We start from the raw sequence: 448,930 nt of genomic DNA on the forward strand, positions 1-448,930 counted from the left end.
GCTTCGAGGTCCGTGACGTGCACCCGTCTCACTACGGCCGCATGTGCCCCATTGAGACGCCCGAAGGCCCGAACATCGGTCTGATCGGTTCGCTGGCTTCGTACGGCCGCGTCAACGCGTTCGGCTTCGTCGAGACGCCGTACCGCAAGGTCGTCGACGGCCAGGTCACCGACGACGTCGACTACCTGACGGCCGACGAGGAGGACCGCTTCGTCATCGCGCAGGCCAACGCCCCGCTGACGGACGACCTCCACTTCGCCGAGGCCCGCGTCCTGATCCGCCGTCGTGGCGGAGAGATCGACTACGTGCCCGGCACGGACGTCGACTACATGGACGTCTCGCCGCGCCAGATGGTGTCGGTCGCGACCGCGATGATCCCCTTCCTGGAGCACGACGACGCCAACCGTGCCCTCATGGGCGCGAACATGATGCGTCAGGCCGTGCCGCTGATCACCGCCGAGGCTCCCCTCGTCGGCACCGGCATGGAGTACCGCTGCGCGGTCGACGCCGGTGACGTGATCAAGGCCGAGAAGGCCGGTGTGGTCCAGGAGGTCTCCGCGGACTACGTCACGGTGACCAACGACGACGGCACGTACACCACGTACCGCATCGCCAAGTTCTCCCGGTCGAACCAGGGCACCTCCGTCAACCAGAAGGTTGTCGTCGACGAGGGCGCCCGCGTGATCGAGGGCCAGGTCCTGGCCGACGGTCCCGCGACCGAAGAGGGCGAGATGGCCCTCGGCAAGAACCTGCTCGTGGCGTTCATGCCGTGGGAGGGTCACAACTACGAGGACGCGATCATCCTGTCGCAGCGCCTCGTGCAGGACGACGTCCTCTCCTCGATCCACATCGAGGAGCACGAGGTCGACGCCCGTGACACCAAGCTCGGCCCGGAGGAGATCACCCGGGACATCCCGAACGTCTCCGAAGAGGTCCTCGCCGACCTCGACGAGCGCGGCATCATCCGTATCGGTGCCGAGGTCGTCGCCGGCGACATCCTCGTCGGCAAGGTCACGCCCAAGGGTGAGACCGAGCTGACGCCGGAGGAGCGCCTGCTCCGCGCGATCTTCGGTGAGAAGGCGCGCGAGGTCCGTGACACCTCCCTGAAGGTGCCGCACGGCGAGATCGGCAAGGTCATCGGCGTCCGCGTCTTCGACCGTGAAGAGGGCGACGAGCTGCCGCCGGGCGTGAACCAGCTGGTTCGTGTCTACGTGGCGCAGAAGCGCAAGATCACGGACGGCGACAAGCTGGCCGGCCGTCACGGCAACAAGGGTGTCATCTCGAAGATCCTTCCGATCGAGGACATGCCGTTCCTCGAGGACGGAACTCCGGTCGACATCATCCTGAACCCGCTGGGTGTGCCGTCCCGAATGAACCCGGGACAGGTCCTGGAGATCCACCTCGGCTGGCTCGCCAGCCGCGGCTGGGACGTCTCCGGCCTCGCGGACGAGTGGGCGCAGCGCCTGCAGGCCATCGGCGCCGACCAGGTCGACCCCGGCACGAACGTCGCCACCCCCGTCTTCGACGGTGCGCGTGAGGACGAGCTCGCCGGTCTGCTGCAGCACACCATCCCGAACCGCGACGGCGAGCGCATGGTGCTCCCGTCCGGCAAGGCGCAGCTGTTCGACGGCCGCTCCGGCGAGCCGTTCCCGGACCCGATCTCGGTCGGGTACATGTACATCCTCAAGCTGCACCACCTGGTCGACGACAAGCTCCACGCTCGTTCGACCGGTCCGTACTCGATGATCACCCAGCAGCCGCTGGGTGGTAAGGCACAGTTCGGTGGCCAGCGCTTCGGTGAGATGGAGGTGTGGGCGCTGGAGGCATACGGCGCCGCGTACGCCCTCCAGGAGCTGCTGACGATCAAGTCCGACGACGTGACCGGCCGCGTGAAGGTCTACGAGGCCATCGTCAAGGGCGAGAACATCCCCGAGCCCGGCATTCCCGAGTCCTTCAAGGTGCTCATCAAGGAAATGCAGTCCCTGTGCCTCAACGTGGAGGTGCTGTCCTCGGACGGCATGTCCATCGAGATGCGCGACACCGACGAGGACGTCTTCCGCGCGGCGGAGGAGCTCGGCATCGACCTGTCCCGGCGCGAGCCGAGCAGCGTCGAAGAGGTCTGACGGGTTGGCCGGCCGGATCGCGTATCCGGCCGGCTCTCCCCGGACCCGTTCAGACCATGATTGAGACTCGACCCCGAAAGAGGGATTGACGACAAAGTGCTCGACGTCAACTTCTTCGACGAGCTGCGGATCGGCCTTGCCACCGCGGACGACATCCGACAGTGGTCCCACGGCGAGGTCAAGAAGCCGGAGACCATCAACTACCGCACCCTGAAGCCCGAGAAGGACGGACTCTTCTGCGAGAAGATCTTCGGTCCGACCCGGGACTGGGAGTGCTACTGCGGCAAGTACAAGCGTGTCCGCTTCAAGGGCATCATCTGTGAGCGCTGCGGCGTCGAGGTCACTCGCGCCAAGGTGCGTCGTGAGCGGATGGGCCACATTGAGCTGGCCGCCCCTGTCACGCACATCTGGTACTTCAAGGGCGTCCCGTCGCGCCTCGGCTACCTGCTCGACCTCGCCCCGAAGGACCTCGAGAAGGTCATCTACTTCGCGGCGTACATGATCACGTTCGTGGACGAGGAGCGTCGCACCCGCGACCTGCCGTCCCTGGAGGCGCACGTCTCCGTCGAGCGTCAGCAGATCGAGAACCGTCGCGACTCCGACCTGGAGGCCCGCGCCAAGAAGCTCGAGACCGACCTGGCCGAGCTCGAGGCCGAGGGTGCCAAGGCCGACGTGCGCCGCAAGGTGCGCGAGGGCGCCGAGCGTGAGATGAAGCAGCTGCGCGACCGTGCGCAGCGCGAGATCGACCGTCTCGACGAGGTGTGGAACCGCTTCAAGAACCTCAAGGTCCAGGACCTCGAGGGCGACGAGCTGCTCTACCGCGAGCTGCGTGACCGCTTCGGCACGTACTTCGACGGCTCGATGGGTGCCGCGGCGCTGCAGAAGCGCCTGGAGTCCTTCGACCTCGACGAGGAGGCCGAGCGCCTCCGCGAGATCATCCGTACCGGCAAGGGCCAGAAGAAGACCCGTGCGCTCAAGCGCCTCAAGGTCGTCTCCGCGTTCCTGCAGACCAGCAACAGCCCCAAGGGCATGGTGCTGGACTGCGTGCCGGTCATCCCGCCGGACCTGCGTCCGATGGTGCAGCTGGACGGTGGCCGCTTCGCGACCTCCGACCTGAACGACCTGTACCGCCGCGTGATCAACCGCAACAACCGCCTGAAGCGCCTTCTCGACCTCGGTGCGCCCGAGATCATCGTGAACAACGAGAAGCGCATGCTCCAGGAGGCCGTCGACGCGCTCTTCGACAACGGCCGTCGTGGTCGCCCGGTGACGGGCCCCGGCAACCGTCCGCTGAAGTCGCTGTCCGACATGCTCAAGGGCAAGCAGGGTCGATTCCGTCAGAACCTGCTCGGCAAGCGTGTGGACTACTCCGCGCGTTCCGTGATCGTCGTCGGTCCGCAGCTGAAGCTGCACCAGTGTGGTCTGCCGAAGGCCATGGCGCTGGAGCTCTTCAAGCCGTTCGTGATGAAGCGCCTGGTCGACCTGAACCACGCGCAGAACATCAAGAGCGCCAAGCGGATGGTCGAGCGCGGCCGCACGGTCGTGTACGACGTCCTCGAAGAGGTCATCGCCGAGCACCCGGTTCTGCTGAACCGTGCGCCCACGCTGCACCGCCTCGGCATCCAGGCCTTCGAGCCGCAGCTGGTCGAGGGCAAGGCCATTCAGATCCACCCGCTCGTCTGCACCGCGTTCAACGCGGACTTCGACGGTGACCAGATGGCCGTGCACCTGCCGCTCTCCGCGGAGGCGCAGGCCGAGGCCCGCATCCTGATGCTGTCCTCGAACAACATCCTCAAGCCGGCCGACGGCCGTCCGGTCACGATGCCGACCCAGGACATGGTCCTCGGTCTGTTCTTCCTGACCACCGACGGTGAGCTCCGTGACACCAAGGGCGAGGGCCGTGCGTTCGGCTCCACGGCCGAGGCGATCATGGCGTTCGACGCCGGTGAGCTCGCGCTGCAGTCGACCGTCGACATCCGCTTCCCGGTGGGCACCATCCCGCCGCGCGGCTGGACCCCGCCGGTCTCCGAGGCGGGCGACGACGGTGTCGAGGAGCGGCCGTACCAGCAGGGCGACAGCTTCCGGCTGCGTACGTCCCTGGGCCGCGCGCTCTTCAACGAGCTGCTGCCCGAGGACTACCCGTTCGTCGACTACTCGGTCGGCAAGAAGCAGCTCTCCGAGATCGTCAACGACCTCGCCGAGCGCTACCCCAAGGTCATCGTGGCGGCGACGCTCGACAACCTGAAGGCGGCGGGCTTCTACTGGGCGACCCGTTCCGGCGTCACCGTGGCCATCTCCGACGTCGTGGTCCCCGCGGCCAAGAAGGAGATCGTCGCGGGCTACGAGGCCCAGGACGAGAAGGTCCAGAAGCAGTACGAGCGCGGTCTGATCACCAAGGACGAGCGCACGCAGGAGCTCATCGCGATCTGGACCAAGGCGACCAACGAGGTTGCCGAGGCGATGAACGCGAACTTCCCGAAGACGAACCCCATCTTCATGATGGTTGACTCGGGTGCCCGAGGAAACATGATGCAGATGCGTCAGATCGCCGGTATGCGTGGTCTGGTGTCGAACGCGAAGAACGAGACGATCCCGCGTCCGATCAAGGCCTCGTTCCGTGAGGGCCTGACCGTTCTCGAGTACTTCATCTCCACGCACGGTGCCCGTAAGGGTCTGGCGGACACGGCTCTCCGTACCGCCGACTCCGGTTACCTCACCCGTCGTCTGGTCGACGTCTCGCAGGACGTCATCATTCGCGAGGAGGACTGTGGCACCGAGCGCGGTCTGAAGCTCAAGATCGCGGTCAAGGGCGAGGACGGTGTGCTCCGCAAGACGGAGAACGTCGAGACCTCGGTCTACGCCCGCATGCTGGCCGAGGACGTCGTCATCGACGGCAAGGTCATCGCGCCGGCCAACGTCGACCTCGGTGACGTCCTCATCGACGCCCTGGTCGCCAACGGCGTCGAGGAGGTCAAGACCCGCTCGGTCCTGACCTGTGAGTCCGCGGTCGGCACCTGTGCCTTCTGCTACGGCCGTTCGCTCGCCACCGGCAAGCTGGTCGACATCGGTGAGGCGGTCGGCATCATCGCCGCCCAGTCCATCGGTGAGCCCGGCACGCAGCTGACGATGCGTACCTTCCACACCGGTGGTGTGGCCGGTGACGACATCACCCAGGGTCTGCCCCGTGTCGTCGAGCTCTTCGAGGCTCGTACGCCGAAGGGTGTCGCCCCGATCTCCGAGGCCGCGGGCCGTGTCCGCATCGAAGAGACGGAAAAGACCAAGAAGATCGTCGTCACCCCGGACGACGGCAGCGACGAGACGGCGTTCCCGATCTCGAAGCGTGCCAAGGTCCTGGTGCGCGAGGGCGACCACGTCGAGGTGGGCCAGAAGCTCACCTTCGGTGCGACGAACCCGCACGACGTGCTGCGGATCCTCGGTCAGCGCGCGGTCCAGGTCCACCTGGTCGGCGAGGTCCAGAAGGTCTACAACTCGCAGGGTGTGTCGATCCACGACAAGCACATCGAGATCATCATCCGGCAGATGCTGCGCCGTGTGACGATCATCGAGTCCGGCGACGCGGAGCTGCTGCCGGGCGAGCTCGTCGAGCGCTCGAAGTTCGAGACCGAGAACCGTCGTGTGGTCACGGAAGGCGGCCACCCGGCCTCCGGCCGTCCGCAGCTGATGGGTATCACCAAGGCCTCGCTGGCGACGGAATCCTGGCTGTCGGCCGCCTCCTTCCAGGAGACGACCCGAGTCCTGACGGATGCGGCGATCAACGCCAAGTCCGACAGCCTCATCGGCCTCAAGGAGAACGTCATCATCGGTAAGCTCATCCCGGCCGGTACGGGTCTGTCCCGCTACCGCAACATCCGGGTCGAGCCGACCGAGGAGGCCAAGGCCGCGATGTACTCGGCCGTCGGCTACGACGACATCGACTACTCCCCGTTCGGCACGGGCTCCGGCCAGGCCGTTCCGCTGGAGGACTACGACTACGGGCCGTACAACCAGTAGGTCCCATGTCTGCTGAAGGGCGTCCGCTTCCTTTGGGGGTGGGCGCCCTTCGGCGTTCGGTCTGGTGGCCCATGGCCGGGAGGCGCCCTTCACGCTGGTCTACGGGGCGTACGTGGCTGTTTCGTGCGCGAAGGGCGGGATGGGCCATCGATCGTGCCGGCGTTGGCTGTACCGCCGGTACTGGCACGCGTTCTGCGGAAGCAGTCCACAGGTATGTGCGGGCATGCCGGATCGGGCGGATGTCCAATTGATCAAGGACTTTCTGCGGCAGGCTTGATCTGCAGATGTCCGGCGTGTCGCCCCCCATCGCATTTGTTTTGACCAGACTCGATGAGGTAGGTACGCTCAGACCTTGTGCCTGGGGTGTGCCTGGGCTCGCGCGCGTGTCATCAGCCGCTGCGGGAGTCCGAGAAAGGCCACCGTAATCTGCGCCCCTTTCCGCCTTGCGGCGGGAGTCTGCAGCATTCGACACACCCGACCGCGTGGGTCGGCGACGTTCCGGGTTAGCTTTACTATTCGGCACACAGAAACCGGAGAAGTAGTGCCTACGATCCAGCAGCTGGTCCGTAAGGGCCGGCAGGACAAGGTCGAGAAGAACAAGACGCCCGCACTTGAGGGTTCGCCCCAGCGCCGTGGCGTCTGCACGCGTGTGTTCACGACCACCCCGAAGAAGCCGAACTCGGCCCTCCGTAAGGTCGCGCGTGTGCGTCTGACCTCCGGGATCGAGGTCACGGCCTACATTCCGGGTGAGGGACACAACCTGCAGGAGCACTCCATCGTGCTCGTGCGTGGTGGCCGTGTGAAGGACCTGCCTGGTGTTCGTTACAAGATCATCCGCGGTTCCCTCGACACCCAGGGTGTCAAGAACCGCAAGCAGGCCCGCAGCCGCTACGGCGCCAAGAAGGAGAAGTAAGAATGCCTCGTAAGGGCCCCGCCCCGAAGCGCCCGGTCATCATCGACCCGGTCTACGGTTCTCCTCTGGTGACCTCCCTCATCAACAAGGTGCTGCTGAACGGCAAGCGCTCCACCGCCGAGCGCATCGTGTACGGCGCCATGGAGGGCCTGCGCGAGAAGACCGGCAACGACCCGGTCATCACGCTGAAGCGCGCGCTCGAGAACATCAAGCCGACCCTCGAGGTCAAGTCCCGCCGTGTCGGTGGCGCGACCTACCAGGTCCCGATCGAGGTCAAGCCGGGCCGTGCGAACACGCTCGCCCTGCGCTGGCTCGTCGGTTACTCCCGCGCCCGTCGCGAGAAGACCATGACCGAGCGTCTGCTCAACGAGCTCCTCGACGCCTCCAACGGCCTCGGTGCCGCTGTGAAGAAGCGCGAGGACACCCACAAGATGGCCGAGTCCAACAAGGCCTTCGCGCACTACCGCTGGTAGTCGCTACCCCCATCGAGACCGAGAGAAGACTGAGCCGACATGGCTACCACTTCACTTGACCTGGCCAAGGTGCGCAACATCGGCATCATGGCCCACATCGACGCGGGCAAGACGACGACCACCGAGCGGATCCTGTTCTACACCGGTGTGTCGTACAAGATCGGTGAGGTCCACGACGGTGCCGCCACGATGGACTGGATGGAGCAGGAGCAGGAGCGTGGCATCACGATCACCTCTGCTGCCACCACCTGTCACTGGCCGCTGAACGACGTCGATCACACGATCAACATCATCGACACCCCGGGCCACGTCGACTTCACCGTCGAGGTGGAGCGTTCGCTCCGCGTGCTCGACGGTGCCGTGACGGTGTTCGACGGCGTTGCCGGCGTCGAGCCCCAGTCCGAGACCGTGTGGCGTCAGGCGGACCGTTACGGCGTCCCGCGTATCTGCTTCGTCAACAAGCTCGACCGCACCGGTGCCGAGTTCCACCGTTGTGTCGACATGATCGTCGACCGCCTCGGTGCGACCCCGATCGTCATGCAGCTGCCCATCGGCGCAGAGGCTGACTTCAAGGGCGTCGTCGACCTCGTCACCATGAAGGCCTTCGTCTGGTCCGCAGAGACCAAGATGGGCGAGGCCTACGACATCGTCGACATCCCCGACACGCACACCGAGGCTGCCGAGGAGTACCGCGGCAAGCTGCTCGAGGCCGTCGCGGAGAACGACGAAGAGATGATGGAGCTGTACCTGGAGGGCCAGGAGCCCACCGAGGAGCAGCTGTACGCGGCGATCCGTCGCATCACCATCGCCTCCGGCAAGGGCGGCGACACCACCGTCACCCCCGTCTTCTGCGGTACCGCGTTCAAGAACAAGGGCGTCCAGCCCCTGCTCGACGCGGTCGTGCGCTACCTTCCCTCCCCCCTGGACGTCGAGGCCATCGAGGGCCACGACGTCAAGGACCCGGAGCTGGTCGTCAAGCGCAAGCCGTCCGACGACGAGCCGCTGTCGGCCCTCGCGTTCAAGATCGCGAGCGACCCGCACCTCGGCAAGCTCACCTTCGTCCGGATCTACTCCGGTCGCCTGGACTCCGGCACCGCGGTGCTGAACTCCGTCAAGGGCAAGAAGGAGCGCATCGGCAAGATCTACCGCATGCACGCGAACAAGCGTGAGGAGATCGAGTCGGTGGGCGCCGGTGACATCGTCGCCGTCATGGGCCTGAAGCAGACCACCACGGGTGAGACGCTCTCCGACGACAAGGCTCCGGTCATCCTGGAGTCCATGGACTTCCCGGCCCCGGTGATCGAGGTCGCCATCGAGCCGAAGTCCAAGGGCGACCAGGAGAAGCTGGGTGTCGCCATCCAGCGTCTCTCGGAGGAGGACCCCTCCTTCCGCGTCCACTCGGACGAGGAGACCGGCCAGACCATCATCGGTGGTATGGGTGAGCTCCACCTCGAGGTGCTCGTCGACCGCATGAAGCGCGAGTTCCGCGTCGAGGCGAACGTCGGCAAGCCGCAGGTGGCGTACCGCGAGACGATCCGCAAGGCCGTCGAGCGCGTCGACTTCACGCACAAGAAGCAGACCGGTGGTACCGGTCAGTTCGCCAAGGTGCAGATCGCGATCGAGCCGATCCTCGATGGCGACGCGTCGTACGAGTTCGTCAACAAGGTCACCGGTGGCCGCATCCCGCGGGAGTACATCCCGTCGGTCGACGCCGGTGCGCAGGAAGCCATGCAGTTCGGCATCCTCGCGGGCTACGAGATGACGGGCGTCCGCGTCACGCTCATCGACGGTGCCTACCACGAGGTCGACTCCTCGGAGCTCGCCTTCAAGATCGCCGGTTCGCAGGCCTTCAAGGAGGCCGCGCGCAAGGCGTCCCCCGTGCTGCTCGAGCCGATGATGGCCGTCGAGGTCACCACGCCCGAGGACTACATGGGCGATGTCATCGGCGACATCAACTCCCGCCGTGGCCAGATCCAGGCCATGGAGGAGCGCAGCGGCGCTCGCGTCGTGAAGGGCCTCGTGCCCCTCTCGGAGATGTTCGGCTACGTCGGAGACCTCCGCAGCAAGACGTCGGGTCGCGCAAGCTACTCAATGCAGTTCGACTCCTACGCCGAGGTTCCGCGGAACGTCGCCGAGGAGATCATCGCGAAGGCCAAGGGCGAGTAACTCACCCGAGTTCACGCTTTAGGCTTGACACCATCCGCCGGGGTTCGACCCCGCAGGGCGAGAACCCCGGCGGCTGGCTTCCCAGCAAAGATCACCTGGCGCCGATGAAGCAAGGCGTACAGAACCACTCCACAGGAGGACCCAGTGGCGAAGGCGAAGTTCGAGCGGACTAAGCCGCACGTCAACATCGGCACCATCGGTCACATTGACCACGGTAAGACGACCCTCACGGCCGCCATTACCAAGGTGCTGCACGACGCGTACCCCGACCTGAACGAGGCCTCGGCCTTCGACCAGATCGACAAGGCTCCCGAGGAGCGCCAGCGCGGTATCACGATCTCGATCGCGCACGTCGAGTACCAGACCGAGGCGCGTCACTACGCCCACGTCGACTGCCCCGGTCACGCGGACTACATCAAGAACATGATCACGGGTGCCGCGCAGATGGACGGCGCGATCCTCGTGGTTGCCGCCACCGACGGCCCGATGCCGCAGACCAAGGAGCACGTGCTCCTGGCCCGCCAGGTCGGCGTTCCCTACATCGTTGTCGCCCTGAACAAGGCCGACATGGTGGACGACGAGGAGATCCTGGAGCTCGTCGAGCTCGAGGTCCGTGAGCTCCTCTCCGAGTACGAGTTCCCGGGCGACGACGTTCCGGTCGTCAAGGTCTCGGCGCTCAAGGCGCTCGAGGGCGACAAGGAGTGGGGCAACTCCGTCCTCGAGCTCATGGCCGCCGTCGACTCCGCGATCCCGGAGCCGGAGCGCGACGTCGACAAGCCGTTCCTCATGCCGATCGAGGACGTCTTCACGATCACCGGTCGTGGCACGGTCGTCACCGGTCGTATCGAGCGTGGTGTCCTCAAGGTCAACGAGACCGTCGACATCATCGGCATCAAGACCGAGAAGACCACCACCACGGTCACCGGCATCGAGATGTTCCGCAAGCTGCTCGACGAGGGCCAGGCCGGTGAGAACGTCGGTCTGCTCCTCCGTGGCATCAAGCGCGAGGACGTCGAGCGCGGCCAGGTCATCATCAAGCCCGGTTCGGTCACGCCGCACACCGAGTTCGAGGCCCAGGCCTACATCCTGTCGAAGGACGAGGGTGGCCGTCACACCCCGTTCTTCAACAACTACCGCCCGCAGTTCTACTTCCGCACCACCGACGTGACCGGCGTCGTGACCCTCCCCGAGGGCACCGAGATGGTCATGCCGGGCGACAACACTGAGATGACCGTTGAGCTCATCCAGCCCGTCGCGATGGAAGAGGGCCTGAAGTTCGCCATCCGTGAGGGTGGCCGGACCGTCGGCGCCGGCCAGGTCACCAAGATCAACAAGTAAGTCCTCCCGACTTGCTTGCGGATCGGGGTAACCCGGTTGCTCTGAACTGAGCGCATCGCAGGACACGCAGTAACGGAAGGGCCCGTACGACTTCGGTCGTACGGGCCCTTTCGCGTGGACGCGGCCGTTTCGACGCCTCAGCGGCCTACTGGTAGCGAGGCAGGGACTCGGTCGGAATCGTCCACTCTGCGATGGTGACGTCCTCGCCGTAGACGAAGTCCTTACGGGTCGCATAGCGCGGACCCTGCGGGGTGGCGTGGATGTCGGTGAGGACGGCACCCGTACCGGTGCGTGGGTCGAAGATCGCGTAAACGGGGATGCCGAGCAGCGGGTAGTCCCGCATCTTGCTCACCCAGTCGTTGTCCGGGTTGGAGCGCGAAACGATCTCGATCGCGGCGATGAGCGTACGAGGGTCGAAGGCCTCCGGCACCTCCATGTCCGCCTCGGCGATCACCATGATGTCCGGGTGCCGCATGATCCCCCCGGGTTCGTCCTCCACATCAGGCGTCCCCGTGTGGGCCACCAGCTCCTCCGGCATCACCTTCTCCAGGCGCTTCCGTAGGCGCAGCGCAGTCAGCTCGTGGGGTCCAACGGGCGACAGCATGTCGTGGACGATCCCTTCCTGGGTGATCTCAAACTTGCCCGGAAGGGCGTCCCCGAGCTGCACGACGGCGTCCCGCATCGCCTGGTACTGGGAGCTGCCCTGTCGTGCACTGTGCGGCGTGACGGTCATGGCGTGCGCTCCTCGTCTGTGCCCGGGGGCCAAGGGTCGTCACGTTCATGCTAGGTCGCCTCTCGGCCGGGGCGGTGATTGTCCGGAGCCCTGCACCGCCTTCATGGCGTTGTCCAGGACGGCGCTCAGCTCGCGCAGGGCTTCACGGGCGACGGTGGCGTCCTCGTGTTCGAGGTCCCGCGTGGCGCGGGCGTGCCGCGTGGAAAGGTCGGGGCGGCGGGCGATCTCGATGTCCCTGGCCCAGGTCAGGACCCAGCCCTGCACGGGGCTGAGGGACTGCCATGCGGCAGCCTTGGCCAAGGCTTCGTCCTTGGTTCGCTGCATTTCCGGCAGGCGGGCCGGGGCGACGACTGCGAGGGCGGCGTGCAGGGCATCCAGGGTCTGGGCGGGGCGGGGGACCAGTTCGTGGGCGTGGCCGGGCTGTGGGGTCAGGGTTTCCTCCCGGCTCCGTTCTCGGTGCAGTCGCGGCAGCGGCCCGGTTCTGGGGCTCGGTAGGCGCGGTCGCAGGTTTCGCAGTTCTGGAGTGGATGGCGGGTGGGCTGCGGGGCGTGGAACGGGGGTGAGGGTGGGATCAGGGCTGTCAGTCGGTGGGACAGGAGAGCGGCGGGGTGGCGGGGGCCATCGGGTGGGAGGGAATGGGTCAGGGCGTGGTGTACGGAGGCCGGAGTGGCTTCTCGTTCCAGCCAGGCGGCTACGCCAGGGGTGAGGTGGGCGGTTTCTAGGGCGGTGAGGAGCAGGTGGGGGGCTTGGTGGCGTAGGTCCGTAAGGGTGTCAGCGGCCTGTTGGAGGAGGGCCGGGGTGGGGGAGGAGGGGTGCGGTACGGCAGGGAGGGAGCGGAGGTGCTTGCGGGGTGCGTGCGGGGGCTCGCCGGGCGTGGGTGGGGCTGAGACGGTGGCGGGCTGCCTGCGTGGTGCGGTGGGGGCGCGCTGAGCCGCCACCTGTGGGTGGTTGCAGGACGTCGTGCGGGTGATGATGCGGCCGGCGGGGGTGCGTTCGCGCTCGCGGCGCAGGTAGCCGTGGGTCTCCAGCTCGCGCAGGGCCGCGGCGATGCGGGCCGCGCCCTCCGGGAAACGGGTGGTGAGGCTCTTGATGTCGACCCGGGATCCGGCTGGCAGCGACTGGATGTGGCAGCCCAGGCCGATCGCCAGGAGGGAGAGCTCCCGGTGCTGGGTGAGGTGGTTGCCGATCACCGTGAAGCGCGTGGTGTGGCGGGTGTTCTCGTGCGTGATTCCGGACGTGGGTGCGGAGGCGTTGGGCCGTCGACGCGTGTCCGTTCGGCTGCGGGGGTGTCGGGTCGCCCGTGCGTGGGATTGATTGCCGCCAGAAGCGGACTGGGCGCGCGGGGGCGCGCTAGGGTTTTGGGTGTCCATCGGGAAGGTGCTTTCTTCCTCGGTGGTCAGGCCCTCGCCTCGGGATTGCCGTCCCGGCGGGGGCCGTCGCATGTCTGGTGTTGTTGTTCGGCTGCTGGGGCTGAGAGTAGGGCCATTGGGGGGCCGGAAAGCCAGCCGAGCCGGGGATGTTCACCCGGGGGAGTGAGCCGCCCCTGGCGGGGCCTGGTGGGGTTTGGTGGGGTGTCTCTTCTCCGTCTTACGTTCCTTGGGAAAAGGCACCGGCGGTACCGGAGCACGGGGGGTCGGGCTCCGGTGGCGTGAGGCTCAGTTCCGCCCACACCGTCTTGCGCGGAAAGCGGTCCTCCGTTACTCCCCAGCGGTGTGCCAGCGCTTCTACGAGGAGCAGGCCACGCCCCGATTCGGCGTCGGGGGATGCGGGGCGGGGGATGGGCAGGCATTCGGGGTGCGTGTCTGTGACCTCGATGCGGAGCGCTTCCGCAGTGGCGTGCAGTGCGAGTCGGAAGTCGCGGCCCGGTACACGGCCGTGGGCTGCGGCGTTGGCGGCGAGCTCCGCGACGATGTGGCGGGCCGGGTCCAGGGGGAGCCCCCACGAACGAAACTGCTCGGTTGCGAGAAGTCGTGCGAGGCGGGCTCCGCGAGGCGTGGGGGAGAGCAGGACGCTGAAGTGACGGGCGATGTGGGGGAGTTCGGCGGTTTCCTGGTTCACGTCACTCAGCGTGGCCCCTGACTCTTACGCTGCGCAGTGACATGACGGCCGCGTACGGTCACTGTCCTGCGTTTGTCCAGGGATGCCGACGTACCGCGAAGCTCATCCGGGGATGGACGGGAAGATCGAGGTGCTGAAGTTCCGGGACGGCACAGCAGTGGGGCGTTCAGAAGGCGCCTTCAACGGTCGTCCTGTGACGTGCCCGAAGCAGCTCCGCATCCTTGAGATGCGGTACGGAATCATCCGAGCCGAGGCACTCTCGCCACGGGAGACGCTGACCTTCATCGAGCAAGTGCTGGGAGAGACATGATCCGCAAGGCTGCCGCGCAAGGCGTTCCCGAGCTGGCCTGGTTCAAGAGCAGCTACAGCAGCGACGGGAACGAGGGTGACTGCGTAGAGGTCGCCCACGCCCCCCGCGCCGTCCACGTCCGCGACTCGAAGCAGACGTCAGGCCCTCGCCTCGCCCTCAGCGGCACCGCCTGGGCCGCCTTCCTTGCCCACGCCGCCCGGCGCTGACTCAGTCCCGGTCCCACGCCCCGCCCAGCGCCCCCAACCGCTCCCCGTACTCCACCGCCTCCACCCACTCCGGAGGCCACCCCGACGGGCCTCGGTGCGCTCCCGCCAGCGCCCCCGCCAGGGCCGCCGTCGCCGCCGAGGGGCCGGAGGTGTGCGCCGCCCGGCGCAGGGCCTGGCGCGGGTGCGCCCCCGTCGACAGGAACGCGTACAGGGCGCCGCCCAGCACCGTCTCCGCCGTCCACGCCGTACCCACCGCCGCGCCCGGATCCGTGTCGCTCCCCAGCGCCGCCTCCACCGCGTCCAGCACCGCCACGCACTCGTCCCAGCCCGCCGCGATGAACGACACCGCCTCGGCCCGGGGCGCCAGGTCGCCCAGCCAGTCCGCGCGGTACGTGTGGCGGGACGCCGACGCGTACAGACGCAGCTCGCCGAGCAGGTCGGCAGGCTTGCAGCGGTGCCTCAGCAGGTCCACCGCGTGCGACGCCAGGTCACTTGCCGCCAGGGCTGTGGGGTGGGCGTGGGTGAGGGCTGCCTGTAGTTGGGCGATTCCCGAGCGTTGGTCGGGGGTCAGGTACGGCGCCAGGCCCACCGTCGCCGCTCGTACCACCGCCGCGCAGCCCTTCGAGCCGGTCGCCGTCGCCTGTTGCCAGGGGACCGGGGTCGACAGCGCCTCGCAGGATTCCCGCGTCGTACGGCCGGGGGAGCGGTCGTTGTCCGGGGAGCGGTGCCAACCGATCAGGTGGGTGCGCAGGGCCGTCGTCACCGCCCCGGGGGTCAGCCAGGGTGGGGCAGGGACGGCGCCCCGTACCGTGAGCGCCTGCCTCGCCTCTGCCTCCGGCAACGGGGCCCGTACCGCCACCTCCGCCAGCGCCTCCCCTACCGCCAGCGTCAGCTGCGTCTGGTCCGAGACCCGTACCGTGCCGTCGGAGGAGAGAGGGAGCTCCATCGATTGCCAGGGGCCGTAGACGGCGGTGATGCGGTCCAGCCCCAGCCCGGAGAGCGGGCGGCCCATCGCGTCGCCGATCGCCAGGCCCTGGAGCGCCGCACGGCACGACCTCCACACGGTGCGGCGGTAGGGCTGGTCCGCCAGGGCGTAGAGGGAGGCCAGGTCCGGGGAGGTCGTGAGTGAGCCCGGGAGCGCCCCCAGGGCCTCGCTGGTCAGCTCCTGCAGCACTCTCGTCGGCGGTACGCCCCGCTCCTTGCCGGCCCGTAGGCGGCGCAGCCACACGCCGCCCGCGTTCACCGCCCGCGTCCCCGCGTCCCTCCGTATGATCCAGCCCGCCGCGTCGTCCTCGTCGCACGCCCACACGTAGGTGGTGACGGTGCCGTCGTCGTCCGCCACGGCCACGTACCGGACCGGGCGGGTCGTCTCCTCCGCGTACTCGGGCGGGCCGCTCACGTATGAGAAGGCCACGTCCTCCTCGAAGCGGGGGTTGATGTACTTCCGGGGGAGGAAGCGGGGGGCGGGGGAGGTTGCGTCGCTCACCCGTCCACCCTCCCCGAAGCCGTCACCGGCGCGTCGCGCCCGCCCCGGGTTTGATCTCCGTCACTCAGCGGGTAATGTCTTCCGCTCGATTGGCACCACACGTGCCCCGTATGGCAGACTGTCCTGGTTGCTCGGTTGAGTGCCGATGCTGCGCGCCTCCCGCCGGGAGGACCGGAAGCGAGTCCCACAGTACTCGTCGCCTTATCTGCCCCACGGGTCCGCGAGGACCTGGACGGCAGCGCTGGGGCGGACGTACGGGAATCTTTCGGGAAGTGCGGTGCGGTTGCTCGGCCAGGCGCCCGGTGGGTTTCTTCCCCCGGACCCGCGGTCAGCGAGGGCCGCAGCCCCTAGCAGGGAACTCCTTCGGGAGAACTGTGTGAGCGGGACTGCGACACGCCCGACCGCGTGGGTCGGAGGAGGTAGAAAAAAGGGCCTCCCGGGAGCCAGAGCGTTCGAGACGAAGGACTACTAAGTAGCCATGGCGGGACAGAAGATCCGCATCCGGCTCAAGGCCTACGACCACGAGGTCATCGACTCCTCGGCGAAGAAGATCGTCGAGACGGTGACCCGCACTGGTGCGTCGGTCGCGGGCCCGGTGCCGCTGCCCACTGAGAAGAACGTGTACTGCGTCATCAAGTCGCCGCACAAGTACAAGGACTCTCGCGAGCACTTCGAGATGCGCACGCACAAGCGCCTGATCGACATCCTCGACCCGACCCCCAAGACCGTTGACTCGCTGATGCGCCTGGACCTTCCGGCCGGCGTTGACATCGAGATCAAGCTCTGAAGGGCGCGAAGAAGATGACCAAGCAGATCAAGGGCATCCTGGGCGAGAAGCTCGGCATGACCCAGGTCTGGGACGAGAACAACCGTGTCGTCCCGGTGACCGTGGTCAAGGCCGGGCCCTGCGTCGTTACCCAGGTCCGTACGAATGACAGCGACGGCTACGAGTCGGTCCAGATCGCCTTCGGCGAGATCGACCCGCGCAAGGTGAACAAGCCCCTCAAGGGCCACTTCGCCAAGGCCGACGTGACCCCCCGTCGCCACCTCGTCGAGATCCGTACCGCTGGTGCCAGCGAGTACACCCTCGGCCAGGAGCTGACTGCCGAGACGTTCGAGGCCGGTATCAAGGTCGACGTCACCGGCAAGAGCAAGGGCAAGGGCTTCGCCGGTGTGATGAAGCGTCACAACTTCCACGGTGGCAAGGCCTCCCACGGTGCCCACCGCGTGCACCGCAAGCCCGGTTCCATCGGTGGCTGTGCCACCCCCGGCCGTGTCTTCAAGGGCATGCGCATGGCGGGTCGCATGGGCAACGAGCGGGTCACCACCCAGAACCTGACCGTCCACGCCGTTGACGCGGAGAAGGGCCTGCTGCTCATCAAGGGCGCGGTTCCTGGTCCGAACGGCGGCCTCGTCCTGGTCCGTACCGCGGCCAAGGGGGCCTGAGGTAACCCATGAGCACCATTGACATCCTTTCGCCGGCAGGCGACAAGACCGGGACGGTCGAGCTCCCCGCGGAGATCTTCGACGTCGAGAAGATCAGCATCCCGCTGATCCACCAGGTCGTCGTCGCTCAGCTGGCCGCGGCCCGTCAGGGCACGCACAAGACCAAGACCCGCGGCGAAGTCCGTGGTGGTGGCAAGAAGCCTTACCGCCAGAAGGGCACCGGCCGCGCGCGCCAGGGTTCGACCCGTGCGCCGCAGTTCGCCGGCGGTGGCGTCGTCCACGGCCCCGTGCCGCGTGACTACTCCCAGCGCACTCCCAAGAAGATGAAGGCTGCCGCTCTGCGTCACGCCCTCACCGACCGGGCGCGCAACTCCCGCATCCACGTCGTCTCCGGCGTGGTCGAGGGCGAGATCTCGACGAAGGCCGCGAAGAGCCTGCTCGGCAAGGTCAGTGAGCGCAAGAACGTGCTCCTGGTCATCGAGCGCTCGGACGAGGCTTCGCTGCTCTCCGCCCGCAACCTGCCCCAGGTGCACATCCTGGAGCCGGGCCAGCTGAACACGTACGACGTGCTCGTCTCGGACGACGTGGTCTTCACCAAGGCCGCCTTCGAGTCCTTCGTGTCTGGCCCCACCAAGGCCGATGAGACCGAAGGGAGCGAAGCCTGATGGCTATCCGTCACCAGAGCATCGCGTCCAAGGCCGCGAAGGCCGCCAAGGCCGCGCGCGTCGCCAAGGCGAAGCGCATCGCGACCGAGGGCAAGATCGCCGTTGAGCCCACCCCGCTGAGCAAGTCCTTCTCGGACCCGCGCGACGTCCTCGTCAAGCCGGTCGTCTCCGAGAAGTCGTACGCGCTGCTCGACGAGGGCAAGTACACGTTCATCGTGGCTCCGGGCGCCAACAAGACCCAGATCAAGCAGGCCGTCGAGGCGGTCTTCTCGGTCAAGGTCACCGGCGTCAACACGATCAACCGTCAGGGCAAGCGGAAGCGTACGCGCACCGGGTTCGGCAAGCGTGCCGACACCAAGCGCGCCATCGTGACCCTTGCTGAGGGCGACCGTATCGACATCTTCGGCCAGGCCTCCTAACGGAGCGCCCTGGTCCGAATATCGGACGAGGACTGAGAAATGGGAATCCGCAAGTACAAGCCGACTACGCCGGGCCGTCGTGGCTCCTCCGTAGCCGACTTCGTCGAGGTAACGCGGTCCACGCCGGAGAAGTCGCTGGTTCGCCCGCTGCACAGCAAGGGCGGCCGTAACAATTCCGGTCGTGTGACCGTTCGCCACCAGGGTGGTGGCCACAAGCGCGCCTACCGCGTGATCGACTTCCGTCGCCACGACAAGGACGGCGTGCCGGCCAAGGTCGCGCACATCGAGTACGACCCCAACCGCACGGCGCGCATCGCGCTGCTGCACTACGCGGACGGCGAGAAGCGCTACATCCTCGCCCCGCGCGGCACGCAGCAGGGTGACCGGATTGAGAGCGGCCCCGGTGCCGACATCAAGCCCGGCAACAACATGGCGCTGCGCAACATCCCCGTGGGTACGACGATCCACGCCATCGAGCTGCGGCCCGGCGGCGGCGCGAAGTTCGCCCGCTCCGCGGGTGCCTCCGTGCAGCTGCTCGCGAAGGAAGGCGCCATGGCGCACCTTCGCATGCCGTCCGGTGAGATCCGCCTGGTCGACGTCCGCTGCCGCGCCACCATCGGCGAGGTCGGCAACGCCGAGCAGTCGAACATCAACTGGGGCAAGGCCGGCCGTATGCGCTGGAAGGGCGTCCGCCCGACCGTGCGTGGTGTCGTGATGAACCCGGTCGACCACCCGCACGGTGGTGGTGAAGGCAAGACCTCCGGTGGTCGTCACCCGGTCTCGCCGTGGGGCAAGAAGGAGGGTCGTACTCGTGATCGCAACAAGGCGAGCAACAAGTACATCGTCCGTCGCCGCAAGTCGAACAAGAAGCGCTAGGAGCGGGTTTAGATGCCGCGCAGTCTCAAGAAGGGGCCCTTCGTCGACGACCACCTCGTAAAGAAGGTGGACGCTCAGAACGAAGCCGGTTCCAAGAACGTCATCAAGACCTGGTCCCGTCGCTCGATGATCATTCCCAGCATGCTGGGTCACACGATCGCGGTGCACAACGGCAAGACCCACATCCCGGTGTTCGTCACCGAGTCGATGGTCGGCCACAAGCTCGGCGAGTTCTCGCCGACTCGCACCTTCCGCGGCCACGTCAAGGACGACCGGAAGTCGAAGCGCCGCTAGTGCGGGGTGGAACGACTATGACTAACACCGAAGGGACAACCATGGAAGCCAGGGCCCAGGCGCGGTACATCCGCGTCACGCCCATGAAGGCCCGCCGCGTGGTGGACCTCATCCGTGGCATGGATGCCACGGAGGCTCAGGCGGTCCTGCGTTTCGCCCCGCAGGCCGCGAGCGTGCCGGTCGGCAAGGTGCTGGACAGCGCCATTGCCAACGCCGCGCACAACTACGACCACACCGACGCCTCTTCGCTGGTCATCAGCGAGGCGTACGTGGATGAGGGCCCGACCCTGAAGCGGTTCCGTCCGCGTGCTCAGGGCCGTGCCTACCGGATCCGTAAGCGGACCAGCCACATCACCGTGGTCGTCAGCAGCAAGGAAGGAACCCGGTAATGGGCCAGAAGGTAAACCCGCACGGGTTCCGGCTCGGTGTCACGACCGACTTCAAGTCGCGTTGGTACGCCGACAAGCTGTACAAGGACTACGTCAAGGAAGACGTCGCCATCCGTCGGATGATGACGTCCGGCATGGAGCGCGCCGGCATCTCGAAGGTTGAGATCGAGCGCACCCGTGACCGCGTGCGTGTGGACATCCACACCGCTCGTCCCGGCATCGTCATCGGCCGCCGTGGCGCCGAGGCCGACCGCATCCGCGGTGACCTCGAGAAGCTCACGGGCAAGCAGGTCCAGCTGAACATCCTCGAGGTCAAGAACCCCGAGGTCGACGCTCAGCTCGTGGCCCAGGCCGTCGCGGAGCAGCTGTCCTCCCGCGTCTCCTTCCGTCGCGCCATGCGTAAGAGCATGCAGTCGGCGATGAAGGCGGGCGCCAAGGGCATCAAGATCCAGTGTGGTGGCCGCCTCGGTGGCGCCGAGATGTCGCGCTCGGAGTTCTACCGCGAGGGCCGTGTGCCCCTGCACACGCTCCGCGCCAACGTGGACTACGGCTTCTTCGAGGCCAAGACGACCTTCGGCCGCATCGGCGTGAAGGTCTGGATCTACAAGGGCGACGTCAAGAACATCGCCGAGGTCCGCGCCGAGAACGCCGCTGCCCGCGCCGGCAACCGCCCGGCCCGTGGTGGCAACGACCGCCCGGCCCGTGGTGGCCGCGGTGGCGAGCGTGGCGGTCGCGGTCGCAAGCCGCAGCAGTCGGCTCCGGCCGCCGAGGCCCCCAAGGCCGAGGCGCCCGCCGCTGCTCCGGCTGCTGAGAGCACCGGAACGGAGGCCTGACCGAAATGCTGATCCCCCGTAGGGTCAAGCACCGCAAGCAGCACCACCCGAAGCGCAGCGGTATGTCCAAGGGTGGCACGCAGGTTGCGTTCGGCGAGTACGGCATCCAGGCGCTGACCCCGGCGTACGTGACGAACCGTCAGATCGAGGCCGCTCGTATCGCCATGACGCGTCACATCAAGCGTGGCGGCAAGGTCTGGATCAACATCTACCCGGACCGCCCCCTCACCAAGAAGCCTGCCGAGACCCGCATGGGTTCCGGTAAGGGTTCGCCGGAGTGGTGGGTCGCCAACGTCAAGCCCGGACGCGTCATGTTCGAGCTGTCGTACCCGAACGAGAAGATTGCTCGTGAGGCGCTCACCCGCGCTGCTCACAAGCTTCCGATGAAGTGCCGCATCGTCCGGCGCGAGGCAGGTGAGTCGTGATGTCGGCCGGTACCAAGGCGTCCGAGCTGCGCGAGCTGGGCAACGAGGAGCTTGTCAACAAGCTTCGCGAGGCCAAGGAAGAGCTGTTCAACCTCCGCTTCCAGGCGGCGACGGGCCAGCTCGAGAACCACGGTCGGCTCAAGGCCGTCCGTAAGGACATCGCGCGGATCTACACCCTCATGCGTGAGCGCGAGCTGGGCATCGAGACGGTGGAGAGCGCCTGATGAGCGAGAGCAACGTGACTGAAGAGACGAAGGCCGCGCGCGGCTTCCGCAAGACCCGTCAGGGTCTGGTCGTCAGCGACAAGATGGACAAGACCGTCGTCGTCGCTGTCGAGGACCGCGTGACGCACGCGCTGTACGGCAAGGTCATCCGCCGTACGAACAAGCTCAAGGCGCACGACGAGCAGAACGCTGCCGGCGTCGGCGACCGCGTCCTCCTGATGGAGACGCGTCCGCTGTCCGCCACCAAGCGCTGGCGCATCGTCGAGATCCTCGAGAAGGCCAAGTAATTCTCTGAGGGGTATCCCTCAGGGTTCGTTCCGCCAGGCTCGGCAGGGGCCCATCTCGTGAGAGAGAAGCCCCTGCCGGGAACCGGCAGACAAACAGGAGATAGACGTGATCCAGCAGGAGTCGCGACTGCGCGTCGCCGACAACACGGGTGCGAAGGAAATTCTCACCATCCGTGTTCTCGGTGGCTCGGGTCGCCGCTACGCGGGCATCGGTGACGTCATCGTCGCCACCGTGAAGGACGCGATCCCCGGTGGCAACGTGAAGAAGGGTGACGTCGTCAAGGCGGTCATCGTTCGCACCGTCAAGGAGCGCCGCCGTCCGGACGGCTCGTACATCCGCTTCGACGAGAACGCCGCCGTCATTCTGAAGAACGACGGCGACCCTCGCGGCACCCGTATCTTCGGCCCCGTCGGCCGTGAGCTGCGCGAGAAGAAGTTCATGAAGATCATCTCGCTCGCGCCGGAGGTGCTGTAAGCATGAAGATCAAGAAGGGCGACCTGGTCCAGGTCATCACCGGTAAGGACAAGGGCAAGCAGGGCAAGGTCATTGCCGCTTACCCGCGCGACGAGCGCGTCCTGGTCGAGGGTGTCAACCGGGTCAAGAAGCACACGAAGGCCGGCCCGACCGCCAGCGGCTCGCAGGCCGGCGGCATCGTGACCACCGAGGCCCCCGTCCACGTCTCCAACGTCCAGCTGGTCGTGGAGAAGGACGGCAACAAGGTCGTCACGCGCGTCGGTTACCGCTTCGACGACGAGGGCAACAAGATCCGCGTTGCCAAGCGGACGGGTGAGGACATCTGATGACGACCACCACCACTCCGCGTCTCAAGACGAAGTACCGCGAGGAGATCACGGGCAAGCTGCGTGAGGAGTTCTCGTACGAGAACGTCATGCAGATCCCCGGCCTGGTCAAGATCGTGGTCAACATGGGTGTCGGCGACGCCGCCCGTGACTCGAAGCTGATCGACGGCGCCATCCGCGACCTCACCACGATCACCGGTCAGAAGCCGGCCGTGACGAAGGCCCGGAAGTCCATCGCGCAGTTCAAGCTGCGCGAGGGCCAGCCGATCGGCTGCCACGTCACGCTCCGTGGCGACCGCATGTGGGAGTTCCTGGACCGCACCCTGTCGCTCGCGCTGCCGCGCATCCGCGACTTCCGTGGTCTGTCCCCCAAGCAGTTCGACGGCCGTGGCAACTACACCTTCGGTCTCACGGAGCAGGTCATGTTCCACGAGATCGACCAGGACAAGATCGACCGCGTCCGGGGTATGGACATCACCGTGGTCACCACGGCGACCAACGACGCTGAGGGCCGTGCGCTCCTTCGTCACCTCGGCTTCCCGTTCAAGGAGGCGTAAGCGAGATGGCGAAGAAGGCTCTGATTGCCAAGGCTGCTCGTAAGCCCAAGTTCGGTGTGCGTGCGTACACCCGCTGCCAGCGCTGCGGCCGTCCGCACTCCGTCTACCGCAAGTTCGGCCTCTGCCGCGTGTGCCTTCGTGAGATGGCTCACCGTGGCGAGCTCCCGGGCGTGACCAAGAGCTCCTGGTAGTCCCCGCTTTTCGGGACTGCCTGGATCTCTCGGTAAGTAAAGGGCTGGCAGCCGCCCTCCTCCAGATGGCTTAGGCTAGGAGGGTTGGGCGTCTGCCGCCCTGACCGACTTACTACGCCGTAGGTCCCCGCGCCGCACCCGTCCCGCCTCTGAGTGGGGAGAGGGATGGCGCAGATAGGAAACCCCGGCGAGAGAGGCCGAAGGCCAATTCATGACCATGACTGATCCGATCGCGGACATGCTGACTCGTCTGCGTAACGCGAACTCGGCGTACCACGACACCGTGGCGATGCCGCACAGCAAGATCAAGTCTCACATCGCGGAGATCCTCCAGCAGGAGGGCTTCATCACGGGCTGGAAGGTCGAGGACGCCGAGGTCGGCAAGAACCTCGTTCTCGAGCTGAAGTTCGGCCCGAACCGTGAGCGCTCCATCGCGGGCATCAAGCGGATCTCCAAGCCCGGTCTCCGGGTTTACGCGAAGTCCACCAACCTGCCGAAGGTCCTCGGCGGCCTCGGCGTGGCGATCATCTCCACGTCGCACGGTCTCCTGACCGGCCAGCAGGCAGGCAAGAAGGGCGTAGGTGGGGAAGTCCTCGCCTACGTCTGGTAGTCGGGAACGGAGGAATAGCTAATGTCGCGTATTGGCAAGCTCCCCATCACGGTTCCCGCCGGCGTGGACGTCACCATCGACGGCCAGACGGTCGCGGTCAAGGGCCCCAAGGGATCCCTGAGCCACACCATCGTCGCGCCGATCGAGATCGCTAAGGGTGAGGACGGCGTCCTGAACGTCACCCGCCCGAACGACGAGCGTCAGAACAAGGCCCTCCACGGCCTGTCCCGCACGCTGGTGGCGAACATGATCACCGGCGTGACCCAGGGTTACGTGAAGAAGCTCGAAATCAGCGGTGTCGGTTACCGCGTCCTGGCGAAGGGCTCCAACCTGGAGTTCTCGCTCGGCTACAGCCACCCGATCCTGATCGAGGCGCCCGAGGGCATCTCCTTCAAGGTCGAATCGGCGACCAAGTTCTCGGTCGAGGGCATCGACAAGCAGAAGGTCGGCGAGGTTGCGGCCAACATCCGCAAGCTGCGCAAGCCCGACCCGTACAAGGCCAAGGGCGTCAAGTACGAAGGCGAAGTCATCCGCCGCAAGGTCGGAAAGGCGGGTAAGTAAGCCATGGCATACGGTGTCAAGATTGCTAAGGGCGACGCTTACAAGCGTGCTGCCATCAAGCGTCGTCACATCCGCATCCGTAAGCACATCTCGGGTACGGCTGAGCGTCCGCGCCTGGTCGTGACGCGCTCGAACCGCCACATCGTGGCCCAGGTCATCGACGACATCAAGGGTCACACCCTTGCGTCGGCGTCGACCCTGGACACCACGATCCGCGGCGCCGAGGGCGACAAGTCCGCGGCCGCCAAGTCGGTCGGCGCCCTGGTCGCCGAGCGCGCCAAGGCCGCCGGTGTCGAGACTGTCGTGTTCGACCGTGGTGGTAACCAGTACGCCGGGCGCATCGCCGCCCTGGCGGACGCCGCCCGCGAAGCCGGACTCAAGTTCTGAGTCGGTTCCGTAGCTAGCGGAAACAGAGAGAGGTAATTCCAATGGCTGGACCCCAGCGCCGCGGTGGCGGTGCCGGTGGCGGCGAGCGGCGGGACCGGAAGGGTCGCGACGGTGGCAACGCCGCCGCCGAGAAGACCGCGTACGTTGAGCGCGTTGTCGCGATCAACCGCGTCGCCAAGGTTGTGAAGGGTGGTCGTCGCTTCAGCTTCACTGCGCTCGTCGTAGTGGGCGACGGTGACGGCACCGTGGGTGTCGGTTACGGCAAGGCCAAGGAGGTGCCGGCCGCCATCGCCAAGGGTGTTGAGGAGGCCAAGAAGCACTTCTTCAAGGTCCCCCGTATCCAGGGCACCATCCCGCACCCCATCCAGGGTGAGAAGGCCGCGGGCGTCGTCCTGCTCAAGCCTGCTTCCCCCGGTACCGGTGTTATCGCCGGTGGCCCGGTGCGTGCCGTGCTCGAGTGCGCGGGCGTGCACGACATCCTGTCGAAGTCCCTGGGCTCCGACAACGCGATCAACATCGTGCACGCGACCGTGGCGGCCCTCAAGGGCCTGCAGCGTCCCGAGGAGATCGCGGCTCGCCGTGGTCTGCCCCTCGAGGACGTCGCCCCCGCGGCTCTCCTTCGTGCGCGTGCGGGAGCGGGTGCGTAATGGCACAGCTCAAGATCACGCAGACGAAGTCGTACATCGGCAGCAAGCAGAACCACCGCGACACCCTGCGTTCCCTTGGTCTCAAGGGCATCAACACGCAGGTCGTCAAGGAGGACCGCCCCGAGTTCCGCGGCATGGTGCACACCGTCCGCCACCTCGTGACGGTTGAGGAGGTCGACTGACATGGCGGAGCAGAACCCGCTGAAGGTCCACAACCTCCGGCCCGCCCCGGGCGCCAAGACCGCCAAGACCCGTGTGGGTCGTGGTGAGGCGTCCAAGGGTAAGACCGCTGGTCGTGGTACCAAGGGCACCAAGGCCCGTTACCAGGTTCCGGAGCGCTTCGAGGGTGGCCAGATGCCCCTCCACATGCGTCTCCCGAAGCTCAAGGGCTTCAAGAACCCGTTCAAGACCGAGTTCCAGGTCGTGAACCTCGACAAGCTGAGCGCGCTGTACCCGGAGGGTGGCGAGGTCACCGTCGAGGGTCTCGTCGCCAAGGGTGCCGTTCGCAAGAACAGCCTCGTCAAGGTGCTCGGCCAGGGTGAGGTCACCGTGGCGCTGCAGGTGACGGTCGACGCCGTCTCCGGCTCCGCCAAGGAGAAGATCACCGCCGCCGGCGGTACCGTCACCGAGCTCGTCTGATTCATCCAGACGTGTCGATGACATGAGCGATTCCCAGCCGGGGATGCCCCACAAAAGGGGCATCCCCGGTTGGTCGTTCCTAGGGGGGCACGGTCGCCGGTAAGGTGGCGTGCACTGTCTAAGCTCCGTGCGGTCTGCCCGCACGGTTTTCTTGACTGATACGTATTCGTCGAACCTCAGACCATTACCTCTGACGCACGCGCGCGGGGGTCGCAGGAGGCACCGTGCTCACCGCGTTCGCCCGGGCGTTCAAGACGCCCGACCTGCGCAAGAAGCTGCTCTTCACACTCGGCATCATCGTGATCTACCGGGTGGGTACGCATGTGCCGATTCCCGGTGTCGACTACCGGAACGTCCAGACCTGCATCGACAACGCCAACGCGAACCAGGGCCTGTTCGGTCTGGTCAACATGTTCAGCGGTGGCGCGCTGCTGCAGATCACGATCTTCGCGCTCGGCATCATGCCGTACATCACGGCGAGCATCATTCTGCAGCTGCTGACCGTGGTGATCCCGCGACTCGAGGCCCTCAAGAAGGAGGGCCAGGCCGGCACCGCGAAGATCACGCAGTACACGCGCTATCTGACCATCGCGCTCGCGATCCTTCAGGGCACCGGCCTCGTGGCCACCGCCCGCACCGGCACCCTCTTCCAGGGCTGCCCCGTGGCCAGCGAGATCGTGCCCGACCAGTCGATCTTCGTCACCATCACGATGGTCATCACCATGACCGCCGGTACGGCGTGCGTCATGTGGCTCGGTGAGCTCATCACCGACCGCGGCATCGGCAACGGCATGTCGATCCTGATGTTCATCTCGATCGCCGCGACCTTCCCGAGCGCCCTGTGGGCCATCAAGCAGCAGGGTGACCTGGCGGGCGGCTGGATCGAGTTCGGCACCGTCATCGCGGTCGGTCTCGTCATGGTCGGCCTGGTGGTCTTCGTCGAGCAGGCGCAGCGTCGCATTCCGGTCCAGTACGCGAAGCGAATGATCGGCCGCAGGTCCTACGGCGGTACGTCGACGTACATTCCGCTGAAGGTCAACCAGGCGGGCATCATCCCTGTGATCTTCGCCTCGTCGCTGCTTTACATTCCCGCGCTCGTCGCTCAGTTCGCGGGCGGCAACTCGGGATGGAAGACGTGGATCGAGGCGAACCTGACCAAGGGTGACCATCCGATTTACATCGCCACGTACTTCATCCTGATCGTCTTCTTCGCCTTCTTCTACGTCGCGATCTCCTTCAACCCCGAGGAAGTCGCCGACAACATGAAGAAGTATGGTGGCTTCATCCCGGGCATCCGGGCTGGCCGTCCGACCGCTGAGTACCTGAGTTACGTACTCAACCGGATCACCTGGCCGGGTTCGCTGTATCTGGGTCTGATCGCTCTTGTGCCGACGATGGCGTTGGTGGGCTTCCAGGCGAACCAGAACTTCCCGTTCGGCGGGACGAGCATCCTCATCATCGTGGGTGTGGGTCTGGAAACCGTGAAGCAGATCGAGAGCCAGCTCCAGCAGCGCAATTACGAAGGGTTCCTCCGCTGATGCGAATCGTCCTCGTCGGGCCGCCCGGTGCGGGCAAGGGAACGCAGGCCGCGTTCCTCGCCAAGAACCTGTCGATCCCGCACATCTCCACGGGCGACCTCTTCCGTGCCAACATCAGTCAGGGCACGGACCTGGGCAAGCAGGCGAAGGCGTACATGGACGCCGGGAACCTCGTCCCCGACGAGGTGACCATCGCCATGGCGAAGGACCGCATGGCGCAGCCGGACGCCGAGAACGGCTTCCTGCTCGACGGGTTCCCGCGCAACGTGTCGCAGGCGGAGGCGCTGGACGAGGCGCTCAAGGCCGACGACGTGAAGCTCGACGCCGTCCTGGACCTGGAGGTCCCCGAGGACGAGGTCGTCAAGCGGATCGCGGGCCGACGGATCTGCCGCAAGGACTCCAGCCACGTCTTCCACGTGACGTACAGCAAGCCGAAGCAGGAAGGCGTCTGTGACGTCTGCGGCGGCGAGCTCTACCAGCGCGAGGACGACAGCGAGGACACGGTGCGCAAGCGGCTCGAGGTCTACCACACGCAGACCGAGCCGATCATCGACTACTACCGGACCCAGGGTCTGGTCGTGACGATCTCGGCGCTCGGCAAGGTGGACGAGGTCACCGAGCGCGCGATGGACGCGCTCAAGGGCGACAAGTAGTTCAGTACGCTGTTTCCGGCCGCGGTGCCCCTCGGGGGACCGCGGCCGTAGTGTTGTATACGTCGGTTGTCGGACGGAAGACGGAGAGCGGAACCCCATGGTGCAGATCAAGACCCCCGAGCAGATCGCGAAGATGCGTGAGGCGGGCCTTGTCGTCGCCGCGATTCACGCCGCGACCCGGGAGGCCGCGGTGCCCGGCGCCACGACGAAGGATCTGGACGAAGTCGCCCGCAAGGTGATCGCGGAGCACGGGGCGAAGTCGAACTTCCTGGGGTACGGCGGGTTCCCCGCGACGATCTGCACGTCGGTCAACGAGGTCGTCGTGCACGGCATCCCCGACGACAAGACCGTCCTGAAGGACGGCGACATCATCTCCATCGACGCGGGCGCCATCGTCGACGGCTGGCACGGCGACGCGGCCTACACGGCGTTCGTGGGCACCGGTCACGCTCCGGAGCTGATCGAGCTCTCGCGGGTGACCGAGGAGTCCATGTGGGCCGGTCTCGCGGCCATGAAGCAGGGCAACCGGCTCGTCGACATCTCCCGCGCCATCGAGACGTACATCCGCCGGCAGCCGAAGCCGGGCGGCGGCAAGTACGGGATCGTCGAGGACTACGGCGGCCACGGCATCGGCACCGAGATGCACATGGACCCGCACCTCCTGAACTACGTCGAGCGCCGCCGCGGCAAGGGCCCGAAGCTGGTCCCCGGCTTCTGCCTCGCCATCGAGCCCATGGTCTCCCTCGGCACCCCGCGCACGGAGGTCCTGGAGGACGACTGGACCGTCATCACCACGGACGGGACCTGGTCCTCGCACTGGGAGCACACGATCGCCCTCACGGAGGAGGGGCCGATCGTCCTGACGGCTCCGGACTGCGGGAAGGCGAAGCTGGCGGAGTACGGCGTGACGACCGCGCCGGACCCGCTGGGCTGAGGTCCGCACCCGCTTGCTTAAGGATCTTCGTCGTGGGGCAGACTTTCTCGATTCGTCTTTCCGAGTGCACTGACGTAGACTGACGCGTCGGCTCTCGTGCATCCGTGTGTCTGCATACGGAGCATGTAGTCGATCAAGGTAGTCGATTCGAAGGGCGAAGCGTGGCCAAGAAGCAAGGTGCCATCGAGATCGAAGGCACTGTCGTCGAGTCTCTTCCGAACGCCATGTTCAAGGTGGAGCTCCAGAACGGCCACCAGGTCCTGGCACACATCAGCGGCAAGATGCGCATGCACTACATCCGCATCCTCCCTGACGACCGGGTCGTGGTGGAGCTGTCTCCGTACGACCTGACGCGTGGCCGGATCGTCTACCGGTACAAGTAGATCTTGCCCGCATCCCGCTCGCGCGGGGTGGTGGCACTGACCCGGAGAACCTCACCCAATGAAGGTCAAGCCGAGCGTCAAGAAGATCTGCGACAAGTGCAGGGTGATCCGCCGTCACGGCCGGGTCATGATCATCTGCGACAACCCGCGCCACAAGCAGCGCCAGGGCTGACGCACGACTGCAGTTCGCAGATTTTCGCGCGACGCACGTAATCAATACGCAGAGCACGTCCCTCTTCAGATCCATCGGTATATGGAGGGCGACACCCCCGGTCGGAGGCCGGGGACCCAGCCGGTACCTCATACGGCCACTGGGAGTGGTTCTGCCGAAGACCTCCGAAGAATCAACAGGAGCCATGAATGGCACGCGTTGAAGGCGTTGACCTCCCGCGCGACAAGCGCATCGAGGTCGCCCTCACCTACGTGTTCGGCATCGGCCGCACGCTGGCCCAGCAGACGCTGGACGCCACCGAGGTGGACCGCAACACCCGCGTTCGCGACCTGACCGAGGAAGACCTCGTCAAGATCCGTGAGTACGTGGACGCCAACATCAAGACCGAGGGTGACCTCCGTCGCGAGATCCAGGCCGACATCCGCCGCAAGGTCGAGATCGGTTGCTACCAGGGTCTCCGTCACCGTCGTGGTCTGCCCGTCCGCGGTCAGCGCACCAGCACCAACGCCCGCACCCGCAAGGGCCCGCGTCGCGCCATCGCCGGTAAGAAGAAGCCGGGCAAGAAGTAGTCCTCGCTCAGCGGTCTATCGACAGCTGACGCTGCAGGACCGACCACCTCCCGTAGGAGTTATAGATGCCCCCCAAGGGTCGTCAGGGCGCTGCCAAGAAGGTGCGCCGCAAGGAAAAGAAGAACGTCGCCCACGGGCACGCTCACATCAAGAGCACGTTCAACAACACGATCGTGTCCATCACGGACCCGACCGGCAACGTGATCTCGTGGGCCTCCGCCGGCCACGTCGGCTTCAAGGGCTCGCGCAAGTCCACGCCGTTCGCCGCGCAGATGGCCGCCGAGTCGGCTGCCCGTCGCGCCCAGGAGCACGGCATGCGCAAGGTCGACGTGTTCGTCAAGGGCCCGGGTTCGGGCCGCGAGACGGCCATCCGTTCGCTGCAGGCGACCGGTCTCGAGGTCGGCTCCATCCAGGACGTGACGCCCACGCCGCACAACGGCTGCCGTCCGCCCAAGCGTCGTCGCGTCTGACGTTCGTACGTCGCTTGACTTGAGGTTCCGGGCGGTACGGCTCTTCGGAGTCGTATCGCCCGTACCCTTGTAGTACTCAAGGGCATCAAATAGTGGGTGCCCATGACTGAAGGAATCACTTCATGCTGATCGCTCAGCGTCCCTCGTTGACCGAAGAGGTCGTCGACGAATTCCGCTCCCGGTTCGTGATCGAGCCGCTGGAGCCGGGCTTCGGCTACACCCTCGGCAACTCCCTCCGCCGCACCCTGCTCTCGTCGATCCCCGGCGCTGCTGTCACCAGCATCCGCATCGACGGTGTCCTGCACGAGTTCACCACCGTGCCGGGTGTCAAGGAGGACGTCACCGACCTCATCCTCAACATCAAGCAGCTGGTCGTGTCCAGCGAGCACGACGAGCCCGTCGTGATGTACCTGCGCAAGCAGGGCCCGGGCCTCGTGACCGCCGCTGACATCGCCCCGCCGGCCGGTGTCGAGGTGCACAACCCCGACCTGGTCCTCGCCACGCTCAACGGCAAGGGCAAGCTGGAGATGGAGCTGACCGTCGAGCGCGGTCGCGGCTACGTCTCCGCGGTGCAGAACAAGCAGGTCGGCCAGGAGATCGGCCGCATCCCGGTCGACTCGATCTACTCGCCGGTCCTCAAGGTCACGTACAAGGTCGAGGCGACCCGTGTCGAGCAGCGCACCGACTTCGACAAGCTGATCGTCGACGTCGAGACCAAGCAGGCGATGCGTCCGCGTGACGCCATGGCCTCCGCCGGTAAGACGCTGGTCGAGCTCTTCGGTCTCGCCCGTGAGCTCAACATCGACGCCGAGGGCATCGACATGGGCCCGTCCCCCACGGACGCCGCCCTTGCCGCCGACCTGGCGCTGCCGATCGAGGAGCTCGAGCTCACCGTTCGGTCGTACAACTGCCTCAAGCGCGAGGGCATCCACTCCGTGGGTGAGCTCGTGGCCCGCTCCGAGGCGGACCTGCTCGACATCCGCAACTTCGGTGCGAAGTCGATCGACGAGGTCAAGATGAAGCTCAACGGCATGGGTCTCGCGCTGAAGGACTCGCCTCCCGGCTTCGACCCGACCGCTGCCGCTGACGCCTTCGGGGCTGACGACGACGCGGACGCCGGGTTCGTCGAGACCGAGCAGTACTGATGAACTGCCCGAGGGCGTCCGCCCTCGGGGCCCTGTCCCCGGTACCTGATACGGCCGGGGCAGATCACTAGGAGAAACACCATGCCGAAGCCCACCAAGGGTGCCCGTCTGGGCGGCAGCGCCGCGCACGAGAAGCTTCTGCTGGCGAACCTCGCCAAGCAGCTCTTCGAGCACGGCCGGATCACGACGACCGAGGCCAAGGCCCGTCGTCTGCGTCCGTACGCGGAGCGTCTGGTCACCAAGGCGAAGAAGGGTGACCTTCACAACCGCCGCCAGGTGCTGTCCGTCATCACCGACAAGAGCATCGTGCACACGCTCTTCACGGAGATCGGCCCGCGCTACGAGAACCGCCCGGGTGGCTACACCCGTATCACCAAGATCGGTAACCGTCGTGGCGACAACGCGCCCATGGCGATCATCGAGCTGGTGGAGGCCCTGACCGTGGCCCAGGAGGCCACCGGTGAGGCCGAGGCGGCCACGAAGCGTGCCGTCAAGGAAGACACCCTCAAGAAGGACGCGCCCGCCGAGGACGCGCCGGTTGAGGCCGCCGAGGAGTCGAAGGACGCCTGAGGCTCTGCCTTGCAGTGAGCGGGTCCGCCCTTCGGGGCGGGCCCGCTTTCGCATGTATGGGGCGCTGAGAGGATTGCGGTTGTGAGCGATGAAGTAGAGCCCGGGTTCGTGCGGGTGCGGTTGGATCTTTCTTATGACGGCAGGGATTTCTCCGGCTGGGCCAAGCAGAAGCAGGGGCAGCGGACCGTCCAGGGGGAGATCGAGGCCGCACTGCGGACGGTGACGCGGTCGCAGGAGACGTACGAGCTGACCGTCGCGGGGCGGACCGACAGTGGCGTGCACGCCCGGGGGCAGGTCGCCCATGTCGACCTGCCGGAGAGCGTGTGGGCCGAGCACGGCGACAAGCTGCTGCGCAGGCTCGCCGGGCGGCTGCCGCACGACGTGCGGGTGTGGAAGGTCGCCGAGGCGCCCGCCGGGTTCAACGCCCGGTTCGCGGCCGTGTGGCGGCGGTACGCGTACCGCGTGACCGACCACCCCGGCGGCGTCGACCCGCTGCTGCGGGGGCACGTGCTGTGGCACGACTGGGCCCTGGACCTCGACGCCATGAACGCCGCGGCCGAGCGGCTCGTCGGTGAGCACGACTTCGCCGCGTACTGCAAGAAGCGCGAGGGTGCCACGACCATTCGTACGCTGCAGGAACTGCGGTGGGAGCGGCGGACGGACGGGATTCTCGAAGCGACTGTGCGGGCCGACGCGTTCTGCCACAACATGGTGCGCTCGCTGGTCGGCGCCATGCTGTTCGTGGGGGACGGGCACCGGCCCGTGGAGTGGCCGGAGAAGGTGCTCCGCGCGGGTGTGCGGGACTCCGCCGTGCACGTCGTGCGGCCGCACGGGCTGACGCTCGAAGAGGTCGGCTACCCCGCCGACGACCTGCTCGCCGCGCGCAGCAAGGAGGCGCGCAACAAGCGGACGCTGCCCGGGGCCGGGTGCTGCTGAGGTCCGCCGGAACCGGCTACTGCGGGGCTTCGGCGGCGGCCGACGCCTGAGCCGTGCCGCGCAGGTGGATGCGCTGGAACGCGAAGCGGGAGAGGTCGTCGCCGACGCCGTACGCCTTGCGGTCGCCCGTCGTCACGTTCTTGCCGCTGGTGTAGCCGGTGGTGGTGAAGTACGCGTAGCGGCCGTAGGCGTTGTAGGTGCCGCGGCACACGCCCGTGCGGCAGAAGGAGGGCACGCCCTTGCCGGACAGCGAGTTCACGAGGCCCTTCTCCGCCTGCTCCTTGACCTTCGTCGCGTCGGCGGCCGTGTCGAACACGGCGACGCCGATCGTGACCGCGACACCGTCCCTGATGTAGCTGGCGCGGATCAGGCGCGTGCAGTCGTTCCTGGCGAGGACCGAGGCGAGGGCGGGCTGGGTGACCGACGTGCACTTCGTGGTGCTGTCGGTCGCGCCCTTCTTGTAGAGGCGCTCGCCGGTCCGCCACGACTTGCCGGGGAACATGCCCTCGGGGGTGAGCGGCGCCTTGTCCTTCTTGGCGCTGGAGATGAAGTCCTTGGGGTCCGGCGGGGGCGGCGGTGTGGTCGCCTCGAAGGACGGCTCCGCCTCCTTGCTCGCGCCCGGGATGTCCGCGGCCGTCGGCAGCTCGCCGGCCGGCTTGTTCGACGCGGAGGGTTCGTCGCTGTTCGCCGTGACGACGGTGATGGCGACGGCGGCGGCGATGCCGACGGTCGCGAAGACTCCGCCGCCGATCAGCAGCCACTTGCGGCGGCGGGTGCGCGCCTCGGAGGCCTCGGCGAGCGCCGCCCAGTCGGGCGTGGGCCCGCCACCGGGTCCGCCCGTTCCGCCCGGACCCCACTGAGGTCCCCCTTGCCCAAAGCTCATGGGGCGCATCTTAGACGTGCTTCCCGGGATGTTGAGCGGGGGTTGCGCGGGGCGTCAGGCCTAGCCTGAAGCGTATGAATTCGGGCAAAGAGGGCGTTTGTGGGTGGTGGGAGAAGCCGGCCGAGTCGTACGTCCGGTGGGTGCTCGGGGTGGTGCTCGTCGCCGCGGTCGTCCGGGTCGGCCTCGCCTCTCCGCAGGGCGGAATGGACAACGCCATCGTGGTGCGGGCCGCCGACGCCTGGCTCCACGGGCGCTCGCCCTACGCCGACCGGCACTTCCTCTATCTCCCCGGCGCCGTGCTCGCGGCGGTCCCGCAGGCGCTGCTGCCCGCGGACGTGGTGCGGTTCCTGGTGCCCGCGGGGGTGACCGGCGGGCTCGTCGGGGGGTGGGCGTGTGCGCTGCGGGTGTACGGAGTGCCACTGCGGAGTCGGTTCGCCGTGTACGGGCTGCTCGGGCTCGCCCTCGGCTTCGCGCCCTTCGGGCACCTCGTCCAGCTCGGCAACTGGACGGCGGGCTCCGCGCTCGCGCTGCCGTGCGCGCTGCTCCTCGTGTGCCGCGGGCGGTGGGTCGCGGCCGGGCTCGTCATCGGGGCGGCCGTGGCCGTGAAGCCGCTGCTCGCGCCCGTGCTTCTTCTGTTCGTGTTCGCGCGCAGGTGGTGGGCGCTCGCGGCGGCCGTGGGCGTGCCCGCGCTGGTGTCGGCGGTCGCCGCGCTCGCCATGCCGGACCCGGCCGGGTTCTTCACGCGGACGCTGCCCTTCCTGCTGCGCGGCGAGGACTCCTTCGTACGCCTCTATGAGGCATCGCCCGCCGCGGTGCTCGCGCGGCTCGGGGTGCCGGAGTCGGGCGCCACGCTGCTGGCCGGGGGCGCGGCGGCGGCCGGGGTGTGGTGTGCGTGGCGGCGGTGGGGGAGGGGAGAGGAGGGCGTGGCGACGGCGAGGGTCGTGGAATGCGCCGTGATGCTGATGCTTTCGGCCTTTCTGGTCTCCCGGCCGTCGTACGACCACTATCTGTTGGTCGTCCTGCCGCTGCTGCTCGCCGGGGCCCTGACACCGGGGGCGGCCGCGCGCAGTCCGTGGTTCTGGGTGGCGCTGGTGCCGCAGGTGCCGGGGTTCACCTGGCCGTGGCTGGAGCCCGGGACGCGGCGGGCCTTCAAGGATGCGGTGACGCTGTGCGTGCTGGCGGGCACGGTCGGGTGGGCGTGCGTGCGGACCGCTACGCTGGAGAGTGCGGACCCGCCCATGGCGAGGGAGTCGCCGGTGCCTGGCTCCAGGGCCGCGTTTTGACCGGTACGGGCCAGCGCGGGTACTCTCGACGATTGATACGTATTGGTGTCCTCGATCTCACGCGAAAGGGCCCTTACGTAGGTTCCCTGGAGCAGTTACCAGTGGCTCGCATACGGGCAGCGTCCCCGGCACTGTGAGCCCCAGCTGCATGATCGCTTCCTGGGTGCCGTGTGTCTGGACCCCATCCACTGAAGAAGCGAAGGCTACTAAGTGCGTACGTACAGCCCCAAGCCCGGCGACGTGACCCGCCAGTGGCACGTCATCGACGCTCAGGACATCGTCCTGGGTCGTCTGGCGACCACCGCTGCCACCCTCCTGCGTGGCAAGCACAAGGCGATCTACGCCCCCCACGTCGACACCGGTGACTTCGTCATCATCATCAACGCGGAGAAGGTTCACCTCTCCGGCAACAAGAAGACCCAGAAGATGGCGTACCGCCACTCCGGTTACCCGGGTGGTCTGCGTTCCGTCCGTTACGACGAGCTGCTCGAGAAGAGCCCCGAGAAGGCTGTCGAGAAGGCCGTCAAGGGCATGCTCCCCAAGAACACCCTGGGCCGTCAGATGCTCTCGAAGCTGAAGGTCTACGCGGGCGACCAGCACCCGCACGGCGCTCAGCAGCCGGTCCCGTTCGAGATCACCCAGGTCGCGCAGTAGTTCCGGCCACCCCCTAAGACGTAAAGAAATCTGAGGAGAATCGTGGCCGAGACCACCGTTGAGCAGCCGGTCGAAGAGACCGAGGGTGTCGACGTAGAGCAGTACACCACCGAGTCCGAGGCGCCCGTCGAGGGCGAGTACACCTCGGAGTCGAACGCCGCGCGCTTCGGCGACCCCCAGCCGGCCGCCGGCCTGGGCCGTCGCAAGAACGCCATCGCCCGCGTCCGGATCGTCCCGGGCACCGGCAAGTGGAAGGTCAACGGGCGCACGCTCGAGGACTACTTCCCGAACAAGGTCCACCAGCAGGAAGTCAACGAGCCCTTCAAGGTGCTCGAGCTCGACGGCCGCTACGACGTCATCGCCCGCATCTCGGGTGGCGGCGTCTCCGGCCAGGCCGGTGCGCTCCGTCTCGGTGTCGCCCGTGCGCTGAACGAGGCCGACGTCGAGAACAACCGCGGCGCCCTCAAGAAGGCCGGTTACCTCAAGCGTGACGACCGTGCGGTCGAGCGCAAGAAGGCCGGTCTCAAGAAGGCCCGTAAGGCTCCGCAGTACAGCAAGCGCTAATCGCTGCCTGCTCGTACTTTCGTTCGCCCCGGCGGCACTCACCGTGCTGCCGGGGCGTTCGTCTATTCAGGACCATTCAGGAACCATTCAGGAACCCCTGAGGCAATTCGCTTTTCTGGAACGTTCGGAGGACAGCAGTGGGACGACTCTTCGGCACGGACGGCGTGCGCGGTGTCGCCAACGCGGATCTGACGGCCGAGCTCGCGCTCGGTCTCTCCGTGGCAGCGGCGCACGTACTCGCCGAGGCGGGCACCTTTGAAGGCCACCGCCCGGTAGCGGTGGTCGGGCGTGATCCGCGCGCGTCCGGGGAGTTCCTGGAGGCCGCGGTGGTCGCGGGCCTCGCGAGCGCGGGCGTGGACGTCCTGCGCGTCGGTGTGCTGCCCACCCCCGCGGTGGCGCATCTCACCGGTGCGCTGGGCGCCGACCTCGGTGTCATGCTCTCCGCCAGCCACAACGCGATGCCCGACAACGGCATCAAGTTCTTCGCCCGCGGCGGCCACAAGCTCGCCGACGAGCTGGAGGACCGCATCGAGTCCGTCTACGAGGAGCACCGCACGGGTGCCCCGTGGCAGCGGCCCACGGGGTCGGGCGTCGGTCGCGTGAAGTCGTACGACCAGGGGCTCGACCAGTACGTGGCCCACCTCATCGGGGTCCTCCCGAACCGTCTCGACGGGCTGAAGATCGTCCTCGACGAGGCGCACGGTGCCGCCGCGCGCGTCTCGCCCGAGGCGTTCTCGCGGGCCGGTGCCGAGGTCATCACGATCGGCGCCCAGCCCGACGGCCTGAACATCAACGACGGGTGCGGGTCCACGCACCTCGACCTGCTCAAGGCCGCCGTCGTCGAGCACAAGGCCGACTTCGGCGTCGCGCACGACGGGGACGCCGACCGCTGCCTCGCCGTGGACCACACGGGCGCCGAGGTCGACGGCGACCAGATCCTCGCGGTGCTCGCCCTCGCCATGCGCGAGCACGGCACGCTGCGCCACGACACGGTCGTCGCCACGGTCATGTCGAACCTCGGCTTCAAGCTCGCCATGGAGGGCCAGGGACTCTCGCTGGTGCAGACCTCCGTCGGCGACCGGTACGTGCTGGAGTCGATGAAGGAGCACGGCTTCGCGCTCGGCGGCGAGCAGTCCGGGCACGTGATCATCCTCGACCACGCGACGACCGGCGACGGCACGCTGACCGGGCTGCTGCTCGCGGCGCGCGTCGCCGAGACGGGCCGTTCGCTCGCCGACCTCGCGAGCGTCATGGAGCGGCTCCCGCAGGTCCTCATCAACGTGCCCGACGTCGACAAGTCGCGCGTGAAGACCTCCGCCGAGCTGTCCGCCGCGGTCGTCGACGCGGAGCGCGAGCTCGGCACCACCGGCCGCGTACTGCTGCGCCCCTCCGGGACCGAGCCGCTGGTGCGGGTCATGGTGGAGGCCGCGGACATCGAGCAGGCCCGGTCCGTGGCCGGCCGCCTCGCCGACGTGGTGAAGTCCGCGCTGGGCTAGACCCGCGCTGTCTTCGCGGTGCGCTCGCGCTGCCTGGCCCAGAGGATCTTCTGGGCGAGCAGCGTGAGCGTGCCCGCGAGGATGATGCCGAGCAGGTTCAACAGGAGCTGCTCCGTGGAGCCCCAGGCCTGCTTGTACTCGTCGTAGCTGAAGGCGACCGCGGCGTTCGCGGCGGCGGGGACCGTCGTCACGGAGATCGCCACGCCCACCAGCGCGCCCGACTTCGCCGAGGTGAGGGAGAGCGTGCCCGCGGCGCCCGCGAGGACGGCCACCACGAACGAGAACCAGTCGGGCCGGTAGATGAAGTTCGTGTTCGGGCGCTCCGCCTTGAGGGCGTCGTCCGTGAACAGGTCCATCGCGTCCATGAAGTAGCTGAACCCGACCGTCACCGCCATCGCCGCCGCGAAGCCGACGAGCAGCGCGATCAGCGAGCGCAGGGCCAGGCGGGGCGCGCGCTGGACCAGGGCCGTGCAGAAGCCGGCCAGCGGGCCGAACTCCGGGCCCACCGCCATCGCGCCGACGATCAGGATCGCGTTGTCGAGGACCACACCGCACGCCGCGATCATCGTGGCGAGCGTGATGAACGCGACGTACGTGACCGACAGCGTCGACTCCTCGTGGGTCGCGTCGGCCAGCTGCTCCCACAGGACGGCGTCCGCGCCCTCGCCGGGCGCGTCGTCCGCGGCCTCCTCCGCGCGCCGGGACAGCGACAGGTCGATGGTCTCCACGGCGATCGAGCCGGTCTCGTCGATGCCGAGTCCGCGCAGACCGCCGATGAGTTCGTCGCCCGCCTCACGGGCCACGTCGCACATGACGACATCGCCCGCGGGGTTGCGGGCCGCGCCCGGGAGCACCGCGAGATGGGTGGTGCCGACCGTCCCCTCGATCAGGTCGACGACGTCGTCGGTTCTGTCCGGGGGCGTGATCAGGCGCAGGTGCAGCATGGACGCAGGTTAGCCGGGCCGCGGCTCCCGCGGTCCGCGCCGACGCTCCTACAGTTTGCGCAGGCTGAGGCGTTGGACCTTGTGGTCGGGGCCCTTGCGGACGACCAGGGTGGCGCGGCTCCGGGTGGGGGCCACGTTCTCCACCAGGTTCAGCTTGTTGATGGTCCGCCAGGTGGTGCGGGCGTAGTCGAGCGCCTCTTCCTCCGACACCTGCGTGTACTTGCGGAAGTACGACGACGGGTTCTGGAACGCCGTCTGGCGCAGCTTCTTGAAGCGGTTCAGGTACCAGCGCTCGATGTCGTCCGCGCGGGCGTCGACGTACACGCTGAAGTCGAAGTAGTCCGCGAGGCCCACGCGCGTGCGGCCGTCCTTGCCGGGGAGCGCGGGCTGCAGGACGTTCAGGCCCTCGACGATGAGGATGTCGGGGCGGCGGACCGTGAGGCGCCGGTCCGGGACGATGTCGTAGATCAGGTGGGAGTAGACGGGCGCCGTCACCTCGTCCTTGCCCGCCTTGATGTCCGCGACGAAACGGGTCAGCGCACGGCGGTCGTACGACTCCGGGAAACCCTTGCGGGACATCAGGCCGCGGGCCTCCAGCTCCTTCGTGGGGAGGAGGAAGCCGTCCGTCGTGACGCGCTCCACGCGCGGGTGTTCCGGCCAGCGGGAGAGCAGCGCCTGGAGGAGGCGGGCGACGGTGGACTTGCCGACCGCCACGGAACCGGCGACCCCTATGACGAAGGGCGTGCCGGACTGGGAACCCTTCTCGCCGAGGAAGGTGTTGAGGGCGCCGCGCAGGCCGTCCGTCGCGCCCACGTACAGGTTCAGCAGGCGCGAGAGCGGCAGGTAGATGTCGCGGACCTCGTCCAGGTCGATGACGTCGCCGAGGCCGCGGAGCTGTTCCACCTCTTCCGCCGTCAGGGGGAGCGGCGTCTTCTCGCGAAGCGCGCTCCACTCGGTGCGGGTGAGGTCGACGTAGGGAGTCGCCTCCGGCTTGGGCCGGTGGGCGCTCCGGGGTGCCGTCGGGGGCACGGAGACCGAAGAGATCACAGTCCATTGTTACGGCTGTTTGAACAGGACGGGGGGTGGGGTGGGGGGTGGGGTGTGTCACGCTGACCCGGTGATTATTGGGGTTGGCATCGACGTCGCGGAGATCGAGCGGTTCGGCGCCGCGCTGGAGCGGACGCCCGGGATGGCGGAGCGGCTCTTCGTGGAGAGCGAGTTGCTGCTGCCGGGCGGGGAGCGGCGGGGCATCGCCTCGCTGGCGGCGCGGTTCGCGGCGAAGGAGGCGTTGGCCAAGGCGCTGGGGGCGCCCGCGGGGCTGCGGTGGACCGACGCCGAGGTGTACGTCGAGGAGAGCGGACAGCCCCGGGTCCGGGTGAAGGGCACGGTGGCCGAGCGGGCCTCGGTGCTGGGGGTGCGGTCCTGGCACGTGTCGCTCAGCCATGACGCGGGGGTCGCCTCCGCGGTGGTGGTGGCGGAGGGATAGGCGGGCCTCGTCCGGCGGGCGCCGCCCGTGCGGGGGCAGACTGGGCGTATGCGTACTGCGTACAGCGTGGAGAGCGTCAGGGCGGGCGAGAGGGTCGTGATGGCCCGGGGGCCCGAAGGTGTGTTGATGCAGCGTGCGGCGGCCGGACTCGCCGCCGAGTGCGCCCAGCTGCTCGGCAAGGTGTACGGGGCGAGAGTCACGCTGCTCGTGGGCAGCGGGGACAACGGGGGCGACGCCCTGTATGCCGGTGCCCGGCTCGCCCGGCGCGGTGCCGGGGTCAGTGCCGTGCTGCTCGCGCCCGAGCGTGCGCACTCCGGGGGGCTCGCCGCGCTGCGGGCCGCCGGGGGCGTGGTGGTGGGCGCCGACGAGGAGCGGGCCGAGGGTGTTGTCGCACGGGCCCAACTCGTCGTGGACGGGATCGTGGGCATCGGGGGCCGGGGTGGGCTGCGGGAGGACGCCGCGCGGCTCGTGGCGGCGGTGCGGGACGCCGTGGTCGTCGCCGTGGACCTGCCGAGCGGTGTGGACGCCGACACTGGTGAGGTGCGAGGGGAGGCGGTGCGGGCCGATGTGACGGTGACGTTCGGCGCGTACAAGCCGGGCCTTCTCATCGATCCGGGCCGCGAGTACGCCGGTGTCGTGCGGCTCGTCGACATCGGGCTCGAACCGGCGGAACTGGGGTGTGCGGAGGCCGAGGCGCTGCAGTTCGCGGACGTCGAGCGGCTGCTGCCCGTGCCCGGCGGGGAGAGCGACAAGTACCGGCGCGGGGTCGTGGGCATCGTGGCCGGATCCGAGCGGTATCCCGGCGCGGCCGTCCTCGCCGTCGCGGGCGCGCTGCGCGGGGGAGCGGGGGCCGTCCGGTACGTGGGGCCCGCCGCGGACGCCGTCATCGCGCGGTTCCCCGAGACCCTGGTGTCCGCGGGGCCGCCGTCCAAGGCCGGGCGCGTGCAGGCGTGGGTCGTGGGACCCGGACTCGGCGAGGACGCGGAACGGCTCGGCGAGGTCCTCGCCGCGGACGTGCCCGTGCTGATCGACGCCGACGGGCTGCGGCTCGCCGGGGAGCGGGACGTACGGGATCGGCGGGCCCCGACGCTCCTCACCCCGCACGCCGGGGAGGCCGCCGCGCTGCTCGGCGTGGCCAGGGAAGAGGTCGAGGCGGGGCGCCTCTCCGCCGTACGGGAGCTGGCGCGGCGGTACGGGGCGACGGTGCTGCTGAAGGGGTCGACGACCCTGGTGGCCTCGGGCGAGGGTCCGGTGCGGGTCAACCCGACCGGGACGCCCTGGCTCGCCACGGCGGGCAGCGGCGACGTGCTGTCCGGGCTCGCCGGGTCCCTCCTGGCGGCGGGACTCGACGCGCGGGACGCGGGGTCGGTCGGCGCGTACCTCCATGGGCTCGCCGGGCGGCACGCGTCGGCGGGGGCGCCCGTGGGGGCGCAGGACGTGGCGAACGCGATTCCCGCGATGTGGCGGGAGGTGGGGAGGGGCGATCGGTGAGGCCGGGGGGGGCGTCATGGCGTCACAGGGCCCGGCAACGTGAGCTGACCGGGCTTGCGCCCGGGGCCAAGGCCTGCGGAAGCAGGGGTGTCGGCGGGCTCTGAGACACTTGTCCGCGATGAACGAGACAGCACCTTTCCGTGTCCGGGCCGAGATCGACCTCGCCGCCCTCCGCGCCAACGTGCGCGCGCTGCGCGCCCACGCGCCGGACGCCGCGTTCATGGCCGTGGTGAAAGCGGACGGTTACGGCCACGGAATGGTGCCCTGCGCCAGGGCCGCACGCCAGGCCGGCGCCACGTGGATCGGCACCGCCACTCCCCAGGAGGCCCTGGCCCTGCGCGCCGCCGGGCTGCCCGGCCGCATCATGTGCTGGCTGTGGACGCCCGGCGGGCCCTGGCGCGAGGGAGTCGAGGCCGACCTGGACATGTCGGTGAGCGCACTGTGGGCGCTGGACGAGGTGACGGCCGCCGCGCGTGCGGCAGGGCGTACCGCGCGTATCCAGCTCAAGGCCGACACGGGTCTGGGGCGGAACGGCTGCATGCCCGCCGACTGGCCCGACCTCGTCGACCGCGTCCTGCGCGCCGAGGCCGAAGGCCTGGTCACGGTCACCGGGCTCTGGTCGCACTTCGCATGCGCCGACGAACCCGGGCACCCGTCGATCGCCGCGCAGCTCACGGTCTTCCGCGAGATGGTCGCGTACGCCGAGGAGCGGGGGCTGCGCCCCGAGGTGCGGCACATCGCCAACTCCCCGGGCATGCTGACGCTTCCGGAGGCGCACTTCGACCTCGTGCGTCCGGGCATCGCGATGTACGGCGTCTCGCCGAGCCCCGAGGTGGGCACCTCCCAGGACTTCGGGCTGCGGCCCGTCATGACGCTCGCCGCCTCGCTCGCCCACGTGAAGCGCGCCCCGGCCGGCCACGGCGTGAGCTACGGCCACCACTACGTCACACCCGGCGAGACGACCCTCGGCCTCATCCCGGCGGGCTATGGCGACGGGGTCCCGCGGCACGCCTCCGGCACGGCCCCCGTCCTCGTCGACGGCAAGCTGCGGACGGTCGCGGGGCGCGTCGCGATGGACCAGTTCGTCGTGGACCTCGGCGGGGACGAGCCCGAAGTGGGCGCGGAGGCCGTGCTGTTCGGCCCCGGTGACCGGGGCGAGCCGACCGCCGAGGACTGGGCGCAGGCCGCGGGCACCATCGCGTACGAAATCGTCACCCGCATCGGATCGCGCGTCCCGCGCGTCTACGTGAACGAGCGGCCCGACGACTGACCGGGGACCGACAGGGAACTGACGGGTAACCGACCGGGAAGGACCGGGAACCCGACCGGAACGGACCGGGAACTGACGAGGAGCGGCACGTGAGCGAGAGCAGCACGGGGGCGGCCGCGGCGGAAGCGGTGTCGGAGGCCGCCGCCGCGGCCGGGAACTGGCGCCGGGCAGGCGTCGCGGGCGCGGCGATAGGCGTCCTGGCCGCGGGTGCGGCCGCAGGCGTCGCCATAGAGCGGCTCACCGTCGGCCGCGGCATGCGCAAGAAGGCGCGGCTGGCGCTCGACGCGTCGGGGCCGTACGGCTCGCTGCGCGGCATGCCCGGCACGGCGTACGCGGACGACGGCACGGAGCTCTCGTACGAGGTCGAAGAGGTCGAGCCGGCCGAGGGCACCGACCGGGCCGGAGGCGGCGCGGAGGGCGGTGGCCAGGCCCCGCGGCGGCGTCGGCTCTTCGGGCGTCGGGAGCCCGCGCCCGTCACCGTCGTCTTCAGCCACGGGTACTGCCTGAGCCAGGACTCCTGGCACTTCCAGCGGGCCGCCCTGCGCGGTGTCGTCCGCGCCGTCTACTGGGACCAGCGCAGCCACGCCCGTTCGGCGCGCGGGGTGGACCAGGTCGAGCACGGCGTGCCGGTCTCCATCGACCAGCTGGGGCGCGACCTGAAGGCCGTCATCGACGCCGCGGCGCCCGAGGGGCCGCTCGTCCTCGTCGGGCACTCCATGGGCGGTATGACGACCATGGCGCTCGCCGACCAGTTCCCCGAGCTGATCCGCGAGCGCGTGGTGGGGGTCGCCCTCGTCGGCACGTCGTCGGGGCAGCTCGGCGAGGTGAACTTCGGCCTTCCGGTGGCCGGGATGAACGCGGTCCGGCGGGTGCTGCCCGGCCTGCTGCGGGCGCTCGGCTCGCAGGCGGAGCTGGTGGAGCGGGGGCGGCGGGCCACGGCGGACCTCTTCGCGGGCGTCATCAAGCGGTACTCGTTCTCGCGCAAGGACGTGGACCCGGCGATCGCGCGGTTCGCGGAGCGGATGATCGAGGCGACGCCCATCGACGTGGTCGCGGAGTTCTACCCGGCCTTCGCCGAGCACGACAAGGCGGCGGCGCTCAAGCACTTCGCCGAGCTGCCGGTGCTCGTCCTCGCGGGCGACGAGGACCTGGTCACCCCGAGCGAGCACAGTGAGGCCATCGCCCACCTGCTGCCCGACGCCGAACTGGTCCTGGTCCCGGACGCGGGTCACCTGGTGATGCTGGAGCACCCGGAGGTCGTCATGGACCGCCTCGCCGACCTGCTGGTACGGGCGGGGGCTGTGCGGGGGGCCGGGCGGCGGGCCTGAGCGCAGGCGGTGGGCCCGGGCGCGCGCTCCCAGCCGCTACCGTGGGCGGTATGGAAGCACCGCACCACGAGGCTCCGGCCGTCACTCTGAAGATCACCGTCAACTCCCCCGAACGCATGGGCGAGTTGGGGCGTCGTCTGGCCAAGCTGTTGCGCCCCGGCGACCTCGTCATGCTCACCGGCGAGCTCGGCGCCGGGAAGACGACGCTGACCCGCGGCCTCGGCGAGGGCCTCGGTGTGCGCGGCGCCGTCACCTCCCCGACCTTCGTCATCGCCCGCGTGCACCCGCCGCTCGGTGACGGCCCCTCGCTGGTCCACGTCGACGCGTACCGCCTCGGCGGCGGGCTCGACGAGATGGAGGACCTGGACCTCGACGTGTCGCTGCCCGAGTCCGTGATCGTCGTCGAGTGGGGCGACGGCAAGGTCGAGGAGCTGTCGGACGACCGGCTGCGGGTCGTCATCGACCGCACCGTGGGCGACACGGCGGGCGGCGCGACGGACGACGCGGCCGACGAGGTGCGCGAGGTGACGGTCACCGGGCTCGGCGCGCGCTGGGCCGACGCGGATCTGGCGTCACTGAGCGCTTGAGGGGCCTTACGGCCCGCGCTCGAATTCCCCGCCCCGGGCCTCTGGTCCGGGGCGTTTCTCGTACGTTCGACCGAACGTTCCGACAAGGCGTCGGCAAAATGTTGCGTTGCGAGCGCCGGGCGTGGTCACATGGATACCGGTCCTGGTTAGGTCTACCTAACCACGTCTGCCCCCGGAGCCCCCAGGAGGCATCCATGACGGCTACAGAACGTGACGCCTGCGCTCAGCCGCGCGGGAAGAGGCTGCCCGGACCATCGGCCGCCGTGGACTCCTCGCACTCCTCGGAACCCCCGAACCTGTCGATGAGCGATCTGCTCGCGTCGTGCGCCGCCGCGAGCGCCGTCTCCACGCCGCCGAGCGACCCCGAGCCCGCGCGTACGCCCACGCCCGCGAAGCGGCACTGATCAGGGAACGGCGATCAGGGAACGACGACGACCTTCTTGTCGCGCAGCGCGAACTCCCACATCGTCTTGGCCTGCTCGCGCGACTGACGGATGCCGCCCGTCTTCTTCGACGGGTCCGGCTTCGGCGTCGAGCCGTCCACGGCGGCACTGAAGCCGATCGCGACCCCGTCGGTGAGCGTGAAGACCACGACGTTCTCGATCGGCACCCCGTCCGTACCGGTGACACGACCCGTGCGGGACGTGACCGCGTACGTGCCCGGAGCCGGGTCGACCGTGCCCGGGGTGACCTTGAACGTCTGCTTGACCTTGCCGGACGCCTCGACCAGCCAGACGCGGTCGTCCTCTAGGGAGTACACGACGCGCTCGCCGGTGCCGGACTGCGCGGGCAGGGCCGCGGGGTTCTTCTTGTCCTTGGGGGAGCGCGACGCGGAGGCTGAGGGCGACTTGTCGGCCTTCTCCGGGTGATCCGGCGCGCTGGCCGATGCCTGGAAGGCGAGGAACCCGACCGCCGCGAGCGCGGCAGCGGTGAGCCCGGCCACGAATCCCGAGCTGCTCCTTGACACCTTGCGCCACCCACCTCTTCGTACTGCGTACGGCTACGGAGTGACGGTAGCAGCAGCCGTGCCCCATCCCCGGGCAGCCGCACCTCATCCCCGTGCGGGCCGTGCGCGGCGCCCGGGAGCCGTAGGCTGTTCGCGTGCTCTTGCTCGCTCTGGATACCGCAACGCCCGCCGTCACCGTCGCCCTCCACGACGGCTCCTCAGCCGTCTCGGAGTCGAGCCAGGTCGACGCCCGCCGCCACGGGGAACTGCTGCTTCCGGCCGTCGACCGTGTGCTCGCCGAGGCCGGCCTGCGGCTCGACGCCGTGACCGGCATCGTCGTCGGCGTGGGCCCCGGCCCCTACACCGGCCTCCGCGTCGGCCTGATGACCGCCGACACCTTCGGCCTCGCCCTCGACGTCCCGGTGCACGGCGTGTGCACGCTGGACGGCCTCGCGTACGCCTCGGGCATCGAAAGCGGTCCCTTCGTGGTGGCCACCGACGCCCGCCGCAAGGAGGTCTACTGGGCCCGCTACGAAGACGTGCGCACGCGCGTGGGCGAGCCCGCGGTCGACCGGCCCGCCGACATCGCCGCCGAGGTCGAGGGACTGCCCGCCGTCGGCGCGGGCGCGCTGCTCTACCCCGACACGTTCCCCGACGCCCGCGCCCCCGAGCACGTCTCGGCGGCCGCGCTGGCCTCGCTCGCCGCCGAGAAGCTGGCCGCGGGCGAGGAGCTCCTGGAGCCCAGGCCGCTGTATCTGCGCCGCCCCGACGCGCAGGTCCCCAAGAACTACAAGGTGGTCACCCCGAAGTGACCGAGGTGACCCAGGTGACGGACTCCGCCGTGCTGCGCGAGATGCGCTGGTGGGACATCGACGCGGTGTTCGTCCTGGAGAAGGAGCTCTTCCCGGACGACGCGTGGTCGCGCGGGATGTTCTGGTCCGAGCTCGCCCACGCGCGCGGGCCGCAGGCCACCCGGCGGTACGTGGTCGCCATGGACGGCGACCGCCTCGTCGGGTACGCGGGCCTCGCCGCCTCGGGAGACCTTGCGGACGTCCAGACCATCGCGGTGGCCCGCGACCACTGGGGCACTGGCCTCGGCGCCCGGCTCCTGACCGACCTGCTCCAGGCCGCGACCGCCTTCGAGTGCGCCGAGGTGATGCTGGAAGTGCGGGTCGACAACACACGGGCGCAGAAGCTGTACGAGCGCTTCGGCTTCGAACCCATCGGCTTCCGGCGCGGCTACTACCAGCCCGGCAACGTGGACGCCCTGGTCATGCGCCGCACCGATCCCTCCACCCCCGCATCCGGCGTACAAGGAACCGAGATCCATGGCTAGCACGCGCGACGAACCCCTCGTCCTCGGCATCGAGACCTCCTGCGACGAGACCGGCGTCGGCATCGTCCGCGGCACCACGCTGCTCGCGGACGCCGTCGCCTCCAGCGTCGACGAGCACGCACGCTTCGGCGGCGTCGTGCCCGAGGTGGCCTCCCGCGCCCACCTCGAAGCGATGGTGCCCACCATCGAGCGCGCCCTGAAGGAAGCGGGCGTCACCGCGAAGGACCTCGACGGCATCGCGGTGACCGCGGGCCCCGGCCTCGCGGGTGCACTGCTCGTCGGCGTCTCCGCCGCGAAGGCGTACGCGTACGCGCTCGGGAAGCCGCTCTACGGCGTCAACCACCTCGCCTCGCACATCTGCGTCGACCAGCTGGAGCACGGGCCGCTGCCCGAGCCGACCATGGCGCTCCTCGTCTCCGGCGGCCACTCGTCGCTGCTCCTGTCGGAGGACATCACGTCCGACGTCCGGCCGCTCGGCTCGACGATCGACGACGCGGCGGGCGAGGCCTTCGACAAGATCGCGCGCGTGCTGAACCTCGGCTTCCCCGGCGGTCCCGTCATCGACCGGTACGCGCGCGAGGGCGACCCGAACGCGATCGCCTTCCCGCGCGGTCTCACCGGACCCCGCGACGCCGCGTACGACTTCTCCTTCTCCGGCCTGAAGACGTCCGTCGCCCGCTGGATCGAGGCGAAGCGCGCCGCGGGCGAGGAGGTGCCGGTACGTGACGTGTCGGCGTCCTTCCAGGAGGCCGTCGTCGACGTGCTGACCCGCAAGGCCGTGCGGGCCTGCAAGGACGAGGGCGTCGACCACCTCATGATCGGCGGCGGCGTGGCCGCCAACTCGCGCCTGCGCGCCCTCGCCCAGGAGCGGTGCGAGAAGGCGGGCATCCGGCTGCGCGTGCCGCGCCCCAAGCTCTGCACGGACAACGGCGCGATGGTCGCGGCCCTCGGCGCGGAGATGGTGGCCCGCAACCGTACGGCGTCGTCCTGGGACCTGTCGGCGGACTCGTCGCTCCCGGTGACGGAACCGCATGTGCCGGGCCACTCGCACGACCACGCCCACTCCCACGACCACGTGCACGAGGTCAGCAAGGAGAACCTGTACTCGTGACGGTCGCGCTGATGTGGGAGGCCCGGGCGGCGGAGGGCCGCGGCGACGAACTGCTCGCCTGGGCGAAGTCCCAGAGCCTCGGCGGCACCCCGGTCCGCCGCGAGACGTTCCGCGCGCCGCAGGACCGGGTGCTCGTCATCACGTGGTGGGACGCGGCGTACGACGCGGAGCTGCCCGAACTCCCGGAGCCCGCGGGGGAGCTCGTGACGCGGGCGGTGCACCGGTGGCGGTTCGAGTCGGTGGAGAGCGAGCCGACCGGGGGCGTCTAGGCCTTCTCGTACGACAGCAGGTAGCGCCAGAACAAGAGCTGGCGGACGCGGCTGCCGGGCAGGAGGCGGGCCGCTTCCGTGCGGATGTCGGGGAGCCGCATGTCCGGCCGGCGCACGGGGGCTTTGAGCGGGGGCGTGTGGTCGCCGCGCAGGCGCTCCGAGACGTACACCGTCGCCCTCGCCACCACGTTCGCGGGGGATGCCGCGATGTCCCACCAGGTCATGCCCGCGTAGCAGCCGAGGACGAGCAGCGTGCCGCCCGGGGCGAGTGCGGCGCGGAGGCGGGTCACCGTGTCGAAGGGCATGTGGTGCAGGCTCGCCAGGCAGGTGATGACGTCGTAGTGGGCCGCGGGCAGGTCCTCCTTCGTCACGTCCGCCCGGCGGTAGCGGGGGCCGCCGCCCGCGGCTCGCGCCTCGGCGATGACCTCCGCCGACGGGTCCAGCGCGTCGACCTCGTAGCCGCGGGCCGCGAGGCGGCGGGCGAAGCGGCCCGTGCCGCAGCCGATGTCGAGGGCGGTGCGGCTGCCCGGCGGCAGGCTCCTGAGGAGCAGGGGGTGGTAGTGGTCGTTGTGGTCGAAGGGCATGCGGGGGAGCCTGGCACACCCGCGCGGATCAACGCGGGCGTTCCGCGCGGCCCAGCAATCCGTCGATGACCGCCCCCAGTTGGCCCGTCACGTCGTAGTCCTCGGTCAGTTCCGACCAGCGGTCCGCCAGCGCCGCCAGATGGGGGAGTTCGGTCGCGTCGGCGTCGGCGAGCAGGTCGGGGAAGTGGCGCTTGCGGCCCGGGTCCTCGGCGCGGCGCTCCATCGCGCGGCGGAAGACGAGGTCTCCGTAGACGCAGTGCCAGATCGTCCGGTACGCGCGTACGGCCTCCTCCGGAGTGAGTCCGCACGCGATGCCGCAGGCGACGATCTCCTCGACCATCCACAGGGCGCCCTCGTCGGTGAGGTCGCCGAGGCTGAGCACCTCCACCACCCAGGGCATCCGCGCCAGCGTGCCGTGCATGTGCAGGGAGACGGCGAGGAGGCGGTCGCGCGGGTCGGCGGGCAGGTCGGGGCGCGGGACCGTGGCGGCCGTGCCCGCGAGCGTGAGCATCAGGAGCTCGTCCTTGTCGCGGACGTGGTGGTAGAGCGCCATCGGCGTCGTGCCGACCTCCTTGGCGACCCGGCGCATGCTCAGGCCCGCGACGCCCTCCGCCTCCAGGATCCGGCGGGCCGTCGCGACGATCGTCTCCGGCTCGATGCGGCGGGGGCGGCCCACGGGGCGCTTGCTCACCGGAGCCCCGGCCTTTTTCGCGGGTGCCGTCTGCTCGCTGTCTTCTGCTGCCACCCGCTCATTGTCCCGTCTGCATTGTCCCGTCCGCCCGGGGAGCGGGCCTCGCAGCCCTTGCGCTATTTCTATACGCGTATAGTAATGTCCGTCGCATGGTGAACGTGAACCCGAACCCGAGCCCGAACGCTCAATCCGGGCGTTTGCTGCTGCCGGTGCTCCTGACCGTGCAGTTCCTCGTCTCCCTCGACATGTCCGTCGTCAACATCGCCCTGCCCGACATGGGCGACGACCTCGGCTTCGCGCCCGATTCGCTGCTGTGGGTCGTCAATGCCTATGCGCTGGCCTTCGGCGGTCTGCTCATGCTCGGCGGGCGCCTCGCCGATCTGATCGGGCGGCGCACCACGCTCACGTGGGGCTTCGCCGTCTTCGGTGTCGCGAGCCTCGCGGGCGGGCTCGCCCTCGCGCCGGGGCAGCTCGTCGCGGCGCGGGCGGTGCAGGGCGCGGGTGCGGCGGCGCTCGCCCCCGTCGCGCTCGCCCTGATCACCGTGAACTACGCGGCGGGGCCCGCGCGGTCCCGCGCGCTCGGCCTCTGGGGCGTCTCCGGGGCGCTCGGCGGCGCCGTCGGCATCATGGCGGGCGGTGTGCTCACCGACTGGGTGGGCTGGCGTTCCGTGATGCTGATCAATGTCCCCGTGGTGCTCGCCGCGCTCCTCGCCGCCCGGCACGGCGTGCCCGCCGACCGCCGTACGGGACCCGCGCCCCGCCTCGACGTCACCGGTGCCCTGCTCGTCACGGCCGGGGCGACGCTGCTCGTCCTCGGCCTCGTGCGCACGGAGACGTACGGCTGGACATCCGGCACCACCCTCGGCACGCTCGGCGCGGCGGCCGTCCTGCTCACCGCCTTCGTCGCCGTCGAGGCCCGTAAGCGCGAGCCCCTGCTGCGGCTCGGCCTGCTCGGCACGGCGCACCGGCCCGTGCTCTCCGCCAACGTCTTCGCCCTGCTGATGTCCTCCGGACAGTTCGCCGCGTTCTACTTCACCTCGCTCTACCTCCAGCAGGTGATGGAGTACGGGCCGACGGCGGCCGGCGCCGCGTTCCTGCCGTTCTGCGCGGGCGTCGTCGCCGGGTCGACGGTCGCGACCCGGACGGTCGGGCGGTTCGGCGAGCGGACGCTGCTCGTGGCGGGCGGGCTGCTCGGCGCCGCCGGGTTCGGGTGGTTCGCGCTCACCGTCGAGGCGGGCGGCACGTTCCTCGGCTCCGTCCTCGGGCCCTCGCTGGTCGCGAGCGTCGGCATCGGCCTGTGCTTCGTACCGCTCGGCACGGCGGCGACCGGCGGCGTCGCGCCCGAGGAGACCGGCATGGCCTCCGGGCTGCTCAACAGCTCCCGCCAGCTCGGCGGCTCCCTCGGCCTCGCGGTCCTGGTCACCGTCGCGGCGAGCGCCACGGGGGAGGGGCGCGGCAGGGGCGCCCTCGCCGATGGGTACGCGGCCGCCTTCGCGGTCTCGGCGGGGCTCCTGGTGGCGGCCGCGCTGGCGACCGCGGTGCTGCACGGGCGTCGTACGCCTCCTGCCGACGCCCTGGCCACACCGCCGCGACCTGCGGAAACAGCCGTCGGAGAAGAAACTTCGGAAATTCTCGGCGACGATGTCGAAACGGGCGTCTCCCGTTCGACGCAGGGGTGAGAGGCGAGGAGAAGCCCCGCCGCCACCCGAAGGGGAGACCACCATGCCGCGCTACCTGACGATGATCCGCATCGACGAGAACAACGCGCCCGAGGGCGGCCCGAGCCCCGAACTCCAGGAGCGCATGGGCGCGCTCCTGGAGGAGATCACCAGGGCCGGGGTCATGCTCGACACCGCCGGCCTGCGACCGACCTCCGAAGGCACCCGCGTGACCTGGGACAAGGGCGAACTGTCCACGACCGACGGCCCGTTCACCGAGACCAAGGAGGTCATCGGCGGCTACTCCATCTGCCAGGCCAAGAACATGGCCGAAGCCGTCGAGTGGACCAAGCGGTTCCTCAAGACCCACGAGGACTACTGGACGATCACCGCGGAGGTCCGGGAGATCGAGGGCTGAACCTCGCCCCTGTTGCCTTTGCGGCGGTGGCGCCGGGGTGCTCTGATGGATGGCCGTGAGCCATCCCCCGGAGCACCCCCGCCAGGCCGCCCAGGCCACTCGTCAGGCCATCGAAACCGTCTTCCGCATGGAGTCGCCACGCATCATCGCCGGTGTCACGCGGATCGTACGAGACGTCGGCATCGCCGAGGAGCTGGCGCAGGACGCCCTCGTGGCGGCCCTCGAACAGTGGCCCGCGCAAGGCGTCCCCGACAACCCGGGCGCCTGGCTCATGGCCACCGCCCGAAACCGCGCCGTCGACCTGGTGCGCCGCCGCGAGCGCTACGCGCGCAAGCTCGCCGAGGTCGGCCGCGACCTGGAGACCGCCCCGGCACACGCGGGCCCCCTCGAACCGCCCGACCCCGACGCCATCGACGACGACCTCCTGCGCCTCGTCTTCATCGCCTGCCACCCGGTGCTCTCCACCGAGGCCCGCGTGGCGCTCACGCTGCGCCTCCTCGGCGGCCTGTCCACCGCGGAGATCGCCCGCGCGATGCTGGCCCCCGAACCGACCGTGGCGCAGCGCATCGTGCGCGCCAAACGCACCCTCGCCGCCCGCGCCGTCGCCTTCGAGGTCCCCTACGGACCCGACCGCGCCGCCCGCCTCGGCTCGGTCCTCGAAGTCATCTACCTGATCTTCAACGAGGGGTACGCGGCCACGGCGGGCGACGACCTCGTGCGCCCCGCCCTCTGCGAGGACGCGCTGCGCCTGGCCCGGGTGCTCACCGCCCTCATGCCCGAGGAGTCCGAGGCGCACGGCCTGGCCGCACTCCTCGAACTGCAGGCCTCGCGCACGACGACCCGTACGGGTCCGGCCGGCGAGCCGGTGCTGCTCAGGGACCAGAGCCGCGCCCACTGGAACCAGATGCTGGTCCGGCGCGGATTCGCCGCCCTGGCACGCGCCCAGGCCACGGCGCCCTCGCCGGCCGGCGCCCTCGGCCCGTACGCGCTGCAGGCCGCGATCGCCGCCTGCCACGCCCACGCGCACAGCTACGAGGAGACCGACTGGCAGCAGATCGCCGCCCTGTACGGCCTGCTCGCCGCCCGCGCGCCCTCCCCGGTCGTCGAGCTGAACCGCGCGGTCGCGGTGGCGATGGCGCAGGGAACGGAGGCCGGACTCGTCCTGGTCGACGCGCTCACCGCCGAACCCGTCCTGAAGGACTACCACTTGCTGCCCAGCGTCCGGGGCGATCTCCTGGAGCGGCTCGGACGCACCGACGAGGCCCACGCGGAGTTCGAGCGTGCGGCGTCGCTGGCGCGCAACGAGCGGGAACGGGAACTGCTCCTGGCACGGGCCGCCGACTGCTGGGCGGGGCCGGGACGCGGGGCGAGGCCGGTGGAGAGCGCCCCTTGTGAGGGTGCCTAGGCGGGTCCGGGTGCCGGGTGGCCGATCAGCATCGTCGGGGCGCCCGCCACCCGGGTGAGGAAGACGGTCGCCGCGTTCCTGCCCTGCGGCTTCACCTTGCGCCGCAGCTCCTCGGGCTCGACGGCGGAGCCGCGCTTCTTCACGGTGAGGATGCCGACCCCGCGCTCGCGCAGCAGGGCCTTCAGCTTCTTCACGTTGAACGGGATGCGGTCGGTGATCTCGTACGCCGTCGCGTACGGGGTGGCGTGCAGGGCGTCGGAGGTGACGTACGCGATGGTCTCGTCGACGAGTCCGCCGTCGACCCGGGCGGCGACCTCGGCGACCAGGTGGGCGCGGATGACGGCGCCGTCGGGCTCGTACAGGTAGCGCCCGACGGGGCGTACCTCCGGGTCGGGCAGCATCGTGGCGAGCGGGCTCCACAGGGAGGCGCCGCCGGGCAGCAGCGTGGCGCGGTGCGAGGCGGGCGTGTCCGTGCCGAACCAGAGCACGGCCTCCTTCACGTCGCCGCCGTCCGAGATCCACTCGGCCGCGGCCTCGGCGGGGATCGCCTCGTGCGGGATGCCGGGGGCGATCTTCAGGGCCGCGAGGGGGGCCGCGAGCGCCGCCCCGATCGCCCAGGACAGGGGCGGGGAGTACGCCTCGGGGTCGAAGATCCGGCCGCGGCCGCCGCGCCGCGCGGGGTCCACGAAGACGGCGTCGTACGCGGACGTGTCCACGTCGGTGACGTCCGCCTCGCGCACCTCGATCAGGTCGGCGAGCCCAAGGGCCTCGGCGTTGGCACGGGCCACCGCGCAGGTCAGCGGGTCGCAGTCGACGGCGAGCACGGAGATCCCGGCGCGCGCGAGGGCGATCGCGTCGCCGCCGATGCCGCAGCACAGGTCGGCGAGTGACCGTACGCCCAGGGTCTTGAAGCTCTCCGCGCGGTGCGCGGCGACGGACGCGCGCGTGGACTGCTCGACGCCGTTCGGCGTGAAGAACATGCGGGCCGCGTCCTCGGCGCCGAACTTCGCCGCGGCCCGGGTGCGCAGCCGGGCCTGGGCGAGCGCCGCGGAGACCAGGGGCGCCGGGTGGGTGCGGCGCAGCCGGGTGGCGGCCGCGAGCTCCTCGGCCGGTGCGACGTCCCGGACCTCGTCGAGCAGGGCCCGGCCCTCGTCGGTACGGAGGGCGGCGAAGGCGGCGAGGGGGTCGCCGAGGTCGGTCTGGTGGGCGCTCGGCGTGTTCGGGTCGTTCACCCGCCCCATTGTGGGCCAGTCGGTGGATGGTGCGCGTCCGGCGGCGGTGTCGGGCCGTCGGCACGGCCGTGAGCTGCGAGGATCCGGCGCCATGCAACTAGTACGACAAAAGGAAGAATGCGCCAGAAGGCGGAAGAATCAGGCACGCGCCCTGATCGCCGTCCTCTCCGTCGCGGCGGTCGCGTCCGGCTGCGCCTCCGGGGGCGGCTCCGCGAAGCCCGCCCACGGCCAGGAGCCGCTCAACGCCCCACCCGCCCGCGCCCTCGACTCCTACGCCCAGAAGCTCGCCGCCACCCAGGTCGCCCGCACCATGGCCGCCAAGCGCTGGGGCCTGGCCAAGACCCCGCTCGCCGCACCCCCGCCGCCTGCGGTCAAGCCCCGCATCACCACCCGCAAGGGGTTCGAGGTCAAGGGCCAGGCGAGCCTGCCGCCGGTCTTCACGACCATCCCCACCAAGGAGAAGGTCGTCTTCCTGACCATGGACGACGGCGCCGAGAAGGACCCGGCGCTGCTGAGGATGATGAGCGAACTGCGGCTCCCGTACACCGCGTTCCTCAGCGACTACCTGGTCAAGGAGGACTACACCTACTTCAAGAAGATGCAGGACCGCGGCGTCACCCTGAACAACCACACGCTCAACCACCGCTACCTGCCCGGACTCTCGTACGAGGGCCAGCGCCGCGAGATCTGCGGCATGCAGGACGTCATCAAGAAGCACTACGGCAAGCGCCCCGAGCTCTTCCGCCCGCCGTACGGCAACTACAACCGCGACACGCTGCGCGCCGCCAAGTCCTGCGGCGTCAAGGCGGTGCCCCTGTGGGCGTCCGAGGCCTTCGCCGACCACATGGAGTGGCGCGAGTGGGACCGCGACCTGCACCCCGGCGACATCATCCTCACGCACTTCCGGGGGCGTGAGGACTGGAAGGGCACCATGCCCGACATGATCCGCAGGGTCATGAAGACGGTCACCGACAAGGGGTACGCGGTCGCCAGGCTGGAGGACTACCTGTGACCCCGCGGGCGCGAGCGCGCCGCCGCCTCCTCGCCGGGGCCCTGCTGTGCGGAGTGCTCGCGCCCGCGCTGCTCTCGGGGTGCGCGGAGTCGGTCGACCCGATCGAGAGGCTGGGCAGGAAGGCGGCGCAGAAGGTGCCGCGCGTACCGGACCGCGGCAGGGCGGGGCCGGTCGCCTGCGCCGGGGAACGAGATCCGCGGCCTCCTTGGCTCGCGCGGGCGGAACTGGCCGTGCCCGCCGTGCGTTGCCCCGAAGGGGTGCTCCGCACCCCTTCCGACTGAAGCCCGACGCAGCGGATTGGCACTCCGCTTGACCGAGTGCTAATCCCCGTCCTAGTCTCGCTTCTGGCACTCCCCACTGGAGAGTGCCAACAGCGACGGGCAGGTCCGGCACCCGCGACGACGGATCCACCTGGTCGCCACACCTCAGACTCTTAACCCCGTGAGATCTCCGAAGGGGGAGACCGGATCGTGACGACCGCAAGCTCCAAGGTTGCCATCAAGCCGCTCGAGGACCGCATTGTGGTCCAGCCGCTCGACGCCGAGCAGACCACGGCCTCCGGCCTGGTCATTCCGGACACCGCGAAGGAGAAGCCCCAGGAGGGCGCCGTCCTCGCCGTGGGCCCGGGCCGCTTCGAGAACGGCGAGCGCCTGCCGCTCGACGTCAAGGTCGGCGATGTCGTGCTGTACAGCAAGTACGGCGGCACCGAGGTGAAGTACAACGGCGACGAGTACCTCGTCCTCTCGGCTCGCGACGTCCTCGCGATCGTCGAGAAGTAAGCCACCGCTTCACCCGCATCACCTGCTTCACCAGCAGATTTGCTTTTGAGCTGCGCCCCTGGTCACCCCGCTGATTGCCGGGCGGCGAGGGGCGCAGTTCGTTCACCGAGTTTTCGAGAGGGCTGAATCGCTCCCATGGCGAAGATCCTGAAGTTCGACGAGGACGCCCGTCGCGCCCTTGAGCGCGGCGTCAACAAGCTTGCCGACACGGTCAAGGTGACGATCGGCCCCCGCGGCCGCAACGTCGTCATCGACAAGAAGTTCGGCGCCCCGACCATCACCAACGACGGTGTCACCATCGCCCGTGAGGTCGAGGTCGAGGACCCGTACGAGAACCTCGGCGCCCAGCTGGTGAAGGAGGTGGCGACCAAGACCAACGACATCGCTGGTGACGGCACCACCACCGCCACCGTGCTCGCCCAGGCCCTGGTCAAGGAAGGCCTGCGCAACGTCGCCGCCGGCGCCTCCCCGGCCGCCCTGAAGAAGGGCATCGACGCCGCCGTCGCGGCCGTCTCCGAGGAGCTCCTCGCCACCGCCCGCCCGATCGACGACAAGGCCGACATCGCGGCCGTCGCCGGTCTGTCGGCCCAGGACCCGCAGGTCGGCGAGCTCATCGCCGAGGCGATGGACAAGGTCGGCAAGGACGGTGTCATCACCGTCGAGGAGTCCAACACCTTCGGCCTGGAGCTCGACTTCACCGAGGGCATGGCCTTCGACAAGGGCTACCTGTCGCCGTACATGGTGTCCGACCAGGAGCGTATGGAGGCCGTCCTCGACGACCCGTACATCCTGATCCACCAGGGCAAGATCTCCTCGATCCAGGACCTCCTGCCGCTGCTCGAGAAGGTCATCCAGGCCAACTCCTCGAAGCCGCTCCTCATCATCGCCGAGGACGTCGAGGGCGAGGCCCTCTCGACCCTCGTCGTGAACAAGATCCGCGGCACGTTCAACGCCGTCGCGGTGAAGGCCCCCGGCTTCGGCGACCGCCGCAAGGCGATGCTCGGCGACATGGCCACCCTCACCGGTGCCACCGTCATCGCCGAAGAGGTCGGCCTCAAGATCGACCAGGTCGGTCTCGACGTGCTGGGCACCGCCCGCCGCGTCACCATCACCAAGGACGACACCACGATCGTCGACGGCGGCGGCAACAAGGCCGACGTCGAGGGCCGCGTCGCCCAGATCAAGGCCGAGATCGAGGCCACGGACTCCGACTGGGACCGCGAGAAGCTCCAGGAGCGCCTCGCGAAGCTGGCCGGCGGCGTGTGCGTCATCAAGGTCGGCGCCGCCACCGAGGTGGAGCTGAAGGAGAAGAAGCACCGTCTGGAGGACGCCATCTCCGCGACCCGCGCCGCGGTCGAGGAGGGCATCGTCTCCGGTGGTGGCTCCGCTCTGGTGCACGCCGCCAAGGTGCTCGGCGACTCGCTCGGCAAGGACGGCGACGAGGCCACCGGTGTGGCCGTCGTCCGCCGCGCCGCCGTCGAGCCGCTGCGCTGGATCGCCGAGAACGCGGGCCTCGAGGGCTACGTCATCACCTCGAAGGTCGCCGAGCTCGACAAGGGCTTCGGCTTCAACGCAGCGACCGGTGAGTACGGCGACCTGGTCAAGGCCGGCGTCATCGACCCGGTCAAGGTCACGCGCTCCGCGCTGGAGAACGCCGCGTCGATCGCCTCGCTGCTCCTGACGACCGAGACCCTCGTCGTCGAGAAGCCGGCCGAGGAAGAGGCGGAGGCCGGTCACGGCCACGGCCACGGTCACTCTCACTGACCTGAATAGCCCGAGGCCCGGCTCCCTGTTGAGGGAGCCGGGCCTCAGGTTTTTTCGGGACTGCGTCTGCCGGGTCGCTCGCTGTTGCCGACTGCGGGCCGTCTTGGGCCGATCGCGCAGTTCCCCGCGCCCCTGACCGCGACTTCGGCGAGCGCCCCTTTAGGGGCGCGGGGAACTGCGCGACCAGCCGAGAACAACCCGCACCCGGCGACGGGAAGCAACCCGGCAGACGGGACCCGCAGGGTTACTGCGGGCCGTACTTGCGGCCCGTTCGGGACGTGACGCCGCCGAGGAGTGCGCGGGGCGTCACCTTCACCACGCCCATCAGGGCCTTGTAACGGGGGTCGGGGATCGACACCGTCTTGCCGCGGGAGAGGTCGCCCAAGGCCACTGTGACCAGCTTGTCCGCGTCGAGCCACATCCAGCTGGGGATGTTCGACGTGCCCATCCCGGCCCGCTCGTGGAACTCCGTCCGTACGAAGCCGGGGCAGAGCGCCATGAGCCGCACCCCGGACCCGGCGAGGTCCTTCGCCGCGCCCTGGGTGAACTGCACGATCCACGCCTTCGACGCGCCGTACGTCCCGCGCGGCACGAACGCCGCCACCGACGCGACGTTCACGACACCGCCCCGGCCACGCTCGCGCATCGCCTCCGTCGCGGCCGACGTCAGCCGCAGCACCGCCTCGCAGTGCACCTTGAGCATGGTCAGCTCGTCGGCGAGCGAGACCTCCAGATAGCGGCCCTTGTTGCCGAACCCCGCGTTGTTGACCAGCAGGTCGACCGCGTTCCTGCGGTCGGCGAGCCGCTTCTCGACGGACTCGATGCCGCCGTCCGTCGCGAGGTCCGCGGTCAGCACCTCCGCCTCGATGCCGTGCCGGTCGTGCAGCTCGGTCGCCTGTTCCCGCAGCCGTGTGGTGTCGCGGGCCACCAGCACGAGATTGTGCCCGTCACCCGCGAGGCGTCGCGCGAAGGCCGCGCCGATGCCGGAGGTCGATCCTGTGATCAGAGCCGTAGTCATGGCGCAAGGCTAGTGAGATCACGTGACCACCGCGTCGCCGCGCTGCTGCTCCACGTACTTGCGCGCGCGCTCGGCCGTCTCGGGGTGCAGCGCGTCGCCCGCCGCGAGCAGCTCGGGCAGCAGATCCTTCTCGCGCGTGACGGCACGGAACTCCAGGGCGACGGTGACGCCGTGCTCCGGCCGGTGCACGATCTCGATCGGGTCCCCGGCCCGGATCTCACCCGGCTCGACGACCCGCAGATACGCGCCGCAGGCCCCCTCGTCCGTGAACCGCTTCACCCAGCCCTTCTCGTCGAGATGGCCCTGGAACGTACGGCAGGGAATGCGCCCGCTCGTCACTTCGAGCAGCAGGTCCGCGCCTATCCGCCAGCGCTCGCCGATCAGCGCGCCGTTCACGTCGACGCCCGACGTCGTGAGGTTCTCGCCGAAGGTGCCGTCGGCCAGGGGGCGGCCGAGGGTGCGCTGCCACGCGTCCAGGTCCTCGCGGGCGTAGGCGTACACCGCCTGGTCGTCGCCGCCGTGGTGCCGCAGGTCGCCGATCTCGTCACCGGCGACCCCGCTGCCGCCGACACCCTTCGGACCCGGCGCGGCCACCCGCACCGGACCCGGCACGGGCCGCTTGTCGATGCCGGTGCTGCCGGTGGGCGAGGCCGTGTACGCGGCATCTTTGCGGCGGCCCACATTCACAGAGAGAAGCTTCATGGCAGGCAGGCTAGGCCAGCCCGCCTCAAAGAAGCGACGCATTATTTCGCGATGAGTCCAAGTTTCGCTTATGCTCGAACCATGATCGAGGCCCGTCATCTCCGTGTCCTGCGCGCCGTGGCCGCCACCGGCTCCTTCTCCGCCGCGGCCCGCGAGCTCGGCTGCACGCAGCCCGCCGTCAGCCAGCAGATGAAGGCCCTCGAATCCTCGGCGGGCACGCCGCTCCTGATCCGCACCGGCCGCGAGATGCGTCTGACGCAGGCGGGCGAGGCCCTGGTCAGGCACGCCGCGGGCATCCTCGCCGGGCTCACCGCCGCGGAGGAGGAGGTCGCCGCCATCGCGGGCCTGCGTGCGGGCCGGGTCCGGCTCGTCTCCTTCCCCAGCGGCAGCTCCACCCTCGTCCCGTGCGCCCTCGCGGCGCTGCGCGCTGCCCACCCCGGCACCCGTGTCTCCCTCGTCGAGGCCGAGCCGCCGCGCTCGGTGGAGATGCTGCGCGAAGGGGACTGCGACGTCGCGCTCGCCTTCCGGTACGAGGGAGCGACGGCCGCCGAGGAGTGGAGCGACCTCGTCGTGCGCCCGCTGCTCGCCGACCGGCTCGTCGGCCTCGTGCCCGAGGGACACCGGCTCGCCGGGGCCGACGCGGTCACCATCGGCGAGTTCGCCGACGAGTCCTGGATCGCGGGCTGCCCCCGCTGCCGCAGGCAGCTGGTGGAGGTCTGCGAGAGCGCGGGCTTCGTGCCGCGGATCGACTTCGCGACCGACGACTACCCGGCGGTGATCGGCCTGGTCGGTGCCGGTCTGGGAGTGGCGGTGCTGCCCGAGCTCGCGATCGAGTCGGTGCGCCCGATGGGCGCCCGCACCGTGACGGTGGAGCCGGCCGTGCAGCGGGAGATCGTCGCGCTCACGCTGCCGGACCTGGCGCAGGTGCCGGCCGTCGCCGCCACGCTGGACCACCTCGCGCGGGCCGCCACCCGCTGAGCGGGGTCCGCCGACCGCTGATTCCCGCTGCGGCCGAGCGGGTTTTCGAAGAAACGTTCCTTCAGCTGTGCGACACGGCGCTGCCCGCCGAAGCGGCCGCCGTGACGAGCCGATTGCGCGCGCGGCCCATGAGCTCCTCGCGCTCGTCCTCGGTCAGACCGCCCCACACGCCGTACGGCTCGCGCACCGCGAGAGCGTGAGCGGCGCACTCCGCCCGCACCGGGCACCGCATGCAGACCTCCTTGGCGGAGTTCTCACGTGCGCTGCGCGCCGCTCCCCGCTCGCCCTCCGGGTGGAAGAAGAGCGAGCTGTCGACCCCGCGGCAGGCCGCGAGGAGCTGCCAGTCCCAGAGATCTGCGTTCGGTCCGGGAAGGCGGGAGAAATCTGCCATTGCTGGTCCCCTTGATGCCGTTCTGACGCGGATACGGTGCCCACGACCGTACATCTACTGTCTAAGGAGATGAAAATATGACTCATTGCGAATCTAGCCATAGACACCAGGAAAAGGGAAGAAAAGGCGCTAAATGGGGCATAGCTTGTGATGAAACGTTGAGGGTCTCCCGCGTGCTCTCCGCTGTGTCGGCGCCCTCACGTAGAGTGCCGAAGGTGTCCGACTGCCCCGTAACTCTTTCGGGTGACCGTCGTTGAGAGTGCGAGGCGGTTGAAAGAACAAGCGCTCGGGCAGGTGTCCGAGAGCGTCAACCGCACAGGTGACGAATAAGTACCAGCCTGGAGGCTCAAGGTGACGCGCAGCAGCTGTGAGAGCCGCGGAGGACAGTCATGACATCGGTCCTCGTCTGCGACGACTCCCCGCTTGCCCGAGAGGCGCTCCGCCGCGCGGTCGCGACCGTGCCCGGCGTCGAGCGCGTGACCACGGCGGCCAACGGCGAGGAAGTCCTCCGCCGCTGGGGCGCCGACCGCTCGGACCTGATTCTGATGGACGTACGCATGCCCGGTCTCGGCGGCGTGGAGACCGTCCGCCGGCTGCTGTCCGCCGACCCCGGTGCGCGCATCATCATGCTCACCGTCGCCGAGGACCTGGACGGGGTCGCACTCGCGGTCGCGGCCGGCGCCCGCGGCTATCTGCACAAGGACGCCTCGCGTGCCGAACTGCGCGCGACCGTCACCCAGGCGCTCGCCGACCCGACCTGGCGGCTCGCTCCGCGCAGACTGCGTTCGGCCGAGATGGGCGCCGCGCCCACCCTCACCGCGCGTGAGATCCAGGTCCTCGAAGGCATGAGCCACGGCCGCTCGAACGCGGAGATCGGACGTGAGCTCTTCCTCTCCGAGGACACCGTGAAGACGCACGCCAGGCGGCTGTTCAAGAAGCTCGGCGCCTCGGACCGCGCGCACGCCGTGGCGCTCGGTTTCCGCTGGGGTCTGGTGCGCTGAGTGTGCCGTCGCGGGGGCACGGCGGTCCCCGCCCGCCGTCCGGTGGGCGGGGCGACGTACGCCCGGCGACGCCTGTTTCGCCGCCGATGCCGCATCCTTGAGATGTGGAGTTCCTCGGGGACGAGTCGATCGAGCGGGAGGGGAGGGCGCAGGAGATGAGTTCCGGCGCACCTGCTCATAACGCTTCAGTGCACAACTACGGACGCGGTGCCACGGATCAGCCGCCGCCAAGGCACCATGGACCGATGCGCGATGACAAGACGACGGTGATCGGTGCCCTCGTTCTCCGCGCTGTGGAGGGTGACGAACAGGCCACGCACGACCTGCTGGCCCACGTACACCCCCTGGCGCTGCGCTACTGCCGTACCCGTCTGTCCCGGCTGCCCGGTGACGCACGGCACTTCGTGGAGGACCTGGCGCAGGAAGTCTGCGTCGCCGTCCTCCTCGCCCTGCCGCGCTACAAGGACACGGGCCGTCCCTTCGAGGCGTTCGTCTTCGCGATCGCGGCCCACAAGGTGGCCGACCTGCAGCGCGCCGCGATGCGGCACCCCGGTTCCACCGCCGTGCCCTCCGACGAGATGCCCGAGCGGCCCGACGACTCGCTCGGCCCCGAGGAGCGCGCGCTGCTCAGCAGCGACGCCGAGTGGGCCAAGAAGCTCCTCGCCAACCTCCCGGACAACCAGCGCGAGCTGCTGCTCCTGCGGATCGCCGTCGGGCTCACGGCCGAGGAGACCGGACAGATGTTGGGGATGTCACCGGGGGCGGTGCGGGTCGCGCAGCACCGGGCGCTGAGCAGGCTGCGGGCGCTCGCGGAGCAGTGATTTCGGCACTTCACGGGCGCGGGTCGTACGTGTGAACGTACAAAGCTCGCGGATGATCTTGATCGTGGAATGAGACACCCCCGAAGGCCGTTAGCATGGACATCCGCACCGATCAAGGCCATTTGGGGAAGGTGTCATGACTGCAAACGGCGGTTCTTCGACTGGGGTGCCCGATAAATTCGCGACACTCGGGCTGACCTACGACGACGTGCTGCTGCTGCCGGGCGCGTCGGACATGGCGCCCGACCAGATCGACACTTCCTCGCTCGTCTCGAAGAACGTCCGGGTGAACGTCCCGCTGCTGTCCGCGGCGATGGACAAGGTCACCGAGTCCCGCATGGCGATCGCCATGGCGCGGCAGGGCGGCGTCGGTGTACTGCACCGCAACCTCTCCATCGCCGACCAGGCCAACCAGGTCGACCTGGTGAAGCGCTCCGAGTCCGGCATGGTCACCGACCCGATCACGGTGCACCCGGACGCGACGCTCGCCGAGGCCGACGCGATCTGCGCGAAGTTCCGCATCAGCGGCGTCCCGGTCACCGACGCTGCGGGCAAGCTGCTCGGCATCGTCACCAACCGTGACATGGCCTTCGAGTCGGACCGCTCGCGCCAGGTGCGCGAGGTCATGACGCCGATGCCGCTCGTCACCGGCAAGGTCGGCATCTCCGGCGTGGACGCCATGGAGCTGCTGCGCCGCCACAAGATCGAGAAGCTTCCGCTGGTCGACGACGCGGGCATCCTCAAGGGCCTCATCACGGTCAAGGACTTCGTGAAGGCCGAGAAGTACCCGAACGCCGCCAAGGACGGTGAGGGCCGCCTCCTGGTGGGCGCCGCCGTGGGTGTCGCGGGTGACGCGTTCGAGCGCGCCCAGGCCCTCGTCGCGGCAGGCGTCGACTTCATCGTCGTCGACACCGCGCACGGCCACTCCCGGCTGGTCGGCGACATGGTCGCCAAGATCAAGTCCGACGCCCCGCGCGTCGACGTCATCGGCGGCAACATCGCCACGCGCGACGGCGCCAAGGCGCTCATCGACGCGGGTGTCGACGGCATCAAGGTCGGCGTCGGCCCCGGCTCCATCTGCACCACGCGCGTCGTCGCCGGTATCGGCGTACCGCAGGTAACGGCCATCTATGAAGCGTCGCTCGCCGCCAAGGAGGCCGGTGTCCCGGTCATCGGCGACGGCGGCCTGCAGTACTCCGGCGACATCGCCAAGGCGCTCGTCGCCGGCGCGGACACTGTCATGCTGGGCTCCCTGCTCGCGGGCTGTGAGGAGTCCCCCGGGGAGCTGCTCTTCATCAACGGCAAGCAGTTCAAGTCGTACCGCGGCATGGGCTCGCTCGGCGCCATGCAGACGCGCGGTGACCAGCGCTCCTTCTCCAAGGACCGGTACTTCCAGGAGGGCGTCGCCTCCGACGAGAAGCTGGTCCCCGAGGGCATCGAGGGCCAGGTGCCCTACCGCGGCCCGCTCTCCGCGGTCGTCCACCAGCTGGTCGGCGGACTGCGCCAGTCGATGTTCTACGTGGGCGGGCGCACCGTCCCCGACCTGCAGGCCAACGGCCGTTTCGTCCGCATCACGTCCGCGGGTCTCAAGGAGAGCCACCCGCACGACATCCAGATGACGGTCGAAGCACCGAACTACAGCCGCACGAAGTAGTCTTCCGGCGCCACGCGCGCGTGGGAGGGGCGGTCCCGGGTCACCGGGACCGCCCCTTCCGTGTGCGTCGGGGATACTGGACAGGCAGACCAAGAGGGAAAGGCCCCACAACGTGACTGAGATCGAGATCGGGCGCGGCAAGCGCGGCCGCCGCGCGTACGCCTTCGACGACATCGCCGTCGTACCGAGCCGGCGCACCCGCGACCCGAAGGAGGTCTCGATCGCGTGGCAGATCGACGCCTACCGCTTCGAGCTGCCCTTCCTGGCCGCTCCGATGGACTCCGTGGTCTCCCCGCAGACCGCCATCCGCATCGGTGAGCTGGGCGGCCTCGGCGTCCTGAACCTCGAGGGCCTCTGGACGCGGTACGAGGACCCGCAGCCCCTCCTCGACGAGATCGCCGAGCTGGACGCGGAGACCGCGACCCGGCGCCTCCAGGAGATCTACGCGGCCCCCATCAAGGCCGACCTCATCGGGCAGCGCATCAAGGAGGTGCGCGACGCCGGTGTGGTCACCGCCGCCGCGCTCTCCCCGCAGCGCACCGCCGAGTTCTCCAAGGCCGTCGTGGACGCCGGTGTCGACATCTTCGTGATCCGCGGCACCACCGTCTCCGCCGAGCACGTGTCGGGCGCCGCCGAGCCGCTGAACCTGAAGCAGTTCATCTACGAGCTGGACGTCCCGGTCATCGTCGGCGGCTGCGCCACGTACACGGCCGCGCTGCACCTGATGCGCACGGGCGCCGCGGGTGTCCTCGTCGGCTTCGGCGGCGGCGCCGCGCACACCACGCGCAACGTCCTCGGCATCCAGGTGCCGATGGCCACCGCGGTCGCCGACGTCGCGGCCGCCCGCCGTGACTACATGGACGAGTCCGGCGGTCGCTACGTCCACGTCATCGCCGACGGCGGCGTGGGCTGGTCCGGCGACCTGCCCAAGGCCATCGCCTGCGGCGCCGACTCCGTGATGGTGGGCTCCCCGCTGGCCCGCGCCACGGACGCGCCCGGCAAGGGCCACCACTGGGGCATGGAGGCCGTCCACGAGGACGTGCCGCGCGGCAAGAAGGTCGACCTCGGCACGGTCGGCACCACGGAGGAGATCCTCACCGGTCCGTCGCACATCCCGGACGGCTCGATGAACTTCTTCGGAGCGCTGCGCCGCGCCATGGCGACCACGGGCTACAGCGAGCTCAAGGAGTTCCAGCGCGTCGAGGTGACGGTCGCGGACTCGCAGCACAAGCGGTGACGCTCGCGCTGGACGCATGACGTCACGAAAGGGCCCGGACGCCGACGCGTCCGGGCCCTTTCCCGTGTGGGGGCACGCGCGCGTGCCTAGAGGCGGTGGGCGGCGCCCGCCGGGGTCGCGCCCCGCGTGTCGAGGAGCAGCTGCGCCTTCACGGCGAGGCCTTGCAGGTCGTACGTGCGGTGGTGCTGGAGCAGGATCGTCAGGTCGGCGTCGGCCGCGGCCTCGTAGAGGGAGTCCGCGCGCGGGACGGGGCGGCCGAGCACGCTCCAGTTGGGCACGTACGGGTCGTGGTAGCTGACGGCGGCGCCGAGCTCCATGAGGCGGGTCGCCACCTCCTGGGCGGGGGCACCCTGCTGGTCGGCGAGGTCGGGCTTGTAGGTGACGCCGAGGAGCAGGACGCGGGCGCCGCGGACGGACTTGCCGTGCTCGTTGAGCAGGGTCGCCGAGCGCTGGATCACGTACTGGGGCATGCGGTCGTTGACCTGCTGGGCCAGCTCGACCATGCGCAGGGGGCGGGCGCCGTGGGAGGGGGCCGGGACGTCCAGGGGGACGCCGTGGCCGCCGACGCCGGGCCCGGGGCGGAACGCCTGGAAGCCGAAGGGCTTGGTCTCGGCGCAGCGGATGACGTCCCACAGGTCGATGCCGAGGTCGTGGCAGAGCACCGCCATCTCGTTGACCAGGGCCATGTTCACGTGCCGGTAGTTGGTCTCCAGGAGGTGGACGGTCTCCGCCTCGCGGGGGCCGCGGGCGCGGACGACCTTGTCGGTGAGGCGGCCGTAGAAGGTGGCGGCGGACTCGGTGCAGGCCGGGGTGAGGCCGCCGATGACCTTGGGGGTGCCCGCGTAGCCGTGGGTGCGGTTGCCGGGGTCGAGGCGGCCGGGTGAGTAGGCGAGGTGGAAATCGCGTCCGGCGCGCAGGCCCGAGCCCGCTTCGAGAATCGGACGGAGGAATTCCTCGGTGGTCCCCGGGTACGCGGGGGATTCGAGGATCACGGTGGTGTGCGGGCGCAGGCGGGCGGCCAGCGCGTGCGCCGCTTCGGCCACCTGGCCGAGGTCGAGCGAGCGGTCGGCCGCCGGCGGAGTGGGGGCGCAGATGACAGCGGTGCGGACCCGGCCGAGCGCGGCCGGGTCGACGGTCGGCCGGAAGCCCCCCGAGAGCATCCGGCGGACGTCGGCGGCGGTGAGGGTGGACTCGGCGCCGTCGCAGGGCTGCCGGCCGCCGGCCAGGTCCGCGGCGCGGGCCGGGTCGTAGCCGATGGTGTCGATGCCGCGTGCGACGGCGGCCTGGGCGAGGGGCAGGCCGAGGTGGCCGAGACCGATGACGGCGAGATCTGCGGGCATGGCGGTGGGCCGTCCTCCCAATAGCCGGAGTGGGACGAGTGCGCAAGCCCTGTGGACAAGGCGGACCAGCGCAATGTCAGACTAGGAGTAAATATGACCGATTTGCGGTATTGCACCGCGCAGGGCTCCGGAGTGTTGTCCACAGGCTGGGGCCGCGTTCAGCGGGCGACGGAGAAATCTGGGCATGATGTGAGTCCGACCACACCCGATCACAGCGGGAGGCAGCGGTGAGGACAGCGACACTGGGGCCGGCGGAGCGCGCCGAGTCACTGGCGGGAATGGCCGAACGGGAGCTGGACATCCTGGTCGTGGGCGCGGGCGTGGTCGGCGCGGGCACGGCACTCGACGCGGTGACGCGCGGCCTGTCCACCGGCCTGGTCGAGGCCCGCGACTGGGCGTCCGGCACGTCGAGCCGGTCGAGCAAGCTGATCCACGGCGGCCTGCGCTATCTGGAGATGCTCGACTTCGCCCTCGTGCGGGAGGCGCTGAAGGAGCGCGGCCTGCTCCTGGAGCGCCTCGCCCCGCACCTCGTGAAACCGGTCCCGTTCCTCTACCCCTTGCAGCACAAGGGCTGGGAGAGGTTGTACGCCGGATCGGGCGTCGCGCTCTACGACGCGATGTCGATGTCGCGCGGACACGGCCGCGGTCTGCCCATGCACCGTCACCTGACCCGCCGCCACGCCCTGCGCGTCGCCCCGTGCCTGAAGAAGGACGCACTGGTCGGCGCCATGCAGTACTACGACGCCCAGATGGACGACGCGCGCTACGTGGCGACGCTGGTCCGCACCGCTTCGGCGTACGGCGCGAAGGTCGCCAACCGCGCCAAGGTCACCGGCTTCCTGCGCGAGGGCGAGCGCGTCGTCGGCGCCCGGGTGCAGGACGTCGAGGGCGGCGGGGAGTACGAGATCCGGGCCAAGCAGGTCGTGAACGCGACCGGCGTGTGGACGGACGACACCCAGGCGATGGTCGGCGAGCGCGGCCAGTTCCACGTCAGGGCGTCCAAGGGCATCCACCTCGTCGTGCCCAAGGACCGCATCAACGCGACGACCGGACTGATCCTGCGCACCGAGAAGAGCGTCCTCTTCGTCATCCCGTGGGGCCGCCACTGGATCGTGGGCACCACCGATACGGACTGGGACCTCGACAAGGCCCACCCGGCGGCCTCCAGCGCCGACATCGACTACCTCCTGGAGCACGTGAACTCGGTGCTCGCCCGCCCCCTCTCCAGGGACGACGTGCAAGGGGTGTACGCGGGCCTGCGGCCGCTGCTCGCCGGCGAGTCGGACGCCACGAGCAAGCTCTCCCGCGAACACACCGTCGCGCACCCCGCCCCGGGCCTGGTCGTCGTCGCGGGCGGCAAGTACACGACGTACCGAGTGATGGCCAAGGACGCCGTCGACGAGGCGGTGCACGCCCTGGACCAGCGTGTCGCCGACTGCGTCACGGAGGACATCCCGCTGGTCGGCGCCGAGGGGTACAAGGCGCTGTGGAACGCCCGCGCGAGGATCGCCGCCCGGACGGGCCTTCATGTGGTGCGCGTGGAGCACCTGTTGAACCGGTTCGGCTCGATGGCCGAAGAAGTCCTCGAACTCATCGCCGCGGACCCGGCCCTCGGCGCTCCCCTGCAGGCGGCCGACGACTACCTGCGGGCCGAGGTGGTCTACGCGGCGTCGCACGAGGGCGCCCGCCACCTGGACGACGTGCTGACCCGGCGGACCCGCATCTCCATCGAGACGTTCGACCGGGGCACGCGCAGCGCCCGGGAGTGCGCCGAGCTGATGGCGCCGGTCCTCGGCTGGGACAAGGACCAGATCGAGCGGGAGGTGCAGCACTACGAAAAGCGGGTGGAGGCCGAGCGGGAGTCGCAGCGGCAGCCGGACGACCTGACGGCGGACGCGGCACGCCTCGGGGCGCCCGACATCGTGCCGCTCAACTGACGTTTCTCCGGGCAGGCTCAATGGGGGACGGGACACCCTCCTAAGGGGAGCGCGGGCAGAACTCGGCCGTGAGGAGGGCCGCTTCCAGGGCCGAGCCGGTCGGCTTGTCCGTGTTGACCCGGAAGGTGACGACCCGTCGGCCGTCGCGGGTGGCGGCGGTGCGGACGTAACTGCCGGTGATGCGGCCGTTGTGGCCCCAGACGGTGGTGCCGCAGGGAAGCGTCCGCGGATACAGGCCCATGCCGTAGTGGCCGTGTGCCGGGCGGGTGTTGAGCATCTCCCGCAGCAGGGGCGCGGGCAGGAGCCGGCCGGAGAGCAGGGCGGCGTAGAAGCGGTTCAGGTCGGCGAGGGTGGAGATCAGCTCGCCCGCGGCGCCTGCCACGCGCGGGTCGAGCGCGGTGACGTCCCGGCCGCCGTTCGTAAAGGCGCGGCCGTGCGGGGAGGGGAGCGTGGTGCGGGCACCGGGGAACGAGGTGCCGGTGAGACGGAGGGGGCGGAGGATGCGGCGTTCGGCTTCGGTGGCGTACGAGTTGCCGGTGACCCGCTCGATGACCATGCCGAGGACGACGTAGTTGGTGTTGGAGTACGCCCAGCGGCCCATGGGGGAAGGGCGGTGGGCGAGGGCGATGCGGACGGCGAGAGCGGGAGTGAGGGGGACGGTGCCTTTGGTGACGGCGGTGAAGTCGTAGAGGCCGCTGGTGTGGGTGAGCAGGGCGCGCAGGGTGATCGTGCGGCCGTCGACGCCCGGTCCGCGGACGAGTCCGGGCAGATGGTGTGCGACCGGGTCGGACAGGGACAGACGGTGTTCCGCGGCGAGTTGGAGGACGACCGTGGCGATGAATGTCTTGGTGATGCTGCCCACCCTGAAGTGGTCGGCGCGGGACAGGGAGGGGCCGGTGCGGGTGAAGTGGAGATAGGGGCGCGGGCTCGGCGCGGCGGGGTCCGGCCGTTCGGTGTCCGGCTGTTCCGGGTTCGGCCGTGCGGGGCGTCGCACGGAGACGGGAGATGCCTGGTGGCGTAGGGTGCGTGCACCCGGGGGCGGTTCGGGCTGAGTGCTGCTCAGGAGTGCCGCGGCCGGGGCCTTGCCCCGGGTGGTGAGCAGCGGAAGAGTGGCGTCCGTGGCCGGTGCCGCGGGTTGTGGGCGGCCCGCCGCCAGGCCGATGAGCGCCGCCACCAGCAGGATGGCCGGTGTCGAGCGCGGTGTCGGCAAGGCGGGTTCCTCCTCGTGCGCGGTCCATCATGGGGCACGGAGGGGGGCCGGCGGACCCTGGGCACCGACCGGTCCCCGAGTAAGGGACAATGAAGGCTCTGTCAGGGCGGGTTGCTCGGGTAGCAGCGGTAGCAGCAGAGGGGACGCATGTCGGACGCGGAGCAGACGGGTGACGCCCGTCGGGACAAGAGCGAACGTCTCCTCGCCGGCCGGTACCGGCTGGGAGAGGTGCTCGGCCGCGGAGGCATGGGCACCGTCTGGCGCGCCAAGGACGAAACCCTTGGGCGTACGGTCGCGGTGAAGGAGCTGCGGTTCCCCTCGAGCATCGACGAGGAGGAGAAGCGGCGGCTCATCACGCGTACGTTGCGTGAGGCCAAGGCGATCGCGCGGATCCGCAACACCAGCGCCGTGACGGTCTACGACGTGGTCGACGAGGACGACCGGCCGTGGATCGTGATGGAACTCGTCGAGGGCAAGTCGCTCGCCGAGGCGATCCGCGAGGACGGCACGCTCACGCCGCGGCGCGCCGCCGAGGTCGGGCTCGCCGTGCTCGACGTGCTGCGCTCCGCGCACCGCGAGGGCATCCTGCACCGCGACGTGAAGCCGTCGAACGTGCTGATCGCCGAGGACGGCAGGGTCGTCCTCACGGACTTCGGCATCGCCCAGGTCGAGGGCGACCCGTCGATCACGTCGACCGGCATGCTCGTGGGTGCCCCCTCGTACATCTCGCCGGAGCGTGCCCGGGGACACAAGCCGGGTCCCGCGGCCGACCTGTGGTCGCTGGGCGGCCTGCTGTACGCGGCCGTGGAGGGCGTGCCCCCGTACGACAAGGGGTCGGCCATCGCGACCCTCACCGCGGTGATGACCGAGGACGTCGAACAGCCCGTCAATGCCGGACCGTTGGAGAAGGTCATCTACGGCCTGCTCGCCAAGGACCCCGAGCAGCGGCTCGACGACGCCGGGGCGCGTGCGCTCCTCAAGGACGTCATCTACGCCCCCGAGACCAAGCCGGAGCCCGAGCCGGTCGAGGCGACCAAGGTCGTGCCGCTGCCGCCCGCCCCGCCCAAGCCGCCGAAGGCGTCGCGGGTCCCGAAGCCGAGCAGGCCGAGCAGGCTGACGAAGGCGCCGAAGGGTGCTGCTGCCGGCGCGGCGGGAGCGGCCGGCGCTGCCGGTGCCGCTCACGGGTCGGTCGGGTCCTCCGCCCCCGCCCGGAATGCCGGGACGGCGACGACGTACGGGACGGCGCGTCGCGAGGGGCGCAAGCCCGGGGAGACGGCCGAGCGGTTGAAGGGCGCCCTGCAGTCCGTGCGCAAGGCGGCCGCGTCCGCCTCCGCGAAGGGGACCACGAGCGGAACCGCGGCCAACGGGTCCGCGGCCAACGGAGTCGGGGGCGTGCCGCCCAGGGCACCCGCGAAGGCGTCGCTCACCGACGTGGTGCCGCGCCGGACGCTGGTCATAGTGACCATGGTGGTCGTGCTCGCCGTGCTCGGCACGGTGCTCGCCCTCGCCCTCGGCGACGACAACGCGGACAGCAAGGACAACAAGGGCGGCGACAAGGCCGCGTCCGCCGGGGCGACCAGCGGGGACCCGGGCAAGGACGACGGCAAGGACAAGGACACCGGCAAGGAGAGCGACCAGGGCTCCGGCACCGGTACGGGCGAGGACGGCAAGGACCCCGGCAAGGACGAGAGTTCCGGCCCGGACGACGGCAAGAGCGACGACCCGGGCAAGGACGACGACGCCAAGAAGCCGGAGGACGGCGCCGAGTCGACGTACAAGCACTCCCAGGGCTTCGAGATCGGACTCCCCAAGGGCTGGAAGTACCAGTCCACGGGCCGGGCGGGCGCGCGGTTCGGCGGCCCCGACGGGCAGAAGCTGCTCGTCGGCTGGACGACGACGCCCAAGGACAACCCGGTCGGCGACTGGAAGAACCAGGAAAAGTACATGGTCCGGCCGCAGTACGACCGGATCCGTATAGAGAAGGTCGGCTTCCGCGGCTGGAACACGGCCGACTGGGAGTTCACCTACGTGGAGGGCGGGACCAAGTACCGGTCGATAGACCGCGGCTTCGTCGTCAACGGCGGACTCGGCTACGGAATGATGTACACGGCCAAGGCGGACGACTGGGGCAGCGAGAAGCGTCGTGCCACGTGGCGGACCTTCACGAAGACGTTCGAGCCGAAGTCCTGAGCCGGGATCTCGAATCCCCTCAAACGGTTCACCGACGGCACGTATCGTGAGTGCTTGCGGACCGTAAGCAGCCGCAATGCGCCGCAAGACGAACGGATTCGACCACCGGGCGGACAGGGGAAGGCATCGTGGACGACTACGCGGGACGGGTGCTCGCCGACCGCTACCGCCTGCCGCTCCCGCCCTCCGACGTGTACGAGTTCGCCGAGTCGCGCGCCTTCGACACGTACAGCGGGCAGGAAGTCCTCGTCCGGCAGGTGCCGCTGCCCGAGATCGTCGAGGCGGAGGTGCTCGACGAGGGGGACGTGGCCGACGCCGATGGCTCGGTCGACCTGCCCGAAGGGTTTCTGCCGCGGGCGGGCGCGGGCGGCCCCGGGGTGCGGCGGTCCGGGACCAGGAGGTCCGGGACCCGGACGACGCGCAGGCCCACGGATCCGGCGGTGCGGCGCGCCATCGAGGCGGCGCAGACCGCCGCCCAGATACCCGACCACCCGCGGCTCGACCAGGTCTTCGACGTGTTCGCGGAGGACGGCTCGCTGTGGATAGTCAGCGAGTTGGTCGCCGCGCGGCCGCTTGCGGCGCTCCTCGCGGACCGGCCGCTGAGTCCGTACCGCGCGGCGGAGGTCGCGGCGGACGTCCTCGCGGCGCTGCGGGTGCTGCACGCGTACGGCTGGGTGCACCGGAACATCACCGCGCGGACCGTCCTGATCTGCGACGACGGCCGGGTGATGCTGACGGGACTTGCGGCGGGGGCCGCCGAGGAGGCCCTGTGCGGGTACGACCCGCGGCCGGTGGAGGCGGGGGAGGCGACGGGCTCGGCGGGGTCGGTCGGCAATGTCGCGGAGTATGACGCGGGGTACGAGACGCGGTACGGGGGCGCCGCGGACGAGGACGAGGCCGGGGATGTGGCGCTCGACCCCGCGCCGGAGCCCGAGACCGGGTCCGAGCCCGCGGGGCGGATATCGGACCCCTACGGAGTCGCGGGCAAGAAGCCGTGGCACGGGGCGGTGCCACGGGGCGGGGTTCCGGCGGCACGCGGCGGGGACGTGAGCGAGGCTCCCCCACGGAGTGAGGCTCCCCCACGGAGTCAGGTTCCCGGACGGGGCGAGACCTCCCGACGGAGCGAAGCTCGCCGCGCGGACGAGGCGGCGTACGGGAACGCGCGTGGCGGATGGGACGACGGGGACGGCGAAGGCGGCGCTCCCTTGCGCGGGCCCGCCACCGCCATCGCCGCCGAACGCGCCCGGCTCGCCCGCATGGTGGTCGTCGGAGCCGTCACCGAGCGGTGGGCGCCCGAGCAGGCCGGACCCGTGCACGAGAACTGGCAGCTCGCCGCCCCCATCGCCCCCGCCACGGACCTGTGGGCCCTGGGGGCGCTGCTCTTCCGCGCCGTGCAGGGACACGCGCCGTACCCGGAGGACAGCACCGCCGAACTCGTCCAGCTCGTCTGCGCCGAACCGCCCGCCTTCGCCGAGGAGTGCGGCCCGCTGCGGCCCGTCGTCGAGTCCCTGCTCCGTCAGGACCCCACCGAGCGGCTCGACTTCGAGGAGCTCAGCGGCTGGCTGCGCTCCCTGGTGCGGTCCGCGCCCGAACCGGAGGCGGGGGCGCACGTCGTGCCGGTGCCGCCGTACGACGCGGGCAGGCTGCCTGTCGTACGGCGACGGGGCGAGGTCGTGCGCAGGCGGCGGGGCGGGGCCGTCGCAGGGAAGAAAGCGGGGAAGAGCGCCGGGAAGAACACCGGAAAGAGCGCCGCGAAGAGCGCCGAGGCGCACGGACGGCACAAGCGCGGCCGGGGCAGGGCCGGCAACGCGCAGGCCAGGCCCGGACACGACGTACCCGACGTCTCGCCCCTCCAGGGCCACAGCGGCCCTCGCACGCCCCGCGAGGCGCACCCGCGCGGTCCGGGCCGCCCCCGTTCGCTGGGCCGTCTGCTCCTGATCGCCATCCTGCTCGGGCTCGCCGCGGCGATCGCGTACGCCATGGTCTTCATGCCCAAGTCCGACGACCGCTCAAGTGACCGCGCGGGGACCGCGGGTGAGGTCAGCTCGGCCCCGCAGCCGAGCGACAGCAAGGGCGAGAAGGACGAGAAGGACAAGTCGGAAGACAAGTCGAAGGACAAGAACGAGGGCAAGGAGAAGGACGGGCAGGGCAGGAAGCCCGGTTCGCAGAAGCCGCAGACATCCGGCCCCGACGTGCCGCAGGGTTTCGTCGTCCGCAAGGACCCCGAAGGCTTCCACGTCGCCGTCGCGGGCGGCTGGGACCGGCAGCCCAAGAACGGCAGGGGCCAGGTCCGTTACACCCACGGCGGCTTCGAACTGCTGCTGGTGCCGGGCCGCGACACCACGGACGGCTACGGCGCCGACCCCATGAAGTACCAGCGCGAACACGAGCGTGAGCTGCAGCCTTTCCGCGACTCCTCCTGGGCGACGTCCAGCGGCATGCGCCGAATCGAGGTCGGCGGACGGACCATGGCGGAGGGTCAGTTCACCTGGCAGGACGACGCGGGCCGCGAGGTCTTCGTACGCAATCTCGCGATGATCGTCGACGGCAGGTACCACGTGGTCCAGGTGCGGGGGCCGGAGGCCGAACGGGACGAAGTGACACGGCTGTACGAGCAGGCTTCGGCCACTTATCGGGTCACCGACTGAGCCGTTTCCGGCCACGTATCCGGCCATCGGGACATGCACCACATCCGTCACAGTGCGGTCTCCTAAGCCCCCCTGCGGTTCCCTGCGCGCCTTCCGCTCCTTAACCTGGCCCTGTCAAGACCATTGTGGGGAAACGTGAATCAGACGCAGGGCCTGGTCCTCGCGGGCCGCTACCGACTCGCTGAGTCCATCGGCCGCGGTGGCATGGGACGGGTGTGGCGCGCACAGGACGAGGTGCTGCACCGTGCCGTCGCCGTCAAGGAACTGACGGCCGCGCAGTACGTGCAGGAGGCCGACCGCGCGGTCCTCTTCGCGCGTACCCAGACGGAGGCGCGCGCCGCCGCCCGCATCAACCACCCCGCGGTCGTCACCGTCCACGACGTCCTGCAGTACGACGACCGGCCCTGGATCGTGATGGAGCTCGTCGAGGGCCGCTCCCTGGCGGACGCGGTCAAGGACGACGGCCGCGTCGAGCCCGTCGAGGCCGCCCGCATCGGCCTGTGGACCCTGAAGGCGCTGCGGGCCGCGCACGCCGCCGGTGTGCTGCACCGTGACGTGAAACCCGGCAACGTCCTTCTCGCCGACGACCGGCGCATCCTGCTCACCGACTTCGGGATCGCCGCGATCGAGGGCGACTCCACGATCACGCGGACCGGGGAAGTCGTCGGCTCCGTCGACTATTTGGCGCCCGAGCGCGTCAGCGGCGCCAACCCGGGCCCGGCGTCCGACCTGTGGGCACTCGGGGCGACGCTGTACACGGCGGTCGAGGGGAACTCGCCGTTCCGGCGCACGTCGCCGCTCGGCACGATGCAGGCCGTGGTGACCGAGGAGCCCGAACCGCCGACGCACGCGGGGCTCCTCGCGCCCATCATCGAGGCGCTCCTGCGCAAGGACCCGGCGGCCCGGCCCACCGCGGCGGAGGCCGAGGAGATGCTGGCCGAGGCGGCGGAGGGACGGCCGCCGAACACGACGCGGACGCATGCGCCGACCCAGGGCAACGCGACGCCGGCGCCCGCCCCGTACAACCGGCCCGCCCCGCACAACCAGACCACCACGTACACCCAGACCACCACGTACAACCAGGGCACCTCGCACAACCAGGCGACCCCGTACAACCACGTTGCCCCATACGCCCCGACCGCCCCGCAGCACCGCGGCTCCGACACGGCGGTCCAGGGCTCCCACGGCGGCCGCGAAGGGCACGAGCCCTACGCCCACGCGGCCCACACACCCCACGCCCCGGTACCCGCCCCCGCCAAGCGCTACCGCCGCGTGCTCGCCGTCACCGCCCTCGTCCTCGCGGCCGCCCTGCTCGGCGGCGCAGGCGTCTTCGGTTTCCTGCGCCTCACCGGCGACGAGGGCGGCCAGGAGCAGAGGACGGGCCAGGACGACGGGAAGGCACCGCGCGGCATCCCTGCGGACTGGAAGCGCGTGTACGACCCCGACGGCTTCAGCCTCATGCTGCCCGAGGGCTGGAAGCGCCGGGCGAACGGCACGCAGGTCGACTACACGCCGGACGACGGCCGGAGCTTCCTGCGGATCGGCGTCGACAAGTCCCCGCAGGCCGAGTCGCCGTACGCGCATCAGTTGCAGCTGGAGAAGGGCCTGCTGAACTACAAGGACTACAAGCGGCTGCACCTCGACTCGAACACGTTCCGTGGACAGCACGGCGCGCTCTGGGAATTCAGCTGGACGTCCGGGGTGAACAACACGACCAGAGGGCCGCGCCGGGCCATCGAGCAGACGTACGTGAGCAAAGACGGCGTCGAGTACGCCATCTATCTCTCGGCCCCCGCCGGGGGCTGGGACAAGACCCGACAGCAGTTCGACTCGATGCTCCGGGGCTGGCGGGAGGGCTGATACGGGGTCCGGGCGACCCGTCGTACGGGTGGGGCGTCCGGGGCCGGCGGCCGGAACCAGCCGCCGCGCGGCGAGACCCATTCCGTTCGCACACGTGTGGGGCATGATGGCCGCATGGGGAGCCTGGGAGACCACGCCGGAGCGGCAGGTGGAGGCAACGCCCGGGTGATCGCGGGCCGTTACCGCCTGGAGGCGCCGCTCGGCCGGGGCGGCATGGGCGTCGTGTGGCGCGCCACCGACCTGCTCCTCGGCCGCCGGGTGGCCGTCAAGGAACTCGCGCGCGACGAGACCCTCTCCGACGCCCAGGCGGAGCAGCGGCGGGAGCGGACGCTGCGCGAGGCGCGGGCCGTCGCGCAGCTGCGGCATCCGCACGTCATCGTCGTCCACGACGTCGTGGTGCAGGACGAGCAGCCGTACATCGTCATGGAGCTGATCGAGGGCGGTTCGCTGGCCGGGCGCATCGCGCGGAGCGGGCCGCTGGACGCGCACGCCGTGGCGCGGATGGGCATCGACCTGCTGGGCGCCCTGAGCACCGCGCACGAGGCGGGCATCCTGCACCGTGACCTCAAGCCCGCCAACGTACTCCTGGAGCGGCCGACCGACCGTGTCGTGCTCACCGACTTCGGCATCGCGCAGCTCTCGGGCGCGACGACGCTCACGGAGGTCGGGTCGTTCGTGGGCTCGCCCGAGTACACCGCGCCGGAGCGGATGGCGGGGGAGCGGACGGGCCCCGAGTCCGATCTGTGGTCGCTCGGCGCACTCCTGGTCACCGCGCTCGCCGGCGAGTCGCCGTTCCGCCGCGACTCCATCGGCGGCGTCCTGCACGCGGTCGTCTTCGACGAGATCCGGCCATCCGCGGCCGTGGATCCGCTGCTGCCCGTGGTGCTCGGGCTCCTCGACCGCGATCCGGAGCGGCGGATGGGCGCGGCGGAGGCGGAGGGGCTGCTGCGGGTGTACGTCGAGACGGGGCGGATGCCGGCGGTGGTGCGGGAGAGACCGGGGGCCGGGCTGCCGGGGCTTCCCGGGCGGCCCGGACTTCCGGGGCTGCACGGTCTTCCGGGGCTGCATGGTCTTCCTGGGCGGTCGGGCCGGAACACGCCGACGCCTGCCGAGCGGGAGCTGCTCGCGGCGCAGGCCGCCGCGGGGCTCGTGAAGCCGGAGAAGCACGGCAGGACCTTCATGGTCGCCGCCGCCCTGGTGGCCGCCCTCGCGGGCGCGGGGGTCTCCGCCGCGCTGCTGCTGAGCAGGGGCGGCGACGGCGGGGGCACACCGGCTCCCCCGCCCTCCGCCACGGCGACGCAGAGTTCACCGACGCCGACGGTCACCGTGACGACCCCCACGGCGCGGCCGTCCTCGCCACAGGCGCCCCAGGGCTACCGCATCGCGAAGGACCCCCGCGGCTTCGCGCTCGCCGTCCCCGAGGGCTTCCGGCGCCAGGTGGACGGGTCCCGCGTCTTCTACGCGTCGCCCGACGGGACGTACCGCATCGGCATCGAGGAGGCGGCGGCGCGCCGGGGCGGCCCGCTCGCCGCGCAGCGCCGCGCCGACGCGGACGGCCCGCGCGACAACCCCGGATACCGCGACGGCAGGGTCTCGGAGACCACGCGCAACGGCAGGCCGGCCGCGCTGCGCGAGTTCACCTGGGACGGGCTCCGCGACGAGAAGGGCGACCGTCGCACGTTCGACCTGTGCTGGGAGGAGGGCGGCCGGCGGTTCGACGTGTGGGTGTCGGCACCCGTGGGGGAGGCGGCGCAGGCGCGGAGGTACTTCGACGCGGCGGTGGACACGTTCGTACGCCGGTGACGTCGGCGTCGGCCGTTCGCGTACGCCGATGACGCCCCGCTCACGTGCATCACCCCGGTCACAATGCGGGGCCTGGCTGGAAACCGAGGCGCCGCGCACGGTAGGCATGGGTCATGAGTAACGACGGGGGAGCCTCCTACGGGCCGTACGAGCCCACCAGCTACGGCCTCCAGCCACCACAGCAGCCGTATGCCCCGCCGACCCAGGTCGTGCCGAACCAGCCGCCCGCCCCTGCCCCCGCGCAGGAACCCGGCACCGGCCGCCTGATCGCGCACCGCTACCGGCTGCTGGCCAAGCTCGGCCACGGCGGCATGGGCACCGTGTGGCGCGCCAAGGACGAGACGGTGGACCGCGAGGTCGCCGTGAAGGAGCCCCGCGTCCCGGACCACCTGCCGGAGCGCGAGCGGGCCAACGCCTTCGAGCGGATGCGCCGCGAGGCCCGCGCCGCCGCCCGCCTCGACCACCCGGCCGTGGTCAACGTCCATGACGTGGCGGTCGAGGACGGCCAGCCGTGGATCGTGATGGAGCTCGTGCAGGGCCGTTCCCTCGGCGCCGCGCTCCAGGAGGGCACGCTCGGTTCCCGCGAGGCCGCGCGAATCGGCCTCGACGTCCTGAACGCCCTCGACGCCGCGCACCAGGCGGGCATCCTGCACCGCGACGTGAAGCCCGACAACGTGATGCTCGGCCGGCACGACCGCGTCGTCCTCACCGACTTCGGCATCGCCCAGATCGAGGGCGAGACCAACCTGACGGACACCGGCGGGTTCGTCGGGTCGCCCGAGTTCATCGCGCCGGAGCGGGTGCTCGGGCAGCGGCCTGGACCGGCGTCCGACCTCTGGTCGCTCGGTGTCGTCCTGTACGCGGCGACCGAGGGCGTGTCCCCGTTCCGCCGCAACAACACCCCCGCGACGCTCCAGTCCGTCCTCAACGCGACACCCGCGCCGCCCGCGTCCGCGTCGGGCCCGCTGGCCGAGGCGATCAACCGGCTGCTGGCCAAGGACCCCGCCCACCGCCCGAACGCCGCGCAGGTCCGCGCCCTCCTGGAGGCGGCGGCCAGCCCTCCGCAGCCGGTGGCGCCGACGCAGCACGTCACCGTCGCGGGCGGCGGCGACCAGGGGCGCGGCAAGGGGATCTTCCTCAGCCGCAAGGCGCTCGCCGTCGTCGCCGGAGTGGCCGTCGCGGCGGTGGCCGCGGGCGTGCTCGTGGCGCTGAATCCTTTCGGGGGCACGGACTCGGAGGAGTGGAAGGAGCACGAGGCGAAGGTGGTCTCCGCCGCCGTCTCCGTCCCGAAGGCGTACGTGGAGAGCAGGCCGGAGGCCACGGACACGGACAAGACCTGGGTCCGGTACACCGACCCCAGCGGCGCCGTCTTCGTCACGCTCGACCTCGCGGAGAAGAAGGACACCTCGCAGGAGGTCGCGGGGACCGCGGCGGCCCAGGCGTACGCCGACGCGGAGACGTTCGAGGAGAGCGGCGAGTCGGCGTTCAGCGACATGTCGAGCGATCCCGCACCGGTCGTGAAGACCAAGGAGACGACGTACAGGGACCGGAGCGCCGCCGAGAACACGGTCACGTACACCGACTCGCAGACCGAGCTCCCGCACGAGGCGAGGATCCTGTACTACCGGACCAAGTCCGGGGACATGTACCGGCTGTGGATCGACTATCCCGGCAAGGGCGACTTCACCGCGCGGGGCCGCGAGGTCGCCGAGAACGCCATCGCGGACCTGGAGCTCCACAAACTCTGAGAAGTCGCTCGGCACATCGGTAACGGCCTGATCAGCGGCTTTGTCGCCAGCAATCACTGGCGTCATGTGCGGAGGCCGTGAACCCCCGTTACCGATGGGTACCCAAAAGGCTGGTGGAGGCCTACTCTCACGTGCATGACGGACTCGCAGGCCACCGCAGCGCCCCTCGGAACGAACCCGACCGCCCCGGCCCCCGACGGCGCCCGCACCGCCGCCGACGTGGTCACGCCCGAGCTGATCGCGCAGCTCACCCGTGACGTCATCGGGTCGGGACGGACGGCCAACCACTCGCCGCTGACCGGCGAGAAGCTGGCCGACCTGCCCGAGTCCACCCCCGAGGACGTCACCACGGCCTTCCAGCGGGCCCGCACCGCGCAGATCGCCTGGGCGAGGACCCCCGTCAAGCAGCGCGCCGCCGTCCTGCTGCGCTTCCACGACCTGGTGCTGCAGCGCCAGGCCGAGGTCCTCGACCTGATCCAGCTGGAGACCGGCAAGTCCCGGCTGCACGCGCACGAGGAGGTCCAGGCCGTCGTGGTCGCCGCCCGGCACTACGGCCGCAGGGCCCCCGCCTACCTGGCGTCGAAGCGGCACACCGGCGTCGTCCCCGTCCTCACCAAGGTCACCGAGAACCGTCAGCCGCGCGGCGTCGTCGGGCAGATAGCCCCCTGGAACTACCCGCTCGAACTGTCCATCGGCGACGCGCTGCCGGCCCTCGTCGCGGGCAACGCCCTGGTCATGAAGCCCGACACGGAGACCTGCCTGACCGCGCTCTGGGCCCGCGACCTGATCATCGAGGCGGGCCTGCCCGCGGAGGTCTTCCAGGTCGTCCTCGGCGACGGCCCCGTCGTCGGCCCCGAGATCGTCAAGCACGCCGACTACGTCTCCTTCACCGGCTCCACCCGCACCGGCCGCGAGGTCGCGCAAGGCGCCGCCGCCCGCCTGGTCGGCGTCTCGCTCGAACTCGGCGGCAAGAACGCCATGCTGGTGCTGCACGACGCCGACGTCGACAAGGCCGCGTCGGGCGCGGTGCGCGCCTGCTTCTCCTCCGCCGGCCAGCTCTGCATCTCCATCGAACGGCTCTACGTCCACGAGTCGATCGCGGACGAGTTCGTGGCGCGCTTCGCGGAGCGCACGAAGGCGATGAGGCTCGGCAAGTCCCTCGCGTACGGCGCCGACATGGGCTCCCTCGTCGGCGAACGGCAGCTGGAGACCGTGACCCGGCACGTCGAGGAGGCCGTCGCCAAGGGCGCCACGCTCGTCGCGGGCGGCGTCGCACGCCCCGACATCGGCCCCTACTTCTACGAGCCGACGATCCTCGACGGCGTCGAGGCGCCGATGGCCGTCTGCAACGAGGAGACCTTCGGCCCGGTCGTCTCCATCTACCGCTTCACCGACGAGAACGAGGCGGTCGAGCTCGCCAACGCCACGCCGTACGGCCTGAACTCCTCGGTCTGGACGAAGGACGGCAGCCGCGGCCGCAAGATCGCCGCCCGGCTGCGCACCGGCACGGTCAACGTCAACGAGGGCTTCGCGCCCGCCTATGGCAGCGTGCAGTCCCCGATGGGCGGCATGAAGGACTCCGGCCTCGGCCGGCGGCACGGCTCCGAGGGAATCCTCAAGTACACGGAGGCGCAGACCGTCGCGACCCAGCGGGTCATGCCGCTGGCGCCGTCCTGCGGCCTGGACGACGAGAAGTACGCGGCGTTCATGAGCACCAGCCTGAAGGTCATGAAGGCGCTTCGCCTGCGCTAATGCGTCAGCGCGGTGCTGCGCCAGTTCTCAACGAGGAGAGTCAATGTCACAGGAGAGCTCTGCCCAAAACCAGGACTACGACTACGACGTCGTCGTCATAGGCAGCGGCTTCGGCGGGGCCGTGTCCGCGCTGCGCCTGACGGAGAAGGGCTACCGCGTCGGCGTACTGGAGGCGGGCCGCCGCTTCACGCGCGCGACGCTGCCCAAGAACTCCTGGGACCTGAAGAACTACTTGTGGGCGCCGGCGCTCGGTCTGTTCGGCATTCAGCGCATCCACCTGCTCGGCAACGTGATGGTCCTCGCGGGCGCAGGCGTCGGCGGCGGCTCGCTGAACTACGCCAACACGCTCTACGTGCCTCCGGAGCCGTTCTTCAAGGACGCGCAGTGGAAGGACATCACGGACTGGCAGGACGAGCTGCGCCCCTACTACGAGCAGGCCAAGCGCATGCTCGGGGTGCGGCTCAACCCGACGATGACACCGTCGGACGTCCATCTGAAGGCCACCGCCCAGGCGCTGGGGGTCGGCGACAGCTTCCACATGGCACCCGTCGGCGTCTTCTTCGGCGACGAGAAGGACGCGGACGGTTCTTCAACGTGCAAGCCGGGGGCGGAGGTTCCCGACCCCTACTTCGGTGGCGCGGGCCCGTCCCGCAGGGCCTGCACCGAGTGCGGCGAGTGCATGACCGGCTGCCGCCACGGTGCGAAGAACACCCTGAACGAGAACTACCTGTACCTGGCGGAGAAGGCCGGGGCGGTCGTCCACCCGATGACGTCGGTCGTCGCCGTCACCGAGGACTCCCGGGGCGGCTTCGCCGTCGCGACACTGCCGACCGACAAGAAGCGCAAGGGCGAGGGCCGTACGTTCACGGCCCACAAGGTCGTCGTGGCCGCCGGTACGTACGGGACGCAGACGCTCCTGCACCGAATGAAGGACACCGGTCTGCTGCCGCACATCTCCGCACGCCTCGGCAGCCTCACCCGCACCAACTCCGAGGCGCTCGTGGGCGCCCAGACCACCGACCGCCGCTACCGCAAGAAGCACGCGGGGGAGAAGGCCGACTTCACCAAGGGCGTCGCGATCACCTCGTCGATCCACCCGAACGACAGCACCCACATCGAGCCCGTCCGCTACGGCAAGAAGTCCAACGCCATGGGCAGCCTCACCGTGCTCCAGGTCCCGTACAGCGTGCGGGGCGGCAAGGCGCGCGTCGCGGGCTGGCTCGGCAACGTGGCGCGCCACCCGTGGCTGATGGTCCGCTCGCTCTCCAACCGGCACTGGTCGGAGCGGACCATCATCGGCCTGGTCATGCAGTCCCTCGACAACTCCCTGACGACGTACCGCAAGGAGAAGGGCGTCGGAAAGGGACTGCTCACCGCCCGGCAGGGCCACGGCGCGCCCAACCCCGACCAGATCCCCGAGGCCACCCGCGCGGCGACGCTCCTCTCCGAGGAGATCAACGGCTTCCCCGGGTCGAACGTCGGCGAGCTCATGGGCACCCCGCTGACCGCGCACTTCCTCGGCGGCTGTCCGATCGGCGACTCCGCGCGGACCGGTGTCATCGATCCGTACCACCGGCTCTACGGCCACCCCGGCATCTCGGTCGTCGACGGCGCCGCGGTCTCCGCGAACCTGGGCGTGAACCCGTCCCTGACGATCACCGCGCAGGCCGAGCGCGCCATGTCGTTCTGGCCCAACAAGGGCGGGGAGGACCCGCGTCCGGCGCAGGGCGCGCGGTACGTGCGGATCGCGGCGGTCGAACCGAAGACTCCGGCGGTCCCCGCGGACGCGTTCGGCGCACTGAAGCTGCCGTTCCTGGGGATGCCGACGGTACCGGCCAAGAAGTAAGTCCCCCGGGACACACGCAAGTCCGGACACACCTACCCCCGGACACACGTAAGGACCTGCACCCCCCTCCGAGCGCAGGTCCTTCCGCGTGATCAGGCGGCCGAGTCGGCTCAGGCCGTGCCGTCGACCTTCCGGCGGCGTACGGCGAACACGACGCCCGCACCGGCGACGACGGCGATACCGCCGATGACACCGACGGTCGGCAGCATCGAGCTGGAGCCGGTCTCGGCGAGACTGCCGTCGACCGGGGCCGGGGTCTCCGAGGCGCTGCCCTGCGGCGCGGGCGCGGCCTGCGCCGTCTTGGACGGGGACGGCTTCGGCGTGGGCTCGGCCGTCTCGTCGCCGCCGGCCTTGACGATGGTCAGCGGCGAGTACTTGGACGACGTGTGCGTGCAGTCGAGTTCGGGGTCGACGTACTTGCCCAGACCCTCCACGTATCCGTCGACGGCCGGGGCCTTCGCGTCGACCTTGGCGCGCAGCTTGACGTCGGCGCTGTCCTCGGCGTCCAGCTCGACGGTGCCGTAGGCGAGACCGTCGTTGAGCGGGCTCTCGACCGTCGTCCACTCCTTGGTCTCCGGGTCCTGGTACTGCACCTCGGTGAAGTACCGCAGCCCGTCCTTCTTGTCCGGGTGGGCGCCCAGGTTGTTCACGAACGCGGTCCAGCGCACGTCACCGAGCGGCTCATCGGTGGGGTTCTCGGCGGTGAGCTTGAAACGGTGCCAGCCGCTGCCCGCGACGATCTTCTTGGGCAGTCCGACGAAGTCGACCTCCAGCACGGAGTCGGGGTCGGTGCTGCCGTCGTCGGATTCGCACGTCGCGGGCGCCTCGTCCTCGGCGTCCTCGTCCGGGACCTCGGGGACCTCAGGCGTCTTCGGCGTCTTCGGGACCTTGACCTCGTCCGAGCGCTTCTTCTCGGGTGCCGGGGGCGCCGTGGGCGGGGTCGGCTTGCCGGGCGTCTTCTCCGGCTCCGGCGTCTGCGCGGGCGGCGTCACGGACGGGGTCGGCGTGGCGGACTCCGTCGGGGCCCCCGCGGCAGGGGCAGGCGGAGTGGACGTGCCCTCGGTCGCGGAAGCGGCGGGTGCCGACAGCAGCGCGATCGGGGCTATGGCAGCCGTAGCGGCCGCGGCAGCCATGGCACGACGAAGCTTCATGAAGACCTCAGGAAGTCGGAGACGCGGGGTGGCTCAAAGTACTGACGGGTACTGACTCTTGTTACTGCATGCATGACCTGTGATCCCTGTGAATGGTTGTCCTCGACTTCACATAATTCTTATGTGGCGTGCCTCACAGGCCGACGCGTTGTCGGCGGCGCGTGCTAGAACTTCCCCCGCCCTCAGGGCAGCTGACAGGGCATCCGCAGACAGGGGGAGGGAACAGCGTGGCCATACCCGACGAGGTGTGGGAAAGGTTCGAGAAGGACAGCGAGCGGGAGATCCGCTCGTCCGCGCCGAAGGAACCGTCCGCGCGGGCGCGCATGGTGGCCGAGCGGTTGCGACGCCTGGACGAGGAGGCCGCGCGGCGGCGGGTCGAGGAGGCGGGTCGGTTCCGCCGCAGACGCGCGAGGCGCGAGGCCGAGTCCGCGCGGTGGCGCCCGGACGACTGGCGGTCGATGCCGACGGGTGCGGCGGGGGGTCGTGGCGGGAGGTCCGAGCGCAGCCGCCGGGTGTGGAGCGTGGTGATCGTCATCGGCGGCATGGCCCTCGCGATCGTCCTGCTCAGCCCGTTCCGCTTCTGGATATGGGGCTGGTGAGGCAGCAGGACATCGCTGGTGAGTTGCGGGGAACCAGATTCGATCTTCCTCCGTCGTAGGTTGCGTCCGGAAACGGTGGATCGGCAGGGGAACAGAACGTGAAGTCAGCGGTGTCGCGCGTCGTGGCGGCCGTATCGGTCGTCGTCGCACTCGGAGCGAGTGCGGCCTGCAGCAGTGATGGTGGCGGCGGCGACGCACGGAAGGACGCGAAGCCGCGCGCGAGTGCGGGCCCCTCGAAGCTGGAGAAGGCGGCCCTGACCTCGGGTGACGTGAAGGGCTACGACGTCGAGGAGCCGGACGAGTCCGCGTCCTCCGCCGCCGCGCCGCCCGCGGCGAAGCCGTCTCCCGCGGAGTGCGGCCCGCTCGCGGCGATGCTCGATGTGCGCGCCGCGGGACAGACGAGCACCGCGGGAAAGACGAGCACCGCGGGGAAGACGAAGGACCACGTCCGCCGCGTCCTGACCGCCACCGACGACAAGGACTTCACGACGACCCGCGTCGGCCTGTCCTCCTACGCCGGGTCGGACGCCGAACAGACGATGGCGGACCTGCGCGCGGCAGCGCGGTCGAAGAAGTGCGCGGCCTTCCGCGTCGGCGAGCAGCGCTACATCGGCGTACGGCCGCTGCCCACGCAGGGCAAGGCGGGCAAGGGCGACGAGGCCGTCTCGTACAAGATCGCCCACCGCAAGGGCGAGTACGTCATGCGGGAGAGCGTCACGGTCGTGCGCACCGGCGCGACGCTCGCCGTCTTCGACGCGTCGAACCTGTACGACCCCGAAGGCGTCCAGAGCGACAAGGACGCCGAGAAGGACGGCACCGACGGCATCGGCACGCCCACGGCGGACCAGGACCCGAAGGTGGCGCCCGAGATCGTCACCGCGCAGCTCGACAAGATCTAGCGGAGCCGTACAACCTTTTCGGCGGTTCCTGATCGTTACGGAAAACGCTGGTCAGCGGCGTGTGTTTACCGCTTTCATGTCGCCTCGGCGCGGGCCGTCGCCCGCGCCGTGACACGTGAAGGTAGGAAACGTGAAGTCATCTGTGTCTCGGGCCGTCGTGGCCGCGTCCGTCACGGTCGCGCTGGGCCTGACCGCAGCGTGCGGCGGCGACAAGGACAGTGGCGGCAGCGGCTCCGACGACAAGAAGTCGTCCGGGCAGCAGGCCAAGCAGAAGCCGGCCGAGGGAAAGCCGGCAGAGAAGAAGTCGACCGCGCTGTCCGCCGCCGACCTGGAGAAGGCGGTGCTCGCCAAGGGCGACCTCAAGGGCTACAAGGTCGAGAAGATGTCCGCGGCGGACATGCCCTCGCAGACCGTGCCCGCAGACCCGGCCGCCTGCCAGCCGTTCGCCGACATGTTCATGTTCGCGACCCAGCCGTCGGCGAAGGCCCGTGTCGGCCGCACGATGACCGGCCCGGACGAGCTGGACGCCACGGTCATCTCGCTCGCCCTGCTCGCGCACGAGCAGCCCGAGGCGGAGAAGGTCATGGGCGACCTTCGGGCGGCCACGAAGAACTGCACCGCCTACGAGCACGCGGACTCGAAGTACCGCGACGTCGCCGCGCTGCCCACGCCGAAGGCGGGCGACGAGGCGGTCTCGTACAAGGTCGTCGGCCTCATCGAGGGCCAGAAGACGCCGATGAGCTTCACCGTCGTGCGCAGCGGTTCGACGCTCGCGGCCTTCTACTCGATCAACCTGCTCAAGCCGAAGAAGTTCGGTGTGCCGGCGGAGATCGTCGAGGCGCAGGTGAAGAAGTTGCAGGACGCGTAGTCGGCGACCGTATGAGCGCCATATGGGCGCCCCTGTGAGCGAAGGGCCCCGCGGGACGGATCCGCGGGGCCCTTGGCTGTCGCACCGACGTCAGGGCCGCGTCGATGCCTCGGGACGGCGCCGGGGGGAGTGCGCCGCTCTGGCCGAGGAACCGATGGCCGACCCGGCGCACGAGGGGCGCTCGCGTGGTATCGACCACTGGCAATGAAACTGTGGACGGCGGGACTCGCTGCCCGTCCTTCTACGCATCGTGCTGGATGGGTTGTTCGCTGCGCAACCGTTTGGACCACATCTGAAGGGGGAAGGGCCGGGGATTCGGCCCGGGTGCCGGGACGGAGGCCGGCCGGCTCCGGGCGTCCCCGAAGCCGACCGTTCTCTTGGGTGACCGGGCTGCTGTCCCCTGCCGTCCGGTCACGTCACTGGAGCGAGGTCCCACGGCGCAGGGAGCGATCCCTGCGCCTCATCGCTCCAGCGGAGCCACGCGTGGTTCTTGCGGGCCCGCACCTGGCTGACACGGACACCGGGACCAACGAAGCGCCGCCGGGACCGGTCACGCGCCGTACGGGTGAGAGCGGATCCGAACTCAGATCCGCAGTCAGACACGGCCGCGGCACAGCTCCAGGAGCGTCATCGCGAGCGCCGTGCCGGGCTTGCCGAGCGCGTCCCTGTAGTGGCCGAGGATCTCCATCTCGCGGGAGAGGTTCACGCGGCGCCCGCCGGAGGTGATGCGGGCCTCCTGGATGACGGCCGAAACGGCCATGCGTTCCTGTACGAGACCGATGATCCGGTCGTCGAGCGCGTCGATCCGCTCACGCGCGTTCTCGATCACACCGGCGGCCTCGGGGGTGCGGGCGCCGGTCTTGTCCGCAGTGGCGGTCGTCATCGTCATGGGGGTCTCCTTGTCGGAAGAGGTGCCCCGGAGCGGCAGGACCCGCGTACGACAGAGCGCCCCGGGCCTTGTCGGCCCGGGGCGCCCGGTAAGTCGCTTGTCGGTGGGATCAAGCAGCTCGACCATGGCAGCCGGCAGGCCGGTTGCCATAGGTAAAGAGGAAGCTGAGGTGCTTGGTCACGGAGCCAGTATGCCCCCACGCGCAGGTGGCGGGTCAATCGGGACTCCCCGCGGCTCGGATGCTGAGACGCCCGCCGTTGCGCGGGGGCGCCGTCGGATACGACGAAGGGGTCGCGCCGGGCCCGTTAGAATTGACAAACACAGACCCCCTGCTCACGCACGAGCCTCTGCTCACGCACCGCTCAAGCTCAACGCCGGAAGGCCGCCGCCGTGCCATCAGCGCCCCCCGCTGCCGCCGCTCCCGACACCGTTCTGGTCGTCGACTTCGGAGCGCAGTACGCCCAGCTCATCGCCCGTCGCGTCCGTGAGGCCCGCGTCTACAGCGAGATCGTGCCGAGCACGATGCCCGTCTCCGAGATGCTCGCGAAGAAGCCCGCGGCGATCATCCTGTCCGGCGGCCCCTCGTCGGTGTACGCGGAGAACGCCCCGAGGCTCGACCGCCAGCTCTTCGAGGCCGGCGTCCCCGTCTTCGGCATGTGCTACGGCTTCCAGCTGATGGCGACGACCCTCGGCGGCACGGTCGACAACACCGGCGCCCGTGAGTACGGCCGCACCCCGCTGGCCGTCTCCAAGGCCGGCTCCACGCTCTTCGAGGGCACCCCGACCGAGCAGTCCGTGTGGATGTCGCACGGCGACGCGTGCAGCGCCGCCCCCGAGGGCTTCACGGTCACCGCGTCCACGGACGTCGTGCCGGTCGCGGCCTTCGAGGACGACGAGAAGAAGCTGTACGGCGTGCAGTACCACCCCGAGGTGATGCACTCCACGCACGGCCAGCAGGTCCTCGAGCACTTCCTCTACCGCGGCGCCGGCCTCAAGCCGGACTGGACGACCGGCAACGTCATCGACGAGCAGGTCGCCGCGATCCGCGAGCAGGTCGGCACCAAGCGCGCCATCTGCGGCCTCTCCGGCGGAGTGGACTCCGCGGTCGCCGCCGCCCTCGTGCAGAAGGCCATCGGCTCGCAGCTGACCTGCGTCTACGTCGACCACGGCCTGATGCGCAAGGGTGAGACCGAGCAGGTCGAGAAGGACTTCGTCGCCGCGACCGGCGTGCAGCTGAAGGTCGTCGACGCGCAGGAGCGCTTCCTCGCCGCGCTCGCCGGGGTTTCCGACCCCGAGGAGAAGCGGAAGATCATCGGGCGCGAGTTCATCCGCGTCTTCGAGCAGGCCCAGGCGGAGATCGTCGCCGAGGCCCCCGGCGACCAGCCCGTGGAGTTCCTGGTCCAGGGCACCCTCTACCCCGACGTGGTCGAGTCCGGTGGCGGCACCGGCACCGCGAACATCAAGTCGCACCACAACGTGGGCGGGCTCCCCGAGGACCTCGAGTTCCAGCTCATCGAGCCGCTCCGCAAGCTGTTCAAGGACGAGGTCCGGATGGTCGGCGCCGAGCTCGGCCTGCCGGACGAGATCGTCCAGCGCCAGCCGTTCCCCGGCCCCGGCCTCGGCATCCGCATCGTCGGCGAGGTCACCAAGGACCGCCTCGACCTGCTGCGCGAGGCCGACGCCATCGCCCGCGAGGAGCTGACGGCGGCCGGCCTCGACCGCGAGATCTGGCAGTGCCCGGTCGTGCTGCTCGCGGACGTCCGCAGCGTCGGCGTCCAGGGCGACGGCCGTACGTACGGCCACCCGATCGTCCTGCGCCCCGTCTCGTCCGAGGACGCCATGACGGCCGACTGGACCCGCATGCCGTACGACGTCCTCGCGAAGATCTCGACGCGCATCACCAACGAGGTCGCCGACGTGAACCGCGTCGTGCTCGACGTCACCTCGAAGCCGCCGGGCACCATCGAGTGGGAGTGACCCCCGCGGTCGACCTTCCCCAGGCTTGCTGAGTCTGCTGAGCGCCGGTGCCGCCCTTCCGTCCACGTGACGGAGGGGCGGCACCGGCGTTCTCACGTCCGGCGCGTGACGCGCACCCCGGCGCCCGGCCTCCACAGCTGCACCGCCAGGTACTTCCCGTCCTCGATGGAGGTCCGCACGACCTCCGTCAGTTCCGTGCGGAAGAGGTGGAAGGCGTCCGGGTCCGGCGGACGCACCGTGTCCGCGTACCGCGCGACGGTCGCCGCGTCCCGCACCTCCACCGCCCGTCCCGCGATACGGACGTCGCCGCCCGCCATCTCCGTGCCCGCCCCCGGGTTCGCCTGCAGGGCGAAGCGCGGATCGCGGCGCAGGTCGAGCGCCTTGAGCGAGTTCGGCATCATGCCGAGCCACAGCTCCCCGTGGAGGAAGCGGACTTCGAGCCCCGTCGTACGCGGCGAACCGTCCTTGCGGAGCGTCGCGAGGACATGGTGCGTGAACGCGCCGAACCGCTGCTCGACGGTCGCGGCGAGATCCGGCTCCGCGTCGGCGAATGCTTCCCAATTGCACGTCATACGTCGAGTCTGCCGCCGATACCCGACACCTCCTGTCGCCTTTCACCGCCCCGTTCACCGTCCTGCCGAACACACCGCACCTCGCACCTTTGATCGTGTCCCCTTGATCGCGTCACACCCCTGTTTTCCTGTGCTTCCCGCCGGTAACTTCCGCCCCGTACAGCCACGGATGGAGGACACATGCAGGCGCCCACACCGATACCCGTCGAGCGGTTGCAGTTCGCGATGCCGCCCGTCCACACCTCCGTGGCGGACGAACGACGGCACCGCAAGGAGCGGCTCGCGGGCGCACTGCGGATCTTCGGCAGGCTCGGGTACGAGGACGGGGTCTCCGGCCACATCACCGCACGCGACCCGGAGTACACCGACTGCTTCTGGGTGAACCCCTTCGGAATGCCCTTCAAGCACATCACCGTGGGGGACCTCGTCCTCGCCAACGCGGACGGGCAGGTCGTCGAGGGGCGCCACCACGTCAACCAGGCCGCGTTCACCGTGCACGCCCAGGCCCATCTGGCACGCCCCGACGTGGTCGCCGTCGCACACTGCCACTCCCTGCACGGCCGCGCGCTGTCCACACTCGGCGAACTCCTGGACCCGATCACCCAGGAGGCCTGCGCCTTCTACGAGCACCACGCGCTGTACGACGGCTACACCGGCGTCGTCGTCGACGCCGAGGAGGGCCGGCGGATCGCCACCGCGCTCGGCGACCACAAGGCGGTCGTCCTGCGCAACCACGGCCTGCTCACGGTCGGGGACTCCGTCGACGCCGCGGCCTGGTGGTTCATCTCCATGGAACGCTCCTGCCAGGTCCAGCTGAGCGCACGGGCGGCCGGGCGGCCCGTGCTGATCGGCCACAAGCAGGCGGTGCAGACCCGCGAACAGCTCGGCAGCGACCTGGTCGCGTGGATCAACTACCAGTCCCTGTGGCAGGACATCAGCCGCAGCGAACCCGATCTCCTGGCCTGACCTCGACGTCAACACCGAGCCGCCCCTTTCACCCCCGCTGACCTCACCCCGGGCATTCGTTCGCCTTGCAGTACGGCACAATTCCCTTCCTCTGCAGGGAAGTTCGCGGGAAGCCTCAGAGGCTTCGAGGGTGGGGAAGGCGGCGTACGCGGTGGCGGTGCAGGAGGCGGGGCAGGGCGTGCACGGGGGCGGTTGCACGTGCGGCGGCTGCCCGCACGGGGCGCGTGAAGGGCATCGGCGCGCCGTGGCCGCGTTCCTGGCCCAGCGCGACGGGTTCGCGGCGGGGGAGGGGCTGCCGGCGGCCGTCGCGCACTCGGCGGGCGCCTCGCGGCAGTGGGTGTCGGACGAGCTGACCCAGTCCGCGCGCACCGTCGCCGAGCGCGGCAGGGCCGAGGGCGAGGCCTGGCTGCGACGCCTGTGGACCCGCACGCTCGGCATCGTCTGGGGCTCCTTCGGTGTACTCCTCGTCGTCCAGGCGCTCACCGCGATCGGCGCGGGCTGGTCGGACGCGCGCACGGCCGGCCTCCTCGCCGCCTTCGTCATGGGCGGCCTGCTGACCGGCGCCGCATACGCGCACCGGGCGCGCGGCGGTGTCCTCGCGCCGGTGATCGGCGAGGACAACCGGCTCTCCACCTCGCGCGCCGTGGCGGCCGCCTGGGTGCTCCTCGTCGTCTTCGCCGTACTCGTCCTCGTCGGCGAACTCGCGGCGGCCTCGAGCCACGCGGAACGCGACGAACTGATCGAGGGGTTGCAACTCGCCCGCGCCGCGGGAACGGTGACGGTCCTCGCCGTGGTGTGCGCGGTCGCCGTCCTGGTGCGCAGGGTCGTCGGCCTGCGCGTGCTGGGCCAGCGCCTGCAGAAGGTCCGCGCGGACCGGCCGCGGGCCTCCGACCCGCTCACGGACGACGCCGGTCGCGGCAGCTTCGCCGACGCGCAGTACGTCCTGATCAGCGCCGTCGCCGTGATCTTCGCCGCCGTCCGCCTGGCCCGCCGCCCCGAGCAGCTGCCCGACCTGCCGTGGGGCCTCGCCCTGCTCGTGCTGGTCTCCGCCGCCACGTACCTGGCGGGGAAGTACGCCGAAGGCGGCCGCCCCGTGATCCTCTCCGTCGTCCGCGCGCGGGAGGCCGGCGACCTCGACGCCCCCATCCGCACGGGCGACGACATCGAGATCCGTGGCGCGGGCTTCGTCCCGCCCGGCGCCGGGGACGCGGACCGGCTCGCCCGCACGGTCGTCCGCATCGGCACCGTCCACGTCCACGTGCCGCTCGTCCCCGTACCGGGCGGCTTCACCAATCCGACCGACGCGGTCCTCACCGTCCCCGTCCCCGTCGACGTGGAACCCGGCCGCGTCGAGGTCCAGGTCGTCACGGCCGCGGGCGTCGAGACGAACCGCGTCACGATCGACGTGACGGACTGACCCACAACGTCCCCCCCCCTCTCCTCCCACGCTCTGCCCCGGGCCCCTCGCCCGGACCGCCGACGCAATCCCCCTGCACACCACTGAGCAGCGGCCCCTCTTCGTACGTATCGTCAAATGACGGGACCACGCGAGACGGGACCACGCGAGAGGCGGCGGAGTGCCATGGCGCACGGCATGCGTACGAACAGCCACACCGGTCACACGGGCCACGCCGGTCACGCGGGCCGCACCAGGCGTGACGTCTGGCGGGAGTCCGCCACGCGCTACGCCCTGCTCCCCCTGCGGATCTTCCTCGGCGTCACCTTCATCTACGCGGGCCTGGACAAGCTCACCGACAGCACCTTCATGCAGGCGAGCGGCGCGGGCTCGATCGGCGCCCAGATGGAGGGAGTCCGCGACATCTCCGCGGTCCCCGCTCTCGTCGACCTTTCCCTTAAAAGCCCCGTCGGCTTCGGCTACGCCATCGCCCTCGGAGAGCTCGCCGTCGGCATCGGCACCCTGATCGGGCTGTTCGCCCGGGTCGCCGCAGTCGGTGGCGCCCTCATCTCGCTCAGCCTCTGGCTGACCGTGAGCTGGCAGGAGGAGCCCTACTACTACGGCAACGACCTGGCCTACCTGATGGCCTGGCTGCCGCTGGTCCTCGCCGGAGCCGCGGTCCTCTCCGTCGACGCCCTGCGCGCCGCCCGCCGCCGAACGCCCCGGGGCCCGGACGGACCCGCTAGGACAGGCCCTGGTCCCGCGGCTCCCTGACGCCCCCGACACCACCGCCGGAACGCGCCGCCCCTCTCGGACGTATCCCATGGATCGCCGCCGCCACGCCCGCCAGGAACAGGCCGGCCATCATGAGCGGCAGCGCGACGAACCACGGCGCGTCCCAGGCGCCGCCCGCGTCCCCCGCGTACACGACCGCGACCGTCAGCAGGCAGAGCCCCGCGACCAGCTTGCCGGGGTGGAATTCATGACGTAGCACGGGTCACCTTCGCTTGTCCGACGCCGACTTCGAGGCGCAGATCGATCGTGCCGCCGCCGTCGCCGCCCGAGGGCGGCCGCAGCGTCACCGTCTTCTCCCGGCCCGGAGCGACGTCCAGGTCCTTGTCCTTGTCGCCCGGCAACGTGATGTCGCCGACGCCCACTTCCACATCGAGCCGCACGGTGGCGTCCTTCGGCAGGATCACGTCGATGCTGCCCGCGCCGATCTCGGCACTCGTCCGCAACGTCTTGCCCTTGCCGACGTCGAGCTTGCTCAGATCGAGCGTGCCGGTGCCGAGCCCCACCTCGTACTGAGGCCGGACGTCCGCCACCGCGGTCGGTATCCAGTCCGTGTGCACGTAGTGCGTCGTGATGTTCTTCGGCAGGGCCGCCGAGGCGGCGAGGAGTCCGGCGGTGAGCACCGCCAGCACGATCGACCCGGCCCCGGTGCGCCCGAGGAAGGCGCTCACCGCGATGCCGAGGCCGAACACTCCGAGCGCGCACGCGAGGCCCACCTGCAAGGTCGTCCCGAGCGGATGGTCCTCCCAGGTCAGCCCGGTCCCGAGACCGCCCGCGAGGAGGGCGGTCAGGAACACCCAGCCGCCGATCCAGCGTGGCCCGCGCGGTGCGGGGGCGGGCGGCGGCACTTTCGCCTCGCGGAACACGCCCGCCCGGTGGCCCGCCACCCGGTACTCGACGTTGAGGCCCTCGGCCTTGAGACCGTCCGGACCCCAGAAATAGCCCGAGATCCCGTCGTACGTCCCGTCCTTGATGATCGGGTCGCGCCACCACGAGGGGCCCCCGGCGACGGGCGGCGCCTTCGCCTCCGGCGGTGCGTCCGCCGCGGCCTGCGCCGCCACCGGATCGGGGTCGAGGGTGTCGCGCTGCTGCGACCAATACCCGGCGCCCGCGAGGAGCAGGGCGAGAACCGCGGCGAAGGTCAGCGCCCCGCCGTTGTTCAGCAGCGTCAGGAAGACGCCACAGCCGACGAGCGCGAAGAGCACGGCGGTCAGCGCCTGGCCGTCGACCCGGCCGGAGAGGAGCCTGCGCGCCTCGTTCTCCTCCGCGTCCTCGTACGGCACGAAGAGCCACGCGAAGCCGTAGAACACCAGACCCAACCCGCTCGTGATCGCGAGCACGGCCAGGCCGATGCGGAAGATCACCGGGTCCATGTCGCAGTGCCGGCCGAGACCGGCGCACACGCCGCCGATCTTCTTCTGCCGACGGTCGCGGCGGAACTTGCGCTCCTCCGCGGGCAGGCCCGGCTCAGAAGCGTCCACGGGACCGCCCGGGACGCCGTGCGCGGCGCGCGAGGCGCCGCGGATGGCGGCCTCGGTCTCCGTCTCGGCGGGCTGCTGATCTGTCATGTGTCCATGGTGACCGCCGCGGGGCCGCCGCGGCAGTCGGGACGACCCTGGACGAACCCTGATATCGCCCCTGAGACCCTGCGGGCCGCACCCCTGACAGGGACGGGGCAGGGGAACGGATCAGGGAAGTCTCGGGGGTCGACCCTGATGCTCCCACCCGCGCCCGCGTGTGAATATCGAGAACATGCCGGAAGCCGCTGCACCGCCCATCGACGACGTCCGACCGCTGCGCAAGCTCTATCGCAGCGGTGACGGGCGCTGGCTCGGCGGTGTCGCACGCGGTCTGGCCGGACACCTCGGGCTGCCCGTGATCTGGGTCCGGCTGATCTTCGTCGGCCTGTTCACGGCGGACGGCCTCGGCGGTCTGCTCTACGCGGCGTTCTGGTTCTTCGTCCCGCTCGGAGTGGGCGGAGTGGACGCCCAGCGGCCCCCCGCGGCCGTCACGGCAGAGACGGCGCCGGACGGCCGCCGAAGACTCGTCGCCCGCAAGCCCGACAAGGGCCAACTCGTCGCGCTCCTCGCGATGGTCGTCGTCGCCATGGTCTTCGTCGGCAACGTGGACCTGGACGGCTCGACGAAGGCGTACGTCGTCCCGACCCTGCTCGTCGCCGCGGGCGTCGCCCTCGTCTGGCGGCAGGCCGACAACGCCCGCAGGGCCCGCTGGATGGCCGTCGGCCGTCGCAGGCGCACCCTGACGATCGCCCGCTCGGCCGCCGGAGTGCTGCTGGTCGGCGCGGGGGTGTCCGGCATCTTCGTGCTGCAGGGCTCCGCCGCGCACCTGGGCGCCGTGCTGCAGGCCTCGCTCGCCGTGCTCGTCGGTGTCGCACTGCTCGCCGGCCCCTACCTCGTCCGCATGATGCAGGACCTCTCCGAGGAGCGGCTCATGCGCATCCGCGCCCAGGAGAGAGCCGAGGTCGCCGCCCATGTGCACGACTCCGTGCTGCACACCCTGACCCTGATCCAGCGCAACGCGGAGAGCGCGAGTGAGGTGCGCCGTCTCGCCCGCGCCCAGGAGCGCGACCTGCGTGCCTGGCTCTACAAACCCGAGGGCACCGGCAAGGACGAGGACGAGGAACCCGACACCCTCGCCGAAGCGGTGCGCCGCAGCGCCGCCGAGGTCGAGGACAAGCACGGCGTTCCCATCGAGGTCGTCGTCGTGGGCGACTGCCCGCTCGACGAGCGGCTGACCGCACAGATGCAGGCCGCGAGGGAAGCGATGGTGAACGCCGCCAAGTACGGTGGCGAAGGCGGCGCGGTGCAGGTCTTCGCCGAAGTCGAGGGGGAGACGGTGTTCGTGTCCGTACGGGACCGCGGTCCCGGGTTCGATCTGGACTCCGTGCCGGACGACCGCATGGGCGTACGAGAATCGATCATCGGCCGTATGCAGCGCAACGGCGGCACGGCGCGGCTGCGCGCGGTGCCGGGCGGCGGCACGGAAGTCGAGCTGGAGATGGAGAGGACGGCGACGACATGAGCGACGCGACCGGGGCGAGCGGGCCCACGGAGCCGACCGGGACGGATGAGGGTGGCGGTGCGGACGGGCGTCGTGTGCGAGTCGTCCTCGTCGACGACCACCGGATGTTCCGTACAGGAGTGCAGGCGGAGATCGGCCGCACCGACGTCACCGGCGTCGAGGTCGTCGGCGAGGCGGCCGACGTCGACCAGGCGGTCACGGTCATCACGACCACGCGCCCCGAGGTCGTCCTCCTGGACGTGCACCTGCCGGGCGGCGGAGGCGTGGAAGTCCTGCGCCGGTGCGCGCCGTTGATGTCCGACGCGGAGAATCCGGTTCGGTTCCTCGCGCTGTCGGTGTCCGATGCCGCGGAGGACGTCATCGGAGTCATCCGCGGCGGCGCCCGCGGCTATGTCACCAAGACCATCACCGGCACCGACCTGGTGGACTCCATCTTCCGTGTGCAGGAAGGCGACGCGGTGTTCTCGCCGCGCCTCGCCGGATTCGTCCTGGACGCCTTCGCCTCGACCGACGCGCCCCCGGTCGACGAGGACCTGGACCGCCTCACCCAGCGCGAGCGCGAGGTCCTGCGGCTGATCGCGCGGGGGTATGCGTACAAGGAGATCGCCAAGCAGCTCTTCATCTCCGTGAAGACGGTGGAGTCGCATGTGTCGGCGGTGCTGAGGAAGCTGCAGCTGTCCAACCGCCACGAGCTGACGCGGTGGGCGACGGCGCGAAGGCTGGTCTGAGCGAGCGCTGGTGCGGGGGGCTAGCGGTGTACGGGGGCGGCGGCCGGTCGTGCGGGGCCGAGGTTGCGCAGGGCCCAGCGGTAGTGGCCGACCGCCTTCGCGGCGCCGAGGAGGCCGGTCAGCCAGACGAGCAGGCCCGTGCCCATGCCGAGGATGACGTCGGCGTAGGTCTCGTCGCCCGGTTCGGCGTACGCGGCCGCGGAGAAGGAGGTCCAGAGCCCGAGCGTGCACACGGCGAGGGACGACAGGAGCCAGAGGAGGCTGAGGCCGGGGGAGCGCAGCCGGGCGTCGGACGGGGGGTGGCTGTCCAGGGCCAGCCAGGCATCGGTGAGTTGCCGTAGGCGCCGGTCGCGGCGGATGCCGAGGACGACGCCGACGACCGCGGGGGCCAGCGCCGCGAGGCCGAGGACCACGAGGACCGGGCCCAGGAAGAAGGCGCTGGGATCCTTGTCGTCGATGTACCGGATCGGCTGGACCAGCAGGGCCCAGCCGGTGACGCCGCCGAGTCCGCACAGCCACAGCAGCAGGAGCCGGCTCACCCCGAGGTGCCGCCTGTGCAGTTCCTGGAGGGCCATGCCGCGGTCGGTGAGCAGCGTCTGCCGGTCCGGCCAGGTGCGCAGGTACACGGGTGGCGGGGGCGGAGGCAGCGTACGGCTAGGCATGCGCGTGACAATACTGGCGGGGCCGGCAGGTCAGGACACGCGTGTGGCTCCGGCGAACGGCATCTGGTCGATGGGGGCGAGCCGGACGGGGGCGCTCGGGTTCGGGGCGTGGATCATCTGGCCGTCGCCGACGTAGAGGCCGACGTGGCTGATGCCGGAGTAGAAGAACACCAGGTCGCCGGGGCGCAGTTCGGAGCGGGGGACGCGTTGTCCTGCGGCGATCTGGGCGTAGGTGGTGCGGGGCAGGGCGACGCCCGCCGAACGGTAGGCGGCCTGGGTGAGCCCCGAGCAGTCGAAGGCGTCGGGGCCGGTGGCGCCCCAGACGTAGGGGCTGCCGAGGGCCTTGTATGCGTAGGAGACGGCGGCCGCGGCGCGGGCGTCGGGCGCCTTCGCGGCTCCCAGGGCCGCGTCACGGGCGGTGGAGCGGGTGGCGCGCTCGCCCGAGGGGTCAGCGAGGTCGGCGCGCTGTTCGGCGGTGAGACGGGACAGGAGGCGCTTCGCCTCGCTGAGCTTTCCGGTGATCGTCTTCTTGTGCTTGCGCAGTTCCGCCTGGCGCGCGCGGAGGGCGTCGAGCCGGTCGTCGGCCCGGTCGCGCAGCCGGTCGAGCTCCCGCACCTGGTCCCTGACCTCGCCGACGGCCACGACCTGACGGCTGCCCGCCCGGTCGGCACGTGACGCGCGGTCGAGGAACTGGTCGGGGTCGGAGGAGAGCGCGAGCTGTATGGAGGGGTCGATGCCGCCCGCGCGGTACTGGGCGGCGGCGTAGGAACCGAGGCTGTTGCGGGCGGTGTTGAGCTTCTCCGTCTTGCGGGCGGCTTCGTCGCGCAGGTCGCCGAGTGTCTTTTCGGCCTTTTCCGCCTTCTCCTTGGCGCCGTTGTACTTCTCGGTGGCGGTCTCCGCCTCGCGGTAGAGCGAGTCGACCTTGGACTTCACCTCGGCGGGGCTGAGCCGGGGATCCGCGTGTCCCGTGCCGTCGAAGGCGGTGGCCGACGCGGCTCCCGCGAGGGCGAGGGTGGCGGCGGTGCGGACCGTGCTGCCGCTGAGCGAGCGCTGTCGGGGCTTGCGGTGCGCTGGCACGAAGAGGGGCTCCTTACGTGTCCGGCGGCGGCCCGCACAGGGGGAGCAGGCCGCCGCCGGGTTTCTCGGCGGTGGTGACCGACGGCCGTCCCGGGTCGGACGGCGGTGGGGAGCCGGTCACCTGGTGGAGGACGCTAAACCTGGCCGTCACGGGTTGGTGAGGGATTGTGCGCAATTGGCGGAAGTGGGCGGAACGGGGTCCAGGCGTGACCATGCGGAGCATGGGGTGGCGGTTGTTTCGCTCGCGGGTGTGACTGATGGCTCGTTTTCTGCGCACCCGAAGACGGGGTGGTGGTACGGGGGCGCCCGAGGGGTGAGGCGGAGGGCCCGGCTAGGCTCCGGCCTCATGGACGTACTCATCCATCTCTTCGTCGGCCTGCACATCATCGGCATCGCCTCGCTCCTGGGCGGCTTCCTGACCCAGATGAAGCAGATGGGCCAGGGCACCGCACGCTTCAGCCCCGCGATGCTGCACGGCGCGCTGACCATGCTCGTCACCGGTGTGGCCCTGGTGGGCCTCAACCAGGCGGACGACCACACGGTCAACAACGTCAAGATCGGCATCAAGCTGGCCGTGCTGATCGTGATCCTCGCGCTGGTCTACGTGAAGCGCGACGAGGAGAAGGTCGACAAGGGCATGTTCGGTGCGGTCGGCCTGCTGACCACGGCGAACATCTTCATCGCGGTGCTGTGGACCTGAGCTGGAGCTGAGTCGGACGTCAGGCGGGCCCGAGTCGGACCTGCGTTTTCCGGCCTCTACGCGCGCGTGGCCCGCATCCGGGAAGGATGCGGGCCACGCGCGCGTAGAGGGGTGCCGCCTCGTCAGGCCGGGCGGACCACGCTGTGGATCGGCATGTAGTAGATCGACTCGACGCGGACGTTCGCGCCCGGCTTCGGGGCGTGGATCATCTTGCCGTCGCCGATGTAGATCCCGACGTGACTGATGTCGTCGTAGAAGAACACCAGGTCACCCGGTTTCGCGTCGGCGGTCTTCACCGTCGTGCCGACTTTCACCTGGTCCCACGTGGTGCGCGGCAGCGAGATCCCCGCGGCCTTCCAGGCGTCCTGCGTGAGCCCGGAGCAGTCGTACGAGTCGGGGCCGGTGGCGCCCCAGACGTACGGCTTGCCGATCTGGGCCTCCGCGAAGTCGATGACCTTCGCGGCCTTGGTGGCGTAGCTGCCGTCGGAGCTTCCTGAGCCAGAACCGGAACCCGAACCGGAACCTGAGCCGGTGTCGGAGCCCGAGCCCGAGCCGGAGTCCTGGCCGCCCTCGCGCTCCTTCTCCCGCTGGGCCGCCTCCTCCGCCTTGCGCTTGCGCTCCGCCTCCGCGGCCTGCTCGCGCGCCAGCTTCTCGGCCTTGCGCTTGGCCTCCTGCTTCTTCTTCCGCTCGATCGCCGCGAGCCGCGCCTTCTCCTCGGCGGTCAGCTTCGAAAGGAGCTCGCGCGCGTCCCCCAGCTTCTTCTGGACGGCCTTCTTGCTCGTCCTGAGCTCGTCCCGCGAGTCGGTCAGCGTCTCCAGGCTCTTCGCGGCCCTCGTGCGCTGCTTCGTCGCCGACGCCTGCTCCGTCAGGTAGGCGTCGACGGCCTTCTTCTGCCGCGTGGTCAGCCGGTCCGCCAGGTGGTTCTGGTCGAAGTAGCCCTGCGGGTCGTCGGCGAGCATCATCGTGGCCGTCTCGGAGACGGCGCCGGTGCGGTACTGCGCCGCGGCGAACGAGCCCAGCTCCTGGCGTGCGTCGTTCAGCTTGTCCGTGCGCTTCGCCACGTCGTCGAGGAGCCGGTCGACCTTCTTGCGCTGCTTCTCCGTGCGCTCCTTGGCCGAGTTGTACTTCTGGGTGGCGACACCCGCCTGCCGGTAGAGCTCGTCGACCTTCTTCTGCACCTCTTCGAGGCTGGGCTCTTCGAGACTGGGCTTGGCCGGTGCCGAGGGTGCCGTGGGCGCTGCCTGCGCGCTCTGCGACAGGAGGGCGACGGAGGTGAGGGCTGCCGTCGTGATGCCGATGGCGGGGGCCGTACGAATGCCGGCCGCGCGGTTCCGCGGCTTGCGGTGCGACGCCAAGGAGGCGACTCCTTCCGTAGACCGCCTACCGGGTTAGCTGTCGGGTTCGGGCGGATGGTTCGGAAGGCTGCCCTACGGTCCCGTACTTCGTACGGGACCGATTCACCCCAAGTTTTCGGTGGGTCCCCGGCTCCGAACACGTCGGACTCGGCGGAGGCCGCCCGTTCCCGGCGGGGTTCGCCGGTGGGGGGACGAGTGGCCCGCCGGGCACGCTAGCCAACGCGTGTGGTGCCTGTGAAGGTTGATGTTCGATATGCCCGATACATTTTCGTTACTTTGCGCGGGCGTGCGCGGCGTGCGAGCGGCCATGGCGGAGTGTGATCGCCCGCAGGCAAGGTGTGACGCGGCCGGTGTGTCCGTGTGACGTCGACCGGTGTGTCCGGAACCCGCAGCGGGTTGTCAGTGGGGCCGCCTAGACTCGGGAGGCGATGAGCAGCCTCTTTGATGACAGCTTCCTGGCGGACCTGCAGCCCTCCCGGGCCGCGGACGAAGCGCCCCCGCCGCCGCCCGAGGACAGCGCTCCGGAGCCCATTCCGGACGACCTGTTCGACGGGAAGTTCGACGCGCCCATGACCCGGGACTCGCACTACCGCGACGGTGCCCCGCGCCCGGTCATCGACCCGGCGACGCTCCTCGACGGGCTGAACGAGAACCAGCGCGCGGCCGTCGTGCACGCGGGCTCCCCGCTGCTCATCGTCGCCGGCGCCGGGTCCGGCAAGACCCGCGTGCTGACCCACCGCATCGCGTACCTGCTCGCCGAGCGCGGCGTGCACCCCGGCCAGATCCTCGCGATCACCTTCACGAACAAGGCCGCGGGCGAGATGAAGGAGCGCGTCGAGCAGCTCGTGGGCCCCCGGGCGAACGCGATGTGGGTGTCGACCTTCCACAGCGCCTGCGTCCGCATCCTCCGCCGTGAGTACAAGAAGCTGGGCTTCACGTCCTCCTTCTCGATCTACGACGCCGCCGACTCCAAGCGCCTCATGGCCCTGGTCTGCCGCGACCTGGACCTCGACCCGAAGAAGTTCCCGCCGAAGTCGTTCAGCGCCAAGATCTCGAACCTGAAGAACGAGCTGATCGACGAAGAGGACTTCGCAGGTCAGGCCGCCGACGGCTTCGAGAAGACCCTCGCCCAGGCCTACGCCATGTACCAGTCGCGCCTCCGCGAGGCGAACGCGCTGGACTTCGACGACCTGATCATGACGACCGTCCACCTCCTGCGCGCCTTCCCGGACGTCGCCGAGCACTACAGGCGCCGTTTCCGGCACGTCATGGTCGACGAGTACCAGGACACGAACCACGCGCAGTACGCCCTGGTGCGCGAGCTGGTCGGACCCTCCGGAGGCGAGGGGGACGACCCCGCCGAGCTGTGCGTGGTGGGCGACGCCGACCAGTCCATCTACGCCTTCCGCGGCGCCACGATCCGCAACATCCTCCAGTTCGAGGAGGACTACACGGACGCGACGACGATCCTCCTGGAGCAGAACTACCGCTCCACCCAGACGATCCTGACCGCCGCCAACGCGGTCATCGAGCGGAACGAGAGCCGCCGCCCCAAGAACCTGTGGACCAACCAGGGCGAGGGCGCGCGCATCACCGGATACGTCGCCGACACCGAGCACGACGAGGCACAGTTCGTCGCCGACGAGATCGACCGCCTCACCGACGCGGGCGACGCGAAGGCCGGCGACGTGGCGATCTTCTACCGGACGAACGCCCAGTCCCGTGTCTTCGAAGAGATCTTCATCCGCGTCGGCCTGCCCTACAAGGTGGTCGGCGGCGTCCGCTTCTACGAGCGCAAGGAGGTCCGCGATGTGCTGGCCTACCTGCGCGTTCTCGCCAATCCCGAGGACGCGGTGCCGCTGCGCCGCATCCTGAACGTACCGAAGCGGGGCATCGGCGACCGCGCCGAAGCCATGATCGACGCGCTCGCGCAGCGCGAGAAGATCTCCTTCCCGCAGGCGCTCCGCCGCGTCGACGAGGCGTACGGAATGGCGGCCCGCTCCACCAACGCCGTCAAGCGCTTCAACACGCTGATGGAGGAGCTGCGGACCGTCGTCGAGTCGGGCGCGGGCCCGGCCGTCGTCCTGGAGGCCGTGCTCGAACGGACCGGCTACCTGGCCGAGCTGCAGGCCTCGACCGACCCGCAGGACGAGACCCGCATCGAGAACCTCCAGGAGCTCGCCGCCGTGGCGCTGGAGTTCGAGCAGGACAACAACCAGGCCACTGACACCGACCAGGCCGCGGACAACGCGCAGGGCGGGGCGGACGCAGGCGAGGGCGAGGGTGGCGACGCCGGTGAAGGCACCGCGGCCCCCGGCACGCTCTCGGACTTCCTGGAGCGCGTCGCCCTGGTCGCCGACTCCGACCAGATCCCCGACGAGGAGGACGACGGCTCCGGGGTCATCACGCTGATGACCCTGCACACCGCCAAGGGCCTCGAATTTCCCGTCGTGTTCCTGACCGGCATGGAGGACGGCGTCTTCCCGCACATGCGCTCCCTCGGCCAGGTCAAGGAGCTGGAGGAGGAGCGTCGCCTCGCATACGTGGGCATCACCCGCGCGCGTGAACGGCTCTATTTGACGCGTTCGTCCATGCGCAGCGCCTGGGGCACGCCGTCGTACAACCCGCCGTCGCGCTTCCTCGAGGAGATCCCGGACACGCACCTGGACTGGAAGCGGACCGGTTCGGTCGGCGCGTCGGCCTCGTCGGGGCCCGCCGCGGGCATCGCCTCGTCGCTGTCCTCGTCGCGCTCGCGTTCCGGCGGCGCACAGGGCTTCGCCACGCGCCGCGCGTCGGAGAAGCCGGTCGTGTCGCTGGCCGTCGGCGACCGCGTCACGCACGACCAGTTCGGTCTCGGGACCGTGGTCGGCGTGAAGGGGACGGGCGCGAACGCCGAGGCGACGGTGGACTTCGGAGAGCCCAAGCCGAAGCGCCTCCTGCTGCGGTACGCGCCGGTGGAGAAGCTCTAACGCCCTGGTCGGCGGCCGGAGTTACGTTACGTCGGGTCGAGGCCGTGGCTGCGGAGCCACGGCAGCGGGTCGATCGCCGAGCCGCCGGCGGGGCGCACCTCGAAGTGCAGGTGCGGTCCTGTGGAGTTGCCGGAGTTCCCGGAGAAGGCGATGGTCTCGCCCGCCTTCACGGGGCCGCTGGAGATCTTGTGCGTGGAGAGGTGGCAGTACCACGTCTCCGTGCCGTCCTTCGCGGTGACGATCGCCATGTTGCCGTAGGCGCTGTTCCACTTGGTCGAGACGGTGCCGTCGGTCGCGGCGAGGACCTCGGTGCCGTACGACACCGGGAAGTCGATGCCGGAGTGCGCGGACATCCAGTTGACGCCCGCCTGGCCGAACTGCGCGCTGAGGCCGTGCTGTTTCACGGGCAGGGCGAACTTGGGACGCAGTCGCTCCTTGCGCGCGGCCTCCGCCGCCGCCTTCTTCTGGGCGGCCACCTTCTCGGCCTTGAGGTCGATGCGCTCCTGCGTGCGGCTGGCGCGGTCCGCGAAGTCGCCCGCGTCCGCGGAGAGGTTCGCCAGCTGCGTGTCCAGCTTGTTGTTGGCGGCGGAGGGCTGCACGGACGTGGCGTCCGGAGCCGATGCCGTCGTCGTCGAGTCCTTCGCGTCGTCCCCGCCGAAGTTCCCCACGGACGCGGCCGCCACTCCGGCGACCCCCATCACGCAGGCCGAGGGCACCGCGACGGTGAAGAGCGCGGAACGCTTGGCGGGGGTACGGCGACGGGTCCTCGAGCGGCCGCCCGCCGCGGGCCCGCCGTTCCTCCCGCGGGAGGAACGGGGCGCGGAACCGGTGGAGTCGGCCGACTCGGTGTCCGGGGACTCGTACGCGGCGTCGCCGTCGGTCTCGTACGCCTGGGCCGCGTCGTGCGGGACGGGGGCGCCGAGCAAGTCGGGTGCGTCGTGCGCCTGGTGCGACTCGGGGGTGTCGTCGGCCGAGTTCCACGCCGTCGCGTCGAACGCACCGGTGTCGAAGGTCTGCGTGTCCCACTGGCCGGTCTGCGGGCCGTCCTGCGGGTCCTGGTGCCAGGCGGCGGTGTCCCACTGGCCCGTGGAGTCCGGGCTGTGCTGTGCGGGGATGTCGGCGACCTGCTGGTATCCGCCGGTCGACCACATCGAGGCGGTGTCGTAGCTGCCGTCGTAGGTGGCGGCGTAGTACTGCTCCGCGTACGCGTCGTAAGTGGCCGTCTGCTGCGGGCCCGTTGTGGTCGCCCACTGGCCGGTGTCGTGCCCGTTGCCCGGCATGTCGCCGAAGAGGGGGTCGACCGCGAACGTTCCGGTGTCGAAGGTGCCGGTGTCGAAACTGCCGGTGGAATAGGTGTCGTGGCCGTAGCCGTTGTGCTGGGCACTCTGTTCGTCGTACGTCGCGTAGTGCGCGTAGTCGGCGCCGGGTGCCGAGGACGGGGGCATTGAGCTCCCCGACGGGTGACGGTCGTTCACCAACTTCTCTTTCGCCTCGGCAGCAGGGGCAGAGCAGTGCGGCGACTGTACCCGGCGGTATACGGGCGCGACAATCTTCCCCAGGTTTCGTGCTCGCAGGAAACGGGCATTCGGCCGCCTTTCGGCGGTCTGCGAACAGGACCTTGGCTTTGCGTTCGAGATCCGTTCGATAGTTGAGGCCGGTCAGGCGACCGTCAGACCGCCCGGTGCGCCCTTGGCGTCGGCCCCCGGGTTCGCCAGGTCGAGGGCCTGACGGATTCCGTTCGCGACTGCGGGGTGCACCGGCAGCGCCAGGTGCCCGATGCCGGTGACACGGACGTTCTGCGCGGTCAGGTCGGGGTGGTCGACGCAGGCCGTCTCCAGCGGGTCCATGATCTGGTCCAGGTCGCTCCAGAAGCTCACGAACTGCGTGCGGCAGCCCGGCGCCGGTTCCTTGAGCTCCTCGATCACGTCGGAGCCCGGACGCATCTGCCGGACGATCGGGTGCGCGTTGGCGAGCGGCACCACGCGGGTGCCCGCGTGCGGCGTGCCGAGGGTGACCAGGGTGCGGATCCGGGCGTCGCCGCCCCGCCGCTGCGCGTAGTAACGGGCTATCAACCCGCCGAGACTGTGACCGACGACGTCGACCCGGGCGTGTCCCGTGCGCTCGCAGAGCTCCTCTATGTGGCGGCCGAGCAGTTCGGCGGCGCCCCTGATGTCGCAGGTCAGCGGGGAGTAGTTGAGGGACTCCACGCGGCGCCCGCCGTGCTGCGACAGGGTGCGGCGGAGCAGTACGAACACGGAGCGGTTGTCGATGAAGCCGTGCAGGAGCAGGACCGGAGGCCTGTCGTCCGACGGCAGGCGGGGTGCGCCCGGCGGCGGCTGGACGGGCGTCACCCTGCGTTCCTGGGCGATGCCGGAGGGATAGAGCAGGAGGTGGCCCGCGAGGATCGTCAACTCCAGGGCCGTCGCCTTCAGGAGGGCCAAGGAGAGACCGGCCATCTTGGACGGGAGCGCGGGGAGCGGGAGAAGAGTCTGCAGCGCGGGGAGGGGCGGGCGCGAGGGCAGTGGGGCGAGACCGAGGATTCTCGGCAGCAGTGAGCCGAGTGGGCGAAAGGGGCGGGCCCCGGTGAACGGCATCGTCGACCTCCCGATTGGCGCACGGAAGGACGCCTCTGTCCCCCGTGTGCCCTAGGGGGAGTCGTGGCCGAGGAGACGGCAGGTGCGATGGCTGTCCGGGCCACTCTTCCTTGGCGGCCCCGTGCCCCCGTTGCATCGCCGATGTGCGGTGTCACCACGCCGTGCGGCTGCCGGCGCGGTGGCCCGGCGTCTCGTTGCGGCTCCCCTCGCGCCTGATCCGGATGCGGAGCGTGAACCCCTCGGTTGTGGACGGCGCGCAGCGAACGTGTCCCACGTGTGATTTCCCCCTCGCTCTCCACCGTGAAACTGCCGCTTGCGCGATGCTGGGGATAACGTTCGTTCACTTCCCCGGCCGGTGCGGTGCGGGGTATCCGTGCCGGGACAGGCTGTTGTCGGTACGGACATCGGTACATGGAGGCAGTGATGGGTGTGGCAGCCGGGCCGATCCGCGTGGTCGTCGCGAAGCCGGGGCTCGACGGGCACGATCGCGGGGCCAAGGTGATCGCACGGGCGTTGCGTGACGCCGGTATGGAGGTCATCTACACCGGGCTGCACCAGACGCCCGAGCAGGTGGTGGACACCGCGATCCAGGAGGACGCCGACGCGATCGGTCTCTCCATCCTGTCCGGGGCGCACAACACACTGTTCGCGCGCGTGCTGGAGCTGCTGAAGGAGCGGGACGCGGAGGACATCAAGGTGTTCGGCGGCGGCATCATCCCCGAGGCGGACATCGCGCCGCTCAAGGAGAAGGGCGTCGCGGAGATCTTCACGCCCGGCGCCACCACCACGTCGATCGTGGAGTGGGTGCGGGGGAACGTGCGGCAAGCCGCCGTCTGACCCTTCCGGCGGAGGATGCGGGACCCGCAGGTACGTACGTACCTGCGGGCCACAGGCGCGTACGCACCTGCGGGTCACGGGGACGTATGTGCCTGCGGGGCAGGGGCGACGCACGTGTCACGGCGGCGGGAGTTCGTCGCGGATCGCCGCGCGCAGACGCAGCGTGGTCACGAGACGCTGGAACGCCTCCGACCAGTAGCCGCCCGCGCCGGGTGACGCGTTCTCCGACTCGTCGGGTATCGCGGTGAGCGCCTCCAGGCGTATCGCCTCCGACGGGTCGAGGCAGCGCTCCGCCAGGCCCATCACGCCGCTGAAGCTCCAGGGGTAACTTCCCGCGTCACGGGCGATGTTCAGCGAGTCCACCACCGCGCGGCCCAGCGGCTCGGCCCAGGGGACCGCGCAGACGCCGAGGAGCTGGAACGCCTCCGACAGGCCGTGTGCCGCGATGAAGCCGGCCACCCAGTCCGCCCGTTCGGCGGCGGGCAGTGAGGCGAGGAGCTTGGCCCGCTCGGCGAGCGACACGGCGCCGGGGCCCGCGGCGTCGGGCGAGGCGGGGGTGCCGAGCAGCGCACGGGACCAGGCGACGTCCCGCTGGCGCACCGCCGCACGGCACCATGCGGCGTGCAGCTCGCCGCGCCAGTCGTCGGCCACCGGGAGCGCCACGATCTCCGCCGGTGTGCGGTTGCCGAGCCGGGGCTGCCAGGTGGCGAGCGGGGCAGCCTCCACCAGCTGACCCAGCCACCAGGAGCGTTCGCCGCGGCCGGTGGGGGGCTTGGGGGTGACGCCGTCCCGCTCCATGCCCGCGTCGCACTCGTGCGGCGCCTCCACCGTGAGAGTCGGTGTGTCGGAGGTGTGGTCGACGGCCACGCAGGAGGCCGCGCGGGTCGACATCCTGCCTGCCAGGGCCGAGTCGGGGAGCGCGGACAGCAGCTCCGCCGCGGTGGCGCGGACGTTGCGGCTGCGGTCCGTGAGGGCCTGCTCCAGGAACGGCTCGTCCGCGGCGGACAGGCCGGTGCGCAGGGAGTCGAGGAACATCAGACGGTCCTCCGCCCGCTCCGTCGACCACGTGGACACGAGCAGGTCCAGGGCCGTCCCGGCGTGGTGCGCGCGCAACGTGGTGAGGAGGGCGACGCGCTCGGCGAAGAGGCCTTCCTCCCAGAGCCTTCGCACCTGCGGGGCGTCGTCGGCGGACGGCAGGGTCACGCCGCCACCCGGCGTGGCCCGCAGCGCGAACTTCCAGTCAGGGTTGAGACGGGCCAGCCAGAGAGCCCTGGGACCCGCGAAGGTGAGGGCCTGGGGACGCAGGTCCGTGCGGCCGCGCGCGGCGTTCAGGAGCGCGGGCAGCAGCTCCGGCGGTGCGCCGTACCCGCGCGCGTTCGCCAGGGCCAGCCACTGGGGCAGGAGCTCCATCAGGTCGGGCGCCGCGCCCCTGCGGCCGCCGCCCGTGCCGGGCTGGTCGGTCAGCAGCGTCGCGAGCCTGCTCCGGGCCGCCGGGGGCAACGGTGGCCTCGGATCGTCCGCCGCGGGCTCGGGCAGTGCGGCGGCCGGTGCCGCGCGCAGCCCGGCCCTTCGGCGCACCGTCTGCACCGCGGCCGCGTCCAGGAGCGCGATCGGTGCCTCCTTGCCGGGCGTCTGCAGGGAGGCCGGCAGGGCGCGGCGTTCGGTGCCGAGCAGGGCCGTCGTGACCAGGTCGTCCCATGAGGGCTCGGTTGGCGCACCGCTGGTGACGTGGGCTCCGCTTGCCGCGGGCGGGGTGGGTTCCTGGCATTCCTGGTGGTTCTGGGATTCCTGGTGTTTCCGGGGTGCGTTCTTCAGCACAGCGACACCGTCTCTCCTGAGTCCTGCGGCCAGGCCGCCAGTGGGGTGAAGCCTCGGTGACCGCACTCGCCGAACACCGTCAGCGGTGAGCCTCCGGAGAGGGCGATCAGACGCCACAGGCCCGGCCGCGATGTGGCGGACGGTGCGAGGGGGAGGGCCGAGCCGGTCACCGGATCGGCCAGTTGCCATGAGGCCGACGTGCTCGGTGTGCCCTGCGTGCTCGGTGTGCCCTGCGTGCTCGGTGTGCCCTGGGAAAGGGTCGGTATCACCCCGGCGAGCGTCACCGGCCAGGACTCCAGCCAGGGGTCGTCCCGGAGGGCCGTGCCGTAACGGGCGGCGGCCTCTTCGGGGCGTACGCCCGGTGGCCGCCGCGCGGTGGGCGCCGGGGCCGCGAACTGCTCGCCCAGCTCCACGCGCAGCTGCCCCGCCCCCGGATACCCGCTCACCTCGGCGTCCAGCGCGAGGCCCACGGGCAGGGTGAGCGCGGGGGCCCGGCCCGCCGCCCCGTACGAGAGGAGGAGCGCGGTGCGGCCGGACTCCGTGCCGTACAGCCATATGCGGCGCGTGGTGAGCCTGCCGTCCGCCGTGTCGTACTGGGCGAGGACCGCCCACTGGTCCCGCACCGGTGGGCCCTCCGCCTGTGCGGGCAGGCCGACGCGGGAGCGGACCGTGGCCGCGAGGCCGTCCGGCAGCCGGTCGCGGTGGAGCCAGCCCTGGTCGAGGAGGTGGAGCAGCGCGCATTCCGCCAGGAGACGTACGGGCCAGCCGGCCCCGGAGGACGGTATGGCCCCCAACTCGCGTACACGTGCGGCCAGTCCCGGCGCCTGGGCGTCGACCATGCGGGCGGCCGTCTCCTCCCACAAGCCGTACCCCATCTGCTCCGCGGACGCCGTGCCGCCGCGGAGCAGGTCGGTCAGGCGCTGTTCCAGCTCCGTCGCGCCCGCGGTGATGCGCTCGGCCCGCTTCTCCGCTCTTCTGCGCGCGGCCTCCGGGTCGGCCGATGCGGTCGGCGCGGCGGACGAACTTTGTTGCCCGTCCACTCTTTTGCGGCGCGCCGTCAGCCACTCCTCGGCCCAGGCGGGCGGCTCGCCGCCGTCCGGCACCGTGCCGTCCGAGCCCGCCCACACCAGCAGCAGCCCCAACGCGTGTTTGCACGGGAACTTACGGCTCGGACAACTGCACTTGTACGCCGGCCCCGCGACGTCCGCGATGTCGACAATCGTCTGGTACGGCTTGCTGCCACTGCCCTTGCACAGTCCCCACACCGCCCCCTCGCCAGTACTCCCCGCCTCCGACCACGGTCCTGCGACGCCGAGTTTGCTGCCCGCCTTGCGTGACGGGGCATCAGGAGCCAGTGCCAGCACCTGATCCGCCGTCCAGCGCACCCCCTGCTGAGTCATGTCTCGAAGGTAGGTGCCGCCACTGACAATCGGTTCGAGCTCGGGTGTTCATGCAGGTCAGGGCTGCGCGGAGGGCGATTGTCAGTGGCGTGGTGCACGGTGGAGACATCTCCGGGCCAGATGTGTCCGGACGAGCTGGAGGGGGATCGCTCCATGACCGTTTCCGTCGACTCGACGACGTCCGCGACCGCGAATCCGGCGGCGCCCGCGCCCGGTTCCGCCGACGGTGCGGAAGCGCTCAGGCCGCACGCCGAGGACGCCTTCGCCGCCGAACTCGCCGCGCTGGCCGCCCAGGACGACCGGCCGCGGCCGCAGCGGTGGAAGCTCTCGCCGTGGGCCGTCGCCACCTATCTGCTCGGCGGCACCCTGCCCGACGGCACGGTGATCACGCCGAAGTACGTGGGTCCGCGCCGCATCGTCGAGGTCGCCGTCACCACCCTCGCCACCGACCGCGCCCTGCTGCTGCTCGGCGTGCCCGGCACCGCCAAGACCTGGGTGTCCGAGCACCTGGCGGCCGCGGTCAGCGGCGACTCGACCCTGCTCGTGCAGGGCACGGCGGGCACGCCGGAGGAAGCGATCCGGTACGGCTGGAACTACGCGCAGCTCCTCGCCCACGGCCCCAGCCGCGACGCGCTCGTGCCCAGCCCCGTCATGCGGGCCATGGCGGAGGGCATGACGGCCCGCGTCGAGGAGCTGACCCGCATCCCCGCCGACGTGCAGGACACGCTGATCACGATCCTGTCGGAGAAGACACTGCCCATCCCGGAGCTGGGGCAGGAGGTGCAGGCCGTGCGCGGCTTCAACCTCATCGCGACGGCCAACGACCGCGACCGCGGTGTCAACGACCTGTCGAGCGCCCTGCGCCGCCGCTTCAACACCGTCGTCCTGCCGCTGCCGGAGAGCGCCGAGGCCGAGGTCGACATCGTCTCGCGCCGCGTCGACCAGATCGGCCGCTCCCTCGACCTGCCCACGGGTCCCGAGGGCATCGACGAGATACGCCGTGTCGTCACCGTCTTCCGCGAGCTGCGCGACGGCGTCACGGCGGACGGGCGTACGAAGCTGAAGTCGCCCAGCGGCACGCTGTCCACGGCCGAGGCGATCTCCGTCGTCACCAACGGCCTCGCGCTGGCCGCCCACTTCGGAGACGGCGTGCTGCGCTCCGGCGACGTGGCGGCCGGCATCCTCGGCGCCGTCGTTCGGGACCCGGCGGCGGACCGCGTCATCTGGCAGGAGTACCTGGAGACGGTCGTGCGCGAGCGCGACGGCTGGAAGGACTTCTACCGCGCGTGCCGCGAGGTGAGCGCATGACGGGGCCGCTGTTTCTCGGGGTGCGGCACCACGGGCCCGGCTCGGCACGTGCCGTGCGGGCCGCGCTCGACGCGGGGCGGCCGGACGTCCTCCTCGTCGAGGGGCCGCCGGAGGCCGACGCCCTGGTGGAGCTGGCCGCCGACGAGGGGATGCGGCCACCGGTCGCGCTGCTCGCCCATGTGGTGGACGAGCCGGGCCGCTCGGCGTTCTGGCCGCTCGCCGGGTTCTCCCCGGAGTGGGTCGCCATCCGGTGGGCCCTCCGTAACGGGGTGCCGGTGCGGTTCATCGACCTCCCGGCAGCGCACTCGCTCGCCTTCCGCACGGAGGGAACGGAGGGGGAGGACCAGGGCGAGGAGGGCGTGCGGGTCGATCCTCTCGGCGTGCTCGCCGAGACCGCCGGATACGACGATCCCGAACGCTGGTGGGAGGACGTCGTCGAGCACCGGGGGACGGCGGGCGACGCGTTCGCGCCGTTCGAAGCGCTGGGCGAGGCGATGGGGGCGCTGCGCGACGCCTACGGGGACGGGGGACACGGCCGCGACCTGGTGCGCGAGGCGTACATGCGGATCCAGGTGAGGGGAGCGCAGAAGGAGTTCGGGCCCGAGCGGGTGGCTGTGGTCTGCGGAGCCTGGCACGTTCCCGCACTGCGGCAGAAGACCACCGTGACCGCCGACCGGGCACTGCTCAAGGGGCTGCCCAAGGTGAAGACCGAGATGACGTGGGTGCCGTGGACCCACCGCAGGCTCTCGCGCGCCAGCGGATACGGCGCGGGGATCACCTCTCCCGGCTGGTACGCCCACCTGTTCGGCGCGCCCGACCGGCCCGTCGAGCGCTGGATGACGAAGGTCGCCCGGCTGCTGCGCGACGAGGACAGGCTCGTGTCGTCCGCGCACGTCATCGAGGCGGTGCGGCTCGCCGACACGCTGGCCGCGATGCGGGGGCGGCCGCTGGCCGGGCTCACCGAGACGACGGACGCGGTGCGGGCGGTGATGTGCGAGGGGTCCGATGTCCCGCTCGCGCTCGTGCGGGACAAGCTCGTCGTGGGGGACGTGCTGGGCGAGGTGCCCGATGCGGCGCCCGCGGTTCCGCTGCAGCGCGACCTCACCCGGTTGCAGCGCAGGCTGCGGTTGAAACCGGAGGCTTTGGAGCGGGAGTTGGAGCTCGACCTCCGCAAGGAGACGGACGCCGCGCGCAGCAGGCTGCTGCACCGGTTGCGGCTCCTCGGCGTCGCCTGGGGTGAGCCGACGGCGTCCCGGGGGAGCACGGGGACGTTCCGTGAGACGTGGCGGCTGCGGTGGGAACCGGAGCTCGCCGTGCGGGTCGCCGAAGCGGGGGTATGGGGGGCGACGGTCCTGGGCGCGGCCACGGGCAAGGCGTCTTCCGATGCGGTGGAGGCGGGGGCGCTCGCGGATGTCACCGCGCTCGCCGAGCGGTGTCTGCTGGCGGAGCTGCCGGACGCGTTGCCCGTGGTGATGCGGGTCCTCGCGGACCGGGCGGCGCTGGACGCGGATGTCGGGCACCTCGCGCAGGCGCTTCCCGCTCTGGTGCGGTCACTCCGGTACGGGGATGTACGGGGGACCGGCACGGAGGCCCTCGGCGAGGTCGCCCTCGGGCTCGCCGAGCGCGTCTTCGTCGGGCTGCCGCCCGCGTGCGCGGGGCTGGACGCGGACGGGGCCTTGGAGATGCGGCGCCATGTCGATGCGGTGCATCAGGCGGTGGGGCTGCTGGGGGAGTTCGGTACGGGTTCCGGTTCGGGTCCCGCCTCGGGTACCGACTTGGGACCTGACTCGGGTCCCGACGCGGCTGCCGATTCGGGTTCGGATCCGCGTTTCGGCTCCGGGGCGCCGCAGGGGGTTCGCGCCCGGTGGCACTCCGTCCTGCGGACGCTCGCCGGGCGCGAGTCCGTCGCGGGAGTCGTGCGAGGGCGTTGCGTGCGGCTGCTGCTGGACGCCGGGGAGCTGGGGGACAAGGAAGTCGCCCGCCTCATGGGGCTCGCGCTGTCCCGGGGGAGCGCGCCGGCCGAGGGGGCCGCCTGGATCGAGGGGTTCGTCGGGGGCGGTTCCGGGGGCGGAATGCTGCTCGTGCACGACGAGCGGCTGCTGGGGCTCGTCGACGAGTGGCTGTGCGGAGTGTCGGACGACGCGTTCACGGACGTACTGCCGCTGCTGCGCCGCACGTTCTCGGCGTACGAGCCGGGGGTGCGGCGGACGTTGGGGGAGCTGGTGCGGCGGGGGCCGGCGGGGAGGACTGCCGGGGGCGGCATCGGGGCTGGGGCCGGGGCGGGCGCGGGGCTGCCCGGTTTCGCCGGGGAAATCGACCCCACGCGCGCGGACGCCGTCGTCCCGATCGTCCACCTGCTTCTGGGCCTGCCGACGGAGACGGAGGCGGAAGCGGAGGCGGGGGCGGGGGCGGGGGCGCGGACGGCGAGGGCTGTCGGTGATGGGTGCGTGGGGGTGGCGGGATGAATGGGGTGGCTGGAGTGACTGGGGTGGCCGGGGTGTCTGACGGGGGTGGCGTGGTCGGGGGCGAGTCCGCAGCCGGGAGTGTGGTTGCGGCTGCGGTGGGCGGGAGTGTGGGCGGGGAGCGGTTGCGGCGGTGGCGGCTTGTGTTGGGTGGGGACGGGGGTGAGGGGACCGGGTGTGTGCTTGGGGGGCGGGATGCGGGGGTGGATGCTGCCCTCGGGGCGCTGTACGGGGGTGCGGGGGAGAGGGATGAGCGGGGGCGGCGGGAGAGGTCGGCTGGGCTCGGGGCGTCCGCGCCGTCCGTGGCGCGCTGGCTCGGGGACATCCGGACGTACTTCCCCTCGTCCGTCGTGCAGGTGATGCAGCGCGACGCCATCGACCGGCTGGGGCTCTCTACGCTCCTCCTGGAGCCCGAGATGCTGGAGGCCGTCGACGCGGACGTCCACCTCGTGGGCACGCTGCTCTCCCTCAACAAGGCCATGCCCGAGACGACCAAGGAGACCGCGCGGGCCGTCGTGCGCAAGGTCGTCGAGGACCTGGAGAAGCGTCTGGCGACGCGGACGCGTTCCACGCTCACCGGCGCGCTCGACCGCAGCGCCCGCGTCAGCAGGCCGCGCCACCACGACATCGACTGGAACCGCACGATTGCGGCCAACCTCAAGAACTACCTGCCGGAGCACCGCACGGTCGTCCCCGAGCGGCTCATCGGGTACGGGCGGGCCTCCCGGTCCGTGAAGAAGGAGGTCGTCCTCTGCATCGACCAGTCGGGGTCGATGGCCGCGTCCGTTGTCTATGCATCGGTTTTCGGTGCCGTGCTCGGGTCCATGCGGTCGCTCGACACCCGGCTCGTCGTCTTCGACACGAACGTGGTCGACCTGACCAACCAGCTCGATGACCCGGTCGATGTGCTGTTCGGGACGCAGCTGGGCGGCGGGACCGACATCAATCGCGCTCTCGCCTACTGCCAGTCGCAGATCACCCGGCCGGCCGACACGGTCGTGGTCCTCATCAGCGACCTCTACGAAGGAGGCATCCGCGACGAGATGCTGAAGCGCGTCGCGGCGATGAAGGCGTCCGGAGTGCAGTTCGTGACGCTGCTCGCCCTCTCCGACGAGGGGAAACCCGCGTATGACCGCGAGCACGCGGCGGCGCTCGCGGCCCTCGGCGTGCCGGCCTTCGCCTGCACGCCCGACCTCTTCCCGGAGGTGATGGCCGCGGCGATCGAGAAGCGGCCCCTTCCGATACCCGACCCCGAGGTGGTCGTCTGATCGCGGGAGCAACGGGAGCAAACGCAGGGTGTCCGACGCCACAGAGGCCGCGCCGCCACCACCGCGGCTGCGGGTTTTGCCGCGGTGACCGCGCGATCTGTGACCGTCATCACCGCCCAAATGTGATCTGTGATTTAGGGACCTACGTCCCGCGGCGATAACCTGCGAGACGGACATGCCGCGTACCGGACTCCGTCCTACGCCTCCCTTGTGACAGCGCAGTCACGTTGCCCTCCGCGGCACGCCCACGCAGACAGCTGACACCAAAGCAGCGAGATCGCAGCGAGATCACGGAAAAGGGACGGACGCGCGTGGACCTGTTCGAGTATCAGGCGAGGGACCTCTTCGCCAAGCACGGTGTACCGGTGCTGGCCGGTGAAGTCATCGACACGCCTGAGGCGGCGCGCGAGGCCACCGAACGCCTTGGCGGCAAGTCGGTCGTCAAGGCACAGGTGAAGGTCGGTGGCCGCGGCAAGGCCGGCGGCGTGAAGCTGGCGGCGAACGCGGACGAGGCCGTCGCCCGCGCGACGGACATCCTCGGCATGGACATCAAGGGCCACACGGTCCACAAGGTGATGATCGCCGAGCTGTCCCCGGAGATCGAGGCGGAGTACTACGTCTCGTACCTCCTCGACCGCACCAACCGCACCTTCCTCGCCATGGCGTCCGTGCAGGGCGGCATGGACATCGAGGAGGTCGCCGAGAAGACCCCCGAGGCGCTCGCCAAGGTTCCGGTCGACTCCAACGAGGGCGTCACCATCGAGAAGGCCCGCGAGATCGTCGCGCAGGCGAAGTTCCCGGCCGACGTGGCCGAGGGCGTCGCCGAGGCCATGGTGACCCTGTGGGAGACCTTCGTCGCCGAGGACGCGCTCCTCGTCGAGGTCAACCCGCTGGTCAAGACCAAGGACGGCCGCATCCTGGCCCTGGACGGCAAGGTCTCGCTCGACGAGAACGCCGACTTCCGCCAGGCCGACCACGAGGCGCTCGAGGACAAGGACGCAGCCAACCCGCTCGAGGCTGCTGCCAAGGCCAAGGGCCTCAACTACGTCAAGCTCGAGGGCGAGGTCGGCATCATCGGTAACGGTGCCGGTCTGGTCATGTCGACCCTGGACGTCGTCGCGTACGCCGGTGAGAACCACGGCGGCGTGAAGCCCGCCAACTTCCTCGACATCGGTGGCGGCGCCTCCGCCGAGGTCATGGCGAACGGCCTGGAGATCATCCTCGGCGACCCGGACGTCAAGTCCGTCTTCGTCAACGTCTTCGGTGGCATCACCGCGTGCGACGAGGTCGCCAACGGCATCGTGCAGGCCCTGGAGCTGCTCGCCTCGAAGGGCGAGAAGGTCGAGAAGCCGCTGGTCGTGCGCCTCGACGGCAACAACGCGGAGCTGGGTCGCAAGATCCTGAGCGACGCCAACCACCCGCTCGTGCAGCGTGTGGACACCATGGACGGCGCGGCCGACAAGGCCGCCGAGCTCGCGGCCGCGAAGTAAGGGACGAGGGAAAGAACAGCCATGGCTATCTTCCTCAACAAGGACAGCAAGGTCATCGTCCAGGGCATGACCGGTGCCACGGGCATGAAGCACACCAAGCTCATGCTGGGTGACGGCACGAACATCGTCGGCGGCGTGAACCCGCGCAAGGCCGGCACGAAGGTCGACTTCGACGGCACCGAGGTACCGGTCTTCGGCTCGGTCAAGGAGGCCATGGAGGCCACGGGCGCCAACGTGTCCGTCCTCTTCGTGCCGCCGGCCTTCTCCAAGGCCGCCGTCGTCGAGGCGATCGACGCGGAGATCCCCCTCGCCGTCGTCATCACCGAGGGCATCGCCGTCCACGACTCCGCCGCCTTCTGGGCGTACGCGAAGTCGAAGGGCAACAAGACGCGGATCATCGGCCCCAACTGCCCGGGTCTGATCACCCCCGGTCAGTCGAACGCCGGCATCATCCCGGGCGACATCACGAAGCCGGGCCGCATCGGCCTGGTCTCGAAGTCCGGCACGCTGACGTACCAGATGATGTACGAGCTCCGTGACATCGGCTTCTCGTCCGCCGTCGGCATCGGTGGCGACCCGGTCATCGGTACGACGCACATCGACGCCCTCGAGGCGTTCGAGGCCGACCCCGACACGGACCTGATCGTCATGATCGGTGAGATCGGCGGCGACGCGGAGGAGCGCGCGGCGGACTTCATCAAGGCGAACGTGACGAAGCCGGTCGTCGGTTACGTCGCGGGCTTCACGGCTCCCGAGGGCAAGACGATGGGCCACGCGGGCGCGATCGTCTCCGGGTCCTCCGGTACGGCTGCCGCGAAGAAGGAAGCGCTTGAGGCTGCCGGTGTGAAGGTCGGCAAGACGCCCACCGAGACGGCGAAGCTGGCTCGCGAGATCCTGGCGGGATGACGTCCGTCGGTTGAGCAGTGCTTTTGAGTGGGCCCGCGCCTTTCTGGTGCGGGTCCACTTTTTGCTGCCGCGTGTCGTGCCTTCGGCTGCGGCTGCGGCTGCGGCTGCGGCTGAGTGGGGGCTTGTCGCGCAGTTCCCCGCGCCCCTGACCCAGCCTGCGCCCCCGCACGCCTGACCCGCGCCCCCTGACTCCGTCTGCGCCCCCTACCTTGCCTGTGGGGTCAGGCGTTCCTGGCCGTTGGGGAGGTGGGCTCGGAGTTTTTCGCGGAGGGTGGTGTCTTCGTAGGTGAGGGGGCCCGGGCCCATGCGGGGCGGGACGCCGCTGATGGCGCGGCCCGGGGCCTGTGGGGGCTCGTAGTGGGTGGGGGCGTTCTTCAGGGTCAGGGCCGTCGCCCCGATGATCAGTGCGGTGAACGCGATGGCCGCGCGGGTCCAGAAGCGGGCCCGGTACTCGCTGCCGGTGCGGACGCGGTCGGCTTTCGGGAGCCGTAGCTTCTCGGCCCTGCCGACCTCGGCGAGGCGCCGGTGCAGTGCCTCGGGGTCCGCCAGGTCGGGCAGCCGCCCGGCGATCGTCTCGCGCGCGTGCAGGAGGCGGTTCGCGGCCGCGGGCGTGCTCGCCTCCGTCTCGGCCGCGGTCTCGGGCAGGTCGAGGCCGATGCCGTCGTAGAGCATCAGGGTGCGGCGCTGTGCGGGCGACAGGCTCAGGAGTACGTCGAGGAAGGCGCGGTCGGCCGGTTCGGCGGGCGGGGCGTCCGGGTGGCGCTGGCTGGGGCGGAAGCGGTGCCAGGGGGACATCGCGTACTCGTACGCCGCCGCGCGGACCCACCCCGCCGGGTCCCGGTCCACGGCCACCTCGGGCCAGCGCTGCCACGCCAGCTGGAAGGCGCGCTCCACCGACTCGTGGGCGAGGCCGCGCCGTCCGGTGAGCAGATACGTCTGGCGTACGAGACCGGGGGCGCAGAGGGCGCAGAGGGCGTCGAAGGCCTGGGCGGGGGTCTGGTCCGCCGGCCGGGTGGCCTGGGGGCGCGTCACGCGGACCGGGAGCGGGCGGATGTGGCCGTTGGGGGTGGGGAGGGGGATGGGCGGGGGCGTCATGCGGGCGGGGGCCGGTGGCTTTGCCGCGCGTTTGGCCGCCGGTTGCGGGCGCGAAGTCGACCTCGTGGTGCCGTGGGCGGGCTTCGTGCGGAGGGGGTGCGTGTGCGCGGGGGGTGTGGGAGGCGTGGGGACCGGCTCGGTCTCGGGCACTGTCATGGTGACGGCCTTCTCGAAGGTCGGTGTCGCTGCCCGTTCCTTCGGGTTCGCGTTCGCGTTCGTACTCGTACTCGTACTCGTACTCGCACTCGCGTTCGCGGTCAGGAGTTTCGCGTACGTCTCGCGCTTGCGGCCGCGCGGGGTGGTGCGGCCCATTTCCCAGGAGCGGACGGTTTCGCTGGTGACGCCGATCTTCGCCGCGAGGTCGGCATGGCTCAGCGACTTCGCCTCGCGCAGCCTGCGGCGCTCCTTGGGGGACGGCAGAGGCGTGGCAGGACTCTGGGGCATCTCGGAATCTCCGCACCGTGGGCCGACGTACGGCGGGCGTGCCGGGCGGAGCCGACCTGCCGTACGAAAAAGTACATAAACGTATATTGGGCGACACATCCGATATTCGCCTGTTACGGGAAGAAAGCGCGTGTCGTTGGGAGCATGGCCGGGTGACCCAGACGACCGATCCCCACGCTTCGTCGCCGCCCGTGGAACCGTTGCGCGGACGGGCCCGCGACCGTTCTCCCGCCCTGGCCACCTGCGTGCTGGGAGGGGCCGTCGCCGCGGGCCTGGGACTCGGCTCGTCCGCCGTACTGGTGATGATGCTGTGGATCAGCTCGCCGTATCCGGACAGCGGGCCCGACGGGGCGCTGCACATCGCGGCGGGGCTGTGGCTCCTCGCGCACGGCACGGAGCTGATCAGGACGGACACGCTCTCCGGTGGGCCCGCGCCGATCGGGGTGACGCCGCTGCTCCTCGTCGTCCTGCCGGTCTGGCTGCTGCACCGGGCGGCGCGGGACGCGGCGGCGCCGGAGGAGCGCGGGCACGCGGGGGGTACGGCCTGGTCCGGGGTGGTCACCGGGTATCTGTTGGTCGGCCTGGCCGCGGCGCTGTACGCCACGGGCGGTGAGCTGCGGCCCGACTGGATCAGTGCGGTCGCGCACGTGCCGGTGCTGGCGGCGGGGGCGGCGGGCCTCGGCGTGTGGACGGCGCGCGGGCGTCCGCGCGGGCCGCTCCCGTCGTTCCTGCGCCGCCCGCTCGCCGCGCTGCCCGACGGGGTACGCGTCTTTCTCCGGGCCGTTCTCGTACGGGGGTTCCTCGCCCGGCGCCTGACCGGGGCCGTCGTGCGGGCCGGGGCAGCAGCGACGGGGGTTCTCGTGGGCGGCGGTGCGCTGCTCGTCGCGGTGTCGCTGGTGTTGCACGCGGGGTCGGCACAGGCGTCGTTCCTGCAGCTCACGAACGTGTGGTCGGGGCGGCTCGCGGTGCTTCTGCTGGCCCTGGCGCTGGTGCCCAACGCCGCGGTGTGGGGCGCCGCCTACGGTCTCGGCCCCGGCTTCGCACTCGGCACGGGAACCGTCGCCGGGCCCCTCTCGGCGGGCTCGGCACCGCTGCTGCCACCCTTCCCGCTGCTCGCGGCACTGCCGTCGCCGGGCCCCGGTTCGCCGCTGACATGGGCGTCCGCGGCGGTGCCCGTGTGCGCGGGGCTCGCGGTGGCCTGGTGCACGGTCCACGAGGCGGCGCCCGCGTTCGGTGACCGGAACGAGGCGTGGTCCCCCGGGCGTACGGCCGCGGGCGCGGCGCTGGCGGCGGTGGTGTGCGGGCTGCTGACGGCGGGCCTCGCGGCGCTCGCGGGCGGCCCGATGGGCGTGGCGGTCCTGTCGGACTTCGGGCCGGTGTGGTGGCAGACGGGAGCGGCTGCCCTTGGCTGGTCGCTGCTGCTCGGGGTGCCGGCGGCACTCGGTCTCCGGGGGTGGCGCCTGCGGAGGGGGCGCCGGGCCGGTGGGGGGCGGGACCGGCCGTCGTGGCTCAGGGTGCCCTCGTTGCCCTCGTTGCCCTCGTTGCCGTCGTTGCCGTCGTTGCCTTCATGGCGGCTGCGGCTGCCGCGGCCCCGGAGGTCGCCGCTGCCCGGGCAGACGGCCGAGTCCGCCGTGGATGCCTTCGTGAGCGTTCCCGCAGAAATCCCCGCGGACCAGCCGACCGAAGGTCAGGACAGCACACCGCAGCCGACCGCGAGCCCTACCCCGGACGCCCCCCACACCCCACCCCCCGCCTCGCACGAAGAAGCCGCCCGCGAAGCCCGCTGGCAGGCGTTGAAGGAGGAGGGGGAGCGGCTCTGGGAGCGGCGCATGCCGCCCCCGGACGCGCCGTGACGTGAGTCAGTCAGTCAGCCAGCCAGCCGGGCAGCCGGGCAGCCGGGGGCAGTCAGTCCTGTTCGCCCAGGAGCGGGCGCAGCTGCTTGGGCAGCAGGTCCTCGCAGGACGACTTCGACGCGCTCGTCAGCGCGTCGTCCACGCACGTGTAGTAGTCCTGGTAGACCAGCTGCGCCGTGAACGTCCCCGCCACCATCAGGAGCGCCAGCGCACCCGTCACCAGGCCGCTGATCGCGGCCGTCGTCTGCGGCCTCGTGCTGGTCGCCGCCGGGTCGGACTGGGGCGGCCGGGCGGCCGGAGGGACCGGAGGGCCCGCCGGAGTGGCCGCGGTCGCCGCGGGCGTCGCCGAGGGCGCCGTCGCGTCCGGTCTGCCCGGCTTCGCGCGCAGCGACTGGATCGCCCACATCACCGCGAGCGCGCCGAGCAGCAGCGCCACGTACCGCCAGCCGAACAGGGCGAAGAAGAAACCCCACATGCCGGAGAGCAGGGCGTACCGCGCGCGGCGCTGGGACGGGTCCGTCGGGTCCCAGCGCATGCCGCCACCATTGCCGCCCTGCGCCGACGGGTCCTCCTTGCCGGGGCCGTTCTGCTGGCGCGGGCGGTCACCGAAGCCGCCCTGCGAGCGGCCGGGCTGACGGTCGCTCCACTGGCTGCCCCACGGCGACCCGTGAGACCCATGAGATCCGTGGCCGGCGCCGGAGTCGTCGCCGTCCGGGGCGGAGTCGCCCGAGGGACGGCGCGGCTGCCACGGCCGGTCCGGTGTCCCCTCCGGCGGCGGCGCGAAGGGGTTGTCGTCGTCCTTGCCCGTTCCCTGGGCACCCTGGCCCGGGGACTCGGGTCCCTGGGACTCCGGGTCCTGCGGCGGAGACGAAGGGCGGCTACGGTCCGGCATCAGGTGTGCGTCTTCCCCTTGGTAGGGCCCTTGGCAGGGCCGTGGCGGAGCCGTCGCGCGGCTCGACAACGCGGCGTTCTTCGGTATTCAGGCGCTTCCCCACAGACGCTACCTTCCGCCCGCGCCCCCGTCCCGTGAGGGGCGGTTCCGTGTGCCGGTATCGTTGCTGGCGGTCGGCCGCTTCGTAGGGTTCCCCGTATCGCGGGCCCCGAAGCCTTCGTACGACCGTACAAAGGCATCCTCCGAGAAAGGGCCCAGCTGTGGCCAAGAGCGCTGAGGTCGCGCGTCCCGAGCGCCCCGTCGCGCGCCCCGTCAAGCGTCTCGTCGTGCTGGTGTCCGGGTCGGGCACGAACCTTCAGGCCCTGCTCGACACCATCCGCGCCGAGGGCCCGGAGGGCTACGGCGCCGAGATCGTCGCGGTCGGCGCCGACCGCGACGGCATCGCGGGCCTGGAGCGCGCCGAGCGCGTGGGCATCCCCACCTTCGTCTGCCGGGTCAAGGACCACGCGACCCGCGACGAGTGGGACGCGGCCCTGGCGGAGGCGACGGCCGCGCACGACCCCGACCTGGTGGTCTCCGCCGGGTTCATGAAGATCGTGGGGAAGGAGTTCCTCGCGCGCTTCGGCGGGCGGTTCGTGAACACGCACCCCGCGCTGCTGCCCAGTTTCCCGGGGGCCCACGGCGCGCGCGACGCGCTCGCGTACGGCGTGAAGGTCACCGGCTGCACCGTCCACTTCGTCGACGACGGCGTCGACACCGGCCCGATCATCGCCCAGGGCGTGGTCGAGGTCCGGGACGAGGACGACGAGAGCGCTCTGCACGAGCGCATCAAGGAAGTCGAGCGCACGCTGCTCGTCGATGTCGTGGGGCGTCTGGCCCGGCACGGCTACCGCATTGAGGGACGAAAGGTTCTTATCCCGTGACCGCCGAAGCTACGAACGCCGCGAACGCGCCCGCGAACGCGACCGACGCCCACGCCGCGCAGCGCCCCATCAAGCGCGCGCTCGTCAGCGTCTACGACAAGACCGGCCTGGAAGAGCTCGCGCGCGGGCTCCACGAGGCGGGCGTCGAGCTCGTCTCCACCGGTTCGACCGCCGCGAAGATCGCCGCCGCCGGGGTGCCCGTCACCAAGGTCGAGGAGCTCACCGGCTTTCCCGAGTGCCTGGACGGCCGCGTCAAGACCCTGCACCCGAAGGTCCACGCGGGCATCCTCGCCGACCTGCGCCTGGAGGACCACCGCAAGCAGCTGGCGGAGCTCGGCGTCGAGCCCTTCCAGCTCGTCGTCGTGAACCTCTACCCCTTCAAGGAGACCGTCGCCTCCGGGGCCACCCCCGACGAGTGCGTCGAGCAGATCGACATCGGCGGCCCCTCGATGGTCCGCGCCGCCGCCAAGAACCACCCCTCGGTCGCGGTCGTCACCGACCCGAAGCGGTACGCGGACGTGCTCGCCGCGGTCAAGGCCGGCGGCTTCGACCTGACCGCGCGCAAGCGGCTCGCGGGAGAAGCGTTCCAGCACACGGCCGCGTACGACGTGGCCGTCGCGAGCTGGTTCGCGGCGGACTACGCAGCCGCCGACGACTCCGGCCACCCCGGCTTCCTCGGCGCCACGTACGAGCGCAAGAACGTCCTCCGCTACGGCGAGAACCCCCACCAGGGCGCCGCTCTCTACGTCGACGGCACGGGCGGCCTCGCCGAGGCCGAGCAGCTGCACGGCAAGGAGATGTCGTACAACAACTTCACGGACACGGACGCCGCGCGCCGTGCCGCGTACGACCACGACGAGCCCTGCGTCGCGATCATCAAGCACGCCAACCCGTGCGGCATCGCGGTCGGCGCGAACGTCGCCGAGGCGCACCGCAAGGCGCACGCCTGCGACCCGCTCTCCGCGTTCGGCGGCGTCATCGCGGTGAACCGCCCGGTCTCCAAGGAGATGGCGGAGCAGGTCGCCGAGATCTTCACCGAGGTCATCGTCGCGCCGGAGTACGAGGACGGCGCCCTCGAAGTCCTCACCAAGAAAAAGAACATCCGCGTCCTGCGCGCGCACCGGGCGCCGTCGAACGCGGTCGAGGTCAAGCAGATCGACGGCGGCGCGCTGCTCCAGGTCACCGACCGGCTCCAAGCCGAGGGCGACAACCCCGCCAACTGGACGCTCGCCACGGGTGACGCGCTCAATGAGGGCGAGCTCGCCGAGCTGGCGTTCGCCTGGAAGGCGTCCCGCGCGGTCAAGTCCAACGCGATCCTGCTCGCCAAGGACGGTGCGTCCGTCGGCGTCGGCATGGGCCAGGTCAACCGCGTCGACTCCGCGAAGCTCGCGGTCGAGCGGGCGGGCGAGGAGCGGGCCCGCGGCTCCTACGCCGCGTCCGACGCGTTCTTCCCCTTCCCCGACGGCCTGGAGATCCTGACGGCCGCGGGCGTCAAGGCCGTGGTGCAGCCGGGCGGTTCGGTCCGTGACGAGCTGGTGGTCGAGGCGGCGAAGAAGGCGGGCGTCACGATGTACTTCACGGGGACGCGGCACTTCTTCCACTGAGCGCCACTGAGCGGACCTGACGCGGACCTGACGTAGCGGAAACGACGGTGGCCGCGCCCCTCGCAGGGGGCGCGGCCACCGTCGTACGTACCCGACTCGCTCAGTAGCGCGGGCGGTTGAACCAGGCGGTGCCGCTGGGGACCACGGGCGCCAGGGTGATGATGACGCCGAAGACCAGCCAGATCAGCGGGCCGATGATCGCGGAGGCGAGGCCCGTGTCCAGGCCGACGAAGAGGTAGATCAGACCGAAGATGGCACCGAGCGCCCCGTACACCACCGTGGTGATGCGCACGCCCTGGCCGCCGCGGCTGAACTTCACGCCGAGCGTGATGGAGAGGGTCGCGAGACCCGCTGCTATGAGCCCGAGGACGACGAACACGCCGGTCGCCGCGTCCCCGATCCCCGCGTCGTCGAGCCCGAACTCGTCGGCGCTGTCGGAGACGTCGTTCGCGATGGCGGCGAGGTAGAGGAAGCCGATCGCGCCCAGGATCTGCACCGCCGAGATCAGGAACAGGAAGACCCGCGCGGTGACCAGGAGACCCGGCATCGACTGCTGCATCATGTTGCCGCCCGGGTAGCCGGGGTACGCCGGCTGCTGCGGGTAGCCGTAGGGCTGCTGCGGCGGGACGCCGGGCGGGCCCTGCTGGGGGTAGCCGTATCCGGGAGCGGCCGGGGGCTGCTGGGGCGGCTGCCCGTATGGGTTGTTCGGGTCGCCGTAACTCATGGCGGTCTTCCTCCGTCGGGTGGTGCGGGGACGACGCGGCACACCACGGAGGAAGGTTCTACAGATGCGGTCCGTCCCCCCGACACTGCCCGCGGCACTGTGCCGCATATCGTTCTTTAGGCTTGGCTTATTTGTCCAGTCACATTCGGTATGTGTTGTGCAAGTGCAACCTCGCTGATCAGCGGGTGAACTCGGCGGGTGGACCCGCCGGGTGGGCCGCGGTCGCGCCGGGGGAGCACCGGGGGCGCCCTGATTGGTACCGGGCGGGTCTCATCCGGGAAGATGGGGGCATGACCGCCCAGATTCTCGATGGCAAGGCCACCGCAGCCGCGATCAAGTCCGAACTGACCGCCCGCGTGGCGGCCCTGAAGGAGAAGGGCGTCACGCCCGGACTCGGTACCGTCCTGGTCGGCGACGACCCGGGCAGCCAGAAGTACGTCGCGGGCAAGCACCGCGACTGCGCGCAGGTCGGCATCGCCTCCATCCAGCGCGAACTGCCCGCCACCGCCTCCCAGGAGGAGATCGAGGCGGTCGTCCGCGAGCTCAACGAGGACCCGGCCTGCACCGGGTACATCGTCCAGCTCCCGCTCCCCAAGGGCATCGACGAGAACCGCGTCCTGGAGCTCATGGACCCGGACAAGGACGCCGACGGCCTGCACCCGATGAACCTCGGCCGGCTCGTCCTGAACGAGCCCGCGCCGCTGCCCTGCACCCCGTACGGGATCATCCGGCTGCTCCGGCAGCACGACGTGGAGATCAAGGGCGCCGAGGTCGTCGTGGTCGGCCGCGGCGTCACCATCGGCCGGCCCATGCCGCTCCTGCTCACCCGCAAGTCCGAGAACGCCACGGTCACCCAGTGCCACACCGGCACGCGTGACCTCGCCGCCCACCTCAAGCGGGCCGACATCATCGTGGCCGCCGCGGGCGTGCCGCACCTGATCAAGCCCGAGGACGTGAAGCCGGGCGCCGCCGTCCTGGACGTGGGCGTCTCGCGCGACGAGAACGGCAAGATCGTCGGCGATGTCCACCCGGGCGTCGCCGAGGTCGCGGGCTGGATCTCCCCGAACCCGGGCGGCGTCGGCCCGATGACCCGCGCCCAGCTCCTGGTGAACGTCGTCGAGGCCGCGGAACGCGCCGCGCGCTGAAGCCCCGCACTGAAACAGGAGAGGGACGAGGGTGATGAGCGAGACCACGGGCCCGGAAGCCGACGAGGGCAGCACCGCGGCCGCCGGGCGGGGCAGCACCGCTGACGTTCCCCTGGCCAAGGGCGCGGTCAGCGCGCCGGGCCCGGACGGGCAGCCGCGGAAGGTGTCGCGCCGCTTCCCGCTGTTCACGCGGGACACCGCGCGGCCCGAGGGCGGCGGCCGTGCCGCGGCGGGCGACGCGCCCGCACCGGCCCGGCAGTGGCCGCTGCTCAGCGTCGTCTCGCTGGTCGGACTCGGACTGCTGCTCACCGCGTTCGACGTGTTCCGCGTCGGCACGCTGCTGATCGGCATCGCGCTCATCGGCGGCGCCGTGCTGCGCTGGGCGCTGCCGGACGTCGGGATGCTCGCGGTGCGCTCGCGGTTCACGGACATGGTCACGTACGGGGTCCTCGGCGTCGCCATCGCGCTCCTCGCGATGATGGCGCAGCCCGACCCTTGGCTCGTGATCCCGTTCCTGGACGACACGCTGCACTACACGATCTAGCCGCGCCCGGCGCTCCCGCAGATGCGCGATGGTGGCCCGTCCTCCCCCGAGGGGACGGGCCACCGCCGTACGGACCGGGCCTTCCCCCGTGCGGTCCCCCGACGGCCGCGGTCCTGTGGTGCTGGTCCCACAAACTACGGGCGGCCGCCGGTCCGCGTCGTCCCGCCCTGGGTGTAACCGCGGCTGCTTCCACGGGAGTAGACGGCCGGTTTCTACAACTTCCGCGGTACCGCGGCTGGTTGACGTTCCGGCCCCCATATGCGCGTTACGCTGCGGCGATGCGGATCCGCCCCCTCGCTGTCGACGCATTGATCGCGGTCGCCCTGACCACGGTCGCCGTGCTGCTCGGCCAGGAGTCCGTCAAACAGGGCTGGATCGCCCTCGACCCCCTGGGATACGCGCTGGTCGGACTCATCTGCCTGCCCGTCGCGGTCCGCGGCAGAGCCCCGCTCACCGTGCTGCTCGTCGTCCATCTGGCGTGGTTCGTCTACGTCACCGTCGGCTACTGGCCGGTGGTCGGCACCTTCGGCCCGATGCTCACCGTCTACACGGTCGCCTCCCTGCGGCCCCCGCGCACCTCACTCGCCTGCGCCGTGCTGATGGCCGGCCTGTGGATCTACGCCGGTGCGATCAGCGAAGACGCCTCGATGCCGTCCGTCGTCGGCCAGGCCGTCGGCTTCTCCCTCGTCCTGTGGCGCTTCGGATACGTCGCACGCCGCTCGGCCGAACTCGCGCGGCAGCTGAAGCGCGAACAGGACGAACGGGCCCGCCGCGAGGTCGCGGAGGAACGCGGGCGCATCGCGCGCGAACTGCACGACGTGGTCGCCCACCACATGTCGGTGATCTCCGTGCAGGCGGGCCTCGCGACGTTCGTCTTCGGCTCCGACCCCGCGACCGCGCGCGCGGCCCTCGGCACCATCTCCGGGACCAGCGGCGAAGCGCTCGAAGAGCTCCGCCGCATGCTGCGCGTGCTGCGCGCCGAGGACGGCGACCACACCGGCGACGCCCCCGCGGCCCCGATGCCGGGCCTGGCCCGCCTGGACGACATGGTCGAGCGGGTCCGCGCCGGGGGAGTCGACGTCGAACTGCGGGTCACGGGCACCCCGCGGCCGGTGGCGCCCGGCGTCGAACTCTGCGCGTACCGCGTGGTGCAGGAGGCGCTCACCAACGTACTGAAACACGCCCACGGAGCCGCCGCGACCGTCGAACTCGCCTACCGGCGCGGGCACATCGAGGTCTCGGTCATCAACGACGGGCAGGGGGTGATTCAGGACAGAGTGCGGACGGGGAGTGGACACGGCTTGATTGGGATGCGGGAGCGGGCCAAGCTCTACGGCGGGGCGATCAGTATCGGCCCGCTGAGCGAGGGGGGATTCGCCGTGCGACTCACCCTGCCGACCTCGGCGCGGGCCGCGGCGCGGGGGGACGACGCAACGGAATGAGCCGGGTGACCGGATGAGCTCACACATCAGGGTGCTCGTCGTCGACGACCAGTTCCTCATCCGCGCGGGGCTGGTGGGGCTGCTGCGCGCCGCGCCCGGCATCGAGGTCGTGGGAGAGGCGGGCGACGGCGAGGAAGCGGTGGCGCTCGCCGCGCGGACCTGCCCCGACGTCGTCCTCATGGACATCCGGATGCCGGGCATGAACGGCATCACGGCCACCGCGAAGATCCTGGCGCAGGCGGGCGAACCGGCGCCGCGCGTCCTTGTCCTGACGACGTTCGACCTCGACGAGTACGTGTACGGGGCGCTGCGGGCCGGTGCGTCCGGGTTCCTGCTCAAGGACTCCGGGCCCGAGCGGCTGCTCGCGGCCGTGGCGGCGGTCGGGGGCGGCGACGCGCTCTTCGCGCCCAGCGTGACGCGGCGCCTCGTCGAGGCGTTCGCCCGGCAGACGACGGGGCCCGGCGCCGACGACGCGGAGACGCCGCCCGACCTCGGGGTGCTGACCCTGCGCGAGGTGGAGGTCCTGAAGCTGATCGCGCGCGGCCTCACCAACGCGGACATCGCGGAGCAGCTCTACATCAGCGAGGCCACGGTCAAGACCCACCTCAACCGCACGATGAGCAAGCTCGATCTGGACAGCAGGGCGCAGGCGGTGGTGGTGGCGTACGAGACGGGGCTCGTGACGCCCGGGGCGGGCTCGGCGAACGGCCGGTGACCGCCCGCCGGCCGGAGCCCGTGCCGCTCAGCAGGTGACGACCGTGCCGGTCAGCAGGTGACGACCTTGCCGTAGGAGCCGCGGCCCCAGTTCCACTCCCACTGCTCCTTGTTCTGGTACGTCAGACACGGCGAGTCACTGCCCCAGTCGATGACGACCTTCAGGTGCATGGCGTGACCGCAGAGGTTGGTCACCTTCACGTACTTGCGGTGCTTGACGACGTCCCGCTTGACGCAGGCGGGCGCGGTGCCGGAGGTGGCGGAAGCCGTTGCCGGCGCCGCCATGGTTGCGCCGAAGAGGGCGGCCGCGGCGAGTGCGCCGCCGACGAGGCGCTGTCGGTGCTTCATGTCGGGCTCCTTGGGGTCCTGGGACTGTCGTGTACCGACTCTGCCGAGTACATGGGTCCCCAGGGCCGCAAGACATGCGGGTGACGCCCGACATCGCCCTATCGGGGACATCGGCCTTTCGGGGACGGTGCCCGTCCTCACCCCCGAGAGAGGACGGGCACCGCCGTTCGGGCTGATCCAGCGTCATGCACCCGCCAAGTGTGATCAAGGGACGTTGACCCCTGTGGCACGGAGGTGACCATTCCGCAACGGGTGACGAGGGGCGAACCATGCATTCCGGTAGGTTCGGGAGGTCTTGGCCGGTGGCCGGGGTTCCGCATCGTGGCAGGGTGCGACGGTGGGACACTGGGACCCGACCGCGGGGAGCGCGGGGAGTGCGGCAGACCCGCCGGTGGCCCGAATGCTCCCGTGCGCCCCTGATCCGGGAACTGACATCCTGGCTCCGCGCATCCCTCTGGGTAGTCCAGGCCGGGGACGGCGCGGGGTCGACGCGGGGACGGCGCGGGGGCAGACCAGGAACGTACGGGGGGAACAGGGGGAGCAATGCCTCGTTGGAAGGCGCTACCGGACGAGCTCGACCCGGAGGTCAGGGAGTTCGCCGGCCAGCTGCGCAGGCTGGTCGACCGCAGTGGGCTGAGCATCGCGGCCGTGTCCGACAGGACCGGCTACAGCAAGACGTCGTGGGAGCGCTATCTGAACGGGCGGCTGCTCGCGCCCAAGGGGGCGATCGTCGCGCTCGCGGAGGTGACGGGGACGCCGCCCGTGCACCTCATCACCATGTGGGAGCTGGCGGAGCGGGCCTGGAGCCGTTCCGAGATGCGGCACGACATGACGATGCAGGCGATCCGCATATCGCAGGCGCGGGCCGCGCTGGACGAGCTCGGCGCCGACCCGGCGGCGAAGGCGGACGGCAAGGGAGCGTCGGGCAAGGCGCCCAAGCCGGGGAAGCGGGACGCCAGGAGGGACGCGAAGCCGGACGCCGGGACGGACGCGAAGGCGGACCGCAAGACGCCGGGTCGGACGACGCCGGGTCGGACGACGCCGGGTCGGACGACGCCGGGTCAGACGACGCCGGGGCAGACGTCGCCCGGGCAGCAGGCCCCGGGCCGGACGGCCCCGGACGGGCACGCGCCGGGTGCGCAGGCCCCGGACCGGACTGCTCCGGGCGGGCACGCGCCGGGTGCGCGGGCGTCGGGTGCGCAGGCCCCGGACCGGACCGCTCCGGGCGGGCACGCGCCGGGCCGGAAGGTGCCGGAGAACGCGCCCTCCCCGTGGCCTTCGCCGCCGTCGCAGCCTTCGCACTCCCCCTTCCCTGGACAGCCGTCCGCACGGCCGCCGGCCCCCGGTGGCAGGGGTGCGGCGCGCAACGGGTCCGGCGGGGGCTTCGGGCCGGTGACCGGGGTGGCGGGACCGGCCGGGGTGTCGCCCACGGTGGGGCCGCCCTCGGTCGGTTCGCACGGGGCGTCCAGTTCGTACGGCGAGGCGTCGGCGTCCGCCTTCGGTGAGGCGGGGAGCCCCGGAAGCCCGGGTGGGCCCGGAGGTGCCGGTGGTCCCGGCGGTCCCGGTCCCGCGGGGGCGCCGGACAGGCAGCGGCGGCGCCGCAAGCTGACGATGTTCCTCGCTGGGGTGGTCGGGGCGCTCGTGGTCATAGCCGCCGCGGTCTTCATGACCGGGTTCGGCGGTGACGACAAGGGCGACGACGAGGCGAAGCCGACCGCGACGCCGACGAAGAAGGACACGGATCTGCCCGCCGGGGTCGAGTGCAGCGGCAAGGACTGCGCGGGCAAGGACCCCGAGAACATGGGCTGCGGCGGCGAGCTGGCGAAGACGACGTCGCGGGCGACGATCGGGAAGACGCTGGTCGAGGTCCGGTACAGCAAGACGTGCGGCGCCGCGTGGGCGCGGATCACTCAGGCGACGCCGGGTGACGAGCTGACGATCACGGGGTCGGGCGGCGGCGCCGGGGCCAAGCAGAAGAGCACGGTGAACGAGGACTTCGACGCGTACACACCGATGGTGGCGGCCGAGTCGGGGACGGCGGCGAAGGCGTGCGCGACGCTCACGTCCGGCCGGACGGGCTGCACGGCGTAGCCGCACCGGGCCGATTCTCCGGCGAAGCCCCTGGTCAGAGGGGTAAGTCGAGGATCCGGACAGAAAGTTGAGAATTTGGGGGCATGACACGTGACTCCCAGGGCAGGCGAACCGTACCCCCACGGGAGTGGTCACACCCCCACGGCGGCCGCCACGCTCCCCCCCTCGTGGCGGCCGCCCCCCTTTTTTCAGGGGGCGGCCGACCGGGCGGACGACCAGGTGGCCGTAGCTGTGGGCCGGGCCACACCGACCCGGCGCCAAGGGGTGGCCGGGGCGCGATAGCCTGACGGCGGATCTCTCTTGATGCCAAGAGATCGATCATCGAGAGGCGATCGAGGACTCGACGAGGCGTCGGCGGGGATCCAGGAATCAGGGGATCCAGTAGAGGGACACGGGACCCCACCGCCAGCTGTCTTACGGAGATCGCCATGACCCGCACTCCCGTGAATGTCACCGTCACCGGCGCGGCCGGCCAGATCGGCTACGCGCTGCTCTTCCGCATCGCCTCGGGCCACCTGCTCGGCGCGGACGTGCCGGTCAACCTGCGCCTTCTCGAGATCACGCCGGCGCTCAAGGCCGCCGAGGGCACCGCCATGGAGCTCGACGACTGCGCCTTCCCGCTGCTGAACTCGATCGAGATCAGCGACGACCCGAACGTCGCCTTCGACGGCGCCAACGTCGCGCTGCTCGTCGGCGCCCGCCCGCGCACCAAGGGCATGGAGCGCGGCGACCTCCTGGAGGCCAACGGCGGCATCTTCAAGCCGCAGGGCAAGGCCATCAACGACCACGCCGCGGACGACATCAAGGTCCTGGTCGTCGGCAACCCCGCCAACACCAACGCGCTCATCGCGCAGGCCGCCGCCCCGGACGTACCGGCCGAGCGCTTCACCGCGATGACCCGCCTGGACCACAACCGCGCGCTCTCGCAGCTCGCGAAGAAGACCGGCTCCTCGGTCGCCGACATCAAGCGCCTCACCATCTGGGGCAACCACTCGGCCACCCAGTACCCGGACATCTTCCACGCGGAGATCGCCGGCAAGAACGCCGCCGAGGTCGTCAACGACCAGGCCTGGCTCGCCGACGACTTCATCCCGACCGTCGCCAAGCGCGGTGCCGCGATCATCGAGGCCCGTGGCGCCTCGTCGGCCGCCTCCGCCGCCAACGCCGCCATCGACCACGTCCACACGTGGGTCAACGGCACGGCCGCCGGTGACTGGACCTCGATGGGTATCCCGTCGGACGGTTCGTACGGCGTTCCCGAGGGCCTCATCTCCTCCTTCCCCGTCACCACCAAGGACGGCAAGTACGAGATCGTCCAGGGCCTGGAGATCAACGAGTTCTCGCGCACGCGCATCGACGCGTCCGTGCAGGAGCTCACCGAGGAGCGCGAGGCCGTCCGCGGTCTCGGCCTCATCTGAATCTGAGTCGTACGACTTCCGCGCGACCGCCCCGGCAGGGATCTGCCGGGGCGGTCGTCGTTCGGTGCGGGTGGTCGAGGGCGGTCATGGCTTCTTGCCGTAGCCGAGCGTGACCACCGCCGCCGCGGCGATCACCACGACCGCCACGACGCGCAGCGCCGCCTCCATGCCCCCGAGGAAGCCGCCCGAGGCGTGCGAGGCCAGGGTCGTGCCGGTCACGGCCACGCCGAGCGCGGCGCCGACCTCGCGCGCCGAGGTGCTGAGCCCGGAGCCGAGGCCCGCCTGATGGGGCGGGAGCGAGCCGACGACGCTCAGCGTGAGCGTGGGCATGCACAGGCCCGTGCCCGCCGAGATGACCAGGAGCCAGCAGGCGTAGAGCGCGTAGGGCGTCGAGCCGTCCGCGGTGGACGCGCCGAGCAGGCCGAGGCCGATCAGGAGCAGGCCGCCGCCCGCCACCGCGCGCGACGGCCCGGACCAGCGCGCGGCGAGTTTGGGCACGAGCACCATGCCGATGGTGAGCGGGATGATCGCGAGGCCCGCGCGTGCGGCGCCGAATCCCTTCTCGTACTGCAGGTACTGCGAGTTGACGTAGAAGAGCGAGAAGAGGCCGAAGAAGCTCACGGCCGTGCCGAGCGTCGCGGCGCGCAGCCGCGGCGTGGCGAAGACCCGCGGGTCGAAGAGCGGGGCGCGCGAGCGCAGGGCGTGCGCGACGAAGAGACCGACGAGGGCCGCGCCGAGCGCGAAGGCGGCCAGGATGCGCGCGGACGTCCAGCCGTACATCGGGCTCTCGATGATGCCGAAGAGCAGCGCGAGCAGACCGCCGGTGAGCAGGAGCGTGCCGAGGGGGTCCAGGGCGGGGGCCTCGGCCGCCTTGTCCGTACGGGGCACCGCGCGCGCCACGGCGAGGGCCAGCAGCGCGGCGAGCGGCACGACCACCCAGAACAGCGCGCGCCAGGACAGGTACTGGCCGACGAGCCCGCCGCCGATGTTGCCCGTGAGGCCGCCGAGCCCGGCGGCGAGCGTCCAGGAGGCGACGGCGCGCGGACGGTCCGCCTGCGAGGCGACGCGCATCAGGATCGACATGGTCGCGGGCATGATCAGCGCGGCGCCCGCGCCGGAGACGCCGCGTCCGGCGATCAGCATCGCGGGGGAGACGGCGAGCGCGCTGACGGTCGCGCCCGCGGCGAAGAGGCCGAGTCCGGTGAGCAGCGCGCCCTTGCGGCCGAACCGGTCGCCGAGCGCGCCGGCCGGGATGAGGAGCCCCGCGAAGACGATCACGTAGGCGTCGACCGTCCACAGGAGTTCGCTGGACGAGGGGTGCAGTCCTGACGAGGTCAGCTGCGGTACGAGGAGGTTGATGGCGGCGACCATGCCCTGCGCGACGAGGACGCAGGCGCAGAGAGTGAGGAGTGTCGACCGCTTGAGGGGGGACGACGGGGAGGGGTTCGCGGGTGCGGGCGGGGCGGGCGGGGCCGACGGTGTCGGCGGCTTCAGGGCAGGCGAGGGCAAGGCTCCTCCTCGGGAGCGTCGTGGTGTGGGATGCGTGTGGATGCCCTGTCACCGTAGGGTCGCCGCTGACTTGCTTTCCAGTGCAACTTTCACAAGGAGTGGATGCGTGTGACGCAATCCAGTGGTGCGGGGGGCCTCGATCTCAATCTGCTGGTCGCCCTCGACGTCCTGCTCGAAGAGCAGAGCGTGTCCGGCGCGGCCCGGCGGCTGCATCTGTCGGAGCCCGCGATGAGCCGCACCCTCGGCCGCATCCGCAAGGCCCTCGGTGACCCCGTCCTCGTACGGGCCGGGCGGCAGATGGTGCCGACGCCGCACGCGCTGGCCGTGCAGGCCGAGGTGAGCGCGGTGGTCGAGCGGGCCCGCGCGCTCTTCGCCGGGCCCGGCGCCGTCGACCTGCGCACGGTCTCCCGCACCCTCTCGATCCTCGGCTCCGACGCGATCGCCGCCGCGTACGGCCCCGCGCTGTTCGCCCGCGCCGCCGAGGAGGCCCCCGGCGTACGTCTCCGCTTCCTCGGCGAGAGCCACGTCGACGAACCCGTGCTGCGGCAGGGCATCGCCGATCTGGAGCTCGGCGTGATCGACACGACGGCTCCCGAGGTGCTCGTGGAGAAGATCCGTGAGGACCGGATGATCGGCATGGCGCGGCCCGGACACCCCTTGCTCAAGGGCGAGTTGACGGCCCGTCGGTTCGCGGCGGCCGACCATGTGACCGTCTCGCGCAGAGGGCGCCTGTCGGGGCCGCTGGACGCCGCGCTCGCCGAACTCGGCCTGGACAGGCGGGTGGTGGGCAGCATGGCGACGTTCTCGTCGTCCGTCTTCGTGCTGCTGCGCACGGACCTGGTGGGCCTGGCCGCGTCGTGGACCCGCCCGCTCTCCGAGGCCCTGGGGCTGGTCACCTTCGAGGTGCCGGTGGATCTGCCGCCCCTTCCGCTGGGCATGGCCTGGCACCCCCGCCACGACGCGGACCCGGCGCACGCGTGGCTGCGGGCGTGCGCACGCGACCTCCTCGCGGCTACGTAGCCTGCAGCGCCGCCGCCTCCTGCTCTTGCTGTCGTACTCGTGAATGTAGTACTTCTTATACATGAGCGAGCAAGTGCACAACAGGTTGGCGATGGTGCGCGCCGAACGGAAGGTGTCGCGTCAGAGCCTGGCCGAGGCAGTGGGCGTCCACTACCAGACCATCGGCTACATCGAGCGCGGGCAGTACAACCCGAGCCTCGACCTCGCGCTGAAGATCGCGAAGCACTTCGCGCTGCCGGTCGAGGCCCTGTTCTCCCTCGAACCCTTTCGCCCGCTCACGGACGAGGTCTACGGGAGGGACCACTGATGAAGACCGACGAGCAGCCCACCATCACCGGCTACGACCGGCGCATGTACGCGATCATGAACCGCCGCGAGGGCGCCGCGCTGCACGCCACCGCGGCCCGCCGCAGGGCCGTCGTCGGCACGCACATCGTGCTGACCGCGGCCGGCATCGCGTGCTGGCTCTACTCCGTGCTCGGCGACGACCGCTGGGCGACCTTCGGACTCATCGGCGTCCTGCTGCCGTGGTGCGTGGCGACCGGCGTGATCAACGGCGCGACCCGCGGCCTCCTCGAACTGCGTGTCCACGCCCTCGACGAGCGGCAGCGCGCCGAGAAGGACCGCGTGGCGGCCCGTGCGCAGCACGTGATGATGTGGCTGCTGCTCGCCGCGGCCGTCGGTACGGGTCTGGCCGGGTTCGCCGGGGTGGAGATCGAGGGGCTGATCTTCCCCGTGCTGTTCAGTGTGTTTGTCGTGCACTGGCTGATGCCGCTGTGGCTGGCGGGACTCATGGCGGCGGACGACCTGCCGGAGGACGACCTGTCCGAGGACGACACCTCGGACGAGGGGGTCTGAGACACGCGCAGTGACACGGCGCACTTTCGGCCATCGAACGTGCATGCTTTCTTCCGCTCAGGGCAGGTGCACCCGGCTACCGCGAGTGACAGGCGGGGCATATGACAGGAACGGAAGGCAAACGGGACGTGTCCGCACAACTGACCATCCATGTGGACGGAGAGTGGCGAGCCGCCACCTCCGGTGCCACCCGCGAGATCCTCGACCCGGCGGATGCCCAGCCGTTCGCCGTGATCGCCGAGGGCGGATCGGAGGACGCGGACGCCGCCATCGCAGCCGCCCGCAAGGCCTTCGACGAGGGCCCCTGGCCGACCACGCCCGTGGCCGAGCGTGCCGCGCTGCTTCGCCGCGTCGCCGACCTGCTCGTGCGCGACCGCGAGAAGATCGGCCTCCTGGAGAGCCGTGACGCGGGCAAGACCCTCGAAGAGGGCCGCGTCGACGTGGACTGCGTCGCCGACGCCTTCCGTTACTTCGCCGACCTGGTGATCGGCGAGGGCGCGGGCCGCGTCGTGGACGCCGGCTCCGACGACATCCACAGCGTCGTCGTGCACGAGCCCATCGGCGTCTGCACGATGATCACGCCCTGGAACTATCCGCTGCTCCAGGCCAGCTGGAAGATCGCGCCCGCGCTCGCCGCCGGCAACACCTTCGTCATCAAGCCCAGCGAGATCACCCCGCTGACGACGGTCGCGCTCATCGAGCTGCTCGTCGAGGCGGGGCTGCCCGCCGGTGTCGCCAACATCGTGACCGGCCCCGGCCACACCGTCGGTGCCCGGCTCGCCGACCACCCCGACGTCGACCTGGTCTCCTTCACCGGCGGCCTCGTCTCCGGCACCAAGGTCGCCCAGGCCGCCGCGCTCGGCGTGAAGAAGGTGGCCCTGGAGCTCGGCGGCAAGAACCCCAACGTGGTGTTCGCCGACGCCTGCGCCACGGAGGAGGGCTTCGACACCGCCGTCGACCAGGCCCTGAACGCCGCCTTCATCCACAGCGGGCAGGTCTGCTCCGCCGGTGGCCGCCTCATCATCGAGGAGTCCGTCCGCGAGCGCTTCGTCGCCGAACTCGCCCGCCGCGCGCGGAAGATCAAGCTGGGTCGCGGCACCGAGGACGGCGTCGAGTGCGGCCCGCTCGTCTCGCGGCAGCAGCGCGAGAAGACCGAGATGTACGTCGCCTCCGCCCTGGAGGAGGGCGCGGTGCTCCGCTCCGGCGGCAAGCGCCCCGAGCCGAGCGACGTGCGGCCCGCCGAGGGCTACTTCTACGAGCCGACCGTGCTCGACCAGTGCCACCGCGAGATGAAGGTCGTACGGGAAGAGGTCTTCGGACCCGTCCTCAGCGTCGAGACCTTCCGCACCGAGGACGAGGCCGTCGCGCTCGCCAACGACACCGAGTACGGCCTCGCGGGCGCCGTGTGGACCAGTGACCAGGGCCGCGCGAGCCGCATGGCCCGCCGGATGCGCCACGGCACGATCTGGATCAACGACTTCCACCCCTACCTGCCGCAGGCGGAGTGGGGCGGCTTCGGCAAGAGCGGCGTCGGGCGCGAGCTCGGTCCCGCGGGCCTCGCCGAGTACCGCGAGTCCAAGCACATCTACCAGAACCTGGCACCGGCGCCCGTGCGCTGGTTCGCCGGCTGACACACCGGCCGTACAGACAGACGCGCGGGGCGGGAGTCCGCCCCGCGCGCACCACGTTCAAGCACCCCCCGCTCATTACGCGCAAGCACCTTGGCACGACCTCGCAGGAAGAGGAGCACGTACGCATGTCTGACCAGACCGAGTTCGACTACGTCATCGTCGGTGGCGGCACCGCGGGATCGGTGATCGCCTCCCGCCTCACCGAGAACCCGGACGTCACCGTCGCCGTCATCGAGGGCGGCCCCAGCGACATCGACCGGGAGGACGTCCTCACGCTGCGCAAGTGGCTCGGCCTGCTCGGCGGCGAGCTGGACTACGAGTACACGACCACCGAGCAGCCGCGCGGCAACTCCCACATCCTGCACAGCCGCGCCAAGGTCCTCGGCGGCTGCTCGTCGCACAACACCCTGATCTCCTTCAAGCCGCTGCCGTCCGACTGGGACGAGTGGGAGGCGGCGGGCGCCACCGGCTGGAACGCCAAGGCCATGGACCCGTACTTCGGGAAGCTGCGCAACAACATCGTCCGGGTCGCCAAGAAGGACCAGAACCAGATCGCCTCCGACTGGGTCGAGGCGACGAAGACCGCGCTGGGCGTCCCCGAGGTCATCGGCTTCAACGACAAGCCCTTCGACGAGGGCGTCGGCTTCTTCGACCTCTCGTACCACCCGGAGAACAACAAGCGCTCCTCCGCGTCCGTCGCCTACCTCCACCCCCACATGGAGGCCGGTGACCGCCCGAACCTCCACCTGTTCCTGGAGACCTGGGCCACCAAGCTGGAGCTCGACGGCAAGACCGCGCGCGGTGTCCACATCCGCACCAAGGAGGGTGTGGAGAAGCTGTTCACCGCCCGCCGCGAGGTGCTGGTCTGCGCCGGCGCCGTCGACACGCCGCGGCTGCTCATGCTCTCCGGCATCGGCCCGAAGAAGGACCTCGAAGCCCTCGGCATCCCGGTCGTGCACGACCTGCCGGGCGTCGGCGAGAACCTCATCGACCACCCCGAGTCGGTCATCGTCTGGGAGACCAACGGGCCGATCCCCGGCAACTCCGCGATGGACTCGGACGCCGGTCTGTTCGTGAAGCGGGACCCGGACCACAAGGGCCCGGACCTGATGTTCCACTTCTACCAGATCCCGTTCACGGACAATCCGGAGCGTCTCGGCTACGAACGCCCCGAGCACGGCGTCTCGATGACCCCGAACATCCCCAAGTCCCGCTCCCGCGGCCGCCTCTACCTCACGTCGGCCGACCCGGAGGTCAAGCCCGCCCTCGACTTCAAGTACTTCGAGTACGACGAGAACGGGGTCGACTACGACGGACAGACCCTCGTCGACGGCATCAAGCTGGCCCGCAAGGTCGCCGAGGCCGAGCCGTTCAAGAAGTGGCTCAAGCGCGAGGTCTTCCCCGGCCCCGACGTCACCGACGACGCCGAGATCAGCGAGCTCGTCCGCAAGGCTGCGCACACCGTCTACCACCCCGCAGGCACCTGCCGAATGGGCGCTTCCACTGATGAACTCGCCGTGGTCGACCCGGAGCTGAAGATCCGCGGTCTGGCCGGAATCCGTATCGCGGACGCATCCGTCTTCCCGACGATGCCCGCCGTGAACCCGATGATCGGAGTACTCATGGTCGGGGAGAAATGTGCCGAGATCCTTGGGGGTGACGGCCGATGAGCGAGGCCACCGTGACGACCGCGGACCAGCACGAGACGCCCGGGAACGGGCCCGTCTTCGCCGTCAAGAACCTCTGGAAGGTCTTCGGCCCCAAGGCCGAACGAATACCGGACGACACCTCGCTGCACGGCCTGAGCCCCGCCGAACTGCGGGAACGGACCGGCTGCACCGCCGCCGTCCGTGACGTGTCCTTCGAGGTCAACAAGGGCGAGGTCTTCGTCGTCATGGGCCTGTCGGGCTCGGGCAAGTCCACCCTCGTACGCTGCCTGACCCGGCTCATCGAGCCGACCTCCGGCACCCTCGCCATCGACGGCGAGGACGTCCTGGCCATGGACAAGGCCCGCCTGCGCGAACTGCGCCGCCACCGCGCCGCCATGGTCTTCCAGCACTTCGGGCTCCTGCCGCACCGCTCGGTCCTCGACAACGTCGCGTACGGCCTGGAGATCCAGGGCGTCGGCAAGGCCGAACGCCGTGCCAAGGCCCTCGAAGTCGTCAAGAAGGTCGGCCTGGAAGGGCTCGAACAGCGCAAGCCCGGCCAGCTCTCCGGCGGCCAGCAGCAGCGCGTCGGCCTCGCCCGCGCCCTCGCCGTCGATCCCGAAGTCCTCCTGTTCGACGAGCCGTTCAGCGCCCTCGACCCGCTGATCCGCCGCGACATGCAGGAAGAGGTCGTCCGCCTGCACCGCGACGAGGGCCGCACCATGGTCTTCATCACCCACGACCTCAGCGAGGCCCTCAAGCTCGGCGACCGCATCGCCCTGATGCGCGACGGCCGCGTCGTCCAGGTCGGCACCCCCGAGGAGATCGTCGGCTCCCCGGCCGACGACTACGTCCGCGACTTCGTCCGCGACGTCGTGCGTGCCGACGTCATGAGCGTCCGCAGCGCCATGCGCCCGGCCGAGGGCGACGAGGAGAGCGGCGGTGCGGCGCTCGCCCCCGACGCCAAGGTGACCGAGGCCATCGAGGCCGTCGCCCGCACCGGCTCCCCGGTGCGCGTCATGGACGGCAAGCGCTGCCTCGGCGTCGTCGACCACGCGGGGCTGCTCGCCGTGGTCGCGGGCACGGCCCCCGGATCGGCCTCCGACAAGGGCGAGGTGGTCGCCTGATGGCCACCGCCACCGCCTCCAGCCCCGTACGAGATACGGGAATCGGCGCGCTCCTGCGTCACCGTGCCGTCGGCAAGCTCCTGCTGCTCGCCCTCGCCGCGGCGATCCTCGTGCCGATCGCCAACGCCAAGTGGGCCTCCGGCGCCTGGCCGGACGCCCTCACCGTCGACCTGACCGAGCCGCTGGCCAAGACCACCGACTGGATCATCGACAACCGCGACAGCCACCCGCTGTTCATCTACTTCCTGGGCCACGTCAGCAACGCCATCGTGCTCTCCGTGCGCGGCGTCTACCTCGTGCTGCTCGCCGCGGGCTGGGCCGGCGTGACCATCGGCGCCGGGCTGGTCGCCTGGCGCGTCGCGGGCGTCAAGCTCGCCGTCCTCGCCTCGTCGGCGTTCGCCGTGTGCGGCCTGCTCGGCATGTGGGTGCCGACCATGCAGACCCTCGCGCTGATGATCGTGGCCGTCCTCGCCTCGGTCGTCATCGGCCTGCTCCTCGGCCTCGCGGGCGGCCTCAACGACCGGATGTTCCGCATCCTGCGGCCGGTCCTCGACACCATGCAGGTGCTGCCCGCCTACGCCTACCTGCTGCCGTTCGCCCTCGTCTTCGGCATGGGCGTCCCGGCCGCCATCATCGCGACCGTCGTCTACGCGGCCCCGCCCATGGCCCGCCTCACCGCGCTCGGCCTGCGCGGCGCCGACGGCGGCGTCATGGAGGCCGTGACCTCGCTCGGCGCGACCGGCAGGCAGCGCCTCTTCTCCGCGCGCCTGCCCCTCGCCCGCAAGGAACTCCTGCTCGGCCTCAACCAGACGATCATGATGGCGCTCTCCATGGCCGTCATCGCCTCGGTGATCGGCGCGGGCGGCCTCGGCGACCGCGTCTACCAGGCCCTCTCCACCGTCGACGTCGGCCAGGCGCTCGCCGCCGGCATCCCGATCGTGCTGCTCGCCGTGGTCCTCGACCGCGTGACCGGCGCGGCAGGGGAGCGCACGGGCGCCCACGCCGAGAGCACCTCGCCGCTGCGCGGCTGGCGCGGCTGGTCGGTCGCCGCCGTCGCGACGGTCGTCGCCGCGCTCGCCGCCCGCTTCGCGGACCGCGTGGACTGGCCGACCGGCTGGGTCGTCAACATCGCCCCCTCGGTCAACACCGGCAAGGAGTGGATGGTCGACCACATCTACACCGGCGTGCCCGTCGTCGGCGGCACCGCGGACTGGGCGGCCAACTTCACCACCTGGTTCCTCAACCCGCTCAGGGACGGCCTGCAGGGCCTGCCCTGGTGGTCGGTGCTGCTCGTCGTCGCCGCGCTCGCCTGGCTGATCGGCACCTGGCAGACCGCGCTCACCGCCGTCGCCGCGATGGCCGCGATCGGCGTGCTCGGCGTGTGGGACAAGTCCCTCGACACGCTCGCCCAGGTCCTCGCCGGTGTCGCCGTCACGCTGGTTCTCGGCTTCGCCATCGGTATCGCGGCCTCCCGCAGCAAGCGGTTCGAGAGCCTGCTGCGCCCGGTGCTCGACGTGTTCCAGACGATGCCGCAGTTCGTGTACCTCATCCCGGTCGTCGCCCTCTTCGGCATCGGCCGCGCCCCCGCGGTCGCCGCCGCCGTCGTCTACGCGCTGCCCGCCGTCGTCCGCATCACCACGCAGGGCCTGAGCCAGGTCGACGCCGCCGCGATGGAGTCCACGCGCTCCCTCGGCGCCACGAGCTGGCAGCAGCTGCGCAAGGTCCAGCTGCCGCTGGCCCGTCCCGCGCTCATGCTCGCCCTCAACCAGGGCGTCGTCCTGGTCCTCGCCGTCGTCGTCATCGGCGGCCTGGTCGGCGGTGGCGCGCTCGGCTACGACGTCGTCTTCGGCATCGCGCAGGGCGACCTCGCGACCGGCCTGGTGGCCGGCGCCGCCATCGTCTGCCTCGGCCTCATGCTCGACCGGGTCACGCAGCCGACGACACGTCGCGGACACAGCGTCAAGAAGGGAGCGTGACATGCGAGTTCGTACGCGTGTCATGAGTGCCGTCACGGCCGGCGGCGCGCTCCTCGCGCTCTCCGGCTGCGGCGCCGCCGACATGAGCAAGCAGGCGTCGCCGTACGCGAACGCCGAGGGCGCCAAGACGGTGACCCTCTCGGTCCAGTCGTGGGTCGGCGCGCAGGCGGACGTCGCCGTCGCCGAGTACCTGCTCAAGAACGAGCTGGACTACCGCGTCGACAAGGTCCAGATCGACGAGGTCCCGGCCTGGGACGCGCTGAGCCAGGGCCGCGTCGACGCGATCATGGAGGACTGGGGCCACCCGGACCAGGAACAGCGGTACGTCAAGGACAAGAAGACGATCGTGCCCGGCGGCGACGTCGGCGTGACCGGGCACATCGGCTGGTACGTCCCCACGTACTTCGCGAAGAAGCACCCGGACGTCACGGACTGGAAGAACCTCAACAAGTACGCGGACCAGTTCAAGACGTCCGAGAGCGGCAGCAAGGGCCAGCTCATGGACGGCTCCCCGTCGTACGTGACGAACGACAAGGCGCTCGTGCAGAACCTCGACCTGGACTACCAGGTCGTCTTCGCGGGCTCCGAGGCGGCGCAGATCACCCAGATCGAGCAGTTCGCCAAGCAGAAGAAGCCGTTCCTCACCTACTGGTACAAGCCGCAGTGGCTCTTCGAGAAGGTGCCGATGACGGAGGTGAAGCTGCCCGCGTACAAGGAGGGCTGCGACGCCGACCCGGCGAAGATCAAGTGTGCCTATCCGCACACCCCGTTGCAGAAGTACTTCAACGCGGACTTCGCGAAGAACGGCGGCAAGGCCGCGGAGTTCCTGAAGAACTTCACGTGGTCGGAGGAGGACCAGAACGAGGTCTCCCTGATGATCGCCGACAAGAAGATGTCGCCGGACGACGCCGCGAAGGCATGGATCGACAAGAACGAGTCGAAGTGGAAGGCGTGGCTGCCGAAGTAGCGGCCTGCTGACTGTGTGAAGGTGCCGGGCTCCCGCTGGCCGGGGGCCCGGCACCGTCATGCGTGGCGCAGTCCGTCGGTGATGTCGCGCAGCGCGGCCATGGTGCGGCGCAGCAGACCGGGGCCGAACGTGACGCGGTTCGCGCCGAGTTCGCCCAGCTGGCGGAGGGAGGGGCCGTCCGGCATGGCGAGGACGTTGAGCGGTCCCTCGATGCCCGCCCGCAGGACGGGGATCGCCTCGGGCGGCGCGAGGATCGGGTAGACGCAGTCCGCGCCCGCCGCCACGTACAGGCGGGCCCGCTCGACGGCCCGCTCCGGATCGGTGACCCCGCGGACGAACGTGTCGACGCGCGCGTTGATCACCAGCCGGTCGCCCGCCGCATCCCGGACCTCGGCCAGCCAGTCGGCCTGCTCGCGCGGGTCCCGCAGGATGCCCGCGGTGCCGTCGCCGTCGCCGTCTTCGGCGTAGGAGTCCTCCAGGTTGCAGCCGACGGCGCCCGTTTCGAGGATGCGCTCGACCAGCTCCTTGGCAGGCAGGCCGTAACCGCCCTCGGCGTCCATCGTCACCGGTACGCCGACGGCCCGGGTGATGCGGCCCACCGCCTCGAACATCAGCTTCGGCGGCACCTGCCCGTCCTCGTACCCGAGGGAGAGCGCGATGCCCGCGCTGGGCGTGGCGAGTGCCTCGTGTCCGGCCTCCTCGAAGACCCGGGCGCTCGCGGCGTCCCAGGGTCCGGGCAGGACGAGCGGGTCGCCGGGTGCCCGGCCGTGGTGCAGGGCGCGCAGCGTGGCGGCAGCGTCCGCGGGGTTCACCATGCCGGGCCTCCCGGGGCGATGCGGCGGCTGACCATCAGCCGGTTCCAGCTGTTGATGACGGTGATCACGCCGAGGAGATGGGCGAGTTCGCCTTCGCCGAAGAGCTCGGCGGCCTTCGCGTACGCGGCGTCGGGCACGTATCCCTCGGTGAGGACGGTGACGGCCTCGGTGAGGGCGAGGGCCGCGCGTTCGCGCTCGCTGAAGAGGTCGCCCGCCTCCTCCCAGGCGTTGAGGAGCGCGATGCGCTTCGGGGTCTCGCCGTGCTCCAGGGCGACGTCCACGTGCATGTCGAGGCAGAAGGCGCAGGCGTTGATCTGCGAGGCCCGCACCATCACGAGCTCGGCGAGCACCGGGTCGCCGAGGCCCTTCTTCGCGGCGGCGCTCAGCGCGCTCATGGCGCCGGCGACGCCGCGGTCCAAGTGCGTGGTGCGAGGGGTCACTTGTCGCCCTCGGCCTTGTAGTGGCCCGGCACCATCCGCGTGCTGACACCGAAGCGGTTCCACGCGTTGATGACGGTGATCGCGGCGATCAGCTGGGTCAGCTCCGCCTCGTCGAAGTGCGCGGCGGCCTTCGCGTACACCTCGTCGGGCACGAAGCCGTCGGTCAGTACGGTGATGGCCTCGGTCAGCTCGATCGCGGCGATCTCCTTCGCCGTGTAGAAGTGCTGCGACTCCTCCCAGGCGCTGAGCTGGATGATCCGCTCGACGCTCTCGCCCGCCGCGAGGGCGTCCTTGGAGTGCATGTCGAGGCAGAACGCGCAGTGGTTGATCTGTGATGCGCGGATCTTGACCAGTTCGAAGATGACCGGGTCGAGGCCCTTACGGGCGGCCGCGTCGAGTCTGATCATCGCCTTGTAGACCTCGGGGGCGTGCTGGGACCAGGCGAGGCGGGGGGTGTGCTCGTGGACGTGAGGTTCGGAGGAAGTGCTCATGGTGTCGACGGTACGGCGGGAGTAGCCCACGGGTATGGTCCATTTCCATGGGAGAAACGTGGGCCACTCTGGGCGTCGACCTTCACCTGGAGACCGGCGGCGACGCGTCGCGCCACGGCGTCCGCAAGGGCCTGACGGACGCGCTGCGCCAGGCCGTGCGCGGCGGCCGCCTCGCTCCCGGCACCCGCCTGCCGTCGTCGCGCTCGCTCGCCGTCGACCTCGGCATCGCACGGAACACGGTCGCCGACGCGTACGCCGATCTGGTCGCCGAGGGCTGGCTCACGGCGCGCCAGGGTTCGGGCACGCGCGTCGCGGAGCGTGTGGTCACGCCCCCGGTGCGGCCCGCGCCGCCGCGCAGGACGGGCGGGACGCCCACGTACAACCTGACCCCCGGCTCGCCTGACCTCGCCTCGTTCCCGCGCGCGGAGTGGCTCAAGGCGGCCCGGCGCGCGCTGGCGGCGGCCCCGCACAGTGCCCTCGGGTACGCGGACCCGCGCGGCCGCGTCGAGCTGCGCACCGCACTCGCCGGGTACCTCGCGCGGGCGCGGGGCGTCCACGCCGACCCCGACCGCATCGTCGTCACCGCCGGGTTCGTGCACGCCCTCGCCGTCATGGGCCGGGTGCTGCGGGCGCGCGGGGAGCGGGAGGTCACCGTCGAGTCGTACGGCCTCGACCTCCACTGGAACCTGCTGCACCACGCGGGCCTGCGCACGGTGCCCCTCGCCTTCGACGCGCTTGGCACCGACGTGTCGAGGCTCGGCCCCGGCTCGGCGAAGGCGGTGCTGCTCACCCCCGCGCACCAGTTCCCGATGGGCGTGCCGCTCCACCCCGACCGGCGCGCCGCCGCCGTCGACTGGGCGCGGCGCGAGGGCGGGGTGATCATCGAGGACGACTACGACGGGGAGTTCCGCTACGACCGCCAGCCGGTCGGCGCGCTTCAGGGTCTCGATCCCGAGCACGTGATCTACCTCGGCACGGCGAGCAAGTCCCTCGCGCCCGGTCTGCGCCTCGGCTGGATGGTGCTGCCGTCCGCCCTGCACGCGGAGGTCCTCGCGGAGAAGGAGGCCGCGGGCGCGTCCTGCGGCGTGCTCGACCAGCTGACGCTCGCGGAGTTCATCACGTCGGGGGCGTACGACCGCCATGTCCGTGCCGCACGGCTGCGGTACCGGCGCCGCAGGGACCAACTGGTGGAGGCGGTGGCGGGGCGGGCGCCCGAGGTCCGCGCGACCGGCATCGCGGCGGGCCTGCACGCGGTGCTCCAACTGCCGCCGGGCACCGAACAGTCCGTCGTCCAGGCCGCCAACTGGGAGCGGCTCGCGGTCCACGGCCTGACCCGCTTCCGCCACCCGCTGACGACGACACCACGGCAGGACGCGCTGGTGGTGGGGTACGGGACACCTGCGGAGCATGCGTGGGCGGGGGCGTTGGGGGCGTTGGGCCGGGCGTTGCCGTGAGGGCAGGCAGAATCAGCCCCTTGGGGGTCCCCCCAACTCCTTCAGAGCTTGGGGGAGATTGAGGAGCGGGGTCCGGGGCGGAGCCCCGGGGCGGTGCCTCCAGGCCTCCGGTTCCGTGCATCACCGGCTCCGCCGGTTCGTCCTCAAACGCCGGACGGGCTGGTACTCGTATCCGCCGCCGCCTCGCCGAACCGCGCCAGCGCCAACGCCCCCGCGACCGCCACCGCGAAGCCCGAAATCGCCAGCCAGCCCAGGCCGTCCCGCGTGCGGTCGCCGAGCCAGACGACGCCCACCAGCGCGGGGCCGATCGTCTCGCCGATCACCATGCCCGCCGTCGCCGTCGTCACCGACCCGCGCTGCAGCGCCGACGTGAGCAGCAGGAACGCCGCGCCTCCGCCCACCAGCAGCGCGTACGTCGCCGGGTTGGCGAGCAGCGCGCCCGGCGACACGTCGTCGATGAGGCGCACGGTCACCTCGACGACCCCGAACCCGCATCCCGCCCCGAGGCCCAGCGCCAGCGCCCGCCCCCGGTCGGGCAGCCGCCCCGCGACGGCGCCGAGCGCAAGCACGGCGACGGCGATGCCGAGCATCACGTACCGCAGCGTCGTCGATCCGGTCCGGTCGCCCTCGTCGCCGGACGCGAGGCCCAGCATCGCGAGGCCCGCGCAGACGACGCCGACCGCGCCCCACTCGACGCCGCTGAGCCGCACCCGGAGCAGCCGCGCCGCGACCACCGCCGTGACGGCGAGACTCGCCGCGAGCGCCGCGCCCACGGCGTAGATCGGGACGGAGCGCAGCGCCACGATCTGCAGCAGGAAGCCGAGTCCGTCGAGGGCGAGCCCCGCGACGTACCGCCACTGGCGCACGGCGCGCAGCAGCAGCGCCGGGTCGACCCCGGAGCCGGTGCCCGGCGCGGTGGCGCGCGTGGCGACCGCCTGGAGAACCGAGGCCGTACCGAAGCAGACCGCTGAGCCGAGCGCGCACATCATCCCAAGAGACACGAAGTGACTGTAGAGGAAGGTGGGTCAAAGGAGGCCCAAAGGACATCGGAGACCCAAGGGACATCCGGTGCGGGCGGAGCCGGACCGGCATGCTCAGCGACGGCGGCAGAGAGCCGTGTCCACGACCTCCTCCACATGCGGTATGACCGCCTTGTCCGTCGGCTGCACGGTCACCGCGACATTGGCTGCACGCCCGTCGTCCGTGGCACCGCCCCGCGTCTCGTATCCGGGGTAGCTTCCGCCGTGCCCCCAGTACAGACCGCCGCAGGACAGCGGCCTGCTCACGATCCCGAGGCCGTACCTGGCGCCCTTGCCGAAGTAGTCGGCACGGACCGTGGTGCGCATCTGGTCGAGCTGGGGCGCCGGCAGGAGACGGCCCGGCGTGAGCAGCGCGGTGAAGAACCGGTTGAGGTCGGAGTTGGTGGAGATCAACTGCCCGGCCGCCCACGTCCACGAGGGGTCCAGTTCCGTGATGTCCCGCAGGGGCGCATCCGGCGTCTCCTGGTAGTACCCCTTCGGGTGGGGTTCGCGGATCGTCGCGTCCCCGGGCGCGGGGAAGTAGGTGTGGCGCAGTCCGAGCCGCTTGATGATCCGCCGGTCGATCTCCTCGGCGAAGGGGCGCTTCGTGACCTCCTCGACGATCAGCCCGGCCAGGACGTAGTTCGTGTTGCTGTACGCCCAGCTCTCCCCGGGGTCGAACTCCGACTCGTACTCCAGCGCGATGTCCAGCAACTCCCGCGGCTCGTAGTACCGCGGCTGCAGATCGCGCTTCGTGTAGTTGGGCAGCCCGCTCGTCTGCTGCAGCACCTGGCGGATCTTGATCTTCCGGCCGTCGATCCCGTCCCCGCGCACCACCCCCGGCAGATACGTGTCCACCGTGTCGTCGAGGCTGATCTTCCCCTCGGCGACCAGCTGCAGCACGACCACCGCGGTGAACGTCTTCGTGTTGCTGCCGATCCGCACCTGCCCGTCCCTGGGCACGGCCGCCCCGGTCGCCAGGTCTCCCACGCCGGCCGTATAGGTCCGGGCACGCCCTCCCTTCCCTTCCCCCTTCACACTCGCCAGCGCGGCGGGCACGCCATCGGCACGCACCAGCCGGTCGAGACCCCGCTGGACGGAGTCCGCCCCGGGGGCGACGGAGGCGGCCGACGCACCGGGCGCCACCAGCACGCCCGCCGCCACGACACCTGCCGCCATCGCCGCCGCACGACGGAACCTCTGTCCTGTCTGCCCACGCACTGGCCACTCCTAGGGGTCTGGATCTGTCGGGAACCCGGCGCCGTGTACGACGCCGGGCCCCAACATTTCCGGATCCCGCGGCCCAGGACGATCCTGCCAACCGCCCACTGCCAGTAGGGGTAACCCCCGTAACCCTCGTGACCCCCGTGAGCTCCGTGACCCCCGTGACTAGCTCAGCACCGCCCGCAGATGCCCGAGCCCCCAGTCCAGATCCTCCTTGCTGATCACCAGCGGGGGAGCGATCCGGATCGTCGACCCGTGGGTGTCCTTGACCAGCACCCCGCGCTCCATCAGCTGCTCCGAGATCTCCCGTCCCGTGCCGTATGACGGGGCGATGTCGAGGCCCGCCCACAGCCCGCGCCCGCGCACCTCGGTCACCGCGCCCGTACCGGCCAGCGACGCCAGTTCGGCGTGGAGATGTTCACCGAGCTCCGTGGCCCGCTCCTGGAACTCGCCCGTCGACAGCATGTCGACCACCTCCAGCGCCACCGCGCAGGCGAGGGGGTTGCCGCCGAACGTCGAGCCGTGCTCACCCGGCTTGAACACGCCGAGCACATCGGTGTCGGCCACCACCGCCGACACCGGCACGACCCCGCCCCCGAGCGCCTTGCCCAGCAGATACACGTCCGGCACCACGTCCTCGTGCTCGCACGCGAACGTACGCCCCGTCCTGCCGAGCCCCGACTGGATCTCGTCCGCGATGAACAGGACCCCGCGCTCACGGGTCAACTCCCGCACCCCGGGCAGATATCCGGCCGGCGGAACGAGCACCCCGGCCTCGCCCTGGATCGGCTCGATCAGCACGGCGACGGTGTCGTCGGTGACCGCCGCCCGCAACGCCTCCAGGTCGCCGTACGGCACGATGTCGAACCCCGGCGTGTACGGCCCGTAGTCCGCCCGCGCCTCGTCGTCCGTGGAGAAACTGATGACGGTCGTCGTTCTGCCGTGGAAGTTGCCGGCCGCGACCACGATCCTCGCCCGGCCGTCCGGCACCCCCTTGACCTGGTACCCCCACTTCCGCGCGGTCTTCACGGCCGTCTCGACGGCCTCCGCGCCGGTGTTCATCGGCAGCACCATGTCCTTGCCGCAGAGCTCCGCCAGGCGCGTACAGAACTCGGCGAACCGGTCGTGGTGGAACGCCCGCGAGGTCAGCGTCACCCGGTCCAGCTGCGCCTTCGCGGCATCGATCAGGCGGCGGTTGCCGTGCCCGAAGTTGAGCGCGGAGTACCCGGCGAGCATGTCGAGATAGCGGCGCCCCTCGACGTCGGTCATCCACGCCCCGTCGGCCGAGGAGACGACGATGGGCAGCGGATGGTAGTTGTGCGCGCTGTGCGCCTCGGCGGAGGCGATGAGCCGCTCGCCGGCCGTCCGGGAACTGTTCGTGGTGGAAGATGACGTACTCGACACGGGGTCTCCGTTCGTCCTGCGGCTGGGGGCGGGTGTGGCGCCCAATTCCTATCGTCGCTCGCATCGCGGACGAAGAAACCTGCCGGAACGGCGTGCCCGCTAGGGTGGCCCTGACAGCACGGTGACTGGCGCACGGGGAACGAACCCCGATGAAGCCGTGCGAAGCACGACCTTCGAGGTGCCGCCCGCCTGGGCACCCCGGGACCCGACCGGACACTCACCGCTCGCCCCGGAGGACACCATGACTCTCTCTCCCTCTCCTTCCTCCTCTCCTGCGCGGAACCACCCCGCCCTCGCCGCCGAGGACCCCGAACTCGCCGCCCTCGTCGGCGCCGAGGAGCAGCTCCAGGCCGACACCCTGCGGCTGATCCCCAGCGAGAACTACGTCTCCGCCGCCGTACTGGAAGCCTCGGGCACCGTCCTGCAGAACAAGTACAGCGAGGGCTACCCCGGCCGCCGCTACTACGAGGGCCAGCAGAACATCGACCCCGTGGAACGCCTGGCCATCGCCCGCGCCAAGGCCGTCTTCGGCGTCGAGCACGCCAACGTCCAGCCCTACTCCGGCTCCCCGGCCAACCTCGCCGTCTACCTCGCCTTCGCCGAGCCCGGCGACACCGTGATGGGCATGGCCCTGCCGATGGGCGGCCACCTCACCCACGGCTGGGGCGTCTCCGCCACCGGCAAGTGGTTCCGCGGCGTCCAGTACGGCGTCCGTCACGACACGGGCCGCGTCGACTTCGACGAGGTCCGCGACCTGGCTCTCAAGGAGCGCCCCAAGCTGATCTTCTGCGGCGGCACCGCCCTCCCGCGCACCATCGACTTCGCGGCCTTCGCCGAGATCGCCCGGGAGGCCGGCGCCGTCCTCGTCGCCGACATCGCGCACATCGCCGGCCTGATCGCGGGCGGCGCGCACCCCTCACCGGTGCCGCACGCCGACGTGATCTCCACGACCACCCACAAGACCCTGCGCGGCCCGCGCGGCGCGATGCTCATGTCCCGCGAGGAGCACGCCAAGGCCATCGACAAGGCCGTCTTCCCCGGCCTGCAGGGCGGCCCGCACAACCAGACGACCGCCGCCATCGCCGTCGCCCTCCACGAGGCGTCCCGCCCCTCCTTCCGCGACTACGCGCACGCGATCGTCGACAACGCCAAGGCCCTCGCCGACGCCCTGCTCACCCGTGGCTTCGACCTGGTCTCGGGCGGCACCGACAACCACCTGATCCTGATGGACCTCACCCCCAAGGACGTCCCCGGCAAGATCGCCGCCAAGGCCCTCGACCGCGCCGGGATCGTCGTCAACCACAACACCGTCCCGTACGACCCGCGGAAGCCCTTCGACCCCTCGGGCGTCCGCATCGGCACCCCCTCCCTCACCTCCCGCGGGCTGCGCCCCGAGCACATGGCGACCGTCGCCGAATGGATCGACCGCGGTGTCACCGCCGCCCGCACGGGTGACGAGGACGCCCTGACGAAGATCAGGTCCGAGGTCGCCGACCTGATGGCCGCGCACTCCGCCCCGGGCCTCCCGACCGCCTGACCCCACCCGCCATTCGGTTCCCACCCGTCACACACCTGTTTCCGAGCTATGAGAGTCACCTGAGAGAATGGGCCCCATGGCCTCTGAACGACCTCGTGTGCTCTCCGGAATCCAGCCCACCGCCGGCTCGTTCCACCTCGGCAATTACCTCGGCGCCGTCCGCCAGTGGGTGGCGCTGCAGGAGTCCCACGACGCCTTCTACATGGTGGTGGACCTGCACGCGATCACCATCCCGCAGGACCCCGCCGAGCTGCGCGCCAACACCCGGCTCGCCGCCGCCCAGCTGCTCGCCGCAGGCCTCGACCCGGAGCGCTGCACGCTCTTCGTCCAGAGCCACGTCCCCGAGCACGCCCAGCTCGCCTGGGTGATGAACTGCCTCACCGGATTCGGCGAGGCCTCCCGCATGACGCAGTTCAAGGACAAGTCCGCCAAGCAGGGCGCCGACCGCGCCTCCGTCGGCCTCTTCACGTACCCGGTGCTCCAGGTCGCGGACATCCTGCTGTACCAGGCCAACGAGGTCCCGGTCGGCGAGGACCAGCGCCAGCACATCGAGCTCACCCGTGACCTCGCGGAGCGTTTCAACGGCCGTTTCGGTGAGACGTTCACCGTGCCGTCGGCGTACATCCTCAAGGAGACGGCGAAGATCTACGACCTCCAGGACCCGTCGATCAAGATGAGCAAGTCGGCCTCCACGCCGAAGGGCCTCATCAACCTGCTCGACGAGCCCAAGGCCACCGCCAAGAAGGTCAAGAGCGCCGTCACGGACACCGGCACGGAGATCCGCTACGACGTGGCGGAGAAGCCCGGCGTCAGCAACCTCCTCAGCATCTACTCCACGCTCACCGGCACAGGTATCGCCGAACTGGAGCAGAAGTACGTCGGCAAGGGCTACGGTGCGCTGAAGACCGACCTCGCCGAGGTCATGGTCGAGTTCGTGACCCCCTTCCGGGACCGCACCCAGCAGTACCTGGACGACCCGGAGACGCTCGACTCGATCCTGGCCAAGGGCGCGGAGAAGGCGCGTGCCGTTGCCGCGGAGACCCTCGCGCAGGCGTACGACAGGGTGGGCTTCCTGCCCGCCAAGCACTGAGTCACCGCACCCGGCACGACGAAAACCGCATTCGCACCGCCCGCCGGGCTGCGCCCCTGCCCCTCGACACGACGACACCGACACGACGACAGGAGTACGACGTGGGGACCGTAACGATCGGCGTTTCGATCGCGGTCCCGGAGCCTCACGGCAGCCTGCTCCAGGAGCGGCGTGCGGGCTTCGGGGACCCCGCGGCGCACGGCATCCCCACGCACGTGACCCTGCTGCCGCCCACCGAGGTGGACGCGTCGGCGCTGCCCGCGGTCGAGGCGCATCTGCTCTCGGTCGCGGCGGCCGGCCGTCCCTTCCCCATGCGCCTCTCCGGAACGGGCACGTTCCGTCCGCTGTCCCCTGTGGTCTACGTACAGGTGGTGGCGGGCGGGTCGGCCTGCTCCTGGCTGCAGGAGCGGGTGCGCGACGCGTCCGGGCCGATGGCACGCGAACTGCAGTTCCCCTACCACCCGCACGTCACGGTGGCGCACGGCATCTCCGAAGAGGCCATGGACCGTGCGTACGAAGAGCTCTCGGAGTACGAGGCCGAGTGGCCGTGCACCGGCTTCGCCCTGTACGAGCAGGGTGCCGACGGTGTCTGGCGCAAGCTGCGCGACTTCGCCTTCGGCGGCACCGTGGTGCCCCCTCAGGCCCCGGCCCGTTCGGTGCGGGGTACGCTGCCCGCTCGCTGACCGGGGAGCCCCGGCCGATCGTGCTGGGGGGACCATGCGCAATGCGGTGGCGGCCGTTGCCGTACTCGCTCTGCTGACGGCCGGCTGCGGGGCGCGGAAGTCCGGCGGGGACGTGGACGACAGGTCCGGCAAGCGCCGTGCGGCCGGGCTCTCCTGGGCGTACGAGCGCATCGACGACCGGGACGGCGAGCTGATCGACGGGGCCGCGCGGGCCGCGGACGACATCTGGGCCCTCGGCAGCGACGACGTCGGCGACGGGCGGCTCGCGCGGGGGCATCTGCTCCACTTCGACGGCAAGAAATGGGCGCGTGTGCCGATGCCGGTCGACGGCGACCCCCATCTCTCGCGGCTCGACTCGCTGGGGTCGGCGGGCGTCCGCCTGAGCACCGTGGAGAAGGGCGGGGCTTCGGAGACGCGGCGGTACGCGCACTGGGACGGCACGCGGTGGACGCCCATGGACGGTGCCGCGCTCGCGGACGTCGAGGTCATCACTCGGGATGACGTGTGGGTGCTCCAGGGCGACGGCACGGTGACGCACTGGGACGGCGACCGGTGGACGGTGACGCCGATGCCCGCGAAGGTCGTCGCCCTCGCGGGCTCCGCCTCGGACGACGTGTGGGCGGTCGGGTCGCGTACGACGGGACCGGGCATCGGCGGCCGGGGCGGCGAGGTGAGGCAGCCCGCCGCGATGCGCTTCGACGGGAAGAAGTGGTCGCTGACCAGGACACCCACGTACCGCTTCCCCGACCCGGTGCCGTCCGAGCCGTACGCGGAGTTCACCGGGATCGACGTCGCCTCGAAAACGTACGTCCGTGCCCACGGAGGGCACTCCTACAAGGGGTACGACGGCGAGGAGGTCCGCGACCCCGAGTCGCAGACCGTCGAGCTGAGCTGGGACGGCACCCGCTGGACGGACTCAGAGCCCTTCCCCGGAGCGTGCGCGTACCGGAATCCCGTGGCCCGGGACGGTGACCGCGGCTTCTTCATGGACGGCAACTGGCACCTGACCACCGACGGCACCTGCTCCAAGATCAGGAAGCGGCGGCTGCCGAAGGGGCAGGGCGCCCGCCCGGAGTCCGAGCAGCAGCTGTGGCTCAAGAAGATCGTCGCCGTGCCGGGCACGGACCGGGTGCTCGGCTTCGGCACGGTCGAGGTCCTGCAGAGCGGCGCGGCCCCGCGCAGGGCCGTCGTGGTCTCCCTGCGGCGCTCCTGATGCGCAGACTGAAGCGCTCCTGAGGGCTAGAGAGGCAGGCGGCGGAACACCGGTCGCGGCGCGTGCCGCAGCGCCGACATGACGAGGCGCAGCGCCCCCGGCACCCACACCGTCTCCGAGCGCCGCCGCAGCCCGGTCTCGATGGCCGCGGCCACCGCGTCCGGCGTGGTCGCCATGGGGGCCTCCTCCAGGCCCGCCGTCATCTTCGAGCGCACGAAGCCGGGCCGGACGACCATCACGTGGACCCCCGTGCCGTGCAGCGCGTCGCCGAGGCCCTGCGCGAACGCGTCGAGGCCAGCCTTGCTGGAGCCGTAGATGAAGTTCGAGCGGCGCGCCCGCTCGCCCGCCACCGAGGAGAGCACCACCAGGGAGCCGTGGCCCTGGGACTGCAGGGCCCGCGCGCAGACCAGGCCGGCCGAGACCGCGCCTGTGTAGTTGGTCTGGGCGACGCGCACCGCCGCGAGGGGCTCGTCCTCGTCGCGTGCCTGGTCGCCGAGGACGCCGAAGGCGAGGAGCACCATGTCGATGTCACCCTCGGTGAAGATCTTGCCGAGGGACTCCTCGTGGGACTCGGGGTCGAGCGCGTCGAAGGCGACGGTCTTGACGTCCGCGCCCATGTCGCGCAGTCCCGCGGCGGCCTTCTCCAGGGCGGGCGACGGGCGCCCGGCGAGCCACACGGTGCGGGTGCGGCGGGCGACGAGGCGCCGTGCGGTGGCGAGGCCGATCTCGGAGGTGCCGCCGAGGACGAGCAGGGACTGAGGGGTGCCGAAGGCGTCTTTCATGTGTACCGGTCTCCTAGGGGGCTCAGAGAACTCAGAGGACTCAGAGGGTGAGGCGGCGGGAGAGGTCCGAGCGGAAGACGCCGCGCGGGTCGAGCTCGGCCCGCAGGGCGCGGAAGTCGTCGAGCCGCGGATACATCGCGGCGAGCATCTCGGGCCGCAGGCGCGAGTCCTTGGCGAGGTAGACACGCCCGTCGGCGGCGGCCACCTCCTCGTCGAGCTCGTCGAGGAAGGCGCCGAGCCCCGGGAGGTTCGCCGGGATGTCGAGTGCGAGGGTCCAGCCCGGCATGGGGAAGGAGAGCCAGCCCGGATCGCTTTCTCCGAAGCGCTTCAGCACGGCGAGGAAGGACGGGCAGCCGCGCTCCGAGATGCGCCGCACGATGTGGCGCAGGGCCTCCTCCTTGCCGTACCCGACGACGAATTGGTACTGCACGAAGCCACTGCGGCCGTAGACGCGGTTCCAGTGGGGGACGCCGTCCAGCGGGTGGAAGAAGGTGGAGATCTTCTGCAGCTCACCGGTGCGGGAGCGGGGCGCCTTGCGGTACCAGAGCTCGTTGAAGAGGCCCACCGACGCCTTGCCGAGCAGCCCCTCCGGGAGGAAGGAGGGGGCGGCGGGCAACTGTCCGGGGCGGAACGCGAGGGGGGCTCTACGCGCGCGTGCCCGTTCCGGGAGCGCGTCCAGAGGGGCGTGGTCGCCGCGGGTCAGGACCGAGCGGCCCATGGCGGCGCCGCGCGCGAGGAGGTCGATCCAGGCGACCGAGTAGCGGTAGCGGTGGTCGGTCGCGGTGAGGCGGGCCATCAAGTCGTCGAGGTCCGTGGCCCGTTCCGTGTCGACCGCCATCAAGGAGGTCTCCACGGGGAGGAGTTGCACGGTCGCCGAGAGGATGACGCCGGTCAGGCCCATGCCTCCGGCCGTCGCGTCGAACAGGGCGTCGCCCGGCCCGACCGTACGGACCGTGCCGTCGGCGGTCAGGACGTCCATCGCGAGGACGTGCCGGGAGAAGGACCCCGAGACGTGGTGGTTCTTGCCGTGGATGTCGGCGCCGATGGCCCCGCCGACCGTCACGTAACGGGTCCCGGGCGTCACGGGGACGAACCAGCCGAGCGGGAGCAGGACTTCCATCAGGTGGTGCAGCGAGACGCCCGCGTCGCAGACGACGGTGGCCGCGGGGGCACCGGTGTCCGACGTGCGCGTGGTGTCGATGACGCGGATGCGGTCGAGGCCCGTCATGTCGAAGACGGCGCCGCCCGCGTTCTGTGCCGCGTCTCCGTAGGCACGCCCCAGGCCGCGTGCGATGCCGCCGCGCTCCCCGCACTCGCGCACCGCGGCCGCGGCCTCCTCCTGCGTCCGGGGTCTCACCAGCATCGCGGTGGTCGGTGCGGTGCGGCCCCACCCCGAGACGGACACGGCGGGCGACGTGGGGGCCGAGGTGGGGGCCGAGGCGCGGGTACGGGAATCGGCGGGGGAGTCGGCAGGCATGCCTGCGACCGTATCGCCCAAACCCGGGCAATTCACTCAAACACGTCCTGGCTCTCACCGAAATGGGTGATTGAGCGAGTGTCATCCTAGATTGACGTAATTATTCGGATGTTGCCTAGAAGAGTCGAGATGCCGAGATGCCCGGCCACCGAACGCTCTCGAATGTCTTCGGAATAGAGGCGACATGCACGACATGGACCACCGGTTGCTGTCGGCCCTGCGCGACTGCGGCAGCGACGCGCGCGTGGCGGCCGCCGCCCGCGCCCTGTCCCGCACCGGCGAGCACGGCGCACTCTGGATCGCCGCAGGCCTGGCGGGCGCCGCCGTCGACCGCGAACGCCGGGGCGCCTGGCTGCGCGGCACCGCCCTCACCGCCGCCGCCCACCTGGCCAGTATGGGCGTCAAGCGCGTCGTGCGCCGCCCGCGCCCCGCCGCCCTGGGGGGCATCGAACCTCTCGTACGCACCGCGGGCCGGCACTCCTTCCCCAGCTCGCACGCCACCTCCGCCGCCGCGGCCGTCGTCGCGTACGGCGCGCTGCGCCCCGTCGGAGCCCACCTCCTGCCGCCACTGGCCGCCGCGATGTGCGTCTCCCGGATGGTCGTCGGCGTCCACTACCCCTCGGACGTGGCCGCGGGCGCGGCGCTCGGCGCGCTCACCGCGCGCGCGGGCGCGGGCTGGATGAACGCGGCCCGGATGAACGGAGGCCGCACCGATGCCTGAACCCGTCGCCACGCTCCTCGAACGGCCCGGACCGCCCCGGACACCGCGCCAGGGCGCCGTCGGCCTGCCGCTCGGCCTCCTGAGGACCGCACGCCCCCGCCAGTGGGTGAAGAACGTCCTCGTCGTCGCCGCCCCCGCGGCCGCCGGTGAACTCTTCTCGCGGCACGCCGTCACTCAAGTCGCGATCGTTTTCGTCCTGTTCACCGCCGCCGCGTCCGCCGTCTACCTGATCAACGACGCCCGCGACGCCGACGCCGACCGCGCGCACCCCACCAAGTGCCGCAGACCGGTCGCCTGCGGACAGGTGCCGGTGCCCGTCGCGTACGCCGTGGGAGGGCTCCTCGCCGTCCTCGCGCCGACGGCCGCCACCATCCTGTGCACGCCGCTCACCGCGGCGCTCCTGGCCGCGTACGTGGGCATGCAACTCGCCTACTGCATCAGCCTCAAGCACGTCCTCGTCGTCGACCTCACCATCGTCACGACCGGCTTCCTGATGCGTGCCATGATCGGCGGCCTCGCGCTCGACATCCCGCTGTCGCGCTGGTTCCTGATCACCACGGGCTTCTGCGCGCTCTTCATGGTCTCCGCCAAGCGCTACTCCGAAGCCGTCCAGATGTCCGCGAGCTCCGGGGAGCTGGGCGCCACGCGCGCGTTGCTCACCGAGTACACCACCGGGTACCTGCGCTTCGTGTGGCAACTGGCCGCGGGCGTCGCCGTCCTCGCGTACTGCCTGTGGGCGATGGAGGAGGGCGGCACCGCCGACGGCGGCTCCCTGCCCTGGCGCCAGCTGTCCATGGCCGCGTTCATCCTCGCCATCCTGCGCTACGCCGTCTTCGCCGACCGCGGCACCGCCGGAGAGCCCGAGGACGTCGTCCTGCGGGACAGGGCGCTCGCCGTGATCGGCGTGGTGTGGCTCGCCATGTACGGGCTCGCGGTCGCGGACTGGTGAGTCGCCGACCGGTGAGTGTGACGTCCCTGCGCGTACGGCTGCGCGCGCTCGGGCCCGAACTGCTCGGCTTCGCCGCCGCCGGGATCTGCGCGTACGCCGCCGACCTCGGCCTCTTCATCTGGCTGCGTGGACCCGTCGGCCTGGACCCGCTCACCGCCAAATCCCTCTCCTTCGTGGCGGGGTGTTCCGTGGCGTACGCCGGCAACGCCCTCGGCACCTACCGCGGGAAGACCGCGGAGATCTCGCGGCTGCGCCAGTACGCGGTGTTCTTCGCCGTCAACATCGCGGGCGCCCTCGTCCAGCTGCTGTGCATCGCCGTGTCCCACTACGGACTCGGTCACACCTCGCAGCGCGCGGACACCGTCTCGGGCGCCGGCATCGGTATGGCACTCGCCACTGTTCTGCGCTTCTGGGGTACCCGGACCTTGGTCTTCCGCACAACGGGCAGGACAACAGGCAGGACACCAGGCACGGAGGCGTCATGGACTGGCTGAAGAAACTTCCCGGCATCGGGCCGCTCGTCGCGAAAGGCATGCGCACACACGCGTGGCAGTCCTACGAACGACTCGACGAGGTGCACTGGACGCGCCTCGCCGCCGCCATGACGTTCATCAGTTTCCTCGCGCTCTTCCCGCTGCTCACCGTCGCCGCCGCGATCGCCGCGGCGACGCTCTCGAAGAAGCAGCAGGACACGCTGGAGAGCAAGATCTCCGAGCAGGTCCCCGGCATCTCCGACCAGCTGAACCTGGACGCCCTCGTCGAGAACGCGGGCACCGTCGGCCTCGTCGCGGGCGCCCTGCTGCTCTTCACCGGCATCGGCTGGGTCGGCTCGATGCGGGAGTGCCTGCGGGCCGTCTGGGAGCTGCCGGACGAGGAGGAGAATCCCGTCCTGCGCAAGGTCAAGGACGCGGGCGTGCTGTTCGGGCTCGGCGGCGCGGGACTCGCGTCGTTCGCCGCGTCCGCGCTCGCGTCGACCGCCGTCGGCCGGACCGCCGACCTGTTCGGCATCGACGAGCGGGGCTGGGGCACGGTGCTGCTCCAGGTCCTCGCGTTCGCCATCGCCGTCCTCGCGGACTTCCTGCTGCTGCTCTACGTCCTGACGCTGCTGCCCGGCGTACAGCCGGACCGGCGGCGGCTGATCACCGCCGCGCTGATCGGCGCGGCCGGCTTCGAACTGCTCAAGCTGTTGCTCGGCGGCTACATGAAGGGCGTCGCCGCGAAGAACATGTACGGCGCCTTCGGAGTGCCCGTCGCGCTCCTCCTGTGGATCAACTTCACGGCGAAGCTGCTGTTGTTCTGCGCGGCGTGGACGGCGACGCACAGCGCGTCGTCGTCCACGCCGAAGGAAGAGGAGGCGTCAGGCCCCTCACGTCAGTCCTGAGACGTACGCCGGCCCGCCTGGCCCGGCAGCGGCAGCCGGCGCCGGATCACGAAGGCGCCGCCCGCGAGCACCACGAGCACGCCGCCCGTGATCGCGAGCGCGGTGCCCATGCCGCTGCCCCCGCTGTCGGAGGAGTGCGCGGCCTTCTCCGTGTCCGTTCCCTCACCGCCGCTGCCCGGGGCGCCCTTGCCGGCGCCGCCCGCGGCACCCTTCGGAGCGACCAGCTGACCCACGGGGTCGACCTTGCCCGCGGCCTTGAAGCCCCAGTCGAAGAGGCTGGCGGTCTCCTTGTAGACCGCGTGCGCCTCACCGGAGGAGGGGTTCATGACGGTGACGAGGAGGACCTTGCCGTTCCGTTCGGCGACACCGGTGAACGTGTTTCCCGCGTTCGAGGTGTAGCCGTTCTTGACGCCCGCGATGCCCTTGTACGCGCTGATGCCGGGCGCGCCCGTGAGCAGCCGGTTGGTGTTCTGGATCTCGAAGGTGCCGCGCTTCGTCTTGCCCTTGTCCTTGCCCTTCTCGACCTTCTTGGTCTCCCCGGGGAACTGGGCCGTCGCCGTCGCGCAGTACTCGCGGAAGTCCTTCTTCTGCAGCCCCGACCGGGCGAACAGCGACAGGTCGTACGCCGAGGAGACCTGCCCCTTGGCGTCGTAACCGTCCGGGGAGACGACGTGCGTGTCGAGGGCCTGGAGCTCCTCGGCGTGCTTCTGCATGTCCTTGACGGTCCGCGGGACACCCTCGTTCATCGCGGACAGGACGTGCACCGCGTCGTTGCCCGACTTCAGGAAGACGCCGAGCCACAGGTCGTGGACGCTGTACGTCTCGTTCTCCTTGATGCCGACCATGCTGCTGCCCGCGCCGATGCCCGCCAGGTCGGCGAGCGTGACCTTGTGCTTCTGCGACTTGGGGAACTTCGGCAGGACCGTGTCGGCGAAGAGCATCTTCAGGGTGCTCGCCGGAGGCAGCCGCCAGTGCGCGTTGTGCGAGGCCATGACCTCGCCCGTCTCGGCGTCCGAGACGATCCACGAACGCCCCGTCAGCTCCTTCGGCAGCACCGGCGCGCCCGGCTTGAGCTGCACCTGGGTGCCCGCCTCGCCGAGCCGCGCACCGCCCACGGTGGACATCTTGGCGGGCGGCTTCGGTTGGTTGTCGTCGCCTCCGGGCTTTCCGTCCGCGAGCGCGGGCGCTGCGGTCGACATGGTCAGCAATGCGGCGGAAGCGACCAAGATGGCGGTCTTTTTTACGGCAGGCACGGACGAGAACGTACAGGGCGGGGCCGGGCGAGTCGGCTCCGAGGTCCACTGTGTCCCCTCGTCCCCACCCCGGCGGCGGTGCGGCAGGGAGGCTCGCGATACTGAACGTATGAAGCTCAGCCGCCCTGTCTCCTGGTTCCTGCTCGCCTTCGGGGTGTGGAGCTGGTTCATCTGGATCACTTTCGTCAAGAACCTGTGGAAGGACGGCAGCGGGCTCGCCTTCGACGACGCGGACAACCCGACCGGGTACTTCTGGGTGCACCTGACGCTTGCCGTTGTCTCCTTTGTCTTGGGGACGGTGGTAGGCACCATCGGGTTCCGCGGAGTCCGTGCTCTGCGCAGAACGTCATAGCCGTGGTTGCCCTCATGGTCCTCGTGGGCGTGGCCGTCCTGGCGGCCTTCGCGGCCCTCCACTGGTACGCGTGGCGCCGCCTCGTCCGGGACACCACGGCCGGGCCCGGGTTCGCCCGGCGCGCCGGGACGGTGGTCTTCGTCGCGGCGCCGCTGACGATGTTCGCGGCGCTCGTGGCCGAGCGGACCGGGGCGCCGTTCCTGCTCCAGCGGGTCCTCGCCTGGCCGGGCTTCCTGTGGATGGCCCTGTCGCTCTACCTGCTGCTCGCGCTGATCGTGGGGGAGCTCGCGCGTCCGCTGCTGCGGCGGTGGGTGGAGCGGAAGGAACGGGTGGAGGCTGCCCCCGAGGGCGAAAAGGCTGCCCCCGCACCTGCCCCGGTGACTGCACCCGAACCCGCCCCGGTGACCGCCCCCGCACCTGCCCCGGTGACCGCACCCGAACCTGCCCCCGAGAAGAAGATCACCGCCCCCTCCCGCCGCCTCTTCGTCTCCCGCGTCGTCGGCGGCACCGCTGCCGCCGTCGCCGCCGGAACCGTGGGCTACGGAACGTACGGCGTCCTGCGCGGCCCCAAGGTGAAGCGCGTCACCGTGCCGCTGGCGAAACTGCCGCGCGCGGCGCACGGGTTCAGGATCGCCGTGGTCAGCGACATCCACCTCGGCCCGATCCTCGGCCGCGGCTTCACGCAGCGCGTGGTCGACACCGTCAACGCCACACAGCCCGACCTGATCGCCGTGGTGGGCGACCTGGTGGACGGCAGCGTCGAACACCTCGCCCCCGCGGCGGCGCCGCTGGCCGGAATGCGCGCGCGGCACGGCGCGTACTTCGTCACCGGCAACCACGAGTACTTCTCCGGCGCCGAGCAGTGGGTCGACCACGTACGCGAACTCGGCCTGCACCCCCTGCGCAACGCCCGCACCGAGCTCCCCGGCTTCGACCTCGCGGGCGTCGACGACGTGGCGGGCGAGGACGAGGGCAAGGGCCCCGACTTCGCCGAGGCGCTCGGCGACCGGGACCGCTCACGGGCCTCCGTGCTCCTCGCCCACCAGCCCGTCGTCATCCACGACGCGGTGGAACACGGCGTGGACCTGCAACTGTCCGGCCACACGCACGGCGGCCAGCTCTGGCCGGGCAACCTGATCGCCGACCTGGCCAACCCCACGCTCGCGGGCCTGGAACGGTACGGCGACACACAGCTCTACGTCACCCGCGGCGCGGGCGCGTGGGGCCCGCCGGTACGCGTCGGGGCGCCCTCGGACATCACGGTCGTGGAACTGGCGTCCCGCAGAGCCTGAGCTACCGGCGACCGCGTGGTCCAGAACTGGCCAGATGTGCGTGGGCCGGGGGTGCCGCAGTGACACGCGGGGGGACGCCGCGCAGCATTGACACCTCAGCGGGGGTACGGGGAGGCAGGGACCACAGGGGCCATGGGGTGGGGGTACAGAGGACGTGCTGAGACGTGAGGCCTTCAGATTGCCGCCGCACCCGGCGTCGGTGCCGCTGGCCCGCACCCGGGTGTACGACCATCTGTCGGCCTGGGGACACACCGCGGACGACGGGGCGCTCGACGACACCGTGCTCCTCGTGTCGGAGCTGGCGACCAACGCGATCGTCCACGGGTACGTGGCCGAGGGGGAGTTCGAGGTCGCGGTGACCGTGCTCGCCGACGGCGCCTGCTTCATAGAGGTGTCCGACGAGAGCCCCTCGGAGCCGGAGATCAGGAAACCCGGCGCGTGGGAGGACGAACACGGCCGCGGTCTGCGTCTGCTCGACGCGACGGCGGAGGCGTGGGGGGTGTGTCGTCGCGGGGGCTGCGGGAAGACGGTGTGGGCGCTGGTGCGGGGAGCGTGAAGCGGCGCACGCCGGGAACCGCCGCCGTGCCCGCACAGGCCGCGCCCACGACCGCCGCCGCGACCCACAGCGGCGGCCCGGCACCCCAGACGCTCGCCGCGAGCGGCGCGAGGACGTAGCCGAGGGGCATCGCCGCCATCGAGAGCAGCCAGTCGTACGAGGTGACGCGGGCCAGCACCGGGGCCGGTATCGCCGCCTGCACCGAGGTCTCCCAGACGGGGCTGAGGAACCCGAGCCCCGCCTGCGCGAGGCCGTAGGCGGCGATGACGGCGGGGGCGGGCGCCCCGGCGGCGAGCAGGGCGAGCGGCAGGGCGTACGTCGCGAGCCCCAGGTTGGCCACCAGGACCGGACGCCGCGGCCTGGCCTTCCCGGCGAGCAGCGAACCGAGCAACAGCCCGACGGCGCCCACCTGAAGGAACCAGATCCACACGCCCTCACCACCCAACTCCTGGACGGCCAGGGCGGGCCCGAGGGTCATGAGGACCGCGGCGGCACCGTTCCAGGCGGCGTGGGCGACCAGGCTCGTCCAGTACCAGTCCCGGCTCCGCACCTCCTGCCAGCCTTCGACCAGGTCGTCGCGCAGGGACTTCGAGGGCCGGGACGGCGCCGCGGCGCCGCTGTGCGCGTACGGCAGCCGTACGGCCGAGAGCAGGCAGGCGCTGACCGCGAACGAGACGGCGTCGAGCACGAACGCCCAGCCCGGACCCGCGGTGGCGATGAGGAGACCGGCGAGGGCGGGGCCGCCCAGGACCGTGCCGCTGCGGACCACGCCGAACAGGGCGTTGGCGCCGTGCCGGTCCTGGGGCGCGACCGTGCCCGTGATCAGCGAGGGCAACGTCGGCATGGCGAAGGCGGACGCGGCGCCGCCGACGGCCTCGGCGACGGCGATGTGCCACAACCCCGGTGAGCCGCCGAGCAGTTCGACTCCCACGAAGAGCTGGGTGCCGCAGCGCGCCAGGTCCGTGACGAGCGCGACGGTACGCGGGTCGAAGCGGTCCGCGACCACCCCGCCGAGCGGCAGCAGGAGCAGGCGCGGCCCCATCGCGCAGCCGAGGACGAGGGCCAGCGCGGAGCTGGATCCGGTGGCGCGGAGCACGGCGAGGGCGAGGGCCGCGGGGATCACCGCGTCGCCGACGAGGGAGAGGGTGCGGCCGGTCAGCAGGAGCCGGAAGGGCCGGTTGCGCAGCAGGGGATACGACGACGGTCGTGGGAGCGGCATGGAGGGGACGGTATTTCGTCACCGAACTATTCGTCAACGAAATATCGGAAACCGAAGGACCGCAGTAGAGTCCTGACATGGCGGATGACACGAGGGATGACACGACGGGTGACGCGGCGGAAGACACGGCGAGGGACATGACGCACGGCCCTCAGGGCGGTCCGGCGGCGGACGGAACTCCCCGGGACTGGACGGACGGTCACGTCGAGCGCTGGCTGCCCGTCCTGCCCACGCTCGACCCGGACATCGAGGGCGCGGTCACCCGCATGGAGAAGCTCACCGTCCATCTGCGCCGCGTCCGCGAGCAGTCCCTCGTCGACTTCGACCTGGAGCGCCACGAGTTCGACACCCTGCACAAGCTCGCGGGCCGGGGCGGCGCGGCAAGCCCCTCGGAGCTCGCCGCGGACCTGGACCTCGCGCCCGCCTCCGTCACGGGCCGCCTCGACGGCCTGGAACGCCGGGGGCTCGTCCGCCGGACGCCGTCGAGGAGGGACCGGCGCCGGGTCGACGTCGAACTGACGGAGTCGGGCACGACGGCGTGGGAGGGCGCGATGGAGATCCTGGGCCGCGAGGAGGAGCGCCTCCTCCACGTTCTCCCCGCGGAGGAGCGGCGGCGGCTCTCCGACATGCTGCGCCGGATCATGACGGTGGCCGAGAAGGGCGGAGACGCGGGGTGGCGGTGAGCGGCGAGCCGCGGTGACGTCAGGCGGTCCGGGCCAGTTCCGGGCGTTTCAGGTAGTCCGTGAAGCCGACGACGTTCCCCCATGCGTCGGTGATCTCCACGGTCCAGCCGGTGGCCACGGAGAACGGTTCGTTCAGGAGGGGGATGCCCGCCGCCGCCAGGGCCTGGCCCTTCGCGCGGGCGTCGGGGACCTCAAGCCAGATGCGGGGGGAGGGCCACGGCGGCGTACGCGGCACGATGCCGTCCTCCACGCGCAGGAGCAGGCCCGGTGTCTCCTTGCCGACCTTCAGGATCGCGAGCCCGAGTTCGTCGATGCGGGCCTCGACCGGGAAGCCGGCCCGCTCGTAGAAGCCGACGGCCTCGCCGAGGTCGCCGACGGGGAACAGGACGTTGTCGAAGCCGAGCAGTCCGACCGGCTGGTTGTCTGACATTCCGTCAGGGTAGGACGGGGGCCGCCGCGGCGGCGCAGGCGCGCATGAAGCGCACCGTGCGCGCACGATTCTTCGGCCGCACGGCCCCCATGCCGCCCGCCTAGCGGTTGATGGACTGGATCTCCTGGACGTCGACGTCCTGGGTGCCTTCGAAAGTGCCGTCGGGCAGGTCGCCCCCGGCACCGCCGTTGCCCGTCCAGGTGATCTCCCATGTGAGGGAAGCCTTCATCCGGTACGGGTCGCCGCCCGTGGCCCGCAGGTACTTGATGCCGCACGGCGGGTCCTCCTTCGCGGAGCCCTTCCTGTACGGCGTACCGATGCTGCCGTCGTCATTGACCGCGCACTCGCCGTCCGCCGGGAACGTCTCGGCGTCCGGAGTGCCGGGGTCCAGGTGGAGGCTGACGGGCTTGGCGGTGGTCTCGGCCCACAGCCCCGTCCCGGGCAACTCGGCACGGACCTTCACGGGCTCGAACTTCCCCTTGTCCAGCCACACCCAGGTGGGCAGATTCACGGTCGACTCGCCGACCGGCTTCATCTCGACCTTGGTGTCCGGGACCTTGATCTTGTTGTACGCATACCCGGCCAGGATCTTCGGCGTGGGCGCGTTCTTGATGCCGGGGATCTCCCGGGCGTCCTGCCAGAAGAGGTTGGTCTCGCACTGCCGGGCCTCGAACGTGTTCTCGACGTCGGGGTTCATGACTCCGCGCCAGAACTTCCCGTCCTTGCCGATGTTGAAGTCCTTGTAGCCCTCGGCCCCGTCCGACTGGTCCTCGCCCTTCTCATAGTGGTTCACCATGAGCTCTTCGCCCCAGCTCAGCGAGGGCGTGACGTGGACCAAATCGCCGCCCTTTCCGCCATTGACCTGCTTGACCGTGATGCTCGTGCCGACGCCGGCCGTGAGCGTGTTGCCGGAGGCGCCGCCGGACGGCCCGGTCGGCGGGTGGTCCTCGTCCTCGCCGAACGCGTGCGCCGTCGCGGGCCAGGCGCCGAGCGCGAGAACGGTCGCGGTCACCAGAGGGAGAGCCCTCCGCACCGACTGCCTCACTTGTCGCACCCCCCGCGCTCCGTCTCCAGTGACACCGTGCTCCACACGCCGTCGGGCGTCTTCTTCAGCGTCGTGCGGTACTGCAGGACCGGGTTGACGTCGTCCGGGGTGCCCGTGCGCTTCTTCGTCCTGCGGTCCTCGGTGAAGCCCTTGCTCTCGTCCACGCAGTAGAAGAGCACGCCGCCGGCGTCGGAGAGGCTGACCTGCGGGTTGAACACCCGTGCGGCGCCGACCAGGGTGTGGTTGTTGCCCACGTACCCCTTGATGTACGTCCGGCCTCACTCCCTCCCGAACCACACGCGGTCAACAACAGGGCGGCGGACGCGGTCAGTGCGGCCGTCATGAGGCGAAGGGGAGGGCGGTTCAATCTGAACTCCTGGTGGGGGGGAGGGGACAAAGCGGGGAATGTGGGGGGGGTGGGGCTACTGACAGGTGGAAAGGAAGGCTCGGACGGCGTCGATGGTCGTCCGCCATTCGGAGATCTCGTTTCCGTCCTCGTCGACCGTGCCGCGCGGCTCCACCGAGAGCCACGGCTCCGCGGGCCGGAACGCCTCGGCGAGTTCGTCGAGGAAGATGACCGCGTTCTGCACGTACACGTCCGTGCCGCGCCGGTAGAGCGGCCAGCCGAAGACGAAGTTCGCGGTCGCCGGATCGGTGATCGAGGTGATCAGGCAGGAGTCGACCTCGTCCTGCGCCGCGTCGAGGCGGCGCAGAGCACGCACCCAGCTGTCCCGGTAGTCGCCGGCGCTCCAGTAGGAGAGGTCCATCGGAAAGTCCTCCGAGAAATCCCCCACCGTGATCCTGCCGACGGCCTCCGAGACCACCTGGATCGAGAAGGCGTCACTTCTTGATGTAGTTGAGGTCCGCGTCGTAGGTGCCAATCCTCTGCCCCTTCTTGTTGAACACCTTCCAGCCGTCGGAGACGTTGTGGCCGTCGACGTCAGGAGTGATGTAGTTCTTGCCGTTGGAGAACACCTCTTGGCCATGGGAGTGGAAAGGCGCCCGCTGCGGAGGAATCCGGGTCTTGTAACCGAGTTCGGCCGCACGGTCCTTCGGCGTCGCGGCGTAGAGCTCCCTGCTCTTCTCGCTCCGCTTTCCGACCATGTCTGGGTGGTAGGGGTCCTTTTCCAGCGCGGGAGACGAGGTGTACCCCTTCGGAAGGATCTCGTCTTCGCAGGGGGTCAGCCCGAGCGGGTCGGACCACGTGTGCGGGTTGTGTACGTAGGTGGCGTGGTTCGGGTCGGGGGTGAGCCCGAGCGGGTCGGGGGTGAGGTACCGGGCCGTCTCGGGGTCGTAGTGCCGGAAGTAGTTGTAGTGGAGGCCGGTCTCGACGTCGTGGTACTGGCCGGGGAAGCGCAGCGGCGTGTACGCGGTCGCCCCCCGGTTCCAGGCGGTCGCGCCCCAGAGGCTGGACCGCGTGCGCCAGACGATGCCGCCGTGTTCGTCGAGGAGTTCGGTCGGGGCGCCGACGAGGTCGGTGACGATCGCGTAGAAGCGGCAGTCGACCTCGTGCTGCGTCGCGGTGGCGGCGTCGGAGGTCCTCTTGCTCTCGGCCTGCGTCAGCGGGTGCAGGCCGTTGTGCTCCCAGGTGAGGGTGACCGTGTCCAACCCGCCGGAGGCATGGCTGGTCTGCTCGCACAGATTGGTCTCGTCCCAGGTGAAGTCCACCTGCTCGACGACGCTCTCCCCGTCGGCCGCCAGCCGCTGCTTCGCCGTCCGCCGCCCCAGCGGGTCGTACTGGTAGCGCCAGCGGGTCCCGTCCGGCGTGACCACCGACGTGAGCCGGTCCTGCACGTCCCACGCGTAGCGCCAGGTGTCCGGCTTGCGGGACAGCCGGGTCTTCTGGCGCAGGACGATGCGCCCGGCCCTGTCGTATTCGTAGCGGACGCCTCCGGCGGTGCGGATACGCGTGCCGGTGTACGTGCGTGCGCCGACGGCTTCCCGTCCCGGCATGGGGGAGGGCCAGGAGGCGCTGGTCTGGTTGCCGGCCGCGTCATAGGCGTACGACTCGGACCAGCCCGCCGCGTGGACGGCGGTGACCCGTCCTGCCGGGTCGAGGTCGAAGCGGCGCGCTCCGTTGAGCAGGTCGTCGACGCCGACGAGGTGACCGTCCGCACGGTAGGTGTAGGCACGGCTCTGGACCCGGCCCGCCGCTCCGTCGATCTCCTGGCTGGTCAACCGGCCCAGGACGTCGAAGCCCTGCGTGAAGGCGACGTCCTCGCCGAGCCTGCGGGACAGCTCACGACCGTCCGCGTCGTGGGTGAAGCTCAGGCGACGGCCGGAGGTGACGAGCTCCGCGCGGTTGCCCGCCGCGTCGTACGTCCACGTGCTCACCGCGCCGGACGGCGTGGTCCTGCCGGTGCGGCGGCCCAGGGCGTCGTAGGTGTACGTCGACGTGCGTCCGGCGACCGTCTCCGACGTGATGTGACCCGCCGCGTCGCGCTCCAGTGTGAGGACGACGTCCGGTCCGTGCGCGCCGATCAGGTCGCCCGCGTCGTCGTACGTGTATGTGGTGACGTCCCCGGCCGCGTCCTTCGCCACCGTGCGCCCCAGCACGTCCCGCTCGAAGCGGATCGTCTCGCCGGACGGCAGGGTGCGCGCCGTCAACCGGTCCGCCGCGTCGTGGACGTAGTGCAGGGCCCGGCCGTCGAAGTCGTCCTCCGCCACGAGGCGCCCCGCGGAGTCGTACTCGTAGCTCCAGGTCAGCCCGAGCGGGTTGACGACCTTGCGCAGCTGGAGCTCCGCGTCGTGCTCGAACGTGTAGCGGGCGCCGTCGGGGCCGGTGCGGGCCGACAGGAGGTCGAAGTGCGTGTACTCGAAGGTCGACACGCCGCCCACGGCGTCGGTGTGGGTGGTGCAGTTGCCCTCGCCGTCGTACGTCCACGACTCGGTGCCGCCGTCCGCGGCGACGTGCCGGGCGATGCGGCCCTCGACGGTCCACTCCAGGCGCGTGACGGCGCCGGACGGTGCGGTCACCGCCGTCGGGCGGCCGAAGCCGTCCCGCTCGTACCGGGTCGCCCCGCCCAGCGGGTCGACGGTCCGCAGGGGAAGTCCCGCCGCGTCGCACTCGATCCGCGCGGTGTGGCCGAGCGGGTCGGTGACCGAGGTCAGCCGCCCGCGGTCGTCGTAGGCGAACCGGGTCAGCGCGGCGGCGGGGGAGAGGGTGCTGAGGTGGTTGCCCCGCTCGTCGTAGGTGTAGTGCCAGACCCTGCCATCGGACTCGTGGACCTCCACGGGCCGGCTGTGCTCGTTGTAGACGATCCTGCTGCTGGTTCTGTCGGGGTGGTGCACCGCGACGAGGTTGCCGAGGGCGTCCCACTCGTAGCGTGTGGTGCGACCCAGACCGTCGGTCCTGGAGATGACCTCGTCACGCTCGTCGAACGTGTGCAGGACGGTGTGGCCCAGCGGGTTCGTCTCGGCGACGATCAGACAGCGGTCGTTGATGACGAAGCGTGAGGTGGCACCCGCGGAGGTGGTGACCTCCGTGACGCGGTGGCCGGGCCGGTCGGGGTCGGGCACGTCGTAGGTGAAGGTGTTGGCGAGGTGGCCGGCCTCACCGCCCTGGGCGACACACCGGTCCCGGTCGTCGTACATGTAGTCGTAGCGGTTGCCGTTGGAGTCCGTCCACGAGGTGATGCGCAGCCCGTCGTCGTACGTGAAGCGGGTCGGAAGCCCGGACGAGTCGGCGACGGCGGTGAGGTTGCCGTCCGTGTAGTCGTACCGCTTGAGCACGACGTCCGCGCCGTCCGGACCCGCACCGGCCAGGGCGAGCGCCGTGACCCGGTCGCCCGTGACGGCGAAGGTGAGGCGGTAGCCGTGGGAGTGCCGGAAGGCCAGCGGCCTGCCGTCGTCGTCGTACTCGATGTCGACGGTGTTGCCGTTGCGGTCCGACATCCGGGTGAGCGACGCCGTGTCGTCGTCGGGCGCGGTGAAGCGCAGGGTGCGGCCGCCGACAGGGTCGCTGATGAGGTAGCCGCCGTTGTCCAGCCGCTCCAGCGGCCTGCGCGGTCCTGCGTCGGGCAGGACGGGGGCGTCCGGCCCCGCGGGGTGCGGATACGTGAGCAGCATGCCGTCCTCGGTGACGAAGACGACGCCGTCCTCGTCGAGTTCGAGGCGCTGGTCGACCGTGGAGGTCCAGCTGGGGCCGAACCAGCCGCCGGTGCGGTACCCGGAGGTCATGCGGCGGGTGAAGGACAGCGGCAGCGTGCCGGGCAGGGTGACGTCCGTGGCCTGGAGGAACATGTGGCCGGTGGCGACGTCGACCGGGTCGCCGCAGCCCTTGATCTTGCTCTTGGTGCGGTTGTACGCGCCCTTCGCCCCGTCCTTCAGAGCGGTGCGCGCCGACTTCATCCCCTTGAGGCCGCCCTTCAGCCCCTTCATGCCCTTGGCGAGTTTGGCGGCGGTGGTGATGCCCTTCATGCCGGGCACGCAGTCCATCGCCGCGAACGCCACATCCATCAGGCCCGCCTGGCCCTTTGCGTATTTGCTCAAGGTGTCGGCAAGCACGATGGCGCCCGCGACGATGACGATGGCGGCGAGGATCGGGCCGCCGACGATCATCGCGATGATCCCGACGACGGCGACGACGACCTTGCAGACGGCGACGATGGTGTCCCAGTTGTCGGAGACCCAGTCGCCGATCTCCTCCCACCACTTGCGGTTCCTGATGCCCGCGTCGGAGGCCTCGTCGATCTTCTTCTTCGCGGTGCCCGCGGCCTCCTCGCGCATCTTGCGCGCGTCGGCGGCCATCTTCTTCGCCGCCTCCAGCGCACTCTTGGCGGAGTCCACGTCACCTTGGGCGGACTTCTGCGCCTTCTCGGCGGAGTGCGCGTTGCGGGTGGCGGCCTTGACCTTGTCCTCGTCCGGCTTGGGGACGTCCTTGCCGCCGCCCGGCTTGTCCTTGTACTTGTCCGCTTCCTTGCCCGCCCGCTCCACCCAGGAATCGGCCGAGGAGAGCCGGGACTTGGCGCTGCTCAGGTCGGCCTGCGCCTCACGGCCCTTGACCAGCGCCTTGTCGGCCAGCGACTGGGCACGCTCCAGCTCCGGCCAGTACGCGGACAGCGCGTCGCCCGCCATCTCGTAGCTCTTCTTGAGCTTCTTCAGCTTGCTGGGCGCGTCCTCGAACTTCTCCGTGAACGCGTCCGCGGTCTTGCCCACCCACTTCAGGATGGCCTCATCGCCCGCCATCCCCTTGATGTCCCGCAGGACCCTGCCGACGTCGTCCGCGAAGTCGTGGAGGTTCTTGGCCAGCGACCGCACCCGGTGCGGATCACCCGGCGTCGGATCCTTCTCAAGATCAAGGACATGCCAATCCGACGGCCGATGGCCCCCCATGTGCTTCCCCCGTCGAGCCTCGCTCACCGCCGCGGCGGCGATGTTCCGGTGCGAACTTTCCCTGTGCGAACTCACGATATCCACGCCGTGGCCGGAAACACACCGTGGGCCCTGCTCCGGTCTGGAGCAGGGCCCACGGGGGCGTACGGGACGTACAGGCGTAAGGAACGGTCAGAAGCGGCGCGTGATCAGGGCGCGCTTCACTTCCTGGATCGCCTTCGTGACCTCGATGCCACGCGGGCACGCGTCCGTGCAGTTGAACGTCGTGCGGCAACGCCACACGCCGTCCTTGTCGTTCAGGATCTCCAGGCGCTGCTCGCCCGCCTCGTCACGCGAGTCGAAGATGAAGCGGTGGGCGTTCACGATCGCGGCCGGCCCGAAGTACTGGCCGTCGTTCCAGAACACCGGGCACGAGGAGGTGCAGGCGGCGCAGAGGATGCACTTCGTCGTGTCGTCGAAGCGCTCGCGGTCCTCGGCGGACTGGAGGCGCTCACGCGTGGGCTCGTTGCCCTTGGTGACCAGGAACGGCATCACGTCGCGGTACGCCTGGAAGAACGGGTCCATGTCGACGACCAGGTCCTTCAGGACCGTCAGACCCTTGATCGGCTCGACCGTGATCGGCTTCGCCGGGTTGATGTCCTTGATCAGGGTCTTGCAGGCAAGACGGTTCTTGCCGTTGATCCGCATGGCGTCCGAGCCGCAGATGCCGTGCGCGCAGGAGCGGCGGAACGTGAGCGTGCCGTCCAGCTCCCACTTGACCTTGTGGAGGGCGTCGAGGACACGCTCCTTGGGGTCGATCTCCAGATGGAAGTCCTCCCACGTGGCGTCCGCGGAGACCTCGGGGTTGAAGCGGCGCACCCGCAGGGTGATCGTGATGTACGGGGAGTCGGCGAAGCCCGCCTCGGGCTTGACGTCTTCCTTGTCGAGGGTCGGGGTAGCCATCAGTACTTACGCTCCATCGGCTGGTAGCGGGTCTGGACGACCGGCTTGTAGTCGAGACGGATCGTCTCCGTGCCGTCGTCGCCGACCTCGCGGTACGCCATGGTGTGGCGCATGAAGTTGACGTCGTCGCGGTTGGGGAAGTCCTCGCGGTAGTGACCGCCGCGCGACTCCTTGCGGGCGAGCGCGGACTGCGCCATGACCTCGGCCAGGTCGAGCAGGTTGCCCAGCTCGATGGCCTCGAGGAGGTCCGTGTTGAACCGCTTGCCCTTGTCCTGGATCGAGACGTTGAGGTAGCGCTTGCGCAGCTCCGCGATCTTCTCCACGGCCGTCTTGATCGTCTGCTCCGTGCGGAACACCATGACGTTGGCGTCCATGGTCTCCTGGAGCTCCTTGCGGATCTCGTGGACCCGCTCGTTGCCCGAGGCGTCGCGCAGGCGCTCGACCTGGGAGACGACGAGCTCCTCCGGGTTCTCCGGCAGCTCGACGAAGTCGTTCTTCGCGGCGTACTCCGCGGCGGCGATGCCGGCGCGGCGCCCGAAGACGTTGATGTCCAGGAGCGAGTTGGTGCCGAGGCGGTTGGCGCCGTGCACCGAGACGCAGGCGACCTCACCGGCGGCGTACAGGCCCGGGACGACCGTCGAGTTGTCCGCGAGGACCTCGCCCTCGACGTTCGTCGGGATGCCGCCCATGGCGTAGTGCGCGGTCGGCTGGATCGGGATCGGGTCCGTGTAGGGCTCGATGCCGAGGTACGTACGCGCGAACTCCGTGATGTCGGGGAGCTTCGCGTCCAGCTGCTCCGGCGGGAGGTGCGTGAGGTCGAGGTAGACGTGGTCGCCCTCGGGACCGCAGCCGCGGCCCTCACGGATCTCCGTGTAGATGGAGCGGGACACGACGTCACGGGACGCGAGGTCCTTCATGACCGGCGCGTACTTCTCCATGAAGCGCTCGCCGTCCTTGTTGCGGAGGATGCCGCCCTCACCGCGGGCGCCCTCCGTGAGAAGGATGCCCATGCGCCAGATGCCGGTCGGGTGGAACTGGAAGAACTCCATGTCCTCCAGCGGAAGACCGCGCCGGTAGCAGGCCGCCTGGCCGTCACCGGTGAGCGTGTGCGCGTTCGAGGTCACCTTGAAGAACTTGCCGGTGCCGCCGGACGCGTAGATCACGGACTTCGCCTGGAAGACGTGGATCTCGCCGGTCGCCAGTTCGTACGCGACGACGCCCGCGCTCTTCTTGACCCCGTCGACCTCGACGATGAGCTGGTCGAGGACGTAGAACTCGTTGAAGAACTCCACACCCTCCTTGACGCAGTTCTGGTAGAGGGTCTGGAGGATCATGTGGCCGGTGCGGTCCGCGGCGTAGCAGGAGCGGCGCACGGCGGCCTCGCCGTGGTTACGGGTGTGACCGCCGAAGCGGCGCTGGTCGATGGTGCCGTCCGGCGTGCGGTTGAACGGCAGGCCCATCTTCTCCAGGTCGAGGACCGCGTCGATGGCCTCCTTCGCCAGGATCTCGGCGGCGTCCTGGTCGACCAGGTAGTCGCCGCCCTTGATCGTGTCGAAGGTGTGCCACTCCCAGTTGTCCTCCTCCACGTTGGCGAGCGCGGCGGCCATGCCGCCCTGCGCGGCGCCCGTGTGGGAACGCGTGGGGTAGAGCTTGGTGAGCACGGCGGTGCGGCTGCGCTTCGTCGCCTCGATGGCGGCGCGCATGCCGGCGCCGCCCGCGCCGACGATGACGGTGTCGTACTTGTGAATCTTCACGGAAGTCGCCTCGGCTTTAGCGGATGTTCGGGTCGAAGGTGAAGATCACCAGCGTGCCCAGAAGGATGGTGAACACCGTGGCGGTGTACAGCAGGCCCTTGAGCCACAGACGCGTGTTCGGGCGCTCCGCGTAGTCGTTGATGACCGTGCGCAGGCCGTTGGCGCCGTGCAGCATCGCGAGCCACAGCATCAGCAGGTCCCAGACCTGCCAGAACGGCGAGGCCCAGCGACCGGCGACGAACGCGAAGCCGATCTTCGAGACACCGCCGTCGAGCACCAGCTGGATCAGCAGGTGGCCGAGGACGAGGACGACCAGGACGACGCCGGACAGGCGCATGAAGAGCCATGCGGCCATCTCGAAGTTGCCGCGGGTCGAGCGCGGGGTCTTGGAGGTGCGCTTGCGCGGCGCCTCGATGACCGGGGCCGGGTTGTCGGAGTCGTAGAGCGAAGCGCCCTCGACGGGACCGATACCGGACGTTCCGGACTTCTCAAGCGTGGTGTCAGCAGACATGTCCGGCATCAGCTCCCGAAGACTTCGCGTACGGCGTGGCCGAGGACGGGGTAGAGCGCCCCGACCATCAGGACGACCCAGATGCCGACGACGGTCCAGAGCATCTGCTTCTGGTAGCGGGGACCCTTCGACCAGAAGTCGACGGCGATGACACGCAGGCCGTTGAGCGCGTGGAAGAGGATGGCGGCGACCAGGCCGTACTCGAGGAGTGCGACGATCGGCGTCTTGTAGGTGCTGACGACATCGTCATACGCCTCCGGGGAGACGCGGACGAGAGCGGTGTCCAGCACATGCACGAACAGGAAGAAGAAGATGAGGACGCCGGTGACTCGGTGAGCCACCCAGGACCACATTCCTTCCCGGCCGCGGTACAGCGTTCCAGCCGGCACGGCAGAACCCTCCGGGAGCGGGGATTGGGGCCAGCCGGCTTGGGTGGTCGGACGGGCCCGGCCGGGTACGGTCCACCGGCCGCTCGTCATCGTATCGACGAGTTGTCGGTAGCCCTGCCCCGGGTCCGCAGGTGTGATCAAACAGGCAATCAAACAGGCACGTACGGGCTATCGGGAAGCGGTTGCGATCGCTGTCCGCGGGCGGCGTGTCCTGGCACGTCGCCGAGGGTGAGCCGGGTCAGGCGGCCGCGGACGAGGCGGCGCAGCTCCTCGGCCGCGAGGGCGCGCTCGTCCTCAGGATCGTTGCCGAGGCGTGACCGGATGCCGGCGAGCAGCTGGCCCAGGGCCTCGCTCGGCGGGACGTCGTCGAGGCAGATGACGAACGTGTGTCCGAAACGGCTCTCGTATGCGGCATGGGCGGCGCGCAGGGCGGTGTGGGCCGCGGTGGAGCCGGTTCTGGGTGCGCCCTGGTGCGGGACCTGGGGCAGCACGGTATCGAGGGGCTCGCAGGCGAGGGCCTCGGTGAGGTCGGCGTCCGACAAGTCGTACGCCGCCTCGTCGGAGGCCGCGAGCAGGGCTTCCAGGTCGGGGTAGGGCCGGTGGGCGGCGACGCGGCGGGCCCAGCGTCGGCTGCCGCAGCAGGTGAGCAGGGCGGCTTCGGCCGCGTCCGGCGTGGCGGAGTTCAACTGGTGCGGGTGCAGCGTGCGCTCCTGGGCAGGGGGCGGCAGGGGTGGGGCCCTGCGGAGGTGGGGCCGGGTGGGTGTGGGGGTGTCACAACGGTATCGAGGCGTGCTGTCGGCCGTGCGACGGGTGAGCGAATTTCACCCGAATGGGAGAGTTTGGCTCCACGATGTGGACGAGCCGCCCGTGGCGACGCGTCGTAGCGTGGCGGCATGGCTCCGACTCTGGATTCGACTCCGACGTCAGATTCGGCCCGCCGCCCAGTGGCGCGGGGTGACCGGTGAGGCGCGGGCCCGTCGCCGCGGCGGGCGGTGTCGCCGTCGTGGGGGCGGTGGTGCTGGCCGTCGGGTTCTGGCCCGGCGGCGACGGCGCGGGCTCCGGCCGCGCGGCGCCGTCGGGCGGCAGATCGGCCGCCGCGCCCTCGGCGAGCCCCACCAAGAGCTACGCGCTCTCCAAGGCTCCCGCCACCATCCCCGCCGTGCGCGAGCACACCGCGGCACGCGGCCCCGGCTGGCGCCCCGACGAGGGCAAGGGCCGGGTCGTGGTCGGCGACGGCGCCCTCGCCGACGAGGCGAAGCTGCTCGCGGGAGAGCTGAAACTGAAGTACGGGGGAGAGTCCGACCCCGGCAAGGGCGACGTACAGCTGACGCTGGACGACGACGGAGAGCAGGACGGGTCCAAGGGCGGCGACGAGTCGTACACCCTGACCGTCAAGGGCGAGCGGGTCCGCATATCCGCGCCCGCCGAGGCCGGTGTCTTCTACGGCACCCGCACCCTCAAGCAGGCGGTGAGCGGCGGCAGGACCGCTCCCGAGGGCGTCGTACGGGACCGCCCGGCCAAGCCGCAGCGCGGCTTCATGATCGACATAGCCAGGAAGCACTTCGACCTGAAGTGGCTGGAGGACCGCGTACGCGAACTCGGCGACCTCAAGTACAACCAGCTCGGCCTGCACTTCTCCGACGACCAGGCGTTCCGCATCGAGTCGGACTCGCACCCCGAGATCGTCTCCTCCGACCACCTCACCAAAGACCAGGTGCGCGGCCTCGTGAAGCTGGCCGAGAGCCGCCACATCACCGTCGTCCCGGAGATCGACTCGCCCGGACACCTCGGCGCCGTCACCCGCGAGCACCCCTCCCTGCAGCTCCGCAACGCGCGGGGCTCGGTCACGCGCGGTGCCGTCGACATCTCGAAGCCGGAGGCGGCGAAGATCGTCGACGAGCTCCTCAAGGAGTACGCCGAGCTGTTCCCCGGCGCGTACTGGCACCTCGGAGCCGATGAATACCTCGCGCTCACGGCCAGGGACCCCGAGGCGTCCTACCCGCAGCTGGCCGCCGCCGCCCGCGAGCGCTACGGCGCGGGCGGACGCGTCCAGGACCTCGCCACGGGCTGGCTCAACGACCGCGCCGACACGGTGCGCCCCTTCGGCAAGAAGCCGAAGGCCTGGAACGACGGGTTCTTCCGGGGCGGCAGCACCCAGGCCGCGGACGACATCGAAGTCGCCTACTGGACCGGCAAGGAGATCGGCGCGCGCGAGCCCGACGAGTACCTGAAGGCGGGCCGCAAGCTCGTCAACTACAACGACGAGTACCTCTACTACGTCCTCGGCCAGCCCCAGACCTTCCGCTACCCGACCGGGCAGCGCATCTACGAGAGCTGGACCCCGCTGGTCGTCCGCGGCACGAAGCCGGTGAGCGAGCGGTACGACGACCAGATCCTCGGCGGCACGTTCGCGGTCTGGGGCGACCTGGCGGACGCGCAGACCCAGGAGCAGGTGGCGGCGGGCATCCGCATGCCGCTGCGCGCGACCGTCCAGAAGCTCTGGGACCCGAGGAAACCGGCACGTGCCTGGAAGGACTTCGTGAAGCTCGCCGACGAGGTCCGATAACGCGGGGCGGGACAATCACGGGTGGTCCTCTTCTTCCCTTCTGGTAGCGAACTTGCCGGTATCTGTGGTGTATTCGGCCGGGAACGACAAGATTGCGATGCGGCGGGGGAAGCGGCATGGGCTACTGGGGGTACTACGTCGTCGGCAGAAGCGAGCGGCCGCTCGTGGAGCTCGCGGCGGTGGAGGGCCTGCGCGACGAGCTGACCCTCCTGGACCGGCGGCCCGACGGGTGGCAGGTGTGGGAGGTGCCGGGCGGCAACGGCGCCGACGGGGACGGCGCGCCGGACGTCGGCAACATGAACACGCTGGCCCGCGAGTCGGGCGCGCCCGCGCTCTTCGGGTACGTCATGGACAGCTCCTGCGTGATCATCGAGGCGGCCGCGCCCGAGAGCGGGGCGTGGACCACGTGTCTGGCGCGGCGCGCGATGGCGGGCTACATCGACGGCTCCGAACTGACCGTCGAGGACTACTTCCTGGAGCCGCGCGACGCCGCCGAGCGGGCGGTGGCGTGGGCGGCGGAGTCGGGCAGGACGGTGCCCGCGGGCCCGCTGCTCGACGTACTGAACGCGGACGCCGAGCCCTCCGCGGAGGAACTCTTCTTCCGCTTCCTCGACCGCCTCGGCGTCGTGCCGCAGTGACGTTCCCGGGGCGTCGCACGCAGTAAGGGGCAGCGCAGGGCCGGTGACGGGCGATCCGTGACGAGATGCCTGCGGCGAGGGATCCGCGACGAGGGATCCGTGACGGGGGAGACGTACGGCATGAGCCTGGTGGAACTGATCGCGCAGGCGGACGAGCGGGGCCTCGCGGCGAGCGGGCTCGCCTGCCTGGACCGGTGCGTGCCGGTGCTCGGCGGCGACGACGACGTACTGCGGCCGCTGTGGGCGAGGCTCGCGGAGGGCGGCGACTGGCGGGGTCCCCTGGCCGAGGCGCGCTCGGCGCTCGGCGCAGCCCCCGGCACGGGTACGTCCCACGAGGCCGCCACGCTGACCCGCCGCATGCTCGACGCGGTCCCGGCCGGCCCGTCCGGCGCCGAGATCCGGGAGTGGGCCGACGGCTGCTCCGTCGCCGCGCTCCAGGTCCACCGCCTCCTGGACACCGCACCCACCGACGGCACGGACGCCGTGTCCACGCTCACCTCCCCGCTGGTCGCGGCCGAACTCCGCCGCCAGGTCCGGATCCTCGAACTCCTCGCCAACAAGGGCGCGGGCCCGGCGGGCGGACTGCGGCAGGCCCTGGACGTGTCCATGGAGGGACGGCGCGTACTGCGGGCGGTGGTGTCGCGCCGATCACGAGTCCGCCTCTGAGAACTCCGCTCCCTTCCGCTCCCTCCGGCTCACTCCCTCTTGCCCGGCAACTCGGCGGAGCACGTCGCTCGCCCGTAGGCGCCGGACGCGGTGGCGCGCTGCCGGTGCTCCCCGCCGACGGAGAGGGTGCAACTCACCTCGCCGCCCTGCTTGCCGAGCCGGATGCTGAGGGCCGGGTCCTTGCCGAGCGGGACGCGCACGGTCTTCTGCCACGGAAGCTCGACACGCGTCCCGCCGTCGGCGTCCCCCGCGGCATCCTCCGCGACGTACGAGACGTCGGCGGCGCCCGTACCCGTCCCGGTGACGCGGTACGTCACCGACGCCGTGGGCGCGGGACGCCGCTCGGGCTCGTCACCGCCGACGAAGCCGTAGACGACGAACCCGGCACAGATACCGAACAGCACCCCGCCCACGGCCAATACCCGCCGGTTCGATATCTCGCCGACCACCGTCGGATCGTCCGGATCTTCCGGAACGACGACTTCCCCCAGCCCGTCGCTTTCTCTGCCCCTCATCACGTTTTCGGTCACGCTCTCGGTCCGCATGTTCCCCCACCCCTGGATGAATCGGGGGCGGTTATACAGCATGGGGAAGGGTGAATACCAGGCTGCGGAGAAATCGGACTTTTTCGCGGCGCCGAGAAAAAGCTTTCCCGTGCGCGGTGAGACGCTTCAGATGTGCCGATGGTTGTACGTGGCGCGGCACTTCTCCATGTGAAAAGAAGCACTGGCCGAAGCCGTCATGGCAGGGACCTTCCTTCCGCTTGTTGAGTGGAGGGCGCGGTGTGTGCTCTCGGGGGTCGCGGGCGAAGGGGTGGGGCCGTGGGTGGAGAGGGCGGGCGTGAACAGGTCGACGGGGCTGCGGAGATGAGGGGGCGGGCGCAGGGGTTCGTCTCCCGTGTGACCGCTCGGAATCGGCTGCCGCTCGATTTCTCCGTCGCCAGCCTCCGCATCGTCGACTTTCTCATCGACGGACTCCGCAAGGGCGGCAGGCCGCGGGCCGAGATCGCCGGGACGCTCTTCGGGCTCGGCGCCTATGTCGGGGAAGTCCTTGTGCGGCGGGCCGGTGCCGTGTGGGTCGACTTCGACCAGGAGCAGCGGCAATTCTTCGGGCAGTCCGTCGGTGTCCGGATGCCGGACGGGCGGGTGTGGAATCCCCTCGGCAAGGTCGTCAATTGCCTCGAGCGAGGCGGAACGAACGGCTCCGAAGTCTCGCTCCAGACCTTTTACCTCACCTTGCCGGGCCGCGTGCGCCATGTGGCGTGAAGTCGGTGGCGTCGGCATGCGGTCGGTTTATTGAGGCTTCTTGAAATATGGGCGGTCACGGCAGAGTTGGCCGCAGTAAACGGTGTCGGCGGGGTGAAGAGGAGAGCGTGGCGCAGGGTGGGGTGCATCGCCGTCCGACGGCTTCCGACGAGGAGCTGACGCGGGCTCTGGGAGCGGCGCGGGAAGGGGACGAGAGCGCTTTCGCCTACGTTTACCGGCGTGTTCATCCCGGGCTTCTCGGGCAGGTGCGCGGCCTGGTCCGCGACGACGCGGAGGACGTGGCCTCGGAGGCCTGGCTGCAGATCGTGCGCGACCTGGACCGGTTCCGGGGCAGCGGCGCGGACTTCCGCCGCTGGGCCGCGACCGTCGCACGCCATCGCGCGATCGACCACCTGCGGCGGGTCCGGAGCAGGCCCCGCGGCACGCTGATCGAGCAGGAACTGCTCGACATCCCGGCCGAGGACGACACGGCCGCCCGCGCCCTGGAGAAGCTGTCGACGGAACGCATGCTGCGCATGGTCGCCTCGCTGCCGCCCGACCAGGGCGCGGCGGTCCTGCTGCGGGTGGTCGTGGGGCTCGACGGCCCGTCCGCCGCGCGGATCCTCGGCAAGCGGCCCGGCGCGGTGCGGGCGGCGGCACGGCGCGGGATCGCGCGGCTGGCACGGCACGAGTTCGGCTCGTGGCTGTGTGGCGCGGAGCCCCACCGGGCCACGAGCCCCTGCCGGTGACCGGCAGGGGCTCCACGGGCTTCAGAAACGTACGGCTTACTCGTTGAACCATTCCGACGTGACCGTCGCCCCGCCGCCGTTCCACTTCAGCGTCATCTGGTACCAACCGTCGTTGCCGACGTTGTACGGGTGCTTGTCGCAGCCGTTGTCGCCGCCGTCGCCGTCGGTCCACAGCGTGGAGATGTTTCCGGCCACGTACTGCTTCTTCAGGGTGCCGGTGACACCGTTGCCGTCCGCCTTCGTGTCACAGATCTCGAAGACGTCGCCGTCGTCGATGAACTTCATGTAGCCGCGGCCGTCGGGCAGCTTGATCGTCTTGTCGCTGACGCGGACGTCGGCGGCCAGAGCCGGGCCCGAGGAGACGGCGAACAGCGTGGCGGCGGCAGCGCCGATCACGGCGGCACGGGTGAACGTGGATCTGGCCATGGGGTGTCCCATCATCTCGGTTCATCTCGGCGGGCCGCGGAACGGCCCGAATGCGGCGGACGATTTCCGCCAGGGCGGAAGGTTCGCGCCATGGCTGAGAGTGTGGTGGCGGGGTGTCCATGTTTCCTTGATTCCCGCTGGAGATCCTGAGACGGGTGGTGACAACGGTCGAGGAGTGGTGAACTCTCCTCAAATGGCCGGTCACGCCGCTAATCTGACGGCCCCTCATGTTCTGGCGGGGAGACCACGTGTCGACCGGCCGACCCCGCCACGGAGAGGCCCGTGCCTGACGAACTCGGATTCGACGAGCTGCTCGACGACGGCGGCCTGATCGCCCGGCTGCTCGGGAAGACCGCGGCCGGGCGCAAACGGGAGCTGCTCCACGGCCACGGCACCGACCTGCCCGTCGTGCTCCTCGTCGGCGGACCCGGCATGGGCAAGGGACGGCTGCTGCGCTGCATACGGACGCGGTTCGGGCCGCGCGTGCCCACCGCGTACCTGGACTGCGCCCAGACCGACGCGCGGGAACTGGCCGAGGAGCGGCCCGGCAGCCGTTCGGAGGTGACCGAGGTGCTGCGCAAGATCGCGCTGCAGTACGGCGACTGGGGCGGCGACGGCGGCGGGATCGCCGTGCCGCGGCTGTACGCGGGACTCGCGGCCGTGGCCGCAAGCGACCGGCTCGCCCGCGCCGCACCCCTGGTCGACGAGGTGGGGCGGCTCGACGGGATCCTGCCGCCCGGTTCCTTCTGGCGCGGCGTGCTGAAGGGGACGGCCAAGAACTACGTGGGGTATCTGGCGGGGCTCGTCACCAGCCCGCTCGCCTCGCCCTTCCTCAACGCGCTGCTGGAGGGGCTCTTCGCCCGCGTCTCCACGGAGGGCAGGGCCGCGCTCGCCGCCTGCTACGGCGAGTACCCCGGCGCGGGCGGCCACCCGCAGGCCGGACTGCGGGCGCTCGGCGAGGATTTCCAGCAGGGCGGCGAGGCGCGCAGGATCGCCGAGGGCTTCCTGTTCCGGGCGCTGCGGCAGGACATCGACGCCGCCTACCACGGGGTGCGCGGCCGCATGTCGCGCGTGGGGCGCCCCGCCCTGCTCCTCGACCACGCCGACGGCTCCCTCGGCCGGCGCCTGCTGAAACCGGCCCTGGAGGACCGGGAGCGCGGGCACCACGACCGGCTCGTCATCTTCGCGACGGCCCGGCGCGAGGACGGCGGCCGCTTCCTCCACCGGGCCGGCAGCACCCACGAGTCCATGGCGACCTGGCAGCCCTTCACCGGGACGCTCCCCGAGTGGAGCAGGCCGCCCGGCGGCGTCCCCGACCACGCGCCCCTGTGGCGCGGCGTCCTCCTCGTCCGCATGCCCGTGCTCACCCGCGACCGGCAGAAGGACGAGATCGGCCGGCTGCGCGGCGGCCACGAGCAGCCCGACAACGCCGTCCGGCTCCGCATCCACAGCGGTGTGCACCGGCTGAGCGGCGGCCGGCCCCGGTTCGTGACCCGGCTCGGCGAGGCCACCGCCGCCACCGTCTTCCCGACGCCCGAGGAGTGCACCGACTGGGCGATCCTGGACGCCCGGGTCCGCGCGGGCGAGGACGAGCAGGGCCGTCCCGTCGCCGACCGCCCCGTGGCCGACGTACTCGTCGACGAACTCATCGACGGGGAACGCCCCGAGGAGCTGCCGCCCGAACACCGCAGCCACTGGCTCGACCTCCTCACCCATCTGTCCGTCGCGCACGACGTGGAGTGCGCCCAGACGCTGATGCGCGCCGTCCAGGAGGGCCGCACCGAGCGGCTGAACGCCTACCGCATCGCCGAACTCCTGGAGGACACCGGCTGGCCCCGCTGCCCCCGGCACTTCATCGGCGACCTCGGCCTGCGCAGGCTCCTCACCCGACGCCTTTACCGGCTGCGCGACGGGGGAGCCGCCTGGCACGCCGACCACGCCCTGCTCCAGGGCCACTACCGCGACCTGGGCGACCGCCACCCCGACCCGCTGTTCGTCACCGCCGCCGCCCACCGCATGCACCATCTCCTCGCCTCCGACGGCGCGGACCTCGTCACCCGCTATCTCGCGGACGCCTTCCGCACCCGGCCCGTCGACGAGTGGTGCGAGGAACTCCTCGCTATCGCCGACGCCGCGCTGATCGGCGTCGCCGACGAGCGGTACGCGCGTGCCCTCGGCGAGACGCAGGTGCGCGGCGACACCCTGCGGCGCCAGGTCGACCGGCTCCTGCACGCCGTGTGGCTCACCGAGGACCGGACGCAGCCGCTGGAGGAGATCGTGCCGGGCGTCCTGCGCGGGCCCCTGCGGGAGCTCAGCGAGGAGCTGGCGCGGATCGCCGACGAGGCCGTGCGGTACCAGGGGCTCGAGGGGGCCGACGTGGCACGGGCGGCGGACGGGGCCGCGCTCCTCATCCGCATGGCCCGCGACTGGGGGGACCGGGCCGAGGACAAACAGCCGCTGAAGCGGTGCGTGTGCACGGAACACATCGGCTTCGGCTGACCGGCTCAGGACGGCCGACCGTTTCACCGAGAGGGAGGGGCAGCGTTGAGGCAGTTCGGGAACTGGCTGTACAACACGTTCTTGGCCAACTGGATGCGCAGGATCGTCACGCTGGCCGGCCTCGTGGCCGCGGGCGTGCTCCTGTACGTCTTCCTGCCCCCGATCGGCGAAGCCGAGAGCTGTGCCGCGGGCGTGGAGAAGCACGGCGGCGAGTGCATCGGCGTCAACGGCAGCGGCTACGCCTTCGGGACGCCGGAGATCGACAAGGTGGCGCGGGCCATCGCCAAGGAGAACGAGGAGTTCGTCGGCGACAAACCGCACGTCACCGTCGCCCTGATGGTGCCCCTCCAGCCCGACATCGACGCCGAACGCATCCAGCTGCGCAGCGAGATCCAGGGCGCCTACCTGGCCCAGTACCGCGCCAACCGCGAGGAGAACACCCCGCTGCTGCGACTCGTCCTCGCCAACCCCGGAGACTCGTACGCCCAACAGGACCGCGTCGTCGACCAGCTGGCGGAGCTGGCGGACGACAAGAAGGACAACCTCCGCGCCGTCACCGGCTTCAACCTCAGCCTGGACGCCACGAAGAAGGCCATCACGCGCCTCACCGGCGAACTGCACATCCCGGTCCTCGCGAGCCGCGTCAGCGCGGACGAGCTCGCCAACCCCGAGGGCGGCGGCAAGGACCCCTATCCCGGTCTCGCCCGCATCATCCCGACCAACCGCCAGCAGGCCGACGCGCTGGCCAGCTTCCACGGCGAGCTCAGGGACGAACAGACCGTGCTCGTCAGGGACAAGCGGGCGCACGACATCTACAACGACTCGCTCGCCAAGGCCTTCAGCCGCGACGAGGACGGCCCGCCGGGACCCAAGGACCAGACCTTCGAATCACCGTCCATCACCGACCCCGGTGACACGGGCAACGACTTCACGCTCATCGCCCAGAACATCTGCCAGTCCACGGCACGCTACGTCTACTTCGCGGGACGCCCCGTCCACCTGCGGCTCTTCGCCCTGAAACTCGCCGACGTGCAGTGCCGCGGCAAGAAGTACACGATCGTCAGCGGCTCCGGCGCGGCCACGCTCAACCGCTACATGAAGGACGACGACTGGGAGCGGCTGCGCGGCGGCGGCAAGGAACCCGTCGTCAGGGTGCAGTACGCGGCGCCGGGCCACCCCGACGCCTGGGACCGCGAGCTGCGCGACCCGAAGCGCGCGGGGGAACGCCGCGACCACTTCACCGAGCCCCGGGCCGAGCTGAACAAGCTCCGCACACTGATCGACAAGGGCAGCGCCGGGGACATCGGGCCCGTCCCGCTGGAGGACTCGCGCACGATGCTGGTGTACGACGGCACGCGCACGATCGCCAAGGCGGTGCTGCTCGCCAACGCCCAGACCGAGGGCACGGTGCCGCCCCTGAAGCGGGTCTCCGACATGTGGCAGCGCCTCGAAGCGGTCAACCGCGTCCGTGGGACCAGCGGCTGGATCTGTCTGACCAACGCGGGGAACGCCTACGACAAGCCCGTCGCCGTCGTCGAACTCGACCCGCGCACCGAGAAGCTCCGGTACGTCGGCGTCGGCTGGCCCACGGGCAGGCCTCAGCCCGACGACTGCCGGGTGCCCAGCGACACCTGAGACACCCGGCAGGAGGAGCGGCTACGGCGTCAGCGACTGGCCCAGCTTCGCGCCCGCCGGAGTGCCCAGGAGCGTACGGCCGTAGTAGACGCCGCTCGCCCCGGGAACGCCCGAACTTCCGCTGTCCAGCTGGAGGATCGTGCCGTCACCCGTGTCCTCGCCCTCGACACCGATCGCCAGGTCGGCGCGCCCGTTGCCGGACAGGTCGGCCAGCGTCACCGACGAGCCGAGCCGGTCGCCCGCCTCGGTGGAGCCGTGCACGTCGGGCTCGTCCTGCGAGAAGGCCTTCGCGCCCGTGCCGGTCAGGCCGGACCCCGAACCCTTCAGGAGCAGCGACGTGCCCGCGTCCGCGCGGTTCTTGTCGGCGCGGGTGATGTCCTCGCCCGGGGCGCCCGTCAGGACGTCCGCGTAGCCGTCGAGGTCGTAGTCGCCCGCCGCGACCGACCAGCCCATCGCGTCGCCCGACTCGGCGGCGCCGGGCACCCCGGACGTCGCCTGGTGGACCGTCTTCATCCCGGTCGTCGTGAACCCCGTCGACGTGCCCGGGACCACCGTGACCTGGCCGCCCGCGTGGGCGCCCGACTCGGCGGTGTACGGCTGGCCGATGACCAGGTCGTCGTAGCCGTTGCCGTTGACGTCGCCCACGGCGACCGAGCGGCCGCCGGGCACGGAGAGCACGCCGACCCGGCTGAGGCCCGAGCGGCCGCCCCTGAACCAGGCGACCTTGCCCTTGCCCGCCTGGTCGCGGTAGGTCAGCGCGACGTCCGCGTAACCGTCCCGGTTGAAGTCGCCGGACGCGGCGTCGGGGTACGAGATGGCCGTGTCGCCCGAGGTGAGGCTGCCGCCCGACTCGCGCTCCGGGTCGAGCCGGGCGGCCCAGGAGCCGCCGGTGCCCGTCGACGCGGCGAACACATCCGCCTTGCCGTCGGCGTTGAAGTCGCCGGACGCGACCGCGGCGCCGAACCGGGCGCCGGGGTAGTGGAAGTCGGGCGACAGCTGCATGTCCGTGCCGGACGTGAACGTCGGCCCGTACAGCATGGTGACCGCGCCGCGGTCCTTGTGGGAGTCGTCGTCCTCGCCCGGGGCGCCGATGACGAGGTCGGCGTACCCGTCGGCGTTCAGATCGCCCCACGCGGTGGCGGCGCCCCAGTCGTCGCCGGTCTCGGAGGCGCCGGGGACGCCCTCGCTCGCCTGCGTCAGGGAGATCTTCGACGCGCCGACAGGACCGCCGAGGCCGCCGGGGACGACCGTCACGCGGCCGCGGTTCGAGGACGCCTTCGGGGTGCCCGCGATCAGGTCCGTGATGCCGTCGCGGTTGTAGTCGGCGGTCGGGACGGCGGAGTTGCGGCCCGCGCTGCTCGCGAAGCGGCGTATCTCACCGAGCTTCGCGTACAGGTTCTTGCCGGGGCAGAGCGTCGCGAAGCCGTCCCGGTGGCCGGAGACGGTGTTCAGCGACGCCTGGTCGCCCTTCTTCCACACGCCGGTGTCGCCCGCCGCGGTCAGCGTCACCTTGCCGGCCGGGTCGCCGCCGTACTGGCCGAGCTTCCACGCCGCCACGCGCGCCACCGACTCCAGGGCGGCGCGGCTCGGCTTCCCGGCGGGCTTGTCCGTCGCCGGGTCGCCCTCGAAGTCGCCGAGGACGGCGATGCCGGTGGAGTCGCCGTCGAAGCCGTCGGTGTGCGCGCCGCGCACCGGCAGGTCGATGCCGCCCGCGCGGCCCTCGAAGATCTGGCCGCACTTGTCCACGAGGAAGTTGTAGCCGAGGTCGTTCCCGTGCTCGACCTCCAGCTGGTACGCCATGATGCCGCGGACCAGCGACGGGGACTCGGCGCAGCTGTAGTCGTTCGAGCCGGCCGTGTGGTGGACGAAGACCGCCTTGACCTTCTCGATGTACTCCGGCGGGCCCTCGACCTTGGACTCGTCGGCGCCCCAGGCCGCGCGGCCGATCACGGGCGGCTGCGTGACGGTCGACGGCGGGGCCGTCGGCTTGGTGGGGGTCGGGTCCGGTTCGGCGGGCGGGGTGTCGGACGGGTCCGCGGTCGGGGTGCCGGAGGGGTCCGCGGACTCCGAGGGGGCGGACGGGTCCGGCTCGCCCGGCGTCGGGGTGGGGGCGTCGGCGGCGAACGCCGCGGGAGCCATGGCGGTGCCCTTGGTGGACTTGCCGTTGGACGTCCCGCTGCCCCCGTCGAGCGCCGGGTTCTTCGCCTCCTTGGTGGTCACGCCCGGGTCCACGAGGTCGACCTGGAGCCCCTCGGGCAGCTCGGCGCCCGCGGACCCGTCGGCCGCGACGACGCGGACCTCGACACCGTCGGAAGGACCGACCCACAGCGGACCGGACGCGGCGCGACTGCCGCCCTCGCCCTTCTCCACGGGATGCGTCTCCAGGTCGAGGGCCCGCCAGGCGCTCCACACCTCGGAGCCGACGGCACGCGTACGCACCTGCGCCGTGCCCGGCAGCTCCTTGCCGGCCCCGTCCCACGAGACACCGAGGAGGGAGAACAGCTCGGTCGACGTGCGCGACAGCCCCCGCTTCGTCGCGCCGTCGGCCTCCAGCGGAAGATCGTGCACGCTCGTCGGCCGTGTGGCGCGCGGGTCGACGCCGGGGGCCTCCCCGTCGCTGGGACCGGCCACGGCGTACGTCACCGCACCCGCGCCGCTCAGTGCGACGGCCCCGATCGTCAGCCACGCCCTGCGTTTGAGACTCAACGGTCGGTACGCATGCGTGGTACGCGCCTTTTGGCGCGGTTTGCGCGGGCTCAATTGCCTTACCCCTCAGCGAAAACAGGTGAACACAGCGATTCCGTAAGACTGATCAAGTGGTGAAAGGGTTGTAGGGGCGCGGACCATTTGTCGCGTGATCTATCCCGCACGCCCGAGCGGTGACACGGAGGCGGGCCGCCGCGCTGGGTCATGTGAGAGTTGTGTGCGCTGATGCGCGTGTACGGACGCGCGTTGGGCTTGAAGTGGGGGAACGGGTGGGGAACCGAGTGCGGGCCGGGGCGCGGGCGGCCGGAGGGCGGCTGCGCAGGACCGCGGTCTGTGCCGTCGCGGTGGGCGCGGCGGTGGGCGGTCTCGTCTCGTGCGGCATGGACCGCGAGGTGACGTACGCCGGAGGGACCCTCGAAGAGCTCGTGCCCGAGGACGAGAAGCGCGGCAGGGAGCTCGCGACCGAGGCGATGACGCTGTTCCGGGACGCGGAATCCGTCCGCGTCGGCGTCGAGATGAACACCCCGAAGGGCCACCAGAAGGTGTCGCTCCTCATGGACCGGAACAGCAACTGCACGGGGACCTTCGACGCCGGTCCCGCGCAGCGCGGCGACATCATCATGGTCGCGGGCGGTTCGACGTACGTGCGGTTCAGCGACGCGGCGCTCGCGGAGATCCGACGCATGGCGACGGCCCGGAGCCCCGAGACGGCGGCGCGGGTCCGGGAGCGGACGGCGCTGGCGAGCGGGAAGTACCTGAAGATTCCGACGGGTCCCGGCGGCGGCGCGAAGCGCGTGATGCCGGTGAACACCTGCGATCTCGACAAGTTCACCAGCGCGATGCCCGGGAGTCCGGGCCCCGACGACGTCATCAAGGCCCTCCCCGAGACCCGCAGGCACGGCACGGCCGTCATCCCGCTCGTCGAGAACGAGGACGAGAACGAGGCGGCGGGGGACAGGACGTCGGTGTACGTGGCGGCGAAGGGCAAGCCCTACCTCCTCGGCGCCGACGTCGAGCAGAACGGCCAGATCATGAAGATGCGCATGTCCGAGTACGGGGAACCGGTCTCCGCGGTGGCCCCCACGGCCGCCGAGACGATCGACCTCTCGAAGTTCGGCCCCGGCGGCGGAGGCCTCTTCGAGGTCTGACACCCGCATCCGAGGTCGGACACCCGCTGTGACATTTCCGCCCCCTCCGACGCAGTCGACCGTGAAGGCACAGGCACGGGGACCTGTGCCCGAGCGGGCCGGATGGGAGCGGGTTGGGCCAGGGTGGGGGACCCCGTCGAGCACAGGCGCACGACGAGGAGCTGGGCAGGGCCGTCGCGGCGGCGCAGGAAGGCGACGAGGCGGCGTTCGCGGTCGCGTACCGCCTGGTCCAGCCGGGGCTCGTCGGCTATCTGCGCGGCCTCGTCGGCACGGACGGGGAGACGGCCGAGGACGTCGCCGCCGACGCGTGGCTGGAGATCGCGAGGGACCTCGGGCGGTTCCGCGGGGACGGTGCGGGGTTCCGCGGCTGGACCGCGACGATCGCCCGCCACCGCGCGTTCGACCACTTGCGCCGCCTGAAGACCCGCCCGCGCCCCGCCCCGCTCCACCCGGAACTCCTCGAACTCCCGGACCCCGCGAGCACATCGGCGGCGGCCCTGGAATCGATCTCCACGGAACGCGTACTGACCCTGATCGCCGCCCTGCCCCGCGACCAGGCGGAGGCGGTCCTGCTCCGCGTCGTCGTCGGCCTGGACGCGCCGACCGCGGCCCACGTCCTCGGCAAACGCCCCGGCGCGGTACGCACGGCGGCGCATCGGGGGCTGCGGAGGCTGGGGGAGTGGCTGGGGGCGTCGGAATGACGGAGAGAACCGAGCCGGCCGGGGCCGCCACCCCCCACAGGAGAGGCCCCGGCCGGTACACGGTACGAACCGCGTGCGGCCCGTACTCTCTTCAGCGCCGCGCGTGCGTTTTCTGTCACACCGCGTTCTGTCACCCGCTAGTTGCACGTTGTACAAACATGGACGTAGGCCTGTCCGAGCCCGTAGCGTGCTGGTTCGCGCCGGGGCCGGGCGCAGATCTCCGAGTGGCAGGATTGAGAGAGTGCTGGGGGACGACGCGGAGCTGACCGCCGCGGTGCTTGCGGCACAGGACGGGGACGAGACCGCGTTCCGGACTGTGTACCGCGCCGTGCACCCGCGGCTGTTGGGGTACGTACGCACGCTGGTCGCCGACCCGGACGCCGAGGACGTCGCTTCCGAGGCCTGGCTGCAGATAGCGCGCGATCTCGACCGGTTCAGCGGTGACGCGGACCGGTTCCGGGGCTGGGCGGCGCGCATAGCGCGCAACCGCGCCCTCGACCACATACGCATGCGGGGCCGCAGGCCCGCCGTGGGCGGCGACGAGTCGGAGCTGACGGGGAAGCCGGCCGACGCGGACACCGCGGGCGAGGCGATGGAGTCCCTCGCCACCAGTGAGGCGCTGGCCCTGATAGCGCAGCTGCCGCAGGACCAGGCGGAGGCCGTCGTGCTCCGCGTCGTCGTCGGTCTCGACGCGAAGACCGCGGCGCAGACCCTCGGCAAGCGGCCCGGAGCCGTCCGTACGGCGGCGCACCGAGGCCTCAAGCGGCTCGCGGAACTTCTCGGTCCGGAGGGGGCCGATCCCAAGGAGGCGCTGGGCGCCGTACCGCCACAGAGAGAGCCGCGCGGGTGCGCGGTGACGTCCGCCGGTGTGACGCAATCGCGTACGCGGACGCAGAAGGACATGTGATGGCCGACGAGCACCACAAGTGGCTGGACCGCGACGCGGCGGAGCGTCTGCTGCGCGGGGAGCCCCTCGAAGGCATCGATTCCTCCGCGGACGTGAATGCGGACGTGAACGCGGACGTACAGGCGAACGCACCGGCGGACGCGCCTTCGGACGCGCGGGCGAACGCGGCGGCCGAGCGGCTCGCGCGGGCGCTCTCGGCGCTGGGCGGCGCGGGCGAGCAGGGCATGGCGGCTTCCTCCCGTGGACCGGCCTCTTCCGGTGGACCGGGTTCCTCCGGTGGACCGGGTTCCTCCGGTGAACTCCCGGGTGAGGCCGCCGCGTTGGCCGCCTTCCGTGCCGCACGCGCGGAGCGTGCGGACGCCGCCGGCGCCGTGCGGGGCGGCAGCTCCAGGACCGCGCCCTACGCGACGCCCGCGCACGAGGCCGCAGCGGGCGAGACCGTACGCCTGGGGCGGGCGGGCTACCGTCCGCGCCCCACCCGCTGGGGAAGACCCGTGCGCCTCGGCGTCGCCGCGGCCCTCGCGGCCTGCATGCTCGGCGGCGTCGCGGTGGCCGCGGGGACGGGCGTGCTGCCCTCGCCGTTCGGCGGGCACAGCAGCCCGGGACCCGCGGCGTCCGCGTCTCCCAAGACCACTCCGGAGGAGTCGCCGGCCTCTCCGACCGGCGCGGCCCGCGAGCCGTCCGAGGACCTCTCGCCCGACGAGACCACGGCACCCGACGACACCCCGACGGCGTCCCAGGAGCCGGTGAACAGCCCGCCGCCGGAGGCCGAGGCGGACGACGACCACACCGGTGTCCCCCAGCAGCCGAGCGGCGACAGGACGCCGCCGCCCCGCCGCGACGAGGCGCGCAAGTGGTACCGCAAGGTGGTCGTCGCCTGCCGCGCCTACCGCAGCGGCGACCTCCAGGGCAAGAAGCGCCGCCGCCTGGAAGAGGCGGCCAAGGGGCCGGAGCGGGTGGAGGAGTTCTGCGGCCGGGTCCTCGGCGGCGGTGGCGCCGGTGGCGGCCGCCCCGGTGGCGGCGGCCAGCACGGCGGACAGGGCGGCGGCGACGGCGGCCACGACGGGGACGACGGCGAGAACGGCGGTGAGGAGGACGGGGGCTCCGGCGACGGCGGGGGCTCCGGCGGCGACGGTGGCCAGGTGCCGCCCGTCACCTCTCCCACCGCTCCGTACCCCGGCCCCACGACGTCGCGCAGCGCGCTGCCCTACTTCTCCTGAGGCCCGTCACTGCCCCGCTCCAGCAAAGGTGTGACGTTTTTCGAGGGCTCGGCGCAGTAAGAAGTGAGCCGACTGGTCATCGGCCCGCGCACGAGCCGGGGGTTCCCCCCGTACCTTCGGCTCCGTGCCACCGGCGTGGGCGGGATACGTTCCCCCGATCCCGCCCACGCCGCCTTACGCGCAGATGACGCGTCACTTGTAGATGACGACCCGGTCGCCCTTCCGCACCTGCGCGAACAGGCTCGCGATCTTCTTCTCGTCCCTGACGTTCACGCACCCGTGCGACCCGCCCGCGTACCCCCTGGCCGCGAAGTCCGCCGAGAAGTGCACGGCCTGGCCGCCGCTGAAGAACATCGCGTACGGCATCGGTGTGTCGTAGAGCGTCGAGACGTGGTGCCGGGACTTCCAGTAGACGTCGAACGTGCCCTCGCGGGTCGGCGTGTACTGCGACCCGAACCGCACGTCCATCGTCGACATCGCTCTGCCGTCGATCATCCACGTCAGGGTGCGGCTGCTCTTGGCGATGCACAGGACCCGCCCGGTCAGGCACCGCTTGTCGGGTTTCGCGGGCGGCATCCCGCCGCCCGCGTACAGCTCGGACCGCGTCGGCTCGCGCGTCATGCCGAGCAGCCGCTGCCAGGTGCCGGTGTCCGTGACGCCGGTGACGGCCAGGCCGCGCTTGGCCTGGAAGCCCTTGACGGCGGCGACGGTGACGGGCCCGTACGTCCCGGTGGGGTTCTCGCCGAACCAGGCGATCTGCCGCAGCCTCGCCTGCAGCTCCCGCACCTGCTTGCCCGCGTCCCCCTTCTCCATGAGCGTCTTCCCGGGTTCGGGGGCGGGCGCGGGCGTGGGGGCGGACGTGGGGGTGTGCGGCGCCGGATCCCGCGCCGGGGTCTTCGTGGGTGTCCGCGCCGGAGTCCGTGGCGGGGCCTCGGCCGGCGTCGGCGTACGCGTCGCCGTCCTCCCGGGCTTCCCGTCCTCGGCGCCCGGCCCCCCTTCCGCGTCCACCGCGACCGCCTTGCACCCCGCCACCAGGACCAGTGCCGCCACGGCCCCCGCCGATATCGCGCCCCTGCCCATCACGCCCCCGTGCTCGTAGACGACTTCGCGGACCACTCGCTGAACACCATGCACCACACTCCTCGAAGTGTTTCCCGGTTTGCCGCGAGTGACGCGTCGCGTACGCGGGCGCAAGCTGGACGCATGACCCACAAGTCGGAATCAGGACTGCCCATCGAACCCGTGTACGGCCCCGGGGATCTGGCCGGCTGGGACCCGGCGGAGAAGCTCGGCGTCCCCGGCGCGTACCCCTACACGCGCGGCGTCTACCCCACGATGTACACCGGCCGCCCCTGGACCATGCGCCAGTACGCGGGCTTCGGCACCGCCGCCGAGTCCAACGCCCGCTACCGGCAGCTCATCGCACACGGCACCACCGGCCTGTCCGTCGCCTTCGACCTGCCGACCCAGATGGGGCACGACTCCGACGCCCCCATCGCGAGCGGCGAGGTCGGCAAGGTGGGCGTCGCCGTCGACTCCATCGACGACATGAGGGTCCTGTTCGGCGGCATCCCGCTGGACAAGGTCTCCACGTCGATGACGATCAACGCACCGGCCGCCCTGCTGCTCCTCCTCTACCAACTCGTCGCCGAGGAACAGGGCATCGCGGCCGACCGGCTGACCGGCACGATCCAGAACGACGTGCTCAAGGAGTACATCGCGCGCGGCACGTACATCTTCCCGCCCCAGCCGTCTCTGCGCCTGGTCGCGGACACCTTCCGGTACTGCCGCGCCGAGCTGCCGAGGTGGAACACCATCTCGATCTCCGGCTACCACATGGCGGAGGCCGGTGCCTCGCCCGCGCAGGAGATCGCGTTCACGCTGGCCGACGGCATCGAGTACGTCCGTACGGCGGTCGCGGCCGGCATGGACGTGGACGACTTCGCGCCGCGCCTGTCCTTCTTCTTCGTGGCGCGTACGACGATCCTGGAGGAGGTCGCCAAGTTCCGTGCCGCCCGGCGCATCTGGGCCCGCGTCATGCGCGAGGAGTTCGGCGCGCGGAACCCCAAGTCGCTGATGCTGCGCTTCCACACGCAGACGGCGGGCGTCCAGCTCACCGCCCAGCAGCCCGAGGTGAACCTCGTCCGGGTCGCCGTCCAGGGTCTCGGCGCGGTCCTCGGCGGCACGCAGTCGCTGCACACGAACTCCTTCGACGAGGCGATCGCGCTCCCCACCGACAAGTCGGCCCGCCTGGCCCTGCGCACCCAGCAGGTCCTCGCGTACGAGACGGACGTGACGGCGACGGTGGACCCCTTCGCCGGGTCGTACGTCGTGGAGAGCATGACCGACGACGTGGAGGGCGCGGCCCTCGACCTGATGCGGCGCGTCGAGGATCTCGGCGGCGCCGTGCACGCGATCGAGCAGGGCTTCCAGAAGGGCGAGATCGAGCGCAACGCCTACCGCATCGCGCGGGAGACGGACAGCGGGGAGCGCGTCGTGGTCGGCGTCAACCGGTTCCGCCTCGACGAGGAGGAACCGTACGAGCCGCTGCGCGTCGACCCGGCGATCGAGGCCCAGCAGGCCGCCCGCCTGGCCCGGCTGCGCGCGGAGCGGGACGGCACGGCGGTGACCTCGGCGCTCGTGGCACTCCAGGAAGCGGCGAAGGGGGAGGCGAATGTCCTGTACCCGATGAAGGAGGCGCTGAAGGCGCGGGCCACCGTGGGCGAGGTGTGCCACGCGCTGCGGGAGGTGTGGGGGGCGTACGTGCCGACGGACGCGTTCTGAGGACTCAGTCGGCACTCCGGACGGATTTCTCCTCCTGTGTCCGGCCGGCGGACACGACTGTTCCCGTGCCACACACCCGTGCGACACTCCGGCCATGCTGGGTGTCACCGATCTTCCGACCTATCTCGCGGGCCTCGCCCTGATCATTCTGCTTCCGGGGCCGAACTCGCTGTACGTCCTCTCCGTCGCCGCCCGGCGCGGTGTCCGCACCGGCTATACGGCCGCCGCGGGCGTCTGGTGCGGCGACACCGTCCTGATGACGCTGTCGGCGGCCGGTGTCGCCTCGCTGCTGCAGGCCAACGCGCTGCTCTTCGGGATCGTGAAGTACGCGGGCGCCGGGTATCTGACCTGGCTCGCGATCGGGATGATGCGGGCCGCGTGGAGCATGTGGAAGGTGCGGCGGGAGCGGACCGCGGAGACCGCGGTCGGGCCCGAGCAGGGTGACGCCGCGGCGGGGGAGCGGCCGTTCCGCAGGGCGCTGGTGATCAGCCTGCTCAACCCGAAGGCGATCCTGTTCTTCATCGCCTTCTTCGTGCAGTTCGTCGACCCGGGCTACGCCTACCCCGCCCTCTCCTTCGTCGTGCTCGGCGCCTTCGCCCAGCTCGCGAGCTTCCTCTACCTCACCGCCCTGATCTTCAGCGGTACGAAGCTCTCCGCCGCGTTCCGCCGCCGCAAGCGGCTCTCGGCCGGGGCCACGTCGGCGGCGGGCGCGCTGTTCCTCGGCTTCGCGGTGAAGCTGTCGATCTCTAGCGTGTGACGGTGTCGGTGAGCGGCGGGTAGCTGTCGCCGCCCATCCGGTCGGCCGCGTCGATGTACGCGGTCAGCGCCTCGCGGGACCGGGCGATCCGCTCCATCTGGTCGTCGAGCCGCCGCAGCCGCGACCGCATCGCGCCCAGCAGCTCGGGGCAGCCCGGCAGTTCGGGGACCTCCCCCACGGCGCAGGGCAGCACGTACGCGATGTCCTCGGAGGACAGACCGGCGCCCAGCAGGTGCCGGATCTGCCGCACCCGCAGCACGGCGCTCTCGGCGTACTCGCGGTACCCGTTCGCGCCGCGCTCCGCCTCCAGCAGGCCCTGGGCCTCGTAGTAGCGCAACTGGTGGGCGTTGACGCCCGTCAGACGGCCCAGTTCCCCGATCCGCATCAGAATCCTCGCTTGACCTTCATACCGGTATCAACGTTGACGATGCTGTCATGAACAACGGACACGAGATCAGCGATTCCGCGCGGGCCATGCACGCCGAGCCCGCGCCCGTCACCGTCATCGGACTCGGGCTGATGGGTCAGGCCCTCGCCGGTGCCTTCCTGCGGGCCGGGCACCCCACCACCGTCTGGAACCGCACCGCCTCCAAGGCCGACCGGCTGGTCGCCGAGGGCGCCCGCCTCGCACCCACCGCCGGCGACGCGCTCCGGGCGGGCCCCTTGGCAGTCGTCTGCCTCACCGACTACGCCGCCGTCCGTGAACTCCTCGGTGCGAACGAGGACGCCCTCGCCGGCACGACCCTGGTGAACCTCACCTCCGGCGACTCGGCCCAGGCGCGGGAGGCCGCGCGTTGGGCAAAGAAGCTGGGCGCGCGCTACCTCGACGGGGCCATCATGGCCATCCCGTCGGCCATCGGCACCGCCGATGCGGTCGTGCTGCACAGCGGTCCCGCCCCGGACTTCGCGGCGCACGAGCCGACGCTCGCCGCGCTCGGCACGGTCACCCACCTCGGCACGGACCACGGCCTGGCGGCCCTGTACGACGTGGCGGGCCTGGCCATGATGTGGAGCGTCCTGAACGCCTGGCTCCAGGGCACCGCCCTGCTCAGGACGGCCGGCGTGGACGCCGCCGCGTACGCGCCGTTCGCGCGGCAGATCGCCGCCGGTGTCGCCGAGTGGCTGCCGGGCTACGCCGAGCAGATCGACGGCGGATCCTTCCCCGCCGAGGTGTCCGCCCTGGAGACCGACGCGCGGGCGATGGCGCACATGGTCGAGGAGAGCGAGGCGGCGGGTGTCAACGCCGAACTGCCCAGACTGATCCAGTCGATGGCGGCCCGCGCGATCGCGGCGGGGCACGGCGCGGAGCAGTACCCCGTGCTGATCGAGGAGTTCAGCAGGCCCGGGGTACCTGACACCGGTCAGTGATGCCAGGCCGAACCCCCCACGTTGTGGATCATGCGCTGGAGGACCTTCAGCGTGCGGACGTAGTCCTCGTCCGTGATGCCCTCGTGGATCTGCGCGCGGACCGCCTTCTGGCGTTCGGCCACGCGGGCCTGGAGGGCGCGGCCCTCGTCGGTGAGGGCGATGCGGTCCGTACCGGAGACGCCGCTGACGAGGCCGCGGTCGCGCAGGGCGTCGACGCTGTGCACCAGGGCGCCCTCGCCGACCTCCAGGTACCCCTTCAGGACGGCCACGACCTCGTCCCGGGGTCTTCCCTCGGGGGCGTGGAGGAGCTGGTTCAGGATCCACCACTGGGGCTGGGTGAGTCCCATCTCGGCGAGCATCGTGCGGATGTGGTGGACGACGGCCGCGCCGGCGGCGGAACTCCAGTAGCCGACGGGCTGGTTGGCGAGGTCCTGGTCACTGTGCGAGTACGCGAATGCTGTCATGCCCTCGAACGTAGAACCTCAAGGAGACTTGAGGTCAAGAGGTGAAGGGGACACCGCAGCGTGCCAGGTACGCGGTGAGGCCGTCCCGGGCGTCCGCGCCCGCCCAGCCGACGTATCCGTCCGGGCGGACCAGGAACAGGCCCTTCCCGTAGGGCTCGTACGCCGGGATCGCGTGGACGTGGACCGACTCGCCCGGCAGCGGCGGCAGGTCCGCGTCCGTCCCCACCGCAAGCAGCGTGAAGTGCGGACCCCGGAACGCGTCGAAGAGGGTGCCCGTGCCGTACGGGCCGTCCGGCGCCCGGTCGCCCGCCCGCAGCGACGCCTCCTCCGGCACGCCCTCGCGCGTGTCCACCGTCAGTGAACTCTCGCGGTAGCCGATGCCGAGCTGACGCGTGGCCGCGCCGCGGCGCGCCTCGCCGCGGTGGATGCGGGTGGACAGGCCCAGCATCTGCGCGGCGTTGGGCAGCCGCTCCTCCTCGTACGTGTCGAGGAGGGCGTCCGGCGCGCCGTGCCGGAGCACCGCGCCGAGCTTCCAGCCCAGGTTGTACGCGTCCTGGACGCTCGTGTTCAGGCCCTGGCCGCCCGCCGGCGAGTGGACGTGCGCCGCGTCCCCGGCCAGGAAGACGCGGCCCTCGCGGAAGCGGTCCGCCAGCGCCGCGCGCGGCCGGAAGTCGGAGGACCAGCGGACTTCGGTGACGTCGTCCGCGGTCAGGTGCGTACGGGCGGCGACGAGGTCGCGTATGCCCTGGGGGGAGAGGTCGGGCGTGGTCCCGGCCGGGAACTGGGCGGTCAGCTGGAAGTCGGGCGTGCCGGCCAGCGGGCAGAGCGCCGTGTACAGGCCGCTGTCGTCGGTCGCGGGGAACATGTGCCAGTTGTCGCGGTCGAGCGCGGGGACGCGGACGTCGGCCACCAGGACCGGGTTCGGGTCCACCGTCTCGCCGGACATCGCGATGCCCAGCTCCCGGCGCAGGAAGGAGCGGCCGCCGTCCGCCGCCACGGCGTACGCCGCGCGCACCGAAGCCCCCGTCGAGAGGCGGGCGGTCACCCCTTCGGCGTCCTGGGCGAAGCCGGTGACCTCCGCGTCGAACACCACGTCGCCGCCCAGCTCCCGCAGGCGGGCCAGGAGGATCTCCTGCGTGCGCCACTGGGGGAGCATCCACGGGGTGGTGTACGGCGCGGTCTCCGTCGGCTCCGGTTCGTCGAACATCCGGTACTCGCCCTGCCGTTCGCCGTCCCGCCACACCATGCCCACGGGGATGCGGCCGCCCGACGCGAGGACCGCGCCGACGACGCCGAGGTCGTCGAAGACCTCCATGGTGCGGGGCTGCAGCCCCTTGCCGCGCGAGCCGGGGAACAGGGCGGGGGCGCGCTCGACGACGAGGGCGGGCACGTCGCGGCGCGCCAGGTCGCAGGCGAGGGCGAGGCCGGTGGGGCCCGCGCCGACGATGAGTACGCCGGTGGACAGGGCGTCGCCGACGGTTTCCTTAACGTTGTTAAGTGCCATGCCTCGAAGCCTGCGCTTAACGGTGTTAAATTGTCAAGGTGGCGACGACGAAGCTGGACCGGACCCGAGTGGCGCGCACCGCGCTCGACCTGCTGAACGAGACAGGCCTCGAAGGGCTGACGCTGCGCGCCATCGCCCAGCGCCTCGACGTGAAGGCACCTGCCCTGTACTGGCACTTCAAGGACAAGCAGGCGCTGCTCGACGAGATGGCGACCGAGATGATGCGGCGGATGAGCGAGGACTTCCTGTCCGCGCCGGACGCCGACTGGCGGGTCGCGCTCACCGAAGCGATGCGGGGCCTGCGCGCCCACCTGCTGCGCTACCGCGACGGCGCGAAGGTCTTCAGCGGCACGCACTACACGGACCTGTCGTACGCGGCCCCGATGGAGGCCCATCTGCGGGTCCTCGCCGGAGCCGGGTTCGCGCCGGACGCGGCCGCGCGCGCCTGGTTCACCGTGTACAACTACACGATCGGTTTCGTCATCGAGGAGCAGGCCGCGGGCCCCGCACCCGGCCGGGGCGAGGGCGGCTACGACCTCGCGGCGCGCGCCGAGCGCCTCGCCGCGTACCCGCTGGCCGCGGCGGCGGGCGAAGTGATGTTCCGCTCGCACGACCGCGGCTTCGAGGAAGGCCTCGCGACGATCGTGACGGGGATCGGCGCGACGCTCGCTACTTCGACGCAGACGGGTTCGGAGCGGGGCCCCGGTTGAGTCCGTTGCGGATCAGCGGGGTCAGCCGCTCCTCGACGCACCGGTTCAGGAGCCACGCGAGGACCAGCATGGCGACGATCGTCAGGCCGAACGTCGCGTAGGACGGCAGGCCCAGGTGCCGGTGGAGCGCCTCGACTGTCACCCAGCCCAGGTGCTCGTGCACCAGGTAGAAGGGGTACGTCAGCGCGCCGGCCACGGTCAGCCACCGCCAGTTCGCCCAGTCGAGGTGCCCGAGCGCGATGAGCAGCACCGCGAGGAAACCGGCCGTGACCACCGCCATGATCACGACGGACGAGCGGTACGAGAAGAAGTCCGGGTTCGGCGCGTGCCAGAGCCGGTCGACGGCGTAGTGCTGGCCGATCAGCCAGCTCACCCCCGTGATGCCCCACGCCGTGAGGTCGCGCCGGTCGCGGTGGATCAGGTAGATGCCGATGCCGCCGACGAAGAAGGGCGCGTACTCGGGCATCAGGACCAGGTCGAGGAGCGGCTGGTTCGCGGCCTCCGACACCGCCGCCGCCAGCGTCCACACCGCGCAGAACAGCACCACCCGCGCGCGGGTCGCGCCCGGCATGACCACGCAGAGGGCGAACAGCGCGTAGAAGCGCAGCTCGGCCCAGAGCGTCCAGCACACGCCGAGCACCCGGTCCGCGCCCAGCGGCTGCTGCAGCATGGTGAGGTTGACCAGCGCGTCGCTGGGCGAGACGGCCGCGTACGTCACGGCGGGCAGCGCGAAGACCGCCGTGACCAGGACGATCGCCGCCCAGTACGACGGCAGCAGACGGGACGCGCGGGACGCGAAGAACGAGCGCATGGGTCTGCCCCAGCCGCTCATGCAGATGACGAAACCGCTGATCACGAAGAAGATCTGCACACCGAGACAGCCGTACGCGAACCACTCGCTCGCCGTCGGGAACTGCGCCTTGGGGGAACTGCCCCAGGCCTCGGAGATCTCTCCCTCACGGCCGCCGTAGTGGTACGCGGCGACCATCAGCGCGGCGACGAGCCGCAGCCCGTCGAGGGCGCGCAGCCGGGGCTTGCCGCGGGCGGGGGCAGGGGCGGCGGCAGGGACCGTACGGGAGACGTGTTCCGCACCGTGGTCCGTGCCGTGTTCCGCCCCCGGTATGAGCGTCGGGAGCGCGGGTCCGGGAGTCGTCATCCGAGGGCGGTCCGCTTAAGCGAGCGCTGCACGGAGCGCGCACGGCGCGCGACGCGCCGGACGGCCGCGTTGCGCGGGATGAACGCGAGCTGCGAGGGGACGGCGCCGGGCAGCGCGAGCGCGGTGAGGCGGCGCCGCTTGAAGTAGCGCCAGGTGTGGGCGTCCAGGTGCCGGGCGAGGTAGCGCTCGGCCTCGGGGCGCAGCCGCGGATAGATCTGCGGCTGCATCGCGAAGCCGACGGCCTTGAGGAGGTTCGTCAGCTCGCCGGTGCCGAGACCGGCCTCCTGGGCGGCGACGGCCGTGCCGTCGGTGAGCTCGGGCAGCAGCGCGTCGACGATCGTGACGGGGACGCGGTTGCTGTTCTGGTAGGGCGCGAGACGCTCCAGGAGGAGGTCCGTGCCGGTGCGGGCGGCGGGCAGGCCGTACAGCGCGGACGCCGTGAGCAGCGCCGTGGAGAAGCAGCCGACGACGAGCGCGGGCCGCATCCGCTGGTAGAGCACCTCGGCGAGCACGGGCGAGTCGAGCACGGTCAGCTCGACGCCGATCGTCCGCGCCTCCTTCTCCAGGGCGCGCGACCAGCGGGCCGGCGCCGTGGGGTGCGGCTTGAACACCACGTGCGTGTGGCCGAGCGAGGCGACGCCGCGCACCATGCGGATGTGCAGCTCCTCCTCTTCCTCGGCGGTGAGGATGGAGAGCGCGGAGAGGTACTGGCCGAGGACGAGGACGGGCGCCTCGCCTTCGGGCAGCTCCGGCAACTCCACCGGGTCCTCCGCCAGTTCGGCGAGCACCTTCAGGAACGCGTCGGTCGGTACGACCTCGGGGGCGACGCCGAACTCGGTGAGCAGCAGCGGGGTGAGCCCCGGCACCAGGTCCAGGTGGAGCAGGCGCCGCACGCGCGTGCCGACCAGCGGGTCGATCTTGTTGCGGGTGGGACCGTAGCTCATCAGGCCGTCGGCGTAGACGTCCACGGGGACGCCCGTGAAGATCTGCGCGAGCGCGAGCGCCGGGTTGACCTGGATGGACTCGACGGCCAGCTCGATCTCGTCGTCGCCGAGGTCCCACAGCATCCGTACGTAGCGCTCCCAGAGCACGACGTCGTCGCCGCGCGGGGCCCAGCCGCCCGGGTGGAAGGGGGCGATGGCCTCGTTCCAGGAGCGCACCTCGTCGAACCGGCCGCGCAGCCGCTCGAAGCCCGGCATCTCGTCGAGGGGCGTCGCCGTCTCGGGTGTCGCCGCGTTGTTGCTGATCAGGAGGATCCGCCGGTCGGCCGGCGCGAAACGGTCGGCGTCCAGGGCGGCGGCGAGCGTGGCGACGCCGTACAGCGTGGACGCGAGGAAGATCTGCGTCGTGCGGGGGGACGCCATTACGCGGCCACCTCCGCCGACACCGGGCGCCGCCGCAGCCTGCGCAGCCGCGTCGCCCGCTGGAGGTCCATGGAGTCGAGCGCGTCGTCGAGAACGCCCTGCGGCATCCGCTTCAGGGCGGCCGCACTCATTGACTTCAATTTCCGCGCCACGGGTGGCTCGAACCTTTCGATGGATCCCAAATGGTGGGAGATGATCGCGCAGTATGTTCGTACGGCTTTCGGCAGGAGTTCGTCCGCGTCCCTGTCCGCCGCCGTTTCCTGTACGACCTGGTCGAATGCCTTGATGAAATCGAGCTGGCGTACGTCGCCGATCTGGGTCAGTGAGGAGGCGACACCGCGCCGGTAGAACACGCCGAGAAGCCCGACCGCGGCGAAGGATTCCGCCTCGCGGTGCAGCCGCCAGATCCACGGCCTGTCCTCGGCGGTGCGCAGCCCGTCGGTGAAGTGGAGCAGCCCCGCGTCGGCGAGGCGGCGGTGGTAGATGCCGGCCCAGGCGTACGCGTAGTCGACGGAGGTCGAGCGGTCGGCGGGCAGTATCACGTCGCGCGGGTTCATGACGACGCCGCGCCTGCCGTGCGGCACACGGTGCACGGTGCGGGCCCGCGCGGTGCACTGGACATGGTCGGTGCGGACGAAGTCGCAGCCCAACTCCTCGATCGCGTCGACGAGTTGCGCGTAGTACCCGGGCGCGAGCCAGTCGTCGCCGTCCAGGAAGGTCAGGTACTCGCCGCGGGCCGCGTCGAGGCCCGTGTTGCGGGCGGTCGCGAGGCCCCCGTTCTTCTCATGGCGGAGGTGGACGGCGCCGGGAAGCTCGCGCGCCGCACGCTCCAGGATGTCCGGAGTCTCGTCGCGCGAGCAGTCGTCGACGAGAATGAATTCGAAGTCGTCACGTGCGTTCGCACGCAGACTCCTCAGAGTGTCGGGCGCGTATTGCTGCACGTTGTAGAACGGCACGATGACGGAGAGCTTAACCACGTGGGTGACGTTAGGTGTCGGCCCGTCATTCGTGTCGACCCGCAGCGGTATGCCAGGTGAACGACGCGTGGCGGAATGGTTAACCAGGCCGCCAGGAAGGCATTTCCCGGGCCGATTCGCCATTCGTCGGCGTGCTGTTAACCGTTTGTTGCACCTGAGTTGGGCCGCGAATCGAAATGCCTTCCTAGCGTCTGGGACGTGCAAGGAAGTCATCGAAACCCGCTGCGGGTCGCCGTACTCGCCGACTCCGACACGCGATGGAAATGGGGCGCTCTCACCGCGAACCGCATCGTATCGGACAGTCGGCTCAGCGGCTTCCTGCTCCGCGGCCGGGCCACTCCCACCCCCCGGCAGCTCGACGAAGTGGGCGTGCGCGCGGATGCGCTGCGCGAGGTCACCGCCGTCGAGTTCCTGCGCGAGATGGAGCGGGACGCACCCGACGTGATCGTGCTCGCCCTGGTGGGCGGGGCGGTCCAGGCGGTCCTGCACGGACTCGCCCGCGTCACCCAGGACGCCCGCCTCACGGGCGGCCCGGCGCGCCGCTCCGTCGTCGTCACCGGCTACGTCGGCGTCGTCTACGAGAAGCTCGCCGACGGCCTCCTCCTGCGGCACGGCGCCGACGTCGTCCTCGCCAACTCCCGGCAGGACGCGGAACGCTTCCGCGCGGTGTACGAAGGAGTGGGCGCCGACGCGTCCGCCGTGACGGAGGCGGCACTGCCGTTCCTCGGCGGAGCGCCGTACGAGAAGCGGGAAGAGCGCGAGGCTCAGGCCCCCTACACCGTCGTCTTCGCCGCCCAGCCCTCCGTCCCCGAGACCGCCGCGCACCGCACCTACCTGCTGCGCCGCCTCGCCGAGCACGCCCGCCTGCACCCCGACCGCGAGGTCCTGCTCAAGCTGCGCAGCAAGCCCGGCGAGCACACCACGCACATCGAGGAGCTGCCCTACCAGAAGCTGTCGCAGCGCCTCGACGGCGGCCTGCCGCACAACTGCCGCCTCGTGTACGGGCACATGGGCGAGGTCCTCGACCGCACCGACCTCCTGGTCACCGTCAGCTCAACGGCCGCCCTCGAATCCCTGCACCGCCGCATCCCCACCGCCGTCCTCACCGACCTCGGGGTGCGCGAGGCGCTCGGCAACCACCACTTCACCGGCTCCGGCTGCCTCGCCTCCTGGGACCAGCTGGACGCGGGCCACCTGCCCGAGCCCGACGAGCGGTGGCTGGCACGGCAGGGCGTCGCCGCCGACGGAGCGTACGAGAACGCCTTCGACACGGCACGGGAGCGGGTCGCCGACCTCCTGGACACCGCGGCCGCGGGCGGCCTCCCGCCCATCGCGCCGTACTACACGCCCACCACCGCCGGCGGCTATCTGCCCGGCATCCTCGCCCGCCACCACCTCGGCCCCGACGGCGCACCGCTGCCGGGCGCCCCCACGGGCGACAAGGACCCCGGCCCCGTACGGCAGATCGTGCGCCGCGCCGCCCGCGGCGCCTACCGCCACGGAGTGCAGCGCGTGGCCCCCGTCATCCGCCGGATGGGCGAGCTGTGAGCCCTCACCCCCTCCAAGGAGCCCCGATGTCCCACCCCGGCCCCGCAGGTACGCAGGCCCGCCGCGTGCTCGCCGTCATCCCCGCCCGCGGCGGCTCCAAGGGCGTACCCGCGAAGAACCTCGCCCCCGTCGGCGGTGTGCCGCTGGTGGCCCGCGCCATCCGCGCCTGCCTGGCCGCCCGGCTCGTCACCGACGTCGTCGTCTCCACCGACGACCACGTGATCGCCGAGGCCGCCCGGCACGCCGGCGCCGAAGTGGTGCTGCGCCCCGCCGCGATCGCCGGGGACACCGCGACCAGCGAGGCCGCCGTGCTGCACGCCATGGACGCCCACGAGGCGCTGCACGGCGCGACCGTGGACGTCGTCCTGCTCGTGCAGTGCACCAGCCCTTTCCTCACCCCGGAGGACGTCGACGGCGTGGCCGCCGCGGTCGCCGAGCACGGCGCCGACACCGCCGTCACGGTCGCGCCCTTCCACGGCTTCATCTGGCGCGACGCGGCGGACGACGCCACGGAGGACGGCGCCGGTCTCCAGAAGGGCATCGGCGCGCACCGCACCGACTCCGTGGGCGGCACCGCGACCCTCGCCAACTCCACGCACACCCGCGGCGGTTACGGCGTCAACCACGACAAATCGTTCCGCCCGCGCCGCCAGGACCGTCCCCAGGACCTCCTGGAGACCGGCGCCGCCTACGCCATGGACGCGGCGGGCTTCCGCACCGAGAAGCACCGTTTCTTCGGGCGCACCGAGCCCGTCCGCACCGACCCGGCCCGCGTCCTCGAGGTCGACGACCCGCACGACCTCGCGCGGGCCCGCGCGCTCGCCCCGCTCTTCGACGCGGACCTCCCCGAAGGCGACGCCGCCCTCCCGACCGCCGCCGACATCGACGCGGTCGTCCTCGACTTCGACGGCACCCAGACCGACGACAGGGTGCTGATCGACTCCGAGGGACGGGAGTTCGTCTCCGTGCACCGCGGCGACGGACTCGGCATCGCGGCCCTCCGCAGGAGCGGCCTGAACATGCTGATCCTGTCCACGGAACAGAACCCGGTCGTCGCCGCGCGCGCCAGGAAGCTGAAGCTCCCCGTGCTGCACGGCATCGACCGGAAAGACCTCGCACTGAAGCAGTGGTGCGAGGAGCAGGGCATCGCTCCCGAGCGCGTGCTCTACGTCGGAAACGACGTCAATGACCTCCCGTGCTTCGCCCTCGTGGGCTGGCCCGTGGCGGTCGCGAGCGCCCACGACGTCGTACGCGGCGCCGCACGCGCGGTCACCACCGTCCCCGGTGGTGAGGGCGCGATCCGAGAGATCGCCACCTGGATCCTCGGCCCCTCTCTCGACTCCCTCCACAGTTAAGGAATTTCCTGCCATGAGCAACATCACCTCCATCGGCGCCAACTCCCGCCTCCGCCGCTTCGGTTCGAAGACGGCCGGCCCCGGTCAGCCCGTCTACATCACCGGCGAGATCGGCATCAACCACAACGGCGACCTGGAGAACGCGTTCGCGCTCATCGACGTGGCCGCCGACGCGGGCTGCGACGCCGTGAAGTTCCAGAAGCGCACCCCGGAGATCTGCACGCCGCGCGACCAGTGGGACATCGAGCGCGACACCCCCTGGGGCCGCATGACGTACATCGACTACCGCCACCGCGTGGAGTTCGGCGAGTCCGAGTACCAGGCCATCAGCGAGCACTGCGCCAAGCGCGGCATCGACTGGTTCGCGTCCCCGTGGGACACCGAGGCCGTCGCCTTCCTGGAGAAGTTCGACCTGCCCGCCCACAAGGTCGCCTCCGCCTCGCTCACCGACGACGAGCTGCTCCGCGCCCTGCGCGCCACGGGCCGCACGATCATCCTCTCGACCGGCATGTCGACGCCGAAGCAGATCCGCCACGCGGTCGAGGTCCTGGGCAGCGACAACATCCTGATGTGTCACGCCACGTCGACGTACCCGGCGCAGGCGGAGGAGCTCAACCTCCGCGTCATCAACACCCTCCAGGCCGAGTACCCGAACGTCCCGATCGGCTACTCCGGCCACGAGACGGGCCTGCAGACGACGCTCGCCGCCGTCGCCCTCGGCGCCACCTTCGTCGAGCGCCACATCACCCTCGACCGCGCCATGTGGGGCTCCGACCAGGCCGCCTCCGTCGAGCCGCAGGGCCTGACCCGCCTCGTCCGCGACATCCGCACCATCGAGGCGTCCCTCGGTGACGGCGTCAAGAAGGTCTACGAGTCCGAGCTCGGCCCGATGAAGAAGCTGCGCCGCGTCGCGGGCGTCGTGGCCGAGGCCGAGACCGCCGCGGACACCGAGCCGGTCGCGGTCTGAACACGCGGCCCGCATTAACGGGAGACGGACACACGACGATGAGCCCCCGAGTCGGCCGAGCCGCCGACGCCACAGCCGCCCCGGAAGGCGCGGACTCCACGCTCGCCTTCGTGGAGAGCCCGGTGCAGCTCCTGAACGTCCTGGAGTGGGCACACGCGGCGGATGCGACCGGCCCGACCGGGGGACTCACCGTCGTCGTCCTCTCCCCGAACGACCCCATGACGCGCGGCCAGTTGCGCCGGATGGCACAGCTCGCCCGCGACGAGGGCGTCGAGGTCAGGTGGGAGGAGGCGCGCGGCGGCGCGTCGGCGCCCTTCCACACGGTGGGCGGCCTCGCGGGCGCCCTGCGGCGGGCCGACCGGGTCGTCATCGGCGACCCGTTCTCCCGCTACGTACAACTCCTTCTGACGATCACCCGGGCCCGCTCCCTGGTCGTCGTCGACGACGGCACGGCCACCATGGAGTTCATCGCCCAGCTGGCCCGCGGCGAGCGCCTCCAGCGCTGGCACCGCAAGGGCGGCCGGCCGGGCCCCCGCGACCTGGTCTTCGCACCGGTCTCGGCCTCGGCGAGACGCCGCCTCACGCCCGGCGGCTCGCGCACGGTGGAGGTCTTCTCCTCCATGCCGATCGACAGCGCGCCGGACGGCGTACGGGTCTCGGTCAACGCCTTCGCCTGGACGCGGGAACGCTTCGGCCCGCCGCGGATCACGCGCGGCTCCGACCTGGTCGGCACGTCCCTGGTGGAGACGGGCGTGGTCGACCCCGACCGCTACATCGAAGCGGTCATCGCCCTCTCCCGCACCCACGGCGCGAACCGCTACTTCGCGCACCGCCGCGAGAGCGCGGAGAAACTCCACCGGCTCGCGGTCGAGACGGGCCTCCAGGTGGTCCGCCCGGACCTCCCCCTGGAACTCATCGCCCGCCGCGGCCCCATCGGCCGTACGATCCTCAGCTTCCCCTCGACCGTCGTCCACACCCTGCCCCTGGCCCTCGCGGGCACGGAGGTCAAGGTGGCGGTCTGCGACATCGACCCGGCCTGGCTCACGGAGACGGCGTCCCCGCGAGCCCAGGGCTTCCTGTCGGGCGTGACGGGCACGGCGAGGGACGTACACCGCCTCACCTCGGTACGCCACACGGCACCGGCGTGACGTCTAGCGGGTGAACCTCCGGACGTACCGCCGCTGCCAGGGGGTCTCGACCGCGTGCCGGTCGTAGTGCTCCCGTACGTAGGAGACGGCCTGCGCCGCCGGGACCCCGTCGAGGACGGCGACGCAGGCGAGGGCCGTCCCGGTCCGCCCGCGCCCACCCCCGCACGCCACCTCGACCCGCTCACCCGCCGACCGTTCCCACACCTCGCGCAGCACTTCCCGCGCGAGCTCCCGGTCGCCGGGCAACCGGAAGTCGGGCCAGGCCAACCACCGCGACTCCCAGTCCATTTCGGGCGGCCGCTTCCCGAGCAGATACACACCGAACCCGGGCACGTCCCCGGCGGGCAGCGGATGCCGGAGCCCCCGCCCCCGGACGAGCCGCCCGGAGGGCAGCCGCAGAACGCCAGGAGCGCCGCTCTCCCATGTACGTGTCTCACCGCTCGTGCCGCTCGTGGTCATGCCTGGAGGCTAGGCGACCGCCGCGGCCGGCACGCTCCCTTTCGTCGTGCGCAGCCCGAAGGCGCTGATCAGCGCGGCGAGCAGGACGGCGACCACGGGGACCCAGAGGGCGGCCCGGTAGCCGTCCAGGAGGTCCGAGGCCGAACTGGACTGGGTCGCCGCGACGTTGACCGCCGTGACCGCCGAGAGGCCCAGCGCGGCGCCGAACTGGAACGACGTGTAGAGCAGCGCGCCCGCGACGCCCTGCTCCTCCTCGGCCACGCCTTCGGTCGCCACGATGGTCAGCGGACCGTACGCGAGGGAGAAGGCGACGCCGACGGCGATCAGGCTCGGGATCATCATCGCGTACGTCCAGTCGGCGCCGAGCGGCAGGAACAGCGCGTACGCCGACGCGGCGAGCAGCAGTCCGCCGAAGATCACCCGCTGGTTGCCGAAGCGGCTCACCAGCCGGGGGGTCAGGACGGGGGAGAGGACGGCGTCGACGCCGAGGACGAGCATCGCGAAACTGGTCTCCAGCGTCGACCAGTCCCGCAGTTCCTGCAGATACAGCACCACCACGAACTGGAAGCCGAAGAAGCCCGCGGCGAAGAGAAGCCCCGAGAGGTTGGCGCGGACCAGCGGACCGCACCGCAGGAGCCCGAGCCGCAGCAGCGGCGCCGCGGCACGACGCTCGACCGCGACGAACACGGCCAGCAGGACGAGCCCCGCTCCGACGGTGAGTACGGTCCACGCGAACCCGGTGTGCGTGGCGCGCTCCACGCCGAGGACGAGCAGCACGATGGCGACGGTGATCGTGACCCCGCCCGCCGCGTCGACCCGCCGCTCCGTCCTCTCCGGCCGCGGCGACTTCGGCACGACGGCGAGGGCGGCGAACAGGATCACGGCGGAGAGGACGACGGGCGCGAAGAACACCCAGCGCCAGCCCACCGAGGTGAGCAGCCCGCCGACGACCAGGCCGACCGAGAAGCCGCCGGCCGCGGTGCCGGAGTAGAAGAGCAGCGCCTTGTTCCGCCGCGGGCCCTCCGCGAAGCCGGTGGTGATGACGGAGAGCCCGGCCGGGGTCATGAACGCCGCGGCGACGCCCGTGACGAAGCGGGCGGCGATCAGCATCCACCCCTCGGTCGCCAGGCCGCCGAGCCCGGAGAAGAGCAGGAAGACGGAGAGCCAGAGGACGAACATCTGGCGGCGCCCGAACAGGTCGGCCGCCCGCCCGCCGAGCAGCATGAACCCGCCGTACCCGAGGACGTACGCGCTCATGACCCACTGCAGCGCGCCGGTGGACAGGCCGAGGTCGGCGCGGATGGACGGGAGGGCGATGTTGAGCATCGCGACGTCGATGCCCTCCAGGAAGATCGCGCCGCAGAGGACGAGGAGGATGCCCCACTCGCGGCCGCTGAAGGAGGTGCCGGGGGATGGGGGGGATTGGGGAGGGCGGGACGCAAGGTTCTGACTCATGCCGCCACCCTCGGCGGGGCGGTCCCGCGGAACAACGGCGAACATCGCAACGTTCGTTCAGCCAGGCTGACCGATCCGCAACGACCTGGGGGTACGTCGATGGGTACGTCGATGGAGCGTGACGAACTGGAGTGCTTTCTCCTGCTCGCGGAGGAGCTGCACTTCGGCCGCACGGCGGAGCGCATGCGGCTGTCCCGGGCCAGGGTGAGCCAGCTCGTACAACGCCTCGAACGCCGCGTAGGAGCACCACTGTTCATCCGCAGCAGCCGCGTGGTCCGCCTCACCGCGCTGGGCCGCCAGCTCCGTGCCGACCTCGAACCGCACCACCGCGCCATCGAGACCGCCCTGGAACGCGCCGTGGCCACGGCACGCGGCATCGACTCCGTGCTGCACGTGGGCTTCGCCAACCCCCTCACCGGTGAGATCGTCATGAAGACGACGGAAGCCCTGCGGGTCAGCCACCCCGGGATCTCCGTGGAGGTGTGCGAGGTGCCGCTCGGCGATCCGTACGGGCCGCTGCGCAAGGGCGAGTTCGATGTGCAGCTCACCGAGTTCCCGGTACGGGAGGACGACCTGGGCGGCGGCGCGGTACTGCTCTCGGAGGACAGGGTCCTCGCCCTCCCGGCGACGCACCCCCTGGCGGCCAGGTCCTCCGTGACCCTGGAGGACCTGGCGGAGGTCCCCCTCCTCACCATCGAGGGCCCGGTCCCGGCCTACCGGCTGGACCACCACGCCCCCTCCCGCACCCCGAGCGGCCGCCCTGTCACCCACGGCCCCGCCGTGACGAACCTGCAGGAGGCACTCACGCTGGTGGCGGCGGGCCGAGGCGCGTTCCCGGCGCCGGCCCACACGTCCACGTACTTCGCCCGCCCCGGCATCACCTACGTCCCCTTCGCCGACGCGGAGCCGACGGGCTACGGCCTGGTGTGGCGGCTCGGCCACGAGACCGGGGCGGTGACGGCGTTCGCACGGACGGCACGGGACGTCACGGCACGGCAAGTACCCGCGTGACCCCTGCTCACCGACGGAAGGACGACAACATGACGAAGAGCGCACTCCTGGTGATGGACGTCCAACGGGACGTCGTGGAGCTCGCGGACGACGGCTCCGGCTACCTGCCGCGGCTGCGCACGGCGATCGACGCGGCACGGACTTCCGCTGTACCGGTGATCTACGTGGTGATGGCCCTGCGCCCGGACGTACCGGATGCGGCCCACCCCACGCGCATCATCCGCACCGTCGAGGAGGCGGGCCTGTTCACGGAGGGCACCCGAGGCAGCGAGATCCATCCCGCCGTGGCACCGCTGCCGGGCGAGACGGTGGTGACCAAACGCCGGGCCGGCGCGTTCTCGGGCAACGACATGGACCTGGTCCTGAGAACCCACGACGTGAACCGTCTGATCCTCACGGGCATCGCCACGAGCGGAGTCGTCCTCCACACGGCATGCCACGCGAACGACACGGACATCCCCTTCACCGTCCTGTCGGACGCGTGCCTGGACCTGGACCCGGAGGTCCACCGAACCCTCACCGAAAGACTGTTCCCCCAATGGGCGGAGGTCACGACGACCGCGTCCTGGGCGCAGTCCATCACCCGATGATCACGTACGTATGGCGAGGCACCTTCGAGAACCCCGAGGTCAACACCCTGCACGCCGAGGGCTTCGGACACCCGGTGCGTCAACGTCGCCTGGGACGGCGGCGTACACGCGTTCGTCCTGGACACGGTGGTGGCGGCCCCACACCGGAGACGGGGCATCGGCGCCACCCTCGTCACCCACGCCGCGCGGGCCGCCCGGGACGCCCACTGCGAGTGGCTGCACGTCGACTTCGACGACGAACACCGAGACTTCTACCTGGAGGCGTGCGGGTTCCGGGAGACGGGGGCGGGGCTCATCGCGCTGTGACTCCGGGAGGAGCGGCGGCTCCGCCGTGCGGCGGAGGCGGATGGGCCTGTGCGGTGACGTGCGGGGACGCGGCCGACGGCAGCATCGGAGGCATGCTGAAAGTGACCGCTCTGCCCGACGTGCCCCGCTGGGCCGTTCTCGCCGCGCACGCCGTGCCGCTCGTCACGTTGCCCTCGGGGCTGTGGCGCGTGGCGCTGGTCGCCGGGCTGCCCGTGGCCGCGGAGCCGCAGCAGGGGGCCGGTGAGGCCGTGTACATCCTGATGCTGAGTGTCGTGTCCGAAGCGCTCGCGCTGCTGACGCTCGGACTCGTGCGCGAGTGGGGTGAGGTCGTCCCCGCGTGGGTACCCATGCTCGGCGGGCGGCGGGTCAGGCCGCTCGCGGCCGTCGTGCCGGCCCTGCTGGGCGCGGCCGCGCTCTTCGGGCTCCTCGGCTGGGCCTTCTACGCACAGGCCGCCGGATTGGGGAGCGAAACGGGTGTGACGGGCGGAACAGCGCAAACCACCCTACTCGTGTTCTGCTATACACCGCTGATCGCCTGGCCGCCCTTGCTGACAGCGGTCGCCCTCGCCTACTACAGGCGCCGGACGACGTACGCATCCTCCGAGACGGCCCAAGAATCTACCCATCCCGATCGGCGGCCATGCGCCACGAGGCCAGTAAATCTTCCCCTATCGGGCTGAACTTTTGTTGATCGTGGGTTAGTTGGCCGTTGCGTCGCCTTACCCTTCAGAGGGTGAACCAACTGATGTCCAGTGTGTCCGAAGAGGTGTCCGACGGCGTGCCCGGAGCGGAGTCCGCACTCGCGGCACCGCTCCCCGGCGCGCTGCCCGAAGCGCTCCGTGCCGAACTGGTCGCCTTCCGTCGCGACCTGCACATGCACCCCGAGCTCGGCCACCAGGAGTTCCGTACGACCGCGGCCCTCAAGGCCCGCCTGGAAGAGGCGGGCCTCGAGCCCCGTGTCCTCGCCACCGGCACGGGGCTCATCTGTGACATCGGGGTGCCCCCGGCCGCGGACAGGGCCGGGGACAGGGCCGGGGCCGGGCGGTCCACCGTCCCCCGCCCCATGCTCGCCCTCCGCGCCGACATCGACGCGCTGCCCATCCCGGACACCAAGCTCGGCGTCCCGTACCGCTCGACCGTCCCCGACCGCGCCCACGCCTGCGGCCACGACGTGCACACCACCGTCGTCCTCGGCGCCGGACTCGTCCTCGCCGAGCTGGCCAAGAAGGGGCAACTGCCCTTTCCCGTGCGGTTGATCTTCCAGCCCGCCGAGGAGGTCCTGCCCGGCGGCGCCACCGACGCCATCGAGTCCGGCGCCCTCGAAGGCGTCGGCAGGATCATCGCCGTGCACTGCGACCCGCGCGTCGACGCGGGCCGCATCGGCCTGCGGCACGGACCCATCACCTCCGCCTGCGACCGCCTTGAAGTCTCGCTCGACGGGCCTGGCGGGCACACCGCCCGGCCGCACCTGACCACGGACCTCGTCATCGCCGCCGCCAAGGTCGCCACCGAGGTCCCCGCCCTGGTCTCCCGCAGGGCCGACGCCCGCTCCGGGCTCGTCGTGACCTGGGGCCGCATCGAGACCGGGCACGCCCCGAACGTCATCCCGCAGCACGCCGAGCTCTCCGGCACGGTGCGCTGCCTCGACCTCAGGGCCTGGCGGGACGCGCCCGACCTCGTGCACGGCGCCGTCCAGGAGGTCGCCGACCTCTACCGCGCGAAGTCCGAGATCAACTACATCCGGGGCGTCCCGCCCGTCGTCAACGACGCCACCATCAGCGACCTGCTGCGCGACGCGATGATCGAGCGGCGCGGACTGCACTCCGTCGAGGACACCGAGCAGAGCCTCGGCGGCGAGGACTTCTCCTGGTACCTGGAGCACGTGCCCGGCGCCATGGCCCGGCTCGGCGTGCGCCACCCGGGGGAGCGCGCCGCCCGCGACCTCCACCAGGGCGACTTCGACGTCGACGAGACGGCGATCACCGCGGGGGTGGAACTCTTCACCGCCGCCGCTTTGTTGGACGCGATGCGGTAGAGGCACGACGTAAGCGACGTACGGGCCAAAAGCACGAAGAGGTAACGGCACCGCGAAAAACCGTTCCCTCCCCTTTCTACGCGCGTTAATGTGCGCCGAAATCAGCGCCGTGCACGGCGCGTTGGCGATCAAGGGGTGCTCCTGTGCGTCGTCTCTCTTCGAAATCCCGTACTTCTCGTACTTCTCGTACTTCTCGTACGTCCCGCACGTCCCGCAAAATTCGCGCCACCCGTATCACCACGGCCGTCGCCGTTCTCGCCCTCGCGGCGGCCGGCTGCGGCAAGACGAGCGACGAGGCGTCGCAGGAGGACCAGGGCAAGGAGAACGGCTCCTCGGGCTCCTCGTACAAGGGCAAGGGCATCGGTCTCGCGTACGACATCGGCGGACAGGGCGACCAGTCCTTCAACGACGCCGCGTACGCGGGCTACAAGAAGGCCCGCGACGAGTTCAAGATCGGCGGCGTGGACATGGAGCCGGGCGACGGCGAGTCCAGCGCCGACAAGATCCAGCGCCTCGAACAGCTCGCCAAGCAGGGGTACGACCCGGTCATCGGCGTCGGCTTCGTCTACGCGCCCGCCGTCGAGGCCGCCGCCAAGAAGTTCCCGAAGACCACCTTCGGGATCATCGACGACAACACGGTGAAGGCCGACAACGTCGCGGACCTCGTCTTCCACGAGGAGCAGGGGTCTTATCTGGCGGGCGTCGCGGCCGCCAAGGCGAGCAAGGCCAAGCACGTCGGGTTCGTGGGTGGCGTGGACATTCCGCTCATCCACAAATTCGAGGCCGGATTCGTGCAGGGCGTGAAATCCGTCGACCCGAAGATCAAGATCGAGAAGCGGTACCTGACCGAGAAGCCCGAGGAGGGCGGATTCTCCAGCCCCGACAAGGGGCAGAACGCGGCGAGCGGACAGATCGAGTCCGGCGCCGACGTGATCTACCACGCGGCGGGGCTGTCCGGGCAGGGCGTCATCCAGGAGGCCGGCTCGCAGAAGAAGTGGGCCATCGGCGTCGACTCGGACCAGTACAAGCAGAAGGCCCTCGCCAAGTACAAGGACTACATCCTCGGCTCCGCGTTCAAGGACGTCGGCGGCGCGGTGTACGACCTGACGGAGTCCGTCGTCGAGGGCAAGCCGATGAGGGGCGAGCAGCGGTACGACCTGAAGTCGGGCCGCGTCGGGTTCTCCGACTCGAACCCGAAGTACACGGCGATGAAGGACGTCGTCACAGCCGTGGAGAAGGCCGAGAAGGACATCGTCAGCGGCAAGGTCAAGGTCAAGATCGTTCCGTAGTGCGTTCCGTAGTGCGTTCGGCAGTGCGTTCCGTAGAGCGTCCGTAACACATCCGTAGCGCACGGTCCGGGACGTTTTACGTAGTACTGCGTGTGGCGACTGGGCGCCCCCCATCAAGGGGGCGCCCACCCGTCGTTCGGCCCCCCGACACCCGGTGGCCACAGCTCGATAACGGACCGGACAGAAGGGTTCTTATGTCAGGTCTACGCGCGTTACGCTGCGGCGAAATCAGCGCCGGGTGAGGCGCTCGAACGTGCTTGTGCTTGCTTGTACTAAGGAGTTCGTCTCTATGCGCCGGGTGTCTCGAATTGCTGTCGCGGGCGCCGCGACCGCCGCTCTTGCCGTAACCGTCTCCGCCTGTGGTGGCACGTCCAGCGACGCCGCCGCGAGCAAGGACGACAAGAACAAGGGCGTCGCCATCGCCTACGACGTCGGCGGCGCCGGCGACCAGTCCTTCAACGACGCCGCGACCGTCGGCATGAAGAAGGCCGCCGCGGAGTTCAAGACCGGCGAGAAGGCCGTCGAGCCGGTCGACGGCGAGTCGGACGCCGACAAGGCGCAGCGCCTGACGCAGCTGGCCAAGCAGGGCTACAACCCGGTGATCGGCGTCGGCTACGCGTACGCGCCCGCCATCAAGGAGGTCTCGGAGAAGTTCCCGAAGACCACCTTCGGCATCGTCGACGACGAGACGGTCAAGGCCGACAACGTCTCCGACCTGGTCTTCAGCGAGCAGGAGGCCTCCTACCTCGCCGGTGTCGCCGCCGCCAAGACCACCAAGTCCAAGACCGTCGGCTTCGTCGGCGGCGTGGACGTCCCCCTCATCCACAAGTTTGAGGCGGGCTTCGTCCAGGGCGTCAAGGACACCGACTCCAAGGTCAAGGTCGTCAAGCAGTACCTGACCGAGAAGGCCGAGGACGGCGGGTTCTCCAGCCCCGACAAGGGCAAGACCGCCGCGCAGGGCCAGATCGAGAAGGGCGCCGACGTGGTCTACCACGCCGCGGGCCTCTCCGGTCAGGGCGTCATCGAGGCCGCCGCCGCCAAGAAGGTCTGGGCGATCGGTGTCGACTCCGACCAGTACAAGCAGGACGCCCTCGCCAAGTACAAGAAGTACATCCTGACCTCGGCGACCAAGGACGTCGCGGGCTCGGTGTACAACCTCGCGAAGGCCGTCGAGGACGGCAACGCCAAGGGCGGCGTCGTCCGCGCCGACCTCAAGTCCGGCGGCGTCGCGCTCGCCGAATCGAACCCCGAGTTCATGAAGATGAAGGATGTCCAGGAGGCCCTGAAGAAGGCCGAAGAGGGCATCAAGGGCGGCAAGATCAAGGTCAAGACCGCTCCGTAAGGCGCGCTGCCGCCTTGCCGACTGCCGTAACGGCAGCGTGATTCACGTGCAACGGGGTGTGGGGGACGATGGTTCACCCGCGCCCCGTTCGCGCGAGCAACATCTCAACACCCCCTGCCGTGAAGGGATTTCGCGGCAGGGACTTCCCGGTACCAGCAGGGGCATTGCGCGCGTAGGCGGCCCCTTTCCTTCAGGCCCCCGAGGAGAGTGCGCCATCGACGCGTCCACCAACCCTCCGCCCGTCGCCGTCGAACTCGTCGGCATCACCAAGCGCTTCCCCGGTGTCGTGGCCAACCACGACATCCACCTGACCGTCCGCAAGGGCACCGTGCACGCCCTCGTCGGCGAGAACGGCGCGGGCAAGTCGACCTTGATGAAGATCCTCTACGGCATGCAGAAGCCGGACGAGGGCACCATCACCGTCGACGGCGAGCAGGTCGCCTTCGGCAGCCCCGCGGACGCCATCGCCCGCGGCATCGGCATGGTGCACCAGCACTTCATGCTCGCCGACCAGCTCACCGTCCTGGAGAACATCGTCCTCGGCAGCGAGAAGCTGCACGGCATCGGCGGCGCCGCCCGCCGCCGGATCGCCGAGATCTCCGAGCGGTACGGCCTCGGCGTGCGCCCCGACGCGTACGTGGAGGACCTCGGCGTCGCCGACCGGCAGCGCGTGGAGATCCTCAAGGTCCTCTACCGCGGCGCCACCACGCTGATCCTCGACGAGCCGACGGCCGTGCTCGTGCCGCAGGAGGTCGACGCGCTCTTCGACAACCTGCGCGAGCTCAAGTCCGAGGGCCTCTCCGTCATCTTCATCTCGCACAAGCTGGGCGAGGTCCTCTCCGTCGCCGACGACATCACCGTCATCCGGCGCGGCACGACCGTCGGCACGGCGATCCCGTCCGAGACGACGCCCCGCCAGCTCGCCGAGCTGATGGTGGGCAGCGAGCTCCCCACGCCCGAGACCGCGGAGTCGACGGTTACGGACCGCCCGATGATCCAGGTCGAGAGCCTCAAGCTGCTCGCGGGCGGCGAGTCGCAGCGCGCCCTGCTCGACGACATCTCCTTCACGATCCACGAGGGCGAGGTCCTCGGCATCGCGGGCGTCGAGGGCAACGGCCAGACCGAGTTGATCGACGCGCTCATCGGCCTCAAGCACGCCGACTCCGGCGTCATCCGCATGGCGGGCGAGGACATCACCGCCACGGCGACCCGCAAGCGGCGTGAGGACGGTATCGGCTACATCCCCGAGGACCGCCACCGCCACGGACTCCTCCTGGAGTCCCCGCTGTGGGAGAACCGCATCCTCGGCCACGTCACCGAGAAGCCCAACGCGCGAGGCTTCTGGCTCGACCCCAAGGGCGCCCAGGCCGACACGCGCCGCATCGTCGAGGAGTACGACGTCCGTACGCCCGGCATCGACGTGACGGCCGCCTCCCTCTCCGGCGGCAACCAGCAGAAGCTGATCGTCGGCCGCGAGATGAGCCACAAGCCGCGCTTCCTGATCGCCGCCCACCCCACCCGCGGTGTGGACGTCGGCGCGCAGGCGCAGATCTGGGACCAGATCCGCGAGGCGCGCCGCGAAGGCCTCGCCGTGCTGCTGATCTCCGCCGACCTGGACGAGCTGATCGGTCTCTCCGACACCCTCCGCGTGATCTACAACGGGCGGCTCGTGGCGGACGCCGACCCGGCCACCATCACGCCGGAGGAGCTCGGTTCGGCGATGACCGGTGCCGCCTCGGGTCACTTGGAGCACGTGGAAGAAGACGCCCCGGAGGACGAGGCCCGATGAAGAAGTTCGACAAGGAGCGCGTGCTCCTCGCGGTGGCCGGACCGGTCATCGCGCTGATCGCGGCCGTGGCGCTGACCTCGGTCGTGCTGCTCGCCTCGGGCAAGAGCCCGATCGAGCCGTACAGCCTGATGCTGGAGCAGGCCACCTTCTCCGACGTCCAGGTGCTGATCCTCAACCAGGCCGGCATGTACTACCTGGCGGCGCTCGCGGTGGCCATCGGCTTCCGCATGAACCTGTTCAACATCGGCGTCGACGGCCAGTACCGGCTCGCCGCGATGGTGACCGCCGTCGTCGGCACCCACCTCGCGCTGCCGTCGTTCCTGCAGATCCCGATGCTCATGGCGGTCGCCATGCTGACCGGCGCCTTCTGGGCCGGCATCGCGGGCGTCCTCAAGACCACCCGCGGCGTCAGCGAGGTGGTCGCCACGATCATGCTCAACGCCATCGCGACGAGCGTCATCGCCTACCTCACCCTCACCGAGAACTTCGGCGTCCCGGTCGGCAACAACCAGACCACCGGCGTCATGGAGAAGTCCGGCTGGTTCCCCGGCATCGAGGTGGCGGGCGGCGAGATCTACGGCTTCGTGATCATCTCCGTGCTCGCGGGCATCCTGTACTGGCTCGTCCTCAACCGCACCCGGTTCGGCTTCGACCTGCGCGCCACCGGCGCCTCCGAGTCGGCCGCCGCGGCCAGCGGTGTCAACGCCAAGCGCATGGTGCTCAGCGCGATGCTGATCTCCGGCGCGGTCTCGGGCCTCGCCGGCCTGCCGATCCTGCTCGGCGACACCCACACGTACAGCCTCTCCTTCCCCGCGGGCCTCGGCTTCACCGCCATCGGCATCGCGCTGCTCGGTCGCAACAACCCGGTCGGCATCGCCTTCGCGGCACTGCTCTGGGCCTTCCTCGACAAGGCCTCGCCCGCCCTCGACTACGCCCAGCCCGAGGCGTACGACAAGGAGATCGCGGTGATCATGCAGGGCCTCATCGTGATCGCGGTCGTCGTCTCCTACGAGGAGGTGCGCCGCTGGGGTCTGCGCCGCCAGCAGCGCCGCGTCGGTGAGGAACTGGCCGCCGCCGCCCGGGCGAACGGCAACAACGGAAACAACGGCAACAACGACTCCGTGAAGGAGGTGGCTGCCCGATGAGCTCGGCAACCGTCGCCAAGGCCCCGGCCGAGCAGCCCGCACCGGGCCGCCGCCGCGTCTCGCTCCCCGTCCTCCTGCTGATCATCGCGGGCGTCCTCGTGCTGACCTCCGTGGTCCGCATGATCACCGGCGCCGACGGCATCACGTCCACCGGACAGATGTCGACGGCGCTCAAGCTCGCCGTGCCGATCGGCCTCGCCGGTCTCGGCGGCCTCTGGGCCGAGCGCGCGGGCGTCGTCAACATCGGCCTCGAGGGCATGCTGATCCTCGGCACCTGGTTCGGTGCCTGGGCCGGCTTCCAGTGGGGCCCCTGGGTGGGCGTCCTGTTCGGCATCGTCGGCGGCGCGCTCGGCGGACTGCTGCACGCGATCGTCACGATCACGTTCAACGTCAACCACATCGTCTCCGGTGTGGCCCTCAACATCCTCGCCCTGGGCGCGACCCGCTACCTCGCCACCTTCGCCTTCGAGGGCGAGGAGGGCGGTACGTCGAAGCAGTCGCCGCCCGTCGAATCGCTCGGGAACTTCTCGGTGCCCGGCCTCTCCGACTGGCTCCAGGACCTCAACGACAAGCACTGGTTCCTCGTCTCGGACCTCGCGGGTCTCATCGGCGGTCTCATCACCGACCTCTCCCCGCTGACCGTGGTCGCGGTCGCCATGGTCCCGCTGAGCTGGTGGATCCTGTGGCGCACCTCGTTCGGCCTGCGCCTGCGCTCCTGCGGCGAGAACCCGATCGCGGCCGAGTCGCTCGGTGTCAACGTGTACAAGTACAAGTACCTGGCCGTGGTCATCTCCGGCGGCCTCGCCGGACTCGGCGGCGCCTTCCTCTCCCTGGTCGCCTCCAACATCTACCTGGAGGGCCAGACCGGCGGCCGCGGCTACATCGGTCTCGCCGCGATGATCTTCGGCAACTGGATGCCGGGCGGACTCGCGCTCGGCGCGGGCCTGTTCGGTTACACCGACAGCCTGAAGCTCCGGGGCGGCGGCACCAACGTCCACGCGCTGCTCCTGCTCATCGCGATCCTGCTGGTCATCGGCGCGGTCTACCTCGTCTGGCGCAAGAAGTACGTCCCCGCGGTGATCACCGCGGCCGTCTCCGCGCTGATGTTCCTGTGGTACGGCTTGACCGACGAGGTGCCCAACCAGGTCGTCACCGCCACTCCGTACGTGGTGACCCTGCTGGTCCTCTCGCTCTCCGCCCAGCGGCTCCGGATGCCGAAGGCGGACGGAATGCCGTACAGGAAGGGTCAAGGAAAGTGACGACTGCCGCCACGGACACCGACTGGGACGCCCTGCGGGAAGCAGCGCGCGAGGCGATGTCCCGCGCGTACGCGCCCTACTCGGGCTTCCCGGTCGGCGCCGCGGCCCTGGTCGACGACGGCAGGACGGTCTCCGGCTGCAACGTCGAGAACGCGTCGTACGGCCTCGGCCTGTGCGCCGAGTGCGGCCTGGTCTCGCAGCTCCAGCTGACCGGCGGCGGCCGCCTCACCCACTTCACGTGCGTGGACGGCAAGGGAGAGATCCTGATGCCGTGCGGCCGCTGCCGCCAGCTGCTGTACGAGTTCGGCGGCGCGGAGCTCCTCCTGGAGACGTCGTCGGGCGTGCGGCCGCTGGGCGACATGCTCCCCGACGCGTTCGGCCCGCAGCACCTCAACTGACGGACGGCCCCGCCCCCTTGACGATCTCGGGAGCGGGGCCGCCTTCATCTCGCGGCTCTATGCGCGTAGAGTCGCCGCATATCCACGTACGTACGCTGTTGTACCGCCGGAAGGACATTCCCATGGACGTCATCTCCGTCATCCGCACCAAGCGCGACCGGGGCGAGCTGAGCGACGAGCAGATCGACTGGGTCATCGACGCGTACACGCGCGGCGCGGTCGCCGACGAACAGATGTCGTCCCTCGCCATGGCGATCCTCCTGAACGGCATGAACCGCAAGGAGATCGCCCGCTGGACCGCCGCGATGATCGCGTCCGGCGAGCGCATGGACTTCTCCTCGCTCTCCCGCCCCACCGCCGACAAGCACTCCACGGGCGGCGTCGGCGACAAGATCACGCTGCCGCTCGCCCCGCTGGTCGCCGCGTGCGGCGCCGCCGTGCCGCAGCTCTCGGGCCGGGGCCTCGGCCACACCGGCGGCACCCTGGACAAGCTGGAGGCCATCCCCGGCTGGCGGGCACTGCTGTCCAACGCCGAGATGCTGAACGTACTGGAGGACGCGGGCTCGGTGATCTGCGCGGCGGGCGACGGCCTGGCCCCCGCGGACAAGAAGCTCTACGCCCTCCGGGACGTGACCGGCACGGTGGAGGCGATCCCCCTGATCGCTTCCTCCATCATGTCGAAGAAGATCGCCGAGGGCACGGGCTCGCTCGTCCTCGACGTGAAGGTCGGCACGGGCGCGTTCATGAAGAACCTGGACGACGCGCGTGAGCTGGCCTCGACGATGGTGGAGCTCGGCACGGACAGCGGCGTCCGCACGGCGGCGCTCCTCACGGACATGTCGACCCCGCTCGGCCTGACGGCCGGCAACGCGCTGGAAGTCCGCGAGTCGGTGGAGGTCCTCGCGGGCGGCGGCCCGGCGGACGTAGTCGAACTGACCCTCGCCCTGGCCCGGGAAATGCTCGACGCGGCGGGCCTGAAGGACGCGGACCCCGCGAAGGCGCTGGCCGACGGCTCGGCGATGGACGTGTGGCGCCGCATGATCACGGCGCAGGGCGGCGACCCGGACGCGGACCTGCCGGTGGCACGGGAGCGGCACGTGGTGACGGCTCCGTCGTCCGGCGTCGTGACCCGCCTCGACGCGTACGACGTCGGCGTCGCCGCGTGGCGTCTCGGCGCGGGCCGTGCGCGCAAGGAGGACGTGGTCCAGGCGGGCGCGGGCGTCGAACTCCACGCCAAGCCGGGCGACTCCGTCGAGGCGGGGGCGCCGCTGCTCACCCTCCACACGGACACGCCGGAGCGGTTCGAGTACGCGCTCCAGTCCCTGGAGGGTTCCTTCGACATCGCCCCGTCGGGGACGGACTTCTCGGCGACGCCGATCGTCCTGGACCGGATCGGCTGATGCGTCTGCTGCGGCTGGGTGGGGGCTGGTCGCGCAGTTCCCCGCGCCCCTGACGGCGCGGGTCTGGATTTCAGCCCCTCCGGCGTTTGAGGAGCGGGGTCCGGGGCGGAGCCCCGGGTTCGGGAAGGGGCGGGTAGGGGAAAGAACCCCCACCGATGAGTTAAGACCCCCCGCCCGGTCAACCCTGCATGGCTGACACCGGCGTGAACCTCATCCGCATCGCGGGCCCCCTGAGGCCGGCGGACGTCCCGCACCTGTGCGAACGCGTGGCGGCGGCCAGACACGGCCCCGGCGGCCCCGGCGGAGACGTCATCTGCGACGTCTCCGCCGTCACCACCGCCGACCTCACCACCGTCGACGCCATCGCCCGCCTGCACCTCGCCGCCCGCAAGGCAGGGGGCCGGATCCGCCTCAGGAACCCCACCCCCGCCCTGCTGGCCCTGCTCGGCCTCGTGGGCCTCGTCGAGCTCCTCGGTCTAGTCGTCGAGATGGAGGGGCATGCCGAACAGCGGGAACCACCGGGGCGTGTCCAGGAAACAGTGGAAGCCGGTGATCCGGCCCTCTGAGATCTCGATGACCTGGATCGCCCACGGAGCGAACCCGCCGTTCTCGGGGTCCGGCTTGTAGTGCGCGAAGCCCGGCGTGCCGTTCACGTTCACCGGCACCAGGCGGCTGTCGGCGCACGACGCGCCGATCGTGGTCATGAAGCCCGTGATGTCCTCCGGGCCGCGCAGCCAGAGGTCGAATGGCGGCATCGTCATGACGGCGTCCTCGGCGAGCAGCGCGGTCAGGGCCGCCATGTCATAGCCCTCGAACGCGGCGACGTACCGCTCGAGGAGCTTCTGCTGCTCCTCGTCGAGCGGGTCGGAGACGGCCGTGTCGTCCTCCGGCCGCTCGGCGAGGGTGGCACGGGCCCGCTGCAGCGCGCTGTTCACCGAGGCGACGGAGGTGTCGATCAGCTCGGCGACCTCGCTGGCCTTCCACGCGAGGACCTCCCGCAGGATGAGCACCGCGCGCTGCTTGGGGGGCAGGCTCTGCAGGGCGGCGACGAACGCGAGGCGCACCGACTCCTTGGCGACCGCGGCCTCCGCGGGGTCACCGACGGTCGGCAGGACCCGCGCGTCCGGGATCGGCTCCAGCCAGGTGTTGTCGGGGCGCGGATTGAGCGCGGCCTGCGCCAGCGGCGCCGCGGCGGTCAGGTCCATGGGGCGGGCGCGGCGGTTGCCCGCGTTCAGCATGTCGAGGCAGACGTTCGTCGCGATGCGGTACAGCCAGGACCGGACGCTGGAGCGGCCCTCGAACTTCTCGAAACTGCGCCAGGCCCGCACCATCGTGTCCTGCACGGCGTCCTCGGCCTCGAAGGCCGAACCGAGCATCCGGTAGCAGTACCCGGTCAGTTCGACCCGGTGTTTCTCCAGCGTGACGTCCAGATCGGCCGTCGTCCCTGCGATGTCGCTCATCCCAACCCACCCCTGCGCTGCGAGAGAGCCCTATGTGAGGCCCAACACATCGGAAGCTACCGCAGCCCACTGACAACGGCCCCCGGAGTGGGAAAACCCGCAGGTGAATCGGGAGATGCCGAAGAGGATCAGCAGGACCGTGCCGCGACGAACGCGCGCCGCTCCTGGACCCGCGCCGCGTGCGACCCCCACACCGTCACCGACACGACGCCGAGCACCGCGAGGAGGCCGAGCCCGACCGTCCCGGCCCAGCCGCCCGCGTGGAAGGCGACCGCGCCGAGTGTGCCGCCCGAGCTGGAGCCCAGGTAGTACGCGGACTGGTAGAGCGCGGACGCCTGCGCGCGGCCGGTCGTCGCCGTCCGGCTCACCGACGAGGACGCGACCGCGTGCCCCGCGAAGAACCCGGCCGTGATCAGAACCAGCCCCAGCAGCACCAGGATCAGTGAGGGGGAGAGGGAGAGCAGAAGGCCGCCCGCCGTCGTGCCCACCGCCAGGTACAGCGCGCCGCGCCGCCCGAGCCGCGCCACGAGCCGCCCGGCGGCGGCCGACGAGACCGTACCGACGAGGTAGACCAGGAAGATCGAGCCGATGACGCCCTGCGGCAGGGAGAACGGCGCCTCGGTGAGGCGGTACCCGATCACCGTGTAGACCGCGCCGAACACGGTCATGAACAGCGCCCCGATCGCGTACAGCCTGCACAGGAGCGGGTTCGAGAGGTGCGTGCGCACCGTGCGCGCCAGGGACTTGGGGCTGAGCGGGCCCGGGGTGAAGTGCCGGGGCGCGGGCAGCAGGACGCGGAAGGCGACCGCGCACAGCACGGCGAGGACACCGACCACGCCGACGGCCGCGCGCCAGCCCCAGGCCTGCGCGACCCAGCCCGTGACGATGCGCCCGCTCATCCCGCCGATGGAGTTGCCCGCCACGAACAGGCCGATCGCGGCCACCAGCGCCTTGGGCCGCACCTCCTCGGCGAGGAACGCCATCGCGGACGCGGGGAGCCCCGCGAGGGCCGCGCCCTGCACGGCGCGCAGCGCGATCAGCACCTCGACCGAGGGTGCGAAGGGGACGAGGAGCCCGACGGCGACGGCGACGGTCAGCGACGCGGTCATCATCGCGCGGCGTCCGTAGCGCTCGCTGAGGGCGCTGAGCGGCAGGACGAACAGGGCCAGTGCGCCCGTCGCCCCCGACACCGTCCAGCTGGCCGTGCTCGCGCTCACGCCGAAGTCGGCGGAGACGAGGGGGAGGAGAGCCTGCGTGGAGTAGAGGAGGGCGAAGGTGGCGACGCCGGCGAGGAAGAGCGCGAAGCTCATCCGGCGGTAGCCGGGCCCGCCCGGAGTCAGTCGGGTATCGGCGACGGGGGACGACGGGGCAGGGGCGACCGCATGGGTGACGGACGCCCCGCTACTGGCAGCAGGCATGTCCAGAAACGTACGACCGCATTTCTGATGCGTCCAATGCATGGAAACCCCATAATCGTTCCCATGCAGCATCAGCACAGGCCACAGCCGCGCGTGTCACACGACAGTGACGCGCAGGACATCGTGACGCTGCTCGCGCCACGCCTCGCGTACTTCGCGGGGGTGGCCCGCACCGAGCACGTCACGCGCGCCGCCGACCAGATGCGGATCCCCCAGTCCACGCTGTCCCGCGCCCTCGTCCGGCTCGAACGGGACCTCGGCGTCGACCTGTTCGCGCGCCGCGGCCGCACGGTCTCGCTCACCCCGGCGGGCCGCACGTTCCTCACCTCGGTCGAGCGGGCACTCGGCGAGGTGGAGCGCGCCGCCGAGTCGGTGCGCGCCGACGCCGACCCGGCGTCCGGCAAGGTCGCCTTCGGCTTCCTGCACACGATGGGCTCGGAGACGGTCCCCGGCCTGATCCGCGCCTTCCGCGCCGACCACCCGCGCATCCGCTTCAGCCTCGTCCAGAACTACGGCGAGGCGATGCTGGAGCGGCTGCGCGCGGGCGAGCTCGACCTCTGCCTCACCTCACCCGTGCCCGACGCCCCCGACCTGGTCGCCCGCCGCCTCGACGAGCAGCGCCTGCGCCTGGTCGTCCCCGACGACCACCGCCTCGCGTCCCGCAAGCGGGTCCGCCTCGCGGAGACCGCGGAGGAGGCGTTCGTGACCCTGGAGCCGGGGTACGGCCTGCGGCGCATCACGGACGACCTGTGCCGCGAGGCGGGCTTCAAGCCCCGCGTCGCCTTCGAGGGCGAGGAGGCGGAGACCTTGCGCGGCCTGGTCGCGGCGGGCCTGGGCGTGGCCCTGCTGCCGCCGCCCGCGGTGCCGCGCCCCGGGGTGGTGGAGCTGACGGTGACGGGCCAGCGGGCGGTGCGCGAGATCGGCGTGGCCTGGCTGGACGGCCACCCGGACACGCCACCGGTGGCGGCGTTCAAGGAGTTCCTGCTGAGCAGGAAGGGAAAACTGCTGCAGCAGTCCTCCCACCACGTCACCTTCTGAGGGACCGCCCGAAGCCGGAGGCCAACGGCATGCGCAACCCCAACGGCGGCGGCGCCGCCAACGCGTCCTCCAAGGGGCGGGCGAAGTCCGACCCGAACAGCGTCCCCATCACGAAGTCCGAGGCCAGCGCGAGGACTTCGGCCTGATGCTGGTGCAGCCGGTGCCCGTCCGAGTGCACCTCGAACCGGCACACGTCCCGGTTGGCCTTCTTCGCCCGCTCGGCGAGCCGGAACGACAGCTCGGGATCGGTCCGCTCGTCGTTCGTGCCGTGCACGATGAGCACCCGCCGCCCCGCGAGCTGCTTCACCGGCTCGGGAGGCGCCGCCACATCGTCCTCCGGCAGCCAAGGCGCCACCGCGAGCACGGAGTTGACCGCCGTGTGCCCGCCCGCGCGGAGGGCCGCCCGGCCGCCCATGTCCACGCCGGCCAGACAGACGGGGACGTCGCCGTAGAGACGTACGATCTCGTCGGCGGCCCAGTTCGTGTCGCGGGCCAGCTCCGCCTGCGCGCCGTTCCAGCCCCGGCAGCGGTAGCGCACGACGTGCGTGACGAGCCCCGCCTCGCGGCCGTCCTGGGCCAGTCTGCGGCCGAGCGCACGCACCCCGACCCCCGCCAGCGGCGACGGCCTGCGGCTGGAGGTCTCGGCGCCGCCGGGGAGCAGGAGCACCACTCCGCCGACCGCCGAAGGCGCCGTCCCGATCACACGCCCGAGCCTGGCCGTGCCCGCCGGCCCCGCGGTCCCTTCCTGTGCCATGACAGAACAGTGTCAGAAGCCATGGTGTACGCCACCCTTCCGCAGGGTCACTGTTACGTATCGACCAGTGAGTTCTACGCGCGTAGGCGCTAGCATGCCGAAATGACGAGCCAGACACACACGACCGGTCACACGGACCGTGAAACGCCCAGCGCCGAGCAGATCCGCCGCGCCCCGAAGGTGCTCCTCCACGACCACCTCGACGGCGGCCTGCGCCCCGGAACGATCGTCGACCTCGCCCGCGAGAACGGGTACGAGGGACTGCCCGAGACCGACCCCGACAAGCTCGGGATCTGGTTCCGCGAGGCCGCCGACTCCGGCTCCCTTGAGCGGTACCTGGAGACCTTCGCCCACACCTGCGCGGTGATGCAGACGAAGGACGCCCTCAAGCGCGTCGCCGCCGAGTGCGCCGAGGACCTCGCGGAGGACGGCGTCGTCTACGCCGAGATCCGGTACGCCCCCGAGCAGCACCTGGAGCAGGGCCTCACCCTCGAAGAGGTCGTCGAGGCCGTCAACGACGGCTTCCGCGAAGGTGAGCGCCGCGCGAAGGAGAACGGCCACCGCATCCGCGTGGGTGCCCTCCTCACCGCGATGCGGCACGCCGCCCGCGCCCTGGAGATCGCCGAACTCGCCAACCGCTACCGCGACGCGGGCGTCGTCGGCTTCGACATCGCGGGCGCCGAAGCCGGGTTCCCTCCCACCCGCCACCTCGACGCCTTCGAGTTCCTGAAGCGCGAGAACAACCACTTCACGATCCACGCGGGCGAGGCCTTCGGCCTGCCGTCGATCTGGCAGGCCCTGCAGTGGTGCGGCGCCGACCGCCTCGGCCACGGCGTGCGCATCATCGACGACATCGAGATCGCCGACGACGGCACCGTCCGCCTCGGCCGCCTCGCGTCGTACGTACGGGACAAGCGCATCCCGCTGGAGCTCTGCCCCACCTCGAACCTGCAGACGGGCGCCGCCACCTCCTACGCGGAACACCCCATCGGCCTGCTGCGCAAGCTGCACTTCCGCGCGACCGTGAACACCGACAACCGCCTGATGTCCGGCACCAGCATGAGCCGCGAATTCGAGCACCTGGTCGGCACGTTCGGCTACTCGCTCGACGACATGCAGTGGTTCACGGTCAATGCGATGAAATCAGCATTCATTCCTTTCGATGAACGACTGGCCATGATCAATGACGTGATCAAGCCCGGCTATGCCGAGCTGAAGTCCGAATGGCTGTTCCGCCAGACCGTCTCGACCAGCGGTTCTCTCGAAGGCTGACGGATTCACGTCCGCGTCGTACGACGCGTGAGCGGCCGGGGTGTGTGCACCCCGGCCGCTTTCCTTTTTGCGCCCGGCCCGTGATTGGGACTGCTTACGGTCGTTGAACCGCTCAAACCCCCCTCCCCACATCCGTAAGCAAAGACGCAAGGACGCATTGAAGATGAAGCAGTCTGCCGCCAAGACCCTCGGTGTCGCCGCTCTCGGCGCCGCTTTCGCCGCCGCCGGTGCCGGTGCCGCGAACGCCGCCCCCGCCGCCGCCGACCCCGCGGCCGCGCTCGGCCCCGTCTCCTCCGTGGTCCCGGCCGCCGGCGCCACCGAGTCCCTCACCGCCGGGCAGAACGCCCTCGGCAGCGGCCTGAACGCCGCCCAGCCCGTCCTCGGCAACGCCGCGGGCCCCAAGCCGGGCGGCCCGACCTCGCCCATCTCCGGCCTGCTCGGCGGCCTGCCCACCGGCGGCACCGGCCTCAACGGCCTCCCGCTCGGCTGACCGGACCCCGTCCGAACGCCCGATGGGGCGCCCCTCCGCAGAGGGGCGCCCCATCGTCGTGTCCGGGTCATCCGGCCGTCGTCACCAGGCCTGACGCGCCTTGCTCTCCGAGGGCAGCAGGATCCACATCGCGATGTAGAGAAGGAACTGCGGTCCCGGCAGCAGGCACGAGACCACGAAGATCACGCGCATCGTCGTCGCGGACGTGCCGAAGCGCTTGGCGAGAGCTGCGCACACTCCGCCGATCATCCGGCCGTGGGTGGGGCGGGCAAGGGCGGCCATGTCGGGCTCCTTCGTGAACCGTAGGTGCGGGGTTTCTCGTGTACCCCGATACGACGACAGTACGTTCACGAACCAGGTCAAAGCATCGCTCTACGGTGCGATACCGACCCTGGGAATCGTCGGGGTCGGACCCTGAGACGTGTCCTCCCGGGGGAGGGGCACCCGGGCCCTCCCGTCACCACCGCGACGGAGCCGCGCCCTGGCCGCGGGCACCACGGCGACATGTGCGAGGGCCACCCCGAAGGTGTTCAGGAGCAGCGAGTCGATGTCGACGACCTGACCGGGCACCCCGGTCTGCAGCAGCTCGATGCCGAGCGACAGCATCGCCCCGGCGGCGACCGTGCGCACCAGCGAGCCCCACGGCGAGACCTCGAGCCGGCCGCCGGCCAGCGGAAGCAGCACACCGAGCGGGGCGAGCAGCAGCACGCTCTCGCCGATCCGGCGGGCCGCCTGCACACCGCCCAGCGCGAGATCCGCCTTGATCCCGGCGAGCGGCTCCATGTTCGCGGCGCTCACCCAGGGGACGTCCAGCGGGCGCAGCGTGATCCACCCGACGAGCAGAAGATGTGCGACGAGGAGGAGTCCCCCCGCCGCACGGAAGCGGATGGCGGCACCGTGGCCGCCCGAGCCTTGAAGCACGCCCCCCAAGACGCCGGGGGCGGCAGGATCGGTTCCGCGTACCCGGCGGTGGTTACTCGACGGTTTGCACCGGCGGAGGAACGGTGCCGGGCCGGGACCGCACCTCCGGAGTGCACTCGTAGCGCCGCAGGGGGCTGTTTCCCGGGCCTCCCAAGACCACCGTGCCGTCGTCCGACGACGCGTTGTCGGCCAGCGTGCACACGATCTGCGCGAGCGCGAACGTCGACAGGTTCTCCGGCGGGGTGCTCAGCCGCAGGGCCTCGGCGGGGTCGCCCTTGCGCGGCCCGGAGGCGCTGGTGCCGCCGCGGACGTCCGTGGCGAAGCCCGCCTGCCTCTCCTCGTCCGAGGGAGCCTTCGCCAACTCGTCGAGGAGGGCCTGCGCGATGCGCACCCGGTCGGTCGTCGCCTTGTCCGTCGGCAGCTGGACGTTGCGGTCGACGTTCACCAGCTGCGACGCGCACACCAGGAACACCTCGACCGGCACCCCGCCGCCCGCCTGCGACGCGAGGGTGGAGCCCGACATCACGCACGGCACCCGCGAAGGCGCCGCGCCGTAGTCCGTCGGCACCTCGGTCGTCCTGATCCCGCACCCGGCGAGCACACCGGCGAGCCCCACGACGGCGGCCACGGCGCGCATACGACGCCCGTTCACGCCTGGCCCCCTTCCGTACGCCCGTCCTCGTCGCCCGCGTCGCCCTCGGCCCGCTCCTCGTCGCGCGGCAGCCACAGCGTGAAGACCGCGCCGCCCTCCGGCGAATTGGCGGCGGTGATCTCGCCGCCGTGGATGTGCGCGTTCTCCAGCGCGATGGAGAGCCCGAGACCGCTGCCCTCGGAGCGCGGCCGGGACGCGGACGCCTTGTAGAACCGGTCGAAGACGTGCGGCAGCACGTCCTCGGGGATACCGGGCCCGTGGTCGCGTACGGCGATGACCAGCTTCGCGTCCTCCAGACGGACCGAAACGTTCACCGGGGAGCCGCCGTGCTTCAGGGCGTTGCCGATGAGGTTCGCCAGGATCACGTCCAGGCGGCGCGGGTCGAGGCGGACCATGATGCCGCGCTCGGCGTCCAGCTCGACCGCGTCCAGCCAGGCGCGCGCGTCGATGCACGCGGTGATCTGGTCGGCGATGTCCACGTCGTCCAGGACGAGGCGCGCGGTCCCCGCGTCGAAGCGGGTGACCTCCATGAGGTTCTCCACGAGGTCGTTCAGGCGGCGGGTCTCGCTCACCACGAGGCGCACGGCCGGCTCGATCATCGGGTCCACGGACCCCGTCTCCGCGTCGAGCTCCTCCTCGAGGACCTCCGTCACGGCGGTGATCGCGGTCAGCGGGGTGCGCAGCTCGTGCGACATATCGGCGACGAAACGCCGGGACGCCTCGTCACGGGCGCTCATGTCGGCGACCTTCTTCTCCAGGTTCTCCGCGGTCCTGTTGAACGTACGGGACAGGTCGGCGAGCTCGTCGGTCCCCGACACCCGCAGCCGCGTGTCCAGCTTCCCCTCGCCGAGCCGCCGCGCCGCGACACCGAGCCGGTGCACGGGCTTCAGCACGGTCGTCGCGGCGGCCTGCGCGAGCAGCGCCGAGCCGATCAGCGCGAGGCCCGTGGCGATGGCCAGGGACCAGCCCAGCGAACTCAGGTCCTTCGCCTCCGGTTCGAGGGACTTGAACATGTAGCCGGTCGGGCCGCCGCCGATCACCTTGGCGCCACCCACCAGATGCGGGGTGCCGTGGTCGGCGGTCCGCTGCCAGTACAGGTGGTACGGGCTCTTGTTGCCGGAGGTCAGCGGCTGCTTCTTCCGCACCGCCTTCTGCAGCGAGGCCGGCACCTTGGCGAGCGTGAAGGCGTCCAGGTCGGAGTAGCCGACGAGCTGGCCGCCGCCCTTCTTGTCGGCGACCAGGAGCACGCTGTAACGCTGGCTGCTGTTCGCCATCTGCTCGGCGGTCGCCTGCAGTTCGGCCTGCGACACGTCGGCGGGCAGCGCGCCCGCGCGGTTCTGCATCTGCTGCCTGAAGTCCTTGAGCGCCGCGTCCTGCGCGCGCGTGAGCACCGCCTCGCGGTTGAGCCAGTACGCGATGCCGGACGCGGAGACCGCCGCGGTGAGCGCCACGAGCCCGAACACCACGACGAGCCGCAGCCGCAGACTCGTGAAGCGCAGACCCGCCAGTATCGCCTTGCGCGCCGCGGCCCAGCCGCGGAGCTTGTCGTGCGGTTTGGTCACTGAGGCGTGTCCAGCCGGTAGCCGACGCCGCGCACCGTACGGATCAGGGTCGGCGACGAGGGCACGTCCTCGACCTTCGCGCGCAGCCGCTGCACGCACGCGTCCACGAGCCGCGAGTCGCCGAGGTAGTCGTGCTCCCACACCAGACGCAGCAACTGCTGCCGCGACAGGGCCTGTCCCGGCCTGCGGCTCAGCTCCAGGAGCAGCCGCAGCTCGGTGGGCGTGAGCTGCAGGTCCTCGCCGTTCTTCGTGACCGTCATCGCGGCCCGGTCGATGACCAGCGAACCGAACGTCGCCGCGTCGTTCGCCTCGCGTTCGCCGCGCCGCAGCACGGCACGGATCCGGGCGTCGAGGACCCGGCCCTGCACGGGCTTGACCACATAGTCGTCGGCGCCGGACTCCAGGCCGACGACCACGTCGATGTCGTCGCTGCGCGCGGTCAGCAGGATGATCGGCAGCTGGTCGGTGCGCCGGATGCGACGGCACACCTCGAAGCCGTCGATGCCCGGCAGCATCACGTCCAGCACGATCAGGTCGGGCCGCTGCTCGCCGAGCAGCTTCAGACCGTCCTCGCCGGTGGCAGCAGTGGCCACCCGATGCCCCTGGCGCGTCAGCGAAAGCTCCAGGGCCGTCCGGATGGCGTCGTCGTCCTCGATCAGCAACAGGGAAGGCACGGACGTCATTCTGTCCCATGCCACGGCCCAGTTCGACTGCTGGATCCTCCGCGGGTTCGTAATGGGCAGGTAGATGCCCGCACCCACACGTGACCTTCACAGGTGGAAGACCTCCCCGGCCCCTGTGACAGGCCTGTGACAGTCGACGGACACCGCCATGAAGTCACTGCGGCAGAGTTCTGGTCACACGGAAGAAGCCGGACTCCACCGACGGGGGGCGCAAGATGAATACGCTGCACAGCACCAGCTCGAGCGCAGTTGTCACGCGTCTCCACGACGTCGTGCGGGGGTCTGAGAAGTCCGGTGCCGTGAGCGGGCGGGGGTGCGCTCGCGGCGCCGGGCGTCAGCACACCGGGTTCATGACGGTGGTTGACAGGGCTCACGGGGGAGCCGCGTACGGGGAGGACTCGGGGGAGCGGAAGTCCCTGTCGGAGGCGGAGTTCACCGCCTACGTCCAGGAGCGCCGCGCCTCCCTGTACGCAACCGCCTACCACCTGACCGGCGACCGGTTCGAGGCCGAGGACCTGCTGCAGAGCGCCCTCTTCTCGACGTACCGCGCCTGGGACCGGATCAGTGACAAGGCCGCGGTCGGGGGCTACCTCCGCCGCACCATGACGAATCTGCACATCAGCGCGTGGCGCCGCCGCAAGCTGAACGAGTACCCGACCGAGGAACTGCCGGAGACGGTGGGCGACACGGACGCGATGCGCGGCACGGAGCTGCGCGCGGTTCTCTGGCAGGCCCTGGCCCGCCTCCCCGAACTGCAGCGCACGATGCTCGTGCTCCGCTACTACGAGGGCCGTACGGACCCCGAGATCGCGGACATCCTCGACATCAGCGTCGGCACGGTGAAGTCCAGCATCTGGCGGTCGCTCCGCCGGCTGCGCGAGGACGAGGTCCTCAGCTTCGGCCGTGACGAGGAGGAGTCCTTCGGCGAGTTGGTCGCCTGAGGGGCCGGGGGAACACGGGGGAAGTACGGGGGCCCGTCGCTCCGGGGGGTTGCGGCGGTTGCACGGGGGACCACACGGGGGAAACAAGTGGAGGACCGGAAGGCCTGGGGGGTCTTTCCGGTCCCTCTGCTTTTCCGTGACCGCTCAGGGCGCTCCGGTTGTCCTGCTACGAAGAGGCCTGGGCCCGCGCCTTCACGCGGCGGCCGGCCGCCGCCGCGGCGACCCGCCCCAACGCCTCGTCCTTCGCGCAGGGGTACGCGCCCAGCGCGGTCTGCCGTGCCACGATGGCGCGTTCCTCCCGCATGAGCCGCCAGCCGCGCCGCAGCAGGAACGGCACGGACTTGCGCCCCTCCCGCAGATCCCGCAGCAGCCGCCGCCGGAACGTCGTCGAGGGCCGCCCCCGCAGACAGATCGCGTCGGCCAGCACACCAAGCTCCCGGCACCGCTCCACGATGTCCGCCGCGAAGATGCCCTCGGCGACGAAGAGCGGCGTGCGCTCGATGTCCAGCGCCTCCTGCCCCACGCGCGCACTGACCGAGATGTCGTACACCGGCACGTTCGTGCGCCCCGTCCGGCACAGCTCCTCGATCGCGGCGACCGCCACATCGGCGTCCCAGGAGTCCGGGGAGTCCCAGTCGATGTCCGAACTGCCCGGCACGAGCGGCAGCGTGGGGTCACCGGCTTCCTTGTAGAAGTCGTCCAGACAGAGCACGGGCAGCCCCGAGCGGGCGGCGAACGACGACTTCCCCGAGCCTGAGGGGCCGGTCAGCAGCACGACGCGGGTCGGTATCGGGGGATGGGAACCCAATTCTCTGAGCCTTTGCAGCCGGAGTGGACCGCATCTCCCGACACGGCGCGTCCGTGTGGACGGGAGCCATTATCAACCGACGCGCCCGGAACGGGGCGCCCGCGAGTCGGCCTTTGGTTCCGGCGGCGTCAGTCAACTACGCTACGTGCTCGCATGATTACAGAACCGGACGACCCGACGATGCACGGATGTGAGCGGAACCCATGGCACGACACGCAGTGAAGAAGCTCCCCCGGTCCGGTTCGCGCGCGCTGCTGCGGGCGGGGCTCACCGTGACGGCGGCGGGCGCCGCGCTCGGGGTGGGGGGCGCGGCGACCGCCGGTGCGGCGGAGCCGGGGCCTTCGGCTTCGCCGTTTCAGGGGCTTTCGACGGCGGTGCATCATTCGGCGGCGGGCGGGCTCGGGCCGGTCAAGGACCTGCAGCTGGACCCGCTGGCCAACACCAGCGCCGACCCGCTCGACAACACGCTCGGTACGCAGGTCGCGGACTTCAAGCCGGTGCACACGGGCTTCGTCACCGGGCCGCTGACCTCGGGTGGCTCCCTGGCCGACCTGCCGGTGGTGGGCGGGGCGACGAAGCTGTTGCCGAGTTAGTCGGCGGGTGCGGCGGTCTCCGGCCCGGTGCGCAGCGGTACTTCGCGGATCAGCCATGCCGCCGCGAGTGCGAGCACGCACAGCACGGCCGTGCCGGCCATGACGCCGTGCAGTCCGCCGGTGACGCCGGTCCGGAAGGCGTCCCGTGCCGATTCCGGGAGGTCGTTCAGGAGCGCGGGGGTCAGCTCGCCGCCCGCGAGGCGCTCGCCGTCCCCGCCGAGGTGCTCCGTGAGGGTGTCGGTCATGCGGCCGGTGTAGACGGAGCCGAGGACCGCGACGCCGAGCGAGCCGCCGATGGTCCGCAGGAGCGCGTTGGTGCCGCTGGCGGCGCCCATGTCGCGCGGCTCCGCGCTGTTCATGGTGATCAGGAGCGATGGCTGCATCAGACAGCCGAGGCCCGCGCCCAGGACGAACGTCAGCGCGGACGCCACGGCGGTCGCGGTGTCCACGTCCACCGTCAGGAGCGCCAGGGCGCCCACCGTGGCGACGGCGCCGCCCGCGATCGGATACGTCCGGTATCCGCCGCCCTTGCCGACGGCCCGGCCGATGTACAGCTGCGCGCCCATCATGCCCAGCATCAGCGGGAGCAGCAGCAGGCCGCTCTCCGTCGACGACATGCCGCGGACGAACTGCATGTACTGCGGCAGGTAGCTGGCCGCCCCCAGCATCGCCGCGCCCGCCAGGAAGGTGAGCACCTGCGCGAGCGTGAAGTTGCGGTCGCGGAACAGGCGGGGCGGGACGACCGGTTCGGGGGCGCGCCGCTCCACGCGGGCGAAGGCGGCGAGCGAGACCGCGGCGAGCAGCGCGAGGCCGCCGATCTGCGGCGACAGCCAGTCGTACGTCGTGCCGCCCCAGGTGCCGAGCAGCGTCAGCGCCAGGATGCCCGCCGTGAGGAGCGCGGCGCCCGCGTAGTCGATCCGGGCCGTGCTGCGCTCGCCGCGCAGCCGGACGAGGAGGCCGACGAGGAGCAGCGCGACGGCGCCGACGGGCACGTTGACGTAGAAGACCCAGCGCCAGTCGAGGTGGTCGGTGAGGAAGCCGCCGAGGAGCGGTCCGCCGATCATCGCGACGGGCAGCATGACGCCGATCATCGACTGCGAACGGCCCGCCTGCGCGGGTGTGAGCAGCGTCCCCAGGAGGGACATCGCGCCGACGAAGAGGCCGCCCGCGCCGAGCCCCTGGAGGGCACGGAAGGCGATCAACTGCTCCATGTTCTGTGCGAGTCCGCAGAGCACGGATCCGGCGAGGAAGACCGTGATCGAGGCCAGATAGCTGCCCTTGCGGCCGTACAGGTCGCCGATCTTGCCCCAGATGGGGGTGGAGACGGCGGCGGTGAGCAGGTAGGCCGTCACCACCCAGGAGAAGTGGTCGAGGCCGCCGAGGTCGCCGACGATCGTCGGGAGCGCGGTGCCGACGATGGTGCCGTCGAGCGTCGCCAGGATGATGCCGAGCAGCAGGCCGAGGACGGCGAGCCGGGAGGGCGGGTCCGGGGTTTCCGGAGGCGCCGGAGGCGCCTCTTGGGCGGTGGCGGCGGGTGCGGTGGGCTCCGTGCGCTGGTTCATGGCGTCCTCGCGAGGTGGTCGACGGTGCGTCAGGCGGCGTACGGGCGGACGGCCCTCGCGTCGCGCAGCGCGAGCGCCCACCAGGCGAGCTGGTCGAGCATGGTCTTGACGGCGGCGTCGCTGGCCGGCGCCGTCATGTTTCCGTCGGCGTCGAACAGGCCCCAGGCGTTGTGCAGGCTGACGGTGTTGCGGATGGTCGTGGCGTTCAGCTCGGCCATGACGACGCGGAGGTGTTCGACCGCGCGGAGGCCACCCGAGATGGCGCCGTAGGAGACGAAGCCGATCGGCTTGGCGTGCCACTGCTCGTTGTGCCAGTCGATGGCGTTCTTCAGGGACGCCGGGTAGCTGTGGTTGTACTCGGGCGTGATGAAGACGAACGCGTCGGCCGCGGCCAGGCGCGGGCTGACCAGGGCGAGGGCCTCGGTGGTGCCGGGTGCGGGCGGCTGTCCGAAGGCCGGGAGGACCGTGGGCAGCGGGGTCTCGGCGAGGTCGATGACGTCCACGCTCATGTCGTCGCGCTGGTCGAGGTGGCCCTTGATCCAGCGGGTGACGACCGGGGCGAAGCGGCCTTCGCGGGTGGAGCCGACGAGGATCGCGACGCGGAGCGGGGTGGGCGTCGAAGTGGTCGTGGTCATGGGGTCCCCCCGGAGATGTGCACGGCGTATCGTTCGCGTACAACGTACACAGCAATGTGTACGGCGTCTACTGGGGATACGGTGTACGCATGGAAGCACAGAAGAAGCCCGAGCCCGAGATCACGCTCTGGGAGCGCATGGAGCGCCCCGCGGCCGCGCAACGCACCACGCTGACGCCGCAGAAGATCGCCGAAGTGGCGGTGAAGGTCGCCGACGCCGAGGGCTTCGCGGCCGTCACCATGCGCCGCCTCGCCACCGAGCTGGGCGTCGCGCCCATGGCCGCCTACCGCCACGTCTCCGGCAAGGACGACCTGTACGCGCTGATGGTCGACCGGGTCACCGCCGAGGTCGTCGTCCCCGAGGACGTGACCGGCTGGCGCGAGGTGCTGCGCGCGTACGCGATCGGGAGCCGCGGCCTGATGCTGGCGCACCCCTGGCTCGCCCAGCTCCCCACGCCGCACTTCGCCCTGACGCCGAACCGGATGGCCATGGCCGACCGGCAGCTGGCGGCGCTGGAGAACCACGGCCTGGACTCCGACACGATCATGACGGCGTTCCGCACCGTCGGCGCGTACGTGCACGGCGTCAGCCAGTCGGAGGTCGCGCTGCGCCAGTACATGGAGGACAACGGCTGGACCAGCGGCGACGAGGCGCGCGCGGGGCTCGCGCCGCAGATGACGTACCTGATGAGCACCGGCCGCTACCCGGCCTACCGGCGCTACGCCCTCGGCGCGGGACGCAAGGACGACGCCGCCTGGCAGTTCGAGACGGGACTCGACTGCGTCCTGGACGGCATCGCGGTCCGGCTCGGCCTCGCACCGGGGGAATGACGAAACCCCGCGCCCCATCAGGGGCGCGGGGAACTGCGCGACCAGCCAGGACGCGCCCGCAGACGCGAACCGGCCTTACCGCGAAGGCCTAGTAGGCGGAGCCCGACGCGCCCAGCGACCCCGTCGGGTGCCAGACCGTCTTGGTCTCCAGGCAGGCCGTCAGGCGGTGCGTGCCCGGGTCGGCCGACCAGTCCACAGGCTGTGGACGGAACACACGCTTGAGGTTGTCCGCGGCCGCGATCTCCAGATCGCGGGCAAGCTCCGCCTCCGCCCCCGTCAGGTCGATCGCGTTGACGTCCTGGTGGGCGGCGAGCGGCGCCGCGATCTCGGCGGTCTTCCCGGTGAGAATGTTGACCACACCACCGGGAACGTCCGACGTCGCGAGGACCTCGCCGAGCGACAGCGCCGGCAGCGGCGACTTCTCGGAGGCGATCACCACGGCCGTGCTGCCCGTCGCGATCACCGGGGCGATCACCGAGACGAGGCCGAGGAACGACGACTCCTGGGGCGCGACGACCGCGACCACACCCGTCGGCTCCGGCGTCGACAGGTTGAAGAACGGGCCTGCGACCGGGTTCGCCCCGCCCACGACCTGGGCGATCTTGTCGGTCCAGCCCGCGTACCAGACCCAGCGGTCGATCGCCGCGTCCACCTGGACGGCGGCCTTCGACTTGGAGATGCCCTCCGCGTCCGCCACCTCCCGCACGAACTGGTCCTTGCGGCCCTCCAGCATCTCCGCGACGCGGTAGAGGACCTGGCCCCTGTTGTACGCGGTCGCGCCCGACCAGCCGCCGAAGGCCTTGCGCGCGGCGACGACCGCGTCACGGGCGTCCTTGCGGGAGGAAAGGGGCGCGTTCGCCAGCCACTTGCCCTTTGAGTCGGTCACCTCGTACACCCGGCCGCTCTCGCTGCGGGGGAACTTGCCCCCGACGTACAGCTTGTAGGTCTTGAAAACCGTGAGTCGGTCAGACATCGAGGTACGCCTCCAGCCCGTGCCGGCCGCCCTCGCGGCCGAAGCCCGACTCCTTGTAGCCGCCGAACGGCGACGTCGGGTCGAACTTGTTGAAAGTGTTGGCCCAGACGACGCCCGCCCGGAGCTTGTTCGCGACAGCGAGGATGCGCGAGCCCTTCTCCGTCCAGATGCCGGCGGAGAGCCCGTACTGCGTGTTGTTGGCCTTGGCGACCGCCTCGTCCGGGGTACGGAAGGTCAGGACGGAGAGCACCGGGCCGAAGATCTCGTCGCGGGCGACGGTGTGTGCCTGCGTGACGTTGGTGAACAGCGTCGGCGCGAACCAGTAGCCGGAGGTGGGCAGTTCGCACGGGGCGGACCAGCGCTCGGCGCCCTCCGCCTCGCCGGTCTCGGCGAGCGCGGTGATGCGGGCCAGCTGCTCGGCGGAGTTGATGGCGCCGATGTCGGTGTTCTTGTCCAGCGGGTCGCCGAGGCGCAGCGTGGACAGGCGGCGCTTGAGCGCGTCGAGCACCTCGTCCTGGACCGACTCCTGTACGAGGAGCCGCGAGCCCGCGCAGCAGACCTGGCCCTGGTTGAAGAAGATGCCGGTGACGATGCCCTCGACGGCCTGGTCGATGGGCGCGTCGTCGAAGACGATGTTGGCGCCCTTGCCGCCCAGTTCGAGCGTGACCTTCTTGTCGGTGCCGGCGACCTGGCGCGCGATGGCCTTGCCGACGGCGGTCGAGCCGGTGAAGGCGACCTTGTTCACGTCCGGGTGGGCGGTCAGGGCCGCGCCCGCGTCGCCGTACCCGGGGAGGATGTTGACGACGCCCTTGGGCAGGCCCGCCTGGCGGCAGATGTCCGCGAAGAACAGGGCGCTCAGCGGAGTCGTCTCGGCGGGCTTCAGGACGACCGTGTTGCCGGTCGCGAGCGCCGGGGCGATCTTCCAGGCCAGCATCAGGAGCGGGAAGTTCCAGGGGATGACCTGGCCCGCGACACCGAGCGGGGCCGGGTTCGGGCCGTACCCCGCGTGGTCCAGCTTGTCGGCCCAGCCCGCGTAGTAGAAGAAGTGCGCGGCGACCAGGGGAAGGTCGGCGTCGCGCGTCTCCTTGATGGGCTTTCCGTTGTCCAGCGTCTCCAGGACGGCCAGCTCGCGGCTGCGCTCCTGGATGATCCGGGCGATGCGGAAGAGGTACTTGGCGCGCTCGGCGCCCGGCAGCGCCGACCACTTCTCGAAGGCCTTGCGGGCGGCCTTCACCGCGCGGTCGACGTCCTCGGCGGAGGCCTGCGCGACCTCGGAGAGGACCTCCTCGGTGGACGGGGAGACCGTCTTGAAGACCTTGCCGTCGGCGGCCTCGGTGAACTCGCCGTCGATGAACAGGCCGTAGCTCGGCGCGATGTCGACGACGGAGCGCGACTCGGGCGCCGGAGCGTACTCGAAGGGGGAAGTCATGGTGATCAGTCCACCGTCACGTAGTCGGGGCCGGAGTAGCGGCCGGTGGCCAGCTTCTGACGCTGCATGAGCAGGTCGTTGAGGAGCGAAGAGGCACCGAAGCGGAACCAGTGGTTGTCCAGCCAGTCGGGACCGGCCGTCTCGTTCACCAGCACGAGGAACTTCACCGCGTCCTTGGTGGAGCGGATGCCGCCCGCGGGCTTCACACCGATCTGCACGCCGGTCTGCGCACGGAAGTCGCGGACGGCCTCCAGCATGAGCAGGGTGTTGGCCGGGGTGGCGTTGACGCCGACCTTGCCGGTCGAGGTCTTGATGAAGTCGGCGCCCGCGATCATGCCGATCCAGCTGGCGCGCTTGATGTTGTCGTACGTCGAGAGCTCACCGGTCTCGAAGATGACCTTCAGGCGGGCGGTGCCGCAGGCCTCCTTCACGGCGCGGATCTGCTCGAACACCGTCATGTAGTCACCCGCCAGGAACGCGCCCCGGTCGATGACCATGTCGATCTCGTCGGCGCCCGCCGCGACGGCCTCGCGCACGTCGCCGAGCTTCACCTCGATCGCCGCGCGGCCCGCGGGGAAGGCGGTCGCGACGGACGCGACCTTCACGCCGCTGGCCCCGACGGCCTCCTTGGCGGTGGCGACCATGTCCGGATAGACGCAGACGGCCGCGGTGCGGGGGGTCTTCCGGTCGGTCGGGTCCGGGTTCACGGCCTTCGCGCCGAGCGCCCGGACCTTGCCCGGGGTGTCGGCGCCCTCGAGCGTCGTCAGGTCGATCATCGAAATGGCCAGGTCGATGGCGTACGCCTTCGCCGTGGTCTTGATCGAACGGGTACCGAGCGAGGCGGCACGCGCCTCCAGGCCGACCGCGTCGACGCCGGGCAGCCCGTGAAGGAAGCGGCGGAGCGTGCTGTCGGACGCTGTCACGTCAGCGAATGCAGTGGGCATGGTCACGAGGGGAGCATATCTACGCGCGTAGCTGCTGTACAGGGGGAGGGCCAGGGGCGCCCGGCCGGGCTTCAGGCAGAATCAGGGTATGAGCGACCCTCGAGACCCCGTGGCGGAGCCCGTCTACAAGGACCGCACCTACCGGTCCCCGGCCGGCATCGCCGGTGGCGTCCTGCTGCTCGCCCTGGGCGCCTGGCTCGGCATCGACGCGGTCATCCGCGGCGAGGGCCGCACCCCGTGGCTCGCGCTCGCCGGACTGCTCCTCGCGGTGCCGCTGGTCGTCGCGTTCACCGTACGGCCCGTCGTGTACGCCAACGACGACCGCCTGCGGATCCGCAACCCCTTCCGGACCATCACGCTGCCGTGGGCGTCCGTCGCGACGCTCCGCTCCGGCTACTCCAACGAGGTCCTCACCAACGCCGGCACCAAGTTCCAGCTCTGGGCGATCCCCGTCTCGCTGCGCGGCCGCAAGAGGGCGGCGCGCAGGCAGTCGCAGGCCGTCGCGGCGGGCGACCCGACGAACGGCCGCTCCTTCCACGACCCCACCACGCCGTCCACCCGCTCGGCGGGCGACCAGTCCATGGACGACCTCCGCGACCTCGCCGAACGGCGCGCCGCCGAGGAGTCCGCGCAGGGCGAGCCGGTGGTGCGCTGGGCGTACGAGATCCTGGCGCCGTCCGTGGCGGGGGCGGTGCTGCTCGTGGTGCTGCTCGCGGTGACCTGAGGGCCGGCCGAGCCGAGCTCTGCCGGGCGCCCGCGCCGACTCCGGTCACGGCGGGCCGTGCCAGCCCAGGAGCATGTGGCCGCCGCACACCGCCGACGTGAGCGCCGCCGCGATCAGCACCGTCACGCGTACGTGCGCCCTCGCGCGTGCCAGCGCCACGGCGACCGGCAGCAGCAGCGGGAAGCCGGGCAGCAGGAAGCGCGCCCGGGGGAAGTAGACGCCGCTGCTGCCGAGCACGATCACGAGCAGCAGACCGCTGAAGAGCAGCAGGGGCAGCGGCTGCCGGTCGCCCACCGACAGTACGAACAGCACGACCGCCCCCAGCAGGACGACCGTCACCATCGCCACGAACAGCGCGGGCCGCTCGGTGACGAACAGGTCCCGCATCCGCCGATACGTCGCGACGCCGCCGTCCCACTCGTTGCGCCACAGCTTCTGTACGGCGAAGTACCCGTCCCAGCGGCCGAGGCGCAGGCCCACCCAGCCGACGTACGCGAGCCAGCCGAGGGGAGCGACGAGGGCGCCGAGGAGTGGGCGAAGGGGACGGCGGGAGCCGGCCGCGGCGGGTGGCCGGCGCAGGGTGAGCAGGGCGGTCAGGGACACCGCCGCGGCCACCGCCACGCCCGTGGGACGCGTCAGGCCCGCCAGCGCGGCCAGAGAGCCCGCCCACAGCCAGCGATCGCTCAGCACCGCGTACAGCGACCACGCGCACAGCGCGGTGAACAGGGACTCCGTATAGCCCATCCACTGCACGAGCGCCACGGGCAGGCTGCCCCAGAGCACGGCGAGGACGACACCGGTCCCGCGGCCGTACAGCCGGTCGCCCACCGCGAAGATCCCCCACGCGGCGAGCAGCGAGGCGGCCACCGACACGGAGAGGCCCGCCGCACCCCGCGGCAGCCACGGCACGAGGGCGTCGCCCGCCCTGATGAGCAGCGGGTAGAGCGGGAAGAAGGCGAGGTTGTTGCCGTCGATGCGGGTGCCGAGCTCGTCGGCGTAACCGCTCTGGGCGATCCTCAGGTACCAGTCGCAGTCCCACGACTCCATCAGCAGATGCCGTACGCCGCGGTGGTCGCGGTGGGCCCACATGGTGAACACCAGCAGGCCGAGCGCGCGGACCGCCGTGTACGCGGCGAGGGCGGGCCAGGCGTGGCGGAGGGCGGCGGTGGTGCGGGTCCGCAGGCGCGGGGGCGTGGGCGTGGTGCCGTGCGGTGTCCTGGACGCGGGTGCGGGGACGCGGGTGGGGGCGGCGGTCGAGGGCTCGGAGAATCCGTACGGCACTGCGGCGGCTCCCGGAACGTGAAAGTGCGCTACCGGTCGTCCCTTCCTGGGAAGACCGGCAGCGCACCGGGGTACTGCGGCAGTCGCTTCGTGGAACCACTCGGACGGGTGGTGCGGGGTGGTGCGGGCGGTGAGGGTGGTTCAGGTGGTGCGGGTGGCTGGGGTGGGGCGCGTCAGATGCCTGCTGCCGCGGAGAGGTCGCGCTTGATCGACGCGAGCAGGTCCGTCGCGCGCGTGCGGGCCTCGGGCAGCGCGGCCCTGTCCGTCACCGGAACGACCACTTCGAGGTAGCACTTGAGCTTCGGCTCGGTGCCGCTCGGGCGGACGATGACGCGGGCGCCGTCCAGCGTGTAGCGCAGGCCGTCGGTGGGCGGCAGCGTCTCCGTGCCGCGCGTCAGGTCCTCCGCCTTCGACACGGGCAGGCCCGCGAGCTCCGTCGGCGGCTGCTCGCGCAGGCGGCGCATCGCGTCCGCGATCAGGGACAGGTCCTCGACGCGGACCGACAGCTGGTCAGTGGCGTGCAGACCGTGCTCCAGGGCGAGGTCGTCGAGCAGGTCGAGGAACGTGCGGCCTTCCTCCTTGAGCTCGGACGCGAGTTCCGCGAGCAGCAGCGCCGCGGTGATGCCGTCCTTGTCGCGTACGCCCTCGGGGTCGACGCAGTAGCCGAGCGCCTCCTCGTAGCCGTAACGGAGGCCGTCGACGCGGGCGATCCACTTGAAGCCGGTGAGGGTCTCCTCGTAGGGGAGGCCCGCCTTCTCGGCGATCCGGCCGAGGAGGGAGGAGGACACGATCGACTCGGCGAAGGTGCCGTGCGCTCCGCGCTTCACGAGGTGGGCGGCGAGGAGGGCGCCCACCTCGTCGCCGCGGAGCATCCGCCAGTCGGTGTCCTCGGGACCGGTCTTCACCGCCGCCGCGCAGCGGTCCGCGTCCGGGTCGTTGGCGATGATCAGGTCGGGGGCGGGGGAGGTGCGGGCCGCCGTCGCGAAGGCGAGGTCCATCGCACCCGGCTCCTCCGGATTCGGGAACGCGACCGTCGGGAAGTCCGGGTCCGGCTCGGCCTGCTCGGCGACGAGGGTCGGCGCGGGGAAGCCCGCGCGGGCGAACGCGGCGAGGAGGGTGTCCTTGCCGACGCCGTGCATGGCCGTGTAGACGGCGCGGGCGGTGCGGGGGGAGCCGGGGGACAGGACGGCGTCCGTACGGGCCAGGTAGGCCTCCAGGACGGCTTCGTCGAGGGTTTCCCAGCCGGCGTCGGGGCGCGGTACGTCGTCGAGGCTCGCGATGGCGTCGATCTCCGCGGCGATCTCCGCGTCGGCGGGCGGGACGATCTGGGAGCCGTCGCCGAGGTAGACCTTGTAGCCGTTGTCCCGCGGGGGGTTGTGGCTGGCCGTGACCTCTACGCCTGCTGCGGCGCCGAGGTGCCTTATGGCGAAGGCGAGGACGGGGGTGGGGAGGGGGCGGGGCAGGACGGCTGCGCGGAGGCCGGCGCCCGTCATCACCGCGGCGGTGTCGCGGGCGAAGTCCGCGGACTTGTGGCGGGCGTCGTAGCCGATGACCACGAGGCCGTCGGCCTGGCCCTTGGCCTTCAGGTACGCGGCGAGGCCGGCGGCGGCGCGGATGACCACGGAGCGGTTCATGCGCATGGGGCCTGCGCCGAGTTCGCCGCGGAGGCCGGCGGTGCCGAACTGGAGGGTGCCGGCGAAGCGGGTCCTCAGTTCGGTGATGTCTTCGGCGTCGATGAGCTTGCCGAGCTCTTCGCGGGTCTCCGGGTCCGGGTCCTCGGCGAGCCAGGACTTGGCCTGCGCGATGAGCTCTGCGGTGGCGGGGGTGTCGTCCTGCACGGGGTCTTCAGCCTCTCCTGTACGCGGTGTCTGGCGGGGCGCCTTGGGCGGTCGGCGCCTGTTCTTCGTCGGTCGGTGCGGGGGCGAGTGCGGGCCTGTGGGGGGCGCCTCTTGCTCGTCTGTGGGTGCGGGGCCGCGGGGGTATGTACGTACTCGCTATCCCTGCGCCACGCCCGATATTCCTCGCCGGCCGGGTGTGCTCGGTGCTCCGTGCGCACATACCCCCACGTCCCCTCGCGAGCGCTTGCGCCTGCGGCCCGGTGGGGGTGCTCCTACTCGCGCTGGACGGTGCGGGGCAAACGGGCGGGTGGGTGGGGGGCATCATCCGCCGCGAAGCGGCGGTTTTGTGGCCCCTACCCGGCAGGACGGTGCGGGGTGAACGGGCGGGTGGGAGTGATCCGCCGCGAAGCGGCGGGGCGGTCCGGGCCGCGGGCGGGAGGCGGGATGACACCCCACCCACCCCCGCCGTGCGGGGACGCGCGGGGTGACCACCCCACCCGTTCGCGGAGCGTCAGACGCGGACGAGGACCTGGCTCAGGAGCTCGCCCATGCGCGTCGCGCTGTCGCGGCCCGCCTGGAGGACCTCCTCGTGGTTGAGGGGCTCGCCCGTCATGCCCGCGGCGAGGTTCGTGACCAGGGAGATGCCGAGGACCTCCGCACCCGCCTCACGCGCCGCGATCGCCTCGAGGACCGTGGACATGCCGACCAGGTCCGCACCGATCGTGCGGGCCATGCGGATCTCCGCCGGAGTCTCGTAGTGCGGGCCGGGGAACTGCGCGTAGACGCCCTCTTCGAGGGTCGGGTCGATCTCCTTGCAGAGGGCGCGCAGACGCGGGGAGTACAGGTCCGTCAGGTCGACGAAGTTCGCGCCGACGATCGGGGACGTCGCCGTGAGGTTGAGGTGGTCGCTGATGAGGACCGGCTGGCCGGGGCGCATGCCCTCGCGCAGGCCGCCGCAGCCGTTGGTGAGCACGATCGTCTTGCAGCCCGCGGCGACGGCCGTACGGACGCCGTGCGAGACGGCGGCCACGCCACGGCCCTCGTAGTAGTGGGTGCGGCCCAGGAAGACCAGCACACGCTTGTCGCCGATCTTGAAGGAGCGGATGCGGCCACCGTGGCCCTCGACCGCCGGCGGCGGGAAGCCGGGCAGCTCGGTGACGGCCAAGTCCGCCTCGGGCTCGCCCAGCGCGTCGACGGCCGGCGCCCAGCCGGAGCCCATCACGAGGGCGACGTCGTGGGTCTCGGCGCCCGTGAGCTCGCGGAGGCGCGCGGCGGCGGCGTCGGCGGCGGCGTACGGGTCGCCCTGGATGTCGTCCGGAATAACTGAAGCGTTCACGCGGACGAGAGTAGCCGCTCATGGCCTACGCGCGTAGATGACGATGCCCACGGGATTGCGATCGTTGTCTTGTCGATTCCGACGAGAAGGGGCGGACGGAGAGCCCCGCGGGCTAGCAAGGGCGTTTGCGGAGTTCCATCACATAGTCGTGCGGGGCGCCCGCCGATTCCGCCGCGTCCGCCAGTTCGCCCAGGTAGCGGGCCGACGGGAGGCCTCCCTCGTAACCGTTGAGGACGTACACCCAAGCGGGTTCCTCGCCCTCCAGCGTGTCCACGCGGACCCGCATGCGCCGGTAGATGTCGAGGCCGACGCCTTCCCAGCGGTCCATGGAGTCCTCGTCCATGGGGGCGATGTCGTAGAGCGTGACGAAGACCTGGGAGCGCGGCGCCTCGACGAGCGTGGCGAGCGCGCCCTCCCAGCCCATGTGTTCCCCGCCGAACGTGAGCCGCCAGCCGGTCAGCCACCCGGTCGCGCGCAGCGGTGAGTGCGGTGCGCGGCGTGACATGAGCCGCGGATCCAGATTGCCGGCGTACGCGGCGTAGAGCGACATGTGGTCGAGGGTACGGCAGCAATCAAGTGCGCCCCTCCTGGAACAGGAGGACCGCCCGGACGGGGGGTCCTTCCACGGACGGAGGCCCCCGGGGAGAGAGCACCTTGAAGCGTGCGGGACAATGGAGTACGTGACTCGGATCGTGATCATTGGCGGCGGACCCGGCGGATACGAGGCGGCTCTTGTGGCCGCCCAGCTCGGCGCGGAGGTGACCGTCGTCGACTGCGACGGTCTGGGCGGGGCGTCGGTGCTCACCGACTGCGTGCCGTCCAAGACTCTGATCGCCACGGCCGAGGTGATGACCACCTTCGACTCCTCGTACGAGGAGCTGGGGATCATCGTCGCGGACGACACTCCGCACATCGACACCCCCGCGCGCGTGGTGGGCGTCGACCTGGGCAAGGTCAACCGCCGTGTGAAGCGGCTCGCGCTCGCCCAGTCCCACGACATCACCGCGTCGGTGACGCGGGCCGGCGCGCGCGTGCTGCGCGGCCGGGGCCGTCTGGAGGGGCAGCAGGACGTCGACGGGTCGCGGAAGGTCGTGGTGCGCGCCGCGGACGGGAGCGAGGAGACGCTCGTCGCCGATGCCGTGCTGATCGCCACCGGCGGGCATCCGCGCGAGGTGCCGGACGCGCAGCCCGACGGCGAGCGCATCCTGAACTGGACGCAGGTGTACGACCTCGACGAGCTGCCCGAGGAGCTCATCGTCGTCGGTTCGGGTGTGACCGGTGCCGAGTTCGCCGGTGCCTATCAGGCGCTCGGGTCGAACGTGACCTTGGTGTCGAGTCGTGACCGGGTGCTTCCCGGTGAGGACCCGGACGCCGCCGCCGTGCTCGAGGACGTCTTCCGCCGCCGCGGCATGAACGTCATGTCCCGCTCCCGCGCCGCTTCCGCCAAGCGCGTCGGGGACCGGGTCGAGGTCACGCTCGACGACGGGCGCGTCATCTCCGGCTCGCACTGCCTGATGGCCGTCGGTGCCATCCCGAACAGCAGTGGCATGGGCCTGGAGGAGGCCGGGGTCAAGCTGAAGGACTCCGGGCACATCTGGACCGACAAGGTGTCGCGGACGTCCGCCCCCGGCGTGTACGCGGCCGGTGACGTGACCGGGATCTTCGCGCTGGCCTCCGTCGCCGCCATGCAGGGGCGCATCGCGATGTACCACTTCCTCGGTGACGCCGTGCAGCCGCTGAACCTGAAGGCCGTCTCCGCGAACGTCTTCACCGACCCCGAGATCGCGACCGTCGGCTACAGCCAGGCCGACGTCGACGCCGGAAAGATCGACGCCCGCGTGGTGAAGCTGCCGCTGCTGCGCAATCCGCGCGCGAAGATGCAGGGCATCCGCGACGGTTTCGTCAAGATCTTCTGCCGTCCCGGCACGGGCATCGTGGTCGGCGGTGTGGTCGTCGCACCGCGCGCTTCGGAACTGATCCACCCCATCTCGATCGCGGTCGACAACAATCTGACGGTCGAGCAGATCGCGAATGCGTTCACCGTGTACCCGTCGCTTTCGGGGTCGATCGCGGAGGTGGCGCGTCAGCTGCACACGCGGAAGACGGCGGGCGAGGGCTGATCCTGTCGGCGGCCTGAAACAACTCTTTGCAGGTCACGCACTGTTGCCGCCCATTCGTGCGGCATAGGCGGGGAGAGTAAGCACCTATACCACTTCCCACCCTGCGGTGCGAACAACTTCTGTAATTCGGCGCAAACTGCTGAAAGTAGACGGTCGTTGGGGTTACTGTCAGTTTCGTGTTCGCTGCAGAACGTCGCCAATTGATCCTCGAAATGGTGCGGGCCAACGGGGCGGTATCGCTCCGTGAGCTCGCCCGCGTCGTCCAGACCTCCGAAGTGACCGTACGGCGGGACGTGCGCGCGCTGGAGGCAGAAGGACTCCTCGACCGCCGACATGGCGGTGCGGTATTGCCGGGCGGATTCACGCGGGAGTCCGGCTTTCCGCAGAAATCACATCTCGCGACCGCCGAGAAGACGGCCATCGCCGATCTCGCGGCGGGTCTCGTCGAAGAAGGCGAAGCCATCGTCGTCGGGGCGGGTACGACCACGCAGGAGCTGGCCCGCCGGCTCGCGCGGGTACCCGGCCTGACCGTCGTCACCAACTCCCTCCTGGTGGCACAGGCGCTGGCACACGCCAACAGGGTGGAAGTCGTCATGACCGGCGGCACCCTGCGCGGCTCGAACTACGCACTCGTGGGCAGCGGGGCCGAGCAGTCCCTCCAGGGGCTGCGGGTGTCACGGGCCTTCCTGTCGGGCAGTGGGCTGACCGCCGAGCGCGGCCTCTCCACGTCCAACATGCTCTCCGCGAGCGTGGACCGCGCGCTGGTCCAGGCGGCGGCCGAGGTCGTGGTCCTCGCGGACCACACCAAGCTCGGCACCGACACGATGTTCCAGACGGTGCCGACGGACGTCATCACCCGCCTGGTCACGGACGAACCGCCGGGGCACGACGACCGTGCCGCGACGGAACTGCAGGCCCTGGCCGACCAGGGCGTGCAGATCACGGTGGCCGGCGGTGCCGCGGGCCCTGAGGTCGCGCCCGGTGCAGACTCCGTCCCCGCGGGGCGCCAGCCGCGCCGGGACGTGCCCCTGCCGGGTCAGCGTCGCAATCACGGGGCGGGCCCGGGCCAGCAGTTGCGCAGTGCGCTCCTCGGGGAACAGCCCCCAGGGGAGCGGGCGGCGCGGGTCGCGGACCTGCGCCGCCGCTGATTCCGGCGGCGTCCCGGGCGGGCGCCGGTGTCGCACCGGTGTCCGCCCGTCCACCGTCAGTGCCCGTCGGCCTTCACCCTCCGTCGGCCTTCAGCCCTCGCAGGGTCAGCGTGAGCAGGCGGTCGGCCAGCTCCGGATCGTCCGGAGTCTCCTCGGCCGCCAGGGAGATCGCGTTGGTCAGCTGGAGCAGATCGCCGATCGAGACGTCGGGCCGCACCGTCCCCGCCTCCTGCGCGCGCAGCAGCAGGGCCGCGCCCGCCTCGCGCATGGGCATGCTGCACCGCGCGAGCGCCGAAGTGTCGTCGTGCGACGCCGACATGAGCGCGCTCGAAAGACCGCGATACTCACCCGCATGAGTGATGATGGCGCGCAGCCACGCCACCAGCGCGGAGCACGGCTGCGGGTCGTCGAGCAGCGCGTGCGAACGCGCGAGCAGGTCGCACACCGCGTCCTTCCAGACCGCGCTCATCAGCGCGTGCCGGTTGGGGAAGTGCCGGTAGAGCGTGCCGATGCCGACGCCCGCGCGGCGCGCCACGTCCTCCAGGGACGCGCCCGTGCCGTGCTCGGCGAAGGCGGAGCGCGCCTCGGCGAGCAGCCGGTCGTAGTTGCGGCGGGCGTCGGCCCGCATGGTGCGCGCCGACTGTGCCGCCTGCTGCGGCGCTCTCGCCTGCTGGCCCGTGCCGGTCGTCATCCCCGCACCCTTCGTGAACGTACGCGTCCCCCAAGGATGCCACTGCCCGTGGTCAGGGATCCTGGCGGGCGAAGAAGGCGTCCAGCTCCGCTCGGGCCCTGCGCTCGCGGCGGTGCGGCGGCAGGGAGCCGCCGCTCACGTTCCTGGTCAGCCACAGGACCAGCGGATACGTGACACACGTGCCGAGGACGAGGCCGCTCAGCACACCGGTGACCAGGTCACTCATGATCATCAACTCACCTTCGTACGAAACTTCTTGAGACCGCCCCCGGAGGGTGCCGCCGGGGGCGGGTCGCGGAAGCCGTCCCGCGCGGTCGCGATCATCGTGGCGCCGTTGTCCGGGATGACCGCGCCGTAGCCGAGCAGCCGCCAGCGGGCGTCCACGGCGTCGCTGTCGTAGTACGGCACCGGGCCGCCCTCCGACGGCACGAGGAGCGGCTCCGGCCCCTTGGCGCAGCCGTGGCAGGCGGCGACCTCCTCGGTGCCCTCGGGGGCGCCCGGGTGCGCCACGCGCGCGTGGCCGCGGTCGTGCAGCGGGTTGAAGTAGCAGGGCGGGTCGGGCCGCAGCGGCCGCTCCGTCACCAGGGCCTCCAGCGCGCGCATCCCGATCCGGCTGAACTCGACCGCCGCGACGAGCTCGCCGAGTGCGTGGGCCGCGTCGTAGGCCGGGTCGGGGCTCCGCGGGCCTTCGGCGACCGGGGCGATCACCGAGTTGCTCGCCTGGATCGACGCGGTGACGGCGAACGACGCGAGCTCCGCGCGCAGGTGCGGCGCGAGCGTGCAGGTGTGGCGGAGCGTGTCGCCGAGCGCGGACGCGTCGCTGAGCAGCCCGGCCTGCCGTTCGGCGTACGGCCGCAGCGCCTCCGGGTCGCCTTCCGGGTCCGGCGGCGGGGCCGCCCAGTCGGGCGCGGGCAGGGGCAGCGCGAAGGTGTAGGGGCGGCGTCTGCCCAGCGGCAGCTGGGTGAAGCGGCGCAGGAGGGCGACGGACAGGGCCGTGGACAGGCCGAGGACGAGCCCGGCCTCGTAGCGCTGCCCGGCGTCCGCGGCGCCCGCGAACCATCCGGTCGTACCGATGACGGCTGCCGCTGCGAGCAGCCCGATGACGTCCCCCGTGCGTTTCACTGAAGTCCCCCCGTGGCCTTCGGCTCTACGCGGGGGAGGACGCGGGGCGGGGCGGGGGCGGTTGCGCTTGTTCCGGCCGGAGTGCGAGTTCCCCGCGCCCCTGACTGGTCCTGCGTGACGCCTCACCGAACGCGCCCCGCACGCAACGGTGCAGGGCGCGGCGGACGACTCAGGGGCGCGGGGAACCGCGCGATCAGCCCTCCACCGGGCCGCAGTCGACGGGAACGCCGACGGGCCGGGCTGGAAGAGATCCAACCCGGCCCGTCGGCGTATGCGTCCGCTGCGGGTCAGTCCTTGATCTCGCAGATCACCGCGCCGGACGTCAGGCTCGCGCCGACCTCCGCGGTGAGGCCCTTGATCGTGCCCGAACGGTGCGCGTTCAGGGGCTGTTCCATCTTCATGGCCTCCAGGACGACGACCAGGTCGCCCTCCTTGACCTCCTGGCCCTCCTCGACCGCGACCTTGACGATCGTGCCCTGCATGGGCGAGGCGAGGGTGTCGCCGGACGCCGCGGGGCCCGACTTCTTGGCCGCGCGCCGCTTCGGACGGGCGCCGCCCGCCGCCGCGGTGCGCGCGATGGTCATGCCCAGCGAGGACGGCAGGGAGACCTCGAGACGCTTGCCGCCGACCTCGACGACGACCGTCTCGCGGCCCGGCTCCTCGTCCGACTCGGCGTCCCCGGTGGCCGTGAACGGCGGGATCTCGTTGACGAACTCGGTCTCGATCCAGCGGGTGTGGACCGTGAACGGGTCGCTGGAGCCGGTCAGTTCGGGCGCGAACGCCGGGTCCGTCACGACGGCACGGTGGAAGGGGATGGCCGTGGCCATGCCCTCGACGTTGAACTCCGCCAGCGCACGCGAGGCGCGCTGCAGCGCCTGCTCACGGGTGGCGCCCGTCACGATCAGCTTGGCGAGGAGCGAGTCCCAGGCCGGGCCGATGACCGAGCCGGACTCGACGCCCGCGTCCAGACGGACACCGGGGCCCGACGGCGGCGCGAACGTGGTGACGGTGCCGGGCGCGGGCAGGAAGTTGCGGCCCGGGTCCTCACCGTTGATACGGAACTCGAAGGAGTGACCGCGCAGTTCGGGGTCGCCGTAACCGAGCTCCTCGCCGTCGGCGATGCGGAACATCTCACGGACCAGGTCGATGCCCGCCACCTCTTCGGTGACCGGGTGCTCCACCTGCAGACGGGTGTTGACCTCCAGGAAGGAGATCGTGCCGTCGACGCCGACGAGGAACTCCACGGTGCCCGCGCCGACGTAGCCGGCCTCCTTGAGGATCGCCTTGGAGGCGGCGTACAGCTCGGCGTTCTGCTCGGCGGTCAGGAACGGCGCGGGCGCCTCCTCGACGAGCTTCTGGTGGCGGCGCTGCAGTGAGCAGTCACGGGTCGAGACGACCACGACGTTGCCGTGCTTGTCGGCGAGGCACTGGGTCTCGACGTGCCGCGGCTTGTCGAGGTAGCGCTCCACGAAGCACTCGCCGCGGCCGAAGGCCGCCACGGCCTCGCGCACCGCGGAGTCGTACAGCTCCGGGACCTCTTCGAGCGTGCGGGCGACCTTCAGGCCGCGGCCGCCACCGCCGAACGCCGCCTTGATGGCGATCGGCAGGCCGTTCGCCTCGGCGAAGGCGACGACCTCGTCGGCGCCGGACACCGGGTCGGGCGTGCCCGCGACCAGCGGGGCACCCGCGCGCTGCGCGATGTGCCGCGCGGCGACCTTGTCGCCGAGGTCACGGATGGCCTGCGGCGGCGGGCCGATCCAGTTCAGGCCCGCGTCGATGACGGCCTGCGCGAAGTCGGCGTTCTCCGAAAGGAAGCCGTAGCCGGGGTGGATGGCGTCCGCCCCCGCGTCCTTGGCCGCGGCCAGCACCTTGGAGATGTCCAGGTAGCTGGTGGCCGGAGTGTCACCGCCCAGCGCGAACGCCTCATCGGCTGCCCGTACATGCAGCGCGTCCCTGTCAGGGTCTGCGTAGACGGCTACGCTCGCGATCCCTGCATCCCGGCATGCCCGGGCAACGCGGACAGCGATTTCGCCACGGTTGGCGATGAGCACCTTGCGCACGATGGCTCCCTCCTTGAAACAAGCCGAGTTTAGGGACTGCCGACACGGCCTTACGACCCGTCCCCAATGGTGAGCTTGCCCACACGGAGTGTCACTCGAGACCGGCTAGGTTCGCGAAAACCCTTGTCGCACCGCGGTACGCAGGGTCCCTCCACGGCAGCGTAGCCCTCCGATGTGGTCAAGGTCTCTGTGAGTCAGCGCTGCGGACGCGCGCCTTTCTTTGTGGAGTCCCTACGAATGGCCCAATGATTCTTTGCCTGTGGCACAGCTCTTGTCCCACGGTTTACCCGTTAGTAGCGTTCGCGATGGGCACGACGTACTAGGGGTAACAGCAGCGGAAGTGGGTGGGGCGCCGTGGCGCGCAGACCGGTGGCCTGGATGGGCGCGATCGTGCTCCTGGTGGAGGCGGTCGGCATCGCGCTCCTCAACTGGTTCCTCGGCCACGTCGTCGACAAGCAGGACATGTCGCTCGCCGGCCTCGACCCGCACGCGATGACCGTCTCCACCTGGATCGCGGGCGCCGTCTTCGGCGGCTACCTCGCCCTGTGCGGCATCGTCCTGGCCCGCACCGCCGTGCGCGACCGCGCCCCCGGCACCTTCGGCCGCATCCTCCTCATCAGCTGCGCCGTCCTGCACGCGCTCCTGGGGGCCTTCTGCGTGGGCCTGGTGGGCTGGGCCGCGTTCGCCTTCATGATGGTCGTGCTCGGGCTGATCGTCCTGCCGCTCCTGGCGTACGAGAGGAAGGCGCAGCAGGACGCCGAGGACGACGCGGTGGCCGCGCCCCAGGCCGCCTGAGCCGCTGCCCTACTTCTCCCACAACTCCGTGATGCTCACGCCCAGTTCGGCGAGGAGGCGGCGCAGCAGCGGCAGCGAGAGGCCGATGACGTTGCCGTGGTCGCCCTCGATGCCGTCGATGAACGGCGCCGAGCGGCCGTCCAGCGTGAACGCGCCCGCCACGTGCAGCGGTTCGCCGCTCGCCACGTACGCGGCGATCTCGGCGTCGGAGGGCTCGCCGAACCGGACGACGGTGGACGCCGTCGCCGACGCGTACCGCCCGGAGACGGTGTCGCGGACGCAGTGACCGGTCTGCAGGACGCCCGCGCGGCCGCGCATGTCCTTCCAGCGGGCGGTGGCCTCCTCGACGTCCGCGGGCTTGCCGAGCGCCCGGCCGTCCAGCTCAAGGACGGAGTCGCAGCCGATGACCAGCGCGCCCTTGGCGTCGGGCCGCGCGGCGACCACGGACGCCTTGGCCTCGGCCAGGGCGAGGGCGAGCTCGGCGGGGGTCGGCGCGGACACCTTGTCCTCGTCGACGCCGCTGACGATGACCTCGGGGGCGAGGCCCGCCTGCCGGAGCAGGCCGAGCCTGGCGGGCGACTGGGAGGCGAGGACGAGACGGCGGGGCTGATCACTCATGCGGGTCAGCGTAGGCGCTGTGCCGGGCGGCGTGTTGCGCTCCAGCGGGTTCGTGGTGGCTGTTCGCGCAGTTCCCCGCGCCCCTTCAGGACGCTCAGTGGGCGTTGAGCACGAACATCGCGATGACCATCGCCAGGGCGAGGACGAGGCCCGCACGGCGCATCTTCGCCTGCAGGTCCCGCATGTCCTTCGGAGGGTTGTTCTCCGGGTCCGACCACAGCATGCAATCGATACTGCGGCCGGGCGGGCCGGGGCGCCTGAGTACGCGTACTCAAGTTCCCCGGACCCGGACCGGCGCGGCGCTCTAGCCGGGCCAGTAGCTGCGGCCCCAGGCGGTCGGCGAGGGGGCGGGCAGCCGGTGGCGGGCCACCCGCGCGGGGTCCGCCCAGGAGTCGGGCGGCACGGGCGCGCCGGACGGCCCGTCCGCCACCGCCGCGGCGCGCACCTGGACCACCGCCAGGGCGGCGGCGAGCTCCTCCGGGGTCGGATTTCCGCGTACGACCTTGATCATGAGCCCTCCCTGAGGGACTAGAGGGGGATGTTGCCGTGCTTCTTCGGAGGGAGGGATTCCCGCTTCGTACGCAGCTGACGCAGCCCGCGCACGAGGTGGGAGCGGGTTTCGGACGGCATGATCACCGCGTCGACGTAGCCGCGCTCGGCCGCCGTGTACGGGTTGAGCAGGGCGTCCTCGTACTCCTGGATGAGCCGCGCCCTGACCTCCTCGACGTCGTCCCCCGCTTCGGCGATCGTGCGGCGGTGCAGGATGTTGACCGCGCCCTGCGCGCCCATCACCGCGATCTGCGCGGTCGGCCAGGCCAGGTTCAGGTCGGCGCCCAGGTGCTTGGAGCCCATCACGTCGTACGCGCCGCCGAACGCCTTGCGCGTGATGATCGTGATCAGCGGGACGGTCGCCTCCGCGTACGCGTAGATGAGCTTCGCGCCGCGGCGGATGATGCCCGTGTGCTCCTGCTCGACGCCCGGCAGGAAGCCCGGCACGTCGACGAAGGTGATGACCGGGATGTTGAACGCGTCGCAGGTGCGGACGAACCGGGCGCCCTTCTCCGAGGCGTCGATGTTCAGACAGCCCGCGAACTGTGTCGGCTGGTTGGCGACGATGCCGACCGGGTGGCCCTCGATCCGGCCGAAGCCGGTGAGGATGTTCGGCGCGAACAGCGGCTGCGTCTCGAAGAACTCGGCGTCGTCCAGGACGTGCTCGATGACGCCGTGCATGTCGTACGGCTGGTTCGCGCTGTCCGGGATCAGCGTGTCCAGCGCCAGGTCCTCGTCCGTGGGCGCGAGGTCCGCCTCCTCGGGGAAGGCCGGCGGCTCGCTGAGGTTGTTCGAAGGCAGGTACGACAGGAGCGACTTGACGTACTCGATCGCGTCCTTCTCGTCGCCCGCCATGTGGTGCGCCACACCCGACGTGGAGTTGTGGGTGCGGGCGCCGCCCAGCTCCTCGAAGCCCACGTCCTCGCCGGTGACGGTTTTGATGACGTCGGGTCCCGTGATGAACATGTGCGAGGTCTGGTCGACCATGACCGTGAAGTCGGTGATCGCGGGGGAGTAGACGGCGCCGCCCGCGCACGGCCCGACGACCAGCGAGATCTGCGGGATCACACCGGAGGCGTGCGTATTGCGCCGGAAGATCTCGCCGTACATCCCGAGGGCCATGACGCCCTCCTGGATACGGGCGCCGCCGGAGTCGTTGATGCCGATGACCGGGCAGCCGGTCTTCAGCGCGAAGTCCATGACCTTGACGATCTTCTGGCCGAAGACCTCGCCGAGCGCGCCGCCGAAGACGGTGAAGTCCTGCGAGAACACGGCGACCGGGCGGCCGTCGACGGTGCCGTATCCGGTCACCACGCCGTCGCCGTACGGCCGGTTCTTCTCCAGGCCGAAGTTGGTCGAGCGGTGCTGCGCGAACTCGTCGAGCTCGACGAAGGAGCCCTCGTCGAGCAGCAGTTCAATGCGTTCGCGCGCCGTCAGCTTCCCCTTGGCGTGCTGCTTCTCGACCGCTCTGGCCGAGCCCGCGTGCTTGGCCTCCTCGATGCGGCGCTGCAGGTCGGCAAGTTTCCCCGCGGTCGTATGGATGTCGATGGCGCCGTCTTCGGCGGTGCGGTCTGACGCGGGCACGTTGGGCTGTTCCGGCTCGGACATCGGGATGCGGCTCCCTGCCTGCTCAAAGGTGCTTGTCTACGGCTGTGCGGCTGGCTACTGGTCCGTAGCGTATCGGCGCCCATACCGTTCGGCAGTGCGGCGTTTACCACACCTAAGGTGGCTTGCATGACGCCGTCAGATGCTGAAGACAACCGCTGGTCCGACCTCGACAGGCCGCCCCTGAACGCGGCCTCGCTCCGTCGGACCCTCCTCAGGGACGGCGGCCTGTGGTCCTCACTGGACGTGGTGCCCGTCACCGGCTCCACCAACTCCGACCTCGCGGCGCGCGCGGACGAGCTCCCCGAGGGGGCGGTCCTCGTCGCCGAGGAGCAGAGCGCGGCGCGCGGCCGCCTCGACCGCCGCTGGTCGGCGCCCGCTCGCTCGGGCCTGTTCTTCTCCGTCCTGCTCAAACCGGCGGAGGTGCCGGTCGAACGGTGGGGCTGGCTCCCGCTCCTCACCGGCGTCGCGGTGGCGACGGGCCTCTCCCGCGTCGCCGGCGTCGACACGGCACTCAAGTGGCCGAACGACCTCCTGGTAACGGTCGGTGACCAGGAACGAAAGGCGGGCGGCATCCTCGCGGAGCGGGCGGGCTCCGCGTCCGGCGGGGGCATCGTCATCGGCATCGGCCTCAACGTCACCCTGCGCGAGGACGAGCTGCCGGTCCCCACGGCGGGCTCACTGGCCCTGGCCGGCGCGAAGGTGACGGACCGAGACCCCCTGCTCCGGGCGGTACTCCGCTCCCTGGAGCACTGGTACGTCACCTGGCGTGACGCGGACGGCGACCCGACGGCCTCCCGCCTCCAGGAAACCTACGCGGCAGGCTGCGCGACCCTGGGCCGCCAGGTCCGAGCAGAACTCCCCGGCAACCGCTCCGTGGTGGGCGAGGCGGTAGCGGTAGACGCGGACGGCCGCCTGATCCTGGCCACGAGGGAGGGCGTACAGGAGCCGATAGGGGCGGGCGACATCATCCACCTCCGCCCGGCGGAGTAGGGGCGCCCCACAGGGGGAGCGGGCAAGGGCGCGCTTCTGAAGGCGCGGGGCAACGAACGCGCCTTGAGGGGCGCGGGGAACTGCGCGCCAAGCCCCGACGGACCGGCAGCCGCCCGACGGCATACGTCGGCAGACGCGAAGGCGCGCTTGAGGGGCGCGGGGAACTGCGCGCCAAGCCACGACGGATCGGCAGCCGCCCGACGGCATACGTCGGCAGATGCGAAGGCGCGCTTGCAGGGGCGCGGGGAACTGCGCGACAAGCCGAGACGCACCCGCACCCGCCAGCCGGCAAGCCGCGGCAGACGCAGAGGCGCCGCACGGCGCAGGGTGCCAGATCCCCGGGCGTCAAGAAGCGCGTCCCGGGAGTCGGGAGTGAGCTGCGGCACACCTGCCGTGCCGTGCTTGCCCGGGGGGCGACCCCCGGGCCCCCGGCCGTCAAGCGGCGGGTCGGCGGAGTCGGGAGTGAGCTGCGGCACACCTGCCGTGCTGTGCTTGCCCGGGGGGCGACCCCCGGACCCCCGGCCGTCAAGCGGCGGGTCGGCGGAGTCGGGAGTGAGCTGCGGCACACCTGCCGTAAAGTTGGCGCCGGTCGATACCTGACCGCGGCAGATCGGAAGGGCAGCAGGCGTGACCGTCGACGACACGGGCTCGGGCGAGGGCGAACACCCCGCCTCCGACGGCGGGGACAGCCGTACCGCCGAACCCGTGGCTGCCCGCGCGCGAGACGACTTCGGCGTGCCCGAAGTGTCCGACGTGGACGAGAAGAGCGAGGACGACGCGGAGAAGGACCCGCTCGCCCTCCGCCTCGAACAGCTCATCCTCGGCGCCGACCGCCGCTACACCCCCTTCCAGGCCGCCCGCAGCGCGGGCGTCTCGATGGAGCTGGCGTCCCGCTTCTGGCGGGCCATGGGCTTTCCGGACATCGGCCAGGCCAAGGCCCTCACCGAGGCGGACGTGCTCGCCCTGCGCCGCCTCGCGGGCCTCGTCGAGGCGGGCCTGCTGAGCGAGGCCATGGCCGTCCAGGTGGCCCGGTCCACCGGACAGACCACCGCCCGCCTCGCCGAGTGGCAGATTGACTCCTTCCTGGAGGGGCTGACGGAGCCTCCGGAGCCGGGCATGACGCGGACCGAGGTCACGTACCCGCTGATCGAACTGCTCCTGCCCGAGCTGGAGGAGTTCCTCGTCTACGTGTGGCGCCGCCAGCTCGCCGCTGCCACCGGCCGCGTCGTCCAGGCCGCGGACGACGAGGAGATGGTGGACCGGCGCCTCGCCGTCGGCTTCGCCGACCTCGTCGGGTTCACCCGGCTCACCCGGCGCATGGAGGAGGAGGAGCTCGGCGAACTCGTCGAGGCCTTCGAGACGACCGCCGCGGACCTCGTCGCCGCGCACGGCGGGCGGCTCATCAAGACCCTCGGCGACGAAGTCCTCTACGCCGCCGACGACGCGGGCGTGGCCGCGGAGATCGCACTGCGTCTCATCGAGACGATGGCCAACGACGAGACGATGCCGGAGCTGCGCGTCGGCATCGCCTTCGGCACCGTGACGACCCGCATGGGCGACGTCTTCGGCACGACCGTGAACCTCGCGAGCCGCCTCACGTCGATAGCGCCGCGGGACGCGGTCCTCGTGGACGGCGCGTTCGCGGAGGAGCTGACCCGGACCGGCGACGCGCCCGCGTCCGAGATGCAGGCCGCGGAGGAGGCCGCCGCGGCGGAGAAGGAGGGCGAGGAGCCGCCCTCGTACCGCTTCGCGCTCCAGCCGATGTGGCAGCGCCCGGTCCGCGGCCTCGGCGTCGTCGAGCCGTGGCTCCTGGCCCGAAGGGGCTGAGGAGTGCTGAGGAGTGCTGAGGAGTCCCTTCCCCCGGGACCCGGCCGGTGACATGATCCCCGGGTAACGATCGTTAACCGGAGGTGGAGGAGCGTCATGGGCGACGAGCAGCGGTACGGGGAGTACGTGGCGGTCAGGCGGCACGGCCACGTCGTCGAGCTCGTCCTGGACCGTCCCAAGGCGATGAACGCCGTCTCCTCGGAGATGGCCCGCTCCATCGCCGCCGCCTGCGCCGCCCTGTCCGAGGACCACGACGCCCGCGTCGTCGTCCTGACCTCCACGCACGAGCGGGCCTTCTGCGTGGGCGCCGACCTGAAGGAGCGGAACTCCTTCAGCGACGACGAGCTGCGCCGCCAGCGCCCCACGACCCGCGCCTCGTACACCGGCGTCCTGGACCTGCCGATGCCCACCGTCGCCGCCGTGCACGGCTTCGCGCTCGGCGGCGGGTTCGAGCTCGCACTCTCCTGCGACATGATCGTGGCGGACGGGACCGCGGTCGTCGGCCTCCCCGAGGTCTCCGTGGGCGTCATCCCCGGCGGTGGCGGCACCCAGCTCCTGCCGCGCCGCGTGGGCGCCGCCCGCGCCGCCGAGCTGATCTTCTCCGCGCGCCGCGTGGAGGCCGCGGAGGCGCGGGAGTTGGGCCTGGTCGACCTGCTGGTGGCGGAGGGCGAGGCCCGCGCGGAGGCGCTGGCGCTCGGCGCCCGCATCGCCGCGAACTCGCCGGTCGGCCTGCGCGCGGCCAAGCGCGCCCTGCGGCTCGGGCACGGCCTCGACCTGCGGGCGGGCCTGGAGGTCGAGGACGCGGCGTGGCGGACGGTGGCGTTCTCCGCCGACCGCGCGGAGGGCGTCGCGGCCTTCAACGAGAAGCGGAAGCCGCAGTGGCCCGGGGTGTAGCGGGCAGGGGGGCAGCGGGCGGGGTGTAGCAGGCCGGGGTGCAGTGGGCGGTCCGCGCTCACGTTCTGTCATGTCTCGACGTTCCAAAATGCGGCAAACCTCCTAATCTGGGGAAATGGGAGAGGATGTCCGGCTGCGGGCCGTGGTCGAGCTGGCGCAGGGAATGGCCGCCGCGCACACTCCGCGCGAGTCCTGGCGGGCGGCCGCTCTCGGCACCTGCCGCGCGCTGAGCGGGAGCTTCGCCGCGCTGTCCGTGTGGGAGCGGGACATGGGCCGGCTGCGGGTGCTCGTGAACGCCGGGCAACGCGTCCACGGCGAGGAGGAGTTCCCGGAGAACGAGGCGTACCCCGTCCACCAGTTCCCGGAGATCACCGAGTTCCTGCACGAGCACTGGGCGGGCGGCGGCGAACCGCACGCCTGGGTCGAGACCGCCGAGGGCCCCGCCGACGCCCGTGAGCCCGGCTACTGCCACCAGCGCGTCGCCGCCCTGCGTCGCCGGGGCCGCGGCTGCTGCGTGGTCGCCCCGGTGGTGCTGCACGGGCGGGCGTGGGGCGAGCTGTACGTGGCGCGGCCGCCCGGGGAGCCCGTCTTCGAGCGGGCCGACGCGGACTTCGCGACGGTCCTCACGGCGGTGGTGGCCGCCGGGATCGCGCAGACCGAACGCCTGGAGGAGGCGCGCCGCCTCGCCTTCACGGACGCGCTCACGGGGCTCGCCAACCGCCGCGCGGTCGACCTGCGCCTCGACGAGGCGGTGGAGCGGCACCTCGCGGAGGGAACCGTGGTGAGCCTGGTCGTCTGCGACGTCAACGGGCTCAAGCGGGTCAACGACACCCGGGGCCACGCGGTCGGCGACCGCCTCCTCGAACGCTTCGGCTCGGTCCTCTCGCTCTGCGGCGCGATGCTGCCGGGGACGCTGGCGGCCCGCCTCGGCGGCGACGAGTTCTGCCTCGTCGCGGTCGGCCCCACCGCCGACGAGGTGGTACGGGTGGCGGACGAACTCTGCGTACGCGCGTATGAGTTGGAGCTCGGGGACGGGGTGGCGTGCGGCGTCGCGTCGACCGGCGATCCGATCGGCGCGGTGCGCTCGGCCCGCCGTCTCTTCCGGCTCGCGGACGCGGCGCAGTACCGGGCGAAGGCGGCACGTGCGGCGAAGCCGGTGGTGGCGGGGCGCGAGGGCGTGGACGACCCGGTGGTGCGGCTCGCGGACGCGCCCGCGGGGGACCGTCGGACGGGGGAGCGGCGCGCGTTCCGGGGGCGCGGGCGTTGATCCGGCGCCGGTCTCGGTGGCCGCGCTGTCCGTGCGGGCGAACCGCGAGCAGGCTCCGTACCCGCTGCGGCACGGCGTTCCGGGGAACGCTCAAGTGCGGTTGAACCCGCGGGTAAGTGGCAGCCGCCAATTCCACCCGTGACACCTGGCGATTCAGTCCGTACGCTGCTGAATATGGATATGCACAGCGTGGGCACCGTGGCCCTTGGGACCTCCGGGACGACCGCGGCGGACGTCATCGCCGTCGCGCGCGGCAACGCACGGATCGAACTCACCGCCGACGCGCTGGCGGCGCTCGCCGCCGCCCGCGAGATCGTCGACGCGCTCGCGGCCAAGCCCGAGCCCGTGTACGGCGTCTCGACCGGCTTCGGCGCCCTGGCCAGCCGCCACATCGGCCCGGACCTCCGCGCCCAGCTGCAGCGCAACATCGTCCGCTCGCACGCGGCCGGCATGGGCCCGCGCGTGGAGCGCGAAGTGGTGCGCGCGCTGATGTTCCTGCGGCTCAAGACGGTCTGCTCCGGCCACACCGGTGTACGCCCCGAGGTCGCGCAGACCATGGCCGACGTGCTCAACGCGGGCATCACGCCCGTCGTCCACGAGTACGGCTCGCTCGGCTGCTCCGGCGACCTCGCGCCGCTCAGCCACTGCGCGCTGACGCTCATGGGCGAGGGCGACGCGGAGGGCCCCGACGGCGAGGTGCGGCCCGCGGGCGAGCTGCTCGCCGCGCACGGCATCACGCCGGTCGAGCTGCGCGAGAAGGAGGGCCTCGCCCTCCTGAACGGCACCGACGGCATGCTCGGCATGCTCGTGATGGCCCTCGCCGACCTGGAGACCCTCTACAAGTCCGCCGACATCACCGCCGCCCTCACGCTGGAGGCGCTGCTCGGCACGGACAAGGTCCTCGCGCCCGAGCTGCACGCCATCCGCCCCCACCCGGGCCAGGCCGCGTCCGCCGCCAACATGCTCGCCGTCCTCGCCGGGTCCGGCCTCACCGGCCACCACCAAGACGACGCGCCGCGCGTCCAGGACGCGTACTCCGTGCGGTGCGCGCCGCAGGTCGCGGGCGCGGGCCGCGACACGATGGCCCACGCCCGCCTGGTCGCCGAACGCGAACTGGCCGCCGCCGTCGACAACCCCGTCGTCCTGCCCGACGGCCGTGTGGAGTCCAACGGCAACTTCCACGGCGCCCCGGTCGCGTACGTCCTCGACTTCCTCGCCATCGCCGCGGCCGACCTCGGCTCGATCGCCGAGCGCCGCACCGACCGGCTGCTCGACAAGAACCGCTCGCACGGCCTGCCGCCGTTCCTCGCGGACGACGCGGGCGTCGACTCGGGCCTCATGATCGCCCAGTACACGCAGGCCGCCCTGGTCAGCGAGATGAAGCGGCTCGCCGTCCCGGCCTCCGCGGACTCCATCCCGTCCTCCGCCATGCAGGAGGACCACGTCTCCATGGGCTGGTCCGCGGCCCGCAAGCTGCGCACCGCGGTCGACAATCTGACCCGCATCGTCGCGATCGAGCTGTACGCCGCGACGCGCGCCGTCGAACTCCGCGAGGGCCTCACCCCCGCGCCCGCGACGCGGGCGGTCGTCGAGGCCGTCCGCAAGGCGGGCGTCGAGGGCCCCGGGCCGGATCGTTTCCTCGCGCCGGACCTGGCGGCGGCGGACGCGTTCGTCAGGTCGGGCGCGCTGGTGACGGCGGTCGAGCCGGTGACGGGGCCGCTGGCCTAGCGCACGGGTCGGGCCGTCTAGCGGACGGGGAAACCGAAGGTGTAGCCCTGCGCCTTCAGCCGGGGGAGGAGCCGGCGCAGGGCCTCGACGGTCTGGGTGCGGTCGCCGCCCGCGTCGTGGAAGAGGAGCGTCGGACCGTTGGGCAGCTCACGCTCGACGGTCGCGACGATGGCGTCCGTGCCCGGCAGCTCGAAGTCCTTGGTGTCCACGTTCCAGCCCAGCGGGCGCATGCCGCGGTCGGCGGCCAGCTTGCGGCTGTACGGGGTGAACGCGCCGCCGGGCGCGCGGTAGTACATGGGGCGGACGCCGCCGGACGCCTTGGTGATCATGCGTTCGGCGTCGAGTATCTGCTTGGACTGGTAGGCGTTGGACTCCTTGTCCATGCCGGTGTTGTGCGAGATCGAGTGGTCACAGAGGCGGTGCCCGTCCGCGACGACCTTCTTCACCACGTCGGGGTGGGCCTGCGCCTGCGTTCCGACCATGCAGAACGTGGCCTTCACGCCGTTCTGCCGCAGCAGGTCGAGCATGTGAGGGGTCCACTTGGGGTCGGGGCCGTCGTCGATGGTGATGTTGATGCCGCGCTCGCCCTTCTCGGAGGCGTGCGCGATGGTCCTCGACACCGGCTTCACATCCTGGCCGGGACCGGCGGGCGCGGTGGCCTTCGGCGGCGCGTCGTCCACGTCACCGGCCTGCGCGGTCCAGACGGAAGCGCCGGTGGCCAGCATCGTCACCCCGAGCGCCGCCCCGATCAACTTGCCGTACCAGCCCCGCCCGCCGCTGTGCCGTGCCATGCCCGCCCCTCTCACCAAAGCCTCGTCGTTTCCCCCGGTCGCCGCCGTGCGGCCACCCCGCAGGACGAGTCAGAGGGACGGGAGGATGCGTCTGTTACGAAGCACGGACAATTTCGCAGGCGATCACTGACAATCCCGCCGGGGACCGATCATCGACATCAGCAGCTCATGGGTCTCCGCGTCGGCCGCCGCCACGAGCCCGCGGCCGCCTTCCTCGGGTGCCACACCGTCAACTCCCGTGACCACGCAGCCCGCTGCCCGGCACAGGGCGATACCGGCCGCGAAGTGCACGCTCCCCGACAGATCGCCGCCGTCGGTGACGTACGCGGCACGCCGCCCCGCCGCGACCCAGGCGAGCGCCAGCGTCGTCGACACGACCCGCGGCCGGAACCGCGCCCCGAACCCGGGGTGGGCCAGCAGGTCCACGCCGCGGAAGCCGGGCGCGCTCGGGAAGGGCGGGTCGAGGTTGACGTCGACGAGCCGGGTGTCGGGGGAGGGGACCAGCGGCGCGTCTACCGCTCCGTCCCGCACCCAGGCGTGCGTCCCGTCCGTGTGGAACACCTCGCCGCCGAACGGGTCCGCGACCGCCGCCGTCATCGCCGCTCCGTCGCGCAGCGCCACGTTGACGGCCACGAGCATGTTGCCGACGGCGTAGTTGAGGGTTCCGCACAACGGGTCCACCAGCCACTGGCGCGCGGCGTCGGCAGCGCCTCGCCGCCCGCCCTCCTCGCCGAGCACGGTGTCGCCGGGCCGCGCGGCCCGTATGACGTCGAGGATCGCTTTCTCGGCCGCCACGTCGGCCTCGGTGGCGAAGTCCCCCGCCCCCTTGTCGATGCGGGCGAGCCGCCGTCCGTACAGGCCGCGCACGACATCGGCGCCGGCACGTGCCGCGGCGACCGCGATGTCGGTGTCTGAGGTGATCATCGCCGCAGACTAGCGGTGGCCGCGGCTCGGGAAGGACTCAGTAGGAGATCTTGCCGCTCGTGCGTTCTCTGCGAGTGGAGAAGGCCACGAAACCCGCGCCGAGGCTCAGGAACGCGGTGCCGCCGACGACGTACGGAGTCGTGTCGAAGCCGCCCGTCTCGGCGAGGCGGTCGGAGGCCTCGGTGGTCGTCTCGGGCGCGGTCCCGGATGCGGTCGTGTGCTGGGCGGGAGCGCTGTCGGTCCGGGGGGCCTCGTGGGTCGTGGGCGACGTCGCGTTGGCGGAGGGGACGAAGCACAGGGCGCCGAGGAGGGCTCCGGCGGCGGCGGTGGTCAGCAGTGATCGGCGTGCGGACACGGAATCGGATCCCCCTTGTGGCGCTGGCGAATTGGCCGTGTGGGGCGATGCTAATGAAAGGTGCGGGTCGCGGGAAAGTCGCGAGGTCCGGGGGCCGTACCCTCCGTCGTATGACTGGAGACGAGACATCACGGTTTGTACGGCTCAAGGTTGAAATGGTCGTCGAGGTGGGTGACGCGGAGAAGCTGACCGCCGCCGCGCTCGGCCACATCGCCGAGGACGAGCAGATGCCCGCAGAGGAGCGGGCGCACGCCGAGACCGCGGTCCAGGAGGACGTCGCCGAGGCGCTCGCCTACCTCGTGGACCCCTTCGACCTGGTCAGCCAGGTGCCGGGCACCGAGCTCACCCAGGCCTCGTGGAGCAGTGAGTCGGTCGACTACGACCCCGACGCACCGGAGTGGGACCCGGACGAGGATGATGACGAGGACGACGACGTGTAGTCCGGATTGAAGAATGCGGAATCGGGAACCCCGGGCAGCAACCGCCGCCCGGGGTTCTGTCGTCTCACCCCGCACGGTCCACCTCATCGGCCCGAGAGGCTACGAGGGACAATTCCAGTACCGGGAACGTGGTGTTCCCCACACTCTTCGCGGTAGTGGAACGGGACGAACCGGGCAGGACGTTATGCGGGATTGCGGGGGGGCTCTCGGGGTTGACTCTGGGGATTCGGCAACTATGGAGATGCGTGTGATGACGGACAGTAGGCGTCGCAGGCTCGGACGCGGGCGCAAGAGCGCCGCGGCCGTGTCCGCTCTGGTGAGCGGCGTGCTCGTGCTCTCGGCGTGCAGCAGCGACGACGGCGACAAGGCTTCGGGCGGCAAGGAGTCGCAGAACCAGGTCGACGAGGCCGCGGCGAAGAAGACGTCCGAGGCCCAGATCAAGATCGCGCCCAAGAACGGCTCCGACAACGCAAGCATCAACAGCGCGGCCGCCGTCACGGTCAGCGAGGGAACGCTCACGGACGTGACGATGAAGGCCGACGACGGCACCGCCGTCGCCGGCAAGATATCCGCGGACAAGAAGAGCTGGAAGCCCAGCGCCCAGCTCGAGCGCGCGACGAAGTACAAGATCTCGGCGACCGCCGAGGACTCCGAGGGCCGCAAGGCGCACGAGAACTCGGCGTTCACGACGGTCTCGAAGGCCAACAGCTTCATCGGCAACTTCACGCCCGAGGACGGCTCCACGGTCGGCGTCGGGATGCCCGTGTCGATCAACTTCGACAAGGCGATCACGAACAAGAAGGAGGTCCAGTCCGCCGTCAAGGTCTCGTCGAGCAGCGGACAAGAGATCTCCGGCCACTGGTTCGGCGCGAACCGTCTGGACTTCCGGCCCGAGCAGTACTGGAAGGGCAACTCCACGGTCACCCTGAAGCTGAACCTCGACGGCGTCGAGGGCGCCGACGGGGTCTACGGCGTGCAGCAGAAGACCGTCCAGTTCAAGATCGGCCGCAACCAGGTCTCCATCGTCGACGCCAAGACGAAGCAGATGAAGGTGACGCGGGACGGCAAGGTCGTCAAGACCATCCCGATCTCCGCGGGCTCGCCGCAGAACAAGACGTACAACGGCAAGATGGTGATCTCCGAGAAGTTCAAGGAGACCCGGATGGACGGCGCCACCGTCGGCTTCAAGGACGGCGACGGCAAGGGCGAGTACGACATCAAGGACGTCCCGCACGCCATGCGCCTGTCGAACTCCGGCACGTTCATCCACGGCAACTACTGGGGCTCGCCGTCCATCTTCGGAGGCGCCAACACCAGCCACGGCTGCATCGGCCTCCAGGACGCCAAGGGCGCGAACGACAAGAGCACGCCGGGCTCCTGGTTCTACGAGAACTCGATCACCGGTGACGTCGTCGACGTCCGCAACACCGGCGACAAGACCATCGCCCCGGACAACGGCCTCAACGGCTGGAACATGGACTGGGCGCAGTGGAAGGCCGGCTCGGCCGTCTGAGCCCCCGGCCGTCGCGTACGGAAGCGGCCCGCACCCCTCGGAGGGTGCGGGCCGCTTCCGTGTCCGGCTCTCACGCCCCGGCCGGTGCGAAGACCGCGCTGACCTTGTACGGGCGGTCCATCGTCATCGTCACGTTCTCGTCCGTGATCTCGTGGCGCCTGCCGTCGACGATCCAGGCGCTGACGCGGTAGCCGGCGGCGGGCTTCGCCGTGACGCCCACCGTGGTGCCGGGGGCGTAGGGGCCGTGGACGGCGGGGCGGACCGTGCCGTTCGGGCTCGCGGCGAGGGTGAGGCGGTGCCGGGCGCGGGTCACCTTGAGGGCGCGGTAGCCCGCGACGACGGGGGCGGACCTGCGGGCCAGCGCGGCGTTGTTGTTGTTCTCGTCGCCCAGCGGCTGCCCCTCGATGGTGTTCTCGGTGTTCGAGTACTGGTTGACGGGCTTGCAGGGCTTCCCGCAGCTGCTCGAGTACGCCATCACGGTGTGGTGGTCGCGGCGCGGGGTGATGTATCCGGTGCCGCTCGGGGAGTTGAGGTACTCCTGGTAGCCCTCCTTCCCCGCCTGCTGTTCGAGCGTGGCGCGGTCGTGGAACAGACCCAGGTTGTGGCCGAGTTCGTGGCCGAGGTTGTACCACTCGGTGAGGGACTGGACGTCGACGGCCGAGTACGCCAGCTCGTCGTCGAACTGGCCCTTCGTGGGCAGGCTTGCCTGGCCCGAGGAGCCGACGGGGACGTCGTTGATCACGGTGACGAGGTCGACGCCGAGCTCCTCGCGCTTGCGGTGCGCGGTCGCGCCCAGCTCGCGGTCCTGCGGGTCGGAGAGCTTCTCGAGCATGTCGGCGGCCGTCTGCGTGCCGCTGTATCCGGTGTCGTACGTGTCGATGACGTCGATCCTCGCCGCGACGCCGCTGTCCGCGAGGGCCTGGTTCATGTACGACTCCGCCATGCGGATGCGGGCCGCCATCGCCGGCTCGCCGCCCACCCGGCGCACCGCGGGCGGCGTGTACCCGGCGAGGACGTCGATGACGACCGGGTCGGCCGGGTCGGCCGGGGCGCGGTTGGTGAGGGAGTCGTGCAGGTCACGGGCCGCGCGGTCGTCGAGGGCGCCGTTGTCGGCGGCGGGGCGGCGGCGCGCGCCGGGGTCCTCCTCCGTGATCCGCAGGCGCGGGCGCTTTCCGGGCAGCGTGGTGAGGTGGTACGTGCGGGTGCCCAGGTCGATCATGGCGTCGACGACGGGCTTGTGCTGGACGGGGCGGGTCTCCACGGCGGGGCGTGCGGCCTTCGCGGGCCGGCACACATGGCTCGCCGAGATCACCGCCTGCTGGTCCGGCGCGCCCTTGACGTGGCCGAACCAGGTGACGGTGTCCTCGTTCGCCGAGCGGCCGTCCTGGACGAGGGTGATCCGTACGCCGCGGAAGAGGGCGAGGGCGTGCTCGGGGGCCCGGCCGAAGCCGCCGGACGCGCACAGCCACTGGTAGTCGGCGACGTCGAGGGCGACGGTGCGCTCTCGCAGGACGTCCTTCTCGTTCGCCGAGGGGCGGGGGCCCGCGGGGCGGGTGTCCGAGGGGCGGGGGTCCGACGGGTGGGGTTCGGCCACGGCCGCGGCCGTGGACAGGGTGAGGGCGGCGGCGCAGAGGCAGGCCAGCCGGATCGAGCCGCGGGGGCGCGACGAGGGCGTCGGGATCATGGCGCTTGTCGTTCCACTGCGGGGGTGGGCGGCAATCGCGGGCCCGAGGACGTCACCCGAGCGCGCGGCCGCGGCACTCACACGGCCGCGTCCATTCCGGCGCCGGGAAATGGGAGGGCGCGGGCCCGTATCGCCGAATTGGCCGGATCCGGCCAATTGCCGTTAAGGCGGCATGAAATTTAGGACAGCCTCAACTCTGTACTTCTGTCCCGCTATTGAGCACGTGTTCGCCCCTCGGCATACTTCGTCGTCCGAGGGGCTGCAGCCCCTTAACCTCCAGGGGGAGACTTGCACAGACAAGTGAAGAGAGCGTACGGGGCCAGTATCGCCGCGGCGGTCGCCGTGGCCCTCGCCGCGGGCATGACCAGCCCCGCGGCCGCGGACCCGTCGACCGCGGGACAGTCGGCCACGGCGGGGGGCGGGCTCGGCAAGAGCGCGGGCAAGGACCGCGTCACGCTGATCACCGGTGACCGTGCCGTCCTCGACGCCGAAGGCCGTGTGGTCGGCATCGACCGCGCCAAGGGCCGGGAGCACATACCCGTACAGGTGCGGCGCAGCGGCGGACACACGCTGCTGATACCCGCCGACGCGCGGCGCCTGATCGCCGACGGCACCCTCGACCAGCGCCTTTTCGACGTCACGGAGCTGAACAAGAAGCGCAACCGTGCGGCGCAGAAGAAGGCGCTCAAGGTCATCGTCGGCTACAAGGGCGCGGCCGCCGCGGCCAAGGCCGACGTGCGCGGCGCCGGTGACACCACCGTCCGCAGGAGCCTGAAGACGCTGAACGCCGACGCGGTCAGCACGCCGAAGCGGGACGCTGGCGACCTGTGGGCCGCCCTCACCAGGGGCAAGGGCACCGACCGCACCGCGGCGTCCGGAATCAGCCACGTCTGGTTCGACGGCGTCCGCAAGGCGAGCCTCGACAAGAGCGTGAAGCAGATCGGCGCCGACAAGGCGTGGGCCGCCGGGTACGACGGCAAGGGCGTCAAGATCGCCGTCCTGGACACCGGCGTCGACGCCACGCACCCGGACCTCAAGGACCAGGTGATCGCGGAGAAGAACTTCACGGGGTCCGCCGACGCCAAGGACCGCTACGGCCACGGCACGCACGTCGCGTCCATCGCGGCCGGCACGGGCGCCAAGTCCGGCGGGAAGTTCAAGGGCGTCGCACCCGGCGCCAAGCTCCTCAACGCCAAGGTCCTCGACGACGACGGCTACGGCGACGACTCCGGCATCATCGCCGGCATGGACTGGGCGGCCGCCCAAGGCGCCGACGTCGTCAACCTGAGCCTCGGCGGCCCCGACGCCCCCGGCGTCGACCCGCTCGAAGCGCAGGTCGACAAGGTCTCCGCGGAGAAGGGCATCCTCTTCGCGATCGCCGCGGGCAACGACGGCGAGCCCGGCTCGGTCGGCTCCCCGGGCAGCGCGGACGCAGCCCTCACCGTCGGCGCAGTCGACGACAACGACAAGCTGGCGGACTTCTCCAGCCAGGGCCCGCGGGTCGGCGACAGCGCCGTCAAGCCCGACGTGACCGCGCCCGGCGTGGACATCACGGCGGCCGCGGCGCCCGGCTCCGTCATCGACAAGGAAGTCGGCCAGAACCCCGAGGGGTACCTGACGATCTCCGGTACGTCGATGGCGACCCCGCACGTCGCGGGCGCCGCCGCGCTGCTCAAGCAGCAGCACCCGGACTGGAAGTACACGGAGCTGAAGGGCGCGCTCACCGGCTCCACCAAGGGCGGCAACTACACCGCGTTCCAGCAGGGTTCGGGACGTATCGCCGTCGACAAGGCCATCAAGCAGACCGTGATCGCCGACCCGGTGTCGGTGAGCTTCGGCACGCAGCAGTGGCCGCACACCGACGACAAGCCGGTCACCAAGAAGGTCACCTACAAGAACCTCGGCAAGGACGATGTCACCCTCGACCTGACGGTGACCGCCACCGACCCGAAGGGCCGTCCGGCCCCCACCGGGTTCTTCACCCTCGGCGCGAAGAAGGTCACGGTCCCCGCGGGCGGCACCGCCTCCGTGGACCTGACGGCCGACTCCAAGCTGGGCGGCACGGTCGACGGCGCGTACTCCGCGTTCGTCGTGGCGTCGGGCGGCGGCCAGTCGGTGCGCACCGCGGCCGCGGTCGACCGCGAGGTGGAGTCGTACGACGTCACCGTGAAGCACCTCGGGCGTGACGGACAGCCGACGAAGCACTACATGGACTCGTTCATCGGCCTCACCGGCGCCGCCAGAGGCGCGGACCGGAGCTCGTACGACCCGTCCGGCACCGTCAAGCTGCGCGTGCCCAAGGGCAGTTACGCCCTCGACGCGAACGTCGCGGTCGACCTGGAGGACCTCGGCAAGGGCCTCGACTGGCTCGCCCAGCCGAAGGTGGACGTCACCAAGAACACCACGGTGACGGTGGACGCGCGGACGGCCAAGCCCGTCGACGTGACCGTGCCGGCGACCGACCTCAAGGGCGTCCTCGCGGCACCCGACTACACGGTCGAGACGCCGGACTTCAGCGCGGGCTTCGGCTGGCTGATGGACGAGTACAAGAACTTCCGCACCGCCTCCATCGGTGCCGCCCCGACCGGCGTCACGCTCAGCCAGTCGTGGCCGGCCGTCTGGACCAAGGGTGACGACACCGAGTACAACGTCACCTCCGGCGGCAAGGTGAAGCAGCTCGCCACCGGCTACACCAAGCACTACAAGGCGGCCGACCTGGCCACGCTCAAGGTCGGGCTCGGCGCGGCCGCGAGCGGCAAGACGGGCTCGCTGCGCGCGTCCGCCGAGCTGCCCGACGTCGACGGCGGCTGGTCCGTCTCCGTCCCGACGAAGCTGCCGACCGAGCGCAGGGTGTACGTGTCGACGGGCGACAAGGTCAAGTGGGGCCTGGAGTTCGAGCAGAACGGCCCGCCGAACCCGTCCGACCCCGAGGGCTGGCCGACCCTGGAGACCGCCTACACGCTGGGCGCCTCGCAGACCTTCAAGCCGGGCGCGACGTACGAGAAGACGTTCAACACGGCCGTCTTCGGCCCGCGCATCGGCGGTGTGTACGGGGTCTACCGGCGCGGCAACCAGATCGTGGGCGACCTGCCCGTCTTCGCCGACGGCCAGACCCACGCGGGCTACTCGCTGTACACGTCGGTGAAGACGACGCTGACCCGCAACGGCACGCAGATCGGCGAGAACGCCGACCCGCTGGCCGGCGAGAAGCCGTTCAAGGTGCCGTCGGGCGACGCCGCGTACAAGCTGTCGACGTCCGTGAAGCGCAGCGTCAAGGTGGGCGCGGCCTCCACGCGCATCGACGCGAGCTTCAGCTTCCGCTCCAAGAAGGTCGACGAGGCGAAGCTGCCGGTCTCCACGGTGCGGTTCGGCGCGAAGACCGACCTGAGCAGCCGGGTGAAGGCCGACGAGAAGCAGTCCGTGCCGGTGACGGTGCAGGGTGCGGCAGCCGGCTCGAACCTGAAGTCCCTCGCCGTGTACGTCTCCTACGACTACGGCCAGACCTGGAAGAAGGTCACGGTCACGGGCGGCAAGATCTCCGTGAAGAACCCCGCGAAGAACAAGGCGATCTCGTTCCACGCCAAGATCGCGGACAAGAAGGGCAACAAGTCGACGCTGTCGATCTACAACGCGTTCTACGCGAAGTGACGGACGCGTACGCTCGCGCCGTGCAGCCGTAGCCCACGCGCGGGCGCCCGGGCCGACCCCGAACTTCGGGGTCGGCCCGGGACGGCAGCCGGGCCGTACGCGCGGTCGGCTGATCCACCGGGAAGGGCACATGCGGGGACACATCGAGCGGGGCCCGTTCCTGCTGGCACTGCTCGCCGCACTTGCGCTGGCCGGCTGCCTGTCGAGCATCGGGCCGGGCGGCGCCGGAGCCGGAACGGCTCTCGCGGAGGACGGTGCCCAGTCGAGCGGCACCGTGGGCAACGAGCACGCCCGCGTGGGGGACATCTGGTACCTCGCGCTCCCGGCGCCGCACAACACCTCCGCGAGGTCCATCGAGATCACGCGGGTCGCCGTCGACCACGTCCCGGCAGGGATCGAACTGCTGGGATTCGGCGCCTACGACCTTGACGACACCGAAGGGCTCCCGCTGCTCACGAAGAAGAACGGGGCGCACACACCCGACTTCGAGAAGCTGAGGAACTACGCGACGAAACCGGTGAAGGTGAAAGTGGCCGAGTAGCGGTCGGTCCGACGGCGGACCGGCCCGTCACGGTGACTGCGGCGCGGCACCGAACGGACTGTCGATCACGTATCGCCAGAACCCGTCGGTGCCGCGTCGTACCACGTCCGTGGCCGTGGACCGGGTCTCGCCCGCGCCGATCTCCCAGTCGACGACGAGCAGCGCCACGTCCCCGGCGACGTGCACGTGCCGGGGCCGCACGGTCATCGGCAGGCCGAGGGCGAGGAACGGTGCGTTGGCTGCGGCGATCTCCGCGCCGCCGTGCACGGCCTCGCCGGACTCGGGCACGAAGGCGGCCCGTTCCTCGTAGAGCTCGCGCACGGCGTGCGGATCGCCGCTGTTGAAGCGCGCGGCGAAGGCGGCGGGGACGTCCTCGGGCCGGGTGGGCAGGCCGGACGCCGTCGTGTTACTCCTGCTGTCGGTCATGGCTGAACCGTAGGAGGCCCTCTCGTGACTCACCGAACGGTAAGCGGCACACGCCCCGGGCTGCCCGACGACGCCCTGGCGGAGGTCGCCGCCCCGAGCCCGGACTGCCCCGTGGAGATCACGCTCGCCGCGCTGCGCGGCCGCTGGACCACGCTCGTCGTCCGCGAGCTGCTGCGGCGCGACACGGCCCCGTACGGGGAACTCGCCTCGGCGCTGCCGCAGTTGTCCGACAAGACCCTGACCGAGCGTCTCACGCAGCTGGTCGCCGCGGGCGCGGTCCACCGGACCCGCACCCCGGGCTGGCCCACCACGGTGACGTACGGACTCACCCCGCGCGGCCGTGCGCTGGGCCCGGTCCTGCAAGCCCTGTGGGACTGGGGCGAGCTGCCCGCTCAGCCCTCGGCGCCGTAGGGCCTCGTGATGATTTCCAGGTTGTGGCCGTCGGGGTCGTCCCAGTAGACGCCGCGGCCGCCGTCGTTCGTGTTCGTCTCGCCGGCGCGGCGGTGGTACGGGTCGGCCCAGTAGGGGAGGCCACGGCTCTTGATGCGGCCGAAGATCTCGTCGAACTCGTCCTCGGAGACGAGGAAGGCGTAGTGCTGGGGCACGAAGGGGCCGCTGCCGTCCTCGTAGTAGTCGAGGGTCACGCCGTTGGGGATCTCCACGGGGACGAAGGGGCCGTACTGGGGGCCCACCTCCAGGCCGAGGATGTCCGCGAGGAACTGGGCGGACGCCTTGCTGTCCCGTGCCGTGACGATGGTGTGGTTGAGCTCGATCGACATCGTGCGACCTCCGGTCTGCCGGTCCTGCCGTTGTCCGGGTCCGTTGCCCGGTCTGCTGTCCGGTCCGGGAACCACCGTAGGACCGGCGGGCCCGGCGACGCATCGGTCGCCGGGCCCGCCGGGGTGCGCCATCGGCCCTAGGCCGCGCGGACGAGTCAGATCGTCGCGGTGTCGATCACGAAGCGGTAGCGCACGTCGCTGGCGAGTACCCGCTCGTACGCCTCGTTGATCTGGTCCGCGCGGATCAGCTCGATCTCCGCACCGAGGCCGTGCGCGGCGCAGAAGTCCAGCATCTCCTGCGTCTCCTGGATGCCGCCGATGCCGGAGCCCGCGAGGGTCTTGCGGCCGCCGATCACGGAGAACAGGTTGAGGGAGACCGGCTCCTCGGGGGCGCCGACGTTCACGAAGGCGCCGTCCGTGCGGAGCAGACCCAGGTACTTGTCCAGGGGCAGCGGCGCGGAGACCGTCGACAGGATCAGGTCGAAGGAGCCCGCGAGCTGCTCGAACGTGGCGTCGTCGCTGGTCGCGTAGTAGTGGTCGGCGCCCAGCTTCAGGCCGTCGTCCTTCTTGCGCAGGGTCTGCGAGAGGACGGTGACCTCCGCGCCCATGGCGTGCGCGATCTTGACGGCCATGTGGCCGAGACCGCCGAGGCCGACGACGGCGACCTTCCTGCCGGGGCCCGCGTGCCAGTGCGCGAGCGGGGAGTACGTGGTGATGCCGGCGCACAGCAGCGGCGCGGCCACGTCGAGGGAGAGCCCGTCGGGGATGCGGAGGGTGTACGCCTCGTCCACGACGATGTGCGTGGAGTAGCCGCCGTACGTCGGCTCGCCGTCCTTGCCGATCCCGTTGTACGTCTGGATGTTGCCCTGCGCGCAGTACTGCTCAAGGCCCGCCTTGCAGTTCTCGCACTCGCGGCAGGAGTCGACCATGCAGCCGACACCGACGCGGTCACCGACGGTGAACTTGGTGACACCGGGGCCGACCTCGGTGACGACACCGACGATCTCGTGGCCGGGCACCATCGGGTAGATGCCCTTGCCCCAGCCGTCGCGGGCCTGGTGGATGTCGGAGTGGCAGATACCGGCGTACTTGATGTCGATCAGGACGTCGAACTCGCCGACGGCGCGGCGCGGCACGGTGGTCCGCTCCAGGGGCGCCTCGGGGGCGGGAGCGGCGTAGGCGGAAACGGTGGTGATCTGCTCAGTCATGTCACCGAGGCTGCCACTGACCTGCGGTGTCACCCAGACACCCGTTCTGCCTACGACCACTGTGCCTACCACTGGCGGGGACAGGCTCCCCGGCGTACGCCCCTGGATACGGGACGGCGGGGCTGGATACTGGAGAGCATGGACGAGAACCCCGCGCTCCTCGGCAGTCGGGCGGAGCTGAGCGAGTTCCTGCGCACCCGCAGGGCGCGGCTGCAGCCCCAGGACGTCGGCCTGCCGAACTTCGGACGGCACCGCAGGGTGCCCGGCCTGCGCCGCGAGGAGCTCGCCCAGCTCGCCGGGGTCTCCGTCGCGTACTACACCCGGCTCGAACAGGGCAACGGCCGCAACGTCTCCGGCGAGGTGCTCGACGCCATCGCGCGTGCCCTGCGCCTGACCGACGCCGAGCACGCCCACCTGACGCGGCTCGCGAAGCCGAAGACCCTCAAGAAGAAGCGGGCGGCGCGCCAGCAGCACATGCGGCCCGCGCTGCAGCAGCTCCTCGACTCCGTGCAGTCCGTGCCCGCGTACGTGGTGGGCCGCCGCTCGGACATCCTCGGCTGGAACGCGCTCGCCGCGGCGCTCTTCGGCGACTGGGGCGAGCTCGCGCCGGCCGACCGGAACTGGGCGCGCATCTGCTTCCTGGACCCGCGCTCGCGCGACCTCTTCGTGGACTGGGAGCAGAAGGCGTCGGACATCGTCGGCTACCTGCGCATGGACGCGGGCTGCTACCCGAACGACCCCGAACTCTCCTCCCTGGTCGGCGAACTCTCCGTGAAGAGCGAGGAGTTCAGGGGCCTGTGGGCCACGCACGACGTCCGCGAGAAGGGCCACGGCGTCAAGCGCCTGCACCATCCGCTGGTGGGCGACCTGACGTTGTCCTTCGAGACGCTGCGGCTGCCGGACGACTGCGACCAGTCCCTGCTGATGTACCACGCGGAACCGGACTCGGCCTCGGCGGAGGGCCTGCGGCTGCTCGCGAGCTGGGGGCGGGACGCGTCGGCGGTGGGAACGCCGCGGCAGTAGGTTGCTCGTCCGATTTCGCGGGAGGCGGAACGCTCCACCCTGCGCCGCCGACCGTATCGCTCCTACGCTGGGGCGGTGAGCAGCCAAGAGCGCCAGAAGGCGAACGAAGCCCGCGTCATCCACCTCCGCCCGGTCGAGGCGGCGCCGACACCTGCCCGGCCCGCAGGGGAGAAGGAACCCCTCTGGCGCGACGTCGTCGGCGACGTCCTGCGCGGTGAGCGCCTCGCGCAGGAGCGCACGCTCAAGGACGTGGCGGACGCCGCCCGGATCTCCATGCCATACCTCTCCGAGCTGGAGCGCGGCCGCAAGGAAGCCTCCTCCGAGGTCCTCGCGGCCGCGGCCCGCGCACTGGGTCTGGGCCTGCCCGACCTGCTCTCCCTCGCCCAGACGCGCCTGGCCGGCCTTCCCCGCGCGAGGTCGGCCAGGGCGTCGTTCCAGGGCGACGTGCGCCTGGCGGCGTGATCGGTCGGTGGGATCAGGCCGCGGCCGCGGCCGGCAGGGCCCGCCTGCTGAGCACCTGATCCGCGAGCCCGTACGCGACCGCCTCCTGCGCCGTGAAGACCTTGTCGCGGTCCATGTCGGCGCGGAGCGTCGCGATGTCGTGGTGCGTGTGGTGGGCCAGCACCTCCTCGACCTGCGAGCGGATCCGGAGCATTTCCTTCGCCTGCAGGCTGAGGTCGGACACCGTGCCCTGCTGTCCGCGGCTCGCGGGCTGCCCGAGCAGCACGCGCGCGTGGTCGAGGACGAACCGCCGCCCCGGGTCGCCGCCGGCCAGGAGCACGGCGGCGGTCGAGGCGGCCTGGCCGACGCAGAACGTCGAGATCGGCGCGGTGATGAAGCTCATCGTGTCGTAGATGGCCATGAGCGAGGTGAAGGACCCACCGGGCGAGTTGATGTACAGGGACACCTCGCGCTCCGGCGCGGACGACTCGAGATGCAGGAGCTGCGCGATGACGACGTTGGCGACGCCGTCGTCGATCTCCGTCCCGAGGAAGATGATCCGCTCGGAGAGCAGCCGGCTGTAGACGTCGTAGGCGCGCTCGCCCCCTTGCGGGGTGCGCTCGACGACGGTGGGAATGGTGTACTGACTCATTGCTCTCCCTCCCCTTCCTCAGATCCCGAGCCCGATACGGCGCTTCGACCCGGCGGGCCGTACGTCGTCGAGGGAGGCGACCACGTGGTCGACCATCCCGTACTCCTTGGCCTGCTCGGCGGTGAACCACCGGTCCCGGTCGCCGTCCCGCGAGATCGTCTCCTCGCTCTGCCCGGTGTGCTCGGCGGTGAGCCGTTCGATGGTCCGCTTCGTGAACTCCAGGTTCTCGGCCTGGATGGCGATGTCCGCGGTGGTGCCGCCGATGCCGGCGGAGGGCTGGTGCATCATGATCCGCGCGTGGGGCAGCGCGAACCGCTTCCCCTGCGTGCCGACGCTGAGCAGGAACTGCCCCATGCTGGCGGCGAACCCCATGGCGAGGGTCGCCACGTCGTTCGGGATGAGCCGCATGGTGTCGTAGATGGCGAGCCCGGCGGTGACGGAGCCGCCGGGGCTGTTGATGTACAGACTGATGTCGGTCTTCGGATCCTCCGCCGACAGCAACAGCATCTGCGCGCACACGCGGTTGGCGGACACCTCGTCGACCTGCGTCCCGAGGAACACGATCCGCTGGTTGAGCAGCTGCGCGGCGAGATGGTCGTCGAACCGTGACGGCACGGTCTCCCCGTCCTCCCCCCGCACGACCCGCTCCCTGCTCCGTACCTCCATGGCGCCTCCCGTATCCCGGAAACGAGGCCCAACGCCCCGCTCCACCACCACTGTTGCCCGCGCCGAAGCGGCCTGACAGAAATCTCGGCCCGTGGCAGATTCGCTGAGGGCAGAGGAGGCGCCCCGTACGGGCCCCTTCACCGGGCAGCTGAAAGCCCCTGTCCTTGTGGGGCGGGGCAGGGGCTTTCGCGTCGGGGGAGTCTTCGCTCAGGCCGTCGCGGAGCGGTACTTGCGTACCGACAGGGTGCGGAAGAGCAGGATGATCAGGACCGAGTAGATCAGCGAGGCCCAGACCGGGTGTTGCATGGGCCAGGCGTCGGACGGGGAGACCCCCGGGTTGCCGAAGAGCTGGCGGCAGGCCTGGACGGTCGCGCTGAAGGGGTTCCAGTCGGCGACGTGCCGCAGCCAGGGTGTCATCTTGCTGGAGTCGACGAACGCGTTCGAGATGAACGTGACCGGGAACAGCCAGATCAGGCCGCCCGACGTGGCCGCCTCCGGCGTGCGGACCGAGAGTCCGATGAGCGCGCCGACCCACGTGAACGCGTACCCGAGCAGGAGCAGCAGGCCGAACGCGCCGAGCGCCTTGCCGATCCCCTCGTGGATGCGCCAGCCGACGAGCAGCGCCACCACCGCGAGGACCAGGAGGGTCAGCGCGGTCTGAACGAGGTCGGCGATGGTGCGGCCGGTGAGGACCGCGCCGCGCGCCATGGGCAGCGACCGGAAGCGGTCGATGAGGCCCTTGTGCATGTCGTCGGCGATACCGGCCCCCGCGCCCGCCGTGGCGAAGGTGACGGTCTGCGCGAAGATGCCCGCCATCAGGAAGTTGCGGTAGTCGGCGGGGTCGGTGCTGTTGCCGATCATCATGGATCCGCCGAAGACGTAGCTGAACAGCACCACGAACATGATCGGCTGGATGAGGCCGAAGATGACCATCTCCGGGATCCGCGACATGCGGATCAGGTTGCGCTTGGCGACGACCAGGGAGTCCCTGACGGACTGGCCGATGCCGCCGGCGGGCCTGGGCCCGGCGACGGGCACGGCGTCGGTGACGGTGCTCACTTGTCGGCCTCCTTGTTGCGCTTGGCGTCGGCGGTGGCGCGCTTGGACTTGGCGCCGGCCCCGCCCCCGCCCCCGTCCCCGTTCGTCTCGTCCGCGACCTCCGCGACGTGCCCCGTGAGGGAGATGAAGACGTCGTCGAGGGTCGGGCGGCGCAGTCCGATGTCGTCGATCTCCATGCCGCGGACGTCCAGCTCGCGGATGACCTCGGCGAGCAGCTTGGCGCCACCGGTGACGGGGACGGTCAGCTTGCGGGTGTGCTCGGCGACGGCGACCTCGCCCTTGCCGAAGCCGCGCAGGACCTCGGAGGCGGTGGCGATGTGCTCGCGGTCGTGCACGACGACCTCGACGCGCTCGCCGCCGGTCTGCGCCTTGAGCTGGTCGGACGTGCCGCGGGCGATGACGCGGCCGTGGTCGACGACGCAGATGTCGTGCGCGAGGTGGTCGGCCTCTTCGAGGTACTGCGTGGTGAGGAGGAGGGTGGTGCCGCCCGAGACCAACTCCTGGATGACCTCCCACAGCTGCTGGCGGTTGCGCGGGTCCAGGCCGGTGGTCGGCTCGTCCATGAACATCACCGGGGGCGACACGACGAGCGCCGCGGCGAGGTCGAGGCGGCGGCGCATGCCTCCGGAGTACGTCTTGGAGGGGCGGTCGGCCGCGTCGGAGAGGTTGAACCGGTCGAGCAGTTCGGCCGCCCTGGCCTTCGCCTCCTTGGCCCGCATCTGGTAGAGCTGGCCCACCATCTGCAGGTTCTCACGCCCTGTCAGATACTCGTCCACGGCGGCGAATTGGCCGGACAAACCGATGGAGCGCCGGACTTCGTTGGGGTGCTTCAATACGTCGATGCCAGCGACGACCGCCTTGCCGCTGTCGGGGGTGAGCAGCGTCGTCAGGCAGCGGACCGCCGTCGTCTTCCCCGCGCCGTTCGGCCCCAGCAGGCCGAGGACGGTACCTTCCGGGACATCCAGATCGACGCCGTCCAGAGCCCGTACGTCACCGAAGGTCTTCACCAGACCTTCGGCGTAGATGGCGCCTGGCATGTGGGTTCTCCCCTACTCCTGGTGGGTTCCTACGCAAAAGCTTAGGTTTGCCGGACTTGCGACGCCCGGCGACAGGTGACGAGGAGCACACCATAACGCGATACATCGCGTTCGCTCAGCTGTTTTTCCAAAGTCGTCCACACGACGCGGTGCCGCCTCAGTCGATGACCGTGTAACCCGCCGCCCGCAGCGCCGCCCGCACCTCCACGCAGTGCTCCGGTCCCTTCGTCTCCAGGTGCAGCTCCACCTCGGCCTCGGTCAGCCCGAGCCGGGGGTCCGTGCGCACGTGGCTGACGTCGAGGACGTTGGCGTCCACCTCGGACAGGACGCCGAGGAGCGTGGCCAGGGCGCCCGGCCGGTCCGTCAGACGCAGCCGCAGCGAGAGGTAGCGGCCCGCCGCCGCCATGCCGTGGCGCAGGATCCGCTGCATCAGGAGCGGGTCCACGTTGCCGCCCGAGAGCAGCGCCACCACCGGGCCCTCGAACGCCTTCGGGTCGCTCATCAGGGCCGCGACCGGGCTGGCGCCGGCCGGCTCGACGACCATCTTGGCGCGCTCCAGGCAGAGCAGCAGCGCGCTGGAGAGCTCGTCCTCGGAGACCGTGACGACGTCGTCGACGAGGTCCTCGACGAGCTGAAACGGTACGTCGCCGGGGCGGCCCACCTTGATGCCGTCGGCCATCGTCGACGGGTTCTTGACCGACACCGGGTGGCCCGCGGCGAGCGACGGCGGGTACGCCGCGGCCCCGGCCGCCTGCACCCCGACCACCTTCACGTCCGGCCGCAGCGCCTTCACCGCGACCGCGATGCCCGCCACGAGCCCGCCGCCCCCGATGCCCACGACGAGCGTGCGCACCTCGGGGCACTGCTCCAGGATCTCCAGGCCGACCGTGCCCTGGCCCGCGATGATGTCGGCGTGGTCGAAGGGGTGGATGAAGACCGCGCCCGTCCGGTACGCGTACTCCTGCGCGGCGGCCAGCGTCTCGTCGACCACCTGGCCGTGCAGCCGCACCTCCGCGCCGTAGTCACGCGTCGCGGCGACCTTGGGCAGTGGCGCACCGGCGGGCATGAACACCGTGGAGCGCACGCCGAGGAGCGAGGAGGCGAGCGCCACTCCCTGGGCGTGATTGCCCGCGCTGGCGGCGACCACCCCGGCGGCGCGCTCCTCGGGGAGCAGGCCCGCGATCCGTACGTACGCGCCGCGCAGCTTGAACGAACCCGTCCGCTGCAGGTTCTCGCATTTGAGGTGCACCGGGGCCCCGACCAGGCCGGACAGGTACCTGCTGCCCTCCAGCGCCGTCATCCGGGCCACTCCGGAGAGCATCTTCTGCGCACCGCGTACGTCATCGAGGGTCACCGTGTGGAGGGACTTCGGCAAGGAGTGCGGCGTGCGGTAGCTCATGACGGCAAGTCTTGCAGCCGCCGCCCGAGTCCTCCTGGGACGACCAAGGATCGAGACCGTTATCGCGTGGGTTTGCGCAGCGCAGGTACGGTACGCGCCGCGGCCGCGTACCCTGGCCCCCAACCCATCGCCCTCGCATGAAGTGAGCCCCCGGCCATGCCCACAACTCCGGACATGACGACCGCCAGCGATCCCGCCCTCCTGGACAGCCTGCAACACCAGGTGGCGGTCTTCGCCCGCCGCGCGGAGCAGACCCGTCTCGGCGGTGTCGGCCAGGTCCGCAACTCCATGGACCGCGCCGCCTATCTGCTGCTCAACCGCCTCGACAAAGAGGGGCCGATGGGCGTCAAGGCGCTCGCGGCGAGCATGGGCATCGACTCCTCGACGGTGACCCGGCAGGTCGCGCCGCTCGTCGACACCGGCCTCGTCAAGCGGACCTCGCACCCCGAGGACGGCCGGGCCGTCGTGCTCCAGCTGTCGCCGCGCGGCCAGGCGAGACTCGACGAGGTCCGCTCCTCGCGGCGCGAGCTGATGGCCGAGCTGACGCAGGACTGGGACCCGGCGGAGCGCGAGAGCTTCTGCGCGCTCCTCACACGCTTCAATGGCGCCCTCTCCGCGCGGCAGACCTCCCAGACGGCACCCGTGGGAGAGGTTTCGGCCACTCCGGAGTCTTGACCCCGGCCCCGCATCTGGCCTCATATGAGACCGGGATCCCCCTTCCTTCCGGCCGGGAGGTGCGGTGCGAGAACGGCAGGCGCTCCAGAGCGCCCGCCGTGCCCGGGAGTTCGAGGCGTTCGTCGCGGGCGCGGCAGGGCGGCTCCTGCATGCCGCGACGCTGCTCACCGCCGAGCCCCCCGAGGACAATCCACGCGCGCGTGCCCTGCTCACCGCGGCGCTCGCGCACACGTACGCGTCCTGGGACCGGCTGCGCGGCGAGGACCCGTACGACCGCACCCGCCAGCAGGTGGCCCTGCGCTTCGGCCGCGCGGCCTGGCGCCGTCACCGCGGCCACGGCGGTGTCCTGGGCCCGCTGAGCCCCCAGCAACGGCTGATTCTCGTGCTGCGCATGTACGAGGGTGTGGCGGAGGAGCAGACCGCGGCGCTCCTGGGGCTGCCCGCCGAGCGGGTCCGGGTGATCTGTGCCCGCGCGATCGCGACGGTGCTGCACCCGCCGCGCGGGCCCGCGCCGGCCCGGGCGCTGAGCGGGGCGGCGCCGTCATGAGCCAGTACGAGCGCAAGGAAGAGGCGATCCGGCGGATCCTGGAGGGGGCGACGCCCGCCGTGCCGCCCGAACTCCTCGACGACGCGGTACGGCGCGGCAGCCGGGCGCTGCGGCGCCGTACGGCGGTGCGGCGGGCCTTCTGGACCCTGCTGTTCGTCGCAGCCGTGGCGTTCGTCGTGTGGGCGTCCGTCGCCCGGCCGTGGGTGGAGCCGCCGACGGACACGACTCCACCCCTGACCCGCTGGTGACGGACTCCCGGCGGGCTAGCCCAGGGCCTGCTGCAGGTCGGCGACGAGGTCGTCCGCCGACTCGATGCCCACGGAGAGGCGCACGAGGTCCCCGGGGACCTCAAGGGCGGAACCCACCACGGAGGCGTGCGTCATCCGGCCCGGGTGCTCGATCAGGGACTCGACGCCGCCCAGGGACTCACCCAGAGTGAACAGCTTCGCCCGGTTGCAGACCTCGACGGCCGCCTCCTCGCCGCCCTCCACCCGGAACGACACCATGCCGCCGAAGGACCGCATCTGCTTGGCGGCGACCTCGTGACCGGGGTGCTCCGGAAGGCCCGGGTAGAGAACGCCGCTCACGCGCGCGTGGCGGGTCAGCATCTCGGTGACCTTGGTGGCGTTCTCGCTGTGCCGGTCCATGCGCACCGCGAGGGTCTTGATGCCGCGTAGCACCAGCCAGGCGTCGAAGGGCCCGGCGACGGCACCCATCGCGTTCTGGTGGTACGCCAGCTCCTCGCCCAGCTCCGCGTCGTTGACGACGAGCGCGCCGCCGACGACGTCCGAGTGGCCGCCCATGTACTTCGTCATGGAGTGCACGACGACGTCCGCGCCGAGCGCCAGCGGCTGCTGGAGGTAGGGGCTCGCGAACGTGTTGTCGACGACGAGGCGCACGCCGGCCTCGCGGGCGATCTGCGCGACCGCGGCGATGTCGGTGATGCCGAGCAGCGGGTTGGAGGGGGTCTCCACCCAGATCGCCTTCGTGCGGTCGGTCAGCGCCGCGCGCACGGCCTCCGGGTCGGAGGTGTCGGCGACGGACCACTCCACGCCCCACCGCGAGACGACCTTGGCGAACAGCCGGAAGGTGCCGCCGTACGCGTCATTGGGGATGACGACGTGGTCGCCGGGGCTGAGCAGCGTACGGAGAAGGCAGTCCTCGGCCGCGAGGCCCGACGCGAAGGCGAGTCCGCGGCGACCGCCCTCCAGCGCGGCCAGGTTCTCCTCGAGGGCGGTCCTCGTCGGGTTGGCGCTGCGGCTGTATTCGTAGCCGCCGCGCAGCCCGCCGACGCCGTCCTGCTTGTAGGTCGAGACCTGGTAGATGGGCGGGACGACGGCGCCGGTGAGGGGGTCGGCGGTGTTGCCCGCGTGGATGGCCACGGTTTCGAAGCTCTGCGTGCTGTGCGAGTCACTCATGCGGCCTGAGCGTAGTGCGCGCACGGGCCCTTCCGCCGGGTCGGTCCGGGTACGTCCCGGCAGGTTGGCCAATTGTCCGACGCGTCTGGTTCGCTTGTCCCATGGAGATTCTCTGGTTCCTGTTCGCGGTGATCATGGTCGGTGCGGTCCTGGGGCCCGTACTGCTGCGCAGGCGCGGCGGAATCCGGCAGGTGGCCCCCGGCTCCCCGGACGCCGCGGACCCGGCGAACTACGGCTTCCTGCGCCAGGAGGAGCTGGACATCCGCATGCCGGGACCGGACGCGGATCTCCTCGAAGTGCTCGACCTCGTGCAGCGCACGCAGGAGTGGAAGGCCGCGTCGCAGCTGCTCGCCGGCACGGAGACGCACGGCGAGCGGCGCTGGCAGCGCGTGCAGGCCTTCGCGGGCGCGGCCTCCCTGGAGCTGCAGCAGCGGCCCGGCGGCGTCAGCGACAGCCCCGGCGGACAGTGGCTGCGGGTGTGGCGTGCCGAGACGCCCAAGGACGCGGGCGGTGCGGCGGTGCACGCCGAATTCCTCGTGCAGCAGGCGTGGCGCACGGCGGAACAGGGGACGGACGAGTTCCGGATCATCCTGGAGGAGGCGAAGGACGCGTGCGCGCAGGCGGCGCTGCTCGCCCCCGGCGACCCGGTCCCGTACATCATCGAGCTCTCCATCGCGCGCGGACTCGCGTACCCCCGCGAGGAGTTCGAGCAGCTGTGGCTGAAGATCCTGGACCGTGCGCCCGCGCACATGGGCGCGCACCTCGCGGCGCTGCACTACTGGTGCGAGAAGTGGCACGGCTCCAGGGACCTCGCGTACAACTTCGCGGAGGCCGCGGCCGCCCGCGCGCCCCGGGGCTCCCTGCTCGCGGCGCTGCCCCTCTTCGCGGTGTACGAGCACCTGCCCGAGGTCAACCTGGTGCGCGGGTTCTACGAGAGCGAGGTCGTCACCAAGGCCGTCGAGGGTGCGCTGTTCGCGGTGCACTCCGCGCGCGCGGACGACCCGATGCTGGCGCACGTCCGGCACCTCCTGGTCTTCTTCCTGGTCCGCTGCCAGCGCTGGTCGGAGGCGATGAACCAGCTGGTCCACGTGGACGGCCACGTGGGCGCGCTGCCCTGGACGCTCTCCGAGGACCCCGCCTCGGACTACGCGGTGTACCGGGCCCTGGCCGTCGCGGGATACGAGGCGAACGGCGGCAGCCCGGCGACGCTCCCGCACTGAGCGGGGCCAGGCGGCCACCCCGGCCGGAATGCGTCACCCCGTCCATACGTTGACGGGGTAGACGCCCCAGTCACGCACGAGGAGAGACCGCATGATCTTCGGCCGCACGCCCGAGCTCCCCACCGCCGAGCAGGCCCTGAAGGGCCGGGCGACCCCGGAATTCGAGGTCCCCTCGCGCCACACGGTCCTCGGCAACCCGCTGCTCGGCCCCTACCCCGACGGCCTGGAGGTCGCGGACTTCGCGCTGGGCTGTTTCTGGGGCGCGGAGCGCAAGTTCTGGCAGACCGAGGGCGTCTGGACGACGTACGTCGGCTACCAGGGCGGCTTCACGGAGAACCCCTCCTACGAAGAGGTGTGCTCCGGCCTGACCGGCCACACGGAGGCGGTCCGCGTCGTCTTCGACCCGGCCGTGGTCACGTATGCGGAGCTCCTGAAGCTGTTCTGGGAGTCCCACAACCCCACGCAGGGCTTCCGCCAGGGCAACGACGTCGGCACGCAGTACCGCTCGGCGATCTATACGCACTCTCCCGAGCAGGAGGAGACCGCGAAGGCGTCCCTCGCGGCGTACCAGCAGGTCCTGACGGCCGCGAACCACGGCACGATCACGACGACGGTCCTGCCGGCGGACGGCCGCACGTTCTGGCCGGCGGAGGCGTACCACCAGCAGTACCTGGACAAGAACCCCGACGGGTACTGCGGCATCGGCGGGACCGGGCTCGAGCTGGACAGCCCGTCGGAGACGAACTGGGGCCGCGCCTGCCCGACGGGGATCGCGCCCGCGCCGGAGACGGCAGGACAGTAAGCGGCGGCACGACAGGCAAGGGCCCCGACGCGGTAAGCGCCGGGGCCCTGTCAGGTCCAAGAAGTGAGCGTCAGCCCGAGTACGGCTTCGCGGCGAGGATCTTGACCGAGGCGAATTTGCCGTTCGGCAGTTCGTACTGCGCGTCCTCGCCCACCCGCTTGCCGTTCACGCCGGTGCCCAGCGGGGACTGCGGCGAGTACGTCTCGATGTCGGAGCTCGCGTACTCACGGGAGGCGAGCAGGAACGTCAGCGTGTCGTCCTCGTCGCCGTCGAAGGCGATGGTGACGACCATGCCGGGCTCCACCACGCCGTCGTCGGCCGGGGCCTCGCCGACCCGCGCGTGCTCCAGGAGCTGGGTCAGCTGGCGGACGCGGAGCTCCTGCTTGCCCTGCTCCTCCTTGGCCGCGTGGTACCCGCCGTTCTCACGCAGGTCGCCCTCCTCACGCGCTGCCGCGATCTTCGCCGCGATCTCGGTGCGCGCGGGACCAGACAGGTACTCAAGCTCTTCCTTGAGCTTGTCGTACGCCTCCTGGGTCAGCCAGGTGACGTTGTCGCTGGTCTGGGTCACAGGTGCTCCTCGTAGGTACTGGGAATACAAAGCATCGCCCTACCCAGAAGAATGTTCCTTCTCGGGTGGGCGAAACCACGAGCCTAACAATTCAGGCGACGAAGGGGGAGGACATAAGCCATCAGATTTGCGTCGACGCAGGTGAGCGCGGTAAAGCTGCCCGACTCAGTCGGAGTGGCAGCCCAGAAGCTCGACGCTGGTGGCCTTCTTCGTGGTGCGGAGGGTGACGACACGGTCGATGCGGTCCGTGTGCTCGTCGAAGCGGAAGTCCTTGCGGCCCACCTCGTCGCCCGACTCGGCCTGGGAGCGCAGGGTGCAGTAGCCCTTGGCCCCGGTGTCCTTGCGGACCTCCAGGTGGGCCTTGACCGTGTGGTCCGAGACCACGTCGAACTTGATGACCTCGGCGCTGAGCTTGGCACCGTTGATGTAGTCGTATCCGAACCAGCCGACGACGCCGAGCAGCACGACGCCGAGCACCGAACCGACGATCTTCAGCTTGCGGTCGGCGGCTTCGTCGGCCGTGCGCGAGCGGCCGTACCGACCTTCGGGAAGCCCTGGTGCGTGCCCCTCGGGGAGCTTCGAGCCCGCCGCCGCCATGATCGTCCTCCAGGAACAGGGGATGCCGGAATTTTCCGCCCCCCGGTTCCGTCACTATAGAAGCCGCCTGATGCGCCGGAATCACGAGGGCGCCCAATACCTTGAGGATCGAGTCTTGACTGAGCAGCTGCGACTGATGGCCGTACACGCCCACCCCGACGACGAGTCGAGCAAGGGCGCGGCCACCATGGCCAAGTACGTGGCCGAAGGGGTGGACGTGCACGTCGTGACCTGCACGGGCGGGGAGCGCGGCGACATCCTCAACCCGAAGCTCCAGGGTGACACCTACATCCAGGAGAACATCCACGAGGTGCGCAGGAAGGAGATGGACAAGGCCCGCGAGATCCTCGGCGTCAAGCAGGACTGGCTGGGCTTCGTCGACTCCGGTCTGCCCGAGGGCGACCCGCTGCCGCCGCTGCCCGAGGGCTGCTTCGCCCTGGAGGACGTCGACAAGGCGGCCGGCGAGCTGGTCCGGCAGATTCGCTCCTTCCGCCCGCAGGTCATCACGACCTACGACGAGAACGGCGGGTACCCGCACCCCGACCACATCATGACCCACAAGATCACGATGGTGGCGTTCGACGGTGCCGCGGACCCGGAGAAGTACCCCGAGAGCGAGTTCGGCCCGGTCTTCCAGCCGCAGAAGCTCTACTACAACCAGGGCTTCAACCGTCCGCGCACCGAGGCGCTGCACCACGCGATGCTCGACCGCGGTCTGGAGTCGCCCTACGGTGACTGGCTCAAGCGCTGGGACGAGTTCGAGCGGGTCGAGCGCACGCTGACCACGCACGTTCCGTGTGCCGACTACTTCGAGACGCGTGACAGGGCGCTGATCGCGCACGCCACGCAGATCGACCCGGACGGCGGCTGGTTCCGGGTGCCGATGGAGATCCAGAAGGAGGTCTGGCCCACGGAGGAGTACGAGCTCGCGAAGTCGCTCGTCGATACTTCCCTCCCCGAGGACGACCTCTTTGCGGGCATCCGCGACAATGCCTAGCGTGAACGTACATCTGGCAATGACGCATCTCGTCCCTCTTGCCAAGGAGGTCGACGACGACAAGGTGACGCCCGGCGTGCTCGGCTTCATCGTCTTCGCGGTGATGGCGCTCGCCGTCTGGGGCCTCATGAAGTCGATGAACAAGCACATGCGCAAGGTCGACTTCAAGGACCCGGAGAGCGAGAGCGACACGGAGTCGGAGAAGGGCTCGGAGAAGAAGTCGGCCGCCAGGAGCTAGGGCCCCCGGAAAGCCCGGACCCCCGGAAAGCCCGGACCCCTCCCGCCCGAAGGCGAGAGGGGACTGAGTTCTGTGCCTGTGCTGCTGCGGTGGTTCCGGTCAGTCCATGACCAGGTCGCCGAAGGAGGCGATGTTGGCCTCGTTGTGCACGGTGTTGATGTCGCTGCCGCTCTCGATGCCGTAGCCGACGCCGTCGTCTCCGTCGTGGCCGGTGGCGGAGGCGACGCCCGCGCCGCCGAGGACGGTGAGGGCGGCCAGGACAGTGGTGGCTGCAGCAGTACGGATACGCATGAAGCGTCCTTTCTCTGGGTGTTCTCTCTGGCTGTTTTCTCTGGGTGCCCACCCGTCCGCATCGCTCATGCGTCCGATACGCGGAGCGCGTCCGGGGGGTGCTTGTGGGGTGGCGGGCCGGTCAGGCCGTCAGCCGTGGTTCTGGCACTCGTTGCCGGTGGCCGGGTTGAGCAGGCCGAGCACGTCGACGGTGTTGCCGCAGAGGTTGAGGCCGAGGTCGACGGGGACCTGGACGTTGTTGCCGCTGAGCACGCCCGGGGAGTTGCCCGTCGTGCCCACGGCGTCCGGGCCGTCGGCGATCGCGGCGCCGGCGCCACCGAGCACGGTGACGAACGTGAGAGCGGCTGCGGTGACGATGCTGCGCGTACGCATGGATACCTCTTCGCAGAAGGAGAAGGCGGTCCATGTGAGCGTCACCCGGGACGGCCGCGCGCGCTCTCGGCCGTAGCCCGTCAGTGGTGACAACACCTCGTTTGGGGGAAAGCGGGCACCCACCCGCGGGTCGCTACCGGTGATTCAGCGGCGCTCCGGTACGTCCACCCCCATGACCTCCCGCGCATGCCGGCTCGGCACCATCCCCAGGCGCCACGCCTGCCAGCCCGTCTCCAGGTCCGCGCCGCGCTCCAGGAGCAGCGCGTACGCCTCCACGCACTCGGTGAGCTTCCCGTCCCGCGTCTGATGGTCCTCGCGCGACAGCCGGCTCAGCTCCTCCTGGGCGACCGCCGTGCCGATCTCCCAGCCGCCCGGCGAGGCGTACGGCAGCAGGGTGCAGCGCAGGAAGCGCGCCCAGTCGCCGCCGCGGCGGTCGCCGTACGAGGCGAAGAGCTCGATGGCTTCGTCGCACAGGCCCAGCGCCTGCTGACTGCGGTTGTTGCCCGCGTCCACGACCACCAGCTCCAGGCACGTCCACGCCTCGCCGTGCGCGACCCCGATGCGCTGGAAGTCGGCGCGGGCGTCCACCAGGAGCTGCCGTGCGAAGCCGGAGTTGCGCAGCGAACCCGTCTGCGCGGCGCGCTGGTCGCGGGTGACGCGCGCCGAGTGGTGCCGGGCACAGGCCAGGCCGTACACGTCCCGCATCCGGGAGAACATCGTGCGGGCCCGCTCCAGGTCGCGGACCGCCTGGTCGAGGCTGCCCGCCTCCTCCAAGGCCTGGCCCAGGTAGTACAGGGACCACGCCTCGCCGCGCGCGTCGTCGTTGTCGCGGTGCCGGGACACCGCCTGCCGCAGCCCGTCGACGGCCGGTGAGGGGTCGCCGTCGACGAGCCGGGCCCGCGCCAGCTGGGTCATGGCCCAGGCCTCGCCGCGCGGGTCGCGGGTGCGGCCGTACAGGTCGAGGGCCTCGCGCAGCTCGCCCTCCGCGCGCGGTACGTCGCCCATGCGCAGGCAGAGCTGGCCGAGCTGGAAGTGCGTCCAGGCCTCGCCGTGCACCGAGCCGCTCGCGCGGTGCAGGGTGAGCGCCGTCTCCAGCATGTCGAGGGCGTGCGCGAGGTGGGCGCGGTCCCGCTCGACCGCCGCGAGGGCGTGCAGCGTCCAGGCGCGGTCGCCCGCCAGCTCGTCGGCGACCTGCAGGTCGAGGGCCTCGGTCAGCCGTGCCGCGGCCTCCGTCAGGTTGCCCTGGTGGTGCAGGGTGATGCCGAGGGAGCCGAGCGCGCGGGCGGCGGCGGCGTCCTGGTGGGCCTCGAAGTACAGGTCGACGACGGAGTTCAGCGTCGTACGCGACTGGTCGAGCTCGCCCAGCTGGCGGGCGGCGATACCGGTGCGCCACTGGACGCTGCGGCCGAGGAGGCCCTGGTCGATGGCCTGGGTGAGTTCGTTGATCTCGCCGAGCCGGTAGAGGTCGCCGCGCAGCAGGCAGTAGTCGCACAGGGCGCCCAGGAGGTTGAGCACGGCCCGCTGGTCGACGCCCTCCGCGTGGCGCAGCGCCGCCGTGATGAACGTCGACTCGTCGTCGAGCCAGCGCAGCGCCGCGTCGAGGGAGGTGAACCCGTGCTGCCCGGCCGCGCCCTTCAACAGAGTGTCGGCGCGCGTGGACGTCTTGCCGTCGACCAGGCGGATCACGGTGTCGGCCAGCTCGCCGTAACTGGCGATGAGGCGTTCCTGGGCGGCCGTGCGCTCGGCGGGCTCCTCCTCGTCGAGGAGGCGGGTGCGGGCGAAGGAGCGGACGACGTCGTGCAGGCGGTAGCGGCTGCCGGGCGGGGCCTCGCCGCCCTCGTGGTCGCGGGGGCGCGGCACCTCGACGAGGCCCGCCTGGGACAGGGCGGTCAGCTGCCGGGAAGCCTCCTGCTCGTCCGTGCCGAGCAGCGCCGCCGCGGCGGCCGCGCCCAGCGAGGCGCGGCCCGCGAGCGCCAGGCGGCGCAGCAGCCGCCTGGCCTGCTCCGACTGGTCGGCGTAGCGCAGCCACAGGACGCGCTCGACCGGACCGACCTTGTCCGCGGGCCCGTACGCGGCGAGATCCGAGGCGAGCCTGCTCGGTGTCCGCGGACCGAGCGAGGAACCCGCGGCGCGCAGCGCGAGCGGCAGTCCGCCGCACAACGCCCTTATGACGTCTCCCGATTCGGCGTCGTACGGCCCGGAGAGGTCCTCGGCGGACTCGCGGAGCAGCTCCTCGGCGCCTGCCTCGTCCAGCGCCTCGACCGGCAGCGAGTGCACCCACGCGGGCAGGTCGCCGGGCAGCTCCAGGGGCTCCCTGGCGGTGACGAGGACGAGGCTGTCGGAGCGCTCCGGAACCAGCGTGCGGACCTGCTCGACGTCGCTGGCGTCGTCGAGCACGATCGTCACCGCGAGACCGGTCAGATATTGGTGGTAGAGCTCGCTGAGCCGCTTGAGCTGCTGCTCCTGCGAGGCGCGCTCGCGGAAGAGCAGCTGCTCGCGCGGGGCGCCCAATCGATTCAGCAGGTGCAGCAGCGCGTCGCGGGTGGACATCGGGGACTCCTGCGGGGTGTCGCCGCGCAGGTCCACGACGCACGCGCCGCGGAACTGGTCCCGCAGGGCGTGCGCCGCGCGCACCGCGAGCGAGGTCCGCCCGGAGCCCGGTACGCCGTGCAGCACGACCACCGTGGGCCGGGTGTCGGTGCTGGCGCGCGCCGCGTGCACCCACTGCGCGATCCGCCCCAGCTCGGCCCTGCGCCCCACGAAGGGCGCCGCCGTCTCCGTGAGTTGCGTGAAGGACTGCTGCAGGACGCTGCGCCTGCGCGCCGCCGCGCTCTTGTCCGTGCCGCGCAGCTGCGGCGCCGATTTCTTCGCCGTGTGCGCGCCGCTCGACGCGGCGAGGACCCGCTGCTGGTCGAGGAAGGGCCGGATGCCGCGCACTTCCAGCGCCGTCAGCCACTGGAGCCGCAGCTGCTCGGGCCCGCCCGGCCTGCTGAGCTCGCCCGCGCGGCGGCTGGCCGCCGGGACGTGGGACGCGGTCACCTTCACGACGGTGGCCGCCGCGCCCGCCACGGCGACGACCGCGCCGGTGCCGAGGGCCGTGCCGACGCTGGTCCCGAACGACAGGTCGGACACGCCGGCCGCGAGTGCCGCAACCACCGCGACCAGCAGCGGAGTTCCCGCCCCCTCCTTCGCGTACCGCTGCCCGAAGCTGAGCCGCCCGGCGTCCGCCTCGTCGAGCGCGGTGGTGTACGCGCCGTACTCCTCCGCCGACGTCTGCGCCATGGCGTCCAGCGCGCCGCGCGCCCGCGACAGCAGCACGCTCCCGTCGACGCGCCCGCCCGAACGGCGGACCTCCTCCTCCACGGCCCGCGCCAACAGCCGCTCGGCCTCGGCCCGATGGCTGTCCCGCATATGGGTTCCCCCTCCGAGAGCAACAGTTCCCTGCGGCCACAAGTGTCCTGCGTACGGGGCGCGGAAGCGAGGGCGTCCGCGGATCAGGGGCCGGTGTGCGCGAGGATGGGGGGCATGCCGAACCGACTGGCCCAAGAGACGTCCCCCTACCTCCTGCAGCACGCCGACAACCCCGTCGACTGGTGGCCCTGGTCGGCCGAGGCGTTCGATCAGGCGCGTGAGCGGGGTGTGCCGGTGCTGCTGAGCGTGGGCTACAGCAGCTGCCACTGGTGCCACGTCATGGCGCACGAGTCCTTCGAGGACGAGGCGACCGCCGCGCTCATGAACCGGGACTTCGTGAACATCAAGGTCGACCGCGAGGAGCGGCCCGACGTCGACGCCGTGTACATGGAGGCCGTGCAGGCCGCGACGGGGCAGGGCGGCTGGCCCATGACCGTCTTCCTGACCCCGGACGCCGAGCCGTTCTACTTCGGTACGTACTTCCCGCCGGAGCCGCGGCACGGCATGCCGTCCTTCCCGCAGATCCTCGACGGCGTCCACCGGGCGTGGACGGACCGGCGCGGCGAGGTCGACGAGGTGGCAGGGAAGATCGCACGCGACCTCGGGGAGCGGCAGCTCACCCACAACACCGACGAGAAGCCCGGCGAGGACGAGCTCGCGCAGGCCCTGCTCGGCCTGACCAGGGACTACGACGCGACGCACGGCGGCTTCGGCGGCGCGCCGAAGTTCCCGCCGTCCATGGCGATCGAGTTCCTGCTGCGGCACTACGCGCGCGTGGGCGCCGAGGGCGCGCTGCAGATGGCGGCCGACACGTGCGAGCGGATGGCGCGCGGCGGCATCTACGACCAGCTCGGCGGCGGCTTCGCGCGGTACTCCGTGGACCGCGAGTGGGTGGTGCCGCACTTCGAGAAGATGCTGTACGACAACGCGCTGCTGTGCCGTGCCTACGCCCACCTGTGGCGGGCCACGGGCTCGGAGCTCGCCCGCCGCGTCGCCCTGGAGACGGCGGACTTCATGGTCCGCGAACTCCGCACGAACGAAGGCGGTTTCGCCTCCGCGCTCGACGCGGACAGCGAGGACCCGGCGACGGGCGAGCACGTCGAGGGTGCGTATTACGTGTGGACGCCTCAGCAGTTGCGCGAGGTGCTGGGCGAGGATGACGCGGCGCTGGCGATGGACTGCTTCGGCGTGACGGAGGAGGGCACCTTCGAGAAGGGCGCCTCCGTGCTGCAACTGCCGCGCCTGGAGGGCCCGGTGGCGGACGCGTCACGGCTCGCCGGGATCCGGGAGCGGCTCCTCGTGGCGCGCGCCGAGCGGCCCGCTCCCGGCCGCGACGACAAGGTGGTCGCCGCGTGGAACGGGCTGGCCGTCGCCGCGCTCGCCGAGGTCGGCGCGTACTTCGACCGGCCCGACCTGATCGCGGCCGCGGTGGGCGCGGGTGATCTCCTCGTACGTCTCCACATGGACCCGCGCGCCCGTTTGGCCCGCACCTCCAAGGACGGCAGGGCCGGTGCCAACGCGGGCGTCCTGGAGGACTACGCCGACGTGTCGGAGGGCTTCCTCGCGCTGGCCGCGGTCACCGGCGAGGGCGTGTGGCTGGAGTTCGCCGGGTTCCTCCTCGACCACGTCCTCGCGCAGTTCGTGGACGCGGAGACCGGCGCGCTGTACGACACGGCGGCCGACGCGGAGCAGCTCATCCGCCGCCCGCAGGACCCCACGGACAACGCGGCGCCCTCCGGCTGGACGGCGGCCGCCGGCGCGCTCCTCTCCTACGCGGCGCACACGGGCGCCGAACCCCACCGCACCGCGGCGGAGCGCGCACTCGGCATCGTCAAGACGCTCGGCCCGCGCGTGCCGCGCTTCATCGGCCACGGTCTCGCGGTCGCGGAGGCGGCGCTCGACGGCCCGCGCGAGGTCGCGGTCATCGGCGACGTCCTGGGCGACCTGCACCGCACGGCACTGCTGGGCACGGCCCCGGGTGCGGTCGTCGCGGCGGGCCCGGAGGGCAGCACGGAACTCCCGCTGCTCGCCGACCGCCCGCTGGTCGACGGCGCGCCCGCGGCGTACGTCTGCCGGAGCTTCGTCTGCAGCGCCCCGACAACGGATCCGGCGGCGTTGGCCGAACAACTCTCCTAGAACCTGTGTCGGCAGTCCCTAGGGCTCCCGTTAGGGTCCCCGCATGGTGCGTCTGAAGATAGAGATAGCCGTCCCGGAGAGCCATGTGGAGCAGGTCATCGACGCGCTCCACGCGGCCGGTGCGGGGCGGGTCGGGGACTATGCGCGGTGTGCCAGTTGGTGGCCCGTCAACGGGACCTGGCTGCCGCTGCCCGGCGCCGATCCCTACGACGGGGAGGTCGGCGTCGTCCAGCGGGGCGCGGAGTGCCGGGTGGAGTCCGTGTGCGGGGAGGAGCAGGCCCGTGCCGTGCTTGACGCGGTGCGGGCCGCTCATCCCTATGAGGAACCCGTGATCAACTTCCTGCCGCTGTACGAGCCGTGAGCCCGGCCGGCCCCGCGTCGCCGAACTCCGCCAGCGCCCGCTCCACGATGCCTTCCAGGCGGTCGTGGTGGGCGCCCCGCCAGAACACGCGCTCGCAGGACCCGCACTGCGCGAACACGTCGTACGTGCCGCGGGTGCCACCCTCCAGACGGTCCGCCACCTCGTCCTTCGTCGCGGCGCGCAGCGTGCCGTTGCAGGCGCTGCAGCGGGTCCAGGGGCGCAGCTCGGGGGCGAAGCGGCCGAGGATGTCGCGGAGTTGGTCGTCGGGCCGGTCGCTGTAGACGTACGCGCCCGCCCACAGCTCCCTGCGCCGGAGCAGGCCGCGGTCGCGGCTCAGCAGGACGCGCCGCTCGGCCGCCGAACGCGCGGCGAGGGCCGGATCGCCGATGTCCGTGCTCTCGTACGCCGCGTCGACGCCGAGGAGGCGCAGGCGCCGGGCCAGGGTGCCCAGGTGGACGTCGAGGAGGAACCGGAGCGGGGCGCCCGGCACCTCCTGGGGGCGGGTCACCGCGCGGACCGTGACGGTCTCGCCCGCCGCGGGGATGTGCCCGACGGGCACCTCGCGGCCGTCGACCACGAGCGCCCCGACCTCCGTCAGCGGGACGCCGAGCGACTCGACGACGTGCCCGAGCGTGGACGCGCCGTCGGTAACAGCCCTCCTGGGGCCGCCCCTTCGCTCGTGCGGGACGAAAATCCCCAGCTCGGGGGCGAAGTCGAGGAGGATCTCCGGACCGTTCATCATGCGGTCAGGATGGCATGCCGGAGACGGTCGTCACCCGGGGTTTTCGCCGGTGCCCCTCGACCGCGGGTCCCGGGGTCACGTCCCGGCGGGTCCCGCGAACCCCGTCGCCAGTACGTCCAGCGTCCGGTCGACCAGCGCGGGCAGGTCGTCCTCGTGGCCGCGCTCCGCCCAGTACGCCGCGGTCTCGGTGAGCGCGCCGATCAGGCCCATGGACAAGGCCCGCACCTCCAGGTCACCGGCGTCGCGGCCGGTGCGCTCCGCGATGATCCGGCACAGGACGCCACCGGTGACCGACATGCTCTCCAGCATCCGCGAGCGCACGGCGGGCACCTCGGTCATGAGCCTCGTCCGCAGCCTGGAGACCTCGGACTGCTCCGCGAAGCCGGAGCCGGAGCCGGAGCCAGAACCGGAGCCGGAGCCGGAGGAGACGGCTTGGCGCAGCACGACTCGCAGGGACTCCACGATCGGCTCGTCCGCCGGCCGCTCCCGCAGCCGCGTCTCCAGGAACGGGTCGGACTCATCCGTGAGGACGATGTCCTCCTTGGTCGGGAAGTAGCGGAAGACCGTGGACGGGGAGACCTCCGCCGCCTCCGCGATCCGCTCGACCGTCGTCGCCTCGTACCCCTGCTCCCGGATCAGCCGGTACGTCGCGTCCCGGATGGCGAGGCGGGTCTTGAGCTTCTTGCGCTCGCGGAGGCCCGGCCTGGGGGCGCCCGCGGGGGCGGAGGTACGTGCGGCCGTCATGCCGTCATTGTCGGACACACGAGAAAAGTGGCCACGGTCGGACCGCGGCCACTCGGGTGAAAACGGGGGGACGGAGCTTGGGGGTGGAGCTCAGCCGTGCTGGTAGGCCACCAGGGAGATGCCGACGTAGTGGATGACGAACGCCGCGAGCGTCAGGGAGTGGAAGACCTCGTGGAAGCCGAAGAACCGGGGGGAGGGGTTCGGGCGCTTGATGCCGTAGATCACGCCGCCCACGCTGTAGAGCACTCCGCCGACGATGACCAGGACGAGGACGGCGATGCCGCCCGTCCGCATGAAGTCCGGCAGGAAGAAGACGGCGGCCCAGCCCATCGCGATGTAGCACGGTGTGTAGAGCCAGCGCGGGGCGCCGACCCAGAAGACGCGGAAGGCGATGCCGGCGAGCGCCGCGCCCCAGATGCCCCACAGCAGCCACTGGCCCTTCGCCTCGGGCAGGAGCAGCAGGGTGAGCGGGGTGTACGTGCCCGCGATGATCAGGAAGATGTTGGAGTGGTCGAGGCGGCGCAGGACCGCGTCGGCTCTGGGGCTCCAGTTGCCGCGGTGGTAGAGCGCGCTGATGCCGAAGAGCAGGCAGGCGCTGAGGGCGAAGATGCCGCAGGCGATCCGGCCGCGGGGAGAGTCCGCGAGGGCCGTGAGCACGAGGCCCGCGATCACTACGGCGGGGAACATGCCCGCGTGCAGCCAGCCGCGCATCGCAGGCTTCACCGGCAGCGGCATGGAGTCCGGGGACGGGACGAGCGAGGGGTTGTCCGCGGAGTGCGGTGTCGCTTCGGGGACAGGGGCGGTCATGACGGCATCGTACCGACGGGCCTGTAAGCCAAACGTCAAACGGACGGCGAACGTCAAACGGACGGATCGGCGCCCACACCCCCGTACCCGTACAAGTGGCGATGCTCACGCCGCTCAAGTGTGAGGCCCTCTGGACAGATGCGCGAACGCGTCGGATGATCAAATGAGTGCGGTCGGCACCGGATGAGCGCCAAAGTAGGTACACGTGAAGCGTCCGGGTCGCAGCCCCCACGGGGCATACATTCCAAAAACCCCTCGATTAGGAGCAATCGTGGCGCGCGACATCGCGGCTCCCCTGCTGGCAGAGCCCCTGGGCACTGCCCCGACCAACCACCAGGAGCTGGCCTCCTGGGTGAACGAGATCGCCGAGCTGACGCAGCCGGACCGGGTGGTCTGGTGCGACGGGTCCGAGGCCGAGTACGAGCGCCTGTGCGAGGAGCTCGTCGCCAAGGGCACGTTCAAGAAGCTGGACCCGGTGAAGCGGCCGAACTCCTACTACGCGGCCTCCGACCCCACCGACGTCGCGCGCGTCGAGGACCGCACCTTCATCTGCTCCGAGAAGGAAGAGGACGCGGGCCCGACCAACCACTGGAAGGCCCCCGCCGAGATGCGGGAGATCTTCCAGGGTGAGAACGGCATCTTCCGCGGCTCCATGCGCGGCCGCACCATGTACGTCGTGCCCTTCTGCATGGGCCCCCTCGGGTCGCCGCTCTCCGCCATCGGCGTCGAGATCACCGACTCCGCGTACGTCGCCGTCTCCATGCGCACCATGACCCGCATGGGCCAGGCCGTCCTGGACGAGCTGGGTGACGACGGCTTCTTCGTGAAGGCCGTCCACACGCTGGGTGCCCCCCTCGCGGAGGGCGAGGCCGACGTGCCGTGGCCCTGCAACTCCACCAAGTACATCTCGCACTTCCCCGAGGACCGCGAGATCTGGTCGTACGGCTCCGGGTACGGCGGCAACGCCCTGCTCGGCAAGAAGTGCTACGCGCTGCGCATCGCCTCCGTCATGGCGCGCGACGAGGGCTGGCTCGCCGAGCACATGCTGATCCTGAAGCTGACGCCCCCGCAGGGCGAGTCGAAATACGTCGCCGCCGCGTTCCCGTCCGCCTGCGGCAAGACGAACCTCGCCATGCTGGAGCCGACGATCCCCGGCTGGACCGTCGAGACCATCGGCGACGACATCGCCTGGATGCGGTTCGGCGAGGACGGCCGCCTCTACGCGATCAACCCCGAGGCCGGCTTCTTCGGCGTCGCGCCCGGCACCGGCGAGCACACCAACGCCAACGCCATGAAGACGCTGTGGGGCAACTCCGTCTTCACGAACGTCGCGCTGACCGACGACGGCGACGTCTGGTGGGAGGGCATGACGGAGGAGACTCCGGCGCACCTCACCGACTGGAAGGGCAACGACTGGACCCCCGAGTCAGGCGTCCCGGCGGCCCACCCCAACGCCCGCTTCACCACGCCCGCCTCGCAGTGCCCGATCATCGCGCCCGAGTGGGAGGACCCCAAGGGCGTGCCGATCTCGGCGATCCTGTTCGGCGGCCGCCGCGCCTCGGCCGTGCCGCTGGTGACCGAGTCCTTCGACTGGCAGCACGGCGTCTTCCTCGGCGCGAACGTGGCGAGCGAGAAGACCGCCGCGGCCGAGGGCAAGGTCGGCGAGCTGCGCCGCGACCCGTTCGCCATGCTGCCGTTCTGCGGCTACAACATGGGCGACTACATGGCGCACTGGGTGAAGGTCGGCGCGGACAAGGCCGATCAGTCGAAGCTGCCGAAGATCTACTACGTCAACTGGTTCCGGAAGAACGCCGACGGCAAGTTCGTGTGGCCCGGCTTCGGCGAGAACTCCCGCGTCCTGAAGTGGATCGTGGAGCGCCTCGACGGCCGCGCCGAGGGCGTCGAGTCCCCCATCGGCATCCTGCCGACGGTCGACTCGCTGGACACCGAAGGACTCGACCTGGCCAAGGACGACCTGGAGTTCCTGCTCACGGTCGACAAGGAGGTCTGGCGCGACGAGGCCTCCCTGGTCCCCGAGCACCTCAACACCTTCGGCGAGCACACGCCCAAGGAGATGTGGGACGAGTACCGCGCGCTGGTGCGGCGCCTCGGCTGACCCGTCAGCCGTTCCGTTTCCGGCCGGGCCCCCGCACAACGGCGTGCGGGGGCCCGGCCGCCTGACACACCCGCATCTTGAACACCTTGCCTTCACATCCCTCACACAGGTTTCATGGTCCGCAGGTCGGCCCGCTGATCACTGCGGGCCGTCGATCGATCCTGTGGGGGGACGAGTTGAAGAGATCTCTGGGCTTACGACGGGTGACGGGCGCCGCGCTCGCGGTGGCCCTCGGCTCGGCAGGGCTGGTCGCCGTCGGGGCGCCCGCGGCATCCGCGGCGACACCGTCCGACGAGGCGGCGAAGCTGCCCATCGCGTCGTTCGGGGCGATGGTGGTCGACGACGCGCACGAGCGGGTCTACGTCACCGACGGGCGCAAGAGCGGTTCCGGGGCGAGCGAGGTCCTCGTCTACAACTTCGCCGGCCAGCGCGTCGGTTCGCTCGCCACCGACCAGCCGGCGTCCGGCATGGCGCTCAGCGCGGACGGCGCGACCCTGCACGTGTCGCAGTCCAACCGCATCCTGACGTTCGACACGGCGACACAGACGAGGACGGGCGCCGCGTTCGCGCCCTACGACGTGACCTGTGGCCGCGAGATGGCGGTCGCGGGCGGCAAGACGTGGTTCACGGAGACGCCGTACTCCGGCTCCTCGTACTGCGACCGGCCCGACAACATGGCCCTGCTGTACGAGGTCAAGGGCACGTCATCGGTCAGCACCGGGTGGAACAGCCAGGGACGGCTGCGCCTGGAGGCGGGCCCCGGCAACCCCGACCGGCTCGTGATGGGACAGGCGGGCGCGGGTCCGACGGCCGACGCGTTCCTCACTACGTTCGATGCCAGCGGCGACAGTCTCGTACGGGGCCCCTCCCGGCGGTTCGCCGACGCCGAGGGCAAGGGCGCGCTCGACCTGAAGGACATCGCGCAGAGCGCCGACGGCAAGCGCATCGCCGTGGCGGACGCCGCGTACGGCACACGGCTGCTCGACGCCGGTGACCTGGCGGACGCCCCGACGGCCTACCAGCCGCTGCCGGACGGCGCGAAGGCGTCGGCGGTGGCGTTCAGCGGCGACGGGAAGTACGTGGCGCGGGGCGCGGTCGCCGCCGGCAGCACGGCGGACCTGCTCATCCAGCCCGCCGACCCGAAGGACGGCACCACACCGCTGGAGTTCGCCTTCGAGGGCGACCTCGACGGGACGCGGGTCGTGCCGCAGGGGCTCGGCTGGGCCAAGGACGGCTCGCGGCTCTTCGCGGTGACGTCCGACGGCGGCAGCGGCCACTGGCTGCACGTCATCAAGCCGCCGGCCGCGCAGTACGACTCGCGCTTCACCGGCACGCTCACCACCACGCCTTCGAAACCCGTCGTCGGCGAACCCGTCGGGATCCGCGGCAAGTTGGAGCTGGACGGGCCCGCGGCCGCCGAGCCGGTGAAGGTCGCCGCCGTCCGCAAGGACGCCGACGGCACGCAGGAGCTGGCGGCCGCCAGGGTCGCGGCCGACGGCAGCTTCACCGTCCTCGACGTGCCGGACCGGGTCGGCGAGGCGACGTACACGCTGCGCTTCCTCGGCGACGTCACGCACCGCCCCGCCGAGGACGTCACGCTCACGGTGGACGTGGCCAAGGCGTCGACGGCCATCGAGCTGACCGCGCCCGCGGAGGCGACCCGCGCGGGGGGCGTCTCGATCACCGGCAAGCTGACCGGGCAGGGGCGCGCGCTGCCGTCCGGGATCAACCTGAAGGTGACGCGGACCGACCGGTTCGGCACGACGGGCGAGCTGACGTCGGCGTCGGTCGCGGCGGACGGCACGTTCAGCGTCAAGGACCTGCCCAGCAAGCGCGGCAAGACCATCTACACGGTGAACTACGCGGGCGACGCCCTGCACGAGGGCTCGTCCGCCACGGCGACCGTCAAGATCACCGCCTAGGCGGCCGGAACCCCCAGCTGTCGCCTGGTTGGTGGCACCCGGTCCGTGGCCTCCCCGGCCGCGGACCGGGGCCGATCAGGGGGCGCCGACGAGGCGCGAGGCGTCCGCGTGGGCGTCCATGCGCTCGGCGGCCAGGATCGCCGCCGCGGTGTCGGCACGGGACGCCGCCACCACCAGGGCGCGGCCCGCGAGGGCGTGGGCGCGCTGGTGCAGGGCGGAGATGTGGGGCTCGTGGACCGCGGCCGCGACGGCGGAGCGCGGCGGGAGCGCACCCCCGCGCAGCCGTGCCACCTGGAGCGCCAGCTGCTCGGCGGCGTCGTCGAGGGCGGCCGACGGGGACAGGGCGCGCAGCTCGTCGGTGAGGGCGAGCAGCGCCGCGAGGTGTCCGGCGAGCTGGATGTCCAGCTCCTCTTCGCGGGAGCGGTGCGGATAGCTCGCGTCGTCGGCCATCGTGTGGACCGACTTGGTGCGGATCGGCTCGTACATGGGATGGCCTCCAGACGGTTGCTTGAAAGCCATCCTAGCTTAGATCCTGTCTAAAGTTGAGTCGGTCCTAGTTCTGGGCGATCGGCGCTGGTCAGAGCCGGTCAGGGCTGGCTGTAGCCGTCCAGGAACGTGCCGATGCGGGTGACCGCCTCCGCGAGGTCCGTCGCCGTCGGCAGCGTCACGACGCGGAAGTGATCGGGCTCGGGCCAGTTGAAGCCCGTGCCGTGCACGACCATGATCTTCTCGGCGCGCAGCAGGTCCAGGACCATCTGCCGGTCGTCCTTGATCTTGAAGACCTTCGGGTCGAGCCGCGGGAACAGGTAGAGCGACCCCTTCGGCTTCACACAGCTCACGCCGGGGATCCGCGTCAGCAGGTCGTACGCCGTGTCGCGCTGCTCCAGGAGCCGGCCGCCCGGCAGCACCAGGTCGTTGATCGTCTGCCGTCCGCTGAGCGCCGCGACGACGCCGTGCTGGCCCGGCATGTTGGCGCACAGGCGCATGTTGGCGAGGATCGTCAGACCCTCGATGTACGAGGACGCGTGCGCCTTCGGGCCCGAGACCGCCATCCAGCCGACGCGGTAGCCCGCCACGCGGTACGCCTTCGACATGCCGTTGAAGGTGAGGGTCAGCAGGTCGGGGGCGACGGCGGCGGTCGGCGTGTGCGTCGCGCCGTCGTAGAGGATCTTGTCGTAGATCTCGTCCGAGCAGACCAGCAGGTTGTGGCGGCGCGCGATGTCGGTGAGGCCGCGCAGCATCGCTTCGTCGTAGACGGCGCCGGTCGGGTTGTTCGGGTTGATGATCACGAGCGCCTTGGTGCGGTCGGTGATCTTGCGTTCGATGTCGGCGAGGTCCGGCATCCAGTCCGCCTGCTCGTCGCAGCGGTAGTGGACGGCGGTGCCGCCGGACAGGGAGACGGCCGCGGTCCACAGGGGGTAGTCCGGCGCCGGTACGAGGACCTCGTCGCCGTCGTCCAGGAGGCCCTGCATGGCCATCACGATGAGCTCGGAGACGCCGTTGCCGATGAAGACGTGCTCGACGTCGGTCTCGATGCCGATGGTCTGGTTGTGCATGACGACCGCGCGGCGGGCGGCGAGGAGGCCCTTCGCGTCGCCGTAGCCGTGCGCGGTGCCGACGTTGCGGAGGATGTCCTCGAGGATCTCGGGCGGGCACTCGAAGCCGAAGGCGGCGGGGTTGCCGGTGTTGAGCTTCAGGATGCGGTGACCGGCCGCCTCCAGCCGCATCGCCTCCTCGAGCACCGGGCCCCGGATCTCGTAACAGACGTTGGAGAGCTTCGTCGACTGGATGACCTGCATGTCCGCGAGCTTACGGGCGGGTATCGCGGGCCGCCTCGTGTTTTCGGACACAAGGGGCGTCCCCGGGGGCCCGACGGAGCGTGCAGTTCCGCTCGATGGCGTCCTGTCAGCGGTCAGTTGTGTCCGTTTGTGGTCTTGTCCTCACGGCGTGGCGCCCCAACAATGCGCATGACAACGCCGAAGGAACTTCGGCCACTTAGTCATCTGAGGGGACCCCCACATGAAGAAGCCTCTCGTCGGTGCGTGCTTCGCGGCTCTGCTCATCGGAGCGACCGCGGCGCCCGCGACAGCCGTCGGCGACGAAGCGTCCGCGAAACCCAGCGTCAAGGCCGTCACCCTCGCGGGAACGGTGGCGCTGAGCAACTGTTCCGGCTCCGTGGTCCGCGTACCGAACTCCCAGCCCACCGACCCGGCCCTCGTCCTGTCCAACGGGCACTGCCTGGAGAGCGGCTTCCCCGCGCCGGGCGAAGTCATCGTCAACAAGGCCTCGTCCCGCAGCTTCACGCTGCTCAACAGCTCGGGCGGCCGCCTCGGGACGATCAGGGCCAGCAAGATCGCGTACGGCACGATGACCGACACGGACATGTCGCTCTATCAGACCACCAGCACCTACCGGGACATAGAGAGCCGGTACGGGATCAAGGCACTGGAGCTGAACGCGGCGCGGCCCGAGCAGGGCCGGAAGATCACCGTCGCCTCCGGGTACTGGAAGAAGCTGTACAAGTGCAGCGTCGACGGCTTCGCGTACCGCCTCAAGGAGGGGAGCTGGACCTGGAAGGACTCCGTCCGCTACACCCCTGACTGCCAGACGATCGGCGGCACCTCGGGCTCCCCGGTGATCGACGACGAGACCGGCAAGGTCGTCGCCGTCAACAACACCGGCAACGAGAGCGGCGAGCGGTGCACGGACAACAACCCGTGCGAGGTCGACGAGAACGGCAAGGTCACCGTGCGCGAAGGCATCAACTACGCGCAGCAGACCTACTGGATCGTGCCGTGCGTCGGCGCCGGCAACAAGATCGACCTGAACCGGGCGGGCTGCCAGCTGCCGAAGCCCTCCGTCAGGCGGTAGTCACCGGTGCGGGTGCCGTCCGAAAGCCCCTGCCGGGGTTCTCGGACGGCACCCGCACGTACGTCACAGGGCGGCGCGTGTCAGCCGTCGATCTGCTTGCGGTCGCTGCCGCCACTGATGTGGATCTTCCGGGGCTTGGCCCGCTCGGCGACCGGGATGCGGAGGGTCAGGACGCCGGCCTCGTACGAGGCGTCGATGCGCTCCGTGTCCAGGGTGTCGCCGAGGAAGAGCTGGCGGGCGTAGCTACCGGTGGACCGCTCGGCCGCGATCATCTCCACGCCCTCGGGGGCGGGGGAGCGGCGCTCGGCCCGGACGTTCAGTACGTGGCGCTCGACGTCGAGGTCGATCGACTCGGGATCGACGCCCGGCAGGTCGAAGTGGACGACGAACTCGTCCCCCGCGCGGTAGGCGTCCATCTGCATTCCGGCCGGACGGGAGCTGCTGAAGACCTGCTGGGCGAGTCGGTCGAATTCGCGGAACGGGTCGGTACGCATGAGCATCACGGGTCACTCCTCTCCTCGGATGTCGGGTGCGATGCCCTACGTCTTCTATATAGCGAGGGGAAGGAAACTTGACAAGCCCCGACTCAGGTTGAGTCGGGGCCTGTCGATCCGGGCCGTTGGTCCGGGGGTCTACGGGATGGAAAGGTCAGGCGTCGGAGTAGCTGAGGTCGCCCACGGTCCAGGCGCTCACGTCCGCCAGGGCGATGCGGTACATGCCGCCTGTCTCCGGCAGGCCCAGGCTGCCCTGGAGGATCCGGGCCAGGTGGAAGTGGAGGTGAGTGGGCGGCTTGGACGCGAGGGGCGGGCCGGAATCCGCCTCGGGGGACACGAACGCGGCGGCGAAGGGGCCGAGGCGGTCGGAGTCCTTCAGGACTTCGGCGACGCGCCGCCGCCACAGGGCCTCGGGGGCCAGCCGTCCGGTGATGACGGCACCGCCGACGACCACGGTGAGGGACATCTGATTGCTGTGCTCGGACTCCACCAGGGCGGCGATGTCGACGAGCAGCTCGTCAGGGATCGACATGACTGGTCAGCTTACCGAGGTGTGCGACCGCCCGGCCCGATACCTCCCCTGTCCGCCTGCGAAAAACTGTCACGGCTGCGTGAGGCATGCGCCGCTCCGTTGCTAGGGTTCCTGCGTAGCCAAGGAAAAGGTGCAGATGCCCCCGGAGACACCCTCGCGCGACCAGGACCGGTTCGACGACGAAGACTTTCCCGCGTACACCATGGGCCGGGCCGCCGAGATGATCGGCGCCACGCCCGGCTTCCTCAGGGCGGTCGGCGAGGCCCGGCTGATCACGCCGCTGCGGTCCGAGGGCGGCCATCGCCGCTACTCCCGCTATCAGCTGCGCGTCGCCGCGCGCGCCCGCGAGCTCGTCGACCAGGGCACGCCGATCGAGGCCGCCTGCCGCATCGTCGTCCTGGAGGACCAGCTGGAGGACGCGCTGCGCATCAACGAGGAGCTGCGCAGCCGTCCCGCGGCCGACACCGAATATCTGTGACGGCAAAAACAGAATTTCGCGTGATGTGCTGGGAGGGTTAATCGGCCGACAGGCCCAACGATATGAAAACCCTGCACGGACGGTCGTCGCGTGCTACTGTCGTTATCAGTTGCAGTTGTGGTTTCCAAAAACTCCGAGTGCTCGGTCGGCGATGTGTGCCGACAGGGCACTTTGTTTTGCCGGTCATGTCCGGACAGGGTAATCATCGCGGCGACGTGGAGTCCGTACAGTGCGGGCTTCCGGGCAATTGCCCCGAAGGAGATATGACATGGCTACTGGCACCGTGAAGTGGTTCAACTCGGAAAAGGGCTTCGGCTTCATCGAGCAGGAGGGTGGCGGCGCGGACGTCTTCGCCCACTACTCGAACATCGCCACCCAGGGCTTCCGTGAGCTGCAGGAGGGCCAGAAGGTGTCCTTCGACGTCACGCAGGGCCAGAAGGGCCCGCAGGCCGAGAACATCGTTCCCGCCTGACGTCTGACGCTCACGCGTATTTCGTAGCTGGGGCCCGCACCTTGGGTGCGGGCCCCAGCTCGTTGTGTTTTTCGGGGGCGGACAAAACCCCACCCCTCTTCCCGGCCGTAACCGCGGTAAAACCCGGTGGCCGGAATTGTTTTTCATTTGACCGGCCGTTCCTGCGAATCTCGGCACCACAGCGTGCCCGGTGAGAATTCCTCGACACGCGCCGCATCGAGGAAGGTTCGAGGTCCACATGAACCGCTCAACTCGCACGAACGGCCGCACCGCGCACGGATACAAGGGCTCCGGTGGCCGCAGCCGCAGGCCCTCCGCTCCGCAGGGGGAGTTCACGCTCCCGGCCACCGTCACCCCGGCCCTGCCGCCCGTCGAGGACTTCGCCGCGCTCGGTCTGCCGGACGGTCTGCTCACGACCCTCACCGCGCTCGGCGTCACCACGCCCTTCCCGATCCAGGCGGCCACGCTGCCGAACACCCTCGCGGGCCGGGACGTCCTCGGGCGCGGGCGCACCGGATCCGGCAAGACGCTCGCCTTCGGCCTCGCGGCACTCGCCCGCACGGCTGGGCAGCGCGCCGAGCCGCGCAGGCCCCTCGCCCTCATCCTCGTCCCCACCCGCGAGCTCGCCCAGCAGGTGACCGACGCCCTCACCCCGTACGCCAAGTCGGTGCGGCTGCGTATCGCCACCGTCGTCGGCGGCATGTCCATCGGACGGCAGGCCGGGGCGCTGCGCACCGGCGCCGAGGTCGTCGTCGCCACGCCGGGACGGCTCAAGGACCTCATCGAGCGGCGCGACTGCCGCCTGGACCAGGTCGCCGTCACCGTCCTCGACGAGGCCGACCAGATGACCGACATGGGCTTCCTGCCCCAGGTCACCGAACTCCTCGACCAGGTGCGGCCGGACGGGCAGCGCATGCTGTTCTCCGCCACCCTCGACCGCAACGTCGATCTCCTGGTACGCCGGTACCTGAACGACCCCGTCGTCCACTCCGTCGACCCGTCGGCGGGCGCGGTCACCACGATGGAGCACCACGTGCTGCACGTGCACGGCGCGGACAAGACCGCCGCGACGACGGAGATCGCCGCACGCGACGGCCGGGTCATCCTCTTCCTCGACACCAAGCACGCGGTCGACCGGCTCACCACGCACCTGCTGAACAGCGGGGTACGGGCGGCGGCCCTGCACGGCGGCAAGTCCCAGCCCCAACGTACGCGCACGCTGGCCCAGTTCAAGTCCGGCCAGGTCACCGCGCTCGTCGCCACGAACGTCGCGGCGCGCGGCATCCACGTCGACGACCTCGACCTCGTCGTCAACGTCGACCCGCCCGCCGACCACAAGGACTACCTGCACCGCGGCGGCCGCACCGCCCGCGCCGGCGGCTCCGGCAGCGTCGTCACCCTGGTGACGTCGGCGCAGCGGCGCGACATGACCCGGCTGATGGCCGCGGCGGGCATCCGCCCGCACACGGCCGCGGTCCGCTCGGGCGAGACGGAGCTGGCCCGCATCACGGGCGCGCAGCCCCCCTCGGGCACTCCGGTGACCATCCCGGCCCCGTCGAAGGCCCCCTCCGACCGAGGCGGCCCCCGCGGCCGCCGCCCCCGCGACGGCCGAGCCCGCCGCGCGTACGCGGCCCGCACCCGGACCGACACGGCGGCCTGAGCCGGGCCCCCTCCTCAGTGAGCGGCCCGGGGCGGACCGGGTCTCGCAAGGGCCGCCACCCCGGGCAGCCAGCCCAGGGCCAGGCCCCACAGCGCGCCGAACAAGGCGCCGGTCAGGGGGAGCAGGAGCCAACCCCATGGGCCCGCCTCGACCATGCGGGCCGCGACCATGCCTCGCCAGGCGCCCGCCGCCGCCGTGCCCGCGATCAGTGCCGTCCAGCCCGCGAGCAGGCGGCGGACGCGGCTTGCGGCCGGGCGCACGCGCAGGTGGCGGCGCATCCGGGCCGTCGCGGTCGCCACCAGGAGCAGCGCCGCGAAGTTCTCGCAGAGCTGCCAGGGCCAGTCCGTCGCGCCCAGCGGCGTCGCCCGCAGTCCGGGCAGCGCGAACGGCACGCCGAGCGCGCTCGGCACGACCGACAGGCCCGCCCGTGCCGTGAACGCCGTCAGCAGCGTCGCGCTGCCGTGCGCGAGGACGAGCAGCAGGCAGACGCACGCCACCACGGCCGAGGCGTCCGCCCGGGCCCGCAACGCGCCGATCACCCTCGTCGTCCGCATGGCGCGCCACTTTAGGGCGCGCAGGGTGCCGGGGACAGAGGTCCGGCCGGAAAAAGTGAACAACGCTCAGGTCTGTTGCGGGGCGGGTGCCGCGATCTACCATCCCGGCCATGAAGACCCCTGCGGCGCGGCCCACTTGGGTGTCCGGTGCGATCGGCGCGGTCGTACTCGCCGTCGCGGCGGCGCTGCTGGTGGCCGTGGGACCGCAGGGCGCCGGCGCCGCACGCGCCGACACCGCCAGCGGCCACCGCTGGATCACCGACCGGCACGGGCGCGCCCTGGTCCTGCGCGGCCTCTCCACGGCGAGCAGTGCCAAGGCGGCGCCCGACGGCATGCCGTGGATCGAGGAGAAGGACGTCGCGCGCGAACAGCGCGCCCTGGGCACGAACTTCGTCCGCTTCCTCCTCCAGTGGCGCAAGGTCGAGCCGTTGCCGGGCACGTACGACAGGACGTATCTGCGGCAGGTCGCCGAGCGCGTGCGCTGGTACGGGGAGCGGGGCTACCACGTCCTGCTCGACATGCACCAGGACCTGTACGGGCCGCGCGTCGGCGGCAACGGCGCCCCCGTGTGGGCGACCGAGACCGACGGGCTGACCTCGGCCCCCACCGACCCCTGGGAACTCGGCTACGTCGAGCCGGGGACCGTCCGCGCCTTCGACCGTTTCTGGGGGACGGTCGAAGGCGACGGACGTGATCTGCGCGGGCACTATGTGGGCGCACTCCGGGAAGTCGCCAGGTACTTCGCCGACGATGACGCCGTCATCGGGTACGACCTGATGAACGAGCCCTGGGGCGGCAGCGTCCAAGGCCCCGCCTTCGAGTCCGGCCCGCTCGCCCGGCTCTACCAGGACGCCATCGACGCGATCCGCACCGTCGACCGCGACCACTGGCTCTTCGTCGAACCGTCCGCCATCGGCTCCAACTGGGGCTTCGCCACGGGCCTCCCGCGCCTGGACGACCCGCGCGGCGACGGCGACGCGGCACGCATCGCGTATGCGCCACATCTCTATCCCCTCCCCATGGACCTCGGCGGCGGCTACACCGGCAGCACCAAAGGGCAGGTCGACAGGTCGCTGCGGGCATGGCGCGAGCAGACCGAGAAGACCGCGCGACGCCTCGGCGCGCCCGTCGTCATCGGGGAGTTCGGGCTCGACGTGGGACTGCCGGGCGCCATGGAGTACGTGGAGAAGGTGCAGCGCATGGCCGACGACATGGGGGCGGGCTTCGCGTACTGGTCCAACGACCCCGGCCCGTGGGCCCCGTGGGACGCGAAGCTGAAGCCGACGCGGCTGCTGCCCGTACTCGACCGCCCCGCCCCGCTGACCATCGCGGGGGACCCGGTCGCCTACCGCTGGGACGCGAAGCGGAAGGCGCTCACGGTGAGCTGGCGCGGCACGGCGGGCGCGCGGGGCGGAACGGAGGTCCGGCTCCCGAAGCGGCACTTCCCGCGGGGCGGTCGCGCGGAGGGCGGGAAGGTGGCCTCCTGGGACCCCAAGTCCCGTGTCATGACCCTCACTTCAGGGCCAGGGCCGCACTCTGTCCGCATCACACCACATGCGTGAAAGGGAAGGGTTCCCACCCCTTGTACGCCCGCGACAGCGCCCCCAAGAATGCCCCTGACAATCGCACGACTGGCGTACATCACGAGGGGGGCTCACACCATGGGACAGAAGAGCAGAGCGGTCGCGGGCGGACTGCTCGCCCTCGCACTGGCCGGCGCGGGAGCGGCACCGGCGGTCGCGGGCAACGGGCAGGGGCAGGGGGCGGACCAGGCACCGGGGAAGACCCCGGCCAAGACCAAGGCCGTCGACTTCGCGGGGACGGTGGCGCTCAGCAACTGTTCCGGTTCGGTGGTCCGCATGCCGAAGTCCAAGGCGGGCGACCCGGCGCTCGTCCTCACCAACGGCCACTGCATAGAGACGGGTTTCCCCGCCGCGGGCGAGGTCATCGTCGACCAGCCGTCCACCCGTACCTTCAAACTGCTTGACGCGAAGGCCGGCGAGGTCGCCACGCTCAAGGCGTCCAAGGTGTCCTACGCGACGATGACGGACACCGACATCACCATCTATCAACTCACCGAGACCTACGGCGACATCACCAAGAAGTACGGCATCAAGCCGCTGGAGCTGGAGGACGACCACCCGGTGAAGGGACGCGCCATCACGGTCGTCTCCGGCTACTGGAAGAAGACGTACAGCTGCAACATCGACGGTTTCGTGTACCGGATGAAGGAGGGGGAGTGGACCTGGAAGGACTCCGTCCGCTACACCCCCGCCTGCCAGACCATAGGCGGCACGTCCGGGTCGCCCGTCATCGACCACAAGACCGGAAAGGTCACCGCGGTCAACAACACGGGCAACGAGGACGGCGAGCGCTGCACCCTCAACAACCCCTGTGAGATCGACCGCAAGGGCAAGGTGACGGTGCGCAAGGGCATCAACTACGCGCAGGAGACGTACGGGATCGTGCCGTGCGTCGGCAAGGGCAGCAAGATCGACCTGGGCCGCAAGGGCTGCAAGCTGCCGAGGCCGACGGCGGCGGCCACGAGGTAGAAGGCTCTACGGGGTCCGGCGTACGGAGCGTCCCGCGAGGACGTCCGTGCGCCGGCCGTCCCGGATCACGAACCGTCCGTCGATCAGCACGTGCGGGATGCCGGTCGGCAGCGTACGAGGAGCGTCGAAGGTGGACCCGGCCGCGACGGTCTCGGGGTCGAAGAGGACGAGGTCGGCGCGGTAGCCCTCGCGGACGACGCCCCGGTCGGGCAGGCGGAGGCGGGCGGCGGGCCGGGAGGTGAGGTGCGCGACGGTCTCCTCCAGGGACATCACGCCGAGCTCCCGCGCGTACGTGCCGAGGTACTGCGGGAACGTGCCGTACGCCCGCGGGTGCGGCTTGTACCCCTGCAGGATGCCGTCGCTGCCGCCCGTGTGCACGCGGTGCCGCATGATCTCCCGCACGTTCTCCTCGTGGCCGACGTGCTGGAGGATGGTGGACCCGAGATTGTCGTTGAGCAGGAGCCGCCGGGCGGTGATCCAGGGCTCCTCGCCGCGCTGGGCGGCGGACTCGGCGATGGTCTTGCCGACGCAGGACGCGAGCCCCGGGTCGCTGACGCCCGAGACCTCGATGGTGTCCCACTCGATGGGCACGCCGTGGCAGCCGTCCGCGCCGATGACCTCCATGTGGTGGCGGATCTTCTCGGCGGTCGCGTCGTCCAGGAGCCGGGTGCGGATGGCGTCGGGCCCGCCCTCGCTCGCCCAGCTGGGCAGCATCGCGACAAGGGTGGTGCAGCCGGGGGTGTAGGGGTACGTGTCGAGGGTGATGTCGGCGCCGTCGGCGAGGGCGGCGTCGAGGAGGGAGAGAAGGTCGGGCGCCTTCCCCTTGTTCACCCCGAAGTTCATGGTGGCGTGGGCGAGGTGGAGGGGGCAGTGGGCGGTGCGGGTGAGGTTCACCATCTCCTCGTACGCCTGGAGCGCGCCGGCCCCGTAACTCCGGTGATGGGGGCAGTAGTACCCGTGGTGCGCCGCGACGACCTTGCAGAGCTCGGTGAGCTCGGAGTCGTCGGCGTACATGCCGGGCGTGTACGTGAGCCCCGACGACATGCCGACGGCGCCCTCCCGCATTCCGTCCGCCACGAGCTGCTTCATGCGGTCCAGCTCGGCGGGGGTCGCCGGGCGGTCCTCCCATCCCATCGCGTACATCCGGACGGTGCCCTGGGGGATGAGATACGCGGCGTTCACCGCGATGCCGCGGCCGCCGTGGGCGGAGTCGAGGGCGTCGAGATACCCACCGACGGTGCGCCACGTGAAGTCGATGTCGCTGCCGTCGCCGTTCCAGCCGGTGATGGCCTGGCGGACTTGGGTGAGCGTGCGGTCGTCCGCGGGGGCGTAGGAGAGGCCGTCCTGGCCGATGACTTCCAGGGTGACGCCCTGGGCGGCCTTCGCGGAGTGATCGGGGTCGCGGAGGAGGGCGAGGTCGCTGTGGGCGTGCATGTCGATGAAGCCGGGGGCGAGTGCGAGACCTTCGGCGTCGATGATGGTCCGCCCCGTAAGACGGGGCCCTCCCTCTCCTCCCCCCTCGCTGTGGATCGCGGTGATCCTTCCGTCCTGTACGCCGACGTCGGCGCGGTAGGAGGCACCTCCGGTGCCGTCTATGACGCGTGCGTCCCGGATCACCAGGTCCATGATGGTGCCTTCCTCTACGACTTCTACGTGTTCTACGACTTCGTTGAACTGCGGCTGGTCGGTGGTGCACCCGGCCTCCGGCCGGGTCTGTCGCTCCCACCCGCACCACCCGTGCGGCTTTCGTCGCCGGGTGCGGGTGGCCAAGGCGGACCGGACCCGCCGTGGGCGGCTTACGGTGGGGCCCCGCCCGGGGTTCCTACGCACGCGGGACGGTGCGGGGTGAACGGGCGTTGGGTGGGGGTCCCTACGTCGGCCCTGCGGTGCGGGGTGAACGGGTGGGTGGGCGGGTGTGATCCGCCGCGGAGCGGCGGGACAGGGACGCCCCCACGGGTGTGATCCGCCGCGGAGCGGCGGGGGAGGGAGCCGCCCAGGACGCCCCGTCAGAAATACGTGCGGACGTACTCCACAACCATCCCGTCCCCCTCCACCACAGGAATCAGCTGCCACTTGTCGAACGCCGTGCACGGGTGCGAAAGCCCCATGCCCACCCAGTCGCCGACCGCGAGGTCCGCCTCCGGTGACGTCCGGAGCCACCCGTGCTGGTCGGAGAGCCCGGTGACCGTGACCCCCGTCGCCGCCCGTTCCACCCCGTCCCGGCGGACGACCTGCGCCTCGGGCAGGTCGAGGTCGTACGCCGCGTCCCGCTTCCCCGCGTTGGTGAACGCCTGCTCCGCGGAGGGCCGCGACACGACCTGCGCCCAGAGCCGGAACGCGGGTTCGAGCGCGCCCTCCTCGGGGACCCGGTTGAACGGGGTCAGATGCTTGTAGTGGCCGTCGTCGTGGGAGACGTACGCGCCGGAGCGCAGGAGTTTCAGGACGGGTCGCGTCAGTTCGGGGATCTCCGCGAAGACCGCCGCGACCGCGTCGAACCACGCGCTGCCGCCCGCGCTGACGACGACCTCGGGCAGATCGGCGAACCACCCGGACTTGTCGAAGTCGATCAGCAAGGAAACCAGTCGCCGCAGCCACGCCGTCACCGTCTCGCTGGACGCCTCCGGCACCTCCCCCTCGTACCCGGCGACGCCCACCAGCCGCAGCGTGTCCGCGGCGGCGACCGCGTTGGCGATGTCGAAGCACTCGGCCTCGGTGCGCGCCCCGGTCCGCGCGCCGTCACCCGCGGCGAGCTCGACGACCACGTCCACCGGACGGCTCGCACCCGCCTCGCCGAGGGCGGCGTGCATGAGTTCGACGCCGCGTACGGAGTCGACGTAACACACAAAACGGAAGGAAGGATCCGCGTCCAGCTCGCCCGCCAGCCAGCGCAGCGCCGCCGCGTCGACGAGTTCGTTGGCGAGGAAGATCCGCTCGACGCCGAACTTCCGTGCCACGCGCACCTGGTGGGGGACGGCCAGCGTGATGCCCCACGCGCCGCGCTCCAGCTGGCGGGCGAAGAGCTGCGGGGCCATGGACGTCTTGCCGTGCGGCGCGAAGGCGAGGCCGTGGCGTTCGGCGTAGGTCTCCATGAGGGCGAGGTTGTGTTCGAGGCGCTCGGCGGAGAGCGCGAGGACGGGCGTGGTGAAGCCGCCCGTGAAGAGGTTCCGCCGCTGGGCGGTGAGCTCGCCGACGGTCAGTCCTTCGGCGTCCGGAGGAAGCCCCTTGAAGCGGTGGTCCACTCGCTCGTCCGCGAGGGCGGTGTCGACGACGTTGTCGGCGGCCATGGGCGCCTCCTCCAGGAGTGCAATCAGCGCAATAGAAGCTGCGTTGCAACATTTGCAACGGTCATTGCGTATGTCGATTACTGCTGTCTAACATCCGAGCCAACGCCGGGTCAACGGATCCGGCAAGCCGGTGAAGGGGTTGGAAGATCGTGACCGCACAGGCACCCGTGGACGTCGTCGCGCTCGGCGAGTCCATGGTCACCTTCCTGCCCGCCCGGCCCGGCCGCCTCGCCGACGTGCCGTCCTTCGACCGCGGGATCGGTGGCGCCGAGTCGAACGTCGTCTGCGCGCTCGCCGCCGCCGGGCACACCACCCGCTGGGTCAGCCGCGTCGGCGCCGACGGCTTCGGCGACCACCTCGTCGAGACGATCGCCCGCTACGGAGTGGACACCTCCGCCGTGGGCCGCGACCCGCACCGCCCCACCGGCATCTACTTCCGCACCGCCGACGACCGCGACACCGACGCCCACGAGGTCGTCTACTACCGAGCGGGCTCCGCCGCCTCCGCCATGGCGCCGGGCTCCGTCGACGAGGACGCCCTCGCCTCGGGCCGCATCCTGCACCTGTCGGGCATCACCCCCGCCCTCTCCGCCGACTGCCTCGCGCTCGTACGCCACCTCTGTGCCCGGCGCGCCGACCGCGGCCCGCTCGTCTCCTTCGACGTCAACCACCGCCCCGGCCTCTGGAAGGACGACGCCGCGGCGGACCCCTCCGTCCTCCTCGATCTCGCGCGCGGCGCCGACCTCGTCTTCGTCGGCGAGGACGAGGCCGCCGCGGCCTGGGGCGTCACCGGCGGGCCCGACGCCATCCGCGCCGCCCTGCCCGAGCCCGACACCCTCGTCGTCAAGCAGGGCAGCCGCGGCGCCACCGTCCACCGTCACGGCGAGGACCCCGTCTTCCAGGCCGCCCTGCGCGTCGACGTCGTCGCCCCCATCGGCGCCGGTGACGCCTTCGCCGCCGGATTCCTCTCCGCCACCCTGCGCGGCCTGCCCGCCGCGCACCGGCTGCGCCACGGCCACCTGATGGCCGCCGCCGCCCTCACCGTCCCCGGTGACCTCGCACCGCCCCCTGCCCGCGCCCATGCCGACCGCCTCGCCGCCCTGGACGACGCAGCCTGGGAGACACTTCGTCTCGGCCCCGGCTGGACGGAACACGTCCCGGAGGACACCGAGGCCGAGGAGGAGGTACGTACCCCATGAGCCAGACCGTCGACCGCGCGCTCTCGATCCTGCCGCTGCTCGCCGAGGGCCCCGCCGACCTGGGACAGGTGGCCGAACGGCTCGACGTCCACAAGTCGACCGCGCTCCGGCTCCTGCGCACCCTCCACGAGCACGGCCTGGTCTTCCGCCAGTCCGACCAGCGCTACCGCCTGGGCGCGCGCCTCTTCGCGCTCGCCCAGGAAGCCGTCGAGAATCTCGACGTGCGCGAGATCGCCCACCCCCATCTCCTCGCCCTCAACGAGAAGTGCGGCCACACGGTCCACCTCGCCGTGTACGAGGAGCAGGAGGTGCTGTACATCGACAAGGTCGAGAGCCGCTATCCGGTGCGGATGTACTCCCGTATCGGAAAGCCGGTGGCGATCACCGTCGCCGCCGTCGCGAAGCTGCTGCTCTCCGACTTCCCGGAGGCCGAGCGCCGCGCCATCGCGGAGAAGCTCGACTACCCCACCTATACGTCCCGTTCGACGCCGAACGCCGCCGCGTTCCTCAAGGAGCTGGCGGCCGTGCGCGAACAGGGCTGGGCCACCGACCTCGGTGGCCACGAGGAGTCCATCAACTGCATCGGGGCCCCCATCCGCGGTGCGGACGGGCGCGTCGTCGCCGCCATGTCGGTGTCCGCACCGAATGTCGTCGTCACCGCCGAAGAACTCCTCTCCCTGCTCCCGCTGGTGCGCCGCACGGCGGACGCCATCAGCCGCGAGTACTCCGGTAACGCCCCTCTGAAGGAAGCACGTTCATGACCGAGAAGACCGCCCTCACCCCGGCCACCCACACCACCCCGCCCGCGAAGTTCTCCCACGGCGTGAAGAAGGGCAACATCCTTCAGGTCGCCGGACAGGTCGGCTTCCTGCCCGCCGAGGAGGGCAAGGCCCCCACCCCGGCCGGCCCGACCCTGCGCGAGCAGACCCTCCAGACGTTCGCCAACGTCAAGGCGATCCTCGAAGAGGGCGGCGCGACCTGGGACGACGTGATGATGATGCGCGTCTACCTCACGGACGTGGACCACTTCGCCGAGATGAACGAGATCTACAACGCGTACTTCGAGGAGCAGGGCCTGAAGGCCCCCGCCTCGGCGCGCACCACGGTCTACGTCGGTCTCCCGGCGGGCCTCCTCATCGAGATCGACGCGCTCGCCGTCCTCGGCTGACGCACATCCCTCTCCACCGGCAAGCCGTACGTCGTCACGGCACGGCGCCCACCCCCGGGGCGCCGTGCCGCGATCCCCCCTGCTCCGAAAGCCCCATGCACTTACGAGGTCAACGATGTCCCCGTCCCACACCGCCGTGCTCGCGGCCGCCCCCGCCCCCGAGGCGCCACCGCACACCGGCGGCCTCCTCGCCCTGATCGACGGCACGGCCGGTCTGCTGACCGTAGCCGCGCTAGGCATCGTCCTTCTCCTCTTCCTGATCATCAAAGTCAGGCTGCAGCCCTTCGTGGCGCTCCTGGCGGTCTCCATAGCGGTCGGCCTCGCAGCCGGTCTCTCCGTCACCGAACTCTTCGGCACCGTCCAGAAGTCCGACGCCGTCTCGGTCATCGAATCGGGCATGGGCGGGATCCTCGGCCATGTGGCGATCATCATCGGCCTCGGCACGATGCTGGGCGCGATCCTGGAGGTCTCGGGCGGAGCGGAGGTGCTGGCCTCCCGCTTGCTCGGCCTCTTCGGCGAGAAGCGCGCGCCGCTGGCCATGGGCCTGACGGGTCTGATCTTCGGTGTCCCCGTCTTCTTCGACGTCGGCATCTTCGTCCTCGCGCCGATCGTGTACGCCGCGGCCAAGCGCAGCGGCAAGTCGATCCTCCTCTACTGCCTCCCTCTCCTCGCGGGTCTCTCGATGACCCACGCGTTCCTGCCCCCGCACCCCGGCCCGGTGGCCGCGGCGGGACTCCTCAAGGTGGACCTCGGCTGGGTCATCCTGATGGGCATCGTCTGCGGCATCCCGGCGGTGCTCGCCGCCTGGGTCTACTCGGCTTGGATCGGCAAGCGCATCTTCGTACCCGTCCCGCAGGACATGGTCGAGGCGGCGGACGAGGCGAAGGCGGCGGTCGTCGCCGAGCAGAGCGCGGCCGGTGTGGCGCCGCAGGAGAAGCCGGTGCCGCTGGGCATCGTCTTCACGATCATCGGTACGCCGCTGTTCCTGATCCTCCTGGCCACGTTCTCCTCGATCGCCTTCGACCCCTCGACCTTCCGCTCGGTCATCGAGTTCTTCGGCAGCCCGTTCGTGGCCCTGACGATCGCGCTCCTCATGGCCTACTACCTGTTGGGCATCCGGCGCGGCTGGTCCCGCAAGTCCCTCGAAACGGTATCGACCTCATCCCTCAAGCCGGTCGGCAACATCCTCCTGGTCGTCGGCGCGGGCGGGATCTTCGGCGCGGTCCTCAAGGCGAGCGGCGTGGCCGGCGCGATCTCGGACACGTTCCAGGACGTGGGCCTGCCCATCATCGTCCTCGCCTACCTGCTCTCCCTGATCCTGCGCGTCGCCCAGGGCTCGGCGACGGTGGCGATCGTCACGACGGCGGGCATCGTCGCCCCCCTCCTCTCCGAGGGCGACTACTCCCAGGCCTTCGTGGCCCTGGTCATCATGGCCATCTCCGCGGGCTCCATCTTCGCCTCGCACGTCAACGACGGCGGCTTCTGGATGGTCGCGAAGTACTTCGGCATCAGCGAGCGGGACACGCTGAAGACGTGGACGGTCCTGGAGTCGGTTCTGTCGGTGGCCGGGTTCGCGGTCGCGGCGGTCGTGAGTCTCTTCGTGTAGCGGTACGCAAGTGATGGGGCACCTGGCGATCGATCCTGCCGGGTGCCCCACCGGTGCGTCGGGCGCGACTTACGGAGGATGACCCACGCACTTGATCCGCTACGCTGCGTGATTGCGAGGCTGCGCAACGTCATTGGTCATCGTGGTCGTTTCGCGCTCGGCATCTCCGTGGAGTGCTGCGCTCCGCCGCCCCGACGAAGGAAACCCCGTCATGCGTGTGCGAAACGCCCTGTCCAAAGCCCTGCTCGCCGCGACCGCCTGCGTCGCACTGACGGCGGGCACCGTCCCCGCCACCGCGGCGGACGTCCGCGCCGAGGCCGACCGCATCATGGGCCTCAGCCGGGCCGACTTCATCCACCACCCGCACCACGCGCCGTTCGACTGGAACACCGACGGCTGCACGGCGTGGCCGGACGGCGTCTTCTACGAGGCCTGCGCCCAGCACGACTTCGGGTACCGGAACTACGGCCGCCACGGCACCACCCGCCTCGCCCTGAGCCCCACGCCGGAGACCAAGGCCTGGATCGACGAGCGTTTCCACCACCAGCTGCGGTCCGCCTGCAACGAGAGCCATCCCGCGGGCAGCAAGCGGCAGGCGTGCCTCGGTGAGGCGAAGCTCATGTACACCGGCCTGCTGGCCGGCCTCGCCGACGGCGCCTTCTACTAGGCCGTACGGCTGGACCGTAATTCCTGGAGCGCACGGCCGCGGCCCCGAACCCTCCACGGGCCCGGGGCCGCGGCACCGCACACCACGTCAGCCCGTGCAGTACTGCTGTTCCTTGCCGATCGACCGGTACATGCAGTCCGAGTTCTCCAGGAGCTGCAGCACCGCGTCACGGTTGCGGCTCGTCTCCCGCTCGATCACCTCGTCGGGCGGGTAGAAGCCGCCGCCGCCCGCGGACGACGGATACATCTCGAAGGTGTAGCTGAAGATCTTCTGGTTGCCCCACAGCCAGTCGTCGATCGTGCCGTCCGTGATGTAGAGGTCACTGGACTGCTCGGGCGTGTAGCCGTTGCTCGCGGCCATCTTCTTTCCGACGGCGGCGTGCGCGTCACGGTCGTCCTGGGTCAGGCCGGGGGCCGTGTCGTTGTACGTGTAGCCGTACGGCCACAGGACCAGTTCGCTGTATGTGTGGAAGTCGATCGCGGCCTTGATCTGCTGCTTGCCGCCGACGACACGGCTGCGCACGAAGTTGGAGACGACCTTCACCTCGGGTGCCGACTCGGCGGCCGAACCCCGGTAGGTCTCGGAGCCGGGCGTGCCCGAAGAGCCGCCGCAGCATCCCCACTTGTAGTTCCAGTTGCGGTTCAGGTCGGTGCCGGTGCGACCGTTGGAGTTGGGCTGCCGGTTCAGCCGCCAGCTGCGATAGGAGCCGGTCGCGATGTCGTACTCGCCGCCGTCCGGGTTCATGTCGGGGACGATCCAGATCTCGCGGGAGTCCACCATCTTCTTGATGCGCGCGTCGGAGGCGTACCCCGCGCCGAGTTCGCGCAGGAGGTACAGCGCCATCTCGACCGTCAGGTGCTCGCGGGCGTGCTGGTGGTGGGTGAAGAGGACTTCCGGCTCGGCCTCGTCGGTGCCGACGTTGTCGCTGATCTTGATGGCGACGATGTCCCTGCCGGAGTACGACTTGCCGATGACCTTCTTCGTCATCAGGCTCGGGTACGCCGCGATGCGCTGGTCGATCTCCGCGTTCATCTCGGCGTAATTGTGGTATCTCGCGTCGGCGGGCGGGAAGTCCTTGACCTTCACCTCCTGCCCGGCCGTACGCTTCGGGGGCCCGGCCAGGGGCTTGAGCTCGTAGCCCGACTCCCTCAGCTTCGCCGCCTCCCGGGCGTTCGCCGAGACGACCACCGCGCGGGCGTCGACCTCGTCGATCGCGACACCGGTGCGGGCGAGTGCGGTGCGGGCGGCGCGGTCGTCGCGCAGGGGGACCTCGTACTGGCGCGTTTCTTCTTCGTCGGCGGCGGTGGCCGCGCTGCGAGGGGCCGGGTCGGTCTGTCCTGTCGAGGCGTTGGCGGTCAGAGGGGCCGCCACGGCCAGGGCGAGCAGCGCCGCGAGGGCCGCGGATCTCCTGCCGCGTATGCGGAGTCGCATGAAGTCTCCTCAGGGGTGGGGGGTTGTTCAGTGCGACGTGCGGGGCGCGCCCATCGTCGTGGCGTGGCATGCACCGGTCAATACAGTCTTTGGCCAACCTCTTGTGCCCGGGACCGCGATGCGCTTTCTTGATCGGCATGGCTGAAAGCACAGGCAGTGGCATCACCGCCGGCGAAGCGGAGCCCCGGCTCCGCAAGGCGAGCTGGAAGTACGTCGGGCCGGGCATCGTCGTCGCGGCCACCGGAGTGGGCGCGGGCGACCTCGTCGCGACCCTCATCGCGGGCAGCAAATTCGGCTACACCCTGCTGTGGGCCGCGATCATCGGCTGTCTGGTCAAGATCTCCCTCGCCGAGGCGACGGGCCGCTGGCACCTGGCCACCGGCCGCACCCTCTTCGAGGGCTGGCGCAGCCTCGGCCAGTGGACCACGTACTACTTCGCGATCTACGTCGTCATCTGGGGCTTCGTCTACGGAGCCACCGCCATGTCGTCCAGCGCGCTCCCGCTCGTCGCGCTCTTCCCGGACGGCCCGAGCCTGAAGACATGGGCGATCGTCTGCGGCCTGCTCGGCCTCGCCTTCGTCTGGTTCAACCGGTACGCCGTCTTCGAGAAGGCCATGACGGTCGTCATCGGCATGAAGTTCCTGATCGTCGTGTACGTCGCGATCCGCGTCGCCCCCGACCTCGGCAACGCCGTCGCGGGCCTGGTGCCCGCCCTGCCCGACGGCTCGCTGCTCTACACGCTCGGCCTGATCGGCGGCGTCGGCGGCACCATCACCATGGCCGCGTACGGCTACTGGGTGAACTCCAAGGGCTGGACCGACATCACCTGGCTCAAGGTGATGCGGCTCGACAACCGCGTCGCGTACATCACGACCGGCGTCTTCGTCGTCGCCATGATGATCATCGGCGCGGAGCTCCTGCACTCCACGAACATCGCCCTGACGTCCGGCGACCGGGGCCTCATCGACCTCGGCAAGGTCCTGGAGGACAAGTTCGGCGCGGTCACCGCCAACCTGTTCCTCATCGGCTTCTTCGCCACGTCCTTCGGCGCGCTGATGGGCGTGTGGCACGGCGTGAGCCTCATGTTCGCCGACTTCGTGGAGCGGCTGCGGCGCGAGCGCGGCGGCGCCGGGGCGGCGGCCGACGGGGGCGACATGGTCGAGGAGGTCGCGGCGGGCAAGCGTGAGAAGTCGGTGCCGTTCCGTGCGTACCTGCTCTGGCTGACCTTCCCGCCGATGGGCCTGCTCTTCCTGGACGAGCCGTTCGGCCTCGTCATCGCGTACGGCGTCCTCGGCGCGTTCTTCATGCCCTTCCTCGCCCTCACCCTGCTCTGGCTCCTCAACTCCTCCCGCACGCCGCAGCAGTGGCGCAACGGCATCGTCAGCAACGTGATGCTGGCCGGGGCGGGGCTGCTCTTCCTGGTCCTGTGCGTGCAGCAGGTGCGCGACCTGCCCTGGTGACGGGTGTGGGGGTCCTGACGCACGCAGCGCCGCCGGGGGAGCGGCGGCGCTGTGGTCGCCCCCAAGCTGGTCCAGACCAATTGCGTTGTCAAGGGCTCAAACAGCACTTGGTGCACAGCAGTACGCGCCCACCTCCACATGAACAGTGCGAAGTTGGGTGTTGAGGCGACCATGACGTGGATATGGTGCTGAGGCAGGAGTGCACGACCACCGGGGGTGTACGCGTTGCCGACCGCCATAGCCGTCACCGGCCCCGACCTCGTGCTGCCGTCACCCGACCGGCACACCCCGTCGGCCGCCGTCCTCCAGTCGGCCGTGCAGTCCCCGCGGACGTACTCGCTGGACCAGGCGCTCACGGAGATGCACACGCTCATCGAGCACCACGGGTACGTGATCGCGCTGTGCCCGTCCTCCGCGCCCGCGTCCGTCGCCCGGCGCCTGCACGCCGTCCGGTCCGTCCTGGAGAGCGACCGCATCGCCATCGTCCGCTCCGACCTGCCGCCGCTCGGCCTCGCCGTACTCGCCCTGCAGCTGCGGCAGTTGTCCGTCTGCGACTTCAGCCCCGGCGTCCTGGCCTCCGCGGCCCGCCTCCTGTCCCACTACATCTACGCGGGCGCCCTCCTCGGCTCCGTCGCCCGCCTCGACCGCGGCAAAATCGACGTCAGCCTGGAGTCGCACGCCAAGTCCTGGCTCCCGGGAGGCCAGTTCGCGGCGCTCGCCACGCCGAGTCCCGAGCTCGTGAAGGTGACGGGCGCCGGTGATGAGACCGACCTGCCCGCCCCGGGCTTCGCCACGCGGCTCCTCTACGCACCCGGCCGCCTCGCCGCGGACTGGGTGACCGGCACCCTCGCCCCCGCCTGGAAGGCCCAGGACGTCACCGAGGCGCGGCTCCCCGGCGAGTCCGAACGCTGGTGGGGCACCGCGAAACTCGTCGAGTTCGCCGCGGCCATCCCCGACATCTCCGTCCTCTACCAGCTGGTGTCGTCCGTACGCCGCGACGACTGCCACTGGTGCGGACTCGAACTCATCGGCGACCGCTGCGCGTTCTGCGCCGCGCCGCTGCCGCCGCCCGGCGAACGCCCGGCGCAGCCGACGCGCACCCTCGTCCCCGCGAGCCACCGCCTCCGCCCGGCCGCGGACCCGGCCCCCGCACGGGACACGACCGCCCTGCCCCGCACCACCACGTAGCCCGCCCCCGTTCTCCTCGCCCTCGTCACGCGACCGACGACCGCACGTGCGCCACCCCGCTCACTGTCCGTAGCCAATCGCACTCGATCGAGGTAGTCCGGCTTATGAACTCACGCCAGCGCCGCGGCGTCATCCTGCTGGTCCTTTCGGTTCTGTGCGCGATCGGCGCGTTCGCGGGCGTCCTCTCGGTGATCCGCGACGCGAACTCGAAGGTCGGCCCCGAGGTCCCCGCGTACAAGCTCAAGGGCGACATCGCGCCCTACAAGGAACTCACCGCCGACCAGTTCGAGAAGGTCGAGATGCCCGAGCGGTGGCTGTCCGACAACGCCGTCACCGACCTGCGCGAGATCCGCGGCAAGATCGCCGTCACCCAGCTGCGCAAGGGCTCCCTGCTGCAGTCCGACATGATCGTCGGCCGACCCGAACTCGGCCCGGGGCAACAGGAGATCGCCATCATGATCGACGCGGCGACGGGCGTCGCCGGCAAGATCACCCCCGGTTCGAAGGTCAACATCTACGCCACGTTCAAGGGCGAGGCCGACGACGCCGAGGACCAGTCCAAAGTCATCGTGGAGGGCGCCAAGGTGCTGGACGTCGGCAAGCTGACCCCGCTCGAACCCGACCAGGACGACCGCACGCGCCGCAGGGCCACGGAAGCGGTGCCGATCACCTTCGCCCTCGGCACGGCCGACGCCCAGCGCGTCGCCTACGCGGAATCGTTCGCCACCCACGTCCGCCTCGCCCTGGTCGGCGCGGGCGGCGACGCGACGGTGCCGCCCCGGGACCGGACGTACACCCTCGACGAGGACAAGTAGGAGGTCACGTATGACCACTCGGATCCTCCCCGCGGTCGGCGACATCGACGCGGCCCGTGCGCTGTCCACGCTCGCCGGGCAGCTTCCCGACACCGAGCCCGCGTTGCCGGTCGGTGACTCCACCGCGCTGCTCGACACCCTCGCGCGGCTCGCCGCCGAGTCCGTCGACGAGCTGCCCGAAGTCGTCCTCGTCCACGAGCGCATCGGGCCCGTCCCCGCCCTCGACCTCATCCGCGACCTCGTCCTGCGCTTCCCCGCGGTCGGCGTCGTCCTGATCACCGCCGACACCAGCCCCGGGCTCCTCACCGCCGCCATGGACTCCGGCGCCCGCGGCATCGTCGGCCTCCCCCTCGCCTACGACGCCCTCGCCGAACGCGTCCAGGCCGCCGCCTCCTGGTCCACCGGCATGCGCAGGCACCTGGGCAACGGGAACGGCGGGAGTCTTGAGCTGTACGCGGGGGGCGGAGCCACGGGCGCGGGCACCGTCGTCACCGTCAGCGGCGCGAAGGGCGGCGTCGGCACCACCCTCACCGCCGTCCACCTCGCCCTCGCCTCCCGCGCGTCCGGCCGCAGTGTCGCCCTCGTCGACCTCGACCTCCAGTCCGGCGACGTCGCCTCCTACCTCGACGTGCAGTTCCGCCGCTCCATCGCCGACCTCGCCGCGATCTCCGACATCACACCCCGCGTCCTCCAGGACGCCGTCTACACCCACGAGACCGGCATCGGCCTGCTCCTCGCCCCCGCCGACGGCGAACGCGGCGAAGAGGTCACCGACCGCGTCGCCCGCCAGACCATCGGCGCCCTGCGCGCCCGCTACGACGTCGTGATCGTCGACTGCGGCTCCTACGTCACCGGCGCGGGCGCCACCGCCGTCGAACTCGCCGACCAGGCCCTCCTGCTCGTCACCCCCGACGTCGTCGCCGTCCGCGCCGCCAAACGCATGGTCCGCCTCTGGGACCGGCTGCAGATCCGCAAGGCCGAGGAGACCGTCACCGTCGTCAACCGGCACGGCAAGGGCGCGGAGATCCAGCCCGCCCTCGTCGAACGCGTCACGGGGACCAAGACCGCACGGACCACCGTGCCCGCCCACTTCAAGGAACTGCAGGCCGCCGTCGACGCGGGCCGCATGCAGGACCTCGAAAGCCGCTCCTCCGTGAAACAGGCCCTGTGGGGCCTCGCGGGCGAACTGGGTCTGGTCGACCCGGACGCGGCGGGCACCGGCGGCAAGCGCGGGCTCGCGCTGCGCAGGAAGGCGGCGACCGGCGACCGCGGCGCGGTCACCCTCGAATTCGCCGGGATGTTCCCGCTGCTGCTCGTGGTCATGGCGATCCTCTGGCAGTGCGCGCTGTACGGCTACACGTACTCCCTCGCGGGAAACGCGGCGGACGAGGCGGCCCGGGCGGCCACGGCGGCGTACGCGGCGGGCGAGGGCGCGGCCGGGGCCTGTTCCGCCGCCGCCCAGGAACACCTGCCCGACGCCTGGCAGGGCGCCGCGGTGTCCTGCACGGACGAGGGCACGGTGTGGAAGGCCCACGTCTCCGTGGACGTACCCGTGTTCTTCCCGGGCTTCGACGCGGGATGGCACGTGGACGGGGAGGCGGGGGCGGCGAAGGAGGGGGAGGACGGGTGAGGCGGCCCCGGACGAGACACGGGCGTCGGCGCCGCCGCTGGGGCGACCACGGCGTCTCCATGCTTGAGTTCGCCGGCTTCCTGCCGATCCTGCTGCTCATCGGCCTCGCCGCGATCCAGCTCGGCCTCGTCGGCTACGCCGCCAACCAGGCGGGATCCGGCGCCAGGGCCGCCGCCCGCGCGGCCTCGCAGGGCGACTCGGGGGAGGCCGCGGGCGCCGCCGCCATGGACGGCGGCCTGACCGCGTCCGTCGGCGTCAGCAAGGGCGGCGCCACGACGACCGCCACGGTCGAGGTCCAGGTCCCCACCCTGCTCCCCTTCATCGACACGGACTGGAGCGTCACGAAGGAGGCGACGATGCCGAACGACGACGCACCGGACACGGACTGACTCCGGCACGGTTCATATCCAAGAGGGAGGTTGAAGGACGACATGAGTCTGCGCGACCGCGTGGCCCCCACCCACCAGACCGAGCCGAGCCGCGACGACGGCCTCGTCGCCGTCTACCGCTCCAAGCTCCTGGAGGAGATTGACCTCGCCGAGATGTCGTCGCTCACGGCCGCGGACCGCCGCGTCCGCCTGGAGCGCGTACTCGGCCACATCATCAGCCGCGAAGGCCCCGTCCTCTCCACCTCCGAACGCTCCCAGCTGATTCGCCGCGTCGTCGACGAGGCCCTCGGACTCGGCGTGCTCGAACCGCTCCTCGCCGACACCTCCATCACGGAGATCATGGTCAACGGCCCCGACTCGATCTTTGTCGAACGGGCCGGACGCGTGGAGCAGCTCCCCCTCCGCTTCGCCTCGAACGACCAGCTGATGCAGACGATCGAACGCATCGTGTCGACCGTCAACCGCCGCGTCGACGAGTCGAACCCCATGGTCGACGCCCGCCTGCCCACCGGCGAACGCGTCAACGTGATCATCCCGCCGCTCGCCCTCACCGGCGCCACCCTCACGATCCGCCGCTTCCCGCGCGCCTACACCCTCCCCGAGCTCATCGGCCTCGGCTCCCTCGACGAGCACATGCTGATGCTGCTCTCCGCGTTCGTGCGCGCCCGCTTCAACCTCATCGTCAGCGGCGGCACCGGCACCGGCAAGACGACGCTGCTCAACGCGCTCTCCGGCCTCATCCCGGCCAGCGAACGCATCATCACCATCGAGGACTCCGCGGAACTCCAGCTCCAGCAGGAACACGTGATCCGCCTCGAATCCCGCCCCCCGAACGTCGAGGGCAAGGGCCAGATCACCATCCGCGACCTCGTCCGCAACAGCCTGCGCATGCGGCCCGACCGCATCATCGTCGGCGAGGTCCGCGGCGGCGAGACCCTCGACATGCTCCAGGCCATGTCGACGGGCCACGACGGCTCCCTCGCCACCGTCCACGCGAACACCGCGGAGGACGCCCTCATGCGCCTCCAGACCCTCGGCTCCATGTCGGAGGTCCAGATCCCCTTCGAGGCGCTGAAGGACCAGATCAACTCGGCCGTCGACGTCGTCATCCAGCTCGCCCGGCACGGAGACGGCTCCCGCAAGGTCGCCGAGATCGTGCTGCTCGTCTCCCACGGCCGCCAGCACTTCCGCATCGTCCCGGTCTCCCGCTTCGTGCCCCGCCCGCTCGGCGCGGACCGCGTGGTGCACGGCTGGTTCGAGCATCTGCCGCTGCCGCGCGAGGTCGCCGACAAGCTGTACGTCGCGAACGAACCGGTGCCACCGGCGTTCGGCGTGGCGGAGGCCGTCGACGTCATGAACACGAGGGAAGCGATCGGATGAACGACCCCGCACTCCTCGCCCTGGGCGCCACCCTCCTGACGGGCACGCTCGCGGTCGCGGGCGTCCACACGTACGCGTCGGGCCGCGCCCAGCGCCAGGCCCTGGTGGACCGCCTCGCGCTCGGCCCCGGCACGGTCGACGGCGGCCCGCCCGGCCGCACCCGCCGCTTCGCCGCCGTCGACCGCCGCCTGCGCCGCACCCGCCTCGGCCGCGCGATCCACCTGCGCCTGTCCTCGACGGGCCTGGACCTCACGGCGGGGGAGTTCTTCACCTACGTCGTCGCGGTCGTGGCCGCACTCTGGCTGATCGCGGCCGCGACCCTGGCCCCGTTCTTCGGCCCGATCGCGGGTGTCGTCGCGATATGGGGAGCGGCCGCCTTCCTCAACTGGCAACGCCAGAAACGTATCGAGGCGTTCATCAACCAACTCCCGGACGTGGCGCGCATCCTGGCGAACGCGACGGCGGCGGGCCTCGCCCTGCGCACGTCCTTGGCGATGGCGGCGGAAGAACTGGAAGCACCGGCGGGCGAGGAACTCTCCCACGTGGCGGACCAGTTGACGATGGGCCGCTCCATCGACGACACCCTCGGCGAACTCGCCGCCCGTCTCCCGTCCCGCGAGCTCATCGTCCTGGTCACGACTCTCGTCCTGTCCAACAAGGCGGGCGGCACGGTGGTCAACTCCCTGCGGAACCTCACGCAGACCCTGGAGGACCGCAAGGAGACGCGGCGCGAGGTCCGCACGATGCTCTCGGAGGTCAACGCGACGGCCTTCACGGTCCCGCTCCTCGGCCTGGGGTCCCTGCTCCTCATCAACTCGTCGAACGAGGGCGCGCTGGAACGGGTCACAGGCTCACCGCTGGGCCAGACGCTGATCCTGATCTCGCTCGGCCTGTACGGCGTCGGATTCTTCGTGATCCGCCGCCTGGGAAAGATCGAAGTATAGAAGGGAGTCCGGATGCTGAGCCTGCTCCTCGCGGCTGCGATGGGCCTCGCCGTGGCCGGCGTCTGCCTGGGCATCCGCATGTACCGCGCGGACGCGAAGCTGCCGACCGACCTGGCCGTGGCCCTGGAGGTCGGCGCGACGAGGGTCTCGGTGGCGGGCTCGGCGGTGGACCGCCTGGGCATGCGCTTCGCGCCCCTGGTCCTGCGCCTGATGGGCCCGAGACGGGTCGACGCCAAGCGCCGCAGGATAGACATGGCGGGCAACCCCGGCGGCCTGACGATCGACCGCTACGCTGCACGGCGCGCCGTCTACGGCGTCTTCGGCCTGGTCCTCGGCCTGGTCTTCCTCACCAACGGCTCCCCGCTCTTCGGCCTGCTGACCCTCGCCTTCGGCGCGGTGGCGGCGGACGCGCTGATCTGGCAGGCGATCCGCGAACGCCGCGAGGTCATCGACCGCACGCTCCCCGACTTCCTGGACGTCCTCGCCGTCGTGGTCTCGGCGGGCCTCGGCTTCCGGCAGGCGCTGGACCGCGTCGCGGAACGGTACGAGGGTCCGTGGGCGGACGAACTCCGCATCACACTCCGCCAGATGGACATGGGCGTCAGCCGCCGCCAGGCCTTCGACGACCTGCGCCGCCGCAACGCGTCCGAGCAGGTCGCCCAGTTCGTCTCGGCGCTCCAGCAGGGGGAGGAACTGGGCTCGCCGATCGCGGAGACGCTGATCCAGATCGCCACGGACATGCGCCGCACGGACGCGCAGAACTCCCGCCGCCGGGCGGCGAAGACGATCCCCAAGGCGACGATGGTGACGCTCGTCTTCATGCTCCCGGCCACGATGATCCTGATCGCGGCGGGCATGTTCCTGGGCTCGGGCTCCGACTTCGGCTCCATTCTGGACCGTTGAGCGGAGGCGTATGGCGGGGGCCGCCGAGATGAACGAAATGAACGACTTCGCGAAAGCTCTTCGCGGATGCAACTCGATGTGGGACAGTCAGGGCTGAGTTCACGGTTCGCGTGAGGGGACTTCGTGCATGGTGATCTCAACGAGGGGGAAGAGAACCCGCCAACTTGCGGGCCGGGCACGCCGGTTACCGCATACGTCGCGCAGAGTTGCTGCCGACGCACGCCGTGTGGCGTACGTTGCCTCTGACCACAAAGGGCGCGGTATCGGGTGGGAGAGAAGGGTCCGTCGTGCTGAAGGAACGCGTGCTCAAAGTCTGGGTCGACTGGTCGGTCTCCGTGGCGTCGCGGGTTCGGGGGGAAGGGCGGGATTCGGGGGCGGGGTTTGTGGAGTATGCGGGGCTGATGATTCTTATTGCGGGGATCTTCGTCCTGATCGATGGCCTGGGTCTCGACGGCCAGATCTCTGGCGCCATTCAGGACGCCGTCTCCGACGTGGTCGGCGGCTGACGCGCGGTCGTCCTTTCGATGATGGAGGGCAGACGCTCCCCATCTACATCTGGCTGACAGGCATTCTGCTCTTCGTCGCCCTGGCCTTCTTCGCCTTCGCCCAGGCGGCGTCGGCGCGCAATGGAGCGCAGTCCGCCGCTGATGCCGCGGCGTTGGCCGCCGCTCAGGAGTCCAGGAACGAACTGGCGGAACGGCTCGGCCTGTCCATCGGCCAGGGCGACGAGTGGCTCGACTGGCTGACCGGTGACTTGCCCACCGACATCGAGGCCGCCCGAGCGGCGGCTGACGTGCTCGCCGCGGAAAACGACTCACAGGTCACAGGTCTTGTCTCGACCGAAGCGAGCGGGTTGCCCGGTTACAAGGTTTCGGTCGAGACCAACTACACGGTGGGTGACTCCGTTATTCCTGGTACGGAGACGCAGCACGCCAATGCTGACGCCACTGCCGTCATCAAGCCTCGCTGTGACGTAGATCCCTCGAGTGATCCCGAGAAGGTCGTGGAATTCGATTGCGACGGCGGCGAATCCTTCGAGATCGACCCTGAAGACTTCGAAGCGGGCGATCTCCCGGACGCGTCCGCTCTCTTCTCTGTCCACCTGGCCGAATGACAAGCGATCGACGAGAGAAGGAAGCCGTAGCGATGAACATTCGGCGTACCGCGACGACCCGCAGGGCAATGACCGCTGTCGCGATCACGACTGGGCTGGTCTTCACGGTGGCCGGTTGCGGCGGCGGAGACGGTGATGGTGACAAGGCCGAGAAGAGCGCGACCTCGACATCATCTTCCGGACAGGGCAAGGACGACGACGAAAAGGGTGAAGGCGGACAGGCGCCCGAGACGGACGAGGTGCTGGCCGAGGTCAAGGGCGAGGAGAACATCACCCTGACGGTTACCTCCGCCGTCCGGGATGAGGGAGGCTTCGTCACTGTTTCCGGCAAGGTGACCAACAACGGTGGCAGGTTCTGGGCGGCCGCCAACTGGCGTGGCGAGGAACGTGAGCTGAACAAGAACGGTTCGTCCGTGGCAGGCGCGAACCTGATCGACAACGTGGGCAAGAAGAAGTACCTGGTCCTGCGGGACACCGAGGGGCGATGCCTGTGCACGAAATTCACAGGCGGCGTCAAACCCAGCCAGACGGCGGACTGGTTCGCCCAATTCCCCGCCCCCCCAGAAGGAACCGACAAGGTCACCTTCCAGGTGGGGTCGATGCCCCCCGCCCCCATCGAGATCGCCCAAGGCGAGTGACCGCATGACCCGCCACCTCCGCCACCTCGCGGGCGCCGCCACCCTCACGACCCTGATCCTCATCGCCCCGCCGGCCCACGCCGACGACGACCCCCCCGCCCCACCCGGCAGCACCACCACCTCCCCGCCCCCCGAGGTCGATTCCAGTAGTCCGGGGCTGAAGCTCGCCGACGGCGCCACGCTCGCGCCGGCCAAGGTGCTGGACATCAAGTCCGTCGTCGAGGACCTCGGCGGCGAGGAGCGCCGCGAGGACACCAACACGGACGTGAAGTTCGCGCTGCAGGCGGAAGTCCTGTTCCCGAAGGACGAGTCGAAGCTGAACCCCGAGGCGAACGCCCGGATCGAGGCGATCGCCAAGGAAGCCGAGGCCCAGAAGGCCACGGACGTCCGCGTCTTCGGCTTCACGGACAACCTCGGCTCCTACGCCCACGGCAAGAAACTCTCCCGCGAACGCGCGGAAGCCGTCCACGACAAGCTCGCGAGCTACCTCGGCCCGGAGGTCACGTTCTCCGTGCGCGGCTACAGCGAGGACTACCCCATCGCGGACAACGGCTCCGAGGAGGGCCGCAAGAAGAACCGCCGCGTCGAGGTGTCCTTCCCCCGGGGCGCGACGGGCGACACCCCCGGCACGGAGACCACCGGCTGAGCCACGGCCCCGCCCCCGATGCCAGGATTGCCCCCATGAACAGCAATCCGGCAGACCCGGAGCAGGGGCAGGGGCAGGGGCAGGGGCGCAGCCAGGGGCCGCACAGCCAGGGCACGGCGGCCCGCGCCTTCGACGACCTCGTCGCCGAAGCCGAGGCCGCGCCGACCGAAGGGTGGGACTTCTCCTGGTTCGAGGGGCGGGCCACCGAGGAACGGCCCTCGTGGCGGTACGCGGAGTCGATGGCCCGGCGCCTCGCCCGCGCCTCCGCGAGCCTCGACATCCAGACCGGCGGCGGCGAAGTGCTGGCCTCCGCCGCCACACTGCCGCCCCTCGCCGTCGCCACGGAAGGCTGGCCCGCGAACGTCGCGAAGGCCACCGCCCTGCTGCACCCGCGCGGTGTCGCGGTCGTCGCGGCGCCGGAGGACGCGCCGCTGCCGTTCGCCGACGGCGCGTTCGACCTCGTCACCAGCCGCCACCCCGTGAAGGCCCACTTCGACGAGATCGCCCGCGTACTGCGCCCCGGCGGTACGTACTTCGCGCAGCACGTCGGTCCCGCCAGCGTCTTCGAAGTCGTGGAGTACTTCCTCGGTCCGCAGCCGGACGAAGTCCGTGACGCCCGCCACCCGGAGGCGGAGCGCGCCGAGGCCGAGGCCGCGGGGCTCGAGGTCGTCGACCTGCGCGCGGAGCGGCTGCGCATGGAGTTCCGCGACATCGGCGCGGTCGTCCACTTCCTTCGCAAGGTGGTGTGGATGGTCCCGGGCTTCACCGTGGCGGCGTACCGGCCGCGGCTGCGCGAGCTTCACGACCGTATTCAGGCGGAGGGCCCCTTCGTGGCCCACAGCACGCGGCACCTCTTCGACCTCCGCAAGCCGGATAGCGCCGCTTAGCGACACCTAGCCTGATCAAGCGGGCAGATCGGCCCAATGCCTCACATCGTCACGTACACACCGAACTCGAAGCCTTGATTCCGCATCGTTATCAATACTGGCTCGTTCCGCCCCTGGGCGTCGCGTAAGTTCAGACCAAGGCTAATTCGCGTGAGCAAACCGCGCGTGCGGTGCCGCGCGGTGGAGGGGGCCGCGCGGCACCGCGAGCCGTCACTCTCCACCCCGCCCGGGGCCGTCCGCCGCACCCTCCACGACGATCCGCGCGCCCCGGCGCACGCCCCACCGTGCCATCGCCCCGGCCTCCGCCTCGATCACATGTCTGGCCCGCCATCGCGGCAGCCCGAGGCGGCCGGGGCGCATCGTCCGGACGGACAGCACACGCCACTCGCGGTCCAGGTACGCCACGTCGAGCGCGAACCGCATCCCCAGGGTGTGCACACCGTGCGCCGGTGTCAGCAGAAGCGCCCCCCGCACGCCCGTGCGCCCGAGCAGACCCCGCCGCCGCGCCCGGGGCGAGTCCGCGATCTCCAGCGGGACCGGAAGGCCGTGCGGGCGAGTGGCCACCATCGCGGACGCCCCGGAGGCCTCGGACGCCTTCCCCCAGACCTTCATCGTCGCCATGTCCGCGAAATTAGCGGCCCGGCACTCCGGTGCGTCAAGCACGCGACGTATGAGGGGTCCCTCTTGGGGGTTACCGCCGCGCCCGGCCGAAATTCGCCCTCGAACCCGCAATTCCGCCGGTAGAACGGGATCGCGCAGTCGTCGGCCGGTCTCGGAGAGTAGTTGTGGGGCGCCAATGCCCCCAGCAGCACTTACGAAGGGTTATGGTGGAAACCCCCCCTCGGGCCGGTCCGTCTCCCCCCCACGGACCGGCCCGATTTTTTGTGCCACGGGGAGCGGCCGGAAAACCGCGGAAGATCGACTCCCAGTTATCGTCAGGGACATGTCGAACCAATTCCCCCCGCCCCCCGGCCCGCCCCAGCCCGGCCCGCCCCACCAGCCCCCGGCCCAGTCCGGTCTCCCCACCTACCAGGGCCCCGCCCAGGACCCCTCCCACGCATACGCACAGGGATATGGGCAGCAATATGGGCAGGGCGCGTACGGGTACGGGTACGGCTATGGGCAGGGGCCCATGGGGCCGCCTCGGATGCCCGGCGTCGTCCGCGCCGCGCAGGTCGTCATATGGGTGCTCGCCGGGCTCACCGTCCTCGGCAGCATCATCCTGATAGCCGCCGTGAACCCGGAGACGGGCGGCGCCGCGCTCGGCGTGAACATCTGCCTCCTGGTCGCGGCCGGCATGGCCTTCCGGTTCGGCAGCGCGGGCCACGGCATACGCGTGACGTGCATCGTCCTGATGAGCGTGCAGATCCTCTTCGGGCTCGGCGGCACGGCCTCGGGGAACCCGGGCGGCCTGCTCCCGATGCTCGGCGCGATCGCCACGGTGATCCTGCTCTCGCAGAGCGCCGCCGGTGCCTGGTTCAAGCGCCCCCGCGCCTGACGGTCCGACACGCCGGACACGCCCGGCACGCCCGGCACAGATGTGAGGAGCCCCGGACGGAGCACGTGTCTCCGGCCGGGGCTCCCTCACATCCACCCGCGCCGGATCAGCCCCGTCCGGCCCAGATGTTCGTGCCCGGCGTCGACACCGCGAACGTGTCGATCGCCGTCAGCTCCTCGTCCGTCAGCTTCGGGCCCGCGAGCGCCGCCACGTTCTCCTCCAGCTGCCGGACGCTGGACGCGCCGATCAGTGCCGACGTCATCCGCTCGTCCCGGAGCACCCAGTTGAGGGCGAGCTGGGCCAGGGACTGGCCGCGGGCCGCCGCGATGTCGTTCAGGCCGTTGAGGCGGCGTACGACCTCGTCACTCAGCAGGTTCGGGTCCAGGGACTTGCCCTGCGTCGCGCGCGAGCCCTCCGGAATGCCGTTCAGGTACTTGTTCGTGAGCAGGCCCTGCGCGAGCGGCACGAAGGAGATGCAGCCCATGCCGGCCGCCTCCAGCGTGTCGAGCAGCCCGTCGTCCTCCGTCCAGCGGTTGATCATCGAGTACGACGGCTGGTGGATGAGCGCCGGCACGCCCATCTCCCGCAGCAGCCGCGCCGCTTCCGCCGTCTGCTCGCTGTTGTACGACGACACGCCGACGTAGAGCGCCTTGCCCTGCTGCACCGCAGAGGCGAGCGCGCCCATCGTCTCCTCGAGCGGCGTGTCCGGGTCGAAGCGGTGGGAGTAGAAGATGTCTACGTAGTCGAGACCCATCCGGTCGAGTGAAGCGTCCAGCGACGACAGCAGGTACTTGCGGCTGCCCCATTCGCCGTACGGACCGGGGTGCATGAGGTAGCCGGCCTTGGTCGAGATGACCAGCTCGTCGCGGTGGGCGGCGAAGTCCTGGGCGAACAGCTTGCCGAAGTTGAGCTCCGCAGAACCGGGCGGCGGGCCGTAGTTGTTCGCCAGGTCGAAGTGCGTGACGCCCAGGTCGAAGGCGCGGCGCAGGATCGCGCGCTGCGTGTCGAGGGCCTTGTCGTCGCCGAAGTTGTGCCAGAGACCGAGCGAGACGGCGGGCAGCTTCAGGCCGCTGCGGCCCGTACGGCGGTACTCCATCGAGTCGTACCGGTCCTGTGCCGCGCGATACATAGACGTGTCGTTCATGGGTACGAAGCTACTTCAGCAGCCTAGGGCCCGACTGTGGAGGGACGCTCGAGCGACGGTAGGGTGTCGCCCTCGGGGTTGCTCTGGGCGCGCCCCTGGAGATCGCCATCTGCTGGAGGCTGACACACGTGAACCTGCGCGACCTGGTGTACGGACTTTACGCACGCCGGGTGGAAGGCCGCCTCGACCACGACCAGGTGCCGAAGCACATCGGGGTCATCCTCGACGGCAACCGTCGCTGGGCGAAGGCTGCGGGCGGGACCACCGCACAGGGCCACCAGGCGGGCGCACACAAGATCGAGGAGTTCCTCGGCTGGTGCGCCGAGACGGACGTCGAGGTCGTCACGCTGTGGATGCTCTCGACCGACAACTTCGACCGTCCCGACGACGAGCTGAAGCCGCTCCTCGGGATCATCGAGGCCACCGTCCGCTCGCTCGTCGCCGACGGCCGCTGGCGCGTGCACCACGTCGGCGCGCTCGACCTGCTGCCCGCCCACACCCAGATGGTCATGAAGGAAGCCGAAGAGGCGACCCGTACCAACACCGGAATACTGGTCAACGTGGCCGTCGGCTACGGCGGCCGCCAGGAGATCGCCGACGCGGTCCGCTCGCTGCTCCTGGAACAGGCGGACAAGGGAAGCAGCCTGGAGGAGGTCGCGGAGAGCGTCGACATCGACCAGATCTCCAAGCACCTCTACACCAGCGGCCAGCCGGACCCCGACCTGGTGATCCGTACGAGTGGTGAGCAGCGGCTCTCCGGATTCATGCTCTGGCAGTCCGCCCACTCCGAGTACTACTTCTGCGAAGTCTTCTGGCCGGCCTTCCGCAAGGTCGACTTCCTGCGTGCGCTGCGTGATTACGCGGCCCGCCACCGCCGTTACGGGGGATGACTCCGCGGCGCCCCTGAGGTCGGCGCCATCCAGAGTTAACCAACGCGTCGTCATATGCCCTGGCATGGCTGCGCATGTTCGAGGGAATACCCCTTCCAGGTCGACGTCCGAGCAGTGTCCGACAGGGACGTCGTATCTCAGCGGACGGCATGGGCCGTCCGCCCGGGAGGCCCTTTGCACCAGGACGACCGTGTGAGCAGCGCGGGCGACGTGGAGGGCCGGTACTCGGCCCGCGCATCGCGGCCCGTGACCGGTCCGGTTCACACCCGCCGGATCGCCCCCGGTATCCCTCCCGTCGCTCCCCGACCTCATCCGAGGGGGTACGTCCTTCCGTGGTGAACAGCACAAAGCGCCGCATGCCCGACAGGCGCACCTACGTTCTCGACACCAGCGTCCTGCTGGCCGACCCGAATGCCCTGACCCGCTTCGACGAGCACGAAGTCGTGCTGCCGATCGTCGTGGTGACGGAGCTGGAGGCCAAGCGGCACCACCCGGAGCTCGGTTACTTCGCCCGGCAGGCGCTGCGCCTGCTGGACGACTTCCGTATCCGGCACGGCCGCCTGGACGCCCCGATCCCCATCGGGGACCTGGGCGGCTCGCTGCGCGTCGAGCTCAACCACTCCGATCCCGGCGTGCTCCCGGCCGGCTACCGGTTGGGGGACAACGACTCACGGATTCTCGCCGTAGCACGCAATCTCCAGGCGGAGGGGTACGACGTCACGGTCGTCTCCAAGGACCTGCCGCTCAGAATCAAGGCGTCGTCGGTGGGCCTCCTCGCCGAGGAGTACCGCGCCGAGCTCGCCATCACGGACTCCGGCTGGACCGGTATGTCCGAACTGACGCTCTCGGCGGAGCAGGTGGACCTCCTCTTCGAAGAGGACACCCTGTACGTCCCCGAGGCCTCGGAGTTGCCCGTGCACACGGGCCTCACCATCCAGTCGGAGCGGGGCAAGGCCCTCGGCCGGGTCACGGCGGAGGGCAACGTCCGGCTCGTGCGCGGCGACCGCGAGGCCTTCGGGCTGAAGGGGAGGAGCGCCGAGCAGCGGGTCGCGCTCGACCTGCTCCTCGACCCGGACGTCGGCATCGTGTCGATGGGCGGCCGCGCGGGCACCGGCAAGTCGGCGCTCGCCCTCTGCGCGGGCCTGGAGGCCGTCCTGGAGCGCAGGCAGCACCAGAAGGTGATGGTGTTCCGGCCGCTGTACGCGGTGGGCGGGCAGGAGCTCGGCTATCTGCCCGGCACCGAGGCCGAGAAGATGGGGCCCTGGGCGCAGGCGGTCTTCGACACGCTGGGTTCGGTGGCGGGCAAGGAGGTCATCGAGGAGGTCACCGCGCGCGGGATGCTCGAAGTGCTTCCGCTCACCCACATCCGCGGCCGCTCACTGCACGACGCGTTCGTGATCGTGGACGAGGCGCAATCCCTGGAACGGAACGTCCTGTTGACCGTTCTGTCCCGAATCGGGGCGAACTCCCGTGTCGTACTGACCCATGACGTGGCGCAGCGCGACAACCTCCGCGTGGGGCGGTACGACGGCGTGGTCGCCGTCGTCGAGAAGCTGAAGGGACATCCGCTGTTCGCGCACGTGACGCTCACGCGATCGGAGCGGTCGCAGATCGCGGCCCTGGTGACCGAAATGCTGGAGGACGGTCACATCTGAGGCGGTTCACGGCAGTTGCACCATCCAGGACGCCGTCCGGCAAAGCGAAGGAGCCTAGCCGGGCGGCGTCTTGCTGCACCCCTGTTTCCGAAAAACTCCTGAGGCAAACGGGGTGTGAGCTTTCCCACGCAACGGAGAATTGCCTTGCGGTGTCCGGCTGGGGCAGAGTCTGGGTCCTGTCAGGCCCCGCATGCGACACACGTGTACCCCCAGAGGTACGACAACTCAGGCACCACAGAACTTCATAGTGACCGTCGCATGCCGCCCGAAGCACCACGCGACGCTTCCGTAACGGGAGTTGTCCACCGGGTCCGTGCCTCCCGTGACCGATAGACCAGCGGAGGCCAGCGCCAGGGGCACGATTGCGTCCGCGAGGTCACCTATGCGGGCGATGCTGGAAGGAAACCGTGTGAGCCGGATTTCGGTCCGGGGATTCGCCGTGGCTTCTGCCACCGCGGTCACCACCGTCGGCGCTGTCGTGGGTGTCGCCTCGGGCGCCACCCAGCCCTCGAACACGAACGACATCGAGGCAGCGGCAAGCGACGCGACGCTCCTCGCAGACATACCCGCGGGTCAGCAGGCCCAGGTCCAGACCGCGTCCCTGACGCAGCAGGCCGACGCGCAGGCCATGGCCGCCGACACCGCAGCGAAGAAGACCGCAGCGGAGGAGGCCCGCAAGCAGGCTGCCGCCTCGGCGATCGAGAAGCAGAAGGCCGCGGAGAAGGCGGAGAAGGAAGAGGCGGCCAAGAAGGCCGCGCTCAAGAAGGAGCGTGAGGACAAGGCCGAGACCAAGGCCAGCCGCTCCTCCGCCCGCGACGCCTCCAGCTTCGAGCCCCAGAGCTCCTACACGGTCGCTCAGGTCCAGGCGATGGCACGGCAGATGGTCCCCGGGGACCAGTTCCAGTGCTTCAGCAACATCGTCAACCACGAGTCCACGTGGAACTACAAGGCGACCAACGCCTCTTCGGGTGCCTACGGCCTCGTCCAGGCGCTGCCCGGTTCCAAGATGGCCTCGGCGGGCGCCGACTGGCAGACCAACCCGGCCACGCAGATCAAGTGGGGCCTGAACTACATGAACGACCGCTACGGAAGCCCGTGCGGAGCCTGGAGCTTCTGGCAGGCGAACAACTGGTACTAGGCCCCTCGTGCGGCCGTACCGCGCTCAACCTCGCGAGGCCCCTCACCGTCCTACGGTGAGGGGCCTCGCCCGTGTACGGTCGGTCCGGACAGCTCCAGGGGGGAGTGGTGGGGAAAGACGGGGGTAAAGGACGGATCATGTCGCGAGTGCCAGGGTGGCTCGGCCGGCTCGGCGCCGGACTGAGCGAGATGGGCGAGCGGTTGAACGAGCAGCGCCGCGACAGGGACGCCGACTCGGACACCGACGAGCCGAGAGACGCCTCCGCGGAGGACAACGACCACGTGCCCGCGCCTCCGGCGTACGCACCGGCCATAGCGGCCAGACCCGACCCCGTGGACGCCGTGCCCTGGGGCATGCGCGTCGCCGCCGAGGCCGGCTGGCGGCTCCTGATCCTCGCGGGTGCCCTCTGGGTCCTCATGAAGGTCATCAGCGCGGTGCAGCTCGTGGTGCTCGCGTTCGTGGCCGCCCTGCTGATCACCGCGCTGCTGCAGCCCACCGTGGCCCGGCTCAGGAGAATGGGTCTGCCGCGCGGTCTCGCGACGGCGGTCACCGCGATCCTCGGCTTCGTCATCATGGGCCTGGTCGGCTGGTTCGTCGTGTGGCAGGTCATGGAGAACGCCGACGAACTGTCGCGGCAGATCCAGGACGGCATCGAGGATCTGCGCAAGTGGCTCCTCAACAGCCCGTTCCACGTGACCGAGGACCAGATCAACGACATCGCCAAGAGCCTGCGGGACGCGGTCGGCGCCAACACGGAGGAGCTCACCTCCGCGGGCCTCGAAGGCGTCACGGTCATCGTGGAGACACTGACCGGCATCCTGCTCGCGATGTTCTCGACGCTCTTCCTGCTCTACGACGGCAAGCGCATCTGGCAGTGGTTCCTGAAGCTCGTCCCCGCCCAGGCGCGGCCCGGCATCGCGGGTGCGGGGCCGCGGGCGTGGCGCACCCTCACCGCGTACGTGCGCGGCACGGTGATAGTCGCTCTCATCGACGCCATCTTCATCGGCCTCGGCATCTACTTCCTCGGCGTACCGATGGCGGTGCCGCTCGCGGTCATCATCTTCCTCGCCGCGTTCGTGCCACTGGTCGGTGCCGTGGTCTCCGGCGCCCTCGCGGTCGTCGTCGCGCTGGTCACGCAGGGCGTGTTCACCGCGGTGATGGCGCTCGTGGTGGTCCTCGCGGTGCAGCAGATCGAGGGGCACATCCTGCAGCCGTTCATCCTCGGCCGCGCGGTGCGGGTGCACCCGCTGGCGGTGATCCTCTCGGTCGCCGCGGGCGGCATGATCGCCGGCGTCGGCGGGGCGGTCGTGGCGGTGCCGCTGGTGGCCGTCACGAACACGGTCGTCGGCTATCTGCGGGCGTACTCCCGCGAGGCCGCGCTCAAGCAGGCGCCGCAGCCGCGGGGCGCGACCGCGATGGACGCGTCGCCGGTGGGCGCGGCGCGGGTGGACGACGCGCGGGATGGCGCCCGGGACGGTGCCCGGGACGACGCGGCGCCGACGGACTCGCCGCCGCAGTAGTCGCGTACGTCGGAACGGTCCGTCGAGAGCGCGAAGTGGGCCGGAACCCAAGGGTTCCGGCCCACTGTCGTGTCTTCGGGTGCGTTACGCGAGGACGTCCTCGGAGTCCAGCGTGACACCGACCGCCTGGATGACCGCGGCGATCTTGAAGGCTTCCTGGATCGTATCGCGGTCGACCCCGGCCTTGCGCAGGACCTGCTCGTGCGAGTCCAGGCACTGACCGCAGCCGTTGATCGCGGAGACCGCGAGGGACCACAGCTCGAAGTCGACCTTCTCGACACCCGGGTTGCCGATGACGTTCATCCGCAGACCGGCGCGCATCGTCCCGTACTCCGGGTCGGAGAGCAGGTGACGCGTGCGGTAGAAGACGTTGTTCATCGCCATGACGGCGGCGGCCGACTTGGCGGCCGTGTACGCCTCGGGGGAGAGGTTCGCCTTCGCCTCGGGCTCCAGCTCGCGCAGCACCTTCGGGGAGCGGGACGCGATGGCGCAGGCCAGCACGCTGCCCCACAGCTGCTGCTGCGGCAGGTCCGAGTTGCCGATGACCGAGCCGAGGTTCAGCTTCAGGTCCTTGGCGTAGTCCGGTACGGCGGACTTCAGTTCGTCGAGTGCCATGTCAGAAAGCTCCGTTCACTCGCCGGAGAGCAGCGCGACCGGGTCGAGGGTCTCGTCGCCCTTGCTCCAGTTGCAGGGGCACAGCTCGTCGGTCTGCAGGGCGTCGAGGACCCGCAGGACCTCCTTGGGGTTACGGCCCACGGAACCGGCGGTCACCATCGTGAACTGGATCTCGTTGTTCTGGTCGACGATGAAGACGGCGCGCTGCGCGAAGCCGTCCTCGCCCTCGATGCCGAGGTCACGCATGAGCTCGTGCTTCGAGTCGGCCAGCATCGGGAAGGGCAGGTCCGTCAGGTCCGGGTGGTCCTTGCGCCAGGCGTGGTGCACGAACTCGGAGTCGCCGGAGAAGCCGAGGATCTGGGCGTCACGGTCGGCGAACTCGTCGTTCAGCTTGCCGAACGCGGCGATCTCGGTCGGGCACACGAAGGTGAAGTCCTTGGGCCACGCGAAGACGATCTTCCACTTGCCCTCGTAGGTCTTGTGGTTGATCTGCTCGAACTCCTTGCCCTGCTCCAGCGAGACACAGGCAGTCAGGTCGAACTCGGGGAACTTGTCACCGACAGTGAGCACACGTACTCCTTGCGCGAGAGAGTCCCTTTTGGGGACTTTCCTGTGGGGTTGGACTGATGTCGATGGTGGCACAGGGTGCATTGATTAGGGAAATAGCTAGAGTGGGTCATGTTGATCGGAGGTGGTTATCAGTGCGTGCCATAAATAGGGGCAAGCAACCCAGCGGGAAACAACCCAGCCTGGCGCAGCTGCGCGCGTTCGCCGCCGTGGCCGAGCATCTGCACTTCCGCGATGCCGCCTCGGCGATCGGCATGAGCCAGCCCGCGCTCTCGGGGGCCGTGGCCGCGCTGGAGGAGGCACTGGGTGTCCAGCTCCTGGAGCGGACCACGCGCAAGGTGCTCCTGTCGCCCGCGGGGGAGCGGCTCGCGGTGCGGGTCGGGGCGGTCCTCGACGAGGTCGAGGCGCTCATGGAGGAGGCCGACGCGGTGAAGGCCCCGTTCACGGGGGCGCTGCGGCTCGGCGTGATCCCGACGGTCGCGCCCTATCTGCTGCCGACGGTGATCGGCCTGGTCCACGAGAGGTATCCGGACCTCGACCTCCAGGTGCACGAGGAGCAGACGTCCTCGCTCCTCGAAGGGCTCACCGCGGGCCGGCTCGACCTGCTGCTGCTCGCCGTGCCGCTCGGCATGCCCGGCGTCACGGAACTCCCCCTCTTCGACGAGGACTTCGTGCTCGTCACCCCCCTCGACCACTGGCTCGGCGGCCGGGAGGGGATTCCGCGCGAGGCGCTGAAGGAGCTGAACCTGCTGCTCCTGGACGAGGGGCACTGTCTGCGCGACCAGGCGCTCGACATCTGCCGTGAGGCGGGGCGGGCGGACGCGCCCGTCACGACGACGGCCGCGGGGCTCTCCACGCTGGTTCAGCTGGTCGCGGGCGGCCTTGGGGTGACGTTGCTGCCGCGGACGGCTGTGCGGGTGGAGACGACGCGCAGCAATCAGCTCTTGACCGGGTATTTCGCGGACCCCGCGCCTACGCGGCGGATCGCGCTTGCCATGCGCACGGGGGCTGCGCGGGGCGCCGAGTATGAGGAGTTGGCGTCTGCCTTGAAGGAGGCGGTTCGGCCGTTGCCGGTGCGGGTGGTTTGAATCCGCGGGCCGGTGGGGGCTTGTCGCGCCCACGCGGCGGAGCCGCAAATGTGACAGCCCCGCGCCCCTGGGGTTGTCCGGCTCGGTTTTGTCCGCGGGCCGGTGGGGGTTGATCGCGCAGTTCCCCGCGCCCCTGGGGCCCCTGCGGGACCCCAGGGGCGGCCGGGGCCACTGGAGTTACTCCGTCCTCAGGCCCTCCGGGCGCATCATCCTGCGGAGTGGCGGGAGGCTCAGCAGTGTCACCGCCGCTACCATCGCCGCGCCCGCGCCCGTCAGCGGTACGAACGACCACCAGTCCGTGACGCTCTTGTCGATCATGCGGGTCATCACCACGCCGAGGCCGAGGCCGCCGCCGATCGCGAGGGCGAGGCCCAGGGCGACCGGGATCGCCGTCTGCCACAGGAGCGACCAGCCCATCGACGAGCGTCGCGTGCCGAACGCGGTGAGGACCGCGAGGAGCCGCTTGCGCTCCCGCAGCTGCTCCATCATCGACACCAGCATGGACGCCGCGATCAGCGCCATCGTGGCGCTCGCGCCGATCTGCAGGCCGCGCGAGATGGAGGCGTACTGCTTGTCGCGGTCGACCGACTGCAGCGAGTCCACGCCGATGAAGGGACCCATCCGGGCCGCCGCGTTGCGCACGTACTCCTCGGCGTCCGGCACGTTCGGATCGAGCTTGACCCAGGAGGTCGTCGACGCGTCGTCCAGCTTCCCGATGTCGACGGCGCCGGGCGTGGCGAAGATGCCGTCGATCTTCCTGCCGGACGGGTTGTTCCTGGCCTGAACGGTGGGCGTGCCCTTCGGCAGCGTCCACAGGACCGGCTTGGCGCCCTTGTTGAAGTCGGGGTCGGGCCCGACGTTGACCGGCTTGCCGGGGCGTGCCGTCTCGTCCACCCAGCCGTTCTGCTCCGTGCTGCCGGTGTGCACGACGAAGGTGTCGCCGTCCTTGCAGGAGTCGAGGCGGGCCAGCTCGCGCAGGGTCGCGCAGCTGCCGATGGTCAGCTCCGTGGTCGGCGTCATGTCCCGGACCTTCTTGCCGCCGGGCCGGGTGACGAAGGCCTGTACGGTCCCGACGACCTTGGTGACGCCCTTCGTCGCGGCGAAGTCGTCGATCATCCGTTGGGCGAGCGGGCCGCTGCCGGTCCCGCTGCGGACGGTGAGCTGGGCGCGTGTGGTGTCCTGCCCCGTGACCTTGTTGAAGTCGTCGTGCATGGAGGCGAACATCATCTGCAGTGCGACCGCGCCGGCCACCGCGACGGTGATGCCGCTGACCGCGCGGGACGCCGTGCCGGTGGTCAGCTGCAGCCTGCGGACGGCGAGCTGCCAGGGCACGGGACCGCCGTGCAGCCGTCCCACGACGGCCTCGACGAGCCAGGGCAGCAGCGCGCTGAGCCCGATCAGGGAGAGCGCCGAACCCACCGCGATCGCCGTCACGTTGACGGAGTCGTTGCCCATGCTGCGGTCGATGCGGCCGGAGTAGAGCAGGATGCCGATGCCGAGGACCGGCATCGCCACCCGCCACCACAGGCGGCGCTTGCGCTGCTTGCCGCCCCGGAACACCCCGAGCGGTTCGATGGCGACCGAGCGCAGCGAGATCAGCGTCACCAGGACCGCCGACACCGGCACGGCCACCGCGATCAGCGCCGCCAGACCGGCCGAAGGCACCATGTCGGACGGGTAGGCGCTGACGTTCGTCAGGTCGACCACGCCCACCAGCTGACGCAGCAGCAGGAAGAGGACGGCGCCCACCGCGAGCCCGAGGAGCGCGCCGAACAGCGCCTCACCGGCCGCGATCCTGCGCACCGCGCGGGCGTCCGCGCCGACCAGGCGCAGGGCCGCGAGCCGCCGGTCGCGCCGGTCGCCGCCGAACCGCACGGCCGTACCGATGAAGATCGCCACCGGGGTGAGGAGGACGACGCAGATCAGGACGACGAGTGCCAGCAGGAACGGGTCGAGGGGCAGCGAGTTGTCCTGTCCGAAGCTCACGACGCGGTAGTTGTTGCCCGTCGCGGTGATCTTGTCGCTGCCCACGTAGTAGTAGAGCTCGACCGGCGAGAGGAGGCCCTCACGGCCGATGGTGCCGGTCACGCGGAAGTCGCTGAAGCGTTCCTTCAGCAGCTTGTTCGCCGGGTCGTCGAGCAGGTCGCGCATCGCGGGCGAGACGACCATCTCGCCGGGACCGGGCATCTTGTCGAGTCCCGGCGGCAGCACCGGGTCCTTGCCGTCGGCGCGCAGGAACACGCCGGTCGGGCTCTTCCCGCGGAAGGTGGTGCCGGTGTTGCGTATGACCACCGTCGAGTCGGTCGCCTTGACCGGCCCGCCGTCGAAGGAGGAGTGCGGTGTCCGCGCGAACGAGCGGTCGTCGCGGTTGTGCAGCAGGTTGGGCACCGATGCCGCGCCGAGGAGGAGGGCGACGCCGAGGCCGACGCCGACGGCGGTCAGGATCGTACGGATCCAGCCCTCGCGGCCACCGCCCGCGGCGAACCGTATGCCCATGCCGAGGTCGCGCGTCCAGACACTCATACGATCCGCTCCATGTCGCGGGAGCGGCCGTCGCGCACGATGATCTCGCGGTCGGAGTAGGCGGCGACGCGGGTCTCGTGGGTCACGAGGACCACGGCCGCGTTGGTGGAGCGCGCGGCGTCGGTCAGAAGCTCCATGACGCGCTCGCCGTTGAGGGAGTCGAGGGCGCCGGTCGGCTCGTCGGCGAAGATCACACGCGGGCTCGTGGCGAGCGCGCGGGCGACGGCGACGCGCTGGCCCTGGCCGCCCGAGACCTCGCCGGGCCGCTTGGCGGCGACGTCGTCGACCTCCAGGCGCTCCATCCAGGTGCGGGCGGTGGCCTCGGCCTCCTTGCGCTTCGCGCCGTTCAGCCGCAGCGGGAGCGCGACGTTCTCGACGCAGGTGAGCTCGGGGACGAGCTGGCCGAACTGGAAGACGAACCCGAACTCGCTGCGGCGCAGCGCGCTCAGCTCCGCGTCCGAGAGGCCGGTCAGGGAGCGGCCGTTGTACGTGATGGAGCCCTCGTCGGGACGGACGATCCCGGCGAGACAGTGCAGCAGGGTCGACTTTCCGGAGCCGGAGGGACCCATGACGGCGACGACCTCACCGGGGTGGATGGAGAAGGCCGCGCCGTCGAGCGCGGTGGTGGGGCCGTACGACTTGCGGAGTCCTTGGGCCACGAGAAGGGAACCTGCGGGGGTCATGCGGAGCGCACCTCCAGGGCGAGCTTGCCGAGGCGCGCGGCGGTGAGCTCCAGCCAGCGCAGATCGGCTTCGAGGTGGAACAGCGCGTGGTCGCAGATCAGCTGGTCGGCGAGGTCGCCCTTGCGCTTGCGGTCGGTGAGGATGCGCATCAGGCGCAGGTGTTCGGCGCGCTGGACATCGAGGAGTTCGGCGGCGTCGCGTTCGGTGAGGAGCGCGAGGACGACCTTGGTGTAGAGGGTCGACTGGAGGTAGGGCTCCGGCTTCTCCGGGGTGGCGAGCCACCGCTGGACGTCCGTGATGCCGGCCTCGGTGATCGCGTACCGCTTGCGCTCGGGGCCGCCGCCCGCCTCTATGCCGTCGACCTCGACGAGGCCGTTCTTCAGGAGGCGGGACATGGTCGAGTAGACCTGTCCGTAGTGCAGGGGTTTGTCGTGCCCGAACTTCTCGTCGAAGGCGCGCTTGAGGTCGTATCCGTGCCGGGGGCCGGACTCCAGGAGTCCCAGAAGGGTGTGGCCAATGGACATGCGGAGCACTCTACACGGTGTGTATACGTGCGGTGTATACGCCCTGTGCATACGTCGGTCGTGGAGCACACTTGTGCGAGACCGGGCAACCATCCGGGCCCTGTGAACGTCGGTTCCTAAGGGGCAGGTGCTCATTGTCACGTCCGCAAAAGGCCGGATCGGCAGACGTTTGTCCCAGGGTGCGGTGTTAGCTTCATGAGCTGACTCGACGTACGCATGTTGACTAGACCGAAGCGGAGCAACCTCAGTCATGGGCCGAGCCGAAGAACGACAAGCGCGGCAGCGCGGGGCCCGCAGGGCAGCGCGCAAGCGCCCGTCCGGCGGCAAGCGCACCGGCATACGCCGCTTCTTCACCTGGAAGAAGATCCTCGGGACGTTCCTCGGGTTCTGCCTGCTCGGCATGCTCGGCTTCGTGGTGCTGTACCTCGTGGTGGACATCCCCAAGGGCAACGCCGCGGCGAGGAAACAGAGCAACGTCTACAAGTACAGCAACGGTGACGTCATCGCACGGACCGGCGACGTGAACCGCGAGATCGTCGACCTGGACAAGGTCCCGAAGGACGTCCAGAAGACCTTCGTCGCCGCCGAGAACAAGTCCTTCTACAAGGACGAGGGCATCGACTTCAAGGGCACGGCCCGCGGTGTCCTGAACACGGTGACCGGCAAGGGCAAGCAGGGTGGCTCGACGATCACCCAGCAGTACGTCAAGAACTACTACCTCAGCCAGGACCAGACCGTCAGCCGCAAGCTGAAGGAACTCGTCATCTCGCTGAAGGTGGACCGCGAGAAGAGCAAGGACGACATCCTCGCGGGCTACATCAACACCAGCTACTACGGCCGCGGCGCCTACGGCATCCAGGCCGCCGCCCAGGCCTACTACCGCGTCGACGCCAAGGACCTGAACGTCCAGCAGGGCGCCTACCTCGCCGCTCTCCTCCAGGCCCCGAGCCAGTACGACTGGGCGGCCGCGACGCCGACCGGCAAGAAGCTCGTCCAGCAGCGCTGGAACTACGTCCTCGACAACATGGTCGAGGAGGACTGGCTGGACTCCGGCAGGCGCGAGGGCCTGAAGTTCCCCGTGCCGAAGGACCCCAAGGCCCCGCCCGGCCGCGAGGGCCAGATCGGCTACCTGGTGGAGGAGGCCAAGCGCGAGGTGCTGCGCAACAGCAACCTCAGCGAGGCCGAGTTCGAGGCCGGCGGCTACACCGTCACCCTGAACATCGACCCCAAGAAGCAGAAGCAGCTCGAGAAGGCCGTCGACGCGAAGCTCAACGACAAGCTCGACCGCAAGAAGAACAAGGCGGACGCCCGCGTCCAGGCCGGCGCCGCGTCCGTCGACCCCAAGACGGGCAAGGTCCTCGCGATGTACGGCGGCGAGGACTACGTGAAGCACTTCACCAACAACGCCACCCGCCGCGACTACCAGCCGGCCTCCACCTTCAAGCCGCTGATCCTCGCCGCGGCCCTGGAGAACGGCGCCAAGACGCAGGAAGGCCTGCCGATCACCGCGAGCACCGTCTACGACGGCACCAGCAGGCGGCCGGTCAAGGGCGGCGACGTGGCCTTCGCACCGCCCAACGAGGACGGTGTCGACTACGGACCCGTCACCGTCCAGAAGGCGATGAACAAGTCCGTCAACTCCGTCTTCGCGCAGATGGGCGTGGACGTGGGCATGCCCAAGGTCATGGAGACGGCGGGCAAGCTCGGCATGGACGTCAAGGGACTGCCCGCCGTGCCCGCCCAGACCCTCGGCTCCATGGGCGCCAGCCCGCTGGAGATGGCCGGTGTCTACGCCACGCTCGACAACCACGGCAAGAAGGTCACCCCGGCCCTGGTCGGCTCCGTCGAGCACAAGGACCGCACGGTCGACCTGCCGGACCCGATCGGCGACCAGGTCGTCCAGCGCGGCACCGCCGACTCCGTCACCTCGGTCCTGACCGGCGTGGTCGACGACGGCACCGGCAGCGCGGTCCGCAACCCCGCGCAGGACGTCGCGGGCAAGACCGGTACCTCCGACGACAACAAGTCGGCGTGGTTCGCCGGCTACACGCCGAAGCTCGTCACCGCCGTCGGCCTGTTCGGCGAGGGCGCCAAGGGCGACCAGGTCTCGATGAAGGGCGCGGGCGGCCGTCCGCGCGTCGACGGCGGCAGCTTCCCAGCCCAGATCTGGGCGGCCTACACCTTCGACGCGATGGGCTCGCCGAGTTCGTTCGACCTCGACACGAACATGGGCGCCGCCATCGCGCCGGTCCCTGACCCGTCGTCGAAGGCCCCGAAGGACCCGTCGGGCACTCCGACGGCGCCGGAGGACGACGACGAGCCGTCCAAGAAGCCGACGCCGACGCCGACCCCGACGAAGTCGTCCACGACGCCGACCCCGACGCCGACGCCGACCAAGACGACTCCGACGCCGACCACCGACCCGGACCCGACGGACACCGACGGGCCCCCGGACCCGGAGGACGGCAGGCCCAGCAGGGACTGACACAGGCTCCGCAACGAGCAGAGGCGCCCCGGACCATCGAGGTCCGGGGCGCCTTTCCGTGTACTTCCCCGTACGTCGCCGGGTCCTGTCAGTTCCGGTTCAGCTCGAACCAGACCACCTTGCCGGTGCTCAGCCGTGTGGCACCCCAGCGCCGCGCCATCTTGTTGACCAGGTACAGGCCGCGGCCGCCCTCGTCCGTGGCGCGCGCCTGCCGCAGCCGGGGCAACTGCGGCACGTCGTCGCCGACCTCGCAGCGCAGCACGTCGGTGCGGAGCAGCCGGAGCGTGATCGGCCGCGACGCGTACCGCACGGCGTTCGTCACGACCTCGCTGACGAGCAGCTCCACCGAATCGGTCAGCTCTTCGAGACCCCAGCGGGCCAGCGCGCTGCGGGCCAGCCTGCGGGCCCGGGACGGCGTCGCGTTCTCCGGTTCGAGGAACCAGTACGCCACGTCGCTCGGCGCGATCCCGTCGAAGCGGGCGGCGAGCAGCGCGATGTCGTCGTCCCGGTCGCCGGGGCCGAGCATGTCGAGCACCTCGTCGCAGAGCGCTTCCAGCGGCGGCGGGTGGTCCGGGCCCGTCAACTGGGCGGTCGCGGCGAGCCGTTCGCGCAGCTGCTCTATGCCGGTCCACACGTCGCGCAGGCGGGACTCGACGAGCCCGTCCGTGTAGAGGAGCAGCGTCGCGCCCGCGGGGGCGTCCAGCTCCACGGCCTCGAAGTCGACGCCGCCCACGCCGATGGGGGCGCCCGGCGGCACCCGCAGGACCTCCGCGCGGCCGCCGAGGTGCAGCAGGACGGGCGGCGGATGTCCGGCGTTGGCGATCGTGATGCGGTGCGAGACCGGGTCGTAGACCGCGTACAGGCAGGTCGCCATGCGGTCGGAGCCGAGCCGCTGCGCCTGCTCGTCCAGGTGGTGCAGGACCTCCTGGGGCGGCAGATCGAGCCCGGCGAGCGTCTGCGCGGTCGTCCGCAGCTGGCCCATGATGGCCGCCGACGTCATGGAGTGCCCCATCACGTCGCCGACGACCAGGGCGACACGGCTGCCGGGCAGCGGGATCGCGTCGTACCAGTCGCCGCCGACCCGGGCCGTCTCGGCGGCCGGGAGATAGCGCGAGGCGAGGCGCACGCCGGTCGGGCGCGGCAGCGTCTCGGGGAGCATGGTGCGCTGCAACTCGTCGGCGATGTACGCCTCGCGGCCGTACAGGACCGCCTTGTCGATGCCGAGCGCGCTGTGCGTGGCGAGCTGGGCGGCGACGAGGAGGTCGTCCGCCTCGAACGCGGGCCGGTCGGGACGGCGCAGGAACACGGCCGCGCCGATCACCCGGCGCCGCCCCCGCAGCGGCGCGAGGATGCCCCGCTGACCGCCCGGCAGGGTGCGCCCCTCGCCGAGCAGTTCGGGCAGCGCGGCGCGCGCCGCCGCCGAGTCGGCGAAGACCGGACGCACCCCGCGCAGCACCTCGGCGAGCGCGCCGCCGGGGCGCACCTCGCACAGTTCGGCGCTGCCCATCACGTCGGTGATGTCGGGCTGCGCCATCTGCAGCGCGGGCAGCGTGCCGCCGCCGTCGGTGTCCGGCTCCTCGCCGCCCTCCTCGATGGAGCGCAGCCGGTCGGAGCGGCGCAGCCGCAGCACCAGCGGGCCCGTGGGCCGCTCGTCGCCGACCGGCAGCGGATCGCGCAGGTAGACCAGGATCGCGTCGGAGAACGTCGGCACCGTCGCCCGGCACAGGCCCATCACGATCTCGTCGAGGTCTATGCCGCGGGCGATCCGCCGCGTCGCGGCGCCCACGAAGCGGAGCCGGTCGCCGTCGCGCCGCATCGCCACCGGGCCCGCGCCGGGCGGCCTCGGCCGGCCGGAGCGCCGCTCCTCGCCGTCCGGCGGCCCCACGGGCGCGGGGCCCGCCTGGGACGGCACGCCGCTCTCGGGCACGGGGCGCGGGCGGTGCGGGTCGGGCTCGGCGGCCGGGGACTGGGTGTGCTCACCGGAGGACGGCACGGCTGCGCTGCCACCGCCCTCCGAGGTCTCCGGGGAACGCAGCAGCGCCCCGCGGGCATCCGCGGGGGCGGTCGGCCGGGCAGCCGGTGCCTTGCGACCCTCGTGGGGGGTGAGGTGCTCCGTCACGCGTTTTGAATCCGTCCGTCCGGGGCTGCGCGCGGTGCGCGCCGTCCAGCGTTGCACGTCGCTCAGCCGCGTCGGCAGTGCAGAAAGACCTGGTGTTCGGGTGGTGCGTCGGTGCTTGCGGGGGCGTACGCATACGTGTCCTCGCCGGTGATCTCGAATCCCGCGTCCCGCACGACCTGCCGCAGTTCGTCCCGCAGGTAACCCGATACCCGGATCGTGTGCCCCAGGAACGGAATTGCCGCGTCGTCCAGGTCGGCCTCGACCATGGACAGCTCCATCAGGCCTCCCGGTCGCAGCAGCCCGTGCAGCAGCCGCAGCGCCTCGGGGATCTCGGCGCGCGGCAGCATCAGGAGGGCGAAGAAGCACGCGATGCCGTCGAACCGGCCGACTCCGCCGGGACCTTCGGCCCTCAGGTCGGCGATGTCGAGCTGCCGGAACTCGGCGGCCGGCACGTTCTTTCCCGCCAGCTCAAGCATGCCCGTCGAGATGTCCGTGCCGAGCACCGAGTGGCCGGATTCGGTCAGCTGCCGGGCGGTCGGCAGACCGGTGCCGCAGCCCACGTCGAGGATGCGGGAACCGGCGGGGAGCGCCGTCGCGAGGCGGCCGCCCGCGGCCAGCTGGCCCTCCTTGTGCGGGAAGGCGTCGTCGTAGTGCTGCCCGATGGCGTCAAAGGCCTCGGCCTGACCCCTGCGGTCCTCGCTCACGTTCTGCCGCCCCTCGATGACTTCCTGTCAGGCACCGCGCAGACCCTCGGAGTTACTGCTGTGCGCCCTTGCGGAGGACGATCCTACGTTTGAACCACGGGGGCGCATCAAGGGTCTCATGACGACACATGCGCGGGCGTACGGTCCCAGTCATCCGGAAGGGACGGTACGACCCAGGACGGATCGGGACGCCAGTGCTGCCAGCCGTCCGAAAACGGCGCCCCCCACGCAGCGATCACGTCGAGCGCCCCGCGGCCCGCCGCACGTACGTCAGCGGCCTTGTCCGCGTCCATCAGACCGGCCCTGCGGGCCTCGGCGAACTCGTCCTCGTCGTGCCAGCGCCAGCTGCGGTCCGGGCTCACGGAGATGTCCAGAAAGTGATCCTCGGAGTCGACGCCTCCGGACCACCGGGTCCGCGGCTCCTCCAGATTCACGTACCAGCTCCTGAACTGCCAGCCCGGCTCCCAGAACAGCCAGACCGACCACGGCTCGTCCGGCCGCGCCAGCTTCAGGACGCCGGTGCCGAACCAGTGGTCGCGGCGGACGGTACGGGGCTTGGTGTAGCGGGTGGCCAGCGGCTCGTCGTGCACGGACGTGCCGTCGGCGAGCACCGGCTTCACGCACTCGGTGCCGGGCGCCATCCACACGGCGAGCAGCTCGTCGGTGTCCCGCACGACGGTGACGGGGCGGCAGATGTGGACCCGGTTCCCGGAGTTCTCCCGGTACCGCCACAGGATGTGGTCCCCGGGCGCCCACCGCGCCACCCCGCAACCGGCCGCCGTCTTCCCGTCGAGGTCTGTCATGCACAGATACTAGACGCCGCCCTGTGCCGGGAGGCGGTGTCGCTACGGATGCGTCATCCGGAGGACGTCCAGCGCCTCGTCCAGCTGTTCCAGGGTGAGGTCGCCCCGTTCGACGTACCCGGATTCGAGGACGACCTCGCGGATCGTCTTCCGTTCGGCGAGGGACTTCTTCGCGACCTTCGCCGCCTCCTCGTACCCGATGTACTTGTTCAGGGGCGTCACGACGGACGGGGACGACTCGGCGTACTCCCTGGCGCGCTCGCGGTGCGCGGTGATGCCGTCGACGGTGCGGTCGGCGAGCAGGCGCGCCACGTTGGCGAGGAGCCGGACGGACTCCAGGACGTTCTTGGCGATGACCGGCAGCATGACGTTCAGCTCGAAGTTGCCGGCGGCGCCCGCCGCCGCGACCGTCGCGTCGTTGCCGGTGACCTGCGCGGCGACCATCAGCGCGGCCTCCGGGATGACCGGGTTGACCTTGCCGGGCATGATCGAGGAGCCGGGCTGGAGGTCCGGCAGGCTGATCTCGGCGAGGCCGGTGCGCGGGCCCGACGCCATCCACCGCAGGTCGTTCGCGATCTTCGTCAGGCCGACACCGATCGTGCGCAGCTGCCCGCTGGTCTCGACGATGCCGTCCCGCGCGCCCTGCGCCTCGAAGTGGTCGCGCGCCTCGGTCAGCGGCAGCCCCGTGGTCCGTGCGACCTCGGCGATGACGGCCGCGGAGAAGCCGGGCGGCGTGTTGATGCCGGTGCCCACGGCCGTGCCGCCCAGCGGCAGTTCGGCGAGGCGGGGGAGTGAGGCGCGCAGCCGCTCGACGCCGTACCGCATCTGGGCCGCGTACCCGCCGAACTCCTGGCCGAGCGTCACCGGCGTCGCGTCCATGAGGTGCGTACGCCCGGACTTCACCACGTCCGAGAACTCCTCGGCCTTGCGCTCCAGGGCCGCGGCGAGGTGTTCGAGCGCGGGGATCAGATCGTTGCTGACCGCGCCCGTCGCCGCGATGTGGATCGAGGACGGGAAGACGTCGTTCGAGGACTGCGAGGCGTTGACGTGGTCGTTCGGGTGCACGTCGCGGCCGAGGCGCTCCGTCGCGAGGGTGGCGATGACCTCGTTGGTGTTCATGTTGGACGACGTGCCCGAGCCGGTCTGGAAGACATCGACGGGGAAATGGTCGTCCCAGCGTCCCTCGGCGACCTCGGCCGCCGCGTCCGCGATGGCGTCGGCGACGTCCTCGTCGACCACTCCGAGCTCCGCGTTGACCTTGGCGGCGGCCGCCTTGATCCGGGCGAGCGCGGCGATGTGGGCGCGCTCCAGGACCTGCCCCGAGATGGGGAAGTTCTCCACCGCCCGCTGGGTCTGGGCGCGCCATTTGGCGTGCGCGGGGACCCGCACCTCGCCCATGGAGTCGTGCTCGGTCCGGTACTCGCCGGTGTGGCCTTCGCTGGCGTCGCTGGTCATGCGCTGAACCTACCTCTCCGCTCAAACCCCGTAGAAAGTTGAGCACTTGTCTTGTTCCAGGTATTCCCAAGCCTGCTACTGACCAGTAAAAACCCTGGGTAACACCACACCGGGGAGGCGCAATGAAGCGCATCAGACGCAGCGGGCCAGGCAGTGGCAGGGGGCGGCTGCGATGTTCGTTCGCGGCGGCCGTCGCGATGGCGGCCGTGCTCGGCACGGCAGCGGCCGTACCCGCCCAGGCGGCGGACGGCGATACGGCGAAGAGTGCCGGCGCGACGTCCCTGCCGCCCGAGCTGGAGAAGATCCGGGCGGCGGAGGCCACCAAGCTCTACGGCAGCCCCGCCGAGCGCCCCATGGCCGACCGCAAGACCGGCCTGATCTCGCTCGGCGACAGCGAGATCTCCGGCGAGGGCGTCGGCACGTACGAACCGGGCACGGACGGCCCCGACAACTGGTGCCACCGCTCGCCGGACGCCGCGATCCACCGCACCGGCATCCCCGCCGACGTGACGTACAACGTCGCCTGCTCCGGCGCGCAGACCGTCAACATCAAGATCGGCGGCCAGAAGCAATATGCCGACGAGCTGGTCCAGAGCGACAACCTCGCGATCAAGGCCCGCAACACGAGGATCAAGACGATCCTTCTCGTCATCGGCGCCAATGACGACCTCGACTTCTCCGGGGTGATGACGGACTGCGTCACCCGCTTCCTGCTCAGCCAGGGCGCGTGCGCGGGCAAGTACGACGACGGCTGGCAGGCGCGTGTCGACGGGCTCGTGCCCAAGGTCGAGCGGTCCATCCGCGACCTCAAGACCGTCATGAAGGACGCGGGCTACCAGGAGGGCGACTACAAACTCGTCGCGATGGGCTACCCGAGCCCGATCGGCCCGGACTTCCGCGACAACCCCAAGTTCCCCGGCAAGCTGGCCTGCGGCGGACTCGGCTACGACTCCGACACCGAGTGGGGCCGCAACACCGCGGTACCGGCGTTCGAGACCGGCATGCGCAAGGCCGCGCGGAACGCGGGCGCCACCTACCTCGACAACTCGCGCCTCTTCCACGGTCACGAGGTCTGCATGGAGGACACCTGGGCGCGCGGTCTCTACGTGGACCTGTCGAACCCGTTCCCGCCGGACTCCAATTCGGTGCGCCAGTCCTTCCACCCCAACGCCCGCGGCCACGCCGCCTTCGCGTCCTGCCTCACCCAGATCTACCACTCGGACCGGCGCGAGGGCAGTTGCGCCGACCCCGCGAGCACGGGCAGCCCGAAGCTGTTCGAGGGCGCCTGGGACGACGTGTACCGGCCCCTGAAGAACGCGGCGACCGGCACCTGCCTCGACGTCGACGCCTCCAAGAGCCGCAACGGCACCAAGGTCCAGGGCTGGGACTGCACCGGCAACCGCAACCAGACCTGGTGGTACGACGACACACCCGGCGGGCAGCGCTCGTTGCACACAGGCCTCACCCAGGACCGCTGCCTGGACGTGCCCGACAGCGCGTACAAGGAGGGCACCGCGGTGACGCTCTGGAACTGCCACGGCGGCGGCAACCAGAAGTTCGTCCGGGACGGGGCGACCGTGCGTCCCGCCGCAGCGAACGGGCTCTGCCTGACGCTGGCAGGCCCCAAGGAGCCGGTGCGGCTGCAGAAGTGCACGGGAGCGGCGAACCAGCGGTTCGCCTGAGAACGCGGCAGGGGCCCTTCACGCGCGCGTGAAGGGCCCCTGCGGTCACGTACTACGCCAGGCCGGGGCCGCGCACCGGAATGTGCGTGAACGTCGGCTCCGGAGCGGGGTTCTGGAAGAAGTCGTTGCCCTTGTCGTCGACGACGATGAACGCGGGGAAGTCCTCGACCTCGATCTTCCAGACCGCCTCCATGCCGAGCTCCTCGTACTCGACGACCTCGACCTTCTTGATGCAGTCCTGCGCGAGGCGCGCGGCCGGGCCGCCGATCGAGCCGAGGTAGAAGCCGCCGTGCGCGTCGCACGCGTCGGTGACCTGCTGGGAGCGGTTGCCCTTGGCCAACATGACCTTGGAGCCGCCCGCGGCCTGGAACTGCTCCACGTAGGAGTCCATGCGACCGGCCGTGGTCGGCCCGAAGGAACCGGACGCGTAACCCTCGGGGGTCTTCGCCGGGCCCGCGTAGTACACGGGGTGGTCCTTCAGGTACTGCGGCATCTCCTCGCCCGCGTCCAGCCGCTCCTTGATCTTGGCGTGCGCGATGTCGCGGGCCACGACCAGCGGTCCGGTGAGCGAGAGACGGGTCTTCACCGGGTGCTTGGTGAGCTCGGCGAGGATGTCGTCCATGGGCCGGTTGAGGTCGATCTTGACGACGTCCTCCTCCTCGCCCAGGTGCTCGTCCGTCGTCTCCGGCAGGAAGCGCGCCGGGTCCGTCTCCAGCTGCTCCAGGAAGACGCCCTCCGCGGTGATCTTCGCGGTGGCCTGGCGGTCGGCCGAGCAGGAGACGGCGATGGCGACGGGCAGCGAGGCGCCGTGCCGGGGCAGGCGCACCACGCGCACGTCGTGGCAGAAGTACTTGCCGCCGAACTGCGCGCCGATGCCGATCTTCTGCGTCAGCTCGAAGACCTTCTCCTCCAGCTCCTTGTCCCGGAAGCCGTGACCGGTGGGGGAGCCTTCGGCGGGCAGCTCGTCCAGGTAGTGCGCGGAGGCGTACTTCGCGGTCTTCAGGGCGAACTCGGCGGACGTGCCGCCAACGACGATCGCCAGGTGGTACGGCGGGCACGCGGCCGTGCCCAGCGAGCGGATCTTCTCCTCCAGGAACTTCATCATGGAGGCCTCGTTCAGGACGGCCTTCGTCTCCTGGTAGAGGAACGACTTGTTGGCCGAGCCGCCGCCCTTGGCCATGAAGAGGAACTTGTAGGCGCCGCCGTCGGTCGCGTACAGCTCGATCTGGGCCGGCAGGTTGGAGCCGGTGTTCTTCTCCTCCCACATGGTGAGCGGAGCCATCTGCGAGTAGCGCAGGTTGAGTTTCGTGTACGCGTCGAAGATGCCCTTGGAGAGCGCCTTCTCGTCCTCACCTTCGGTGAGGACGTTCTGGCCGCGCTTGCCCATGACGATGGCGGTGCCGGTGTCCTGGCACATCGGGAGCACGCCCGCGGCGGCGATGTTGGCGTTCTTCAGCAGGTCGAGGGCGACGAACTTGTCGTTGCCCGACGCCTCGGGGTCGTCGACGATGCGCCGCAGCTGGGCGAGGTGCGCGGGCCGCAGGTAGTGCTGGATGTCGTGGATGGCCTCGGCGGCGAGCTTGCGCAGGGCCTCCGGGTCGACCTTGAGGAACGTCCGCCCGTCGGCCTCGAAGGTGGAGACACCCTCGGCGGTCACCAGCCGGTACGGCGTGGTGTCCTCTCCCAGGGGGAGCAGATCGGAGTACTCAAACTCTGGCATTACGGCCATTCCTCACTCGGCAGACAGCGGCGCGGCCTCCATTGGCGACGCGTCAACCAGCGTAGAGCGCGCCGACCCGGCCGGGTTTGTGAGGTAAGGCTCAGTAGGCCGGAGCGGGTTGCCCACAGGGGTAGTCGCGATCTATCGCGTTTGGGTACGCTGCCGGTGTGGACCTCGAAAAGCAGCAGCCCTCAGCGCTCCGTGCCTCCGACGCCGACCGGGACCGCACGGCGGACATACTCCGGGAGGCCCTGGCCGAGGGCCGCCTGACCGCCGACGAGCACGCCGAGCGGATCGACGGGGTCTACCGCGCCAAGACCATGGCCGAGCTGGAACCGCTGGTGCGTGACCTGCCCGCGGCGCACGAGCAGCCGTCCGCCCGCCGCGCCGCCCCCGAGCCCGCGCCGTCCCGCCCGTCCCCGGGCGTCGTCCCGCCGGTCGCCGACGAGAACCTCGTCGCGGTGCTGAGCAGCTCGGTGCGCCGCGGCCGCTGGCGCGTGGGCCGGCGCACCCATGCGTACGCCGTGTTCGGCAGCGTCGAGATCGACCTGAGCGAGGCGATCTTCGAACACCGCCAGGTCCTCATCAAGGCGTTCGCGATCTTCGGCTCGGTCGAGGTCCGCGTCCCGGAGAACGTCTCGCTGCGCGGCAGCGGCACGGGCGTCCTCGGCAGCTACGAGGTGGACACGCTCGACTCCCCGGACCAGGACGCCCCCGTCGTCTTCGTGGACGGCGTGGCGGTGATGGGCAGCATCGAGGCCCGCCCCAAGCGCGGCAAGTTCGTCCGCGACCTCCACCGGCAGCTGCGCAAACACCTCGGACACTGAGGCGGCGACCGGACAGAGACTGAACGGAGACCGGACGGCGACAGGGGGCGTACGCGGGGACGCGCTGGGGGCGCGAGGAGTCCGGACTTCCGGACATCGGAACTCAGTGCATAGGCGCGCACACAGCGGGTAGAGCTTGCTGCATCGTCTCTCGCTCGCGAAGCCGTCGTCAGGAGTAGACCGTGCTGCAACCGTCGCCGCATCAGTCTCTGCAGGTCGCCGCTGTTCCGGCCCAGCGTGAGCCAGTGCGAGATCGGGACGATGACGCCCCGTGGCACACGGAGGCCGTGTGCCGCCGTGACGAGGCCGGACTCTTCTTCGCCCCGTCCAAGGAACCGACCGCGGCGCGGCTCTCCCGCGAGGAGGCCGCCAAGCGCGTCTGCGCCCGCTGCCCCGTCATGGTCGAGTGCCGCGAGCACGCCCTCCTGCAGCCCGAGCCGTACGGCGTGTGGGGCGGCCTCACCGCCGCCGAGCGCCGCGTGGTCCTGGCCCGCCGCCGCAGGCGCGACCTGGAGCTCCAGAAGGCGGCGCACGCGGCGGGGATAGCCGCGGCCGGATAGGCACGGCGCACCGCGCACATCTGCTCGCGTACAGCTCGCGTACGCCGATGGGGGCGTCCCCCGCACGGGACGCCCCCATCGACGTACGGCTGCCGGTCCGGCCGTCTGCCGCTCCTACTTCGCGCGGTCGAAGTCGACCGCGCTGTACGCGCGCAGCTTCGACAGCCGGTGGTCGGAGTCGATCTTGCGGATCGTGCCCGACTTGGAGCGCATGACCAGGGACGACGTCGAAGCGGTCGCCGCGCGGTAGCGGACGCCCTGGAGCAGCTCGCCGTCGGTGATGCCCGTCGCGACGAAGAAGACGTTGTCGCCCTTGACCAGGTCGTCCGTGGACAGCGTGCGGTCCAGGTCGTGGCCGGCGTCGATGGCGCGCTGGCGCTCCTCGTCGTCCTTGGGCCACAGCTTGCCCTGGATGGTGCCGCCCAGGCACTTGATGGCGCAGGCCGAGATGATGCCCTCGGGGGTGCCGCCGATGCCCATCAGCAGGTCGACGCCCGTGCCCTCGCGGACGGCCATGACCGAGCCCGCGACGTCGCCGTCCGAGATGAACTTGATGCGCGCTCCGGTCTCGCGGATCTCCTTGACGATGCCCTCGTGCCGGGGCCGGTCGAGGATCATGACCGTGACGTCCTCGGGCGAGGAGTTCTTCGCCTTGGCGACGCGGCGGATGTTGACCGAGACGGGTGCGTTGATGTCGACGTAGTCCGCGGCTTCGGGGCCTGTGACCAGCTTGTCCATGTAGAAGACGGCCGACGGGTCGAACATGGCGCCGCGGTCGGCGGCGGCCAGCACGGCGATGGCGTTCGGCATGCCCTTCGCGCAGAGCGTCGTGCCGTCGATCGGGTCGACGGCGATGTCGACCTCGGCGCCGGTGCCGTCGCCGATGCGCTCCCCGTTGAAGAGCATCGGGGCTTCGTCCTTCTCGCCCTCGCCGATGACGACGACACCGTTCATCGAGACGGTGTGGACGAGGGTCCGCATGGCCCTGACCGCCGCGCCGTCGGCGCCGTTCTTGTCGCCGCGGCCGACCCAGCGGCCCGCGGCCATGGCGGCGGCCTCGGTGACCCGGACGAGCTCCAGGGCGAGGTTGCGGTCGGGAGCCTCGGGAGAGACCTCGAGCTCGGACGGGAGATGATGCTCGGTCATCGGAGCGCACCTTTCTGCTTGATACGACGACGGCCGGATGAGGGATTGTGAACGACTCTATCCGTAGGCCGACAAAATGAGCAGAGGGCCCCACGCATGAGCGGCGGAGGCGCCGAGGGCGAGACCGGGGGAAGGCGCGCGGTCCGCGCCTGAGACCATGGGGGCGTGGCAGGAAGACAAGGCACTCAGACCGTCAAGAACATGCTGTGGTCGTTGGTGGTGATCGCGCTCGCCGCGGGTGTGATCTACATCTTCATCCCGCACAACGAGTCCAAGAGCTCCGTGAAGCGGGTCGACTACCGCGTGGAGCTCCTGACGGCCCGCCGGGCCGCGGCCTACCCCGTGGCGGCGCCCGAGGGCCTGGCCAAGGCGTGGAAGCCGACGTCCGTGCGGTTCAACGGCGCCGACCACGACACCTGGCACCTGGGTTTCCTCGACCCGGACGAGGAGTACGTGGCGATCGAGCAGTCGACGGAGAAGCCGTCCGCGTTCATCAAGAGGGTCACGCAGAACGCCTCGAAGACCGACGCCGCCGACGAGATCGGCGGCCGCACCTGGCAGCGGTACAAGGGCTCGAAGTACGACGCCCTCGTGATCGAGGGGCAGGGTGCCACGACGGTGGTCACGGGCACGGCGTCCTTCGATCAGCTGGCGAAGATGGCGGAGTCGCTGAAGATGTCCTGAACCACCTCGTTGCAGACACACGGAAGGGCCCCCGGCGGCGTGCCGGGGGCCCTTCCATGTGTCGTGGTGTCGTGCGCCACAGGCTCTCAGACCGTGGTGACGACGTCCTCGTAGGACAGGCGCGGGGAGCGCGGGAACCAGGCGTCCTCGCCCGGCTTGCCGATGTTGACGATCATCAGCGGGGTGTGGTCGTCGTCCAGGAACTCCTTCTGGACGCCGGCCGGGTCGTAACCCGTCATCGGACCGGCGGCCAGACCGGCGGCGCGGACGCCGACGATGAAGTACGCGGCCTGCAGCGCGGCGTTCAGCTGGGCGGCCTGCTCGCGGACCGGGCGCTCCGAGAAGAAGGCGTCCTTGGCCTGCGGGAAGTGCGGGAACAGGGCGGGGAGCTCGTTGTGGAACTCGTTGTCCGCGGAGAGGATCGCGACGAGCGGCGCGGCGGCCGTCTTCGGGCGGTTGCCCTCGGCCATGTGCTGCACCAGGCGCTCGCGGGCCTCGGGGGAGCGGACCAGGGTGACGCGCAGCGGCGACTGGTTGAAGGCGGTCGGGCCGTACTTGACCAGGTCGTAGATGGCCTGGACCTGCTCGTCGGTGACCGGCTCGTCGGTGAAGGTGTTCGCGGTGCGGGCCTCGCGGAAGAGCAGGTCCTGGGCGGCGGGGTCAAGTGCGAGAGACATGGATCAACCTTCTTGAACGTACGGGGTGTCTGCGGAACCCGTCACCGGGCTCGCGACTACGACAGTACGCCGCCACTGTTCAACTTTCAATCAAAACTGGAGCTGCGTGATCCGGTTCACAAACCGCAGGTCAGCGCTGTTTTGCCTCAGGCGTCCTCGTCGGTGTCCGCCTCATCGTCCATCTCCGGGCCCGCCAGGGCCGCGTCGAGCCGGGCGCGGGCGCCGTCGAGCCAGCGCCGGCAGATCTTCGCCAGCTTCTCTCCGCGCTCCCACAGGGCGAGCGACTCCTCCAGGGTCGTGCCGCCGGTCTCCAGGCGGCGCACCACCTCGATGAGCTCGTCCCGCGCCTGCTCGTAGCCGAGCGCGTCCGTGGAGCCGGTGACGTGGTCGGTCGTGCTGGTCATGCGCTCACCCTAATTCTCGCTTTTGGCATCGGCTTGTGCGGTTCCTGCTGTTTCTTCTGCCTGTGCTGTGGTTTGCACGGCTCGTACGGTGAAGTCGCCCTCGGCGACGCGCGCCTTCAGCTCGTCGCCGGCGTCCACGTCCTCGGGGGCGCGGACGACCGAGCCGTCGGCCTTCTGCAGCACCGCGTACCCCCTCTGGAGGGTCGCGGCGGGGGAGAGGGCCACCACGCGCGCGTGGGTGTGCGTCAACTCCGACCCCGCCCGGTCGAGGAGGTGCCCGAGCGTGCGCCGGCTGCGGTCGACGAGCGCGGCGACCTGCTCCTCGCGCTCCTCGACCATGCGGTGCGGGTGCTCCATGCAGGGCCGGGCCAGGGCGTGCGCGAGGCCGCGGGCCTCCCTCTCCAGGAAGCCGTCCATGCTGCGGCGGGCACGGTCGCGGAGCCACTGCACGCGCTCGTACTCCTCGCCGACGTCCGGCACGACCTTCTTGGCGGCGTCGGTGGGGGTGGAGGCGCGCAGGTCCGCGACGTGGTCCAGGAGCGGGTTGTCCGGCTCGTGGCCGATGGCGGACACGACCGGCGTACGGCACGAGGCCACGGCGCGCACGAGCTGCTCGTCCGAGAACGGGAGCAGGTCCTCCACGCTGCCGCCGCCGCGCGCCACGATGATCACGTCGACCTCGTCGTGGGCGTCCAGGTCCTTCACGGCCTGCACGACCTGCGGCACGGCGTGGATGCCCTGCACGGGGACGTTGCGCACCTCGAAGCGGACGGCGGGCCAGCGGTGCCGGGCGTTCTCCAGGACGTCGCGCTCGGCGGCGGACGCGCGGCCGGTGACGAGCCCGATGAGCTGCGGCAGGAAGGGCAGCGCCTTCTTCCGCTCGGGCGAGAAGAGCCCTTCGGCACCCAGGCTCTTCTTCAGCTGCTCGATCCGGGCGAGCAGCTCGCCGACGCCGACGGGCTTTATCTCGGCGGCCCGCAGCGACAGCTGCCCCCGCCGCTCGTACCACTCCGGCTTCGCGCGTACGACGACGCGGGCGCCCTCGGACACGACGTCCGCGACCGCGTCGAACACCTGGCGGTAGCAGGTGACGCTCACGGAGATGTCGTGCGACGGGTCGCGCAACGTCATGAAGACGACGCCGGCGCCGGGCCTGCGGGACAGCTGCGTGATCTGCCCCTCGACCCAGACGGCCCCGAGCCGGTCGATCCACCCACCGATGAGCCGCGACACCTCACCGACGGGGATCGGCGCGTCGGCGGACGTGTTGAGAGCCATACACCGAGCGTAACGGCCCGTACTGACAACCCCCGGTACGCACCGGAAGCCTCCCTTGGCGGTCAGGATGGTGCTGATCGCCGCTCAGCGAAACGGGGGCGGGGCGCCAGTCGCCGTCAAGGGGCGCGGGGAACTGCACGAACAACCACGACGCACCCGCACCCGAGGAACGCCCCAGGGGCGCGGGGAACTGCGCGATCAACCACAACGCACCCGCACCCGATCAATCCCGCACAGGCCCCCGCTCAATCCCGCACAGGCCCCCGCTCAATCCCGCCCAGGCCCCCGCTCAATCCCGCACAGGCCCCCGCGCCCGACCCCGCGCCCGACCCTGCGCCAGCAGAACAACCAACCCCACCCCCAGCCAGACCGCCCCCACCACCTGCGCGGAGCCGGACGCCTCCCAGATGACCGCGATCACGATCGCCGCCCCGAGCACAGGCACCAGCACATGCCGCCACCAGCTGAACCCCGCGTCCCGGTGGCGCAGCGCGAACCAGCCCACCACGCTCGCGTGCAGCAGCAGGAACGCCGTGAGCGCCCCGATGTCGACCACCGACACCAGGTGGTCCATCCCGTCGTCCCGCCGCGCCGCCCACACCGCCGCCACCATCGTGATGACCGCCGCACACAGCAGCGCGACCCGCGGCGTACCGGAGTCCGTCTTGGAGAGGGCCTTCGGCAGCCGCCGGTCCCGCGCCATCGCGAACAGCAGCCGCCCCGCCGCCGCCTGCCCGGCGAGCGCCGCGAACGCCGCCCCGATCGCCTTGCTGACGGCCACCAGGTCATGGAGCCACGACCCCGCGGCCGAGTCCACGGAGTCGTAGAACGCCGTGCCCTGCTTCCCCGGATCCGACGCGAGCTCGGCCGAGGACATCGGCTCCAGGAGGGCCACCAGATACGTCTGGAGGATGAACAGGAAGCCGGCGAGCGCCAGGCACACGAGCACCGCACGCGCGACCTTCGCCGACCCGCCCGTCACCTCCTCCGCGAAGGAGGCGATCGCGTCGAAGCCCAGATACGACAGGACCGCGATCGACACCGCGCCCACCACCGCCGACAGCGCGAACGCGCCCTGCGACCCGTCCCCGGCCAGCGGCGACAACCAGTCGCGCGTGGCGCCGTCCCTGATGAGCACGACCACCGCAGCCACGACGAAGACGAGCAGGACCACGACCTCCATGGCGAGCACCGCGAACCCGACCCGCGCCGCCGTCCGCACGCCCCACAGGTTCAGCGCGGTCGTGATGAGCACCGCGAGCGCCGTCCACACCCACCGGGACACCGACGGCACCAGCGAGTTCATGGCGATGCCCGAGAAGAGGTACGCGACCGCCGGGATGAGGAGGTAGTCGAGCATCGCCATCCACCCGGCGATGAACCCGGGCCCTTTTCCGAGCCCCGCGCGCGCGTAGGCGAACACGGACCCCGCCTGGGGGACGACCCGCACCATCTGCGCGTAACTGAAAGCGGTGAACGCCATCGCGACCGTGGCGACCAGATAGACGAGGGCGACGGCGCCGTGCGACTTGGCGTCCAGCGTCCCGAAGACGCCGACCGGCGCCATGGGGGCGATGAACAGAAGGCCGTAGACCACGAGGTCGCGGAAGCCGAGGCTGCGCCGCAGCCCGTCACCCGGTGACGGCTCGGCGCCCCTCGCGGGCTCGGCGTGGGCTCCCGTACTGGCGGACTGTCCGGACATCGTGCCTCCGTGCCTCCGTGCCTCCGTGGGTCAAGGCCGCGTAGATCAACGCAGGTCCGTCGCGTAGATCGACGCAGGACCCCAGTGTCCCCAACCGGGCGATCTTTGACGCGCTGGACGCGGCCTTACGATGGGGGCATGACTGCTACGCCTGGCTCCCGCCGTGTCCTGCTCGCCGCTCCCCGTGGCTACTGCGCGGGCGTGGACCGTGCCGTGATCGCCGTCGAGAAGGCCCTGGAGCAGTACGGGGCCCCGATCTACGTACGCCACGAGATCGTCCACAACAAGTACGTGGTGCAGACCCTGGAGAAGAAGGGCGCGATCTTCGTCGACCAGACGGCGGAGGTGCCCGAGGGGTCCATCGTGATGTTCTCCGCGCACGGCGTCGCCCCGACCGTCCACGCGGAGGCCGCCGAGCGGAAGCTCGCCACCATCGACGCGACGTGCCCGCTGGTCACGAAGGTCCACAAGGAAGCGGTCAGGTTCGCCAAGGAGGATTACGACATCCTCCTCATCGGGCACGAGGGCCACGAGGAAGTCATCGGTACGTCGGGCGAGGCGCCCGACCACATCACGCTGGTCGACGGCCCCGAGGACGTCGCGAACGTCGAGGTCCGCGACCCGGACAAGGTGGTCTGGCTCTCCCAGACGACCCTCTCCGTGGACGAGACCATGGAGACCGTCGACGCGCTGAAGGGCAAGTTCCCGAACCTGCTCTCGCCGCCCAGCGACGACATCTGCTACGCCACGCAGAACCGCCAGATCGCGGTGAAGAAGCTCGCGGAGGACGCCGAGCTGGTCATCGTCGTCGGCTCCAAGAACTCGTCGAACTCCATCCGCATGGTCGAGGTCGCCCTGGACGCGGGCGCCGCGGCCTCGTACCTGGTGGACAACGCCGGCGAGATCGACGAGGCGTGGCTGGAGGGCGTGACCACGGTCGGCCTGACCTCGGGCGCCTCCGTGCCGGACGTGCTGGTCGACGGCGTCATCGAGTGGCTCGCCGAGCGGGGCTACGGCGACGTGGAGACCGTCAAGACGGCCGACGAGTCCATCACCTTCTCGCTGCCCAAGGAGCTCCGCAGGGACCTGCGCGCCGAGGCGGCGCAGCTGTCGCAGGGCTGAGGCGCCGCGGACGGCCGCGTACTGCTGCCGCGGACGGCCGCGTACTGCTGGGGCACTGACCGGGCGGCCGGGCCGTCCCGCATCGACGTCGCGGGCGCCGTACGGTGGGAGCCATGCAGATCTTCGGTGTGGACATCGGCGGATCCGGGATCAAGGGCGCTCCCGTTGACCTGGATCGTGGAGACCTGACAGAAGAGCGCCACAAGGTGCTGACCCCCCAACCCTCGACCCCGGACGCCGTGGTCGACGGCGTGTGCGAGGTCGTCCGGCACTTCGGCTGGACGGGCCCCGTGGGTGCGACCTTCCCCGGCGTGATCACGAACGGCACGGCACGTACCGCCGCGAACGTGGACAAGAGCTGGATCGGCACGGACATCCAGAAGCTCGTCTCCGAGCGGCTCGACGGCACCAAGGTGACCGTCCTGAACGACGCGGACGCGGCGGGCGTCGCCGAGATGCACTTCGGCGCGGGCCGCGGCCGTACCGGCACGGTCATCCTGCTCACCCTCGGCACGGGCATCGGCAGCGCGCTGTTCACCGGCGGCCGCCTGGTCCCGAACACGGAGCTCGGCCACCTGGAGCTGCGCGGCCACGACGCGGAGAAGAAGGCGTCCTCCAAGGCACGCGAGGACGAGGACCTGAGCTGGGAGCACTGGGCGCGCCGCGTACAGAAGTACCTCGCGCACGTGGAGATGCTGTTCTCGCCCGAGCTGTTCATCATCGGCGGCGGCGTGAGCCGCAAGTCGCAGAAGTTCCTGCCGCTCATCGAGGGCATCTCGGCGGAGATCGTCCCGGCGCAGCTGCAGAACAACGCGGGGATCGTGGGGGCGGCGATGGCGGCGGCGGAGGCGTAGCGCTGCGCTGGGCTGGGCGGAGGCGTGGAGCTGCGCTGGGCTGGGCGGAGGCGTGGAGCTGCGCTGCGCTGGGCGGGACGCGTAAAGCTGCACCGGGCGGGGGGCGTAGAGCTACGCCGGGCGGGACGCGTAAAGCTGCGCTGGGCTAGGCGGTGGGCAGGCGCTTCCCGGCAGCCCCGGTGTTGCCGGCGGAACCCGCGCCCGCGCCCCCGCCCCTGCCCCCGCCCCCGCCCCCGCTTCCGCTCCGAGCCGCAGGAGCGGGCGGCCCCGTCAGCCTCCCCTGCCTCCGCAACACCATCAGCCGAATCTTCCGTACGGTCACGATGAGCCCGGCGACGAGCGTCCCGCCGTACAGCCAGCCGGCCTGGAGGGCCAGCGTCGTCACGAGCCCCATGAACCGGCCGCCGAACCCGGCCGTGCCCTCCGCCACGGGCAGCACCCCGGCGGCGAAGGCGATCGGCACGGCCACGGGGGCGGTGACCAGGTCGGCGGGGCGCACCCAGAGGGCCGTCAGCGCGGCGACGGGTACGAACAGCACGCCGTACGCGACGACGGAACCGTCGCCGATCAGGTGCAGCAGGCAGGCGAGCAGGAACATCACCGCCGTGCAGAAGAGCCCGCTGCCGAGCCCGGTCAGCCTGGGGTTGGGCATGCGCCGCAGCGCGCGGTACAGCGGGGCCCTGCGCAGGGCGCGTACGAACGGTGGAACGGGACGGCGCGGGCGGGGCGCGGACCGGTACGTCGTGCCCGCCGCGGCGGGCCGTCCCTGTGGGGGCAGCGGGGCAGGTCGGCGGGGCCGGGCCGGTGAGGTGGTCCTGGGGCCGGACTGAGGGGGACGCGTCCTGTGTTGCTCCACTGGACCAACCTAGGCGGGGCGCGGCGCGGAATCCGGCACGGGACACGCCCTTGGGCCGACCTTGGCCATCCGTTCGATGCGGAGGCGACGGGCAGGCGGGGGCGGCGGACGCACGCCGTAGACTGGGGGATCGCCCCACGGTCGCTCCGGCCCTCCGGGCCGTCCACCCACAGCCCTCACGTACGGGAAGTCGCAACGTGTCGCTCACGATCGGAATCGTCGGTCTGCCGAATGTCGGCAAGTCGACCCTGTTCAACGCCCTGACCAAGAACGACGTGCTGGCGGCCAACTACCCGTTCGCCACGATCGAGCCGAACGTGGGCGTGGTCGGTGTCCCCGACCCCCGCCTCACGAAACTGGCCGAGATCTTCTCCTCCCAGAAGGTCCTCCCGGCGACGGTGGACTTCGTCGACATCGCGGGCATCGTGCGCGGTGCGAGCGAGGGCGAGGGCCTCGGCAACAAGTTCCTCGCGAACATCCGCGAGTCGGACGCGATCTGCCAGGTCATCCGCGCCTTCAAGGACGAGAACGTGGTCCACGTGGACGGCAAGGTCTCGCCCAAGGACGACATCGAGACGATCAACACGGAGCTGATCCTCGCGGACCTCCAGACGATCGAGAAGGTCCTGCCGCGCCTCCAGAAGGAGTCGCGCATCAAGAAGGACGTGGCGCCCAAGGTCAGGGCGGTCGAGGAGGCCCAGGCGATCCTGGAGAAGGGCGACACGCTCTTCTCCCAGGGCATCGTCCAGGGCTCGGGCCGCGAGGAGCTCCTCCACGACCTGCACCTCCTCACCACCAAGCCCTTCCTCTACGTCTTCAACGTGGACGAGGAAGAGCTGACCGACGACGCCTTCAAGGCCGAGCAGAGCGCCCTGGTCGCCCCCGCGGAGGCGATCTTCCTCAACGCGAAGCTGGAGTCGGACCTCGCGGAACTGGACGAGGACGAGGCCCTCGAACTCCTCCAGTCGGTGGGCCAGGAGGAGCCCGGCCTCGCCACCCTCGCCCACGTCGGCTTCCGCACCCTCGGCCTCCAGACCTACCTCACGGCAGGCCCGAAGGAATCCCGCGCCTGGACGATCCCCCAGGGAGCCACGGCCCCCGAGGCGGCCGGCGTCATCCACACGGACTTCCAGAAGGGCTTCATCAAGGCCGAGGTCATCTCTTTTGAGGACCTGGTCGAAACGGGCTCGGTCGCGGAGGCCCGCGCGGCGGGCAAGGCGCGCATGGAGGGCAAGGAGTATGTGATGCAGGACGGGGATGTGGTGGAGTTCCGGTTCAACGTGTAGCGACTGACGCGTCACCACGTCGCTGATCTGGCAAAAATGCGGGTCAGATAGGGTCCGGCTCTTTTGGGTCGGGCCCTTGGTTTTTCCCGAGCTGGGACATGTGCGAGTGGCGTGCCGACCGAGTGTGGGAGGTGGTGCAGGCGTAGCGCCTTTCCTACTCGTTTGACACAATCGGTGGCATGGCTGGGACGACGTACAGCATCGGGGAAGGCCCGGCGACGCGGGTGAGTCTGTCGCTGCCGGAGGGGACCGCGGAGGCGATCCGGGCTCGGGTGGGCAAGCGGGAGTTCTCCGCGTTCATCGCCGAGGCGGTCGAGCGTGAGCTGCGCGGGCAGGTCCTGGACGAGTACCTGGCGGACTATGAGAGCCGCAAGGGGCCGGTCTCCGAGCCGGCTCGCCAGCGGGCGCGGCAGGTCTTCGACGAGGTGTTCGCCGAGGAGGCCGAGTGGCCCGCCGCAGGCTGAGTCACGAGGGGACGCTGGTCCTCGACAGCGAGGGGCTCTCGAAGCTGCTCGCCGACGACGAGCAGGTGGTGGCTCTGATCGCGGAGGCGCGCTCGCGCGGTATGGAGGTCGTGATCAGTGCGCTCACCATCATCGAGGCCGTCCATGCCCGTACGAACAAGTCACGGCTGAACTGGGCGCTCTCCGGGTTGCGCGTAGTTCCGGTGGGCGACGAGGAGGCGAGGGCGGCCTCAAAGCTGTTGATGGATGCTGGTTTGCACGGGCATAAGTACGCGATCGACGCGGCGGTCGCCGAGGCCGCGCTGCGACAGCATCGGCCGGTGATCATGCTGACCTCTGATATCGATGACATGGCCAAACTCTGCGGCGATCGCGTTCGGCTGGTGGGGATCTAACTGCGACTGCCCCGGATGCCGCCTTCCTGGCTGAGGCCCGCCGAAATGGGATGAGGACGCCGCACCTTGGCGGGATTGCCAGTGGTGAACGCGAATGCGGACTGGTAGCACTGATCAAGGTCCGGGCAGCGCGGTTTTAGCGGGGGAACGTGGGCTGGCAGGAAGAAGTCGTCTCGGCGCTGGACGCCTGGGTGGCACACGAAGGCGTGGCTGCTCGCGAGCCACGGTGGCGCCCCCTGGGGCGAGCGGTGCGGGGTCGGAAACCGGGGGAGTACGTAGTCGACGTGCGCGGGTCCGAAGCCGGGACGGACCAGCTCCAGGGGGACAGTCTGCGACTGGCTGGACCTGATGAGAGCGACATCGACGCAGGTCACTCCGTGCTCGACGTGTACAAGGACGGCACCGCGCTTCGCGTGCGTGTTCCGGAGTTCGCAGACCCGGCGGACCCCTGTCTGTGGATGAAGCCGCAGCCCACCGGTTTCCTCGTCAAGGCGCTGCGGGAAGGCATGGCCTCGCTCGCGGATGCTCCGCTGGCCCATCTCATGGCCCGAGGTGAGGCGGGGACGGGGCGGCTTGCTGCCACCGGACTGCCGCCCGGCACGCTCTTGCCTGCTCAGGATCGCGCCTATCGGGCATGCATGGGCGAGGGTCTGTGGCTGGTGTGGGGGCCGCCGGGTACTGGCAAGACCACAGTTCTCAAACGCGCCATCAGCGATCTCGTTGCCCGGGGGAAACGGGTCCTGTTGGTCTCGGCCACCAATATCGCCGTGGACAACGCCCTGTGGGGTGTGGTCAAAGAGCGACGGCATGGTGATGGCGAGCTCGTCCGCGTGGGGCCGCCTCACTTGAGGGAGATTGCAGAAGACGGGAGTGTCTGCCTCACGTTGATGGTGCGCCACCGATTGACCGAAACCGATGAGCGCCGCCGTGCTGTCGCCGCTCAGCTGGTCGAGGCTCGGGAGCGGGCCCGGCAGCTGGAGGAGCTGGAACGGGGCCTCACGGACTTCGACGCTGTGGCATACGCCGCGGACCGTGTCCGACTCGACGATCCTGCCCGGGCTTCCGCGGCTTTGGAGCAGACGCTCGATCAGGCACGCCGGGATGCCAAGGACGCGGAGGACACTGCCGTACGGCTGGAGAGGTCCTACCAGGCCGCGCTCGAAGCGGTGAGGGCGACGAAGCAGGCTCAAACTGACTGGAAGACGTACGACGAGTATCAGGAAAGCCTGGACCGACTCCGCCGGGCAGTGACCGACTTGCAGGCGAAGGCACTGGTCGCCGACAGGGAGTGTGCGGCGGCTCAGGAGCTTGTGGACGGCCTTGAACAGCTGAAGGGCTTTGCGAGGCGCCGGGCGAAGCGGGAACGGGAAACCGCGCGCACTCGACTGGAGACGGCGCGCGCCGACGCGCACCATGCCGCTCAGAAGGCGGTGGACGCCCGGTCGGTCTTGGCCCGGCAGGAGAACGTCGTCGTGACGCAGTTGACGGAAATCGGGGCCCGGATTCCGTACAGCAAACAGGAGATCGAGCTCCGGCAGACGACCCTGAAGAGGGTGGAGAAAGCCCTGGAAAAGGCCCGGCGACACCACCTGGCGGAGGGCGCCCACCTGGCCGTCTTTGCCAGGGAACTTGGGCTTTCTCAAGCAGCTGAAGCTCGTATCGAGGAGGCCGACCGACTCGGCCATCCCCGGCGCCACGCACAGGTGGCGGACCTGAAACCTCGGGTGGCGCAGGATCAAGAGCACCGGCCGGCGCTGGAACGCCGCCATCGCGAACTCCAGGAGGAGTACGACAAGCTTGCGCGTGACGCCCAAGGCGAGATCATTCGTGGTGCCAAGGTCGTAGCCACTACCCTTGCCCGATTTCGTACCACAAAGGCGGTCTTCGAGGGTGAATACGACGTGGTCCTGGTCGATGAGGCCGGGGCCGCGACCCTGCCCGAGGTCCTCCTGGCCGTAGGGAAGGCGAAGACCACTGCGGTCCTCCTTGGGGACTTCATGCAGCTCGGTCCCGTGCTGCCGCAACTCGACGGAAGCAAGCGGCCCGACGTTGCCCGCTGGATCCTGCGTGAGGTCTACGAGCACTTCGATATCGAGTCCCCGATGGCAGCCGTGAATCACCAAGGCTGCGTCGTGCTGGATGTTCAGCACCGCTTCGGCCACGATGTGATGAGTCTGGCGAACTCACTCGCGTATGACGGCGTGTTGAAAGCCGGCCCAGGTATCGAGCAGCGTGCAGCGCGACGCGCCTCGGACGACCCCGAGATCGTGATCATCGACACCGACGGGCTGCAGAACCTCGCCCAGGTCCACCGCACCGGCCGTCGCAAAGGATGGTGGCCGGCTGGCTCGCTGCTCGCACGAGCCCTGATCGACCTGCACAGAGAGGACGGTGAGGAGGCCGGTGTCGTGACGCCGTATCCGGTACAGGCCGAAGCCACCTTGGAGGCGCTCCGGGACAACGAGGGCGCCGGCAGTCGGCTCGCCGAAGTCGGAACGGCTCATCGATTTCAGGGCCGTGAGTTCCCCGTGGTCATCTTCGACACCGTGGAGGACGACTACGGTGACGGCCTCTGGATGTCCCGGGCATCCCGGGCTCCTGGAGCGTCCGTCTGGGAGCGCAATGGGATACGACTCTTCAACGTCGCCGTCACCCGCGTTCAGACCAGGCTTTACGTTGTCGGAAGCCGAAGGCGCATCCTTGCTGCGGGTGGGCAGACCGCCATGGGTAGGCTTGCTGCGCTCATTGGCGAGCGACGCGTCCGCACGGTTCCGGCCACTCAGCTGATCGCCCCCGGCGGGCGGCCAGACATCCCTCTCGGTCCGTTCGGCACGCGTCTCGCCGACGTCCTCTCCCGGCATGTCGAAGTCTCCGACGTCGACGACGAGATCTCGTTCTACGAGACGTTTGCCGCACGGCTGGCCGAAGCACGCAACTCCTTGTGGATCTGGTCTCCGTGGACCGCGAAACGTCTCATCGGGCTGCTGCCGGTGCTGGACGAGGCCGTGCACCGAGGAGTCCGCGTGACGGTCTTCGTCCGTGATCCCTACGACACGGGTCAGAAGAAACAAGCCGACTTGGTCAGGCAACTTCGGGCAGTGGTGCAGACGGTCGTCCCCGTCAACGTAATGCACCAGAAGATCGTCGTGATCGACGAGCACACGGTTCTGCTGGGCAGCCTCAACTCCCTCTCGCAGAGCCGCTCACGTGAGGTCATGCTGACCATCAAGGGTGGCCACTTCGCACGCAAGATCCTGACTCACGAGCATGCGGAGGACTTTGCCGAACCTCCTCGGTGCGATGCATGCAAGGGGGACGAGGTGGACCTCCGCCGCCGGGCCGATGGTTCCTGGTACTGGCGATGCTTCAACCGGATGTGTTCAGCGCGGCGAGGGAGTCGGGCGTGGGAGAAGGCTGTTCGGCTTAAGTCAGGGGCGCGGCGTTAACTGGTTCAACCTCATCCAGGGTGGTCTCGGTTTTCGAGCGACCCCGTTGCTGTGACCGCCGCTGTTTTCCGCGCGCCCCGTTGCTGAGGGAGTCCGGTGTGCGCGGTTTCGTACTCGCGTAGCCGGTAGTTCGAGCCGGTCGGCGGACCTATCGGAGGTCACGGCGGTCGAGGCGCTGGATGAGGCCGGGGCGGTGTCGGTTGGCTTCGCGGAGGCGGGTCAGGCGCTGATGGAAGCTGGTGTGCCGTTCGGTGTCGGCGCAGGCGTCGCGCAGGTCCGCGAGGAGAGTGACGGCCCGGTCGTGGGCGCTGGGCTTCCTGGTGGCGATGTGCGTCTCGATCTGCTGCCAGACGGATTCGGCCTGGTCGGCGAGGGCGGTCAGGTGCCGGGCGCGGGCTGTGGCTCGTTCGGCTTCGGCGTGCCGGCGGCGGTCGGTGCGCAGGGTGTGGGCGGCGTCCAGCAGCTGGGCCGTTGTCCGGCGCCCGGGGGCCGTGTGCGGAGCGGCGGTGGTACCGCGCAGGCGGTGTAGGAGTTCGGTGTGCAGACCGGACTCCGCCGCGGGTTTGGGCGGCTTCTTGGGCGGGGCGGGGCCGGTTTGGGCGGCGATGGCCAGCAGGTCGGTGTCCACGCGGAGGAAGTCCGCGAGTGCGCGCTGGGGTGCGGTCAGGTCGCCGAGTCCTGCGGGGACGGGTGGCTCCGGGCAGGTCCGGTATTCGTCTTCGTCGTCGTCCTCGCGTTCCCGGGCGGTGAGTGCGGAGAGCCAGGCGAGGTAGAGCGGGCGTAGGTCGCCGGTGGCGAGTTCGTCGCGTACGCCGATGAGGGCGGCGAGTGAGTCGTCGGCGCCCTCGACCCAGTCGCCGTCTTCGTCCTCGCTGGTCAGATCGAGAAGGATGTGGGTGCGGGTGGTCCACGCGTCGAGGTGAGGGCCGAGGCAGTAGGGCAGCGCCGTGGGCAGGCTCAGCGTCTGCTCGGGCAGGCGGAGCATGAGCCGGTGGGTGCCCCAGTTGGTGACGTAGAGGTGGGCGTCGAAGTAGCGCTCGGTCATGCGGCGCGGGTCACCTTTGAGGTCGCCCCACTCGTAGGTGTTGGTGAAGCGGGTGGCGGTGATCCGAGCCCGGGTGGAGATGGCCCGCAACTGTGCCTGTTCCTCGGGGCTGAGCGGGCGGTCGAGTGCCTGGAACTCGTAGTACTGGTACTCGCTCACAGGGCGGACCCTATCGCCGCGCCGGTCGCCCCCGCACCGTACGCCGAGTTCTGCGCCGTCACGGTCTCCAGCCTTGATGGTCATTCAATGTGTAGCGGCGCCCTGCGGGGGCTCCGTGTCCCAGTCGACGCGGCTTCGCGGCGTGACCGGAAGGGCTTCGAGGGTTTCGTCCGTCAGGATGCGCTCGGCGGTCCGCGCCGAGCAGCCGACGTAGGTCGACAGCAGGTCGTAGTCGGTCGTCACCACCCAGCTGCGGTCCTGTGGCCACCAGAACTCCGGGCCGCTCTCACCCAGCGCGTCTCTCAGTGACTCTCGTACGTTCTCCAGGTCCGCCAGGGAACCGTGGCGAACGAGAGGTTCGTCGTGGTCGCCCCAGAGCAGGGCGCCGAGGTCGTAGGCGAAGTACACGCCCTGCTCCCCGGACACGGTGGCCAGCAGGCGAGCGAGTGCCGCTCGGCTGTGCTCGTCGAGCACGCCGTCGTCCGCCGCCCACCGCCATGGGCCCGGGGCGGGCTCGTCCGACCGCAGCCATCGGTGGGACATCTCCGGGTGGAAGGGCACGCCGGAGTCCTTCGCCCAGGCCTGCCACCGGCGGCTCCGGCCCGAGCCGTCCGTGGCCCGGAAGCGGTGAAAGATGCGGACGTACGCCTCGTAGCCTTCCGGTACCAGCTCGGACACCACGTGCCCAGGCCCGTCCACCGAGCGGCCGAGGCGGTCGTGGAGCCATGCCAGTTCGGTTCCTTCGTACGTCCACTCCCGCTTCACCGTCATGGCGCCCATTCTCCCGTCGGCCGTCTCCCCGCACGGCTGCCGGGGCTCACTCCACCCGCTCCGCCGGCCCCACCTCCAACCAGGTGTAGCGGTCCGCCGGCGTGTCCCGGCCGATGATCTTGTGGGTCGTCTCCAGGAGGAGGCCCGTGTCGGGGGCGATGATGTAGCGGTCCTTTGTGTGGAGGGGCAGCTCGGCGCCTCCGCTCCCGGCCTCGCCCTCGCCCCCGCCCATCCTCACCCACGACTTCTGCGTGATCTCCACCGCGACCCCCGCCCGGCCCTTGCTGTCCCGTACGTCACCCACCAGCTTCATGCCGGGCGTGTCCGCGAGGATGCGGAACAGGGCCGCCCGCAGTTCCGGGCTCGCGGGGGAGTCCTCCAGCATGATCGTGACCTGGTCGAAGCGGGTGTTCGGGTCCTTCGGGAAGAGGGCCGCCAGGGTCTTCTCGTCCGTCGGTAGTTTTTCGAGGTCCGGCCACGTCAGCCACTCCTTCCCCACCGGCCACTTCTTGACCTTGCCCTCCTCGCCGGCGGGCGGCTCGTGGACCGTGCCGTCGGCGTCGACCGACCAGACGCGGCCCTCGCGGTCGTAGTAGTTCGTGTCCGTGCGCCTGCCGTCGTCCTGGTTGTCCGTCTCCACGCGCACCTTCCAGTACGAGGGGGTCGTCGCCGGAGCGTCTTCCGCCACCTCCGCCATGCCTTCGAAGAACTCGCTCGCCGACGCCGTCGCCGCCGGTTCGCCGCCCATGTCGAGCACGGGGTACGCGACGGCCCCCGTGGCGATCGCGGCCACGGCCGCCGCGGCGACCAGCAGCCTGCGGGGGCGGCGGACGCGGGGGCTCTTGAGCCGGGTGAGGGGCGTGGTGATCGGCTTCGCGTGGTTCTCCTCCCGCGCGGCGGCTCGCGTCACCGCGGCCCACGCGCCGTCCACCGCCTCCGCGGACGGCGGCTCCACCCCGCCCGCCGCGATCAGTTCCGCGGCGCCGGGGAAGTCGAGAAGATCCATGGACGTGGGGGTGCGTTCCGTCATGACTTGTCTCCTGTCAGGTCAAGGGGGTTGAGGGGGGCTTCGGTGCGCAGCCTGTGCCTGGCGCGGTGCAGTCGTGAGCGGGCCGTCCCCGCGGGGATGCCGACCACCGCGGCGGCCTCGGCGGGCGTCAGCTGCTCCCAGGCGACGAGCAGCAGCAACTCGCGCTCTTCGGGAGGAAGCTCGGACAGCAGCTCGCGCAGGCGTGGGGCCACCGCCGCCGCGTCGAGGCGCTCGTCCACCGCCTCCCACGGGTCGTCGCGGAAGGGGATGCGCTCGCTCCGCCTACCGGGCCGCTGACGTTCCGTACGCCGCCAGTGCGCGGACAGTACGTTCCTCGCGACGCCGAAAAGCCAGGCCCGCGCGGGACCCCGGTCGGCGTCGAAACCGCGTCGGGCCGTGTACGCCTGGAGCCAGGCCTCGGCCAGCAGATCGTCCGCCGCGTGGGGCGCGCGCCGGGCGAAGTAGCCGTGCAGCGCGGCCGAGTGGCGGCGTACGAGCGGTTCGAAGGACGCGGCGTCGCGCGCGGCACGGGCGAGCAGTTCCTCGTCCGTGGCGCTGTCACGTGTATCAGGGCCGTCCGCCCCCGGACCATCCCGTTCGTTCGGAGTCACGGGTATCACGGGCCCTCCTCCCCGACCACCGGTCGGCGGTCTCACCCCCTACTTGGCGTCAGCCCCCCACCGCGTTCGCGAGCCCCGTCTTCGCGCCCGCCCCGCACAGCGGGACCACCGTCGTCCGCTCCCCGAGCGCCCCGTCCCGTACGGCCGCCCAGCAGGCGACGCCCGTGGACTCGACGTACAGTCCGCGCGCGGCCAGGTCCCGCTGGGCCGCCACGAGCTGGTCCTCCGTCACCGTCAGGAAGCCGCCGCCCGACGCGCGTACCGCGTGCAGGATCTGGCGTGCGCGCGGCGGGCGGGGGATCGCGATGCCCTCCGCGAAGGTCGCCGCCATCGGGGTCTCGCCGACCAGGTCGTCGGCGCCGGCCCGCCACGCCTCGGCGAGCGGGGCGACCGCCGCGGACTGCACGGCGTACAGCGCGGGCCGCCGTGCGATGAGCCCCGCCGTGTGCAGCTCCCGGATCGCGAGCGCCGCGCCGAGCAGCAGCGTGCCGTTGCCGACGGGGACGACGAGGGCCTCGGGCAGACGGCCGCCGAGGTCTTCCCAGAGTTCGTGGACGTACGTCTTGGTGCCGTGCAGGAAGTAGGGGTTGTGGACGTGGGAGGCGTAGAACGTGCCGGGTTCGTCGGCCGCGGCGCGTGCGGCCCGTGCCGTGGACTCGCGGTCGCCGTCGACGATGTGGAGGCGGGCGCCGTGTGCGGTGATCTGCTCCAGCTTCTTCGGCGACGTGGCGGAGGGGACGTACACGGTGCAGTCGAGGCCTGCCCGCGCGCAGTACGCGGCGACGGCCGTGCCCGCGTTGCCGCTGCTGTCGGCGATCACCCGCTCGGGGCCGAGGCGCCGCGCGAGGGCGGCGAGCATGACCGCGCCGCGGTCCTTGAAGGACAGCGTCGGCATCAGGAAGTCCAACTTGGCCGAAACCGGCCCCGCCAGCTCCACGAGGGGCGTGCGGCCCTCGCCGAGGGAGATCGCGGGGGCGGGCAGGGGCAGGCATTCCGCGTACCGCCACAAGGAGTTCACCCGTCCCGTGAGGGCTTTCAGGGGGGCGGGCGCGGGGGAGAAGTCCAGGTCGAGGGGGCCGCGGCAGGCCGGGCACGACCACGTGAGCGAGCCCGTGGGAACGCGCGTTCCGTCGGCGGGGCAGTAGCAGTCGGGGAGGACGGTCGTCTCTGCGGCGTACGTGGATGTGTCTGTCATGCGCGCAGGCTATGAGGGGTGATTGTTGACGGTGGGATGTGAGGGGGGCGGGAGGCCTGCGTGAGGTGGTGATGGGGCGTCAGGAGGGCTGCGTGGCGGTCGTGTTACGTCCGGTCCTGACCCTTGTGGGATTCCTATGGATCGGCCAATCTTTCGTCCGGACGGAGGTAAGGGCCTACAAGGGATCGGCAAGGTTCGGCAAATCGCGTGGACAAGTGGACACGTGGACGAGTGGGCCTAATTGTCATGCTCCTGCCTTGACCCTGCCGCGCGCCTCCCCCGTGAGTGTGGGCACCACAGCACCATTCCCCCACCAGCGCACCACCTATTGAGGAGGACCCCTCAGATGGCAGTGATGCGTACGAACCGTCGAAGACTGGCCGGGATCAGCGCGACAGCGGTCGCGGCCCTCGCCCTCGGCGTCGTCTCCGCCCTCCCGGCGAACGCCCGGCCGGACCGGGCGGAGGGCGCGATAGAGAACGCCGGGGTGCCCGGCGCGATCAAGAACAGCTACATCGTGAGCCTCGACAAGGACGGCCCCAAGGCCCGCTCCGCCGCGGGCAGGGCCCTCGCCAAGGAGTACGGCGCCAAGATCGAGCGCACCTACGACAAGGCCCTCAACGGTTACGCGGTCGAGCTCTCCGAGGCCGAGGCGAAGAAGTTCGCCGCCGACCCGGCGGTCGACGCGGTCGTCCAGAACCGGACGTTCACCGTCACCGCGACCCAGAACAACCCGCCGTCCTGGGGCCTGGACCGCATCGACCAGAAGAACCTGCCGCTGGACCAGAAGTACACCTACCCGGACTCCGCGGGCGAGGGTGTCACCGCGTACGTCATCGACACCGGTGTCCGCATCAGCCACACGGACTTCGGCGGCCGCGCCTCCTACGGCTACGACGCCATCGACAACGACAACACCGCGCAGGACGGCCACGGCCACGGCACGCACGTCGCCGGTACCGTCGCGGGCACCCTGCACGGCGTCGCCAAGAAGGCCAAGATCGTCGGCGTGCGCGTCCTGAACAACTCGGGCTCGGGCACCACCGCGCAGGTCGTCGCCGGCATCGACTGGGTGACCAAGAACGCCGTCAAGCCCGCCGTGGCCAACATGTCGCTCGGCGGCGGCGCCGACAGCGCGCTCGACACGGCGGTACGCAACTCCATCGCGTCCGGCATCACGTACGCCGTGGCGGCGGGCAACGAGTCGACCGACGCGTCGACCAAGTCGCCCGCGCGCGTGGCGGAGGCCATCACCGTCGGCGCGACGACCAACACCGACGCGAGGGCGAGCTACTCGAACTACGGCAGCATCCTCGACATCTTCGCCCCGGGCTCCTCGATCACGTCGACGTGGAACTCCGGTGACAGCGCGACGAACACCATCTCCGGTACGTCGATGGCCTCCCCGCACGTGGCGGGCGCGGCCGCGATCTACCTGGGCCAGAACCCGACGTCGACCCCGGCACAGGTCTCCGCCGGTCTGGTCAGTGCCGCGTCGACCGGCGTCGTCGGCAGCCCCGGCTCCGGCTCGCCGAACCGTCTCCTGAACGTCACCGGCGGCACGACCAACCCGCCGGGCAAGAAGTTCACGAACGACACGGACTACCCGATCCAGGACAACGCCACCGCCGAGTCCCCCGTGACCGTGACCGAGGTCCCGGGCAACGCGCCCGCCGCGCTGAGCGTGCCGGTGACCATCCAGCACACGTACATCGGCGACCTCCAGGTCCAGCTGATCGCCCCCGACGGGACCGCCTACACCCTCAAGGGCTATGGCACCGGCGGCAGCTCGGACAACATCAACACCACGTACACGGTGAACGCCTCCTCGGAGACGGCCAACGGCACGTGGAAGCTGCGGGTCAGCGACAACGCGGCGCAGGACACCGGGAAGATCGACTCCTGGAGCCTGCAGTTCTGACCCCTGACGGTTCGACCTCTGCAGCAGCTCAGTGATCCTCGTCCTCGCGGTACGGCTCCGGGTCGGTGACCCAGCCGGCCGCGAGGACGAGGCGCGACGTGCGGTGGACGGCGAGGAAACCGAAGGGGCGGTCGAAGGTGGCGTTCACGTCGGTGGTGATGTAGCGCTCCTCGGGCAGGCCCGCGCCGATCGCCGCGAAGACCGTGACGGCGGCGGCCCGGAAGCCCAGCGCGCCGAACGTCGCGGTCGCCGTCTGCTCGCCCTTCCGCAGTGCCAGGGGCTCGACCGCGATCCCCGGGAAGTGGCCCTCCGCCATGGCCGTCGTATCACTCGCGTTTTTCGCGGTGGTCAGGCCGAAGAGTTCGTGCCGTTCCATCAGGTCGTGCCGCGACGTCGACGTGAACGCCACGGTGGCGACGTGCAGCGTCGGCGGGCGCGGCGACATGGAGCGCACTCTGCGGACCTCCAGGCCGGGGCCGACCTCGCCGTACGGCAGGTGGGTTCCGGGTACCACCGGGATCCTGCGCGCCAGCGCGTCCACGCCCGCGCCGAGCACCGCCCCAGGCCCCATGTGATCCTCGCCGAGCAGCAGGTGGACGTCGATCCCGGTGCTGCCGAGCACCTTCAGCCCGGTCACGGCCCCCGCGGCGGCCTGTGCGACGCCGACGCGGTCGAGCAGCGACGTCGACCGGTGGAGCCCGGCCAGGGTGCGGTCCTGCCACGGTCCCGTTTCGGGGATCATCCAGCCCTCGTCGAAGGGCCGCAGCCACTCGGTCCGCAGCGCCAGCGCACTCGCCAGGACGAACTCCGTGCTCTCGTCCGGATGGGCCGGCAGCTGCCGGATCTGCCCGCCCGTCCGCTCCGCCGCCCACGCGTCGAGCGCCGCCGCGTCCGCCGCCGGATCCCCGGTCAGCACCCCCAGCGCGTCCACCGGCACCCCGTCGCGCCACGCTTCCCGCAGGGTCAGGGTGCGCCTGGTCCACAGGCCGAGGGCCGCGTCCATGCCGCGTACGCGGTCCAGCGCGGCCAGCAACTCCCGCGCGCCCGCCGCCGCTTCGTCCGCGGGCAGGCCCACCGCCTCGGAGAGTTCCGCGCGGGCCGCGCCGGTCGCGCCGTCGGCGAGGAACGCGAGAAGGGGCCAGACGCCGGGCGCGGAGAAGACCGTGCCGCGGTCGGCGGACTCCGTGGCGGCCCACTTCGCGGTCAGGCGGTTGACGGCCCGCACGGTTCCCCGCATGGCTGCCCGAGTTGTTGAGCTTTGCCGCTGCATTACCTTTTATCCCCCGCCCCGATTACGATGCGCCAGGCTCTCCGCACGACCCCAGCACCACCTAGTGCGAACCCGGCACCACCCGTACCAGAATCCAGGAGCACGCTACCCGTGGACATACCGCCGCCCCCGCACGGACAGCTGCCGTATCGGCCCTGGCCCGGCCCGTACTCCCCGTACTCCCGGCCGCCGGTGAACGGCTTCGCGATCGCGTCGCTCGTGTTCGGGATCTTCTGCTTCGTGCCCGCCGTCGGCCTCGTCCTCGGTCTCGTCGGGCTCGCGCAGATCAAGAAGAAGGGCGAGCGCGGCAAGGGCCTGGCGATCGCCGGCAGCATCCTCTCCGTGGTGGGCATCGTGCTGCTCGTGCTCTCCGTCGCCACGGGTGCCGCCCGCGACTTCGCCGAGGGGTTCAAGGACGCGGCCCGCGAGTCCCGGTACAGCGGTGACGGCTTCCCGGTCGACAAGGGCGGCTGTTTCGACGCGCCCGACGGGGAGATCGACTCCATGAAGTACACCGGCCAGGTGGACGAGGTCCCGTGCTCCGGGAAGCACGACGGCGAGGTCTTCGCGTCGTTCCGCGTGACCAACAAGGAGTATCCGGGGGAGGACGCCATGATCGACCTCGCCGAGTCCAAGTGCACCGACCTGCAGTGGGCGTACGTCATGGACACCTGGGCCGACTTCGACGGCGCCCAGATCTACTACTTCATGCCCGACCGGACCACCTGGCGCCACGGCGACCGCCACGGCACGTGCATCTTCGGCGCCATGGACCCGGAGGAGCCGCTCGAAGGGTCGATGCGCAGCGACGCGACGACGCTCGACGCGGACCAGCTCGCCTACGTGAAGGCGGACCGCGCCGTCGACGAGGTCTATATGGACGCGCCCGCGACGGAGCGGTTCGAGGATGACCTCGAAGGCCACAAGAAGTGGGCCGCCCGCGTCGACAAGGCCCTCGCCGAACAGGCACGGCAGCTGCGCGCGCACGACTGGCCGACGGGCACACAGAAGCACATCGACAAGCTCGTCGCCGAGATCGAGAAGGGCCGCAAGGAGTGGGCGAAGGCGGCCGAGGCCTCCGATGCCGACACCTTCAACAAGCACTACGTAGCGGGCTTCCAGAAAATGGGTGACAAGAGCGCCGTCCCCGCTCGCAGGTCCCTGCACCTGGGGACGACATCGCCGCGTGACGCGACTCCGTGGGACGGCCCGGAGACCGGCCTCGATGAGGACCACGGAGAGGGCGGGGACAGCGAGGCGGTGTGAGCGAGGCCTGAACTGTGAGCGGGGCCTGAACAGTCACCCTAAGAGGCTTTTGTATGCTTCTGTGATAGTTCTTCGGCGTGACGTCCGTCGTGCCGCCGCCCGCCGTGGCCCGGGTCCTGCTCCTGGCCACCGGTCTGCTGAACGCGGCGCTCGCCGTCCTCGTCGCCGCCCCGCTGCCCCGCGTCCCGCTCCTGGTGCTCGTCGCCGGTGCGATCACCTCCTGGGGGCTCCTGCTGCTGCCGCCGGGGCTGCTCGGCCTCGCGGGCGCCGCGCTCGCGGGGCGACGTCACCCCTGGTGCGCCGGGCTCGCCGCGCTCGCCTCCTTCGCGGCCCTCGTCTACGGAGTGATGCCGTACGCCGCCGCGTACGACACCGCGCGGCAGCAGGGGCAAGGCCTCACCCCCGCGCGGTACTTCGACGGCGTCAACTACGCCAGAGTGCCCGATCGTGCCCGCACCCTCACCTACGCGCGCGTGGGCCGCGGTGACAAGGCGCACCGCAAGGGGCTGAAGCTGAGGCTCGACCTGTGGGCGCTGCCCAAGCGGGCCGAGGGACGCAGGCCCGCCGTCGTATGGGTGCACGGCGGCGGCTGGAACAAGGGCCACCGCAACCAGACCCCCGAATGGAACCGTTGGTTCAACGCGCGCGGGTGGTCGGTCTTCGACATCGACTACCGCCTCGCGCCCCGTGCCACCCAGCTCGACCAGATCGGCGACGTGAAGTGCGCCGTCGGCTGGGTGCGGCGGCACGCGCGCGTGTACGGCATCGACCCCGGCCGCCTGCTCCTCGCGGGCAGTTCGGCCGGCGGCAACCTCGCGCTCGCCGCCGCCTACACGGACGGCGACGGCAGGGTCCCGGCGTCCTGCGCGGTGCGGGACAGCTCGGTCGCCGGGGTCCTCTCCCTCTACGGGCCCACCGACATGCGTCGCCTGATCGCGGGCACGGCACTGCGCCGCGACCCCATGATGCCGCGCCTGATGGGCGGTTCGGCCGCCACCGCCCCCGCCCGCTACCGTCTCGGTTCGCCCGCCCGGCTCGTCCGGGGCGACGTGCCGCCGACGCTGCTCCTGCACGGGAGCGCGGACCGCGCGGTGCCGGTCGCGCAGGCGCGTGAGCTGGCCCGGCGCCTCAAGGAGGCCGGTGCCCCGGCGACGTACGTCGAACTGCCGTGGGCCGACCATTGTTTCGACGTGAACTGGGGAGGCTGGGGCAGTCAGATCGCGCGGGCGGCGACCGAACGTTTCCTCAAGGTCGTCGGCCGTTCGCTATATCCGGGGAAAGGTCCTGCGTAAAGACCTGCGCCGCTAGAAATCATCACTTCGGGTGATTCCTTGGCCTTGGGTTGCACGCAACAACCCACGGTTGCCACGCTGTTGCTGTCTGTCAACCTGATGGGAGTGGCCAGTGACTTTCGGTGAACAGCCGGCGTATCTGCGGGTCGCGGGTGATCTCCGCAAGAAGATCGCCGACGGTTCGCTGCCGCCGCACACCCGCCTTCCCTCGCAGGCCAGAATCCGCGAGGAGTACGGGGTGTCGGACACGGTCGCCCTGGAGGCGCGCAAGGTCCTGATGGCCGAGGGCCTGGTCGAGGGGCGCTCCGGATCGGGCACCTACGTGCGTGAGCGCCCCGTCCCGCGCAAGATCGCCCGCACCGGGTACCGCGCGGTGAACGGCGGCTCGACCCCCTTCCGTCAGGAGCAGGCGGCCGACGGCGTGCGTGGCACCTGGGAGTCCCGCAGCGAGCAGATCGAGGCGAACGCCGCGATCGCGGAGCGCCTCGGCATCCGTGTCGGCGACCGCGTGATGTGCACCAAGTACGTCTTCCGGGACGCCGGCGAGGCCATGATGCTCTCCACCTCCTGGGAGCCCCTGGCCGTCACCGGACGCACGCCCGTGATGCTCCCCGAGGAGGGGCCGCTGGGCGGCTGCGGAGTGGTGGACCGGATGGCGGCCATCGATGTGATCGTGGACAACGTCGCGGAGGAGGTGGGCGCCCGCCCCGGCCTCGCGGAGGAGCTCACGGCGCTCGGCGGCGTCCCAGGACATGTGGTCATCGTCGTCCACCGGACGTACTACGCATCGGGCCGTCCCGTGGAAGCGGCCGACATCGTGGTGCCGGCCGACCGCTACCGCATCGCGTACCACCTGCCCGTGCGGTAGCCCGGGCCCGCCCGCGTCTGCCGCTTGCGCACGTCCCACCGGCGCAAGCCCGCGCGCCTTCGCGCGTCCCGGCCCGCTCCCCGTCTCCTTGTGCGCGGGGGCGGGTTTCGGCTGTCACCGCCCGGCCCCCGCGCCCCTCCCGTTGCGTGTGTAGCCGGGGTCTTGGCCGATAGCGGCCCTCTTGCGTATCTCTTTGTGCAAAGTCGTATCCGCTGCGTAAAGGTCGGGCGTAGGCTCGGGCATATGCGGATTGCGGTTTCCTTACAGATCGAGGCGTGGGGCGCGCCGGGGGTGGCGAACGGAGGGGCGCGATGAATGACGGAACAGTTCTGCTGCCCTGGTTCGTGATACGCCAGGACGACAACGGCAACCGCTATCGCGTGGGCAGGTACGCGACGAAGGCCGAGGCCCAGAAGATCGCCGACAGCCTCCACGACCGCGGGCACAAGCACCTGTACTCGATCGAGAGGCTGAGCCAGAACGGCAGCGGACGCTAGGGCCCGCGCCGGACCTGGGTCCGAGGACCTCCGTAGGCTCTGCCGCATGAACGAACGCATCGTGGTGGGCGCCGCCCTGTACGACGGCGGGCGCCTGCTCGCCGCACGGCGCAGCGCGCCTCCGGAGCTCGCCGGGGGCTGGGAGTTGCCCGGCGGCAAGGTCGAGCCCGGGGAGCGGGGCGAGGACGCGCTGGTGCGCGAGCTCCGCGAGGAACTGGGTGTCGTGGCCGAACCGGCAGAACGGGTTCCGGGGGAGTGGCCGCTGCCGGGCGGATACGTCCTGCGCGTGTGGACGGCCCGCCTCGTCTCGGGCGAGCCCAGGCCCCTGCAGGACCACGACGCGTTGCGCTGGCTCGCCCCCGACCAGGTGTGGTCCGTCGACTGGCTGGCCGCCGACGTGCCGGCCGTCCAAGCGGCGCTCGCCCTGCCGCACGCCACGCACTGACCCCGCGTACGCCGTTCGTGCCACAGTGCGCTCCCGCACGCGGTAAAGCGGCCCGGATATCGGGTATGTGCCCATTAATCCCATGAAACCGGACAGGTTCCCGGGCAGGTTCCGCTACTGGTCTGGAAGTGATCGGCGTGATCGACACCGAAGGCGACTGCGCCGAGTGGGCCTTCCCCGCGGACCCCGGCGCCGTCCGCACCGCCCGCACGGTTGTCCGCAAGCAGCTCGCCGACTGGGGTCTCGCGTCCGTCGCCGACATCACCGTGTTGCTCGTGAGCGAGCTGGTGACCAACTCCTTGCGTCATGCCTCCGGGCCCATCGGCGTACGCCTCGTACGCCCCGCGGACCCCGACGGCACCCTCCTCGTAGAGGTGTCCGATCCGCTCCCCGACCCGCCCCTTGAGCGCACCGCGGCCCTCGACGACGAGGGCGGCCGCGGCCTCCAACTGGTGTCCCGTGCGTCACGTCGTTGGGGCACACGTCCGGGTCGTACGGGCAGGACGGGGAAGACGGTGTGGTTCGAGCTGGCGCTGCCGGGTTAGAAGACTGGCAGTGTGCGTAAGGCGTCCTGCACAAGGGCGGCACGGGCCAAAAAGCGTCGAGTCCGTGCTGTGATCGTGAACGCCGTGTGGCGCGGCACCGTAGTGCTGGATACTGCGGGCAGCCGTATGCGGTGACCGGTGCCGGACGCGGTGAGCTGGAGGGGACGGTTCGCGTGAGCGAGATACCAGCGAAGGCGACGGAGAGCGACGGTCCGTCGGTCGACGCGACGGCCGGGGACGCGACGGCCGGCGACCGGCCGAACGCCGCCGCGCCGAGCGCCGATGTGCCGGTCGTCGACCCACCGGTCGACGAGACGTGGCAGAGCAACCCACCCGGTTCGATCTACGACTACATCAAGGTCGCCTCGTTCTCGATCGGCGCCGACGGCCTGGTCGACCAGTGGAGCGTGCGCGCCGAGCGGCTGTTCGGGGTGGCCGCGCGGGACGCCGTCGGCAAGGACCCCATCGAGGCCTTCGTGCCGCCCGAGCTGCGCGCGGGCGGCCACCGCAAGATGGCGGAGATCCTCGACGGGCGCGAGTGGACGGGCGTGGTGCCCTTCAGGCTGCCCGAGGACGTCCTGACGCCCGGCGGGCCGGGCGGCCCGCCCGCGGGCGGTGACGCGGCCGCCGAGCGGGGCGTCGGCGGCCTGGAGGGCGTCGCCGAGGTGTACGTGATGCCGACCGTGACCGAGGAGGGCGAGCGGGCCGCGGTCTGCATCGTCGTCGACGTCCAGGTGCTCCGGCAGATCGAGACCGACCTCGCCGCGTCCCAGGCCATTTTCGGCCAATCTCCGTTCGGCTTCCTGCTGTTCGGCACGGACCTGAAGGTGCAGCGCGCCAACCGGCGGTTCGCCGCCGTCTTCGGGGGCGGCATCGAGGACCAGCGGGGCCGGACCGTCCACGACTATCTGCCGCGCCACGAGGCCGACCGCATGGCCGCCGCCCTGAAGCGCGTCCTGGAGACCGGCGACTCCGTGACGGACATGCAGATCGTGGGGCCCGCACCCGGCAGCACCGACCGACGGCACTGGTCGATCAACCTCTACCGCGTGCACAGCGGTTCGGGCCGCCCCATCGGCGTCGCGGGCCTCGGCACCGACGTGACCCGGCGGCACGCCGCCGCGCGAGAGGCCGCCCACGCCCGGCGCAACCTCGCCCTGCTGAACGAGGCCGGGGCCCGCATCGGCAACTCCCTGGACCTGGAGACCACCGCACGGGAACTGCTCGACGTCGCCGTCCCCGGCTTCTGCGACATCGCCTCCGTAGACCTCTACCAAGGCCTCCTCGACGGCGACGAGACACCGCCGGGGCTCGCCGACGGCAGCGCGGACCTGCGCCGCGTGGCCTTCGCGAGCGCCGTCGCCGACGCCCCGTTCCCGGACGGCAGCGCGCCCATAGACGTGGGCGCCGTGCATCGGTTCGCCTTCACGTCACCCTGCGCCGACGCCCTGCGCGCGGCCCGGCCGCGCCTGGTCACGGGCGCCGACGACGAATCGGCGAGCCGCCTCACCAAGGGCCTCGTCCAGTCGACGCTCGCCGTGCCGATGGTCGCCCACGACACGGTGGTCGGCCTCGCCCAGTTCTCCCGTACGAAGGGAAGCGAGCCCTTCGGGGAGCGCGACCGGGCGCTCGCCGTCGAACTGGCCGCGCGGGCCGCCGTCTGCATAGACAACGCCCGCCTCTACCGCCGTGAGCACGAGCGTGCGTTGATACTGCAACGCTCCCTGCTGCCGCCCGGCGACCCGGAGGCGTCCGGGCTCGACATCGCCTGCCGCTATCTGCCGGGCAACGCCGCGACGGAGGTCGGCGGCGACTGGTTCGACGTCATCGAACTGCCCGGCCACCGCACCGCCCTCGTCGTCGGCGACGTCATGGGACGCGGCCTGCGCGCCGCCGTCGCCATGGGGGAGCTGCGCACCGCTGTCCGTACGCTGGCCCTCCTCGACCTGGAACCCGCCGAGGTGCTCTCCGCCCTCGACGAGATCGCCCAGGGCCTCGGCAACCCCGCGGGGCTCCAGCGGGCCACCAGGGGGGCCCGCAAGGCGGCCGACGCGGACGCCGACCTCAGCGAGGTCTACCTGGCCACCTGCGTGTACGCGGTCTACGACGCCGTCACGCGGCGCTGCACGTTCGCCAACGCGGGCCACCTCCCGCCCGTCCTCGTCGAGCCGGGCGAGTCCGCGCTCATGCTCGACGTGCCGCCGGGCATGCCGCTCGGCGTCGGCGGCGAGCCCTTCGAGGACGTCGAGGTCGAACTCCCCGAGGGCGCCCTGCTCGCGCTCTACACCGACGGGCTCGTCGAATCCCGCGACCACCCGCTCGACGAGGGCCTGAACGCGTTCGTACGCGCCCTGAACGACGCGCCGACGACCCTGGAGGACGCCTGCGACCACGTCCTGAACACGCTGGACACCCACCACGGAGAGGACGACATCGCCCTCCTGATGGCCCGCGTCGAAGGACTGCCCACCGAACACGTCGGCGACTGGACGCTGCCGCGCGACCTGAAGTCGGTCGGCCGCGCCCGTGAACTCGCCTGCGACCAGCTGCGTGCCTGGGACCTGGACCGGCTCTGCGACACGGCGGAGCTACTGGTCAGCGAGCTCGTCACCAACGCACTGCGGTACGGCGACGGCGACATCAGGCTGCGTCTGCTGCTCGACCGGACGCTGGTGTGCGAGGTGTGGGACGCGAGCTACGTACAGCCGCGCCGCCGCCGCGCGCGGGACACCGACGAGGGCGGCCGCGGACTCCAGCTGGTGGGGCTGCTCAGCGCGGCGTGGGGCTCACGCAGGACACCACGCGGGAAGACGGTGTGGTTCGAACTGGCGCTGCCGGACGGGGACACGGAGCCGATGGACGCGGCGGAGGCGTTGCTGAGTCTGTTCTGACGCGGGGCTCTTCTGACGCAGGGCTCTTCTGACGTATGGCTCTCGCTTCCGCCACCGCCCCTGCCGAAACCGCCTCCTCCGTAGGGACCGCCTCGGCGGCCGCCCAGGAGTCCTCACCGAACTGGACCGTGGCGAAACCGAGCTGCTTGCAGGCGCCGCCCTACCGCAGGCCGCCGCCGGGGGTCGTACGGGTGGTGGCGCGCTTCCTGCGCCGCTTGTACGCGATGGTGGCGGCGACGCAGGCGGCGCACGCCGCGGCCACGGGGAGGACCAGGTCCCCTGTCGCGGAGTCGCCTGCCCGCGATGCGTCGGCGCCGGGGTCGGCCGTGCCCGGTGTGATCGCCGGGGTGGGCACGGGGCGGTCGGCGAGCACCGCGCGGTAGCCGTCCGCCGCGCCGATCGCGGCGCCGGCCCAGTCGTTCTCGCGCAGGGCGGGCCTGATCGCGGTGGTCGCCACGTCCTGCAGCTGGGCGTCGGTGAGCCGCGAACCCTCGTCCACGGAGTAGGCGAACTGGCGGTCGTGAGTGGCGACGGCGAGCAGCACGTCTTCGAGCCCGAGGCCGTTGCGGTCGGCCGTCGCGTCCGCCCAGCTCTGCGGGGAACGACCGGAGAAGTCGCGTACGTAGACGACGAAGAGCTGCACGCGTTGGTCGTCGTACAGCCGGTCGAGGGCGCGCTCGGTGACGTCCGCGCGGTCGCCGAGCGCGTCCACCTTGTCGGTGACCCGCCCGGAGCGGGAGAGCGCGACCGGGTCGTCTGCGACCGCGGGGAAGGCGCTCAGCAGCGGCAACCAGCCGAGCAGCACGGCCACCGCGACCACTGCTGCCCGCACGGCTGTCGATGAGGACGGCGTCACATTTGGGAGCGTATGGGGGTGTGTGGGGCTTCGCGACCTGGGGAGGGGGGTGGGGGTGAGGGCGTTCCGGGGTGGGCCAGCGCAGGCCCCGCAGGCCCTGGGGGCGGCGGGGGCGTCGGGAACTGCGTTTCGGTTCGTTCCGTTGACGGTTTGTCGGGGTCGGGGGTTCGGGGGTTCCTGAGTCGGGAGGGGCGGGGGAAGTGGGCGTGGGGGTATCGGGCGGGCGGGGCTCGGGGGATACCGCAGGGCGGCTGCGGGCGATGCGCGACGAGCTCTCCGACCGCTTCTTCGAGCGCGCCGACGTCGTGCGGACACTGCTGGTCACACTGTTGGCCGGACAGCACTCCCTCGTGCTGGGCCCGCCCGGCACCGCGAAGTCCGAGCTGGCCAGGGAGCTGACGGGCAGGATCGTCGGGGCGTCGTACTGGGAGATCCTCCTGTCGAAGTTCACCGCGCCGACGCGGATGTTCGGCCCCATCGACGTCGCCGCGCTGTCCCGCGGCGAGTACCGCCAGGTCTACGAAGGCCGCGCCACGACCGCGCACATCGCGTTCATCGACGAGATATTCAAGTGCTCCACGGCGGCCCTGAACGAGACGCTGGGCTACCTCAACGAGCGCATCTACCACCCGGAGAACGGCGGCGAGCCGATCCACTGCCCCCTGATCGGGGCCATCACGGCGAGCAACGAGCTGCCCACCGGCGAGGATTCGGCCGCGATCTACGACCGGCTCCTCGTCCGGATCGAGGTCGGTTACCTGGAAGACCCCTCGAACTTCGCCTCGCTGGTCCGCTCCGCCGTCGGCCGCCCGGCGGAACCCCGACGGACCACCGTCGAGCTGGCCGCGCTGCAGGAGGCCGTGACCGTCGACGTCCCGTCCGTGGAGGTCCCCGACGCGATCGTGGACGCGGTGTGCACGTTGCGGGCCGCCCTGCGCCGCAAGGAGCTCGTCGCCTCCGACCGCCGCTGGCGGCAGGCGGTGGGCCTGCTCCAGGCGTCCGCGTACCTCGACGGGCGTCCGGCGGTAGCCGAGACGGACCTGTCGGTGCTCACGCACGTGCTGTGGAACTCCCCGGCCGAGCGGCCGACCGTCGAGCGCGAGGTGCTGCACCTGGTCAACCCCGACGCCAAGGAGGCGCTCGACCTGGCCGACACCATCGAGGAGCTGGAGGCCCAACTCGACGCGATGGCCGGGCAGTCGCGCGAGGCGCTCAGCGACTGGGTCATCAAGAAGGCCCACAACAAGCTCGCGACGGCGGGACAGCGACTGGAGCAGCTGCGCGAGGAGGCGGCGAACGCGGGACGCTCCACCGCGGCCATCGACCGTGTCACCGGCCGCCAGCGCGCCGTCCGTGCCCGCGTCCTCACCGAGGCGCTCGGCGTGGACGCGAGCGCGGTGCAGGCGCAGTTCTGAGCGAGAGTGAGGGCCGACAGGACCATGGACGAGGCACCGAGCGGCCACGGTGAGGCGCGGAGCAGGGGAGGGCCCCGGCCACCGGGTCGTGCGGACACTCCTGCCCCTGTCCGCGAGGGGTGCACGGCGGCCGTCGTCGCGGACCGGTTCGACCGGCTCACATGGCGCGACACCTACGAGCAGTCGGCCGCCCTGCGCGAACTGGCCGATGAGCTGGGCGCGCGTCACGACTGCGCCACCGACCTCCTGGCCGACGCGTTCCTGGCGGCCTACCAAGCTCGCCCACGGTTGCGCGAGCGCACGGAAATGACCCTCTCCAGGATGCTCAACCACCGGGTCATCGCCTCCCTCATGGAGTCACCGGACTTCGCCGAGCTGCACCGCGAGACGGCCGGCGACCCCTACGCCGCCGCCATGGCCGTCCTCGCGCAGGCCACCGCACTCCGCCGCCTGCTCGACGGCACCCGGGACGCCCAGGAACGGGCCGAGCGGGCGGACAGGGCGCAGAACACGGCGGCGGAGGCCCACCGGACGCAGGACGCCGTGCAAGACGCTGCCCAGGCCTTGGGAGCGGCGACCCCCGGCATCCGGGCCGCCACACGGCTGGCCGGGGCGCGGGCCGCCGAAGCCGTGCGCGAGGAGGTGGCACTGATGCGGGCGTGGGGCGTCGGGTCCGGGGAGTTGGAGCGGATACCGTTCGACCGTCGTGCCCGGCTCGCCGAGCGGCTGCGCACCAGCCGCCTCGCCGCGTGGGCGGAACTGATCGGCCGCTTCCGGCAGATGGCCGACGGGGAGCGCGCCCGCAAGGTGGAGCACACCTCCGGGGAGCTGATCGGCGTCACGCTCGGCGACGACCTCTCCCGCGTCGTCCCCTCGGAACTCGCCAACCTCGGACTGCCCGCACTGCGCGCGGTGTTCGCCGCCCGCTACGCCGCCGGGCAGTTGATGCTCTACGACAGCGAGGGCGAGCAGACCACCGGGCGGGGCGCCGTCATCGCATGCGTCGACACATCGCACTCCATGTACGTGGAGGGGCCCGGCGGGGTCACCCGTGAGGCGTGGGCCAAGGCGTGTGCTCTGGCACTCCTCGACCAGGCTCGCCACGGAGGGCGCGACTTCGTGGGCATCCTGTTCGCCGCCGCCGACAAGCTCCGGATCTTCCGCTTCCCCGCCGACGAGGCCGCCGACATCGACCGGGTCGTGGACTTCGCGGAGACCTTCCTGGGCGGCGGCACCAGCTACCAGAGGCCGCTGTCGGCCGCCCTGGAGCTACTGGCGGAGGAGTACGACGACGCCGCTCGCACACGCGGCGACATCGTGCTGCTCACCGACGACGAATGCGACGTCACGGAGGAGTGGATGCGCGACTGGAACGACGCCAAGCACCGGCTCGGCTTCCGCGTCTTCGGCCTCGCCGTGGGCGCGCCGCCCGCCGCGGAGGCAGGGTCGGTCCTGGACGCCCTGTGCGACAACCTCCGTGTCGTCGAGGACTTCACCGACGTCCACGCCGCGGCCGACCTCTTCCGCGTGATCTGACCCGACCCGGGACCCGCCCCGGGACCCGACCCGAAGGAGAGAGTGAGCGCGTACGGTGCCCGTGAGCGAGGCCGGTCCCTTCGGAGGAACGGCCGCAACGGGGCAACGGGGCAACGGGGAGGAGCGCAGGTGGGCGGGGTCTGGGCAGGGGTTCGGGAGCGCGTGCTCGCGCTGCGGGACGCACCGAACCGGCGGGCGGTGTTCGGTGCGTACTTCAAGCAGTCCGGCCACGAGTTCGAGCTGCGCCCGGTCCTGACCGAGGAGCAGGTCGCCGCGGTGGAGCGACAGGGCGGCGTGCGTTTTCCCGAGGAGTACCGGACCTTTCTGCTGGAGGTCGGGGCGGGCGGCGCCGGCCCCGACTACGGCCTGTTCACGATCGACCCACCCGAACCAGGGGCGCCGCCCGGCACTGACCCCCGGCCCGGCACCGCCGCGGAGTCCACCCCCGCGGAGTTCCGCCCCGAACGCACGGCGGAGTGGGAGGAGCACCAGGCGGCGGAGCCCTACCGGTCGGCCTACGGGGACTCCGACGAGGAGGCCGCCCGGTTCCGCGCCGACTACACCGCCTGGGACAAGCGCGACGACGAGCTCCTCGACTCGCTGACCGAAGGCGCCCTCTACGTGAGCGAACAGGGCTGCGCCTACTACACGTTGCTGGCGATGACCGGCCCCGAGCGCGGCACGATGTGGCAGGACGTCCGCGCGGTCGGGGAGGGCGTGGTTCCGTACGAGTTCCTCGGCAGCACGGCCCGAGTCACCTTCGCCGAGTGGTACCACCACTGGCTGACCCGCGCGGAACGGGTGGCGTGGCAGACACCCGAGGAGCAGGAGGGGAGCCCGGCGTAGCCCACGCTGTCCGGGACGTGCTGTCCGGGGCGTGCCTCACCCCGCGAACTCCACCTCCGGATACCGTCCCGACGGCGCCCCCAGCAGGCCGTCGTCGTGGCCCTTCAGCCAGCGGTCGAAGAACGAGGCCACATAGGCCCGTTGCGCTGCCACCGCCCGTGTCGGGTCGACCGTGCCTATGTGGTCCTCGAGTGTCCGGCGGCTCACTCCTGCCTGGGGGAGGAGCGCCGGGAGGTCCGTGTAGGTCTGGTGCAGGGAGCCCCGCAGGGTGAGGTTGCGTTTCCAGGCCGCCGTGTGGGACCAGAACGAGCGCCATGACGGCTCGGTCGTGCGGTCACTGCCCTCGCGGCCCATCAGGAGGAACGGGCGGTCCAAGCCGTGTCGCGCGACCGGCAGCAGGTTCGTGCCGTCGGGTTCGGGGTTGTATTCCAGCGTGCCGTCCATGTTGACGCCCGCCTTGACCCTGCGGTCCTCGTACATCGTCTCCGCCGCCGCGATCCCGCCCGCCGACTGGCCGACCATGCCCACGCGACGGAGGTCCACGACCCGGGACAGGCCGTGCGGCAGCGAACCAAGGCTGTCCAGCACGAACCTGGAGTCGGCGACCCGGACGTCGAGGGTCTTCTTGAGCAGCTCCGTCATCGTGCCGTTCTTCTGCGCCTCCGCCAGCTCCTTCCGCAGCGGGCCGTCGTCCTTGACCGAGCCGTCGGGGAACTGCACCCCCGGGTTTTCATAGGTGTGGTCGACCGTGACGACCACATAGCCGCGGCTCGCCATCTCCTCGACCAGCGCGGTGCCCCACGTGCGCGGGTCACCCGCGCCCGCCGCGTACACGAGCACGGGGAGTCGTCCGGCCCGCCTGTCGGGGGGTGCCCCCTCACGGGCGTGCGTGCGCGTCGCCGCGAAGTCGAGGGCGCCCTCCGGGATGCCGTGCGGCGACGTGGCGTCCCAGCGGTCCGCCGCGCCCGGCGCCATGTAGCGAGCCCGGGGGTGGTGCTCGGCGGAGCCCGACGCCGCCGGGTACCAGACGCTGATCATCAGCTCCCGGTACCGCTGCGAGGGCACCCACGGGTCGTGCCGGCTCGGGTCGACCAGGCGAGCCGAGACCGTGCCTATGCCGTACGGCCCCGTGGGCGCGGGCAGGTGGGCCGCGGCCCCGGCGGCGTACGGCCGCGTCGACGCGATCTCCGCCCCGGACGCCGGCAGCGACAGCGCGGTCGCCACCAGCCCCGCGGCCGCGAGGCCGACGAACGAGCGGCGGGTCGGCGAAACATGCGGGCGAGGATCCGAGTGAGCACGTGGAGTCATGCCTCCAGCGTGATCCTCACCCGACCCTCTCCACCATGGGGGAAATCATGGATTTCCCGTCTGGGGGATGCCCCCCACACGCACCTGCCCCAGCCACCGCGCAGGCCGCTACTCCCCCCGCCGCCGAATCTTGTTCCCCAGCCACACCAGCGGATCGTACTTCCGGTCGACCGCCCGTTCCTTCAACGGGATCAGCGCGTTGTCCGTGATCTTGATGCCCTCCGGACACACCTCCGTGCAGCACTTCGTGATGTTGCAGTAGCCGAGCCCGTGCTCGTCCTGCGCCGTGCGTTTGCGGTCGAGGCCGGTGTCCGCCGCCGCGTCGAGCGGGTGCATGTCCAGCTCGGCGACGCGCATCAGGAAGCGCGGGCCCGCGAAGGCGGGCTTGTTCTCCTCGTGGTCGCGCACCACGTGACACGTGTCCTGGCACAGGAAGCACTCGATGCACTTGCGGAACTCCTGCGGGCGGTCCACGTCCGACTGCTGCATGCGGTACTCGCCGGGGCCCAGGCCGGCGGGCGGTACGAACGCCGGGACCTCGCGCGCCTTCGTGTAGTTGAAGCCGACGTCCGTCACCAGGTCGCGCACCACGGGGAACGCGCGCAGCGGTGTCACCGTGATGACCTCGTCGCGGTCGAAGACCGACATCCGCGTCATGCACATCAGACGGGGACGTCCGTTGATCTCCGCCGAACACGAACCGCACTTGCCCGCCTTGCAGTTCCAGCGCACCGCGAGGTCGGGCGCCTGAGTGGCCTGGAGGCGGTGGATGATGTCGAGGACGACCTCGCCCTCGTTGACCTCGATCTTGAAGTCCTCCAGGTCACCGCCGCTCAGGTCTCCGCGCCAGACCTTGAATTGCGCGTCGTACGAACTCATTCGTACAGCTCCTCTTCAGAGAGGTACTTGACCAGCTCCTCCTTTTCGAAGAGGGCGAGCAGGTCCGGGCGGATGGGCTCGGTCGTCACGCGGACGAGGTCGATCTGGCCGCGCACGGGATCGGTGGCCGCCAGGCCGCCCGTCGGGTCGGTGAGTTGGCAGAGGAGGTTGACCCGCCGCCACTCGCGGTTCATCGCCGGGTGGTCCTCGCGCGTGTGGCCGCCGCGGCTCTCCGTGCGCTCCAGGGCGGCCCGCGCGACACACTCGCTGACCAGCAGCATGTTCCGCAGGTCCAGGGCGAGGTGCCAGCCCGGGTTGAACTGCCGGTGGCCCTCGACTCCGGCGCGTCGCGCCCGTACCCGGAGTTCGGCGAGCTTCTCCAGGGCCTGCTCCATCTCCGCCTCCCGGCGGATGATGCCGACCAGGTCGTTCATGGTCTGCTGCAGTTCCTGGTGGAGGGTGTAGGGGTTCTCGGGCGTCACCCCGTCCTCCCTGCCCTCGGCGCTGAACGGCCGCAGCGCCTCCGCGGCCGCCGTGTCCACCTGCACCTCGTCCGGCACGGGACGGACGTCGAGCCCCGCCGCGTACCGGGCCGCGTGCAGGCCCGCGCGGCGGCCGAAGACCAGCAGGTCGGAGAGGGAGTTGCCGCCCAGCCGGTTGGAGCCGTGCATGCCGCCCGCGACCTCACCCGCGGCGAACAGGCCCGCCACGCGGCGCGTGGCCGCGGTGTCCGAGTCGACCGCGATGCCGCCCATCACGTAGTGACAGGTCGGCCCGACCTCCATCGCCTCCGCCGTGATGTCGACGTCCGCGAGCTCCTTGAACTGGTGGTACATGGACGGCAGTCGGCGTTTGATGACGTCGGCGGGCATACGCGTCGACACGTCGAGGAAGACGCCGCCGTGCGGGGAGCCGCGGCCCGCCTTCACCTCGGCGTTGATCGCGCGGGCGACCTCGTCGCGGGGGAGCAGTTCGGGCGGGCGGCGGTTGTGGTCCGGGTCCTCGTACCAGCGGTCGCCCTCCTCCTCCGACTGCGCGTACTTCTCCTTGAAGACGTCGGGCACGTAGTCGAACATGAAGCGCTTGCCCTCGGAGTTGCGCAGGACCCCGCCGTCACCACGCACGGACTCGGTGACGAGGATGCCCTTGACCGACGGCGGCCAGACCATGCCCGTCGGGTGGAACTGCACGAACTCCATGTTCAGGAGGGGTGCGCCCGCGAGCAGCGCGAGCGCGTGCCCGTCGCCCGTGTACTCCCACGAGTTCGACGTCACCTTGAAGGACTTGCCGATGCCGCCCGTCGCCAGGACGACACTGGGCGCTTCGAGCACGAAGAAGCGACCCGATTCCCGGTCGTAGCAGAAGGCCCCGCTCACGCGGCCGCCCTCGTCACGAGAGGAGTCACCGTCATCCGCGGCCTCGTCCTTCAGCACGCGCGTGACCGTGCACTCCTGGAAGACCTTCAGGCGCGCCTCGTAGTCGCCGAACTCCTTGTAGTCATCCTGCTGCAGCGAGACGATCTTCTGCTGCAGGGTGCGGATCAGCTCCAGGCCGGTGCGGTCGCCGACGTGCGCCAGCCGCGGGTACTCGTGGCCGCCGAAGTTGCGCTGGGAGATCCGGCCGTCCGGCGTACGGTCGAACAGGGCGCCCCAGGTCTCCAGCTCCCATACGCGATCGGGTGCCTCACGCGCGTGCAGCTCGGCCATGCGCCATTGGTTGAGGAACTTGCCGCCGCGCAGGGTGTCGCGGAAGTGGACCTGCCAGTTGTCGCCGGAGTTCACATTGCCCATGGAGGCGGCGATGCCGCCCTCGGCCATCACGGTGTGAGCCTTGCCGAACAGCGACTTGCAGATCACGGCCGTACGGGCGCCCTGCTCGCGCGCCTCGATCGCCGCCCGCAGACCCGCGCCCCCGGCCCCCACCACGACGACGTCCCACTGCTGTCGTTCCACTTGAGACATCAGAAGGCCCCGTCCATCAGAAGAAGCGCGGATCGTCGAAGGCACCGCTCGCGACCAGGTAGACGTACAGGTCGGCGAGCGCCACGCTCGCCAACGACGTCCACGCGAGCAGCATGTGGTGGTTGGTCAGCTTTCCGGTCCACTGCCACATGCGGTACCGGACGGGATGCTTGGAGAAGTGCTTGAGCTTGCCGCCGATGACGTGGCGGCAGGAGTGGCAGGAGAGGGTGTAGATCCAGATCAGTACGACGTTGACGAGCAGCACGAGCGTTCCGAGGCCCATGTGGCCCCACTCGTAGTTCTCGTCACGGAAGCCGAGGACGGCGTCGTACGTGAGGATGCCCGCCACGGGGACGGCGGCGTAGAAGAAGTACCGGTGGATGTTCTGCAGGATCAGCGGGAAGCGGGTCTCACCGGTGTACTTCTTGTGCGGCTCGGCGACCGCGCAGGCCGGTGGCGAGGCCCAGAAGCCCCGGTAGTAGGCCTTGCGGTAGTAGTAGCAGGTGAGGCGGAAGCCGAGTGGGAAGACCAGGATCAGGATGGAGGGGGACAGGCCCCACCAGCTGCCGAAGATCTCCCAATTGGGGCCGCCCTTCATGGGTTCGCAGTTCTCGGCGAGGCACGGCGAGTAGAACGGTGACACGTAGGGCGCCGCGTAGTAGTCCGCGTTCGCGAAGGCGCGCCACGTCGAGTAGACGATGAAGGCGAGCAGTCCCGCGGTGGTCGCCGCCGGCGCCAGCCACCAGCGGTCCGTCCGCAGATGGGCAACGCCGATGGCGGCGCGCGTGCCGTCGCGCACGCCGCCGCCCGGTGCCGGTCCGCTCTTCGGTTGAGGTTCCGTGCCGGTGGCCAACGAGGCTCCACTCCTTCTTCTCGAACGGGGAGTACGCGGGACGTCAGGGCATCGGGACGTCAGGGCGCGTGGCGGTCGCAGCCGCCCAGACCCTCGTCGTCGAGATCGCCGGTGTTCGTCCACAGCGAGCGGTCGTACGGCGTATCGGGGATGGTCACGAACTCGGGCTTGTGCGGTTCGAGGGGGGACGGCGGCGGGACCGCCGCGCGCAGCAGCGCCACGCTCTCGCGCAGGTGATCGGTGTCCGTGCGTACGCGGCGTACGTCGACGCCCGCCAGTTGGTCGCCGGCCTGCTGCTCCAGCCTGCCGACGGTGCGGACGAGGTCGTCCACGCAACGCTGTACGGCGGTCAACTCATCGTGCAGAGCCATTACTTGCCCTCACTTAGGGGGTGCGGTGGCAACGCTCATGCGCCTGCGAGTGTCGCGCGTCACATCCCGGCTTGTGAAGAGATCTGCAGTGATTGCCGGATCAGGGGCGGTGAATGCGCCGGATCACGCGCCGATCGCGCCGACCTCGACCGACGGTGACCGCTTCGCGATCGCGCCGAACCCGATGGGCGGTGACCGCTGCACGATCACCCGGCCCGCCACTCCATTGGGCCGCACGAGTGGCATCTGTGGGCCCCCGCGCCGTGCCTCCCCCGCACCCCGCGTCCCGTCCCCTTCAGTGGGGCGATAGATGTGATCAGCTCCATATACCCCCAAACGTGATCAAACCCGGCCCGGTCCTGGCAGCGGGCGGCCGGGCGAGCCCCGGACCCCGGAGGTACCTGTCATGTCCCACGACCGCGCCAGAGTCAGATCTGTCGTGTTCCTCGCGACGGGGGTGCTGGCCCTGCCCGCCCTCGCCGGATGCAGCTCGAACGACGACGCCGGCCGTCCGGTCGCTGGCCAGGACGTCGCTCCCGCCGCCCGGGACATGGTCGCCGACGGCGGAACCATGAACTGGGCGGTCGACGAGCTGCCGGAGACGTTCAACTCCTTCCAGGCGGACGCCGACGAAGCCACCGCGCGGGTCGCCGGCGCGGTCCTGCCGTCCCTGTTCCGCCTCGACGCGCAGGGCAGGGCGCAGCGCAACGCCGACTTCCTGGAGTCCGCGGAGGTCGTCGAGCGCGAGCCGCAGCAGGTCGTCCTGTACAAGCTCAACCAGCAGGCGGTCTGGAGCGACGGCCGGGAGATCGGCGCCGACGACTTCGCCGCGCAGTGGCGGGCCCTCTCCGGCCGGGACAGCGCGTACTGGACGGCACGGAACGCGGGCTACGACCGCATCGCGAAGATCGAGCGCGGCGCGAACAACCTGGAGGTGCGGGTCACCTTCGCCAAGCCGTACGCGGACTGGCGCTCCCTCTTCTCGCCGCTGTACCCGAAGCAGATCATGGGCACGCCCGACTCCTTCAACGACGGCGCGCGCCGCAAGCTGAAGGTGACCGCGGGCCCCTTCGCGCTCGGCGGCACCGACCGCAAGGCAGGCGACGTGACGCTGGAGCGCAACGCGCGCTGGTGGGGCAGCCCCGCCAAGCTCAACAAGATCGTGCTGCGCAAGGTGGGGCGCGCCGAGCGGGCCGAGGCGCTGGCCAAGGGCCGGGTCGACCTCGCCGCGATCGACGCGGCGGAGGCCGGGCGGATCTCCCAGGCCGCCAGGGACAAGGGGAGCGAGGGCCCGCTCGCCCACGGCCCCGGCGCCGCGATCACCCCCGCGAGGGCCCTGCGCTCCTGGGCGATCGCCCACGGCTCCGACGAGGAGGCCGCCGACACGGAGCTCGAGGCGCGCGCCAAGACCCGCAAGGCGGTCAAGAGGTACGCGACGGAGCAGGAGGGGCTGCGCGGCTACGTCGTACGCAAGTCCCTGGAGCCCGCGTACACGCAGCTCGCCCTCAACGGCTCCGAGGGACCGCTCGCCGACGACCGGGTGCGCCGCGCGGTCGCCCGCGCCCTGGACCGCGGGGAGCTCGCGAAGACCGTGCTCAAGCCGCTCGGCCTCCCCGCCGAGCCGGTCGGCAGCCACCTCGCCCTCGCCGGGCAGCAGGCGTACGCCGACAACAGCGGGGCCCTCGGCGAGCAGGACACCGCCGAGGCGAGGGCGCTCCTCGCGGACGCGGGCTGGACGCCGGGCGCGCTGCTGAAGGGGGAGAAGGAAGAGGAGAAGAAGGAAGGGGGGAAGGAGAAGGAAGAGGAGAAGACGGCGGGCGGCGAATCCGACGCGAAGGACGAGAAGAAGTCGGAGGACTCCAAGAAGGACAAGGACTCCACCGACGAAGGCGACGGCGAAGACGACGGCACGTACATCGTCGGCGAAGAGGACGGCAAGCCCGGCGACACCGGCACCACCGTCCTCGCCCCCGCCCCCGCGGCGGCCTACCAGCGCGCCGTCCTGAACCGTCAGGCCGACGTCCTCGGCCTGCCCCGCGAGGCCGACAAGGAGAAGAAGAAGGAGCCCGCCGACCACGCCAAGCAGCACTCCAGGGACCAGGCCAAGGGCGGCGCCCCCGGCGCGTACGCCCCGAAGGGCACCGCCGCCCCCAAGGGATCCGGTGCGAAGGGGGCCGCCGCGGCGGGCCCGCTCGCCAAGGACGGCAAGCCCCTCACCCTCCGCTTCGTGCTGCCCTCCGGGGACGGCTCGGAGCAGCTGCGCGCGGTGGCCGACCGGATCTCGCGGATGCTGCAGAAGATCGGCGTACGTACAGAGACGGCGAAGGTCGCCGACGAGAGCTACTTCAAGGACCACATCGCGTCCGGCCAGTACGACCTCGCCCTCTACTCGTGGCCGGCCTCGGCCTTCCCCGCCACCGACGCCCGCCCGATCTTCGCCAAGCCGGTCCCGGCCGCGGACGGCTCGCTGAACGTCGAGCAGAACTACACCCGTGTCGGCACGGACCACATCGACCAGCTGTTCGATCAGGCGGTCGGCGAGCTGGACGAAGAAACGTCACGCTCCCTGGTCAAGAAGGCGGACGCCCGCATCTGGGCGGAGGCGGGCTCCATCCCCCTCTACCAGCGCCCCCAGCTGATGGCCGCCCGCCCGAACCTGGCGAATGCCGGCGCGTTCGGTTTCCAGGCCCCGCACTACGAGGACATCGGCTTCCTGAAGCCGGGCGCGAAGCCGTCGGGCGGGCCGTCGGCGAAGTAACGCCCTCCGGAAGCCGCCGCCTCAGATTCCGCTCAACTCTCTTGCCCGCCGGCCGTCCCGGCGGGCAAGCTCGTGTCTACCCATTGACCTGCTGTTTCCCCAGAGTTCCCGAGGCTTTCCGCACCCCTGCGAAGCCCCCGCGGAGGCTGCCTCCGCGAGGGACACGTAGACTGGGGTGAGGCCGTGGCGTGTCCAGCCCGGCAGGGTCCGCGTAACTCAGATGTACGCGCGACCGACCACTCACTCCAGGAGTACGCCGCACTATGGCCACGCGCCACGACATCCGCAACGTTGCCATCGTCGCTCACGTCGACCACGGCAAGACGACCATCGTCGACGCCATGCTCAAGCAGGCCGGCTCGTTCGCCGCGCACGCCGCCGAGTCCCTCGACGACCGCATGATGGACTCGAACGACCTGGAGCGTGAGAAGGGCATCACGATCCTCGCCAAGAACACGGCGGTGAAGTATCACCCCAAGGACGGCGGGGAACCGATCACGATCAACATCATCGACACCCCCGGCCACGCCGACTTCGGTGGCGAGGTCGAGCGTGGTCTGTCGATGGTGGACGCGGTCGTCCTGCTGGTCGACGCCTCCGAGGGGCCGCTCCCGCAGACCCGCTTCGTGCTGCGCAAGGCGCTCCAGCAGCGCCTCCCGGTCATCCTGTGCATCAACAAGACGGACCGTCCCGACTCGCGCATCGACGAGGTCGTCAACGAGACGTACGACCTCTTCCTCGACCTGGACGCCGACGAGGACCAGATCGAGTTCCCGATCGTCTACGCCTGCGGCCGCGACGGCATCGCCTCGCTGACCAAGCCGGAGGACGGCACGGTCCCGGCGGACTCCACCAACCTGGAGCCGTTCTTCTCCACGATCCTGGAGCACGTCCCGGCCCCGACGTACGACGAGGAAGCGCCCCTCCAGGCCCACGTCACCAACCTCGACGCGGACAACTTCCTCGGCCGCATCGCGCTGCTCCGCGTCGAGCAGGGCGAGCTGCGCAAGGGCCAGACGGTCGCCTGGATCAAGCGCGACGGCACCATCTCGAACGTCCGCATCACCGAGCTGATGATGACCGAGGCGCTCACCCGCAAGCCGGCCGAGATGGCGGGCCCGGGTGACATCTGCGCGGTCGCCGGTATCCCCGACATCATGATCGGCGAGACCCTGGCCGACCCGGAGAACCCGATCGCGCTGCCGCTGATCACGGTCGACGAGCCGGCGATCTCGATGACCATCGGTACGAACACCTCGCCGCTGGTCGGCCGCGGCGGCACCGGCAAGGGCGCGGACGCCAAGTCCGCGGTCAAGGACCGCAAGGTCACCGCCCGCCAGGTCAAGGACCGCCTGGAGCGTGAGCTGATCGGTAACGTCTCGCTGCGCGTCCTCGACACCGAGCGCCCCGACGCCTGGGAGGTGCAGGGCCGCGGCGAGCTGGCGCTGGCCATCCTCGTCGAGCAGATGCGCCGCGAGGGCTTCGAGATGACCATCGGCAAGCCGCAGGTGGTCACCCGGCAGATCGACGGCAAGACGCACGAGCCGGTCGAGCGCATGACGATCGACGTGCCCGAGGAGCACATGGGCGCCGTCACGCAGCTCATGGGCGTCCGCAAGGGCCGCATGGACAACATGTCGAACCACGGCTCCGGCTGGGTCCGTCTGGAGTTCGTCGTGCCGTCCCGCGGCCTCATCGGCTTCCGTACGGAGTTCCTGACGCAGACGCGCGGCACGGGCATCGCCCACTCCATCCACGAGGGCCACGAGCCGTGGTTCGGCGAGCTGAAGACCCGTAACAACGGCTCCCTGGTCGCCGACCGCGCCGGTGCCGTCACCGCCTTCGCGATGACGAACCTCCAGGAGCGCGGCGTGCTGTTCACCGAGCCGGGCACCGAGGTGTACGAGGGCATGATCGTCGGCGAGAACTCCCGCGCCGACGACATGGACGTCAACATCACCAAGGAGAAGAAGCTCACCAACATGCGCTCCGCCTCCGCCGACTCCTTCGAGGCGATCGTGCCGCCGCGCAAGCTGTCGCTGGAGCAGTCCCTGGAGTTCTGCCGCGACGACGAGTGCGTCGAGGTGACCCCGGAGGCCGTGCGCATCCGCAAGGTCGTCCTGGACCAGAAGGAGCGCGGCCGCTCCGCGTCGCGCGCCAAGCACAGCTGACGCCGCTGAGGTAGCCGTCAGGCGGCACACAGCCGCCTGAGAGGCCGATTTCCGCTGCTCCCGAGGGAGTTGGGCGGAAGTCGGCCTCTTGTGTTTTCGCTGGCGGGTACGGTGTGGCCACTGCCGCGCGGAGGTCTCCCGGCAACCGGTTTTTGTCCGCCAAGTGTCCGGTATGCGGACGTCACTGACCGTTAGATGTGTAACACGTCCGTTTCGCAACCATCTATCTCGGATCGGTTTGTCCGGATTTTGGAAGTTGTACGGGCCAGGTGTGATTGAACCGAGACCAAAAGGGTGTGGTCGACCGGTACCTCATGGCTAATAGTTGACCGCGTATAGCTCGGGTCAATGGGTCACGCGCTGTGGGGAGCGCCGACTCACGAGCACACTGGGGTACTCGATCGTCGCCGTCAGGGGTGTCGGCGCGGTTTCTCGTACCCCCTCTTGTAGTGAACAAGTGGACTCATGAGGAGGAACCCCATGCGTGGTGCCAAGAGCGCCAAGTGGGTCGCGATAGCCGGTGTTGTGGCGCTGACGGCCACCGCTTGTGGCGGCGGCGACAGTGACAACAATGGCAGCGGCAAGGTCGACCCCAAGGGGATCGTCAGCTACGCCAACGGCGAGCCGCAGAACGCTCTGCAGCCGTCGAACACCATGGAGGCGTACGGCAGCGTCGTCATCGACTCGCTCTTCACGGGTCTGGTCCACTACGACAAGAAGGGCGACATCACCTACGAGAACGCCGAGTCGGTCACCCCCGACAAGGACTCGAAGGTGTGGACCGTCAAGCTGAAGCCGGGCTGGAAGTTCCACAACGGCGAGGCCGTCACGGCGAAGTCGTACGTGGAGGCCTGGAACTGGGCAGCGGACCCGGCCAACGGTCAGCAGAACAGCGCGTGGTACCGCGACATCGAGGGTTACGACGATGTCCACCCGGAGAAGGGCAAGGCCAAGAAGAAGGCCATGTCCGGCCTGAAGGTCGTCGATGACAACACCTTCACCATCACGCTGAAGAGCGGCATCCCGTACTACGCGTACAAGCTGGTCTACGCGCCCTTCTACCCGCTGCCCTCGGCCGCGCTGAAGGACCCGAAGAAGTACGGCGAGGCGCCGGTCGGCAACGGCCCGTACAAGTTCGAGAAGTGGGACCACAAGAAGGTCATCTCGGTCCGCGCCTTCGACGGCTACAAGGGCGCGAACAAGCCGAAGAACGGCGGCGTCGACTTCAAGGCCTACAACAAGGACACGGCGGCCTACGCCGACCTGAAGTCGGACAACGTCGACTCGATGCCGATCGTCCCGAACAGCGAGATCGCCAACTTCAAGCAGGACTTCGGCGACCGCGCGATCGACATGGACTTCTCGGCGCTCAACACGGTCAACTTCGCCTTCTACACCAAGCAGTGGAAGGACATCGACGTCAAGGTCCTCCAGGGCCTGTCGATGGCGATCGACCGCGACACCATCGCGAAGACCGTGTTCCACGGCACGCGTGAGTCCGCCACCGGCTGGGTGGCCAAGGGCGTCAAGGGCTACCAGGACGACGCCTGTGGCGAGTACTGCAAGTTCGACGCCAAGAAGGCCAAGCAGTCCATCAAGGACGGCGGCGGCGTTCCCGGCAACAAGATCCAGATCCAGTACAACGCCGACCAGCCGCACAAGGACTGGGTCGTCGCGGTCTGCAACTCCATCACCAACGCGACCGGCGTCAAGTGCGTCGGCGACCCGGTGACCGACTTCGCCGCTGACACGGAGATCCGTGACCAGAAGAAGGTCAAGTCGATGTACCGCTCCGGCTGGGTGCTCGACTACCCCTTCAACGGCAACTTCCTCGCCGACCTCTACGGCACGGGCGTCGACGGCAACAAGGGCGGCTTCTCGGACAAGAAGTTCGACAAGCTGACCAAGGAAGCCGACGCGGCCAAGACGATCGACGAGTCCGCGAAGCTGTACCAGCAGGCCGAGAAGGAGCTCGTCAACACCTTCCCGGGCATCCCGCTCTGGTACAACAAGACGCTCTCCGCGTACTCGAAGAACGTGAAGAAGGTCGAGTTCGACCAGGCCGGCGACCCGATCCTCACGGACGTCGAGGTCTTCGAGAAGTAGCAGTCGTCGGAGTTCCGCTTCCGCGAAGCGACGCCCGGTAACCCCGGGCGTCGCTTCGCGGGCGGCTCCGCAATGGACGGAGGCACCACCATGGGGCGCTACGTCGCGAGGCGACTGCTCCAGATGATCCCGGTCTTCATCGGGACAACCCTTCTGATCTTCCTGATGGTCAACGTGCTCCCCGGCGATCCCGTCGCGGCACTGTGGGGAGACAAGCCGCCGGACCCCGCGCAGGTGGCACAGATCAAGCACGACCGTGGGCTGGACCTGCCCCTGTGGCAGCAGTACTTCCACTACATGGGCGGTCTGCTGCAGGGCGACTTCGGCAACACCATCGCGGGCAACAGGCCGATCCTCGACGAGATCACGCAGGCCTTCCCGGTCTCGATGCGCCTCGCCGCCATGGCGTGGACGTTCGAGCTCGTCGTCGGGATCACCCTGGGCGTGCTGGCCGGCGTGAAGCGCGGTCGCGTCCTCGACAACACCGTGACGCTCTTCACGCTCCTCGTGATCTCCGTCCCGATCTTCGTGTTCGGCCTCTTCCTCCAGCTGATCTTCGGCAATGAGCTGGGCTGGGTCACGCCGACGGTGCAGGACTCCGAGAACTTCGTGGAGCTGATCCTGCCCGCGCTCGTGCTCGGTCTGGTCGGCCTCGCCTACGTGGCGCGTCTGACCCGTACCTCCATCGCCGAGAACCGGCAGGCGGACTACATCCGCACGGCCGTCGCCAAGGGGCTGCCGCGCAAGCGCATCATCTCCCGGCACCTGCTGCGCAACTCGCTGATCCCCGTGGTCACCTACCTCGGCACCGACATCGGCACCCTGATGGGCGGCGCGGTCATCACCGAGGGCATCTTCAACGTGGCCGGCGTCGGCAACCTGCTCTACCGCGGCCTGTTCCAGCACGAGGGCACCGTCATCGTCGGTGTCGTCACCGTGCTCGTGCTCGTGTACCTCCTCGCCAGCCTGCTCGTCGACCTGCTTTACGCGGTCCTGGACCCGAGGATCCGTTATGCCTGACATCACCAAGACGTCGCCCGCAGAGGCGGCCGCGGGCATCGCGCCGACCGATGCACAGGCCGTCCCCGACGGCGTCGAGGCACCCGGCAAGCCGCGCAGTCTCTGGGGCGATGCCTGGCGTGACCTGCGTCGCAGGCCGCTCTTCCTCATCTCGTCGGCGCTGATCCTGGTGCTGCTCCTGGTGGCCGCCTTCCCCGGCCTGTTCACCGGCGCGGACCCCAAGTACGGCGACCTGACCAACCACTTCCTGGAGAAGCCGAACCTCGGTCACTTCTTCCAGGCCGACTGGTTCGGTTACGACCGGCAGGGCCGCAGCATCTACGCCCGCGTCGTCTACGGCACGCGCAACTCGATCATGGTCGGCCTCGGCGTGACCATCCTCGTCACCGTGTTCGGCGGCCTGATCGGCATGCTGGCGGGCTACTTCGGCGGCATCTGGGACAGCCTGCTCTCCCGCATCGTCGACGTGTTCTTCGGCATCCCGTTCCTGCTCGGCGCCATGGTCGTCCTGAACGCCTTCACCAACCGCAACGTGTGGGTGATCACCGGCGCGCTGGCCTTCCTCGGCTGGACGCAGATCGCCCGCGTGATGCGCGGCGCGGTCATCACGACCAAGCACTCGGACTACGTGGTGGCGGCACGCGCGCTCGGCGCCGACACCAAGAGGATCCTGTTCCGGCACATCCTGCCGAACGCCATCGCTCCGGTCATCGTCATCGCGACCATCGCGCTCGGCTCGTACATCGTCGCCGAGTCGACGCTGTCGTACCTGGGTCTCGGCTTCGGCGACGACGCGCTCTCTTGGGGCGGCGACATCTCCGACGCCCTGAGCGACATCCGGAACAACCCGCACACTCTGATCTTCCCCGCCGGGATGCTCAGCCTGACCGTGCTGGCGTTCATCATGCTCGGCGACGCTGTACGCGAAGCCCTCGACCCGAAGCTGCGCTGAGGGAGGCGTACATGACCAGCATCGATCTCAAGACGGACTCCGTCCCCGCCCCCCGCTCGGGCGAGGACCGGAGCGGCCGGCTCCTGGACGTGAAGGACCTCCACGTCGAGTTCCACACCCGCGACGGCGTGGTCAAGGCCGTCAACGGTGTGAACTACAGCGTGGACGCGGGCGAAACGCTCGCCGTCCTCGGCGAGTCGGGCTCCGGCAAGTCCGTGACCGCGCAGGCGATCATGGGCATCCTCGACATGCCGCCCGGAAAGATCCCGCAGGGCGAGATCCTCTTCCGCGGCCAGGACATGCTCAAGATGTCCAACGAGGAGCGCAGGAAGATCCGCGGCCGCAAGATCGCGATGATCTTCCAGGACGCGCTGTCCTCCCTCAACCCCGTGCTCTCGGTGGGCTACCAGCTCGGCGAGATGTTCCGCGTGCACGAGGGCCTGAGCCGCAAGGAAGCCAAGACCAAGGCCATCGAACTGATGGAGAAGGTCAAGATCCCGGCGGCCAAGGAGCGGGTGAACGACTACCCGCACCAGTTCTCCGGCGGTATGCGCCAGCGCATCATGATCGCGATGGCGCTCGCCCTGGAGCCGGACCTGATCATCGCGGACGAGCCCACCACGGCGCTCGACGTGACGGTCCAGGCGCAGGTCATGGACCTGCTGGCCGAGCTGCAGCGCGAGTACAACATGGGTCTGATCCTGATCACCCACGACCTCGGCGTCGTCGCCGACGTCGCGGACAAGATCGCGGTCATGTACGCGGGCCGGATCGTCGAGACGGCGCCCGTCCACGAGCTGTACAAGCGCCCCGCGCACCCGTACACCCGTGGCCTGCTCGACTCGATCCCGCGCCTGGACCAGAAGGGCCAGGAGCTCTACGCGATCAAGGGCCTGCCGCCCAACCTGCTCAAGATCCCCGGCGGTTGCGCGTTCAACCCGCGCTGCCCCAAGGCGCAGGACATCTGCCGCACGGAGATCCCGGCGCTCGTGCCGGTCACCGAGCAGGACGGCGCGGAGCTGCCGGGCCGCGGCAGCGCGTGCCACTTCTGGAAGGAGACGATCCATGGCTGAGCCGACGAAGGCTTCGAAGCTCTCGAAGACGGACGGGCCCACCGACGCCACCCCGAACGTCTCCGACGTGGAGACGGTGGACGCCGCCACGGCCGACGAGGCCGTCGCGGCGATCGAGGCGCCGGTCGAGCGCGGTGAGCCGATCCTTCAGGTCCGCAACCTGGTCAAGCACTTCCCGCTCACGCAGGGAATCCTGATCAAGAAGCAGATCGGTGCGGTCAAGGCGGTCGACGGGATCTCCTTCGATCTGTACCAGGGTGAGACGCTGGGCATCGTGGGCGAGTCCGGCTGTGGCAAGTCCACGGTCGCGAAGCTCCTCATGACCCTCGAACGCGCCACGGCGGGCGAGGTCTTCTACAAGGGCCAGGACATCACCAAGTTGTCCGGGCGCGCGCTGAAGGCGGTGCGCCGCAACATCCAGATGGTGTTCCAGGACCCGTACACGTCGCTGAACCCGCGTATGACGGTGGGCGACATCATCGGGGAGCCCTTCGAGATCCACCCCGAGGTGGCCCCGAAGGGTTCGCGCCGCCAGAAGGTCCGGGAACTCCTGGACGTGGTGGGCCTCAACCCCGAGTACATCAACCGCTACCCGCACCAGTTCTCGGGCGGCCAGCGCCAGCGCATCGGCATCGCGCGCGGTCTGGCCCTCAACCCCGAGATCATCATCTGCGACGAGCCGGTCTCGGCCCTGGACGTGTCCGTCCAGGCCCAGGTCATCAACCTGATGGAGAAGCTCCAGGACGAGTTCAACCTCTCCTACCTCTTCATCGCGCACGACCTGTCGATCGTCCGGCACATCTCGGACCGCGTGGGCGTGATGTACCTCGGGAAGATGGCGGAGATCGGCTCGGACGAGCAGATCTACGACCACCCGACGCACCCCTACACCCAGGCGCTGCTCTCCGCGGTCCCCGTACCGGACCCGGAGGCCCGCGAGGGCCGCGAGCGGATCATCCTCACCGGCGACGTCCCGTCCCCGGCGAACCCGCCCTCCGGCTGCCGCTTCCGCACGCGCTGCTGGAAGGCGGAGGACAAGTGCGCGAAGGAGATCCCGCTCCTGGCGATCCCCGAGCGCTTCAAGGGCCAGGACACGCCGGCGGCTCACGAGTCGGCGTGCCACTTCGCCGAGGAGAAGGACGTCGTGCACGCGGCGTAACCGCTCCGCAGAACCACCGCCCGTACCCCGCGACCTTCGTGTTCGCGGGGTACGGGCGTTCTGCGCCTGCGTGGTTTCCGGGAATCCGCCTGTAACAACCTGCGCCCGCCCGGCGTGTATCAGTCGGAAGCGGGGGGGCGGACGGGCCCGCCGCGTGAGGGAGGGACGGGGGGACGATGGCGAAGCGGCCCGAAGAGGCAGATCAGGATCACTGCGCCGGCTTCGACGCGTTCTACGCCGCCACGGCCAAACGTCTGGTCGCCACGGTCTATGCGATGACCGGTGACCTGGCGGAGGCGGAGGACGCGGTGCAGGAGGCGTACGTGCGGGCGTGGCAGCGGTGGGACCGGCTCGTCGTCGAGGGGGATCCGTTGCCCTGGGTCCGGACCGTGGCGTCACGGCTCGCCATCAGCACGTGGCGCCGGACACGGAACCGCGTGCGCGCGCACTTCAGGCACGGACCCGGCACCGATGTGCCGGAACTGTCCGCCGACCGCGTGGCGTTGGTGGAGGCGCTGCGCGAACTGCCGCCCCAGCAGCGGCAGGCGGTGGTCCTGCACCATCTCCTCGACCTGCCCGTGGAGCAGGTGGCACGGGAGACGGGCGCCACGAACGGCGCCGTGCGCACCCGGCTCAGCCGGGCCCGCAAGGTATTGGGTGTACGCCTCGCCGACACGGCGGCGTTCCGCACGGAGGGGGCGGCGAGCCATGGCTGAGCTCGAGGGAAGGGTCGAGGTCGAAGTCGAGGAACTGCTCGACGGCGTCCAGCTGCGTCTGCCCGACGGCGCCGAGCTGCGGGCCAGGGGCGGGCGACGGCAGGCGAGGCGCCGGATCGCGCTGTCGGCCGCGGCGGTCGCGGCCCTGGCGGGGGCGGTGCTCTGGGCGGTCGTGCCGGGGGGCGGGGACGGCGGCACGGATGTGCGTCCCGCGGAGCGGCCGGACGACGTGGTGCGACTGATGGATGCGAACGAGCTGCCGCTGCACGAGAAGTGGCACTGGCGGAAGCAGGGCCCCGACGGTGCCGAGGACCGCGGCATCATGAGGATCGGCCTCAGTGACGTCGGCTGCGCGCCGCTCGGCACGGCTGGAGCGCCCGGTCACGGTGGCCGCGCCCAGGTCTACCGGGGCGACAGCAACGCCGTCGCCCGTCACCGCCTCGCGGAGTTCCATACGTCCGCCGACACCGACAAGGTCGTCCTGCACCTGCGCAACGTGTTGGACAACTGTGGCATGGAGAAGCGCGGGGAGGGCCCTGACGCGTACTACACGGGCACGGGCACCGGGCCGCGCAGCCATCTGCGCGTCTACCTGACGCACGGCGAGAAGTGGCTCTCGCTGGTGGAGACACTGGACGACTTCCGCCGGTCGTCCTGAGACGGTGGTCCGGAGCCGGCCGTGCCCCGCTCGGGTCAAGGGGGAGGGCGGGTCGGCTCCGGAGGGGTGGGGGTCAGAGGGATTTGCGGGCCGTTGGGACGGGCAGGTCCGCCGGGGTCTCCGGGTAGTGGCAGGCCGTCAGGTGGCCGTCCTCGTTGCCGTCGATGCGGACCAGCGGCGGGTCCTCCGACGCGCACTTGTCCGTCGCCTTCCAGCAGCGCGTACGGAAGCGGCAGCCCGAGGGCGGGTTCACGGGGGAGGGGACGTCGCCCTTCAGGAGGATGCGTTCGCGGCGGGGGACGTCGTCCGGGGTCGCCTCCGGGACCGCCGACAGGAGCGCCCTCGTGTAGGGGTGGCGCGGGTTTCCGTACAGGCTCTCGCGGTCCGCGATCTCCACGATGCGGCCGAGGTACATGACCGCGACGCGCTGCGAGAAGTGGCGTACCACCGCCAGGTCGTGGGCGATGAAGAGGAACGCGATGCCCAGGTCCTGCTGGAGCTTCTGGAGCAGGTTCACCACCTGCGCCTGGATCGAGACGTCCAGCGCCGAGACCGGTTCGTCCGCCACGATCAGCTTGGGCTCAAGGGCCAACGCGCGCGCCACCCCGATGCGCTGGCGCTGGCCGCCCGAGAACTCGTGCGGGAAGCGGTTGAAGTGTTCGGGGTTCAGCCCCACCGTCTCCAGGAGCTCGCGGACGCGGGCCTCCCGGCCGCCCGCCGGGTTGATGTCGTTGACCTCCATCGGGCCCGAGATGATCTTCCCGACCGTCTGCCGCGGGTTCAGTGACGCGTACGGGTCCTGGAAGATCATCTGGATCTCGGAGCGGACCGGCGCGAGCTCCTTGCGGGAGGCGTGCGTGATGTCCTGGCCGCGGTAGGAGATCTTGCCGCCGGTCGGCTCCAGGAGGCGCGTGATCAGGCGGCCCGTCGTCGACTTGCCGCAGCCTGACTCGCCGACCAGGCCCAGGCTCTCGCCCCCGCCGACGGTGAAGTCCAGGCCGTCCACGGCCTGCACGGCGCCGATCCTCCGCTTGAACGGGAATCCGCCCATCACCGGGAAGTGTTTGGTCAGCCCGCTGACGTCCAGGAGAGGAGAGGGGGGCGTGGTGCTGCTCATCGTTGTGGAATCCCGTCTCTTGTACGTCAGTCGGTGCGCGTGCCCGCGAAGTCCGCGAAGAACTCCGCGCGCTGCTCGTCCGTGAGGTGGCAGGCCGCGCCCCGGCCCCCGGACAGTTCGAGGAGCGGCGGCTCGCCCGCGCAGCGGCCGTCCCCGACCTGCTCGGTGAACGCGCACCGCGGGTGGAAGCGGCACCCGGAGGGCGGGTTGAGGAGGCTCGGCGGCGTGCCGGGGATGGGGGAGAGCGGGACGTCCACCGGGCCTTCCAGGGACGGCATCGAACCGAGCAGGCCCCAGGTGTAGGGGTGCTGCGGGGCGCGCAGGACTTCCTTCTTCGTGCCCCGCTCCACACACCGCCCGCCGTACATCACCAGGACGTCGTCCGCGATGTCGGCGATCACGCCCAGGTCGTGCGTGATGAAGATGATCGCCGTGCCGAACTCCTGCTGGAGGTCCTTGAGGAGGTCCATGATCTGGGCCTGGACCGTCACGTCCAGCGCCGTCGTCGGCTCGTCCGCGATCAGCAGCGCCGGGTTGCAGACCAGCGACATCGCGATCATCGCGCGCTGGCGCATACCGCCGGAGAACTGGTGCGGATAGTCGTCCACACGCAGGTCGGGCTGCGGGATGCCGACCTTCGTCAGCATCTCGATCGACCGGTCCCGCGCCTCCTTCTTGGAGGCCCCCGTGTGCTTGCGGAACGTCTCACCGATCTGCCGGCCGATGGTGTGGTACGGCGAGAGGGAGGCGAGGGCGTCCTGGAAGATCATCGCCATCTTGTTGCCGCGCAGCTGCTCCAGCTCCCGCTCGGTGGCGGTGAGCAGCTCCTTGCCGTCGAGGAGGATCTCCCCGTCGATGGCGGTGCTGTCCTTGTGGTGCAGGCCCAGGATGGCGAGGTTCGTGACCGACTTGCCGGAGCCGGACTCTCCCACGATGCCGAGCGTCTTGCCCTTCTCCAGCTCGAAGTCGAGTCCGTCGACGGCCTTGACCGTGCCGTCCTCGGTGGCGAAGTGCACGCGCAGGTCGCGTACGGACAGGAAGGGGGTGGTGCTCATCAGATCTCTCCCTGAGCCCTAGGACAGCCGCACGCGCGGGTCGATCAGCGCGTAGAGGGCGTCGACGACGATGTTGAAGATGACGATCGCGGTGGCCGCCACCAGGACCACGCCGAGCAGGAGCGGCAGGTCGCTCGTGTCGACCGCCTTCACCGACAGCTCGCCGATGCCGTGCAGGGCGAACGTCTTCTCGGTGATGATCGCGCCGCCGAGCAGCACGCCGATGTCCAGGCCGAAGATGGTGACGATCGGGCCCATCGCGCCGCGCCAGGCGAAGCGGAAGAAGACCGTGCGGCGTGAGAGACCCTTGGCCCGCGCCGTGCGGACGTAGTCCTCGTTCATCGTCTCGACCAGCTGCGAGCGGGCCATGCGGGTGTAGTTCGCGGTGAAGATGAGCGCGAGCACGAGCCACGGGATCAGCAGCCCGGAGAACCACTCCGCGGGGTTCTCGGTGAACGGCGTGTACGCGGGCCGGTCCAGGAGATGCAGCTGGTCGGTGAGGAGGTAGACGGCGAAGACGCCGACGACGTAGATCTGCATCGAGGAGGCGACGAGCGACGCCGACGAGGCGATCTTGTCGACGGCCTTGCCCTGCTTGACGGCGGCCAGCATGCCGGTGCCCACACCGAGGACGACGAACACGACCGCGGCGCCCATGGAGAGCGAGACGGTGGTGGGGAAGCGGTCCAGGATGGTGGCGAGGACCGGCTCACGGTTGCGGAACGAGTAGCCGAGGCAGGGCGCGTCGCAGAAGCCGTACGTGTCGTAGTCGCGCCCGACGAAGATGCCCTCGAACCAGTGCCAGAACTGCACCGGCAGCGGGTCGGCGATCCCCAGGTTGTGCTTCACCAGTGCCAGCGTGTCCGGCGGACAGACCTTGCCGCAGGCCAGGCGCGCGGGGTCGCGCGGGGCGGCGTAGAAGAGGAGGAAGACGATCGCGCTGATGATCAGCAGGATCACCGCGCCGCCGATCACGCGGCGAATGAGGAAGCGGAGCATGGCAGTTGGGATTCCTGACGGATGCCGTGAGGGAGGTGAAGGGTCGGGGCGGGCCGCTCCGGTCGTCCGGAGAGGCCCGTCCCGGGGGCGGTCGTCAGCCCTTGACGTACGTCTTGTGGAGCAGCGTCGCCGCGAACTGCGGGTCGTGGATGGCGCCGCCGACCTTGGAGCCGTGCAGGTACCAGCGGCGCTGGTAGGTCTCCGGGATGATCGGCACGACCTCCTTCATGATCCGCTTGTCGAGCGCGGCCCAGGCCTTGCCGGCCTCCTTCGGGTCCGAGATCACCGCGTTCTTCTTGATCGCCTCGTTGATCCAGGGGACGTCGCACTGTGAGACGTTGTTCTGGCCGTCACCGATGGCCGTGCCGTCGAGCATCGGCTGGATCATGGTGTACGCGGTCGGCCAGTCCGGGGACCAGCCGAACCACATGACGTCGAACTTGTTGTCCAGGCGCTGCGCCTGGTCGTAGAAGTCCGTCGAGTTGAGCGGCTTGATGACCGGCTCGAAGCCCGCGGCCTTCAGGTTCTTCTCGATGACGATCTTGGTCTTGTCGTAGGTGGGGCGCCGCGGGAAGGCGTACACGATCTTCGTGCCGAGCTTGCCGGCCTTCTTCAGGATCTCGTGGGCCCGCTTGACGTCGCCCTGCGGCTTGTCGAGCTTGTCGTACAGGTCGAACTTCTCGCGGCCGACGATGTCGGGGCTGAGGATCGTCGTCGCGTAGTCGCCCGCGGTGGTGCCGCCGTAGATCTTGCGGCTCTGCTCAAGCGGCCAGGCGATGAGGAGGGCCTTGCGGACCTCGACGTCGGTGACGCGCTTCATGTTGATGGCGAAGTAGTAGGTGCCCGACGACAGGCCGTTGAAGCTGCGCTTCTTGATGTCGGGGGTGGTGAGCACCTTCTGCATGCGCTCGGCGGGGATCGGCTCGTAGATGGCGACCATCTGCTGGTCCTTGCCCTGGTCCGCGATGAAGCGGTCGCAGGACTCGGGTCCGGTCGGCCCGAACTCGAACTCGAAGCTGTCCGGGTAGGCGTTGCGGATGGGGTCGGTCTTCGGGTCCCAGTGCTTGTTGCGCGTCAGCGTCATCGACTTGTCGATGGAGCGGTGCTTGACGATGTACGGGCCGCAGGAGAAGGGCGCCTTGTCGTACTTCTCCTTGGTGTCGTGCTTCACGGGCGCGGCCGCGTACGAGTGCATGGCCAGCGTGAAGTTGAACTCCGGGCGCGCTTCCTTCAGGTGGAACGTGATCGTCTTCTTCGCCTTGTCGGTGACGATCGAGTCCAGGTGCTTGCCCTTGTACGGACCCTCGTACGCGTCACGCCACTTGCCGCCCTTGCCGGTCAGCGCCTGCTGGACGTAGATGGCGCCTTCGGTGACGAACGGGGCCCAGCCGCGCTCGAAGCCGTGCCGGACGTCGTCGACGGTGAGCTCGCTGCCGTCCTGCCACTTCAGGCCGTCCTTCAGCGTGAAGGTCCAGGTCTTGTTGCCGTCCGAGGCCTTGCCGGTGTCCGTGGCGAGGTCGCCGACGAGGATCTGGTGGCCCTCCATGTCGGTCTGGTAGCCGGTGAGACAGCGCGCGTAGAGGTTGGCGATGGAGGAGTTGTACGCGAAGTAGATGCGCTGCGGGTCCATGTGCGACACGTCGTCCTCGGCGACGCCGTAGATCGTGCCGCCCTTCTTGCCGCCGGGGACGCCGGGCGCGGGCCCGGTCGAGTCCTTCTCGGTGCCGACCTTCACGCTCGCGTTGGTGTACTCCGTGGCGCCGCCGTGCGATCCGCCGTCGCCCCCGCCCGAGTCGCCGCTGCTGCACGCGGACAGCACGAGCGAGCCGCCCGCCGCGACCGAGGTCGAGATGAGGAGGTTTCTGCGTGAGATTGCCATGTGGCTACCAACCCTGTGAGAAGGAGAGAGAGCGGAGTGAGGAGTGTCAGCGTCGGGTCTTCGGGTCGAGCGCGTCGCGCACCGAGTCGCCGAGGAGGTTGAAGGCCACTACGAAGATCACCATGGCGAGGCCGGGAAAGACCATGAAGGTGATGTCGTCCTGGTAGTACTTCGAGCCGTTCTGGATCATCACGCCCCAGTCCGGCGTGGGCTCCTCCAGGCCGACGCCCAGGAAGGCGAGGCCCGCCTCGGCGGTGACGAAGAGGGGGAGCAGGAGCGTCGCCTGGATCAGGATCGGCGTCCACAGGTTGGGGAGCAGCTCCTTGAAGATGATGCGCGCCGGCGAGGCGCCGGTGACCTTGGCCGCCTCCACGAACTCCCGTTCGCGCAGGGCGAGTACCTCGCCGCGCAGGAGGCGGGCCAGTGGGGCCCAGCCGAAGGCCGTCATCACCGTGATGAGGCTGGTGACGGTGAGCCACTGCGGGATCTTCTCCTCGGGGCTGACCAGGATCGAGATCATCACCGGGAAGAACGCGATGTAGAAGAGCGTCGAGGGGAAGGCGAGCAGGATGTCGATGATCCGGCCGATGAAGTAGTCCGTCTTCCCGCCGATGTATCCGGCGGTGAGCCCGATGGTGATGCCGAGCAGGGTGACGAGGAGCGTCGTCGCGGTCGCGATCAGCAGGGAGTTGCGGATTCCGTAGAGCAGGAAGGTGAAGACGTCCCTGCCGAGGACCGGTTCGATGCCGAACCAGAAGTCGCCGTCGATGCCGCCGTTCGGCTTGATCGGGTAATTGAAGTCGTTGAGCAGGCCCGGCTGGTCGAGTCCGTAGGTGTCGTACGGATTCTTTCCGTACACCTTCGCGATCAAGGGTGCGCAGAGCGCGACGACGAAGAAGAAGATCACGACACCGGCGGCGATCACGCCGGACTTGTCCCGCTTGAAGCGGGTCCAGGCGAGCCGTCCCGGCGAACGGCCCTTGCTGCCCCGGTCCTTGGGCGACTCGGGTGTGCCGGCTGTTTTCTCCGTCACTTCAAGGGTGGCGGCAGCGGCGGGAGTTGGGGAGGTCATGGCGCTCCAGGCCCGGAGGGGGACGGCAGGAATCCGCAGGACAACCAGCACCCACGGGCTAGGCGCGACTTTCGCAAGGCGTTTCCGGCGCGGTCAATGAATGGTGAGCCGCTTTGGGGTGCTCTTGAGTTCCTTTATGCAGGCTTTACTTGATCATGGGCATGCCATTGCGTCGGCGTAATCATGCGTGATGGACAAGGCGTGCCAGGGCCGGGCAAGCGCGGCATTGAGTCGGATATGAGTCCGATATGCGGGCGAAGGCGTCTCGGAATGCGTACATCCGGATGGGCTCCGACTCATACGGGTGGGATAAATGTGCGGTTCATTCCTCTTGCGGCGATATTTGGCGGTACGTAATCGCGACAGCCGAGGACAGGAGGACTCCATGCGTGGAGCCACGCACGCCAAGTGGGCCGCATGTGCGGTGACCGTCGCTCTCGCTGCGACGGCCTGCGGTGGCGGGGGAAGCGACGGCGGCGGTGGCGACGGCTCCGGCATCGTGAGCTCCTCGTGGGGCGACCCGCAGAACCCGCTGGAGCCGGCGAACACCAACGAGGTGCAGGGCGGCAAGATCCTCGACATGGTCTTCCGGGGCCTGAAGCGGTACGACCCGAAGACCGGCGAGGCCAAGGACATGATCGCCGAGTCGATCGACACCAAGGACGCCCAGAACTTCACGGTCAAGATCAAGGACAACTGGAAGTTCAGCAACGGCGAGAAGGTCACCGCCAAGTCGTTCGTGGACGCCTGGAACTATGGCGCGAACCTCAAGAACAACCAGAAGAACGCGTACTTCTTCGGGTACATCGAGGGCTACGACAAGGTCCACCCCGAGAAGGGCGACCCCAGCGCCCAGACCCTCTCCGGCCTCAAGGTCGTCGACGACAAGACCTTCACGGTCAAGCTCAGCCAGAAGTTCTCCACCTGGCCCGACACCCTCGGCTACCCCGCCTTCGCGCCGCTGCCCAAGGCGTTCTACGACGACCACCAGGGCTGGCTCTCCAAGCCCGTCGGCAACGGCCCGTACAAGGTGGACTCGTACACCAAGGGCTCCAAGATGTCCCTGCGCAAGTGGGACGGCTACCCCGGCGACGACAAGGCGCGGAACGGCGGTGTGGACATGAAGGTCTACACCGACAACAACACCGCCTACACCGACCTGATGGCCGGCAACCTCGACCTCGTCGACGACGTTCCCGCCTCGCAGCTCAAGAACGCCAAGAACGACCTCGGCGACCGCTACATCAACACCCCCGCCGGCATCATCCAGACCCTCGCCTTCCCGTTCTACGACAGCAAGTGGAACAAGGACGGCATGGAGAAGGTCCGCCAGGGCCTGTCCATGGCGATCAACCGCGAGCAGATCACCGAGACGATCTTCCAGAAGACGCGCACGCCCGCCTCCGACTGGACCTCACCGGTCCTCGGCGAGAAGGGCGGCTACAAGGAAGGGCTCTGCGGCGACGCCTGCGACTACGACGCCGCGAAGGCCAAGAAGCTCGTCGAGGAGGGTGGCGGCATCCCCGGCGGCACCCTCAAGGTCACCTACAACGCGGACACCGGCTCCCACAAGGAGTGGGTCGACGCCGTCTGCAACTCCATCAACAAGGCGCTCGGCAAGGACAAGGCCTGCGTCGCCAACCCCGTCGGCACCTTCGCGGACTTCCGCAGCAAGGCCTCCAAGCAGGAGCTCGACGGAGCCTGGCGCGCGGGCTGGCAGATGGACTACCCGCTGATCCAGAACTTCCTGGAGCCGGTCTACTTCACCGACGCCCCGTCCAACGACGGCAAGTACTCCGACAAGGAGTTCGACAAGCTCGTCAACGAGGCCAACGGCGAGACGGACACCAACAAGGCCATCGGCAAGTTCCAGGACGCCGAGAAGATCCTCGCCAAGGACATGCCCGCCATCCCGCTCTGGTACCAGAACGGCAGCGCCGGCTACTCGGACAAGGTCTCCGACGTCTCCCTGAACCAGTTCAGCGTGCCGGTCTACAACGAGATCAAGGTCAACTGAGACGCCGGGAGCCGCCCCATGGGACGTTATGTGATCCGGCGCCTGCTGCAGATGATCCCGGTCTTCATCGGCGCCACCCTGCTGATCTTCCTGATGGTGAACGTGATGGGCGACCCCGTCGCGGGCCTGTGCGGCGACCGCAAGTGCGATCCCGCCACGGCCACCCAGCTGAAGAAGGAGTTCGGCCTCGATAAGCCGGTGTGGCAGCAGTACCTGACGTACATGGGCAATGTCTTCACCGGCGACTTCGGCACCGCGTTCAACGGCCAGAAGGTCACCGAGCTGATGTCGGCGGCCTTCCCCGTCACCATTCGGCTCACCGTCGTGGCGATCGTCTTCGAGATCGTCATCGGCATCTCGCTGGGCGTCCTGACGGGGCTGCGGCGCGGGCGCCCCGTCGACACCGTGGTGCTGCTCCTGACCCTCGTCGTCATCTCCATCCCCACCTTCGTCACCGGGCTCGTCCTGCAACTCCTGCTCGGCGTGCAGTGGGGCGTCATCAAACCCTCCGTGTCCAGCGAGGCGCCCTTCAACGAACTGCTGATCCCGGGACTCGTGCTCGCCTCGGTCTCCCTGGCGTACGTCACCCGCCTGACCCGCACCTCCATCGCGGAGAACCGGCGCGCCGACTACGTCCGCACCGCCGTCGCCAAGGGCCTCCCGCGCCGCCGCGTCATCACCCGGCACCTGCTGCGCAACTCCCTGATCCCCGTGGTCACGTTCATCGGCACCGACGTGGGCGCGCTGATGGGCGGCGCGATCGTGACCGAGCGGATCTTCAACATCCACGGCGTCGGCTTCCAGCTCTACCAGGGGATCCTCCGCCAGAGCACCCAGACCGTCGTCGGCTTCGTGACCGTCCTCGTCCTGGTCTTCCTGGTGGCCAACCTCATCGTCGACCTCCTGTACGCCGTACTCGACCCGAGGATCCGCTATGCCTGAACCTCAGGAGCCGGAGCGCGCCATCGCGGCCACCGGCATGGGCGGGGCGATGGACCTCGCCACCAGCGAGGCGACCTCCCTGGAAAAGACGACACCGGGCGGACCCGAGGGCGGGCCCTCGGCGCCCGCGCGCAGCCTCTGGTCCGACGCCTGGCGGGACCTGCGGCGCAACCCCGTCTTCATCGTCTCGGGGCTGGTCATCCTCTTCCTCGTCGTCATCTCCCTCTGGCCCTCCCTCATCGCCACCGGCAACCCGCTCGACTGCGACCTCGGCAACGCGCAGAAGGGCTCGGCCCCCGGGCACCCCTTCGGCTTCAACGAGCAGGGCTGCGACGTCTACACCCGGGTCGTCTACGGGACCCGCGTCTCCGTCACCGTCGGCGTGTGCGCCACCCTCGGCGTCGCACTCATCGGCAGCGTGCTCGGCGGGCTCGCCGGGTTCTTCGGCGGGGCCTGGGACGCGGTCCTCTCCCGCATCACCGACATCTTCTTCGCCATCCCCGTCGTCCTCGGCGGCCTGGTCCTCCTGTCGGTGGTCACCAGCTCCACCGTCTGGCCGGTGATCGGCTTCATGGTGCTGCTCGGCTGGCCGCAGATCTCCCGCATCGCCCGCGGCTCCGTCATCACCGCCAAACAGAACGACTACGTGCAGGCGGCGCGCGCCCTCGGCGCCTCCAACCCCCGGATGCTGCTCCGCCACATCACCCCCAACGCCGTCGCCCCCGTGATCGTCGTGGCGACCATCGCCCTCGGCACCTACATCGCCCTGGAGGCCACGCTCTCCTACCTCGGCGTCGGTCTGAAGCCGCCCACCGTCAGCTGGGGCATCGACATCTCGGCCGCCTCCCAGTACATCCGCAACGCCCCGCACATGCTGCTCTGGCCCGCCGGAGCCCTCGCGATCACCGTCCTCGCGTTCATCATGCTCGGCGACGCGGTGCGCGACGCCCTCGACCCGAAGCTGAGGTAGGCGCCCATGGCAACCGTGGCATCCGAGGCAGCCGCGTCCGGCACACCCGGGGCGTCCAGGCTGCTCGAAGTGCGCGACCTGCACGTCGAGTTCCGCACCAGGGACGGCATCGCCCGAGCCGTCAACGGAGTGGACTACAGCGTCGACGCGGGCGAAACCCTCGCCGTCCTCGGCGAATCCGGGTCCGGCAAGTCCGTCACCGCCCAGGCCGTCATGGGCATCCTCGACACCCCGCCCGGCAGGATCACCTCCGGGGAGATCCTCTTCCGGGGGCGGGACCTCCTGAAGCTCAAGGAGGACGAGCGGCGCAAGGTCCGCGGCGCGGGCATGGCGATGATCTTCCAGGACGCGCTGTCGTCCCTGAACCCGGTGCTCAGCGTCGGCGAACAGCTCGGCGAGATGTACGTCGTCCACAAGGGCATGTCCCGGAAGGACGCCAAGGCCAAGGCCGTCGAACTGATGGACCGGGTCCGCATCCCGGCCGCCAGGGAGCGCGTCGGTCAGTACCCGCACCAGTTCAGCGGCGGCATGCGCCAGCGCATCATGATCGCCATGGCGATGGCGCTCGAACCCTCGCTGATCATCGCCGACGAACCCACCACCGCCCTCGACGTCACCGTCCAGGCCCAGGTCATGGACCTCCTCGCCGAGCTCCAGCGCGAGATGAACATGGGCCTGATCCTCATCACCCACGACCTCGGCGTCGTCGCGGACGTCGCCGACACCATCGCCGTCATGTACGCGGGCCGCATCGTCGAACGCGCCCCCGTCCACGAGATCTACCGGGCGCCCGCCCACCCCTACACCCGCGGCCTCCTCGAATCCATCCCGCGCCTCGACCAGAAGGGCCAGGAGCTCTACGCGATCAAGGGGCTGCCGCCGAACCTCATGAACATCCCGCCAGGCTGCGCCTTCCACCCCCGCTGCCCCATGGCCCAGGACATCTGCCGCACCGACGAGCCGCCGCTCCACCGCGTGACGTACGAGGGGCTGACCGCCGAGCGCAGGAGCGCCTGCCACTTCTGGAAGGAGACGCTCGATGCGTCACGTTGAGCTCGCCGACGTCGGCACGCCCGCCGGACGCGAGCCGATCCTCCAGGTCCGCGGCCTCGTCAAGCACTACCCGCTCACCCAGGGCATCGTCTTCCGCAAGCAGGTCGGCGCGGTCAAGGCCGTCGACGGCGTCGACTTCGACCTCGGGCACGGCGAGACGCTCGGCATCGTCGGCGAGTCCGGCTGCGGCAAGTCGACGGTCGCGAAGATGCTGGTCAACCTGGAGCGGCCGACCGCGGGCGAGATCCGCTACAAGGGCGAGGACATCACCAGGCTGTCGGGCCGCGCACTCAAGGCGGTGCGCCGCAACATCCAGATGGTGTTCCAGGACCCGTACACCTCCCTCAACCCCCGCATGACGGTCGGCGACATCATCGGTGAGCCGTACGAGATCCACCCCGAGGTCGCCCGCAAGGGCTCGCGCCGGCAGAAGGTGCAGGAGCTGCTCGACGTGGTCGGGCTCAACCCCGAGTACATCAACCGCTATCCGCACCAGTTCTCCGGCGGCCAGCGCCAGCGCATCGGCATCGCGCGCGGCCTGGCGCTCCGGCCCGAGGTGATCGTCGCCGACGAACCGGTCTCCGCCCTCGACGTCTCCGTCCAGGCACAGGTCATCAACCTCCTGGAGAAGCTCCAGAACGAGTTCGACCTCAGTTACGTCTTCATCGCCCACGACCTGTCGATCGTGCGGCACATCTCCGACCGGGTCGGCGTCATGTACCTGGGACGGATCGTCGAGATCGGCTCGGACGCCGAGATCTACGACCACCCCACGCACCCCTACACGCAGGCGCTGCTCTCCGCCGTGCCCGTCCCCGACCCCGACGCGCGCGAGCACCGCGAGCGGATCATCCTCTCCGGGGACGTGCCCTCGCCCGCCAACCCGCCCTCCGGCTGCCGCTTCCGCACCCGCTGCTGGAAGGCAAGGGAGCGGTGCGCCCTGGAGGTGCCGCTGCTCGCCGTCCCGGCGGAGTTCCGGCTCGACGACAGCCCCGCCGCGCACGACTCGGCCTGCCACTTCGCGGAGGAGAAGCAGGTCGTGCCGTAACGGGCGGGGCGGCTCGCGGCTACTCCCTCGGGAGTCCCAGGGACCGCTTCAGGAAGTCCACCTGGAGCAGCAACAGGTTCTCCGCGACCTGCTCCTGCGGGGTCATGTGCGTGACCCCGGAGAGCGGCAGGACCTCGTGCGGGCGGCCCGCGGCGAGCAGCGCGGAGGACAGCCGCAAAGAGTGCGCGACCACCACGTTGTCGTCGGCGAGGCCGTGCACGATGAGCATCGGGCGGTGCGGCTCGGCCGCCTCCACGAGACCGTCGTCCCAGATCAGGGAGTTGTGCCGGTACGTCTCCGGCGTCCGGGTCGGATCGCCGAGGTACCGCTCCTCGTAGTGCGTGTCGTAGAGCCGCAGGTCCGTGACCGGGGCGCCGACCACCGCCGCGTGGAACACGTCGGGGCGGCGCAGCGCGGCCATGCCGGCGAGGTACCCGCCGTAGGACCAGCCGCGGATCGCCACCCGGCTCAGGTCGAAGGGGAACCGCTCGGCGAGCGCGTGCAGGGCGTCGACCTGGTCCTCAAGGGTGAGGGTCTTGTCGTTCTTGATCGACTTCTCCCAGCCGGGGGAGCGGCCGGGGGTGCCGCGGCCGTCCGCGACGAGCACCGCGAACCCCTGGTCGGCGAACCACTGGGAGGTCAGGAAGATGTTGTGCGCACGCTGCACGCGCTGGCCGTGCGGGCCGCCGTACGGATCGAGCAGTACCGGAAGGGGGCCGTCCGTCTCCTTGTAATCCGTGGGGAGCAGGACGGCGCACGGGATGTTCCGCGTGCCCCCTTCGGTGAGCGTCACGCGCGGAGTGAGCCCCGGGCGCTGGGCGTGTGAGGCGATCGTCGCCACCTGCTTGCCCTCGCGCAACACCTGCACCTGCGCGCCGGGGCGGTCGAGCGTGGCGGACACCAGGACGGTGAGGCCGCCCGCACGGACGGCCGAGTGCACGCCCGGCTCCTGCGAGACGCGCTCCACGCCCAGTTCGTTGACGCGGTACACATGGATCTCACCGGTCTCCGGGTCGGCCGCAGCCGCGCCCGCGGACGCCGAGAGGAGGATGTCCTCCTCGGTGACGTCAAGAACCGCACGTACGTGCAACTGGGGCCCTGTCAGGGGACGTTCCCCCCACGCGAGGACGCGCGCGCCGCCCTCGTCCGCGATCCGCACGAGCTTCCCGCTGGGCGACCAGCACGGCACACCAGGGAAAAGTTCAAGCCATTCTGGATCTTCTTCCGCGTGCACCATCCGCGTGGCCCCGCTGTCCGGGTCCACCGCCAGATACAGCTGGCTCCCCTGATCGCGGGACTGCACGAGCAGCAGCGGCGCACCATCCGCCGACCAGTGCACACGTGCGAGATACGGGAAGCGGGCACGGTCCCAGACCACCTCGGTCCGCGATCCGTCGAGGCCCAGGACCCACAGGCCGACCTCCGCGTTGGGCGTGCCCGCGGCCGGGTACGCGACCTGCTCCGGCGCCCGGTCCGGGTGCGCGGGATCCGCGATCCACCACCGCTGCACGGGGGCGTCGTCGACCCGCGCGACGAGCAGCCGCTGCGAGTCGGGAGACCACCAGAAGCCCCGTGAACGGGCCATCTCCTCCGCCGCGATGAACTCCGCCAACCCGTACGTGACCGTCGCCTCCTGGCCCGCCTCGGGCTCCGCGAGGGCCCGGTCGCCCTCCCCGTCGGCGCCCGTCACGCGCAGGGCGCCCCGCGCCACGTAGGCGACATGACGCCCGTCCGGCGAGGGACGCGGGTCGATCACCGGCCCCGGTACGGGCAGTTCGCGCGCCGTGCCCGCGCGCAGCTCAGCGGTGAACAGGCGGCCCGACAGGGCGAACGCGGCCAGCTCCACGGCGGCGTCCGTCGCGTAGCCCACGATGCCCGCACCGCCCTCACGGCTCCGCTCGCGCCGTGCGCGCTCCGCCGCGGACAACTTCTCGGCGGCGCCGCCGAGCAGCACGTGCGGATCGGCGGCGACCCGCTCGGCGCTGCCGTCCGACACGTCGAGGACCCACAACCTGTTGGCCCGGTCGGTGCCGTCGGAGGAGCGCAGGAAAACAACGCGTGAACCATCCGGCGCCACGGTGAACGCACGGGGAGCGCCGAGGGTGAAGCGCTGGGTGCGGGCGTGCTGACGCGGGAAGGAGAGCCGCTGTGCCTGGCTCTCGTCGGGCCTGGGAATTCCGGGGTTCTCGGTGGTCATCCCCTGAGCCTATGGCTCATGCGCCCCCCTGTGCTGCCGTGCTCCGACTCATGCGTCCGCACGGATAGTTATGATCCGTAGCGCTTGGTGGGTATGAACCTGCTGACGTCCGCACTGGGGTACGACAACGAGTTGGAGGTGACCGCCGTGGCACTCTCGATTTCGGCGGTGGTGCTGCTGGCAGTCATCGTCTTCCTGTTGGTCAAGAAGTCAGGACTGAAAGCGGGGCACGCGGTCGTCTGTACGCTGCTCGGCTTCTACCTGGCGAGCTCGTCCGTCGCCCCGACGATCAACGAGCTGACGACGAACGTGGCGGGCATGATCGGGGACATCAAGTTCTGACGCGGGCTCGTAGGGTGGTCCCATGACGGAACTGCCCGCCCGGCGCCTGCTGCTCGTGCACGCGCACCCCGACGACGAGTCGATCACCACCGGCGCGACCATGGCCAAGTACGCGGCCGAGGGTGCGCACGTCACCCTGGTGACCTGCACCCTGGGCGAGGAGGGCGAGGTCATCCCGGCCGGACTCGCCCACCTCGCGGCCGACCGGGACGACTCCCTCGGTGCCCACCGCGTCGGGGAGCTGGCGGCCGCCATGAAGGAAGTGGGCGTCACCGACCACCGCTTCCTCGGCGGCCCCGGGCGCTACCGCGACTCGGGGATGATGGGCGTCGAGCAGAACAGCCGCCCCGGCGCCTTCTGGTCGGCGGACCTCGACGAGGCCGCCGCCCACCTCGTCGAGGTGATCCGCGAAGTGCGCCCCCAGGTCCTCGTGACGTACGACCCCGACGGGGGATACGGCCACCCCGACCACATCCAGGCGCACCGCGTCGCCATGCGCGCGGCCGACCTCGCCGCCGACCCGGCCTTCCACGCCGACCTCGGCGCGCCCCACACGATCGACAAGATCTACTGGAACCGCGCCCCGCGGTCCGTGGTCGAGGAGCGCTTCGACCGGATGTCCGGCGCGCTGCGGGACTCGCCGTTCGGCACGCCCGCCGTCGTCGCGGATGTGCCCGGCGTCACGGACGACGAGCGGATCACCACCGAGATCGACGGCCGCCCCTACCTGACGGCCAAGGCAGCGGCCATGGCGGCGCACGTCACACAGATCACGGTCAGCGGGCCGCTCTTCATCCTCTCCAACGAACTCGCGCAGCCCATCTTCGATGTGGAGTACTACGAGCTGGTGCGGGGAGAAGCGTCGGCAGAGGGAAACTCCCGCGAGACGGATCTGTTCGCGGGACTCGAAAGGGTGACGGACATGGCTGAGGTGACCGCGCTGTGAGTACGCGTTCGCGAGCGTCGTCGGGGGCCGGGTCCGGGGCTTCAAAGCCCCCCGCCTCTCCCGGCGCGGGGTCCGGCGCCGCCGCCGGCGGCAGCTTCCTCGCACAGCCCCTGAGAGCGGGCCGCCTCGGCGCCTACGCACTCCTCTTCGTCCTCGGCGCCGTCGTCGGCGTCGCCGGCTCGCTCGTCCAAGGCGGCTTCTTCCCCGCGGGGTTGCTGCTCGCGCTCCTCGGCGCCGCCGGTCTCTTCTACGGCGGGTCGCGGGCGATCGGCACCAGGGCGGGGGCCGTTGCGCCCGCGGCCGGCTGGCTGGTCGCGGTCATGCTGCTCACCGCCACCAGACCCGAGGGCGACTTCCTCTTCGGCGCGGGGATCGTCTCGTACGGCTACCTGCTCGGCGGAATGGCCGTCGCTGTGATGTGCGCCACGCTCGGGCAGGGGCCGCAACCGGCCGCGCCCGCCGCCCGACTTGGCAAGTGACGTACCACTTCGCCCCGTGTCGCGCACGGGTTTGACGCCGGTCACGGGATGAGTGCCGACGGCGGCCAGTATGGTGGTGCGGCCGCCGAGCCTCCCCCAACCTCCGGCCGGGGGGACCCCGGATGAGGTCGAGACGGGCGGCGGAGTCAACCAGGAGAACCTGCCTTGAGTCGTGAAACTGACAGTTCGTCCTCCGGGCCCCAGGGGCGCGGTGGAGCCGCCTACCCCTCGGGGACGCCGCCGTACGGCTCCCCGGCACAAGGTGCCGCCGACGACGGCGGCAGGGACGGAGCGCGGCGGCAGGCCGCCGAGGAGCGGCCCGGCGAGCCCGAGACCCAGACCACGCTGACCACCCGCATCCGGATCAACATCCCCGGCTCGCGGCCCATCCCGCCGGTCGTCATGCGCACGCCCGTCGGTGACGAGGGGCCGCGCGGGGAGTCCGTGCCGCTGGACGGCGGGCGCGGGGACGGTGGGCGCGGTGGTGACGGTGCCGAGCCCGGTCCGCCGGGTGCGCCCGGTGCTGCCGGTGCGGGGAACGCGGGTGGGACGGCCGACGCCGGCGCTCCGGCCGCCTCCGGTTCCGGCGAGAGCGCTGCTCCCTCCTCCCCGGCCGAGGAGAAGACGAGCGACTGGTTCGCGCCGCGCAAGCCGCCGCGGAACGAGAGCGGAAGCGGCACGAGCACGTCCGGCTCCGGCACGTCCGGCTCCGGCACGGGCACCGGCTCCTTCGACGTGTCCGGCGCCGTCGCGTCGGGCCCCCTCGGCACGGGCGCACCGCAGGGCGACCCGAACCGCGGCGACCTGCCCTACTTCAACGACGGCCCCGGGGACTCCCGGCACCCGTCCGGGCCGACCGGCGGCCCCGTCACGGGTGACAGCCCGCTGGCGCCCCCGAACCCGTCGCCGGGCCGCCCCGCGGGCCCCGGCGCGCCCGGTGGCCCCGGCGCCCCCGCGAACTCCGGCCCCCGGCCGCCCCGTTCCGGTGCCATGAGCGACGACACCGCGATCCTCACACCGCAGAAGGCAGGACCGGTCTCGCCGCCGCGCGGACCCGGTGGTCCCGCCGGTCCCGGCGGACCGGGCGCGCCCGGCGGCCCCGGAGCCCCCGCGCCGGGCTCCAACGTCTCCGGTGAGACCCTCACCAGCGGCATCCCCGTCGTACCGCCCGCGCAGGACACCTCGCCGTTCGCGCCGGGAGCGCAGGGTGAAGGCCCCGTGCCGCACACCCCGCCGAAGCTGCCCGAGCCGGTCCGCTCGGACGTGCCGCCCGCCGCGCCCGCACCGAAGGGGAAGGCGAAAAAGAAGAAGGGCCGCAACAAGCTGGTCCTCCTCGTGGCCGCCGTCGTGGTCGCGGGCTGCGGTGCGTACGGCGCGGGCCTGCTGATGAACCACGCCGACGTACCGAAGGGCACCACCGTGCTCGGCGTCGACATCGGCGGCGGCACCCGCGACGAGGCCGTCCAGAAGCTCGACGCGGCGCTCGACGAGCGCGTCACCAAGCCGCTGAAGTTGTCGGTCGACGGCGACACCGTCAGCCTCAAGCCGGACCAGGCGGGCCTGACCCTCGACAGCCAGGCCACCGTTCGCGAGGCCGCGGGCAGCGACTACAACCCCGTCTCGGTCGTCGGCTCGCTCTTCGGCAACCAGCGTGTCGTCGAGCCGGTCATGCCCGTCGACGAGGAGAAGCTGGCGGCCGCCCTGGAGCGCGCCGCGGGCGGCTCCGGCACGGCGCAGGAGGGCACGGTCAAGTTCGTGCCCGGCAAGGCCGTCCCGGTCTACGGCAAGGTCGGCAAGGGCATCGACCCGCAGGCGTCGACCAAGGCGGTCGCCGAGGCGTACGAGAAGCAGGTCGAGACGGGCAGCGCGGGCACGGTCCAGGTGCCGGTCACCACGCGCAAGCCGACGATCTCCAAGGCCGCGGTCGACAAGTTCATGACCACGTTCGCCAAGCCGGCGATGTCCGCCAACGTCACCATCAAGGCGGGCGCCAAGTCGATCCCCTTCGGGCCGGAGAGGTCGCTGCCGAAGATCCTGGAGACCAAGGCGCTCAAGGACGGCACCCTCCAGGTGCACTACAACCTCGAAGAGCTCAAGAAGCTGTACGGCAACGTCTTCGACGGCGTCCTGATCCAGCGCGGCAACGGCGACAAGACTCCGGTCCAGCCGACCGACGTGGCCCAGGCGATGGGCAAGGCGCTCACCGGCAAGACGCCCGCGGAGCGCATCGGGGTCATCGAGACGAACGCGAGCTGACCCCGCCCGCGTAGCCGCCTGACCGCGTCACCCGCGTCACCGACTCCGGCATGACATCTGTCATGCCGGAGTCGGTGCATTCGACACTGCCGCCGTGACCTGCGCTTTTGTGACGATGGTCGGCATGACGACGAGCACAGCACCGCCCACCGCCGACGTGGTGAGCTTCGAGCGGGTGACCAAGAGCTTCGGCGACGTCCGCGCCGTCGACGGACTGACCCTCACCCTCCGTCCCGGCGAGACCGTGGCGCTCCTCGGGCCGAACGGCGCGGGCAAGTCCTCCACCCTCGACCTGTTGCTCGGCCTGCGCAGGCCGGACAGCGGGACGGTGCGGGTCCTCGGCACCGAGCCGCGCGAGGCGATCACCGCGGGCCGGGTCGGCGCGATGCTGCAGAGCGGCGGCCTGATGGGCGAGGTGACCGTGCGCGAACTCGTCACGCTCGCCTGCGACCTGCACCCCAGGCCGTACCGCGTGAACGACGTGCTCGCCCACGCGGACATCACGAAGATCGCGGACCGCAAGGTCCACAAGCTCTCCGGCGGCCAGGAACAGCGCGTCCGCTTCGCGCTCGCCACGGCCGGCGCCCACGACCTGATCGTGCTCGACGAGCCGACCACCGGCATGGACGTCACCGCACGCCAGGCGTTCTGGGCCACCATGCGGGAGCAGGCCGACCAGGGCCGTGCCGTCCTCTTCGCCACGCACTACCTGGAGGAGGCCGACGCGATCGCCGACCGCGTCCTCGTCCTGCACCGCGGCCGGCTCCTCGCCGACGGCACCGCCGCCGAGATCAAGGCGAAGGCGGGTGCCCGCAAGGTCTCCTTCGACCTGGCGGAGATCGACGCGGCGCTCGCGGGGCGGCTGCGCGCGCTGCCCTTCCTGACCACGCTCGACATCGCGGGCCACACCGTCCGCGCCCAGTCGACGGACGCCGACGCCACCGTCCACGCGCTGTACGGCCTCGGCGTCTACCCCCGCAACCTCGAAGTCGCCGGGCTCGGCCTGGAGCAGGCCTTCGTGGCGATCACCGAGGCCGAGGAGGCCAGGACCGCATGAACCAGATGAGTGGCATGAACAGCCTGATCAAGCTGGAGATCACCCGCGCCCTGCGCAACCGCAAGTTCCTCTTCTTCTCCGTCATCTACCCGTCGGTGCTCTTCGTGATCATCGCGGGCAGCCGGAACGGCGCCGACAAGGTTCCCGAGACCGGTCTGTCCGTCCCCGCGTTCATGATGGTCTCGATGGCGTCCTTCGGCGCCCTGACCGCCGTCCTCATGGGCAACAGCGAGCGCATCGCCAAGGAGCGCGAGAGCGGCTGGGTGCGGCAGCTGCGCCTGACCTCGCTGCCGGGACGCGGCTACGTCCTCGCGAAGACCGCGAGCGCCGCCGTGGTCAGCCTGCCGTCCATCGTCGTGGTCTTCGCCGTCGCGGCGATCTTCAAGGACGTCCGCTTCGACGCCTGGCAGTGGGCGGCGCTGACCGGCGCGATCTGGGCGGGCAGCCTCTGCTTCGCCGCGCTCGGCGTGGCCATCGGCTACCTCGCGACCGGCGACGCCGTACGCCCCATCACGATGATCATCTACTTCGGGCTCTCCATCCTCGGCGGCCTGTGGATGCCCGTCACGACGTTCCCGCACTGGCTGCGGGAGACCGCGTCCTGGCTGCCCACCCACGCGTACGCTGCCCTCGGGCAGGCCATCGAACTGGGCGAGGCACCGCACGCGAAGGACATCACGCTTCTGGTCGCCTACTTCCTCCTCTTCGCGGGCGGCGCGGCATGGCTGTACCGGAAGGACACACTGAAGGCGTGAACACGACAGACGCTGAGGGCAGCGAACTCCACCCCGTCTACACGTTCGGACGCCCGCCCCAGGGCCGCCGCCAGTTCCTGACCAAGTCCGCCTGGATCGGCGTCTGGCTGGTGTTCCTGAGCTCCCCGGTCAAGGACCTGGCCGACGGGCACCACACGCCCCTCGCCACCGTCCTCGGCTCGCTCGGCCTCGCGCTCTTCGTGGCCATCTACCTGACCCTCGTCTTCCGCTACACCACCAGGATCATCCGGTGGCGCGCCGTCATCGCCTGCTTCGCGCTGCTCGTGGTCCTCGCCGTGGTCCTCGCGTTCAGCCTCGGCGACCACTGGCTCGGACTCTTCGTGTACGTCTCGGTCTCCGCGGGCGCCGTCCTGCCGGTGCGGTACGCGCTCGGGGTCATTCCCGCCGTCACGCTCCTGATGATCCTGGTCGGCCTGCGCGACGACGGCCTCGGCGACCTGATCACCAACCTCGGAGTGATCACGCTCCTGGTGGGCTTCGCGATGTCCGGCGTACGCGAGCTGATCCGTACGACGGTGCAGCTCCGCCAGGCCCGCGCGACCGTCGCCCAACTCGCCGCCAACGAGGAGCGGCTGCGGCTCGCCAGGGACCTGCACGACCTGCTCGGCCACTCGCTCTCCCTGATCACGCTCAAGAGCGAGCTCGCCGGGCGGATGCTCCCGACCCACCCCGACAAGGCCGCCCAGCAGGTCGCCGACATCGAACAGGTCAGCCGCCAGGCGCTGGTGGACGTGCGCGAGGCGGTCTCCGGCTACCGGCGGCGCACCCTCGCCGGTGAACTCGTCGGCGCGCGCACGGCGCTCACCGCCGCGGGCGTCGACGCCGAGGTGCCGGAGGAGCCGCCCGCCGAACTGCCGGGCGAGGAGGCGGAGGCGGCGCTCGCCTGGGCGCTGCGTGAGGCCGTCACGAACGTCGTGCGGCACAGCGGGGCCCGGCGCTGCACGGTGGCGTTCACGGCGCGGCAGACGCTCGCGGGACGGCTCCTGGAGCTCACCGTCGAGGACGACGGAGTGGGCGCCTCCGGTGCGGGCGCCGGCAACGGTCTGACGGGGCTCACGGAGCGCGTGGAGGCGGTGGGCGGGGCGCTGGAGACGGGGCCCGCGGACCGCCGCGGCTTCCGCCTCGCGGTCCGCGTACCCCTGGCGAAGGCCACCGTAGGATCCCCCTCATGATCAGAATCCTCCTCGCCGAGGACCAGGCCATGGTCCGTGAGGCCCTCGCGGCGCTGCTCGGCCTCGAACCGGACATCGAGGTCGTCGCGCAGGTGGCGCGCGGCGACGAGGTGCTCGCGGCGGCCCGCGAACACGCCGTGGACGTGGCGCTGCTCGACATCGAGATGCCCGGCCGCACGGGCATCGAGGCGGCCGCCGAACTCAACGCGGCACTGCCCGCGTTGAAGGTGGTCGTGCTCACCACCTTCGGCCGCCCCGGCTATCTGCGCAGCGCCATGGAGGCCGGCGCCGATGCCTTCCTGGTCAAGGACGCGCCCGCGGCGCAGCTCGCCGCGGCGGTGCGCAAGGTGCTCGCGGGGGAGCGGGTCATCGACCCCACGCTGGCCGCGGCCGCCCTCGCCGGGGGCGCGAACCCGCTGACCGACCGGGAGCGTGAGGTGCTGCGCGCGGCGGCCGACGGCGCCACCAACGCCGAACTCGCCACCGCCCTGCACCTCTCCCGGGGCACGGTCCGCAACTACCTCTCGACGGCGATCCAGAAACTCGCGGTCCGCAACCGCGCGGAGGCGGTCAAGACCGCCAGGGACAAGGGCTGGCTCTGACAGCCCGTTCCATGGACCCGGGCCGTCAGTTCAGCATCGCCCGCGCCCCCTGCGCCTGCCGCCGCACCCGGTCGGCCGTCGCCGGGTCCAGGGCGGCCACCTCGTCGGCGTAGGTGTCGAGCTCCCGCGCGCCCGCCGTGTACTCCCCTTTCTGTACGAGGAGCTGGGCGCGTTCGTAGTGCAGACGCGGCGACGGCGAGGGCAGCAGCAGGCAGAGGTCGACCGCCCAGAGCGATACGTCGGAGCGCTCGGGGCGGGACGCGGCCCAGGCGCGGATGTTGTTCAGGATGCGCGCCACGATGTCCAGCGGCTCCGCGGCGCTCAGCATCGACGGCGCGAGCGGTGTTCCTGTGGCGGCCGAGACGAGGAGCTCCACGTCCATGCCGGTCAGCAGCCGCCCGCCGCCGAACGGATCGACGAGCACCCGCTCCTCCTGAGAGCCGAAGCCGACGACGAAGTGCCCCGGCAGCGCCACGCCGTGGACCGGGGCTCCGGCGCGCCGCGCCACCTCCATCCACACGACGGAGAGCAGGATCGGCAGCCCTCTGCGGCGCCGCAGGACCTGGTGCAGGAGGGAGGAGTCGAGCCGCTGGTAGTCGCCGGGTCTTCCCTTGAACCCGAAGCCCTGGCCGAGGAGTTCGGAGAGGGTCACGGCCCAGGCCAGCGGGCCGGGGGCCCGGCCGGCGGGGTGGCCGGGCGCGGCCTGTTCCGCGAGCCGGTCGAGCATGCGCCGCGCGGCGTCGATGTCCGCCGCGTCGAGGGAGGGGTCCGCCTCGGCGCCGATCAGCAGGCACAGCAGCGACAGGTCGGGCCGCGGCGACCCGGCCTCGGCCGCGAACAGCCGCCGCCACTCGGTGGTTCCGGGGGATCGGGGGTGCATACGTCCCTCGTGCCCGGTCGCCTCGATCGATACGTACCGGCGAGCGGGACCGCGCGGCGCCGCCCGCCGGTCAGTTGAGCATCGCCCGCGCGGCCCGCGCCTGCTGGCGGACCCGCTCCGCCGTCGTCGGCTCGACCGTCGTCACCACATCCGCGTAGGCGTCGAGCTCCGCCGCGCCCCCGAGGAAGTCACCCCGCTGCACGAGGAGTTGCGCCCTCTCATAGCGCAGCCGCGCCGGATGGGCGGGCAGCAGCAGCGACAGCTCCAGGGCCCACAGCGCGACGTCGGACCGCTCGGGCCTGGCGGCCGCCCAGGCGCGGATGTTGTTGAGGATGCGCTGCACGATGTTCAGCGGATCGGCGGGCGTCAGCATCGACGGCTGGATGCCCGTGCCCGCCGTCCCCGCCACCAGGAGCTCCGCGTCGGCGCCGGTGAGCAGCCGCCCGCCGTCGAACGGGTCGGCGAGTATCTGCTCGTCCTTGGGCCCGAAGCCGACGACGAAGTGCCCCGGCAGCGCCACCCCGTACACCGGGGCGCCCGCACGCCGCGCCACCTCCATCCACACCACGGAGAGCAGGATCGGCAGCCCCCTGCGGCGCTTCAGGACCTGGTGCAGGAGGGAGGAGTCGAGCCGCTGGTAGTCGCCCGGCGTGCCCTCGAAACCGCACTGCTCACCGAGGAGTTCCGCCATCGCGACGGCCCACGCGCGGGGCCCGCCGGGACGGAACGGCAGCAGGCCCGCGAGACGGTCGAGCTCGATCTCCGCGGCGTCGATGCCCGCCTCGTCGAGGGAAGGGTCCGCCTCGGCACCGATCAGCAGGCACAGCGGCGCGAGACCGGGCCGTTCCGACCGTGCCTCCTCGGTGAACCGCCGCCGCCATTCGCCGGACTCCGCGTGCATACGTGCCTCGTGTCTGCCCTCGCCGGGCGCTGTCTCCGTGCCGTGCCGTGCTATGCCGTTGTGCCGCCCGCTCAGGCGGGGCCGTACCGGTAGTGGTGATAGGCGTGGTGTGCGGCGAAACCCATCCCGTCGTACAGCGCCCGCGCGCCGTCGTTGTCGTCCTCGACCTGCAGCCAGGCCGCCGACGCGCCCTCGGACAGGGCCTGCCGGGACAGCGCGGTCATCACCGCGGTGGCGAGCCCCTCGCGCCGGTGCTCCGGAGCCACCTCGACGGCCATGAAGCCCGCCCAGCGCCCGTCCACGACGCACCGCCCGATGGCGGCCGGGGCGTCACCGCTCCCGGGCACGGAAGCGAACCATACCGAGGGCCCGCCCGCCAGCACCTCGAGCACATGCGGACCGGGAACCCCGAACCGCTTGTACCGCCGCAGCCACGGCTCGTCGAAGGTCCGGGACAGCGTCACGCGGTCCGTGTCCGCGTCGAGGTCGGCGACCGGGGCGAGCCCGCCGATGTGCAGCCGCGCGGTGACCTCGCGCTTCCAGCCGTGCTCCTCCAGGGCGGCGCACAGCAGCTCCTGCGTGCCCTCGGCGCCGGTCGCGGTCTGCACGTAGGGCGGCAGGCCGCGGGCCGCGTACCACTCACGGACGTACGCGAGCGCCTCGTCCAGCGGCCGGCCGGGATCGCCAAGCGGCAGGACGGAGTTGGCGCGCCGGGTGAACCCCGCCGCCGCCCGCAGCTCCCAGTCGCCGAGGCGCTCGCTCTCCACCGGCCGCCAGGCGCGGGCGGACACGCGCGCCAGCTCCTCGTACGAGGCGGCGGGTCCCCTTCTGCGCGCCGGCGCGGCCGGCACGACCTTGCCCGCGACCAGGGATCCTTCCGGGATGCGGACGGTTTCGCCGTCCCGGCGTGTGATGAGCACCACACCGTCGTTCCACGATGCGAGAACGCCCACCGTGTCGGTGAACTTCTCGCCCGAGATCAAAGCGTCGCTCAAGCGCCGTACCGAGACGCGTTTGCCCACGTCAGCAGGGGTGATGCGGACCTCGAGTCGTCCACCGGCAGCGAATTCCACAGCTCTGTCAGCCCCTCCTGTTCGGATCATGCCCGGGAACGGAGATACTAGGGGTGGGCATCGACGACGCCGCGCTCCCGCGCGCCAGGCGAGCGGAGCCTGAGGACGGCCCGCCAACGCCCGTATCGAGGAGGAACGACAGCGTGACCTACGTCATCGCGCAGCCTTGTGTCGACGTCAAGGACAAGGCGTGCATCGAGGAGTGCCCGGTCGACTGCATTTACGAGGGCTCCCGGTCCTTGTACATCCACCCGGACGAATGCGTCGACTGTGGAGCCTGCGAACCGGTCTGCCCGGTCGAGGCGATCTTCTACGAGGACGACACTCCTGAGGAGTGGAAGGACTACTACAAGGCGAACGTCGAGTTCTTCGACGAGCTCGGTTCGCCCGGTGGCGCGAGCAAGCTCGGCCTGATCGAGCGCGACCACCCCTTCATCGCCGCCCTGCCGCCGCAGAACCAGTAGGCAGAACCAGTAACAGCGGCAGCCCGAGCGTCGCCCCGGTCCCGTACGGCATCTCCGCCGCACGGGACCGAGGCGTTTGCAACGACCAGTACCAGCACGGGAGTCACCACGTGTCCGCAGTCTCCGACCGGCTTCCCACCTTCCCCTGGGACAAGCTCGAGCCGTACAAGGCCACGGCGGCCGCCCACCCCGGCGGCATCGTCGACCTGTCGGTGGGCACCCCCGTGGACCCGGTCCCCGAGCTGATCCAGAAAGCGCTGATCGCGGCCGCGGACTCGCCGGGCTATCCGACGGTCTGGGGCACGCCGGAGCTGCGCGACGCGCTCACCGGCTGGTGCGAGCGGCGGCTCGGCGCCCGCGGCTTCACGCACCGCAACGTCCTGCCGGTCGTCGGCTCCAAGGAACTGGTGGCCTGGCTCCCGACCCAGCTGGGCCTCGGCCCGGGCGACGTGGTGGCCTACCCGCGGCTCGCCTACCCGACGTACGAGGTGGGCGCGCGCCTGGCCCGCGCGGAGTACGTCGCCTACGACGACCCGACATCACTCGACCCGGCGAACCTCAGGCTGCTCTGGCTCAACTCGCCGTCCAACCCGACCGGCCGTGTCCTGTCGAAGGACGAGCTCACCCGGACCGTCGCATGGGCGCGCGAGCACGGCGTGCTCCTCGTCAGCGACGAGTGCTACCTGGAGCTCGGCTGGGAGGCCGACCCGGTGTCGGTGCTGCACCCGGACGTGTGCGGCGGTTCGTACGAGGGCATCGTCGCCGTCCACTCGCTCTCCAAGCGGTCCAACCTGGCGGGCTACCGCGCGGCGTTCATCGCGGGTGACGCGGCCGTCCTCGGGGACCTGCTGCAGATCCGCAAGCACGGCGGCATGATGACCTCCGCGCCGACCCAGGCGGCCGTCGTGGCGGCGCTCGGCGACGACGAGCACGTGCGCGTGCAGCGCGAGCGGTACGTCGCCCGGCGCACCGCGCTGCGCGACGCACTGGAGCGGCACGGCTTCCGCATCGAGCACAGCGAGGCGAGCCTGTACCTGTGGGCCACCCGCGACGAGTCCTGCTGGGACACCGTCGGCCACCTCGCGGACCTCGGCATCCTGGTGGCGCCCGGCGACTTCTACGGCCCGGCGGGCGACCGCTTCGTGCGCGTCGCCCTGACGGCGACGGACGAGCGCGTCGCGGCCGCGGTGGAGCGCCTCTCGGCGTGACCGCGCCGTCCTGGGCACAGCACGGCGGAGGGCCCGGAGCCAGTGGCTCCGGGCCCTCCTGTGTGCGTGCCGGGTGATCAGCCGAGGGGGAGGCTCTTGACCGGCAGCTGGTCGGTGGGGAGACCGCTCTTGGTGAGCGATTCGGTGGGCAGGCTGTCGCCGGTGGCCGCGTCGGCGGTCTCGCCGAGTGCCTCGCCCGCGCCGCCCGCGACCTCACCGGCGGCCTGCTGGGCGACGGGGGTGGCCGTCTTGCCCATGTGCCCCACGGCCTTGCCCGCGGCCGGGACCGACTTCTTCACGGCCTTGCTGCCGGTGTCACCGGCGAGGTTGCTGACGTTCTGAGCCGCATCGTCGACGGTGTTGCCGAGGCCGTCGCCGTCCAGTGCGGACACGCCGCCCAGGTCGGGGGAGGCCGGAAGGTCAACGGCGCTCGCGGAGCCGGCCGCACCGACCACGGAAGCTGCACCCGCGGCGCTGAGCAGCGCGGCACGGGCGATCCGGCGGGTCAGGGGGAGGGACATGATGCTCCTTCAGACGGGAGAGAACGTTGGGGTGTCCGGCCGGTTCGGGTCCGGCTTCCCGCCGGACGGCTTCCGGCGTTCGGACGCAGTGACTACCGCTCGAAGTCCGCGAAGGTTTCGCTGCCCCAATGCAAAGAGTTGGCAATGCGTCGCATTATCGGCTGCGGATAAAAACGGGCAAAGAGCATAGGGGCCCTTTCGCTGCAGAATCCTTCATGCCTAGTGATCTCAAGGGATTTGGGGTTTCGGCGCGGCGCGTGCGGGAAAGTCGGACAGGGTGTCGGTCCGTAGCACTCGGCATGCCCCCATCGAGGGACCCGTCGCACTACTGCCCGGTCACGATCCGTACCTCGCCCGCGGCCTCCGGCCCCGCGGCCCCACCGTCCTCCGCCGCACGGCCCACCGCGCGCCACGTCCCGGAGCCCCCGGCGCGCCACTCCCGCCCGCCGTACGACACCCGCTCGATGTGCAGCGCCGAGGAGTGCGCCACGGCCCAGTGCGCCAGCTCCCAGCCGCGCTGCGGCGCCCGGTCCGTGGCCACGGCGGCGGGCACGGGGACCGTCACCGTGCGCCCCCGGGCGGCGCCGGGGCGCACCTCGCGGCCGAAGTCGCGGACCAGGGCGGCCCGCACCTGCGCCGGACCGCCGGGGTCCGTGTCCGGCCGCCCCTCGCAGCTGAACGCGGCGGGCGCGCGGCCCGTGAGCGCGGCGGCGAGCAGCGCCGCGTCCGGCTCGTGCTTGGCGTAGGCCTGCGGATAGCCGCTGCGCTGCACCCGCTGCGCGGCGACCGTGAGGGGCAGCCGCGAATAGCCGGGGACCTCCGCCAGGTGCTCGTAGAAACGCCCCGCCGCGTACGCCGGGTCCATGATCTGCCGCTCGTCGCCCCAGCCCTGCGAGGGGCGCTGCTGGAAGAGCCCGAGCGAGTCCCGGTCCCCGTGCGCGAGGTTGCGCAGCCCGGACTCCTGCAGCGCGGTGGCGAGCGCGATGGTCACCGCGCGCTCCGGCATCCCGCGCGAGGTGCCGGCCGCGGCGACCGTCGCGGCGTTCTCCGCCTGCTCGGCCGTGAACGTGTACGAAGCGCCGTCGCCCTTCCCCGACACCACCGTGCACCGCGGCTCGGGCTTGCCCCCGTACACGTACTGCAGCGCCACATAGCCGACGACGGCGAGCAGCACGACGACAGCGGCCCCGGTACGGAGGAGACGGCCGCGCCGGACGAGGGTGGGGGGCTCAGGCACGCGTCCAAGGTACTGGAGTCCACCGACAGCCCCGCCCGCCCGCTGGCTTAGGGTCGTCGGCATGCCTCACACACCGCTTGACCTCACGCTCGACGCCGCGGAGCTCACCGCGCGACTGGTCGATTTCCCGTCCCCGAGCGGCGAGGAGAAGGCGCTCGCCGACGCCATCGAGACGGCCCTGCGCGCCCTGCCGCACCTCACGGTCGACCGGCACGGCAACAACGTGGTGGCCCGCACGAACCTCGGCCGCGCGGAACGGGTCATCCTCGCCGGGCACATCGACACCGTGCCGATCGCGGACAACGTCCCCTCGCGCCTTGACGAGGACGGCGTCCTGTGGGGCTGCGGCACCTGCGACATGAAGTCGGGCGTCGCCGTCCAGCTGCGCATCGCGCAGACGGTGACCGAGCCCAACCGCGACCTCACCTTCGTCTTCTACGACAACGAAGAGGTCGCCGCCCACCTCAACGGCCTCGGACACGTCGCCGAGGCCCACCCCGACTGGCTGGCCGGTGACTTCGCCGTCCTCCTCGAACCCACCGACGGACAGGTCGAGGGCGGCTGCCAGGGCACCCTGCGGGTCCTCCTCAAGACCAAGGGCGTACGGGCGCACTCCGCACGCGCGTGGATGGGCTCCAACGCGATCCACGCCGCCACGCCCATCCTCCAGAAGCTCGCCGCGTACGAGCCCCGCAAGCCGGTCGTGGAGGGCCTGGAGTTCCACGAGGGCCTCAACGCCGTCCGCATCGAGGGCGGCGTCGCCACGAACGTCATCCCCGACGAGTGCACCGTCACCGTCAACTTCCGGTACGCCCCCGACCGCAGCGAGGAAGAGGCCCTCGCCTTTGTCCGCGACTACTTCGCGGACTGCGGCGTCGACGAGTTCATCGTCGACGACCACACGGGCGCGGCCCGCCCCGGCCTCACCCACCCGGCCGCCGCGGCGTTCATGGCGGCCGTCGGCGGCGAGGCACGCCCCAAGTTCGGCTGGACGGACGTCTCCCGCTTCAGCGCGCTCGGCGTGCCCGCGGTGAACTACAGCCCCGGCAACCCGCTGCTCGCGCACAAGATCGACGAACGCGTGCAGGCGTCGCTGATCCCGGTCGCGGAGGAGAAGCTGCGGTCCTGGCTGACGTCTTAGCGATACGTGGAGGTCCCTCGGAGGCAACCCCCGTCGATCTACGCTGTGTGTCACGTACGCAGTCACGTACGCATGGAGGGAGCAGACGATGAGCCATCCCGACGACAGCGTCGAAAGCGCTGCCCGCGACACCGGTGCCAGGATGCGCCCCGAGGAGCAGCGGCTCGGTCCCGTGCTGCGCCGGCGGGACAAGGTGCAGGCCGGCACGACCGATCAGCGTCTCCTCGACTCCGACGGACCCTCCGAATGGGTCCATACGGACCCCTGGAGAGTCCTGCGCATCCAGTCGGAGTTCATCGAGGGCTTCGGCACCCTCGCCGAACTCCCGCCCGCGATCAGCGTGTTCGGCTCGGCGCGCACGGGGGAGGGGACGCCCGAGTACGCGGCGGGCGTCGAGATCGGCAAGGCGCTCGTGGAGGCGGGCTTCGCGGTGATCACGGGCGGCGGGCCCGGCGCGATGCAGGCCGCGAACCAGGGGGCCGTGGAGGCGAAGGGCACGTCGGTCGGTCTCGGCATCGAGCTGCCCTTCGAGCAGGGCCTCAACCCGTACGTCGACATCGGCGTGAACTTCCGCTACTTCTTCGTCCGCAAGACGATGTTCGTGAAGTACGCGCAGGGCTTCGTGGTCCTGCCCGGCGGCCTCGGCACGCTGGACGAGCTCTTCGAAGCGCTCACCCTCGTCCAGACCCGCAAGGTCACGCGGTTCCCGATCGTCCTCTTCGGCTCGCAGTACTGGGGCGGCCTGGTCGACTGGCTCAAGAACACGGTCATCGCCCAGGGCAAGGCCTCGGAGGCCGACCTGCTCCTCTTCCACGTCACGGACGACGTGGAAGAGGCGATCACCCTGGTGACGAAGGAAGTCGGGAAGTAGCCCTCTCCGGAGGAGCGTTACGCGAGTCCCCGGCGGGCGACCGCCGGGGGCCGATGCCCCGCGATCGTCGCCACCATGTCGAGCACCTGCTTCGTCTCCGCCACCTCGTGGACGCGGTACACCTGTGCGCCCAGCCAGGCCGAGACCGCCGTCGTCGCGAGGGTGCCGAGGACGCGCTCCTTGACCGGCTTGTCGAGGGTCTCGCCGACGAAGTCCTTGTTGGAGAGGGAGACCAGGACGGGCCAGCCCGTGTCCGTCATCTCGCCCAGGCGGCGGGTCGCCTCCAGGCTGTGCCGGGTGTTCTTGCCGAAGTCGTGCCCCGGGTCGATCATCACGGACTCGCGCGGCACACCCAGCTCCACCGCGCGCTCGGCCAGGCCGACCGTCACCCGCAGGATGTCCGCCATCACGTCGTCGTACGTGACGCGGTGCGGCCTCGTCCGCGGCTCGGCACCGCCCGCGTGCGTGCAGACCAGGCCCGCCCCGTACCGCGCGGCGACCTCCGCGAGCCTCGGGTCGACGCCGCCCCACGCGTCGTTGAGCACATCGGCGCCCGCCTCGCAGACCGCCTCGCCCACGTCGTGCCGCCAGGTGTCGACGCTGATCACCACATCGGGGTACCGCCTGCGCACCTCGGCGACGAAGCCGACCGTCCGGCGCGCCTCCTCCTCGGCGCTCACCTCGTCGCCCGGGCCGGCCTTGACCCCGCCGATGTCGATGATCGCGGCACCCTCGGCCACGGCCTGCTCCACGCGCGCGAGCGCCGGTTCGTCGCGGAACGTGGCCCCCTGGTCGTAGAAGGAGTCCGGGGTCCGGTTCACGATCGCCATGATCACCGGCTCGTGCGCGTCGAACTCGCGCCTGCCAAGCCTGAGCATCCCCTGTGGCCCTCCTGGGTCCTAGTCGCGGTTCGGCCGCCTGTGACCTTAACTGTCAGAACCACGTGGCACGATCGGACCCTGACAGTTTGAGCACGGGCAGTCGAGCGTGAGGGCCTGAAGAGATGGTCTTGTTCTTGTTCCTGGTCATCGCCCTCCTCGTGGTGGTCGGCGCGGTGACCCTCGCGGTGATCGGCGGCGGGGAGAGCGGCGCGCTGCCCGACGCCGCGCCCGAGCGGTTCACCGACCCGCTGCCCCCGGACCGCCCGCTGCGCCGTGCCGACGTCGACCTGGTGCGCTTCCCGATGACCCTGCGCGGCTACCACATGGGAGAGGTGGACGACGTGCTCGGCCGTCTGGGTGCCGAGCTCGCCGAGCGGGACGCCCGCATCGCCGAGCTGGAGGCCGCCCTGGCCGGCGCGCAGGCCAGGGCGGTCGCGGGCCCGGCCCTCTTCGAGGGGTACGAACCGAGGGTGGCCGAGGACAGACCCGTGGAGGACACGTCCGTCCAGGGCGCCGCGGGGGACAAGGTGCGGGACGAGAAGGGCGACGAACAGTGAGCGACGAGAGCGGCGCGGTCGCGGGTCCGGACGGCGGGCTCCGCTGCCCCTGGGGCCTGTCCACCGAGGACTACGTGACGTACCACGACGAGGAGTGGGGCCGCCCGGTCCGCGGCGACGACGCGCTGTACGAGCGGCTCTGCCTGGAGGCGTTCCAGTCCGGCCTCTCCTGGATCACCATCCTGCGCCGCCGCGAGGGGTTCCGCGCCGCCTTCGCCGACTTCAGGATCGCCTCGGTGGCGGAGTTCACCGACAAGGACCGCGAGCGGCTCCTCGCCGACCCGGGGATCATCCGCAACCGCGCGAAGATCGACGCGACGCTCGCCAACGCGCGCGTGCTCGCCGACTGGTCCGAGGGCGAACTGGACTCCCTGATCTGGTCCTTCGCGCCGGACCCCGCGACCCGCGAGATCCCGCGGACCCTCGCCGACGTGCCCGCGATCACCGACGAGTCCACGGCCCTGTCGAAGGAGCTCAAGAAGCGCGGCATACGGTTCGTGGGTCCCACCACGGCGTACGCGCTGATGCAGGCCTGCGGCCTGGTCGACGACCACCTCGCGGACTGCGTGGCCCGCAAGGCGTCGTGACGGAACCGGGGCTATGACGCAGGCCCTCAGCGCCCCAGGTACTTGGGCTTCTCCTTGGCGATGAAGGCCTGGACGGCGATCGCGTGGTCCTCGGACGCGCCTGCCTTGCCCTGCAGCTCGTCCTCCTTGTCCAGCGCCTCGTCCAGGGAGTGGCCCGCCGCGTAGGCGAGGGACTCCTTGAGCGCCGCGTAGGCCAGCGTCGGGCCGTCCGCCAGGGCGCGGGCCACCTGCGCCGCCTCGGTGGCCAGGTCGGCCGCGGGGACGATCTTGTTGGCGATCCCCAGGTCGTACGCCTCCCGTGCGTCGATGTTGCGCGGGAACAGCAGCAGGTCGGCGGCGCGGCCGGGGCCGATCACGCGCGGCAGCGTCCAGGAGACGCCCGAGTCGGCGGTCAGCGCGACACCCGCGAAGGAGGTGTTGAACTTGGCGGTGTCGGCGACCACGCGGTAGTCGGCGGCGAGCGCGAAGCCGAGGCCCGCCCCCGCGGCGACGCCGTTGACGCCCGCCACGACCGGCTTCGGCATGCCGGTCAGCGCCCGGACGATCGGGTTGTAGTGCTCACGGACCGTGCTCATCGTCTGCCCGGTGCCCGCCTCGCGGTCCGCGGCCAGGTTGCCGATGTGCTCCTTGAGGTCCTGGCCCACACAGAAGGCACGGCCCGCCGCGGTGAGCAGGACCGCGCGCACGGCCTCGTCGGCGGCGGCCGCGAGGGCGGCCTCCCGCAGGGCGACCTTGGCCTCCGTGTTCATGGCGTTCATCGCCTCGGGACGGTTGATGGTGATCGTCGCGAGTCCGTCGTGCACCTCGTAGAGCACGCTGTCGGCCATGGTGGCCCCCTCCGCTGGTCCAGTACGTAGGAGCTCAGCATGACGGAGATCATCGGGGTCCGGCATGAGGCCATCCATGTGACCTGCGTCAAAGAAATCCGGGCCCCTGGGGCGTATGGGGCGGCGAAGTATCGCAGCCACATCGCCGAATTGAGTGGTTTTGCGGGCGCGCGTTGC

Annotated in this window: 429 protein-coding genes, 2 pseudogenes and 2 riboswitches (2 of these 433 cut by a window edge); of the genes and pseudogenes, 266 read left to right on the forward strand and 165 right to left on the reverse strand. The window is 70.8% G+C overall.

All coding sequences use genetic code 11. The features are described from left to right. The 6 genes from rpoB to tuf form a co-directional block, all read left to right on the forward strand. Nucleotides 1-2,123: the 3' portion of a DNA-directed RNA polymerase subunit beta gene (gene rpoB / locus DEJ49_RS21905; protein ID WP_150185734.1), read on the forward strand. It extends 1,363 nt beyond the left edge of the window; 2,123 of the gene's 3,486 nt are visible here — the last part of the coding sequence; its start codon lies beyond the left edge, outside the window; the stop codon is at nt 2,121-2,123. A 96-nt stretch (nt 2,124-2,219) separates the two neighbouring features. Beyond that, nucleotides 2,220-6,134 carry a DNA-directed RNA polymerase subunit beta' gene (locus DEJ49_RS21910; RefSeq protein WP_150185735.1) on the forward strand — a complete coding sequence of 1,305 codons (3,915 nt, stop codon included), beginning with the start codon at nt 2,220-2,222 and terminating at the stop codon, nt 6,132-6,134. Nucleotides 6,135-6,675: 541 nt separating this feature from the next. Then, nucleotides 6,676-7,047, forward strand: coding sequence for a 30S ribosomal protein S12 (rpsL, locus tag DEJ49_RS21915; protein ID WP_003948652.1), 372 nt, complete (start codon nt 6,676-6,678; stop codon nt 7,045-7,047). Between the two features lie 2 nt (nt 7,048-7,049). Continuing rightward, nucleotides 7,050-7,520: a 30S ribosomal protein S7 gene (gene rpsG / locus DEJ49_RS21920; RefSeq protein WP_003974303.1), complete on the forward strand. Its 471-nt coding sequence runs from the start codon at nt 7,050-7,052 to the stop codon at nt 7,518-7,520. Nucleotides 7,521-7,559: 39 nt separating this feature from the next. Continuing rightward, entirely contained in the window at nt 7,560-9,686 is a 2,127-nt protein-coding gene (fusA, locus tag DEJ49_RS21925) for an elongation factor G (RefSeq protein WP_150185736.1), read from the forward strand. A 144-nt stretch (nt 9,687-9,830) separates the two neighbouring features. Next, nucleotides 9,831-11,024: an elongation factor Tu gene (tuf, locus tag DEJ49_RS21930; RefSeq protein WP_062775123.1), complete on the forward strand. Its 1,194-nt coding sequence runs from the start codon at nt 9,831-9,833 to the stop codon at nt 11,022-11,024. A gap of 145 nt (nt 11,025-11,169) precedes the next feature. Here tuf and DEJ49_RS21935 read toward each other — a convergent pair whose 3' ends face one another. From DEJ49_RS21935 to DEJ49_RS21950, 4 genes are all read right to left on the reverse strand, one after another. Beyond that, nucleotides 11,170-11,757 carry a Uma2 family endonuclease gene (locus tag DEJ49_RS21935; protein WP_150185737.1) on the reverse strand — a complete coding sequence of 196 codons (588 nt, stop codon included), beginning with the start codon at nt 11,755-11,757 and terminating at the stop codon, nt 11,170-11,172. Nucleotides 11,758-11,802: 45 nt separating this feature from the next. Continuing rightward, on the reverse strand, nt 11,803-12,057 hold the full coding sequence (locus DEJ49_RS21940) for a hypothetical protein (RefSeq protein WP_317850460.1): 255 nt from the start codon (nt 12,055-12,057) through the stop codon (nt 11,803-11,805). A 128-nt stretch (nt 12,058-12,185) separates the two neighbouring features. After that, nucleotides 12,186-13,127: a helix-turn-helix domain-containing protein gene (locus tag DEJ49_RS21945; RefSeq protein WP_150185739.1), complete on the reverse strand. Its 942-nt coding sequence runs from the start codon at nt 13,125-13,127 to the stop codon at nt 12,186-12,188. Between the two features lie 217 nt (nt 13,128-13,344). Beyond that, a complete protein-coding gene (locus DEJ49_RS21950) occupies nt 13,345-13,815 on the reverse strand; it encodes an ATP-binding protein (RefSeq protein WP_150185740.1) in 471 nt (156 codons plus the stop codon). An 82-nt stretch (nt 13,816-13,897) separates the two neighbouring features. Here DEJ49_RS21950 and DEJ49_RS21955 point away from each other — a divergent pair. Next, nucleotides 13,898-14,125: pseudogene (locus DEJ49_RS21955) on the forward strand (Scr1 family TA system antitoxin-like transcriptional regulator); the annotation flags it as partial. Then, a complete protein-coding gene (locus tag DEJ49_RS21960; protein ID WP_150185741.1) occupies nt 14,122-14,331 on the forward strand; it encodes a DUF397 domain-containing protein in 210 nt (69 codons plus the stop codon). The pseudogene DEJ49_RS21955 and the gene DEJ49_RS21960, both read left to right, overlap by 4 nt. A gap of 1 nt (nt 14,332) precedes the next feature. Here the strand turns inward: DEJ49_RS21960 and DEJ49_RS21965 are convergent, their stop codons facing one another. Next, complete coding sequence (locus DEJ49_RS21965; protein ID WP_317850461.1) at nt 14,333-15,817, reverse strand: ADP-ribosylglycohydrolase family protein; 1,485 nt, start codon at nt 15,815-15,817, stop codon at nt 14,333-14,335. A 478-nt stretch (nt 15,818-16,295) separates the two neighbouring features. Here DEJ49_RS21965 and rpsJ point away from each other — a divergent pair, with 478 nt between their 5' ends. From rpsJ to truA, 31 genes are all read left to right on the forward strand, one after another. Continuing rightward, nucleotides 16,296-16,604: a 30S ribosomal protein S10 gene (gene rpsJ, locus DEJ49_RS21970; RefSeq protein WP_003948644.1), complete on the forward strand. Its 309-nt coding sequence runs from the start codon at nt 16,296-16,298 to the stop codon at nt 16,602-16,604. 14 nt (nt 16,605-16,618) lie between these two features. Next, nucleotides 16,619-17,263: a 50S ribosomal protein L3 gene (gene rplC / locus DEJ49_RS21975; protein ID WP_030782583.1), complete on the forward strand. Its 645-nt coding sequence runs from the start codon at nt 16,619-16,621 to the stop codon at nt 17,261-17,263. An 8-nt stretch (nt 17,264-17,271) separates the two neighbouring features. Then, the gene (gene rplD, locus DEJ49_RS21980; protein WP_150185742.1) at nt 17,272-17,928 is read left to right on the forward strand and encodes a 50S ribosomal protein L4; all 657 of its coding nucleotides are present in this window, start codon (nt 17,272-17,274) and stop codon (nt 17,926-17,928) included. Beyond that, the gene (gene rplW, locus DEJ49_RS21985) at nt 17,928-18,347 is read left to right on the forward strand and encodes a 50S ribosomal protein L23 (RefSeq protein ID WP_055564827.1); all 420 of its coding nucleotides are present in this window, start codon (nt 17,928-17,930) and stop codon (nt 18,345-18,347) included. Before rplD ends, rplW begins: the two co-directional genes overlap by 1 nt. 39 nt (nt 18,348-18,386) lie before the next feature. Further along, the gene (gene rplB, locus DEJ49_RS21990) at nt 18,387-19,223 is read left to right on the forward strand and encodes a 50S ribosomal protein L2 (RefSeq protein ID WP_055564828.1); all 837 of its coding nucleotides are present in this window, start codon (nt 18,387-18,389) and stop codon (nt 19,221-19,223) included. Nucleotides 19,224-19,235: 12 nt separating this feature from the next. Next, a complete protein-coding gene (gene rpsS, locus DEJ49_RS21995; RefSeq protein ID WP_069770399.1) occupies nt 19,236-19,517 on the forward strand; it encodes a 30S ribosomal protein S19 in 282 nt (93 codons plus the stop codon). A 41-nt stretch (nt 19,518-19,558) separates the two neighbouring features. Further along, on the forward strand, nt 19,559-19,906 hold the full coding sequence (gene rplV, locus DEJ49_RS22000) for a 50S ribosomal protein L22 (protein ID WP_004571827.1): 348 nt from the start codon (nt 19,559-19,561) through the stop codon (nt 19,904-19,906). Continuing rightward, nucleotides 19,906-20,739 carry a 30S ribosomal protein S3 gene (rpsC, locus tag DEJ49_RS22005; RefSeq protein WP_055564829.1) on the forward strand — a complete coding sequence of 278 codons (834 nt, stop codon included), beginning with the start codon at nt 19,906-19,908 and terminating at the stop codon, nt 20,737-20,739. Before rplV ends, rpsC begins: the two co-directional genes overlap by 1 nt. A 5-nt stretch (nt 20,740-20,744) precedes the next feature. Next, a complete protein-coding gene (gene rplP, locus DEJ49_RS22010) occupies nt 20,745-21,164 on the forward strand; it encodes a 50S ribosomal protein L16 (protein WP_055698227.1) in 420 nt (139 codons plus the stop codon). Next, complete coding sequence (rpmC, locus tag DEJ49_RS22015; RefSeq protein ID WP_006347226.1) at nt 21,164-21,388, forward strand: 50S ribosomal protein L29; 225 nt, start codon at nt 21,164-21,166, stop codon at nt 21,386-21,388. The genes rplP and rpmC overlap by 1 nt, the downstream gene beginning before the upstream one ends. Further along, nucleotides 21,388-21,675, forward strand: coding sequence for a 30S ribosomal protein S17 (gene rpsQ, locus DEJ49_RS22020; protein ID WP_150171090.1), 288 nt, complete (start codon nt 21,388-21,390; stop codon nt 21,673-21,675). Before rpmC ends, rpsQ begins: the two co-directional genes overlap by 1 nt. Before the next feature lie 106 nt (nt 21,676-21,781). Continuing rightward, nucleotides 21,782-22,150 (forward strand): 50S ribosomal protein L14, encoded by a 369-nt coding sequence (gene rplN, locus DEJ49_RS22025; protein ID WP_003974257.1) that lies wholly within the window; start codon nt 21,782-21,784, stop codon nt 22,148-22,150. A 2-nt stretch (nt 22,151-22,152) separates the two neighbouring features. Beyond that, nucleotides 22,153-22,476 (forward strand): 50S ribosomal protein L24, encoded by a 324-nt coding sequence (rplX, locus tag DEJ49_RS22030; RefSeq protein ID WP_016645174.1) that lies wholly within the window; start codon nt 22,153-22,155, stop codon nt 22,474-22,476. After that, the gene (gene rplE / locus DEJ49_RS22035) at nt 22,476-23,033 is read left to right on the forward strand and encodes a 50S ribosomal protein L5 (protein ID WP_055564831.1); all 558 of its coding nucleotides are present in this window, start codon (nt 22,476-22,478) and stop codon (nt 23,031-23,033) included. Before rplX ends, rplE begins: the two co-directional genes overlap by 1 nt. A gap of 5 nt (nt 23,034-23,038) precedes the next feature. Beyond that, nucleotides 23,039-23,224: a type Z 30S ribosomal protein S14 gene (locus DEJ49_RS22040; protein WP_003956452.1), complete on the forward strand. Its 186-nt coding sequence runs from the start codon at nt 23,039-23,041 to the stop codon at nt 23,222-23,224. Nucleotides 23,225-23,435: 211 nt separating this feature from the next. After that, nucleotides 23,436-23,834 carry a 30S ribosomal protein S8 gene (rpsH, locus tag DEJ49_RS22050; protein ID WP_018528360.1) on the forward strand — a complete coding sequence of 133 codons (399 nt, stop codon included), beginning with the start codon at nt 23,436-23,438 and terminating at the stop codon, nt 23,832-23,834. Between the two features lie 21 nt (nt 23,835-23,855). Further along, nucleotides 23,856-24,395 carry a 50S ribosomal protein L6 gene (gene rplF, locus DEJ49_RS22055; protein ID WP_030782548.1) on the forward strand — a complete coding sequence of 180 codons (540 nt, stop codon included), beginning with the start codon at nt 23,856-23,858 and terminating at the stop codon, nt 24,393-24,395. 3 nt (nt 24,396-24,398) lie between these two features. Next, a complete protein-coding gene (gene rplR, locus DEJ49_RS22060; RefSeq protein WP_055564833.1) occupies nt 24,399-24,782 on the forward strand; it encodes a 50S ribosomal protein L18 in 384 nt (127 codons plus the stop codon). A 41-nt stretch (nt 24,783-24,823) separates the two neighbouring features. After that, the gene (gene rpsE / locus DEJ49_RS22065) at nt 24,824-25,429 is read left to right on the forward strand and encodes a 30S ribosomal protein S5 (RefSeq protein ID WP_055564834.1); all 606 of its coding nucleotides are present in this window, start codon (nt 24,824-24,826) and stop codon (nt 25,427-25,429) included. Further along, nucleotides 25,429-25,611 (forward strand): 50S ribosomal protein L30, encoded by a 183-nt coding sequence (rpmD, locus tag DEJ49_RS22070; protein WP_005481207.1) that lies wholly within the window; start codon nt 25,429-25,431, stop codon nt 25,609-25,611. Before rpsE ends, rpmD begins: the two co-directional genes overlap by 1 nt. 1 nt (nt 25,612) lies before the next feature. Further along, on the forward strand, nt 25,613-26,068 hold the full coding sequence (rplO, locus tag DEJ49_RS22075; protein ID WP_055564835.1) for a 50S ribosomal protein L15: 456 nt from the start codon (nt 25,613-25,615) through the stop codon (nt 26,066-26,068). Nucleotides 26,069-26,292: 224 nt separating this feature from the next. After that, complete coding sequence (gene secY, locus DEJ49_RS22080) at nt 26,293-27,606, forward strand: preprotein translocase subunit SecY (protein ID WP_150185743.1); 1,314 nt, start codon at nt 26,293-26,295, stop codon at nt 27,604-27,606. Then, nucleotides 27,606-28,259 carry an adenylate kinase gene (locus DEJ49_RS22085; RefSeq protein ID WP_150185744.1) on the forward strand — a complete coding sequence of 218 codons (654 nt, stop codon included), beginning with the start codon at nt 27,606-27,608 and terminating at the stop codon, nt 28,257-28,259. The genes secY and DEJ49_RS22085 overlap by 1 nt, the downstream gene beginning before the upstream one ends. A gap of 97 nt (nt 28,260-28,356) precedes the next feature. After that, nucleotides 28,357-29,193 carry a type I methionyl aminopeptidase gene (gene map / locus DEJ49_RS22090; protein WP_150185745.1) on the forward strand — a complete coding sequence of 279 codons (837 nt, stop codon included), beginning with the start codon at nt 28,357-28,359 and terminating at the stop codon, nt 29,191-29,193. 161 nt (nt 29,194-29,354) lie between these two features. After that, on the forward strand, nt 29,355-29,576 hold the full coding sequence (gene infA / locus DEJ49_RS22095) for a translation initiation factor IF-1 (RefSeq protein WP_003948620.1): 222 nt from the start codon (nt 29,355-29,357) through the stop codon (nt 29,574-29,576). A gap of 58 nt (nt 29,577-29,634) precedes the next feature. Beyond that, nucleotides 29,635-29,748, forward strand: coding sequence for a 50S ribosomal protein L36 (gene rpmJ / locus DEJ49_RS22100; protein ID WP_003948619.1), 114 nt, complete (start codon nt 29,635-29,637; stop codon nt 29,746-29,748). 188 nt (nt 29,749-29,936) lie between these two features. After that, a complete protein-coding gene (gene rpsM, locus DEJ49_RS22105; protein WP_127912744.1) occupies nt 29,937-30,317 on the forward strand; it encodes a 30S ribosomal protein S13 in 381 nt (126 codons plus the stop codon). Nucleotides 30,318-30,382: 65 nt separating this feature from the next. Further along, on the forward strand, nt 30,383-30,787 hold the full coding sequence (rpsK, locus tag DEJ49_RS22110) for a 30S ribosomal protein S11 (RefSeq protein WP_003948617.1): 405 nt from the start codon (nt 30,383-30,385) through the stop codon (nt 30,785-30,787). A gap of 122 nt (nt 30,788-30,909) precedes the next feature. Continuing rightward, on the forward strand, nt 30,910-31,932 hold the full coding sequence (locus DEJ49_RS22115; protein ID WP_016645160.1) for a DNA-directed RNA polymerase subunit alpha: 1,023 nt from the start codon (nt 30,910-30,912) through the stop codon (nt 31,930-31,932). Between the two features lie 81 nt (nt 31,933-32,013). Next, entirely contained in the window at nt 32,014-32,502 is a 489-nt protein-coding gene (gene rplQ, locus DEJ49_RS22120; protein ID WP_150185746.1) for a 50S ribosomal protein L17, read from the forward strand. An 81-nt stretch (nt 32,503-32,583) separates the two neighbouring features. Continuing rightward, entirely contained in the window at nt 32,584-33,438 is an 855-nt protein-coding gene (gene truA / locus DEJ49_RS22125) for a tRNA pseudouridine(38-40) synthase TruA (RefSeq protein ID WP_150185747.1), read from the forward strand. Nucleotides 33,439-33,454: 16 nt separating this feature from the next. Here the strand turns inward: truA and DEJ49_RS22130 are convergent, their stop codons facing one another. Further along, nucleotides 33,455-34,321, reverse strand: coding sequence for a hypothetical protein (locus tag DEJ49_RS22130; protein ID WP_150185748.1), 867 nt, complete (start codon nt 34,319-34,321; stop codon nt 33,455-33,457). Nucleotides 34,322-34,395: 74 nt separating this feature from the next. On the opposite strand from DEJ49_RS22130, the gene DEJ49_RS22135 reads away from it, so the two are divergent. The 4 genes from DEJ49_RS22135 (at nt 34,396) to glmM (ending at nt 38,318) form a co-directional block, all read left to right on the forward strand. Further along, on the forward strand, nt 34,396-35,604 hold the full coding sequence (locus DEJ49_RS22135; RefSeq protein WP_150185749.1) for a glycosyltransferase family 87 protein: 1,209 nt from the start codon (nt 34,396-34,398) through the stop codon (nt 35,602-35,604). Nucleotides 35,605-35,814: 210 nt separating this feature from the next. Beyond that, the gene (rplM, locus tag DEJ49_RS22140) at nt 35,815-36,258 is read left to right on the forward strand and encodes a 50S ribosomal protein L13 (protein WP_150171106.1); all 444 of its coding nucleotides are present in this window, start codon (nt 35,815-35,817) and stop codon (nt 36,256-36,258) included. Between the two features lie 42 nt (nt 36,259-36,300). After that, entirely contained in the window at nt 36,301-36,822 is a 522-nt protein-coding gene (gene rpsI, locus DEJ49_RS22145; protein WP_150185750.1) for a 30S ribosomal protein S9, read from the forward strand. Nucleotides 36,823-36,959: 137 nt separating this feature from the next. Beyond that, nucleotides 36,960-38,318, forward strand: a complete 1,359-nt coding sequence (gene glmM, locus DEJ49_RS22150; RefSeq protein ID WP_150185751.1) for a phosphoglucosamine mutase — start codon at nt 36,960-36,962, stop codon at nt 38,316-38,318. Here glmM and DEJ49_RS22155 read toward each other — a convergent pair. After that, nucleotides 38,315-39,262: a DUF389 domain-containing protein gene (locus DEJ49_RS22155; RefSeq protein WP_150185752.1), complete on the reverse strand. Its 948-nt coding sequence runs from the start codon at nt 39,260-39,262 to the stop codon at nt 38,315-38,317. The two genes, glmM and DEJ49_RS22155, sit on opposite strands and share 4 nt — an antisense overlap. 48 nt (nt 39,263-39,310) lie before the next feature. Next, nucleotides 39,311-40,291: a type I pantothenate kinase gene (gene coaA / locus DEJ49_RS22160; protein WP_150188386.1), complete on the reverse strand. Its 981-nt coding sequence runs from the start codon at nt 40,289-40,291 to the stop codon at nt 39,311-39,313. Between the two features lie 88 nt (nt 40,292-40,379). Between coaA and DEJ49_RS22165 the strand changes: the two genes are divergently transcribed. The 6 genes from DEJ49_RS22165 to DEJ49_RS22190 all read left to right on the forward strand — a co-directional run bounded on the left by DEJ49_RS22165 (nt 40,380) and on the right by DEJ49_RS22190 (nt 45,828). Next, nucleotides 40,380-40,748, forward strand: a complete 369-nt coding sequence (locus DEJ49_RS22165) for a holo-ACP synthase (RefSeq protein WP_150185753.1) — start codon at nt 40,380-40,382, stop codon at nt 40,746-40,748. A 48-nt stretch (nt 40,749-40,796) separates the two neighbouring features. Further along, entirely contained in the window at nt 40,797-42,239 is a 1,443-nt protein-coding gene (locus DEJ49_RS22170) for an NAD(P)H-hydrate dehydratase (RefSeq protein WP_150185754.1), read from the forward strand. Between the two features lie 118 nt (nt 42,240-42,357). Then, complete coding sequence (gene alr / locus DEJ49_RS22175; protein WP_150185755.1) at nt 42,358-43,509, forward strand: alanine racemase; 1,152 nt, start codon at nt 42,358-42,360, stop codon at nt 43,507-43,509. An 89-nt stretch (nt 43,510-43,598) separates the two neighbouring features. Further along, entirely contained in the window at nt 43,599-44,837 is a 1,239-nt protein-coding gene (locus tag DEJ49_RS22180) for an alpha/beta fold hydrolase (protein WP_150185756.1), read from the forward strand. 50 nt (nt 44,838-44,887) lie between these two features. Then, nucleotides 44,888-45,424, forward strand: coding sequence for a tRNA (adenosine(37)-N6)-threonylcarbamoyltransferase complex ATPase subunit type 1 TsaE (gene tsaE / locus DEJ49_RS22185; RefSeq protein WP_150185757.1), 537 nt, complete (start codon nt 44,888-44,890; stop codon nt 45,422-45,424). A 194-nt stretch (nt 45,425-45,618) separates the two neighbouring features. After that, on the forward strand, nt 45,619-45,828 hold the full coding sequence (locus tag DEJ49_RS22190; RefSeq protein ID WP_150185758.1) for a hypothetical protein: 210 nt from the start codon (nt 45,619-45,621) through the stop codon (nt 45,826-45,828). 14 nt (nt 45,829-45,842) lie between these two features. Here DEJ49_RS22190 and DEJ49_RS22195 read toward each other — a convergent pair whose 3' ends face one another. Next, on the reverse strand, nt 45,843-46,391 hold the full coding sequence (locus DEJ49_RS22195) for a L,D-transpeptidase (protein ID WP_150185759.1): 549 nt from the start codon (nt 46,389-46,391) through the stop codon (nt 45,843-45,845). 134 nt (nt 46,392-46,525) lie between these two features. On the opposite strand from DEJ49_RS22195, the gene tsaB reads away from it, so the two are divergent. Genes tsaB through DEJ49_RS22215 form a run of 4 tightly spaced genes read left to right on the forward strand, consistent with a single transcriptional unit; the run spans nt 46,526 to nt 49,086 of the window. Continuing rightward, entirely contained in the window at nt 46,526-47,182 is a 657-nt protein-coding gene (gene tsaB / locus DEJ49_RS22200) for a tRNA (adenosine(37)-N6)-threonylcarbamoyltransferase complex dimerization subunit type 1 TsaB (protein WP_150185760.1), read from the forward strand. A gap of 41 nt (nt 47,183-47,223) precedes the next feature. Further along, nucleotides 47,224-47,706 (forward strand): ribosomal protein S18-alanine N-acetyltransferase, encoded by a 483-nt coding sequence (rimI, locus tag DEJ49_RS22205; protein WP_150188387.1) that lies wholly within the window; start codon nt 47,224-47,226, stop codon nt 47,704-47,706. Further along, nucleotides 47,699-48,817, forward strand: coding sequence for a tRNA (adenosine(37)-N6)-threonylcarbamoyltransferase complex transferase subunit TsaD (gene tsaD, locus DEJ49_RS22210; protein ID WP_150185761.1), 1,119 nt, complete (start codon nt 47,699-47,701; stop codon nt 48,815-48,817). Before rimI ends, tsaD begins: the two co-directional genes overlap by 8 nt. Then, nucleotides 48,814-49,086, forward strand: coding sequence for a hypothetical protein (locus DEJ49_RS22215; protein ID WP_150185762.1), 273 nt, complete (start codon nt 48,814-48,816; stop codon nt 49,084-49,086). The genes tsaD and DEJ49_RS22215 overlap by 4 nt, the downstream gene beginning before the upstream one ends. Here DEJ49_RS22215 and DEJ49_RS22220 read toward each other — a convergent pair. Then, a complete protein-coding gene (locus DEJ49_RS22220) occupies nt 49,083-49,670 on the reverse strand; it encodes a class I SAM-dependent methyltransferase (protein ID WP_150185763.1) in 588 nt (195 codons plus the stop codon). The genes DEJ49_RS22215 and DEJ49_RS22220 overlap by 4 nt on opposite strands. A gap of 28 nt (nt 49,671-49,698) precedes the next feature. Further along, entirely contained in the window at nt 49,699-50,415 is a 717-nt protein-coding gene (locus DEJ49_RS22225; protein WP_150185764.1) for a TetR/AcrR family transcriptional regulator, read from the reverse strand. A 95-nt stretch (nt 50,416-50,510) separates the two neighbouring features. Here DEJ49_RS22225 and DEJ49_RS22230 point away from each other — a divergent pair, with 95 nt between their 5' ends. The 3 genes from DEJ49_RS22230 to DEJ49_RS22240 are packed head-to-tail and all read left to right on the forward strand — an operon-like array spanning nt 50,511 to nt 53,842. Then, entirely contained in the window at nt 50,511-52,040 is a 1,530-nt protein-coding gene (locus DEJ49_RS22230) for an MFS transporter (protein ID WP_150185765.1), read from the forward strand. Between the two features lie 43 nt (nt 52,041-52,083). Beyond that, nucleotides 52,084-52,437, forward strand: a complete 354-nt coding sequence (locus DEJ49_RS22235) for a YciI family protein (RefSeq protein WP_150171140.1) — start codon at nt 52,084-52,086, stop codon at nt 52,435-52,437. 49 nt (nt 52,438-52,486) lie between these two features. Continuing rightward, a complete protein-coding gene (locus tag DEJ49_RS22240) occupies nt 52,487-53,842 on the forward strand; it encodes an RNA polymerase sigma factor (protein WP_150185766.1) in 1,356 nt (451 codons plus the stop codon). On the opposite strand, the gene DEJ49_RS22245 is transcribed toward DEJ49_RS22240, so the two are convergent. After that, nucleotides 53,839-55,083: a THUMP-like domain-containing protein gene (locus DEJ49_RS22245; RefSeq protein WP_150185767.1), complete on the reverse strand. Its 1,245-nt coding sequence runs from the start codon at nt 55,081-55,083 to the stop codon at nt 53,839-53,841. The two genes, DEJ49_RS22240 and DEJ49_RS22245, sit on opposite strands and share 4 nt — an antisense overlap. A gap of 82 nt (nt 55,084-55,165) precedes the next feature. Here DEJ49_RS22245 and DEJ49_RS22250 point away from each other — a divergent pair, with 82 nt between their 5' ends. The 4 genes from DEJ49_RS22250 to groL all read left to right on the forward strand — a co-directional run bounded on the left by DEJ49_RS22250 (nt 55,166) and on the right by groL (nt 58,629). Then, entirely contained in the window at nt 55,166-56,086 is a 921-nt protein-coding gene (locus tag DEJ49_RS22250) for a polysaccharide deacetylase family protein (RefSeq protein WP_150185768.1), read from the forward strand. After that, complete coding sequence (locus DEJ49_RS36465) at nt 56,083-56,367, forward strand: hypothetical protein (protein WP_223832941.1); 285 nt, start codon at nt 56,083-56,085, stop codon at nt 56,365-56,367. The genes DEJ49_RS22250 and DEJ49_RS36465 overlap by 4 nt, the downstream gene beginning before the upstream one ends. Nucleotides 56,368-56,556: 189 nt before the next feature. Continuing rightward, nucleotides 56,557-56,865: a co-chaperone GroES gene (gene groES / locus DEJ49_RS22260; RefSeq protein WP_006347174.1), complete on the forward strand. Its 309-nt coding sequence runs from the start codon at nt 56,557-56,559 to the stop codon at nt 56,863-56,865. A 135-nt stretch (nt 56,866-57,000) separates the two neighbouring features. After that, on the forward strand, nt 57,001-58,629 hold the full coding sequence (groL, locus tag DEJ49_RS22265) for a chaperonin GroEL (protein WP_150171147.1): 1,629 nt from the start codon (nt 57,001-57,003) through the stop codon (nt 58,627-58,629). Between the two features lie 244 nt (nt 58,630-58,873). Here the strand turns inward: groL and DEJ49_RS22270 are convergent, their stop codons facing one another. Together DEJ49_RS22270 and DEJ49_RS22275 are read right to left on the reverse strand one after the other, a co-directional pair. Continuing rightward, on the reverse strand, nt 58,874-59,647 hold the full coding sequence (locus tag DEJ49_RS22270; protein WP_150185769.1) for an SDR family NAD(P)-dependent oxidoreductase: 774 nt from the start codon (nt 59,645-59,647) through the stop codon (nt 58,874-58,876). An 18-nt stretch (nt 59,648-59,665) separates the two neighbouring features. Next, complete coding sequence (locus DEJ49_RS22275) at nt 59,666-60,349, reverse strand: MOSC domain-containing protein (RefSeq protein WP_150185770.1); 684 nt, start codon at nt 60,347-60,349, stop codon at nt 59,666-59,668. An 81-nt stretch (nt 60,350-60,430) separates the two neighbouring features. Between DEJ49_RS22275 and DEJ49_RS22280 the strand changes: the two genes are divergently transcribed. Continuing rightward, nucleotides 60,431-61,327 carry a LysR family transcriptional regulator gene (locus DEJ49_RS22280; protein ID WP_150185771.1) on the forward strand — a complete coding sequence of 299 codons (897 nt, stop codon included), beginning with the start codon at nt 60,431-60,433 and terminating at the stop codon, nt 61,325-61,327. A 61-nt stretch (nt 61,328-61,388) separates the two neighbouring features. Here DEJ49_RS22280 and DEJ49_RS22285 read toward each other — a convergent pair whose 3' ends face one another. Beyond that, a complete protein-coding gene (locus DEJ49_RS22285; protein WP_150171156.1) occupies nt 61,389-61,718 on the reverse strand; it encodes a WhiB family transcriptional regulator in 330 nt (109 codons plus the stop codon). A gap of 389 nt (nt 61,719-62,107) precedes the next feature. Between DEJ49_RS22285 and DEJ49_RS22290 the strand changes: the two genes are divergently transcribed. From DEJ49_RS22290 to DEJ49_RS22305, 4 genes are all read left to right on the forward strand, one after another. Beyond that, complete coding sequence (locus DEJ49_RS22290) at nt 62,108-62,719, forward strand: response regulator transcription factor (protein WP_003948568.1); 612 nt, start codon at nt 62,108-62,110, stop codon at nt 62,717-62,719. Nucleotides 62,720-62,964: 245 nt separating this feature from the next. Further along, nucleotides 62,965-63,540 (forward strand): sigma-70 family RNA polymerase sigma factor, encoded by a 576-nt coding sequence (locus DEJ49_RS22295; protein WP_055563244.1) that lies wholly within the window; start codon nt 62,965-62,967, stop codon nt 63,538-63,540. A 136-nt stretch (nt 63,541-63,676) separates the two neighbouring features. After that, nucleotides 63,677-65,194: an IMP dehydrogenase gene (gene guaB, locus DEJ49_RS22300; protein ID WP_150185772.1), complete on the forward strand. Its 1,518-nt coding sequence runs from the start codon at nt 63,677-63,679 to the stop codon at nt 65,192-65,194. A 112-nt stretch (nt 65,195-65,306) separates the two neighbouring features. Further along, nucleotides 65,307-66,431: a GuaB3 family IMP dehydrogenase-related protein gene (locus DEJ49_RS22305; protein ID WP_150171160.1), complete on the forward strand. Its 1,125-nt coding sequence runs from the start codon at nt 65,307-65,309 to the stop codon at nt 66,429-66,431. Between the two features lie 86 nt (nt 66,432-66,517). Here DEJ49_RS22305 and DEJ49_RS22310 read toward each other — a convergent pair whose 3' ends face one another. Then, nucleotides 66,518-67,771 (reverse strand): nucleotide sugar dehydrogenase, encoded by a 1,254-nt coding sequence (locus tag DEJ49_RS22310; protein ID WP_150185773.1) that lies wholly within the window; start codon nt 67,769-67,771, stop codon nt 66,518-66,520. Nucleotides 67,772-67,998: 227 nt separating this feature from the next. Between DEJ49_RS22310 and DEJ49_RS22315 the strand changes: the two genes are divergently transcribed. Beyond that, nucleotides 67,999-69,708: a glycerol-3-phosphate dehydrogenase/oxidase gene (locus tag DEJ49_RS22315; protein ID WP_150185774.1), complete on the forward strand. Its 1,710-nt coding sequence runs from the start codon at nt 67,999-68,001 to the stop codon at nt 69,706-69,708. Nucleotides 69,709-69,748: 40 nt separating this feature from the next. Here the strand turns inward: DEJ49_RS22315 and DEJ49_RS22320 are convergent, their stop codons facing one another. Then, entirely contained in the window at nt 69,749-70,918 is a 1,170-nt protein-coding gene (locus DEJ49_RS22320) for a serine hydrolase domain-containing protein (protein ID WP_150185775.1), read from the reverse strand. A 147-nt stretch (nt 70,919-71,065) separates the two neighbouring features. Here DEJ49_RS22320 and DEJ49_RS22325 point away from each other — a divergent pair, with 147 nt between their 5' ends. The 7 genes from DEJ49_RS22325 to DEJ49_RS22355 all read left to right on the forward strand — a co-directional run bounded on the left by DEJ49_RS22325 (nt 71,066) and on the right by DEJ49_RS22355 (nt 84,765). Next, nucleotides 71,066-73,108, forward strand: a complete 2,043-nt coding sequence (locus tag DEJ49_RS22325) for a serine/threonine-protein kinase (protein ID WP_150185776.1) — start codon at nt 71,066-71,068, stop codon at nt 73,106-73,108. Between the two features lie 128 nt (nt 73,109-73,236). Further along, nucleotides 73,237-75,756: a protein kinase gene (locus tag DEJ49_RS22330; RefSeq protein ID WP_150185777.1), complete on the forward strand. Its 2,520-nt coding sequence runs from the start codon at nt 73,237-73,239 to the stop codon at nt 75,754-75,756. Between the two features lie 204 nt (nt 75,757-75,960). Beyond that, the gene (locus DEJ49_RS22335) at nt 75,961-77,616 is read left to right on the forward strand and encodes a protein kinase domain-containing protein (protein WP_411757245.1); all 1,656 of its coding nucleotides are present in this window, start codon (nt 75,961-75,963) and stop codon (nt 77,614-77,616) included. A 114-nt stretch (nt 77,617-77,730) separates the two neighbouring features. Beyond that, complete coding sequence (locus DEJ49_RS22340) at nt 77,731-79,419, forward strand: serine/threonine-protein kinase (RefSeq protein WP_150185779.1); 1,689 nt, start codon at nt 77,731-77,733, stop codon at nt 79,417-79,419. A gap of 113 nt (nt 79,420-79,532) precedes the next feature. Next, a complete protein-coding gene (locus DEJ49_RS22345; RefSeq protein ID WP_150185780.1) occupies nt 79,533-81,167 on the forward strand; it encodes a serine/threonine-protein kinase in 1,635 nt (544 codons plus the stop codon). A 135-nt stretch (nt 81,168-81,302) separates the two neighbouring features. Then, the gene (locus tag DEJ49_RS22350; protein ID WP_150185781.1) at nt 81,303-82,919 is read left to right on the forward strand and encodes a succinic semialdehyde dehydrogenase; all 1,617 of its coding nucleotides are present in this window, start codon (nt 81,303-81,305) and stop codon (nt 82,917-82,919) included. A 43-nt stretch (nt 82,920-82,962) separates the two neighbouring features. Next, a complete protein-coding gene (locus DEJ49_RS22355) occupies nt 82,963-84,765 on the forward strand; it encodes a GMC family oxidoreductase (RefSeq protein WP_150185782.1) in 1,803 nt (600 codons plus the stop codon). Nucleotides 84,766-84,875: 110 nt separating this feature from the next. Here the strand turns inward: DEJ49_RS22355 and DEJ49_RS22360 are convergent, their stop codons facing one another. Beyond that, nucleotides 84,876-85,916 carry an LPXTG cell wall anchor domain-containing protein gene (locus DEJ49_RS22360; protein ID WP_150185783.1) on the reverse strand — a complete coding sequence of 347 codons (1,041 nt, stop codon included), beginning with the start codon at nt 85,914-85,916 and terminating at the stop codon, nt 84,876-84,878. A 227-nt stretch (nt 85,917-86,143) separates the two neighbouring features. On the opposite strand from DEJ49_RS22360, the gene DEJ49_RS22365 reads away from it, so the two are divergent. The 3 genes from DEJ49_RS22365 (at nt 86,144) to DEJ49_RS22375 (ending at nt 88,282) form a co-directional block, all read left to right on the forward strand. Continuing rightward, a complete protein-coding gene (locus DEJ49_RS22365) occupies nt 86,144-86,515 on the forward strand; it encodes a hypothetical protein (protein ID WP_223832942.1) in 372 nt (123 codons plus the stop codon). 98 nt (nt 86,516-86,613) lie between these two features. Continuing rightward, nucleotides 86,614-87,414, forward strand: coding sequence for a hypothetical protein (locus DEJ49_RS22370; protein ID WP_150185784.1), 801 nt, complete (start codon nt 86,614-86,616; stop codon nt 87,412-87,414). A 130-nt stretch (nt 87,415-87,544) separates the two neighbouring features. Then, nucleotides 87,545-88,282 carry a hypothetical protein gene (locus DEJ49_RS22375; RefSeq protein WP_223832943.1) on the forward strand — a complete coding sequence of 246 codons (738 nt, stop codon included), beginning with the start codon at nt 87,545-87,547 and terminating at the stop codon, nt 88,280-88,282. 595 nt (nt 88,283-88,877) lie between these two features. On the opposite strand, the gene DEJ49_RS22380 is transcribed toward DEJ49_RS22375, so the two are convergent. After that, the gene (locus tag DEJ49_RS22380) at nt 88,878-89,171 is read right to left on the reverse strand and encodes a chorismate mutase (protein ID WP_411757184.1); all 294 of its coding nucleotides are present in this window, start codon (nt 89,169-89,171) and stop codon (nt 88,878-88,880) included. 390 nt (nt 89,172-89,561) lie between these two features. On the opposite strand from DEJ49_RS22380, the gene guaA reads away from it, so the two are divergent. Continuing rightward, entirely contained in the window at nt 89,562-91,148 is a 1,587-nt protein-coding gene (gene guaA / locus DEJ49_RS22385; RefSeq protein WP_150185786.1) for a glutamine-hydrolyzing GMP synthase, read from the forward strand. A gap of 92 nt (nt 91,149-91,240) precedes the next feature. On the opposite strand, the gene DEJ49_RS22390 is transcribed toward guaA, so the two are convergent. Further along, nucleotides 91,241-91,720 (reverse strand): pyridoxamine 5'-phosphate oxidase family protein, encoded by a 480-nt coding sequence (locus tag DEJ49_RS22390; RefSeq protein ID WP_150185787.1) that lies wholly within the window; start codon nt 91,718-91,720, stop codon nt 91,241-91,243. Nucleotides 91,721-91,900: 180 nt separating this feature from the next. Here DEJ49_RS22390 and DEJ49_RS22395 point away from each other — a divergent pair, with 180 nt between their 5' ends. The 3 genes from DEJ49_RS22395 to DEJ49_RS22405 all read left to right on the forward strand — a co-directional run bounded on the left by DEJ49_RS22395 (nt 91,901) and on the right by DEJ49_RS22405 (nt 94,856). After that, a complete protein-coding gene (locus DEJ49_RS22395) occupies nt 91,901-92,686 on the forward strand; it encodes a class II aldolase/adducin family protein (protein WP_150185788.1) in 786 nt (261 codons plus the stop codon). Between the two features lie 151 nt (nt 92,687-92,837). Further along, nucleotides 92,838-94,103 carry a hypothetical protein gene (locus DEJ49_RS22400; RefSeq protein WP_150188390.1) on the forward strand — a complete coding sequence of 422 codons (1,266 nt, stop codon included), beginning with the start codon at nt 92,838-92,840 and terminating at the stop codon, nt 94,101-94,103. Between the two features lie 165 nt (nt 94,104-94,268). Beyond that, on the forward strand, nt 94,269-94,856 hold the full coding sequence (locus DEJ49_RS22405; RefSeq protein WP_150185789.1) for a DoxX family protein: 588 nt from the start codon (nt 94,269-94,271) through the stop codon (nt 94,854-94,856). On the opposite strand, the gene DEJ49_RS22410 is transcribed toward DEJ49_RS22405, so the two are convergent. Together DEJ49_RS22410 and DEJ49_RS22415 are read right to left on the reverse strand one after the other, a co-directional pair. Further along, nucleotides 94,825-95,076 carry a hypothetical protein gene (locus DEJ49_RS22410; RefSeq protein ID WP_150185790.1) on the reverse strand — a complete coding sequence of 84 codons (252 nt, stop codon included), beginning with the start codon at nt 95,074-95,076 and terminating at the stop codon, nt 94,825-94,827. The two genes, DEJ49_RS22405 and DEJ49_RS22410, sit on opposite strands and share 32 nt — an antisense overlap. Then, nucleotides 95,063-96,442, reverse strand: coding sequence for a PspC domain-containing protein (locus DEJ49_RS22415; protein WP_150185791.1), 1,380 nt, complete (start codon nt 96,440-96,442; stop codon nt 95,063-95,065). The genes DEJ49_RS22410 and DEJ49_RS22415 overlap by 14 nt, the downstream gene beginning before the upstream one ends. Before the next feature lie 184 nt (nt 96,443-96,626). On the opposite strand from DEJ49_RS22415, the gene DEJ49_RS22420 reads away from it, so the two are divergent. Together DEJ49_RS22420 and DEJ49_RS22425 are read left to right on the forward strand one after the other, a co-directional pair. Continuing rightward, on the forward strand, nt 96,627-97,916 hold the full coding sequence (locus tag DEJ49_RS22420) for an ATP-binding protein (protein ID WP_150185792.1): 1,290 nt from the start codon (nt 96,627-96,629) through the stop codon (nt 97,914-97,916). Further along, complete coding sequence (locus DEJ49_RS22425; protein WP_150185793.1) at nt 97,913-98,644, forward strand: LuxR C-terminal-related transcriptional regulator; 732 nt, start codon at nt 97,913-97,915, stop codon at nt 98,642-98,644. The genes DEJ49_RS22420 and DEJ49_RS22425 overlap by 4 nt, the downstream gene beginning before the upstream one ends. 20 nt (nt 98,645-98,664) lie before the next feature. On the opposite strand, the gene DEJ49_RS22430 is transcribed toward DEJ49_RS22425, so the two are convergent. Together DEJ49_RS22430 and DEJ49_RS22435 are read right to left on the reverse strand one after the other, a co-directional pair. Further along, on the reverse strand, nt 98,665-99,306 hold the full coding sequence (locus tag DEJ49_RS22430) for a hypothetical protein (RefSeq protein WP_150185794.1): 642 nt from the start codon (nt 99,304-99,306) through the stop codon (nt 98,665-98,667). A 30-nt stretch (nt 99,307-99,336) separates the two neighbouring features. Beyond that, nucleotides 99,337-100,383 (reverse strand): NlpC/P60 family protein, encoded by a 1,047-nt coding sequence (locus DEJ49_RS22435; protein WP_150185795.1) that lies wholly within the window; start codon nt 100,381-100,383, stop codon nt 99,337-99,339. A gap of 346 nt (nt 100,384-100,729) precedes the next feature. On the opposite strand from DEJ49_RS22435, the gene DEJ49_RS22440 reads away from it, so the two are divergent. Next, on the forward strand, nt 100,730-101,083 hold the full coding sequence (locus DEJ49_RS22440; protein ID WP_150185796.1) for a hypothetical protein: 354 nt from the start codon (nt 100,730-100,732) through the stop codon (nt 101,081-101,083). A gap of 122 nt (nt 101,084-101,205) precedes the next feature. Here the strand turns inward: DEJ49_RS22440 and DEJ49_RS22445 are convergent, their stop codons facing one another. Continuing rightward, nucleotides 101,206-102,438, reverse strand: a complete 1,233-nt coding sequence (locus DEJ49_RS22445; protein WP_150185797.1) for a C40 family peptidase — start codon at nt 102,436-102,438, stop codon at nt 101,206-101,208. Nucleotides 102,439-102,444: 6 nt separating this feature from the next. Next, nucleotides 102,445-102,601, reverse strand: a riboswitch (cyclic di-AMP (ydaO/yuaA leader). A gap of 265 nt (nt 102,602-102,866) precedes the next feature. Between DEJ49_RS22445 and pcrA the strand changes: the two genes are divergently transcribed. After that, complete coding sequence (gene pcrA, locus DEJ49_RS22450; protein WP_150185798.1) at nt 102,867-105,407, forward strand: DNA helicase PcrA; 2,541 nt, start codon at nt 102,867-102,869, stop codon at nt 105,405-105,407. A gap of 26 nt (nt 105,408-105,433) precedes the next feature. On the opposite strand, the gene DEJ49_RS22455 is transcribed toward pcrA, so the two are convergent. After that, nucleotides 105,434-106,852 carry a M23 family metallopeptidase gene (locus DEJ49_RS22455; protein WP_317850463.1) on the reverse strand — a complete coding sequence of 473 codons (1,419 nt, stop codon included), beginning with the start codon at nt 106,850-106,852 and terminating at the stop codon, nt 105,434-105,436. Between the two features lie 213 nt (nt 106,853-107,065). Then, complete coding sequence (locus tag DEJ49_RS22460; RefSeq protein ID WP_223833209.1) at nt 107,066-107,863, reverse strand: esterase/lipase family protein; 798 nt, start codon at nt 107,861-107,863, stop codon at nt 107,066-107,068. A 561-nt stretch (nt 107,864-108,424) separates the two neighbouring features. Between DEJ49_RS22460 and DEJ49_RS22465 the strand changes: the two genes are divergently transcribed. Beyond that, nucleotides 108,425-108,838: a cobalamin B12-binding domain-containing protein gene (locus tag DEJ49_RS22465; protein ID WP_055569378.1), complete on the forward strand. Its 414-nt coding sequence runs from the start codon at nt 108,425-108,427 to the stop codon at nt 108,836-108,838. Between the two features lie 117 nt (nt 108,839-108,955). Here the strand turns inward: DEJ49_RS22465 and DEJ49_RS22470 are convergent, their stop codons facing one another. Both DEJ49_RS22470 and DEJ49_RS22475 read right to left on the reverse strand, forming a co-directional pair. After that, nucleotides 108,956-110,527 (reverse strand): DUF5691 domain-containing protein, encoded by a 1,572-nt coding sequence (locus DEJ49_RS22470; protein ID WP_150188391.1) that lies wholly within the window; start codon nt 110,525-110,527, stop codon nt 108,956-108,958. Between the two features lie 122 nt (nt 110,528-110,649). After that, a complete protein-coding gene (locus tag DEJ49_RS22475) occupies nt 110,650-112,056 on the reverse strand; it encodes an SWIM zinc finger domain-containing protein (protein ID WP_150185801.1) in 1,407 nt (468 codons plus the stop codon). A gap of 153 nt (nt 112,057-112,209) precedes the next feature. Between DEJ49_RS22475 and DEJ49_RS22480 the strand changes: the two genes are divergently transcribed. The 5 genes from DEJ49_RS22480 to sucD all read left to right on the forward strand — a co-directional run bounded on the left by DEJ49_RS22480 (nt 112,210) and on the right by sucD (nt 119,490). Beyond that, a complete protein-coding gene (locus DEJ49_RS22480) occupies nt 112,210-113,364 on the forward strand; it encodes an ATP-binding protein (protein ID WP_150185802.1) in 1,155 nt (384 codons plus the stop codon). Continuing rightward, nucleotides 113,361-115,829, forward strand: a complete 2,469-nt coding sequence (locus tag DEJ49_RS22485; protein ID WP_150185803.1) for a DUF5682 family protein — start codon at nt 113,361-113,363, stop codon at nt 115,827-115,829. The genes DEJ49_RS22480 and DEJ49_RS22485 overlap by 4 nt, the downstream gene beginning before the upstream one ends. Beyond that, entirely contained in the window at nt 115,826-117,094 is a 1,269-nt protein-coding gene (locus DEJ49_RS22490) for a vWA domain-containing protein (protein WP_223832944.1), read from the forward strand. Before DEJ49_RS22485 ends, DEJ49_RS22490 begins: the two co-directional genes overlap by 4 nt. A 311-nt stretch (nt 117,095-117,405) precedes the next feature. Then, a complete protein-coding gene (gene sucC / locus DEJ49_RS22495; RefSeq protein WP_150185805.1) occupies nt 117,406-118,584 on the forward strand; it encodes an ADP-forming succinate--CoA ligase subunit beta in 1,179 nt (392 codons plus the stop codon). A gap of 21 nt (nt 118,585-118,605) precedes the next feature. Then, nucleotides 118,606-119,490 (forward strand): succinate--CoA ligase subunit alpha, encoded by an 885-nt coding sequence (gene sucD / locus DEJ49_RS22500; protein ID WP_150185806.1) that lies wholly within the window; start codon nt 118,606-118,608, stop codon nt 119,488-119,490. Between the two features lie 204 nt (nt 119,491-119,694). Here the strand turns inward: sucD and DEJ49_RS22505 are convergent, their stop codons facing one another. Beyond that, nucleotides 119,695-121,029, reverse strand: coding sequence for a helix-turn-helix domain-containing protein (locus DEJ49_RS22505; protein ID WP_150185807.1), 1,335 nt, complete (start codon nt 121,027-121,029; stop codon nt 119,695-119,697). 152 nt (nt 121,030-121,181) lie between these two features. On the opposite strand from DEJ49_RS22505, the gene DEJ49_RS22510 reads away from it, so the two are divergent. Beyond that, nucleotides 121,182-122,882, forward strand: coding sequence for a DUF6350 family protein (locus DEJ49_RS22510; protein WP_223832945.1), 1,701 nt, complete (start codon nt 121,182-121,184; stop codon nt 122,880-122,882). Between the two features lie 52 nt (nt 122,883-122,934). Here DEJ49_RS22510 and DEJ49_RS22515 read toward each other — a convergent pair whose 3' ends face one another. Then, nucleotides 122,935-123,774, reverse strand: a complete 840-nt coding sequence (locus DEJ49_RS22515) for a hypothetical protein (RefSeq protein ID WP_223832946.1) — start codon at nt 123,772-123,774, stop codon at nt 122,935-122,937. 260 nt (nt 123,775-124,034) lie between these two features. Between DEJ49_RS22515 and purN the strand changes: the two genes are divergently transcribed. Further along, nucleotides 124,035-124,697, forward strand: coding sequence for a phosphoribosylglycinamide formyltransferase (gene purN / locus DEJ49_RS22520; RefSeq protein WP_150185809.1), 663 nt, complete (start codon nt 124,035-124,037; stop codon nt 124,695-124,697). Between the two features lie 68 nt (nt 124,698-124,765). Further along, the gene (purH, locus tag DEJ49_RS22525; protein ID WP_150188393.1) at nt 124,766-126,301 is read left to right on the forward strand and encodes a bifunctional phosphoribosylaminoimidazolecarboxamide formyltransferase/IMP cyclohydrolase; all 1,536 of its coding nucleotides are present in this window, start codon (nt 124,766-124,768) and stop codon (nt 126,299-126,301) included. Nucleotides 126,302-126,401: 100 nt separating this feature from the next. Here the strand turns inward: purH and DEJ49_RS22530 are convergent, their stop codons facing one another. Continuing rightward, the gene (locus DEJ49_RS22530) at nt 126,402-127,025 is read right to left on the reverse strand and encodes a hypothetical protein (protein WP_150185810.1); all 624 of its coding nucleotides are present in this window, start codon (nt 127,023-127,025) and stop codon (nt 126,402-126,404) included. Between the two features lie 290 nt (nt 127,026-127,315). Here DEJ49_RS22530 and DEJ49_RS22535 point away from each other — a divergent pair, with 290 nt between their 5' ends. The 4 genes from DEJ49_RS22535 to DEJ49_RS22550 all read left to right on the forward strand — a co-directional run bounded on the left by DEJ49_RS22535 (nt 127,316) and on the right by DEJ49_RS22550 (nt 130,871). After that, a complete protein-coding gene (locus tag DEJ49_RS22535; RefSeq protein WP_055569933.1) occupies nt 127,316-128,170 on the forward strand; it encodes a bifunctional methylenetetrahydrofolate dehydrogenase/methenyltetrahydrofolate cyclohydrolase in 855 nt (284 codons plus the stop codon). 34 nt (nt 128,171-128,204) lie between these two features. Continuing rightward, entirely contained in the window at nt 128,205-128,714 is a 510-nt protein-coding gene (locus DEJ49_RS22540) for a DUF3017 domain-containing protein (protein WP_150185811.1), read from the forward strand. A gap of 278 nt (nt 128,715-128,992) precedes the next feature. After that, nucleotides 128,993-130,156, forward strand: a complete 1,164-nt coding sequence (locus tag DEJ49_RS22545) for a sensor histidine kinase (RefSeq protein WP_150185812.1) — start codon at nt 128,993-128,995, stop codon at nt 130,154-130,156. Between the two features lie 13 nt (nt 130,157-130,169). Further along, nucleotides 130,170-130,871 carry a response regulator gene (locus DEJ49_RS22550; RefSeq protein WP_150185813.1) on the forward strand — a complete coding sequence of 234 codons (702 nt, stop codon included), beginning with the start codon at nt 130,170-130,172 and terminating at the stop codon, nt 130,869-130,871. 50 nt (nt 130,872-130,921) lie between these two features. Here DEJ49_RS22550 and DEJ49_RS22555 read toward each other — a convergent pair whose 3' ends face one another. After that, nucleotides 130,922-131,218: a hypothetical protein gene (locus DEJ49_RS22555; protein WP_150185814.1), complete on the reverse strand. Its 297-nt coding sequence runs from the start codon at nt 131,216-131,218 to the stop codon at nt 130,922-130,924. Nucleotides 131,219-131,761: 543 nt separating this feature from the next. On the opposite strand from DEJ49_RS22555, the gene DEJ49_RS36765 reads away from it, so the two are divergent. Next, nucleotides 131,762-133,309 carry an XRE family transcriptional regulator gene (locus tag DEJ49_RS36765; protein WP_150185815.1) on the forward strand — a complete coding sequence of 516 codons (1,548 nt, stop codon included), beginning with the start codon at nt 131,762-131,764 and terminating at the stop codon, nt 133,307-133,309. 428 nt (nt 133,310-133,737) lie between these two features. Continuing rightward, entirely contained in the window at nt 133,738-134,727 is a 990-nt protein-coding gene (locus DEJ49_RS22565; RefSeq protein ID WP_150185816.1) for a malate dehydrogenase, read from the forward strand. An 84-nt stretch (nt 134,728-134,811) separates the two neighbouring features. On the opposite strand, the gene DEJ49_RS22570 is transcribed toward DEJ49_RS22565, so the two are convergent. After that, nucleotides 134,812-136,221 (reverse strand): MFS transporter, encoded by a 1,410-nt coding sequence (locus DEJ49_RS22570; protein WP_411757246.1) that lies wholly within the window; start codon nt 136,219-136,221, stop codon nt 134,812-134,814. A 117-nt stretch (nt 136,222-136,338) separates the two neighbouring features. Here DEJ49_RS22570 and DEJ49_RS22575 point away from each other — a divergent pair, with 117 nt between their 5' ends. The 8 genes from DEJ49_RS22575 (at nt 136,339) to DEJ49_RS22610 (ending at nt 145,461) form a co-directional block, all read left to right on the forward strand. After that, nucleotides 136,339-137,256: a LysR family transcriptional regulator gene (locus tag DEJ49_RS22575; protein ID WP_150185818.1), complete on the forward strand. Its 918-nt coding sequence runs from the start codon at nt 136,339-136,341 to the stop codon at nt 137,254-137,256. Nucleotides 137,257-137,317: 61 nt separating this feature from the next. Beyond that, nucleotides 137,318-137,563: a helix-turn-helix transcriptional regulator gene (locus DEJ49_RS22580; protein ID WP_150185819.1), complete on the forward strand. Its 246-nt coding sequence runs from the start codon at nt 137,318-137,320 to the stop codon at nt 137,561-137,563. After that, nucleotides 137,563-138,114 (forward strand): hypothetical protein, encoded by a 552-nt coding sequence (locus tag DEJ49_RS22585; RefSeq protein ID WP_150185820.1) that lies wholly within the window; start codon nt 137,563-137,565, stop codon nt 138,112-138,114. Before DEJ49_RS22580 ends, DEJ49_RS22585 begins: the two co-directional genes overlap by 1 nt. A gap of 101 nt (nt 138,115-138,215) precedes the next feature. Next, entirely contained in the window at nt 138,216-139,745 is a 1,530-nt protein-coding gene (locus tag DEJ49_RS22590; protein ID WP_190329410.1) for an aldehyde dehydrogenase family protein, read from the forward strand. A gap of 125 nt (nt 139,746-139,870) precedes the next feature. Continuing rightward, on the forward strand, nt 139,871-141,415 hold the full coding sequence (locus DEJ49_RS22595; protein ID WP_150185821.1) for a GMC family oxidoreductase: 1,545 nt from the start codon (nt 139,871-139,873) through the stop codon (nt 141,413-141,415). Next, a complete protein-coding gene (locus tag DEJ49_RS22600; protein WP_150185822.1) occupies nt 141,412-142,518 on the forward strand; it encodes a glycine betaine/L-proline ABC transporter ATP-binding protein in 1,107 nt (368 codons plus the stop codon). The genes DEJ49_RS22595 and DEJ49_RS22600 overlap by 4 nt, the downstream gene beginning before the upstream one ends. Continuing rightward, complete coding sequence (locus tag DEJ49_RS22605; protein WP_150185823.1) at nt 142,518-144,494, forward strand: ABC transporter permease; 1,977 nt, start codon at nt 142,518-142,520, stop codon at nt 144,492-144,494. Before DEJ49_RS22600 ends, DEJ49_RS22605 begins: the two co-directional genes overlap by 1 nt. A 1-nt stretch (nt 144,495) precedes the next feature. Next, on the forward strand, nt 144,496-145,461 hold the full coding sequence (locus DEJ49_RS22610) for an ABC transporter substrate-binding protein (protein ID WP_150185824.1): 966 nt from the start codon (nt 144,496-144,498) through the stop codon (nt 145,459-145,461). Between the two features lie 56 nt (nt 145,462-145,517). On the opposite strand, the gene DEJ49_RS22615 is transcribed toward DEJ49_RS22610, so the two are convergent. The 3 genes from DEJ49_RS22615 to DEJ49_RS22625 are packed head-to-tail and all read right to left on the reverse strand — an operon-like array spanning nt 145,518 to nt 147,207. Then, nucleotides 145,518-146,276, reverse strand: coding sequence for an isocitrate lyase/phosphoenolpyruvate mutase family protein (locus tag DEJ49_RS22615; protein WP_150185825.1), 759 nt, complete (start codon nt 146,274-146,276; stop codon nt 145,518-145,520). Then, nucleotides 146,270-146,716 (reverse strand): carboxymuconolactone decarboxylase family protein, encoded by a 447-nt coding sequence (locus DEJ49_RS22620; protein WP_150185826.1) that lies wholly within the window; start codon nt 146,714-146,716, stop codon nt 146,270-146,272. The genes DEJ49_RS22615 and DEJ49_RS22620 overlap by 7 nt, the downstream gene beginning before the upstream one ends. Continuing rightward, nucleotides 146,713-147,207, reverse strand: a complete 495-nt coding sequence (locus DEJ49_RS22625) for a carboxymuconolactone decarboxylase family protein (protein ID WP_150185827.1) — start codon at nt 147,205-147,207, stop codon at nt 146,713-146,715. Before DEJ49_RS22625 ends, DEJ49_RS22620 begins: the two co-directional genes overlap by 4 nt. Nucleotides 147,208-147,254: 47 nt before the next feature. On the opposite strand from DEJ49_RS22625, the gene DEJ49_RS22630 reads away from it, so the two are divergent. Beyond that, on the forward strand, nt 147,255-148,661 hold the full coding sequence (locus DEJ49_RS22630) for a PLP-dependent aminotransferase family protein (RefSeq protein WP_150185828.1): 1,407 nt from the start codon (nt 147,255-147,257) through the stop codon (nt 148,659-148,661). 143 nt (nt 148,662-148,804) lie between these two features. Here the strand turns inward: DEJ49_RS22630 and DEJ49_RS22635 are convergent, their stop codons facing one another. From DEJ49_RS22635 to rocD, 3 genes are all read right to left on the reverse strand, one after another. Continuing rightward, the gene (locus DEJ49_RS22635) at nt 148,805-149,650 is read right to left on the reverse strand and encodes a hypothetical protein (RefSeq protein ID WP_150188395.1); all 846 of its coding nucleotides are present in this window, start codon (nt 149,648-149,650) and stop codon (nt 148,805-148,807) included. A gap of 105 nt (nt 149,651-149,755) precedes the next feature. Continuing rightward, nucleotides 149,756-150,859: a serine hydrolase domain-containing protein gene (locus DEJ49_RS22640; protein WP_150188396.1), complete on the reverse strand. Its 1,104-nt coding sequence runs from the start codon at nt 150,857-150,859 to the stop codon at nt 149,756-149,758. Nucleotides 150,860-151,069: 210 nt separating this feature from the next. Next, nucleotides 151,070-152,308: an ornithine--oxo-acid transaminase gene (gene rocD, locus DEJ49_RS22645; protein ID WP_150185829.1), complete on the reverse strand. Its 1,239-nt coding sequence runs from the start codon at nt 152,306-152,308 to the stop codon at nt 151,070-151,072. Nucleotides 152,309-152,419: 111 nt separating this feature from the next. Further along, nucleotides 152,420-152,510, forward strand: a riboswitch (ZMP/ZTP riboswitch). 39 nt (nt 152,511-152,549) lie between these two features. Between rocD and glyA the strand changes: the two genes are divergently transcribed. The 4 genes from glyA (at nt 152,550) to DEJ49_RS22665 (ending at nt 156,831) form a co-directional block, all read left to right on the forward strand. Continuing rightward, on the forward strand, nt 152,550-153,845 hold the full coding sequence (glyA, locus tag DEJ49_RS22650) for a serine hydroxymethyltransferase (protein ID WP_150185830.1): 1,296 nt from the start codon (nt 152,550-152,552) through the stop codon (nt 153,843-153,845). A 76-nt stretch (nt 153,846-153,921) separates the two neighbouring features. Further along, a complete protein-coding gene (trpS, locus tag DEJ49_RS22655) occupies nt 153,922-154,935 on the forward strand; it encodes a tryptophan--tRNA ligase (RefSeq protein ID WP_150185831.1) in 1,014 nt (337 codons plus the stop codon). A 101-nt stretch (nt 154,936-155,036) separates the two neighbouring features. Beyond that, nucleotides 155,037-155,618 (forward strand): 2'-5' RNA ligase family protein, encoded by a 582-nt coding sequence (locus DEJ49_RS22660; RefSeq protein ID WP_150185832.1) that lies wholly within the window; start codon nt 155,037-155,039, stop codon nt 155,616-155,618. Between the two features lie 34 nt (nt 155,619-155,652). Beyond that, a complete protein-coding gene (locus DEJ49_RS22665; RefSeq protein WP_150185833.1) occupies nt 155,653-156,831 on the forward strand; it encodes a hypothetical protein in 1,179 nt (392 codons plus the stop codon). A gap of 26 nt (nt 156,832-156,857) precedes the next feature. On the opposite strand, the gene DEJ49_RS22670 is transcribed toward DEJ49_RS22665, so the two are convergent. Both DEJ49_RS22670 and DEJ49_RS22675 read right to left on the reverse strand, forming a co-directional pair. Beyond that, entirely contained in the window at nt 156,858-157,613 is a 756-nt protein-coding gene (locus DEJ49_RS22670; RefSeq protein WP_150185834.1) for a decaprenylphospho-beta-D-erythro-pentofuranosid-2-ulose 2-reductase, read from the reverse strand. A 40-nt stretch (nt 157,614-157,653) separates the two neighbouring features. Next, nucleotides 157,654-159,090 carry an FAD-binding oxidoreductase gene (locus DEJ49_RS22675; RefSeq protein WP_150185835.1) on the reverse strand — a complete coding sequence of 479 codons (1,437 nt, stop codon included), beginning with the start codon at nt 159,088-159,090 and terminating at the stop codon, nt 157,654-157,656. Between the two features lie 184 nt (nt 159,091-159,274). On the opposite strand from DEJ49_RS22675, the gene DEJ49_RS22680 reads away from it, so the two are divergent. From DEJ49_RS22680 to DEJ49_RS22695, 4 genes are read left to right on the forward strand one after another with little or no spacing between them, the layout of a single operon-like run. Then, complete coding sequence (locus DEJ49_RS22680; RefSeq protein WP_150185836.1) at nt 159,275-159,811, forward strand: phosphatase PAP2 family protein; 537 nt, start codon at nt 159,275-159,277, stop codon at nt 159,809-159,811. Continuing rightward, nucleotides 159,804-160,760 carry a decaprenyl-phosphate phosphoribosyltransferase gene (locus DEJ49_RS22685; RefSeq protein WP_150185837.1) on the forward strand — a complete coding sequence of 319 codons (957 nt, stop codon included), beginning with the start codon at nt 159,804-159,806 and terminating at the stop codon, nt 160,758-160,760. The genes DEJ49_RS22680 and DEJ49_RS22685 overlap by 8 nt, the downstream gene beginning before the upstream one ends. Nucleotides 160,761-160,771: 11 nt before the next feature. Beyond that, entirely contained in the window at nt 160,772-161,254 is a 483-nt protein-coding gene (locus tag DEJ49_RS22690) for a GtrA family protein (RefSeq protein ID WP_411757185.1), read from the forward strand. Further along, the gene (locus DEJ49_RS22695) at nt 161,242-162,141 is read left to right on the forward strand and encodes a YihY/virulence factor BrkB family protein (protein ID WP_150185838.1); all 900 of its coding nucleotides are present in this window, start codon (nt 161,242-161,244) and stop codon (nt 162,139-162,141) included. The genes DEJ49_RS22690 and DEJ49_RS22695 overlap by 13 nt, the downstream gene beginning before the upstream one ends. Here DEJ49_RS22695 and DEJ49_RS22700 read toward each other — a convergent pair. Continuing rightward, the gene (locus DEJ49_RS22700; protein WP_411757186.1) at nt 162,132-163,340 is read right to left on the reverse strand and encodes a D-alanyl-D-alanine carboxypeptidase family protein; all 1,209 of its coding nucleotides are present in this window, start codon (nt 163,338-163,340) and stop codon (nt 162,132-162,134) included. The two genes, DEJ49_RS22695 and DEJ49_RS22700, sit on opposite strands and share 10 nt — an antisense overlap. A gap of 163 nt (nt 163,341-163,503) precedes the next feature. Here DEJ49_RS22700 and DEJ49_RS36480 point away from each other — a divergent pair, with 163 nt between their 5' ends. The 3 genes and pseudogenes from DEJ49_RS36480 to DEJ49_RS36880 all read left to right on the forward strand — a co-directional run. Further along, nucleotides 163,504-163,746, forward strand: coding sequence for an SCO4848 family membrane protein (locus tag DEJ49_RS36480; protein ID WP_055566125.1), 243 nt, complete (start codon nt 163,504-163,506; stop codon nt 163,744-163,746). Nucleotides 163,747-163,748: 2 nt separating this feature from the next. Beyond that, a complete protein-coding gene (locus DEJ49_RS22705; protein WP_150185840.1) occupies nt 163,749-165,038 on the forward strand; it encodes a metallophosphoesterase in 1,290 nt (429 codons plus the stop codon). A 220-nt stretch (nt 165,039-165,258) separates the two neighbouring features. After that, a pseudogene (locus DEJ49_RS36880) lies at nt 165,259-165,513 on the forward strand (ATP-binding protein); the annotation flags it as partial. On the opposite strand, the gene DEJ49_RS22715 reads toward DEJ49_RS36880, so the two are convergent. Continuing rightward, nucleotides 165,461-166,813 carry an MFS transporter gene (locus tag DEJ49_RS22715; protein ID WP_150185842.1) on the reverse strand — a complete coding sequence of 451 codons (1,353 nt, stop codon included), beginning with the start codon at nt 166,811-166,813 and terminating at the stop codon, nt 165,461-165,463. The pseudogene DEJ49_RS36880 and the gene DEJ49_RS22715 overlap by 53 nt on opposite strands. 137 nt (nt 166,814-166,950) lie before the next feature. Here DEJ49_RS22715 and DEJ49_RS22720 point away from each other — a divergent pair, with 137 nt between their 5' ends. Then, nucleotides 166,951-167,496 carry a MarR family winged helix-turn-helix transcriptional regulator gene (locus DEJ49_RS22720; protein ID WP_150188398.1) on the forward strand — a complete coding sequence of 182 codons (546 nt, stop codon included), beginning with the start codon at nt 166,951-166,953 and terminating at the stop codon, nt 167,494-167,496. A gap of 19 nt (nt 167,497-167,515) precedes the next feature. Here the strand turns inward: DEJ49_RS22720 and DEJ49_RS22725 are convergent, their stop codons facing one another. The 10 genes from DEJ49_RS22725 to DEJ49_RS22770 all read right to left on the reverse strand — a co-directional run bounded on the left by DEJ49_RS22725 (nt 167,516) and on the right by DEJ49_RS22770 (nt 178,629). Beyond that, a complete protein-coding gene (locus DEJ49_RS22725) occupies nt 167,516-167,926 on the reverse strand; it encodes a VOC family protein (RefSeq protein WP_150185843.1) in 411 nt (136 codons plus the stop codon). A gap of 100 nt (nt 167,927-168,026) precedes the next feature. After that, nucleotides 168,027-168,941, reverse strand: coding sequence for a hypothetical protein (locus tag DEJ49_RS22730; RefSeq protein ID WP_411757247.1), 915 nt, complete (start codon nt 168,939-168,941; stop codon nt 168,027-168,029). Between the two features lie 26 nt (nt 168,942-168,967). Next, nucleotides 168,968-169,225, reverse strand: a complete 258-nt coding sequence (locus DEJ49_RS22735) for a hypothetical protein (protein WP_190329411.1) — start codon at nt 169,223-169,225, stop codon at nt 168,968-168,970. A 168-nt stretch (nt 169,226-169,393) separates the two neighbouring features. Beyond that, the gene (locus DEJ49_RS22740) at nt 169,394-169,738 is read right to left on the reverse strand and encodes a hypothetical protein (protein WP_150185845.1); all 345 of its coding nucleotides are present in this window, start codon (nt 169,736-169,738) and stop codon (nt 169,394-169,396) included. Nucleotides 169,739-169,811: 73 nt separating this feature from the next. Further along, the gene (locus DEJ49_RS22745) at nt 169,812-174,305 is read right to left on the reverse strand and encodes a DUF6531 domain-containing protein (protein WP_150185846.1); all 4,494 of its coding nucleotides are present in this window, start codon (nt 174,303-174,305) and stop codon (nt 169,812-169,814) included. Between the two features lie 171 nt (nt 174,306-174,476). Then, nucleotides 174,477-175,247: a succinate dehydrogenase iron-sulfur subunit gene (locus DEJ49_RS22750; protein WP_150185847.1), complete on the reverse strand. Its 771-nt coding sequence runs from the start codon at nt 175,245-175,247 to the stop codon at nt 174,477-174,479. Beyond that, nucleotides 175,247-177,001, reverse strand: coding sequence for a succinate dehydrogenase flavoprotein subunit (gene sdhA / locus DEJ49_RS22755; protein WP_150185848.1), 1,755 nt, complete (start codon nt 176,999-177,001; stop codon nt 175,247-175,249). Before sdhA ends, DEJ49_RS22750 begins: the two co-directional genes overlap by 1 nt. Before the next feature lie 16 nt (nt 177,002-177,017). Next, nucleotides 177,018-177,512 (reverse strand): succinate dehydrogenase hydrophobic membrane anchor subunit, encoded by a 495-nt coding sequence (locus tag DEJ49_RS22760; protein WP_150171318.1) that lies wholly within the window; start codon nt 177,510-177,512, stop codon nt 177,018-177,020. An 8-nt stretch (nt 177,513-177,520) separates the two neighbouring features. After that, nucleotides 177,521-177,901: a succinate dehydrogenase, cytochrome b556 subunit gene (sdhC, locus tag DEJ49_RS22765; RefSeq protein WP_150185849.1), complete on the reverse strand. Its 381-nt coding sequence runs from the start codon at nt 177,899-177,901 to the stop codon at nt 177,521-177,523. Between the two features lie 149 nt (nt 177,902-178,050). Further along, entirely contained in the window at nt 178,051-178,629 is a 579-nt protein-coding gene (locus DEJ49_RS22770) for a 2-oxo-4-hydroxy-4-carboxy-5-ureidoimidazoline decarboxylase (RefSeq protein WP_150185850.1), read from the reverse strand. Between the two features lie 233 nt (nt 178,630-178,862). Here DEJ49_RS22770 and DEJ49_RS22775 point away from each other — a divergent pair, with 233 nt between their 5' ends. The 3 genes from DEJ49_RS22775 (at nt 178,863) to DEJ49_RS22785 (ending at nt 181,771) form a co-directional block, all read left to right on the forward strand. Continuing rightward, complete coding sequence (locus tag DEJ49_RS22775; RefSeq protein ID WP_223832949.1) at nt 178,863-180,467, forward strand: beta-N-acetylhexosaminidase; 1,605 nt, start codon at nt 178,863-178,865, stop codon at nt 180,465-180,467. Between the two features lie 116 nt (nt 180,468-180,583). Beyond that, a complete protein-coding gene (locus DEJ49_RS22780) occupies nt 180,584-181,105 on the forward strand; it encodes a hypothetical protein (RefSeq protein ID WP_150185851.1) in 522 nt (173 codons plus the stop codon). 120 nt (nt 181,106-181,225) lie between these two features. After that, on the forward strand, nt 181,226-181,771 hold the full coding sequence (locus DEJ49_RS22785; RefSeq protein WP_150185852.1) for a hypothetical protein: 546 nt from the start codon (nt 181,226-181,228) through the stop codon (nt 181,769-181,771). A 29-nt stretch (nt 181,772-181,800) separates the two neighbouring features. Here the strand turns inward: DEJ49_RS22785 and DEJ49_RS22790 are convergent, their stop codons facing one another. Then, nucleotides 181,801-182,286 (reverse strand): hypothetical protein, encoded by a 486-nt coding sequence (locus tag DEJ49_RS22790; RefSeq protein ID WP_223832950.1) that lies wholly within the window; start codon nt 182,284-182,286, stop codon nt 181,801-181,803. 351 nt (nt 182,287-182,637) lie between these two features. On the opposite strand from DEJ49_RS22790, the gene DEJ49_RS22795 reads away from it, so the two are divergent. Both DEJ49_RS22795 and DEJ49_RS22800 read left to right on the forward strand, forming a co-directional pair. Then, on the forward strand, nt 182,638-183,036 hold the full coding sequence (locus DEJ49_RS22795; protein ID WP_150188401.1) for a hypothetical protein: 399 nt from the start codon (nt 182,638-182,640) through the stop codon (nt 183,034-183,036). 107 nt (nt 183,037-183,143) lie between these two features. Next, a complete protein-coding gene (locus DEJ49_RS22800) occupies nt 183,144-183,764 on the forward strand; it encodes an RNA polymerase sigma factor (RefSeq protein WP_190329412.1) in 621 nt (206 codons plus the stop codon). Nucleotides 183,765-183,800: 36 nt separating this feature from the next. Here DEJ49_RS22800 and DEJ49_RS22805 read toward each other — a convergent pair whose 3' ends face one another. Continuing rightward, nucleotides 183,801-184,190 carry a hypothetical protein gene (locus tag DEJ49_RS22805; RefSeq protein WP_150171332.1) on the reverse strand — a complete coding sequence of 130 codons (390 nt, stop codon included), beginning with the start codon at nt 184,188-184,190 and terminating at the stop codon, nt 183,801-183,803. A gap of 282 nt (nt 184,191-184,472) precedes the next feature. On the opposite strand from DEJ49_RS22805, the gene DEJ49_RS22810 reads away from it, so the two are divergent. Both DEJ49_RS22810 and DEJ49_RS22815 read left to right on the forward strand, forming a co-directional pair. Then, entirely contained in the window at nt 184,473-186,689 is a 2,217-nt protein-coding gene (locus DEJ49_RS22810) for a hypothetical protein (RefSeq protein WP_150185854.1), read from the forward strand. A 45-nt stretch (nt 186,690-186,734) separates the two neighbouring features. Continuing rightward, entirely contained in the window at nt 186,735-188,324 is a 1,590-nt protein-coding gene (locus DEJ49_RS22815; RefSeq protein WP_223832951.1) for an amino acid ABC transporter substrate-binding protein, read from the forward strand. Between the two features lie 21 nt (nt 188,325-188,345). On the opposite strand, the gene DEJ49_RS22820 is transcribed toward DEJ49_RS22815, so the two are convergent. After that, on the reverse strand, nt 188,346-191,030 hold the full coding sequence (locus DEJ49_RS22820) for an FG-GAP-like repeat-containing protein (RefSeq protein ID WP_223832952.1): 2,685 nt from the start codon (nt 191,028-191,030) through the stop codon (nt 188,346-188,348). A gap of 269 nt (nt 191,031-191,299) precedes the next feature. On the opposite strand from DEJ49_RS22820, the gene DEJ49_RS22825 reads away from it, so the two are divergent. From DEJ49_RS22825 to DEJ49_RS22840, 4 genes are all read left to right on the forward strand, one after another. Next, entirely contained in the window at nt 191,300-192,178 is an 879-nt protein-coding gene (locus DEJ49_RS22825; protein ID WP_150185856.1) for a hypothetical protein, read from the forward strand. A gap of 113 nt (nt 192,179-192,291) precedes the next feature. Beyond that, complete coding sequence (locus tag DEJ49_RS22830; protein WP_150185857.1) at nt 192,292-192,879, forward strand: RNA polymerase sigma factor; 588 nt, start codon at nt 192,292-192,294, stop codon at nt 192,877-192,879. 241 nt (nt 192,880-193,120) lie between these two features. Beyond that, a complete protein-coding gene (locus DEJ49_RS22835; RefSeq protein ID WP_150185858.1) occupies nt 193,121-193,786 on the forward strand; it encodes an RNA polymerase sigma factor in 666 nt (221 codons plus the stop codon). After that, nucleotides 193,786-195,006 carry a hypothetical protein gene (locus tag DEJ49_RS22840; protein ID WP_190329413.1) on the forward strand — a complete coding sequence of 407 codons (1,221 nt, stop codon included), beginning with the start codon at nt 193,786-193,788 and terminating at the stop codon, nt 195,004-195,006. Before DEJ49_RS22835 ends, DEJ49_RS22840 begins: the two co-directional genes overlap by 1 nt. A gap of 192 nt (nt 195,007-195,198) precedes the next feature. Here the strand turns inward: DEJ49_RS22840 and DEJ49_RS22845 are convergent, their stop codons facing one another. Next, nucleotides 195,199-196,086, reverse strand: a complete 888-nt coding sequence (locus tag DEJ49_RS22845; RefSeq protein ID WP_150188403.1) for a L,D-transpeptidase family protein — start codon at nt 196,084-196,086, stop codon at nt 195,199-195,201. 123 nt (nt 196,087-196,209) lie between these two features. Here DEJ49_RS22845 and DEJ49_RS22850 point away from each other — a divergent pair, with 123 nt between their 5' ends. Both DEJ49_RS22850 and leuE read left to right on the forward strand, forming a co-directional pair. Continuing rightward, complete coding sequence (locus tag DEJ49_RS22850; RefSeq protein ID WP_150185859.1) at nt 196,210-197,790, forward strand: methylmalonyl-CoA mutase; 1,581 nt, start codon at nt 196,210-196,212, stop codon at nt 197,788-197,790. Between the two features lie 94 nt (nt 197,791-197,884). Further along, entirely contained in the window at nt 197,885-198,547 is a 663-nt protein-coding gene (gene leuE, locus DEJ49_RS22855; RefSeq protein WP_150185860.1) for a leucine efflux protein LeuE, read from the forward strand. Here leuE and DEJ49_RS22860 read toward each other — a convergent pair. Next, nucleotides 198,537-198,932 carry a MerR family transcriptional regulator gene (locus DEJ49_RS22860; protein WP_150185861.1) on the reverse strand — a complete coding sequence of 132 codons (396 nt, stop codon included), beginning with the start codon at nt 198,930-198,932 and terminating at the stop codon, nt 198,537-198,539. The genes leuE and DEJ49_RS22860 overlap by 11 nt on opposite strands. A 50-nt stretch (nt 198,933-198,982) precedes the next feature. Between DEJ49_RS22860 and DEJ49_RS22865 the strand changes: the two genes are divergently transcribed. Then, nucleotides 198,983-199,915 (forward strand): NAD(P)-dependent oxidoreductase, encoded by a 933-nt coding sequence (locus DEJ49_RS22865; RefSeq protein WP_223832953.1) that lies wholly within the window; start codon nt 198,983-198,985, stop codon nt 199,913-199,915. Here the strand turns inward: DEJ49_RS22865 and DEJ49_RS22870 are convergent. Then, the gene (locus tag DEJ49_RS22870) at nt 199,909-200,379 is read right to left on the reverse strand and encodes a MarR family winged helix-turn-helix transcriptional regulator (protein WP_150185862.1); all 471 of its coding nucleotides are present in this window, start codon (nt 200,377-200,379) and stop codon (nt 199,909-199,911) included. The genes DEJ49_RS22865 and DEJ49_RS22870 overlap by 7 nt on opposite strands. Nucleotides 200,380-200,413: 34 nt before the next feature. After that, nucleotides 200,414-201,883 (reverse strand): FAD-dependent oxidoreductase, encoded by a 1,470-nt coding sequence (locus DEJ49_RS22875; RefSeq protein WP_190329414.1) that lies wholly within the window; start codon nt 201,881-201,883, stop codon nt 200,414-200,416. 29 nt (nt 201,884-201,912) lie between these two features. Here DEJ49_RS22875 and DEJ49_RS22880 point away from each other — a divergent pair, with 29 nt between their 5' ends. Further along, the gene (locus DEJ49_RS22880; protein ID WP_150185863.1) at nt 201,913-202,593 is read left to right on the forward strand and encodes a TetR/AcrR family transcriptional regulator C-terminal domain-containing protein; all 681 of its coding nucleotides are present in this window, start codon (nt 201,913-201,915) and stop codon (nt 202,591-202,593) included. Here the strand turns inward: DEJ49_RS22880 and DEJ49_RS22885 are convergent. Genes DEJ49_RS22885 through DEJ49_RS22895 form a run of 3 tightly spaced genes read right to left on the reverse strand, consistent with a single transcriptional unit; the run spans nt 202,553 to nt 206,090 of the window. After that, a complete protein-coding gene (locus DEJ49_RS22885) occupies nt 202,553-203,749 on the reverse strand; it encodes an acyltransferase family protein (protein ID WP_150185864.1) in 1,197 nt (398 codons plus the stop codon). The genes DEJ49_RS22880 and DEJ49_RS22885 overlap by 41 nt on opposite strands. Then, complete coding sequence (locus DEJ49_RS22890) at nt 203,746-205,113, reverse strand: polysialyltransferase family glycosyltransferase (RefSeq protein ID WP_150185865.1); 1,368 nt, start codon at nt 205,111-205,113, stop codon at nt 203,746-203,748. The genes DEJ49_RS22885 and DEJ49_RS22890 overlap by 4 nt, the downstream gene beginning before the upstream one ends. Then, complete coding sequence (locus DEJ49_RS22895; protein ID WP_150185866.1) at nt 205,113-206,090, reverse strand: glycosyltransferase family 2 protein; 978 nt, start codon at nt 206,088-206,090, stop codon at nt 205,113-205,115. Before DEJ49_RS22895 ends, DEJ49_RS22890 begins: the two co-directional genes overlap by 1 nt. 198 nt (nt 206,091-206,288) lie before the next feature. On the opposite strand from DEJ49_RS22895, the gene DEJ49_RS22900 reads away from it, so the two are divergent. The 4 genes from DEJ49_RS22900 to DEJ49_RS22915 are packed head-to-tail and all read left to right on the forward strand — an operon-like array spanning nt 206,289 to nt 211,108. Next, entirely contained in the window at nt 206,289-207,638 is a 1,350-nt protein-coding gene (locus tag DEJ49_RS22900; protein WP_150185867.1) for a DUF6716 putative glycosyltransferase, read from the forward strand. 26 nt (nt 207,639-207,664) lie between these two features. Then, nucleotides 207,665-208,993: an N-acylneuraminate cytidylyltransferase gene (locus tag DEJ49_RS22905; RefSeq protein WP_150185868.1), complete on the forward strand. Its 1,329-nt coding sequence runs from the start codon at nt 207,665-207,667 to the stop codon at nt 208,991-208,993. 13 nt (nt 208,994-209,006) lie between these two features. Next, the gene (locus tag DEJ49_RS22910) at nt 209,007-209,960 is read left to right on the forward strand and encodes an N-acetylneuraminate synthase family protein (protein ID WP_190329415.1); all 954 of its coding nucleotides are present in this window, start codon (nt 209,007-209,009) and stop codon (nt 209,958-209,960) included. Between the two features lie 38 nt (nt 209,961-209,998). Beyond that, entirely contained in the window at nt 209,999-211,108 is a 1,110-nt protein-coding gene (locus DEJ49_RS22915; protein WP_150185869.1) for a hypothetical protein, read from the forward strand. A 3-nt stretch (nt 211,109-211,111) separates the two neighbouring features. Here DEJ49_RS22915 and DEJ49_RS22920 read toward each other — a convergent pair whose 3' ends face one another. Both DEJ49_RS22920 and DEJ49_RS22925 read right to left on the reverse strand, forming a co-directional pair. Next, nucleotides 211,112-211,567, reverse strand: a complete 456-nt coding sequence (locus DEJ49_RS22920; RefSeq protein WP_150185870.1) for a protein-tyrosine phosphatase family protein — start codon at nt 211,565-211,567, stop codon at nt 211,112-211,114. Nucleotides 211,568-211,576: 9 nt separating this feature from the next. Further along, nucleotides 211,577-213,022, reverse strand: coding sequence for an MFS transporter (locus DEJ49_RS22925; RefSeq protein WP_150185871.1), 1,446 nt, complete (start codon nt 213,020-213,022; stop codon nt 211,577-211,579). Between the two features lie 99 nt (nt 213,023-213,121). On the opposite strand from DEJ49_RS22925, the gene DEJ49_RS22930 reads away from it, so the two are divergent. The 13 genes from DEJ49_RS22930 (at nt 213,122) to DEJ49_RS22990 (ending at nt 226,152) form a co-directional block, all read left to right on the forward strand. Next, nucleotides 213,122-214,033, forward strand: coding sequence for a LysR family transcriptional regulator (locus DEJ49_RS22930; protein ID WP_223832954.1), 912 nt, complete (start codon nt 213,122-213,124; stop codon nt 214,031-214,033). Nucleotides 214,034-214,062: 29 nt separating this feature from the next. Beyond that, nucleotides 214,063-214,623 carry a cysteine hydrolase family protein gene (locus DEJ49_RS22935; RefSeq protein WP_150185872.1) on the forward strand — a complete coding sequence of 187 codons (561 nt, stop codon included), beginning with the start codon at nt 214,063-214,065 and terminating at the stop codon, nt 214,621-214,623. A gap of 129 nt (nt 214,624-214,752) precedes the next feature. Beyond that, complete coding sequence (locus DEJ49_RS37005) at nt 214,753-214,929, forward strand: GNAT family N-acetyltransferase (RefSeq protein WP_411757187.1); 177 nt, start codon at nt 214,753-214,755, stop codon at nt 214,927-214,929. 92 nt (nt 214,930-215,021) lie between these two features. Further along, nucleotides 215,022-215,609, forward strand: coding sequence for a hypothetical protein (locus DEJ49_RS22945; protein WP_190329416.1), 588 nt, complete (start codon nt 215,022-215,024; stop codon nt 215,607-215,609). A gap of 65 nt (nt 215,610-215,674) precedes the next feature. Continuing rightward, nucleotides 215,675-216,964 carry a M20 family metallopeptidase gene (locus DEJ49_RS22950; RefSeq protein WP_150188407.1) on the forward strand — a complete coding sequence of 430 codons (1,290 nt, stop codon included), beginning with the start codon at nt 215,675-215,677 and terminating at the stop codon, nt 216,962-216,964. Nucleotides 216,965-217,182: 218 nt separating this feature from the next. After that, complete coding sequence (locus DEJ49_RS22955) at nt 217,183-218,253, forward strand: BMP family protein (protein ID WP_190329634.1); 1,071 nt, start codon at nt 217,183-217,185, stop codon at nt 218,251-218,253. A 289-nt stretch (nt 218,254-218,542) separates the two neighbouring features. After that, nucleotides 218,543-219,595: a BMP family protein gene (locus DEJ49_RS22960; protein WP_150185873.1), complete on the forward strand. Its 1,053-nt coding sequence runs from the start codon at nt 218,543-218,545 to the stop codon at nt 219,593-219,595. A gap of 214 nt (nt 219,596-219,809) precedes the next feature. Further along, nucleotides 219,810-221,384, forward strand: a complete 1,575-nt coding sequence (locus DEJ49_RS22965) for an ABC transporter ATP-binding protein (protein WP_150188409.1) — start codon at nt 219,810-219,812, stop codon at nt 221,382-221,384. Then, the gene (locus DEJ49_RS22970; protein ID WP_150185874.1) at nt 221,381-222,529 is read left to right on the forward strand and encodes an ABC transporter permease; all 1,149 of its coding nucleotides are present in this window, start codon (nt 221,381-221,383) and stop codon (nt 222,527-222,529) included. Before DEJ49_RS22965 ends, DEJ49_RS22970 begins: the two co-directional genes overlap by 4 nt. Next, complete coding sequence (locus DEJ49_RS22975) at nt 222,526-223,788, forward strand: ABC transporter permease (RefSeq protein ID WP_150185875.1); 1,263 nt, start codon at nt 222,526-222,528, stop codon at nt 223,786-223,788. The genes DEJ49_RS22970 and DEJ49_RS22975 overlap by 4 nt, the downstream gene beginning before the upstream one ends. Beyond that, a complete protein-coding gene (locus tag DEJ49_RS22980; RefSeq protein WP_150185876.1) occupies nt 223,785-224,186 on the forward strand; it encodes a cytidine deaminase in 402 nt (133 codons plus the stop codon). Before DEJ49_RS22975 ends, DEJ49_RS22980 begins: the two co-directional genes overlap by 4 nt. Nucleotides 224,187-224,308: 122 nt before the next feature. Next, complete coding sequence (locus DEJ49_RS22985) at nt 224,309-225,586, forward strand: thymidine phosphorylase (protein WP_150185877.1); 1,278 nt, start codon at nt 224,309-224,311, stop codon at nt 225,584-225,586. A gap of 188 nt (nt 225,587-225,774) precedes the next feature. After that, nucleotides 225,775-226,152, forward strand: coding sequence for an STAS domain-containing protein (locus DEJ49_RS22990; RefSeq protein WP_150185878.1), 378 nt, complete (start codon nt 225,775-225,777; stop codon nt 226,150-226,152). Here DEJ49_RS22990 and DEJ49_RS22995 read toward each other — a convergent pair. Further along, complete coding sequence (locus DEJ49_RS22995) at nt 226,063-227,046, reverse strand: sigma-70 family RNA polymerase sigma factor (RefSeq protein ID WP_150185879.1); 984 nt, start codon at nt 227,044-227,046, stop codon at nt 226,063-226,065. The genes DEJ49_RS22990 and DEJ49_RS22995 overlap by 90 nt on opposite strands. Nucleotides 227,047-227,174: 128 nt before the next feature. Continuing rightward, nucleotides 227,175-228,464 carry an MFS transporter gene (locus tag DEJ49_RS23000; protein ID WP_150185880.1) on the reverse strand — a complete coding sequence of 430 codons (1,290 nt, stop codon included), beginning with the start codon at nt 228,462-228,464 and terminating at the stop codon, nt 227,175-227,177. Nucleotides 228,465-228,527: 63 nt separating this feature from the next. On the opposite strand from DEJ49_RS23000, the gene DEJ49_RS23005 reads away from it, so the two are divergent. After that, nucleotides 228,528-229,502, forward strand: coding sequence for a LysR family transcriptional regulator (locus DEJ49_RS23005; RefSeq protein WP_150185881.1), 975 nt, complete (start codon nt 228,528-228,530; stop codon nt 229,500-229,502). On the opposite strand, the gene DEJ49_RS23010 is transcribed toward DEJ49_RS23005, so the two are convergent. Then, nucleotides 229,492-230,256 (reverse strand): alpha/beta hydrolase, encoded by a 765-nt coding sequence (locus DEJ49_RS23010; protein ID WP_150185882.1) that lies wholly within the window; start codon nt 230,254-230,256, stop codon nt 229,492-229,494. The two genes, DEJ49_RS23005 and DEJ49_RS23010, sit on opposite strands and share 11 nt — an antisense overlap. Nucleotides 230,257-230,358: 102 nt before the next feature. Here DEJ49_RS23010 and DEJ49_RS23015 point away from each other — a divergent pair, with 102 nt between their 5' ends. Together DEJ49_RS23015 and DEJ49_RS23020 are read left to right on the forward strand one after the other, a co-directional pair. Then, entirely contained in the window at nt 230,359-231,528 is a 1,170-nt protein-coding gene (locus DEJ49_RS23015) for an adenosine deaminase (protein WP_150185883.1), read from the forward strand. Between the two features lie 163 nt (nt 231,529-231,691). Continuing rightward, complete coding sequence (locus tag DEJ49_RS23020; protein ID WP_150185884.1) at nt 231,692-232,018, forward strand: ATP-binding protein; 327 nt, start codon at nt 231,692-231,694, stop codon at nt 232,016-232,018. Nucleotides 232,019-232,099: 81 nt separating this feature from the next. Here the strand turns inward: DEJ49_RS23020 and DEJ49_RS23025 are convergent, their stop codons facing one another. From DEJ49_RS23025 to afsQ1, 5 genes are all read right to left on the reverse strand, one after another. Then, a complete protein-coding gene (locus tag DEJ49_RS23025; RefSeq protein ID WP_150171404.1) occupies nt 232,100-232,300 on the reverse strand; it encodes a PspC domain-containing protein in 201 nt (66 codons plus the stop codon). A gap of 90 nt (nt 232,301-232,390) precedes the next feature. Continuing rightward, nucleotides 232,391-232,939 carry a VanZ family protein gene (locus tag DEJ49_RS23030; RefSeq protein WP_190329417.1) on the reverse strand — a complete coding sequence of 183 codons (549 nt, stop codon included), beginning with the start codon at nt 232,937-232,939 and terminating at the stop codon, nt 232,391-232,393. A 52-nt stretch (nt 232,940-232,991) separates the two neighbouring features. Further along, nucleotides 232,992-233,591 (reverse strand): hypothetical protein, encoded by a 600-nt coding sequence (locus DEJ49_RS23035; protein ID WP_150185886.1) that lies wholly within the window; start codon nt 233,589-233,591, stop codon nt 232,992-232,994. Then, nucleotides 233,588-235,252, reverse strand: a complete 1,665-nt coding sequence (locus DEJ49_RS23040) for a sensor histidine kinase (protein ID WP_150185887.1) — start codon at nt 235,250-235,252, stop codon at nt 233,588-233,590. Before DEJ49_RS23040 ends, DEJ49_RS23035 begins: the two co-directional genes overlap by 4 nt. Continuing rightward, nucleotides 235,150-235,827, reverse strand: a complete 678-nt coding sequence (gene afsQ1 / locus DEJ49_RS23045; RefSeq protein WP_030779097.1) for a two-component system response regulator AfsQ1 — start codon at nt 235,825-235,827, stop codon at nt 235,150-235,152. The genes DEJ49_RS23040 and afsQ1 overlap by 103 nt, the downstream gene beginning before the upstream one ends. Nucleotides 235,828-236,051: 224 nt before the next feature. Between afsQ1 and DEJ49_RS23050 the strand changes: the two genes are divergently transcribed. Further along, a complete protein-coding gene (locus DEJ49_RS23050) occupies nt 236,052-236,777 on the forward strand; it encodes a SigE family RNA polymerase sigma factor (RefSeq protein ID WP_150185888.1) in 726 nt (241 codons plus the stop codon). Between the two features lie 166 nt (nt 236,778-236,943). Here the strand turns inward: DEJ49_RS23050 and DEJ49_RS23055 are convergent, their stop codons facing one another. Next, nucleotides 236,944-237,585: a uridine kinase gene (locus DEJ49_RS23055; protein WP_150185889.1), complete on the reverse strand. Its 642-nt coding sequence runs from the start codon at nt 237,583-237,585 to the stop codon at nt 236,944-236,946. A gap of 203 nt (nt 237,586-237,788) precedes the next feature. Here DEJ49_RS23055 and DEJ49_RS23060 point away from each other — a divergent pair, with 203 nt between their 5' ends. After that, the gene (locus DEJ49_RS23060; protein ID WP_150185890.1) at nt 237,789-238,178 is read left to right on the forward strand and encodes a hypothetical protein; all 390 of its coding nucleotides are present in this window, start codon (nt 237,789-237,791) and stop codon (nt 238,176-238,178) included. On the opposite strand, the gene DEJ49_RS23065 is transcribed toward DEJ49_RS23060, so the two are convergent. Further along, a complete protein-coding gene (locus DEJ49_RS23065; protein WP_150185891.1) occupies nt 238,175-239,740 on the reverse strand; it encodes an MDR family MFS transporter in 1,566 nt (521 codons plus the stop codon). The two genes, DEJ49_RS23060 and DEJ49_RS23065, sit on opposite strands and share 4 nt — an antisense overlap. Before the next feature lie 29 nt (nt 239,741-239,769). Beyond that, nucleotides 239,770-240,375: an NADPH-dependent FMN reductase gene (locus DEJ49_RS23070; protein ID WP_150185892.1), complete on the reverse strand. Its 606-nt coding sequence runs from the start codon at nt 240,373-240,375 to the stop codon at nt 239,770-239,772. Nucleotides 240,376-240,464: 89 nt separating this feature from the next. On the opposite strand from DEJ49_RS23070, the gene DEJ49_RS23075 reads away from it, so the two are divergent. Then, nucleotides 240,465-241,205, forward strand: a complete 741-nt coding sequence (locus DEJ49_RS23075) for a TetR/AcrR family transcriptional regulator (RefSeq protein WP_150185893.1) — start codon at nt 240,465-240,467, stop codon at nt 241,203-241,205. An 88-nt stretch (nt 241,206-241,293) separates the two neighbouring features. On the opposite strand, the gene DEJ49_RS23080 is transcribed toward DEJ49_RS23075, so the two are convergent. The 3 genes from DEJ49_RS23080 to deoC are packed head-to-tail and all read right to left on the reverse strand — an operon-like array spanning nt 241,294 to nt 244,551. Then, nucleotides 241,294-242,178 (reverse strand): aldehyde dehydrogenase family protein, encoded by an 885-nt coding sequence (locus DEJ49_RS23080; RefSeq protein WP_150185894.1) that lies wholly within the window; start codon nt 242,176-242,178, stop codon nt 241,294-241,296. Further along, on the reverse strand, nt 242,171-243,607 hold the full coding sequence (locus DEJ49_RS23085) for an aldehyde dehydrogenase family protein (protein ID WP_150185895.1): 1,437 nt from the start codon (nt 243,605-243,607) through the stop codon (nt 242,171-242,173). The genes DEJ49_RS23080 and DEJ49_RS23085 overlap by 8 nt, the downstream gene beginning before the upstream one ends. A gap of 5 nt (nt 243,608-243,612) precedes the next feature. Further along, nucleotides 243,613-244,551, reverse strand: coding sequence for a deoxyribose-phosphate aldolase (gene deoC / locus DEJ49_RS23090; protein WP_150188410.1), 939 nt, complete (start codon nt 244,549-244,551; stop codon nt 243,613-243,615). Nucleotides 244,552-244,639: 88 nt separating this feature from the next. On the opposite strand from deoC, the gene DEJ49_RS23095 reads away from it, so the two are divergent. Next, nucleotides 244,640-245,275: a PH domain-containing protein gene (locus DEJ49_RS23095; protein WP_150185896.1), complete on the forward strand. Its 636-nt coding sequence runs from the start codon at nt 244,640-244,642 to the stop codon at nt 245,273-245,275. A 45-nt stretch (nt 245,276-245,320) separates the two neighbouring features. Here the strand turns inward: DEJ49_RS23095 and DEJ49_RS23100 are convergent, their stop codons facing one another. From DEJ49_RS23100 to DEJ49_RS23115, 4 genes are all read right to left on the reverse strand, one after another. Continuing rightward, entirely contained in the window at nt 245,321-246,556 is a 1,236-nt protein-coding gene (locus DEJ49_RS23100) for a hypothetical protein (protein ID WP_411757188.1), read from the reverse strand. 173 nt (nt 246,557-246,729) lie between these two features. After that, nucleotides 246,730-248,394, reverse strand: a complete 1,665-nt coding sequence (locus DEJ49_RS23105; protein WP_150185897.1) for a phospho-sugar mutase — start codon at nt 248,392-248,394, stop codon at nt 246,730-246,732. A 511-nt stretch (nt 248,395-248,905) separates the two neighbouring features. Beyond that, complete coding sequence (locus DEJ49_RS23110; protein WP_150185898.1) at nt 248,906-249,730, reverse strand: purine-nucleoside phosphorylase; 825 nt, start codon at nt 249,728-249,730, stop codon at nt 248,906-248,908. A 112-nt stretch (nt 249,731-249,842) separates the two neighbouring features. Then, entirely contained in the window at nt 249,843-250,280 is a 438-nt protein-coding gene (locus DEJ49_RS23115; RefSeq protein ID WP_055568517.1) for a gamma-glutamylcyclotransferase, read from the reverse strand. Nucleotides 250,281-250,401: 121 nt separating this feature from the next. On the opposite strand from DEJ49_RS23115, the gene DEJ49_RS23120 reads away from it, so the two are divergent. Next, complete coding sequence (locus DEJ49_RS23120; RefSeq protein ID WP_150185899.1) at nt 250,402-251,850, forward strand: NAD(P)H-quinone dehydrogenase; 1,449 nt, start codon at nt 250,402-250,404, stop codon at nt 251,848-251,850. Between the two features lie 176 nt (nt 251,851-252,026). Next, on the forward strand, nt 252,027-252,998 hold the full coding sequence (locus DEJ49_RS23125; RefSeq protein WP_150185900.1) for a DeoR/GlpR family DNA-binding transcription regulator: 972 nt from the start codon (nt 252,027-252,029) through the stop codon (nt 252,996-252,998). A 73-nt stretch (nt 252,999-253,071) separates the two neighbouring features. Here DEJ49_RS23125 and DEJ49_RS23130 read toward each other — a convergent pair whose 3' ends face one another. The 4 genes from DEJ49_RS23130 to DEJ49_RS23140 all read right to left on the reverse strand — a co-directional run bounded on the left by DEJ49_RS23130 (nt 253,072) and on the right by DEJ49_RS23140 (nt 256,871). Then, a complete protein-coding gene (locus DEJ49_RS23130) occupies nt 253,072-253,689 on the reverse strand; it encodes a TetR/AcrR family transcriptional regulator (RefSeq protein WP_409239154.1) in 618 nt (205 codons plus the stop codon). A 52-nt stretch (nt 253,690-253,741) separates the two neighbouring features. Continuing rightward, nucleotides 253,742-253,915 carry a hypothetical protein gene (locus DEJ49_RS36020; protein ID WP_190329418.1) on the reverse strand — a complete coding sequence of 58 codons (174 nt, stop codon included), beginning with the start codon at nt 253,913-253,915 and terminating at the stop codon, nt 253,742-253,744. 5 nt (nt 253,916-253,920) lie between these two features. Then, the gene (locus tag DEJ49_RS23135; protein ID WP_150185901.1) at nt 253,921-254,811 is read right to left on the reverse strand and encodes a hypothetical protein; all 891 of its coding nucleotides are present in this window, start codon (nt 254,809-254,811) and stop codon (nt 253,921-253,923) included. A 287-nt stretch (nt 254,812-255,098) separates the two neighbouring features. Further along, complete coding sequence (locus DEJ49_RS23140) at nt 255,099-256,871, reverse strand: acetyl/propionyl/methylcrotonyl-CoA carboxylase subunit alpha (RefSeq protein ID WP_150185902.1); 1,773 nt, start codon at nt 256,869-256,871, stop codon at nt 255,099-255,101. A gap of 354 nt (nt 256,872-257,225) precedes the next feature. Between DEJ49_RS23140 and DEJ49_RS23145 the strand changes: the two genes are divergently transcribed. Further along, nucleotides 257,226-257,666, forward strand: a complete 441-nt coding sequence (locus DEJ49_RS23145) for a hypothetical protein (RefSeq protein WP_223832957.1) — start codon at nt 257,226-257,228, stop codon at nt 257,664-257,666. A gap of 9 nt (nt 257,667-257,675) precedes the next feature. Here the strand turns inward: DEJ49_RS23145 and DEJ49_RS23150 are convergent, their stop codons facing one another. The 4 genes from DEJ49_RS23150 to DEJ49_RS23160 form a co-directional block, all read right to left on the reverse strand. Continuing rightward, nucleotides 257,676-258,284, reverse strand: a complete 609-nt coding sequence (locus DEJ49_RS23150; RefSeq protein WP_150185903.1) for a nucleoside triphosphate pyrophosphatase — start codon at nt 258,282-258,284, stop codon at nt 257,676-257,678. A 94-nt stretch (nt 258,285-258,378) separates the two neighbouring features. Beyond that, entirely contained in the window at nt 258,379-258,507 is a 129-nt protein-coding gene (gene mmpB, locus DEJ49_RS36770) for a morphogenic membrane protein MmpB (protein WP_263398813.1), read from the reverse strand. Nucleotides 258,508-258,588: 81 nt separating this feature from the next. Beyond that, on the reverse strand, nt 258,589-258,795 hold the full coding sequence (locus DEJ49_RS23155; protein WP_150185904.1) for an acyl-CoA carboxylase subunit epsilon: 207 nt from the start codon (nt 258,793-258,795) through the stop codon (nt 258,589-258,591). Between the two features lie 17 nt (nt 258,796-258,812). Next, complete coding sequence (locus DEJ49_RS23160; protein ID WP_190329419.1) at nt 258,813-260,441, reverse strand: acyl-CoA carboxylase subunit beta; 1,629 nt, start codon at nt 260,439-260,441, stop codon at nt 258,813-258,815. A gap of 126 nt (nt 260,442-260,567) precedes the next feature. Here DEJ49_RS23160 and DEJ49_RS23165 point away from each other — a divergent pair, with 126 nt between their 5' ends. From DEJ49_RS23165 to hutH, 5 genes are all read left to right on the forward strand, one after another. Further along, nucleotides 260,568-261,431 (forward strand): biotin--[acetyl-CoA-carboxylase] ligase, encoded by an 864-nt coding sequence (locus DEJ49_RS23165; RefSeq protein ID WP_150185905.1) that lies wholly within the window; start codon nt 260,568-260,570, stop codon nt 261,429-261,431. Nucleotides 261,432-262,058: 627 nt separating this feature from the next. Further along, complete coding sequence (locus DEJ49_RS23170) at nt 262,059-263,258, forward strand: adenylate/guanylate cyclase domain-containing protein (protein ID WP_150185906.1); 1,200 nt, start codon at nt 262,059-262,061, stop codon at nt 263,256-263,258. A 96-nt stretch (nt 263,259-263,354) separates the two neighbouring features. Beyond that, nucleotides 263,355-264,152 carry an enoyl-CoA hydratase/isomerase family protein gene (locus tag DEJ49_RS23175; RefSeq protein WP_150185907.1) on the forward strand — a complete coding sequence of 266 codons (798 nt, stop codon included), beginning with the start codon at nt 263,355-263,357 and terminating at the stop codon, nt 264,150-264,152. A gap of 115 nt (nt 264,153-264,267) precedes the next feature. Then, on the forward strand, nt 264,268-265,419 hold the full coding sequence (locus DEJ49_RS23180; protein WP_150185908.1) for a sensor domain-containing diguanylate cyclase: 1,152 nt from the start codon (nt 264,268-264,270) through the stop codon (nt 265,417-265,419). Nucleotides 265,420-265,608: 189 nt separating this feature from the next. After that, complete coding sequence (gene hutH, locus DEJ49_RS23185; RefSeq protein ID WP_409239247.1) at nt 265,609-267,147, forward strand: histidine ammonia-lyase; 1,539 nt, start codon at nt 265,609-265,611, stop codon at nt 267,145-267,147. Between the two features lie 17 nt (nt 267,148-267,164). Here hutH and DEJ49_RS23190 read toward each other — a convergent pair whose 3' ends face one another. From DEJ49_RS23190 to DEJ49_RS23200, 3 genes are all read right to left on the reverse strand, one after another. Beyond that, nucleotides 267,165-267,938 (reverse strand): polysaccharide deacetylase family protein, encoded by a 774-nt coding sequence (locus tag DEJ49_RS23190; RefSeq protein ID WP_150185909.1) that lies wholly within the window; start codon nt 267,936-267,938, stop codon nt 267,165-267,167. Between the two features lie 123 nt (nt 267,939-268,061). After that, a complete protein-coding gene (locus tag DEJ49_RS23195; RefSeq protein ID WP_150185910.1) occupies nt 268,062-268,862 on the reverse strand; it encodes an inositol monophosphatase family protein in 801 nt (266 codons plus the stop codon). Nucleotides 268,863-268,899: 37 nt separating this feature from the next. Further along, nucleotides 268,900-269,217 carry an LAETG motif-containing sortase-dependent surface protein gene (locus tag DEJ49_RS23200; RefSeq protein WP_190329420.1) on the reverse strand — a complete coding sequence of 106 codons (318 nt, stop codon included), beginning with the start codon at nt 269,215-269,217 and terminating at the stop codon, nt 268,900-268,902. Between the two features lie 110 nt (nt 269,218-269,327). Here DEJ49_RS23200 and DEJ49_RS23205 point away from each other — a divergent pair, with 110 nt between their 5' ends. Then, the gene (locus tag DEJ49_RS23205; protein WP_150185912.1) at nt 269,328-269,657 is read left to right on the forward strand and encodes a hypothetical protein; all 330 of its coding nucleotides are present in this window, start codon (nt 269,328-269,330) and stop codon (nt 269,655-269,657) included. Nucleotides 269,658-269,907: 250 nt separating this feature from the next. Beyond that, nucleotides 269,908-271,170 carry an Ig-like domain-containing protein gene (locus DEJ49_RS23210; protein WP_150185913.1) on the forward strand — a complete coding sequence of 421 codons (1,263 nt, stop codon included), beginning with the start codon at nt 269,908-269,910 and terminating at the stop codon, nt 271,168-271,170. 70 nt (nt 271,171-271,240) lie between these two features. Here DEJ49_RS23210 and DEJ49_RS23215 read toward each other — a convergent pair whose 3' ends face one another. Next, complete coding sequence (locus DEJ49_RS23215) at nt 271,241-272,854, reverse strand: InlB B-repeat-containing protein (RefSeq protein WP_150185914.1); 1,614 nt, start codon at nt 272,852-272,854, stop codon at nt 271,241-271,243. Nucleotides 272,855-273,154: 300 nt separating this feature from the next. On the opposite strand from DEJ49_RS23215, the gene DEJ49_RS23220 reads away from it, so the two are divergent. Then, nucleotides 273,155-276,502, forward strand: a complete 3,348-nt coding sequence (locus tag DEJ49_RS23220; RefSeq protein ID WP_223832958.1) for a S8 family peptidase — start codon at nt 273,155-273,157, stop codon at nt 276,500-276,502. A gap of 130 nt (nt 276,503-276,632) precedes the next feature. Then, entirely contained in the window at nt 276,633-277,043 is a 411-nt protein-coding gene (locus tag DEJ49_RS23225; protein WP_150185915.1) for a hypothetical protein, read from the forward strand. 27 nt (nt 277,044-277,070) lie between these two features. Here DEJ49_RS23225 and DEJ49_RS23230 read toward each other — a convergent pair whose 3' ends face one another. Continuing rightward, entirely contained in the window at nt 277,071-277,469 is a 399-nt protein-coding gene (locus DEJ49_RS23230) for a YybH family protein (RefSeq protein WP_150185916.1), read from the reverse strand. Between the two features lie 24 nt (nt 277,470-277,493). On the opposite strand from DEJ49_RS23230, the gene DEJ49_RS23235 reads away from it, so the two are divergent. Continuing rightward, on the forward strand, nt 277,494-277,880 hold the full coding sequence (locus tag DEJ49_RS23235) for a winged helix-turn-helix transcriptional regulator (RefSeq protein WP_150185917.1): 387 nt from the start codon (nt 277,494-277,496) through the stop codon (nt 277,878-277,880). Here DEJ49_RS23235 and DEJ49_RS23240 read toward each other — a convergent pair. Further along, a complete protein-coding gene (locus DEJ49_RS23240) occupies nt 277,862-278,248 on the reverse strand; it encodes a VOC family protein (protein ID WP_150185918.1) in 387 nt (128 codons plus the stop codon). The two genes, DEJ49_RS23235 and DEJ49_RS23240, sit on opposite strands and share 19 nt — an antisense overlap. A gap of 155 nt (nt 278,249-278,403) precedes the next feature. Next, entirely contained in the window at nt 278,404-279,456 is a 1,053-nt protein-coding gene (locus DEJ49_RS23245; protein ID WP_150185919.1) for an NAD(P)-dependent alcohol dehydrogenase, read from the reverse strand. Nucleotides 279,457-279,594: 138 nt separating this feature from the next. Between DEJ49_RS23245 and DEJ49_RS23250 the strand changes: the two genes are divergently transcribed. Next, the gene (locus tag DEJ49_RS23250) at nt 279,595-280,479 is read left to right on the forward strand and encodes a helix-turn-helix domain-containing protein (protein ID WP_150185920.1); all 885 of its coding nucleotides are present in this window, start codon (nt 279,595-279,597) and stop codon (nt 280,477-280,479) included. 75 nt (nt 280,480-280,554) lie between these two features. Continuing rightward, nucleotides 280,555-280,941 carry a helix-turn-helix domain-containing protein gene (locus tag DEJ49_RS36490; RefSeq protein WP_411757189.1) on the forward strand — a complete coding sequence of 129 codons (387 nt, stop codon included), beginning with the start codon at nt 280,555-280,557 and terminating at the stop codon, nt 280,939-280,941. A gap of 13 nt (nt 280,942-280,954) precedes the next feature. Here DEJ49_RS36490 and DEJ49_RS23260 read toward each other — a convergent pair whose 3' ends face one another. The 5 genes from DEJ49_RS23260 to ilvA all read right to left on the reverse strand — a co-directional run bounded on the left by DEJ49_RS23260 (nt 280,955) and on the right by ilvA (nt 285,733). Further along, nucleotides 280,955-281,572, reverse strand: coding sequence for a ClpP family protease (locus tag DEJ49_RS23260; RefSeq protein WP_150185921.1), 618 nt, complete (start codon nt 281,570-281,572; stop codon nt 280,955-280,957). 18 nt (nt 281,573-281,590) lie between these two features. Beyond that, nucleotides 281,591-282,238, reverse strand: a complete 648-nt coding sequence (locus tag DEJ49_RS23265; RefSeq protein WP_150185922.1) for a ClpP family protease — start codon at nt 282,236-282,238, stop codon at nt 281,591-281,593. Nucleotides 282,239-282,445: 207 nt separating this feature from the next. After that, nucleotides 282,446-283,297, reverse strand: coding sequence for an ABC transporter permease (locus DEJ49_RS23270; protein ID WP_150185923.1), 852 nt, complete (start codon nt 283,295-283,297; stop codon nt 282,446-282,448). Beyond that, on the reverse strand, nt 283,294-284,334 hold the full coding sequence (locus DEJ49_RS23275; RefSeq protein ID WP_150185924.1) for an ATP-binding cassette domain-containing protein: 1,041 nt from the start codon (nt 284,332-284,334) through the stop codon (nt 283,294-283,296). The genes DEJ49_RS23270 and DEJ49_RS23275 overlap by 4 nt, the downstream gene beginning before the upstream one ends. A 157-nt stretch (nt 284,335-284,491) precedes the next feature. Beyond that, the gene (gene ilvA / locus DEJ49_RS23280) at nt 284,492-285,733 is read right to left on the reverse strand and encodes a threonine ammonia-lyase (protein ID WP_150185925.1); all 1,242 of its coding nucleotides are present in this window, start codon (nt 285,731-285,733) and stop codon (nt 284,492-284,494) included. Nucleotides 285,734-285,889: 156 nt separating this feature from the next. Between ilvA and DEJ49_RS23285 the strand changes: the two genes are divergently transcribed. From DEJ49_RS23285 to DEJ49_RS23295, 3 genes are all read left to right on the forward strand, one after another. Then, complete coding sequence (locus DEJ49_RS23285) at nt 285,890-286,408, forward strand: MarR family winged helix-turn-helix transcriptional regulator (protein ID WP_190329421.1); 519 nt, start codon at nt 285,890-285,892, stop codon at nt 286,406-286,408. 64 nt (nt 286,409-286,472) lie between these two features. Next, entirely contained in the window at nt 286,473-286,955 is a 483-nt protein-coding gene (locus DEJ49_RS23290; RefSeq protein ID WP_150185927.1) for a sigma factor-like helix-turn-helix DNA-binding protein, read from the forward strand. Continuing rightward, a complete protein-coding gene (locus DEJ49_RS23295; RefSeq protein ID WP_150185928.1) occupies nt 286,952-287,203 on the forward strand; it encodes a hypothetical protein in 252 nt (83 codons plus the stop codon). Before DEJ49_RS23290 ends, DEJ49_RS23295 begins: the two co-directional genes overlap by 4 nt. Before the next feature lie 15 nt (nt 287,204-287,218). On the opposite strand, the gene DEJ49_RS23300 is transcribed toward DEJ49_RS23295, so the two are convergent. Beyond that, nucleotides 287,219-288,373 carry a cystathionine gamma-synthase gene (locus DEJ49_RS23300; RefSeq protein ID WP_150185929.1) on the reverse strand — a complete coding sequence of 385 codons (1,155 nt, stop codon included), beginning with the start codon at nt 288,371-288,373 and terminating at the stop codon, nt 287,219-287,221. Nucleotides 288,374-288,474: 101 nt separating this feature from the next. Here DEJ49_RS23300 and DEJ49_RS23305 point away from each other — a divergent pair, with 101 nt between their 5' ends. Then, the gene (locus DEJ49_RS23305) at nt 288,475-289,593 is read left to right on the forward strand and encodes a hypothetical protein (RefSeq protein ID WP_150185930.1); all 1,119 of its coding nucleotides are present in this window, start codon (nt 288,475-288,477) and stop codon (nt 289,591-289,593) included. 91 nt (nt 289,594-289,684) lie between these two features. Continuing rightward, nucleotides 289,685-290,395: a peptide-methionine (S)-S-oxide reductase MsrA gene (gene msrA, locus DEJ49_RS23310; protein WP_150185931.1), complete on the forward strand. Its 711-nt coding sequence runs from the start codon at nt 289,685-289,687 to the stop codon at nt 290,393-290,395. Between the two features lie 70 nt (nt 290,396-290,465). On the opposite strand, the gene greA is transcribed toward msrA, so the two are convergent. Both greA and DEJ49_RS23320 read right to left on the reverse strand, forming a co-directional pair. Continuing rightward, a complete protein-coding gene (gene greA, locus DEJ49_RS23315; RefSeq protein WP_150185932.1) occupies nt 290,466-290,963 on the reverse strand; it encodes a transcription elongation factor GreA in 498 nt (165 codons plus the stop codon). 165 nt (nt 290,964-291,128) lie between these two features. After that, nucleotides 291,129-291,560 (reverse strand): DUF4307 domain-containing protein, encoded by a 432-nt coding sequence (locus DEJ49_RS23320; RefSeq protein ID WP_150185933.1) that lies wholly within the window; start codon nt 291,558-291,560, stop codon nt 291,129-291,131. A gap of 115 nt (nt 291,561-291,675) precedes the next feature. On the opposite strand from DEJ49_RS23320, the gene mca reads away from it, so the two are divergent. Further along, the gene (gene mca / locus DEJ49_RS23325; RefSeq protein WP_150185934.1) at nt 291,676-292,557 is read left to right on the forward strand and encodes a mycothiol conjugate amidase Mca; all 882 of its coding nucleotides are present in this window, start codon (nt 291,676-291,678) and stop codon (nt 292,555-292,557) included. Nucleotides 292,558-292,576: 19 nt separating this feature from the next. Then, the gene (locus DEJ49_RS23330) at nt 292,577-292,795 is read left to right on the forward strand and encodes a hypothetical protein (protein ID WP_150188418.1); all 219 of its coding nucleotides are present in this window, start codon (nt 292,577-292,579) and stop codon (nt 292,793-292,795) included. A 99-nt stretch (nt 292,796-292,894) separates the two neighbouring features. Here DEJ49_RS23330 and DEJ49_RS23335 read toward each other — a convergent pair whose 3' ends face one another. From DEJ49_RS23335 to DEJ49_RS23345, 3 genes are all read right to left on the reverse strand, one after another. Next, nucleotides 292,895-293,086 (reverse strand): chaplin, encoded by a 192-nt coding sequence (locus tag DEJ49_RS23335; RefSeq protein ID WP_150185935.1) that lies wholly within the window; start codon nt 293,084-293,086, stop codon nt 292,895-292,897. Between the two features lie 129 nt (nt 293,087-293,215). Next, complete coding sequence (locus DEJ49_RS23340; RefSeq protein WP_150185936.1) at nt 293,216-293,458, reverse strand: chaplin; 243 nt, start codon at nt 293,456-293,458, stop codon at nt 293,216-293,218. A 144-nt stretch (nt 293,459-293,602) separates the two neighbouring features. Continuing rightward, nucleotides 293,603-296,869: a tetratricopeptide repeat protein gene (locus DEJ49_RS23345; protein WP_150185937.1), complete on the reverse strand. Its 3,267-nt coding sequence runs from the start codon at nt 296,867-296,869 to the stop codon at nt 293,603-293,605. A 114-nt stretch (nt 296,870-296,983) separates the two neighbouring features. Here DEJ49_RS23345 and DEJ49_RS23350 point away from each other — a divergent pair, with 114 nt between their 5' ends. Both DEJ49_RS23350 and DEJ49_RS23355 read left to right on the forward strand, forming a co-directional pair. Then, complete coding sequence (locus DEJ49_RS23350) at nt 296,984-299,005, forward strand: thioredoxin domain-containing protein (RefSeq protein WP_150185938.1); 2,022 nt, start codon at nt 296,984-296,986, stop codon at nt 299,003-299,005. 43 nt (nt 299,006-299,048) lie between these two features. Further along, on the forward strand, nt 299,049-299,366 hold the full coding sequence (locus DEJ49_RS23355) for a hypothetical protein (protein WP_150185939.1): 318 nt from the start codon (nt 299,049-299,051) through the stop codon (nt 299,364-299,366). Here the strand turns inward: DEJ49_RS23355 and DEJ49_RS23360 are convergent. From DEJ49_RS23360 to trhA, 3 genes are all read right to left on the reverse strand, one after another. After that, complete coding sequence (locus DEJ49_RS23360; protein WP_150188419.1) at nt 299,338-300,105, reverse strand: Mut7-C RNAse domain-containing protein; 768 nt, start codon at nt 300,103-300,105, stop codon at nt 299,338-299,340. The genes DEJ49_RS23355 and DEJ49_RS23360 overlap by 29 nt on opposite strands. 78 nt (nt 300,106-300,183) lie before the next feature. Further along, nucleotides 300,184-300,852 (reverse strand): TetR/AcrR family transcriptional regulator, encoded by a 669-nt coding sequence (locus DEJ49_RS23365; protein WP_150185940.1) that lies wholly within the window; start codon nt 300,850-300,852, stop codon nt 300,184-300,186. A gap of 90 nt (nt 300,853-300,942) precedes the next feature. Further along, nucleotides 300,943-301,659: a PAQR family membrane homeostasis protein TrhA gene (gene trhA / locus DEJ49_RS23370; protein WP_150185941.1), complete on the reverse strand. Its 717-nt coding sequence runs from the start codon at nt 301,657-301,659 to the stop codon at nt 300,943-300,945. 271 nt (nt 301,660-301,930) lie between these two features. Between trhA and DEJ49_RS23375 the strand changes: the two genes are divergently transcribed. Beyond that, a complete protein-coding gene (locus tag DEJ49_RS23375; protein WP_150185942.1) occupies nt 301,931-303,775 on the forward strand; it encodes a phosphoenolpyruvate carboxykinase (GTP) in 1,845 nt (614 codons plus the stop codon). Nucleotides 303,776-303,951: 176 nt separating this feature from the next. Further along, complete coding sequence (locus DEJ49_RS23380) at nt 303,952-305,697, forward strand: Ig-like domain repeat protein (protein ID WP_223832959.1); 1,746 nt, start codon at nt 303,952-303,954, stop codon at nt 305,695-305,697. Nucleotides 305,698-305,772: 75 nt separating this feature from the next. Here DEJ49_RS23380 and DEJ49_RS23385 read toward each other — a convergent pair whose 3' ends face one another. Next, a complete protein-coding gene (locus tag DEJ49_RS23385; protein WP_150185943.1) occupies nt 305,773-306,183 on the reverse strand; it encodes a hypothetical protein in 411 nt (136 codons plus the stop codon). Between the two features lie 101 nt (nt 306,184-306,284). Beyond that, nucleotides 306,285-307,496, reverse strand: a complete 1,212-nt coding sequence (locus DEJ49_RS23390; protein WP_150185944.1) for a pyridoxal phosphate-dependent aminotransferase — start codon at nt 307,494-307,496, stop codon at nt 306,285-306,287. Between the two features lie 220 nt (nt 307,497-307,716). On the opposite strand from DEJ49_RS23390, the gene DEJ49_RS23395 reads away from it, so the two are divergent. Continuing rightward, nucleotides 307,717-308,568 carry a serine protease gene (locus tag DEJ49_RS23395; RefSeq protein ID WP_150185945.1) on the forward strand — a complete coding sequence of 284 codons (852 nt, stop codon included), beginning with the start codon at nt 307,717-307,719 and terminating at the stop codon, nt 308,566-308,568. 80 nt (nt 308,569-308,648) lie between these two features. Here the strand turns inward: DEJ49_RS23395 and DEJ49_RS23400 are convergent, their stop codons facing one another. Continuing rightward, on the reverse strand, nt 308,649-309,068 hold the full coding sequence (locus DEJ49_RS23400) for an Hsp20/alpha crystallin family protein (RefSeq protein WP_150188421.1): 420 nt from the start codon (nt 309,066-309,068) through the stop codon (nt 308,649-308,651). Between the two features lie 148 nt (nt 309,069-309,216). Continuing rightward, nucleotides 309,217-309,594 (reverse strand): hypothetical protein, encoded by a 378-nt coding sequence (locus DEJ49_RS23405; protein ID WP_150185946.1) that lies wholly within the window; start codon nt 309,592-309,594, stop codon nt 309,217-309,219. Nucleotides 309,595-309,730: 136 nt separating this feature from the next. Between DEJ49_RS23405 and DEJ49_RS23410 the strand changes: the two genes are divergently transcribed. The 3 genes from DEJ49_RS23410 to DEJ49_RS23420 all read left to right on the forward strand — a co-directional run bounded on the left by DEJ49_RS23410 (nt 309,731) and on the right by DEJ49_RS23420 (nt 312,204). Further along, the gene (locus DEJ49_RS23410; protein WP_150185947.1) at nt 309,731-310,072 is read left to right on the forward strand and encodes a MerR family transcriptional regulator; all 342 of its coding nucleotides are present in this window, start codon (nt 309,731-309,733) and stop codon (nt 310,070-310,072) included. Nucleotides 310,073-310,340: 268 nt separating this feature from the next. Beyond that, nucleotides 310,341-310,544 (forward strand): cold-shock protein, encoded by a 204-nt coding sequence (locus DEJ49_RS23415; protein WP_150185948.1) that lies wholly within the window; start codon nt 310,341-310,343, stop codon nt 310,542-310,544. 238 nt (nt 310,545-310,782) lie between these two features. Next, nucleotides 310,783-312,204: a DEAD/DEAH box helicase gene (locus DEJ49_RS23420; protein ID WP_150185949.1), complete on the forward strand. Its 1,422-nt coding sequence runs from the start codon at nt 310,783-310,785 to the stop codon at nt 312,202-312,204. Nucleotides 312,205-312,218: 14 nt separating this feature from the next. On the opposite strand, the gene DEJ49_RS23425 is transcribed toward DEJ49_RS23420, so the two are convergent. Continuing rightward, nucleotides 312,219-312,758, reverse strand: coding sequence for a hypothetical protein (locus DEJ49_RS23425; RefSeq protein ID WP_150185950.1), 540 nt, complete (start codon nt 312,756-312,758; stop codon nt 312,219-312,221). A 110-nt stretch (nt 312,759-312,868) separates the two neighbouring features. Here DEJ49_RS23425 and DEJ49_RS23430 point away from each other — a divergent pair, with 110 nt between their 5' ends. Together DEJ49_RS23430 and DEJ49_RS23435 are read left to right on the forward strand one after the other, a co-directional pair. Next, nucleotides 312,869-314,320 carry a cellulase family glycosylhydrolase gene (locus tag DEJ49_RS23430; protein ID WP_150185951.1) on the forward strand — a complete coding sequence of 484 codons (1,452 nt, stop codon included), beginning with the start codon at nt 312,869-312,871 and terminating at the stop codon, nt 314,318-314,320. 99 nt (nt 314,321-314,419) lie between these two features. Continuing rightward, nucleotides 314,420-315,310 (forward strand): trypsin-like serine peptidase, encoded by an 891-nt coding sequence (locus DEJ49_RS23435; protein WP_150185952.1) that lies wholly within the window; start codon nt 314,420-314,422, stop codon nt 315,308-315,310. Between the two features lie 6 nt (nt 315,311-315,316). Here the strand turns inward: DEJ49_RS23435 and DEJ49_RS23440 are convergent, their stop codons facing one another. Continuing rightward, nucleotides 315,317-316,936, reverse strand: a complete 1,620-nt coding sequence (locus DEJ49_RS23440) for an N-acyl-D-amino-acid deacylase family protein (protein ID WP_150185953.1) — start codon at nt 316,934-316,936, stop codon at nt 315,317-315,319. 380 nt (nt 316,937-317,316) lie between these two features. Then, nucleotides 317,317-318,594 carry an amino acid deaminase gene (locus DEJ49_RS23445; RefSeq protein WP_150185954.1) on the reverse strand — a complete coding sequence of 426 codons (1,278 nt, stop codon included), beginning with the start codon at nt 318,592-318,594 and terminating at the stop codon, nt 317,317-317,319. A gap of 146 nt (nt 318,595-318,740) precedes the next feature. On the opposite strand from DEJ49_RS23445, the gene DEJ49_RS23450 reads away from it, so the two are divergent. The 5 genes from DEJ49_RS23450 to DEJ49_RS23470 all read left to right on the forward strand — a co-directional run bounded on the left by DEJ49_RS23450 (nt 318,741) and on the right by DEJ49_RS23470 (nt 323,234). Next, complete coding sequence (locus DEJ49_RS23450; protein WP_411757248.1) at nt 318,741-319,793, forward strand: sugar kinase; 1,053 nt, start codon at nt 318,741-318,743, stop codon at nt 319,791-319,793. Next, on the forward strand, nt 319,790-320,554 hold the full coding sequence (locus DEJ49_RS23455) for an IclR family transcriptional regulator (protein ID WP_150185955.1): 765 nt from the start codon (nt 319,790-319,792) through the stop codon (nt 320,552-320,554). Before DEJ49_RS23450 ends, DEJ49_RS23455 begins: the two co-directional genes overlap by 4 nt. Beyond that, nucleotides 320,551-320,961 carry a RidA family protein gene (locus DEJ49_RS23460; protein ID WP_055570127.1) on the forward strand — a complete coding sequence of 137 codons (411 nt, stop codon included), beginning with the start codon at nt 320,551-320,553 and terminating at the stop codon, nt 320,959-320,961. Before DEJ49_RS23455 ends, DEJ49_RS23460 begins: the two co-directional genes overlap by 4 nt. Nucleotides 320,962-321,076: 115 nt before the next feature. Beyond that, a complete protein-coding gene (locus DEJ49_RS23465; RefSeq protein ID WP_150185956.1) occupies nt 321,077-322,567 on the forward strand; it encodes a GntP family permease in 1,491 nt (496 codons plus the stop codon). A gap of 211 nt (nt 322,568-322,778) precedes the next feature. Further along, nucleotides 322,779-323,234 (forward strand): phospholipase A2, encoded by a 456-nt coding sequence (locus tag DEJ49_RS23470; protein ID WP_150185957.1) that lies wholly within the window; start codon nt 322,779-322,781, stop codon nt 323,232-323,234. A gap of 87 nt (nt 323,235-323,321) precedes the next feature. On the opposite strand, the gene DEJ49_RS23475 is transcribed toward DEJ49_RS23470, so the two are convergent. After that, complete coding sequence (locus tag DEJ49_RS23475) at nt 323,322-324,665, reverse strand: M14 family metallopeptidase (RefSeq protein WP_150185958.1); 1,344 nt, start codon at nt 324,663-324,665, stop codon at nt 323,322-323,324. 137 nt (nt 324,666-324,802) lie between these two features. On the opposite strand from DEJ49_RS23475, the gene DEJ49_RS23480 reads away from it, so the two are divergent. The 13 genes from DEJ49_RS23480 to DEJ49_RS23540 all read left to right on the forward strand — a co-directional run bounded on the left by DEJ49_RS23480 (nt 324,803) and on the right by DEJ49_RS23540 (nt 336,659). After that, a complete protein-coding gene (locus DEJ49_RS23480) occupies nt 324,803-326,125 on the forward strand; it encodes an Nramp family divalent metal transporter (RefSeq protein WP_150185959.1) in 1,323 nt (440 codons plus the stop codon). 216 nt (nt 326,126-326,341) lie between these two features. Then, nucleotides 326,342-327,313 (forward strand): hypothetical protein, encoded by a 972-nt coding sequence (locus DEJ49_RS23485; protein ID WP_223832961.1) that lies wholly within the window; start codon nt 326,342-326,344, stop codon nt 327,311-327,313. A gap of 104 nt (nt 327,314-327,417) precedes the next feature. Then, nucleotides 327,418-328,128, forward strand: a complete 711-nt coding sequence (gene cpaB / locus DEJ49_RS23490) for a Flp pilus assembly protein CpaB (protein WP_150185960.1) — start codon at nt 327,418-327,420, stop codon at nt 328,126-328,128. A 10-nt stretch (nt 328,129-328,138) separates the two neighbouring features. After that, on the forward strand, nt 328,139-329,758 hold the full coding sequence (locus tag DEJ49_RS23495; protein WP_150185961.1) for an AAA family ATPase: 1,620 nt from the start codon (nt 328,139-328,141) through the stop codon (nt 329,756-329,758). Nucleotides 329,759-329,817: 59 nt separating this feature from the next. Continuing rightward, entirely contained in the window at nt 329,818-330,147 is a 330-nt protein-coding gene (locus tag DEJ49_RS23500; RefSeq protein WP_150185962.1) for a TadE/TadG family type IV pilus assembly protein, read from the forward strand. Nucleotides 330,148-330,189: 42 nt separating this feature from the next. Then, on the forward strand, nt 330,190-331,527 hold the full coding sequence (locus DEJ49_RS23505; protein ID WP_150185963.1) for a CpaF family protein: 1,338 nt from the start codon (nt 330,190-330,192) through the stop codon (nt 331,525-331,527). After that, a complete protein-coding gene (locus DEJ49_RS23510; RefSeq protein ID WP_150185964.1) occupies nt 331,524-332,471 on the forward strand; it encodes a type II secretion system F family protein in 948 nt (315 codons plus the stop codon). Before DEJ49_RS23505 ends, DEJ49_RS23510 begins: the two co-directional genes overlap by 4 nt. Before the next feature lie 12 nt (nt 332,472-332,483). Further along, nucleotides 332,484-333,374 (forward strand): DUF5936 domain-containing protein, encoded by an 891-nt coding sequence (locus tag DEJ49_RS23515; protein ID WP_150185965.1) that lies wholly within the window; start codon nt 332,484-332,486, stop codon nt 333,372-333,374. 287 nt (nt 333,375-333,661) lie between these two features. After that, nucleotides 333,662-333,880: a hypothetical protein gene (locus DEJ49_RS23520; protein ID WP_190329637.1), complete on the forward strand. Its 219-nt coding sequence runs from the start codon at nt 333,662-333,664 to the stop codon at nt 333,878-333,880. Nucleotides 333,881-333,921: 41 nt separating this feature from the next. Next, complete coding sequence (locus tag DEJ49_RS23525) at nt 333,922-334,488, forward strand: pilus assembly protein TadG-related protein (protein ID WP_223833216.1); 567 nt, start codon at nt 333,922-333,924, stop codon at nt 334,486-334,488. 32 nt (nt 334,489-334,520) lie between these two features. Then, nucleotides 334,521-335,126, forward strand: a complete 606-nt coding sequence (locus DEJ49_RS23530; protein ID WP_150185966.1) for a hypothetical protein — start codon at nt 334,521-334,523, stop codon at nt 335,124-335,126. Between the two features lie 4 nt (nt 335,127-335,130). Further along, nucleotides 335,131-335,772: an OmpA family protein gene (locus tag DEJ49_RS23535; protein ID WP_150185967.1), complete on the forward strand. Its 642-nt coding sequence runs from the start codon at nt 335,131-335,133 to the stop codon at nt 335,770-335,772. Between the two features lie 35 nt (nt 335,773-335,807). Continuing rightward, complete coding sequence (locus tag DEJ49_RS23540) at nt 335,808-336,659, forward strand: class I SAM-dependent methyltransferase (protein WP_150185968.1); 852 nt, start codon at nt 335,808-335,810, stop codon at nt 336,657-336,659. A 210-nt stretch (nt 336,660-336,869) separates the two neighbouring features. Here DEJ49_RS23540 and DEJ49_RS23545 read toward each other — a convergent pair whose 3' ends face one another. Next, the gene (locus DEJ49_RS23545; protein ID WP_223833217.1) at nt 336,870-337,226 is read right to left on the reverse strand and encodes a DUF192 domain-containing protein; all 357 of its coding nucleotides are present in this window, start codon (nt 337,224-337,226) and stop codon (nt 336,870-336,872) included. 376 nt (nt 337,227-337,602) lie between these two features. Here DEJ49_RS23545 and DEJ49_RS23550 point away from each other — a divergent pair, with 376 nt between their 5' ends. After that, the gene (locus DEJ49_RS23550) at nt 337,603-338,157 is read left to right on the forward strand and encodes a hypothetical protein (protein WP_150185970.1); all 555 of its coding nucleotides are present in this window, start codon (nt 337,603-337,605) and stop codon (nt 338,155-338,157) included. Between the two features lie 106 nt (nt 338,158-338,263). Here the strand turns inward: DEJ49_RS23550 and mgrA are convergent, their stop codons facing one another. Then, complete coding sequence (gene mgrA / locus DEJ49_RS23555) at nt 338,264-339,301, reverse strand: L-glyceraldehyde 3-phosphate reductase (protein WP_150185971.1); 1,038 nt, start codon at nt 339,299-339,301, stop codon at nt 338,264-338,266. A 128-nt stretch (nt 339,302-339,429) separates the two neighbouring features. Here mgrA and DEJ49_RS23560 point away from each other — a divergent pair, with 128 nt between their 5' ends. The 4 genes from DEJ49_RS23560 to DEJ49_RS23575 all read left to right on the forward strand — a co-directional run bounded on the left by DEJ49_RS23560 (nt 339,430) and on the right by DEJ49_RS23575 (nt 344,504). Beyond that, nucleotides 339,430-340,191, forward strand: coding sequence for an isoprenyl transferase (locus DEJ49_RS23560; RefSeq protein ID WP_150185972.1), 762 nt, complete (start codon nt 339,430-339,432; stop codon nt 340,189-340,191). Between the two features lie 332 nt (nt 340,192-340,523). Further along, nucleotides 340,524-341,846: a PhoH family protein gene (locus tag DEJ49_RS23565; protein ID WP_150185973.1), complete on the forward strand. Its 1,323-nt coding sequence runs from the start codon at nt 340,524-340,526 to the stop codon at nt 341,844-341,846. Nucleotides 341,847-342,237: 391 nt separating this feature from the next. Further along, nucleotides 342,238-342,984 carry a transglycosylase SLT domain-containing protein gene (locus DEJ49_RS23570; protein WP_190329422.1) on the forward strand — a complete coding sequence of 249 codons (747 nt, stop codon included), beginning with the start codon at nt 342,238-342,240 and terminating at the stop codon, nt 342,982-342,984. Nucleotides 342,985-343,121: 137 nt separating this feature from the next. Beyond that, nucleotides 343,122-344,504, forward strand: a complete 1,383-nt coding sequence (locus DEJ49_RS23575; protein WP_150185975.1) for an AI-2E family transporter — start codon at nt 343,122-343,124, stop codon at nt 344,502-344,504. Between the two features lie 84 nt (nt 344,505-344,588). On the opposite strand, the gene DEJ49_RS23580 is transcribed toward DEJ49_RS23575, so the two are convergent. Both DEJ49_RS23580 and DEJ49_RS23585 read right to left on the reverse strand, forming a co-directional pair. After that, nucleotides 344,589-345,119 (reverse strand): alkyl hydroperoxide reductase, encoded by a 531-nt coding sequence (locus DEJ49_RS23580; protein WP_150185976.1) that lies wholly within the window; start codon nt 345,117-345,119, stop codon nt 344,589-344,591. 15 nt (nt 345,120-345,134) lie between these two features. Further along, on the reverse strand, nt 345,135-345,689 hold the full coding sequence (locus DEJ49_RS23585) for a peroxiredoxin (RefSeq protein WP_150171589.1): 555 nt from the start codon (nt 345,687-345,689) through the stop codon (nt 345,135-345,137). Nucleotides 345,690-345,820: 131 nt separating this feature from the next. Between DEJ49_RS23585 and DEJ49_RS23590 the strand changes: the two genes are divergently transcribed. Beyond that, a complete protein-coding gene (locus DEJ49_RS23590; protein WP_223832962.1) occupies nt 345,821-346,774 on the forward strand; it encodes a LysR substrate-binding domain-containing protein in 954 nt (317 codons plus the stop codon). Nucleotides 346,775-346,951: 177 nt separating this feature from the next. On the opposite strand, the gene DEJ49_RS23595 is transcribed toward DEJ49_RS23590, so the two are convergent. The 3 genes from DEJ49_RS23595 to DEJ49_RS23605 are packed head-to-tail and all read right to left on the reverse strand — an operon-like array spanning nt 346,952 to nt 350,504. After that, nucleotides 346,952-349,297, reverse strand: coding sequence for an FtsX-like permease family protein (locus tag DEJ49_RS23595; RefSeq protein WP_190329423.1), 2,346 nt, complete (start codon nt 349,295-349,297; stop codon nt 346,952-346,954). Continuing rightward, nucleotides 349,294-349,980, reverse strand: a complete 687-nt coding sequence (locus DEJ49_RS23600) for an ABC transporter ATP-binding protein (protein ID WP_150171591.1) — start codon at nt 349,978-349,980, stop codon at nt 349,294-349,296. The genes DEJ49_RS23595 and DEJ49_RS23600 overlap by 4 nt, the downstream gene beginning before the upstream one ends. Further along, complete coding sequence (locus DEJ49_RS23605) at nt 349,977-350,504, reverse strand: PadR family transcriptional regulator (protein WP_150185977.1); 528 nt, start codon at nt 350,502-350,504, stop codon at nt 349,977-349,979. Before DEJ49_RS23605 ends, DEJ49_RS23600 begins: the two co-directional genes overlap by 4 nt. A gap of 250 nt (nt 350,505-350,754) precedes the next feature. On the opposite strand from DEJ49_RS23605, the gene DEJ49_RS23610 reads away from it, so the two are divergent. After that, nucleotides 350,755-352,989, forward strand: coding sequence for a transglycosylase domain-containing protein (locus tag DEJ49_RS23610; RefSeq protein ID WP_150185978.1), 2,235 nt, complete (start codon nt 350,755-350,757; stop codon nt 352,987-352,989). Nucleotides 352,990-353,077: 88 nt separating this feature from the next. Here DEJ49_RS23610 and DEJ49_RS23615 read toward each other — a convergent pair whose 3' ends face one another. From DEJ49_RS23615 to DEJ49_RS23630, 4 genes are all read right to left on the reverse strand, one after another. Next, a complete protein-coding gene (locus DEJ49_RS23615; RefSeq protein ID WP_411757190.1) occupies nt 353,078-355,108 on the reverse strand; it encodes a SpoIIE family protein phosphatase in 2,031 nt (676 codons plus the stop codon). Nucleotides 355,109-355,170: 62 nt separating this feature from the next. Further along, nucleotides 355,171-355,812 (reverse strand): class I SAM-dependent methyltransferase, encoded by a 642-nt coding sequence (locus DEJ49_RS23620; protein ID WP_223832963.1) that lies wholly within the window; start codon nt 355,810-355,812, stop codon nt 355,171-355,173. A gap of 116 nt (nt 355,813-355,928) precedes the next feature. Then, nucleotides 355,929-356,615, reverse strand: coding sequence for a DUF402 domain-containing protein (locus DEJ49_RS23625; protein ID WP_150185980.1), 687 nt, complete (start codon nt 356,613-356,615; stop codon nt 355,929-355,931). Between the two features lie 42 nt (nt 356,616-356,657). Then, nucleotides 356,658-358,070, reverse strand: coding sequence for a class II fumarate hydratase (locus DEJ49_RS23630; protein ID WP_150185981.1), 1,413 nt, complete (start codon nt 358,068-358,070; stop codon nt 356,658-356,660). Between the two features lie 122 nt (nt 358,071-358,192). Between DEJ49_RS23630 and DEJ49_RS23635 the strand changes: the two genes are divergently transcribed. Beyond that, a complete protein-coding gene (locus DEJ49_RS23635) occupies nt 358,193-359,752 on the forward strand; it encodes a ricin-type beta-trefoil lectin domain protein (protein WP_150185982.1) in 1,560 nt (519 codons plus the stop codon). A gap of 52 nt (nt 359,753-359,804) precedes the next feature. Here the strand turns inward: DEJ49_RS23635 and DEJ49_RS23640 are convergent, their stop codons facing one another. Beyond that, on the reverse strand, nt 359,805-361,472 hold the full coding sequence (locus DEJ49_RS23640; protein WP_190329424.1) for a fumarate hydratase: 1,668 nt from the start codon (nt 361,470-361,472) through the stop codon (nt 359,805-359,807). Between the two features lie 167 nt (nt 361,473-361,639). On the opposite strand from DEJ49_RS23640, the gene DEJ49_RS23645 reads away from it, so the two are divergent. Together DEJ49_RS23645 and DEJ49_RS23650 are read left to right on the forward strand one after the other, a co-directional pair. Then, entirely contained in the window at nt 361,640-362,299 is a 660-nt protein-coding gene (locus DEJ49_RS23645) for a DUF1707 domain-containing protein (RefSeq protein WP_150185984.1), read from the forward strand. Between the two features lie 182 nt (nt 362,300-362,481). Next, nucleotides 362,482-362,859 carry a WhiB family transcriptional regulator gene (locus DEJ49_RS23650; protein ID WP_150171609.1) on the forward strand — a complete coding sequence of 126 codons (378 nt, stop codon included), beginning with the start codon at nt 362,482-362,484 and terminating at the stop codon, nt 362,857-362,859. A 114-nt stretch (nt 362,860-362,973) separates the two neighbouring features. Here the strand turns inward: DEJ49_RS23650 and glpX are convergent, their stop codons facing one another. After that, nucleotides 362,974-364,005, reverse strand: a complete 1,032-nt coding sequence (gene glpX / locus DEJ49_RS23655) for a class II fructose-bisphosphatase (protein ID WP_150185985.1) — start codon at nt 364,003-364,005, stop codon at nt 362,974-362,976. Between the two features lie 165 nt (nt 364,006-364,170). Here glpX and DEJ49_RS23660 point away from each other — a divergent pair, with 165 nt between their 5' ends. Further along, the gene (locus tag DEJ49_RS23660) at nt 364,171-364,689 is read left to right on the forward strand and encodes a DUF4245 domain-containing protein (RefSeq protein ID WP_150185986.1); all 519 of its coding nucleotides are present in this window, start codon (nt 364,171-364,173) and stop codon (nt 364,687-364,689) included. Nucleotides 364,690-364,775: 86 nt separating this feature from the next. On the opposite strand, the gene DEJ49_RS23665 is transcribed toward DEJ49_RS23660, so the two are convergent. The 4 genes from DEJ49_RS23665 to DEJ49_RS23680 form a co-directional block, all read right to left on the reverse strand. Next, entirely contained in the window at nt 364,776-365,366 is a 591-nt protein-coding gene (locus DEJ49_RS23665; protein ID WP_150185987.1) for a malonic semialdehyde reductase, read from the reverse strand. A gap of 146 nt (nt 365,367-365,512) precedes the next feature. Beyond that, nucleotides 365,513-365,770 (reverse strand): exodeoxyribonuclease VII small subunit, encoded by a 258-nt coding sequence (locus DEJ49_RS23670; RefSeq protein ID WP_150185988.1) that lies wholly within the window; start codon nt 365,768-365,770, stop codon nt 365,513-365,515. A 9-nt stretch (nt 365,771-365,779) separates the two neighbouring features. Then, a complete protein-coding gene (xseA, locus tag DEJ49_RS23675; protein WP_150185989.1) occupies nt 365,780-367,048 on the reverse strand; it encodes an exodeoxyribonuclease VII large subunit in 1,269 nt (422 codons plus the stop codon). Nucleotides 367,049-367,337: 289 nt separating this feature from the next. Beyond that, nucleotides 367,338-368,750 carry an APC family permease gene (locus DEJ49_RS23680; protein WP_150185990.1) on the reverse strand — a complete coding sequence of 471 codons (1,413 nt, stop codon included), beginning with the start codon at nt 368,748-368,750 and terminating at the stop codon, nt 367,338-367,340. A 138-nt stretch (nt 368,751-368,888) separates the two neighbouring features. Here DEJ49_RS23680 and DEJ49_RS23685 point away from each other — a divergent pair, with 138 nt between their 5' ends. Then, entirely contained in the window at nt 368,889-369,872 is a 984-nt protein-coding gene (locus DEJ49_RS23685) for a 4-hydroxy-3-methylbut-2-enyl diphosphate reductase (RefSeq protein WP_150185991.1), read from the forward strand. Between the two features lie 113 nt (nt 369,873-369,985). Then, entirely contained in the window at nt 369,986-370,726 is a 741-nt protein-coding gene (gene ppgK / locus DEJ49_RS23690; protein ID WP_150185992.1) for a polyphosphate--glucose phosphotransferase, read from the forward strand. A gap of 145 nt (nt 370,727-370,871) precedes the next feature. On the opposite strand, the gene DEJ49_RS23695 is transcribed toward ppgK, so the two are convergent. Next, entirely contained in the window at nt 370,872-371,378 is a 507-nt protein-coding gene (locus DEJ49_RS23695) for a DUF6542 domain-containing protein (protein ID WP_150185993.1), read from the reverse strand. Between the two features lie 401 nt (nt 371,379-371,779). Between DEJ49_RS23695 and ychF the strand changes: the two genes are divergently transcribed. From ychF to DEJ49_RS23715, 4 genes are all read left to right on the forward strand, one after another. After that, complete coding sequence (ychF, locus tag DEJ49_RS23700) at nt 371,780-372,868, forward strand: redox-regulated ATPase YchF (protein ID WP_150185994.1); 1,089 nt, start codon at nt 371,780-371,782, stop codon at nt 372,866-372,868. Nucleotides 372,869-373,047: 179 nt separating this feature from the next. Continuing rightward, a complete protein-coding gene (locus tag DEJ49_RS23705; protein WP_150185995.1) occupies nt 373,048-373,332 on the forward strand; it encodes a hypothetical protein in 285 nt (94 codons plus the stop codon). Then, nucleotides 373,314-373,727: a DNA-binding protein gene (locus DEJ49_RS23710; RefSeq protein ID WP_150185996.1), complete on the forward strand. Its 414-nt coding sequence runs from the start codon at nt 373,314-373,316 to the stop codon at nt 373,725-373,727. The genes DEJ49_RS23705 and DEJ49_RS23710 overlap by 19 nt, the downstream gene beginning before the upstream one ends. Before the next feature lie 377 nt (nt 373,728-374,104). Next, nucleotides 374,105-377,173 carry an AAA domain-containing protein gene (locus tag DEJ49_RS23715; RefSeq protein ID WP_223832964.1) on the forward strand — a complete coding sequence of 1,023 codons (3,069 nt, stop codon included), beginning with the start codon at nt 374,105-374,107 and terminating at the stop codon, nt 377,171-377,173. Nucleotides 377,174-377,321: 148 nt separating this feature from the next. On the opposite strand, the gene DEJ49_RS23720 is transcribed toward DEJ49_RS23715, so the two are convergent. The 5 genes from DEJ49_RS23720 to DEJ49_RS23740 all read right to left on the reverse strand — a co-directional run bounded on the left by DEJ49_RS23720 (nt 377,322) and on the right by DEJ49_RS23740 (nt 381,993). Next, nucleotides 377,322-378,377, reverse strand: a complete 1,056-nt coding sequence (locus tag DEJ49_RS23720) for a hypothetical protein (RefSeq protein WP_150185998.1) — start codon at nt 378,375-378,377, stop codon at nt 377,322-377,324. Nucleotides 378,378-378,461: 84 nt separating this feature from the next. After that, on the reverse strand, nt 378,462-379,148 hold the full coding sequence (locus tag DEJ49_RS23725) for a hypothetical protein (RefSeq protein ID WP_150185999.1): 687 nt from the start codon (nt 379,146-379,148) through the stop codon (nt 378,462-378,464). Nucleotides 379,149-379,194: 46 nt separating this feature from the next. Further along, on the reverse strand, nt 379,195-380,178 hold the full coding sequence (locus tag DEJ49_RS23730) for a hypothetical protein (RefSeq protein WP_150186000.1): 984 nt from the start codon (nt 380,176-380,178) through the stop codon (nt 379,195-379,197). Next, nucleotides 380,175-380,789 (reverse strand): RNA polymerase sigma factor, encoded by a 615-nt coding sequence (locus DEJ49_RS23735; protein ID WP_150186001.1) that lies wholly within the window; start codon nt 380,787-380,789, stop codon nt 380,175-380,177. Before DEJ49_RS23735 ends, DEJ49_RS23730 begins: the two co-directional genes overlap by 4 nt. Nucleotides 380,790-380,847: 58 nt before the next feature. Further along, entirely contained in the window at nt 380,848-381,993 is a 1,146-nt protein-coding gene (locus DEJ49_RS23740; protein ID WP_150186002.1) for a threonine synthase, read from the reverse strand. A 346-nt stretch (nt 381,994-382,339) separates the two neighbouring features. On the opposite strand from DEJ49_RS23740, the gene DEJ49_RS23745 reads away from it, so the two are divergent. Further along, a complete protein-coding gene (locus DEJ49_RS23745; RefSeq protein ID WP_150186003.1) occupies nt 382,340-383,914 on the forward strand; it encodes a S8 family peptidase in 1,575 nt (524 codons plus the stop codon). A 28-nt stretch (nt 383,915-383,942) separates the two neighbouring features. Here DEJ49_RS23745 and DEJ49_RS23750 read toward each other — a convergent pair whose 3' ends face one another. Continuing rightward, complete coding sequence (locus DEJ49_RS23750) at nt 383,943-385,151, reverse strand: serpin family protein (protein ID WP_223832965.1); 1,209 nt, start codon at nt 385,149-385,151, stop codon at nt 383,943-383,945. 144 nt (nt 385,152-385,295) lie between these two features. Here DEJ49_RS23750 and DEJ49_RS23755 point away from each other — a divergent pair, with 144 nt between their 5' ends. The 7 genes from DEJ49_RS23755 (at nt 385,296) to DEJ49_RS23785 (ending at nt 392,988) form a co-directional block, all read left to right on the forward strand. After that, nucleotides 385,296-386,450: a DUF4190 domain-containing protein gene (locus DEJ49_RS23755; protein ID WP_223832966.1), complete on the forward strand. Its 1,155-nt coding sequence runs from the start codon at nt 385,296-385,298 to the stop codon at nt 386,448-386,450. A 77-nt stretch (nt 386,451-386,527) separates the two neighbouring features. Further along, nucleotides 386,528-387,742, forward strand: a complete 1,215-nt coding sequence (locus DEJ49_RS23760) for an alpha/beta hydrolase (protein WP_150186006.1) — start codon at nt 386,528-386,530, stop codon at nt 387,740-387,742. A 112-nt stretch (nt 387,743-387,854) separates the two neighbouring features. After that, nucleotides 387,855-388,610 (forward strand): GntR family transcriptional regulator, encoded by a 756-nt coding sequence (locus DEJ49_RS23765; protein WP_150186007.1) that lies wholly within the window; start codon nt 387,855-387,857, stop codon nt 388,608-388,610. 311 nt (nt 388,611-388,921) lie between these two features. Further along, complete coding sequence (locus DEJ49_RS23770; protein WP_150186008.1) at nt 388,922-389,107, forward strand: SPOR domain-containing protein; 186 nt, start codon at nt 388,922-388,924, stop codon at nt 389,105-389,107. Between the two features lie 46 nt (nt 389,108-389,153). Beyond that, nucleotides 389,154-389,552, forward strand: a complete 399-nt coding sequence (locus tag DEJ49_RS23775; protein WP_150186009.1) for a (deoxy)nucleoside triphosphate pyrophosphohydrolase — start codon at nt 389,154-389,156, stop codon at nt 389,550-389,552. A gap of 128 nt (nt 389,553-389,680) precedes the next feature. Next, nucleotides 389,681-390,097, forward strand: a complete 417-nt coding sequence (locus DEJ49_RS23780; protein WP_150186010.1) for an ATP-binding protein — start codon at nt 389,681-389,683, stop codon at nt 390,095-390,097. A gap of 173 nt (nt 390,098-390,270) precedes the next feature. Continuing rightward, nucleotides 390,271-392,988 (forward strand): SpoIIE family protein phosphatase, encoded by a 2,718-nt coding sequence (locus DEJ49_RS23785; RefSeq protein ID WP_411757191.1) that lies wholly within the window; start codon nt 390,271-390,273, stop codon nt 392,986-392,988. A gap of 160 nt (nt 392,989-393,148) precedes the next feature. Here the strand turns inward: DEJ49_RS23785 and DEJ49_RS23790 are convergent, their stop codons facing one another. Further along, the gene (locus DEJ49_RS23790; RefSeq protein ID WP_150186012.1) at nt 393,149-393,844 is read right to left on the reverse strand and encodes a TPM domain-containing protein; all 696 of its coding nucleotides are present in this window, start codon (nt 393,842-393,844) and stop codon (nt 393,149-393,151) included. Nucleotides 393,845-394,104: 260 nt separating this feature from the next. On the opposite strand from DEJ49_RS23790, the gene DEJ49_RS23795 reads away from it, so the two are divergent. The 3 genes from DEJ49_RS23795 (at nt 394,105) to DEJ49_RS23805 (ending at nt 397,641) form a co-directional block, all read left to right on the forward strand. Continuing rightward, entirely contained in the window at nt 394,105-395,259 is a 1,155-nt protein-coding gene (locus DEJ49_RS23795) for an AAA family ATPase (protein ID WP_190329425.1), read from the forward strand. A 24-nt stretch (nt 395,260-395,283) separates the two neighbouring features. Continuing rightward, complete coding sequence (locus DEJ49_RS23800; RefSeq protein WP_150186014.1) at nt 395,284-396,795, forward strand: VWA domain-containing protein; 1,512 nt, start codon at nt 395,284-395,286, stop codon at nt 396,793-396,795. A 129-nt stretch (nt 396,796-396,924) separates the two neighbouring features. Beyond that, nucleotides 396,925-397,641, forward strand: coding sequence for an SMI1/KNR4 family protein (locus DEJ49_RS23805; protein WP_150186015.1), 717 nt, complete (start codon nt 396,925-396,927; stop codon nt 397,639-397,641). Between the two features lie 36 nt (nt 397,642-397,677). On the opposite strand, the gene DEJ49_RS23810 is transcribed toward DEJ49_RS23805, so the two are convergent. From DEJ49_RS23810 to DEJ49_RS36775, 6 genes are all read right to left on the reverse strand, one after another. Continuing rightward, the gene (locus DEJ49_RS23810; protein WP_150186016.1) at nt 397,678-398,949 is read right to left on the reverse strand and encodes an alpha/beta hydrolase family protein; all 1,272 of its coding nucleotides are present in this window, start codon (nt 398,947-398,949) and stop codon (nt 397,678-397,680) included. A gap of 108 nt (nt 398,950-399,057) precedes the next feature. Beyond that, nucleotides 399,058-399,828: a succinate dehydrogenase/fumarate reductase iron-sulfur subunit gene (locus DEJ49_RS23815; RefSeq protein ID WP_150186017.1), complete on the reverse strand. Its 771-nt coding sequence runs from the start codon at nt 399,826-399,828 to the stop codon at nt 399,058-399,060. Beyond that, nucleotides 399,825-401,789 (reverse strand): fumarate reductase/succinate dehydrogenase flavoprotein subunit, encoded by a 1,965-nt coding sequence (locus DEJ49_RS23820; RefSeq protein ID WP_150186018.1) that lies wholly within the window; start codon nt 401,787-401,789, stop codon nt 399,825-399,827. Before DEJ49_RS23820 ends, DEJ49_RS23815 begins: the two co-directional genes overlap by 4 nt. A 16-nt stretch (nt 401,790-401,805) precedes the next feature. Then, nucleotides 401,806-402,642: a hypothetical protein gene (locus tag DEJ49_RS23825; protein ID WP_150186019.1), complete on the reverse strand. Its 837-nt coding sequence runs from the start codon at nt 402,640-402,642 to the stop codon at nt 401,806-401,808. A 59-nt stretch (nt 402,643-402,701) separates the two neighbouring features. Beyond that, on the reverse strand, nt 402,702-403,013 hold the full coding sequence (locus tag DEJ49_RS23830) for a hypothetical protein (protein WP_150186020.1): 312 nt from the start codon (nt 403,011-403,013) through the stop codon (nt 402,702-402,704). A gap of 123 nt (nt 403,014-403,136) precedes the next feature. Then, nucleotides 403,137-403,259, reverse strand: a complete 123-nt coding sequence (locus DEJ49_RS36775; RefSeq protein WP_263398814.1) for a hypothetical protein — start codon at nt 403,257-403,259, stop codon at nt 403,137-403,139. Nucleotides 403,260-403,419: 160 nt separating this feature from the next. Here DEJ49_RS36775 and DEJ49_RS23835 point away from each other — a divergent pair, with 160 nt between their 5' ends. The 9 genes from DEJ49_RS23835 to DEJ49_RS23875 all read left to right on the forward strand — a co-directional run bounded on the left by DEJ49_RS23835 (nt 403,420) and on the right by DEJ49_RS23875 (nt 415,626). Further along, on the forward strand, nt 403,420-405,771 hold the full coding sequence (locus DEJ49_RS23835; protein WP_150186021.1) for an ABC transporter family substrate-binding protein: 2,352 nt from the start codon (nt 403,420-403,422) through the stop codon (nt 405,769-405,771). 263 nt (nt 405,772-406,034) lie between these two features. Further along, nucleotides 406,035-407,942, forward strand: a complete 1,908-nt coding sequence (gene typA / locus DEJ49_RS23840; RefSeq protein ID WP_150186022.1) for a translational GTPase TypA — start codon at nt 406,035-406,037, stop codon at nt 407,940-407,942. Between the two features lie 480 nt (nt 407,943-408,422). Next, on the forward strand, nt 408,423-410,048 hold the full coding sequence (locus tag DEJ49_RS23845; protein ID WP_150186023.1) for an ABC transporter substrate-binding protein: 1,626 nt from the start codon (nt 408,423-408,425) through the stop codon (nt 410,046-410,048). A gap of 90 nt (nt 410,049-410,138) precedes the next feature. Beyond that, nucleotides 410,139-411,068: an ABC transporter permease gene (locus DEJ49_RS23850; RefSeq protein ID WP_150186024.1), complete on the forward strand. Its 930-nt coding sequence runs from the start codon at nt 410,139-410,141 to the stop codon at nt 411,066-411,068. Then, nucleotides 411,061-412,020, forward strand: a complete 960-nt coding sequence (locus tag DEJ49_RS23855) for an ABC transporter permease (protein WP_150186025.1) — start codon at nt 411,061-411,063, stop codon at nt 412,018-412,020. Before DEJ49_RS23850 ends, DEJ49_RS23855 begins: the two co-directional genes overlap by 8 nt. A gap of 11 nt (nt 412,021-412,031) precedes the next feature. Next, complete coding sequence (locus DEJ49_RS23860; protein WP_150186026.1) at nt 412,032-413,093, forward strand: ABC transporter ATP-binding protein; 1,062 nt, start codon at nt 412,032-412,034, stop codon at nt 413,091-413,093. Beyond that, nucleotides 413,086-414,252, forward strand: a complete 1,167-nt coding sequence (locus tag DEJ49_RS23865) for an ABC transporter ATP-binding protein (protein WP_150186027.1) — start codon at nt 413,086-413,088, stop codon at nt 414,250-414,252. Before DEJ49_RS23860 ends, DEJ49_RS23865 begins: the two co-directional genes overlap by 8 nt. A gap of 176 nt (nt 414,253-414,428) precedes the next feature. Beyond that, nucleotides 414,429-414,968: a SigE family RNA polymerase sigma factor gene (locus DEJ49_RS23870; protein ID WP_150186028.1), complete on the forward strand. Its 540-nt coding sequence runs from the start codon at nt 414,429-414,431 to the stop codon at nt 414,966-414,968. After that, entirely contained in the window at nt 414,961-415,626 is a 666-nt protein-coding gene (locus DEJ49_RS23875; protein ID WP_150186029.1) for a hypothetical protein, read from the forward strand. The genes DEJ49_RS23870 and DEJ49_RS23875 overlap by 8 nt, the downstream gene beginning before the upstream one ends. A gap of 73 nt (nt 415,627-415,699) precedes the next feature. Here DEJ49_RS23875 and DEJ49_RS23880 read toward each other — a convergent pair whose 3' ends face one another. From DEJ49_RS23880 to DEJ49_RS23900, 5 genes are all read right to left on the reverse strand, one after another. Then, nucleotides 415,700-416,743 (reverse strand): ABC transporter ATP-binding protein, encoded by a 1,044-nt coding sequence (locus DEJ49_RS23880; protein ID WP_150186030.1) that lies wholly within the window; start codon nt 416,741-416,743, stop codon nt 415,700-415,702. A gap of 26 nt (nt 416,744-416,769) precedes the next feature. Continuing rightward, on the reverse strand, nt 416,770-417,798 hold the full coding sequence (locus DEJ49_RS23885; protein ID WP_150186031.1) for an ABC transporter ATP-binding protein: 1,029 nt from the start codon (nt 417,796-417,798) through the stop codon (nt 416,770-416,772). A gap of 18 nt (nt 417,799-417,816) precedes the next feature. Beyond that, complete coding sequence (locus DEJ49_RS23890; RefSeq protein WP_150186032.1) at nt 417,817-418,797, reverse strand: ABC transporter permease; 981 nt, start codon at nt 418,795-418,797, stop codon at nt 417,817-417,819. Nucleotides 418,798-418,891: 94 nt separating this feature from the next. Next, nucleotides 418,892-420,676, reverse strand: coding sequence for an ABC transporter substrate-binding protein (locus tag DEJ49_RS23895; protein WP_150186033.1), 1,785 nt, complete (start codon nt 420,674-420,676; stop codon nt 418,892-418,894). A 46-nt stretch (nt 420,677-420,722) separates the two neighbouring features. Further along, nucleotides 420,723-421,748, reverse strand: a complete 1,026-nt coding sequence (locus tag DEJ49_RS23900; RefSeq protein WP_150186034.1) for an ABC transporter permease — start codon at nt 421,746-421,748, stop codon at nt 420,723-420,725. Between the two features lie 385 nt (nt 421,749-422,133). Between DEJ49_RS23900 and DEJ49_RS23905 the strand changes: the two genes are divergently transcribed. Genes DEJ49_RS23905 through DEJ49_RS23925 form a run of 5 tightly spaced genes read left to right on the forward strand, consistent with a single transcriptional unit; the run spans nt 422,134 to nt 427,778 of the window. Then, the gene (locus DEJ49_RS23905; RefSeq protein WP_150186035.1) at nt 422,134-423,765 is read left to right on the forward strand and encodes an ABC transporter substrate-binding protein; all 1,632 of its coding nucleotides are present in this window, start codon (nt 422,134-422,136) and stop codon (nt 423,763-423,765) included. Nucleotides 423,766-423,783: 18 nt separating this feature from the next. Next, a complete protein-coding gene (locus tag DEJ49_RS23910) occupies nt 423,784-424,707 on the forward strand; it encodes an ABC transporter permease (protein WP_150186036.1) in 924 nt (307 codons plus the stop codon). Further along, nucleotides 424,700-425,677 (forward strand): ABC transporter permease, encoded by a 978-nt coding sequence (locus tag DEJ49_RS23915; RefSeq protein ID WP_150186037.1) that lies wholly within the window; start codon nt 424,700-424,702, stop codon nt 425,675-425,677. Before DEJ49_RS23910 ends, DEJ49_RS23915 begins: the two co-directional genes overlap by 8 nt. 6 nt (nt 425,678-425,683) lie before the next feature. Then, on the forward strand, nt 425,684-426,730 hold the full coding sequence (locus tag DEJ49_RS23920; protein WP_150186038.1) for an ABC transporter ATP-binding protein: 1,047 nt from the start codon (nt 425,684-425,686) through the stop codon (nt 426,728-426,730). Continuing rightward, entirely contained in the window at nt 426,717-427,778 is a 1,062-nt protein-coding gene (locus tag DEJ49_RS23925) for an ABC transporter ATP-binding protein (protein ID WP_150186039.1), read from the forward strand. The genes DEJ49_RS23920 and DEJ49_RS23925 overlap by 14 nt, the downstream gene beginning before the upstream one ends. A 19-nt stretch (nt 427,779-427,797) precedes the next feature. Here DEJ49_RS23925 and DEJ49_RS23930 read toward each other — a convergent pair whose 3' ends face one another. After that, nucleotides 427,798-429,975 (reverse strand): S9 family peptidase, encoded by a 2,178-nt coding sequence (locus DEJ49_RS23930; RefSeq protein WP_150186040.1) that lies wholly within the window; start codon nt 429,973-429,975, stop codon nt 427,798-427,800. A 147-nt stretch (nt 429,976-430,122) separates the two neighbouring features. On the opposite strand from DEJ49_RS23930, the gene DEJ49_RS23935 reads away from it, so the two are divergent. The 8 genes from DEJ49_RS23935 to DEJ49_RS23975 all read left to right on the forward strand — a co-directional run bounded on the left by DEJ49_RS23935 (nt 430,123) and on the right by DEJ49_RS23975 (nt 437,605). Further along, nucleotides 430,123-430,317 carry a hypothetical protein gene (locus DEJ49_RS23935; RefSeq protein WP_150188427.1) on the forward strand — a complete coding sequence of 65 codons (195 nt, stop codon included), beginning with the start codon at nt 430,123-430,125 and terminating at the stop codon, nt 430,315-430,317. Between the two features lie 22 nt (nt 430,318-430,339). Next, nucleotides 430,340-431,263, forward strand: coding sequence for an N-acetyl-1-D-myo-inositol-2-amino-2-deoxy-alpha-D-glucopyranoside deacetylase (gene mshB, locus DEJ49_RS23940; RefSeq protein ID WP_150186041.1), 924 nt, complete (start codon nt 430,340-430,342; stop codon nt 431,261-431,263). A 110-nt stretch (nt 431,264-431,373) separates the two neighbouring features. After that, complete coding sequence (locus DEJ49_RS23945; RefSeq protein ID WP_150188428.1) at nt 431,374-431,742, forward strand: DUF6113 family protein; 369 nt, start codon at nt 431,374-431,376, stop codon at nt 431,740-431,742. A gap of 165 nt (nt 431,743-431,907) precedes the next feature. Next, nucleotides 431,908-433,998 carry a hypothetical protein gene (locus tag DEJ49_RS23955; protein WP_190329426.1) on the forward strand — a complete coding sequence of 697 codons (2,091 nt, stop codon included), beginning with the start codon at nt 431,908-431,910 and terminating at the stop codon, nt 433,996-433,998. Nucleotides 433,999-434,113: 115 nt separating this feature from the next. Further along, complete coding sequence (locus DEJ49_RS23960) at nt 434,114-435,055, forward strand: ABC transporter ATP-binding protein (protein WP_150188429.1); 942 nt, start codon at nt 434,114-434,116, stop codon at nt 435,053-435,055. Between the two features lie 14 nt (nt 435,056-435,069). Continuing rightward, a complete protein-coding gene (locus DEJ49_RS23965) occupies nt 435,070-435,810 on the forward strand; it encodes an ABC transporter permease (protein ID WP_150188430.1) in 741 nt (246 codons plus the stop codon). Continuing rightward, nucleotides 435,807-437,003, forward strand: coding sequence for a sensor histidine kinase (locus tag DEJ49_RS23970; protein WP_223832967.1), 1,197 nt, complete (start codon nt 435,807-435,809; stop codon nt 437,001-437,003). Before DEJ49_RS23965 ends, DEJ49_RS23970 begins: the two co-directional genes overlap by 4 nt. Next, on the forward strand, nt 437,000-437,605 hold the full coding sequence (locus DEJ49_RS23975) for a response regulator (RefSeq protein WP_411757192.1): 606 nt from the start codon (nt 437,000-437,002) through the stop codon (nt 437,603-437,605). Before DEJ49_RS23970 ends, DEJ49_RS23975 begins: the two co-directional genes overlap by 4 nt. Nucleotides 437,606-437,630: 25 nt before the next feature. Here DEJ49_RS23975 and DEJ49_RS23980 read toward each other — a convergent pair whose 3' ends face one another. From DEJ49_RS23980 to DEJ49_RS23990, 3 genes are all read right to left on the reverse strand, one after another. Next, the gene (locus tag DEJ49_RS23980) at nt 437,631-438,485 is read right to left on the reverse strand and encodes a SirB1 family protein (protein WP_150186046.1); all 855 of its coding nucleotides are present in this window, start codon (nt 438,483-438,485) and stop codon (nt 437,631-437,633) included. 70 nt (nt 438,486-438,555) lie between these two features. Beyond that, a complete protein-coding gene (locus tag DEJ49_RS23985) occupies nt 438,556-439,386 on the reverse strand; it encodes a transglutaminase-like domain-containing protein (protein ID WP_150186047.1) in 831 nt (276 codons plus the stop codon). Between the two features lie 71 nt (nt 439,387-439,457). Continuing rightward, a complete protein-coding gene (locus DEJ49_RS23990; protein WP_150186048.1) occupies nt 439,458-440,459 on the reverse strand; it encodes a GNAT family N-acetyltransferase in 1,002 nt (333 codons plus the stop codon). A 143-nt stretch (nt 440,460-440,602) separates the two neighbouring features. Here DEJ49_RS23990 and fdxA point away from each other — a divergent pair, with 143 nt between their 5' ends. Together fdxA and DEJ49_RS24000 are read left to right on the forward strand one after the other, a co-directional pair. Continuing rightward, nucleotides 440,603-440,923, forward strand: coding sequence for a ferredoxin (gene fdxA / locus DEJ49_RS23995; protein ID WP_018089397.1), 321 nt, complete (start codon nt 440,603-440,605; stop codon nt 440,921-440,923). Nucleotides 440,924-441,033: 110 nt separating this feature from the next. Continuing rightward, entirely contained in the window at nt 441,034-442,131 is a 1,098-nt protein-coding gene (locus DEJ49_RS24000) for a bifunctional succinyldiaminopimelate transaminase/glutamate-prephenate aminotransferase (protein WP_150186049.1), read from the forward strand. Nucleotides 442,132-442,208: 77 nt separating this feature from the next. Here the strand turns inward: DEJ49_RS24000 and DEJ49_RS24005 are convergent, their stop codons facing one another. After that, nucleotides 442,209-442,652 (reverse strand): ATP-binding protein, encoded by a 444-nt coding sequence (locus DEJ49_RS24005; RefSeq protein WP_150186050.1) that lies wholly within the window; start codon nt 442,650-442,652, stop codon nt 442,209-442,211. A gap of 325 nt (nt 442,653-442,977) precedes the next feature. Then, nucleotides 442,978-443,889, reverse strand: a complete 912-nt coding sequence (locus tag DEJ49_RS24010) for a heavy metal transporter (RefSeq protein WP_150186051.1) — start codon at nt 443,887-443,889, stop codon at nt 442,978-442,980. Between the two features lie 61 nt (nt 443,890-443,950). Between DEJ49_RS24010 and dapE the strand changes: the two genes are divergently transcribed. Then, entirely contained in the window at nt 443,951-445,030 is a 1,080-nt protein-coding gene (gene dapE, locus DEJ49_RS24015) for a succinyl-diaminopimelate desuccinylase (RefSeq protein ID WP_150186052.1), read from the forward strand. Nucleotides 445,031-445,118: 88 nt separating this feature from the next. Next, entirely contained in the window at nt 445,119-445,901 is a 783-nt protein-coding gene (locus tag DEJ49_RS24020) for a TIGR00730 family Rossman fold protein (RefSeq protein ID WP_190329428.1), read from the forward strand. Nucleotides 445,902-445,918: 17 nt separating this feature from the next. On the opposite strand, the gene folP is transcribed toward DEJ49_RS24020, so the two are convergent. Then, complete coding sequence (gene folP, locus DEJ49_RS24025) at nt 445,919-446,779, reverse strand: dihydropteroate synthase (RefSeq protein WP_150186053.1); 861 nt, start codon at nt 446,777-446,779, stop codon at nt 445,919-445,921. Between the two features lie 125 nt (nt 446,780-446,904). Between folP and DEJ49_RS24030 the strand changes: the two genes are divergently transcribed. Then, entirely contained in the window at nt 446,905-447,339 is a 435-nt protein-coding gene (locus tag DEJ49_RS24030; RefSeq protein WP_150186054.1) for a DivIVA domain-containing protein, read from the forward strand. Next, nucleotides 447,336-447,926, forward strand: a complete 591-nt coding sequence (locus DEJ49_RS24035) for a DNA-3-methyladenine glycosylase I (protein WP_150186055.1) — start codon at nt 447,336-447,338, stop codon at nt 447,924-447,926. Before DEJ49_RS24030 ends, DEJ49_RS24035 begins: the two co-directional genes overlap by 4 nt. A gap of 26 nt (nt 447,927-447,952) precedes the next feature. On the opposite strand, the gene DEJ49_RS24040 is transcribed toward DEJ49_RS24035, so the two are convergent. Further along, nucleotides 447,953-448,753, reverse strand: a complete 801-nt coding sequence (locus DEJ49_RS24040; protein WP_150186056.1) for an enoyl-CoA hydratase/isomerase family protein — start codon at nt 448,751-448,753, stop codon at nt 447,953-447,955. Between the two features lie 39 nt (nt 448,754-448,792). Here DEJ49_RS24040 and DEJ49_RS24045 point away from each other — a divergent pair, with 39 nt between their 5' ends. Next, nucleotides 448,793-448,930 carry the 5' end (the start) of a hypothetical protein gene (locus DEJ49_RS24045; protein ID WP_150186057.1) on the forward strand. The gene runs 144 nt beyond the window's last position, so only the first 138 of its 282 coding nucleotides appear in the window; its start codon is at nt 448,793-448,795; its stop codon lies off the right edge, out of view.

The organism is Streptomyces venezuelae (assembly GCF_008642335.1).
Taxonomy (GTDB): domain Bacteria; phylum Actinomycetota; class Actinomycetes; order Streptomycetales; family Streptomycetaceae; genus Streptomyces; species Streptomyces venezuelae_F.

Bases quoted from the DNA above. Each gene is read 5' to 3' on its own strand.
- rpsG (WP_003974303.1), top strand. From the start codon at position 7,050: ATGCCTCGTAAGGGCCCCGCCCCGAAGCGCCCGGTCATCATCGACCCG.
- fusA (WP_150185736.1), top strand. From the start codon at position 7,560: ATGGCTACCACTTCACTTGACCTGGCCAAGGTGCGCAACATCGGCATC.
- DEJ49_RS21935 (WP_150185737.1), bottom strand. From the start codon at position 11,757: ATGACCGTCACGCCGCACAGTGCACGACAGGGCAGCTCCCAGTACCAG.
- DEJ49_RS21945 (WP_150185739.1), bottom strand. From the start codon at position 13,127: ATGGACACCCAAAACCCTAGCGCGCCCCCGCGCGCCCAGTCCGCTTCT.
- DEJ49_RS21960 (WP_150185741.1), top strand. From the start codon at position 14,122: ATGATCCGCAAGGCTGCCGCGCAAGGCGTTCCCGAGCTGGCCTGGTTC.
- rpsJ (WP_003948644.1), top strand. From the start codon at position 16,296: ATGGCGGGACAGAAGATCCGCATCCGGCTCAAGGCCTACGACCACGAG.
- rplC (WP_030782583.1), top strand. From the start codon at position 16,619: ATGACCAAGCAGATCAAGGGCATCCTGGGCGAGAAGCTCGGCATGACC.
- rplD (WP_150185742.1), top strand. From the start codon at position 17,272: ATGAGCACCATTGACATCCTTTCGCCGGCAGGCGACAAGACCGGGACG.
- rplW (WP_055564827.1), top strand. From the start codon at position 17,928: ATGGCTATCCGTCACCAGAGCATCGCGTCCAAGGCCGCGAAGGCCGCC.
- rplB (WP_055564828.1), top strand. From the start codon at position 18,387: ATGGGAATCCGCAAGTACAAGCCGACTACGCCGGGCCGTCGTGGCTCC.
- rpsS (WP_069770399.1), top strand. From the start codon at position 19,236: ATGCCGCGCAGTCTCAAGAAGGGGCCCTTCGTCGACGACCACCTCGTA.
- rplV (WP_004571827.1), top strand. From the start codon at position 19,559: ATGGAAGCCAGGGCCCAGGCGCGGTACATCCGCGTCACGCCCATGAAG.
- rpsC (WP_055564829.1), top strand. From the start codon at position 19,906: ATGGGCCAGAAGGTAAACCCGCACGGGTTCCGGCTCGGTGTCACGACC.
- rplP (WP_055698227.1), top strand. From the start codon at position 20,745: ATGCTGATCCCCCGTAGGGTCAAGCACCGCAAGCAGCACCACCCGAAG.
- rpmC (WP_006347226.1), top strand. From the start codon at position 21,164: ATGTCGGCCGGTACCAAGGCGTCCGAGCTGCGCGAGCTGGGCAACGAG.
- rpsQ (WP_150171090.1), top strand. From the start codon at position 21,388: ATGAGCGAGAGCAACGTGACTGAAGAGACGAAGGCCGCGCGCGGCTTC.
- rplX (WP_016645174.1), top strand. From the start codon at position 22,153: ATGAAGATCAAGAAGGGCGACCTGGTCCAGGTCATCACCGGTAAGGAC.
- rplE (WP_055564831.1), top strand. From the start codon at position 22,476: ATGACGACCACCACCACTCCGCGTCTCAAGACGAAGTACCGCGAGGAG.
- DEJ49_RS22040 (WP_003956452.1), top strand. From the start codon at position 23,039: ATGGCGAAGAAGGCTCTGATTGCCAAGGCTGCTCGTAAGCCCAAGTTC.
- rpsH (WP_018528360.1), top strand. From the start codon at position 23,436: ATGACCATGACTGATCCGATCGCGGACATGCTGACTCGTCTGCGTAAC.
- rplF (WP_030782548.1), top strand. From the start codon at position 23,856: ATGTCGCGTATTGGCAAGCTCCCCATCACGGTTCCCGCCGGCGTGGAC.
- rplR (WP_055564833.1), top strand. From the start codon at position 24,399: ATGGCATACGGTGTCAAGATTGCTAAGGGCGACGCTTACAAGCGTGCT.
- rpsE (WP_055564834.1), top strand. From the start codon at position 24,824: ATGGCTGGACCCCAGCGCCGCGGTGGCGGTGCCGGTGGCGGCGAGCGG.
- rpmD (WP_005481207.1), top strand. From the start codon at position 25,429: ATGGCACAGCTCAAGATCACGCAGACGAAGTCGTACATCGGCAGCAAG.
- rplO (WP_055564835.1), top strand. From the start codon at position 25,613: ATGGCGGAGCAGAACCCGCTGAAGGTCCACAACCTCCGGCCCGCCCCG.
- DEJ49_RS22085 (WP_150185744.1), top strand. From the start codon at position 27,606: ATGCGAATCGTCCTCGTCGGGCCGCCCGGTGCGGGCAAGGGAACGCAG.
- map (WP_150185745.1), top strand. From the start codon at position 28,357: ATGGTGCAGATCAAGACCCCCGAGCAGATCGCGAAGATGCGTGAGGCG.
- rpmJ (WP_003948619.1), top strand. From the start codon at position 29,635: ATGAAGGTCAAGCCGAGCGTCAAGAAGATCTGCGACAAGTGCAGGGTG.
- rpsM (WP_127912744.1), top strand. From the start codon at position 29,937: ATGGCACGCGTTGAAGGCGTTGACCTCCCGCGCGACAAGCGCATCGAG.
- rpsK (WP_003948617.1), top strand. From the start codon at position 30,383: ATGCCCCCCAAGGGTCGTCAGGGCGCTGCCAAGAAGGTGCGCCGCAAG.
- DEJ49_RS22115 (WP_016645160.1), top strand. From the start codon at position 30,910: ATGCTGATCGCTCAGCGTCCCTCGTTGACCGAAGAGGTCGTCGACGAA.
- rplQ (WP_150185746.1), top strand. From the start codon at position 32,014: ATGCCGAAGCCCACCAAGGGTGCCCGTCTGGGCGGCAGCGCCGCGCAC.
- DEJ49_RS22130 (WP_150185748.1), bottom strand. From the start codon at position 34,321: ATGAGCTTTGGGCAAGGGGGACCTCAGTGGGGTCCGGGCGGAACGGGC.
- DEJ49_RS22135 (WP_150185749.1), top strand. From the start codon at position 34,396: ATGAATTCGGGCAAAGAGGGCGTTTGTGGGTGGTGGGAGAAGCCGGCC.
- DEJ49_RS22155 (WP_150185752.1), bottom strand. From the start codon at position 39,262: ATGCTGCACCTGCGCCTGATCACGCCCCCGGACAGAACCGACGACGTC.
- DEJ49_RS22170 (WP_150185754.1), top strand. From the start codon at position 40,797: ATGCGTACTGCGTACAGCGTGGAGAGCGTCAGGGCGGGCGAGAGGGTC.
- alr (WP_150185755.1), top strand. From the start codon at position 42,358: ATGAACGAGACAGCACCTTTCCGTGTCCGGGCCGAGATCGACCTCGCC.
- tsaE (WP_150185757.1), top strand. From the start codon at position 44,888: ATGGAAGCACCGCACCACGAGGCTCCGGCCGTCACTCTGAAGATCACC.
- DEJ49_RS22190 (WP_150185758.1), top strand. From the start codon at position 45,619: ATGACGGCTACAGAACGTGACGCCTGCGCTCAGCCGCGCGGGAAGAGG.
- rimI (WP_150188387.1), top strand. From the start codon at position 47,224: ATGCGCTGGTGGGACATCGACGCGGTGTTCGTCCTGGAGAAGGAGCTC.
- tsaD (WP_150185761.1), top strand. From the start codon at position 47,699: ATGGCTAGCACGCGCGACGAACCCCTCGTCCTCGGCATCGAGACCTCC.
- DEJ49_RS22220 (WP_150185763.1), bottom strand. From the start codon at position 49,670: ATGCCCTTCGACCACAACGACCACTACCACCCCCTGCTCCTCAGGAGC.
- DEJ49_RS22230 (WP_150185765.1), top strand. From the start codon at position 50,511: ATGGTGAACGTGAACCCGAACCCGAGCCCGAACGCTCAATCCGGGCGT.
- DEJ49_RS22235 (WP_150171140.1), top strand. From the start codon at position 52,084: ATGCCGCGCTACCTGACGATGATCCGCATCGACGAGAACAACGCGCCC.
- DEJ49_RS22240 (WP_150185766.1), top strand. From the start codon at position 52,487: ATGGCCGTGAGCCATCCCCCGGAGCACCCCCGCCAGGCCGCCCAGGCC.
- DEJ49_RS22245 (WP_150185767.1), bottom strand. From the start codon at position 55,083: ATGGGGCGGGTGAACGACCCGAACACGCCGAGCGCCCACCAGACCGAC.
- DEJ49_RS22250 (WP_150185768.1), top strand. From the start codon at position 55,166: ATGCAACTAGTACGACAAAAGGAAGAATGCGCCAGAAGGCGGAAGAAT.
- groL (WP_150171147.1), top strand. From the start codon at position 57,001: ATGGCGAAGATCCTGAAGTTCGACGAGGACGCCCGTCGCGCCCTTGAG.
- DEJ49_RS22270 (WP_150185769.1), bottom strand. From the start codon at position 59,647: ATGACTACGGCTCTGATCACAGGATCGACCTCCGGCATCGGCGCGGCC.
- DEJ49_RS22275 (WP_150185770.1), bottom strand. From the start codon at position 60,349: ATGAAGCTTCTCTCTGTGAATGTGGGCCGCCGCAAAGATGCCGCGTAC.
- DEJ49_RS22280 (WP_150185771.1), top strand. From the start codon at position 60,431: ATGATCGAGGCCCGTCATCTCCGTGTCCTGCGCGCCGTGGCCGCCACC.
- DEJ49_RS22285 (WP_150171156.1), bottom strand. From the start codon at position 61,718: ATGGCAGATTTCTCCCGCCTTCCCGGACCGAACGCAGATCTCTGGGAC.
- DEJ49_RS22290 (WP_003948568.1), top strand. From the start codon at position 62,108: ATGACATCGGTCCTCGTCTGCGACGACTCCCCGCTTGCCCGAGAGGCG.
- DEJ49_RS22295 (WP_055563244.1), top strand. From the start codon at position 62,965: ATGCGCGATGACAAGACGACGGTGATCGGTGCCCTCGTTCTCCGCGCT.
- guaB (WP_150185772.1), top strand. From the start codon at position 63,677: ATGACTGCAAACGGCGGTTCTTCGACTGGGGTGCCCGATAAATTCGCG.
- DEJ49_RS22310 (WP_150185773.1), bottom strand. From the start codon at position 67,771: ATGCCCGCAGATCTCGCCGTCATCGGTCTCGGCCACCTCGGCCTGCCC.
- DEJ49_RS22325 (WP_150185776.1), top strand. From the start codon at position 71,066: ATGTCGGACGCGGAGCAGACGGGTGACGCCCGTCGGGACAAGAGCGAA.
- DEJ49_RS22335 (WP_411757245.1), top strand. From the start codon at position 75,961: ATGGGACGGGTGTGGCGCGCACAGGACGAGGTGCTGCACCGTGCCGTC.
- DEJ49_RS22340 (WP_150185779.1), top strand. From the start codon at position 77,731: ATGGGGAGCCTGGGAGACCACGCCGGAGCGGCAGGTGGAGGCAACGCC.
- DEJ49_RS22345 (WP_150185780.1), top strand. From the start codon at position 79,533: ATGAGTAACGACGGGGGAGCCTCCTACGGGCCGTACGAGCCCACCAGC.
- DEJ49_RS22350 (WP_150185781.1), top strand. From the start codon at position 81,303: ATGACGGACTCGCAGGCCACCGCAGCGCCCCTCGGAACGAACCCGACC.
- DEJ49_RS22355 (WP_150185782.1), top strand. From the start codon at position 82,963: ATGTCACAGGAGAGCTCTGCCCAAAACCAGGACTACGACTACGACGTC.
- DEJ49_RS22360 (WP_150185783.1), bottom strand. From the start codon at position 85,916: ATGAAGCTTCGTCGTGCCATGGCTGCCGCGGCCGCTACGGCTGCCATA.
- DEJ49_RS22380 (WP_411757184.1), bottom strand. From the start codon at position 89,171: ATGACGATGACGACCGCCACTGCGGACAAGACCGGCGCCCGCACCCCC.
- DEJ49_RS22390 (WP_150185787.1), bottom strand. From the start codon at position 91,720: ATGACGTGCAATTGGGAAGCATTCGCCGACGCGGAGCCGGATCTCGCC.
- DEJ49_RS22395 (WP_150185788.1), top strand. From the start codon at position 91,901: ATGCAGGCGCCCACACCGATACCCGTCGAGCGGTTGCAGTTCGCGATG.
- DEJ49_RS22405 (WP_150185789.1), top strand. From the start codon at position 94,269: ATGGCGCACGGCATGCGTACGAACAGCCACACCGGTCACACGGGCCAC.
- DEJ49_RS22415 (WP_150185791.1), bottom strand. From the start codon at position 96,442: ATGACAGATCAGCAGCCCGCCGAGACGGAGACCGAGGCCGCCATCCGC.
- DEJ49_RS22420 (WP_150185792.1), top strand. From the start codon at position 96,627: ATGCCGGAAGCCGCTGCACCGCCCATCGACGACGTCCGACCGCTGCGC.
- DEJ49_RS22425 (WP_150185793.1), top strand. From the start codon at position 97,913: ATGAGCGACGCGACCGGGGCGAGCGGGCCCACGGAGCCGACCGGGACG.
- DEJ49_RS22430 (WP_150185794.1), bottom strand. From the start codon at position 99,306: ATGCCTAGCCGTACGCTGCCTCCGCCCCCGCCACCCGTGTACCTGCGC.
- DEJ49_RS22440 (WP_150185796.1), top strand. From the start codon at position 100,730: ATGGACGTACTCATCCATCTCTTCGTCGGCCTGCACATCATCGGCATC.
- pcrA (WP_150185798.1), top strand. From the start codon at position 102,867: ATGAGCAGCCTCTTTGATGACAGCTTCCTGGCGGACCTGCAGCCCTCC.
- DEJ49_RS22455 (WP_317850463.1), bottom strand. From the start codon at position 106,852: ATGCCCCCGTCCTCGGCACCCGGCGCCGACTACGCGCACTACGCGACG.
- DEJ49_RS22460 (WP_223833209.1), bottom strand. From the start codon at position 107,863: ATGGCCGGTCTCTCCTTGGCCCTCCTGAAGGCGACGGCCCTGGAGTTG.
- DEJ49_RS22465 (WP_055569378.1), top strand. From the start codon at position 108,425: ATGGGTGTGGCAGCCGGGCCGATCCGCGTGGTCGTCGCGAAGCCGGGG.
- DEJ49_RS22475 (WP_150185801.1), bottom strand. From the start codon at position 112,056: ATGACTCAGCAGGGGGTGCGCTGGACGGCGGATCAGGTGCTGGCACTG.
- DEJ49_RS22480 (WP_150185802.1), top strand. From the start codon at position 112,210: ATGACCGTTTCCGTCGACTCGACGACGTCCGCGACCGCGAATCCGGCG.
- DEJ49_RS22485 (WP_150185803.1), top strand. From the start codon at position 113,361: ATGACGGGGCCGCTGTTTCTCGGGGTGCGGCACCACGGGCCCGGCTCG.
- DEJ49_RS22490 (WP_223832944.1), top strand. From the start codon at position 115,826: ATGAATGGGGTGGCTGGAGTGACTGGGGTGGCCGGGGTGTCTGACGGG.
- sucD (WP_150185806.1), top strand. From the start codon at position 118,606: ATGGCTATCTTCCTCAACAAGGACAGCAAGGTCATCGTCCAGGGCATG.
- DEJ49_RS22505 (WP_150185807.1), bottom strand. From the start codon at position 121,029: ATGCCCCAGAGTCCTGCCACGCCTCTGCCGTCCCCCAAGGAGCGCCGC.
- DEJ49_RS22515 (WP_223832946.1), bottom strand. From the start codon at position 123,774: ATGCCGGACCGTAGCCGCCCTTCGTCTCCGCCGCAGGACCCGGAGTCC.
- DEJ49_RS22530 (WP_150185810.1), bottom strand. From the start codon at position 127,025: ATGAGTTACGGCGACCCGAACAACCCATACGGGCAGCCGCCCCAGCAG.
- DEJ49_RS22535 (WP_055569933.1), top strand. From the start codon at position 127,316: ATGACCGCCCAGATTCTCGATGGCAAGGCCACCGCAGCCGCGATCAAG.
- DEJ49_RS22540 (WP_150185811.1), top strand. From the start codon at position 128,205: ATGAGCGAGACCACGGGCCCGGAAGCCGACGAGGGCAGCACCGCGGCC.
- DEJ49_RS22545 (WP_150185812.1), top strand. From the start codon at position 128,993: ATGCGGATCCGCCCCCTCGCTGTCGACGCATTGATCGCGGTCGCCCTG.
- DEJ49_RS22550 (WP_150185813.1), top strand. From the start codon at position 130,170: ATGAGCTCACACATCAGGGTGCTCGTCGTCGACGACCAGTTCCTCATC.
- DEJ49_RS22555 (WP_150185814.1), bottom strand. From the start codon at position 131,218: ATGAAGCACCGACAGCGCCTCGTCGGCGGCGCACTCGCCGCGGCCGCC.
- DEJ49_RS36765 (WP_150185815.1), top strand. From the start codon at position 131,762: ATGCCTCGTTGGAAGGCGCTACCGGACGAGCTCGACCCGGAGGTCAGG.
- DEJ49_RS22565 (WP_150185816.1), top strand. From the start codon at position 133,738: ATGACCCGCACTCCCGTGAATGTCACCGTCACCGGCGCGGCCGGCCAG.
- DEJ49_RS22575 (WP_150185818.1), top strand. From the start codon at position 136,339: ATGCGTGTGACGCAATCCAGTGGTGCGGGGGGCCTCGATCTCAATCTG.
- DEJ49_RS22580 (WP_150185819.1), top strand. From the start codon at position 137,318: ATGAGCGAGCAAGTGCACAACAGGTTGGCGATGGTGCGCGCCGAACGG.
- DEJ49_RS22585 (WP_150185820.1), top strand. From the start codon at position 137,563: ATGAAGACCGACGAGCAGCCCACCATCACCGGCTACGACCGGCGCATG.
- DEJ49_RS22590 (WP_190329410.1), top strand. From the start codon at position 138,216: ATGACAGGAACGGAAGGCAAACGGGACGTGTCCGCACAACTGACCATC.
- DEJ49_RS22595 (WP_150185821.1), top strand. From the start codon at position 139,871: ATGTCTGACCAGACCGAGTTCGACTACGTCATCGTCGGTGGCGGCACC.
- DEJ49_RS22600 (WP_150185822.1), top strand. From the start codon at position 141,412: ATGAGCGAGGCCACCGTGACGACCGCGGACCAGCACGAGACGCCCGGG.
- DEJ49_RS22605 (WP_150185823.1), top strand. From the start codon at position 142,518: ATGGCCACCGCCACCGCCTCCAGCCCCGTACGAGATACGGGAATCGGC.
- DEJ49_RS22610 (WP_150185824.1), top strand. From the start codon at position 144,496: ATGCGAGTTCGTACGCGTGTCATGAGTGCCGTCACGGCCGGCGGCGCG.
- DEJ49_RS22615 (WP_150185825.1), bottom strand. From the start codon at position 146,276: ATGGTGAACCCCGCGGACGCTGCCGCCACGCTGCGCGCCCTGCACCAC.
- DEJ49_RS22625 (WP_150185827.1), bottom strand. From the start codon at position 147,207: ATGAGCACTTCCTCCGAACCTCACGTCCACGAGCACACCCCCCGCCTC.
- DEJ49_RS22630 (WP_150185828.1), top strand. From the start codon at position 147,255: ATGGGAGAAACGTGGGCCACTCTGGGCGTCGACCTTCACCTGGAGACC.
- DEJ49_RS22635 (WP_150188395.1), bottom strand. From the start codon at position 149,650: ATGATGTGCGCGCTCGGCTCAGCGGTCTGCTTCGGTACGGCCTCGGTT.
- DEJ49_RS22640 (WP_150188396.1), bottom strand. From the start codon at position 150,859: ATGGCGGCAGGTGTCGTGGCGGCGGGCGTGCTGGTGGCGCCCGGTGCG.
- glyA (WP_150185830.1), top strand. From the start codon at position 152,550: ATGACTCTCTCTCCCTCTCCTTCCTCCTCTCCTGCGCGGAACCACCCC.
- trpS (WP_150185831.1), top strand. From the start codon at position 153,922: ATGGCCTCTGAACGACCTCGTGTGCTCTCCGGAATCCAGCCCACCGCC.
- DEJ49_RS22665 (WP_150185833.1), top strand. From the start codon at position 155,653: ATGCGCAATGCGGTGGCGGCCGTTGCCGTACTCGCTCTGCTGACGGCC.
- DEJ49_RS22670 (WP_150185834.1), bottom strand. From the start codon at position 157,613: ATGAAAGACGCCTTCGGCACCCCTCAGTCCCTGCTCGTCCTCGGCGGC.
- DEJ49_RS22675 (WP_150185835.1), bottom strand. From the start codon at position 159,090: ATGCCTGCCGACTCCCCCGCCGATTCCCGTACCCGCGCCTCGGCCCCC.
- DEJ49_RS22680 (WP_150185836.1), top strand. From the start codon at position 159,275: ATGCACGACATGGACCACCGGTTGCTGTCGGCCCTGCGCGACTGCGGC.
- DEJ49_RS22685 (WP_150185837.1), top strand. From the start codon at position 159,804: ATGCCTGAACCCGTCGCCACGCTCCTCGAACGGCCCGGACCGCCCCGG.
- DEJ49_RS22695 (WP_150185838.1), top strand. From the start codon at position 161,242: ATGGACTGGCTGAAGAAACTTCCCGGCATCGGGCCGCTCGTCGCGAAA.
- DEJ49_RS22700 (WP_411757186.1), bottom strand. From the start codon at position 163,340: ATGTCGACCGCAGCGCCCGCGCTCGCGGACGGAAAGCCCGGAGGCGAC.
- DEJ49_RS36480 (WP_055566125.1), top strand. From the start codon at position 163,504: ATGAAGCTCAGCCGCCCTGTCTCCTGGTTCCTGCTCGCCTTCGGGGTG.
- DEJ49_RS22715 (WP_150185842.1), bottom strand. From the start codon at position 166,813: ATGCCGCTCCCACGACCGTCGTCGTATCCCCTGCTGCGCAACCGGCCC.
- DEJ49_RS22720 (WP_150188398.1), top strand. From the start codon at position 166,951: ATGACGCACGGCCCTCAGGGCGGTCCGGCGGCGGACGGAACTCCCCGG.
- DEJ49_RS22725 (WP_150185843.1), bottom strand. From the start codon at position 167,926: ATGTCAGACAACCAGCCGGTCGGACTGCTCGGCTTCGACAACGTCCTG.
- DEJ49_RS22740 (WP_150185845.1), bottom strand. From the start codon at position 169,738: ATGGACCTCTCCTACTGGAGCGCCGGCGACTACCGGGACAGCTGGGTG.
- DEJ49_RS22745 (WP_150185846.1), bottom strand. From the start codon at position 174,305: ATGGGGGGCCATCGGCCGTCGGATTGGCATGTCCTTGATCTTGAGAAG.
- DEJ49_RS22750 (WP_150185847.1), bottom strand. From the start codon at position 175,247: ATGGCTACCCCGACCCTCGACAAGGAAGACGTCAAGCCCGAGGCGGGC.
- DEJ49_RS22760 (WP_150171318.1), bottom strand. From the start codon at position 177,512: ATGTCTGCTGACACCACGCTTGAGAAGTCCGGAACGTCCGGTATCGGT.
- DEJ49_RS22780 (WP_150185851.1), top strand. From the start codon at position 180,584: ATGGGCTACTGGGGGTACTACGTCGTCGGCAGAAGCGAGCGGCCGCTC.
- DEJ49_RS22785 (WP_150185852.1), top strand. From the start codon at position 181,226: ATGAGCCTGGTGGAACTGATCGCGCAGGCGGACGAGCGGGGCCTCGCG.
- DEJ49_RS22790 (WP_223832950.1), bottom strand. From the start codon at position 182,286: ATGAGGGGCAGAGAAAGCGACGGGCTGGGGGAAGTCGTCGTTCCGGAA.
- DEJ49_RS22795 (WP_150188401.1), top strand. From the start codon at position 182,638: ATGAGGGGGCGGGCGCAGGGGTTCGTCTCCCGTGTGACCGCTCGGAAT.
- DEJ49_RS22805 (WP_150171332.1), bottom strand. From the start codon at position 184,190: ATGGCCAGATCCACGTTCACCCGTGCCGCCGTGATCGGCGCTGCCGCC.
- DEJ49_RS22840 (WP_190329413.1), top strand. From the start codon at position 193,786: ATGGCCGACGAGCACCACAAGTGGCTGGACCGCGACGCGGCGGAGCGT.
- DEJ49_RS22845 (WP_150188403.1), bottom strand. From the start codon at position 196,086: ATGGGCAGGGGCGCGATATCGGCGGGGGCCGTGGCGGCACTGGTCCTG.
- DEJ49_RS22850 (WP_150185859.1), top strand. From the start codon at position 196,210: ATGACCCACAAGTCGGAATCAGGACTGCCCATCGAACCCGTGTACGGC.
- leuE (WP_150185860.1), top strand. From the start codon at position 197,885: ATGCTGGGTGTCACCGATCTTCCGACCTATCTCGCGGGCCTCGCCCTG.
- DEJ49_RS22860 (WP_150185861.1), bottom strand. From the start codon at position 198,932: ATGCGGATCGGGGAACTGGGCCGTCTGACGGGCGTCAACGCCCACCAG.
- DEJ49_RS22865 (WP_223832953.1), top strand. From the start codon at position 198,983: ATGAACAACGGACACGAGATCAGCGATTCCGCGCGGGCCATGCACGCC.
- DEJ49_RS22870 (WP_150185862.1), bottom strand. From the start codon at position 200,379: ATGACAGCATTCGCGTACTCGCACAGTGACCAGGACCTCGCCAACCAG.
- DEJ49_RS22875 (WP_190329414.1), bottom strand. From the start codon at position 201,883: ATGGCACTTAACAACGTTAAGGAAACCGTCGGCGACGCCCTGTCCACC.
- DEJ49_RS22885 (WP_150185864.1), bottom strand. From the start codon at position 203,749: ATGACGACTCCCGGACCCGCGCTCCCGACGCTCATACCGGGGGCGGAA.
- DEJ49_RS22890 (WP_150185865.1), bottom strand. From the start codon at position 205,113: ATGGCGTCCCCCCGCACGACGCAGATCTTCCTCGCGTCCACGCTGTAC.
- DEJ49_RS22905 (WP_150185868.1), top strand. From the start codon at position 207,665: ATGTCCCACCCCGGCCCCGCAGGTACGCAGGCCCGCCGCGTGCTCGCC.
- DEJ49_RS22910 (WP_190329415.1), top strand. From the start codon at position 209,007: ATGAGCAACATCACCTCCATCGGCGCCAACTCCCGCCTCCGCCGCTTC.
- DEJ49_RS22915 (WP_150185869.1), top strand. From the start codon at position 209,999: ATGAGCCCCCGAGTCGGCCGAGCCGCCGACGCCACAGCCGCCCCGGAA.
- DEJ49_RS22920 (WP_150185870.1), bottom strand. From the start codon at position 211,567: ATGACCACGAGCGGCACGAGCGGTGAGACACGTACATGGGAGAGCGGC.
- DEJ49_RS22925 (WP_150185871.1), bottom strand. From the start codon at position 213,022: ATGAGTCAGAACCTTGCGTCCCGCCCTCCCCAATCCCCCCCATCCCCC.
- DEJ49_RS22930 (WP_223832954.1), top strand. From the start codon at position 213,122: ATGGGTACGTCGATGGAGCGTGACGAACTGGAGTGCTTTCTCCTGCTC.
- DEJ49_RS22935 (WP_150185872.1), top strand. From the start codon at position 214,063: ATGACGAAGAGCGCACTCCTGGTGATGGACGTCCAACGGGACGTCGTG.
- DEJ49_RS22945 (WP_190329416.1), top strand. From the start codon at position 215,022: ATGCTGAAAGTGACCGCTCTGCCCGACGTGCCCCGCTGGGCCGTTCTC.
- DEJ49_RS22950 (WP_150188407.1), top strand. From the start codon at position 215,675: ATGTCCAGTGTGTCCGAAGAGGTGTCCGACGGCGTGCCCGGAGCGGAG.
- DEJ49_RS22960 (WP_150185873.1), top strand. From the start codon at position 218,543: ATGCGCCGGGTGTCTCGAATTGCTGTCGCGGGCGCCGCGACCGCCGCT.
- DEJ49_RS22970 (WP_150185874.1), top strand. From the start codon at position 221,381: ATGAAGAAGTTCGACAAGGAGCGCGTGCTCCTCGCGGTGGCCGGACCG.
- DEJ49_RS22975 (WP_150185875.1), top strand. From the start codon at position 222,526: ATGAGCTCGGCAACCGTCGCCAAGGCCCCGGCCGAGCAGCCCGCACCG.
- DEJ49_RS22985 (WP_150185877.1), top strand. From the start codon at position 224,309: ATGGACGTCATCTCCGTCATCCGCACCAAGCGCGACCGGGGCGAGCTG.
- DEJ49_RS22990 (WP_150185878.1), top strand. From the start codon at position 225,775: ATGGCTGACACCGGCGTGAACCTCATCCGCATCGCGGGCCCCCTGAGG.
- DEJ49_RS22995 (WP_150185879.1), bottom strand. From the start codon at position 227,046: ATGAGCGACATCGCAGGGACGACGGCCGATCTGGACGTCACGCTGGAG.
- DEJ49_RS23000 (WP_150185880.1), bottom strand. From the start codon at position 228,464: ATGCCTGCTGCCAGTAGCGGGGCGTCCGTCACCCATGCGGTCGCCCCT.
- DEJ49_RS23005 (WP_150185881.1), top strand. From the start codon at position 228,528: ATGCAGCATCAGCACAGGCCACAGCCGCGCGTGTCACACGACAGTGAC.
- DEJ49_RS23010 (WP_150185882.1), bottom strand. From the start codon at position 230,256: ATGGCACAGGAAGGGACCGCGGGGCCGGCGGGCACGGCCAGGCTCGGG.
- DEJ49_RS23015 (WP_150185883.1), top strand. From the start codon at position 230,359: ATGACGAGCCAGACACACACGACCGGTCACACGGACCGTGAAACGCCC.
- DEJ49_RS23020 (WP_150185884.1), top strand. From the start codon at position 231,692: ATGAAGCAGTCTGCCGCCAAGACCCTCGGTGTCGCCGCTCTCGGCGCC.
- DEJ49_RS23025 (WP_150171404.1), bottom strand. From the start codon at position 232,300: ATGGCCGCCCTTGCCCGCCCCACCCACGGCCGGATGATCGGCGGAGTG.
- DEJ49_RS23050 (WP_150185888.1), top strand. From the start codon at position 236,052: ATGAATACGCTGCACAGCACCAGCTCGAGCGCAGTTGTCACGCGTCTC.
- DEJ49_RS23060 (WP_150185890.1), top strand. From the start codon at position 237,789: ATGGCACGACACGCAGTGAAGAAGCTCCCCCGGTCCGGTTCGCGCGCG.
- DEJ49_RS23065 (WP_150185891.1), bottom strand. From the start codon at position 239,740: ATGAACCAGCGCACGGAGCCCACCGCACCCGCCGCCACCGCCCAAGAG.
- DEJ49_RS23070 (WP_150185892.1), bottom strand. From the start codon at position 240,375: ATGACCACGACCACTTCGACGCCCACCCCGCTCCGCGTCGCGATCCTC.
- DEJ49_RS23075 (WP_150185893.1), top strand. From the start codon at position 240,465: ATGGAAGCACAGAAGAAGCCCGAGCCCGAGATCACGCTCTGGGAGCGC.
- DEJ49_RS23080 (WP_150185894.1), bottom strand. From the start codon at position 242,178: ATGTCTGACCGACTCACGGTTTTCAAGACCTACAAGCTGTACGTCGGG.
- DEJ49_RS23085 (WP_150185895.1), bottom strand. From the start codon at position 243,607: ATGACTTCCCCCTTCGAGTACGCTCCGGCGCCCGAGTCGCGCTCCGTC.
- deoC (WP_150188410.1), bottom strand. From the start codon at position 244,551: ATGCCCACTGCATTCGCTGACGTGACAGCGTCCGACAGCACGCTCCGC.
- DEJ49_RS23095 (WP_150185896.1), top strand. From the start codon at position 244,640: ATGAGCGACCCTCGAGACCCCGTGGCGGAGCCCGTCTACAAGGACCGC.
- DEJ49_RS23115 (WP_055568517.1), bottom strand. From the start codon at position 250,280: ATGTCGCTCTACGCCGCGTACGCCGGCAATCTGGATCCGCGGCTCATG.
- DEJ49_RS23120 (WP_150185899.1), top strand. From the start codon at position 250,402: ATGGAGTACGTGACTCGGATCGTGATCATTGGCGGCGGACCCGGCGGA.
- DEJ49_RS23130 (WP_409239154.1), bottom strand. From the start codon at position 253,689: ATGACGACCGGCACGGGCCAGCAGGCGAGAGCGCCGCAGCAGGCGGCA.
- DEJ49_RS36020 (WP_190329418.1), bottom strand. From the start codon at position 253,915: ATGAGTGACCTGGTCACCGGTGTGCTGAGCGGCCTCGTCCTCGGCACG.
- DEJ49_RS23150 (WP_150185903.1), bottom strand. From the start codon at position 258,284: ATGAGTGATCAGCCCCGCCGTCTCGTCCTCGCCTCCCAGTCGCCCGCC.
- mmpB (WP_263398813.1), bottom strand. From the start codon at position 258,507: ATGCTGTGGTCGGACCCGGAGAACAACCCTCCGAAGGACATGCGGGAC.
- DEJ49_RS23155 (WP_150185904.1), bottom strand. From the start codon at position 258,795: ATGATCAAGGTCGTACGCGGAAATCCGACCCCGGAGGAGCTCGCCGCC.
- DEJ49_RS23160 (WP_190329419.1), bottom strand. From the start codon at position 260,441: ATGTCCGAGCCGGAACAGCCCAACGTGCCCGCGTCAGACCGCACCGCC.
- DEJ49_RS23165 (WP_150185905.1), top strand. From the start codon at position 260,568: ATGACGCCGTCAGATGCTGAAGACAACCGCTGGTCCGACCTCGACAGG.
- DEJ49_RS23175 (WP_150185907.1), top strand. From the start codon at position 263,355: ATGGGCGACGAGCAGCGGTACGGGGAGTACGTGGCGGTCAGGCGGCAC.
- DEJ49_RS23180 (WP_150185908.1), top strand. From the start codon at position 264,268: ATGGGAGAGGATGTCCGGCTGCGGGCCGTGGTCGAGCTGGCGCAGGGA.
- DEJ49_RS23190 (WP_150185909.1), bottom strand. From the start codon at position 267,938: ATGGCACGGCACAGCGGCGGGCGGGGCTGGTACGGCAAGTTGATCGGG.
- DEJ49_RS23195 (WP_150185910.1), bottom strand. From the start codon at position 268,862: ATGATCACCTCAGACACCGACATCGCGGTCGCCGCGGCACGTGCCGGC.
- DEJ49_RS23205 (WP_150185912.1), top strand. From the start codon at position 269,328: ATGACTGGAGACGAGACATCACGGTTTGTACGGCTCAAGGTTGAAATG.
- DEJ49_RS23210 (WP_150185913.1), top strand. From the start codon at position 269,908: ATGACGGACAGTAGGCGTCGCAGGCTCGGACGCGGGCGCAAGAGCGCC.
- DEJ49_RS23215 (WP_150185914.1), bottom strand. From the start codon at position 272,854: ATGATCCCGACGCCCTCGTCGCGCCCCCGCGGCTCGATCCGGCTGGCC.
- DEJ49_RS23225 (WP_150185915.1), top strand. From the start codon at position 276,633: ATGCGGGGACACATCGAGCGGGGCCCGTTCCTGCTGGCACTGCTCGCC.
- DEJ49_RS23230 (WP_150185916.1), bottom strand. From the start codon at position 277,469: ATGACCGACAGCAGGAGTAACACGACGGCGTCCGGCCTGCCCACCCGG.
- DEJ49_RS23240 (WP_150185918.1), bottom strand. From the start codon at position 278,248: ATGTCGATCGAGCTCAACCACACCATCGTCACGGCACGGGACAGCAAG.
- DEJ49_RS23245 (WP_150185919.1), bottom strand. From the start codon at position 279,456: ATGACTGAGCAGATCACCACCGTTTCCGCCTACGCCGCTCCCGCCCCC.
- DEJ49_RS23250 (WP_150185920.1), top strand. From the start codon at position 279,595: ATGGACGAGAACCCCGCGCTCCTCGGCAGTCGGGCGGAGCTGAGCGAG.
- DEJ49_RS23260 (WP_150185921.1), bottom strand. From the start codon at position 281,572: ATGAGTCAGTACACCATTCCCACCGTCGTCGAGCGCACCCCGCAAGGG.
- DEJ49_RS23265 (WP_150185922.1), bottom strand. From the start codon at position 282,238: ATGGAGGTACGGAGCAGGGAGCGGGTCGTGCGGGGGGAGGACGGGGAG.
- DEJ49_RS23275 (WP_150185924.1), bottom strand. From the start codon at position 284,334: ATGCCAGGCGCCATCTACGCCGAAGGTCTGGTGAAGACCTTCGGTGAC.
- ilvA (WP_150185925.1), bottom strand. From the start codon at position 285,733: ATGAGCTACCGCACGCCGCACTCCTTGCCGAAGTCCCTCCACACGGTG.
- DEJ49_RS23285 (WP_190329421.1), top strand. From the start codon at position 285,890: ATGCCCACAACTCCGGACATGACGACCGCCAGCGATCCCGCCCTCCTG.
- DEJ49_RS23295 (WP_150185928.1), top strand. From the start codon at position 286,952: ATGAGCCAGTACGAGCGCAAGGAAGAGGCGATCCGGCGGATCCTGGAG.
- DEJ49_RS23300 (WP_150185929.1), bottom strand. From the start codon at position 288,373: ATGAGTGACTCGCACAGCACGCAGAGCTTCGAAACCGTGGCCATCCAC.
- DEJ49_RS23305 (WP_150185930.1), top strand. From the start codon at position 288,475: ATGGAGATTCTCTGGTTCCTGTTCGCGGTGATCATGGTCGGTGCGGTC.
- msrA (WP_150185931.1), top strand. From the start codon at position 289,685: ATGATCTTCGGCCGCACGCCCGAGCTCCCCACCGCCGAGCAGGCCCTG.
- DEJ49_RS23320 (WP_150185933.1), bottom strand. From the start codon at position 291,560: ATGGCGGCGGCGGGCTCGAAGCTCCCCGAGGGGCACGCACCAGGGCTT.
- DEJ49_RS23330 (WP_150188418.1), top strand. From the start codon at position 292,577: ATGACGCATCTCGTCCCTCTTGCCAAGGAGGTCGACGACGACAAGGTG.
- DEJ49_RS23335 (WP_150185935.1), bottom strand. From the start codon at position 293,086: ATGCGTATCCGTACTGCTGCAGCCACCACTGTCCTGGCCGCCCTCACC.
- DEJ49_RS23340 (WP_150185936.1), bottom strand. From the start codon at position 293,458: ATGCGTACGCGCAGCATCGTCACCGCAGCCGCTCTCACGTTCGTCACC.
- DEJ49_RS23345 (WP_150185937.1), bottom strand. From the start codon at position 296,869: ATGCGGGACAGCCATCGGGCCGAGGCCGAGCGGCTGTTGGCGCGGGCC.
- DEJ49_RS23350 (WP_150185938.1), top strand. From the start codon at position 296,984: ATGCCGAACCGACTGGCCCAAGAGACGTCCCCCTACCTCCTGCAGCAC.
- DEJ49_RS23355 (WP_150185939.1), top strand. From the start codon at position 299,049: ATGGTGCGTCTGAAGATAGAGATAGCCGTCCCGGAGAGCCATGTGGAG.
- DEJ49_RS23360 (WP_150188419.1), bottom strand. From the start codon at position 300,105: ATGAACGGTCCGGAGATCCTCCTCGACTTCGCCCCCGAGCTGGGGATT.
- DEJ49_RS23365 (WP_150185940.1), bottom strand. From the start codon at position 300,852: ATGACGGCCGCACGTACCTCCGCCCCCGCGGGCGCCCCCAGGCCGGGC.
- trhA (WP_150185941.1), bottom strand. From the start codon at position 301,659: ATGACCGCCCCTGTCCCCGAAGCGACACCGCACTCCGCGGACAACCCC.
- DEJ49_RS23385 (WP_150185943.1), bottom strand. From the start codon at position 306,183: ATGTACGAGCCGATCCGCACCAAGTCGGTCCACACGATGGCCGACGAC.
- DEJ49_RS23390 (WP_150185944.1), bottom strand. From the start codon at position 307,496: ATGCAGGTCATCCAGTCGACGAAGCTCTCCAACGTCTGTTACGAGATC.
- DEJ49_RS23395 (WP_150185945.1), top strand. From the start codon at position 307,717: ATGAAGAAGCCTCTCGTCGGTGCGTGCTTCGCGGCTCTGCTCATCGGA.
- DEJ49_RS23400 (WP_150188421.1), bottom strand. From the start codon at position 309,068: ATGCTCATGCGTACCGACCCGTTCCGCGAATTCGACCGACTCGCCCAG.
- DEJ49_RS23405 (WP_150185946.1), bottom strand. From the start codon at position 309,594: ATGTCGATCCCTGACGAGCTGCTCGTCGACATCGCCGCCCTGGTGGAG.
- DEJ49_RS23410 (WP_150185947.1), top strand. From the start codon at position 309,731: ATGCCCCCGGAGACACCCTCGCGCGACCAGGACCGGTTCGACGACGAA.
- DEJ49_RS23415 (WP_150185948.1), top strand. From the start codon at position 310,341: ATGGCTACTGGCACCGTGAAGTGGTTCAACTCGGAAAAGGGCTTCGGC.
- DEJ49_RS23420 (WP_150185949.1), top strand. From the start codon at position 310,783: ATGAACCGCTCAACTCGCACGAACGGCCGCACCGCGCACGGATACAAG.
- DEJ49_RS23425 (WP_150185950.1), bottom strand. From the start codon at position 312,758: ATGCGGACGACGAGGGTGATCGGCGCGTTGCGGGCCCGGGCGGACGCC.
- DEJ49_RS23430 (WP_150185951.1), top strand. From the start codon at position 312,869: ATGAAGACCCCTGCGGCGCGGCCCACTTGGGTGTCCGGTGCGATCGGC.
- DEJ49_RS23435 (WP_150185952.1), top strand. From the start codon at position 314,420: ATGGGACAGAAGAGCAGAGCGGTCGCGGGCGGACTGCTCGCCCTCGCA.
- DEJ49_RS23440 (WP_150185953.1), bottom strand. From the start codon at position 316,936: ATGGACCTGGTGATCCGGGACGCACGCGTCATAGACGGCACCGGAGGT.
- DEJ49_RS23445 (WP_150185954.1), bottom strand. From the start codon at position 318,594: ATGGCCGCCGACAACGTCGTCGACACCGCCCTCGCGGACGAGCGAGTG.
- DEJ49_RS23455 (WP_150185955.1), top strand. From the start codon at position 319,790: ATGAGCCAGACCGTCGACCGCGCGCTCTCGATCCTGCCGCTGCTCGCC.
- DEJ49_RS23460 (WP_055570127.1), top strand. From the start codon at position 320,551: ATGACCGAGAAGACCGCCCTCACCCCGGCCACCCACACCACCCCGCCC.
- DEJ49_RS23465 (WP_150185956.1), top strand. From the start codon at position 321,077: ATGTCCCCGTCCCACACCGCCGTGCTCGCGGCCGCCCCCGCCCCCGAG.
- DEJ49_RS23470 (WP_150185957.1), top strand. From the start codon at position 322,779: ATGCGTGTGCGAAACGCCCTGTCCAAAGCCCTGCTCGCCGCGACCGCC.
- DEJ49_RS23475 (WP_150185958.1), bottom strand. From the start codon at position 324,665: ATGCGACTCCGCATACGCGGCAGGAGATCCGCGGCCCTCGCGGCGCTG.
- DEJ49_RS23480 (WP_150185959.1), top strand. From the start codon at position 324,803: ATGGCTGAAAGCACAGGCAGTGGCATCACCGCCGGCGAAGCGGAGCCC.
- cpaB (WP_150185960.1), top strand. From the start codon at position 327,418: ATGAACTCACGCCAGCGCCGCGGCGTCATCCTGCTGGTCCTTTCGGTT.
- DEJ49_RS23495 (WP_150185961.1), top strand. From the start codon at position 328,139: ATGACCACTCGGATCCTCCCCGCGGTCGGCGACATCGACGCGGCCCGT.
- DEJ49_RS23500 (WP_150185962.1), top strand. From the start codon at position 329,818: ATGCTTGAGTTCGCCGGCTTCCTGCCGATCCTGCTGCTCATCGGCCTC.
- DEJ49_RS23505 (WP_150185963.1), top strand. From the start codon at position 330,190: ATGAGTCTGCGCGACCGCGTGGCCCCCACCCACCAGACCGAGCCGAGC.
- DEJ49_RS23510 (WP_150185964.1), top strand. From the start codon at position 331,524: ATGAACGACCCCGCACTCCTCGCCCTGGGCGCCACCCTCCTGACGGGC.
- DEJ49_RS23515 (WP_150185965.1), top strand. From the start codon at position 332,484: ATGCTGAGCCTGCTCCTCGCGGCTGCGATGGGCCTCGCCGTGGCCGGC.
- DEJ49_RS23530 (WP_150185966.1), top strand. From the start codon at position 334,521: ATGAACATTCGGCGTACCGCGACGACCCGCAGGGCAATGACCGCTGTC.
- DEJ49_RS23535 (WP_150185967.1), top strand. From the start codon at position 335,131: ATGACCCGCCACCTCCGCCACCTCGCGGGCGCCGCCACCCTCACGACC.
- DEJ49_RS23540 (WP_150185968.1), top strand. From the start codon at position 335,808: ATGAACAGCAATCCGGCAGACCCGGAGCAGGGGCAGGGGCAGGGGCAG.
- DEJ49_RS23545 (WP_223833217.1), bottom strand. From the start codon at position 337,226: ATGGTGGCCACTCGCCCGCACGGCCTTCCGGTCCCGCTGGAGATCGCG.
- DEJ49_RS23550 (WP_150185970.1), top strand. From the start codon at position 337,603: ATGTCGAACCAATTCCCCCCGCCCCCCGGCCCGCCCCAGCCCGGCCCG.
- mgrA (WP_150185971.1), bottom strand. From the start codon at position 339,301: ATGAACGACACGTCTATGTATCGCGCGGCACAGGACCGGTACGACTCG.
- DEJ49_RS23570 (WP_190329422.1), top strand. From the start codon at position 342,238: ATGCTGGAAGGAAACCGTGTGAGCCGGATTTCGGTCCGGGGATTCGCC.
- DEJ49_RS23575 (WP_150185975.1), top strand. From the start codon at position 343,122: ATGTCGCGAGTGCCAGGGTGGCTCGGCCGGCTCGGCGCCGGACTGAGC.
- DEJ49_RS23580 (WP_150185976.1), bottom strand. From the start codon at position 345,119: ATGGCACTCGACGAACTGAAGTCCGCCGTACCGGACTACGCCAAGGAC.
- DEJ49_RS23595 (WP_190329423.1), bottom strand. From the start codon at position 349,297: ATGAGTGTCTGGACGCGCGACCTCGGCATGGGCATACGGTTCGCCGCG.
- DEJ49_RS23600 (WP_150171591.1), bottom strand. From the start codon at position 349,980: ATGACCCCCGCAGGTTCCCTTCTCGTGGCCCAAGGACTCCGCAAGTCG.
- DEJ49_RS23605 (WP_150185977.1), bottom strand. From the start codon at position 350,504: ATGTCCATTGGCCACACCCTTCTGGGACTCCTGGAGTCCGGCCCCCGG.
- DEJ49_RS23610 (WP_150185978.1), top strand. From the start codon at position 350,755: ATGGGCCGAGCCGAAGAACGACAAGCGCGGCAGCGCGGGGCCCGCAGG.
- DEJ49_RS23625 (WP_150185980.1), bottom strand. From the start codon at position 356,615: ATGACAGACCTCGACGGGAAGACGGCGGCCGGTTGCGGGGTGGCGCGG.
- DEJ49_RS23630 (WP_150185981.1), bottom strand. From the start codon at position 358,070: ATGACCAGCGACGCCAGCGAAGGCCACACCGGCGAGTACCGGACCGAG.
- DEJ49_RS23635 (WP_150185982.1), top strand. From the start codon at position 358,193: ATGAAGCGCATCAGACGCAGCGGGCCAGGCAGTGGCAGGGGGCGGCTG.
- DEJ49_RS23640 (WP_190329424.1), bottom strand. From the start codon at position 361,472: ATGCCAGAGTTTGAGTACTCCGATCTGCTCCCCCTGGGAGAGGACACC.
- glpX (WP_150185985.1), bottom strand. From the start codon at position 364,005: ATGACCGAGCATCATCTCCCGTCCGAGCTCGAGGTCTCTCCCGAGGCT.
- DEJ49_RS23665 (WP_150185987.1), bottom strand. From the start codon at position 365,366: ATGTCTCTCGCACTTGACCCCGCCGCCCAGGACCTGCTCTTCCGCGAG.
- DEJ49_RS23670 (WP_150185988.1), bottom strand. From the start codon at position 365,770: ATGACCAGCACGACCGACCACGTCACCGGCTCCACGGACGCGCTCGGC.
- xseA (WP_150185989.1), bottom strand. From the start codon at position 367,048: ATGGCTCTCAACACGTCCGCCGACGCGCCGATCCCCGTCGGTGAGGTG.
- DEJ49_RS23680 (WP_150185990.1), bottom strand. From the start codon at position 368,750: ATGTCCGGACAGTCCGCCAGTACGGGAGCCCACGCCGAGCCCGCGAGG.
- DEJ49_RS23685 (WP_150185991.1), top strand. From the start codon at position 368,889: ATGACTGCTACGCCTGGCTCCCGCCGTGTCCTGCTCGCCGCTCCCCGT.
- ppgK (WP_150185992.1), top strand. From the start codon at position 369,986: ATGCAGATCTTCGGTGTGGACATCGGCGGATCCGGGATCAAGGGCGCT.
- DEJ49_RS23695 (WP_150185993.1), bottom strand. From the start codon at position 371,378: ATGCCCAACCCCAGGCTGACCGGGCTCGGCAGCGGGCTCTTCTGCACG.
- DEJ49_RS23705 (WP_150185995.1), top strand. From the start codon at position 373,048: ATGGCTGGGACGACGTACAGCATCGGGGAAGGCCCGGCGACGCGGGTG.
- DEJ49_RS23725 (WP_150185999.1), bottom strand. From the start codon at position 379,148: ATGACGGTGAAGCGGGAGTGGACGTACGAAGGAACCGAACTGGCATGG.
- DEJ49_RS23730 (WP_150186000.1), bottom strand. From the start codon at position 380,178: ATGACGGAACGCACCCCCACGTCCATGGATCTTCTCGACTTCCCCGGC.
- DEJ49_RS23740 (WP_150186002.1), bottom strand. From the start codon at position 381,993: ATGACAGACACATCCACGTACGCCGCAGAGACGACCGTCCTCCCCGAC.
- DEJ49_RS23745 (WP_150186003.1), top strand. From the start codon at position 382,340: ATGGCAGTGATGCGTACGAACCGTCGAAGACTGGCCGGGATCAGCGCG.
- DEJ49_RS23750 (WP_223832965.1), bottom strand. From the start codon at position 385,151: ATGCGGGGAACCGTGCGGGCCGTCAACCGCCTGACCGCGAAGTGGGCC.
- DEJ49_RS23770 (WP_150186008.1), top strand. From the start codon at position 388,922: ATGAATGACGGAACAGTTCTGCTGCCCTGGTTCGTGATACGCCAGGAC.
- DEJ49_RS23775 (WP_150186009.1), top strand. From the start codon at position 389,154: ATGAACGAACGCATCGTGGTGGGCGCCGCCCTGTACGACGGCGGGCGC.
- DEJ49_RS23795 (WP_190329425.1), top strand. From the start codon at position 394,105: ATGCGCGACGAGCTCTCCGACCGCTTCTTCGAGCGCGCCGACGTCGTG.
- DEJ49_RS23800 (WP_150186014.1), top strand. From the start codon at position 395,284: ATGGACGAGGCACCGAGCGGCCACGGTGAGGCGCGGAGCAGGGGAGGG.
- DEJ49_RS23810 (WP_150186016.1), bottom strand. From the start codon at position 398,949: ATGACTCCACGTGCTCACTCGGATCCTCGCCCGCATGTTTCGCCGACC.
- DEJ49_RS23815 (WP_150186017.1), bottom strand. From the start codon at position 399,828: ATGAGTTCGTACGACGCGCAATTCAAGGTCTGGCGCGGAGACCTGAGC.
- DEJ49_RS23820 (WP_150186018.1), bottom strand. From the start codon at position 401,789: ATGTCTCAAGTGGAACGACAGCAGTGGGACGTCGTCGTGGTGGGGGCC.
- DEJ49_RS23830 (WP_150186020.1), bottom strand. From the start codon at position 403,013: ATGGCTCTGCACGATGAGTTGACCGCCGTACAGCGTTGCGTGGACGAC.
- DEJ49_RS36775 (WP_263398814.1), bottom strand. From the start codon at position 403,259: ATGCCACTCGTGCGGCCCAATGGAGTGGCGGGCCGGGTGATCGTGCAG.
- DEJ49_RS23835 (WP_150186021.1), top strand. From the start codon at position 403,420: ATGTCCCACGACCGCGCCAGAGTCAGATCTGTCGTGTTCCTCGCGACG.
- typA (WP_150186022.1), top strand. From the start codon at position 406,035: ATGGCCACGCGCCACGACATCCGCAACGTTGCCATCGTCGCTCACGTC.
- DEJ49_RS23845 (WP_150186023.1), top strand. From the start codon at position 408,423: ATGCGTGGTGCCAAGAGCGCCAAGTGGGTCGCGATAGCCGGTGTTGTG.
- DEJ49_RS23850 (WP_150186024.1), top strand. From the start codon at position 410,139: ATGGGGCGCTACGTCGCGAGGCGACTGCTCCAGATGATCCCGGTCTTC.
- DEJ49_RS23855 (WP_150186025.1), top strand. From the start codon at position 411,061: ATGCCTGACATCACCAAGACGTCGCCCGCAGAGGCGGCCGCGGGCATC.
- DEJ49_RS23860 (WP_150186026.1), top strand. From the start codon at position 412,032: ATGACCAGCATCGATCTCAAGACGGACTCCGTCCCCGCCCCCCGCTCG.
- DEJ49_RS23865 (WP_150186027.1), top strand. From the start codon at position 413,086: ATGGCTGAGCCGACGAAGGCTTCGAAGCTCTCGAAGACGGACGGGCCC.
- DEJ49_RS23870 (WP_150186028.1), top strand. From the start codon at position 414,429: ATGGCGAAGCGGCCCGAAGAGGCAGATCAGGATCACTGCGCCGGCTTC.
- DEJ49_RS23875 (WP_150186029.1), top strand. From the start codon at position 414,961: ATGGCTGAGCTCGAGGGAAGGGTCGAGGTCGAAGTCGAGGAACTGCTC.
- DEJ49_RS23880 (WP_150186030.1), bottom strand. From the start codon at position 416,743: ATGAGCAGCACCACGCCCCCCTCTCCTCTCCTGGACGTCAGCGGGCTG.
- DEJ49_RS23885 (WP_150186031.1), bottom strand. From the start codon at position 417,798: ATGAGCACCACCCCCTTCCTGTCCGTACGCGACCTGCGCGTGCACTTC.
- DEJ49_RS23890 (WP_150186032.1), bottom strand. From the start codon at position 418,797: ATGCTCCGCTTCCTCATTCGCCGCGTGATCGGCGGCGCGGTGATCCTG.
- DEJ49_RS23895 (WP_150186033.1), bottom strand. From the start codon at position 420,676: ATGGCAATCTCACGCAGAAACCTCCTCATCTCGACCTCGGTCGCGGCG.
- DEJ49_RS23900 (WP_150186034.1), bottom strand. From the start codon at position 421,748: ATGACCTCCCCAACTCCCGCCGCTGCCGCCACCCTTGAAGTGACGGAG.
- DEJ49_RS23905 (WP_150186035.1), top strand. From the start codon at position 422,134: ATGCGTGGAGCCACGCACGCCAAGTGGGCCGCATGTGCGGTGACCGTC.
- DEJ49_RS23910 (WP_150186036.1), top strand. From the start codon at position 423,784: ATGGGACGTTATGTGATCCGGCGCCTGCTGCAGATGATCCCGGTCTTC.
- DEJ49_RS23915 (WP_150186037.1), top strand. From the start codon at position 424,700: ATGCCTGAACCTCAGGAGCCGGAGCGCGCCATCGCGGCCACCGGCATG.
- DEJ49_RS23920 (WP_150186038.1), top strand. From the start codon at position 425,684: ATGGCAACCGTGGCATCCGAGGCAGCCGCGTCCGGCACACCCGGGGCG.
- DEJ49_RS23925 (WP_150186039.1), top strand. From the start codon at position 426,717: ATGCGTCACGTTGAGCTCGCCGACGTCGGCACGCCCGCCGGACGCGAG.
- DEJ49_RS23930 (WP_150186040.1), bottom strand. From the start codon at position 429,975: ATGACCACCGAGAACCCCGGAATTCCCAGGCCCGACGAGAGCCAGGCA.
- mshB (WP_150186041.1), top strand. From the start codon at position 430,340: ATGACGGAACTGCCCGCCCGGCGCCTGCTGCTCGTGCACGCGCACCCC.
- DEJ49_RS23960 (WP_150188429.1), top strand. From the start codon at position 434,114: ATGGTCGGCATGACGACGAGCACAGCACCGCCCACCGCCGACGTGGTG.
- DEJ49_RS23965 (WP_150188430.1), top strand. From the start codon at position 435,070: ATGAACAGCCTGATCAAGCTGGAGATCACCCGCGCCCTGCGCAACCGC.
- DEJ49_RS23975 (WP_411757192.1), top strand. From the start codon at position 437,000: ATGATCAGAATCCTCCTCGCCGAGGACCAGGCCATGGTCCGTGAGGCC.
- DEJ49_RS23980 (WP_150186046.1), bottom strand. From the start codon at position 438,485: ATGCACCCCCGATCCCCCGGAACCACCGAGTGGCGGCGGCTGTTCGCG.
- DEJ49_RS23985 (WP_150186047.1), bottom strand. From the start codon at position 439,386: ATGCACGCGGAGTCCGGCGAATGGCGGCGGCGGTTCACCGAGGAGGCA.
- DEJ49_RS24005 (WP_150186050.1), bottom strand. From the start codon at position 442,652: ATGTCCCTCCCCCTGACCCGCCGGATCGCCCGTGCCGCGCTGCTCAGC.
- dapE (WP_150186052.1), top strand. From the start codon at position 443,951: ATGCCTCACACACCGCTTGACCTCACGCTCGACGCCGCGGAGCTCACC.
- DEJ49_RS24020 (WP_190329428.1), top strand. From the start codon at position 445,119: ATGAGCCATCCCGACGACAGCGTCGAAAGCGCTGCCCGCGACACCGGT.
- folP (WP_150186053.1), bottom strand. From the start codon at position 446,779: ATGCTCAGGCTTGGCAGGCGCGAGTTCGACGCGCACGAGCCGGTGATC.
- DEJ49_RS24030 (WP_150186054.1), top strand. From the start codon at position 446,905: ATGGTCTTGTTCTTGTTCCTGGTCATCGCCCTCCTCGTGGTGGTCGGC.
- DEJ49_RS24040 (WP_150186056.1), bottom strand. From the start codon at position 448,753: ATGGCCGACAGCGTGCTCTACGAGGTGCACGACGGACTCGCGACGATC.